The organism is Cytobacillus sp. FSL W8-0315 (genome assembly GCF_038002905.1).
GTDB lineage: Bacteria > Bacillota > Bacilli > Bacillales > Cytobacillaceae > Cytobacillus > Cytobacillus pseudoceanisediminis.
Window position 1 is genome coordinate 750,172 of sequence record NZ_JBBOOC010000001.1, and the last position, 461,373, is coordinate 1,211,544.

Annotated in this window: 415 protein-coding genes, 4 tRNA genes, 7 pseudogenes and 3 riboswitches (2 of these 429 cut by a window edge); of the genes and pseudogenes, 343 read left to right on the plus strand and 83 right to left on the minus strand. The window is 42.7% G+C overall.

The features are described from left to right. The 15 genes from MKY20_RS04090 to rlmH all read left to right on the plus strand — a co-directional run. Positions 1-423, plus strand: partial view of an adenylosuccinate synthase gene (locus MKY20_RS04090; protein ID WP_009332456.1) — the 3' portion only. The gene continues 870 nt to the left of window position 1, outside the view; the window shows 423 of its 1,293 coding nt (coding positions 871-1,293); its start codon lies off the left edge, out of view; the stop codon is at positions 421-423. 103 nt (positions 424-526) lie between these two features. Then, positions 527-730 carry a hypothetical protein gene (locus tag MKY20_RS04095; protein WP_157380185.1) on the plus strand — a complete coding sequence of 68 codons (204 nt, stop codon included), beginning with the start codon at positions 527-529 and terminating at the stop codon, positions 728-730. Positions 731-1,310: 580 nt separating this feature from the next. Further along, positions 1,311-1,386 (plus strand) — tRNA-Lys (locus MKY20_RS04100). A 14-nt stretch (positions 1,387-1,400) separates the two neighbouring features. Continuing rightward, positions 1,401-1,472 (plus strand) — tRNA-Glu (locus tag MKY20_RS04105). 61 nt (positions 1,473-1,533) lie between these two features. Beyond that, positions 1,534-1,610 (plus strand) — tRNA-Asp (locus MKY20_RS04110). Positions 1,611-1,690: 80 nt separating this feature from the next. After that, a tRNA-Phe gene (locus MKY20_RS04115) sits at positions 1,691-1,763 on the plus strand. Between the two features lie 367 nt (positions 1,764-2,130). Then, the gene (locus MKY20_RS04120; protein WP_251266764.1) at positions 2,131-3,612 is read left to right on the plus strand and encodes a M23 family metallopeptidase; all 1,482 of its coding nucleotides are present in this window, start codon (positions 2,131-2,133) and stop codon (positions 3,610-3,612) included. A 216-nt stretch (positions 3,613-3,828) separates the two neighbouring features. Beyond that, positions 3,829-4,539, plus strand: a complete 711-nt coding sequence (gene yycF, locus MKY20_RS04125) for a response regulator YycF (protein WP_009332454.1) — start codon at positions 3,829-3,831, stop codon at positions 4,537-4,539. Positions 4,540-4,547: 8 nt separating this feature from the next. Beyond that, entirely contained in the window at positions 4,548-6,371 is a 1,824-nt protein-coding gene (walK, locus tag MKY20_RS04130) for a cell wall metabolism sensor histidine kinase WalK (protein WP_009332453.1), read from the plus strand. Next, complete coding sequence (locus tag MKY20_RS04135) at positions 6,368-7,696, plus strand: YycH family regulatory protein (RefSeq protein WP_009332452.1); 1,329 nt, start codon at positions 6,368-6,370, stop codon at positions 7,694-7,696. The genes walK and MKY20_RS04135 overlap by 4 nt, the downstream gene beginning before the upstream one ends. Next, a complete protein-coding gene (locus MKY20_RS04140; RefSeq protein ID WP_009332450.1) occupies positions 7,683-8,489 on the plus strand; it encodes a two-component system regulatory protein YycI in 807 nt (268 codons plus the stop codon). Before MKY20_RS04135 ends, MKY20_RS04140 begins: the two co-directional genes overlap by 14 nt. A gap of 7 nt (positions 8,490-8,496) precedes the next feature. Beyond that, the gene (locus tag MKY20_RS04145) at positions 8,497-9,291 is read left to right on the plus strand and encodes an MBL fold metallo-hydrolase (protein WP_251266765.1); all 795 of its coding nucleotides are present in this window, start codon (positions 8,497-8,499) and stop codon (positions 9,289-9,291) included. Between the two features lie 237 nt (positions 9,292-9,528). Beyond that, on the plus strand, positions 9,529-10,758 hold the full coding sequence (locus tag MKY20_RS04150; RefSeq protein ID WP_251266766.1) for a S1C family serine protease: 1,230 nt from the start codon (positions 9,529-9,531) through the stop codon (positions 10,756-10,758). A gap of 156 nt (positions 10,759-10,914) precedes the next feature. Next, entirely contained in the window at positions 10,915-11,076 is a 162-nt protein-coding gene (locus MKY20_RS04155; protein ID WP_009332445.1) for a CxxH/CxxC protein, read from the plus strand. 80 nt (positions 11,077-11,156) lie between these two features. After that, positions 11,157-11,636, plus strand: coding sequence for a 23S rRNA (pseudouridine(1915)-N(3))-methyltransferase RlmH (rlmH, locus tag MKY20_RS04160; protein ID WP_009332442.1), 480 nt, complete (start codon positions 11,157-11,159; stop codon positions 11,634-11,636). An 81-nt stretch (positions 11,637-11,717) separates the two neighbouring features. Here the strand turns inward: rlmH and MKY20_RS04165 are convergent, their stop codons facing one another. Then, the gene (locus MKY20_RS04165) at positions 11,718-13,163 is read right to left on the minus strand and encodes a DEAD/DEAH box helicase (RefSeq protein WP_341000426.1); all 1,446 of its coding nucleotides are present in this window, start codon (positions 13,161-13,163) and stop codon (positions 11,718-11,720) included. 391 nt (positions 13,164-13,554) lie between these two features. After that, a complete protein-coding gene (gene pdxR / locus MKY20_RS04170) occupies positions 13,555-15,009 on the minus strand; it encodes a MocR-like pyridoxine biosynthesis transcription factor PdxR (RefSeq protein ID WP_251174368.1) in 1,455 nt (484 codons plus the stop codon). Positions 15,010-15,127: 118 nt separating this feature from the next. Here pdxR and MKY20_RS04175 point away from each other — a divergent pair, with 118 nt between their 5' ends. Then, positions 15,128-15,748 carry a LysE/ArgO family amino acid transporter gene (locus MKY20_RS04175; protein WP_217035494.1) on the plus strand — a complete coding sequence of 207 codons (621 nt, stop codon included), beginning with the start codon at positions 15,128-15,130 and terminating at the stop codon, positions 15,746-15,748. A 159-nt stretch (positions 15,749-15,907) separates the two neighbouring features. Beyond that, positions 15,908-16,405: an LURP-one-related/scramblase family protein gene (locus MKY20_RS04180; RefSeq protein ID WP_217026051.1), complete on the plus strand. Its 498-nt coding sequence runs from the start codon at positions 15,908-15,910 to the stop codon at positions 16,403-16,405. 232 nt (positions 16,406-16,637) lie between these two features. Here MKY20_RS04180 and MKY20_RS04185 read toward each other — a convergent pair whose 3' ends face one another. Further along, positions 16,638-16,841 carry a DNA/RNA helicase domain-containing protein gene (locus tag MKY20_RS04185; protein ID WP_009332432.1) on the minus strand — a complete coding sequence of 68 codons (204 nt, stop codon included), beginning with the start codon at positions 16,839-16,841 and terminating at the stop codon, positions 16,638-16,640. Positions 16,842-16,920: 79 nt separating this feature from the next. On the opposite strand from MKY20_RS04185, the pseudogene MKY20_RS04190 reads away from it, so the two are divergent. The 4 genes and pseudogenes from MKY20_RS04190 to MKY20_RS04205 all read left to right on the plus strand — a co-directional run. Further along, positions 16,921-17,550 (plus strand): annotated as a pseudogene (locus MKY20_RS04190) (T7SS effector LXG polymorphic toxin); the annotation flags it as partial. 666 nt (positions 17,551-18,216) lie between these two features. Then, positions 18,217-18,666, plus strand: a pseudogene (locus MKY20_RS04195) (T7SS effector LXG polymorphic toxin); the annotation flags it as partial. Between the two features lie 3 nt (positions 18,667-18,669). Continuing rightward, positions 18,670-19,104, plus strand: coding sequence for an SMI1/KNR4 family protein (locus MKY20_RS04200; RefSeq protein WP_009332429.1), 435 nt, complete (start codon positions 18,670-18,672; stop codon positions 19,102-19,104). 289 nt (positions 19,105-19,393) lie between these two features. Then, positions 19,394-19,777 carry a hypothetical protein gene (locus tag MKY20_RS04205; protein WP_009332428.1) on the plus strand — a complete coding sequence of 128 codons (384 nt, stop codon included), beginning with the start codon at positions 19,394-19,396 and terminating at the stop codon, positions 19,775-19,777. A gap of 220 nt (positions 19,778-19,997) precedes the next feature. On the opposite strand, the gene MKY20_RS04210 is transcribed toward MKY20_RS04205, so the two are convergent. Then, the gene (locus MKY20_RS04210; RefSeq protein ID WP_009332427.1) at positions 19,998-20,462 is read right to left on the minus strand and encodes a hypothetical protein; all 465 of its coding nucleotides are present in this window, start codon (positions 20,460-20,462) and stop codon (positions 19,998-20,000) included. A gap of 21 nt (positions 20,463-20,483) precedes the next feature. Then, entirely contained in the window at positions 20,484-20,963 is a 480-nt protein-coding gene (locus tag MKY20_RS04215) for a GyrI-like domain-containing protein (protein ID WP_217026050.1), read from the minus strand. Between the two features lie 110 nt (positions 20,964-21,073). Between MKY20_RS04215 and MKY20_RS04220 the strand changes: the two genes are divergently transcribed. Next, positions 21,074-22,036: a helix-turn-helix transcriptional regulator gene (locus tag MKY20_RS04220; protein WP_192908003.1), complete on the plus strand. Its 963-nt coding sequence runs from the start codon at positions 21,074-21,076 to the stop codon at positions 22,034-22,036. A gap of 61 nt (positions 22,037-22,097) precedes the next feature. Here the strand turns inward: MKY20_RS04220 and MKY20_RS04225 are convergent, their stop codons facing one another. Continuing rightward, positions 22,098-22,568 carry an SRPBCC family protein gene (locus MKY20_RS04225; RefSeq protein ID WP_217026049.1) on the minus strand — a complete coding sequence of 157 codons (471 nt, stop codon included), beginning with the start codon at positions 22,566-22,568 and terminating at the stop codon, positions 22,098-22,100. Positions 22,569-23,038: 470 nt separating this feature from the next. Here MKY20_RS04225 and MKY20_RS04230 point away from each other — a divergent pair, with 470 nt between their 5' ends. From MKY20_RS04230 to MKY20_RS04255, 6 genes are all read left to right on the plus strand, one after another. Then, on the plus strand, positions 23,039-24,424 hold the full coding sequence (locus tag MKY20_RS04230) for an amino acid permease (RefSeq protein WP_019383523.1): 1,386 nt from the start codon (positions 23,039-23,041) through the stop codon (positions 24,422-24,424). A 384-nt stretch (positions 24,425-24,808) separates the two neighbouring features. Beyond that, complete coding sequence (locus MKY20_RS04235) at positions 24,809-25,243, plus strand: GNAT family N-acetyltransferase (RefSeq protein ID WP_251266767.1); 435 nt, start codon at positions 24,809-24,811, stop codon at positions 25,241-25,243. Between the two features lie 70 nt (positions 25,244-25,313). Continuing rightward, on the plus strand, positions 25,314-25,466 hold the full coding sequence (locus MKY20_RS04240) for a hypothetical protein (RefSeq protein ID WP_009332421.1): 153 nt from the start codon (positions 25,314-25,316) through the stop codon (positions 25,464-25,466). A gap of 102 nt (positions 25,467-25,568) precedes the next feature. Next, the gene (locus MKY20_RS04245) at positions 25,569-26,204 is read left to right on the plus strand and encodes a helix-turn-helix domain-containing protein (RefSeq protein WP_341003286.1); all 636 of its coding nucleotides are present in this window, start codon (positions 25,569-25,571) and stop codon (positions 26,202-26,204) included. Between the two features lie 31 nt (positions 26,205-26,235). Then, positions 26,236-27,201, plus strand: coding sequence for an LCP family protein (locus tag MKY20_RS04250; protein WP_009332419.1), 966 nt, complete (start codon positions 26,236-26,238; stop codon positions 27,199-27,201). Positions 27,202-27,214: 13 nt separating this feature from the next. After that, positions 27,215-28,384, plus strand: a complete 1,170-nt coding sequence (locus tag MKY20_RS04255) for an FtsW/RodA/SpoVE family cell cycle protein (RefSeq protein WP_019383528.1) — start codon at positions 27,215-27,217, stop codon at positions 28,382-28,384. Positions 28,385-28,463: 79 nt separating this feature from the next. Here the strand turns inward: MKY20_RS04255 and MKY20_RS04260 are convergent, their stop codons facing one another. Continuing rightward, positions 28,464-29,642, minus strand: coding sequence for an MFS transporter (locus MKY20_RS04260; RefSeq protein WP_019383529.1), 1,179 nt, complete (start codon positions 29,640-29,642; stop codon positions 28,464-28,466). Between the two features lie 79 nt (positions 29,643-29,721). Here MKY20_RS04260 and yeiL point away from each other — a divergent pair, with 79 nt between their 5' ends. Next, positions 29,722-30,399 carry a transcriptional regulator YeiL gene (gene yeiL, locus MKY20_RS04265; RefSeq protein ID WP_071158171.1) on the plus strand — a complete coding sequence of 226 codons (678 nt, stop codon included), beginning with the start codon at positions 29,722-29,724 and terminating at the stop codon, positions 30,397-30,399. 542 nt (positions 30,400-30,941) lie between these two features. Here yeiL and guaD read toward each other — a convergent pair. Further along, positions 30,942-32,309: a guanine deaminase gene (gene guaD / locus MKY20_RS04270; protein WP_251266768.1), complete on the minus strand. Its 1,368-nt coding sequence runs from the start codon at positions 32,307-32,309 to the stop codon at positions 30,942-30,944. 135 nt (positions 32,310-32,444) lie between these two features. Next, positions 32,445-32,546: riboswitch (purine riboswitch) on the plus strand. A gap of 169 nt (positions 32,547-32,715) precedes the next feature. Between guaD and MKY20_RS04275 the strand changes: the two genes are divergently transcribed. The 8 genes from MKY20_RS04275 (at position 32,716) to MKY20_RS04310 (ending at position 42,133) form a co-directional block, all read left to right on the plus strand. After that, positions 32,716-34,071 (plus strand): nucleobase:cation symporter-2 family protein, encoded by a 1,356-nt coding sequence (locus MKY20_RS04275; RefSeq protein ID WP_251266769.1) that lies wholly within the window; start codon positions 32,716-32,718, stop codon positions 34,069-34,071. 22 nt (positions 34,072-34,093) lie between these two features. Continuing rightward, positions 34,094-35,104 carry an aromatic ring-hydroxylating dioxygenase subunit alpha gene (locus MKY20_RS04280; protein WP_251266770.1) on the plus strand — a complete coding sequence of 337 codons (1,011 nt, stop codon included), beginning with the start codon at positions 34,094-34,096 and terminating at the stop codon, positions 35,102-35,104. Positions 35,105-35,391: 287 nt separating this feature from the next. After that, positions 35,392-36,321, plus strand: coding sequence for an L-lactate dehydrogenase (locus MKY20_RS04285; protein ID WP_251266771.1), 930 nt, complete (start codon positions 35,392-35,394; stop codon positions 36,319-36,321). A gap of 35 nt (positions 36,322-36,356) precedes the next feature. Then, positions 36,357-37,928, plus strand: a complete 1,572-nt coding sequence (locus tag MKY20_RS04290) for an L-lactate permease (protein ID WP_217026044.1) — start codon at positions 36,357-36,359, stop codon at positions 37,926-37,928. A 191-nt stretch (positions 37,929-38,119) separates the two neighbouring features. After that, entirely contained in the window at positions 38,120-39,817 is a 1,698-nt protein-coding gene (locus MKY20_RS04295; protein WP_251266772.1) for a ribonuclease YeeF family protein, read from the plus strand. 5 nt (positions 39,818-39,822) lie between these two features. Then, positions 39,823-40,260, plus strand: a complete 438-nt coding sequence (locus tag MKY20_RS04300) for an SMI1/KNR4 family protein (protein WP_217026043.1) — start codon at positions 39,823-39,825, stop codon at positions 40,258-40,260. A 496-nt stretch (positions 40,261-40,756) separates the two neighbouring features. Further along, positions 40,757-41,527 carry an isocitrate lyase/PEP mutase family protein gene (locus MKY20_RS04305; protein ID WP_251266773.1) on the plus strand — a complete coding sequence of 257 codons (771 nt, stop codon included), beginning with the start codon at positions 40,757-40,759 and terminating at the stop codon, positions 41,525-41,527. 27 nt (positions 41,528-41,554) lie between these two features. Further along, the gene (locus MKY20_RS04310; RefSeq protein WP_251174356.1) at positions 41,555-42,133 is read left to right on the plus strand and encodes a bifunctional transcriptional activator/DNA repair enzyme AdaA; all 579 of its coding nucleotides are present in this window, start codon (positions 41,555-41,557) and stop codon (positions 42,131-42,133) included. A 381-nt stretch (positions 42,134-42,514) separates the two neighbouring features. Here MKY20_RS04310 and MKY20_RS04315 read toward each other — a convergent pair whose 3' ends face one another. Continuing rightward, positions 42,515-43,483 (minus strand): sugar phosphate isomerase/epimerase family protein, encoded by a 969-nt coding sequence (locus tag MKY20_RS04315; RefSeq protein WP_251264386.1) that lies wholly within the window; start codon positions 43,481-43,483, stop codon positions 42,515-42,517. A gap of 203 nt (positions 43,484-43,686) precedes the next feature. Here MKY20_RS04315 and MKY20_RS04320 point away from each other — a divergent pair, with 203 nt between their 5' ends. The 5 genes from MKY20_RS04320 (at position 43,687) to MKY20_RS04340 (ending at position 49,385) form a co-directional block, all read left to right on the plus strand. After that, positions 43,687-44,676, plus strand: coding sequence for a LacI family DNA-binding transcriptional regulator (locus MKY20_RS04320; protein WP_251264387.1), 990 nt, complete (start codon positions 43,687-43,689; stop codon positions 44,674-44,676). 125 nt (positions 44,677-44,801) lie between these two features. Further along, on the plus strand, positions 44,802-45,776 hold the full coding sequence (locus tag MKY20_RS04325) for a substrate-binding domain-containing protein (RefSeq protein ID WP_341000457.1): 975 nt from the start codon (positions 44,802-44,804) through the stop codon (positions 45,774-45,776). Between the two features lie 78 nt (positions 45,777-45,854). Next, a complete protein-coding gene (locus MKY20_RS04330) occupies positions 45,855-47,369 on the plus strand; it encodes a sugar ABC transporter ATP-binding protein (protein WP_217026038.1) in 1,515 nt (504 codons plus the stop codon). A 121-nt stretch (positions 47,370-47,490) separates the two neighbouring features. Further along, complete coding sequence (locus MKY20_RS04335) at positions 47,491-48,339, plus strand: ABC transporter permease (RefSeq protein WP_341000460.1); 849 nt, start codon at positions 47,491-47,493, stop codon at positions 48,337-48,339. An 11-nt stretch (positions 48,340-48,350) separates the two neighbouring features. Beyond that, positions 48,351-49,385, plus strand: a complete 1,035-nt coding sequence (locus tag MKY20_RS04340) for a Gfo/Idh/MocA family protein (protein ID WP_019380505.1) — start codon at positions 48,351-48,353, stop codon at positions 49,383-49,385. A gap of 49 nt (positions 49,386-49,434) precedes the next feature. Here MKY20_RS04340 and MKY20_RS04345 read toward each other — a convergent pair whose 3' ends face one another. Further along, a complete protein-coding gene (locus MKY20_RS04345) occupies positions 49,435-50,604 on the minus strand; it encodes a DUF418 domain-containing protein (protein WP_251264389.1) in 1,170 nt (389 codons plus the stop codon). Positions 50,605-51,131: 527 nt separating this feature from the next. On the opposite strand from MKY20_RS04345, the gene aspA reads away from it, so the two are divergent. Further along, a complete protein-coding gene (aspA, locus tag MKY20_RS04350) occupies positions 51,132-52,562 on the plus strand; it encodes an aspartate ammonia-lyase (protein ID WP_251174351.1) in 1,431 nt (476 codons plus the stop codon). 83 nt (positions 52,563-52,645) lie between these two features. Here aspA and gnd read toward each other — a convergent pair whose 3' ends face one another. The 6 genes from gnd to MKY20_RS04380 all read right to left on the minus strand — a co-directional run bounded on the left by gnd (position 52,646) and on the right by MKY20_RS04380 (position 59,242). Further along, complete coding sequence (gene gnd, locus MKY20_RS04355; RefSeq protein WP_217035524.1) at positions 52,646-54,052, minus strand: decarboxylating NADP(+)-dependent phosphogluconate dehydrogenase; 1,407 nt, start codon at positions 54,050-54,052, stop codon at positions 52,646-52,648. Between the two features lie 75 nt (positions 54,053-54,127). After that, positions 54,128-55,474, minus strand: a complete 1,347-nt coding sequence (locus tag MKY20_RS04360; protein ID WP_019380510.1) for a GntP family permease — start codon at positions 55,472-55,474, stop codon at positions 54,128-54,130. A gap of 15 nt (positions 55,475-55,489) precedes the next feature. After that, complete coding sequence (gntK, locus tag MKY20_RS04365) at positions 55,490-57,031, minus strand: gluconokinase (RefSeq protein WP_251266776.1); 1,542 nt, start codon at positions 57,029-57,031, stop codon at positions 55,490-55,492. Beyond that, positions 57,024-57,755: a GntR family transcriptional regulator gene (locus tag MKY20_RS04370; protein WP_009332401.1), complete on the minus strand. Its 732-nt coding sequence runs from the start codon at positions 57,753-57,755 to the stop codon at positions 57,024-57,026. The genes gntK and MKY20_RS04370 overlap by 8 nt, the downstream gene beginning before the upstream one ends. 806 nt (positions 57,756-58,561) lie before the next feature. Beyond that, positions 58,562-58,951 carry a nuclease-related domain-containing protein gene (locus tag MKY20_RS04375; RefSeq protein WP_341000469.1) on the minus strand — a complete coding sequence of 130 codons (390 nt, stop codon included), beginning with the start codon at positions 58,949-58,951 and terminating at the stop codon, positions 58,562-58,564. Further along, positions 58,952-59,242 carry a nuclease-related domain-containing protein gene (locus tag MKY20_RS04380; RefSeq protein ID WP_341000471.1) on the minus strand — a complete coding sequence of 97 codons (291 nt, stop codon included), beginning with the start codon at positions 59,240-59,242 and terminating at the stop codon, positions 58,952-58,954. Between the two features lie 302 nt (positions 59,243-59,544). Between MKY20_RS04380 and MKY20_RS04385 the strand changes: the two genes are divergently transcribed. The 8 genes from MKY20_RS04385 to MKY20_RS04420 all read left to right on the plus strand — a co-directional run bounded on the left by MKY20_RS04385 (position 59,545) and on the right by MKY20_RS04420 (position 68,913). After that, positions 59,545-60,456 carry a hypothetical protein gene (locus MKY20_RS04385; RefSeq protein ID WP_251266902.1) on the plus strand — a complete coding sequence of 304 codons (912 nt, stop codon included), beginning with the start codon at positions 59,545-59,547 and terminating at the stop codon, positions 60,454-60,456. A 94-nt stretch (positions 60,457-60,550) separates the two neighbouring features. Beyond that, positions 60,551-61,540, plus strand: coding sequence for a LacI family DNA-binding transcriptional regulator (locus tag MKY20_RS04390; RefSeq protein ID WP_251266777.1), 990 nt, complete (start codon positions 60,551-60,553; stop codon positions 61,538-61,540). Positions 61,541-61,695: 155 nt separating this feature from the next. Continuing rightward, positions 61,696-63,105 (plus strand): sucrose-specific PTS transporter subunit IIBC, encoded by a 1,410-nt coding sequence (locus tag MKY20_RS04395; RefSeq protein WP_251156349.1) that lies wholly within the window; start codon positions 61,696-61,698, stop codon positions 63,103-63,105. 30 nt (positions 63,106-63,135) lie between these two features. Continuing rightward, complete coding sequence (locus tag MKY20_RS04400; protein ID WP_217026033.1) at positions 63,136-64,575, plus strand: glycoside hydrolase family 32 protein; 1,440 nt, start codon at positions 63,136-63,138, stop codon at positions 64,573-64,575. A 21-nt stretch (positions 64,576-64,596) separates the two neighbouring features. Next, positions 64,597-65,538, plus strand: a complete 942-nt coding sequence (locus tag MKY20_RS04405; RefSeq protein ID WP_251266778.1) for an aminoimidazole riboside kinase — start codon at positions 64,597-64,599, stop codon at positions 65,536-65,538. Positions 65,539-65,812: 274 nt separating this feature from the next. After that, positions 65,813-67,324 (plus strand): malate:quinone oxidoreductase, encoded by a 1,512-nt coding sequence (locus MKY20_RS04410; RefSeq protein ID WP_019380518.1) that lies wholly within the window; start codon positions 65,813-65,815, stop codon positions 67,322-67,324. A 183-nt stretch (positions 67,325-67,507) separates the two neighbouring features. Then, positions 67,508-67,957, plus strand: coding sequence for a helix-turn-helix domain-containing protein (locus tag MKY20_RS04415; RefSeq protein WP_019380519.1), 450 nt, complete (start codon positions 67,508-67,510; stop codon positions 67,955-67,957). Between the two features lie 83 nt (positions 67,958-68,040). Next, positions 68,041-68,913, plus strand: a complete 873-nt coding sequence (locus tag MKY20_RS04420; protein WP_019380520.1) for an AraC family transcriptional regulator — start codon at positions 68,041-68,043, stop codon at positions 68,911-68,913. A gap of 158 nt (positions 68,914-69,071) precedes the next feature. Here the strand turns inward: MKY20_RS04420 and MKY20_RS04425 are convergent, their stop codons facing one another. From MKY20_RS04425 to MKY20_RS04455, 7 genes are all read right to left on the minus strand, one after another. After that, positions 69,072-69,209, minus strand: coding sequence for a YvrJ family protein (locus tag MKY20_RS04425; protein ID WP_019380521.1), 138 nt, complete (start codon positions 69,207-69,209; stop codon positions 69,072-69,074). A gap of 69 nt (positions 69,210-69,278) precedes the next feature. Beyond that, complete coding sequence (locus tag MKY20_RS04430; RefSeq protein WP_009332391.1) at positions 69,279-69,497, minus strand: DUF2922 domain-containing protein; 219 nt, start codon at positions 69,495-69,497, stop codon at positions 69,279-69,281. A gap of 40 nt (positions 69,498-69,537) precedes the next feature. Continuing rightward, positions 69,538-69,756, minus strand: a complete 219-nt coding sequence (locus tag MKY20_RS04435) for a DUF1659 domain-containing protein (RefSeq protein WP_009332390.1) — start codon at positions 69,754-69,756, stop codon at positions 69,538-69,540. 285 nt (positions 69,757-70,041) lie between these two features. Then, entirely contained in the window at positions 70,042-70,527 is a 486-nt protein-coding gene (locus MKY20_RS04440) for a sigma-70 family RNA polymerase sigma factor (RefSeq protein ID WP_251156348.1), read from the minus strand. A gap of 192 nt (positions 70,528-70,719) precedes the next feature. After that, positions 70,720-71,532 carry a hypothetical protein gene (locus MKY20_RS04445; RefSeq protein ID WP_019380523.1) on the minus strand — a complete coding sequence of 271 codons (813 nt, stop codon included), beginning with the start codon at positions 71,530-71,532 and terminating at the stop codon, positions 70,720-70,722. 94 nt (positions 71,533-71,626) lie between these two features. Continuing rightward, entirely contained in the window at positions 71,627-72,619 is a 993-nt protein-coding gene (locus MKY20_RS04450; RefSeq protein ID WP_033196498.1) for a DUF3231 family protein, read from the minus strand. A 17-nt stretch (positions 72,620-72,636) separates the two neighbouring features. After that, the gene (locus MKY20_RS04455; RefSeq protein ID WP_019380525.1) at positions 72,637-73,341 is read right to left on the minus strand and encodes a DUF421 domain-containing protein; all 705 of its coding nucleotides are present in this window, start codon (positions 73,339-73,341) and stop codon (positions 72,637-72,639) included. 166 nt (positions 73,342-73,507) lie between these two features. Between MKY20_RS04455 and MKY20_RS04460 the strand changes: the two genes are divergently transcribed. After that, positions 73,508-73,657, plus strand: coding sequence for a hypothetical protein (locus MKY20_RS04460; RefSeq protein WP_019380526.1), 150 nt, complete (start codon positions 73,508-73,510; stop codon positions 73,655-73,657). A 43-nt stretch (positions 73,658-73,700) separates the two neighbouring features. Here MKY20_RS04460 and MKY20_RS04465 read toward each other — a convergent pair whose 3' ends face one another. Next, positions 73,701-74,186, minus strand: coding sequence for a hypothetical protein (locus MKY20_RS04465; RefSeq protein WP_251174345.1), 486 nt, complete (start codon positions 74,184-74,186; stop codon positions 73,701-73,703). Between the two features lie 185 nt (positions 74,187-74,371). Between MKY20_RS04465 and MKY20_RS04470 the strand changes: the two genes are divergently transcribed. Further along, on the plus strand, positions 74,372-76,066 hold the full coding sequence (locus MKY20_RS04470) for a methyl-accepting chemotaxis protein (RefSeq protein WP_251156346.1): 1,695 nt from the start codon (positions 74,372-74,374) through the stop codon (positions 76,064-76,066). A gap of 180 nt (positions 76,067-76,246) precedes the next feature. On the opposite strand, the gene MKY20_RS04475 is transcribed toward MKY20_RS04470, so the two are convergent. Both MKY20_RS04475 and MKY20_RS04480 read right to left on the minus strand, forming a co-directional pair. Further along, the gene (locus MKY20_RS04475) at positions 76,247-80,002 is read right to left on the minus strand and encodes a S8 family serine peptidase (protein ID WP_341000482.1); all 3,756 of its coding nucleotides are present in this window, start codon (positions 80,000-80,002) and stop codon (positions 76,247-76,249) included. 424 nt (positions 80,003-80,426) lie between these two features. Then, positions 80,427-80,633, minus strand: coding sequence for a thioredoxin (locus tag MKY20_RS04480; protein WP_251174342.1), 207 nt, complete (start codon positions 80,631-80,633; stop codon positions 80,427-80,429). A 216-nt stretch (positions 80,634-80,849) separates the two neighbouring features. On the opposite strand from MKY20_RS04480, the pseudogene MKY20_RS04485 reads away from it, so the two are divergent. Beyond that, positions 80,850-81,446 (plus strand): annotated as a pseudogene (locus MKY20_RS04485) (class I SAM-dependent methyltransferase). A gap of 34 nt (positions 81,447-81,480) precedes the next feature. Here MKY20_RS04485 and MKY20_RS04490 read toward each other — a convergent pair. Next, the gene (locus tag MKY20_RS04490; protein WP_009332379.1) at positions 81,481-82,653 is read right to left on the minus strand and encodes a tetracycline resistance MFS efflux pump; all 1,173 of its coding nucleotides are present in this window, start codon (positions 82,651-82,653) and stop codon (positions 81,481-81,483) included. A gap of 198 nt (positions 82,654-82,851) precedes the next feature. Here MKY20_RS04490 and MKY20_RS04495 point away from each other — a divergent pair, with 198 nt between their 5' ends. The 6 genes from MKY20_RS04495 to MKY20_RS04520 all read left to right on the plus strand — a co-directional run bounded on the left by MKY20_RS04495 (position 82,852) and on the right by MKY20_RS04520 (position 88,384). After that, on the plus strand, positions 82,852-84,186 hold the full coding sequence (locus tag MKY20_RS04495) for an MFS transporter (RefSeq protein ID WP_009332378.1): 1,335 nt from the start codon (positions 82,852-82,854) through the stop codon (positions 84,184-84,186). A gap of 13 nt (positions 84,187-84,199) precedes the next feature. After that, the gene (locus MKY20_RS04500; RefSeq protein WP_251266780.1) at positions 84,200-85,177 is read left to right on the plus strand and encodes an ornithine cyclodeaminase family protein; all 978 of its coding nucleotides are present in this window, start codon (positions 84,200-84,202) and stop codon (positions 85,175-85,177) included. 68 nt (positions 85,178-85,245) lie between these two features. Further along, on the plus strand, positions 85,246-85,437 hold the full coding sequence (locus MKY20_RS04505) for a hypothetical protein (RefSeq protein WP_009332376.1): 192 nt from the start codon (positions 85,246-85,248) through the stop codon (positions 85,435-85,437). Between the two features lie 330 nt (positions 85,438-85,767). Next, a complete protein-coding gene (locus MKY20_RS04510) occupies positions 85,768-86,886 on the plus strand; it encodes an NAD(P)/FAD-dependent oxidoreductase (protein WP_251266781.1) in 1,119 nt (372 codons plus the stop codon). Positions 86,887-87,013: 127 nt separating this feature from the next. Further along, positions 87,014-87,859: a KPN_02809 family neutral zinc metallopeptidase gene (ypfJ, locus tag MKY20_RS04515; RefSeq protein WP_019380534.1), complete on the plus strand. Its 846-nt coding sequence runs from the start codon at positions 87,014-87,016 to the stop codon at positions 87,857-87,859. A 24-nt stretch (positions 87,860-87,883) separates the two neighbouring features. Next, a complete protein-coding gene (locus tag MKY20_RS04520) occupies positions 87,884-88,384 on the plus strand; it encodes a cupin domain-containing protein (protein WP_251266782.1) in 501 nt (166 codons plus the stop codon). Positions 88,385-88,544: 160 nt separating this feature from the next. On the opposite strand, the gene MKY20_RS04525 is transcribed toward MKY20_RS04520, so the two are convergent. Both MKY20_RS04525 and MKY20_RS04530 read right to left on the minus strand, forming a co-directional pair. Further along, on the minus strand, positions 88,545-90,038 hold the full coding sequence (locus MKY20_RS04525) for a peptide MFS transporter (protein ID WP_019380536.1): 1,494 nt from the start codon (positions 90,036-90,038) through the stop codon (positions 88,545-88,547). A gap of 235 nt (positions 90,039-90,273) precedes the next feature. Then, positions 90,274-91,542 (minus strand): GGDEF domain-containing protein, encoded by a 1,269-nt coding sequence (locus MKY20_RS04530; protein WP_251266784.1) that lies wholly within the window; start codon positions 91,540-91,542, stop codon positions 90,274-90,276. Positions 91,543-92,009: 467 nt separating this feature from the next. On the opposite strand from MKY20_RS04530, the gene MKY20_RS04535 reads away from it, so the two are divergent. The 8 genes from MKY20_RS04535 to MKY20_RS04570 all read left to right on the plus strand — a co-directional run bounded on the left by MKY20_RS04535 (position 92,010) and on the right by MKY20_RS04570 (position 100,029). Beyond that, entirely contained in the window at positions 92,010-93,191 is a 1,182-nt protein-coding gene (locus tag MKY20_RS04535; protein ID WP_019380538.1) for a ParM/StbA family protein, read from the plus strand. Between the two features lie 11 nt (positions 93,192-93,202). Continuing rightward, complete coding sequence (locus MKY20_RS04540; protein WP_071158230.1) at positions 93,203-93,805, plus strand: hypothetical protein; 603 nt, start codon at positions 93,203-93,205, stop codon at positions 93,803-93,805. Between the two features lie 109 nt (positions 93,806-93,914). Next, positions 93,915-94,817 (plus strand): NAD(P)/FAD-dependent oxidoreductase, encoded by a 903-nt coding sequence (locus MKY20_RS04545; protein ID WP_251266785.1) that lies wholly within the window; start codon positions 93,915-93,917, stop codon positions 94,815-94,817. 99 nt (positions 94,818-94,916) lie between these two features. After that, positions 94,917-95,378: a hypothetical protein gene (locus tag MKY20_RS04550; RefSeq protein WP_226280657.1), complete on the plus strand. Its 462-nt coding sequence runs from the start codon at positions 94,917-94,919 to the stop codon at positions 95,376-95,378. A 221-nt stretch (positions 95,379-95,599) separates the two neighbouring features. Further along, complete coding sequence (locus MKY20_RS04555; protein WP_251266786.1) at positions 95,600-97,261, plus strand: glycoside hydrolase family 13 protein; 1,662 nt, start codon at positions 95,600-95,602, stop codon at positions 97,259-97,261. 112 nt (positions 97,262-97,373) lie between these two features. Next, entirely contained in the window at positions 97,374-97,850 is a 477-nt protein-coding gene (gene ybaK, locus MKY20_RS04560; protein WP_009332365.1) for a Cys-tRNA(Pro) deacylase, read from the plus strand. A 584-nt stretch (positions 97,851-98,434) separates the two neighbouring features. Continuing rightward, positions 98,435-99,544 carry a PRK06851 family protein gene (locus tag MKY20_RS04565; protein WP_009332364.1) on the plus strand — a complete coding sequence of 370 codons (1,110 nt, stop codon included), beginning with the start codon at positions 98,435-98,437 and terminating at the stop codon, positions 99,542-99,544. Between the two features lie 17 nt (positions 99,545-99,561). Then, on the plus strand, positions 99,562-100,029 hold the full coding sequence (locus MKY20_RS04570) for a hypothetical protein (RefSeq protein ID WP_009332363.1): 468 nt from the start codon (positions 99,562-99,564) through the stop codon (positions 100,027-100,029). 196 nt (positions 100,030-100,225) lie between these two features. Here MKY20_RS04570 and MKY20_RS04575 read toward each other — a convergent pair whose 3' ends face one another. After that, a complete protein-coding gene (locus MKY20_RS04575) occupies positions 100,226-101,590 on the minus strand; it encodes a YjiH family protein (protein ID WP_009332362.1) in 1,365 nt (454 codons plus the stop codon). A 184-nt stretch (positions 101,591-101,774) separates the two neighbouring features. Between MKY20_RS04575 and MKY20_RS04580 the strand changes: the two genes are divergently transcribed. The 4 genes from MKY20_RS04580 (at position 101,775) to MKY20_RS04595 (ending at position 104,692) form a co-directional block, all read left to right on the plus strand. Next, positions 101,775-102,578 (plus strand): ABC transporter permease, encoded by an 804-nt coding sequence (locus MKY20_RS04580; RefSeq protein WP_019380545.1) that lies wholly within the window; start codon positions 101,775-101,777, stop codon positions 102,576-102,578. A gap of 3 nt (positions 102,579-102,581) precedes the next feature. Continuing rightward, positions 102,582-103,388 (plus strand): ABC transporter permease, encoded by an 807-nt coding sequence (locus MKY20_RS04585; protein ID WP_009332360.1) that lies wholly within the window; start codon positions 102,582-102,584, stop codon positions 103,386-103,388. Between the two features lie 21 nt (positions 103,389-103,409). Further along, positions 103,410-104,417: an ABC transporter ATP-binding protein gene (locus MKY20_RS04590; RefSeq protein WP_251266787.1), complete on the plus strand. Its 1,008-nt coding sequence runs from the start codon at positions 103,410-103,412 to the stop codon at positions 104,415-104,417. Between the two features lie 71 nt (positions 104,418-104,488). Then, positions 104,489-104,692 carry a hypothetical protein gene (locus MKY20_RS04595; protein ID WP_162271992.1) on the plus strand — a complete coding sequence of 68 codons (204 nt, stop codon included), beginning with the start codon at positions 104,489-104,491 and terminating at the stop codon, positions 104,690-104,692. A 313-nt stretch (positions 104,693-105,005) separates the two neighbouring features. On the opposite strand, the gene MKY20_RS04600 is transcribed toward MKY20_RS04595, so the two are convergent. Further along, positions 105,006-106,325, minus strand: a complete 1,320-nt coding sequence (locus MKY20_RS04600; protein WP_251266788.1) for a short-chain fatty acid transporter — start codon at positions 106,323-106,325, stop codon at positions 105,006-105,008. Between the two features lie 141 nt (positions 106,326-106,466). Here MKY20_RS04600 and MKY20_RS04605 point away from each other — a divergent pair, with 141 nt between their 5' ends. The 4 genes from MKY20_RS04605 to MKY20_RS04620 all read left to right on the plus strand — a co-directional run bounded on the left by MKY20_RS04605 (position 106,467) and on the right by MKY20_RS04620 (position 110,027). Beyond that, a complete protein-coding gene (locus MKY20_RS04605; RefSeq protein ID WP_251266789.1) occupies positions 106,467-106,955 on the plus strand; it encodes a GNAT family N-acetyltransferase in 489 nt (162 codons plus the stop codon). A gap of 120 nt (positions 106,956-107,075) precedes the next feature. Continuing rightward, positions 107,076-107,738, plus strand: a complete 663-nt coding sequence (locus MKY20_RS04610) for a DNA alkylation repair protein (protein ID WP_009332355.1) — start codon at positions 107,076-107,078, stop codon at positions 107,736-107,738. Between the two features lie 321 nt (positions 107,739-108,059). Continuing rightward, a complete protein-coding gene (locus MKY20_RS04615) occupies positions 108,060-108,917 on the plus strand; it encodes a Cof-type HAD-IIB family hydrolase (protein WP_009332354.1) in 858 nt (285 codons plus the stop codon). Between the two features lie 24 nt (positions 108,918-108,941). After that, the gene (locus tag MKY20_RS04620; protein WP_251156336.1) at positions 108,942-110,027 is read left to right on the plus strand and encodes a PQQ-dependent sugar dehydrogenase; all 1,086 of its coding nucleotides are present in this window, start codon (positions 108,942-108,944) and stop codon (positions 110,025-110,027) included. Positions 110,028-110,051: 24 nt separating this feature from the next. On the opposite strand, the gene MKY20_RS04625 is transcribed toward MKY20_RS04620, so the two are convergent. From MKY20_RS04625 to MKY20_RS04635, 3 genes are all read right to left on the minus strand, one after another. After that, complete coding sequence (locus MKY20_RS04625; protein WP_251156335.1) at positions 110,052-110,702, minus strand: TetR/AcrR family transcriptional regulator; 651 nt, start codon at positions 110,700-110,702, stop codon at positions 110,052-110,054. 68 nt (positions 110,703-110,770) lie between these two features. Continuing rightward, positions 110,771-111,799, minus strand: coding sequence for an ABC transporter permease (locus MKY20_RS04630; protein ID WP_251266790.1), 1,029 nt, complete (start codon positions 111,797-111,799; stop codon positions 110,771-110,773). Then, positions 111,796-112,521 carry an ABC transporter ATP-binding protein gene (locus MKY20_RS04635; RefSeq protein ID WP_009332349.1) on the minus strand — a complete coding sequence of 242 codons (726 nt, stop codon included), beginning with the start codon at positions 112,519-112,521 and terminating at the stop codon, positions 111,796-111,798. The genes MKY20_RS04630 and MKY20_RS04635 overlap by 4 nt, the downstream gene beginning before the upstream one ends. A gap of 208 nt (positions 112,522-112,729) precedes the next feature. On the opposite strand from MKY20_RS04635, the gene MKY20_RS04640 reads away from it, so the two are divergent. Beyond that, a complete protein-coding gene (locus tag MKY20_RS04640) occupies positions 112,730-113,452 on the plus strand; it encodes a Crp/Fnr family transcriptional regulator (RefSeq protein ID WP_009332348.1) in 723 nt (240 codons plus the stop codon). A 220-nt stretch (positions 113,453-113,672) separates the two neighbouring features. Next, positions 113,673-114,107 carry an SRPBCC family protein gene (locus MKY20_RS04645; protein ID WP_009332347.1) on the plus strand — a complete coding sequence of 145 codons (435 nt, stop codon included), beginning with the start codon at positions 113,673-113,675 and terminating at the stop codon, positions 114,105-114,107. A 111-nt stretch (positions 114,108-114,218) separates the two neighbouring features. On the opposite strand, the gene MKY20_RS04650 is transcribed toward MKY20_RS04645, so the two are convergent. The 4 genes from MKY20_RS04650 to pdxK all read right to left on the minus strand — a co-directional run bounded on the left by MKY20_RS04650 (position 114,219) and on the right by pdxK (position 119,926). After that, the gene (locus tag MKY20_RS04650; protein WP_251266791.1) at positions 114,219-117,515 is read right to left on the minus strand and encodes an alpha-amylase family glycosyl hydrolase; all 3,297 of its coding nucleotides are present in this window, start codon (positions 117,513-117,515) and stop codon (positions 114,219-114,221) included. A 206-nt stretch (positions 117,516-117,721) separates the two neighbouring features. Beyond that, positions 117,722-118,387, minus strand: coding sequence for a bacillithiol biosynthesis deacetylase BshB2 (gene bshB2 / locus MKY20_RS04655; protein ID WP_026041611.1), 666 nt, complete (start codon positions 118,385-118,387; stop codon positions 117,722-117,724). Between the two features lie 42 nt (positions 118,388-118,429). Continuing rightward, the gene (locus MKY20_RS04660) at positions 118,430-118,777 is read right to left on the minus strand and encodes a YojF family protein (RefSeq protein ID WP_009332344.1); all 348 of its coding nucleotides are present in this window, start codon (positions 118,775-118,777) and stop codon (positions 118,430-118,432) included. A 321-nt stretch (positions 118,778-119,098) separates the two neighbouring features. Then, on the minus strand, positions 119,099-119,926 hold the full coding sequence (pdxK, locus tag MKY20_RS04665; protein WP_251266792.1) for a pyridoxine/pyridoxal/pyridoxamine kinase: 828 nt from the start codon (positions 119,924-119,926) through the stop codon (positions 119,099-119,101). A 366-nt stretch (positions 119,927-120,292) separates the two neighbouring features. On the opposite strand from pdxK, the gene mobA reads away from it, so the two are divergent. The 5 genes from mobA (at position 120,293) to MKY20_RS04690 (ending at position 123,271) form a co-directional block, all read left to right on the plus strand. After that, entirely contained in the window at positions 120,293-120,895 is a 603-nt protein-coding gene (mobA, locus tag MKY20_RS04670; RefSeq protein WP_071158253.1) for a molybdenum cofactor guanylyltransferase, read from the plus strand. 62 nt (positions 120,896-120,957) lie between these two features. Then, complete coding sequence (locus tag MKY20_RS04675; protein WP_071158255.1) at positions 120,958-121,422, plus strand: molybdenum cofactor biosynthesis protein MoaE; 465 nt, start codon at positions 120,958-120,960, stop codon at positions 121,420-121,422. Continuing rightward, positions 121,415-121,645 (plus strand): molybdopterin converting factor subunit 1, encoded by a 231-nt coding sequence (gene moaD, locus MKY20_RS04680; RefSeq protein ID WP_217026009.1) that lies wholly within the window; start codon positions 121,415-121,417, stop codon positions 121,643-121,645. Before MKY20_RS04675 ends, moaD begins: the two co-directional genes overlap by 8 nt. Positions 121,646-121,673: 28 nt before the next feature. Continuing rightward, positions 121,674-122,693 carry a thiazole biosynthesis adenylyltransferase ThiF gene (locus MKY20_RS04685; RefSeq protein ID WP_341000516.1) on the plus strand — a complete coding sequence of 340 codons (1,020 nt, stop codon included), beginning with the start codon at positions 121,674-121,676 and terminating at the stop codon, positions 122,691-122,693. A gap of 179 nt (positions 122,694-122,872) precedes the next feature. Then, a complete protein-coding gene (locus MKY20_RS04690; protein WP_019380563.1) occupies positions 122,873-123,271 on the plus strand; it encodes a hypothetical protein in 399 nt (132 codons plus the stop codon). Between the two features lie 164 nt (positions 123,272-123,435). Here MKY20_RS04690 and MKY20_RS04695 read toward each other — a convergent pair whose 3' ends face one another. Further along, a complete protein-coding gene (locus MKY20_RS04695; protein WP_009332337.1) occupies positions 123,436-123,765 on the minus strand; it encodes a general stress protein in 330 nt (109 codons plus the stop codon). A gap of 183 nt (positions 123,766-123,948) precedes the next feature. Between MKY20_RS04695 and MKY20_RS04700 the strand changes: the two genes are divergently transcribed. The 3 genes from MKY20_RS04700 to MKY20_RS04710 all read left to right on the plus strand — a co-directional run bounded on the left by MKY20_RS04700 (position 123,949) and on the right by MKY20_RS04710 (position 125,782). Continuing rightward, the gene (locus tag MKY20_RS04700; protein WP_009332336.1) at positions 123,949-124,626 is read left to right on the plus strand and encodes a uracil-DNA glycosylase; all 678 of its coding nucleotides are present in this window, start codon (positions 123,949-123,951) and stop codon (positions 124,624-124,626) included. Between the two features lie 482 nt (positions 124,627-125,108). Further along, positions 125,109-125,384 (plus strand): YwdI family protein, encoded by a 276-nt coding sequence (locus MKY20_RS04705; protein WP_009332335.1) that lies wholly within the window; start codon positions 125,109-125,111, stop codon positions 125,382-125,384. A 26-nt stretch (positions 125,385-125,410) separates the two neighbouring features. Next, a complete protein-coding gene (locus MKY20_RS04710) occupies positions 125,411-125,782 on the plus strand; it encodes a DUF423 domain-containing protein (RefSeq protein WP_009332334.1) in 372 nt (123 codons plus the stop codon). 40 nt (positions 125,783-125,822) lie between these two features. On the opposite strand, the gene gerQ is transcribed toward MKY20_RS04710, so the two are convergent. The 3 genes and pseudogenes from gerQ to hemQ all read right to left on the minus strand — a co-directional run bounded on the left by gerQ (position 125,823) and on the right by hemQ (position 127,694). Further along, positions 125,823-126,341, minus strand: coding sequence for a spore coat protein GerQ (gene gerQ, locus MKY20_RS04715; RefSeq protein WP_019380565.1), 519 nt, complete (start codon positions 126,339-126,341; stop codon positions 125,823-125,825). Positions 126,342-126,387: 46 nt separating this feature from the next. Further along, positions 126,388-126,797: pseudogene (locus MKY20_RS04720) on the minus strand (cell wall hydrolase). A 153-nt stretch (positions 126,798-126,950) separates the two neighbouring features. Further along, entirely contained in the window at positions 126,951-127,694 is a 744-nt protein-coding gene (gene hemQ / locus MKY20_RS04725; protein ID WP_251266795.1) for a hydrogen peroxide-dependent heme synthase, read from the minus strand. A 382-nt stretch (positions 127,695-128,076) separates the two neighbouring features. Between hemQ and pta the strand changes: the two genes are divergently transcribed. Both pta and MKY20_RS04735 read left to right on the plus strand, forming a co-directional pair. Then, positions 128,077-129,054 (plus strand): phosphate acetyltransferase, encoded by a 978-nt coding sequence (pta, locus tag MKY20_RS04730; RefSeq protein WP_009332331.1) that lies wholly within the window; start codon positions 128,077-128,079, stop codon positions 129,052-129,054. 215 nt (positions 129,055-129,269) lie between these two features. Further along, positions 129,270-130,112: a lipoate--protein ligase family protein gene (locus tag MKY20_RS04735; RefSeq protein WP_019380568.1), complete on the plus strand. Its 843-nt coding sequence runs from the start codon at positions 129,270-129,272 to the stop codon at positions 130,110-130,112. Between the two features lie 152 nt (positions 130,113-130,264). On the opposite strand, the gene MKY20_RS04740 is transcribed toward MKY20_RS04735, so the two are convergent. Next, complete coding sequence (locus MKY20_RS04740; protein WP_019380569.1) at positions 130,265-131,017, minus strand: RsfA family transcriptional regulator; 753 nt, start codon at positions 131,015-131,017, stop codon at positions 130,265-130,267. Positions 131,018-131,398: 381 nt separating this feature from the next. Here MKY20_RS04740 and MKY20_RS04745 point away from each other — a divergent pair, with 381 nt between their 5' ends. The 3 genes from MKY20_RS04745 to MKY20_RS04755 all read left to right on the plus strand — a co-directional run bounded on the left by MKY20_RS04745 (position 131,399) and on the right by MKY20_RS04755 (position 133,776). Next, positions 131,399-131,623, plus strand: a complete 225-nt coding sequence (locus MKY20_RS04745) for a DUF1450 domain-containing protein (protein ID WP_009332328.1) — start codon at positions 131,399-131,401, stop codon at positions 131,621-131,623. A gap of 283 nt (positions 131,624-131,906) precedes the next feature. After that, a complete protein-coding gene (locus tag MKY20_RS04750; RefSeq protein WP_009332327.1) occupies positions 131,907-133,208 on the plus strand; it encodes an HD domain-containing protein in 1,302 nt (433 codons plus the stop codon). A gap of 58 nt (positions 133,209-133,266) precedes the next feature. Continuing rightward, the gene (locus tag MKY20_RS04755; RefSeq protein WP_009332326.1) at positions 133,267-133,776 is read left to right on the plus strand and encodes a YwgA family protein; all 510 of its coding nucleotides are present in this window, start codon (positions 133,267-133,269) and stop codon (positions 133,774-133,776) included. 236 nt (positions 133,777-134,012) lie between these two features. Here MKY20_RS04755 and MKY20_RS04760 read toward each other — a convergent pair whose 3' ends face one another. Continuing rightward, on the minus strand, positions 134,013-134,198 hold the full coding sequence (locus MKY20_RS04760; RefSeq protein WP_009332324.1) for a 2-hydroxymuconate tautomerase: 186 nt from the start codon (positions 134,196-134,198) through the stop codon (positions 134,013-134,015). 180 nt (positions 134,199-134,378) lie between these two features. On the opposite strand from MKY20_RS04760, the gene MKY20_RS04765 reads away from it, so the two are divergent. Both MKY20_RS04765 and MKY20_RS04770 read left to right on the plus strand, forming a co-directional pair. Next, entirely contained in the window at positions 134,379-135,038 is a 660-nt protein-coding gene (locus MKY20_RS04765) for a site-2 protease family protein (RefSeq protein WP_019380571.1), read from the plus strand. Positions 135,039-135,075: 37 nt separating this feature from the next. Further along, the gene (locus tag MKY20_RS04770; RefSeq protein ID WP_019380572.1) at positions 135,076-135,588 is read left to right on the plus strand and encodes a YwhD family protein; all 513 of its coding nucleotides are present in this window, start codon (positions 135,076-135,078) and stop codon (positions 135,586-135,588) included. A 211-nt stretch (positions 135,589-135,799) separates the two neighbouring features. Here MKY20_RS04770 and MKY20_RS04775 read toward each other — a convergent pair whose 3' ends face one another. Beyond that, positions 135,800-137,869, minus strand: a complete 2,070-nt coding sequence (locus MKY20_RS04775) for a transglycosylase domain-containing protein (RefSeq protein ID WP_251266796.1) — start codon at positions 137,867-137,869, stop codon at positions 135,800-135,802. Positions 137,870-138,234: 365 nt separating this feature from the next. Here MKY20_RS04775 and speE point away from each other — a divergent pair, with 365 nt between their 5' ends. From speE to MKY20_RS04815, 8 genes are all read left to right on the plus strand, one after another. After that, positions 138,235-139,062, plus strand: a complete 828-nt coding sequence (gene speE / locus MKY20_RS04780) for a spermidine synthase (RefSeq protein WP_009332318.1) — start codon at positions 138,235-138,237, stop codon at positions 139,060-139,062. 60 nt (positions 139,063-139,122) lie between these two features. Then, positions 139,123-140,001, plus strand: coding sequence for an agmatinase (gene speB / locus MKY20_RS04785; protein ID WP_026041615.1), 879 nt, complete (start codon positions 139,123-139,125; stop codon positions 139,999-140,001). A gap of 254 nt (positions 140,002-140,255) precedes the next feature. After that, positions 140,256-140,708, plus strand: a complete 453-nt coding sequence (locus tag MKY20_RS04790; RefSeq protein WP_019380575.1) for a DUF1934 domain-containing protein — start codon at positions 140,256-140,258, stop codon at positions 140,706-140,708. After that, on the plus strand, positions 140,695-142,362 hold the full coding sequence (gene argS / locus MKY20_RS04795; protein ID WP_019380576.1) for an arginine--tRNA ligase: 1,668 nt from the start codon (positions 140,695-140,697) through the stop codon (positions 142,360-142,362). Before MKY20_RS04790 ends, argS begins: the two co-directional genes overlap by 14 nt. 91 nt (positions 142,363-142,453) lie before the next feature. Next, positions 142,454-142,633: a XapX domain-containing protein gene (locus MKY20_RS04800; RefSeq protein ID WP_009332314.1), complete on the plus strand. Its 180-nt coding sequence runs from the start codon at positions 142,454-142,456 to the stop codon at positions 142,631-142,633. Then, on the plus strand, positions 142,633-142,884 hold the full coding sequence (locus tag MKY20_RS04805; RefSeq protein ID WP_251156326.1) for a hypothetical protein: 252 nt from the start codon (positions 142,633-142,635) through the stop codon (positions 142,882-142,884). The genes MKY20_RS04800 and MKY20_RS04805 overlap by 1 nt, the downstream gene beginning before the upstream one ends. Before the next feature lie 103 nt (positions 142,885-142,987). Continuing rightward, on the plus strand, positions 142,988-143,890 hold the full coding sequence (locus tag MKY20_RS04810; protein ID WP_251174328.1) for a DMT family transporter: 903 nt from the start codon (positions 142,988-142,990) through the stop codon (positions 143,888-143,890). Positions 143,891-143,915: 25 nt separating this feature from the next. Then, on the plus strand, positions 143,916-144,464 hold the full coding sequence (locus tag MKY20_RS04815) for a cysteine dioxygenase (RefSeq protein ID WP_251174327.1): 549 nt from the start codon (positions 143,916-143,918) through the stop codon (positions 144,462-144,464). Between the two features lie 184 nt (positions 144,465-144,648). Here MKY20_RS04815 and uvsE read toward each other — a convergent pair whose 3' ends face one another. Then, positions 144,649-145,605: a UV DNA damage repair endonuclease UvsE gene (uvsE, locus tag MKY20_RS04820; protein WP_009332311.1), complete on the minus strand. Its 957-nt coding sequence runs from the start codon at positions 145,603-145,605 to the stop codon at positions 144,649-144,651. A gap of 431 nt (positions 145,606-146,036) precedes the next feature. Next, positions 146,037-147,218, minus strand: coding sequence for a cardiolipin synthase (gene cls, locus MKY20_RS04825; RefSeq protein WP_251266903.1), 1,182 nt, complete (start codon positions 147,216-147,218; stop codon positions 146,037-146,039). 276 nt (positions 147,219-147,494) lie between these two features. Here cls and MKY20_RS04830 point away from each other — a divergent pair, with 276 nt between their 5' ends. The 22 genes from MKY20_RS04830 (at position 147,495) to hxlA (ending at position 173,674) form a co-directional block, all read left to right on the plus strand. After that, positions 147,495-149,606: a heterodisulfide reductase-related iron-sulfur binding cluster gene (locus MKY20_RS04830; RefSeq protein ID WP_009332309.1), complete on the plus strand. Its 2,112-nt coding sequence runs from the start codon at positions 147,495-147,497 to the stop codon at positions 149,604-149,606. Positions 149,607-149,933: 327 nt separating this feature from the next. After that, complete coding sequence (locus tag MKY20_RS04835) at positions 149,934-151,121, plus strand: acetyl-CoA C-acetyltransferase (protein WP_251174325.1); 1,188 nt, start codon at positions 149,934-149,936, stop codon at positions 151,119-151,121. 700 nt (positions 151,122-151,821) lie between these two features. After that, positions 151,822-152,676, plus strand: coding sequence for a 3-hydroxybutyryl-CoA dehydrogenase (locus MKY20_RS04840; RefSeq protein WP_009332307.1), 855 nt, complete (start codon positions 151,822-151,824; stop codon positions 152,674-152,676). A 49-nt stretch (positions 152,677-152,725) separates the two neighbouring features. Then, a complete protein-coding gene (locus MKY20_RS04845) occupies positions 152,726-153,856 on the plus strand; it encodes an acyl-CoA dehydrogenase (RefSeq protein ID WP_009332306.1) in 1,131 nt (376 codons plus the stop codon). 264 nt (positions 153,857-154,120) lie between these two features. Further along, positions 154,121-155,260, plus strand: a complete 1,140-nt coding sequence (locus MKY20_RS04850; RefSeq protein WP_019380585.1) for an acyl-CoA dehydrogenase — start codon at positions 154,121-154,123, stop codon at positions 155,258-155,260. Between the two features lie 327 nt (positions 155,261-155,587). After that, entirely contained in the window at positions 155,588-156,232 is a 645-nt protein-coding gene (locus MKY20_RS04855; protein ID WP_019380586.1) for a TetR/AcrR family transcriptional regulator, read from the plus strand. 58 nt (positions 156,233-156,290) lie between these two features. Next, a complete protein-coding gene (icmF, locus tag MKY20_RS04860; protein ID WP_251174324.1) occupies positions 156,291-159,557 on the plus strand; it encodes a fused isobutyryl-CoA mutase/GTPase IcmF in 3,267 nt (1,088 codons plus the stop codon). 148 nt (positions 159,558-159,705) lie between these two features. Continuing rightward, positions 159,706-159,882, plus strand: coding sequence for a hypothetical protein (locus MKY20_RS04865; protein ID WP_019380588.1), 177 nt, complete (start codon positions 159,706-159,708; stop codon positions 159,880-159,882). 409 nt (positions 159,883-160,291) lie between these two features. Then, a complete protein-coding gene (gene rpoE, locus MKY20_RS04870; RefSeq protein ID WP_019380590.1) occupies positions 160,292-160,870 on the plus strand; it encodes a DNA-directed RNA polymerase subunit delta in 579 nt (192 codons plus the stop codon). Positions 160,871-161,142: 272 nt separating this feature from the next. Further along, positions 161,143-162,750 carry a CTP synthase gene (locus tag MKY20_RS04875; RefSeq protein WP_009332300.1) on the plus strand — a complete coding sequence of 536 codons (1,608 nt, stop codon included), beginning with the start codon at positions 161,143-161,145 and terminating at the stop codon, positions 162,748-162,750. A gap of 183 nt (positions 162,751-162,933) precedes the next feature. Further along, on the plus strand, positions 162,934-163,938 hold the full coding sequence (locus tag MKY20_RS04880) for a LacI family DNA-binding transcriptional regulator (protein ID WP_009332299.1): 1,005 nt from the start codon (positions 162,934-162,936) through the stop codon (positions 163,936-163,938). 20 nt (positions 163,939-163,958) lie between these two features. Beyond that, positions 163,959-164,915: a sugar kinase gene (locus MKY20_RS04885; RefSeq protein WP_251266798.1), complete on the plus strand. Its 957-nt coding sequence runs from the start codon at positions 163,959-163,961 to the stop codon at positions 164,913-164,915. A 10-nt stretch (positions 164,916-164,925) separates the two neighbouring features. After that, positions 164,926-165,471 carry a 6-phospho-3-hexuloisomerase gene (hxlB, locus tag MKY20_RS04890; RefSeq protein ID WP_174751739.1) on the plus strand — a complete coding sequence of 182 codons (546 nt, stop codon included), beginning with the start codon at positions 164,926-164,928 and terminating at the stop codon, positions 165,469-165,471. Between the two features lie 10 nt (positions 165,472-165,481). Then, entirely contained in the window at positions 165,482-166,492 is a 1,011-nt protein-coding gene (gene allD / locus MKY20_RS04895; RefSeq protein ID WP_251266799.1) for an ureidoglycolate dehydrogenase, read from the plus strand. A 26-nt stretch (positions 166,493-166,518) separates the two neighbouring features. Continuing rightward, complete coding sequence (locus MKY20_RS04900) at positions 166,519-167,523, plus strand: TRAP transporter substrate-binding protein (RefSeq protein WP_009332295.1); 1,005 nt, start codon at positions 166,519-166,521, stop codon at positions 167,521-167,523. Positions 167,524-167,601: 78 nt separating this feature from the next. Further along, positions 167,602-168,096, plus strand: a complete 495-nt coding sequence (locus tag MKY20_RS04905; protein WP_019380594.1) for a TRAP transporter small permease — start codon at positions 167,602-167,604, stop codon at positions 168,094-168,096. Beyond that, a complete protein-coding gene (locus MKY20_RS04910) occupies positions 168,093-169,367 on the plus strand; it encodes a TRAP transporter large permease (RefSeq protein WP_251266800.1) in 1,275 nt (424 codons plus the stop codon). Before MKY20_RS04905 ends, MKY20_RS04910 begins: the two co-directional genes overlap by 4 nt. A 12-nt stretch (positions 169,368-169,379) precedes the next feature. Next, the gene (locus tag MKY20_RS04915) at positions 169,380-170,399 is read left to right on the plus strand and encodes a zinc-binding alcohol dehydrogenase family protein (protein ID WP_159344359.1); all 1,020 of its coding nucleotides are present in this window, start codon (positions 169,380-169,382) and stop codon (positions 170,397-170,399) included. Between the two features lie 11 nt (positions 170,400-170,410). Further along, complete coding sequence (locus MKY20_RS04920; RefSeq protein ID WP_174751744.1) at positions 170,411-171,046, plus strand: bifunctional 2-keto-4-hydroxyglutarate aldolase/2-keto-3-deoxy-6-phosphogluconate aldolase; 636 nt, start codon at positions 170,411-170,413, stop codon at positions 171,044-171,046. Further along, positions 171,043-172,104 (plus strand): mannonate dehydratase, encoded by a 1,062-nt coding sequence (gene uxuA, locus MKY20_RS04925; protein ID WP_174751745.1) that lies wholly within the window; start codon positions 171,043-171,045, stop codon positions 172,102-172,104. Before MKY20_RS04920 ends, uxuA begins: the two co-directional genes overlap by 4 nt. A gap of 11 nt (positions 172,105-172,115) precedes the next feature. Then, positions 172,116-172,955, plus strand: a complete 840-nt coding sequence (locus tag MKY20_RS04930; protein ID WP_009332289.1) for an SDR family oxidoreductase — start codon at positions 172,116-172,118, stop codon at positions 172,953-172,955. Between the two features lie 92 nt (positions 172,956-173,047). Continuing rightward, entirely contained in the window at positions 173,048-173,674 is a 627-nt protein-coding gene (gene hxlA / locus MKY20_RS04935) for a 3-hexulose-6-phosphate synthase (protein WP_174751746.1), read from the plus strand. A gap of 43 nt (positions 173,675-173,717) precedes the next feature. Here hxlA and MKY20_RS04940 read toward each other — a convergent pair whose 3' ends face one another. Then, on the minus strand, positions 173,718-174,239 hold the full coding sequence (locus MKY20_RS04940) for a DUF2529 domain-containing protein (RefSeq protein WP_009332287.1): 522 nt from the start codon (positions 174,237-174,239) through the stop codon (positions 173,718-173,720). Positions 174,240-174,457: 218 nt separating this feature from the next. Between MKY20_RS04940 and MKY20_RS04945 the strand changes: the two genes are divergently transcribed. The 9 genes from MKY20_RS04945 to MKY20_RS04985 all read left to right on the plus strand — a co-directional run bounded on the left by MKY20_RS04945 (position 174,458) and on the right by MKY20_RS04985 (position 183,681). After that, entirely contained in the window at positions 174,458-174,835 is a 378-nt protein-coding gene (locus tag MKY20_RS04945; RefSeq protein WP_175502221.1) for a response regulator, read from the plus strand. A 254-nt stretch (positions 174,836-175,089) separates the two neighbouring features. Further along, positions 175,090-175,947: a class II fructose-bisphosphate aldolase gene (locus MKY20_RS04950; RefSeq protein WP_251174319.1), complete on the plus strand. Its 858-nt coding sequence runs from the start codon at positions 175,090-175,092 to the stop codon at positions 175,945-175,947. A gap of 192 nt (positions 175,948-176,139) precedes the next feature. Then, positions 176,140-176,784 (plus strand): fructose-6-phosphate aldolase, encoded by a 645-nt coding sequence (gene fsa / locus MKY20_RS04955; RefSeq protein ID WP_009332284.1) that lies wholly within the window; start codon positions 176,140-176,142, stop codon positions 176,782-176,784. Between the two features lie 533 nt (positions 176,785-177,317). Beyond that, positions 177,318-178,604, plus strand: a complete 1,287-nt coding sequence (locus tag MKY20_RS04960) for a UDP-N-acetylglucosamine 1-carboxyvinyltransferase (RefSeq protein ID WP_009332283.1) — start codon at positions 177,318-177,320, stop codon at positions 178,602-178,604. 166 nt (positions 178,605-178,770) lie between these two features. Beyond that, positions 178,771-179,733, plus strand: coding sequence for a class II fructose-bisphosphatase (gene glpX / locus MKY20_RS04965; protein WP_251174317.1), 963 nt, complete (start codon positions 178,771-178,773; stop codon positions 179,731-179,733). Between the two features lie 403 nt (positions 179,734-180,136). Then, positions 180,137-181,402, plus strand: a complete 1,266-nt coding sequence (gene rho / locus MKY20_RS04970; RefSeq protein ID WP_009332281.1) for a transcription termination factor Rho — start codon at positions 180,137-180,139, stop codon at positions 181,400-181,402. A gap of 330 nt (positions 181,403-181,732) precedes the next feature. After that, a complete protein-coding gene (rpmE, locus tag MKY20_RS04975; protein ID WP_009332279.1) occupies positions 181,733-181,945 on the plus strand; it encodes a 50S ribosomal protein L31 in 213 nt (70 codons plus the stop codon). A gap of 203 nt (positions 181,946-182,148) precedes the next feature. After that, a complete protein-coding gene (locus MKY20_RS04980; protein ID WP_009332277.1) occupies positions 182,149-182,769 on the plus strand; it encodes a thymidine kinase in 621 nt (206 codons plus the stop codon). A 471-nt stretch (positions 182,770-183,240) separates the two neighbouring features. Next, positions 183,241-183,681: a hypothetical protein gene (locus MKY20_RS04985; RefSeq protein ID WP_341000574.1), complete on the plus strand. Its 441-nt coding sequence runs from the start codon at positions 183,241-183,243 to the stop codon at positions 183,679-183,681. Positions 183,682-183,711: 30 nt separating this feature from the next. Here MKY20_RS04985 and MKY20_RS04990 read toward each other — a convergent pair whose 3' ends face one another. Beyond that, positions 183,712-184,674 carry a DMT family transporter gene (locus MKY20_RS04990; RefSeq protein ID WP_251174315.1) on the minus strand — a complete coding sequence of 321 codons (963 nt, stop codon included), beginning with the start codon at positions 184,672-184,674 and terminating at the stop codon, positions 183,712-183,714. An 11-nt stretch (positions 184,675-184,685) separates the two neighbouring features. Then, the gene (locus MKY20_RS04995) at positions 184,686-185,339 is read right to left on the minus strand and encodes a GntR family transcriptional regulator (RefSeq protein WP_071159486.1); all 654 of its coding nucleotides are present in this window, start codon (positions 185,337-185,339) and stop codon (positions 184,686-184,688) included. 217 nt (positions 185,340-185,556) lie between these two features. On the opposite strand from MKY20_RS04995, the gene prfA reads away from it, so the two are divergent. The 32 genes from prfA (at position 185,557) to ftsZ (ending at position 214,081) form a co-directional block, all read left to right on the plus strand. Next, positions 185,557-186,630 (plus strand): peptide chain release factor 1, encoded by a 1,074-nt coding sequence (gene prfA / locus MKY20_RS05000; RefSeq protein WP_019380601.1) that lies wholly within the window; start codon positions 185,557-185,559, stop codon positions 186,628-186,630. A gap of 7 nt (positions 186,631-186,637) precedes the next feature. Next, positions 186,638-187,492, plus strand: a complete 855-nt coding sequence (prmC, locus tag MKY20_RS05005) for a peptide chain release factor N(5)-glutamine methyltransferase (RefSeq protein WP_251174314.1) — start codon at positions 186,638-186,640, stop codon at positions 187,490-187,492. Positions 187,493-187,629: 137 nt separating this feature from the next. Continuing rightward, on the plus strand, positions 187,630-188,304 hold the full coding sequence (gene spoIIR, locus MKY20_RS05010; RefSeq protein ID WP_026041616.1) for a stage II sporulation protein R: 675 nt from the start codon (positions 187,630-187,632) through the stop codon (positions 188,302-188,304). Positions 188,305-188,475: 171 nt separating this feature from the next. Continuing rightward, a complete protein-coding gene (gsiB, locus tag MKY20_RS05015) occupies positions 188,476-188,856 on the plus strand; it encodes a glucose starvation-inducible protein GsiB (protein WP_251174313.1) in 381 nt (126 codons plus the stop codon). A 184-nt stretch (positions 188,857-189,040) separates the two neighbouring features. Further along, positions 189,041-189,487 carry a hypothetical protein gene (locus MKY20_RS05020; protein ID WP_019380603.1) on the plus strand — a complete coding sequence of 149 codons (447 nt, stop codon included), beginning with the start codon at positions 189,041-189,043 and terminating at the stop codon, positions 189,485-189,487. Between the two features lie 176 nt (positions 189,488-189,663). Then, complete coding sequence (locus tag MKY20_RS05025) at positions 189,664-190,707, plus strand: L-threonylcarbamoyladenylate synthase (RefSeq protein WP_009332260.1); 1,044 nt, start codon at positions 189,664-189,666, stop codon at positions 190,705-190,707. 111 nt (positions 190,708-190,818) lie between these two features. Further along, on the plus strand, positions 190,819-191,370 hold the full coding sequence (locus MKY20_RS05030) for a manganese efflux pump MntP (protein ID WP_009332258.1): 552 nt from the start codon (positions 190,819-190,821) through the stop codon (positions 191,368-191,370). 190 nt (positions 191,371-191,560) lie between these two features. Next, entirely contained in the window at positions 191,561-192,001 is a 441-nt protein-coding gene (locus MKY20_RS05035; RefSeq protein ID WP_251174312.1) for a low molecular weight protein arginine phosphatase, read from the plus strand. Positions 192,002-192,017: 16 nt separating this feature from the next. Next, positions 192,018-193,313 (plus strand): methyl-accepting chemotaxis protein, encoded by a 1,296-nt coding sequence (locus MKY20_RS05040; RefSeq protein ID WP_251266801.1) that lies wholly within the window; start codon positions 192,018-192,020, stop codon positions 193,311-193,313. A 104-nt stretch (positions 193,314-193,417) separates the two neighbouring features. Beyond that, positions 193,418-193,858 (plus strand): ribose 5-phosphate isomerase B, encoded by a 441-nt coding sequence (rpiB, locus tag MKY20_RS05045; RefSeq protein ID WP_009332252.1) that lies wholly within the window; start codon positions 193,418-193,420, stop codon positions 193,856-193,858. 22 nt (positions 193,859-193,880) lie between these two features. Further along, complete coding sequence (locus MKY20_RS05050) at positions 193,881-194,447, plus strand: TIGR01440 family protein (protein ID WP_251174310.1); 567 nt, start codon at positions 193,881-193,883, stop codon at positions 194,445-194,447. Between the two features lie 138 nt (positions 194,448-194,585). Further along, positions 194,586-195,119 carry a sigma-70 family RNA polymerase sigma factor gene (locus MKY20_RS05055; protein ID WP_009332248.1) on the plus strand — a complete coding sequence of 178 codons (534 nt, stop codon included), beginning with the start codon at positions 194,586-194,588 and terminating at the stop codon, positions 195,117-195,119. Then, positions 195,112-196,107: an anti-sigma factor gene (locus tag MKY20_RS05060; protein WP_251174309.1), complete on the plus strand. Its 996-nt coding sequence runs from the start codon at positions 195,112-195,114 to the stop codon at positions 196,105-196,107. Before MKY20_RS05055 ends, MKY20_RS05060 begins: the two co-directional genes overlap by 8 nt. A 177-nt stretch (positions 196,108-196,284) precedes the next feature. Beyond that, positions 196,285-197,526: a serine hydroxymethyltransferase gene (glyA, locus tag MKY20_RS05065; protein ID WP_341000579.1), complete on the plus strand. Its 1,242-nt coding sequence runs from the start codon at positions 196,285-196,287 to the stop codon at positions 197,524-197,526. A gap of 468 nt (positions 197,527-197,994) precedes the next feature. Beyond that, positions 197,995-198,624 (plus strand): uracil phosphoribosyltransferase, encoded by a 630-nt coding sequence (gene upp, locus MKY20_RS05070; protein ID WP_217025985.1) that lies wholly within the window; start codon positions 197,995-197,997, stop codon positions 198,622-198,624. Positions 198,625-198,684: 60 nt separating this feature from the next. Further along, positions 198,685-199,830: a non-hydrolyzing UDP-N-acetylglucosamine 2-epimerase gene (gene wecB / locus MKY20_RS05075; RefSeq protein WP_251174307.1), complete on the plus strand. Its 1,146-nt coding sequence runs from the start codon at positions 198,685-198,687 to the stop codon at positions 199,828-199,830. A 69-nt stretch (positions 199,831-199,899) separates the two neighbouring features. Continuing rightward, on the plus strand, positions 199,900-200,091 hold the full coding sequence (locus MKY20_RS05080) for a hypothetical protein (RefSeq protein WP_251174306.1): 192 nt from the start codon (positions 199,900-199,902) through the stop codon (positions 200,089-200,091). 240 nt (positions 200,092-200,331) lie between these two features. Further along, positions 200,332-200,928 (plus strand): hypothetical protein, encoded by a 597-nt coding sequence (locus MKY20_RS05085; protein WP_192907957.1) that lies wholly within the window; start codon positions 200,332-200,334, stop codon positions 200,926-200,928. A gap of 88 nt (positions 200,929-201,016) precedes the next feature. Further along, positions 201,017-201,256 carry a hypothetical protein gene (locus MKY20_RS05090; RefSeq protein ID WP_009332231.1) on the plus strand — a complete coding sequence of 80 codons (240 nt, stop codon included), beginning with the start codon at positions 201,017-201,019 and terminating at the stop codon, positions 201,254-201,256. Between the two features lie 166 nt (positions 201,257-201,422). After that, the gene (locus MKY20_RS05095; protein WP_251266802.1) at positions 201,423-202,712 is read left to right on the plus strand and encodes a serine hydrolase; all 1,290 of its coding nucleotides are present in this window, start codon (positions 201,423-201,425) and stop codon (positions 202,710-202,712) included. Between the two features lie 78 nt (positions 202,713-202,790). Further along, positions 202,791-205,058, plus strand: a complete 2,268-nt coding sequence (locus MKY20_RS05100; RefSeq protein ID WP_284521524.1) for a S8 family serine peptidase — start codon at positions 202,791-202,793, stop codon at positions 205,056-205,058. A gap of 302 nt (positions 205,059-205,360) precedes the next feature. Further along, positions 205,361-205,582 (plus strand): AtpZ/AtpI family protein, encoded by a 222-nt coding sequence (locus MKY20_RS05105; protein WP_009332225.1) that lies wholly within the window; start codon positions 205,361-205,363, stop codon positions 205,580-205,582. Between the two features lie 5 nt (positions 205,583-205,587). Continuing rightward, entirely contained in the window at positions 205,588-205,962 is a 375-nt protein-coding gene (locus MKY20_RS05110) for an ATP synthase subunit I (protein WP_009332224.1), read from the plus strand. A gap of 21 nt (positions 205,963-205,983) precedes the next feature. Beyond that, positions 205,984-206,697 carry a F0F1 ATP synthase subunit A gene (atpB, locus tag MKY20_RS05115; protein ID WP_009332222.1) on the plus strand — a complete coding sequence of 238 codons (714 nt, stop codon included), beginning with the start codon at positions 205,984-205,986 and terminating at the stop codon, positions 206,695-206,697. A 75-nt stretch (positions 206,698-206,772) separates the two neighbouring features. Beyond that, positions 206,773-206,985 (plus strand): F0F1 ATP synthase subunit C, encoded by a 213-nt coding sequence (gene atpE / locus MKY20_RS05120; RefSeq protein ID WP_009332220.1) that lies wholly within the window; start codon positions 206,773-206,775, stop codon positions 206,983-206,985. Positions 206,986-207,134: 149 nt separating this feature from the next. After that, positions 207,135-207,656: a F0F1 ATP synthase subunit B gene (locus MKY20_RS05125; RefSeq protein WP_009332218.1), complete on the plus strand. Its 522-nt coding sequence runs from the start codon at positions 207,135-207,137 to the stop codon at positions 207,654-207,656. Continuing rightward, on the plus strand, positions 207,653-208,189 hold the full coding sequence (locus MKY20_RS05130) for a F0F1 ATP synthase subunit delta (protein WP_019380612.1): 537 nt from the start codon (positions 207,653-207,655) through the stop codon (positions 208,187-208,189). Before MKY20_RS05125 ends, MKY20_RS05130 begins: the two co-directional genes overlap by 4 nt. 24 nt (positions 208,190-208,213) lie before the next feature. Next, the gene (atpA, locus tag MKY20_RS05135; RefSeq protein WP_009332214.1) at positions 208,214-209,722 is read left to right on the plus strand and encodes a F0F1 ATP synthase subunit alpha; all 1,509 of its coding nucleotides are present in this window, start codon (positions 208,214-208,216) and stop codon (positions 209,720-209,722) included. A gap of 86 nt (positions 209,723-209,808) precedes the next feature. Next, on the plus strand, positions 209,809-210,666 hold the full coding sequence (locus MKY20_RS05140; RefSeq protein WP_009332212.1) for a F0F1 ATP synthase subunit gamma: 858 nt from the start codon (positions 209,809-209,811) through the stop codon (positions 210,664-210,666). A gap of 193 nt (positions 210,667-210,859) precedes the next feature. Then, positions 210,860-212,281: a F0F1 ATP synthase subunit beta gene (atpD, locus tag MKY20_RS05145; RefSeq protein ID WP_009332211.1), complete on the plus strand. Its 1,422-nt coding sequence runs from the start codon at positions 210,860-210,862 to the stop codon at positions 212,279-212,281. A gap of 22 nt (positions 212,282-212,303) precedes the next feature. Further along, the gene (locus tag MKY20_RS05150; protein WP_009332209.1) at positions 212,304-212,711 is read left to right on the plus strand and encodes a F0F1 ATP synthase subunit epsilon; all 408 of its coding nucleotides are present in this window, start codon (positions 212,304-212,306) and stop codon (positions 212,709-212,711) included. Positions 212,712-212,920: 209 nt separating this feature from the next. Continuing rightward, positions 212,921-214,081 (plus strand): cell division protein FtsZ, encoded by a 1,161-nt coding sequence (gene ftsZ / locus MKY20_RS05155; protein WP_217026595.1) that lies wholly within the window; start codon positions 212,921-212,923, stop codon positions 214,079-214,081. Between the two features lie 155 nt (positions 214,082-214,236). On the opposite strand, the gene MKY20_RS05160 is transcribed toward ftsZ, so the two are convergent. Then, entirely contained in the window at positions 214,237-214,425 is a 189-nt protein-coding gene (locus MKY20_RS05160) for a hypothetical protein (protein WP_009332207.1), read from the minus strand. 221 nt (positions 214,426-214,646) lie between these two features. Here MKY20_RS05160 and MKY20_RS05165 point away from each other — a divergent pair, with 221 nt between their 5' ends. Then, entirely contained in the window at positions 214,647-214,877 is a 231-nt protein-coding gene (locus MKY20_RS05165) for a hypothetical protein (RefSeq protein ID WP_019380615.1), read from the plus strand. A 62-nt stretch (positions 214,878-214,939) separates the two neighbouring features. Here the strand turns inward: MKY20_RS05165 and MKY20_RS05170 are convergent, their stop codons facing one another. Then, the gene (locus MKY20_RS05170) at positions 214,940-215,656 is read right to left on the minus strand and encodes a LysM peptidoglycan-binding and 3D domain-containing protein (protein WP_251174304.1); all 717 of its coding nucleotides are present in this window, start codon (positions 215,654-215,656) and stop codon (positions 214,940-214,942) included. A gap of 646 nt (positions 215,657-216,302) precedes the next feature. Here MKY20_RS05170 and MKY20_RS05175 point away from each other — a divergent pair. The 20 genes from MKY20_RS05175 (at position 216,303) to MKY20_RS05270 (ending at position 237,523) form a co-directional block, all read left to right on the plus strand. Next, the gene (locus MKY20_RS05175) at positions 216,303-216,677 is read left to right on the plus strand and encodes an NADH-quinone oxidoreductase subunit A (protein ID WP_009332205.1); all 375 of its coding nucleotides are present in this window, start codon (positions 216,303-216,305) and stop codon (positions 216,675-216,677) included. Then, entirely contained in the window at positions 216,668-217,180 is a 513-nt protein-coding gene (locus MKY20_RS05180; RefSeq protein ID WP_019380617.1) for a NuoB/complex I 20 kDa subunit family protein, read from the plus strand. Before MKY20_RS05175 ends, MKY20_RS05180 begins: the two co-directional genes overlap by 10 nt. A gap of 3 nt (positions 217,181-217,183) precedes the next feature. Further along, complete coding sequence (locus MKY20_RS05185) at positions 217,184-218,563, plus strand: NADH-quinone oxidoreductase subunit C (RefSeq protein ID WP_251264432.1); 1,380 nt, start codon at positions 217,184-217,186, stop codon at positions 218,561-218,563. 3 nt (positions 218,564-218,566) lie between these two features. Next, positions 218,567-219,667, plus strand: coding sequence for an NADH-quinone oxidoreductase subunit D (locus MKY20_RS05190; RefSeq protein ID WP_071157169.1), 1,101 nt, complete (start codon positions 218,567-218,569; stop codon positions 219,665-219,667). Beyond that, positions 219,667-220,674 (plus strand): NADH-quinone oxidoreductase subunit NuoH, encoded by a 1,008-nt coding sequence (nuoH, locus tag MKY20_RS05195; protein WP_341000587.1) that lies wholly within the window; start codon positions 219,667-219,669, stop codon positions 220,672-220,674. Before MKY20_RS05190 ends, nuoH begins: the two co-directional genes overlap by 1 nt. Before the next feature lie 394 nt (positions 220,675-221,068). Then, the gene (gene nuoI / locus MKY20_RS05200) at positions 221,069-221,488 is read left to right on the plus strand and encodes an NADH-quinone oxidoreductase subunit NuoI (protein ID WP_009332200.1); all 420 of its coding nucleotides are present in this window, start codon (positions 221,069-221,071) and stop codon (positions 221,486-221,488) included. Next, on the plus strand, positions 221,485-222,006 hold the full coding sequence (locus tag MKY20_RS05205; protein ID WP_019380621.1) for an NADH-quinone oxidoreductase subunit J: 522 nt from the start codon (positions 221,485-221,487) through the stop codon (positions 222,004-222,006). The genes nuoI and MKY20_RS05205 overlap by 4 nt, the downstream gene beginning before the upstream one ends. Beyond that, on the plus strand, positions 222,003-222,317 hold the full coding sequence (gene nuoK, locus MKY20_RS05210) for an NADH-quinone oxidoreductase subunit NuoK (protein WP_009332198.1): 315 nt from the start codon (positions 222,003-222,005) through the stop codon (positions 222,315-222,317). The genes MKY20_RS05205 and nuoK overlap by 4 nt, the downstream gene beginning before the upstream one ends. Positions 222,318-222,461: 144 nt before the next feature. Beyond that, positions 222,462-224,330, plus strand: a complete 1,869-nt coding sequence (gene nuoL, locus MKY20_RS05215) for an NADH-quinone oxidoreductase subunit L (RefSeq protein ID WP_251174302.1) — start codon at positions 222,462-222,464, stop codon at positions 224,328-224,330. Beyond that, the gene (locus MKY20_RS05220) at positions 224,327-225,844 is read left to right on the plus strand and encodes an NADH-quinone oxidoreductase subunit M (protein ID WP_251174301.1); all 1,518 of its coding nucleotides are present in this window, start codon (positions 224,327-224,329) and stop codon (positions 225,842-225,844) included. The genes nuoL and MKY20_RS05220 overlap by 4 nt, the downstream gene beginning before the upstream one ends. A 6-nt stretch (positions 225,845-225,850) precedes the next feature. Continuing rightward, positions 225,851-227,365: an NADH-quinone oxidoreductase subunit NuoN gene (gene nuoN / locus MKY20_RS05225; protein ID WP_341000592.1), complete on the plus strand. Its 1,515-nt coding sequence runs from the start codon at positions 225,851-225,853 to the stop codon at positions 227,363-227,365. Between the two features lie 291 nt (positions 227,366-227,656). Further along, the gene (locus tag MKY20_RS05230) at positions 227,657-227,908 is read left to right on the plus strand and encodes a DUF1146 family protein (RefSeq protein ID WP_009332194.1); all 252 of its coding nucleotides are present in this window, start codon (positions 227,657-227,659) and stop codon (positions 227,906-227,908) included. Between the two features lie 272 nt (positions 227,909-228,180). Beyond that, a complete protein-coding gene (locus tag MKY20_RS05235; RefSeq protein WP_217035403.1) occupies positions 228,181-228,924 on the plus strand; it encodes a YwmB family TATA-box binding protein in 744 nt (247 codons plus the stop codon). 33 nt (positions 228,925-228,957) lie between these two features. Continuing rightward, entirely contained in the window at positions 228,958-230,268 is a 1,311-nt protein-coding gene (gene murA, locus MKY20_RS05240) for a UDP-N-acetylglucosamine 1-carboxyvinyltransferase (RefSeq protein WP_251174299.1), read from the plus strand. 375 nt (positions 230,269-230,643) lie between these two features. Beyond that, on the plus strand, positions 230,644-232,230 hold the full coding sequence (locus MKY20_RS05245) for a sensor histidine kinase (protein WP_251174298.1): 1,587 nt from the start codon (positions 230,644-230,646) through the stop codon (positions 232,228-232,230). A gap of 22 nt (positions 232,231-232,252) precedes the next feature. Next, positions 232,253-232,939, plus strand: a complete 687-nt coding sequence (locus MKY20_RS05250) for a response regulator (RefSeq protein WP_009332190.1) — start codon at positions 232,253-232,255, stop codon at positions 232,937-232,939. 183 nt (positions 232,940-233,122) lie between these two features. Next, on the plus strand, positions 233,123-234,100 hold the full coding sequence (locus MKY20_RS05255) for a tripartite tricarboxylate transporter substrate binding protein (RefSeq protein ID WP_019380628.1): 978 nt from the start codon (positions 233,123-233,125) through the stop codon (positions 234,098-234,100). Positions 234,101-234,112: 12 nt separating this feature from the next. After that, positions 234,113-234,562: a tripartite tricarboxylate transporter TctB family protein gene (locus tag MKY20_RS05260; RefSeq protein WP_019380629.1), complete on the plus strand. Its 450-nt coding sequence runs from the start codon at positions 234,113-234,115 to the stop codon at positions 234,560-234,562. Between the two features lie 21 nt (positions 234,563-234,583). After that, complete coding sequence (locus MKY20_RS05265; protein WP_009332187.1) at positions 234,584-236,089, plus strand: tripartite tricarboxylate transporter permease; 1,506 nt, start codon at positions 234,584-234,586, stop codon at positions 236,087-236,089. A gap of 66 nt (positions 236,090-236,155) precedes the next feature. Beyond that, the gene (locus tag MKY20_RS05270) at positions 236,156-237,523 is read left to right on the plus strand and encodes an SLC13 family permease (protein WP_251174297.1); all 1,368 of its coding nucleotides are present in this window, start codon (positions 236,156-236,158) and stop codon (positions 237,521-237,523) included. 75 nt (positions 237,524-237,598) lie between these two features. On the opposite strand, the gene tcuA is transcribed toward MKY20_RS05270, so the two are convergent. Next, complete coding sequence (tcuA, locus tag MKY20_RS05275) at positions 237,599-239,098, minus strand: FAD-dependent tricarballylate dehydrogenase TcuA (protein ID WP_251174296.1); 1,500 nt, start codon at positions 239,096-239,098, stop codon at positions 237,599-237,601. Between the two features lie 123 nt (positions 239,099-239,221). Here tcuA and MKY20_RS05280 point away from each other — a divergent pair, with 123 nt between their 5' ends. Both MKY20_RS05280 and spoIID read left to right on the plus strand, forming a co-directional pair. Then, positions 239,222-240,079 carry a LysR family transcriptional regulator gene (locus tag MKY20_RS05280; protein ID WP_071157178.1) on the plus strand — a complete coding sequence of 286 codons (858 nt, stop codon included), beginning with the start codon at positions 239,222-239,224 and terminating at the stop codon, positions 240,077-240,079. Between the two features lie 105 nt (positions 240,080-240,184). Further along, complete coding sequence (spoIID, locus tag MKY20_RS05285; protein ID WP_251174295.1) at positions 240,185-241,216, plus strand: stage II sporulation protein D; 1,032 nt, start codon at positions 240,185-240,187, stop codon at positions 241,214-241,216. Between the two features lie 31 nt (positions 241,217-241,247). On the opposite strand, the gene MKY20_RS05290 is transcribed toward spoIID, so the two are convergent. Further along, a complete protein-coding gene (locus MKY20_RS05290; RefSeq protein WP_019380634.1) occupies positions 241,248-241,667 on the minus strand; it encodes a VanZ family protein in 420 nt (139 codons plus the stop codon). Between the two features lie 142 nt (positions 241,668-241,809). Here MKY20_RS05290 and MKY20_RS05295 point away from each other — a divergent pair, with 142 nt between their 5' ends. From MKY20_RS05295 to MKY20_RS05325, 7 genes are all read left to right on the plus strand, one after another. Continuing rightward, positions 241,810-242,775: a M23 family metallopeptidase gene (locus MKY20_RS05295; RefSeq protein ID WP_009332181.1), complete on the plus strand. Its 966-nt coding sequence runs from the start codon at positions 241,810-241,812 to the stop codon at positions 242,773-242,775. A 239-nt stretch (positions 242,776-243,014) separates the two neighbouring features. Continuing rightward, on the plus strand, positions 243,015-243,620 hold the full coding sequence (locus MKY20_RS05300) for a pyroglutamyl-peptidase I (RefSeq protein ID WP_251174294.1): 606 nt from the start codon (positions 243,015-243,017) through the stop codon (positions 243,618-243,620). Between the two features lie 310 nt (positions 243,621-243,930). Beyond that, positions 243,931-244,113 (plus strand): hypothetical protein, encoded by a 183-nt coding sequence (locus MKY20_RS05305; RefSeq protein ID WP_009332179.1) that lies wholly within the window; start codon positions 243,931-243,933, stop codon positions 244,111-244,113. 145 nt (positions 244,114-244,258) lie between these two features. After that, entirely contained in the window at positions 244,259-244,561 is a 303-nt protein-coding gene (locus MKY20_RS05310) for a DUF4212 domain-containing protein (protein WP_019380636.1), read from the plus strand. A 93-nt stretch (positions 244,562-244,654) separates the two neighbouring features. Next, positions 244,655-246,325 (plus strand): sodium:solute symporter family protein, encoded by a 1,671-nt coding sequence (locus MKY20_RS05315; RefSeq protein WP_019380637.1) that lies wholly within the window; start codon positions 244,655-244,657, stop codon positions 246,323-246,325. Beyond that, the gene (locus MKY20_RS05320) at positions 246,306-248,216 is read left to right on the plus strand and encodes a DUF294 nucleotidyltransferase-like domain-containing protein (protein ID WP_251174293.1); all 1,911 of its coding nucleotides are present in this window, start codon (positions 246,306-246,308) and stop codon (positions 248,214-248,216) included. Before MKY20_RS05315 ends, MKY20_RS05320 begins: the two co-directional genes overlap by 20 nt. 17 nt (positions 248,217-248,233) lie before the next feature. After that, a complete protein-coding gene (locus tag MKY20_RS05325; protein ID WP_217026584.1) occupies positions 248,234-248,896 on the plus strand; it encodes a 3'-5' exonuclease in 663 nt (220 codons plus the stop codon). A gap of 83 nt (positions 248,897-248,979) precedes the next feature. On the opposite strand, the gene MKY20_RS05330 is transcribed toward MKY20_RS05325, so the two are convergent. After that, positions 248,980-249,618 (minus strand): LysM peptidoglycan-binding domain-containing protein, encoded by a 639-nt coding sequence (locus MKY20_RS05330; RefSeq protein WP_009332174.1) that lies wholly within the window; start codon positions 249,616-249,618, stop codon positions 248,980-248,982. A 693-nt stretch (positions 249,619-250,311) separates the two neighbouring features. On the opposite strand from MKY20_RS05330, the gene spoIIID reads away from it, so the two are divergent. The 7 genes from spoIIID (at position 250,312) to MKY20_RS05365 (ending at position 255,426) form a co-directional block, all read left to right on the plus strand. Continuing rightward, positions 250,312-250,584 carry a sporulation transcriptional regulator SpoIIID gene (spoIIID, locus tag MKY20_RS05335; protein ID WP_009332173.1) on the plus strand — a complete coding sequence of 91 codons (273 nt, stop codon included), beginning with the start codon at positions 250,312-250,314 and terminating at the stop codon, positions 250,582-250,584. A 521-nt stretch (positions 250,585-251,105) separates the two neighbouring features. Next, complete coding sequence (locus tag MKY20_RS05340; RefSeq protein WP_009332172.1) at positions 251,106-252,107, plus strand: rod shape-determining protein; 1,002 nt, start codon at positions 251,106-251,108, stop codon at positions 252,105-252,107. 328 nt (positions 252,108-252,435) lie between these two features. Next, positions 252,436-253,275 (plus strand): flagellar hook-basal body protein, encoded by an 840-nt coding sequence (locus MKY20_RS05345; RefSeq protein ID WP_251174292.1) that lies wholly within the window; start codon positions 252,436-252,438, stop codon positions 253,273-253,275. Positions 253,276-253,309: 34 nt separating this feature from the next. Continuing rightward, positions 253,310-254,137, plus strand: a complete 828-nt coding sequence (locus MKY20_RS05350; RefSeq protein WP_217035385.1) for a flagellar hook-basal body protein — start codon at positions 253,310-253,312, stop codon at positions 254,135-254,137. Between the two features lie 17 nt (positions 254,138-254,154). Continuing rightward, positions 254,155-254,424 (plus strand): DNA-directed RNA polymerase subunit beta, encoded by a 270-nt coding sequence (locus MKY20_RS05355; protein WP_251174291.1) that lies wholly within the window; start codon positions 254,155-254,157, stop codon positions 254,422-254,424. 127 nt (positions 254,425-254,551) lie between these two features. Continuing rightward, a complete protein-coding gene (fabZ, locus tag MKY20_RS05360; RefSeq protein ID WP_009332168.1) occupies positions 254,552-254,980 on the plus strand; it encodes a 3-hydroxyacyl-ACP dehydratase FabZ in 429 nt (142 codons plus the stop codon). A 137-nt stretch (positions 254,981-255,117) separates the two neighbouring features. Further along, positions 255,118-255,426, plus strand: a complete 309-nt coding sequence (locus tag MKY20_RS05365) for a hypothetical protein (RefSeq protein WP_251174290.1) — start codon at positions 255,118-255,120, stop codon at positions 255,424-255,426. Between the two features lie 49 nt (positions 255,427-255,475). Here MKY20_RS05365 and MKY20_RS05370 read toward each other — a convergent pair whose 3' ends face one another. Then, a complete protein-coding gene (locus tag MKY20_RS05370; protein ID WP_009332166.1) occupies positions 255,476-255,934 on the minus strand; it encodes a YwpF-like family protein in 459 nt (152 codons plus the stop codon). A gap of 268 nt (positions 255,935-256,202) precedes the next feature. Between MKY20_RS05370 and ssb the strand changes: the two genes are divergently transcribed. From ssb to MKY20_RS05385, 3 genes are all read left to right on the plus strand, one after another. Then, positions 256,203-256,571, plus strand: coding sequence for a single-stranded DNA-binding protein (ssb, locus tag MKY20_RS05375; RefSeq protein ID WP_009332165.1), 369 nt, complete (start codon positions 256,203-256,205; stop codon positions 256,569-256,571). 5 nt (positions 256,572-256,576) lie between these two features. Continuing rightward, on the plus strand, positions 256,577-256,759 hold the full coding sequence (locus MKY20_RS05380; RefSeq protein WP_226280796.1) for a hypothetical protein: 183 nt from the start codon (positions 256,577-256,579) through the stop codon (positions 256,757-256,759). Between the two features lie 222 nt (positions 256,760-256,981). Beyond that, the gene (locus MKY20_RS05385; protein WP_009332163.1) at positions 256,982-257,368 is read left to right on the plus strand and encodes a hypothetical protein; all 387 of its coding nucleotides are present in this window, start codon (positions 256,982-256,984) and stop codon (positions 257,366-257,368) included. A gap of 7 nt (positions 257,369-257,375) precedes the next feature. On the opposite strand, the gene MKY20_RS05390 is transcribed toward MKY20_RS05385, so the two are convergent. Both MKY20_RS05390 and MKY20_RS05395 read right to left on the minus strand, forming a co-directional pair. Beyond that, positions 257,376-260,195 (minus strand): DEAD/DEAH box helicase, encoded by a 2,820-nt coding sequence (locus MKY20_RS05390; RefSeq protein ID WP_341000608.1) that lies wholly within the window; start codon positions 260,193-260,195, stop codon positions 257,376-257,378. Then, positions 260,188-261,807, minus strand: coding sequence for an SWIM zinc finger family protein (locus MKY20_RS05395; protein ID WP_019380661.1), 1,620 nt, complete (start codon positions 261,805-261,807; stop codon positions 260,188-260,190). Before MKY20_RS05395 ends, MKY20_RS05390 begins: the two co-directional genes overlap by 8 nt. Positions 261,808-262,074: 267 nt before the next feature. Between MKY20_RS05395 and MKY20_RS05400 the strand changes: the two genes are divergently transcribed. Then, a complete protein-coding gene (locus MKY20_RS05400) occupies positions 262,075-263,286 on the plus strand; it encodes an MFS transporter (protein ID WP_251174288.1) in 1,212 nt (403 codons plus the stop codon). A 478-nt stretch (positions 263,287-263,764) separates the two neighbouring features. On the opposite strand, the gene MKY20_RS05405 is transcribed toward MKY20_RS05400, so the two are convergent. After that, positions 263,765-265,312, minus strand: coding sequence for an alpha/beta hydrolase (locus tag MKY20_RS05405; protein ID WP_251266806.1), 1,548 nt, complete (start codon positions 265,310-265,312; stop codon positions 263,765-263,767). A 145-nt stretch (positions 265,313-265,457) separates the two neighbouring features. Then, a riboswitch (cyclic di-GMP riboswitch) is annotated at positions 265,458-265,541 on the plus strand. Positions 265,542-265,601: 60 nt separating this feature from the next. Between MKY20_RS05405 and MKY20_RS05410 the strand changes: the two genes are divergently transcribed. From MKY20_RS05410 to MKY20_RS05495, 18 genes are all read left to right on the plus strand, one after another. Then, positions 265,602-266,531, plus strand: a complete 930-nt coding sequence (locus MKY20_RS05410; RefSeq protein WP_071157188.1) for a methyl-accepting chemotaxis protein — start codon at positions 265,602-265,604, stop codon at positions 266,529-266,531. A 111-nt stretch (positions 266,532-266,642) separates the two neighbouring features. Next, the gene (locus tag MKY20_RS05415) at positions 266,643-267,047 is read left to right on the plus strand and encodes a hypothetical protein (RefSeq protein WP_251174287.1); all 405 of its coding nucleotides are present in this window, start codon (positions 266,643-266,645) and stop codon (positions 267,045-267,047) included. A gap of 20 nt (positions 267,048-267,067) precedes the next feature. Continuing rightward, the gene (locus tag MKY20_RS05420; RefSeq protein ID WP_251174286.1) at positions 267,068-267,874 is read left to right on the plus strand and encodes a YwqG family protein; all 807 of its coding nucleotides are present in this window, start codon (positions 267,068-267,070) and stop codon (positions 267,872-267,874) included. A gap of 391 nt (positions 267,875-268,265) precedes the next feature. Continuing rightward, positions 268,266-269,198, plus strand: a complete 933-nt coding sequence (yhfZ, locus tag MKY20_RS05425; RefSeq protein ID WP_009332154.1) for a GntR family transcriptional regulator YhfZ — start codon at positions 268,266-268,268, stop codon at positions 269,196-269,198. A 67-nt stretch (positions 269,199-269,265) separates the two neighbouring features. Beyond that, positions 269,266-269,640 carry a PRD domain-containing protein gene (locus MKY20_RS05430; RefSeq protein WP_009332153.1) on the plus strand — a complete coding sequence of 125 codons (375 nt, stop codon included), beginning with the start codon at positions 269,266-269,268 and terminating at the stop codon, positions 269,638-269,640. A gap of 1 nt (position 269,641) precedes the next feature. After that, the gene (locus MKY20_RS05435; RefSeq protein WP_071156324.1) at positions 269,642-270,001 is read left to right on the plus strand and encodes a DUF2620 domain-containing protein; all 360 of its coding nucleotides are present in this window, start codon (positions 269,642-269,644) and stop codon (positions 269,999-270,001) included. Positions 270,002-270,028: 27 nt separating this feature from the next. Further along, the gene (locus tag MKY20_RS05440; protein ID WP_217026567.1) at positions 270,029-271,321 is read left to right on the plus strand and encodes a YhfT family protein; all 1,293 of its coding nucleotides are present in this window, start codon (positions 270,029-270,031) and stop codon (positions 271,319-271,321) included. Between the two features lie 33 nt (positions 271,322-271,354). Continuing rightward, a complete protein-coding gene (locus tag MKY20_RS05445) occupies positions 271,355-272,272 on the plus strand; it encodes a phosphotriesterase family protein (protein WP_251174285.1) in 918 nt (305 codons plus the stop codon). Then, on the plus strand, positions 272,272-273,414 hold the full coding sequence (locus tag MKY20_RS05450; RefSeq protein WP_019380671.1) for an aminotransferase class V-fold PLP-dependent enzyme: 1,143 nt from the start codon (positions 272,272-272,274) through the stop codon (positions 273,412-273,414). The genes MKY20_RS05445 and MKY20_RS05450 overlap by 1 nt, the downstream gene beginning before the upstream one ends. 27 nt (positions 273,415-273,441) lie before the next feature. Further along, positions 273,442-274,602 carry a YhfX family PLP-dependent enzyme gene (locus tag MKY20_RS05455; protein WP_251174284.1) on the plus strand — a complete coding sequence of 387 codons (1,161 nt, stop codon included), beginning with the start codon at positions 273,442-273,444 and terminating at the stop codon, positions 274,600-274,602. 2 nt (positions 274,603-274,604) lie between these two features. Further along, on the plus strand, positions 274,605-275,798 hold the full coding sequence (locus tag MKY20_RS05460) for a phosphopentomutase (protein WP_251174283.1): 1,194 nt from the start codon (positions 274,605-274,607) through the stop codon (positions 275,796-275,798). A gap of 661 nt (positions 275,799-276,459) precedes the next feature. Then, positions 276,460-277,767, plus strand: coding sequence for a M14 family zinc carboxypeptidase (locus MKY20_RS05465; protein WP_251174282.1), 1,308 nt, complete (start codon positions 276,460-276,462; stop codon positions 277,765-277,767). 653 nt (positions 277,768-278,420) lie between these two features. Beyond that, complete coding sequence (locus tag MKY20_RS05470) at positions 278,421-280,157, plus strand: methyl-accepting chemotaxis protein (protein WP_251174281.1); 1,737 nt, start codon at positions 278,421-278,423, stop codon at positions 280,155-280,157. A 239-nt stretch (positions 280,158-280,396) separates the two neighbouring features. Beyond that, positions 280,397-281,014 carry a cell wall hydrolase gene (locus MKY20_RS05475; RefSeq protein WP_251266810.1) on the plus strand — a complete coding sequence of 206 codons (618 nt, stop codon included), beginning with the start codon at positions 280,397-280,399 and terminating at the stop codon, positions 281,012-281,014. A 194-nt stretch (positions 281,015-281,208) separates the two neighbouring features. Next, a complete protein-coding gene (locus tag MKY20_RS05480) occupies positions 281,209-281,775 on the plus strand; it encodes a 3D domain-containing protein (protein ID WP_251174279.1) in 567 nt (188 codons plus the stop codon). A gap of 228 nt (positions 281,776-282,003) precedes the next feature. After that, positions 282,004-284,784, plus strand: a complete 2,781-nt coding sequence (locus tag MKY20_RS05485; RefSeq protein WP_251174278.1) for a DUF6359 domain-containing protein — start codon at positions 282,004-282,006, stop codon at positions 284,782-284,784. A gap of 77 nt (positions 284,785-284,861) precedes the next feature. After that, positions 284,862-286,844, plus strand: a complete 1,983-nt coding sequence (locus MKY20_RS05490) for a bifunctional metallophosphatase/5'-nucleotidase (RefSeq protein ID WP_251174277.1) — start codon at positions 284,862-284,864, stop codon at positions 286,842-286,844. 146 nt (positions 286,845-286,990) lie between these two features. Continuing rightward, positions 286,991-287,482 (plus strand): hypothetical protein, encoded by a 492-nt coding sequence (locus MKY20_RS05495; protein WP_251174276.1) that lies wholly within the window; start codon positions 286,991-286,993, stop codon positions 287,480-287,482. Between the two features lie 100 nt (positions 287,483-287,582). Here the strand turns inward: MKY20_RS05495 and MKY20_RS05500 are convergent, their stop codons facing one another. Then, a complete protein-coding gene (locus MKY20_RS05500; protein WP_251174275.1) occupies positions 287,583-289,697 on the minus strand; it encodes an SA1320 family protein in 2,115 nt (704 codons plus the stop codon). A 13-nt stretch (positions 289,698-289,710) separates the two neighbouring features. Continuing rightward, a complete protein-coding gene (locus tag MKY20_RS05505) occupies positions 289,711-290,652 on the minus strand; it encodes a DUF1672 family protein (protein ID WP_251174274.1) in 942 nt (313 codons plus the stop codon). Positions 290,653-290,963: 311 nt separating this feature from the next. On the opposite strand from MKY20_RS05505, the gene MKY20_RS05510 reads away from it, so the two are divergent. The 8 genes from MKY20_RS05510 to MKY20_RS05545 all read left to right on the plus strand — a co-directional run bounded on the left by MKY20_RS05510 (position 290,964) and on the right by MKY20_RS05545 (position 301,394). Continuing rightward, positions 290,964-292,259 (plus strand): amidohydrolase, encoded by a 1,296-nt coding sequence (locus tag MKY20_RS05510; RefSeq protein ID WP_019380682.1) that lies wholly within the window; start codon positions 290,964-290,966, stop codon positions 292,257-292,259. A gap of 16 nt (positions 292,260-292,275) precedes the next feature. Beyond that, positions 292,276-293,703: a M20 family metallopeptidase gene (locus tag MKY20_RS05515; RefSeq protein WP_251174273.1), complete on the plus strand. Its 1,428-nt coding sequence runs from the start codon at positions 292,276-292,278 to the stop codon at positions 293,701-293,703. 491 nt (positions 293,704-294,194) lie between these two features. Continuing rightward, the gene (locus MKY20_RS05520; protein WP_251174272.1) at positions 294,195-295,742 is read left to right on the plus strand and encodes an AbgT family transporter; all 1,548 of its coding nucleotides are present in this window, start codon (positions 294,195-294,197) and stop codon (positions 295,740-295,742) included. 20 nt (positions 295,743-295,762) lie between these two features. Further along, positions 295,763-297,037 (plus strand): M20 family metallo-hydrolase, encoded by a 1,275-nt coding sequence (locus MKY20_RS05525; RefSeq protein WP_251174271.1) that lies wholly within the window; start codon positions 295,763-295,765, stop codon positions 297,035-297,037. A gap of 63 nt (positions 297,038-297,100) precedes the next feature. Further along, positions 297,101-298,339 (plus strand): M20 family metallo-hydrolase, encoded by a 1,239-nt coding sequence (locus MKY20_RS05530; protein WP_251174270.1) that lies wholly within the window; start codon positions 297,101-297,103, stop codon positions 298,337-298,339. A 21-nt stretch (positions 298,340-298,360) separates the two neighbouring features. Then, a complete protein-coding gene (locus MKY20_RS05535) occupies positions 298,361-299,671 on the plus strand; it encodes a hypothetical protein (RefSeq protein WP_019380687.1) in 1,311 nt (436 codons plus the stop codon). 268 nt (positions 299,672-299,939) lie between these two features. Continuing rightward, positions 299,940-300,830, plus strand: a complete 891-nt coding sequence (locus MKY20_RS05540) for an acyl-ACP desaturase (protein WP_251174269.1) — start codon at positions 299,940-299,942, stop codon at positions 300,828-300,830. Between the two features lie 264 nt (positions 300,831-301,094). Continuing rightward, positions 301,095-301,394, plus strand: a complete 300-nt coding sequence (locus MKY20_RS05545) for a SpoIIAA family protein (protein WP_251174268.1) — start codon at positions 301,095-301,097, stop codon at positions 301,392-301,394. Between the two features lie 184 nt (positions 301,395-301,578). Here the strand turns inward: MKY20_RS05545 and MKY20_RS05550 are convergent, their stop codons facing one another. Further along, positions 301,579-302,967, minus strand: coding sequence for a sigma-54 interaction domain-containing protein (locus MKY20_RS05550; protein WP_251174267.1), 1,389 nt, complete (start codon positions 302,965-302,967; stop codon positions 301,579-301,581). A gap of 231 nt (positions 302,968-303,198) precedes the next feature. On the opposite strand from MKY20_RS05550, the gene MKY20_RS05555 reads away from it, so the two are divergent. From MKY20_RS05555 to MKY20_RS05650, 20 genes are all read left to right on the plus strand, one after another. Next, on the plus strand, positions 303,199-304,455 hold the full coding sequence (locus MKY20_RS05555; protein WP_341000631.1) for a Zn-dependent hydrolase: 1,257 nt from the start codon (positions 303,199-303,201) through the stop codon (positions 304,453-304,455). A gap of 82 nt (positions 304,456-304,537) precedes the next feature. Then, complete coding sequence (locus MKY20_RS05560; RefSeq protein ID WP_251174265.1) at positions 304,538-305,752, plus strand: M20 family metallopeptidase; 1,215 nt, start codon at positions 304,538-304,540, stop codon at positions 305,750-305,752. A gap of 20 nt (positions 305,753-305,772) precedes the next feature. Next, entirely contained in the window at positions 305,773-306,480 is a 708-nt protein-coding gene (locus tag MKY20_RS05565) for a DUF5058 family protein (RefSeq protein WP_251174264.1), read from the plus strand. A gap of 15 nt (positions 306,481-306,495) precedes the next feature. After that, on the plus strand, positions 306,496-307,209 hold the full coding sequence (locus MKY20_RS05570; RefSeq protein ID WP_251174263.1) for a small-conductance mechanosensitive channel: 714 nt from the start codon (positions 306,496-306,498) through the stop codon (positions 307,207-307,209). A gap of 85 nt (positions 307,210-307,294) precedes the next feature. Beyond that, entirely contained in the window at positions 307,295-308,722 is a 1,428-nt protein-coding gene (locus MKY20_RS05575) for an amidase (protein WP_251174262.1), read from the plus strand. 540 nt (positions 308,723-309,262) lie between these two features. After that, positions 309,263-310,531 carry a cytosine permease gene (codB, locus tag MKY20_RS05580; RefSeq protein WP_009332129.1) on the plus strand — a complete coding sequence of 423 codons (1,269 nt, stop codon included), beginning with the start codon at positions 309,263-309,265 and terminating at the stop codon, positions 310,529-310,531. Next, a complete protein-coding gene (locus MKY20_RS05585; RefSeq protein WP_251174261.1) occupies positions 310,521-311,786 on the plus strand; it encodes a cytosine deaminase in 1,266 nt (421 codons plus the stop codon). The genes codB and MKY20_RS05585 overlap by 11 nt, the downstream gene beginning before the upstream one ends. A 357-nt stretch (positions 311,787-312,143) precedes the next feature. Next, positions 312,144-313,760: an ABC transporter substrate-binding protein gene (locus MKY20_RS05590; RefSeq protein ID WP_251174260.1), complete on the plus strand. Its 1,617-nt coding sequence runs from the start codon at positions 312,144-312,146 to the stop codon at positions 313,758-313,760. Between the two features lie 60 nt (positions 313,761-313,820). Then, complete coding sequence (locus MKY20_RS05595; protein WP_251174259.1) at positions 313,821-314,888, plus strand: M42 family metallopeptidase; 1,068 nt, start codon at positions 313,821-313,823, stop codon at positions 314,886-314,888. A 441-nt stretch (positions 314,889-315,329) separates the two neighbouring features. Continuing rightward, the gene (locus tag MKY20_RS05600) at positions 315,330-316,271 is read left to right on the plus strand and encodes a 3-hydroxyacyl-CoA dehydrogenase family protein (protein WP_251174258.1); all 942 of its coding nucleotides are present in this window, start codon (positions 315,330-315,332) and stop codon (positions 316,269-316,271) included. 12 nt (positions 316,272-316,283) lie between these two features. Further along, positions 316,284-317,045, plus strand: coding sequence for an SDR family NAD(P)-dependent oxidoreductase (locus MKY20_RS05605; protein ID WP_251174257.1), 762 nt, complete (start codon positions 316,284-316,286; stop codon positions 317,043-317,045). A gap of 56 nt (positions 317,046-317,101) precedes the next feature. Continuing rightward, complete coding sequence (hisD, locus tag MKY20_RS05610; protein ID WP_251174256.1) at positions 317,102-318,385, plus strand: histidinol dehydrogenase; 1,284 nt, start codon at positions 317,102-317,104, stop codon at positions 318,383-318,385. Positions 318,386-318,436: 51 nt separating this feature from the next. Next, positions 318,437-319,441: a LacI family DNA-binding transcriptional regulator gene (locus MKY20_RS05615; RefSeq protein ID WP_192907932.1), complete on the plus strand. Its 1,005-nt coding sequence runs from the start codon at positions 318,437-318,439 to the stop codon at positions 319,439-319,441. Between the two features lie 193 nt (positions 319,442-319,634). Beyond that, positions 319,635-320,945, plus strand: a complete 1,311-nt coding sequence (locus tag MKY20_RS05620; protein WP_009332117.1) for a GntP family permease — start codon at positions 319,635-319,637, stop codon at positions 320,943-320,945. A gap of 307 nt (positions 320,946-321,252) precedes the next feature. Continuing rightward, on the plus strand, positions 321,253-323,037 hold the full coding sequence (locus MKY20_RS05625; protein ID WP_341000639.1) for a sigma 54-interacting transcriptional regulator: 1,785 nt from the start codon (positions 321,253-321,255) through the stop codon (positions 323,035-323,037). Between the two features lie 151 nt (positions 323,038-323,188). Continuing rightward, positions 323,189-324,385, plus strand: coding sequence for an iron-containing alcohol dehydrogenase (locus MKY20_RS05630; protein ID WP_251174254.1), 1,197 nt, complete (start codon positions 323,189-323,191; stop codon positions 324,383-324,385). A 15-nt stretch (positions 324,386-324,400) separates the two neighbouring features. Then, positions 324,401-325,753, plus strand: coding sequence for a GntP family permease (locus MKY20_RS05635; protein WP_251174253.1), 1,353 nt, complete (start codon positions 324,401-324,403; stop codon positions 325,751-325,753). Positions 325,754-325,790: 37 nt separating this feature from the next. Continuing rightward, positions 325,791-327,248 (plus strand): CoA-acylating methylmalonate-semialdehyde dehydrogenase, encoded by a 1,458-nt coding sequence (locus tag MKY20_RS05640; RefSeq protein WP_009332113.1) that lies wholly within the window; start codon positions 325,791-325,793, stop codon positions 327,246-327,248. A gap of 142 nt (positions 327,249-327,390) precedes the next feature. Next, complete coding sequence (locus MKY20_RS05645) at positions 327,391-328,359, plus strand: methyl-accepting chemotaxis protein (RefSeq protein WP_284521538.1); 969 nt, start codon at positions 327,391-327,393, stop codon at positions 328,357-328,359. A 20-nt stretch (positions 328,360-328,379) separates the two neighbouring features. After that, positions 328,380-330,377 carry a HAMP domain-containing methyl-accepting chemotaxis protein gene (locus MKY20_RS05650; RefSeq protein WP_251174252.1) on the plus strand — a complete coding sequence of 666 codons (1,998 nt, stop codon included), beginning with the start codon at positions 328,380-328,382 and terminating at the stop codon, positions 330,375-330,377. A 504-nt stretch (positions 330,378-330,881) separates the two neighbouring features. On the opposite strand, the gene MKY20_RS05655 is transcribed toward MKY20_RS05650, so the two are convergent. The 5 genes from MKY20_RS05655 to MKY20_RS05675 all read right to left on the minus strand — a co-directional run bounded on the left by MKY20_RS05655 (position 330,882) and on the right by MKY20_RS05675 (position 335,490). Further along, positions 330,882-331,157, minus strand: coding sequence for a hypothetical protein (locus tag MKY20_RS05655; RefSeq protein ID WP_019380720.1), 276 nt, complete (start codon positions 331,155-331,157; stop codon positions 330,882-330,884). Then, positions 331,142-331,402: a CGCGG family putative rSAM-modified RiPP protein gene (locus MKY20_RS05660; protein ID WP_009332110.1), complete on the minus strand. Its 261-nt coding sequence runs from the start codon at positions 331,400-331,402 to the stop codon at positions 331,142-331,144. Before MKY20_RS05660 ends, MKY20_RS05655 begins: the two co-directional genes overlap by 16 nt. 63 nt (positions 331,403-331,465) lie before the next feature. Further along, positions 331,466-332,431, minus strand: coding sequence for a nuclease-related domain-containing protein (locus MKY20_RS05665; protein WP_251174251.1), 966 nt, complete (start codon positions 332,429-332,431; stop codon positions 331,466-331,468). 113 nt (positions 332,432-332,544) lie between these two features. Further along, positions 332,545-332,874, minus strand: a complete 330-nt coding sequence (locus tag MKY20_RS05670) for a hypothetical protein (protein ID WP_251174250.1) — start codon at positions 332,872-332,874, stop codon at positions 332,545-332,547. A 111-nt stretch (positions 332,875-332,985) separates the two neighbouring features. Continuing rightward, entirely contained in the window at positions 332,986-335,490 is a 2,505-nt protein-coding gene (locus MKY20_RS05675; RefSeq protein ID WP_251174249.1) for an NEW3 domain-containing protein, read from the minus strand. Positions 335,491-335,801: 311 nt separating this feature from the next. Here MKY20_RS05675 and MKY20_RS05680 point away from each other — a divergent pair, with 311 nt between their 5' ends. The 40 genes from MKY20_RS05680 (at position 335,802) to MKY20_RS05875 (ending at position 381,817) form a co-directional block, all read left to right on the plus strand. After that, positions 335,802-337,013 (plus strand): ROK family transcriptional regulator, encoded by a 1,212-nt coding sequence (locus tag MKY20_RS05680; RefSeq protein ID WP_251174248.1) that lies wholly within the window; start codon positions 335,802-335,804, stop codon positions 337,011-337,013. 17 nt (positions 337,014-337,030) lie between these two features. Beyond that, a complete protein-coding gene (locus tag MKY20_RS05685) occupies positions 337,031-338,125 on the plus strand; it encodes an extracellular solute-binding protein (protein WP_251174247.1) in 1,095 nt (364 codons plus the stop codon). Between the two features lie 14 nt (positions 338,126-338,139). After that, positions 338,140-339,246: an ABC transporter ATP-binding protein gene (locus MKY20_RS05690; protein WP_019380724.1), complete on the plus strand. Its 1,107-nt coding sequence runs from the start codon at positions 338,140-338,142 to the stop codon at positions 339,244-339,246. Further along, positions 339,243-340,934 carry an ABC transporter permease gene (locus tag MKY20_RS05695; RefSeq protein ID WP_251174246.1) on the plus strand — a complete coding sequence of 564 codons (1,692 nt, stop codon included), beginning with the start codon at positions 339,243-339,245 and terminating at the stop codon, positions 340,932-340,934. Before MKY20_RS05690 ends, MKY20_RS05695 begins: the two co-directional genes overlap by 4 nt. Positions 340,935-340,949: 15 nt before the next feature. Continuing rightward, the gene (gene argH / locus MKY20_RS05700; protein WP_251174245.1) at positions 340,950-342,440 is read left to right on the plus strand and encodes an argininosuccinate lyase; all 1,491 of its coding nucleotides are present in this window, start codon (positions 340,950-340,952) and stop codon (positions 342,438-342,440) included. Between the two features lie 107 nt (positions 342,441-342,547). Continuing rightward, on the plus strand, positions 342,548-343,111 hold the full coding sequence (locus MKY20_RS05705) for a hypothetical protein (protein WP_251174244.1): 564 nt from the start codon (positions 342,548-342,550) through the stop codon (positions 343,109-343,111). A gap of 215 nt (positions 343,112-343,326) precedes the next feature. Continuing rightward, positions 343,327-345,444, plus strand: coding sequence for a BglG family transcription antiterminator (locus MKY20_RS05710; protein WP_251174243.1), 2,118 nt, complete (start codon positions 343,327-343,329; stop codon positions 345,442-345,444). A 12-nt stretch (positions 345,445-345,456) separates the two neighbouring features. Further along, positions 345,457-345,726 (plus strand): PTS sugar transporter subunit IIB, encoded by a 270-nt coding sequence (locus MKY20_RS05715; RefSeq protein WP_009332100.1) that lies wholly within the window; start codon positions 345,457-345,459, stop codon positions 345,724-345,726. Positions 345,727-345,847: 121 nt separating this feature from the next. Next, positions 345,848-347,110: a PTS ascorbate transporter subunit IIC gene (locus MKY20_RS05720; protein ID WP_009332099.1), complete on the plus strand. Its 1,263-nt coding sequence runs from the start codon at positions 345,848-345,850 to the stop codon at positions 347,108-347,110. Positions 347,111-347,377: 267 nt separating this feature from the next. Beyond that, complete coding sequence (locus MKY20_RS05725) at positions 347,378-348,412, plus strand: LacI family DNA-binding transcriptional regulator (RefSeq protein ID WP_251174242.1); 1,035 nt, start codon at positions 347,378-347,380, stop codon at positions 348,410-348,412. A 318-nt stretch (positions 348,413-348,730) separates the two neighbouring features. Further along, entirely contained in the window at positions 348,731-349,765 is a 1,035-nt protein-coding gene (locus MKY20_RS05730; protein WP_251174241.1) for a zinc-dependent alcohol dehydrogenase, read from the plus strand. 45 nt (positions 349,766-349,810) lie between these two features. Then, complete coding sequence (locus MKY20_RS05735) at positions 349,811-350,914, plus strand: NAD(P)-dependent alcohol dehydrogenase (RefSeq protein ID WP_159863101.1); 1,104 nt, start codon at positions 349,811-349,813, stop codon at positions 350,912-350,914. 81 nt (positions 350,915-350,995) lie between these two features. Continuing rightward, entirely contained in the window at positions 350,996-352,018 is a 1,023-nt protein-coding gene (gene dctP / locus MKY20_RS05740; RefSeq protein WP_159863100.1) for a TRAP transporter substrate-binding protein DctP, read from the plus strand. 64 nt (positions 352,019-352,082) lie between these two features. Beyond that, positions 352,083-352,574 (plus strand): TRAP transporter small permease, encoded by a 492-nt coding sequence (locus MKY20_RS05745; RefSeq protein WP_251174239.1) that lies wholly within the window; start codon positions 352,083-352,085, stop codon positions 352,572-352,574. A 4-nt stretch (positions 352,575-352,578) separates the two neighbouring features. After that, positions 352,579-353,853, plus strand: a complete 1,275-nt coding sequence (locus MKY20_RS05750) for a TRAP transporter large permease (RefSeq protein WP_251174238.1) — start codon at positions 352,579-352,581, stop codon at positions 353,851-353,853. A gap of 128 nt (positions 353,854-353,981) precedes the next feature. Further along, a complete protein-coding gene (locus MKY20_RS05755; protein WP_159863097.1) occupies positions 353,982-354,839 on the plus strand; it encodes a transketolase in 858 nt (285 codons plus the stop codon). Then, positions 354,836-355,801, plus strand: coding sequence for a transketolase family protein (locus tag MKY20_RS05760; RefSeq protein WP_159863096.1), 966 nt, complete (start codon positions 354,836-354,838; stop codon positions 355,799-355,801). Before MKY20_RS05755 ends, MKY20_RS05760 begins: the two co-directional genes overlap by 4 nt. Before the next feature lie 22 nt (positions 355,802-355,823). Then, a complete protein-coding gene (locus MKY20_RS05765; protein ID WP_251174237.1) occupies positions 355,824-357,251 on the plus strand; it encodes an aldehyde dehydrogenase family protein in 1,428 nt (475 codons plus the stop codon). 38 nt (positions 357,252-357,289) lie between these two features. Further along, on the plus strand, positions 357,290-358,378 hold the full coding sequence (locus MKY20_RS05770; protein ID WP_251174236.1) for a tartrate dehydrogenase: 1,089 nt from the start codon (positions 357,290-357,292) through the stop codon (positions 358,376-358,378). A 127-nt stretch (positions 358,379-358,505) separates the two neighbouring features. After that, positions 358,506-359,462, plus strand: coding sequence for a 3-hydroxyacyl-CoA dehydrogenase family protein (locus MKY20_RS05775; RefSeq protein ID WP_159863093.1), 957 nt, complete (start codon positions 358,506-358,508; stop codon positions 359,460-359,462). A 13-nt stretch (positions 359,463-359,475) separates the two neighbouring features. Then, positions 359,476-360,384: a fumarylacetoacetate hydrolase family protein gene (locus MKY20_RS05780; protein ID WP_201306495.1), complete on the plus strand. Its 909-nt coding sequence runs from the start codon at positions 359,476-359,478 to the stop codon at positions 360,382-360,384. 62 nt (positions 360,385-360,446) lie between these two features. After that, complete coding sequence (locus MKY20_RS05785) at positions 360,447-361,667, plus strand: iron-containing alcohol dehydrogenase family protein (protein ID WP_251174233.1); 1,221 nt, start codon at positions 360,447-360,449, stop codon at positions 361,665-361,667. Positions 361,668-361,975: 308 nt separating this feature from the next. Continuing rightward, complete coding sequence (locus MKY20_RS05790) at positions 361,976-364,015, plus strand: sigma 54-interacting transcriptional regulator (RefSeq protein WP_217026267.1); 2,040 nt, start codon at positions 361,976-361,978, stop codon at positions 364,013-364,015. Further along, complete coding sequence (locus MKY20_RS05795) at positions 364,012-365,430, plus strand: CoA-binding protein (RefSeq protein WP_217026268.1); 1,419 nt, start codon at positions 364,012-364,014, stop codon at positions 365,428-365,430. The genes MKY20_RS05790 and MKY20_RS05795 overlap by 4 nt, the downstream gene beginning before the upstream one ends. Further along, a complete protein-coding gene (locus MKY20_RS05800) occupies positions 365,405-366,091 on the plus strand; it encodes a CoA transferase subunit A (protein ID WP_217026269.1) in 687 nt (228 codons plus the stop codon). Before MKY20_RS05795 ends, MKY20_RS05800 begins: the two co-directional genes overlap by 26 nt. Beyond that, positions 366,078-366,734 (plus strand): 3-oxoacid CoA-transferase subunit B, encoded by a 657-nt coding sequence (locus tag MKY20_RS05805; protein WP_217026270.1) that lies wholly within the window; start codon positions 366,078-366,080, stop codon positions 366,732-366,734. The genes MKY20_RS05800 and MKY20_RS05805 overlap by 14 nt, the downstream gene beginning before the upstream one ends. Before the next feature lie 13 nt (positions 366,735-366,747). After that, entirely contained in the window at positions 366,748-367,746 is a 999-nt protein-coding gene (locus tag MKY20_RS05810) for a TAXI family TRAP transporter solute-binding subunit (protein WP_251174232.1), read from the plus strand. Between the two features lie 35 nt (positions 367,747-367,781). Beyond that, a complete protein-coding gene (locus tag MKY20_RS05815) occupies positions 367,782-369,746 on the plus strand; it encodes a TRAP transporter permease (protein WP_217026456.1) in 1,965 nt (654 codons plus the stop codon). Positions 369,747-369,757: 11 nt separating this feature from the next. Next, a complete protein-coding gene (locus tag MKY20_RS05820) occupies positions 369,758-370,603 on the plus strand; it encodes a 3-hydroxyacyl-CoA dehydrogenase (protein WP_019380736.1) in 846 nt (281 codons plus the stop codon). A gap of 11 nt (positions 370,604-370,614) precedes the next feature. After that, complete coding sequence (locus MKY20_RS05825; protein WP_284521548.1) at positions 370,615-371,394, plus strand: enoyl-CoA hydratase/isomerase family protein; 780 nt, start codon at positions 370,615-370,617, stop codon at positions 371,392-371,394. Between the two features lie 13 nt (positions 371,395-371,407). Beyond that, the gene (locus tag MKY20_RS05830) at positions 371,408-372,568 is read left to right on the plus strand and encodes an acyl-CoA dehydrogenase family protein (protein WP_217026273.1); all 1,161 of its coding nucleotides are present in this window, start codon (positions 371,408-371,410) and stop codon (positions 372,566-372,568) included. 3 nt (positions 372,569-372,571) lie between these two features. Continuing rightward, complete coding sequence (locus MKY20_RS05835; RefSeq protein WP_251174231.1) at positions 372,572-373,762, plus strand: thiolase family protein; 1,191 nt, start codon at positions 372,572-372,574, stop codon at positions 373,760-373,762. A gap of 25 nt (positions 373,763-373,787) precedes the next feature. After that, positions 373,788-374,798, plus strand: a complete 1,011-nt coding sequence (locus MKY20_RS05840) for an NAD(P)-dependent oxidoreductase (protein WP_174750864.1) — start codon at positions 373,788-373,790, stop codon at positions 374,796-374,798. Further along, on the plus strand, positions 374,795-375,208 hold the full coding sequence (locus MKY20_RS05845; protein ID WP_019380741.1) for a PaaI family thioesterase: 414 nt from the start codon (positions 374,795-374,797) through the stop codon (positions 375,206-375,208). The genes MKY20_RS05840 and MKY20_RS05845 overlap by 4 nt, the downstream gene beginning before the upstream one ends. Next, a complete protein-coding gene (locus MKY20_RS05850) occupies positions 375,205-376,167 on the plus strand; it encodes an NAD(P)H-dependent flavin oxidoreductase (protein WP_251174230.1) in 963 nt (320 codons plus the stop codon). The genes MKY20_RS05845 and MKY20_RS05850 overlap by 4 nt, the downstream gene beginning before the upstream one ends. 11 nt (positions 376,168-376,178) lie before the next feature. Beyond that, positions 376,179-376,940 (plus strand): 3-oxoacyl-ACP reductase FabG, encoded by a 762-nt coding sequence (fabG, locus tag MKY20_RS05855; protein WP_217026278.1) that lies wholly within the window; start codon positions 376,179-376,181, stop codon positions 376,938-376,940. An 11-nt stretch (positions 376,941-376,951) separates the two neighbouring features. Next, positions 376,952-378,058 (plus strand): tartrate dehydrogenase, encoded by a 1,107-nt coding sequence (locus MKY20_RS05860; protein ID WP_019380744.1) that lies wholly within the window; start codon positions 376,952-376,954, stop codon positions 378,056-378,058. 17 nt (positions 378,059-378,075) lie between these two features. Beyond that, positions 378,076-379,422, plus strand: coding sequence for a hypothetical protein (locus tag MKY20_RS05865; protein ID WP_251266827.1), 1,347 nt, complete (start codon positions 378,076-378,078; stop codon positions 379,420-379,422). A 502-nt stretch (positions 379,423-379,924) separates the two neighbouring features. Continuing rightward, positions 379,925-380,587: a hypothetical protein gene (locus MKY20_RS05870; RefSeq protein ID WP_159345230.1), complete on the plus strand. Its 663-nt coding sequence runs from the start codon at positions 379,925-379,927 to the stop codon at positions 380,585-380,587. 15 nt (positions 380,588-380,602) lie between these two features. Further along, on the plus strand, positions 380,603-381,817 hold the full coding sequence (locus MKY20_RS05875) for an efflux RND transporter periplasmic adaptor subunit (RefSeq protein ID WP_251266828.1): 1,215 nt from the start codon (positions 380,603-380,605) through the stop codon (positions 381,815-381,817). 40 nt (positions 381,818-381,857) lie between these two features. Here MKY20_RS05875 and MKY20_RS05880 read toward each other — a convergent pair whose 3' ends face one another. The 3 genes from MKY20_RS05880 to MKY20_RS05890 form a co-directional block, all read right to left on the minus strand. Further along, positions 381,858-382,157 (minus strand): hypothetical protein, encoded by a 300-nt coding sequence (locus tag MKY20_RS05880; protein WP_251174225.1) that lies wholly within the window; start codon positions 382,155-382,157, stop codon positions 381,858-381,860. A 97-nt stretch (positions 382,158-382,254) separates the two neighbouring features. Beyond that, positions 382,255-383,316, minus strand: a complete 1,062-nt coding sequence (locus MKY20_RS05885) for a C40 family peptidase (RefSeq protein ID WP_217026283.1) — start codon at positions 383,314-383,316, stop codon at positions 382,255-382,257. Between the two features lie 141 nt (positions 383,317-383,457). Then, positions 383,458-384,339 carry a helix-turn-helix domain-containing protein gene (locus tag MKY20_RS05890; RefSeq protein ID WP_251174224.1) on the minus strand — a complete coding sequence of 294 codons (882 nt, stop codon included), beginning with the start codon at positions 384,337-384,339 and terminating at the stop codon, positions 383,458-383,460. 327 nt (positions 384,340-384,666) lie between these two features. Between MKY20_RS05890 and MKY20_RS05895 the strand changes: the two genes are divergently transcribed. The 3 genes from MKY20_RS05895 (at position 384,667) to MKY20_RS05905 (ending at position 386,339) form a co-directional block, all read left to right on the plus strand. Next, positions 384,667-384,822, plus strand: coding sequence for a hypothetical protein (locus MKY20_RS05895; protein WP_251174223.1), 156 nt, complete (start codon positions 384,667-384,669; stop codon positions 384,820-384,822). A 352-nt stretch (positions 384,823-385,174) separates the two neighbouring features. Then, positions 385,175-386,062 carry a helix-turn-helix domain-containing protein gene (locus tag MKY20_RS05900; RefSeq protein WP_251174222.1) on the plus strand — a complete coding sequence of 296 codons (888 nt, stop codon included), beginning with the start codon at positions 385,175-385,177 and terminating at the stop codon, positions 386,060-386,062. Between the two features lie 46 nt (positions 386,063-386,108). Further along, positions 386,109-386,339 (plus strand): hypothetical protein, encoded by a 231-nt coding sequence (locus MKY20_RS05905; RefSeq protein ID WP_251174221.1) that lies wholly within the window; start codon positions 386,109-386,111, stop codon positions 386,337-386,339. Positions 386,340-386,562: 223 nt separating this feature from the next. Here the strand turns inward: MKY20_RS05905 and MKY20_RS05910 are convergent, their stop codons facing one another. After that, positions 386,563-387,459, minus strand: coding sequence for a hypothetical protein (locus tag MKY20_RS05910; protein WP_251174220.1), 897 nt, complete (start codon positions 387,457-387,459; stop codon positions 386,563-386,565). 11 nt (positions 387,460-387,470) lie between these two features. Next, entirely contained in the window at positions 387,471-388,520 is a 1,050-nt protein-coding gene (locus MKY20_RS05915; RefSeq protein ID WP_251174219.1) for a tetratricopeptide repeat protein, read from the minus strand. 748 nt (positions 388,521-389,268) lie between these two features. Here MKY20_RS05915 and MKY20_RS05920 point away from each other — a divergent pair. The 3 genes from MKY20_RS05920 (at position 389,269) to MKY20_RS05930 (ending at position 392,187) form a co-directional block, all read left to right on the plus strand. After that, the gene (locus MKY20_RS05920; protein WP_251266829.1) at positions 389,269-389,415 is read left to right on the plus strand and encodes a hypothetical protein; all 147 of its coding nucleotides are present in this window, start codon (positions 389,269-389,271) and stop codon (positions 389,413-389,415) included. 227 nt (positions 389,416-389,642) lie between these two features. Continuing rightward, positions 389,643-389,864, plus strand: coding sequence for a hypothetical protein (locus MKY20_RS05925; RefSeq protein WP_251174218.1), 222 nt, complete (start codon positions 389,643-389,645; stop codon positions 389,862-389,864). A gap of 310 nt (positions 389,865-390,174) precedes the next feature. After that, positions 390,175-392,187, plus strand: coding sequence for a penicillin-binding transpeptidase domain-containing protein (locus MKY20_RS05930; protein ID WP_251174217.1), 2,013 nt, complete (start codon positions 390,175-390,177; stop codon positions 392,185-392,187). 43 nt (positions 392,188-392,230) lie between these two features. Here the strand turns inward: MKY20_RS05930 and MKY20_RS05935 are convergent, their stop codons facing one another. After that, positions 392,231-392,449: an excalibur calcium-binding domain-containing protein gene (locus MKY20_RS05935; protein ID WP_374940689.1), complete on the minus strand. Its 219-nt coding sequence runs from the start codon at positions 392,447-392,449 to the stop codon at positions 392,231-392,233. 204 nt (positions 392,450-392,653) lie between these two features. Here MKY20_RS05935 and MKY20_RS05940 point away from each other — a divergent pair, with 204 nt between their 5' ends. The 8 genes from MKY20_RS05940 (at position 392,654) to MKY20_RS05975 (ending at position 401,775) form a co-directional block, all read left to right on the plus strand. Beyond that, a complete protein-coding gene (locus MKY20_RS05940) occupies positions 392,654-393,682 on the plus strand; it encodes a processed acidic surface protein (protein WP_251174215.1) in 1,029 nt (342 codons plus the stop codon). A gap of 1 nt (position 393,683) precedes the next feature. Further along, positions 393,684-394,337: a class D sortase gene (locus tag MKY20_RS05945; protein WP_251174214.1), complete on the plus strand. Its 654-nt coding sequence runs from the start codon at positions 393,684-393,686 to the stop codon at positions 394,335-394,337. Positions 394,338-394,504: 167 nt separating this feature from the next. Beyond that, a complete protein-coding gene (locus MKY20_RS05950) occupies positions 394,505-397,582 on the plus strand; it encodes an Ig-like domain-containing protein (protein ID WP_251266830.1) in 3,078 nt (1,025 codons plus the stop codon). Between the two features lie 245 nt (positions 397,583-397,827). After that, positions 397,828-399,567 carry a glycoside hydrolase family 26 protein gene (locus MKY20_RS05955; protein ID WP_251266831.1) on the plus strand — a complete coding sequence of 580 codons (1,740 nt, stop codon included), beginning with the start codon at positions 397,828-397,830 and terminating at the stop codon, positions 399,565-399,567. Between the two features lie 180 nt (positions 399,568-399,747). Continuing rightward, on the plus strand, positions 399,748-400,308 hold the full coding sequence (locus MKY20_RS05960) for a hypothetical protein (protein WP_251266832.1): 561 nt from the start codon (positions 399,748-399,750) through the stop codon (positions 400,306-400,308). A gap of 23 nt (positions 400,309-400,331) precedes the next feature. Continuing rightward, entirely contained in the window at positions 400,332-401,144 is an 813-nt protein-coding gene (locus tag MKY20_RS05965) for a hypothetical protein (RefSeq protein WP_251174209.1), read from the plus strand. A 74-nt stretch (positions 401,145-401,218) separates the two neighbouring features. Further along, positions 401,219-401,566 (plus strand): hypothetical protein, encoded by a 348-nt coding sequence (locus MKY20_RS05970; protein WP_251174208.1) that lies wholly within the window; start codon positions 401,219-401,221, stop codon positions 401,564-401,566. Positions 401,567-401,625: 59 nt separating this feature from the next. Next, entirely contained in the window at positions 401,626-401,775 is a 150-nt protein-coding gene (locus MKY20_RS05975) for a hypothetical protein (protein ID WP_251174207.1), read from the plus strand. 45 nt (positions 401,776-401,820) lie between these two features. Here MKY20_RS05975 and MKY20_RS05980 read toward each other — a convergent pair whose 3' ends face one another. After that, positions 401,821-402,621 carry an SGNH/GDSL hydrolase family protein gene (locus MKY20_RS05980; protein ID WP_251174206.1) on the minus strand — a complete coding sequence of 267 codons (801 nt, stop codon included), beginning with the start codon at positions 402,619-402,621 and terminating at the stop codon, positions 401,821-401,823. Between the two features lie 214 nt (positions 402,622-402,835). Here MKY20_RS05980 and MKY20_RS05985 point away from each other — a divergent pair, with 214 nt between their 5' ends. The 16 genes from MKY20_RS05985 (at position 402,836) to MKY20_RS06060 (ending at position 420,564) form a co-directional block, all read left to right on the plus strand. Next, entirely contained in the window at positions 402,836-403,576 is a 741-nt protein-coding gene (locus MKY20_RS05985) for a YveK family protein (protein ID WP_251174205.1), read from the plus strand. 22 nt (positions 403,577-403,598) lie between these two features. Beyond that, a complete protein-coding gene (locus tag MKY20_RS05990; protein WP_251174377.1) occupies positions 403,599-404,270 on the plus strand; it encodes a CpsD/CapB family tyrosine-protein kinase in 672 nt (223 codons plus the stop codon). 97 nt (positions 404,271-404,367) lie between these two features. Next, positions 404,368-405,129, plus strand: a complete 762-nt coding sequence (locus MKY20_RS05995) for a tyrosine-protein phosphatase (protein WP_251174204.1) — start codon at positions 404,368-404,370, stop codon at positions 405,127-405,129. A 325-nt stretch (positions 405,130-405,454) separates the two neighbouring features. After that, on the plus strand, positions 405,455-407,275 hold the full coding sequence (locus MKY20_RS06000; protein ID WP_251174203.1) for a polysaccharide biosynthesis protein: 1,821 nt from the start codon (positions 405,455-405,457) through the stop codon (positions 407,273-407,275). 13 nt (positions 407,276-407,288) lie between these two features. Continuing rightward, positions 407,289-408,167: a UTP--glucose-1-phosphate uridylyltransferase GalU gene (gene galU / locus MKY20_RS06005; RefSeq protein WP_251174202.1), complete on the plus strand. Its 879-nt coding sequence runs from the start codon at positions 407,289-407,291 to the stop codon at positions 408,165-408,167. A gap of 191 nt (positions 408,168-408,358) precedes the next feature. Next, entirely contained in the window at positions 408,359-408,988 is a 630-nt protein-coding gene (locus MKY20_RS06010; RefSeq protein WP_251174201.1) for a sugar transferase, read from the plus strand. After that, complete coding sequence (locus MKY20_RS06015) at positions 408,985-409,827, plus strand: NAD-dependent epimerase/dehydratase family protein (RefSeq protein WP_251174200.1); 843 nt, start codon at positions 408,985-408,987, stop codon at positions 409,825-409,827. The genes MKY20_RS06010 and MKY20_RS06015 overlap by 4 nt, the downstream gene beginning before the upstream one ends. Positions 409,828-409,829: 2 nt before the next feature. Beyond that, positions 409,830-410,969 carry a glycosyltransferase family 4 protein gene (locus MKY20_RS06020; RefSeq protein WP_251174199.1) on the plus strand — a complete coding sequence of 380 codons (1,140 nt, stop codon included), beginning with the start codon at positions 409,830-409,832 and terminating at the stop codon, positions 410,967-410,969. Continuing rightward, positions 410,953-412,026 (plus strand): glycosyltransferase family 4 protein, encoded by a 1,074-nt coding sequence (locus MKY20_RS06025; RefSeq protein WP_251174198.1) that lies wholly within the window; start codon positions 410,953-410,955, stop codon positions 412,024-412,026. The genes MKY20_RS06020 and MKY20_RS06025 overlap by 17 nt, the downstream gene beginning before the upstream one ends. A gap of 18 nt (positions 412,027-412,044) precedes the next feature. Continuing rightward, positions 412,045-413,124: a glycosyltransferase gene (locus MKY20_RS06030; RefSeq protein WP_251174197.1), complete on the plus strand. Its 1,080-nt coding sequence runs from the start codon at positions 412,045-412,047 to the stop codon at positions 413,122-413,124. A 40-nt stretch (positions 413,125-413,164) separates the two neighbouring features. Next, the gene (locus tag MKY20_RS06035) at positions 413,165-414,055 is read left to right on the plus strand and encodes an ATP-grasp fold amidoligase family protein (RefSeq protein ID WP_251174196.1); all 891 of its coding nucleotides are present in this window, start codon (positions 413,165-413,167) and stop codon (positions 414,053-414,055) included. 127 nt (positions 414,056-414,182) lie between these two features. After that, on the plus strand, positions 414,183-415,517 hold the full coding sequence (locus tag MKY20_RS06040) for an O-antigen polymerase (RefSeq protein ID WP_251174195.1): 1,335 nt from the start codon (positions 414,183-414,185) through the stop codon (positions 415,515-415,517). 170 nt (positions 415,518-415,687) lie between these two features. Further along, positions 415,688-416,596: an ATP-grasp fold amidoligase family protein gene (locus MKY20_RS06045; RefSeq protein WP_251174194.1), complete on the plus strand. Its 909-nt coding sequence runs from the start codon at positions 415,688-415,690 to the stop codon at positions 416,594-416,596. Between the two features lie 48 nt (positions 416,597-416,644). Continuing rightward, positions 416,645-418,117 carry a lipopolysaccharide biosynthesis protein gene (locus MKY20_RS06050; protein WP_251174193.1) on the plus strand — a complete coding sequence of 491 codons (1,473 nt, stop codon included), beginning with the start codon at positions 416,645-416,647 and terminating at the stop codon, positions 418,115-418,117. Positions 418,118-418,184: 67 nt separating this feature from the next. Next, positions 418,185-419,561 carry a UDP-glucose dehydrogenase family protein gene (locus tag MKY20_RS06055; RefSeq protein WP_251174192.1) on the plus strand — a complete coding sequence of 459 codons (1,377 nt, stop codon included), beginning with the start codon at positions 418,185-418,187 and terminating at the stop codon, positions 419,559-419,561. Then, complete coding sequence (locus MKY20_RS06060) at positions 419,536-420,564, plus strand: GDP-mannose 4,6-dehydratase (RefSeq protein WP_251174191.1); 1,029 nt, start codon at positions 419,536-419,538, stop codon at positions 420,562-420,564. Before MKY20_RS06055 ends, MKY20_RS06060 begins: the two co-directional genes overlap by 26 nt. 634 nt (positions 420,565-421,198) lie before the next feature. Here the strand turns inward: MKY20_RS06060 and MKY20_RS06065 are convergent. Together MKY20_RS06065 and tagU are read right to left on the minus strand one after the other, a co-directional pair. Beyond that, positions 421,199-421,415, minus strand: a pseudogene (locus MKY20_RS06065) (IS21-like element IS5376 family transposase); the annotation flags it as partial. Between the two features lie 319 nt (positions 421,416-421,734). After that, the gene (gene tagU / locus MKY20_RS06070) at positions 421,735-422,664 is read right to left on the minus strand and encodes a polyisoprenyl-teichoic acid--peptidoglycan teichoic acid transferase TagU (protein ID WP_251174190.1); all 930 of its coding nucleotides are present in this window, start codon (positions 422,662-422,664) and stop codon (positions 421,735-421,737) included. 260 nt (positions 422,665-422,924) lie between these two features. Between tagU and MKY20_RS06075 the strand changes: the two genes are divergently transcribed. Then, entirely contained in the window at positions 422,925-424,373 is a 1,449-nt protein-coding gene (locus tag MKY20_RS06075; RefSeq protein WP_251266834.1) for an N-acetylmuramoyl-L-alanine amidase, read from the plus strand. Positions 424,374-424,661: 288 nt separating this feature from the next. Here the strand turns inward: MKY20_RS06075 and MKY20_RS06080 are convergent, their stop codons facing one another. Then, positions 424,662-424,874 (minus strand): hypothetical protein, encoded by a 213-nt coding sequence (locus MKY20_RS06080; protein ID WP_251174188.1) that lies wholly within the window; start codon positions 424,872-424,874, stop codon positions 424,662-424,664. Between the two features lie 238 nt (positions 424,875-425,112). On the opposite strand from MKY20_RS06080, the gene MKY20_RS06085 reads away from it, so the two are divergent. The 7 genes from MKY20_RS06085 to MKY20_RS06115 all read left to right on the plus strand — a co-directional run bounded on the left by MKY20_RS06085 (position 425,113) and on the right by MKY20_RS06115 (position 437,539). Then, positions 425,113-428,220 (plus strand): N-acetylglucosaminidase, encoded by a 3,108-nt coding sequence (locus MKY20_RS06085; RefSeq protein WP_251174187.1) that lies wholly within the window; start codon positions 425,113-425,115, stop codon positions 428,218-428,220. 248 nt (positions 428,221-428,468) lie between these two features. Further along, complete coding sequence (gene galE / locus MKY20_RS06090) at positions 428,469-429,482, plus strand: UDP-glucose 4-epimerase GalE (RefSeq protein ID WP_251174186.1); 1,014 nt, start codon at positions 428,469-428,471, stop codon at positions 429,480-429,482. 41 nt (positions 429,483-429,523) lie between these two features. Next, positions 429,524-430,321, plus strand: coding sequence for an ABC transporter permease (locus MKY20_RS06095; RefSeq protein WP_251174185.1), 798 nt, complete (start codon positions 429,524-429,526; stop codon positions 430,319-430,321). Positions 430,322-430,347: 26 nt separating this feature from the next. Continuing rightward, positions 430,348-432,000 carry an ABC transporter ATP-binding protein gene (locus MKY20_RS06100; RefSeq protein WP_251174184.1) on the plus strand — a complete coding sequence of 551 codons (1,653 nt, stop codon included), beginning with the start codon at positions 430,348-430,350 and terminating at the stop codon, positions 431,998-432,000. 94 nt (positions 432,001-432,094) lie between these two features. Further along, positions 432,095-433,270 carry a glycosyltransferase gene (locus MKY20_RS06105; RefSeq protein ID WP_251174183.1) on the plus strand — a complete coding sequence of 392 codons (1,176 nt, stop codon included), beginning with the start codon at positions 432,095-432,097 and terminating at the stop codon, positions 433,268-433,270. Beyond that, positions 433,257-435,926 carry a bifunctional glycosyltransferase/CDP-glycerol:glycerophosphate glycerophosphotransferase gene (locus MKY20_RS06110; protein WP_251266835.1) on the plus strand — a complete coding sequence of 890 codons (2,670 nt, stop codon included), beginning with the start codon at positions 433,257-433,259 and terminating at the stop codon, positions 435,924-435,926. Before MKY20_RS06105 ends, MKY20_RS06110 begins: the two co-directional genes overlap by 14 nt. Before the next feature lie 71 nt (positions 435,927-435,997). Next, entirely contained in the window at positions 435,998-437,539 is a 1,542-nt protein-coding gene (locus MKY20_RS06115; RefSeq protein WP_251174181.1) for a glycosyltransferase family 2 protein, read from the plus strand. Between the two features lie 49 nt (positions 437,540-437,588). On the opposite strand, the gene MKY20_RS06120 is transcribed toward MKY20_RS06115, so the two are convergent. The 3 genes from MKY20_RS06120 to tagD form a co-directional block, all read right to left on the minus strand. Continuing rightward, positions 437,589-439,454 (minus strand): C39 family peptidase, encoded by a 1,866-nt coding sequence (locus tag MKY20_RS06120; RefSeq protein ID WP_251174180.1) that lies wholly within the window; start codon positions 439,452-439,454, stop codon positions 437,589-437,591. Positions 439,455-439,597: 143 nt separating this feature from the next. Next, positions 439,598-440,803 carry a CDP-glycerol glycerophosphotransferase family protein gene (locus MKY20_RS06125; RefSeq protein WP_251266836.1) on the minus strand — a complete coding sequence of 402 codons (1,206 nt, stop codon included), beginning with the start codon at positions 440,801-440,803 and terminating at the stop codon, positions 439,598-439,600. Continuing rightward, positions 440,796-441,194, minus strand: a complete 399-nt coding sequence (gene tagD, locus MKY20_RS06130; protein ID WP_197218116.1) for a glycerol-3-phosphate cytidylyltransferase — start codon at positions 441,192-441,194, stop codon at positions 440,796-440,798. The genes MKY20_RS06125 and tagD overlap by 8 nt, the downstream gene beginning before the upstream one ends. A gap of 520 nt (positions 441,195-441,714) precedes the next feature. Between tagD and MKY20_RS06135 the strand changes: the two are divergent. The 6 genes and pseudogenes from MKY20_RS06135 to MKY20_RS06160 all read left to right on the plus strand — a co-directional run. Continuing rightward, positions 441,715-442,833: pseudogene (locus MKY20_RS06135) on the plus strand (CDP-glycerol glycerophosphotransferase family protein); the annotation flags it as partial. Positions 442,834-443,158: 325 nt separating this feature from the next. Next, on the plus strand, positions 443,159-443,890 hold the full coding sequence (locus tag MKY20_RS06140; protein ID WP_174751955.1) for a WecB/TagA/CpsF family glycosyltransferase: 732 nt from the start codon (positions 443,159-443,161) through the stop codon (positions 443,888-443,890). Position 443,891: 1 nt separating this feature from the next. Then, positions 443,892-445,457: a putative polysaccharide biosynthesis protein gene (locus MKY20_RS06145; RefSeq protein ID WP_251266837.1), complete on the plus strand. Its 1,566-nt coding sequence runs from the start codon at positions 443,892-443,894 to the stop codon at positions 445,455-445,457. A 32-nt stretch (positions 445,458-445,489) separates the two neighbouring features. Beyond that, positions 445,490-447,352, plus strand: a complete 1,863-nt coding sequence (locus MKY20_RS06150) for a DUF5693 family protein (protein WP_251266838.1) — start codon at positions 445,490-445,492, stop codon at positions 447,350-447,352. Positions 447,353-447,355: 3 nt separating this feature from the next. Then, a complete protein-coding gene (csaB, locus tag MKY20_RS06155) occupies positions 447,356-448,474 on the plus strand; it encodes a polysaccharide pyruvyl transferase CsaB (protein ID WP_251266839.1) in 1,119 nt (372 codons plus the stop codon). A gap of 248 nt (positions 448,475-448,722) precedes the next feature. Next, positions 448,723-449,784 (plus strand): MraY family glycosyltransferase, encoded by a 1,062-nt coding sequence (locus tag MKY20_RS06160; RefSeq protein ID WP_251174176.1) that lies wholly within the window; start codon positions 448,723-448,725, stop codon positions 449,782-449,784. Positions 449,785-450,160: 376 nt separating this feature from the next. Here MKY20_RS06160 and MKY20_RS06165 read toward each other — a convergent pair whose 3' ends face one another. After that, positions 450,161-451,249 (minus strand): LCP family protein, encoded by a 1,089-nt coding sequence (locus MKY20_RS06165; RefSeq protein ID WP_251174175.1) that lies wholly within the window; start codon positions 451,247-451,249, stop codon positions 450,161-450,163. Positions 451,250-451,335: 86 nt separating this feature from the next. Next, the gene (locus MKY20_RS06170; protein WP_251266840.1) at positions 451,336-451,974 is read right to left on the minus strand and encodes a YigZ family protein; all 639 of its coding nucleotides are present in this window, start codon (positions 451,972-451,974) and stop codon (positions 451,336-451,338) included. A gap of 410 nt (positions 451,975-452,384) precedes the next feature. Between MKY20_RS06170 and MKY20_RS06175 the strand changes: the two genes are divergently transcribed. Both MKY20_RS06175 and MKY20_RS06180 read left to right on the plus strand, forming a co-directional pair. Continuing rightward, positions 452,385-453,524: a sensor histidine kinase gene (locus MKY20_RS06175; RefSeq protein ID WP_019380800.1), complete on the plus strand. Its 1,140-nt coding sequence runs from the start codon at positions 452,385-452,387 to the stop codon at positions 453,522-453,524. Between the two features lie 56 nt (positions 453,525-453,580). Next, positions 453,581-454,261 carry a response regulator gene (locus MKY20_RS06180; RefSeq protein WP_019380801.1) on the plus strand — a complete coding sequence of 227 codons (681 nt, stop codon included), beginning with the start codon at positions 453,581-453,583 and terminating at the stop codon, positions 454,259-454,261. Between the two features lie 204 nt (positions 454,262-454,465). On the opposite strand, the gene MKY20_RS06185 is transcribed toward MKY20_RS06180, so the two are convergent. Beyond that, positions 454,466-454,744, minus strand: a complete 279-nt coding sequence (locus tag MKY20_RS06185) for a hypothetical protein (RefSeq protein ID WP_159344552.1) — start codon at positions 454,742-454,744, stop codon at positions 454,466-454,468. A gap of 222 nt (positions 454,745-454,966) precedes the next feature. Here MKY20_RS06185 and MKY20_RS06190 point away from each other — a divergent pair, with 222 nt between their 5' ends. The 6 genes and pseudogenes from MKY20_RS06190 to MKY20_RS06215 form a co-directional block, all read left to right on the plus strand. Next, positions 454,967-455,806: a DegV family protein gene (locus tag MKY20_RS06190; RefSeq protein ID WP_251266841.1), complete on the plus strand. Its 840-nt coding sequence runs from the start codon at positions 454,967-454,969 to the stop codon at positions 455,804-455,806. A gap of 236 nt (positions 455,807-456,042) precedes the next feature. Then, positions 456,043-457,512: a DEAD/DEAH box helicase gene (locus MKY20_RS06195; RefSeq protein WP_251266905.1), complete on the plus strand. Its 1,470-nt coding sequence runs from the start codon at positions 456,043-456,045 to the stop codon at positions 457,510-457,512. A gap of 7 nt (positions 457,513-457,519) precedes the next feature. After that, positions 457,520-457,699 (plus strand): annotated as a pseudogene (locus MKY20_RS06200) (double zinc ribbon domain-containing protein); the annotation flags it as partial. 129 nt (positions 457,700-457,828) lie between these two features. After that, positions 457,829-458,206: a ComF family protein gene (locus MKY20_RS06205; RefSeq protein WP_285838759.1), complete on the plus strand. Its 378-nt coding sequence runs from the start codon at positions 457,829-457,831 to the stop codon at positions 458,204-458,206. 73 nt (positions 458,207-458,279) lie between these two features. Further along, positions 458,280-458,366, plus strand: a riboswitch (cyclic di-GMP riboswitch). Positions 458,367-458,416: 50 nt separating this feature from the next. Then, complete coding sequence (locus MKY20_RS06210; protein ID WP_251266842.1) at positions 458,417-461,002, plus strand: EAL domain-containing protein; 2,586 nt, start codon at positions 458,417-458,419, stop codon at positions 461,000-461,002. A gap of 70 nt (positions 461,003-461,072) precedes the next feature. Continuing rightward, positions 461,073-461,373, plus strand: partial view of a TIGR03826 family flagellar region protein gene (locus MKY20_RS06215; RefSeq protein WP_251266843.1) — the 5' portion only. It continues 131 nt past the right edge of the window; 301 of the gene's 432 nt are visible here — the first part of the coding sequence; its start codon is at positions 461,073-461,075; its stop codon lies beyond the right edge, outside the window.

Genomic DNA, 461,373 nt, shown 5'->3' on the forward strand with positions numbered 1-461,373 from the left:
GAAGTAGGCCGTGAATACGGTACAACAACTGGCCGTGCCCGCCGTGTCGGCTGGTTCGACAGCGTGGTTGTCCGTCATGCCCGCCGTGTCAGCGGTATTACAGACCTTTCTCTTAACTCCATCGATGTATTGACTGGAATTGAGACATTAAAAATCTGTGTAGCATACCGTTATAATGGAGAAGTAATCGAAGAATTCCCTGCAAGCTTGAAAGTACTGGCTGACTGTGAGCCTGTATACGAAGAGCTTCCAGGCTGGACAGAGGACATCACAGGCTGCAAATCACTTGATGAGCTTCCTGCGAATGCCCGCCACTATCTGGAGCGCGTTTCACAGCTGACAGGAATTCCATTATCGATCTTCTCAGTCGGTCCGGACCGCACACAAACAAACGTAGTCCTCAGCCCATGGAGACAGAACTAATACTTGATTGGAAAGCCCTAATGCGAATTAGGGCTTTTTGTTTTTTCTGGATGCTGCTTTTATTTTGGGTTCATTCGGACAGGGGGAGGGGAAATCCGAGCGAGTGAGTCCGAAGTTGGTGCTGATTCGGACAGGAGAAGGAGAAATCCGAGCGAGTGAGTCCGAAGTTGACGCTGATTCGGACAGGAGAAGGAGAAATCCGAGATGGCGAGTCCGAAGTTGGCACGGATTCGGACAGGAAGAGGAGAAATCTGAGGGAATGAGTCCGAAGTTGGCACGGATTCGGACAGGAAGAGGAGAAATCTGAGGGGAAGAGTCCGAAGTTGGCACGGATTCGGACAGGAGAAAGGGAAAACCGAGCGAATGAGTCCGAAGTTGGCGCTGATTCGGACAGGAAGAGGAGAAAATTGAGGGAATGAGTCCCAACTTGGAGCACATTCGGACAGAGGAAGAGGAAATCAGAGCTGGCGAGTCCAAACCCGCCCCAGCTGGTTTAAATTTGGGAAAATAAATGGAAATTTAAGGAGTAAACGATAAAAAATGGGGAAAAGAATCCATATCAAGGAAAAGAACTCTTAATTTAGGGAAAGGACCTCTCCAACGGGCTGCTGTAGCGTGGGTTTAACCCTATCCTGCCGCAGTCTTCTCCTAAAAAGAAAGTTTTATAAAAAAAGTTATTGCGCTTTTATAAAACTCTATGATATTATAAAAAGCGTCGCCAAGGTGGCAAGCTTGGTAACACATATAGTACGAGCCATTAGCTCAGTCGGTAGAACAGATTGCAGCATCAGTGAATTTCTTCACCGAAAAGCAATCTGTGACAAAGCACGCAGGGCTTTGGAACATCTGACTTTTCAGTATCAGGCTTTAGGCAACAATTATAGTATGAGCCATTAGCTCAGTCGGTAGAGCATCTGACTTTTAATCAGAGGGTCGAAGGTTCGAGTCCTTCATGGCTCACCATTTATATTTTATTTGGCCCCTTGGTCAAGCGGTTAAGACACCGCCCTTTCACGGCGGTAACACGGGTTCGAATCCCGTAGGGGTCATGGCGAATAACCGTCAGCAAACGGCTGGCAAGCCCAGCTTACTTGCTGGCGGTTATTATTTGGTCCGGTAGTTCAGTTGGTTAGAATGCCTGCCTGTCACGCAGGAGGTCGCGGGTTCGAGTCCCGTCCGGACCGCCATTTACATAATCTGCTTCATCTAAAATCGATTGGAAAATCGGGAAGAAGCCAAATTTTGCTTAGGCAAAATAACTTAATAAGGCTCAGTAGCTCAGTCGGTAGAGCAAAGGACTGAAAATCCTTGTGTCGGCGGTTCGATTCCGTCCTGAGCCATCCCAAAAAGGAGTATGTAACCAAACATGCTCCTTTTTGTTACATTCATGTAATACAAGCAGGTTGGGGCTGCATGGCCGGTGTAATTTAGCACTCCCCAAACTCATCTTCTTTCGCACCCCTAAAAAACCCCTATAAATAGGGACTATTTCCTATCTTCTTTTCGACAAAAAACTCTCTAAGCTTTGCCATTAATAGTCATAAAATGTCAGCTATTATACATTTTTGTTACATTCCCGAGTCTAGTAATCTATTTGCTTTGCTGTATGGTAAAGTAAATATTGTGAAAAAAAAGGTTGACAAATTCGTAGTTACATAGCACTAAATGAAAGTGTCTTTTGTTACCGTAGTCTAGGGGGATGTAACCATGTTCAAATGGGTGAAGAAAGTAACCTCAGCATCAGAATCTACAGCGAAAAGCTTTAATAAAACCATAAATAGGACGATCGCAGCTGGTTTTACAGCGGCGGCTTTAACTTTTGCAGGCGGTGTTTCCGCTTCTGCTAATGATGATAAGCTTGTGACGGTTTATTATGTCTATATGGGTGACGAATATATCGGTACGGTGTCGGATAAGAAAGTTATCGAGGATATGGCCGATAAAAAGATCAGTGAGGCAGAAGGTTTCCATAAGGGATTAAAGCTGGCGCTGGCAACTGAACTATCTTTCATTCCTGAACAGGTTTTTGAGTCAAGTTCAGAAGTGAATGAATTAGAAGCGGTTAATGGCTTAAAAGATAAGATGGAAGTACATGCCGAAGCAGCAGCATTAGTCATTGGCGGCAAGGAAGTGGCTTACGTTGAAAATGACGAGCAGGCCAAAGCGGCCCTTCAGAAAATCAAGACTTCTTATGTATCAGAGAAAGATTTAAAGGCTCTTGAGGAAAGAAAGGAATCTGCTAAAACTCCTTTACCTCAGCTGAAGGAAAATGAAACACGTCTTTTAGATGTCCGTTTTACGGAAGATGTATCCATCTCTGAAACAACTGTGAAACCGGATCAGATCATCAGTGCAGATGAAGCTGTGAAGCTTCTTCAAAAGGGAACCCTTGAGGAAAAGAAATATGAGGTTAAAGAAGGTGACGCACTAACCAATATTGCCAGTGCCCATAACCTTGATATGAACCAGCTGGTTGAGCTTAACAGCGGACTTAAGGAAGATTCCCTTATTAAAGCAGGGCAGGAATTAAATGTGACTGTCTACAAACCATATGTAAAAGTTATAGCAGATAAGGAAGTTTTCAAGAAAGAAAAAATCGATTATGAACAAGAAGTCATCGAAGACAGCAGCATGCCAAAAGGCGAAACGAAAGTAAAGCAAGAAGGCAAGGAAGGCGTACGAGCTGCAACCTATCTGATTTCTGAAGAAAACGGCCAAACGGTCAAAAAAGAAGTAAAAGAAGAAAAAGTTCTTGAAGACCCTGTGAAACAAATTGTCATCAAGGGAACCAAGGTCATTCCATCCCGCGGTGAAGGCAGCCTTGCTTATCCTGCAGTCGGGGGCTATATCTCAAGTAAAATGGGATACCGCTGGGGGAAAATGCATAAGGGAATTGACATTGCAAGACCTAGCGACCGGACGATAAAAGCTGCTGATAATGGAACGGTTGTTTCTGCGGGCAACGATGGCGGCGGCTATGGCAACAAAATCGTCATCGACCATAATAATGGCTTCCGCACGGTTTATGCCCATCTCGACTCAATCAGTGTCAGTGTTGGCCAAACTGTCTCAAAAGGCTCAAAGATCGGTATAATGGGGTCCACTGGGGATTCAACCGGTGTCCACCTGCATTTTGAAGTATACAAAAACGGAAAAATGCAAGATCCGCTTAAATATATAAATAAATAATTCCTGCTAAAAAGTCTCTAGCTTTCATGCTAGAGGCTTTTGTAGTTAAGAATAAGATAAAAATACAACACCAAAGATTTACAGGCCTTTACTAATAGATGAATTCCCACTGCTAAAATGGTAAAGTAAAGTAGATAACATATGTATGAAACTGACTTCTACTGCTCCATAAATAAATAAATAAATAAATAAATGAGCAAGAAAAAGGAGATAGGTATGGATAAAAAAATTCTGGTTGTAGACGATGAGAAACCAATTGCAGATATACTGCAGTTCAATTTGAAAAAAGAAGGCTATGAAGTGGTGTGTGCCTATGACGGCAATGACGCACTCGATAAAGTAGAAGAAATCAAGCCGGACCTGATTCTGCTTGATATCATGCTTCCGCAGCGGGACGGCATTGAGGTTTGCCGCGAAGTGCGCAAGAAATACGATATGCCGATCATAATGCTGACAGCAAAGGATTCTGAAATTGATAAAGTTTTAGGCCTTGAGCTCGGTGCAGATGACTACGTTACAAAGCCGTTCAGCACGAGAGAATTGATTGCGCGTGTGAAGGCTAATATGAGGCGCCATCAGCAAATAGCTTCCAAGACGGAAGAAGAGGACGAATCCAATGAAATTGAAGTTGGCTCCCTGATTATTCATCCGGATGCCTACGTGGTTTCCAAGCGCGGTGAGACGATTGAATTAACACACCGTGAATTTGAGCTTCTTCACTATTTGGCCAAGCATATTGGACAAGTCATGACGAGGGAGCATCTACTCCAGACCGTATGGGGCTATGATTATTATGGTGATGTCCGCACAGTGGACGTAACCGTAAGGAGACTGCGGGAGAAAATCGAGGATAATCCAAGCCACCCGACATGGATCGTGACAAGAAGAGGGGTCGGTTATTACTTGCGGAATCCTGAACAGGAGTAAAAGGGTACATGGAAAAGGTTGGTTTTTTTCGGTCCATTCATTTGAAGTTTGTGATCATATATGTTCTTCTCATCCTGGTAGCCATGCAGATTATCGGGGTCTACTTTGTCAGGCAGCTGGAATCGACCTTACAGGAAAATTTCAAAGATGCCATTCAGGAGAGGGTCAATCTTCTTAGCTATTATGTGGAGGAACAAATGACCAAGGTAAGGCTTCCTGATGAGGAAACCCCATCCCAGGAGGAAGATATCAGAAGGCTATTAAGTGATTACAACTCGGCGGATATATCCGAAGTCCGTGTGGTTGATGAATCACTGAAAATACTTGGCACCTCCGATCCTGATAATCAGGGTGTTGTCGGGGGGAGGTCTACTGACAATCTGATCAAGATGGCCATAGCCACCAGGGAGCCGGTAACGGAGGATCTGGTTGAGCAGGGACAACGGATATGGGTTCTCGTCACACCTATTAAAAATAACGGAGAAGTCAATGGAGCCATCTATCTGGTTGCAAAAATCGAGAACATCTATGAACAGATGAGGGAGATTAATAATATTTTCACTACCGGTATAGCCATTGCGTTAGCTATCACAGCGATCCTGGGCATACTTCTTGCCCAGACGGTGACACGCCCGATTTCAGATATGCGGAAACAGGCACTTGCCATGGCAAAAGGGAACTTCTCCCGAAAGGTTAAGGTTTATGGGTATGACGAAATTGGCCAGCTGGCCATTACCTTTAACAGTTTAACAAAGAAACTTCAGGAAGCTCATGCTACAACAGAAGGCGAACGGCGAAAATTATCCTCCGTTCTTTCCTATATGACGGATGGAGTTATTGCAACCGACCGCAAAGGGCGTGTTATTTTGATTAACGAGCCTGCAGCAAAAATGCTGAATGTTTCACGTGAAACGGTCCTGTCTTCCCCAATTGTTTCCCTGCTTGGTCTTGAAGAGGATTATAACTTTGAAGAGCTATTAAACGAGCGGGATTCGGTCATCCTGGATTACAGCAGCAAGTCGAAAACACTGATTCTCCGCGCTAACTTTTCGGTTATCCAAAAAGAAACTGGCTTTGTTAACGGCTTAATTACCGTTTTGCATGATATCACCGAGCAGGAGAAAATTGACATGGAACGCCGCGAATTTGTGGCGAATGTATCTCATGAACTCAGGACGCCGCTGACCACGATGAGAAGCTATCTGGAGGCTCTTGCGGAAGGCGCCTGGAGAGATGAGGAGATTGCCCCAAACTTCCTGGATGTCACCCAAAATGAAACAGAGCGGATGATCCGCCTGGTCAATGATCTGCTGCAGCTGTCTAAAATGGACAGCAAGGATTACCGCTTGACCAAGGACTGGACTGATTTCATTTTCTTCTATAATAGAATTATAGACCGTTTTGAAATGACGAAGCAGCAGAATGTTACGTTTGAAAGAAAGCTTCCGGACCATTCGGCTTTTGTGGAAATAGATGAAGACAAGCTCACCCAGGTGCTGGACAATATCATTTCAAACGCGCTTAAATACTCTCCGGAAGGCGGAAAGGTTACGTTCAGCATTGAGGAAAAAGATGAATTTATTGTTGTCAGCGTTTCAGACCAGGGTGTGGGGATACCGAAAGAAAATATTGATCAGATTTTTGAGCGTTTTTACCGGGTGGATAAAGCCAGGACAAGAAAGCTTGGCGGAACAGGCCTCGGATTGGCCATTGCGAAAGAAATGGTGGAAGCGCATGGCGGGAAAATTTGGGCAGCGAGTACAGAAGGGAAAGGGACAACGATTTCATTTAGCCTTCCATATGTTCGCTCGGAAGAGGATGATTGGGAATGAGTTATGAAAATATAAAAACCATCATACTGACCATTCTAGTAGTGACAAGCGCTCTCCTGACCTGGAATCTTTGGACCTACCAGCCGAACTTTGAACGGATTGAAAAAGAATCAAATACCGTTCAGGAAGTAACAATAGCGGAAAAAAAAGAAGTGAATCAGATTGTGAGACCGGACACTCTCTTATTCCATCTCGGGGAAAAAAAGACTTTTGGAACTGTCAGCCCCGGCGAAATTGATAAAGTCATGAAAGAAATCAGCGGTTGGAATTTTGCTGACTTTGAAAATATTACAGAGGAAGCGGGCATTCTCCATGATGAAGGAAAAGCTGTTCTTGCGTTTCCGGATTCTGTTCCGATTGAATTATACAAATCAGTAATTAAAATTGCTGACAAGAATCTGCCTGATTTTCAGTTTGACCATATTGTCATTGATACTAGGCAATTGGAGAAAAAGGATGGAATAGTCGATTTTGTTTCTTTGGATAACCGGCAGGTGTATAGGAGCCGTGTGCCTGTTTCCTTTATTCAGAATTTCAAAAGCCAATTCTTCAATTTATCCGAGTACAACCCTGAATATAAAGCCTATTTTGCTTATAAGCCATCTGATGAAAGAACGATCTATCTGCCTTCACAGGATACAAAAATGGCGAGATATCAGTATTTGGAGAAAAAATTGGACTCTGAACAATATAAAAATGCTTTATTCAGCGACCCAAGTGTAGTGCAGAAAAGCTTTCAGCAATCAGAGGATGAGTATAATGATACCTTAAGCTTATTGAGGGTAAACTCAGACAAAAATACCCTTCAATATATAAAACCGGCTGCCGGGGATAACCCGACTTTTGCTTCAGGCGACCTGCTGAAAAGGAGCATTGATTATATTAACGGACATTCGGGATGGACAGACAATTACCAATTTGCGGAGATTGATGAGCTGAATCATAGAGTGGTATTCAGGATGTATGATTCTTCAGGTTATCCAATTTTCAGTGATGATCCGAAAATATCCGAAATCCGCCAGACTTGGGGGCAAAATGAGATTTATGAATATTATCGGAGCAATTTTCAGCTTGGTCTGAGTGCTGAACCCCCCTCAGAAGTATCTCTAAGTTCCGGAACACGCGTTTTGGAATACTTGTTAGGTCTGGAAGGGTTTGAGCCGGAATTACTGGAGAATGTAAAGCTGGGATATAAAATGATGCTGGTCAAGGAAGCTCAGACCACCTTCATCCGTCTGGAGCCTTCCTGGTATTACCGGTATGAAGGAACTTGGAAAAGCATTTCGCTTGATGAGACAGGGGGCATGAATAATGGATTGGAGTAAGATCAAAACAATCTTTATTTTAACCTTCCTGGTCCTGGATATTTATTTGATGTATGAGTTTTTCAAATTGAAGGAGGCCAGTGAATTTGAACCGATTGCACAGGCCACCCTGGAAAAACAGCTTAAGGATGCTGATATCACCTTTGATGAGCCCCTGCCGAAAAGCAACCCGAAAGACCGGTATTTGAGGGCTAAGCCGGTTGAATTTGATATTGAAGATCTTGAAGGAGATACAAGGCTGGAGGGCCAGGAAATTACGATTACTGAGGGGACTACTCTGAATTCAGTCCTGGACGAATCGATCAAGATCAGTGATAAATTCAGTCCTTCCGAATTATCTGCCTTTATCAAAAACAGGGTGTTATTCGGTGACCAATACCGCTTCTGGGAAAAACCAGAAAACAGTAATAGAATCACGTATTATCAGGAATTTGAAGGCAAGATGTTTTATATGAATTTAAATGGCGAGCTTACATTTTATTTGAATGATGAAAATGAAATTGTCTCTTATAAGCAGACGCTCCTGACAAAGATTGAGTCGAAGGAAGAAAGTGAAAAAGTTATTCAGCCGATAAAGGCCGTTGAAACACTTTACAAGAACGGCTCACTGCAGCCGAAGTCAAAAGTTACAAATGTAGAGCTTGGTTATTTTACCTTTGTGCATTTGAGCTCTTCGCAATTGTTAACGCCTGCCTGGCGATTTGTCATTAATGACGAGGAGAATTTATTTGTTGATGCCTTTGAGGGGAAAATCATTAAGCTGAACAACGAAGAGAAAAAAATAGTGGAGTGAGGAGAACATGTCTTTACAATTCAGCGTTCTCGCGAGCGGCAGTACTGGGAATGCAATCTTTGTCGAGACGGAGGAACATTCCTTTCTGGTTGATGCCGGATTAAGCGGAAAGCAAATGGAAGGTTTATTTCAGCATATTGGCCGGGACATCGGCAAGCTATCAGGGATACTGGTGACCCATGAGCATAGTGACCATATTAAGGGTGTCGGGATTCTTGCCCGGAAGTATAACCTGCCGATCTATGCGAATGAAAAAACATGGCTGGCCATGGACGGACTGATTGGACAAGTCCCGGTTGACCAGAAGTTCCATTTTGATATGGAAACGGTGAAAACATTTGGATCCCTTGATATTGAATCCTTCGGGGTTTCCCATGATGCAGCCGACCCGATGTTTTATGTGTTCCATCATAGTGGGAAAAAGCTTGCGCTGATCACCGATACAGGCTATGTCAGCGACCGCATGAAAGGTCTGATTTCCAATGCGGAGGCTTATGTATTTGAAAGCAATCATGATGTCCAGATGCTTCGTATGGGCCGCTACCCGTGGAATATTAAGAGAAGGATCTTAAGCGATGTCGGCCATGTATCCAATGAGGATGCCGCCCTTGCGATGAGTGAAGTGGCGGGCGACCGGACGAAGAGCTTTTATCTGGCTCATTTAAGCCAGGATAACAATATCAAGGATCTGGCGAGAATGTCCGTATCCCAGACACTTGAAAGCCGCGGAATCCTTGTCGGCGAACAATTCGACCTTTATGATACAGATCCAAAGGTTCCGACAATCCTAACGGCAGTTTAATAAAAATATAAAGAGGAATACACAGAGAGACAGCCGTTTCCATGTATTCCTCTTTTTCTTTTTTGAAAAAATCTTAAAAAAGTATGAACAAAGTCGTAAGATTGCTGAAGCAGGTGCGTTTTTATTAGATTTTTGAAAACAGGAGAGTATAATATTGGGTATAAAGGAAGACTAAATTTTAGCATTTATATTTTAAAAGCCAGTGTTTTTGCAGATGAAAGAAAGGATGGGTGCAGTTTGGGCTATTATGATCAAGATCATCAGAACCGTTATAAAGGGCAAAAAGGCAACAAGGGCGGATATTTTCTGGCCAGCCTTGTTGGAGTCATATTAGGAGCCATCCTGGTCGTGGTTGCGGTGCCAAAGCTATCTGATTACAACGTGCTCCCTTATACGGTTGAACCGGATGAAGAGCTGCAGGATGAGGCAGCCGGGAATAACAATAACGCCAATGTTCAGAATGTCTCACTTGATGTGACCACAGATGTAACCAAGGCGGTCGACAAAGCCGGGGATGCGGTCGTAAGCATTACGAACATCCAGACAGCCGGCTTTTGGTCGAATGAGGGAAATGGCAGTGCCGGCCAGCCAGCCGGAACAGGTTCCGGAGTTATTTATAAGAAGGAAGGAAATACAGCCTTCATCGTTACAAACCACCATGTGGTAGAAGGAGCTCAGGAGCTGGAGGTAAGTCTGCAGGATGGCACCAAGCTCCCGGCAAGACTGGTTGGCAGCGACATTTGGACGGATCTTGCTGTCCTTGAGGTAGAAGGAAAGGAAATTAAGACGGTTGCCGAATTCGGCGATTCTGAAAAACTGAAGCCAGGCGAACCAGTCATTGCGATCGGGAATCCTCTTGGACAGTTCTCAGGCTCTGTCACACAGGGAATTATTTCTGGCCTGGAGCGTGCCATCCCGGTTGATATCGATCAGAATGGAACAGTTGACTGGCAGGCTGAGGTACTGCAGACAGACGCCGCCATCAACCCGGGTAACAGCGGCGGGGCTTTAGTTAATATCAGCGGACAGCTGATTGGCATCAACTCCATGAAAATCGCTGAGAGTGCGGTAGAAGGAATTGGATTGGCGATTCCGATTAACTACGCACGCCCAGTCATTGATGACCTCGAAAAGTTCGGAGAGGTAAAACGTCCGTATATGGGCGTACAACTGGCATCGGTCAATGAGATTCCTGGCTACTACCAGCAGGAAGCGCTAAAACTGCCTAAGGATGTTAAATCTGGTGTGGCCATCACTTCAGTTGAACCGAACTCTCCAGCTGCACAGGCAGGACTGAAGGAAATGGATGTAATCGTCGAGATGGATGGACAAGAAATCAATGACATCATCGAATTGCGCCAGCATTTGTATACGAAGAAATCGGTAGGCGACCAGATGAAAATTAAGTTTTACCGCGACGGGAAAACTCAGGAAGTAACCATGAAGCTGAGCGGCGAGACATTATAATGGAACGACTAAATGGGAAAGCGGAAATCGCTTTCCTGTTTTTTATTGTTTTGTTAAGATGAGATGTGGATAACTTATATGTATACGAGAAAATAAAAATTATCCACAGATCGGATAAAAAAACAGGCTTCCAGCCTAAAAAGGAGCATGCTGAAAATGATTTACTGCTGTGACGAACACGTTGATCTGGCAATAGATATAGTGGTTGATGAGTACGAAACATTCCCGCAATTAACAAAACTTGAAGAGGATAAAAAGTTATCAACAACCTGTGAATATTGTCAAAATAACGCAATATATGTTGTAGCGAACGAATGATCTCATACAAGATGTGGATGAAAAATGTGGACATGTGGATAACTTCTGTGGATATCTTGTTTGTAAAGTGAGGACATGCTGTGAATATCTCAATTATTACGGTCGGAAAACTAAAAGAAAAATACCTGAAGCAAGGAATTGACGAATATCTAAAAAGACTGTCAGCCTATGCCAAAATGGATATCATCGAGGTTCCTGACGAAAAAGCCCCTGAAGAACTAAGTGAAACGGAAATGATTCAGGTAAAGCAAAAAGAGGGTGAGAGGATCCTGGCGAAGATCCATCCGGATGCTCATGTTATAGCACTAGCTATCGAAGGGAAAATGAAATCATCGGAAGAGTTGGCTGACAATCTTGATAAATTAGCTACGTATGGGAAAAGCAAAATTGCATTTGTCATTGGCGGGTCTCTTGGATTGAGCCAGGAGGTTTTGCAGCGGGCGGATGATAAGCTTTCTTTTTCGAAGATGACGTTTCCGCATCAGTTGATGAAGCTTATCTTGCTGGAGCAGGTTTATCGGGCGTTTCGGATTAATCGGGGGGAACCGTACCATAAGTAAGCAAGGTTTATTAGAAGTTTAAGCCGGCCAATGAAAATCCCCCTCATCTAATAAAGTGAGGGGGATTTAAGTTTTTTCTACTTATTTAATCGCTTTGCTTACTTTTAACTTCTTCCCTTTGATGGTCGCATTTTCCATGGCTTGTAAAACTAATGAGCCTTTTCCATTCAGAATATCAACATAAGACATTTGATCATGGATGGTGATAATGCCGATATCATCTGCTGTGACTCCAGGGATTTTTGCGATCGTTCCGACAAAGTCAACAGCGCGGATTTTCTTCTTTTTCCCGCCAGTAAAATGGAGTTTCATAATACCTTGATTGATTCGGGCTGTTTTATTATTTCTTACAATACGCCTGTTGTTAAGTTTTTCTTCGAAAGCAGCTTTTCCACCAGCAACTTCAAGATGGCTGGGTGCTTCTCTAGCAGGTAGATCAAAGCCGATGTATCTTTCAATGGCTTTAATGAATTTTCCTTCAAAAGGTGTCGAAAACGTAATGGCCTTTCCTTTATTTCCAGCACGGCCTGTTCTTCCAGTTCGGTGTACATAGCTCTCTTTTTCCATAGGAACGTCATAGTTGATGACAAGTGTCACATTATCAATATCAATACCTCTGGCAGCTACATCAGTGGCCACGAGATAGCGGAAGTTCCCCAGTTTGAAACCTTCCATAACAGAGAATCGGTCTTCTTGCTCCAGCCCCCCATGGAGTCTCTCACAAGGATATCCAGCTCTATCTAGTTCGCTATACACAGTATCAACGTGTTCTTTGGTTCGGCAGAAAATCAGGCAGCTGTCTGGATTTTCTACAACCGTGACGTCTTTAAGGAGTGAGATCTTTTCTTCATCTCTCACTTCAATTAAAGAATGTTCAATGGTATCGGCCGTCACCTTGGTCGATTCAATCTTAATCTGAATAGGATCTTTCATATATTTATGGCAAAGATTTTCAACATCTTTAGGCAGAGTTGCAGAAAAAACCATTGTTACTCGGTTTGAAGGCAGCTCTTTGATGATCGCTTCCACTTCATCGATGAAACCTCTATTAAGCATCTCATCAGCTTCATCTATGATAAGATACTTTATTTGATCCAAAATCAAGGTTTCTCGTTCAATATGGTCCATGACTCGTCCAGGGGTGCCAACGACTACATGAGTTTTTTGTTTCAATTCATCCTTTTGTTTCGAAAAAGGTTCTTTTCCATAAACGGCTACAGCTTTAATGCGTTTAAACCTTCCGATATTCGTAATATCTTCGCAGACTTGAACCGCAAGCTCCCTAGTTGGCATAAGAATTAAGGCCTGTGGTTTTTTTTCTTCCCATTCAACCATATCGGAAACAGGAATACCAAAGGAGGCAGTCTTTCCACTTCCTGTTTGAGCTTTTACGACAAGATCTTGATTTTTCATTGCTAATGGAATGACTTCACTTTGAACTTCTGTTGGGGTTTCGTATTTTAACACAGCTAGTGCTCTTTTTATTTCTTCGCTTACATGAAAATCCGCAAAACTTCTTTTATTCATTTTTAAACCTCGTTTTTTGTTTTTTCATCATATGTATAGAATTCTCTCCAAGAATTATTATATGCATTTTCTGAATATGGTTCATTATACTTGAAAAGTGCGGACAAAACGGCTTTTATTTTAAATTTTAAAAAGTAACAGATAAGGATGCGTTATTGACCTCAGATAACTTGAGGGAAAAAGATAATGAACAATACAATGCTTCTTTTTACAATAGTAATAAAAAATAACTCTGTTCTTTTAGGTAAGCCCAAAAACCTCTTTAGATATATTACGGAGAACCTTATCACCAATAGTGTTAAAACAAAAAGTTAAACTTGTCCTGGATAAACCCTTATTATATAGAAGTTTACAAAAATAAGGATACCGTTATTACGGTATCCTCATAAATTCAATTCATAGAAGAATTTTTAATAAGTTGTGCTAAATAAACCAGCCCTTCTTCTAGTTGATCCATTGAAGCATATGAATAGGAAATGCGAAGGTGCTGATCATCATTATTATCATACACACTACCTGGATTTAATAAAATTCCTTCTCGAAGGGCTGCGTTAAATAGCTTTCGGGTGGAAACACCTGTTAGTAATTTAAGCCAGATATAAAATCCACCTTTTGGGGTCTTCCATGTTGCTATATCGGAAAAATATTTCTCTAAAATTTGAATGGTGAAATCCCTTCTGAATCTTAATTCCTCTTTCGTTTCCTTTAAGAAGCCCTCATACATACCACTACGAAGCCATTTGTCTACAGCATATTGTGATAAGGAACTTGAGCCATAATCTGTTTGCATCTTTATATCTGCCAAACGTTCAATAACAGGTTCGGGTCCTACAATCCAACCGATTCGTAAACCGGGGCTCAATGTTTTGGACATGCTTCCTATATACAGGACATTTCCTTGTGTATCATTAGCTTTCAAAGGATTTGGCGGAGGGTTTTCAAACCATAAATCGCCATAAACATCATCCTCGATGATAGGTAAAGACTCCCTTTGACAAACCTTTATTAATTCAAGCCGCCTTTTTTCAGGCATTAATGTGCCGGTTGGATTGTGAAAAGTGGGTATCGTATAGAGTATAGCCGCATGATGCTGCCGCTTCATACGCCCAATTGAGTCACTTTTAATTCCTTCTTTGTCAAGTGGAATACCCAATAAATTCATTCCAGCCGATTGGAAAACGTGTACGGAGTTTAAATAGGATGGTGATTCATGAAGTATTGTTGAGCCTCTTTTTAATACTCCAATGGAAATCAATTGAAGCGCTTGTAGTCCTCCAGAAACAATTAAAATCGATTCGGGGGAAGCTTCAATTCCCTTTGTTCTTAAATATGCACTAACGGTTTTACGTAAAGATAGGCTCCCTTTAGACTCCATGTATCCAAGCGATAAAGACTGTTCAGTATCTATTTGCAGTATTTGCCCCATTTTTTTGCTGGGTAACAAGTCTGGTGAAAGTTCTCCTGTCCCAAGCCTAATCATAGCAGGGTCTGCTTCTGCTTTATTAATTTCTTGGATGATATTTATATTTGGTTTATGAATACCGGATTTTACATAACTAATCCAATCTGGAGGAGGAGTGGAAGCAAGCAGGCTCCATGTATTGTTAATCACCCTAGTACCGCTCCCAACCTTAGATTCAATTAGTCCATCGGCAGCCAGTTCTTCAAGTGCAGTTACAATGGTACTGCGATTTACTTGAAATCGTTTTGCTAAATTTCTTTGTGGTGGTATTTTAGTGCCTAATGTCCATTCACCGTTCATTATTTTGTTTTTCATAAAATCATATATTTGCTGATGTAAAGGAACAACAGAATTTTTTTCTGGCTTCCAATCTAATTCAGACATAGGCTATCTCCAATCATTTTTTAAAATTATACCAAATGGTTGGTTAGACTCCCATCCAAATGGTTGGAGACATATGACTCGTCCTTAGCTATTCTAGATAAGAATAGGGGGAATCAAAATGGAACCATTATTTCATGGGATGATATTGGCATTTGGATTAATCTTACCTTTAGGAGTTCAAAATGTATTTGTATTTAATCAAGGAGCGACACACAACAAATTCACCAATGCTTTACCTGCAATTATTACAGCAGGGGTTTGTGATACAATACTGATTTATTTGGCTGTTGCCGGGGTATCCATTATTGTTTTTAGTTTTGAATGGTTAAAGGTTTTGTTATTTTTTGTTGGATTCCTTTTCTTAGTTTATATGGGTTGGATTATGTGGAAAAACACACCCGAAATAAACGCTAATCAAGAACAAAACCGTTTTTCTGCACGTCGTCAGGTTACTTTTGCCGCTTCTGTCTCATTACTTAATCCTCATGCTATTATGGATACTATTGGAGTTATAGGAACTAGTTCATTGGCTTATACAGGATATGAGAAATGGGTGTTTACCGTGGCTTGTATAATGATTTCCTGGATCTGGTTCTTTTTCTTAGCGATTTCTGGAAGGAAAATTGGTCAATTTGATAAAAATGGTAAGTTCTTAAAATATATGAATCAAGTTTCCGCTCTTATTATATGGGCTATGGCTATTTATATGGGATATCAACTGTACTCATTATTAAGTTAGCATGAACTTTAGGAAGCTTTACCATAAATGCAAAGTGAACCGTATTATAAGCAGCTTTTAAATCCAATTAGTTACATGGTGGTCTTCCTTGATGTTTCATAACAGTTAGAACAAGATTATACTAATTTGTAATATGCTATATAAAAAGGGGGTCATAAAGTGAGGCAACTTTATATAAAGCAGAAGGTGTTTAGTCTTAGTGGCAAATTTACAGTAAAGGATGAGCAGGAGAACGATGTATATTATGTAGAGGGAAGTTTTATGCAAATTCCAAAGACATTCTCTGTTATGAATACAGCAAGAGATGAAATAGCTCTCATTACGAAAAAGGTGTTCAGCTTTTTACCGAAATTTTTTGTTGAGGTAAATGGCCGAGAGGTGCTGACGATTAAGAAAGAGTTATCCTTCTTTAAAGCACGATATACGATTGATGCGGCAGGGATTGAAGTACATGGTAATTGGTGGGATATGGACTTTCAGGTATTACAGCATGGCGAAGTTGCAGGGAAAGTGAGCAAGGAGTGGTTTACTTGGGGCGACAGCTACAAGGTTCAAATTTTAGAAGAAGAGATGGAAGCTATCATAATTGCACTCGTTGTTGCAATTGATTGTGTGAAGGCCGACCAGGCAGCTGCTTCCTCCGCAGCGACACCATAACGTGGGAATAAATTAAATGGCAGAATAATTAAAAAAAGTCTGGTGAACCATACACAAGAAATAACAATAAAAAAGTGCCCAACCCAGATGTTATAAAGGGAAAAGGCACTTTTCCTACTTTTTTATTTCTCTTTCTAATAAACCTCCCGATCCTCAGCCACTTTCAATACTCTTCCAGGAGAAAGATCATTATTAGTTCTTGTTCGCTGCAACCGTTCTTCAAAGTAAGCATTCAACTAAGGGTCAGTACAAATTTTTGTCCTCTGGTCATAAGAGTCCGGTACGTATTGCGTATAATTTGATCAGCTGCTGCTGGCGCTTTCTCAGAGTCCTTTTTTGATAGAGTTTTAATGCCATTTAAAGATTGATTTATCTTGACTTGTTTGGACAGCCTTGCCACTCTCATTCTTAAGTCGGAATCAATGATGACAAGCATATTTAAACAATTCTAAAGGAACTTTTTACACTATTTCATGCCAAAATTCCTATTCAACTAATTGCCCGAGTCCTTTAAGATGGAAATAGAAGAAAATGGAATTTATAATACGGAGCTGATTCTGTTGAAAGTTCTTGAAGTAGATTCCTTGCTTGCAGGAATCCGTGAAACCAGCAATCAATTATCGATTCTTAAGGAGCAGGTAAATCAAGTTCAGTTGTCCATCCAGGAGCTGGTGTCTCTTGAAGATGCGTTCAAAGGACAGGGCGGCCAGGCCATACGCGCTTTTTATCAGGAATGCCACCAGCCATTCTTGCAATTCCTTGAATCCTGGATTGACGAGTATCGATCCTATTTAAAGAGTTTCATAGGTTCATTGAGTAGTCTTGAACCCTCCCCTTCAGGCTTTATCCGCCAGGAATTTCTGGAGCATGAACTCAAAAAGGGGCTGAGAACCACTCTGCAGATTACTGCTGAGCTGACAGAGGAAGCGAATAACATCATGAAGTCCGTAAGCGATATTGTTGCGCTTCCACGGCTGGAGGATGGCCATTTTATCCAGGCATCAAAGCACGCCGAGGATTCAAGCCGCGAAACAGTTCAAAAATTGGAGGATTTTGACCATCGGAAAACGGCTGCACTGGACCCTCTCCTGCATGATTTATCCCTCATGAACCAGTACCTCCAAAAAATGGCGGTCATATTCCAAAGCGGCAACTTATCTCTAACCCATTATCAGCCAAAAACTCTTTCCTGGAAGGATTTCCATGAGGAAATATCGAATCCCAATCCAGAAAGCGAGGAAAGTATTCTTCAAGATATGGCTGAAGGAGTCATCGAGGGTGCATCCAAAGCTGTAGAAGATTCATGGGAAGGACTGAAGTCAACCTATGAGCTGGGACGGACCATCATGGGGCCGTTCAGTCCGCTGTTTTTGGGCAATGAATTGTTGTTTAACCGTGACCAGCTTCTTGAAAACCAAAGGAAGCACCAGGAATTTTATTTAGGCATTTTTAATGACCCCATAGGAAAAGTACGCCAGGCCCTCGATATGCCAAAATACATATGGTCCGCTGTCACCAGCGCCTGGGAGCGGGATGTCGTAAATGGGGATGCCAAGAGCCGGACAGCCTTCTTTACCTATGGCCTGACTTCCCTGGGAATTGGCATTCTTGGGGATAAGGGGATTGGGGAAGCTGGAACCATTGCTAAGACAGTTGGCCAAGCTGGTAAAGGAGAGAAAGCACTTTCTATTTACACGCCGGTTCAGACACCGGCCATGGCAGGTATTGGACTGACCGGGGGACCTGTGCCTTATAATGTTATTAATGATCCGTTGACGAAGATTAAGACGGTGACTGATAATGTGTTTGGAGTTAAGGGCACGGGTAATAAAATAGATTCTGATTTAATAAAAAAATATATTAGAGATGTAGAAGGACGAACAGGAAGAGAGTTACCTAAAAGCCAAATAGAGAAGTTGAAGGAAGCGTTAAGAAATAGAGAATATAACAAGTTATCACCTACCGAAACAAGAAAACATCGACGAGCATTTAATAAAGTTAAAGATAAGCTGATTGAGGAGTGGGAGATAAACACTGATCAAAAATGGCCTACTTATGCTGAAGCCGTTATTTCAGAGAAGACCGGTGAACCAGTTCGAAGAAAAGGAGATAAATACGATGCTCATCATATAATTGAGAATAGTTTCCAAGGAGAACATGAATGGTGGAATATACATCCTGCAAAGTTTCCGAATGAACATCAATCAGGCATCCATGGTACCGGCTCGCCAGCCAATGAATTATTTAAAGGAGGAAAGTAACTTATGAGATTTGATTTTATTAAAAATCAAGTTGGTAATCAGTTTTTCCATGTAAGTGAAAAAGAAATTGAAGAAGTTGAATCAACCTTGGGATTAAAATTCCCTTATGATTTAAGAGAATTCCTTATAGAAGTTGGTTATGGTTTTCTTAGAAGATCTGAATATAATATTAATCGGATTATGGGACCCGCTTCTATAAGAGATGCCAGATTAAAAGTTAATGATTTTGAATTTTATCCCGATATAGAAGTATATGAAGAACTGGAAGAGGGTAAATTAATTTTTTTTGAAGCAAATGAAAGTGCATTGTTACTAATTGACTTGAGTGAAGAAAAAAATAATTCTATTTATTACGACGAGATAAAAATAGCTGATTCTTTAGAAGAATTTTTAAGGAAAGTAATGGACGACGACAAATATTATATTGATATGGAATAATAAAAATAGCTAAAATAACGAGTTTCTTTTAAGAAATAGTTCAAGGTTTAGATAAATCTAAAAAATATGTACAATTATTAAACCTTGATTGGCTTTAGCCTCTCAAGGTTTTTAACGCTCTAAACATTTGTAATTAAATCACTAATAGAGTGTTATATTTTTTGTCCTTCTTTTACTTTCAGACACCGGCCCCGAACCTAGATTGGCAAAGTGCCTTTCAAGGTTTCCATTTTAATGGTGAAAATATCCCAGTAATTAATCCGGCAGAGTAGGAAGAGAGGATTTAAATATGGTATATACAGCTCTTGTTAAAAGGCTAGATCAACAAATTGAAGAAGAAGTGACCATTGAAATCGAGGGCTTTGAATTTACAGGATTTGCTTTTATTTGTCCTTATAAAATTGAAGTAGGAAAAAGTTATCCTGTATCAATAGGGTTTACTATTTTAGATGAGTTAATGATTCGTGAAATCCAGGGAGAGAAGAAAGAAATTGAACGTATTGGTTTGGGCTATGAATATTATATAAGAGGTTTGTTACATGAGGATAAAATTGACGCAGGTATAGTTTTTACTGACGAAGATGAATATTTTTCTGATTATCCTGAATTCAAAGAGAAAAATGTTGAGATGAGAGTTGACAGAATCAGTATCGATTTTTTTAAGACACCATAATAATAATTGATAAGCTATTTGGTATCAGTGTGTTTTTAAACACGATAATTCATTGGTATTAAAACCTTGATGCCTTTCAAGGTTTTTTCCTTTAAGAGATTTATGGATAAATACAACAGCACCCCCCTAATAGGATGGAGAGGTGCTGTTTGTGAATGCATACATGTATTAGTGTGTATCATTGATAGTTTTTACTTTAGAGAGGAATTTATTTCTAACCCTAATACTCCCCTCTAATTACAAAAAACGACCCCCGAATAACCCCCGCCAATTTAGACTTCCGCCTGGCAAACTTAAACTTCCCTTCTAATTCCTTTGGTATTTCCATTCCCTCAGAAAGTTTAAAACCAACAGCACGTTTCTTGGGGTCATCAACCGTATACATGACGTTGACACTAAGGCCATCCTCATAAAAGACGTAGGTCCATTTAATATTTTCGACTTGAAATTGGGAAGTTTCTAAAGGTTTGGCTGCAAACTCTATATCCCGTTCTTTTTTCAAGATATGGTTTACATAATCAAGGGTTTCCTGGCTTTCGCTGGCAGGTACAACGGTAAATTCATGCTTATATTTAGTCATGAAGTAACGGGCCTCATTTGCACGCAAACCAGCAAGGGCTTCCGCTGCCGGTGAAGACTCTAGACCAGCTGCAGACACATTTTTGAAATCAACAATATAGGACATTTTCATCCCGCCTTTTATTTCCTATTTCCTAACAACAGGAATCCACATTTCACCAAATACTAAGCCATTTCGCTGGCCCATTTCAACCGCTGCATTGGGCCCGCCAACATAGGCAACATTTGTTGCTTCCGGCAAGACTTGACCAAAGGCCATGCCGGTAAGCATATTGCTCAACATTTCAGCTGTCTCGGCTTCCCCTTTAACAACGATGTATTCTCCTTTAGGGAATTGGATCAGTCTGGATGCTTCTGGGAGCGACTCCTCTGTCATGACGCCGGCATAATGCATCATCTTGTTATTCACTGCTTCGTTCACGGTAAAAATGTAATCATTTGCAGCAATAGCTTTTAATTTATCAAGCCTGCCATCCTGTTTAACTGCCAGCCAAAAATCCGCCTTTTCCTTATTGATGCCGGCATAGTCTGTGTAATCGCTCTTCAGTTCAGTTCCGATGCCTAAAACCGTAAAGCCTTCTTTTTCTTCCAGAGTATAATCTGCCATAATCAAAACCTTCCTTCTCTAAAAATTGATCAAATGATTTATCTTTTCACTTGATGAGTTTATAATAACTTTAAATCATGTCAAAAAATGATACTGTTTAGGAGGTCCCCATGAAAAAAGTTGAACGGATTAATGTGATGATGCGGTATATCAATAACCGCGCCCACTTTACTATTTCTGAAATCATGCGGGAATTTAACATCTCCCGTTCAACGGCTATTAGAGATATTCGGGAAATTGAAGCCATGGGGATGCCGCTTGTCGCTGAAGTTGGCAGGGATGGGGGTTATTTTGTCATGAACAATTCTGTCCTGCCCACTGTCCGCTTTACTGATAATGAAATCAAAGCACTGTTTATTGCCTTTATGGCTACAAGAAACCTTCAGCTCCCCTATCTAAAGAGCCGTCAGTCTTTAGCTGAAAAATTAATCGGCCTCATCTCAGAAGCCCAGCAGGAAGACATTGTTCTATTAAATCAAATCCTGCTGTTTGAAGGGACCAACCCCAATAATCCCGACCTGCTTGAACTGTCGGACCTCCCTCATCCGATGCTGGAGAAACTCATCCAAACCCTTCTTTTGGATAGCTATTTATTGATTACCATTAACGAAGAGAAGGAAATCAGGTCTTATCCCATTTATCTCTTGCACCTTTATCGTGAAAAAAGCATCTGGCTGATTGAAGGCTTTGACTTAAAGGAAGGAAAGAAACAAATTTTTCCCGTGGACAATCTCACCAGCGTCGAACCATATCCTGTGAACAAAAGAGTAAGCAGAAAAAATATTTTAGAAAAAATAAGCAAGCAGGAGGAAGTAATCAATCTTGTCCTTGAACTCGGTCCACAGGCGATTGCCCAGTTCAAAAAATACCATCCTTTAAAAGTATCCATTTCTTATACAAATCCTTACCAAACGACAGCCGTTCTAAAGACTTTTATCAATGTCAATAATTCAGAAGAACTGACCGAAATGACCAATTGGCTGCTTTTCCTCGGAGGGGATATCAAGGTCAGGGAGATGCCGGAAGAAATCTTAGAAGGTTTACAAGAGAGATTAGGCTTATTCTGCCCATAAGCAGAGCTAGTTAAAACCGGCATTTTGCCAGGTTTGCAGAGCCCCTAATAGCTCTTTAATTTTACATACAAGCCAGATGCTCCTCAAGGCGCTCCATTGTCTGTTCGGCACCTGGGGCGGCATATGTTTTCACCTTTTCAAATACAGCGGCAGTTTCTTCAAAAATTGTGGTATAAGTGAGCTTCGTTTTGCCATCCAGATCCTCAAAGGCCGCTGTGGCGAGAAAATGGGGAAATACATCATGTTTGAAGACGATTCGCTCGGGTTTAACGACCTCAACAAAGACGTTGGTATTAGGAAAATCAACGCCATCAGGACCGTGCATGATAAACTGCCATGTACCGCCCGGTTTCATATCGAATGTTTGAGAAGTCAACGTAAAACCTTGAGGTCCCCACCACTTTGACAGATGCTCTTCTTTCGTCCAAGAATCAAACACAAGATCAACAGGCGCATCAAATACGCGGGTCACTGTAATTTCACGGTCCCCTATTTGTGTTGTCATTTTGTTTGTTGAGTTGTTTTGGTTCATGTCGATCCCTCCAAGTTAAATTTGATTAAAACCATATCACTAATCCCTCTTGCCCATTAGCTGTTCAGCCGCCATATTATTAATTTGCTAATCGTTTATCATTATCCTTCCGATAAACGGTGTGAGATTCTCCTGATTTAATTGTTAAATAGTCTTTGATAAGTTTAAGTGGCTTCTTACACTATTTCATCCTAAATGCAGCGTTATTAAGCAAGGTGTTTTAAGTATAAATAGAAAGGAGCAATTACTTCTCTCCTTTGATTAGGTCAGAAGTATTTTTGTATTTTACTATAGTATTATTTGTGACTCTTTCCTGTTGTTAACATTGATATACAGCCATTTATTAAAATATTCCATTGTAATTATTAGTGGTATTTATTATTATAAATGAGTATTTTAGTACAAGATTAAGAATCTTTTTAACCAATATTTCTTGATATTTCAATATTTTCAACAAAGGAGGATATGGAGTGGCAAACAAAGAATTGAAGAGAGGCTTAGAATCACGTCACATTCAGATGATTGCTCTGGGTGGTACGATTGGTGTCGGCTTATTTATGGGATCAGCAAGCACCATTCAATGGACAGGACCGTCTGTGCTTCTTGCTTATATAACTGCAGGGATTTTTATCTACTTCATCATGCGTGCCATGGGGGAAATGTTGTATTTAGAGCCTAACACGGGGTCCTTTGCCACATTTGGCTATAAGTATATTCATCCATTGGCTGGGTATTTGACTGCCTGGAGCAACTGGTTTCAATGGGTAATAGTCGGGATGGCTGAAATTATTGCCGTCGGTGCCTACATGCAATACTGGTTTCCTGACTTGCCTGCGTGGATACCGGGTATCATTGCCATGGTGATGCTGGGAGCCGCGAATTTAATATCCGTTAAATCATTTGGTGAATTTGAATTTTGGTTTTCCTTGATTAAAGTTGTAACGATCATCTTAATGATCATTGCCGGTTTTGGGCTTATTTTCTTCGGAATTGGCAATGGAGGTGAGGCAATTGGTTTTTCTAATCTTTGGGAGCATGGCGGATTCTTTACAGGCGGATGGACAGGCTTTTTCTTTGCCCTATCCCTTGTAATTGGAGCGTATCAAGGCGTTGAACTAATTGGAATTACAGCAGGGGAAGCAAAAGACCCCAGGAAAACGCTTACGAGTGCAATTCAAAGTATCATTTGGCGGATTTTGATTTTCTATATAGGGGCTATTTTGGTGATTGTAACTGTATATCCTTGGGATCAGCTTCAATCGGTCGGAAGCCCATTTGTGGCTACTTTTGCAAAAGTAGGAATTACTGCGGCTGCAGGAATTATTAACTTTGTTGTTATTACAGCGGCGATGTCCGGCTGCAACAGCGGTATTTATAGTGCAGGTCGTATGCTTTATACGTTAGGAGTAAATGGGCAGGCACCTAAATTCTTTACGAAAATATCTTCTCAAGGTGTACCGATTGTCGGTACTATGGGTGTACTGATTGGTTTAGCGGTTGGTGTTGTTTTAAGCTATATTGCACCAGAAAATTTATTTGTCTATGTATACAGTGCAAGTGTTCTTCCAGGTATGGTTCCATGGTTTGTCATCTTAATCAGCCAAATTAAGTTTAGAAAAGCAAAAGGAGCTGAAATGGACAAGCATCCATTCAAAATGCCTTTTGCTCCTGTGACCAATTATTTAACCATCGCATTTTTATTGATGGTATTAGTGGGAATGTGGCTGAATGATGATACCCGGATCTCGCTGATCGCAGGTATTGTTTTTCTGGGAATTGTAACTTTAAGTTATTTCGCTTTTGGAATAGGAAAGCGTGTACCACGAGATTCTGGAGAAGATAAAGAAGCAGCCTAATAGAGAAGAATTCCTTCAGCATATTGAGCTGATATGCTCATTGAAAGAACATTAAACCAAAGATGATTCAACCTGCAATTCTGCAGATAAATTGATAAAAGCATTATAATTATTACCACCTTGATAGACTAAATGTCTCTTAAGGTGGTCTTTTTTATCTGCTCCTATTGGCGCTCGCGGATAATCTATGTGTCTAATGGAAGGCAGTGCCTCCCTCTAAAATAAGAACTCTTATCCCGCAATATCCTAAAGGTGTTCACATTGAAGGATTTTCATTTGGATCTGTGGAATTCTGAATTCAGAAAGCCAAATTTCAGGTTTCTCCCCCACAAACATCCGGGGAGGCACACAGGTAACGGAGAAAATTTATTTCAGGGGGATCACATGATCGAATTCAAAGAAATAGACCGGCATAATTTTTTCGATGTAATTGATTTGCGTGTAGCAGAAGAGCAGAAATCGTTTGTAGCGCCGAATGTGTTTTCGCTTGCACAGGCAAAGGCATTTCCGGAGTGTATTTGTTTAGCGATCTATCAGGATGATGTGTTAGTGGGCTTTACGATGTATTGCATAGATTCTGACGATAAGGAATATTGGATATACCGCCTAATGATTGACGCGAAGCACCAGTCAAAAGGGTATGGAAAAGAGGCCATGGAGAAGCTGATCGAGCGGATTAAACAGGATCAAGAGCATAAGGTGATATATTTAAGCTTTGAGCCAGAAAACAATCTGGCGAAGGGGTTGTATGAAAAATTGGGCTTTGAAGCCGATGGCAGGATAATTGATGGGGAAATCGTTTATAAGTTAACGCATTAATCAAAAGAGCTCCTTCTGAGGGGCTTTTATTAATTCGTGGCTTGCCGTTATTTTCATGGAGGTGAATCAATTGACAGGGGAGTTTAAAAAAAAGAAAAAATGGATGGTATTGATCATTTCGGTCGGCTTGTTAATTGCTGGACTGCTCGATATTAAGTATCAAGGACTATTCTTTCAGCTATTGCCAGAATCTATTCAATCAAAGATAGCTGATATTTATTAAGCAAATAGAAAAGTCGGCCTTTAATAGGTTAAAGAAAGTAGTGTTGACAAAATGTCAACACTATTTGTATATTGATAGAAGCTGAACATGTTGGAAAGGAAAATGAGTATGGCAGATAAAAGCAATGAAATAGGCCAGCTGCTTAAGAGCTTACTGAAGGAGCGGTCTTTATCCATGAGGAAATTCAGTCAGATGACTGGAGTCGATACGGCGGTCATATCAAAAATTATTAATGGAAAACGAAAAGCGACCCCCGAGCATTTGGAGCGGTTTGCGGATTATTTTGGAGTATCAATCTCCCGGTTTTATGAGAGCGCAGGGTACCCTATAGATCCAAAGCAGACGGAACTGAATGAGTCGATTGGCTATATTCAGGCTGTTCTTGAATCCACAAGTTTAGTAGATAAAGAGTTTCGGCTGGAAGATGTGAAGCAGGAACTTGAAAAATACCAGCAGTTCTCTCAAACCAAGGAAGGGACCAAAACCATTCAGTCCAAGTTTGAGGAGAAGGTGGAGAAAGTGGGGAGCATCGGTCCCTTTATTCATTATTTAAAGGACATGTACGGGAAATTCTCTATGCGGAGCGGGAATAAGCTGGAGCTTGCTATGATGGGCGGGGCACTCCTCTATTTTATCACGGCCGTTGACTGTATCCCGGATTATGTCTTTCCGGTCGGTTATATAGACGATGCACTGGTCATCAATTGGGTGATGAATGGACTGTCGCTGAAAAAATAAATTGCGGAAAATAAGTAGGATGGGAGAAAAAATGAGCAGACAAAATCGCTATAAAAGAAAAAGCAGAGTGCTTAAACTGACTGCAGCATTGCTGGCAGTGAGTGCGGCTGTGATCGGATACTTTGTCTATCAATACCAGGCGGGAATAAGCATGGCAGAACCGGTTGAACAGCAGGAATATGAGTTCCATGGGGAGAAAAGCCTCGACGATAAAATCAATGTACTTCTATTGGGAGTCGATGCACGGCCGGATGAGGGAAAATCCCGCACTGACTCCATCATGGTCGCCCAATACGATCCGAAGGAAGGGACAGCCAAGGTCATCTCGATCATGCGGGATATTTACACAGAAATTCCCGGATATAAGAACTACAAAATTAACACTGCCTTTTATCTGGGCGGACCGGAATTGCTGCGGGAAACCTTGAAAGATGACTTTGACTTGGATATTGAGTATTACGCCCTGATCGATTTTACAGGCTTCGAGAAAATGGTGGATGCTCTTGCCCCTGATGGCATTGAAATGGATGTTGAAAAAAAGATGTCAGCTAATATCGGCGTGTCCCTTGAGCCCGGATTGCAAAGGCTGAACGGGAAGGAATTATTGGGATATGCCCGTTTTCGCAAGGATGCAGAGGCCGATTTCGGACGGGTAAGGCGCCAGCAGCAGGTCATCAATGCACTAAAGGACGAGTTTTTAAGTGTTAGTGGTGTGGTAAAGCTGCCGAAGCTGATAGGAACTGCTCAGCCCTATATTCAGACGAATCTTCAAGGCGCAGAACTTCTCGCTATCATGAAGGACGTCGCTATGCACAGGCCTGATAAGGTGGAAACACTGACCATTCCCATCCAGAATTCTTATACAGATGTAAGGTATGAGGGGGTAGGGCTGGCACTGGATATTGATTTTGAGACAAATAAAGAGGCAATCCGATCCTTTTTGGAGGGGGACTCCAGGAAATCAGGGATAGACGCATCCAGCGGGCAAAGAGATTGAGGAGAACTTCAACATGGGAAATACATATTTGAAACGGCTGGATAAATCGGTCTTGTTCATTATTTGTACATTTAGCATCATGAGTATCCTTTTTATTTACAGCAGCCAGGGGACCGGTCAGTACGGAGACCAGAACTTTGCGCTTAAGCAGGGAGTCAGCTATATGATTGGGTTCGTCCTGCTGATGGCTGTTGCTTATCTGGATGCAGACCAGCTGGAGAGAATTGCATGGCCCCTCTATCTTGTTTGTTTTGCGTCCATCGTTCTTTTGCCGCTTATGCCTCCTGCAGTGGCGCCGTCTATTTTAGGGGCGAAAAGATGGTATAGCCTCCCCCTGCTTGGCTCTATACAGCCATCTGAGTTTTTTAAAATCGCTTTGCTTCTGTTAACATCCAGATTAGCTTACAAACACAATTTGCTTTACCAGGTGAGGACGGTTTGGACTGACCTCCTGCTGATTGGCAAAATCCTTCTGGCGACAATCATTCCATCCATCTTTGTCTATCAGCAGCCTGATACCGGCATGGTTGTTCTTTACTTGGCCGGCAGCGCCACCGTCCTCTTTCTGTCCGGCATTCAAAAGAAGATTCTAGCAGCCGCGTGCTTTTTTCCGGCGGCAGGCACAGCCATCCTCATGTATGTCTACTTTCAGTATCCATCCGTCTTCTATGATCAGCTGATTCCGTTATTAAAGCCCCACCAGCAGGAGAGAATCCTGGGATGGCTTTCGCCAAGTGAATATGCAGATCATGCATATCAGACGAATAAAGCCATACTGGCGGTGGGAAGCGGGGAATTAAAGGGAAATGGATTTGGCGGCGGAACAGTCTATATTCCTGAAAAGCATACAGATTTCATCTTTGCCACCATTGCGGAAGAAGGCGGGTTTATAGCTGCTGCTGTTGTTCTCAGTTTATTCTTCGTCCTATTGTACCGGATGGCTGTAATCGGCGATCATGCGGAATCGCCCTTTGGTTTGTATATTTGCTCGGGGGCGATAGCGATGTATACCCTGCAAATCTTCCAAAACATCGGGATGACAATCGGGGTCATGCCAGTCAAAGGGATTTCACTGCCCTTATTGTCATATGGGGGAAGCTCATTGCTGTCCAATATGATATTCATGGGTATCCTATTATCGATACGAAAGCCGTACCGGAAATATATGTTCGAAGCAAAATAGACGGCAAGCTTCTTTTGAGCTTGCTGTTTTTTACTTGGATAACACTGAAAAAGAGCATTCCCGAAAAGGGCATGCTCCGCTAACCTGCCAAACTCCCTTCAGTAATTTCCTTCGCATGAACAAGTTTCCTATAAATAACCGCCAGGATCAATGCTGGTATCGTGCAAACCACCATCCCGATAAACGCGTATCTTGGTTCCATTTCATATAAATACCCGCCAAAAATCGTGAAGATGGCTGTGCTCCAGCTAAGAGCGAGTGCAGAGTATATTCCTTGTGTAATCGGCACCTGTTCATGGGGAACGTATTTGATTAAGTATTTCATAAAGGCATAGTGTGCCATGGCAAATGAAAAGGCATGAAGTGTTTGGGCAACCGTAAACATAATCACATGCGGAAAAGCAAATACGAGTATCCAGCGTGCGGTTGAGCCCAATGCTGCCAATGCCAGTAAAGAGCCGATTGAAAATTTGCGGAAAGTCCGGTCGGCAATGAAAAAGAATAGGATTTCTGCAATCACGGCAATGTTAATGATCAGGCCGATTAAATATTGGGGAGCCTGAATTTCCTGCAAATAAATATAGCCATAGTTGTAATAAGAAGCATGTGCTGCCTGCAGTAAAATGACTATGACGAGCACCAGGCCGAAGTGCTGGATGCTGAATAATTTCTTTATGGCGCCTTTTGTCTGGACGCTTTTGGGTTTTTCCGATAAAACGTCCGGCGTATTCATTAAACCGAGGCACAGAAATACGATCATGCCGAGCAGCAGAGCCCAGAATATGGCATCATCCCCAAATGCCCCTGTGAAGAAAGTCAGGATCATGCCGGATACAACGAATCCAATTGACCCCCATGAGCGGCTCTTTCCGTAATCTCTTAATTGCTTACTCTGTACAAGAATGCCTGCAGCACTATCCAATGCTGGCATCAGAGCAGGGTAAAAGAAGTGTAAAAACAGCGTAACCACCAGCAGGCTTGTAAAAGAATTGGCCGGGATATAGCAGAGAATGGCAATCAGTGTGCCGATTCCCATCCCGTTAAGCAGGGTTCTACTGCTGAATTTTCCTGATAAATAGGGAAAGGCAAAGAGTGTGGAAAGGCCCCGTACAGCCAAACCTAGACTCATGATCAAACTCGCTTGTGAAACGGTCATTCCTTTTATATGGATCAGCCACCCTGTCCAATAGGGCAGAAAAACACCCCAGGTCATAAAGAAACTGAAAAACTGTCTGCCCATCCAGCTCTGTGTATTCATTAAATATCCCTCCGATATTTGCATGATATCAGGAAGATTCGTACAATAATATGAGATATCTCATATTTCGGGGTGGAGAATGGAAATTTATAATCAGGAAAAAAGGCAGCATTACCTGGAGCAGTACTCCATTTCGCATTTATTTTCTTTTCAGGTTGAGGAGTTTATGGAAGTACGCGAATATAAGCGGGATGAATGGATTATTCGCGAAGGCATGAGGCCAGATTATTTGTATTATGTTATCGAGGGTAAAGCCAAAATCTATGTAACATATCAAAATGGCAAGGTTTCTTTGATCAATTTTATTAATGCCCACGATTATATCGGCGAAATGGAGCTATTACATGAAGTGTACTATACAAAGGGGATTCAAGCCTCCACGAAGACAATCTGTTTTGCGATGCCTTTGCATAAATACCGCAACAGGCTCCTTGAAGATACGACCTTTCTTCGTGAACTCACCAAGTTTTTAAGTATGAAAGCAACGAAAATGGCTGAAAAGTACTCCCAGAGCCTTTCCTTTCCGCTAGAAAACCGACTGGCGGATTTCATTCTGCAAACCGCTGATGGGGAGGTCTATAAGGAAAAACATGTAACCGTCTGTGATTTTTTAGGGGTATCTTATCGCCACCTATTGCATGTTCTTGTACAGTTTTGCGATAAAGGATACCTGCAGAAGGAAGGGCGGCAATACCTCATTCGGCGGTCAGATGAACTGCACCGGCTTGCTGATGTGCTGAAAAATGACTTACATTAAAAGGAATAAGACTGAACCAGACGCAACTTCGGACAGGAGAGTGGGAAAACCGAAACAGAGAGTCTGAACCTGGAGAAACTTCGGACAGGAGAGTGTGAAAACCGAGAGATAGAGTCCGAACTTGGTGTAACTTCGGACAGGAGAGCCGGAAAACCGAGAGATAGAGTCCGAACTTGGTGTAACTTCGGACAGGAGAGTGGGAAAACCGAGAGAGAGAGTCTGAACTTGGTGTAACTTCGGACAGGAGAGCCGGAAAACCGGGAGATAGAGTCCGAACTTGGTGTAACTTCGGACAGGAGAGGCGAAAAACCGGGAGATAGAGTCCGAACTTGGTGTAACTTCGGACAGGAGAGCCGGAAAACCGAGAGAGAGAGTCTGAACCTGGTGCAACTTCGGACAGGAGAGGCGAAAAACCGGGAGATAGAGTCCGAACCGGGCGCAACTTCGGACAGAAGAAATGGGAATCCAAGGGGAGTAGTCCGAACCCAATGCTCGTTCGGACAAAAGAGGCAGAAGTCATTCTGAACCTTTTACGCAGTCCCTCAAGAACGCGAGTGAACCTTTTCCCCTTGTACCCAGACTTCCCGAATATGCTCCGGACGGACGAGATACATGACTTTTTGAAAAATATCATCTAACGCTTCACTTTCGGTAAAGATGGGGAGGCTTGCTCCCGGCACTTTCGTATCGACTATTTGAACGTCCCATGCATAGTTCTCCTGAATTCGCCCAATAGGCAGACTTAAGCTTTCTCCGCCGCCGGCTGTAGCCAGGTAAAAGGCTTCATGGATGGAAAGCCGGGAGTCCGGCACTCCCCGTTCCTCTGCAGGAAGAGCAGAATTTACTCCGTCCTCCAGCATTCTGGAGGAGACAACAGCCTGTTTGGCATTATCATAAAGACTTGGAGTTGCGCCAGCTGAAATATCAGTCCCTAATCCAATATCAATTCCCTTGGCCATAAAGCGCTTGATTGGAATCACGCTATTGGCAAAGTAGGCATTGGACAGCGGACAATGGCTGATTGCGGTGCCTGTACTGGCAAATAGCTCTGCATCATGGTCATCCAGGAAATTGCAATGTGCCATTACCGATTTTTCGCCTAATAATCCGAAATCATGCAGGGCTGCTGCATCATGCTTGCTGAAACGTTCCTGTACATAGATGTGAGCCCAGTCACTTTCGCTGCAGTGGGATTGAATATGTGTATCATATTTGGCAGCCAGTTCACCCAGGCCCTTTAGTGCTTCATCTGAACAGCTTGGTATGAATCGCGGTGTAACGACAGGATACACGCCTTGTTTGACCGTTTTGGCCAGCTCCTTTACCGCTAAAATAAACTCCTCCGTATCGGCTAACGCTGTTTTCGCATCTGCATCCCGATAATAGTCTGGATTTTGTTCAGGATCATCCATGACGACTTTACCCACTAAGCCCCTTTGCCCTTTTTCCGCACATATTTTCGCTAATAATAAACTTGCCTGTTTATGAACGGTAGCAAAGTAAAGGACCGTCGTGGTTCCATTTGCAAGCAGTGTATTCACGAGATCTTCATAAACCTTCTTGGCAAAAGCCAAATCTGCATATTTGGACTCTAATGGAAATGTGTATGTGTGGAGCCAGTCATAGAGGGGAATATCCAAAGCTGTCCCTGATTGAGCCCATTGCGGAGCATGGACATGCAAGTCCACAAAACCAGGAAGGAAATATTGCCCGTCTGCTAAGCGGTGAAAGTTCTCCTGTCCTTCATAGGCAGCGAGCAGGGATGGGTAGTCCTCATGCTCAGGATCCGCGATTTTTTCAATTATCCCATTTGAATTCACGAAAAATAAGTAATCTTTTAAAATATTTATTTTCTTAGGAGAATGACTAGAAAAAGCGGTTCCATGAAAAATATACGTATATTTACTCATATATACCTTCCTAACGTTCGTATTTTGTGCTACTATAGTCATTGTAAAGGAAAGAGTAAACTCAGTCTAGCAGAAAAGTATTGTAAAAAATCTTGTTGTCATTTACAGGAAAGTTATTGTAAGATAATTTCAATCAAAAAATTAAATAGTGTTTTTCATATAATCGTAGGGATATGGCCTACAAGTTTCTACCCGTTTACCGTAAATAAACCGACTATGAAAAGCAGGAACAGGATGGACAAAGACTCACTTGGAATTCGTCTGTTCTTTTCGTACTTCGATTTTTTAAGCTCGAGGTATATGCTTTTTTACATTTGGGAGAGAGCATATACGTTGGGCTTTTTCTATTGGTCTGTTTAAAGAAACAGTGATTATATGGATATCATAACACCAACAGGGGGTTCTAATGATGGATGCAAGGACTGAAAAACGAAAAACAAACAGCAGTAAAACGGGAAAAGAGGTTTCAGTTGGACAATCCATTTTTCTGGGGCTGCAGCAAGTATTGGCGATGGATCTTTTCATTCCGCCGATGATTCTAGCAGGATTATTGTCCTTTTCCGTTCCGGATAGTGCTCTGTTAATACAAATGACCTTTATTGCCTGCGGAATTGCCACAATCATTCAAGCAGGATTTGCTATGAAGCTTCCAGTCATGCAAGGGCCATCCTTTGTACCGCTTAGTGCACTGGCAGCCATCGGAACAACTTCTGGAATCGGTGCGATGATTGGCAGTTTGATCCCCGGAGCTTTGCTTGTTGCCTTATTGGGCTACCCGCTTAAAGTATTCAGCAAGGTCGTCAGGAAATTCATCCCTCCGATTGTAGCGGGGACAGTCATTGTCGTTGTTGGGCTTTCATTAATGCCGAGTGCGATCAATTCTATCTACTCGGCACCAGGAAACTTTGGAGAAAATATATTCGTTGCAGCTGTGACAGCGGCTGTGCTGATTTTCTGCATGTATATTGGCGAGAAGTCCCAATCGAAACTGAAATACATTAAAATCGTATCCGTTATTTTATCACTAGGTATTGGATCAATTGTTGCTTCATTCTTTGGGTTAGTCGACTTCTCATCGCTGGGTAAGTCGGCGTGGTTCCAGATGCCAAGCCTGTTTGCCTTTGGAGCTCCTGAATTTGATCTGCATGCGATTCTGATTATGGCAGCCATCTATTTTATTGTCACAATCGAAACAACTGGGACGTGGTTTACGGTTAGTAAGGTGACAGGGGAAAATCTGGATGATAAACGTTTAAATGGCGGGGCATTTGGAGAAGGGCTGGGCTGTTTTATTGGTTCCTTCTTTGGGGGAACACCGGTAACAGGCTACTCATCCAATGCCGGCATCATTGCCATCACAGGAGTGAAAAGCCGCAGGCCAATTATCGCAGGCGGTGTGATTATGATTATCCTGGGCATGATGCCAAAGCTGATGAATTTAATAGCATGCATTCCCGGGGTTGTCATCAACAGTGTGTTTGCCATTTTATGCGTAGTCATCATGATGAATGGATTCAAAGTGATTAAGGAAGTGGCCTTTACAGAACGGAATATGCTTGTGATCGGTGTGCCGATTATGCTTGCCCTGTTTGCCGTGCTAATGCCTGCTGATGTGTTAAAAGGGCTGCCTGACATTGCAACCTATTTTGTCTCATCAGGTACAGCCATCGGAGCGATTACAGCGCTGGTTCTAAATCTGGTTCTGCCGCAAAAGCTTGAAGATAGTGTAAAAACAAATGAAGTAACAGTACATGTCAATTAAAGTCGCGAAGGGAAGTGTCGCTATGCAGCAAGATCGATTATGTAATGAATGGCATCCAGTATGCAAAGCAGAGGAATTACTGGAGGATCCCAAACAGGTATTTGTCCTTGGGGAGCGTGTCGTCATTTTCCGCAATGAAAAAGGGGTTCACGCATTTAAGGATCTTTGTATCCACCGGGGGGCAGCCCTTTCCCTTGGAAAGGTGAAGAACGGAAATCTGGTCTGCGCTTATCATGCCTGGGAATACGATTGTACAGGTGCCTGTGAGAAGATTCCTGCCCTGCCGAGCGGCAGAGCCATTCCAAGTAAAGCAAGAGCAACCGTTTACCATTGTGAGGAGTATCTGGGGCTGATCTGGGTTAACTTAGGGGAAGATCCGGCGCCGCTTGTTTCCTTTCCTGAATATAGCATGGAGGGGTACCGGACTGCAATTTGCGGCCCCTATGAGGTAAAAGCAAATGCCCCAAGAATTATTGAAAATTTCCTGGATGTTTCGCATCTTATGTTTGTACATGAAGGCCTGCTTGGAGATGAGGATCATGCGGAGGTTGTCGATTATAAAGTTGAATTTGTTGATAATCGCTTAATTACTAGTAAAATCCCGGTCTATCAGCCGAACCCTGACGGACGCTCCAAAGGCGGGTATGCTGACTATGTGTATGAAATCCTTAATCCAACTACCGCCCGTTTTACAAAAACAACGGAAGGATCGGATGATGAGCTGACGATTCTGCTAGCTGTCAATCAAGAGGATCATGAGCAGGCCAAGGCATTTATGCTGTTGACCAGAAACTATGATCTGGACATGCCGGATGAGCCTTTTATTGAATTTCAGGATACGATTTTTTATCAGGATTTAGATATCGTCCAAAGTCAAAAACCAGAGCTTCTGCCGCTTGACTTACAGGCAGAGCTGCATCTTAAGTCAGACGCCCTTACTATTGCCTATCGCAAATGGCTAAATGAGCTGGGTGTGGAGAATGGCACAAATCCCATTCAGGATGAAGCACGGAAAAAAGTATTAGTGCAATAATGATCAGTGCCAGCTCCCCGCTATGCTGCAGCTTACAGGGGGGCTGGCACTTCTTATCCACTCCTTAATTGTTTGAAAAAAGTTTGAGGAAAGACTTGCGCAAAAACAAAAGCACTGATATATTTTAAATGTGAAGCATTTCACAAATAACTATATCGATATTTTTTTAGTTTAATATGTGAATTAATTCACATAGATTTAATCACCTAAATAAGATGAAATCAATAGAATATTTTTTTATGATCTCATGTGAAATATTTCACAATTAATTATTGGAGGAACTTATTATGAATTTAACATTAGGAAACAAAATTGTATTAGTAGGAAATGGCGCTGTTGGATCAAGTTATGCTTATGCCTTATTAAATCAGGGCTTATGTGATGAGTTAATCATTATTGATGTAAATGAGGAGAAAGCAAAAGGAGATGTCATGGATTTAAACCACGGCATTGCCTATGCTCCAACGGCTATGACGATTAGATATGGTTCTTATAAGGACTGTAAGGATGCCGCTCTTGTGGTGATCTGTGCAGGGGCAGCGCAAAAACCGGGAGAAACACGGCTGGATCTCGTGAATAAAAACGTTAAGATCTTCAAATCCATTGTAGAGAGCATTATGGATTCTGGATTTAATGGGATTTTCTTAGTTGCAGCAAATCCAGTCGATATCTTATCTTATGCAACCTGGAAATTCTCTGGCTTGCCTAAAGAAAGAGTCATCGGGTCTGGAACCATCCTGGACTCTGCCAGATTCCGCTATTTATTAGGGAAAGAATTTGATACGGCAGCCGTAAGTGTCCATGGGTATATTATCGGTGAACATGGCGACTCCCAATTCCCGGTATGGAGCTTTGCCAATATTGCCGGAACCCCGGTAGCTGAGAGATTAACAGAAGAAAGAAAAGAAGAAATTGCTGTCCAAGTCCGGGATGCTGCATATGAAATTATTAACGCAAAAGGTGCAACCTACTATGGAATTGCGATGGGGCTGGTCAGAATAACAAAAGCCATCTTACGAAATGAGAATGTGGTATTGCCGGTTGGAGCATTGTTAGAAGGAGAATATGGCCAAAGTGATGTGTTTGTCGGGATTCCGTCACTTATCACAAGAAACGGTGTGAAAAATATTGTTGAGCTGTCATTGACAGAGGATGAAAAAAGGAAGCTTGCTAGATCTGTTCAAACCTTAAAAGACATCCAAAATTCAGCATTATGACGAGTTGACATCTTAGATCCAAAGGAGCAGATCATATGTTAGTGGAAACGTTCAATCCTTTTCATAACCTGGCTATTTCCTCCCTGGTGGCAGCTATACCGATTCTGTTATTTCTGATTTGCTTGACGGTATTGAAAATGAAGGGTATTCATGCAGCACTAGTAAACTTAGCTGTCACTTTTTTCATCGCTCTTATCATCTTTAAATTGCCATTCGGAGAAGCGGCAGGAAGTGTTATTCAAGGTGCTGCATCAGGAATTTGGCCAATTGGCTGGATTATTGTCATGGCTGTATGGCTATATAAAATTTCGGTGGCATCAGGCAAGTTTGATATTTTGCGCGGAAGCATCGCAGGAATTTCCCAGGACCAGCGCATTCAATTTCTTCTGATCGGATTTTGCTTTAATGCCTTTCTCGAAGGAGCTGCCGGCTTCGGCGTACCGATTGCCATTTGTGCCGTGCTGTTAGTGTCACTGGGCTTCAAGCCTTTACAGGCAGCCATGCTCTGTCTCATCGCAAACGGTGCTTCAGGCGCCTTTGGTGCGATTGGAATACCGGTCGGCATTGTCGATACGTTTGGGATTCCAGGGGTTACTTCCATGGATGTGTCGATCATGACAGCTCTGACACTGCCGATTATTAACTTTACCATTCCCTTTTTATTAATATGGCTCATTGACGGGATTAAAGGAATTAAGGAAGTATTCCCGGCTATCCTGATCACAGCTGGGGTTTACACTGTGGCACAAGCAATCATCACGATATTTATAGGCCCGGAGCTTGCTGATATTATTCCTTCCTTATTAGCAATGGGTGTATTAGCGTTATTTCTGAAAAAGTGGAAACCAAAAAATATCTTTTTGCTCAATGGGAAAGAGTGTCGATTTGAACAGCATTCCTTAGGTAAAATTGTTAAAGCATGGTCACCATTTTATCTATTGACCCTATTTATTTTAATATGGAGTTTCCCGGCATTTAAAGGTCTTTTTGCTGAAGGGGGCCTGCTGGAATTCACAGTCATTAACTTCGATATACCCGGATCTTCTCTTAGTGTCAGCATCAGCTTAATAGGAGCAACAGGCACAGCAATCTTATTGGCAGGCTTAACGACAATCGCAACGACTCAAGGCATCAGTATGGGTGAAGGATTCAAGCTTCTCAAAAAGACCGTTTCAGAGTTTTGGATTCCGATTATCATGATTTGTGCCATTATCGGGATTTCAAAGCTCATGACGTACGGAGGAATGACCGTCACTTTGGGTGAAGCCGTTGCAACCACTGGAACTATATTTCCACTGCTATCACCCGTTTTAGGCTGGATTGGGGTGTTCATGACAGGATCTGTCGTGAACAATAATACTCTATTTGCGCCCATCCAGGCGACTGCCGGTCATGTGATCGGAACCAACTCATCCTTATTGCTCTCTGCCAATACGGCTGGAGGCGTGATGGCAAAGCTCATCTCTCCTCAGTCCATCGCCATTGCCACAGCAGCTGTTGGCGAGACAGGAAAAGAAGCCGATTTGACGAAAATGACATTGAAATATAGCTTTGGATTGCTGGTGTTTGTTTGTATTTGGACATTGATATTGTCATTATTTTTCTAGATAAAAAAGAGACATGCTTAGCAAAAGCCTGTCTCTTTTCATTTCAGGTGCTTGGGGAATCCAAAAAACATGGATCAAACTCTAGGATACTTTTACACTATTTCATGCCAAAATTCCTATTCAACTAATTGCCCGAGTCCTTTAAGATAAAAATAGAAGAAAATGGAAATTATAATACGGAGCTGATTCTGTTGAAAGTTCTTGAAGTAGATTCCTTGCTTGCAGGAATCCACGAAACCAGCAATCAATTATCCATCCTTAAAGATCAGGTAAGTCAAGTTCAGGTATCCATCCAGGAACTGGTGTCTCTTGAAGATGCGTTCAAAGGACAGGGCGGCCAGGCAATACGGGCTTTTTATCAGGAATGCCACCAACCATTTTTGCAATTCCTTGAATCCTGGATTGACGAGTATCGATCCTATTTAAAAAGTTTCATAGGTTCATTGGGTAATCTTGAACCCTCCCCTTCAGGCTTTATCCGCCAGGAATTTCTGGAGCATGAACTCCAACAAGGGCTTAGAAACACTCTTCAGATCACTGCTGAGCTGAGAGAGGAAGCGAATGAGATCATGAAGTCCGTAAGCGATATTGTTGCGCTTCCGCGGCTGGAGGTTGGCCGCTTTATCCAGGCAACAAAGAGCGCTGAGGACTCAAGCCGCGAAACAGTTCAAAAATTGGAGGATTTTGACCATCGGGAAACGGGTGCACTGGACCCTATCCTGCATGATCTAAACCTCATGAACCAGTACATTCAAAAAATAGCGGGCATGTTCCAAAGCAGCAGCTTATCTCTGGCCCAATATCAGCCTAAATCTCTAAACTGGAAGGATTTCCACGAGGAAATATCGAATCCCAATCCAGAAAGCGGGCAAAGTATTCTTCAAGATATAGCTGAAGGAGCCATTGAGGGGGCATCCAAAGCTGTAGGTGATACATGGGATGGGCTGAAGTCGACCTATGAACTAGGCAGAACCATTATGGGACCGTTCAGTCCGCTGTTTTTGGGCAGTGAATTGCTGTTTAACCGTGACCAGCTATTAGAAAACCAAAGGAAGCACCAGGAATTTTACTTAGGCATTTTAAATGACCCTATAGGAAAAGTGAGCCAGGCTCTGGATATGCCGAAATATATATGGTCCGCTGTCACCAGCGCCTGGGAGCGGGATGTCATAAGTGGAGATGTCAAAAGCCGGACAGCCTTCTTTACCTATGGTCTGACTTCCCTTGGAATTGGCATTCTGGGGGATAAGGGGATTGGGAAAGCTGGAACCGTTGCCAAGACGGTTCGCCAGGCTGGTAAAGGAGAGAAGGCACTTCCGATTTACACGCCGATTCAGAGACCTGCCTTGGCGGGAGGACTGGTTCAGCGCCCGGTGCCTTATAATGTTCTTCATGACCCTTTGACGCAGATAAAGACTGTGACGGAGAAAGTGTATGGGGGCAAGGGTACGAAGGATACCGTAAAAATTGATTATGATTTAGCTAAAAATTATATTAGAGATGTTGAGTCGAAAACAGGATTGAAACTTCATAAAAGACAAATTGAAAAATTAAAGGATGCTTTAAGGGATAATAAATATGAAAAGATGACCCCATTGGAAACTATAAAACACAGAAGTAAATTCAATGGTGTAAAAAATAAATTGATTGATGAATGGGAAGTGAACACGGGGCAAACATGGCCAAGGTATACTGAGGAAATTTATGATAAAAAAGGGAGGTTAGCAAGGGATATAGGTCAACCCTATGATGCTCACCATATAATAGAAAATAATTTTGGTGGTCCTCACGAATGGTGGAATATACATCCTGCTAAATTTCCTGATGAACATCAGGCAGGGATTCATGGTAAAGGGTCTCCATCAAATAAATTATTTCCAAGGAGGTAGTTTTAATGGCTAAATTTGATTTTGTGAAAAATGGTAAGCATAAATTTATTAAACTACAAGAAAGTGAACTGTTAAATGCAGAAGAGAGACTTGGGTTTACGTTACCCAATGAACTTAGAAATTTTTACTTAGAAGTTGGCTATGGCTTTATAAAAGGAATCAATGGTAATGCGATAAATAGAATTATGGATCCAGACACTATAGCTGATATAACGCTTAGAGAAGATATTTACGAGTTTGATCCAGATTTAGAAAATATATATGAAGAGGAAGATAAATTAGTGTTTTTTGAAAAAAACGAGGGGGTATATTTAACTCTTGACTTAAACACTTCTAATTATACTCCTGTTTATTTCTTTGGGATAAAAATAGCTGATTCATTAGAGGAATTTATAAGAAAGATTGATGAGGACGATGAATACTTTATGGCTATGGTTGATTAATAGTGTAGAATTTAAGTAATATATACTACTGTAAATAGGAGGTTAAAGTTCACCTGGCGGGAATGGTTATACGTGAAAAAACGATATTAAATTCCTTGAACTGATATTTCCCTAAATACTTCATTTTAAGAATCGCCAAACATGGTTGGTTCTTCCCTTTTATATCCTTAAATATGTTTTCAAATCCATTATTTGAATTATTAATTGCAGTAAAGTAATGAAATATTAAAGAGTTTATTGCTTAGATTAATGACTGATTATATAGTTTTTTCTGTATTGTAAATTAAAATTATGACCATCTTGATTGGCCAAAGCCATTTAAGGTGGTCTTTTTTTTGCTACTCGAAAAACCAGAAGGATCCCCGCGCCGAATGTGAAACACAATCAACATTCACTTTTTTGTCCTCTTGAAGCCAGACCATAAGAGCAAGAATGAGGACGAAATGAATATCGTTCCTTGTTAAAATGAGTCCAACAACTTTAGGAGGAGATAATAATGAAAAAAATACAGAAATTTAATGAGCTGCATTTTTCAAATGAACTTTTATTCCTGGGAAACGCCTGGGATTTGCTTTCCGCCTTAACACTTGAAAAAGCAGGATTTAAAGCAATTGGTACGACCAGCTGGGGGATTGCTGATTCACTGGGATATGCAGACGGAGAATTAATTGATTTTGATAGACACTTAGCGATTATCAAAACCATAGCGGAAAATGTGAAAATTCCTGTTTCTGCTGATATTGAAGCGGGCTACGGGGAAGATATCCCAACAATAATTGAGCATGTCATAATGACAGCAGATGCAGGGGTGGCCGGCATCAATATTGAGGATTCCTTCAAAAAGCAGAAAGGATTAAAGGAGATTTCCTGGCATTGCAGCCTTTTAGAAAGGATAAGAGCCGCGATAGAAAACAATGGCTATAAGGATTTTTATATTAACGCCAGAACCGATACGTATTTACAGAAACAAAATCCGCTTCCAGAAACGATAGAACGGGCAAAAGCATATGTGGAGAGCGGTGCCAGCGGAGTTTTTGTACCGGGTTTAATAGAAGAAGAGGAGATTAAAGCCATCACGAAGAATGTCAGTGCCCCGCTCAATGTCTTATCTTTACCGGGACTGACCAATTGTAATAAGCTAGAAGAATTAGGTGTGAGGCGTTTTAGCTTTGGAAATGCCCTGTCTGATAAAGTGATTGCATATATAGAAAAGAATGCACGTGAACTGGCAGAGTCTAGGGATACTGCCATCTTGTATAATAACTAGCAGAAGCGCAGGAAGGAAGTGGAGTTAATGGCGGCGAATATCAATCTGTCATTTGAAGAGATGTGGGAGAAAATCATTGCTTGTGATCGCAAATATGATGGCTTATTTTATACAGCAGTCAAAACAACGAAGATATATTGCCGCCCTTCCTGCAGATCGAGAAAACCCAAAAAAATAAATGTAGCATTTTACGCAGAAAAGAATGTAGCGGAAGAATCGGGTTACCGCCCCTGCAAAAGATGCCAGCCAGAAGTGGAGCAATCGCCGCATATTGCCCTAGTCAGAGATATTATTACATTCCTGGTCAATCACTACAAACAAAATCTGGCATTAAAAGACATAGCGGATCAAATCGGTTTAAGTCCCTTTTATCTTGAGCGCTTATTTAAACAGGAAACCTCTGAAACTCCGCGTGCTTATTTAGAAAAGATTCGTATCGATAAAGCCGCCCACCTCCTTAAAAGCACTTCGCTGACAAATCTGGAGATTTGCTATGAGGTGGGGTTTCAAAGTCCTTCCAATTTTTACAAAGTGTTTCGAAGCCAGAAGAACTGTTCCCCGAGTGAATATCGGAAGGAATTCCTGAATGAATCGGACCGTTTATGAAGCTTATATGGATATTTATCCTGTCATAAACGGTTGGTTAACTATTATAAATAAGTCTCCTTATAAAAAGCAGCTGATTAACATATATTTTTATATTAATCAGCCCCTGAGATTTTCAGTAAATAAGCCGCAAGATTCCTATTTTTACTGAACATAACTGCAGATTTTACTCCTTCAATGGACATGGGTTTCGTATGATTACCAGTGAAGAGACACAGCCAGGACATATTTTCCAAGTGGAGAAGACCGTAAAGTCCTTAAGAAGGACAGCATGAATCGAATTTCTCTGTCCTTTTTAGCGGGAAAATATATACAAAGCACTTGTGGAAGCCAATTACTATTGGCATCCAGCGTATACTTAATAAAAATGTTTTCTTATAACTACGCCCACCACATTTGACCAGCAGATTCCTTTACTATGATTGGCTTTAGGTTTTCCACTGCTTTTGTAAATCCTTCATCAATCGACATTAATCCGTCTTCATGTTCGATGCTTACTACATAATCATATCCATAAAGCCGGAGTGTACTAATTATATCTGCCCATTCTTTTTGATCGTGTCCAAATCCGACTGATCTAAAATACCATGAGCGGTCACGCATTTGGGAATAGTCTGTCATGTCTGTAAGACCATTTTTGTTCATGTTGGGCTGGTCAAAAGTGATATCTTTCGCATGAAAATGATGGATGGCATTTTCCCTTCCTAGGATCTTAATGGCTTCAATCGGGTCAATACCTTGCCACCATAGATGGCTGGGGTCAAGGTTAGCACCAAGGGCAGGCCCGCAAGCTTCTCTTAACCGGAGCATGGTAGCTGGTGTATGAACGGTGAATCCCCCATGCAGTTCTAAGCCAATTTTCACATTATGCGCCTGTGCAAAATCATTTTTTTCTTTCCAATAAGGAATTAATTTTTCTTCCCACTGCCATTTTAAAACCTCTTGGAAGTCATGGGGCCAAGGAGTTACGGGCCAATTTGGATAAAGGGCATTTTCATGATCGCCGGGGCAGCCGGAAAAAGTATTTACGACAGGAACTCCTAGTTTGGATGCCAGACGAATCGTTTTTGTAAGCAGTTCGTCAGCAGGGTCAGCGATTTTCTTCTGTGGATGAAGTGGATTGGCATGGCAGCTGAAAGCGCTAATGATTAATCCATAATCGTCAATCTTTTGTTTGAAGTTTTGCAATCCAATGTCATCTATTAATAATTCATCCACTTTACAGTGAGCATCGCCAGGATATCCGCCTGTACCTATTTCAATGGCTTCAATGCCTTTGGAAGATACATAGCTTAACATGTCTTCAAGACTTTTATCGGAAAATAATACGGTAAAAACCCCTAATTTCATTTTAAAGGACACTCCTCACAATTTGTTTTTGGAATATTTAAAAATGTAATCCGTTACATTTTTAACATATAAAAGTTTTTCAAGTAAATCAACTGTTTTATTTTGACGAAAAATACTTATTGACAGATAATTCGGAACAAATTACTATAAAAATGTAATCGATTTCAAGGAACTATGTACTATGTAGAAGGTAGGACTTTAATATGGCAAACATTCAACAGGTCGCTAAACAAGCGGGTGTTTCAGTTGCAACAGTATCAAGAGTGCTAAACGGACAAAAAACCGTATCCGGAAAAACAAGAATGAAAGTCGAAGAGGCAATTAAAAAGTTAAATTATGAACCTAGTATGTTAGGGAGAAATCTCAGAAATTCTGAAAGCCGGCTCCTGTTAATTTTAATTCCAACCATTTCGAACCCGTTTTATTTAGAAATTATTAAAGGAATTGAACAGGTTGCGATTAGCCAAAATTATAATATTCTCTTGTGCGAGACTGATTCGGATCCGGAGAGAGAGAATATTTACTTTGATTTAGTTCGTAAAAAGATGGCAGATGGAATTATTTCGATGGACCCTGCTGTCAATGGAAAAACACTGAAAAAACTTGCAGAAAATTACGCGATTATTCAATGCAGTGAGTATGAAGAAGGCAGTGGCATTCCCTATGTAACCATCGATAATGAAGAAGCTTCTTACCGGGCAGTCAAGCATCTGGTTCAAATAGGCCATAAAAAAATTGCTCTAATTAATTCGGATGAAAAATATCTATATGCCCGGCAGCGTAAAATGGGCTACAATCGGGCGTTAGAAGAGAATGGAATTGCGTTAAAACCTGAATACATCATCCCTACCCAGCATTTAGGATTTGAAAATGGGCAGCAGGCAATGAAAAAGATCTTAAACTTAGAAGAACGGCCAACTGCGGTATTTGCAGTATCTGACCTTTTAGCCATCGGGGCCCTAAAAGAAATAAATGCCTCTGGATTGCACGTTCCCAGCGATATGGCGGTAGTCGGTTTTGACAAAATAGATTTTTCAAATATGACAAATCCCACTCTCACCACCATCGCACAACCGATGCATAAGATGGGTACCGTAGCAGCGAAAATGCTGATTGATAAGATTAAAGGGATAGAAGTTGAAAGTATCATATTAGACCATGATTTAGTGATACGGGAGTCCACATCAAGATAATACAGCTAAGATCAGCGCTCTGCTATTAACAGAATCCACTAGTTTAATAGTAGACCGCTGACCTTAGATGTAAATGTAATCGATTACAATGCATTCAGGGAGCGCTTTTCTAATATAACAAAGGGGTGGATGGTTTGAAGAGATTTCTAGTCTTGATTTTGTCTTTAGTCACAATGTTTAGTTTGGCTGCGTGCAGCAGTGATGGAGGAAGTTCCAAAGGTGAAGAAGAGGATGATACATTAAAAATTGGTATTTCATTACCATCCTCTACACATGGCTGGATGGGAGCTTTAATTGACAGTGCTGAAAAGGAAGCAAAGGCATTGAAAGAAAGTGATGGCATTGAATACGTTATGACTAATGCTGCTGATCCCAATAAGCAGGCAAATGACGTGAATGATCTAATTGCTCAAGATGTGGATGTTATCGTAATGCTCCCAATTGAGTCTGCTGCACTTTCTCCAGTTGGACAAAAAATTAAAGAGGCAGGCATTCCTTTAGTGATTGTGGACCGTGAACTGGAAAACGATGCAGCTACTGTGGTTGTAAAAGGCGATAACGAAGGTATAGGTGTAAATGCCGGTAAATACTTTGTAGAAAAGCTGAATGGAAAAGGAAAAGTAGTTGAAATAACTGGGCCGCCAAGTTCCGTGACAGAACAGCGCGGAGCAGGCTTTAAAGAAGCAATGGAAAGTTCCGACATTGAGGTTATCGCTTCACAAAGCGGGGATTTCTCAACTGAAAAATCATTGGAAGTTATGCAAAATATCTTACAGGCGCATCCTCAAATCGATGCTGTTTTTACACAGGACGATGGAATGGCTCTTGGTGTATTGCAAGCCATTAAAGAAGCCGGGCGTAAAGATATTCAATTTATTACTGGTGCTGGAGGCGGAAAGGCTGTATTTGAAGACATTCAAGCAGATGGGCTGATTTCAGCAACATTTTTGTACTCTCCAACAATGGTTGAAGATGCGATACAAATTGCATCAGACATTGCAAAAGGGAAAGACCCGGCAGAAGCAATGGTCGTGAAAGAAGCTACTCAGGTTACCAAGGATAACGTTGATGAGTTCTACTATCCAGAATCAAAATTTTAAATAATGGTGTGGAGATACAATGATTGTGAATACAGTTATTGTGTTTCCTCTTTTCCTATAAAGGAGGGACGAAAGACCATGACTACAAGTCCTTTTTTGAAAATGAGCAGCATTGAAAAATCGTTTAACGGGGTACCTGTTCTGAAAGATGTAACGTTAAATGTACAGAAAGGCGAGATCCATGCATTGTTAGGAGAAAATGGTGCCGGAAAATCTACTTTGATGAACATATTAGGCGGCGTTCATCAGCCTGATAGCGGCACCATTCACATCAATGGCCAGGATGTGAAAATGTCTAATCCCAGAGTATCACAGGAGCAGGGAGTCAGCTTTATCCATCAGGAACTAAATGTAGTATCCGATCTTAGAGTCTATGAAAATATGTTTTTAGGTTCAGAACTGCGAAATAAATTTGGATTCTTAAAAGTACAGGAGATGTGCCGGTTTACGAATGAAATATTAGCAAAGCTAGGTGTGGATATCGATCCCAGGGAATATGTCAGAAATCTGGAAACCTCCTACAAACAATTAATAGAAATATCAAAGGCGCTGCTGCATAAATCAAAGTTAATCATTATGGACGAACCTACAACATCGTTAGCGGAACATGAAGTCAGCCGTTTGTTTGATTTAATGAGGAACTTGAAGAACTCAGGCGTGTCCATTATTTATATTTCTCATAAGTTAAAGGAAATCAAGGAAGTCTGTGACCGTTACACGGTGCTGCGTGATGGAGAACTTGTTGGTACCGGCAGTATTGAAAATGAAAATTTAGATACGATTACCAAGTTAATGGTTGGTAAATCTATTTCTCAAGATAGATTGGTTCAAAAGCATTCGTATGGACCGGTGATTTTAGAAGTGACTGACTTAACAAGTCCAGGATTATATAAAGACATTAGCTTCACCCTTCGAAAAGGTGAAATATTAGGCTTTACCGGCTTGGCTGGTGATGGCAGGACAGAGCTCTTTGAAAGCTTATTTGGATATCGGAAAAAGTACACGGGTGAAATTAAAATCAATAAACAGCCAGTAAAAATAGATAATCCGCGCAAAGCAGTAGAAGCAGGATTAGGGCTTGTTCCAAAGGATCGGAAAGAAAATGCAATCATTAAAGATTTAAGTGTCATTCATAATATGAGCTTAACGTCCATTGGACATTTTGAGAAGTCGGGTTTTATTCAGGAAAGGCAAGAAAAGGAGAAATTTCAATATTATAAGGACAAACTGAACATCAAAGTTCACAATCCGCGTATTACAATCGATAAGTTAAGCGGCGGCAACCAGCAAAAGGTCATCATTGCTAAATGGCTGGAGGTGGATACAGATATCATCATTTTTGACAATCCAACACAGGGGATTGATGTGGGAGCTAAGCAAGAAATTTATCAGCAAATCGTTTCATTGGCAGAACAAGGAAAAGCAGTGATTATCTTATCCTCAGAAGCACCGGAAGTACAAAAGATTTGTCATCATATTTATGTAATGTACCAAGGAGAAATCACAGCCCGATTTAAGGGAGAAGAAGCATCAGAAGATGACATTATGAGTTATGCAACTGGCTCAAAAAGGGAGGCCGAAAAAATTGGCTAATATTAATATAATGAAACAACCCAATCAGCAAACGTCAACAGCACAAAGTCGCCTCTCTTGGCTATGGTCTGAGTATAGCGTCATTATTGCCTTCTTAATTATTTTTCTTGCAGCCTCGATAATGAGTCCCAGATTTCTAGATATCAATAATCAGCTGAATATATTGATGCAAGTTTCGATTATTGGAATTGTGGCTTTAGGTATGACGATTGTTATGCTATCGGGCGGAATTGACTTATCGGTTGGATCAGTGCTCGTTTTAGTTGGTGTCATTACCGTATTGGCCTTAAATGCAACTGGAAGTATTTTGATTGCGGTATTAACAGCATTCATAGCAGGTACATTCGCGGGGTTTTTAAATGGATTAATGGTTGCGAAAGGCAGAATTGCCTCGTTTATTGCAACCCTTGGGATGATGGCTGCCGCAAGATCCATTGCTTTATATATTGCTGAAGGCGGCAGTATTTCCGGAGAGGTCCCTAGTTTTACTGCCATTTCCAATAGCGACTTATGGATATTTGATTATCCTGTTATTATTTTCTTTGTTATGACAGCAATTGTATATATATTAATGCATAAAACCAGATTTGGCCGTTATGTATATGCCCTTGGCAGTAATGAAAAAGCTGCCCTTCTATCAGCAATCCGAGTCGACCGGGTAAAAATTGGTGTCTATAGCCTGGTAGGTTTACTTGTAAGTGTAGCAGCCATCATAGAAACGTCCCGGTTGAATTCGATTTCTTCTTCAAGCTCAGGAGTTCAATATGAATTGGATGCGATTGCTGCAGTTATCATTGGCGGCACTAGAATGACGGGTGGACGCGGCAAGATTATGGGTACATTTTTTGGTGTCCTAATCTTAGGTATTCTGAATAACATGATGAACTTAATGAATGTTTCCCCACACCTCCAAGGATTTGTTAAGGGGTTAATCATCATCATTGCAGTTGTATTCCAAAAGAGAGAGTAGGAGGGAAACCTTTGGGTATTAAAGTAGGAATTATTGGGTGTGGGTCGATCACTAAATTACGCCATGCACCCGAATACAGGGATAATCCATACGTGGATGAAATCGTTTTTTTTGACCGGAATTTACAGAGGGCGACCGAACTCGCGAACCAGTTTGGCGGCAGTGTAGCTCAAACAGCAGAAGAGTTATTGGCTGATCCAGCAGTTGAGGCCATTAGTGATTGTTCTTCAAACGAGTTTCATCATATCTTTTCTGCAAATGCATTACTAAGCGGAAAGCATGTTTTATGTGAAAAACCGATTTCTTTATCAGTTGAGCAAGCAAACAAGATTATCGAAGCTCAAAAGGAATCCGGGAAAAAGTTAATGGTTGATCATAACCAGCGTTTTACTCGGGCACATCAGAAGGCAAAAGAAATCATTAAAAATGAAGAACTTGGAAAAGTGCTTACTTTTAGAACAACCTTTGGACACTCTGGACCGGAACAATGGGGTGTCAATAAATCAAACTCTACATGGTTCTTTAAAAAGGAACGGTCAGGTCTGGGTGTGGCAGGAGATTTAGGGATTCATAAGATCGATTTAATCCATTATTTATTAGATGATGAGATCGAACAAGTCAGCGCATTTCAAGGTGCGCTCGACAAAGTCAATGAAAAGGGAGAACCCATTGAAGTATGTGATAACATCGTATGCAGTTTAAAAACAAAAAAAGGCCGTCTTGGGACAGCTGCCTTTTCTTGGACTTATTACGGAGAAGAAGACAACAGTACCGTCATTTATTGCGAACAAGGTATTTTGAAGATTTATCATAGTGATAAATACCAAATAGAAATCATGAATAAAAATGGTGAAAATATTTTTTTTGAACTAGAGAAAATCCAGACAAACGAGAATCAAACAAATAGCGGTGTGATTGATGCCTTCATTGATTGTATTCGTCTCGACCAAGACCCGCTTGTGACAGGAAGCGATGCGCTTTCCTCGCTAAAAGTTATATTAGGCATTATGGAAGCAGCAGAAAAAGGCTGTGTTACAACAATTTAAACATATTTCAAAAACAACCGAGTTCCCTAAAATACTCGGTTGTCTTCGTTTACTTATTTCTATAGGCTAATCTCCTCAATAAAACTTCCAATGGTCCATTCAAATCCTTTTTTTCCAATCCCCAAGCCAATAGAAGAGAAAGACACCATATTCCCACAGCAATAACCGCTGCAGTACCATTGCTTACACGGCCACCTAAATCAAGAGCCACCGGCGATAAAAAGAGGACAAGCATCGTCTCGTTCCACACATAGAAGGTTAATGAGCGCTTCCCTAAAGCCATTAAAGAAAGGGTAAGACTCCCAGGCTTTTTTACCTTGGTCCCAATGATCCCGAAAATCGCGGCATATGCCAAGCCTCCTGCAATTCCTGTTAAAATGTGTAAGCCGTTCATCAAACCAGCTGTAAATGGGCTTGGATGCCATAAGGTCCCCAGCAGCGATAAAGGCAGTGCCCCTAATAAAGAAACGGTTAATCCTAAAACGGTAATCAAATAAATGATTTTTAAATGCTGCTCTGGCTTGATTAATAACTGATACCTGGCGATCCACATGCCGAGCAGGACGGAAGGGAGAACCGGGAACATTAAATGAATGAGAATAGGAATAGAAGGAAAAGTATATAGGCCTATCAAAGCTGTGCCAAGGTAGGTGTCTGCGGCTGAAACCTCTGGAGGGAAACCATAGCCTCCGATTTCCAGCATGTTGAAGCCCCACATGATTGGGCCAAAAATTATATAGAATAAGGTGATAAAAATAAAGGTTCGAATCAGTGTCTTGATTTCACGTGCTAAAAGCCAGCTGACGAGCAGCCCTGCTGTCCCGTAGGCCATAAGAATATCCTGGCCTCCAATGATGACAGCCAAAACAATCCCAAATAGAATCAAATACCAGGAACGCCTTCTTATCGTCTTAATGGCTTCTTTTTCTCTTATTCCTTTAGATATTCGACTGTCAAATGCAAGAACAAGCCCATATCCGAATAAAACGGCAAACATCGCCCTTGCTCTATTATCAATAAAAAATTGGCCCAAAAAATTAACGATTTGGTCAAGGAAGGTAACAGCCTCTACTCTTTGCATAATCCCGGGTTCAGAGGTATACAAATAGAGGGGGGCATGGGCAAGTGCAATTAGCAGAAGCATCGTACCTCGTGCTAAATCCAGTGAAACAGCACGTTTTTTTGGACCAGCTGTTCTCATGCTCGATTGATTGGACATGCTGATTTTCTCCTTTGTCTTATATATATACTCCTTGCTTGATTCTTTATTTTGCAGGTCGATTAAACAATAAGCTTCCCAATCATTTTAATAAGCCCTATAGGGATAGGTGAGTTTACTTTAAGCATTCTTTCTTCTATGGCTAAAATCAGTGAAGCAAGCTATTCCGGTTTAAAGGGCTGAGTAAATTCAGCCATTTGCTGGCCTTCCATTTAATCCATAATAAGAGCTTCCTCTGTCCCTTTGTCTGCCATCCGGTAATAAGGAACCTGTTCATTTCGAGCATTAAAGGCAATTTCAATTAAGGCAATTAAATAGTAGGTCGTATTTAAATTTATGTCAATTGCATAAGATAGTTGGCAAAGTGCAGTTAAATAATAAGGGAGAAGCTGGCACTCCATATAGCCAATATATTATTGTCCCATAACCATTGCTTATTCCCCTTTTCCGGATTATAGTGTATACGAAGGATAAGTCATTACAAAACCTATATATATCTGAAAGGTTTATATAAAGGAGAAGAGTATATGTTAGCAGCAACGAACAGCTTCAGAATTGAAAAAGACTTCCTGGGTTCTAAGGAAGTTCCGGTTGATGCCTATTACGGTGTTCAGACGCTTCGCGCGGTTGAGAACTTTCCGATTACAGGCTACCGGATCCACCCGGAGTTAATCAAGGCAATGGCAATGGTGAAAAAGGCTGCGGCCTTGGCGAATATGGAGGTTAAGCGCCTTTATTCAGGCATTGGAGACCCGATCGTACAGGCAGCTGATGAAATGATTGAAGGACTATGGCATGATCAGGTTATTGTTGACCCGATCCAGGGTGGTGCCGGGACGTCCATTAATATGAATATTAATGAAATCCTTGCAAACCGTGCGATTGAAATTATGGGCTATGAAAAGGGAGATTATTCTCATTGCAGCCCAAATACCCATGTCAATATGTCCCAATCGACGAATGATGCCTTCCCGACTGCAATGCATATCTCTGTATTAAATCTGCTGGATCAGTTAATCCCGACCATGGAACATATGCATTCCGTTTTCCTTGAAAAATCAAAGGAATTCAACCATGTAATTAAAATGGGACGGACTCATCTGCAGGATGCGGTTCCAATCAGGCTTGGCCAGGAATTTGAAGCTTACAGCCGTGTCATTGCGCGTGACATTAAGCGCATTCAGCAATCCAAACAGCACTTATATGAGTTGAACATGGGAGCAACAGCTGTTGGAACAGGGCTAAATGCCATCCCTAAATACATTGATTTGGTAGTGAAGCACATTGCCGACATCAGCGGTCTGCCATTTACAGGGGCTGATCATCTTGTAGATGCCACGCAGAATACGGATTCTTACACGGAAGTTTCCGGTGCCTTGAAAATCTGCATGATCAATATGTCCAAAATCGCGAATGATTTGCGTCTAATGGCGTCTGGCCCAAGAGCCGGCCTTGGGGAAATATCGCTTCCAGCAAGACAGCCGGGTTCTTCCATTATGCCGGGTAAAGTAAACCCTGTTCTTCCTGAGCTGATTAACCAGGTGGCATTCCAGGTCATCGGAAACGACCATACCATCTCTCTTGCTTCAGAAGCAGGACAGCTCGAACTGAATGTCATGGAGCCAGTCCTGATCTTTAACCTTCTGCAATCGATCAGCATTATGAACAATGCATTCAATACGTTTACAGAGCATTGTGTAAAAGGAATCGAAGCCAATGAAGAGAGATTAAGGGAATACGTTGAGAAAAGTGTGGGCATCATCACAGCGGTAAACCCTCACCTCGGCTATGAAGTCGTATCAAGAATCGCGAGGGAAGCCATTTTAACAGGCTCTCCAATCAGGGAACTATGCCTGAAATATGATGTGCTGACAGAAGAAGAACTGGATTTAATTCTCGATCCATATGAGATGACAGATCCTGGCATCGCAGGTGCTGCGCTGCTGGAAAGAGACTAAACTAAAAACGCTTGCCCCCTATGCTAAGCAGCTGGCGGGGGCAAGCGTTTTTTCTTCTCTATTAATTTAGCTCAGGCGCCGCTTTATTCATTCCAATTTGTGTGGAAGGTTCCTTCTAAATCAGTCCGTTCATACGTATGGGCACCGAAGTAATCACGCTGTGCCTGCAGCATGCTCGCATTGGAGTTTCCTGTCCGATAGCTATCGTAATAGGAAAGAGATGAGCTCAAGCACGGTAAAGCGATGCCGGATTGAATGCCTTCGCAGACAATTTTACGCAGTCCGTTCTGATAGTCCCTGATTCTTTCTGCAAAGTAAGGGGAGACTAACAAATTGGCCAGGTTCGGCTGCTCTTGGTAGGCCTCGCTTATGACATTTAAGAATTCCGCACGAATGATGCAGCCGTCGCGGAAAATCAGGGCAATATCCTTCAGAGGCAGATTCCAGCCATACAGTTCGGATGACATTTTATATTGCGTAAATCCTTGCGCATAGGCGCATACTTTTCCCATATATAAAGCTTGTCTGATGTATTCAATCCACTCTTCTTTTTCGAGGGCTGTCTGATTCTTCTCTGGACCTGTTAAGAGTGTTTCTGCTGTCACACGCTCTTCTTTTAAAGCAGAGATATAACGGGCAAATAAGGATTCTGTGATGATCGAGGTTGGAATTCCATTATCGATGGCTTGCAGGCTGGTCCATTTTCCGGTTCCTTTTTGCCCTGCTTTATCGAGAATGACATCGATTTGCGGCAGCCCTGTACGCTCATCCTTTTTCCTTAGAATATCTGCCGTGATTTCGATTAAATAGCTCTTCAGCTCGCCTTGATTCCATGTTTCAAAAATATCAGCGATTTCCTCAACTGATAATCCTAATTTATCTCTTAAAAAGGTATAGGCTTCGGCAATTAGCTGCATATCCGCATACTCAATTCCATTATGTACCATTTTAACGAAATGGCCTGCCCCTTTTGGTCCAATATAGACACAGCAAGGAACACCATCAACCTGTGCAGCTATCTTCGTAAGAATAGGAGCGGCTTTATCATAGACCTCTTTGTCTCCGCCAGGCATGATGGAAGGTCCTGTTAAGGCACCGACTTCACCGCCTGAGATTCCAATTCCTAAATAACCAATTCCTTTTGATTTCAGTTCATCATATCTTCTTCCTGTATCTTCATAATGTGAGTTTCCGCCATCCATGATGACATCACCTTCTTCAAGGAAGGGGATCAAGCTGGAGATAACAGAATCAATAGCTTTCCCTGCGGTAACCATTAAAAAGATTTTTCTTGGTGTTTCCAGGGAATTTACAAAATCCCCGATTTCGTAATAAGGGTTAATGGTTTGCCCATCCAGTTTTTGTACAAGTTTATCGGTTAAGTCCCTTGTGTAATTATATACTGCCACTTGCTCTCCGTTATTGGCCATGTTTAAAGCGATATTGCTGCCCATTACTCCTAAACCAATAACACCAATTGTATTTAACATAGTTCTTGCTCCCTTTTTCAGATTAATAGGCAATGGAACCCTCTCAGGAAGTAGGGTTCCATTGCCTTATATAGTTTATACAAATAAGCTTAGCAATAAAATAAATCCTAATCCAGCTACAGATATAATGGTTTCAAGCAAGGTCCATGTTGCAAACGTTTCCTTCATGCTTAATCCAAAGTATTCTTTGAACATCCAGAAGCCGGCATCGTTAACATGTGAAGCAACTAAGCTTCCTGCACCTGTTGCAAGTACCACTAATGCAAGATTAACATCTGATTGGCCCAGCATCGGAATGACTAAGCCAGCTGTTGTTAAGGCAGCCACTGTGGCAGACCCTAAGGAAATCCGCAGGATGGCAGCGATAATCCATGCAAGCAAAATCGGTGATAAGTTCGTTCCTTTGAATAGCTCTGCTACATAGTCACCAACACCGCCATCGATTAATACTTGTTTGAAGGCACCGCCTCCGCCAATAATCAAGAGCATCATTCCGATATGGGTGATAGCTGTTGTACAGGATTCCATCACATTTTTGATTGGAATCTTCCTTGCCAGTCCCATTGTATAGATGGCAACCAATAAGGAGATCAGCATCGAAGTGCCGGCGTCACCAATAAAACGGATTGCGGCCAGAATACTATTATCTTCAAATCCCAATGTTTTTTGAAGCAATGTAATAATCGTTGCGATCGACATTAAAATAACAGGAAGTAAAGCCGTAAATACACTGATTCCAAAACCAGGAGTGTCTTCAAGCTTAAATGTTTTCTGCTCGCCTAAAGAGGCGATGCTCCCGCTTTTTGTAAATGATTCAGGGACTAGCCTTTTTGCAATTTTTGTAAATACCGGTCCAGCTAAAATCACGGTAGGAAGAGCGATGATAAATCCATAAAGCAGTACTTCACCAATGTTTGCGCCAAATTCACCCGCAATGACAGTTGGCCCCGGGTGAGGAGGCAGGAATCCGTGTGTGACAGATAGAGCTGCTGTCATTGGAATACCAAGATACAAAATGGATATCTTCAATTCTCTTGAAATGGCAAATACGATTGGAATTAATAATACAAGTCCTACTTCAAAGAATAATGCTACACCAATAATAAATGATGCTGCCACTACGGCCCATTGAATATTCTTTTCACCGAATTTGTTCACAAGGGTCATAGCTATTCGCTGTGCGCCTCCAGAGTCGGCGATCAGTTTGCCTAACATGGCGCCAAGTCCAAATATAAGCGCCAAGTGACCCAGCGTTCCCCCTAATCCTGCTTCAATGGTCTTTACAATTTGATCCAGCGGCATTCCGAGTGCTAAAGCAACACCAAATGAAACAATGATTAATGAAATAAATGTATTTAATTTTAAGCCCATTATTAGTATTAATAAGGCAATGATTCCAATTCCAACTATTACTAATGGCATTGTAAACTCCTCCTGTTAGTTATGCTGTACTAATCTTCGCTGATAATTTGCAATCGCTGAGTAATCATCCTCTAACGTTCTTGATAAATGAATGAAAATCGGCAGCAATTGTCGATATTCTTTTACTGCCGTTTCTTGCGGTGTATGTTTATAGGTATCGCCCACCATTTCAGAAACGGCTTCAAAGGAGTCGATTTTTCCTGTGGCATATAATCCTAAAATACAGGCACCAAGACATGAACTTTCATAGCTTTCAGGTATGACAACTTCCGATTCAAAAATATCGGACATCATCTGTCGCCAGATCTCAGATCTTGCGAATCCTCCTGTTGCTTGAATACGGGTTACCGGGCCGTCCATGCATTCAACTAATGCCAAGTACACGGTGTATAGATTATAAATGACGCCTTCCAGCGCTGCCCGAATCATATGTTCCTTCTTATGTGACATGGTTAATCCGAAGAAGGATCCGCGTACGTCCGGGTTCCATAAAGGAGCACGTTCACCTGCCAGGTAAGGATGGAATAGCAAGCCGTCTGCACCTGGTCTTACACGTTCTGCAATTTTTGTTAATACTTCGTACGGATCAATGCCTAATCTTTTGGCAGTTTCGATCTCTGAAGAGGCAAATTCATCCCTGATCCAGCGAAGAACCATCCCTCCATTGTTTACCGGTCCGCCAATCACCCAATGATTTTCCGTTAAGGCATAACAGAAGATTCTACCTTTTTCATCTGTCTGCGGCTTGTCAATAATGGTCCGTATGGCACCGCTTGTCCCAATGGTGATGGCAATCTCACCTTTTCTAATCGCATTAACACCCAGATTCGAAAGCACTCCATCACTTGCGCCAATCACAAAAGGTGTTTGAGGATCGATGCCCATTTGTTTGGCTAAATTAGGATTGCAGTTCTTGAACATCTTCGTAGTGGGTACAAGTTTGGATAATTGTGCGGGAGTGACTCCTGCAATCGCTAGTGCCTCCTCATCCCAATCCAATGTTTTAAGATTCATCATTCCCATGCATGAAGCCAGTGAATAATCGACAACATATTCATCAAAGAGCTTCTTAAAGATATATTCTTTAATGCCAATATACTTTTTTGTTTTGCTGGCGATCTCAGGGCGTTCATTCACAATCCAGGCGATTTTGCTTAACGGTGACATAGGATGAATAGGCGTTCCAGTCCGTTTATATACCTCATGCCCATTCAATTCATCCTTAATTTTGCGTGCCCATGCTTCGCTGCGATTATCTGCCCAGGTGATGACTGGCGTAAGCGGCAGGTGATCTTCATCCATTGCGATAACACTATGCATCGCACTGCTAAAAGAGATAAAGGACAGGTTTTTATCCGAATGGTTTTCCATAATATTCGCTATGGACTGCAGTACAGCTGAAAAAATCTCTTCCGGGTTTTGTTCAGCTGTCGAAATATCCGGTGTGTACAGCGGATATCCGATATTCTCATGCTGAATAACTTTACCTTGTTCACTGAATAACACGGCTTTTGTACTGGTGGTTCCAATATCAATCCCTAACATATAGCTAGTCATCTTGTTGTTTAACCCCTTTAGATAGCATTTGTTGTGATCTCCATAAGTCGTCCACTTTCCCTTGAACATCATCAAAATTTTCGTGTAAAGACTTAATCATGAGGTCTCTGTCTTTTGTTTTGATTGCATCAATATATAGTTCATGGTTTTTCAATATCCGAGTAAGGTCTTCGTAATTTTCCTTGAATCGCACGCGCATGGACAAAAGAATGAAGCTTTCCATTACGGGCTTTAAATTATTCCAGATCAATGAGACGTATGAATGGCCAATAGATCGAATGATGATTTCGTGGAACAGGATGTCCTGATAAGAAAATTCATCAGCATCCTGATACTTAACAGCTACCTTCATCATTTCCAATACTTTGCTTAGTTCCATTGCTAATTCATTTGTATCCATACTTATGAGACGTTCAAATACGAACGTTTCGATCATTAGACGAACATCATAAATTTCTTCTATTTCTTTTTCTGTTAAGCCGGCAACAACAGCACCCGTTCTTTCTAATCGGATGATATTTTCAGATGCCAGTGTTCTTAATGCTTCACGGACGGGTGAACGGCTTACCGCAAAATCTCCAGCCAGTTTATTTTCTGAAAGCGTGGTACCGCTTTCAAATAAGCCTGCAATAATGCGCATTCTAAGCTCATAGGCTACGCGGTCACCAGCGGAAGCTTTAGATAGCCATTTTTGAGGATATAAGAATTCATTAGAATCGTTCATAACATCACCTTTATGAAATGACATTTGAGTATACGTGTATACTTGTATACAAGTATTATAAATGAAATTGGTGAAAATGCAAACGCTTTATTTGGCTCGTGTCGAATTTTGTCATTACAGATACGCATCTCTGCTGGAAAGCGGTCAAATTGAGTCCAAAGTAGGCGGTTATTCGGACAGTAGGAGTAGAAATAGGAGAGGTTGAGTCCGAAGTTGACGGTTATTCGGACAGTAGAAGCAGGAATCGGAGAGGTTGAGTCCGAAGTAGGTGCACCTTCAGACCGAAAGAGAGGAAATTGAAGGAAGTGAGTCCGAAGTTGGCACTTATTCGGACAGTAGGAGTAGAAATCAGAGAGGTTGAGTCCGAAGTTTATGCAACTTCAGACAGAAAGAGAGGAAATTGGAGGAAGCGAGTCCGAAGTAGGCACTTATTCGTATTCGGACAGTGGGAGTAGGAATCGGAGAGGTTGAGTCCGAAAGTAGGTGCTGACTTTAGACAGAATAAGGGGAAAACCGGAGGAACTCTGTCCGACCCCGTCTCCCCAGATGGTCTTCAAATGCTTTAATCAATAAAGTTTATACATAATAAGTATTACTTGTACTGCCGAGTGCCGTATAGTTTTTCTTTAGTACCCTGCAGATTGTTCGTTTGCTTAGATCTAAATTGCACCATTCATAAATGTTTTGTGTGGTAAGCTTTCGTTCAGGAAAGAGGAGCTGGAACTCCTTTATATTCCGCAGAATCGCTTGTTCAATCTTTTCATTCCCTCCGCACTTTTTGCATACGAGGTCCTTGCTTTTAATTGTTAGCGGTAAAGATTTACAGGTTTTGCAATGTATCCCTTTTTTAGCTGTTCAAAGTGATATTTTGGCCATACAGTAAATGGGTTTTTAGGCTGATGTAATGACATTAAATGTTGGGCTAGCTTCGTATGTCCATCATTTAAATTGGACGGAGTTGTATTCAGATCTTTTATAAAGCGGTTGACTTGGGTTGGAAGAACAATAGGTTGGTCCATCGGGGCTTGATATAAGGTGAATTCAGGGTTAATGAAAACGACGGAGGCTTCAACGGGGTAATTTTGCTTGAGAGTTTGGAGCAGCTGGCGGAGCAGGGCCGCACTTCTTTTTAATTGGTAAACGGGATTTTTATATTCCCTGCCGGCAGTCACGGTATAAAGCTTGTCAGATTCCAATTACCAGTCTCCCTGGTAATTCTTTATTTCTAATAGATGGATCATACTCTCTGAAATAATCAGGGTATCAATTTGAAAATAGGAGTTGTTTACCTCCAATAGCAAATCATTGATAATCAATCTCTCTTCCTGGAGAATTTCTGCGAGATGGTCAAATTTCACCTCTCCTTCATAGCCTTTTTCAAGGTTTGAATACTGCAGCTTTTCCTTTTCAGTTAACTCCATTCGGGTGTTTAAATATCTTATAGACATTAATTCAACCGGCTCGGATCTTCTTTTAACTAACATCATTCACTTCCTTTGTTTGGCCTCTAGGTTTATTTTATAAGAAGTTTCTAAAATATCAAACAAATACTGGAGCCTTCTAAAAAACAATCTGGGTTTAAATCCTCTGCTTATTTATATTTACCAATTTTTAAGAAGTATTTAATACATTAAAGATTATTGAATGGAATACAATTCCTATGTTGCTATTGTTGTGAATATGAATCCATGTGCGTAAAAGGGAATTTTGTGAAGAACTTGAATAATCTTAATAAACAGGAGGAACTAATTTGGAAAATACAGACCAGGCATCCTCACCGTTGATAAAAATGCGCAGAATATTTGGTTATGGGGCTGCCATAGCGGTGACCCCTTATCTGCTGATTAAAATTGCCTGGACGTTGGGCCTCTTTCTTCCCACAGAGCAAATGGGCGATGTCAGCTGGCGGGGGATTAACGCAGTTACTGCGGTTGTCGCTGCGGTTGGCATCCTGCTGGCGATGGCGTTCTGCAGGCCGTGGGGTGAACGGCTGCCTGCGTGGCTGGTGGCTCTGCCCATTTGGCTGGGTACCGGTCTTCTCGTTCCCATGCTGCTGCTGGCACCTGTCCTTGGCCCAGCCGCCATGGTCCTGGATCAGGAAGCAGGTGCCGCTGACTTCTGGGTTTACGAGCAGATCTTCGTTATGGTCTCGCTGGTCGGGGCCGGTATTTGCCTGCCTTTGGCTTTAGCAGGATATGCCAAGGCGCGGTGGCCAGAGGCGCTGGGTGGTCCAATCGACTGCGGAGAGGTGCCGGGGCACACCAGGCAGCTGCAAGTCACGTTTGGCAGACTCATTGCAGCGGGATGCATTCTCCTCGGCACTATAAAGGTGTTCTGGGCTGCAGGAGGCACCCTTGGCATAGATCCAAGCATGCTGGATTCCCGTGATTTGTGGTGGCGCCTCTTGACGCTGAGTACAGGCGGCTGGGCATTAGTGGGTGCGTGGGGCCTATTAGTGCTGATCACCCGCCGCGGGTCGAGGAGGTTTCTGCCGCCAATGGCAGCGGCATGGATCTCGTCGGGCATGCTGTTTTCTTATAACCTCTTTTCCATCATTCGCCCAGATTTTCAGTCCAGCCCAGAGTACCCTCTGGCACGGGTGCTGAGCACCGAGGCCGGTATTGTATTGGGCGTTATGATGGGGATGATTCTTCTCCTGGTTCTGCACGACCGGCGGCGAGCGTTGATGAGGCAGGAGTAATAGGGGATATACTCGACCTGCCTCACCAAGCTATTCCCTTTTCCCTTCATTTGTGTAAAATGATAATAGACTATTTTGGCCCGGGAGGATTTAGATGATTACCATAAAGGAAATTGCAGAAAGGGCGAATGTTTCTCGGACGACTGTTTCGAGGGTATTAAATGATTCCGGTTATGTGAGTGAGGATGCAAGGAAAAGGGTCCTGCACGTAATTGAGGAGACCGGTTATGTCCCAAGTGCCCATGCGAAGTCACTCCGCACGAAAAAAACAAAGGTTATTGGGGTTATTCTGCCGAAGATCAGCACCGAAACGTCCAGCCGTCTGGTTAATGGCATTGACGACGTATTGGCCAGGGAAGGCTATCAGATTCTCCTTGCTAATACAAATCTTCATGCTGAAAAAGAGATAGAATATATACGGCTCCTCAAAAGCAGGAATGTGGACGGCATGATTCTGTCGGCTACAAATGTGCAGCCTGAATTGATTCAGGAGATCCGTCAGCTGAAAATCCCTTTTATTATGGTGGGTCAGCATGCGGAAGAATTGACGAATGTGATTTTTGATGAATATCAGGCTGCGAGGGACATGGTTGGCCTCCTAATCAAGAAGGGATATAAAAAAATTGCTTTTATAGGTGTGGATGAAGCTGACCGTGCGGTGGGTTACCTCCGGAAAAAAGGATACCTGGATGCAATGAAGGAGCATGAGGTTCCGGTTGAAGAAAGCTGGCTGCAAAAGGGGATTTTCGATATTGACTCAGGCGCTGAGTGCATGAAGAGTATCATGGAATCTGCCAAAAATAAACCTCAAGCTGTTCTTGCTGTGACAGATCGTCTGGCAATTGGCGCTTTGCAGTATCTCAGGCAAAATGGATTCTCCGTTCCTGGTGATGTAGCGATTGCCGGAATGGGTGGGTCGGAGCTTTCTAAATATATCACACCAGGCTTAACAACCATCGATTTTTCCTTTGAAGATGCAGGCCGGGAGGCAGCCTTATTAATCCTTCAAAAGGTTAAGGGGGAGCACGGGCAGGAAATAACCAGAAAAATTAGATATAGACTTGTAGAAAGAGAAAGTATATAATAGATGTGTAATCGGTTTCATAAGGAAGATAATCGATTACACTTTTATTTTTGCTTTTATGGAATCGATTCCACACAGAACGTCCAACTTAAATGGTTATTTTTTATCCGATGTGGAATCGATTCCACAAACATATGAAAATAGGGGTGAAGAGGATGTCTGAGTATCGTAAAATTGCGGAAGAACTAATTGACGCTGTCGGGGGCAGTGAGAATGTTCACTCAGTAGCCCACTGTGCGACCAGGCTGCGGATCATAGTGAATGATAAGGAAAAAATTGATCAGGAAAAGGTTGAAAGCATCAATAAGGTCAAAGGGGCTTTCTTCAATTCAGGTCAATATCAGATTATTTTTGGCACGGGAACAGTTAATAAAGTCTATGAAGAAGTATCCGGCCTGGACATTGAATCTATGTCAGCATCAGAGCAGAAAAAAGAAGCGGTTAAAAGCGGTTCTGCTTTCCAGAGGGCGATCCGGAAATTCGGGGACGTATTTGTGCCGATCATTCCAGTCCTTGTCGCGACAGGACTCTTTATGGGATTGCGCGGACTGGTGATGCAGGAGGAAATTCTCGCTTTATTCGGCATGACGGCTTCGGATGTGTCGGAAAATTTCATTTTATTTACGCAGGTACTGACGGATACGGCATTTATCTTCCTGCCGGCTCTTGTTGCCTGGTCAACCTTTAGAGTGTTTGGCGGGACTCCAATCATTGGTTTAATCCTAGGGTTGATGCTTGTGAGTCCTTCCCTGCCAAATGCGTGGGATGTGGCAGGCGGTAATGTTGAGCCGATTTACTTTTTTGGATTCATTCCGGTTGTTGGCTACCAGGCTTCTGTCCTTCCAGCCTTTATTGCCGGGATTATCGGGGCAAAATTGGAGAGGCTCATTCGAAAACGGGTGCCGGATGCATTGGATCTGATTATTACCCCGTTCTTAACCCTTCTGATCATGATTGGATTATCGCTTCTGGTCATTGGGCCATTGTTTCATATGGTGGAGCAAGGCATCCTGGATGTTACTACGACTGTGCTCTCATGGCCGTTCGGGATCAGCGGCATTCTTATCGGTGGTCTTAATCAGCTTATCGTTATCACTGGTGTTCATCATATTTTCAATATGCTGGAGATTCAGCTATTGGCTCAGTATAAAAGCAACCCTTACAACGCAATTGTTACATGTGCCGTTGCAGCCCAGGGGGGTGCAACTTTAGCAGTCGCTTTAAAAACACAATCAGCCAAATTAAAGGCTTTGGCTTTCCCGTCTGCTTTATCCGCATTTTTGGGAATAACCGAGCCGGCGTTGTTCGGTGTCAATCTGCGGTACGGCAAGCCGTTTGTCATGGGACTGATTGGCGGAGCTGCCGGCGGGTTCGCTGCCTCTCTGCTTCAGCTGAAAGCGACAGGAATGGCAGTTACCGTTATTCCAGGCACCCTTCTTTACTTAAATGGCCAGGTTCTGCAGTACATCCTAGTCAATGTGATTGCCATTGCAGTGGCCTTTGCCCTGACTTGGATGTTTGGCTACTCGGATAAGGCAAGGAAAGAAGTGGAACAGGGACAGTAACAGAAATTTCAACAGCAAGGATGTTCTAATATGACTGAAATCGATTTTTTCAAGAAGGCCAGCGAAGAAGCTGAGAGAAATAGGCATTTGGTTCAGCAGGATCCTTACCGGTTGAAGTATCATCTTATGCCGCCTGTCGGCTTGCTGAATGATCCCAATGGCTTAATCCAATTCAATGGTGTTTATCATGTCTTTTATCAATGGAATCCGTTTGATACTGCACATGGTGCCAAGTATTGGGGGCATTACACTTCTAGGGATCTCGTCCATTGGAAGGAAGAGCCAGTCGCGCTGGCTCCGGATCAGTGGTATGACCGGAATGGCTGCTATTCCGGAAGTGCGATAGAGTATGAGGGAAAGCTTTATCTCTTTTATACAGGAAATGTGAAGACGGAGGATGGCAGGCGTGAGACTTATCAATGTCTTGCCGTATCAGAAGATGGCATCCATTTTGCCAAAAAAGGTCCTGTCCTGGAGCTGCCGGAAAGGTATACCGCTCATTTCCGCGATCCGAAGGTCTGGGAAAAGGATGGGCATTTCTATATGGTAGTTGGAGCTCAGACGCCCAATCAGGAGGGTGCGGCTGTCCTGTTTGCTTCGAAGGATTTATACCATTGGGAGGAACAAGGCAAGATTGCCGGCGCATCGATGAATGGTCTAGAAGACTTCGGCTATATGTGGGAATGTCCCGATCTATTTGAATTGGATGGACAGGAGATTTTGCTTGTTTCACCGCAGGGGCTTGAGCCGAGCGGGTTTGAATACCATAACCTTTTTCAATCAGGGTATTTTGCCGGAAAGCTTGATTACGAAAAAGCGATATTTAAACATGGTTCCTTTGTTGAGCTGGATCGCGGCTTTGATTTTTATGCACCGCAAACGTTTAAAGACGATTCCGGGAGGCGGATTCTTTATGGATGGATGGGCATGACAGATGAAGACGAATCCAGCCAGCCAACTGTTCCTTATCGCTGGATCCACGCATTGACCATGCCAAGAGTGCTTGAAATGATAAACGGGAGGCTCTTCCAGAAGCCTGTAAAGGAATTAAAAAAGCTTCGCAAAGATAAGATGGAGCTCCAAAATATAGAGATTAATGGAGAAAGCCTGCAACTGGACGGATTAAGTGGGAAAACGGCCGAACTGATGCTGGAATCCTTGAAGAATGTAAGGGGAATGTTCAAAATTGATTTCCGGAATGAGGCTTCTCTTACTTATAATCCGGATCAAAAGGAAATCCAGCTGCAAAGAAGAAATGTAAAAACAGGAATGCAGGAGTCAAGAACCTGCAAAATTTCAAGTCTATCCAAACTGCATGTATTTATGGACCAGTCTTCACTGGAAATTTTCATAAATGGCGGAGAGGAAGTCTTCACACTACGATATTTTCCTGATCCGGAGGATGAAACGATTTTCTTTAGCGGGGATGCAGGCTTTTCGGTATCCATGTGGAATCTTGAGAATAAATAACTTTTTTAAATGAGGTGTACTATGAAAGGGGTTCTATGTTTAGGGGAAGCTCTGATTGATTTTATTCCCCTGGATTCTGATAATTCTACCTATCAAAAGGCTCCGGGCGGGGCACCGGCTAATGTTTCGGTAGGAGTGTCGAAGCTTGGAGGGAAGGCCGCCTTCATTGGAAAAGTCGGAGACGATGTGCTCGGTCGCTTTCTCAAGGATACCTTGAAGGGGTACGGGGTCCATACACAATATATGAAACTGACGGATGAAGCGCGGACAGGTATTACGTTTGTGACGTTAGAGCCCTCTGGTGAGCGGGATTTTAGTTTCTATATTAACCCAAGTGCAGACAGTTTCCTGAATAAAGATGAGATTGACTGGTCCATTTTTGAAGAATATAAGATTTTTCACTTTGGCTCAATCTCACTGATTCATGAGCCATCGAGGACTGCAGCCCTTCAAGCAGTGAAGAGGGCCAGGGAAATGAATATGCTTATTTCCTATGACCCAAATCTCCGCTTAGGATTGTGGGGTTCCGAGGAAAGGGCAAAAGCAGAAATTATGGCGACTCTCCCCTATGCCGATATTCTAAAAATTTCGGAAGAAGAACTCACCTTTTTAACTGGATGCAATGATATGGAAGAAGGAATATCCCGGCTTCCTGAGAATCAGCTGACAATCGTTACGCTGGGCAGTGACGGCTGCATCTTCCGTTATAAAGATGAGATTGGAAAAGTTCCTGCATTGCTATACAAGGTGGTGGATACCACCGGTGCCGGAGATGCATTCGTTTCCGGTCTCCTTTATTGCATAAATGAATCTCCTAAAGCTTTAGAGGAGCATTCGCATGACGAGATGGCCTTCATGATTCGCTTCGCAAATGTGTCAGGGGGCCTGGCCGTCACAAGGAAAGGTGCTATGACCGGTCTTCCCTGCCTGGATGAAGTGCAGAACATCTTAAAAAAGACATAAATTTACCAAACAGCAGACAAACCTTCCAATACTGGAACCGTTTTGTCTGCTGTTTTGCTTCCGAAAACCCCCGCGCCGCTTTCTAATTTGTCTAAAATAGTATATAATTATCAGATAATACTAGCTATCTTACCCGATCAATCATTATAATAGAATAGAATGTGTATTTTGTGTGACGGAAAAGGTGTGTCCTTGGGTGATGCCTTTCGAGTGGTGACACCTGAGCAGAGCGCCTGCAGTTTTTGGCAAATATCTGGGATAAGGAAGGTTTAAAATGAGCAGCGTACAGAACAAAACAGACGTTATCTTAATTGGTGCCGGAATCATGAGCGCGACTTTGGGGTCTTTACTGAAAGAGTTAGCACCTGAGTGGGAGATCAAAGTGTTTGAGAAGCTCGCTAGCGCAGGAGAAGAAAGCTCTAACGAATGGAATAATGCAGGGACGGGACATGCTGCATTGTGCGAGCTTAACTATACATCTGAAAAATCTGATGGATCAATAGATATCACTAAAGCGATTAATGTAAATGAACAATTTCAGCTATCCAGACAGTTTTGGGCTTATCTTGTAGAAAACAACCTGATTCGCAATCCGCAGGACTTTATTATGCCAATCCCTCATATGAGCTTTGTTCAGGGGGAAAAAAATGTATCGTTTTTGAAAAAACGATTGGAAGCGCTGTCAGCTAATCCGCTGTTTCAGGGCATGGAATTTTCCGATGACCCTGAAAAGCTGAAGGAATGGATTCCGGTGATGATGGATGGCCGCACTTCGGACGAACCAATCGCAGCTACCAAAATCGACTCTGGAACGGATGTCAACTTCGGTGCGTTAACACGCATGCTGTTTGACCATTTAAAGAGTAAAAATGTCAATGTCCATTATCAGCATAGCGTAGAGGATTTGAAGCGTGCTGATGATGGATCATGGAATGTAAAAGTGCGAAATATGGAAAGCGGCACAACCGAAAACCATCAGGCGAAGTTCGTATTTATCGGCGGAGGCGGCGGAAGTCTGCATCTGCTTCAGAAGACGGGCATCCCTGAATCCAAGCATATAGGCGGATTCCCGGTAAGCGGACTGTTCCTCGTCTGCAACAAACCGGAAATTGTCGAGAAGCATCATGCAAAAGTGTACGGAAAAGCCAAAGTAGGTGCACCTCCAATGTCCGTGCCGCATCTGGATACAAGGTTTATTGATAACAAGAAATCCCTGCTGTTCGGGCCATTTGCCGGCTTCTCGCCAAAGTTCTTAAAGACAGGCTCCAATATGGACCTGATCAAGTCTGTTAAACCGAATAATGTCATCACCATGCTGGCAGCTGGTGCAAAAGAAATGGGGCTGACAAAATATCTGATTCAGCAGGTCATGCTATCCCATGAACAGCGCGTCGAAGAATTGCGCGAGTTTATCCCTAATGCACAGAGTGAAGACTGGAGTGTCGTGGTCGCAGGCCAGCGTGTGCAGGTTATCAAGGATACGCCTGCCGGAAAAGGAACCCTGCAATTCGGCACCGAGGTAGTCAGTGCCTCAGATGGCTCGGTTGCTGCCTTGCTCGGAGCTTCCCCGGGTGCTTCAACTGCCGTTAACGTCATGCTTGAAGTATTGCAAAAATGCTTCCCGCAGTATATGGAAGAGTGGCATTTTAAAATCAAGAAAATGATTCCGTCCTACGGCATGTCACTATCCGAGAACCCTGAGCTGTTCCGTGAGATTCATGAATCAACGGCACAAGTGCTGGGACTGAGCGAAGCAGAAAATCAAAAAGAGCTGGCCTATAACTGATCTTAACCAGATAGAACCTTTGACCCTAAATGCGGGTTGAAGGTTCTTTTTTATATGGTGAAAAACCAGTTTTAAAGCCTCTGCAACCTATGCGTGCGGCCCCGGCAACCATTCCTGTCTTTACTTTTGGCCAAAAAATTCACCATAATGGGAGTATCGATTTGCAGAAAGGTGATTGTGAATATGATTTTTGCCGAGAAGCTTAAAAAGGAGAGGAAAGAGAAAGGATGGTCACAGGAGGAACTGGCTGAAAAGCTGTTTGTGAGCCGCCAGTCTGTTTCCAAATGGGAAAATGGGCAGAACTATCCCAGTATTGAAATTATTATTAAACTGAGTGATCTGTTTGGGGTTACGATTGATGAATTATTAAGGAGTGATGAGGATTTGACGGAGAAAGTGATAAAGGACAGCAGGCAATTAGCGTATCCAAGATTGAAAGTATTTTTTGATTGTTTATTTCTGATAGGATCCGCTATGCTAATCATTAAACTAAGCATTCTAGGCCTTAATCATTTTACTGAATTAGAGATCCCTATTCGCGGATCATTTTTCTGGAATTTCGGTCCATTATTCTTAATGCTGGGCGGTGCAATTTTCTCTGACACATTAAAAAAGAAATACAAAAATGAGTAACGCAACCCTGCATTCTTGTGCATGGATTGTCGGGCCGCACCCTGCAGCTCCTGCTATTCTGTAGATAAGAGGAGGTCATCGAAATGGATTTGCTGCAAAATATGAATCGGGCGATGAGGTATATTGAAGAACATTTAACGGATGAAATCGACTTCAAAGAACTAGCAAAGATTGCGTTTTGCTCAGAATACCATTTTAAGCGAATGTTCTCCTTTCTTGCAGGTGTAACGCTTTCGGAGTATATCCGCAGGAGACGGCTGACATTGGCGGCCTTCGATTTGAAGGATAAGAATGCCAGGGTCATTGATGTAGCATTCAAATATGGGTATAGCTCGCCTGATTCGTTTACGAGGGCATTCCAGCAGCTTCATGGCATCACTCCTTCAGAAGCCAGGAGCAATGGCCACGCTCTCAAGGCTTATCCGCCGATGACCTTCCATTTATCTATTAAGGGAGGAAATGAAATGAACTATCGTATAGAAGAAAAAGATGCCTTTCGGATTGTAGGCTTAAAAAAGCGGGTGCCGATTATTTTTAACGGTGTGAATCCGGAGATTGCAGCCATGTGGGAGAGCTTAGATGAAAAAATGATTCTTAGGCTCAAGAGTGTATCGGATACAGAGCCATTTGGCCTGATCAGTGCTTCAGCCAATTTTTCTGAAGGCAGAATGGAAGAAAAGGGTGAACTGGACCATTATATCGGAGCTGCCACTGCAAAGGAATGCCCGGAGGGGATGGCATCTCTTGAGGTTCCGGCCTGTTCATGGGCGGTATTTGAAGCAGTGGGTCCGTTTCCGGAAACGCTTCAGAATGTCTGGGGACGGATTTACTCAGAATGGTTCCCTTCATCATCTTATCAGCAAATAGATGGGCCGGAAATCCTCTGGAATGAAAGCAAAGATACCGCTTCGCCTACATTCCGCAGTGAAATCTGGATTCCGGTTATGAAAAAATAGGGCTCCTTACTATGGAGTCCCGCCCTTTTAAAATGAGTATTAAAATCCTGTCTAGCTTCAATGGGAAAGCATCCAGCAGTCTAAACACCGCACGATTCAGCTATTAGGAGGAGCGCCCAGCCCCATGAGGTGTCAGGGGGGCAGGCGCTTCCGCTTTTCTATTCTTTCAGCCTATCCGGCAATCCCTGGATTGAGGACACGACTACATCAAGCTTGGCTTCGATCCGGTTCAGCAGAAAAAGCGTGACCACAATCGGGAAGCCGAGTTCGCTGATCAATGTGACCATCTGTTCCATCATGCATGCTCCTTTCTTTTTTACAAGCTATAAAAAAGGCCGGGTTCCAAAGAATCCGGCCTCATTCCCTTACACTAATTCATAATCTGTTACATTGCGTTCTATTAATCTAGCGCCTTTGGCAGAAACAAGGTCACCGCCATTTCCGTCAAATGCGTTCACTGCAATGATCTGTTCCATCACTGCCTTCACAGCTGCCGGATCAATCGGCTCCTTTGGGCTGTCAACCGATAATTTGGTTTCCTTGCCCAGCTCCGTTTCAAACGTCATTTCAAGTGTCTTCGCCATTCCCTTTCACACCTCCCGAATTGGTTATTTTCAATAAGAATTAGCCTAAAATATCGAAGCTGTCATTTCTGTTCAGCTCAGTCAGCGGATAGCTTGATAATCCAGCGATTGCCTGTCCCACTGTGAAAAGCTGGTCCGCTGTAGCGGATTGCTTCACACTGTTGTAGGTTTTTGATTTGTAGACAGGCTTGCCCTGTCCGTTCAATCCTGTTTCAAAAACCAGGCGAAGCTTTGAATCAATGATGATTGCCTGTGCCATTCCTGCTCACCTCCCTTTCACCTTTATAATCGAAATGAAGGATGTAAAAAGACAGGGTGCGGAAAAAATTTTTTAACAAATCAGAAAGCCTAAAATTTTGATGCCGATAACTGTCTAGCTCCACAAGGAAAGCAACGACAGTCTAATCACCGCATGATTAAAAGCGTCAGCTTTTAGGAGGAGTGCCTACCCCTTGAGGAGGCCTGGCCCCCAGAATGAGGGTCATACAGACGTTGCCACAGGACGTGGCGTTCTTAGTCTGCGTTGGCGCATCTGCTTTTCTTATTAATCTAGCTGAAGTGTGGTCCTAAGTTTTGTGAGGGCGCCTTTTTTCCAGGCTTTTACCGCTGAAGCCGTTACTCCATGCTGTTCGGCGATCTGATTGACTGTCAAATCATAGAGGAAAGCCGATAGAACCCAGATGGTCTGATTTTTGGTGAGGCTGCTGCAGTATGAAAGCAGCTGCTCTTCTTCAAGTGGCTGATGTTTATAGGAAGATTCCGCTGAAGACCAGAATTCTTCACTCCGGGTGACAGTGCTGTTTTTCTGCATCCTGGTTTTTCTCAATTCATCAATCAGTTTCTGTTTAACGATGGTATAGGCGAATGTCAGAAACTTTCCCTGTGTATGATCAAATAGATACCACGCCTCCCAAAGCCGGATAAGGGCGATTTGAAAATACTCTTCCTGGTTTTTATAAATGCTCAAAGATCGAATAATCTGGTGAATCATCGGTTCATATTGTGCTGCCACTTGCTCAAAGCTCTCCATGCTGGATTCCCTTCAGGAAAGCGCGCTCTCTTGTATTCCCGGGTAGCTCAAACATAGCTTTTTCATCATTTTTTTACGAATTGGGTAAAAGCCGTAAATTGCCAGTTAAGACCCCTTAACTCGGGAGTTAGGGGGTCTAAGTCCGGACTTAGGGGGTCTAACTTGAAAGTTACGGGCAGTAACGAAGTTTTTTTATTTTTTATAAAAAAATTCCGCGAAAAAATCCTCTTCACGCGCTGAAAAGCCCATTTCGAATAATTCTTCGTAGTACTGCTCTTCAAATTTTCTTGTTAAAATTCCATAGAAATACGCGATAGGACGGGCGATTGTACAGGTTTTCATTTTCCGGATCAGCTGTTTAAAAGCATGGATAGCTGTGTCCAGCACCACGTTCAAATTTTGTTCACAATTGTGCTTGTAAGCGGCTATGGCTGTCATTCTCCAGAACTCTTCAATCTGCATTGCTTCCGGAATAAAGTAACGTGCAAGTTCTACAAATGCTTTTGGAACACGATCACTGGTAAAGGTGTAATCAAGTCCGGTTTTGGAACGATTAGTATTCTTTTGATTTTTATTAGTTTTAGAAAGATTGATAGTTTTATTAGGGTGGTCCATTTTTTTCTTTTTTGGTGGTTCACACTTGGGAAAACGATTAAATACATACAAATTGCTGGACTGGGATCCGTTTTTTCTTTCCGTTTCATGAACGGTAAAGAGACCGAGGCTTGCGGCCTTGGCTGTCATTCTTTTAAAAGTGGAGCGGGAAATGCCATTGCCGCAGTATTCCGCATGAATGGCTTTTAAAACGGTCCCGATCTTGGCATTGGAAACACCGGGAACCTTCGCGGCAAAACGAACAAGCCGTTTCAGTCCAAGAAGTTCTCCCTTCGAAAACTCATTCTTATGTACAGCAAGCCACATTTCCAGATGGGCATTAAATTCCTGCAGATCTTTAAATTGAGAAAACTGTCCAAATTGGTCCACACTTCCTGATTTAAGATTCATATCTTTGCACCGCCCTTTCATCTCTGATAATCGAAATGAAAGAGTGGAAAAGGCAGGGTGATTGGTAAAAAATGTGACAGAATGGTGAAAACTCTTATACCTGTCTCCCTGCTGGCTGTGGCGGCTGTTCGAGCCATTTTTGCTTTATGGCAATCAGCAGGCCTTTTCCGTAAAAGAGGGACATGTCTTTGGAAATGCTCAGCAGCTTTATGACAATATCGGATCTTAGGCTGGAGGTCAGTGCCTGGCTGATCATGGTGAAGCAGAAGATGCCGAGACAAGTATTTACAAAAAACAGCATGATCTTCTCGGAAAATGGAGGGGTGTCCACGTCAAAAATTTGATAATCTCCCGATGAGGACAGCGGAATATGTTCATTTTCCATAATGTCTCGGAGGGAAGATAACACTTTCTCAATCAAATCCCTTCCTTTGCTGAAATGGTCTTTCATTTCATTGCTTTCAGCAATAGTACTGAAGGCAACAAAGATCATTTTCGAGAATTGGGCTCTGTGAATAATTCTCGATATATTCGCTATTTCAGGAGCATTCAGCGGTCTGGAACCGCCCTTGAACCCATTGAGGTATTTAAGGCTGCGGGCAAAGTCGATCCGATCCTCCATCTTTAATTGCGGATGCTCTTGGTAAATGCCTTTAGATAACATCAAATCAACAATTTCATTCTGTATTTTTAACGTGAATTTAAGAGTAATCTCAAAATAATTCCGAATATCTTTACGGGTGCTTTCTGATAGGGCGCTTGGATATGTGCTCAATGAAAGCTGGGTGATATCATGGCAAAAAAATAAAATGAAATGATCTGAAAATAACTTCTGCCCATTGATCCTTACATCCTTTTCAGTGAAGCCGCGGGGAACGGAGAGATTCTCTTTACTGAAAAAATCCTGGAGCTGCTTAAGGTTTTTCTCGGATTGATGCAGCAGTCTTCCAGCAATCTTTTTAATTTTCCGATCCTCTGCAGTTTGAAAAAAATAAGTAAAAAATTGCAGCTCCATGCTGTTTTTTAAATACGATGACCAAATATTTGAGATTTCAGAAACCGTCAGCTCTTTAGAAAGCACTGTCATCACTCCTTTTAGCCAAATTAATGATATAAAAATACCTTCAAGGTTCCTTTGCTGTCTAAGGTAGCTAACAGAACATTATTAATTTCTGTCTGATAGAAACGTTCTAAATGGGCGATTAGCCATCTTTCATCCTTTTGCATGTTTTGCAGCTCTTTTTTATCCACTTTACCTTCCTTAATAATGGTTATAGGCATATCGAATGGTTCTGCATTTCTTTGCAGGAAAGCAGGTGTAATGGGTTCGTATTTGGGATCTAAAAAGAAGGAAATTCTCCCGCTTGCTTCCCATAGAGCCAGCGCTACCTTTTTTACATCTTCTACTTTTTTCTCCCGAAGTTCCTCCAGCAGCACATCAATAGAAATCCTTGCTTTGTTTAAGCCTTTGTATATGATTTCGCCACTCTGCACAATGATGATGGGCTTGCTGTTTACCAGTCTTCTGACTGCTGGCCATTTCAGGATACTGAATAAACTGATAAGGTAAAGGACCACGAGTACAATGGTTGTAACAATTGAACCCTTTAGTCCAAGCTCCTCATCTGATAAGGGATGGGCAATAATGTTGCCTATGACAAAAGCCATTACTAAGTCAAGGAGCCTTAATTGGGAAATAGCACGCTGCCCCAGCACTCTGACGACAATGACTAAGAAGAAATAAGCGATGACAGCCCTGAGTCCCCACTCCATAGCAGAAAGTGAGTGCTGACTCTGTAAAAAATCCATCTATGGCACATCCTTTAATGTAAAAAGTAAGCTTGCATAGTTCAGCTTTATACAAGTGTTTTCCTATCCAGCTGCAAATATTCAAAGGTGAGGAAGGTTTGTAAATTATTAACAGTACATATAAGGTTTGCCTTTTTGAAAAACTAAGCGAAAGGAGGTTATAAAAATGAAAAAACTCTTATTGATGCTTTTTCTATCTCTATCATTCGTAACGTTAACGGGCTGCGGAAACGATGAAAAGCCTGAGGAAGACGAACAGGTTGAAGATGTGGAAGAAGAGGATGAAATTGGTGACGGCGAAGTGGATGATGAGTAAGTGTTAGCCTGAAAAAAGGAGTGCCCATCCCGGGCACTCCTGTTCATGTAGAGGATAAACACAAAACAATGATCTTATAAGGTGTAGTCTGGGCAGGGATGCTTTTGGTAGACGGACCATAGATTACAACTAGGTCTCTGTTTGCGGGACTGCCGGTAAAGGCCTGCCCATTTGTCAGCACCATCTGGGTGTACGGAGAAACATTTAATTGCAGCTGGCCATCACTGCTGACTAGCTGGCTATTAAAATAGTCAGTTTTCACATTTTGGTGAGAAGTATGTTTTACGACCACTAGCGCACGGTATTGAGGAGGATATATCAGCGGAATAGGAGCATTGCCGTCATAATACCCGGTAATGATGTCACCTGCTGAAAGCATGGATTGATCTAAAACGTAAGTGGAGGAGGATACAATGAAATTGGCAGTTCCCCCCATTCCATTATCAACGGAAATGATTTTATGGCAGCCGTCTCCGTTAAAATCGGAGATCTGCGTAATGGTCCCGGTGAAATAGTGAAAATTGGTCATGTTCTTCCCCCGTTCTTATAAAATAAAGCCTCGGATTTAACCAATATATTAAAACAGCCTACTTTACGTTCCTTTGTAAATTTACAAAACATTACTTTTCATCCAATCTTTACATACAATTTACATTCGCTCTGTATAATTTCTTTTATAGGTCATTAGTATGATAATTTGGGGGTTTTGGATAAATGAAGAAACGGCTGAATAACTTTGCGGCAGCCTTCAGCCATAAGCTGAACCTGGGAACAAGATTATTGGCACTGTTCTTTACCCTGCTGCTGCTGTCGATAGCGGCAGTGGGAGTTAGTTCCTATCTTAAAACAAAGGACATGGCAATCAAAACAATTGAGGATAGATTGGCAAGAGAAGCGGAATTAATGGGATACATAGCGGAAAACTTAAAGTTTGTGTATGTCAGTGATGATTCGTACTTTAAGCAGCAGCTCGAGGCCAGTGTCCGTTCTCAGCAGAAAAAGCTGCAGGCAGATGGGATTGACTCTGATTTTTTCTATCTTTCAGATAACAAGATTACGCCTTTTAAGGTCAGCAGCAAGTCAGATGCCGCTTTTTCAAGGGGTACGATCAATGAGATCAGCACAATGAAAAATGGAGTCATACACATTGAGATGAACGGGACAGATTATACAGCGGCCTTTCAGGAGATGAAGGAAATTAGCGGCGTCTATGTAGTCCTCATCCCGGCAAAAGCGTATATGTCTGATGTGCATGCGATCGGGTATTTTATGATTGCAGCGATTGTGATCAGTTTATCGGCTGCTTCAGCCATTATTAGTCTTTTTGTAAGAAAAATAACGAAGCCTTTGAACTTATTAAGAAACACCATGCGGGAGGTTCGGGAAGGAAACCTGCAAAACACGCTTGAGATTCATACAGAAATTCCCGAAATGGTTTCTCTGCAGAAAAGTTATAACAGCATGATTGAACAAATGAGGAGCCTGCTGCGGGAGCTGACCGGCACAACGAAGGAGCTTGAGAGTACGGGCAATGAGCTGAAAGGATCATCCTTCAGCGCTCTTGAAAGCGGACAGCAGCTGGTATCAGCCATTCACCTCGTGAAAATGGGGGCAGAGCAAACCGCAGCCAGTTCTGAAAATAGTGCGTCCAGTTTTAAAGAAATGAAAGATAAGTTCGAAGACATGTTTTTACATATGCAAAGTGTAAACCGCAGCTCGGAGGTGATGAATGACTCTGCCAGGCGCGGCGGGAACAGCATCAGTGATCTGATCGCTGCCATTCATTCCTTTGGTTCAGAATTTGGAAAATTGACCCTGACAATAAAAGAGGTCAAAGACCATTCCTTAGCGATTACAAATCTTGTCGGAATGGTAAAGGGAATTGCTGAACAAACAAGGCTGTTATCCTTAAATGCTTCCATTGAGGCTGCCCGGGCAGGAGAGGCAGGGAAAGGCTTTGCCGTGGTCGCAGGAGAAGTCCGGAAACTGGCTGAGCAATCTGCAGGTGCCGCAGAAGATATCACTCGGGGAATAAGAAATATGGAGAATATAACACTCAGAGCTTCAGAGGAATTTGACCAGCTCCATACGGAGATAAAAGGCAATCTTGAAATGGCAGGCCAATCCAAAATATCATTGGACGAGCTGATGAAAGAGATTTCGAATGTAAGCGGAAAGCTCCAAACCATGCAAACGGAGCTGAAAGGCCTGGAAAAAACGCTTCCGCAGCTTGAACAGGGAGCTGAACAGTTCTCCTCTGTTTCACAGGAAACATTGGCAAGTGCAGAAGAGATGCTTGCTGCCAGCGTCATTCAAACAGGACAAATGGAGAAAACGGATAAAATTGGGATGAAACTCAACTCTCTGGCAAGGTCATTGTCTGAACTGACAAGCCATTATAGGGCATAGCAATTAGAAAAGCGTAAGGCGAGCTATAAAGGTCGCCGAATCCTCCAAAAGCTGCCCTGGAGGGTTGCGGAGTTAGGCGGTTAACTAATCTATTAAAAAAGTGAACCAGGCATTGGCTGCCTGGTTCACATCTGCTCTGTACGCAATCCGCTGCTTAACAAGAGGTTCATCATTTTTTCATTATTTTAATCCATAAGCCTTGATGATTTCCTGATTTACACGATTGCCTGCATCATCCCATGCACTGGCACGCAGGGAGACAGAGGTTCCCTTCTTATTTGGATGCTTGATTTCGGCGGACCAGCCATTGCCCTTAGAAACTAACTTTGCAGCTTCCCATGTCTTTCCTTCATCAAAAGACACCTCCAGGGCTGCTCCTTTTATTTGGCCGTTTTCCGGAGCATCGGTTATTTGAACAGCTGATAAATCAAGCTTAATCTTTTTACCGGCCGTGGAGTTGCCTGACATGTCAGTGTCCACTTTATAATCAATAGAAATCAGCGGAAGAGCAGCCTGGAATTCTCCTTGCTTCTGTGACCAGAATGTCCACTCCGTATGTGTACGGACTGATGTGTTCCAGCGCTCTGCATCACGGGCAGCATCACTTACGAGTTTGTACTGGGTTTTTTCTTCCGGAAATTCATTAAATAAGTAGAGTGCCTGGCCCTTTCCTTCTTTAACCAGGTTATCCCCTTGATATAGCTTTAATGTCTGATCGCCAGGGTAATTCATGTCAGCTCCCGTATGTCCAGGTCCTGAGTCAGCCCAGGCAGGAACATTTAATATCAAATTATTGCCTGAACGGTATGGAGCCCAGAAACCATCACCAAAACGAGGACGGACGACTGGTGAAAACCATTCTTCATTCAACGTTTGACCCGGTTTGTAATCCACTTTTGGCTGTCTTACTTCCCACTGGGCATCGAGAACACCAGCCTGGTGGTACCATGATGTGCCTTTTTGTGCCGATACCCACTCTGTTCTGACAGACGGAAGTGACAGGGTCTGCAGGAAGCCTACTCCGGCAAAGCTGTGCGCCAGAATATCGTACCTGAACTCAGCACCCGGAGCAGGACGGTCTGATTTATATTCAGAGTTGATTTTAACAAGGTCCTTCGATTTCGGAGAATAGTTTACCTCTTTAGGCACTGCCTGATGATGCATGTCCACCAGGTCATATAAGTATTCCGAGTCAGGTGTACCCTCGACTTTTAAAGTCAATTTTCCAGACTTGGCAGCTGCGATCAGCTCTTTGCCTTCAGTGCTGCTGATGCCAGCAACCGGTAGAGGGCTGTTGGAAAGTGAAAAATCTTCATTTTCTATTCCTACCCATTCACTAAGCTCCTGAGGTCCATCATTAACGGTAATCAATAGTTTTGCTCCTGCTGCTAACGCTGCTGCAGCACGTTCTGATCCTGTTAATTCATCACTGCGCTGCACAATTACGGCTTTTCCTTTTACATCCAGATTTTCATAATCCTCTGGAGATCCATTTCCGGCATAGACAGCCTGCAAATTATACTTCCCATTCAGGAGAGTGCTGCCTGCCTGCGGGATATCATCCAATTCCTTTCCTTTGTAACCGATTGTCAGCATAGGTTCCGCCAGGCGCCAGCGCGTAGCCTGTGTGAATTCACCAAAGTTAACTTTCTCTGTAGGTGCAGCGTACATTTTATCCACCAATACTGGCAAAATGTAAATGTCATTCACTTCGTTTCCATTTATGCTGCGGTAATATTCCATTTTCCGATAATTGGCTTCTGTCTCTTTTGGAACATCAACAGTAATCTCGTTGGCCTTGCGCGCATCCAGCATAACTGTCTGAGGTCCATCCAGGTTAATTTCCGGGTCGCCGACAAGTGCAACACCTGCATGATCTGTATCAGCATCAACGTCCATCATGGACATAACGGAATACGTTCCTTTCGGCAGCCGCAGCTCCTTCGTGCCTTCCACAGACATGAACTGAGGATCGCCAGTTGGTCCCAACAGGTAGAAGTATGCGGAGGCAGCTTCCCCATCCCGATCAACTGCCTTTATGGTAAGGGGATACCTTTCATCTTCTTTAATCATGCCTAAAGACGTATGGACAATCTTTTGGCCTTCTGCTGAAGCACTGATATGACCCTGATAACGGGAGCCAAAATCACCATTATTCGGGTCCAGTGTAACGGTGACCTCGGCAATTCCATTAGCTGGAACAGTCACTTTTTCTGATGAAAGCTTTACCATTCCGGCAGGAGCATCGGTGTCATGGCTATCTTTCATCGATATTGACAGATCCAATGTCACATCCTGGCCGCTATCGTTTGTATACGTAATGGTCTTCTCAGCAGGAACATCATTCTCATGAGGCCAGTCATAGAAGCCAAAGTCGAGGGAACCAGTGGCCCTTATATTACCAAGCACTGCAGCTTCAGCATCAAGACGGCCAGTTCCGCCTTCAAAAGGGCTAATGTCCTCCAGCTTCCTTGTAGTGCTCATCAGAGCTTCTTTAAGCTGTTCTCCGGTCCATTCAGGGTGGCGCTGGGAGAGAAGGGCTGCAGCTCCAGCAACATGAGGTGTTGCCATAGAGGTGCCATCCATGCTCATGTAAGAGCCGCTTCCCTGGTTCGTATATTGAGAACGTGCAGCCATGATTCCTACTCCAGGAGCAGTGAGATCAGGCTTTAATCCTGAGCTTCCAAAGCTAGGCCCTTTAGACGAGAACCAGGCAAGATTGTCGGACTTGTCTACGGCGCCAACAGTAAGAGCATCGTCAGCAGCTCCTGGTGATCCGATTCCTTCACTGCCAGTGTTCCCGGCAGCAATAACAAACAGGGAACCTGTTTCTTTACTAAGATTGTTTACAGCTTGAGCCATTGGATCCGTTCCATCGCTTGGTTCAGAACTGCCCAGGCTCATATTAACGATTTTGGCATTTTCAGCAGCCCATTCCATTCCATCAATAATCCATGAATCCTGGCCAAAGCCTTCATTACTCAGGACTTTTCCTACAAGAAGACGTGAGCCTGGAGCCACACCCTGATACCGTCCTTCGGAGGCTTCCCCGGTCCCAAGCACTGTGGAAGCCACGTGTGTCCCATGTGCATGCATATCGGTTACTTCTTCTCCTGGAACGAAGCTCACTGCCTCATCCAATTGGCCTGCAATGTCCGGATGCTCTGGATCAATTCCGGTATCAAGAACAGCCACCTTTACGCCTGTTCCATCATAGCCGGATTCCCAAGCTGAAGGGGCTCCAATCTGAGGGACACTTTGTTCAAGAGAAGCTTCGACACGGCCATCCAGCCAGATTTTTTCAATCCCTGGAGCCAGTGCGGCTTTAGATTTCTTGGGGGTTTTGTTTGCTTTAGTAATTTCTTTCCAGAATCCCTTTGTTTCTTTCTTATCAGCTGTGACTGCTACACTATCTATGCTTTCAAGTACATGGGTTTTCTTTGAGCCTTTTGGGATTGGATGAGCAACAGCTGAACGGCCTTTGGATTCGGAATATTGAATGATGACCGGCAATTCCTTTTGATTCTCATCATCATAGCCGTCTTTAATTAAAGCCGTAATATTGAACAAATCCTGGTCCAAAAATCCGGAAGCCAGATATGGCATAGCCTGATCAGGAATGACATACGTTTCTTTGTTGGCTGTCAAAATACGTGCTCCACTTGCGGAGGGATCCGCTGGTTCAACATGAATGATATTCTTTCCATCTTCAAATTCGGTTACGGTTACGACATCACCCGTGATAAGGGTGATGTCATGCTTGCCTTTACTGGCTTTTGCATTCATCCCTTGCAGATCAGTTATTGCCGCTTTGCCATCTGCGCCTTTTAGAATGCCTTTCCCTGAATCATCAGCCGCAGCCTGCAGGGGCGGAACAGCCAGCATAGCAGCAGCCATGGCAGCTGTTAAATGCTTTTTAAACCTGAAATCTCCCATTCGTGCCCATTCTCCTCTTCAAAAGTATAGTGGTTCTCCCTTAAAGCAGCTGGGAAAGCACCCCTATTAAACTGCTTTAAATAATCAAACAACAACCTCTTACAACTTGATTCATAGTTCATAAGGTTCTATTGAAAAGTATAAGGAAGAAAGAACATTCTGTTAATTGGGGAAATTAAAAGGCAATTTAAGTGTTAATTCTGGGCTAAAAGAATTAGATTTTGATAAATTGATGGTTGATTGGGAGTGTCTGTAGGTATTTATGACAATAAAATTTGGGGTTATTTAATAGGGGAAGATAATAATACTGCAAATCTATTAATTTTAATAATCGCATCCTTGTGCTTATGTAATGCTGATTTTTAATAACCATCAGCTGGAATAGTCAACAAGGACCGGCGGAAAAGCACCGTCAGTCCTTGTTTTATACATCAAAAACACCCTCATAGATCCTCTTCAAATCATCTCGAAGCTTCTCGACCGGTATGAATCGCGCCTCTCTCAGAACTTCTCTTCCATCCAGATATAAGGCAATCACAGGCACTGTAAAAGCCATGAGGAACCCGGCTATCTCAGGGACCTTTCCTGCATTCACAGACCGGGATTCTATACCGGGATAATCCTTCAACACTTCCTCAACCTGAGGAAGCAGGCCATGACAGACGCTTCAGCTGTCAGTCAGCACATAAATAAGACCAAGCTCGGCGCTCTGAATAAACTGATGCACCTCTTCCATCGCTGTCAGCTCTTTCATCGTCATCATCCTCCTAAGCCGGCATTTTTTCCATTATACAATAGGATTTCCATAACCACTTCTAGAATACCTTATCAGGAAGGAGTGGTTCTATTGGCAAATCTATGGGAAGAAAAGTTCTCCGCAGAAGGATATTTATATGGTGAAGAGCCCAATGAATTTATCAGAGAGCATGCGTGGCGGCTTGAGGGACACAAACGAGTTGCTGCTTTGGCCTAGGGTGAGGGCCGAAATGCTGTGTTCCTTGCAAGAAAGGGGCATGAGGTAACCGCATGGGACTATACACAAAGCGGGCTAATAAAAACACAGCAGCTGGCTGAACGCCATCATGTCAGAGTAGAAACAGGGCAGAAGGATCTCATTCATGATTCTGTACCATCAGGGGAGTATGATGCTTCGATTATGGTTTTCGGCCACTTTCTGAAAAAAGATCAAAAGACTGTTTTCGATAAGCTCGTTTCTGTTGTAAAGCCGGGTGGAATCGTCATGCTTGAAGTCTATTCGGAGGATCAGCTCCTCTATGGAACAGGCGGGCCGAAAAGTGTTGATATGGTGTATGATCCCGCAGATCTTCTCCAATGGATTAAGAGCTATAAAGTCCTTCATTTCTTTTATGGCGAACAGGAGAGAGTCGAAGGAAAAGGCCATACAGGTACGGGGCATGTGATTCAGGCTATATTGCAGAAATAGAAAAAGGAGGCATAAGCGGCCTCCTTTACCTATTTTAAGATGTAATCGATTGGGTTCTGTTTACCTTCGCAGAATAAACACGGTACAACACGAATGCCAATCCGGAAAGCAGGATTCCCGAGATGTACGGGGCACCGATGCTCATGGTAAAAAGCCAGCCGCCAAGCGGGGGCCCGATAATACGTCCCAGGGAGTCAAATGATGACAGCAGGCCGGTCGTACTGCCGTGTCCAGTTTGAGATGTCTTTGTCAGCAGGGAAGATACGCTCGGGCGGATAAACCCGTTTCCGATTCCGAAAACTGTTAAGAATATCGCTGCTGTGGTAAAACTGTCAACCAGGAGAATAAGTCCAAAGCCAATGGCGGAGATGATGATCCCCAGTTGAATCACGGCTCCTTCTCCGTACTTTTTCGTCATTCTTCCTACTAAACCGCCCTGTACAAGGGCGCCTCCAAACCCCATGATCATAAAGATATAGCCAAGCTCTACGGTCCCAAGGCCAGCTTTGTCAGCCGCAAAATACGCGAAAGTTGCTTCCAGGCCTGCCAGTGACAACGAAACAAACAGCTGAAGGATAAACAGAATTCCAGTGTTTCCGCTTAAAGCTGTTAAAAGTCCTGGACGCTTAGCAGCTCCCTGGCTGCGCTGCTCTGGTGAAAGGGATTCCTTCAGCACAAGCATGACAAGGAAAAATGTAATAAATGAAGATGTTCCTGCCGCGTAGAAAGGAATGTTCAAACTTTCCCGGGAAAAGATGCCCCCGATTGCCGGACCAAAAATAAACCCTAAGCCAACCGCAGCTCCAATGATTCCCATCCCTTTTCCGCGGTCTTCTTCAGATGTAATATCCGCTACATAGGCCATGACAGTCGGCATATTGGCAGATGACAGGAAGCCGCCGATAACTCTGGCAGCAAACAGCATCCAAAGCTCAGTGGATAAGGCCATCATGAAAAAAGACAGGCCAAGGCCAAAAATACCGATCATTATGACCGGTTTGCGTCCGATTTTATCGGAAACGCGCCCCCACATAGGCGCAAACAGCAGCTGCATCAACGAATAAACGGCCATTAATAGGCCCAGTTCAGTGGGGGAGGCCCCTAATTCTTCCGCATAAAAGGGGATGACAGGTATGATGATTCCAAACCCCACCATAACAAGAAACATAACTGCGAATAAAAGAGGCAGTGCTTTTTTTGTATTCAACGTGTTCACTCCAGTTAAGGTCAAATTCCATCTAAGTACTATGATTATAACAAAAACATTCCCATACTTTCACCTTAGGCATTGGGCAGGTAAATAAGTTCTATTTATCAGCCAATTTTAAAAATATATTGAAATATCAAAATAATATAAACTATGATGAACTTGTACATTTTTACAGTCAAGAGAGGGGGAAATGGAATGGAAAAGAAATTAGAAAAGAAAGTGCTGATCGCAAGCCTGATCGGAAGTTCCATCGAATGGTTTGATTACTTTTTGTACGGGACGGTTGCTGCACTTGTATTTAATCAAATGTTTTTTCATAGCGATGACCCGGCTGTCGGTTTGATGCTGGCATATGCCTCTTTCGCACTTGCTTTCTTTATCCGCCCGCTTGGCGGGGTAATTTTCAGCCACATCGGCGATAAAATCGGCAGAAAGAAGACTCTTGTCCTCACACTATCCCTTATGGGCGGTGCAACTGTCCTCATGGGCTTTTTGCCTACCTACGACAATATTGGCACGGCAGCACCGATCCTGCTGATCATTTTACGCTTAATACAAGGTATTGGCCTTGGAGGAGAATGGGGCGGCGCATTGCTGCTTGCTGTTGAGTATGCCCCAAAAAATCGGCGCGGCTTTTTTGGAAGCATTCCGCAAATGGGTGTCACCATTGGAATGCTCCTTGGAACGCTTGCCTTATCCATCATGACTTTATTGCCTGAGGAAGCCTTTTTATCATGGGGATGGCGTGTCCCGTTCATCCTAAGTGCCCTGCTTGTCTTTTTTGGCTTATGGATCCGCAAAGGGATTGATGAAACACCATCCTTTAAAAAGGCCCAGGAGAAAGGCGAAATCGCCAAGATTCCGTTTGTGGAAACCATGCGCAGCCATTGGAAGGAAGTATTGATTGCAGTCGGCGCAAAAGTGGTGGAGACAGCGCCATTTTATATTTTCGGAACCTTTATTGTTTCCTATGCGACAACACAGCTTGGATTCTCACGCACTGTTACTCTGAATGCCGTTACGATTGCAACGATAATTACTACAATACTAATCCCGATCATGGGAAAACTGTCTGACAAAGTTGGCCGGAAAAAGCTATATGTGGGCGGAACGGTCCTGATGATGCTTTACGCCTTTCCATACTTCTGGCTGCTTCATCAGGGTTCGGCGTTTCTGCTGGTTGTGGCTACCATATTGGGTCTCGGGATCATCTGGGCTCCAATTACCGCTGTACTTGGGACTATGTTTTCAGAAATATTTAAGTCGAATGTCCGCTATACCGGCATCACACTGGGCTATCAAATAGGAGCCGCTCTGGCAGGAGGAACCGCTCCTCTCGTTGCAACTGCCCTGCTGAATGCGTATGACAATTCCTATGTTCCTGTAGCGTTATACATCATGCTTGCAGCTGCCATCTCTTTGATTGCGATTTCATCCGTCCGTGACCGAAGCAATCAGGACCTTGATTCTGATCTTCCAGGAGATGATGCATTCCATACAGGCTTCGGACAAACCGACCAAAAAGCTTAGAAAGGTAGATTTCATGCTTTTATTATCTGAAAAAGAAATCAAATCCATCTATACGATGGAATCAGCCATTAAAGATCTGGAAAATGCCCTGGTACATCATCTGGAAGGGAAAATCCAGAATCCCCATAGAACCGTCCTGGACTTTCCGGAGAAACAGGCATCTGCCCTTTATATGCCGAGTGCCATGCCGCCAATTGGCAAAACGGCTGTGAAGGTGGTCACCATTTTTCCTGAGAACCCTGCGATCGGCAAAAAAACGACTCAAGGATTCATTTTGCTAAGCGATACAGATAATGGAGAGCATCTCGCATGCATGAATGCCTCTTACCTGACAAGGCTCCGGACCGGGGCCGTGAGCGGGATTGCCACTAAGCATCTGGCAAAAAAATCGGCAAGATCTGTGGCTGTGATCGGGTGCGGGGCAATGGCTGAAGAGCAGCTGCAGGCCGTTTTGGAGGTCCGTGAAATAGAGGAAATCTTACTCTACAACCGGACGGCTGCAAAGGCACAAGAATTTTCTGCGAAATTTCATGAATTCAATGGTCCGGTGATCATCTTGGAAAATGCCGATGAAGCTGTTTCCCGGGCGGATATTGTTATCTGCAGCACCCGCTCGGAAAAGCCCGTGTTCACAGGCAAGGCCCTCCGGCCGGGTACGCATATTAACGGGGTAGGCTCCTATCTTCCGCATATGCAGGAAGTCGACGCAGAAACACTGCTGCGAAGCTCTAAAATCGTCGCAGATACCTTGGAAGGGGTTCAAGAGGAAGCAGGTGATTTCATTATTCCTGCCAGAGAAGGAATCTGGAGCTTCTCGAACCTTCACGGCGAACTCGGACAATTATCAGCCGGAGTGATCGCAGGCAGAGAAAACGATGAAGAGATTACCTTTTTTAAATCAGTCGGCATTGCCTACTTTGACCTCGCTGTGGCTGCAGCCGTTTATGAAAAAGCAATTCTTGAAGGCATCGGAACTAAGGTAGACCTGTAAAAAGGTGAATAGTGCCTGCAGCTTTGGAAAATCTATAGCTATACTTCTAAAATAAAGGAGAGATAGGAATGCCAAAGCAGCCGAATAAAGTAACAGAAGAGCAGCAGGTCGTAGCCGCCCAAAACCAGGCGGACCAATTCAAAAAAGGAATGGACACAGAATTTGCCCTTGAAGAAAATGTCCAGGACGCGGCAGCCAAAAGCCAGCAGTATCAGGCACAAAACCAGCAGCCGACCTATGAACCGAATAAGCCATTTTAATGAAGCTGCATGATGGGTTTTATGCCTGTCATGCAGTTTTTTTATATGGAAATAGTTGCTGGATAGCTGTCAGAAAGGAATTTTTCAATTGCTGGATCAGATACAGGGGGAAATTAACTTATCAGGCCGCTGTGCCAGGTATATCAGTCAGATTTTATATATATCGGCCGATATCGGTCAAAATTCCACTTTATCGGTCACCCCGCGCCCCAGCAGCTTTCCAGCAATATCACCGTGCAAATATGAATACGCGTCTGCCATGATTATTTTGTGCACTGCCCCAAACTCTTGTAAAATAAGTGGCAAACTAGATCGCAAAAAGGAGTCATTATGAAAAGTCATATCATCATTGGTGCAGGAATCCTGGGGGCCTCTGCAGCCTACCATTTGGCTAAGGCAGGTGCAAATGTCACCGTTATCGACCGCAAAGACCCGGGTCAGGCAACAGACGCAGCGGCCGGAATTATCTGCCCCTGGCTGACACAGCGGCGGAATAAGGCGTGGTACGCGCTGGCCAAAGGGGGAGCGGCCTATTATCAAACATTAATCCGGGAGCTTGAAAAGGACGGAGAGACGAAGACGGGCTATCAGAAGGTAGGAGCCGTCAGCCTTCATACCGACCCTGTAAAGCTTGAAAAAATGGAAGAACGTGCAGCAACAAGACGCGGTGATGCACCTGAACTGGGAGAGATTACACCATTATCTCAAGACCAGACATTGGAGCTGTTTCCGCCTTTATCAAAGGAATATGCCTCTATACATGTAAGCGGAGCGGCGCGCGTCAACGGCCGGGAATTAAGGGACGCCCTGCTGCGGGCAGCTGAAAAACATGGTGCTGTATTGGTTCATAGCTCTGCTGAACTTTTGTGCCAAGGAGACAGGGTCACGGCAGTAAAAGCCGGCGGAAAGCAATATGAAGCAGATAGTGTCATCGCAGCGGCTGGAGCGTGGGCTGGTGAGCTTTTGAAGCCGCTTGGTATTCAATTGGATGTAAAGCCGCAAAAAGCGCAGATTGTCCATCTTCAGCTTGAAGAGGAGGAAACGGGCAAATGGCCTGTTGTGATGCCGCCAAACAACCAATACATTCTGGCTTTTGAAGGCGGCCGCATCGTCGTTGGTGCCACCCATGAAGATAATATAGGCTATGATCTAAGGGTGACAGCTGGCGGCCTAAATGAAATTTTTGAAAAAGCGCTAGCAATAGCCCCTGGATTGTCTGATGGAACGTTCACAGAAGCACGTGTGGGCTTCCGTCCCTATACACCCGGTTTCTTGCCCATTATCGGCCAAATTCCGGGCATAAAGGGTCTTTACATATCAAATGGACTTGGAGCCTCAGGGCTGACCGCAGGGCCGTTTCTGGGTGCCCAGCTTGCCAAGCTTGCTCTCGGGCAAGAGGTGGATATTGACCTGGACCTCTATGATCCGGCTGGCGCGATAGAAAAATAATAAGGGGTAAAGGTGCCTGTTTGCAGCAGGCACCTATTTTTAATTCTGCTAAGTTAATAAATCCCTTCAATTCGGGTATACACTAATGAAATGAATGATAAATGGCGTTTCAGTAGGAGGCTGAATCATGAAGTGGAAAGGCAGAAGAGCGAGTTCTAATGTAGAAGACCGAAGAGGCATGGGCGGAGGGGGAAAAACCCTGATTGGCGGCGGCCTCGGCGGAATTATTATTTTATTGATATTTACCTTCCTCGGCGGTGATCCGGGAGAGCTTTTAGGCAATATGGCCGGAACAGACTCTGGCACAGCTGTACCGTATGAAGAATCAGAACAGGAAAAAGAGCTTGCTGATTTTGTCTCTGTTGTGCTTGCGGATACAGAGGAAGTCTGGACGGAAATATTCGAAGAACAGGGATTGCAATATGAGGAGCCGACCCTTGTTTTATATTCAGGCAGCGTACAGTCTGCATGCGGGGCAGCGTCCTCTTCCGTTGGGCCTTTTTATTGTCCGGGCGACCAAAAATTGTATATTGATTTAAGCTTTTACGAAGAACTGCAAAGAAAGTTCCAGGCTCCTGGCGATTTTGCCATGGCCTATGTCATAGCCCATGAAGTAGGGCACCATGTGCAGACCCTGCTTGGAACGACTGAGGAAATCATGCCGCTCCGTCAGAGAATGAGTGAAGAAAAGTTTAATCAGTATCTTGTCCGTTTTGAATTGCAGGCCGATTATTATTCAGGCGTTTGGGCCAACCATGCACAGGGAATGGGATATTTAGAGGAAGGCGATCTGGAAGAAGCCCTGAATGCTGCAACGGCAGTAGGGGACGACACCCTTCAAAAACGGGCGCAGGGCTATGTAGTGCCGGAAAGCTTTACCCATGGAACGTCAGAACAAAGAAAGTCATGGTTCTACAAAGGATTCCAAAACGGAACCATCAAAGGCGGAGACACGTTTAAACAAAGAAATTGAAGCAATACGAAAGGAGAGGTTCACATGAATAGCCAAACCCAAACATTTCAGCTGGCGGATGATGGACAAATACCCAACAATCCGGACCTTCCTGTTATCATCTACAAGGCCGTTTTTAAGGAGCAGCCTGATGAAATAGAGGCGGCTTTTAACAGACATCAATGGACCGGCAGCTGGACGGGCGGGGTATATGATTACCATCATTATCACAGCAATACTCATGAAGTACTGGGTGTCAAAGCAGGACAAGCAACCGTCCTCATCGGCGGTGACCAGGGCGAGCGCCTTGAACTCCATCAGGGCGATGTTATTCTCCTCCCGGCAGGGACAGGGCATAAGAATGCGGAAAGCAGTCCGGACTTCGAAGTCGTAGGTGCCTATCCTGGCGGAAAAAGCCCGAATATGAAGAAAAAAGACCCATCAGATCGTGTACAAGCACTGGCAGAAATCAAAAATGTCCCTGTTCCGCAGACTGATCCTGTCTATGGTGATGAGGGGCCGATGCTTGAAGAGTGGAAAGAATGAAGACTGCTGTTTACCGGCCCAAATAGAACATTTACCGGCCGATTTGAAAGAAATACCGGCCAAAACCGCAGAAATACCGGCTAAACTGCCGAATTTACCGGCCGAGCAGATACTAAAAAAAGCCAGAAGAGCATACACTCTTCTGGCTTCCGCTTTTCTATTAACGTACACCCTTCATATATCCTTGAATCTTAGGACTCAACATGAATAGGATAATGGATAGCACGATCGCAGCTGCACCAATTACACCGAAATAAGTCATTTCTGTTTCTGGTGAATAGAACTTAACAATCTGTGCATTGATTGCCTGTGCGGCCGCATTTGATAGGAACCAAAGGCTCATCGTTTGCGCCGAGAAAGCAGCAGGCGCTAATTTTGTTGTGGCTGAAAGTCCGACTGGAGATAAGCAAAGCTCACCAAGAACAACAATAAAGTAGCTAAGAACCAGCCATAATGGACTTACAAGAGAATCTGTACCGCCAAGGTATGCTGGCAGCAGAATCACAAGGAAAGATAAACCAGCGAATAATAGGCCCAGGGAGAACTTCTGCGGCACTGAAGGCTGGCGGTCGCCAAGCTTCACCCATAGCCAGGCAAATACTGGTGCAAAGAAAATGATGAACAATGGGTTAAGAGACTGGAACCATGCCGGTGAAATATCAAGACCCATAAAGTCAAGCTGGGTACGCTTGTCCGCATAATTCGCAAGAATCGTTGAACCCTGCTCCTGGATAGCCCAGAACATAACAGATGCAATGAATAATGGAATATAAGCAATGATGCGTGAGCGTTCCACTTCTGTTGTTTTCGGGCTGCGGTACATTACAGTAAAGTAAATAATCGGAAGCCCAATACCAAGAACACCAACAAGGGCAATAAACGAATCAAATGTTAAAAGACCAGTTGGGATGCCGACTGCCACTAAAATGGCAACAACAGCAGCACCAAGGCCAATTCTTGTATAAACCTTACCTTTTTCATCTGCTGATAATGGATTAGATACATAAGTTCCTGCTAATCCAAGATTTTTCTTTTTCGTAAAAACAAACACTAATAAGCCAAAGAACATACCAACGGCAGCAATGGCGAAACCTAGGTGGAAATTATAATCCATTCCAACTGTTCCGACAATTAAAGGCGCAAGGAATCCGCCAAGGTTGATACCCATATAGAAAATACTGAAACCTGCATCGCGGCGGTTATCTTCCGGGCTGTAAATATCCCCAACCACGCTTGATACATTTGGCTTCAATAATCCAGTACCTAATACGATCAGCACCATGGAAACAAAGAACATAGCCAGGCTGCCAGGAATAGAAAGGGCAATATGGCCGAGCATGATTAAAATTCCGCCATAGAATACAGCTCTGGAGGTTCCGAGTAATCTGTCGGCTATCCATCCGCCGATGATTCCTGACATATACACCAATGATCCATAAATGGACATGATAGCTAAAGCTGTCGGCTCATCCAGGCCTAAACCGCCTTTTGAAACCTCATAATACATATAGAATACAAGGATCGCTCTCATTCCATAATAAGAAAAGCGCTCCCAAAATTCAGTGAAGAAAAGTGTGAACAAGCCTTTAGGATGTCCAAAGAAACCTTTTTGAGGCACACTTTCAACAATTTTCTGCCTATTAAAATCTGACATGTTTCATCCTCCTTTTAGCTATTCTATAATATCTTTCATAGTTCCTAATTGTCAAAAAAAATTTTATGTAACGATGGTTATTATTGACTTTTTAGGCGGAATAAATAGATTTTTCCAGAGATTTAAACAAAAGAACGTTTTTTCAGAATAATAACAGTATTAAAACTTATCTAAAAACAGAGGTATTATTCCCATAAAAAAAAGCCGCTCAAACCGGCGGCTGCTGCAAATATCCTTATGCGTTTGTAAGTACTGCTTCTTTAGGGCTATGCTGATGAATTGATTCTTCCCTGGAGGATAGCCTGTTTTTTCCCATGTCCTTAGACTGCAGAAGGAGCTGGTCTGCGTAAACATAGGCTTTTTCAATAGAAAGGAACTTGTTCACTTTATAGTAAAAGAGGCCAAAGGATGCTGTGTAGGATAGAGAAATGGACTGGTCTTTAAAATCGGCATGAAATGTGCTGTTTTCAATGCCTTTGCGTATCTTCTGAGCTAAATTCAAGCATTCTTCATATGACCTGAATCTCATTATTATGGTAAATTCCTCTCCGCCGCTTCTGAACAAGTAATCATCTTTGGAAAGATAGCTCTTCAATGAGTCGGCAAAGTGCCTGATTGCCTGATCGCCCACGGCGTGGTTATAGCTATCATTAATCCTTTTGAACTTGTCGATATCTGCCACTACAATCGCGATGTGTTCCGCCGATTGATTAAGTTCCGTCATTTTTTTATCCATATAAGCACGGTTAAAAACACCAGTAAGGAAGTCGGTATAGGCCATCTGCTCAAATTTATCGCGTTCGATTTTATTCTGCAGCATCTGTGATTTCGACAGAAAGGAACGGCTGACAAGATAATTAAGTATAAACAGACTTATGAGCATCTCCCATTTGCCCTCATTAAGAAATAACAGCAAAAGACCATTAGTAAAGGCAATCTTCCCCATATCCAGTACACTTCTTGTTTTGATAAAATCAATCGCTTCCTGCTTCGTTTTTATGTCTCCTGTCAATTTAAACACGGTAATCAGGAAGATGTCTGAAAGCATGGATGTTACGGTAATCAGAATAAGCATGATTATCCAAAAGCCGAATGCTGCATCCTGAAAGAGGGGATACAGCAGATTGAATAAATAGAATGCAATAGAGTTGCTCATCACAAAGGAGCCAATGTTATAAAACGTATGGAAAAATTCATCCGGATCGTCTGTTTTTGTTTGTTTCTTATATAAATAAACACTAAATCGATAGATGACTTCAAATATAAATAAACCTAATGGCCCTGTAAAAAGCCCAATGGAGAGACTGTAATTAATTCCATAATCGATGGACGTATTTCCGTTTCTGCTGATAATCCGCAAATGGTGATACAAGCAGGAAAACAGCAGGTATATGAAGAGTGCTTTTATATATGAAGAGCTCTCGACAATGATCCCGTCCGAGATCAGAGCTGTAAAAAGTGAAACAATAAAAAGCGAAACCATAAATATTCTGGAGCCTTGCATCTTTCTGTACTCCTTTGCCTGTTGTTATACCTCTATTTTATAGGAATTTTTTTCTAGAAAGTAGACAAATTTAATATATTTTCTAAATTTTTTAATATTATCTATTTTATTTCATTTTTGTTAGAGACAAGCAGGATATTATTTTATCTCTTAAACTATCAAATTTCAGGAAAAACACCAAATAAACCTGGTTGTAAACAAAAATGAATACAAGTATGCGATATTGTTTGCAGTTGTATTCAAAAATGTAAACAAGTATACAAACACGTGTACATGTTGGTGTGTAAGGATGTGTTCAATATTGTTTACTTGTATACGGAAAGTGTATACAATGTAGGTATAAGTTTACAATTTGTTTACGTCTTTACGCTTTGATTACTTTTCATTTCCTTACATTGATTAATCTCTCAATCTGAATTACTCTTAAAACAATAGCTCTATATTTGAGAATGAAAGGATTGAATGATTTGACGAATTCAAGAATTGCAGCAGTTGACGTAGGAAACGATTCTATTAAAGCAATCTTTGGAAAACTGGATTCAGAATTAAATATACCGAATGTGATTGCGAGAGATGTTGAGGACCGCCCGGTTATCGGGATAGAAGAACTTGACAGCAAAAATCCGCTTGAAGGCATACATATCAGAGTCCACTCCCCTGCCCTGAAAGAAAACAATGCGATTTATCGTGTGGGGCACCTGGCAACGAAAAGCGATAACGCTACTGAATTAGATCCGGGCAGCAGCAAATCTGAAGAAGATCAGACATTAGTCATGCTATTCTCTGCTTTGGCATTGGATGCTGTGCAGAAAGATGGTTCCACAGGCTTTAAAAAGTCCGGGAATGTGATTGATGCAAACTACACACTGGGAACAGGACTTCCTCTTCGTGAAGTAAAGGAAGGCAAGGATGCGGGCTACCGTTCCAAATTGCTGGGCTCTGTCCATCAGGTTGAGTTCCTTGTGACACCGAAGTACCAGGGGCAAAAAGTAAATATCAAGTTTGATGAAATTAAGGTATATCCTGAAGGCTTTGCTGCTTATATCAACCTTGTAATGGACAACAACTTAAATATCATCAATAAGGATTTAATTGATAAGCGTATTTTAATTCAGGATATCGGCGGACTATCAACGGATATTGCTGTCATTAAAAACCGCAATGTTGATGATGACAAAGCGCAGGGCTTCAACCTTGGGGTATCTGAAGCTCTTGAATCCATCCGTGAGGAGATTCGTTCGAAACATGGCGTTGAACTCGACAGCCGTCGGGATGTCGTGGAAATCATCACGAAAAAGAATGACCGCAATCATATTATGGTAAAAGGAAGCCGGACAAGCGTACATGATATTACAGACCGAATTTTGCTTGATCTGGCTAAGAAGCAGTATCGCCTACTCCGCAACGTTTGGCAGAAAAACTCCCAGACGGAAATCTGCTACTTTGTCGGCGGCGGCTCTATTGTTTTAAAAGATTATCTGAAAACATTAAATAACAATCTGGATGGCTATAACATTGACTTCTTTGAGGATGAAAAAGAAAGCATCTGGATGATGGCCAATGCTTATTACAAGCTGATCTCTGATTTTTCAAGAAGAACGAATAAAGACAAGGCGGACCAGGATAAAAAACCTGTTAAAGCCAACTAGGGTGATTTTTCATGAGTAAAGCTTCCTCTTCTGAAATTAAGAGAGGACAATCCGTATCCTTTCGGGTGCCATCTGACACACCTGATCATATTTTGAAGCATCTGCAAAAGCTCAAGGAAACCGAAAAACGGAATTTTTCCAGTAAGATTGCAGAGTTTGTGATGCAGGGAGTCAGCAGCTCTCAATCAAAAGACCGGGAAACTATTACCATTCCCCTTCCCAAGGGGTTAAGCAAAATCCAGCGCGACTGGCTAAAGCATGAGCACTCAGAAGCATTGCTCGGCAGCATCCTTTATCAGCTGATTACGGATCCCGTGCGTGCAACTTCCCTGCTGGCTTCTTTGAACAGCCGATCTTCTGATATTGATGAAGCTCTTTATCTGCAGGAGGAGCCGAGGCATTCAGTGAGTCAGTATGATTCGGCAGCTGCAGCTTTAGAAGAAGACGAACTTTCTGAAGCTGAACTGACCGATATTGAAGATGATTTGCTTGACTTTGATTGGGATAAAGCTAAACAGGAACAGGAAGAAAATGCAGAAGGTCAAACTGAAGAGGAAAGCGAAGAAGACCTGGATACTCTTCTTGGCGGCTTTCTTGCACATATGAATAAATGAGCTTGGGGAGAGTTTCAGTGATGAAACTCTCCTTTTTTGTATTTAGAAAAGGATTTTCTGGGTAGTTTACAACTATAGCCTATCTTGGAACGAAAAGGAGGAATTTCAATTGAATTATGATTGCCTGATTGTTGGAGGAGGTATTGCGGGACTGCAGGCTGCCATTCAGCTGGGCAGATATAAACATAAGGTGCTGGTGCTTGATTCCAATGATGGGCGCTCCACGATATGCAAAAGCTATCATAATATCTTAGGCTATCCGGATGGCGTGAGCGGCCCTGAACTCCGGGAGATTGGGAAGAAGCACGCAGAAAGCCTTGGAGTGAAGTTTGTTAATGAAAAAGTGGAGCACGCAGAAAAGACAGATGGAGGATTTGAGGTTTCATCCCAAAAGGGCAATAAATATGTGGGAAAACGGATTTTACTTGCAACGGGTATTATGGACCGGCTGCCGCCCTTCCCCGAATTAATGCCTTGTCTCGGCATTTCTGTCTATGTCTGTCCTGACTGCGACGGATATGAGGTAAAGGATAAACGCACCATTGTGCTCGGCTCTGGAAATGCCGGAGCAAATATGGCATTAACATTGTCTTATTGGACAAATGATCTTGTTTTCATCAACCATGAAAAAAAGCCGGCAGATCAGAAATTATTGGAGAAATTGAAAGAAAAAAAGATTGAATACCTTGAGGAATCTATATGTAAGGTACTTGCAGACGACGAAAAATTCAACGGTGTACTGCTTGAAAATGGTAAAAAAATCACAGGTGATAGAGGGTTTATTGCCTTTGGAGGAAACGAAGTAAAGTCTGACCTGGCAAAGCAGCTCAGAGCAGAGCGCCTTGAAAATAAGCATATCCTGACAGATCCCCGCTCGAAAATGACAAGTGTCAAAAATGTTTGGGCAGCTGGAGATGTGGCAGCCCATTCAGAACAAGTAACCATTGCAATGGGGGAGGGTTCACAGGCTGCCATTTGGATTCATAAATCGCTGCTGCAGGACAAAAATTAACCTGAACTGGTTTGAATATAGAATTTAAAGGGTAAATATTTGGTTTATTTCTGAGCTCTTTTCTCATATAATAGCCTATAAGCTATTAAATAGAGAAAGGTGTATGCATTGAAGAAAGAAAGCTTGGATCTAGTCGTTCGGGAGTTATTGGAGAGATCGGGGAGTCTGGCAAAGATTAAATTAGAGAATCATTTTCCGGGAAATCGTATAGCTGGCGGAAAGTACAGCATGGGAACACATACCATAACGCTTTATATGGAAGAGATTATGAAACAATGCCAGCAGCTCTTTTCTTCTGCTGATCGCTTTTTGGATTATTTCACTGTTGTGTTTGCTCATGAGCTTGGTCATGCTGAAGATACAGAGCTGGAGGAATTGGCCAATTACCTTGATTCCTGCATAACAGAGCAGGAACGATGCCTCACAGCATTGAAAATTGAGGAAAATGCATGGGCATTTGCTGAAAAGCTTCTGCCGGATATGGATAAAGCCTTCATGCAGAAAATTATCTATCATTCGTTAAAACCATACCGGGAACAGCTTCAAGTGGAGCCAGCCTGATAATATAGGAGAAGCCGCAGTCCAAAAAGCTGCGGCTTCTAAATTGTTAGCAGGATTTTATCATGAAAAAGGGTATTGAAAAATCCAATTGTAAGCGTTACACTTACTGTAGTAGTATGCAAATGCTTAAAAGCAGGCAGGCTTTTTTTATACCGCTTAATGCAAACGTTTGCGCACCGCGATGATTGAAAAAGAAATTTATATAAATTGAGGGTGTTAATATGAAGAAGGTTTGGTGGAAAGAAGCAGTAGGATATCAAATTTATCCGCGCAGTTTCCAGGATTCAAACGGAGATGGAATTGGTGATCTTCAGGGAATCATTCAGCGGCTTGATTATATTAAAGGATTGGGGATCGATGTCATCTGGATTTGCCCAATGTACAAATCCCCTAATGACGATAATGGCTATGATATTTCAGATTACCAGGATATCATGGAAGACTTCGGTTCCATGGAGGATTTCAATCAGCTGATGGATGAAGTCCATAAGCGCGATATGAAGCTGATTCTTGATCTTGTCTTGAACCATACAAGTGACGAACATCAATGGTTCATCGAATCCCGTTCATCCAAGGAGAACCCGAAGAGGGACTGGTATATTTGGAGAGACGGAAAGAATGGCAAGGAACCGAATAACTGGGAAAGCATTTTTGGCGGGTCAGCATGGGAATATGATGAGAAGACTGAACAGTATTTCCTGCACGTTTTTTCTACGAAGCAGCCTGATTTAAACTGGGAGAACAAAGAAGTCCGTGAGGCTTTATATGATACGGTGAACTGGTGGCTGGATAAGGGAATCGACGGTTTCCGGATTGATGCCATCAGCCATATCAAAAAGCGTGCCGGCCTGCCTGATATGCCGAACCCAAAAAAGCAAAAGTATGTTTCTTCCTTCGATATGCATATGAACCAGGAAGGCATTCACGAATTTTTAAAGGAATTTAAAGATCGCACATATGCGAACTATGATGTGATGACAGTGGGCGAAGCAAACGGTGTTACTGTGGATGAAGCCGATCTTTGGGTCGGTGAGGAACAGGGTAAAATGGATATGATTTTTCAATTTGAACACCTTGGCCTTTGGGATGCAGAAACCAATCCAGAGGTTGATATTGTCGAGCTGAAAAAAGTTCTTACCCGCTGGCAGAAAGGTCTGGAGGCTGATGGCTGGAACGCTTTATTTATCGAAAATCATGATAAGCCCCGTGTCGTTTCAACATGGGGAAATGATGAGGAATACTGGCACCAGAGCTCGACATCCATGGGTGCCATGTACTTCCTGATGCAGGGAACGCCATTCATTTATCAGGGACAGGAAATCGGCATGACCAATGTCCAATTCCCATCCATTGACGATTATGATGACGTAGCCGTGAAAAACCTGTACCGCCTTAAAAAAGAGGAAGGCATGTCCCATCAGGAAATCATGGATATCATCTGGGCCTCTTCCCGCGATAACAGCCGTACGCCTATGCAGTGGTCTTCCAGGGACAACGCAGGATTCACAACAGGACAGCCATGGATGAAGGTTAACCCGAACTATAAGGAAATCAATGTGGAAGTCCAATCGCAGGACCAGGAATCCATCCTTTCGTTCTATAAAAAAATGATTCGATTGAAAAAAGAAAATGAAGTCTTCACCTATGGCCAATACGATCTGCTTCTTGAAGAAGATAAGCAAATCTATGCCTATACCCGTACATCAGATGATGACAAGGTAGTCGTCATCACGAATCTTTCAACAAAGGAGGCATCTTTTGAAGCTGAATTTAAGCTTTCTAATGATCAGCTTTTATTGAATAACTATCCGGTTGATACGCATGAAGATTCGGATTCAATTATGCTTAAGCCTTATGAAGCCCGTGTTTATCGATTGAGATAAACTTTGTTAGCAGGATTCCTTTTAGGGGTCCTGCTTTTTTATAAGTCTGATCCTTTTTGAAATTTATCCTAAAATGCTAAAATGAGAAAAATAACCAATGGAGGCGCAGGCAATGGCAAAGGGTAAAACAAACGCGATGCGTATGCTGGATGCTCAGAAAGTGGATTACGAACTGATTACATATGACAACCAGGACGGCAAAATCGATGGGGTTTCGGTTGCAGCGAAGATTGGCAAAGATCCTGAAGCTGTCTATAAAACTCTAGTTGCTCAAGGCCACAGCAAGCAGATCTATGTTTTTATCATTCCGGTGGCAGAAGAGCTTGATTTGAAAAAAGCCGCTAAAGCAGCCGGCGAAAAGAAAGTGGAAATGATTCCGGTCAAAGATATCCAGAAGCTGACCGGCTACATCCGCGGCGGCTGCTCTCCCGTCGGTATGAAGAAGCAGTATCCCTCTTTCGTTGATGCAAAGGCAGCGGGACTTGATCTGATTATTGTCAGCGGAGGCAAAATTGGCATGCAGATGGAGCTCAAAGCGGAAGAATTGCAGAAGGCCATCGGAGCTGAACTTGCGGATTTAATTAAATAATAAAAGTGAAGAGTGCTGAATCACCATGATTCGGCACTCTTTTTTTACGAAAAAAGTATAAAATTTTGAACGTCGATAATTGTCTAGCGCAAGCAGCCTACCCCCTCGAGATCACAAGCTTGTCTTGTTGAGGCTCCTAGGGACTCGAGACATAAGCCATTCCCTTTCAGAAGGAAAAAACACCTTCTTGCAGGGCTCGTCTTATGCTTGTCGTCCCTAAGCAGTCGCCTACACATTTCGGTTTGTCTTGTTTCGGCTCCTAGGGACTCGGGGTCATAAGCCGTTTCCTTTCAGAAGGAAGAACGCCTTCTTGCAGGAACTGTCTTATGCCTGTCGTCCCTGGGCAGTCGCCTCCTCATTTCGGGCAATCCTCCCAAAAAGGCAAAGAACGCCTTTTCGGGAGGCTCGTCTTGTGCTTGGGGCCCCCAGGATGGGGGTCATGCAGACGTTGCCACAGGACGTGGCGTTCTTAGTCTGCGTTCCTTCATGGGCAAGGCGCTTCCGCTTTTCTAAATAGGCTTTCACCCATCCTGCTCCCTTTGCATACTGTAAGGTGAAAATGCATTTCGAAAGGAAGTGTAAGAATGGCTGGGAAAATACTGAAATACTTCGCCGGCGGGAATACAGCCCGGGGGTTCCACAATCTATTCGAATCGAACCTGCAGGGGCTTGATCGCTTATTCATTTTAAAAGGCGGCCCAGGAACAGGCAAATCATCACTGATGAAAGCAATCGGAGCGGAACTGTCCGAAAAGGGCTATGACCTTGAATACATTTATTGCTCATCTGACAGTCAATCAATCGATGGCGTGATCATTCCTTCTTTAAAAGCAGGCATTGTCGACGGAACAGCGCCGCATGTGATTGAACCGAAAGCACCCGGAGCCGTCGAAGAATATATTAATCTCGGAGAAGCTTGGGATTCAAGGGCGCTGGCTGCGAAAAGAGAAGAAATAACTTTACTGTCTGGTCAGATCAGCAATTCCTTTGCAGCGGCCTATGACACATTTGCCGAAGCACTGAGAATCCATGATGAATGGGAGAAAATCTATATAGAAAATATGAATTTCCAGAAGGCGGATGAATTGACCAAGAAGCTGATCTCCGTCTTCTATGGAAATGCAAAATTGAACAAAACTCCATCTGTGAAACATCGTTATTTAGGGGCAGCCACTCCGATTGGAGCGGTGGATTTCGTGCCGAATCTTACGGAGGATATTCAAAAAAGGTACTTCATTAAAGGGCGTCCGGGTTCCGGCAAGTCAACGATGCTTAAGAAGCTGGCAGCAGAAGCTGAAAGCCGCGGATTTGATATTGAAATCTATCATTGCGGGTTCGATCCGCACAGCCTGGATATGATCATCGTTCGCGAGCTGGGCCTCGCTATTTTTGACAGCACGGCGCCGCATGAGTATTTTCCGGATCGTGATGGAGATGAAATCGTCGACATGTATGAAATTACGATCAATTCAGGCACAGATGAAATTTACGCTGAACAGCTAAAGGATATCAGCACCCGTTATAAAAATAAAATGACCGAAGCCATATCCTATCTGGCACGGGCCAAAACCCAGCGGGACACGCTGGAAAACATCTATGTAAGCGCCATGGACTTTGCAGTAGTTGACCGGATCAAAGAGAAGGTCCGCTCTGAGCTGCTGCTGATTTCAGAGAAAGTTTCAATAAGGGAATAGAAGGGAGACCACACACAATGGATTTTACAAATTATCCGTTTTATCCATATATGTATGACCAGAATGAACATGGACGCATTTTTCCTGGCGGAGGATCAGGCGGTGGATTCACCATTCCGGGATTTCCGGGCGGCGGGTTTAATATTCCAGGATTCCCGCCAGGACCGCCTCCAGGTGGTCCTGGCGGTGGATTTGGGCCTCCAGGTGGCGGAGGAGGCCCCGGAGGTCAGGATGGACCGCCATCAGGGCCGCCGCCAAGCTTCACACCACAGATGCAGCAGGTAAGCACGTTTGCTGTTGATCCCGGTGCCATAAGAGGCTGCTTATTCCGCAATACGTTTATATGGCTGCAAAATGGAAACAGCTTCTGGTTCTTCCCGACCTTTGTCGGCAGAACATCTGTAGCCGGCTGGCGCTGGAGAAACTGGCGCTGGACGTATTATGGAACAGACTTGAGAAGAATTCGTTCTTTCCAATGTTTTTAAATTAAAGAAGCTAATAAAAAAGAGGTATCCGCTTCAGGATACCTCTTTTATCTGTAGAAATCAGCGCTTGCTACACTGATAGCAGCCGCTGCACCTTGTTAATCGGCCGGGTTTCTAATGTTATCGGTTAAAATGTTGATATATCGGTCACTTCCCGTCATATCAGGTTTTCAGTATTAACCCAATGGAAAACCATTTAGAAAAGAATATGAGCAGCCAGCACAATCACCGGCAAAGTAATAAGCGTTCTTTGGATAAAGATAATAATCAGGTCCCATAATGTTACAGGGATTTTAGAGCCAAGCAGAAGTCCGCCCACCTCTGACATATAAATCAGCTGGGTAACGGATACTGAAGCTACGATAAATCGTGTCATTTCGCTTTCGATGCCTGCACCGATAACGGAAGGCAAGAACATATCAGCAAATCCGACCACAAGTGTTTCCGAAGCGGCTTTTGCTTCCGGTACCTGCATCAATTCAAGCAATGGAATGAATGGCATTCCTAAATAAGCAAAAACAGGAGTATACTCCGCGATAATCAGAGCCAAGGTTCCCAAAGCCATGACAATCGGGGCTACACCCATCCACATATCCAGAATGTTTTTGGCGCCATCCTGGAAGAAGGCTTTCAAGCTCTGATTTGTGCTTGCTTTGGCAACAGCCTGCTGGAGTCCCCAGCTTGCTGATGTGTGTCCTTCAGGGATGCTCTCATCAAGCTCGGATTCCTGGCCGTTATAATACGTATCAGGCTTTCTGGACAGGGGCCAGATTCTAGGGCTGATAATGGCGCAAAGGAATCCCGCTGCTGTAATGGTCAGGTAAAAAGGCACAAACATATGGCCAAGATTCACCTGTGAAATAACAACAAGGCTGAAGGTAATGGATACGACGGAAAAGGTTGTGCCAATAATGGCCGCTTCCCTTTTCGTATAATAGCCTTCTTCATACTGTTTGCTGGTTAGAAGAACACCAATGGTCCCATCGCCAAGCCAGGATGCCACACAGTCAATCGATGACCTTCCAGGCAGCTTAAATACAGGACGCATGATTTTTGTTAAAAGTGCGCCAAAGAATTCAAGCAATCCGAAGTTCAGCAGCAAAGGCAGGAACAGCCCGGCAAATAAAAAGACCGAGAACAGGATCGGCAGAAGGTCATTTAGGAGAAGTCCGCCTGTGTTTTCAGACCAGATCTGTTCAGGACCGATTTGAAAAAGGGTAATAACTGCAAAAACAGCGCCTATAAATCTCGCTGCAGCCCAGATGTAGGGAACGTCAAATAGGTTCTTGAAAAAAGGGCTTTTTTCGATAAAAGCGGGCTTAGCGAATTTGGCCAGCAATGTACCCAAAAGTGTAATGACAATAATAAAGGTCATAATTTCAGGAAGATAGTCTGCGAGCAGGTTTTGGATCCAGCCTGAAAATATGGCTATAGGAATTGTAATATCCCCTTGATATTTGATCGGAACCATGAATAAGCTGATTCCAATTAAAGAAGGTATGAGAAATTTTATTAGATCTGAAGAAGAATGCTTCTTTCTGGATGCATCAAACAATATCATTCACCTTTTTCTTATATTTATAAACCAAATGTTATTTTAATTCATAACCCCTGAAAAAGCCAACCCTTTCTCTTAAATTCCACTGTTTCCCTTCTTTTTAAACTTCTAAAACAAACATATTTTTAAGATCCCATATTATGTTAAAATATGAAATAATCAAAAAAATCAAAAAGCAGGTGTGCGGATGTTCAGGTTTCGGTTATATTGGACCTTCACAAAGAAGGCCTTTCTTCGATCAGCCGTTTATCGATTTGATGTATGGTCGCGGCTTGGCTCAAATCTTATTTTTCTGCTGATGTGGGGTTCAATTTGGACTGCTTTATATGCCGGAAGGGAAGAAGCTGGCGGCGTCAGCTTTGAGTCCATGCTGACATATATTGTGGTCAGCCAATTTTTATCTGGAGTAAATGGGGCGGGCACCCCGCTGTGGGAAATCCAGGAGAAGGTCCGGACCGGAGATATTTCCCTGGAATTAATGAGGCCGTTTGATGTGCCGCTCCGCTATCTTTTTGCCGATTTTGGCAGTGTGGCCTTTTACATACTGACAGCGCTGCTCCCTTTATATACAGTCATGTTCATTTTTATGGATTTGACATTGCCCTCTAGCTGGGAGACTTGGGCTTTGTTCATCGTATCCGCTTTTATTGGATTCCTGATCCGCTATTGCATTGAAATGTCTTTTGGGCTGCTTTCCTTTTTTCTCGTTGAAACAGGCGGGATTGTCGATGTCTTTTACTTTGCCATGTCCCTTCTTTCGGGGTCAGTCATTCCTCTGTGGTTTTTTCCGGGCTGGCTGGAAAAGATGGCGCTTTACTTGCCGTTTCAGGGGATCTATTACATACCAAATGCGATTTTTATAGGCAGAATCTCTGGAATTGAAATCCTGCTTTCCCTGGGTGTCCAATTATTTTGGGCTGCAGCCAGTTATCTGTTATTAAGGTTTGTCTGGAATCGCGCATCCCAAAAAGTAGTGGTACAGGGGGGATAGAGTGTGAGTGTTTTAAAATATTTGGATTTGTATTTCAAGCTCATCTCCGCAGGTGTAAGGGCCCAGCTGCAGTACCGGTTTGCCTTTGTCATGAGGATTGTCGGGCTGATCACATCTTATACAGGCACTGCTGTCACGATGTGGATCATGCTTTATCAGTTTCAGGAACTGGGCTCATGGACCTTTTACGAGATGCTGTTTCTATTTGCTGTCGCTGTTTTATCCTGGGGATTCTGCATCATTCTCTTTTTTCATTTCAGGGGGTTGGATACCTACATCTTAAACGGCACATTTGACCGCTTCCTTGTCAGGCCGATCAATCCATTTTTTCATTTCATGGCGATGAAGTTTGACGTTGCATCTTTTGGACAGTTCATCTTCAGCATCGGCATTTTTATTTGGGTCAGCTTTGAGCTGCAGCTGGATTGGACCATCGGGAAAAGTTTGTTTCTGCTGTTATCCGTGGTTGGGGGAATCCTCATCCAGGGTGGTCTGCTTGTCATGATATCTGCCCTCGCTTTCTGGACGACAAAATCGGAGCAATTTTACTGGGTGGCCATGTATCCGGCCCGAAATCTGACCAATTATCCTCTGGTCATCTATCCGAAAGCCGTCCAATGGTTTACCGCTTTTGTCGTTCCATTCGGCTTTGTGAATTACTTTCCCGCGGCTGTGCTTCTGGAAAAGGAAACGCCATTTTTCCCTGAGAATATTGGGTATTATTCGCCGCTTGTCGGCATCGTTTTTTTTGCCATAGCCTATTATATTTGGATGCTCGGTTTAAAGAGGTATAAGAGTACAGGTTCATGACATAGTTTAGGAGGGCTGGAATTGCCGATTATAGAGGTTGAACATTTGATGAAGGACTTTATGATTGCCAAGAGGGAGACAGGCTTTCTCGGCGCTGTGAAGAGCCTGGTGAAAAGAGAACATATTAAGAAGGAAGCAGTGAAGGATATCAGCTTTTCGATCGGAGAAGGGGAAATGGTCGGCTATATCGGACCGAATGGTGCCGGAAAATCCACCACCATCAAAATGCTTACGGGCATTCTTGTCCCAAGCTCAGGGAGTGTAACGGTAAACGGCATCATTCCCTATGAAAACAGGCAGGAAAATGCCAAGAATATCGGAGTGGTATTCGGCCAGAGAACACAGCTTTGGTGGGATCTTCCTACAATCGAATCGTTTGAGCTGCTGAAGGAAATCTATCAGGTTTCGGCTAAACGGTATAAGGAAAACATGGACACCTTTACAGAGATATTGGGGCTGGATGAATTCTTGAATACTCCGGTCCGCCAGCTGTCTCTTGGGCAAAGGATGAGAGCTGATATTGCCGCATCCCTGCTGCATGACCCGCCAATCCTATTTCTTGATGAACCGACGATTGGCCTGGATGTCATCGCTAAGGAGAAAATGAGGACATTTATTAAAGAGATTAATAATGAGCGCAAAATCACCGTCATTTTAACCACACATGATATGGAGGATATCGAAAAACTTTGTGAGCGGATGATTCTCATTGACCATGGGCAAAAGGTTTACGACGGGGAAATCGCAGTGGTAAAAGAGCGTTTTGGCAAAACGAGGACACTCATCGTTGACCTGGAGGAATCATCTCACAGCCTCCAGCTTAAGGGCCGTGAGGTGTTTAAAGAAGAAGCAAGCCGCTTCTGGATCCGATTTAACCGGGATGAAGTGTCCGCCTCGGAATTAATTGCCCAAATTACTGAAACACATAATATCAAAGATTTAACTGTGGAAGAGCCTGCAATCGAAGCCATCATCAGCCGCATTTATCAGGAGGGCTATCAGGAGCTGCCTGAAACGGTCAAAGTATAAATTGCACCTACCTAAAAATAGGCTCGGCTAATATATCAATATTTTCTGAAAAATTGATATACTATAGAGAGGTGATCAAATTGATTCTATATTTGCTGGGCTTTTGTGCAGTATTGCTGGGAGCGGGAATGTTTGTGGACTGGTGGCATAAAAAGCATGGAATTGACGATTTTGACCCTGAAGAAAATGAAAAGCATGTATCTGAGTCAGAGAGAGCTTATATCGAGTCTTATATGCATAACATGAAAAATGATCATCATAATGGAATGTCATGAGAAAAGCGGAAGCGCCATTCCCACGAAGGAACGCAGACTAAGATCTCGCCACGTCTTGTGGCAACGTCTGCATGACCCGCATCCTCCCAAAAGCTGCCGCTTTTGGTCGTGCGATGATTATGCTGAAGAAGCCTTCCTTGTCCTGCGGGCCTCAAGCCTAAGACAGGCCTCACGGAAAGGAGTTCTTTGCCTTTCTGAGAGGATTGGCTTGTGACCCCAAGGGGGCAGGCGCTGGAGCTAGACAGTTATCTAAATTAAGATAATACACATTATCTCATAATAGAAGAGCATGGCGGATGCCATGCTCTTGACTTTAGAAAAATAAAAACCCTATTGAAATAATCACCCCGCTGACCAGCAGAGTCAGAACACAGAATCCCATGATGTCCTTTGCTTTGAGTCCTGCAATGGCGAGCGCCGGAAGGGCCCAGAAAGGCTGAATTAAGTTGGTCCAGGCATCACCCCATGCGACAGCCATGGCTGTTTTAGGGATGGAAGCACCCATTGACTGAGCCGCTTCAAGCATAATCGGAGCCTGAACCGCCCACTGGCCTCCTCCTGAAGGAACAAAGAAGTTCACAAGCCCCGCGCTTAAAAACGCGAAGAAATGGAATGTGTAATCATTCGAAATGCTGACAAACGCTTCAGACATAACCGCAGCAAGTCCTGAGGCAGTCATCATGCCCATGATTCCGGCATAAAACGGGAACTGAATAATGATTCCGCTAGCCCCTTTCACTGCATTGAGGACAGCTTCGAGGAACCTTTTAGGTGTTCCATGGAAAAGGATGCCGAGGAACAGGAATAGGAAATTTACGATATCAAGGTTCAGGTTAAACCCCTTTGCAGCGAAATAATAAAATAAGAAAACAAGACCAAAAATTCCGGCAAGCAGGGAAATCAGACGGCTGTTTTCCAGGCGTTCAGCAGGTGTCATCGCCTCTTTTTCAATTGAAGCTGCCTGGATGTCTTCTTGAAGAAGAGCAGGATCGACCACAATGGTCTCTTCTTTCGACGGCATCATAAAACGGTTTACAAAAGGCAAAACCAACAATAGTGCGACAACAATGAAAATATTGAATCCGGCAAAGATGGTCTGGTCAGTAGAGATGACGCCAATCATCTCTTCAGAGAAGTGTCCAGGTGTAGCAATGGTCAATGGAATCGAACCTGAAATTCCTCCGTGCCAGACAACGAAGCCGGCGTAAGCGCTTGCAATCAACAGGCGATAATCCACATTTTTTACTCTTTTGGCAAGCTCTTTAGCAAATAAGGCGCCAATCACGAGGCCAAATCCCCAGTTAATTAAGCTTGCAATCATCGATACGAATGACACAATAAGGATAGCCTGGCCTGGTGACTTGGCTAATGATGCCAGTGCACCTAATCCTTTTTTAAAGATCGTGCTGCTGGCCAGCACGTGTCCAGTGACTAAAACCAGCACCATCTGCATGGAAAAAGTCAGCAGGCCCCAAAAACCATTTCCCCAATGCTGAACCATTTGGTAAGGTCCATTATCTGTGAAAATCAAACCTAATCCAAAAACAACAAAGGTTAGGATAATGACAAATAAAAATGGATCAGGCAAATACCGCTGCATAATGCGGTTAAAGAAAGATACCAGTACTTTCATGATGCAACCCCCAATTTTAATTATTAACCTATTATATTTTCTGTAAAATTCGATCTATTCCTTCTTTTCTGACATAATTGTTGTCTAGAAGGCTTCTGCCACTTAAATTAGGAGAGTAAACATCGAAAGGGGACAGGAGATATGGACGTTAAAATAGTGAAAGCTGAATGGAAAGACCGGGATATCTTAAGAAACATGTATGCTTTCTATCTGCACGATTTAACAAAATACACTGATGCATTGGAGATAAATGAAGAAGGCACATTCGAATTTGACGCCTTTTCATTAATCTGGGACAAAGAAGGCATAGAACCTTACCTCATTAAAGCTGATGGCAAACTGGCAGGATTCCTGCTGCTTTTGCGTGCTCCCTTTTTAAGAAAAGCAGATTACTGCATCAATGACTTTTTTCTGTATAACTCGTTCAGAGGGAAAAACGTGGGGCAAACAGCGATTGATCTATTGTTCAGCGAATATAAGGGAACCTACTATATAGAGCAGTTAAAACGAAATGAGCCTGCTATCCGCTTTTGGAAGAAGGTGTACCGCTATTATCAGCTTAATGTTGACGAGACCTCGAGAATGGAAGATGGAGAAGAATGTGTAGGGCAGTTGGTGAATGTGGAATGATAAATTAACTGAACCCGGTGCTCATTCGGACAGGAAAAGGAGAAATCGGGAAGAGCGAGTCCGAACCCGGACTCGGATAGGGAAACATAACCCCAAGTTGATGCAAAAAGGAGTGTTTAGATGGATATTCGATTATTAATAAAGCTTTTTGAGGAAAATAGAGACATAGAAAAAGCAATCCCCATGCAAAGCTATCTTAAAGACCACTTTCCTTTTCTTGGAATTAAGGCGCCTGAACGAAGAGCTCTTTTAAAGGAATTTTTTAATGAGACAGGCCTTCTGAAGCAGGAATTTAATTCGGATTTTGTGGAAGCCTTATGGGATCTGGAAGAGCGTGAATACCAGGCTGCCGCCCTTGACTACATCGGGAAATTCACAAGGAAACTGGACAAAAGTCATCTCTCATTAGTTGAAAAGCTGATCACAACGAAATCCTGGTGGGATACCGTCGATATGCTTGCCGCCCACCCGGCAGGCGCCATCGCGGCCAAAAATCCAGAAGTCATCCCCGAAAAAATAGAGGGATGGGCGACCAGCGAAAATATGTGGCTCCGCAGGGCCGCCATCCTATTTCAGCTGAAATACAAAACCAGCACAAACGAAGACCTGCTATACCGCTATATTATGCTAAACAATGACAGCAAAGAATTCTTCATCCAAAAAGCCATCGGCTGGGCGCTCAGGGAATACTCCAAAACAAACCCTGAATCAGTTAAAAGGTTTATTGAATCAAACACACTTGCCAGGCTGAGCATTAGGGAGGGGAGTAAGTATATTGGTTAGACTCTTAGGTTTTTATCATTTAAATTAGGAGCACTGAGTTGATTGCAGTGGAGGACTCTTGATCCTCGCAAATGCTGACGCATTTCCTTCGTGCGGTGCTTAGCCGAGGAAGCATAATCAATGTCCTGCGGAGGAGGCTCTCGTTCCTCCCCGAGGGTTTGCTGGGGGCCCGCAGCGGAAATCAACGGACAGCATACATAAACTAAAATAAGTAAGAGAGTTTTTCAGGGAAGTGCAATTATTTAAAATAACCCTAAGAACATGATAGAATGGCAAATAAGTTTTTCAGTAAAAATACTACAGCCAGAAGGTGAAATTATAATGATCAAATGCATTGCAAGTGATATGGACGGCACGCTTTTAACCGCCACACAGAAAATCACGCCTGAAAATATCGAAGCCATTAAAACAGCACAGGAAAAAGGAGTCGAAGTAGTCATCGCAACCGGGCGCTCCTACTTCGAAGCAAGCTTCGTCCTCGATGAAGCCGGCATCTCCTGCCCGATTATTTGCGCAAACGGGGCAGAAGTGAGAGCTGCAGATGGAAAAGTTGTATCCTCCAATCCGCTCGATAAGGACCTGGCTAAAAAAGCTGCCTATATCCTTGTACAGAACAACGTTTATTTTGAGGTATACACAAACCAGGGTACATACACCATTGATGAAGACCGCGGCGTCTCCATCATTGTCGACATCTTTTTAAGCGGAAATCCAGAAGCGGATATTGACGAAGTGACAAAAGCTGCGGAAGAACGCTTTACAAAAGGGCTGGTGCGAAAAGTGAACAGCTATGACGAGCTTTTCAACAGTGACGAGCACCAAATATACAAGCTGCTGGCCTTCTCATTCGAACCGGATTTTCTCGTATCCGCCAAAGAAGACTTGCTTAAGCTTGAAGGCATGGCTGTAAGTTCATCAGGGGATGAGAACCTGGAGCTGACAAGTGTGAACGCCCAAAAGGGGATTGCTCTTGAAGCTTTTGTAAAAGAAAGAGGCATTTCACTTCTGGAAACAATGGCAATTGGCGATAATTATAATGATTTGTCTATGTTCAAACGTGCAGGAAGATCCGTTGCCATGGGAAATGCCGATGACATCATTAAAGCACAATGTGATGCGGTGACATCTGCAAATGAAGACAGCGGTGTAGCCAAGGCAATCCGGGAAGTCCTGAAGTAAAATTTCAAGGGGGATGGAAGCTGGATGAAAAAGGTGTTAGGTGCAGGGTTACTGGTTTTTGGCCTGCTGGCTGGATGCTCAAGTACCGGCGGGAATAATAGCGGGAAACAAGTCGAGGATCAGGAGGCAAGCCTTCCTGCCGGTGAAGAGCCGGAAATACTGGCGGATGAGCTTGATATTCCCTGGTCCATTGCCAAAACAGGCGAAACCTTTTACATGACGGAAAGGCAGGGCAGCATTGTAAAAGTAGAGGATGGCAAGAAAGAACGTCAAAAAGTTGAACTTGCGAAAAAACTTTCTACTGCTTCCGAAGCTGGATTGCTTGGATTTGTGCTGGCACCTGATTTTTCAAAATCAAATGAAGCATATGCCTATTACACCTATGAAAACACCTCAGGTCAGTTTAATCGTATAGTGACCCTTGGGCTTCAAGAGGGAACGTGGAAAGAGGAGAGGCTTTTGCTCGATAAAATCCCGAGCGGGCAGTTCCACCACGGCGGCAGGCTTGAAATTGGCCCTGACGGAAAGCTTTATGCTACTGCAGGCGATGCTGCCACTGATCCTGAAATTGCTCAGGATGTGAATTCTCTGGGAGGAAAAATCCTAAGAATGAATCTGGATGGGAGCGTACCGGGGGATAATCCTTTCAGCGGATCCTATGTTTATAGTTACGGCCACCGCAATCCGCAGGGGCTGGCATGGGCTGAGGATGGAACTTTATATGAAAGTGAGCACGGCCCATCGGCCAATGATGAAATCAATAAGATCCTTCCCGGTAAAAATTACGGATGGCCCGTCATAAAAGGGACCGAAAAGAAGGAAGGAATGGAATCACCGCTATTTACCTCAGGTGATGACGAAACCTGGGCTCCGTCCGGGGTGGCCTATTATAAAGGCAAGCTTTACACTGCCGCTTTAAGAGGCAGTGCCGTTCTTGAGTTTGATCTGGAAACAAAGAACGTCAGGAAAATTGTTTCTAACTTAGGAAGAATCCGGGACGTCTTTATTGAAGGGGATGTGCTATATTTTATCAGCAACAATACGGACGGACGCGGCAATCCGCTTGATAAGGATGACAAACTCTATCAAATTCCGCTTTCGGATATATAAAAAGCCTGGCAGCTGTGCCAGGCTTTAGTCTTTAGCAGAAAGTCCATGCATGATGAATTGAATGGTCAGCTCGATTTCCTTTTTATCATCCCAATCGGCTTCAGGCAATATTAAATACCTCGCGATTAAAAAGCCAAATATCGATGTAAAGGTCATTCTGACTACACTATAGGCTGGAATATCAATAATCTGACCTTTTTTCTGATAATATTCAGCCAAAGTAACAAAGCGTTCAAATACTTTAATCGCGATATGCTCTTTAAACTGTTCCTTGAGTTCAGGGTGAAACGGAATTTCCTGAATCAGGATCCTAATAAGAGGCATATTGTTTTTCAGAAACGCTATCCGGTTTTCCATCATGGCTCTTAAAAAATCTTCAAAGTGTTCGTATTTATGATTAATTACTTTGTATAGATCCTTGATGACAAAGGGAGCAATCAGCTTCGCCATCATCGGGGAAACAATCCCCATCAGTAAATCCTTTTTTGTTTTATAGTGTCTGAAGATGGTTCCTTCGGCTACTCCTGCCTTCTTGGCGATTTCACTTGTCGAAGTGGCTGCATAGCCTTTTTCGGAAAACGATTCAATCGCAGCCATGATAATTTTCTTCTGCTTCTCCGTAAGTCTTTCTTCTTCCTGAAATAATCCTTCTAAAATGGAATCCTGCTCTGGCATGGTTAACTCCTTTATACGTTCAAAATCTATGCCTTTATTATAAAGGAATGAAAATGCAAAAAGAAATTTTAAATTTTCCGGTACCGTCTTAAAGCAGCGATATTCAGAAACATAAAGAGCAATGAGAAAGCGAGCAGCATAAGCAGATCTTTATAAATCATTTCCCATCCAAATCCTCTCACCATTACATTTCTTAATGCTTCAGCTGCGTAAAATAAAGGCGTAAAAGGACCGATCCAGCTGAGCCACCCTGATATGGTCTCCAGATTGAATAACCCCGAGAAAAAGATCTGGGGAACCACAATAAGCGGTATAAATTGAATCATCTGCAGCTCATTATTGGCAAAGGAAGACAGCAGGATTCCCAGAGTCAATGCTGTCAGCGAAAGAAGCAGTGTAATGAGCAGGACATAGCCAAAAGACCCTTCCATCAGCATGCCAAGCACATAGATTGCATACCAGGCGATGATGGCAGCCTGGATCATGGTGAATAACCCAAATCCCATGATATATCCCGTAACGATTTCCCATTTCCGGAGAGGACTGGTCAAGAGCCGCTCAAGTGTACCGGTTGTTCTTTCTCTCAAAAAGGAAACACCGGCAATCAGGAATACAAAGAAAAAGACAAAGAATCCCAGCAGCACCGGCCCGAAATAATCAAACTGCCCCATGTCGTCCGAGCCGAATAAATAATCGATCTTTATCTCCTGATTCTCTCCATTTTGCTGTATAGGCTTCAGTGCATCCTGAACCCATTTCATCACAGCTCCGTTTACACTTGGATCGCTTCCTTCCAGAACCACTGATGGCGGCATCTGATCAAAAACCAGATACGCATCCAGCTTCTTGTCTGATAGGTCATTTTCTGCCAGCTTCTCCGTATCATAGTGTTTGAGTTTAGCATCTTCCAGGTTAAGCTGAGATTCCAGTTTTTCAGGGATATCAATGAGGCCAATTTCAGGCGTATATTCATCTCCGTTAAACACAAGGTGAAGCATAGTCAGGACCAGGATAGGAGCGAAGATCAATAGAGCCATCGTCCGTTTATCTCTTACAATCTGGCGGAGTATCCGTATAACCAGGGCCATAATCCTCATACTTGCGCACCTCCATATGCCAGGAAGGCATCTTCAATATTGGCAGAGCTGGTCTGCTGCATCAATTCTTCCGGTGTTCCAGCTGCAATGAGCTGTCCGTCTCTAATCATGCCAAGTCTGTCACACTTTCCAGCTTCATCCATAACATGAGTCGTCACCAGGATAGTCGTTCCGTTTTCCTTCAGACTTTTAAAAGATTCCCAGATGCTTTTTCTGAGGACAGGATCGATTCCTACAGTAGGTTCATCCAGTATGAGGAGACCAGGGCTATGCAGAAGGGAAATGGCAAGGGAAAGTCTTCTTTTCATACCCCCTGAATAATCGGAAACCAGCTTGCCGAGATGGTCAGTTAACGAAACAATTTCCATTACCTCATTCATCCGCTGCTTTTTTTCTTTTCCTTTTAATCCATACAGCGCTGCAAAAAAATCAAGATTTTCCTTTGCTGTTAAGTCAGTATATAGAGCGTCAGATTGTGCCATATAGCCAATTCGTTTGATCAAATCCAGCTGGGGCATTTTTTCGCTGAAAATATGGTTTTCCCCCTGTGTTGGCACCTCCAGTCCTGCCAGTTGTTTAACAAGCGTCGTCTTGCCGGCTCCAGATGGGCCGAGCAGGCCAAAAATTTCACCCTCGTAAATTTCAAGGTTAATGCCTTTTAAAACCTGGTGCTTTCCATAAGTCTTGGATACATTTTGGATGGAAACAATTGAATTTTTCATTGGTTCACTCCTTTTCAACTAAAAAGTGAGTAATCACTCACATCAATCATAAAGGGAAAACAGTCTATTTGTAAAGTGAGTAATCACTCATTAATTTCGACAAATGGAATTTCAAGCAATGAGCAGGCTTTTGTGAGTTAAGTCACTTCTTCCTAACCCCATCTTAGCTAAAATATTTCTAATAGAAATGTAAAAGCGGGGGATGGGAATGGAAAATGAAAAGCAGGATCATAGACCGTTGATCGATGAATTTTTAGGCAAGATTGAAATTTTTAAAGAGCTCCCCAGTGAATCCATACAGCTGATCGATAAACGAATTATTAAGAAATCTTATTTGAAGGGCGAAAGAATTATGTCTGAATATGATGTCGCCAAAGGAGTTTACTTTGTTCATTCCGGCATTGTGAAGCTGACGAAACAGGATGAACATGGCAACGAACTGATTGTCTGCATTAAGAAAAAAGGCGAGATTTTTGCAGAAGCCAACCTTTTTAACCAGACGGGCCAAACCTATCCTGCGACGGGTACAATGGTGCAGGATGGTGAAATCTACTTTCTGAACACGGATGATCTGGAACAGGAGCTTCTGTATTCACCGGAAATGGCTGTTCAGATTATCCGCTATATGAGTGAATCGCTGCGTGATATGACCTCTATTCTGAGGGACATCGCCCTGCTTGATGTGTACTCGAAAACAGTCCGGACATTGGAAAGGCTCGCGGAAAAATTCGGCGCCAACCACTGTAATCGGATGCATCTTGAGCTTCCCATAACCGTCCAGGAATTCTCCACCCTTGTCGGAACATCCCGGGAAAGTGTCAGCCGTGTTTTTTCCAGACTGAAAAAAGAAGGAATCATCGAAATTACAGGCAGAAAAATCGTCATTGTGGACTGGTGCAAATTCTGCTCCCTTTACCATCAGAGGCTGTAAGGGCGAGTTGCTTTTTAAGGTGAGAGCATATATGAAATTCGAGAACTGTCTTGCTCCACAAGGAATGCTCCGGCAGCTTTATCATCGCACGACTAAAAGCGCTAGATTTTGGAAGGATGTGGCGTTCTCAGTCCGTGTTCGCACTTCCGCTTTTCTTAGTCAGCCCGGCTTTTTTGTTATATAATAGAGTCATAGACTCTATGACTCTGAGGTGCAAAGCATGGCTGATTTTCGTTCCAGTGAGATTATCAATAAACCTGTACATGAAGTATTCGATTATATGATTAAAATGGAAAATGTCCCTGAACTCATGCCGTTTGTTGTGAACGTGGAAAAACAGACCGATGGCGAGATCGGAAAAGGAACAAGGTTCATCGAAACCCGTATGGTCAGAGGGAAAAAAATCAGTGCAGATATTGAAATTATTGATTTTGAACAAGACAGAACCTATACCACCCGCAGCAATGCAAATGGACTGATAACAGAATATAAATATGATTTTCATGAAATAGAAGAAGGAACGCAGGTGGAGATGGAAGCAAACGTTAAAACCAGCGGCCTTGTCGCCAAATTAACGAAGCGTTTCATCGTGAATATTGTGAAGCGGGAAGATGGAAGCCAGCTTCAGTATTTGAAGGAAATGATGGAGAAATAAGCAAAGCGCAAGGCGCCTTGACTATCCCCCACACCTTTAACGGTTTTCGTCGTACCTTGAGCTAAACAGTAAAACAGGGAGCCTCTCCATTAGAGAGGCTCCCTGACTTTATTAATCCCTTTTTTCATCCAAAACTAGAATGACCGTACCGCCCTCATTTCTGCCGGGCAGTTTGACTTCAATCTGCTGATTTTTGTCCACTGAATATTTCTTTCCGGAATATTGGTCAATGACCTTGCTGCCGGCGGCAAATGGGACCTTTACTGTTACTTTCTTTTTATCCGTCATAGTGTTTATGCCTACAACAGCATTTATGCCGTTATAGGAGCGGTTAAAGACTAAATACCCATTAGCGTCACTGCCTGCGAGCTTTTCGCGTGTACCTTTTGAAAACACTGCCGAGTAATCTTTCCGGATGTTAAGGAGCTTCTGGTAGTGCTTGTGCATGTCATTTCCGATTAGGGACCAGTCAAAGTCATAGCGGTTTTCATTAAATTCTCCTTTATCCATATCTCCTGCATGTTTGCCGGAAAGGCCGATTTCTTCCCCATAATAGATAACTGGCTGTCCCTTTGCTGTTATTTGGAGGGCAGAGGCGATTTTCATTTTGCCCCAATCATTGCCCGCACTTGTGATCAGGAAGCCGTCTTCATCATGGCTGCTTAAGAATTGGCCAAGAGCTGCCGTATTTGAGAGCTTATCATTTCGAGCCTGCAATTTTGCTTCAGCTGCGTCGATTTTGCCGTTAATGAAATCAGCAGCGGTATGTTTAAAATCAAAATCGAGGATGGAATCCATTTCGCCGCTGTTCAGAAAGCCTCCATGTTCATCGATGTGGCCGCCGTAATATTCTCCGATGATTTTAAAGTCAGGCCTGATTTCAGTCAGTGCATTTTTAAATGCTTTCCAGGTTGTATGCTCCACGTGCTTAACGGTATCCACACGGAAGTAGTCAATCGTATCCCCGCGGTCTGTCCTTGCTTTTTCAAGCCAGTCTGTCTGCCAGTCAATAATTTGTCTGCGGACCTCTTCTTCCTCAGTTTTAAAATCAGGCAATCCGGCCAGCTCGCCGCTGATGGTATCATTTCCTCCATCCCGCAGCATGCCGGCAAAGCGCTCGCGGTCAGCATCAGAAGGGAAGTTGGGAATTCCAAGCCCAATGGAGGGATCGTTTTCCTTTAATCCATATCCGGTATGGTTCAGTACCACATCCACCATCACTTTTATGCCGCGGTCATGCGCTTTTTCCAAAAGTTCCTGGAATGTCTTAATGTCCCCAAGATGCTCATCCAATTTTGTAAAATCCTTTGCCCAGTAGCCATGATAGCCATATTGGTTTCCATCTTTATCATGGCGCAGGTCCCAATTGATGTTGTCGACGATCGGTGTAATCCAAATCGTGTTAATGCCAAGGTCCTCGAGATAATCCAGTCTTTCAATCACACCCTGGAAATCCCCGCCATGGTAGGTTTCCAGATGGGACGTATCATAATTTGAATGGTTTGGATCATCGTTGGTAGAATCTCCATTGTTGAAGCGGTCTGTCAGCATAAAGTAAATGCGTGCTTCATCCCAATCAAAATCATCCTTTTTGCCGCTGAAGGTGCGGGTTTTGACTTCAACGGAAGCTTCTCCCGCATGAAAATTCCCATATTCATCAATCACTGTGATCGGCAGCTTCTTAATGCCTGCCGTTACAGATTGATCAATGGAAATGGTGTGTGCATTTAATGCCGGGTCAATACTGACTTTGCTGCTTCCGCCGATAGCAGATAGGTCTGCGTAAGCTTCTTTAATAGATACCTCAGGATCTGAAAGTATTGTTTCAATAGACAAAACGGCATTTTCATTGTATGAAACTTTATTTGGACTCACGTCAGTTCTGATCTCTGCTGCTGGGTTTTTATAGGTGATGGATGACTTTTCATTAAAAGGATCTTTCATTTCAGAAGTCTCTCCATCTCTAGTAACAAGGAAAGAGTACTCGTATGTGCCTTCTTTTAAGTGATCAATCGTCACAAAGAAACGTTCTTCCTTAAGGGAATACTGCATATCATAAATCTGTCCATTCAACTTTGCCTGAACCTTTTCAATCGAATCCATTTTGCCCTGTTTGAACAGCGCCGGATCTCTAAAATAAAGAGTAAGACTGCCATTGTTTAGAAGAGGACCCGTAATAGAAGGGACCTGATAGAATTCACTCTGGCCGCTTTTGACAATAACCTTGGTGTACTTGTCATTCCCTGTTTTAATATAGCGGTCGGCACCATAAGGATCCTTTTGATCCCAGCCTGTTCCTTTACGAAGCACAAATCCCATTTGCTCACTCTGCTGGCCAATTTCAATCAATGCAACAGCCCCCTTGTCATTGACTTCGGTAAAATCTGCTTGCCCATCCTTTAAGCCAGTCTGCCAGGTCCAAATGTTCCAGCCTTCATAATCGTGATTGTCTCTTACATACGTAAACTCAATAAAACGACGGTTATCTCCAGCATTCCGATCGTCAAATTCCTCTTTTGAGTAATAAACGGTTTGGTCGCCCTCAGCGAGCCATACTTCTGCCTCATTTTGGCCATCAGGCATGGTGATGGTTCTGGAAACATCCTGAGTATCCCAGTTTCCGGGACGGGGAATGACATGGATTTTACTCGAAGGAACAGAAATCTCAGCTTGGGCAAATCCTTCTGTCCGGTTTGTAAATGGGTAAGCCTTGCCATTTTTTCCGTCCTCCCATGCCCATAAATCCCAATTGAATTGCTCACCGTCATCGCGCCAGTAGTTTATTGTATAGCTATTCATCTGACCGATAATGCTGAAGCTATGCTCCAGTGTATAGCCATTGAATTCGCCAATGACAGTTACGCTTCCTGCTTCAGCAGAATTGGAGATTGCCAGCTGATTATTTTTCACCTCAACGCCATTTGCTTCAGTTTTTAATCTCCAGGCTGGCTGCACATCTTCGATAGTGCCGTTGCTATGTACTAATTTGGCTGAAAGAGGAATCAGGGTATCTTTTACAGCATCAGCAGGCATTTCAGTCGTTAATCCGCTAATAGCCAGTAAGCTGTTTCCGTTACCAGTCTTGCTATTTGCCGGATCGGCAATCCAATTGCCGTCATCCAGAATAAATTTATATTCATAGACTCCAGGTGATAAATGAATAGTCTTTGACCATATATTGTTTTCGCCTTTCGTCATTGCCAATGCTCCATCTTGCCAGCCGGTAAAACTGCCGGCGACCCGGACCTGCTGAGCTTCTCCCTGATAGGAGAAAGTAACTTGACTCCCGTCTATTACTGGACTTTCGCCTGTGCTGGCAGAGGATGAATGCGGGTGAATTCCTGTGAATAAACTGAGAATCAGGCTTAGGAGCATGATCAAGATGCCAGCTTTCCTATATTTGTCCATAAAATTCCCTCCCTATAATTGGTTAGCTAAAGTGTGTAAGGGTGTAGTGCAAGCGATTGCACCAAGAAGCAAATGAAATCGCTTGCAGATACTTAAGGAAATTCTAACATCATAATAGGGAAAGCTCATGGGCAGAAAGTAGTTAATATTCAGAAAAAACAAACACTAAAAAGCCGCTCTGAAACCAGAGGCGGCGTGCTCTATCTTTAGAATTTATAGGTCCAAAAACGTTCTTTATACATTCTGGCCAATACTTCAGGCTCTTGCTTTTTAATGCTTTCTTCCATATTCGCTGCCATCAGCTGTGTCTGTGAGGCATGTGCCTTGATCGCTGCAACTTTCCGGTCTGCAACCGCACTGACGTCATTGACAATATCCGCCTGGCCGATTTCTTCCTCACAGTTATTGGAGAATGCGACACAGTGAACCTTCGGACGCTTGTCAGCAGGCAGCTCTTTTACCGCACGGATCACAGCGGCGCCTGTTGCGTCATGATCCGGGTGCACAGCGTATCCCGGATAGAACGTGATGATGAGGGAAGGGTTTGTCTCACCGATGATGACTCCTAGTCTGTTCGCGAGCTTTTCTTCATCCTCAAACTCCACGGTTTTATCCCGGTACCCCAGCATTCTTAAGTCCTGGATGCCCAGAACCCTGGCTGCTTCCTCCAGCTCTTCTTTGCGGATTTTCGGCAGAGTTTCCCTGGTGGCAAAAGGGGGATTACCCATATTGCGCCCCATTTCTCCAAGCGTCAGGCATGCGTAGGTGACAGGTGTGCCGTTATCGATATGTAAGGAAATCGTTCCTGAAACGCCAAATGCTTCATCGTCCGGGTGAGGGAAGATGACGAGTACATGTCTTTCCTTTTCCATCATGGTCGTGCTCCTTTCCATTTGATGTCCTCTGAGCCCTTTTTATTCAAAAGGAGTTTCACTAATTTGCAGGGCGACTGCAAGCTTGCCGCTGAAATCGTGGCCGGCTAAAAGGAGCCTGTCTTCTTCATCGACTTCAAAGTGGGTAATTCCTTCAGCATACACCCAGCCAAAATTCATTTTCAATCCAACCCGGTAAGGGCCTTTTCCGGTGATTTTTCCATGCTCATAAACCAATTTGGCATTGCGGATATAGGCGCCTGAAGAAAAGAAGCTTTCATCAAAATGGGATGCATACGCTCCATTTGTTGTTTCCAGATGAATAAAGACCTCTTTATTGGCAAGGCGGTCAATCTCTTTTTGCACGTGTTCTTTCACTGCTGGTTCCACTCTATAGTCCCCCTTCCGTTTTATCTTCATATATTCGTTTGAGACGGTATTTATATGTTTATCTTACTAAAAAAAGAAATGAAAAGCGAAAAAGTAATCTCAGCGAGGGTGCTAAAAAGATATAACAGCGAAATTTTTATTTTATCCGCGAAAAAACAAATATAACCGCGGAAATTTAATTTTATCCGCGAAAAAACAAATATAACCGCGGAAATTTAATTTTATCCGCGAAAAAATCAATATATCCGCTAAATCCCCGTTTTATCGGGTGAATTGCCAATTGCAAAAAACAGAGCCCCCTCGGACTCTGTTTCACCATGCTTATTCTGAATCAAGACGGCCTGCGCCATATTTGCGGTAAGCACCAGGCATCGTAGGGCCAACATACTCATTTAGCTTAAAGCCATGGTTGATGGCGGCAGTGATGAAATCCTTCGCTGTTTGAACCGCTTCTTTGACAGGTTTGCCTTTCGCGATTTCTGCTGTGATTGCAGAAGAGTAGGTGCAGCCTGCGCCATGAGTGTAAGTCGTTTCAACGCGTTCGCTTTCATAAAGAGTGAACTCTTGTCCATCATATAGAAGGTCAACGGCTTTTTCGTGCTGCAGCTTGCTGCCGCCCTTGATTAATACATACTTCGCACCAAGTTCATGAATTTTGACAGCCGCTTCTTTCATGTCCGCCACAGTTTTGATTGGACCTGTTTTAGCGAGCTGCCATGCTTCAAATAAATTTGGTGTTACCACTGTTGCAAGCGGCACAAGCAAATCTCTTAATGCTTCGTTCAATTCAGGATGAATCGGCTCATCTTCACCTTTGCAGACCATGACCGGGTCGATGACAACATGATCCAGGCTGTTTTCTTTAATGGTCTTTGCCGCAACTTTAATCACTTCTTCAGAACCTAGCATGCCTGTTTTCATCGCATCAATACCTGTAGATATAATCGTTTCGATCTGTGTTTCCAGAATGTCTGTAGAAATCGGGAACACGTTGTGGCTCCAGTTATTTTTAGGATCCATCGTCACAATGGTAGTCAGCGCAGTCATCCCGTAAACGCCAAGCTCCTGGAATGTCTTAAGGTCTGCCTGAATTCCCGCGCCGCCGCTCGTATCTGAACCGGCAATGGTCATTACTTTTTTCATCGTCATATGCATAGTTCCTCCTTGAAGTACTGCTGGATATCTTTTTCTAATTATAACAATAATTGAAAAAGGTAAAAACTATAACGGACTGCAGATAGCATTAAGTTAACCGCTCCTTTAGGCAAAAATACGATGCACATCACTTGAACGCACATAAAAAAGGCTATGCGCACATAAATCACGCTTATCCGCACGTAAAAAAATTTATCCGCTCATAAACTTCGTCTATCCGCACATAAATTAACTTCAGAAAAAAATCCTGCTGAACGTCACAATATTGCCAACTCCAGCGGCCTTCTTATAAGAAACAGGACGGAATAGATGGTAAAATAAAAGGATAACGATAAGATACATTGAAAGACGGTGAGGAAAATGAGCAGTACAGGCATCATTTTGGCAGGAGGGCATTCAAGCCGGATGGGGGAGAATAAAGCCCTGCTGAAAATAGGCGGCAAAACGGTAATTGAACGAATCGCCGATCAGCTGTCTTCTATATTGCCCAATGTCATCATCGTAGCCAATAAACAGGAAGATTATCAGTTTCTCGGCCTTCCCCTTGTGAGCGACCGCTGGAAAGAAAAAGGGCCACTGGCTGGAATCCATGCCGGCCTGTCTGAATCCAGGACCCAAAAAAATCTGATTGTGGCCTGTGATATGCCATTCATATCCGGGGAGCTTGCCAGGCTTCTTCTTGAACAGCTGGATCAGCATCAGGCATCCGTACTTGAAATCGGAGGGCAGCTTCACCCGCTTTTTGCCGCTTACCGAAAGGATGCAAAAGATGCAGCAGAGCTGGCATTGAGAGAAAATAAGCTGCGGATCCGCCAATTTCTGCAGGAAATAGATAGCAGAATCATAAAAGATGAAGAGCTTAAGAATATGGGGTTTTTATATAGGGATGCGCACTTTTTTAACATGAACCGTCCTGATGAATACCGGCAGGCACTGAAACTGGCCGAAGATGCCTCAAAATAAGAATGCATTCATTTCCATTCCGGCTCTGTCTATGTCAAAATCAAATAAAACGAGGTGATTCCATGAATTTTGAGATTTCTAAAGATCCGATCGATATCCAAAGTGTGATCGATAAAGTGGTGCAGCGGGAAGCGGGAGCGATTACGACCTTTATCGGAACCGTCCGCGAGCTGACACATGGAAAAAAAACACTTTACTTAATATATGAAGCATATGAATCAATGGCTGTGAAAAAACTGGAGCAGATCGGAACCGAGATAAAAGAGCGCTGGAACGGGGCAGAAGTGGCAATTACCCACCGGACAGGCAAGCTGGATATCACCGATGTAGCGGTCGTCATTGCCGTTTCCACTCCACACCGTGCGGATGCTTATGAAGCAAACCGCTATGCGATTGAAAGAATTAAAGAAATTGTGCCGATTTGGAAAAAGGAACATTGGGAAGATGGAGAAGAATGGATCGGCAATCAGCTGGAAACAGTGGCATACCCAAAAGGAAAACCGGAGGCGAAGGATTTACATGAATAAAATTATGTTTTTTGCCCATTTGCGGGACCGTGTTGGAGAAGAGTCTTTGACAAAGGATGTCAGCGGCAAAACAATCTCTGAACTGAAACAGATGCTTGAGGAAAATTACGGGCTGAAGCTTGATTCAGTCATGGCAGCCGTGAATGAAGAATTTGCTTCAGATGATGAAGTCATTCAGGCCGGAGATACAATTGCCTTTATCCCTCCAGTCAGCGGAGGGTAATGGCAGCTTCAAGAGAGGAGGGGGCGCATTGTCTGAAAGGTATTCTCGCCAGGCTTTGTTTCCGCCTATTGGAAAAGTGGGGCAGGAAAAAATCCGCTCCAAGCATGTGCTGATAGTCGGTGCCGGCGCTCTTGGCTCGGGAAATGCGGAATTGATGGCGCGTTCAGGTGCCGCCAAACTGACGATCATTGACCGGGATTATGTCGAGGAAAGCAACCTGCAGCGCCAGCAGCTTTTTGCAGAAAGCGACGCCTTAGATAAAATGCCAAAAGCGGCTGCAGCAGAAAAACGGCTAAAACAAATTAATAGCGAGGTTGAAATCCGCTCGATTATTGGCGATGCTACTCCGGAAAAGCTGGAAGAGCTTGCTGAAGGGGTGGATCTGATCCTGGATTCGACCGATAACTTTGAAACCAGGATGACCATTAATGATATCTCTCAAAAATTTAATATTCCATGGATTTATGGAGCCTGTGTCGGCAGCTTTGGCATGAGCATGACAATCATTCCCGGGAAAACGCCATGCATGAATTGCCTGCTGAAAAAGATTCCAATCCAGGGGATGACCTGTGACACCGGAGGAATCATTGCCCCAGCTGTGCAAATGGTCGTCGCCCATCAGGCAGCTGAAGCGCTGAAAATTCTGGCTGAGGACTGGGAAGCCGTGCGTACCGCTATGGTCAGTTTTGATTTATGGCGAAACCAGTACACCAGCATGAAGGTGTCAAAAGCGAAGGATGAAGGCTGCTTATCTTGCGGAACAGAAAGAACATATCCTTATCTGCAGCCGGAAAATATGATGAAATCCACTGTTCTCTGCGGAAGGGACACTGTTCAGATCCGCCCGCCAAAGGAGCAGGAAATCGAATTCGCTGAAATCGCACGACAGCTGAAAGCAATTGGCTACCAGGTGAAAGGCAATCCGTATCTGCTTTCCATCGAAATGGAGGAGCAGCGCCTTGTCCTCTTTAAAGACGGACGCGCCCTTATTCATGGCACAAAGGATTTAGCGCAGGCGAAGTCCATTTATCAGCGGATTATGGGTTAAAGTGAACTTCAATCAGTGGGGTTTTGTTAGTTGGGCCCGCAGGACGTGGCGTTTTATGTCATTTTCCTGCTGTCGGGCCTTTACGGTCAGTAAGAGTCCGATAAACTAGTGCTTTTTCATTATATATAAGCCCCTTCCTTTTTTGTAAAATAAAGACAAAAAGACAGAAGAGGTTAATAATGATTACATTCATGTATTTTTTCGGCTATTTGTTTGACCAGCTGCTGGTCAATTTTATAGGGATGGTCCTGATCCTTTACAGCTTTATCATTCCGGTTACCCCTATGTATAAAACCAAGCGTCCTGCAGATCTAATCGTGCATATAAGCCGGATTCTTTTCGCTATCATTCTCCCATTCCTGAACTTTTTCTATTTTTTATTCAATAGCGGGGACTGGGCGACAGGGGAAGGTATTACAGCACCGGAGCATTTTAGCACTTTCATCTGGGTTCAGGCTGGTTTGATTGTGCTGCCTGAACTGGTTTTTTTCATCCTGTCAAAAGTCAATATAACCAGAGTCTGGTGGTATGTGCTATACCCGGCTCTGCTGATTGGGCTATGGGTTTGGATGTTTTAAGGGCATAAAAAAAGCGATGAAAAATTTTTCATCGCTTTTTTATACTGTCTAGCTGCTCCAGCGCCTACCCCCTCGAGGTCACAAGCTTGTCTAGTTTCGGCTCCTAGGGACTCGGGGTCATAAGTCGTTTCCTTCCAGAAGGAAAAACGCCTCCGCTTTTCTAATTATTTTACTTCGTCTGTACCTACAATAACTAACTTGCCTTCATCCAATACTTTTTCATATTGTTCTGCTTCTACCGTCGTTAACCCAACAGATTCAAATTTTGTACGAAGCTCATCTCCGCGTTTTTTGAACACGTTGCCGACAGAATCGAGTAGGCCCTGCTCCTTCATGCCGACTTCGCCTGTATCCGTCGCGTCAGAAAGGTGCTCTGAGCGATCCTTGTCATGTGCGAAAATATAGATGTTTTCCTTATTGAATCCCTGGCTTTGCAGCATTCCAATCGTATCTGTAGCCTGTACACCATTTTCAACAACTTCAATTTTATACATATATAACATCCTCCTTAAAAGATTTGCAGATTTATTTAAATGGCAGCATGTCCTGCCGTTATATTTATTACATATCCGTTCTAAAAAATTTTAAACATGTATGCAAGAATGAAAGATTATGCCATGATAACCAATGGGTATTAAGAATAGGACTTTTCAAATAAGAGGAGGGAGAGTTGGCAGATGAAGCGTATCTTAAGCAATGACTGGCAGGAGATTTTGGCAGAGGAATTCGAGAAACCTTATTATCTCCATCTTCGTGAATTTTTAAAAAAAGAATATGAGGAGCAAACCATTTATCCGAGGCAGGAGGATATTTTCAATGCGCTCCAATATACAGCTTATAAAGACGCAAAGGCAGTAATATTGGGGCAGGATCCTTATCATGGGCCGGGGCAGGCACATGGATTGAGCTTTTCGGTACAGCCTGATGTAAAGCTGCCTCCTTCGCTGAAAAATATATTCAAGGAAATGCAGGATGACCTGGGCTTCGAGGTGCCAAACAATGGCTATCTATTAAAATGGGCCCGAGAAGGAGTGCTGCTCTTAAATACCGTTCTGACCGTCCGCAAAGGGCAGGCGCACTCGCATAAGGGGAAAGGATGGGAAACTTTCACCGACACGGTTATACAAAAACTGAATGAGAGGGAAAAGCCCGTGGTTTTTATTTTATGGGGCAAACCGGCTCAGGAAAAAGAAGTGCTGATTGATGCTTCTAAACACTATATAGTAAAATCGCCGCATCCAAGTCCATTTTCGGCGAGAAAAGGGTTCTTTGGCAGCAGGCCATTTTCAAGAACGAATGAGATATTACAAGAGCTTGGGGAGGAGCCCATTGACTGGCAGATTCATGATCTCTGATTCTTTTCGTCATGTTTCACGCGAAACATACCGTTTCGTGTAAGAGAATAAGAGAAGTGCTCGAAATATGCATGTTCGAGAAGGGAAAGGAAAATGAGTTCACAGAAAATGGCTTGTTTTAAATGCAAATAATTCTGTGTTACTGGGACCGGTACTATCCAAAAGGCTGCAGGGCTTTTCAGTTTACCCTGTCTAGCTCAGCGCCTACCCCCTCCAGGGTTGGGGGTGGGCGAAAGGCGCGTCCGCTTTTCTTTAAAACCAGGCGGATGCCCTCTCTCGAAGTTTTCCGGGCATCTGGCCATCCTTGTTTGCGTTTTGAAAAGGAAAACTGATAAACTTTATATGGCCGGTAACATTGGCGATATTTAAAAAGAATGTATACTTTTTTTGGACTTCAGGAATTGTCTAGCAGAAGCAGCCTGACACTTGAGGGTAGAGGGTGCAAGGCGCTTGTGCTTTTTTTACAGAAAGAGGTGTAGAGAATGAATATCTCTGTTCAGAAGCTTTTAGGGAAGATGGAAAAGGAATTGCTGGAAGCAAAAAGCAGCTCTTCAGACGCCAGAATAAGAGAAAGAGTGCAGGCGATCAAGTCATTATGCGAGCTGGTTTTGGAAGAGTCGGATACAGGAAGTGTGTCTGCTGTTGCTTCTATTAGCCATACATACAATGCACCGCCTGCGGCTCAGCCAGCGGGTCTGCAGCCAAAGAAAATGCAGATGGAAGATGAGGCAAACGGCGATTCATTATTCGATTTTTAATAAAACGATAAGAGGTGCAGGGGATTATGAAGCTATTTATTATAATTGGAGCCATTAATGCTTTTTTAGCAGTTGCATTAGGTGCATTCGGAGCGCATGGGCTTGAGGGGAAAGTGGAGCCGAAGTATTTGGAGATATGGAAAACAGGTGTAACCTACCAGATGTTCCACGCAACAGGCCTTTTGATTATTGGCGTCCTGCTTGGCAAATTGCCGGCGACATCTTTATTATCCTGGTCAGGCTGGCTGATGCTGATCGGCATTATCCTTTTCTCAGGAAGCTTATATGTTTTAACATTAACAAAAATCAGCGTGTTGGGTGCCATCACCCCGCTTGGCGGAGTCTCTTTCCTTGCGGCTTGGGTGCTGCTGATCATTGCGGCGGTAAAATATTTATAATAGGAAAGGAGCTTTGACGGGGTCAAAGCTCCTTTTTTCATTACCTCGGCGAATATTGCGACATTCCTTGCCCTCCGCCAAACGGATATTCATATTCTATTTCTTCATCAAATGTTACATAGTCTAAGTAGATCATTGGAAGGAGGATACGTTGGCCTGTTTGCGGATCGCTCAGTATCAAGTGATCCCGTCCGGCCGCTTCAATGATGCCTTTGAATATTTTGGCGTTCCATTCCGTATTGTTTTCGAATGTTGCATAAACAGTCGCGAGTTTTCCTCTGTTCAGGCGAAGAATATTTTCGATGTAGGATTGTTCAAGCGGGAGCATGCCTGGAATAGAAGGAGCAGCTGAAGGGGCACCCATACCGCCGCCGGCGCCTGCACCTGGAAACATCCCGCCCGAGCTCGTACCCGGAACTGTTCCGCCTGTTTGAACGGGCTGGAACTGCGGCTGACCCTGCGGCTGGCCCTGAAAGTTCTGAGGCATTTGGGTGCCATCCGTGTAACGCTGCTGCTGGTAACCATAAAAAGGGTATTGACCATAATTTGATTGACTCAATTTTTTTCCCTCCTAAAATTAAAATCAGCCATTTCTATCCGCATTGCTAGTAGACTGTCGGACAGTCCTGCGGGGTAGATTTATAAAAGCAATGGGCTTTAAACCGTCCGGCATTCCCTTGGCTGTACCATTGGGCCGGGCAGCTGCCTTGTGGCCGAAAGAACCATAATGCACTGCTGGCAGAGTAGTGTTGGTGACCGCTTATTACTTTGCGGGCGAGGTCAATCTCACTGCCACGCACCTTGATAAAAATTGCCTTTTTGGTTGGCTTCAATCCCGCTTGGGTTCTGATAGACCATTCTCCTGATGGAGCAGGTATCCTTGAAGGCCCAGACATTCACCCCGGACATGGTTAACCCCTCACATTCCCAACCATCAGCATGCCGTGCTTCCCATCGCACGCATGAGCCGGCCGAGGAGCTTAACATCTTCCTCGGTGTAAGGGATAACTCCAATCTCTTCACCTCTCTTTAATAAGCCATGATGCTGCGGATAAGAGAATTGCCTAGGTATAAGAGAAACTCACTATTTCATTACTATGTAGAGGCATGTTTTTTTATGACCTCCGGAAAAAGAAAAACTCCCAGCAGAAGCCGGGAGTTTTAAACATTATAAGTGAAGGAATTTTTCAACCTTGTCCTCTTCAAGGATGTTGCCAACGAAGAAGGAGCCGAATTCACCGTAGCGGGCACTGACTTCATCGAAGCGCATTTCATAAACAAGCTTTTTAAACTGAAGAACATCATCAGAGAAGAGGGTAACGCCCCATTCGTAATCGTCGAAGCCGACTGAACCTGTGATGATCTGCTTTACCTTTCCTGCATACTGGCGCCCGATCATGCCGTGGCTGCGCATCATATTGCGGCGGTCTTCCATCGGAAGCATGTACCAGTTGTCATTGCCCTGGCGGCGCTTGTCCATCGGATAGAAGCAGACATGCTTTGCTTTCGGAAGTTCTGGGTAAAGGCGTGCCAGGATCTGAGGATTCTGGTAAGGATCTTCTCCTGCCGGCAGGTAGTTGCTCAGCTCGACAACAGAAACATATGAATGAGCAGGGATCGTGAATTCAGCTAACTTAGTTTTGTTGAATTCGTTTTCAATTTCATTTAGCTCTTCCATTGTAGGCCTTAAGATCATCATCATAAAATCAGCTTTTTGGCCGACAATTGTATAAAGGGCATGGCTGCCGTTTTTCCCGCTTTGTGTTGTATTCCACTTGTCCACTAGGGCCATAAATTCGTGGATCGCTGCCTGACGCTCTTCGCTGGGAGCCATTTTCCAAGTTGTCCAATCAACTGTGCGGAAGTCATGTAAACAATACCAGCCATCAAGCGTTACTGCTGCTTCACTCATTATAATCACTCCTAATATGTACTAAAATTCTCATCATTACTATAACATAGTTTCTCCAATTAACATGTGTACAAAACTTGAAATGTTGGAATTCAGCAGGGTGACAGGCACCTATACCAATTTGCCGAACTGGCATAGGTGTCTGTCACCGCAAATTCCCGTTTACAAAGAGGGGATTATGGATATCTTAAAAAGGTATAAAGGTGGACTGTCAGAAGGATATTTATTATTGGAAATTTACCGAAAACAAAAACTTTTTTGTTGTAAACGCTAACAGTATGTGAACTCCTTGAAATTCTTAGGATGAGGAGTATTCTAAGGGAGTATATAGGATAATTTCTATTGAATTGAACGGAAATTTAGTGCCGTAGGAGGAATTAGCATGAGTGATTTATTCACAGTATTGAAAGAAAAAGTAACAGGGCAGAATTTAAGAATCGTTTTTCCGGAAGGACAGGATGAGCGTATTTTAGCGGCTGCAGGAAGATTGGCTGCGGAAAAAATCATCACTCCGATCCTTATTGGAAACATCGCAGAAATTGAAGCGAAAGCAAAAGACATGGATATCAGCCTGGAATCAGCTGAAATTTATGACCCAAATAACTTTTTAATGATGGATGAGCTTGTGGCTGCATTTGTTGAAAGACGCAAAGGCAAAGCGACAGAAGAAGATGCACGCAGGATCCTTCTTGATGAAAACTATTTTGGAACCATGCTTGTCTATGCGAACAAAGCAGACGGCCTTGTGAGTGGTGCTGCCCATTCAACAGCTGACACAGTGCGCCCGGCTCTTCAAATCATTAAAACAAAAGAAGGCGTGCGCAAAACATCTGGTGTATTCATCATGGTCCGTGACGATGAGAAATATGTTTTTGCCGATTGTGCCATCAACATCTCACCGGACAGCCAGGACCTGGCGGAAATCGCGATTGAAAGCTCGAAAACAGCCAGAATGTTCGATATCGAACCGCGTGTGGCCATGCTGAGCTTCTCAACAAAGGGCTCTGCCAAGTCACCTGAAACGGAAAAAGTTGCGGCGGCACTTGAAGCGGCTAAAGTTCGCGATCCGCTATTAATCATCGATGGGGAATTCCAGTTTGATGCGGCATTCGTTCCATCGGTAGCTGAGAAAAAAGCTCCGGATTCACCAATCCAGGGAGATGCAAATGTATTTGTTTTCCCTAGCCTGGAAGCCGGAAACATCGGCTACAAAATTGCCCAGCGCCTAGGAAACTTCGAGGCAGTGGGACCAATCCTTCAAGGCTTGAACCGTCCGGTTAATGACCTGTCCCGCGGCTGCAACGAGGAAGACGTTTACAAGCTTGCTTTAATTACTGCAGCTCAAGCTTTACATCAATAATACAGCAGCTTAGAAGCCGGTCCCTTGTGACTGGCTTTTTTGCTATAATGTATCTGTTATGGGCCTTTGGCCGATAAAGGCTCAAGTTTGGCCGTTTAAATGCCATATTTGGCCGATAAAACTATAACTTAGGCTGATAAACCAGCTGATTTGGCCGTTAAATAGATAAATTCTGCCGATTAACTCGAATATCGGCAAAAGGGGATCAAATGAAGATGAATTCGCTACAAGACTTGCTGTTTCAGGAAGAATGGAGGGTTATTGACCAGTCTGCTGCAGGCATCCACTTAAATGCCCTGCACTCTTTCGGGATGGACGATACACTATGTGCTTCTGTCGGATCGGGTGAGGCGCCTGCGACCGCGAGGACATGGGTTCACCATAATACCATTGTGCTTGGAATCCAGGATACGAAGCTGCCTTTTTTAACTGAAGGCATCCAGTTTTTAAAGAGCCAGGGGTACGAAGTGATTGTACGAAATTCCGGCGGCCTGGCAGTTGTCCTGGATCAAGGGGTCCTGAATATTTCGCTGATTTTTCCTGAAAGTGAAAAGGGAATTGATATAAACCGCGGATATGATGCGATGTGGATGCTCATCCAAGAGATGTTTTTCGATTTTCATATACAAATAGAAGCGCGTGAAATTGTCGGCTCCTATTGCCCGGGAAGCTATGATTTAAGCATCGGGGGACAAAAGTTTGCCGGCATCTCGCAAAGGCGCCTCCGCAATGGCGTGGCGGTCCAGATCTATCTGTGCGTGGATGGCAGCGGAAGTGAGCGGGCCGATTTGATTGGCAAATTCTATTCTCTTGCTAAAAAAGAAGAACAGACAAAGTTCCAGTACCCTGAAATTCAGCCGGCTGTGATGGCATCACTATCGGAATTGCTGGGTACAGAGCTGACGGTACAGGATGTGATGCTCCGCTTTTTGCAGTCATTGAAAAAGAAAGCAGGCCGCCTTTATGCAGGGCAGCTGACAAATGTGGAAGCAGGCCTGTTTGAAGCCTATTACCGCCGTGTGATAGAACGGAATGAGAAAGTACTTGGCAGCGAATAAATAAAAGAAGAGCCGCAGTCATAAACGATCTGCGGCCCTCCTTGAAAGGAATTGCTGCCATTTTCTCCTGCTCCCGCTGCCGGGAACACCTTTTTTGTTTTAGAATTTTCAGCGCCTGCACCCTTGGGCGGGCAAGGCGCTTTTAGTTTTTCTTATTCAGCTACTCTTTCCAAATTGCCGTTGCGGTCCATTTTAAACTTGGATGCCGGCCTTTCTTCTTCATCAAACAGAACAAAATTGCGGGCTCTGTTCATGATTTTCATCAGTGTCTCGTAATCTTCCTGAATGGTTACCGTATTCTGCTCCAATTCGCCGATTTTGCCTTCAAGCTCTTCATTTCGGCTTCTGAGATCGGCATTTTCCCGCTTCAATCTTTCATTCTCACTCTTTAGTATATCAAGCTGAATGCCTGAATGATTCAATGTTTGCAAGTATGTGATAACGGTATCCATATCCAGCTGTGCAGGCGCAGTATAAACCGGCTCTGAATAGGTGAAGGATGAGACCGTCTCTGTTTGGATATGCGATTCATCCTCTGTGCGCTCTTCGTAAAAATCTGCCGGTGATGGCGGTAGGACCGCATTTGTCTTAATTGGCGCTGCTTCAACCTCCTGCATAGTTGGAACCGGCGGAGAGTATAAGAGTTTCTTTTTGCCGCCCTGATCCTTTCCTAGCATTCTTTGTCTCTGCTTGCGCTGTTTCTTGGCTAATTGAAGTGCTTTTTCATACTGGTGCCTCACTACAGCGTTCCAGCGGAATCCGCATGCCGCAGATGTGCGGTTCAGCTTGTCCCCAACTTCCTCAAAAGCGTTTAACTGAGTGCTGCCTTCCCTCACATGCCGCAAAACAGTTTCTGCCAGCAATAAATCGTTTTCATCTGTCCAAGCGTCCTGACGTATTTTCATGTAACCTCAACTCCCTAAATTATTACTTTTTGCTGTTGCCTTAGTTAAAGGATGGACAAACTTGGCAGATTTTATACAAAGGTGATTAAAAGGATAGTAGATTTTTTTAAAATTTTATTTTTCGCTAGATACGTATGGCGGTTTTGTGAAGATTACTAAGATTCACCACCCAAGTTAATGATTACAGCTTGCAATAGAGCTGGATAAGTTTTAAAATAGCCTGTAGCAGTTGGCAGGGCAGTCCTTTTTATCTGAATAGGAATGCTTTGCAGCGGATATGCTTTAACGAAGAAGATGACGAGGCGCGCCATGCGCTGTTAAAGCTCCCGGAACGGGGAGCGCATAATATAAAAGATTGACCGCAGAAAGGGTTGTAATAAAATGGCAAACGAATTTCGTGTTTGCGACGATTGTCAGGCTGTAAATCTGAAGACATTAATACCGCGATTAAAAGAAATAGATCCTGAAGCAAAAATTGATGTCGGCTGCCAGTCCTATTGCGGGCCAGGCCGCAAAAAAACATTTGCTTTCGTCAATAACCGTCCCCTTGCCGCACTGACGGAAGAGGAATTGATGGAGAAAATTAATAAAAAGCTGAAAAAATAAAGATCACCCTGACTCCTGTCCTGAGGTGATTTTATTTTTTGCCTGAGTTTATGATTGAGCTTCGATTGGTAAATAGACTTAGGAGGCAATATTCGTTTTTAGAAAAGTCGAAAAATATTTCCAGGGAAGATGATTGCTGTATTGCGGTTTCTGTCGAACAGCCATGAAAAACAAAGAATTTTGTGATGAATTGACACCGTGATCGGGATATAATAGGTATACGCCAGAAAATGGGAACAGCAGGTTTGGAACTCGTGGACACAGGAAAAGCGGAGGGTACGGAATGGCATATTCAGCGGAAAAGTTAAGTGAGGAAAAAGTATTTAAAGATCCCGTTCATCGTTACATACACGTAAGAGACAGAGTAATCTGGGATTTAATCGGGACAAAAGAGTTTCAGCGTCTTAGAAGAATTAAGCAGCTCGGGACAACTTATTTAACCTTCCATGGTGCTGAGCATAGCCGCTTTAACCACTCGCTCGGAGTTTACGAGATTGTGCGGCGCATTTCCGATGACGTCTTTTTGGGCAGGCCGGAATGGGATGAAGAAGACCGCATCCTGACCTTATGCGCGGCACTTCTCCATGATTTGGGACACGGCCCGTTCTCACACTCCTTCGAAAAAGTATTCGACCTCGATCATGAACATTATACGAGGGCAATCATTCTCGGCGATACCGAGGTCCATCAGGTGCTCACCAGGGTAAGTGCCGATTTTCCTCAGAAAGTGGCAGATGTGATTGCCAAAACTTCTAAAAATAAGCTGGTCGTCAGCCTGATTTCCAGCCAGATTGATGCGGACCGGATGGATTATCTGCAGAGGGATGCTTACTTTACGGGTGTCAGTTATGGCCACTTTGACATGGAGCGGATCCTGCGTGTCATGAGGCCGCGGGAAGACCAGGTCGTGATCAAACAGAGCGGGATGCATGCCGTTGAGGATTACATTATGAGCCGGTATCAGATGTATTGGCAGGTGTATTTCCACCCGGTTACACGCAGTGCCGAGGTGATCCTGACCAAAATCCTTCATCGCGCGAAAGATTTGCATGAACAGAAATACAGGTTTAAATATGATCCAATCCATTTTTATTCTTTATTCAATGGTGAAATCACTCTTGAAGATTATATAAAGCTCGATGAAGCTATTATTCTTTATTATTTTCAGATGTGGCAGGAGGAAGAAGATCCGATACTGAAAGATCTCTGCTGCCGATTTATGGACCGGAATTTATATAAATATGTGGAATTCGACCCGGCGAAAGAGTACAAGAAGCTGGCGGAGCTGTCGGCTTTGTTCAAAAAGGCAGGCATCGATCCGGAATATTACCTGGTCGTCGATTCTTCATCTGATTTGCCTTATGATTTTTACCGTCCTGGCGAGGAAGAAGAAAGATTGCCGATCCATTTGCTGCTGAAAAATGGGGATATTCGCGAGCTTTCCCGCGAATCGGAGATCGTGGATGCCATTTCCGGGAAACGACGCACTGATCATAAGCTTTACTATCCGGCTGATTTTATTGCAGACGACAGCAAAAAGCCAAACATTAAAAAACAGATTAGAACGCTGCTGGAAATCGATTAAAACTACATAATTGGTTTTCTATAGATACGGGAAAAAACGGAGTAGGAGATGAAGAGCTTTGTTAAAGGATCACGCTAAACTAATGCATGCCATTGCAGTCTCTGAAGAAATCGTGGGACGGAAAAAGCTGCAGAAAATGATATATATCGCCAAAAACATCGCATTTCCCTTTCAGGAAAGATTTCAATTTCACTTTTACGGGCCATATTCGGAAGAATTGACACTAAGGGTCGAAGAACTCTGCAACATGGGATTTTTAAACGAAGTAAAGGAAAAAAAGGGCGGCTATTACCAGTATCGATACACCCTTACTGAAACCGGCAAGGAATTTCTGGACATTAATGCAGTCGAAATGCCCAGTCTGCAGGATTGCCTGCTTGATATGAACGGCCAGAATGCAAGATTCCTTGAACTCGTCTCAACGGTCCTTTATTTTAATGACCTCCCAAAAGAAGAAGTGAAAGAAAAAGTCTTTACCCTAAAAAGCAAACAGCGCTACACGGATGAAGAAGTGGAACAGGCGTATCAATATATTGGAAGCTTAAGAGAAAAAGCCGGGCTGCATTAAGCGCCTGGCTCTTCTTTTTTGCTGAAAAAGTCTTACCGCACATAAATCAGGTTATCCGCACGGAATTTTTTTATGCGAAAGTAAAATCATACTATGTGCAAATAAGATTTTTTATGCGAAAGTAAAATCGGTCTATGTACAAATAAATTTCTTTATCCGCAAGTAAAACCTCTCATTATGCAAAAAACCATAAAAAAGCAGCTTCCGTAATGGAAAACTGCCTTATTTACGCAATTCTACTGATCGCTTAAGCGTTTTCCGCCGACAGCATAGTGATTTTTGGACATTTCTTCGATAAATACGACGATTTTATCTTCAGGGGCTCCAGTCGTTTCGCTTACGGCAGCTGTTACTTTTTCAGCGAGCGCTTTTTTCTGTTCTTCAGTGCGGCCTTCAAGCATTTTAACGGTTACGTATGGCATTTTCTTTTCCTCCTCACTATTTATGCTTGTATTTTTCCACTTTTTCTCGCAATGTGCAAGCCTGATTCCCTTTGCTCAGGCGTTCATGTATACTTTTAGGTAAATAGCATCGGCTTTTCCTACATAGTATGTATAAATAAAGCCTGGCATTTCAGCCGGCAGGAGAGGGAGTTTTGGCATTTGGAACAATTTTTGGCGTTTTCTCTCAGGGAGATTCCCTATGTCGCGGTAACATTGATGATTGCCTTTACGGTCCATGAATTTGCCCATGCCTATGTGGCTTATAAGTTTGGAGATCCCACTGCAAAAAATCAGGGCAGATTAACACTAAATCCCATGCAGCATCTGGATCCGATTGGAACAATCCTGATTTTTATTGCCGGTTTCGGATGGGCCAGGCCGGTACCGGTCAACCGCTTCTTTTTCAAAAATCCGAAGCTTGCCGGGATATCTGTTTCAATTGCGGGACCGATATCCAATCTGGTGATGGCTGTCCTGGGTTTTTTCATCTGGTATGCTCTTGCCGGAACTGGACTCGCAGCTTCATTTCCAGCGTTTGTGGCAGATTTCCTGAATATCTTTATTCAGCTGAATTTAGTGCTGTTTGTATTCAACCTGCTGCCGTTTCCGCCGCTTGATGGCTACAGAATTATTGAAGATTTGGCGCCAGCCCATATTCGCCCGAAAATGACTCAGTTTGAGGCGTATGGCTCCGTTATTTTCCTTATTCTTGTCATTACACCGCTGGATCAATACACCATCCAGCCGATATTTAACACCGTATTGCCGGTACTTGCGAGCGGCCTAAATGATTTTTTCTATGAAATATTTATGACATAATAATAAGAGCCTAATTTTTGCTTAGGAGGACTTGAAAATGGAAGAAAAAAAGAAAAAGAAACTCGATTTTAATATTATCAAGAGCGACCCGACTGAAGGACATGGCGGTTTTGGGGTCGGGACTCTGAGCCTTGATAATGTGACACCGGTTATTATTGATGTGGATGCCGGTGAGGCGTCTATTGAAGTGGGCGCCATGCATGCGCGCAGCCCTGTTGAAAAAGGCATCAAGTTTTTGAAAACCAAAGAAGAAGTGCCTAACGGGAAGCCGTACTGGCTGATTTGGGTCACCATTGACCGCAAAGAGGGAGGCGCTTATTATGCAGGTGTTACTGCATGTGAGATGACGGTCGACAGAGAAATCCGCCGGGGCTACAAATCGCTGCCAGAGCATGTGAACCGCATGGATAAATCGATTAAAAGACACATCATAGTGGATCATATGGACGAGAAATCCAAAAAAGTTCTGGCAGATTTCCTGAAAAACCATGACGCCGGCATGTGGGAAAGATCAGCGGAACAGCTAAAAAAAGATTTACAAGCCATTTAGAAAAAAAGTCTAATTTTGTGACGAAATTGTGACATTTTTTTGACGTGATTTTCTAACTACTTGTACAATTCCAATAAAAAAAGTAAACTATTTAACAGTGTGAAGGCACAATATAGCACTAGGACATGAAAAACCCCGGGATTCGGACCCCGGGGTTTTTCACTTTTATTAAAGTGACAGGCACCTATACCAGTTTTACAAGTGGTCACCGTTACGAAGCCCACCGAAACAGTTTCTTATACCAAGGTGTGTCAGGCTTCTTTTCCGGCTGCTCAGTTTTATTCTCTTCTTTATGGCTCAAGTGGTCTGTACAGTATTCCGCAGGTTCTGTGCCTTCTGCGAAGTAGGTTAGGCGCTTGACCGGGCAGTTTTCCCCGGCAATTTTCCCGTTGGATGGATCAATGTAGACGCCGACTGTATCTTTGGGCGCTTTGAATTCCTTGGCCGGCTTTCCTTTATGGGCTTCCTCCATGAACCGGATCCAAATGTTTTTGGCATACGTTTTATCAACGGTTTTTGTAATGACCTGGCCTTTGTCATAGCCGGTCCATACCGCTGTGACAAGCTGTGGTGTAAAGCCGGCCATCCAGCTGTCTGTTTCTGTTGAACCGGACTTGCCGGCGTAAGGGCGGGTCATATCGTTGATGACTGTGCTTCCCGTTACTTGGGCATAACCGTTCAGCTTCCGGTCAAAAATACCTGTCATCATGTGGGTCATAACGAAAGCAAGGTCAGGCTTCAGAATCTTCATCTGGAATGGCTCCTGCTCGTAGATGACTTCGCCTTTATGGTTCTCCACACGCTTAATCAGTACCGGGGAGATCTTTTTCCCTCCATTGGCGAACATGCTGTAAGCGTTGGCAAGCTCAATGACTCTCATGCCGGATGTGCCGAGTGCAAGGGACGGCACCTTCGCCATCTTAGAGGTAATGCCAAATTTCTTGGCTGTATTGACAAGCGTCTCTTCCCCTAAAAATAAATGAGTTTTCACCGCGTAGACATTGTCAGATAGAGCAAGGGCCTGGGCCATTGTGATATCGTCATCCGCATACTTGCTGTTGAAGTTATGCGGTGTGTAGTCCGGCGTACCGTCTTCAAACCGAAAAGTCGTCTGCTCGCTCCGGATTGGGGTGGAAGGGGTGAAGCCCTGCTCCAATGCCGCGTAATAGAGAAGAGGCTTTATCGTCGATCCTGGCTGCCTGACTGCCTGGACTGCACGGTTAAAGGGACTTGCCTCATAATCACGTCCGCCAACCATTGCTTTCACATACCCGTTTTTCGGATTCATGGCAACAACTCCGACCTGAATCTCCGAGTCTTTTGAAATAAGCTTATCTATTGTTTCTTCCGCGATTTCCTGTTCCTTCAGATTCAAAGTGGTATAAACCTTTAATCCGCCCAATTCAATCGTACGGTCATCCAGATTCAGCTGTGTTTTAAGAGCATTGCGGACAGCATCCTGAAAATAAGGGGCTGTTTTCGATCTTGGGTGCATGTGCTCGCCAACCAGCTCAAGCTCTTCTGCTGCCGCAAGATCTGCTTCTTTTTGGCTGATGAGCCCGTTCTTCACCATCGTCTGCAGAATCACTTTCTGACGCTGATCTGCTTTTTCTGCTGATGCAAATGGCGAGTAGATGCCAGGACCCTTAGGGATGCCGGATAAAATGGAAGCCTCAGCTAATGACAGCTCACTTGCATCCTTCCCGAAATAGAACTGGCTTGCTGCCTGTGCGCCGTAAGCTCCATTGCCGTAATAAATCGTATTTAAATAGCCTTCAAGGATTTCCTTTTTCGTATAATTCATCTCAAGCCTGATGGTATAAAAGGCCTCAAGCAATTTCCGCTTCCAGGTTTTTTCATGTTCAAGAAACAGGTTGCGGGCATATTGCTGGCTGATGGTGCTGGCACCCTGAACTTTGGCCATTGCCTTTATATCAGCGAGGGCGGCACCTGCGATCCTTTTATAATCAAATCCATTGTGCTCGAAAAAATTCTTATCCTCTATCGAGACCGTCGCATCAATTAAATGCGGGCTGATGTCATCGAGTGGTGCCCAATAGCGTTTTTGGCCGTTGCTGCTTTCACCGATAACCGTGCCATCATCCGAGAAAAATAAAGTCGATTGCGGAACGGCGAGCGGAGGCGGCCCCAAAATTTTGGCATATACCAGAATGCCTCCGATCATCACGGCGGCAAAAGCCATTCCTATTAAGCTAATAATGAGAACCGCACGCAAATATTTCATCGTTTTTCGAAAACGCTGATCCGTCATTAATTCCATATCAAGCACCCCCTATTTATCTGTTTTTTATAGTGAAAAGTTGATACAGCGCCAAGTGACCAAAAAGATAAAAACTGACCGATAAAGGTTCCAAAGTGGCCGATAAAATTAAAAGCTGACCGATAAGTGCGGCGAAGTATCCAAATAATTCCCTAATAAGTGCTCTATGTATCAGTATTGAAAAAACAGAGCGATTTTAAACATCTTTCTCTACTAATTAGCGAAATTTTTCTTGCAATTTTGCTAGATTCATCTATACTTTTTCTGTGTTTGTTATTTGCATGTTAGGGAAGTATAAAAGATGAAAATGCTTTTTGCTGCTCTTTAGTGATAATTCATTTTTTTATGGAAGGAATGATTAAAGAATGGGACTTTGGTTTACAGAGAAACAAACAGAGAACTTTGGCATCACGATGAAGGTGAAGCGTACTTTACATACAGAACAGACAGAATTCCAGAAGCTTGATATGGTGGAAACAGAAGAGTGGGGCAATATGCTTCTTCTTGATGACATGGTTATGACTTCAATCAAGGATGAGTTTGTTTACCATGAGATGGTTGCGCATATTCCTTTGTTCACACATCCAAACCCTGAAAACGTTCTTGTTGTTGGCGGCGGTGACGGCGGCGTCATCCGTGAAGTCCTTAAGCACCCAAGCGTGAAAAAGGCGACTCTAGTGGATATCGATGGAAAGGTTATTGAGTACTCAAAAAAATTCCTTCCTGAGATTGCAGGCAAGCTTGATGACCCTCGCGTTGATGTGCAGGTAGGCGATGGCTTCATGCACATTGCCGAAAGCGAAAATGAATATGACGTGATCATGGTTGACTCAACTGAGCCGGTAGGACCTGCGGTAAATCTATTCACGAAAGGCTTCTATGCTGGAATCTCTAAAGCCTTAAAAGAAGACGGCATCTTTGTGGCCCAGTCTGACAACCCTTGGTTCAAAGCGGACCTTATCCGCAACGTACAGCGCGATGTGAAAGAAATTTTCCCAATCACTCGTCTTTACACTGCGAATATCCCTACTTACCCAAGCGGCATGTGGGCGTTCACAATCGGATCTAAAAAATACGATCCATTAGAAGTAAGCGAAGATCGCTTCCATGAGATCGAAACAAAATACTATACGAAAGAATTGCATAAAGCGGCATTTGTATTGCCTAAATTTGTTGCAGATTTAGTGAAGTAATGGACAGGCTGCGTTTCAGAGCAGCCTTCTTGAATACATAAAAAGTGAGGGATGACCTTGGTGCGTTTTGATGAAGCCTATTCAGGCAATGTGTTTATTAAAAGCCATCCTAGTTATGAGGAAAGTGAAGCGGTCATTTATGGAATGCCAATGGACTGGACAGTCAGCTATCGTCCGGGCTCCCGTTTCGGCCCTGCCCGTATCCGAGAAGTGTCAATCGGGCTTGAAGAGTATAGCCCATATCTGGACCGTGAGCTTGAAGAGGTAAAATATTATGATGCCGGCGATATTCCGCTGCCATTCGGAAATCCGCAGAAAAGCATCGATATGATTGAGGAGTTTATCGATCAGCTTCTGGCGGAGGATAAATTTCCGCTTGGCATGGGCGGAGAACATTTGGTTTCCTGGCCTGTCATCAAAGCAATGTACAAAAAATATCCAGATTTGGCGATTATCCACATGGACGCCCATACAGACCTTCGTGTGGATTATGAAGGGGAGCCATTATCTCATTCAACGCCAATCCGCAAAGCAGCTGATTTGATTGGTCCTGGCAATATCTATTCTTTTGGCATCCGTTCCGGCATGAAAGAAGAATTCCAGTGGGCAAAGGAAGTCGGCATGCACATTTCAAAATTCGAAGTGCACAAGCCATTGAAAGATATTCTTCCTAAGCTTGCAGGACGTCCGGTCTATGTAACCATTGATATTGATGTTCTGGACCCTGCCCACGCGCCGGGAACAGGCACAGTCGACGCAGGCGGCATCACATCAAGAGAGCTTCTTGCTTCTATTCATGAAATTGCCCATTCAGATGTTAAAGTCGTTGGAGCAGACCTTGTCGAGGTTGCGCCCATCTATGATCCATCTGAACAAACAGCCAATACAGCAAGCAAACTGATCCGGGAAATGATTCTTGGATGGGTTAATAAAAAATAAACGGGGACTTCGGTCTCCGTTTTTTTATTCAAGAAATACTGAACGTCGATAACTGTCTAGCTCCAGCGCCCACCCCTTCGAGGTCACAAGCCAATCCTCCCAAAAAGGCAAAGAACGCCTTTCTGGGAGGCCCGTCTTGTGCTTGTCGGGGGTGGGCAAGGCGCTTCCGCTTTTCTTTCTGTCACCTTCTTGCACTTTCCCCAGCGAGTATTTATACTTATATAGTTATATATGATGAAAAGGAAGTGTTGCCGTTGTCCAGTCGCTCAGCGGAACAAATGCCTGTGAAGATTAATGTGAAGACAGATATTCGCAAGCTTGGCAGCAAAGAGACTTTTGAATTGACTGCTTTTGGCCGATACTATATAAAAGATTCTGCCCGATTCCTTCAGTATGATGAAGTAATGGAAGAGGGAACAGTAAAGACGATCATAAAAATGTCCGATGCAGACGGACTGATTTTACGAAGCGGCGCCGTAAAGATGAGGCTCCCTTTTAGAATGAATAAAAAGCTCCGCGGCAGCTATGAAACGCCTTACGGAGTGTTTGAAATGGGCACGGTGACAAAGCGTATGGTCCATCAATATGATCACGAATCTGGTGAAGGTTCGATTGATATTTTATACGATCTGAAAATGCAGGGATCCCAGGCAGGTACATATCATTTGGCGATTACGTTTGAGGAGGAGAACAATGAACATAGTTGAGCAGGTGCAAGGCAAATTAAAGCAGGAAATTAAGGATGCGGTTGTAAAGGCTGGCTTAGCAGCGGAAGAGCAGATTCCTGATGTAATTCTGGAAATCCCGAAGGAAAAGGCTCATGGAGACTATTCCACGAATATGGCAATGCAATTAGCACGTGTGGCAAAAAAAGCGCCAAGAATGATTGCAGAGGAGCTTATTGCTCATTTTGACAGCTCAAAGGCTTCAATTGAAAAAATTGAAATCGCAGGACCTGGCTTCATTAATTTTTACATGAATAATTCTTATTTGACTGATCTGATTCCTGCCGTTCTGGAAGCAGGAGATCGGTACGGAGAAACAACAGTTGGAAACAGCCAGAAGATCCAGGTCGAGTTTGTTTCAGCTAACCCAACAGGGGACTTGCATCTTGGACATGCCCGCGGGGCAGCTGTCGGCGACTCCCTATGCAACATTTTAGACAAAGCTGGCTATGAGGTTTCCCGTGAGTACTATATCAATGATGCCGGCAACCAGATTAACAATTTGGCTCTATCGGTTGAAGCGCGATATTTCCAGGCTCTTGGCCTTGAAAAAGAAATGCCGGCTGACGGCTACCATGGCGAAGACATCATCGGCATCGGCAAAAAGCTGGCTGATGAGTATGGCGATAAGTATGTACATGCGGATGAAAAAGAGCGTTTTGACTTTTTCCGTGAATACGGCCTGAAATATGAAATGGCAAAGCTGAAGCAGGATCTGGAAGATTTCCGTGTGCCATTTGATGTTTGGTATTCTGAAACATCTCTTTATAATAATGGCAAAATCGACACAGCCCTTCAGGCATTGAAGGATAACGGCCACATCTACGAAGAAGAGGGTGCAACCTGGTTCCGCTCAACTGCTTTCGGTGATGACAAAGACCGTGTTCTTATTAAAAATGACGGCTCTTACACATATCTGACTCCAGATATCGCTTACCATAAAGACAAGCTTGAAAGAGGCTTTGAAAAGCTGATCAACATTTGGGGTGCTGACCACCATGGCTACATTCCGCGCATGAAAGCGGCCATCCAGGCGCTTGGTTATGACCGTGAGGCGCTCGAAGTCGAAATCATTCAGCTTGTACACTTGTACAAAAACGGCGAAAAAATGAAGATGAGCAAACGTACCGGCAAAGCGGTAACGATGCGTGACCTTGTGGAAGAAGTAGGTCTGGACGCAACACGCTATTTCTTCGCGATGAGAAGCGCAGATACGCATCTTGATTTTGACCTTGATCTGGCTGTCTCACAATCAAATGAAAACCCTGTTTACTATGCCCAGTACGCACACGCGCGTATTTCCAGCATCCTGCGCCAGGGTGAAGAACAGGGCATGTCTGCCGAAGCTGCAGATTACTCCCTGATTCAGGCAGAAAAGGAAATCGACGTTCTGAAGAAAATCGGCGAATTCCCGCAGGCTGTCGGCGAAGCTGCGCAAAAGCGCATGCCGCACAGAATCACGAACTATATTTATGAACTGGCTTCTTCTTTCCACAGCTTCTATAATGCTGAAAAAGTACTGGATGCGGAAAATCCGGAAAGAACCAAAGCCCGATTGGCACTGATCAAAGCAGTCCAGACTACCTTGAAGAACGCACTGAAATTAATCGGAGTATCTGCTCCGGAAAAAATGTAAAACTAAAAGCTGGCACTTATAGGTGCCGGCTTTTTCATGTTTTTGACGAAAAAGGGAAAGCTAAAGGCATATGTTATTTTAGGAGGATCTCATGAAAATCGTTCTTTTATCCATACTTACAGGATTTCTCGTCGGATTTGTCTTTGCTTTCATGAAGCTGCCGATTCCCGCACCGCCCGCACTGCCTGGCATTATGGGGATAGTCGGCATTTACCTCGGGTTTAAAGCATATGAAGTGGTTCTGCCCTGGCTGCAGGGAATATTGAGATAATGGAAAAGGGTGTCCACGTAAGTTATGGGCACCCTTTATGTCTAAATGTGAACTTTGCAAATAAATCCGGAATGTTGCAAATAAACCTGGGAAATCAGCAAACAATAGCTAAAATTGGCAAACAAATCAGGAAAAAAGCAAACAAACCTGGTAAACCTGCAAACAAACCGAAAACAGGCAGCAAACCAAAAAGTTACGGGCTAATCCTCAGAAAATTAGTCAGCCAACCCGGCAAATCAGCAAAAAAATAATAAATTTTGCATACAATCCGCAAGTAAATCAAACTAAACTCCGCATTTTACTTCGGGACGAGCATATCATGGTAGAAACCTTCCCGAAAGGACATGCTCGCCCATGAAGCCACAATTGGCAGCCTCTTTTTACGCAACCATTTCGATCAGTTTTTGGGGAGTCTCTTTTGTTTCCACAAAAGCTGTTTTGGATAAGCTGGACCCTTATACATTGATCATGCTCCGGTTTGCCATCGGGGCAGCTTTTCTGCTCCTTGTGCTTCTCTTGAAAAGATATCCGCTCCAGATTCCGCTCAAATATATTCCCCATTTAATTGTTCTCGGTGTACTCGGCGTTTTCATCCATCAGGTCATCCAGGTATCAGCTCTAAAGACAATAGACGCCTCATCTGCGGGGTGGATCATTTCTTTTTCACCTGTTTTTACCGTGCTTCTCTCCATGATTTTTCTCCATGAAAAATTGACATTTCTTAAGACGCTGGGCATTTTAACTGCGATTTCCGGGGTCCTCATGGTAACAGGAGCGAGAAGCGGCCAGACGCTGGGATTTGCTTTAAATATAGGGTATTTCCTCATGATCCTAAGTACACTGAATTGGGCCGTATATTCGATTTTGGTGAGAAAACTGCAAATTAAGCTTCCTTCCCTTGTGGTCACTTTTTATATGAGTTTGCTTGGATGCGTGTTGACCATTCCCTTTTTAATGAGAGACAGAGGGTGGGAGAAGTTCCATCTTTTATCCGATTCTGAATGGGCTCATATATTGTTTCTGGGCATATTTGTGTCGGGGATTGGCTACTGGTACTGGTCCAAGGCTCTCGAGGTTTTGGAAGCTTCCAAAGTATCAATGTTTATCTATATGGAGCCGCTATTTACCTTTATTGCGGCCGTTTTATTGCTTCGTGAAAAAATTTTCTTCATAAGCTTCATGGGCGGGATCATAATTATTATAGGAGTGATTATGGTGAATGGTCAGCTGAAATATTTTTCATGGAGGAAACGATAATCCAGAGTAAAGGGGGAGTCGTTTAATGGCCTTGAAGGAACGGTTTAAAAACAGTTTGGATTCATTGAAATCACCTTCTGCAGAAGAACTTAGAAAGGCTTTGGCATCACTTGATATCAAACTTGAGGAGTTGTTTCCTCACTTGCAGCCGGCAGATGGAAAACCCTACTACCGCAAGCTGCTTTACCAAAGTGAAGAAGTGGAGCTGCTCGTCATGAACTGGTCAGATATAGAATGCGCCCCGCATGATCATGGAAATTCAAAGGGATGGATTCAAGTGTTAAATGGAGATGTGGAAAATACTGTTTATGAAGTGAAGGAAGACGTCCCAATTGAGCTTTTTGCAGAGATAAAGTCCAAAGACTCCTTCTTTTTTGCTCTCAAAAAAGGTGTGCACAAAATGAAGAGTGCAGGCAGGGAGAACCTTGTCACACTGCATCTTTATTCACCTCCGATTACTGGTATGAAGGTGTACGACCTTCAAAAGTGCTCTGCCTGTGTAGTCTCTGAAGACTGTGGGGCCTGGTGGCCTGAGGAGCAGAGGCAGAAGGTGAAGGAGATTCAGTTAAAATAAAGGGGCGTTCCGCATGCGGAACGCCTTCCATTACGAATGACAAACTTCGGAATTAGATAACTGTCTAGCTGCGGCGCCTACCCCCCTCGAGGTCACAAGTCAATCCTCCCAAAAAGAAAAAGAACGCCTTTCCGTGAGGCTCATCTTGTGCTTGTCGGGGGTGAGCAAGGCGCCTCCGCTCTTCTTATTTCCATTCTACCTCCGCCCCGCCAATCCTCTTCACCCCGCGGATGCTGCTGATATCTTCTGTCAGCTTAAGCGCCGCCTTGTCCTTTGCTTTAGCTTCAATCATGAAATCGATATCCCGGTTAAAGGTTTTCAGCAGATCGAGAAGCGGCCTGATGAAATCAATGTCAACATAATCGGCATGGGACCGGAAGGCTTTTTCTGATTTGGGAGAGGAAATGTGGATTTTCGGCTTGAGTCCTGTTTGTTCCCACGTCTGAAAAATCCCAGGGAGAAGCTCATCCAGCGGGCGGGTGCCGAGGTTCGCCATATGGTGGTGATAATCGAACACAAGGGGAATGTTTTCTTTCTGGCAGGCCAGGAGGGTTTCATCCGCGTTATAGGTTTTGTCATCATTCTCAAGTGTCATTTGCTTTTTAATATGAGATGGCAGTGTCTTGAGATTTTCATGGAAACGGTGGATGGTCGTGAGCTTGTCACCATAAGCCCCGCCAATATGGATATTAATGAAGCTCTCGTTTTCAACCCCCATGGCCTCGAACATCCGGTAATGGTATTCCATATCTTTGACTGCATTTCTTGTCACATCGTCACGCGGAGATGTGAACAGGGTGAATTGATTGGGGTGAAAGCTGACGCGTAGCCCGTGTTTTTTAATCAATTCACCAATTTCAAGCCATTTTTCCTTAAAGGGTGTGACAAAATCCCATAAAACCTCCGGATGCGTGGCCAGAGGTACGATGGAGCTTGAAAGCCGATATAGCTGAATTTCATGGGCGATATTAAAATAAAGCATTCTTAACGTATTTTGCAAATTCACTGCTGTGACGGTCTTCAGCTTTTCCAGCCTTTCTTCCTCAGGCAATTGCTGATAGCGCGTAAAAGTCAATGTTCTCGCAGGAGATGCCTCCCACAGGCTGATGGCATGAGAAACATATCCCAGTCTTATTTTCAATTTGCAGCACCTTCTTTATGCTGGTCTATAATCTAACAGAATGTAAATCTTTGTAATTCGAGAGCTGTCTAGCGCAAGCAGCCTACCCCCTCGAGGTCACAAGCCTGTCTAGTTGCGGCTCCTAGGGACTCGGGGTCATAAGCCATTTCTTTTCAGAAGGAAGAACGCCTTCTTACAGGAACTGTCTTATGCCTGTCATCCCTGGGCAGTCACCTCCACATTTCGGGCAATCCTCCTAAAAAGGCAAAGAACGCCTTTCCAGGACGCTCGTCTTGTGCTTGGGGCCCCCAGGACAAGGAAGGCTTCGTCAGCATAATCATCGCACGACCAAAAGCGGCAGCTTTTGGGAGGATGGGGGTCATGCAGACGTTGCCACAGGACGTGGCGTTCTTAGTCTGCGTTCCTTCGTGGGCAAGGCGCTTCCGCTTTTCTTACAGGAAGCTTGCCACAGACCGGGCAAGCATTTCCTTGAATGTCCGTAAAGGGTCCAGCCGGTTTAATTCTTTTAGCGTCAATCTCTTTGCATTGTCTATGTCTTTGTCCAGAACAGACCTGATCTGCTTTATGAACTCTTTGTCATAAATAAAGCAATTGATTTCATAATTTAAAAACAGGCTCCGTTTATCAAAATTGGCTGTTCCAATATCGCTGATTTCATCATCGATGATGAACGCCTTCGCATGGTAAAAGCCATTTTTGTATTCATACACATAAGCTCCTTGTTTAATCAAGGTTCTTAAGTAAAGATAGGAGGCTTCCTTAACAAGAATATGATCGGTAATGCATGGGACAAGTATCCTGACAGTTACCCCGCGTTCCAGGGCATGGATTAAATCCTGAAAAAGCCTTTTGCCCGGAATAAAATAGGGTGTCCCAATCGTAATGCTCTTTTTCGCATTCCGAATTAAGGAGGAGAAGCTTTCTTCTAAAAATGCTCCTTTATAAGATGCGAACTGATGGCGGTAATCTCCTGCAGGCTGCTCAGGAAAATAGACTCTGTTTGCGAGCAGGTCAGTCTTTGTTGCTTTATACCAATCGATTAGAAACTCTCTTTGCAGATCCTCTACCCCTTCACCACGGAATTTCAAATGATAGTCACGCCAGGGACTCAGCTTTTTATCCAGATTGATGTATTCTTTGCCAATATTGAAGCCTCCGCTGTAACCGATCTTTCCGTCAATAACGGTGATTTTCCGATGGTTCCTGGCCTGGAAAGAATAGAAGAGAAATGGAAGCTTTGGCACATGTGCAAACGAAAACTTAATGCCGCTGCTTTTAAGATCCTTAACGGTTTTTCGTTTAACCGGAAAGCTTCCGGCCCAATCCAGCAAAAGGCGGACTTCCACTCCTTCTTTTGCTTTACCCTTTAAAATGGTTAAAAACTCCTTGCTGATTTTATCATCCTTCACAATATAAAATAAAATATGGATGTGCTTTTGCGCTCTTCTTAGCTCGGAGAATAAATCATCAAACAAAGCAGGTCCGTCTGCAAATAGTTCCATATCAGACTGCCGGATGGGTAAGGCGGTCCGCTCAAGCTTTTTCATATGGCTTTTCCGGCCCCATGTAAAATCGATATAGAGCCATAAGGAGATGACGAGTAAAACGGCCATAATGATATTCCAGACAGTCAATGCAATCTTCCTCTCGACAGGATTTTCCTGTTAGTATTTCCTGCAGAGCTTTTTCTATCATGGAATCTCCCAAAATGGGAGGACTTTTCACCTTTATAAAGAATTTAATAAATGAAAATAATGAAATTTTTCGAACAAGTTTAACTAAAAATGGTTGACTGAATGCTCATTCATAATATAATGGGAGTAAGAGTAAATTCAGAAAATTATATTGTTTTTAAAATTTTCTAAGATGAAGAAAGGAGCACCATGCCTATGAACGGTTTATTATGGATCAACTTAATTGCATTTCTTCTTGTAACCGCTTACGCCATCAGCCTGTTTGTCTATGTTGTGAAGACGCGGATTGAATATATCAAGCTTGGCAAAAAGGTGGAGTTTGACGGCAAGGTGAAAGAACGCCTTGAGAAGATCTGGGTCAACGTATTTGGCCAGAAGAAGCTTTTAAAGGATAAGAAAAGCGGAATTATCCACGTGATGTTTTTCTACGGCTTCATTCTTGTCCAATTTGGAGCAATCGATTTTATTATCAAGGGAATTAAGCCAGGTGCGCATTTGCCGCTTGGACCATTATATCCTGGCTTCACCTTTTTCCAGGAAATTGTGACCCTGATGATCCTTGTAGCGGTAATCTGGGCTTTCCACCGCCGTTATGTGGAAAAGCTTGTCCGTTTAAAACGCGGATTCAAATCAGGTCTCGTTCTTATTTTTATCGGAGGGCTCATGCTTTCCGTACTGCTTGGCAATGGAATGGGCATGATTTGGCATGGCCATGAAGGAACCTGGACAGAACCGGTTGCTTCTCTGATTGCCGGTGCATTCGCATGGATGGGTGAAACGGCTTCAATAGTTGTGTTTTACATCTCATGGTGGATTCACTTAGTATTCCTTCTCGCTTTCCTTGTGTACGTGCCGCAATCCAAGCACGCTCACTTAATCGCCGGACCGGCCAACGTATATTTCAACCGTCTGGATAATCCGGGAAAATTAAAAGCAATCGACTTTGAAGATGAGTCACAGGAAAGCTTTGGTGTCGGAAAGATTGAAGATTTTACACAGCATCAGATGATCGATTTCTATGCATGTGTGGAATGCGGACGCTGTACCAATATGTGTCCGGCAACCGGCACGGGAAAAATGCTTTCTCCGATGGATTTAATCCTGAAATTGCGTGACCATTTAACCAATCATGGTGCTGTTGTCACTTCGAAGCAGCCTTGGGTGCCGACATTTGCGTTTTCAAATACGAAAGGCAATCAGCTTGCCCTTGCTGCTGCAGGCCAGGGTGCAGAAGAAGCTGCTGCAGGCCTTGCATACAGCCCTAGCCTGATTGGCGAAGTCATTACAGAAGAAGAAATCTGGGCTTGTACGACTTGCCGAAACTGTGAAGACCAATGCCCGGTTATGAATGAACATGTTGATAAGATTATTGATCTGCGCCGCTACCTTGTTTTAACAGAGGGTAAAATGGATGCGGATGCACAGCGCGCCATGACCAATATCGAGCGCCAGGGAAATCCTTGGGGACTGAACCGCAAGGAGCGCGAAGACTGGAGAGAAGCACGCGAAGATGTTCATGTTCCGACAGTGAAGGAAATGAAAAAGGCAGGAGAAGAGTTTGAATACTTATTCTGGGTTGGCTCCATGGGATCTTATGATAACCGCAGCCAAAAGATCGCTCTTTCCTTTGCGAAACTAATGAATGAGGCAGGCGTTAAATTTGCGATCCTTGGAAACAAAGAAAAGAACTCTGGTGACACACCAAGACGTCTTGGAAACGAGTTCTTATTCCAGGAGCTTGCCACAAAGAATATTGAAGAGTTTGAGAAAAATGAAGTGAAGAAGATCGTAACGATCGATCCTCATGCCTACAACATTTTCAAAAATGAGTATCCGGATTTTGGATTAGAGGCAGAGGTTTATCACCATACTGAAGTTCTTGCTAAGCTTGTAGAAGAAGGCAAGCTGAAGCCGCAATATGCTGTGGAAGAAACGATCACATTCCATGATTCCTGCTATCTTGGACGCTACAACGAGGTGTACGATCCTCCTCGTGAAATCCTTAAGAGCATTCCTGGCGTTAAGCTTGTGGAAATGGAAAGAAACCGCGAAACCGGCATGTGCTGCGGAGCAGGCGGCGGCTTAATGTGGATGGAAGAAGAAACAGGGCACCGCATCAACGTCTCACGCACAGAGCAGGCACTCGCAGTGAATCCATCCGTGATCAGCTCCGGATGCCCATACTGCTTAACGATGCTTTCAGATGGCACGAAAGCAAAAGAAGTGGAAGAACAGGTTCATACGTACGATGTTGCCGAAATTCTCGAAAAGTCTGTTATAGGTGAAAGCCAGAACTTAGCATCCTAACATATTGAAAGTGGAAATTGAAGCACTGAAGCAAATTTCAGCTAAAGCATTTTGACGAAAAATGTTTTTACCAGAATTTTGTGTAAAGTGTTTCAATTTCTGCTATTTTTCTAGTAAAATAGAACATGATAAAGCGCTTACAATTTTGCTTGTTTGCTGATGAGGGAGAAAATCCTTTGATTTCGCGGTTTTTTCGAGCGAGCGTTCAGTCAGCCAACGCGCCTTCACTGATATTTAACTTCAACCAGAACTGCTTCATAGACCCGATTTTTTTTCAAATTAATTATTAGAACATTTTAAATTAATAGTACAAGGGAGCGATTCTTAATGGGGAAAACCGTAATTCTTAGCGGAGTAAGAACACCTTTTGGAAAATTTGCCGGAGCGCTTAGCAGCTTTACAGCTTCTGACCTTGGCGGATTTGCAGTAAAAGAAGCGCTGAACCGCGCCGGCGTCAATCCAGAGGACGTAGATGAAGTGATTATCGGAACCGTTCTTCAGGGCGGCCAGGGCCAGATCCCTTCACGTCAGGCTGCCAGAAAAGCAGGCTTGCCATGGGAAGTGAAAACGGAAACGATCAATAAAGTATGTGCTTCCGGCATGCGTAGCGTAACATTAGGGGATCAGATTATCCGGGCGGGTGACGAGGAAGTCATCGTGGCCGGGGGCATGGAATCCATGAGCAATGCTCCTTATATTTTGCCGAAAGCGCGCTGGGGGCTGCGCATGGGTGATTCAACGGTTAAGGACTTAATGGTTCATGACGGATTAAGCTGCAGCTTCACAGGCGTCCATATGGGAACATACGGAAACTCGACAGCTAAAGAGTTTGAAATCAGCCGTGAAGCGCAGGACAACTGGGCACTAAGAAGCCATGAACGTGCCATTGCAGCAATGGAATCCGGCAGATTGGCAGAGGAAATCGTGCCGGTGGAAGTGCCGCAGCGAAAAGGTGAGCCAATCGTTGTTTCCCAGGATGAATCGCCGCGTAAAGATACTTCCCTAGAAAAGCTGGCTAAGCTGGGGTCGGTTTTTAACTCCGATGGTACGATCACTGCGGGGAATGCGCCTGGCGTTAACGACGGAGCAGCAGCCTTAGTATTGATGAGCGAAGAGCGGGCAGAACGCGAAGGCAAAAAGCCGGGAGCTTATATTCTTGGCCATACAGCGCTTGCAGTGGAAGCCAAGGATTTCCCGCAAACCCCTGGACTTGTCATTAATGCTCTATTGAAAAAGACAGGAAAAACCCTGGAAGAGATTGACCTATTTGAAATTAACGAAGCATTTGCGGCTGTTGCTTTAACAAGCGGAAAAATTGCCGGTCTTGATGAAGAGAAAGTGAATGTTAACGGCGGTGCCGTTGCCCTTGGACACCCAATCGGCGCGAGCGGAGCGAGAATCATCCTAACACTGATGCATGAACTGAAGCGCCGCGGAGGCGGAATCGGCATTGCGGCCATCTGCAGCGGCGGAGGCCAGGGAGATGCGGTGATGATTGAGGTTCCGAAGCAGTAATCTGTTTTAGGACGGCGGTGCAGCCAGAATAGCACCGGTGAAGAGGAAAATGGTAGTTAATCAAGGTGAATTACGCCGAAAAAGCAACAGCGAAGAGGGAAATGGTAGTTAATCAAGGTGAATAACGCCGAAAAAGCGGCGGTGAAAAGGAAAATGGTAGTTAATCAAGGTGAATAACGCCGAAAAAGCGGCGGTGAAAAGGAAAATGGTAGTTAATCAAGGTGAATAACGCCGAAAAAGCGGCGGTAAAAAGGGAAATGGTAGTTAATCAAGGTGAATAACGCCGAAAAAGCGGCGGTGAAAAGGAAAATGGTAGTTAATCAAGGTGAATAACGCCGAAAAAGCGGCGGTGAAAAGGAAAATGGTAGTTAATCAAGGTGAATAACGCCGAAAAAGCGGCGGTGAGAAGGAAAATGGTAGTTAATCAAGGTGAATAACGCCGAAAAAGCGGCGGTGAGAAGGAAAATGGTAGTTAATCAAGGTGAATAACGCCGAAAAAGCGGCGGTGAAGAGGAAAATGGTAGTTAATCAAGGTTATTAACGCCGAAAAAGCGCCGGTGAAGAGGAAAATGGTAGTTAATCAAGAAGGAATGACGCCAAAAAGAAGAAAGCACAGAGAAAAATGACAGTTAATCAAAACAAACAAGCATTCAAATAAAAGAGTAATACAGGCCAAAGCCCAAGATCGGAGGATACAAATATGAACGTAAAAAACATTATGGTAATCGGTGCTGGACAAATGGGTTCAGGAATCGCGCAGGTTTGTGCGCAGGCAGGCTACAGCGTCATCTTAAACGACCTAAAGCCGGATTTTGTTGAACGCGGCATTGGCGTAATTAAAAAGAATCTTTCCCGCCAGGTGGAAAAAGAGCGCATGACAGCGGAAGACATGGAAACAGTGCTGAAAAATGTAACCGCTTCAACTGATCTGCAGGACGCAAAGAACGTTGAGCTCATCATCGAAGCAGCCGTTGAAAATATGGAGATTAAAACAAAGATCTTCAGCCAGCTGGATGAAATCGCTCCAGAACATGCGATTCTGGCAAGCAATACATCATCCCTTCCTATCACAGAAATCGCGGCTGCCACAAAACGTCCGGAAAAAGTCATCGGCATGCATTTTATGAACCCGGTACCAGTGATGAAGCTAGTAGAAATCATCCGTGGCCTTGCAACTGCAGACGAAGTGTATCAAACCATTGAAGACATCACAAAGACGCTTAAAAAAGTGCCGGTAGAAGTGAATGACTTTCCTGGATTCGTATCCAACCGCATCCTGATGCCGATGATTAATGAAGCAATCTTCACGCTTTATGAAGGGGTTGCGACAAAAGAGGCCATTGATGAAGTGATGAAGCTTGGCATGAACCATCCAATGGGGCCGCTGACTTTGGCTGATTTCATTGGCCTGGATACATGCCTGTATATTATGGAAACCCTGCATGAAGGCTTTGGCGATGATAAATACCGTCCATGCCCGCTTTTAAGAAAATATGTAAAAGCTGGCTGGCTTGGCAAGAAGACAGGCAGAGGCTTCTACGTTTACGAAAAATAATCACAGGAGCCCGGCTGAATAGAGCCAGGCGGCATCGGAGGGTATACAAATGAACCTGAGATTTACAGAAGAACAGGAAATGATGAGGAAAATGGTGCGTGATTTTGCGCAAACGGAAATCGCCCCTTTTGTGGAAAAAATGGAGCAGGGCGAGTTTCCAAGGGAGATTCTCCGCAAAATGGGCGAGCTTGGCCTGATGGGGATACCGATTCCTGAAAAATACGGCGGATCCGAAATGGACTTTACCTCCTACATTATCGCCATCCATGAACTGTCCCGTGTGAGTGCGACAGTGGGCGTTATTTTATCGGTCCACACATCGGTTGGAACAAACCCAATCCTTTACTTCGGTACGGAAGAGCAAAAGCAGAAATATATTCCGAAGCTTGCTTCAGGCGAGTACCTCGGAGCTTTTTGCCTCACTGAACCGAGCGCAGGCTCGGATGCGGGAAGCCTGAAATCCCGTGCGGTAAAAGATGGAGACCATTATGTCATTAATGGTTCAAAAGTGTTCATCACGAATGCTGGCGAAGCAGACGTATATATTGTATTTGCATCCACAAATCCGGAGCTTGGCAGCAAAGGCATCTCCGCTTTTATTGTAGAGAAAGATACGCCAGGCCTTGTATTTGGGAAGGATGAGCACAAAATGGGCTTGCACGGCTCAAGAACGCTTCAGCTGACATTTGAGGATATGCGTGTTCCTTCTGAAAATCTTCTCGGCAATGAAGGAGAAGGCTTCAAGATTGCGATGGCCAATCTGGACGCCGGACGGATCGGTATTGCTTCACAGGCGCTTGGAATCGCAGAAGCAGCCTTTGAAGCAGCCGCAAGCTATGCGAAGGAACGTGTACAGTTCGGCAAGCCGATCGCTGCTCAGCAAGGTGTCGGATTCAAGCTTGCAGACATGGCGACAAGCGTCGAAGCTGCAAAACTATTAATCTATCGCGCAGCAGACATGCGCCAACGCGGCATTAAATGCGGACTGGAAGCCTCAATGGCAAAGCTGTTTGCATCCAAAACAGCAGTAGACGTGTCAACAGAAGCCATTCAGGTATTCGGCGGCTACGGCTACACGGAAGACTACCCGGTTGAGCGCTACTTCCGTGATGCCAAAATTACCGAAATCTATGAAGGCACAAGCGAAATTCAGCGGATTGTCATCAGCAAACAGCTGTAAAGTTGTGAAATATGTTTTTGAAAGTGTGCTTAATGGCGCCTAACTTTTAAATGCTGAGTTGATTGTAGCGGAAGGCACTTGATCCTCGAAAATGCTGCCGCATTTTCTTCGTGCAGAGTCATTCAAGGATGTTTATTCAACGTCCTGCGGGAGGAGGCTCCCATTCCTCCCCGCGGAAAGCAAGTGCCCCGTGCTGAAATCAACGGGCAGAATTATAAGGCCTGCTAATATATCAACGAATCCATATAAAGCGAGGGAAAGACAATGAATTTCCAATTGAGTGAAGAGCATGAAATGATCAGAAAAATGGTGCGCGATTTTGCCAGGAATGAAGTGGCGCCGACTGCTGCTGAACGCGACGAAGAAGAGCGCTTTGACAGAGAGATTTTCGACAAAATGGCGGAGCTTGGCTTAACAGGGATTCCGTGGCCTGAAGAGTATGGCGGAATCGGCAGTGATTACCTTGCTTACTGCATCGCAGTTGAAGAGCTTTCCAGAGTATGTGCCTCTACAGGTGTAACTCTTTCAGCACATACATCTCTGGCAGGCTGGCCGATTTTCAAATTCGGAAGCGAAGAGCAAAAGCAAAAATACCTGAAGCCTATGGCCCAGGGTGAAAAAATTGGCGCTTATGGCCTTACTGAGCCAGGCAGCGGATCTGATGCCGGCGGAATGAGAACAACGGCACGTCTTGAGGGTGATCATTACGTCTTAAACGGCAGCAAAATTTTCATCACAAACGGCGGAATCGCAGATATCTATGTTGTATTTGCCCTGACAGATCCAGCTTCCAAACATAAAGGAACAACAGCGTTTATCGTGGAATCCGGCTTTGAAGGCTTCTCAGTGGGCAAGAAGGAAAAGAAACTGGGTATACGTTCCTCACCTACAACTGAAATCATTTTTGAAGAGTGCAAGGTTCCGGTTGAGAACGTTCTAGGAAACGTAGGCGAAGGCTTTAAAATTGCCATGATGACACTTGACGGCGGCCGCAACGGCATAGCTGCCCAGGCAGTCGGGATCGCGCAGGGCGCACTGGATGCTTCAGTTGAATATGCAAAAGAACGCCAGCAGTTTGGCAAGCCTATTGCTGCCCAGCAGGGAATCGGATTTAAGCTGGCAGACATGGCCACAAGCATTGAAGCTTCAAGACTATTAACGTACCAGGCAGCATGGCTGGAGTCAGAAGGGCTTCCATACGGAAAAGAATCTGCCATGTCCAAACTGCTTGCTGGTGATACGGCTATGAAAGTAACAACAGATGCCGTCCAAATCTTTGGCGGCTACGGATATACAAAGGATTATCCGGTAGAACGCTTCATGCGTGACGCCAAAATTACGCAAATCTACGAAGGCACACAGGAAATTCAGCGTCTCGTAATCTCTCGTATGGTAACGAAATAATTGTTCTAAAACGGGTCGTTTTGGTAAAATTTGTGTCTTTAGAGCTGCTGACTAAGTTTAAGCAATGAGTTGATTGCAGCGGAAGGTGCGAGATCCTCGAAAATGCTATCGCATTTTCTTCGTGCGGTGTTTTTTCTGGGAAGCTTATTCAACGTCCTGCGGGGGTAGCGGGACAGGTGAGACCCCGCAGACGCAGAGCGTCGAGGAGGCTCACCGCCCGCCCCGCGGAAAGCGAGCATCCTGGAGCGGAAATCAACGGGCAGAATTCATAAGTTAATACACATTTATAAACAGGCATTATGATTCACGGGAGGCGGTAGGTAAACAATGAAAAAACGGGAAGTGCAGGCTTCTGTTAAAGATGAGCGTCTTGTCAAAAAGAGACGTGATCAGATGATTAAAGGTGCCGTCACCCTTTTTATCCAAAAAGGGTTCCATCGTACAACAACTAGAGAAATCGCGAAGGCATCTGGTTTTAGTATTGGAACGCTTTATGAATACATCCGTACGAAGGAAGACGTACTATATCTGGTTTGTGACAGCATTTATGACCAGGTCGCTGAACGGCTTCAAAAAGGTCTTGATACGAAACAGGGCACGCTTGAAAGCCTGAAACAGGGCATCGCCGACTATTTCAAGGTTGTCGATGAAATGCAGGATGAAGTGCTCGTCATGTACCAGGAAGTAAAGGCTCTGACAAAGGATGCGCTTCCATATGTTCTGAAAAAAGAAATTGAAATGGTCGGCATGTTCGAGCATGTCATTACACTTTGTGTCGAGAACGGGGAACTGGACCTGCCGGAGAAAAAAATCAAAATGATTGCCCATAACATTTTTGTCCAGGGGCAAATGTGGGCATTCCGCCGCTGGTCACTGCAGAAAATGTACAGCATCGATGAATATATCCAGCTGCAGACCAATCTCCTTATTCAAGGAATAAAGGATCCGGGAAGAGTTTCGGAAAAAGCTTAATAATAGCGTGCAGGCAACAGTGCACAGTTGCCTGCGCTTACGGACAAGGGGGAGAACGATGAGCAATCCAGAAGTCTATAAGCCGAAAAATCATATTCGCTTCGTTACGGCTTCCAGCCTATTTGACGGACATGATGCTTCCATTAATATTATGCGCCGCATCATTCAGGCAAGCGGTGCAGAGGTCATCCACCTCGGGCATAACCGTTCTGTGGAGGAAGTCGTAAATGCTGCAATCCAGGAAGATGTGCAGGGAATCGCTATTTCCTCTTATCAGGGAGGACATGTAGAGTACTTCAAATATATGTATGACCTTTTGAAGGAGCGGGGCGCATCCCACATCCGCATTTATGGCGGAGGGGGCGGTGTCATTATCCCGAAGGAAATCAAAGAATTGCATGACTACGGAATCGCGAGGATTTTCTCTCCGGAAGATGGCCGCCAATACGGCCTCCAGGGGATGATTGATCAAATGATCAAGGAGTGTGATTTCCCGACTTTCACAGCTGAAGCATCCGAGCAGATTGAAAAGCTTCAGGATGGGGAAACCAATGCCATTGCCAAGCTGATTACACTGGCTGAGCATCAGGTAACCGTAGGCAAAGAAGCGGCAGCATCGCTTGAGCCGGTCATGGAGAAAGTGAAGTCACTGGAAAAGCAGGTACCTGTAGTGGGAATTACGGGTACAGGCGGTGCTGGAAAAAGCTCGCTGACTGACGAACTGATCCGCCGTTTCATTAATGAAATTCCGGAGAAAAAAGTTGCGATCCTTTCTGTTGATCCGACAAAGCAAAAAACAGGCGGTGCGCTTCTTGGCGACCGTATCCGCATGAACGCCATCTTTAATCCGCGAGTCTACATGCGAAGCCTGGCAACAAGAAATTCCCGCAGCGAGCTGTCGCTTGCGATTCAGGATGCCATATCAGTTGTCAAAGCAGCCGGCTTTGATCTGATTATTGTAGAAACAAGCGGAATCGGGCAGGGAGATGCCGGCATTACTGAAATTTGTGATGCTTCCATGTATGTCATGACAAGTGAATTCGGCGCGCCTTCCCAGCTTGAGAAAATTGATATGATCGATTATGCAGACTTGATCGTCATTAATAAATTTGAGCGCAAAGGTTCTGAAGATGCCATGCGGCAGGTGCAAAAGCAGTACCAGCGCAGCCGGATGCTTTTTGAAAAAGAGCTGGAAGACATGCCTGTCTACGGAACCATTGCCAGCCAGTTTAATGATCCTGGCACAAATGCGGTGTTTGCGGCACTTGTGGAAACAATTAATGAAAAAGCAGGTACAGACTGGAAGACAAGTTTTACAAAAAACGCAAAAGTTGAAAAGCAGAATGTGATTATCCCGAATGAACAGCGCTATTATCTGCGCGAAGTGTCTGAAACAGTCCGCGGCTACCACAAGAAAGCGGAGGAGCAGGCCGATCTTGCCCGCAAACTGTTCCAGCTCGAAGGGGCTCTGCTTGCTGTGAAAGAACAAGAAGGAAATGAACAAGTCATTGCTTCTCTTGACGCCATTAAATCAGCAGCAGAAGAAAAGCTGTCTGCTGAAACAAAGAAAATCCTTTCTGGCTGGGATGATCTAAAGGAAAAATACTCAGGCGAGCAATTTGTGACAAAAATCCGCGATAAAGAAATCGTGACGGTTTTAAAAACAAAAAGCTTATCCGGCCTATCCATTCCAAAAGTGGCACTGCCTAAGTATAAGGATTACGGAGAAATCATCCGCTGGGTATACAGAGAAAACGTGCCGGGTTCATTCCCTTATACAGCTGGTGTTTTTCCATTTAAACGCGAGGGTGAAGATCCGAAGAGACAGTTTGCCGGAGAAGGTACACCTGAACGGACAAATCGCCGCTTCCATTATCTGTCCAAGGATGATGCCGCGAAGCGTCTGAGCACAGCGTTTGATTCTGTAACCCTATACGGGGAAGATCCTGACTATCGCCCGGACATTTACGGAAAAGTCGGGGAAAGCGGAGTCAGCATCTGTACGCTGGATGATATGAAGAAATTGTATGCAGGATTCGATTTGTGCCATCCATCTACATCTGTATCGATGACGATTAATGGGCCGGCACCGATTATTTTGGCGATGTTCATGAATACGGCCATCGAACAGCAGATTGAAGTAAAAGAGCAGGAGCTTGGCCGCGTGCTGACACCTGAAGAATTCACAGAAGTTAGGGCGAAAACACTGCAGACTGTCCGCGGGACGGTTCAGGCTGACATTTTAAAGGAAGATCAGGGACAGAATACTTGTATCTTCTCGACTGAGTTTGCTTTGAGGATGATGGGGGATATCCAGCAGTACTTTATCGACCATAAAGTCCGAAATTATTACTCTGTTTCTATTTCCGGTTACCATATCGCAGAAGCGGGCGCAAACCCGATTTCTCAGCTTGCCTTTACACTGGCAAATGGCTTCACCTATGTCGAGTACTATTTGAGCAGAGGCATGAACATCAATGATTTTGCACCAAACCTTTCATTCTTCTTCTCCAATGGACTTGATCCGGAGTATACGGTGCTGGGCCGTGTGGCGCGCCGCATCTGGGCAACGGTTATGAGAGATAAATATGGCGCCAATGAAAGAAGCCAGAAACTGAAGTACCATATCCAGACTTCAGGGCGCTCTCTGCATGCACAGGAAATTGATTTTAACGATATCCGCACAACGCTGCAGGCATTAATGGCGCTTCAGGATAACTGTAACTCCCTTCATACTAATGCTTATGATGAAGCCATTACGACACCGACAGAAGAATCTGTCCGCCGTGCGATGGCCATCCAGATGATCATTACTAAAGAGCATGGATTATCGAAAAATGAAAACCCGCTTCAGGGTGCATTTATTGTAGATGAATTGACAGACCTTGTGGAAGAGCAGGTGCTGAGAGAGTTCGAACGCATCAATGACCGCGGCGGCGTGCTTGGCGCCATGGAAACTCAATACCAGCGCGGCAAAATCCAGGATGAGTCCATGTATTATGAAATGAAGAAGCACACTGGTGAGCTTCCAATTATTGGAGTTAACACGTACTTAAATCCTAATCCTCCTTCAGAGGATGAAATGAATAACATGGAGCTTGCACGGGCAACGAAGGAAGAAAAAGAAACACAGATCCGCAATCTGCGCAGCTTCCAGGACCGCAACAAAGGCAAATCGGAAGAGGCGCTGAAACAATTGAAGGAAGCAGCAGTCAGCGGCGGCAACATTTTTGCCGAACTGATGGAAACCGTCAAAGTGGCAAGCCTTGGCCAAATCACCCGTGCTTTATACGAAGTGGGTGGACAGTACCGCCGGAATATGTAAAACCAAATGGATCAACAGGGCCTGCAGCTGTAGGCCCTTGTTTTCTGCACTTTTATTTAACATAGAATTAATATAAAATACATCCATATCCTATATAATGGAATCAATACATAGCAGTGCACTTCGGGGACCCTGAGGATGTGAAAAAATGAAAAAAATCTTGCTCTACGCAGCCATACTTGCAGCTGCTGCAGGAGTTTACTTTTTATATGGAAAACAGCTGGGAGCCATTGCATTCTTTGTGCTCTCCTTCTACTTCACCTGGCTCGCCTATAAAAAATGGGACCGGCCGGTAAAGGGGAGGAGAAAGAGGAGGGTAAATTAGCTTCTTTTTAACGGATAATGTAAAAAAGTTAATTGTCTTGTTAATACAATGAGAGTTTTTCTGCTGAGTTAATTGGAGTGGAGGACACTTGATCCTCGAAAATGCTGGCGCATTTCCTTCGTGCGGTGTTCATTCGAGGAAGCTTATTCAATGTCCTGCGGGAGTCCCCCGCTCCTCCCCGCGGAAAGCAAGTGCCCGCAGATAATTTAAAATCAAGAATAAATCGCATAAAAATACGCAGAACAGCAGATATAACTGGCATAAACCGTAAAAATTTGTTTATAATGAAGAATATGCCTTCTTGGAGGCTGTCCGCACGCATTTTCATACAGTTGCGGAACTTCAGCTTTAATAGTTTGTGATTTGCGCTGCAGAATGAGCGTTTACATAGGGAAAGGAAGTGCTGATATTGAGTTTGGAACAGTTCTCAAAAGAAGAATTACAAGAAATGTCATTAATCGAAGTGGCTTATGAACTTCTGACAAGCAAAAAAGAACCAATGGCCTTTAATGACATTATGAATGAAGTGGCTAAACTTATGAACCTTTCAGAGGAACAAGTCAGGGGAAAAATTGCACAATTCTATACAGATTTAAATATAGATGGCCATTTTATCGGATTGGGCGATAACCGCTGGGGCCTTCGTTCATGGTATCCGGTTGACCAATATGAAGAAGAAATCGTTACCGTAATCAAGCCTAAGAAGAAAAAGGCGAAGAAAAAGGACGACGAGGATCTCGATCTTGAAGATTATGATGAGCTTGATGAAGAAGATATCGATTACGACGATATCGACGGATTTGACGATGATGATCTGACAGAAGACGATGATGACGATCTTCTTGACGATGACGATGATCTTGATGATGATGAGTTCGAGGACGATGATGAAATAATCGAAAAAGATGAAGAATACGACCTTGGCGATGAGGACGAAGAGCTTGAGGAAGATGATCTAGACGCTGACGAAGAGGAAGAAGATTTATAATCTTGACATTTCGTTTCAGGGCTTGTAGAATACTTTTTGGGCTCCTTAAAAAAGGACGATTCGTTTAGACGCTAATAGCGCTCCCTTACTTACTTAAGTAAGAGGGGCGCTTTTTATTTTTTTATAGGCCATGTGCCTTTTTAAAAGAGCTAAACCATCCCTTTGCGATAAGCTTCCGCTGAAAAAATCGGAGGCTGAACAATAGAATTTTTATCATCAAGTCTTTAAACCGGCATCATTATGCACAAACTGATATCAAGGGGGAATTTTTCATGACTAAGTATATTTTTGTTACGGGCGGAGTTGTTTCGTCACTAGGAAAAGGAATCACGGCAGCATCACTTGGCCGCTTATTGAAAAACAGAGGGTTAACGGTTACGATTCAGAAATTCGACCCTTACATAAATGTGGATCCGGGAACAATGAGCCCGTACCAGCATGGTGAGGTGTTTGTAACAGGTGACGGCGCGGAGACTGACCTGGACTTAGGTCACTATGAGCGTTTTGTTGATATTAACCTGACTAAGTACAGCAGTGTAACAACTGGTAAAATTTACTCAACTGTCCTAAGAAAAGAGCGCCGCGGCGACTATAACGGCGGAACGGTACAGGTTATTCCGCATATCACAAATGAAATCAAGGATAAGGTTTTCCGTGCAGGCCATGAAACGAATTCTGATGTGGTCATCACAGAAATCGGCGGAACAGTAGGGGATATTGAGTCACTTCCATTCCTTGAAGCGATCCGCCAGATTAAGAGCGATATCGGCCGCGATAATGTGATGTACATTCACTGTACATTGGTTCCTTATATCAAGGCAGCAGGTGAAATGAAAACAAAGCCTACACAGCACAGTGTGAAAGAACTGAGAAGCCTTGGCATTCAGCCAAACGTCATCGTTCTTCGTACAGAAATGCCAATTTCCCAGGATATGAAGGATAAAATTGCGCTATTCTGTGATATCGATAAAGAAGCAGTTATTGAAGCAACAGATGCGGATACATTATATTCTATACCACTATCTCTTCAAGATCAGAAGCTTGATGAAATTGTCTGCAAGCATTTGAAGCTGAATTGCGGAGAAGCGGACATGACAGAGTGGAAGCAGCTGGTCGACAAGGTTCTGAACCTTTCCAGAAAAACCAGAATTGCCCTTGTCGGTAAATATGTTGAATTGCAGGATGCTTACATTTCAGTCGTCGAAGCCCTAAAACATGCGGGTTATGCTTTTGATTCTGATATTGAAATCAAATGGATCAACTCGGAAGAAGTGGACAGCAGTAATGTCAATGAACTGCTTCAGGATGCTGACGGAATTCTGGTTCCAGGCGGATTTGGCGACCGTGGCATTGAAGGGAAAATCCTTGCGATTCAATATGCCCGTGAGAACAAAAGGCCATTCCTTGGCATCTGTCTTGGGATGCAGCTGGCTTCGATTGAATTTGCAAGAAATGTACTGGGTCTTGAAGGGGCACACTCAGCAGAAATTGCTCCTGAAACACCGCATCCAATTATCGACCTTCTGCCTGAGCAAAAGGATATTGAGGATTTAGGCGGAACTCTAAGACTTGGATTGCAAGCTTGTAAATTGAATGAAGAGACAAAAGCCTTTGAGGCATACCAGGACGAAGTGGTATATGAGCGTCATCGCCATCGCTATGAGTTCAATAACCACTACCGCCAGGATATGGAGAAAGCGGGCTTTGTCTTCTCTGGTACAAGCCCGGATGGCCGCTTAGTGGAAATCATCGAAGTGAAGGATCACCCTTGGTTCGTTGCTTCCCAGTTCCATCCTGAATTTATCTCAAGACCAACTCGCCCTCAGCCATTATTCCGTGAATTTGTCGGGGCTTCATTGAAATTTAGCGAGAAATTATAATGTGGAAAAATCCCTCCGGATGCGGAGGGATTTTTTTTGTTCAAACCGTTGTTGAATGATTCCTGCTAAAAATAAAATTCAGAAATTTTAGTATTGATTTTGAAAAGGTTTTCATTTATACTTTCCCTAAACCGGTTTACTAAACCGATTTACTAAATCGGTTTAGCGAGAGGATAGTACAACATGAAAAAAATAACGATGTTAGATGTTGCGCAAAAAGCAAATGTATCAAAGAGCACAGTTTCACAGTATATCAATAATCGCTACGAGTATATGGCGGAATCTACTAAAATGCGAATTGAAGATGCCATTCGCGAGCTGGGATATATCCCTAATTTCGTAGCTAAAAGTTTGAAGCAAAAGAAGTCATCAACCATTGGAGTGATTGTTGCCAATATACTTCATACGTTTTCGACAGAAATTATCAGGGCCATTGAAGATGTTTGCGAAAAAAATGAATTTCATTTGTTTGTCTGTAACGCAGACGATAATCCGGAAAAAGAACGTGCATACATTGATATGCTCTTAGCTAAACAAGTTGATGGACTGATTATCTTTCCGACCATCGGAAATGAAGATCAATATAAACGGCTGAAACTTTCAAATTTCCCTATTGTTTTTGTAGATAGAAAGCTTGAAAAAACAATTTATCCAACACTGCTTTTGGATAACGAGAGAGCAGCTGAGATTGCCGTTCAGGAAATTGTCCAAAAAGGCCATAGGAAAATAGGGCTGGTATCCATGTCCTTAAGCCAAAAAGTGACACCCCGGATCGAACGGATAAATGGATACAAGAAAACGCTGAAACAAAATGATTTGCCTGTAAAGGATGATTGGATTATTGCGGCAGAAAGAAAAGACATTATCCCTGAACTAGAAAAAATGTGGCTGAAAGAAGAAACGCCAGAGGCATTTTTTGCTACAAACGACCTTTCACTCATTGAACTTTTGAAATTTTTAAGAAAAAAGAATTTGAAGGTTCCTGATGATGTAAGCGTTATTGCAGTAGATGACTCTGATTTCCTGGAAATCTCGGCAACACCAATAACAGCCATCAAACAGCCGACTTTTGAAATTGGCAATGATGCCGCTTCAGTTTTATTAGATTTAATTAGAAATCCTCAGTTTGAGGAAGTATATGAGATTAAAAGATATGCTCCTGCTTTAGTTGAGCGGGAATCTTTATAGAGTGTTAGGAGAGAAAAATAATGTCATCACCATTCAAAGTTTTAACAATCGGAGATGCCATGATAACACTGAACCCAGCTGTAAAAGGACCACTTAGATATGTCACCCAGTTTGAACGCAAGGTGGGCGGTGCAGAACTTAACTTTGCCATTGGATGTGCAAGGCTTGGGTTAGACAGCAAGTGGATTAGCCGGCTGGGGGAAGATGAGTTTGGCAGAGTCATATATAACTTCGCTCGGGGAGAGGGCGTAGATGTATCGGGTGTGGATTTTGTAAGCGGCTGCCCGACATCACTTAACTTTAAGGAAATTAATGAGGATGGATCAGGCAAGACATTCTATTACCGATATAACTCGCCTATCTTAACCTTGACACCGGAAATGATTCAGGAAGAACTGTTTGAAAATGTAGATCTTGTCCATCTTACAGGTGTTTTCCTTGCTATTGATTCAAAGAACATCGAAACTGCCGCAAAAGTGATTGAAGTCGCAAAACAAAAAAAGATTCCAATCTCCTTTGATCCAAATATCAGACTGAAGCTTTGGTCGATTGAAGAAGCGAGAAAAGCATATAAAGAAATTCTTCCGCATGTTGATATCCTGCTGACTGGATTAGAAGAGATCAGGCTAATAAGCGGAATGGAAGAAGAAGATGAACTTGCACTTTTTTCCAGAGAATATGGCATTAGGGATTTGGTCTTAAAGGATGGCGCTAATGGATCAAAGCTATTCCGGAATGGCGATTGGACACGGGCAGAAAGCTTCCGTGTGACTCCTGTTGATACTGTCGGAGCCGGGGATGGATTCGATGCAGGATACATTTATGGGTGGCTGAACGGCTTCAGCAAGGAAAGACTGCTTCAATTTGCTAATGGCGTAGGTGCCCTGGTTACAACCGTCTCAGGAGATAATGAAGGTCTTCCTTATCTTAGTGAAGTAAACGCATTTATTAATAATGACCTTATTGTTGAAAGATAAGGGTGGACAAATGGATACGATTCTTACAATTCTTAAAGAAATGAGAGCAGTATGCACACATGTCGATAAGAACGAATACGACTCTTTCGTAGCACTTTTAAAGAGTGACGCTCGTTTCTTCTTTACTGGGGAAGGCCGTTCAGGCCTAGTGGCAAAGGCGATTGCCATGCGTCTTATGCATAGCGGAAAAACAGTCTATGTTTTGGGAGAAACGACAACACCGGCCATACAGGAGAACGATATACTAATCGTTTTATCTGGCTCAGCCAAAACAGGACAGACCATAAGTTTTTCTGAAAACGCCTTCAAGGCGGGGGCGAAAGTATTTCTGATCACAACTAACAAAGAGGCCATTCACCAGCCATGCTTTACGGGGGGAATGCAGATTCCTGCGGCAACAAAATACCGCCTTTCAGGAGAACCAGATACGATTCAGCCTCTAGGGAATCAGTTTGATCAGGCTGCACATCTTATTTTAGATGCAGCAATCATTGATAGTTTATCAGAAAGAAATTCGAACGAAGAAATGGTCAAGAAACATACCAACCTGGAGTAGGGGGATCATTATGTCTACTGTGACAATTCATCATGAAGAAGCCAAGAAGCTAGTAATTCAGAAATTAACAGATGCTGGCTTGCTGCATGAACATGCAGAAAAAGTTGCGGAAATCCTGGTTCATGCGGATTTAAGAAATGTTAATTCACATGGTGTACTTCGTACTGAACATTATGTGAACCGTTTAAATGCGGGAGGTATCAATCCCGCTGCCGAGATTTCATTCAATAAAACTGGTCCTGTGACAGGGGTAGTCGATGGGGATGACGGATTTGGACACGTCATTGCAGATGAAGCCATGAATCATGCCATCCAGATGGCAAAGGAAAATGGTGTGGGAATGGTCACAGCCATTAACAGCAGCCATTGCGGGGCACTTAGCTATTTTGTTCAAAATGCCGCAGAGGAAAACCTGATTGGAATTGCGATGACACATACCGATAAAATTGTCGTGCCATTTGGAGGCAAAGATGCTTTCCTTGGAACCAATCCGATTGCCTATGGTGTACCGGCAAAAACACAGAAACCATTCATCCTGGATATGGCAACATCGAATGTAGCTCTGGGGAAAATCCTTCAATATAAAGAAGAAGGAAAAGAAATTCCAAAAGGATGGGGTGTAGACGAGAATGGGGAAACCGTAACAGATCCTTCCAAAGTCGTTTCACTTTCTCCGTTTGGCGGGCCTAAGGGCTATGGACTATCAATGATTGTCGACATCTTCTCGGGTTTGCTTGCAGGTGCAGCTTTTGGGCCGCATGTAGCCAAGATGTATGGAGACCTGGATAAGAAGCGAAAGCTTGGCCATTATTTCTGTGCAATTAATCCGGCATTCTTCACGGATGCAGAAGCATTCCTGGAAAATATGGATCAAATGATGGAGGAAATCCGTCAGGCCCCTCCAGCTCCGGGTTTTAAAAGTGTTCTTGTGCCAGGTGAAATTGAACAAATGAATGAAGAAAGAAACCTTGAAAAAGGGATAACAATTGCTTCAACGGTCCATCAGTTTTTAACAAACTAAACCTATAGAAAAAGGGGAGAAACATAATGAAATTGAAGTGGTTATCTGGTGTTTTAGCAGCGACATTGATGCTTAGTGCCTGCGGTTCGGGCGGTTCTAATGGGGCAAGCGGCGAGAAGCAAGAGGGAGAAGTAATCAAGTGGAAGTTTGGCCACTTGGCAGATGAGAATCACATTTGGCATAAAACGGCTGAGGAATTTGCAGATCTGGTTAATGAAAAAACAGAAGGGCAGATTGAAATTCAGATATTCCCGAACAACTCTCTTGGCGGAGAAACAGATACAATCAATGCCATTCAGGCGGGTACAGCTGACTTGGTTATTTCTGGTGAAACCATGCAAAACTGGGCACCTAAAGCTGCTTTAATGGCAGTACCGTATGCCTTCCGTGATCTTGACCATGTAAAAACGGTTGTAGAAGGGGAAATCGGTGAAGAAATTGAGAAGGAAATTACTGAAAAAGTTGGCTTGACTCCTTTGTATTATCATACACGTGCTCCACGTAACTTGACTTCAAGTGAGCCAATTGAGTCACCATCTGATTTAAAGGGTTTTTCTATGCGTGTGCCAAATGTTCCATTGTTTCTGAAAGTCTGGGAAGCCGCAGGTGCCAAGCCGCAGGTTATGGACTTCAATGAAGTATTTACTGGCCTCCAGCAAGGAGTTATTAAAGGACAGGAAAATCCGGTTGATTTAATACAGAGCGGCGGGTTGTATGAAGTTCAAAAGTATGTGAATCGTACAGAGCATGTATATTCATGGATTTATATCCTAATTGGCAACAAGCAGTTTGAGGCCTTGAATGATGAACAGAAAAAAGCTGTGACAGAAGCAGCTGCAGAAGCGCAGGCATTTGGAGAAAAACTTTATGATGAAGAAATTTCCAAGATAGAGTCTGAGCTTGAAAGTGAAGGAATGGAGTTTGTTGATGTTGACCAGGATGCCTTCCGTGAAAAAATGCAGCCTGCGATTAAAGATAGCCTTAAGCCAGAACAGTATGAGCTTTATGAAAAAATTCTAGAGGTAGAATAATAGTCTTATTGGAACAAATTAAAGGCACCGCTGACTATTTTGCCAGCAGTGCCTTTAATTAAAGGAAGGAATGAAAAAATGAAAATTCGAATTTGGCTTGACCGAATATTAGCCTTCTTGACTGTTATAAGTTTTTCCGGGGTTATTATCGTGGTTACCATTCAAATCATGTCGCGCTATCTTCCCTACACAGCAATTTGGACGGAAGAGCTTACGCGCTATTTGTTTATATACTCCATTTGCTTTGGGGCACCGCTAGCTTTGCTTCGAGGCGAGTTTATTAATGTAGATCTGATTCTTACAAAAATGTCACATGCTTTTCGCCGGTATTATGAAATTGGAATTTATTTGCTGATTATATTGTTAAGCGGGGTTCTCGTTAAAGAAGGATGGTTCTTTACACAGCTAGGGGAAAATCAGACTTCAGCCACAATGCCTTTTCAGATGTCGGTAATCCACGCTGCAATATTTATCATGAGTGCATTTTTATTATTGTATTCAATTGTCAAAATCATTAGGCTAATCCGAAATGAAGAAGATTTTAATTCACAAATGGGTGGTGGGGAGCTATGATGGCAGCCATTTTGTTTTTCTCGTTCATAATCCTGATATTCCTAGGCGTGCCAGTAGCATTCAGCCTTGGCCTATCTTCACTTTTTTATTTAATACTGGCTGATATCCCGTTAAGCATCATTCCGCAAAAAATGTTTGGAGGGCTAAACTCCTTTGTTTTGCTCTGTATCCCCGGGTTTATTCTGGCAGGAAACTTAATGAATGCTGGCGGTATTACAGATCGCATCATTCAGTTTGCAAACAATTGCTTCGGGCATATCCGCGGGGGCCTTGGCCTGGCAAATGTAGGATCTTCGATGGGTTTCGCAGGTATTTCAGGTACTGCTTTGGCAGACACAGCGAGTATAGGAGCTATTCTCATTCCTGCAATGAAAAAAGAAGGATACGGAGCAGGCTTTTCTGCTGCTGTAACTGCATCTTCTTCAACAGTTGGACCTATTATACCGCCATCTCTTCCAATGATTATCGTGGGTACACTTGCGTCGGTATCAATCGGTGACTTGTTTTTGGCCGGTGCTCTTCCAGGTTTATTACTTGGCGTAGGCCTAATGATCCCCACTTATATTATCTCTGTTAGGAGAAATTATCCCAAAGGGGAAAGAAAGTCATTAAAGGTAATATGGAAAAGCTTTACTGGTGCATTCTGGGCACTATTTATGACAGTTATTATTTTATATGGAATTCTTGGAGGCTACTTCACCCCAACTGAAGCTTCAGTCATTGCGGTCTTGTATGCCTTTGTCATTGGGATTTTCGTTTATAAAGAACTTCCTGTTAAAAAAATTCCGGAAATTATGCTCTCTTCCATGACAGGTACTGCTTCGATCATGCTTCTTGTAGGCTTTGCCAACCTGTTTGGCTGGATTATGGTAAGTGAGCAAATTCCTCAAATGGTTGCAGATGCCATTCTAGGCATTTCAACAAACCCAATTGTCGTTATTTTATTGATTAACTTGCTCTTATTGTTTGTTGGAACGTTCATGGAGACGATTGCTGCTCTAGTTATCTTATTCCCGGTGTTATTGCCGGTAGCGGCATCTATCGGTATGGATCCGGTTCAATTTGGAGTCATGATGGTATTGAACCTTGTCATTGGCCTTGTAACACCACCAGTTGGTGTATGTCTATTCGTAGCATCGCAGATTGGCAAAGTTTCAATCGGAAAAACAGCAAAAGAATTACTGCCATTCTTAGGAGTCAGTCTGGCTGTCTTAATGCTTGTGGCTTTTGTGCCGAAAATCTCACTGTTTCTTCCAAGTTTATTTGAATAGGGGGTAGTAATAATGAAAGCAGTACAAATTCCAAGTGCAATGGAAATGGAAGTCATTGATATAGAAAAACCAGTTATCCGCAATCCTGATGAGGTTCTAGTAAAAGTTAAAAGAGTTGGAATATGCGGTTCTGATATGCATATTTACCATGGGACAAATCCACTTGCAACCTACCCAAGAATTGTTGGCCATGAAGTGGCAGGAGAAGTCGTTGAAGTCGGGTCAAATGTTTCAGGAATGAAACCAGGTGACCATGTTGTAGTGGAGCCAATCCGCTATTGCGGAGAGTGCTACGCATGCCGAAAAGGACGCCCGAATGTATGTCAGTCTTTATCTGTTTTTGGTGTTCATGAAGATGGAGGGTTGCGGGAATTCTTTGTACTGCCTGAAAATCAGCTTCATGTTGTGGATTCATCATTAGAATGGGATGAAATCGTATTGGCGGAACCCTACACAATCGGAGCCCAGGCTGTATGGCGCGGGGCTGTCGAAGAAGAAGACACTGTATTCATCCAGGGAAGCGGGCCAATCGGCATATGCATATTAAAAATGGCGAAGCTGCAGGGAGCAAGAGTTATTATCAGTGATTTAAAGCAAGAGCGGTTAGCATTTGCAAAAGAAAATGGGGCAGATGAAATCATTCATGCAGCCGAAGAGTCTGTAGAAGAGCGGGTAATGGAATTGACAAATGGAGAAGGACCAAATGTAGTGATTGATGCAGTATGTCTGCCTTCTACCTTTGAGCTTGGCGTAAATCTTGTATCGCCTGCCGGCACGGTAGTTGTTCTGGGGTTTGATGAACGGCCATCCTCTATTCCGCAATTGCCAATAACGAAAAAAGAAGTAACTATTGTCGGTTCGCGGCTCCAGACAAACCAATTTGAAAAGGTTGTATCTCTGCTGAATGTAGAAAAACTTCAATCAAACGGTTTTATTACCCACCATTTTCCGATAAGTGAAGTGCAGGAAGCATTCCGATATGTAGAGAAGAATCCTGACCAGGTTCGAAAAGCAGTTATTGTTTTCGATTAAGGGGAGATTAGATGAACTTAAAAATAGAGAAACTTAATCAGCTGGTAGAATCAAAAGTGGTTGCAGTTGTGCGAGGAAAAACACCTGAAGAAGCGATTAGTATTTCTGAAGCAGCTATTGAAGGCGGATTTCGTGCTATTGAAGTGACTTATACTACACCTGCAGCGGAAAAAGTGTTTGAGGCTTTAAGAGGTTCAGACGGTGTAATCGGTGCTGGGACAGTTCTGGATTCGGAAACAGCCCGACATGCCATTTTAAATGGGGCGGAATTTGTTGTGAGTCCGCATTTTGATAAGAATATAGCCTTGATTTGCAATCGCTACAGCATTCCATACCTTCCTGGATGCATGACCATAACTGAAATCATGACAGCACTCGAATATGGCTGCGACATTGTAAAGCTGTTTCCGGCCAATCGTTTTGATCCATCATTTATAGGTGCAGTCAATGGTCCCCTGCCCCAGGTGCGAATCATGCCCACTGGCGGGGTGAATTTAGATAATGTCGGTGCGTGGCTTGAAGCTGGCGCTGTCGCAGCCGGAATTGGAAGTGACTTAAACAAGGCATACAAAGCTGGCGGTAAAGAATCAGTAAAAGCACTTTGTGAAAAATATGTCGAAGCTATAAATGGAGGCACCGAAAAATGAATATGACCTTTCGCTGGTATGGCAGGGATAATGATACTGTAACCCTTGAGCAAGTAAAACAGATTCCCAATGTGAAAGGAATCGTTTGGGCCCTTCACAGAAAACCTGTCGGGGAAGTCTGGGAGACAGACGAGATCAAATCTGAAGTTGAGTATATAAAGTCCTTTGGGTTTCATGCAGATGTAGTGGAAAGTGTTAATATACATGAATCTATTAAGTTGGGAAACAATGAAAGGGATTTATTTATAGAAAATTATAAAAAAACCATTCGGAACCTGGGTGAATTTGGGGTTAAAGTTATTTGTTATAACTTCATGCCTGTCTTTGATTGGACACGAACTGACTTATACCGCTCACTTCCAGATGGCTCAACGGCATTATTTTATGAAAAGAACAAAGTGGAAGAACTGGATCCGCAAGATTTAATCAAAACGGTTTCCGAGGCTTCTGATCTGACTCTGCCTGGCTGGGAGCCAGAGAAAATGTCACGGATTCAAGAGCTATTTGCAGCGTATCAGCATGTAAGTGCAGAGGACTTATGGGAAAACCTGAGCTATTTCTTACAGGAAATTTTGCCAGTGGCAGAAGAAGCAGGCATCAAGATGGCTATCCACCCGGATGATCCGCCATGGTCTATTTTTGGCCTGCCGCGAATCATGACGGGAGATGAAAGTCTGCAGAAGCTCCTTTCTATCTCTGATTCACCTTCCAACGGCATTACTTTTTGCACAGGATCGCTAGGAGCCAACCCGCAAAACGATATGGTTGAACTCGCAAGAAAATTTGCCGAAAGGTCACCATTTGCACATATCCGAAATGTAAAGATATTCGAGAATGGTGATTTTATTGAAACTTCTCATTTAACAGCAGATGGTTCCATCAATATTAAAGGGGTCGTCAAGGAGTTATCTAAGATTCAATATGAGGGGTACGTGCGTCCTGACCACGGCAGGCATCTTTGGGGTGAAGAATGCAGACCAGGTTACGGATTATATGACCGGGCTCTTGGAATCATGTATCTTCACGGATTATGGGATGCCTATCAATCTGAGAAATAAGGAGAATGCTAATGTTTCCAATACACGGAAATTTAAATGGAAAAACAGCTGTAATTACGGGCGGAAGCGGCGTGCTATGCTCGGAAATGGCCAGGGAGCTCGCAAGACATGGGGTGAAAGTGGCCATTCTTAATCGTACGGCAGAAAAGGGAGCTGCAGTATCAGCCGAAATTGAGAAAGCAGGGGGGACAGCGATTGCTGTTGCAGCAGACGTCTTAGATCGTGAATCCCTGGAAAAGGCAAGGGAAGAAGTGATCAGCCACTTTGGCAGGGTGGATATATTAATTAATGGTGCAGGCGGGAATCACCCGGATGCCATTACTTCTGTAGAAACCCATAATGTGGAGCCTTCTTCTGAAAAGTCCTTCTTTGATATGGATGAGAGAGGCTTCTCCCAAGTATTTGCCAGCAACTTTACCGGAACTTTTTTAGCCAGCCAGGTTTTTGGCAAAGAACTGCTAAAGCAGGAATCGCCTATCATTATTAATATCTCATCAATGAGTTCCTACTCACCAATGACAAAAGTGCCTGCCTATAGTGCAGCCAAATCAGCCATTAACAATTTTACAATGTGGATGGCTGTACATTTCGCAGAAACAGGTTTGCGGGTAAATGCAATCGCACCGGGCTTTTTCTTAACAACTCAGAACCGCAATTTATTATTGAATCAAGATGGTTCCCATACGGCCAGGTCAGAGAAAATTATTGCTCATACACCAATGAAAAGGTTTGGCCAGCCGAAAGATTTGCTTGGTGTACTGCTGTGGCTGGCTGACGAAGAATACTCGGGTTTTGTAACAGGTGTTACAGTACCAGTTGACGGCGGATTTATGGCATACTCAGGAGTTTAATATGAAAAATAGGGCCACAGGAAGTATTCCTGTGGTTTTTGTTTCAGGCTTCTTCCTTTTTAAAATACAATTCTAAACGAAGGAGAATAGAAGTGAAAATTCAGCTTGCACTTGACCGTTTAACCGAGCAGGAATGTTTCCGTATTGCAGATGAAACTTGTGAAAATATAGATTGGATTGAGATCGGAACGGGCGTGATTAAAGAATATGGTATGAAGATAATTCGGGAAATGAAGGCTGCTTATCCAGATAAAACAATTGTGGCGGATATGAAAACTTGTGACGCAGGAAAATATGAAGCAGAACAGGCCTTTAGAGCAGAGGCGGACATTATGACTGTGATGGGCTTTTCACATGACAGCACGATAAAACAGGCATTAGAGATTGCAAATACCGCCAATAGAAGAATTATGATTGATTTGCTGGGAGTTCAGGACGCAGAAAGAGTAAAGAGCCTATATGATTTAGGGGCGGACTTATTTTGTCTCCACATAGGAAAGGATATGCAGAAAGAGGGGGCTATAGCAGATCCCGATTTATTTAGCCTGGTAAAAGGGTTAAATGACATAGAGGTTGCTATTGCAGGCGGGATTTCAGAAAAAACAATCGGAGAATTGAAGGACAGTATTGCCGATGTAGTCATTGTTGGAAGTGCCATTACAGGGAATCAAGCCCCAAAAGAAGCTAGCTCGGCAATAAAAAACAACCTACAAAAATGACAGCAGAATCAGCCCTCGAAATGGTGCTGATTCTGCTCATCTATTATTCATACTCCGCCAAAATCTCTTCAATCGTAAACTTAATTCCATAATAAACAAATAAAGCAGCCATGGAAGCCGGATAGCCGAAGCGGTTTCCTTCTTCATCAGGCAGAAGCCCTTTAGCAAGCTTTAAATCAATATGGACATCAGCCAAATCAGCGAGATTTTCACTGCTTTCGGTTTTGATGGTGCTCACTGCCACAAAGGGAATTCCTTTTTCGGACAAAGATTTTGCCAGAGCGGCTGCGTCTTCATCATCAGAATGTCTTGAGAAGATGATTACTCTGTCTGTTTCTGAGACTTCCTCATCACTTTTCAAAATCGCTGCATCTCTAAGCGGTTCCTGGCTTTGAACGGCTTCATAGCCGATTGCAGCCATTTCTTTTGTACCATAAATATATATTTTCCCATCACCGGCGGCAGCCTGAGCCAATAAGCGTGCACTGTCCTCGATGGAAAACTCTTCCTTTTCCTGAAGTCTTTTAAACAAGCCTGTCAGCTGGGTAGAAAACATCTTTAGCAAATTATTTCACTCCTTCGGTCACTGCACTTAGCGGTTCTATTATAGTGAAAAGGAAGGGAAAGGTAAAATATTCACATTTGAAATTGCAAATACCAGCAGGAATAATCATGTTTCACAGAGAATTTAGCTGTAGGAGAATGTATAGTTAAGTGACCTGCAGTCATAATTCAGTATTGGTTTTAAACCTAAGTGCTTTTAATACGACAGGAAGAGGTGGCTTGATGAAAGGGAAAATATTAATTGTAGATGATCAGTTCGGAATCCGTATTTTGCTTAATGAGGTACTACAGAAAGAAGGGTACGACACATACCAGGCTGCCAATGGAGTCCAGGCTCTCGACATTGTTTCCAAGCATTCGCCTGATCTTGTTCTTCTCGACATGAAAATACCGGGAATGGACGGGATTGAAATTTTAAAAAGAATGAGAGTGGTGGATAAAGATATCCGTGTCATTATCATGACTGCATATGGTGAACTCGATATGATTCAGGAGGCCAAGGATTTGGGAGCTCTTACTCATTTTGCGAAGCCATTCGATATTGATGACATCAGGGCAGCGGTAAAGAAATATTTGCCTGTGCCTAACTCGAAATAATCCAAAATTAACCGTTTTTAACCTGAAATTCCATCGCTATAAAAATGATAGCGTTTGCTTTATGACAATTAACAAAAACGCTCTGGAATAATGGCTTTTCTAAGTCCTTTTTGGTATGATAACAGATGAATTCCAAAGGATCGTCTTCGTTTAGCGGACTATTTTAAGGGTACATATTCGATAGTGTTAAGGGGAAAACTTTAACAGTATTTAGTCTGACGAACATAAACGATTATCAATAAGGAGGAAGAAAAATGCCTTTAGTTTCTATGACTGAAATGCTTAATAAAGCAAAATCAGAAGGCTATGCAGTAGGTCAATTTAACTTAAACAACCTTGAGTTTACTCAAGCTATCCTGCAGGCGGCAGAAGAAGAAAAATCACCTGTTATCCTTGGTGTTTCCGAAGGTGCTGCACGATACATGGGCGGTTTTAAAACGGTTGTAAAGATGGTTGAAGGACTGCTGGAAGATTACAAAATTTCCGTTCCAGTGGCTATCCACTTAGACCACGGTTCAAGTTTTGATAAATGTAAAGAAGCAATTGATGCAGGATTCACATCCGTTATGATTGATGCTTCACATGATCCATTTGAACAAAACGTTGAGACTACTTCAAAAGTAGTTGAATATGCACATTCAAAAGGCGTTTCAGTAGAAGCGGAGTTAGGAACTGTCGGCGGACAGGAAGACGATGTTGTTGCTGATGGCGTTATTTATGCTGATGCTAAAGAATGTGAAGAACTGGTAAAACGCACAGGCATCGACTGCCTTGCTCCTGCACTAGGTTCTGTTCATGGCCCATATAAAGGTGAGCCAAATCTTGGCTTTGCTGAAATGGAAGAGATCGGAAGCCTTACTGGTGTTCCTTTAGTTCTTCATGGCGGAACTGGAATCCCAACAAAGGATATCCAAAAGTCTATCTCTTTAGGAACTGCAAAAATAAATGTAAACACTGAAAACCAAATTGCTTCTGCAAAACGCGTTCGCGAAGTATTGGCAGCAGACACAGAAGTATACGATCCACGCAAATACTTAGGACCAGCACGCGAAGCGATTAAAGAAACTGTAATCGGCAAAATGCGCGAGTTCGGTTCTTCAAACAAAGCATAATAAATATCATTGGATAAGAAACCGCTTCTAGATTTAGGGGCGGTTTCCCTGTATTTTATCTGGCGGTTCGCTGAGTGCCAGCTGGGGATTTCTGCTTCCAAATGTAAGGCTTTACAGAATCACAACTTTATTTAATAATACATAGATATCCGCAACAAAAATTATCAAAATATTAAACAAGGTGGGATTATTATGAAGTTTTTCATCGATACAGCAAACATGGACGAAATTAAAGAAGCATATGCCCTTGGAGTAGTAGCAGGGGTAACAACCAATCCATCATTGGTGGCAAAGGAAAAGAATGTATCCTTCCCTGACCGTCTTCGCGAAATCACGGATTTGGTGCCAGGCTCAGTAAGCGCCGAGGTCATCGCCCTTGATGCTGAAGGCATGATTAAAGAAGGAAGAGAACTGGCAGCGATTGCACCAAACATCACAATCAAGGTGCCAATGACACCCGATGGCCTAAAAGCAGTAAGTGCTTTCTCGAAAGAAGGCATTAAAACAAATGTAACGTTAATATTCAGTGCAAACCAGGCGCTGCTTGCTGCAAGAGCAGGTGCTACATATGTTTCTCCATTCCTTGGACGTTTGGACGATATTGGCCATAACGGTCTGGATCTCATTTCCACAATCGCAGAAATCTTTGCGATTCATGACATTGATACAGAAATCATTGCCGCTTCCATCAGACATCCTCAGCACGTGACGGATGCAGCATTAAGAGGAGCTCATATTGCGACAGTTCCTTATAAAGTCATCCAGCAATTATTCAACCATCCTCTAACAGATAAGGGAATCGAAGCATTCCTGGCAGACTGGAACTCAAGAGGATAATGGACTCTGCGAAAAAATAACTTTAGGATACTGGCTTTGCTTATTTAATACTTTGAGAGCTGTCTAGCGCAAGCAGCCTACCCCCTCGAGGTGTCTGGGGTGGGCAAGGCGCCTGCGCTTTTCTTGAGCAAAGCCAGCCCCATCATTTGTACCCCGGATTTTAGTGCTTCTTTCTTAATTTTAACTTTTTTTGAATACAATACATGAGATTTGATTTTTCGTGTAAACTATAGGATAAAGATAATGTCGGAATCTGTAAAAAATGAATGGAAAATTGTTCCATGTTCATCTTGCGATGTTGCAAAATGCAGATACATGATAATATGAAAGTGCATATTTTCCCAAAGACTATTTTTCCGATATTAAAAATAGACAGGCCTATTTGGTTTCTTATAGAATCTGGGGCTATTTTCTGGCGGAATTGGTTAGAAAAGTAGTGTGTAGCTTTTGCTGTAAGGGCTATCAATTTTTAAAAATATTGAAGTCAAATGTCAGCATGAGTGTTTTAACAACGGCTTAGAAGGGAGTTACAAATGGAAAAGCTAATGATTGCAGGCGGATATCCATTAAAAGGAACAGTCCGGATCAGCGGAGCGAAGAATAGTGCTGTAGCATTGATTCCAGCTACCATTTTAGCGGAATCCCCTGTGACAATTGAAGGTTTGCCGGATATTTCGGATGTACAAATTCTAAAAGATTTGCTTGAAGAAATAGGGGGCACTGTCGAATTCTCTGAAAATGATATGACAGTGGATCCCTCTTCCATGATTTCCATGCCTTTGCCGAACGGAAAAGTGAAAAAATTACGTGCTTCCTATTATTTAATGGGAGCGATGCTCGGCCGATTTAAAAAAGCGGTTATTGGACTTCCTGGAGGATGTCATCTCGGACCAAGGCCGATTGACCAGCATATCAAAGGTTTTGAAGCTCTTGGCGCGCGTGTGACCAATGAGCAGGGAGCCATTTACCTTCGTGCCGATGAGCTTCGCGGAGCCCGTATTTATCTCGATGTTGTCAGCGTTGGGGCAACCATCAATATCATGCTTGCTGCTGTCAGGGCAAAAGGCAGAACAATAATTGAAAATGCTGCAAAAGAGCCTGAAATCATTGATGTTGCTACGCTTTTAACCAATATGGGGGCGAAAATCAAGGGTGCCGGCACAGATGTGATCCGCATCGATGGCGTAGACCAGCTGCATGGCTGCCAGCATACGATTATCCCAGACCGGATTGAAGCGGGGACCTATATGATTGTTGGTGCAGCGGCTGGAGAAGGTGTGCTGATTGACAATGTCATCCCCCATCACCTTGAGTCCCTAATAGCAAAGCTGCGCGAAATGGGCGTTCAGGTTGAAACGAACGACGATCAGGTATTTGTCGGGCCAGCTGAAAAAATGAAAGCAGTGGATATTAAAACGCTTGTTTATCCTGGATTCCCAACAGACCTTCAGCAGCCGCTGACTTCTCTGTTAACTGGTGCAGAAGGGACAAGCATGGTTACGGATACCATTTATAGTGCCCGTTTCAAGCATATTGATGAGCTGCGCAGGATGAATGCCAACATTAAAGTTGAAGGACGCTCGGCAATCATCAATGGGCCAATTCAGCTTCAGGGCGCTAAAGTTAAGGCGAGTGATTTGCGCGCAGGCGCAGCACTAGTAATTGCCGGCTTGATGGCTGAGGGAGTTACCGAAGTCACTGGTTTAGAGCATATCGACAGAGGCTATAGCCACCTTGTTGAAAAGCTGAATGGACTTGGTGCCACAATCTGGCGCGAAGAAATGAGCAAAGACGAAATGGAACAAATGAAGAACGCATAATAGAGAAACATCTTGAGATATTGACAGCTGACTGATTTACTTGGGCCAAAGCCTAAGTGACATCAGCAGACAAATATAAATTAAGGCGGGCTTTTGCGGTGCCGGCGGTAATAGCCGGTCTGCATTCGCCATGCTGCCAGCCTTAGAATCTGGGGAGGAAGAATCGATGGAAAGAAGTTTGTCAATGGAATTAGTTCGCGTAACAGAAGGTGCCGCTTTAGCATCAGCACGCTGGATGGGCCGCGGATTAAAAGATGAAGCGGATGATGCTGCTACTTCTGCAATGAGAGATGTATTCGATACTGTGCCAATGAAGGGAACAGTTGTTATCGGAGAGGGCGAAATGGATGAAGCGCCAATGCTTTATATCGGGGAAAAGCTTGGAACAGGCTATGGTCCGCGTGTAGATGTTGCTGTCGATCCGCTCGAAGGCACCAACATCGTAGCATCTGGAGGCTGGAATGCATTAGCTGTTCTTGCGGTAGCTGACCACGGAAACCTTCTGCATGCTCCGGATATGTACATGGACAAAATTGCAGTCGGTCCTGAAGCGGTTGGACAAATTGATATTAACGCTTCTATTTTGGATAATTTGAAAGCGGTCGCAAGAGCAAAAAACAAAGATATCCAGGATGTTGTGGCTACAGTGCTTAACCGTGAGCGCCATGAGCACATCATCAGCCAGCTTCGTGAAGCTGGTGCCAGAATTAAATTGATCAATGATGGGGACGTGGCTGGAGCCATTAATACCGCATTTGATGAGACTGGCGTTGATATTCTTTTCGGATCTGGTGGAGCACCTGAAGGCGTATTGGCAGCTGTTGCCCTTAAGTGCCTTGGCGGAGAAATTCAAGGAAAACTTCTTCCGCAAAATGACGCAGAGGCTGAGCGCTGCTTGAAGATGGGCCTCGATATTAATAAAGTCCTTCTTATGGAAGACCTGGTAAAAGGCGATGATGCCATTTTTGCTGCAACAGGTGTAACAGACGGAGAGCTTCTGAAAGGCGTACAATTTAAAGGTTCGTATGGTTCGACCCATTCGCTTGTCATGCGTGCCAAATCAGGTACGGTCCGCTTTGTCGAAGGACGCCATAGTCTAAAGAAAAAGCCAAATCTTGTTATTAAATAATTTTCATAAAAGATAGATAAGAAAATGAGAGCTGGCCATCTGCGCCAGCCTGCTCATTTTCATTTCCTTCCTGCTATATTTTCCATCTCAAATTTAGTTATTGATTAATTTTCATATTAAGGGGTAAAATAGAGATTGTTTTTTAAATTGGCTCCAGCGCTTCCCCCCGAGGGTCAGGCAAGGCGCTTACGCATTTCGGAGAAGAGGATGCCTCCAATATCAACTAAAAAACGGACAATAAACCGTTCCATTCCTCGAAACCTTTAATTAAGAACATAATGATAGATTCTTCAGCTATTTTCAGTGCCTCAAGTATCTTTCCCTTTCCTTTCATATAAAGTCCATTATTTGTACAGCTGCATATGGAGGAAATGATTGAAAATTTCAAAAGTGTGGTGTAAAAATGGGTTTAAACATTTCAAGTTTAGAAAATATGAAGCTGAAAGAGCTTTATGAACTTGCCCGTGAATATAAAGTTTCTTATTACAGCAAGTTATCGAAAAAAGAATTGATTTTTGCCATCCTGAAAGCAAGAGCAGAGCAGGAAGGCTACTTTTTCATGGAAGGTGTCCTGGAGATCATTCAGTCAGAAGGATTCGGCTTCCTTCGTCCAATCAATTATTCACCAAGCTCTGAGGATATTTATATTTCCGCTTCCCAGATTCGCCGTTTCGACTTGAGAAACGGAGATAAGGTTTCAGGAAAAGTCCGTCCTCCAAAAGAAAATGAGCGTTATTTCGGCCTTTTGCAAGTTGAAGCCGTAAATGGCGATGATCCGGAATCAGCAAAAGAGCGTGTTCACTTCCCTGGTCTGACTCCTTTATATCCAAACCGCCATATGAAACTGGAAACAGGTACAAGACAGCTGTCTACAAGAATTATGGACCTGCTTGCACCGGTTGGATTCGGGCAGCGCGGTCTGATTGTCGCGCCGCCAAAAGCAGGTAAGACCATGCTGTTAAAAGAAATTGCCAATAGCATTACAACCAACCACCCGGAAGCGGAACTGATTGTTTTATTAATTGACGAGCGCCCGGAAGAGGTAACAGACATCGAGCGTTCAGTTGCAGGCGATGTGGTCAGCTCTACATTTGATGAAGTGCCTGAAAACCATATTAAAGTGGCCGAGCTCGTTCTTGAACGCGCTATGCGCCTGGTTGAGCACAAGCGTGATGTTGTTATTTTGATGGACAGCATTACAAGACTGGCAAGAGCGTATAACCTGGTTATTCCTCCAAGCGGAAGAACACTTTCCGGCGGTATTGACCCGGCTGCATTCCACCGTCCGAAGCGTTTCTTCGGTGCAGCGCGTAACATTGAAGAGGGCGGAAGCTTGACGATTTTGGCAACTGCACTCGTTGACACGGGTTCACGCATGGATGACGTTATTTACGAAGAATTTAAGGGGACAGGCAATATGGAGCTGCACCTTGACCGCTCCTTGGCTGAAAGAAGAATCTTCCCGGCCATCGACATCCGCCGATCCGGAACGCGCAAAGAAGAACTTCTTATACAGAAAGATCATCTGGACAAGCTGTGGGCAATCCGCAAATCCATGTCCGATTCACCGGATTTTGCTGAAAAACTGCTTCGCAAGCTAAGACAGACAAAATCGAACGAAGAGTTTTTTGCTAACTTGGCAGAAGAAATGAAGGCTAAGCGTTCTTAATAACCTTGAATGCTCATGTAGCTATTTAGAAACGCTGTTTATGTTAAGTTTGTTTTCTGCAGTAATCTAAATTATTCTACTGAGTTGGTTGGAGCGAAGGCCCCGGTTCCTTACCGCGGAAAGCAAGTGCCCGCAGCGGAAATCAGCGGACGCCTTTAATAAGCAAAAACAGCATTCTGGAAATTCCAGGATGCGGAATTCGCATATTGCAAAATATACATGGACTTGTTATAATGATGACAGTGTGTTTTTGAAGTTTACGGCAATTCATGATTGCCCGTAATATATAACTCTGTTTCGAATGATTCAGGGCGGAAGGAGATGAAAAGAATGAAATCAGGAATTCATCCTAACTATAAAAAAGCAATGGTGAAATGTGCTTGCGGTAACGAGTTCGAAACCGGTTCTGTTCAAGAAGAGATCCGCGTTGAAACTTGCTCTGAGTGCCACCCATTCTATACTGGACGTCAAAAATTCGCTGAAGCTGGCGGACGTGTTGACCGTTTCAATAAGAAATACGGCATTAAGTCAGAACAAAAATAATAAACAACAAAAACAGGCAAGTTAACTATCTTGCCTGTTTTTTATTGCGAAATAAGCCTTATTGGATATGAAGAACTGTTTTGAGTGGACTTTTTTGCCTTGAAAAAAGCCGAGTATAATACAAATTACAGCTCGACCCTTTCTTCATAAATTAATGATAACAAGCCATTCTATTAGTTAGAACGAGGAAGGAGAGGCCGTTCATGTACGTTATGAATCATCACGGATGGGTGGAAGTCATTTGCGGCAGCATGTTCTCCGGCAAATCAGAAGAACTGATTCGCCGTGTGCGCAGAGCTCAGTTCGCCAAACAGCAAATCGCTGTATTTAAGCCGCAGATCGATAACCGATACAGTGATGAAGCTGTCGTTTCACATAATGGAACTTCGGTCATAGCTAGACCCATTTCCCAGTCTACCGATATTTTTAAATACATTACAGCTGACATTGACTTGATTGCGATTGATGAAGTGCAATTTTTTGATGATGAAATTGTAAAAGTCATTCAGCACCTGGCTGACAGCGGACATCGTGTCATCGCTGCCGGGCTTGACCAGGACTTCCGCGGGGAGCCGTTTGGCCAAATGCCTGCCATCATGTCGATAGCAGAATTGGTTACAAAGCTTCAAGCCGTCTGTGCCGTTTGCGGTTCACCTGCAAGCCGTACACAGCGCCTGATCAATGGAAAGCCAGCTTCATATGATGACCCGGTTATTTTGGTCGGCGCATCAGAAGCATATGAACCGCGCTGCCGCCATCACCATGAAGTTCCCAAGTCGCCAAATGTTCTAGACAAACATAAAACAACCGAGTTTTTATCATAATTTTATACTAAACGATCTCTCTGCCCTGGCATGTTCCGGGCAGTTTTTTTGTTTGCGGGGGTTTTTTATGGTGCAGGAAAAGGAAAACGGAAGGCGAAATTAAAAATTTCGTCATGAGCGGCTCATAAAAATGAAAACGAAGCGAGAAAAGGTCGGCATGACCGCCTCATGAAGCCGAAAAACAGAAGGTAAGCCGGGAAAAGGGCGCCATGACCGCTCCATGAAGCCGAAAAACAGAAGGGAAGCCGGAAAAAGGTCGCCATGAAGGCTTCATGAAGCCCAAAAACCAAAAGGAAGCTGCGAAAAGGTCGGCATGACCGCCTCATGAAGCCGAAAAACGAAAGGGCAGCCGAAAAAGCCGCCATGAACGTTCAAGCCGCTAACTCAAATCCTTCACTACCCCAGCTCTGCCTTATATTGGACTGCACATTCCTCCTAATAGCGGACATGCTATAAAAAGGAGGTGCAGTAATGAAAAAACTTAGTGTTTTCCTTTTGATGCTCGCCTTTATGGCTGGCTGTGCCAACAATCAGGCAACTGAGAGTGAGTATGACCATGAGACCCAGGATGGAGTTTCATTTATAAATAATAATCTGGACCGTACAGAGGACAATGATACATTGGACAGGACGATGAGCGGAGAGCAGAACCCAAACTTTATCAATTTTGACGGCAAACGTCTGGATAATCAGGATGATATCGACCAGGCCCGCAAGGTCGTTGCTGCTCACGAGGGGTATCGCCCGGGAGCTGTTTGGGTAAATGGAGAGGATATGTGGGTGACTGCATATCGACAAGGCAATATGACCCACCAGGAAAAGATTAATTCACAGGCTCGATTGCACAAAGATCTCATTAAAGCTCTTCCGACTTATCACATTGAAGTAAAGGTTCAGGAAGACCGCACATAAAAAAGGCCCTGCTTACCTAGGGCCTTTTTTTTACGCAGCCTTTCTTTTTAATTTTACTTTATTTGAAGTTACATAACTGTGCAGCACCATGCCGATGATCACAAGTGCCATCCCTGTCAAAGAAATTCCAGATGGCAGGGGGCTTGACAGCAGCAGCACTTCGCCGAGAACAGCAAAAAGGACCTCGAGAGACTGGGTTGCTTCCACCGCACCTAGTTTTTGCATATTGCCGCGGACAAGGTCAGTGGCTGCAAAGAAAAGCACCGTGGCAAAGACCCCGGAAAAAAGGGCTACTAAACCGGACTGAGTGACCTGGCCAAAGCTGGGCACTCCGCTTGTTGCCATGGCAGCTGCAGAAAGAATGACCCAGAACGGAAGACTGGCAATTGTCATTCCGAGCACACGCTGGTAGGCATCCAGCCGATTTTCACACACATCCATCATTTTGCGGTTGCCTAATGGATAGGCAAAGGATGCGATAACTAAAGGAATGATTACAAGCATGGTATCCCGAAATGAAATGGAGGAGGCATGCTCGACTTGCATCACAGCAACTCCAAGAAGAATGATCAGGCTCATCATCAGACCGCGAAATGGTACCTTTCCTCTAGCCTTAACAGTTCCTTTTCCAGTTCGATATGCAACGAAAAACAGCGGTGCAAGCAGGGAGCCGGAGATTATCGTAATCTGCCAGGTCCCGGCAATCAGCCAGCCGGGACCATAGGCTGCTGCAAAACATAACGGAGCATAAAATAAACCGAAGCCAACAAAGCTCCATAACAGCCATTGCCCGGGAGTTTTTTTCATCTCAGTAAATAATGGCCGTAAATTCCCTCTGAATGCCACAATGGCACCCAAGAGGGGAATCATGAAAAAATAGCGGAGCGATGCACTCCACAGCCAGCTCCCGCCATCCATTTCCATTGCCCGGTTCAAAACAAATGTAAAAGCAAAAAAGAAGGCGGAGCAAACGCCTAATAGAATAGCCTTCATGCGAGTTCACCTCATTTCCCTGTTAAAAGCCCGCCAAGGCTCAGCCAGTTTTCCTCCACCAGTCTGGATGCCAGCTGCTCCTGGCCTTGCCTGCTAGCTTCCATAATTTTTTTGTGCTGTTCAACAGATTTCAGCCCATTCATAGATCCGAATTGAGCAATTTCCAGACGCTGAATTTTGGGCATAATTCTCTTTAATGCTGAGATAATTTCGGGATTATCTGCAGCAGAAAGATAAACCTCGTGGAAGGCTTCATCTGCTTTTACTGCACCAAGAATATCCTGTTTTTTCATAGCGGCCTCCAAATTTTTATTGGCTGCCTCAAGCCTTTTAAAATCACTTGGCACTAAGCGGGGAACGCCAAGCCTGGCACCTAAAGCATGCAGGGAAGCTGCCACAGGAAAGGCGTGGCTGGCACCTTCTTCATTTAGAGGGGTGACTCGGGTTGATGAACCGGGCGTCGATACAACAAGCCCTTCATCCTCAAGCCGTTTTAAGGCTTCCCGGACAGGCGTGCGGCTGATCCCAAAGTCTTCTGCCAGTTCCTTGTCATGAAGGCGCGAACCCGGTTCAAAATCAAGCTGGATAATATTTTTCTTAATTGTTTCGTATACTTCATCTCTAAGGGACAAACGTTTGATGGGTGTAATGTTTTTGTTTTTCATAAAACCAATATATCGGATATCACAAAAATCCGCAATGATTTTTCAGAAAATTTATTAACAGGGAAGAAGTCATCCTTATTCCCGAATGGTTTTGACTGCAACAATCACCTATACTATAATTAGAATGTTATGGAGTTACGGCTTTAAATAAAATGAAACTATACCCCGCTGGGACAATATCCGGCGGTTATTGGATAAAAAATTGAGGTGAATGGCTGTGTTTGATCGTCTTCAATCTGTCGAGGACCGTTATGAAAGATTAAATGAGCTTTTGAGCGATCCGGAAATTGTCAATGATCCGAAAAAGCTTCGCGAATATTCAAAAGAACAGTCTGGTATTCAGGAAACTGTGGACACATACCGCGAATATAAAGAAGTGAAAGAGCAGTATCAGGATGCGCGTGCCATGCTTGAAGAGAAGCTTGATGCCGAAATGCGCGAAATGGTAAAAGAAGAATTGTCCGAGCTTGAGGAAAGAAAAGAGGATCTGGAAGCACGTCTGAAAATCCTCCTCATTCCTAAAGATCCTAATGATGATAAAAACGTTATTATGGAAATCCGAGGTGCAGCCGGCGGTGATGAAGCTGCATTATTTGCAGGTGACTTATACCGTATGTACAGCCGCTATGCCGAGACGCAGGGCTGGAAGATCGATGTCATTGAGGCAAGCTCTACGGGCGTTGGAGGCTATAAGGAAATCATCTTTATGATCAACGGAAATGGCGCTTATTCCAAGCTTAAGTTTGAAAATGGCGCACACCGTGTTCAACGTGTGCCGGAAACTGAATCCGGCGGGCGCATCCACACTTCAACTGCAACAGTTGCGGTTCTTCCTGAAGCAGAAGAAGTGGAAATTGACATTCATGAAAAAGATATCCGTGTGGATACATTTGCTTCAAGCGGACCGGGCGGACAGAGTGTTAACACGACGATGTCAGCTGTTCGTCTGACTCACTTGCCGACAGGTACGGTTGTATCCTGCCAGGATGAAAAATCACAGATTAAAAATAAAGAAAAAGCGATGAAAGTTCTTCGTGCCCGTGTTTATGATAAATTCCAGCAGGAAGCACAGGCCGAATATGACCAGCAGCGTAAATCAGCAGTTGGTACCGGAGACCGCTCTGAGCGTATCCGGACGTACAACTTCCCGCAAAACCGTGTAACGGATCACCGCATCGGCTTGACAATCCAAAAGCTTGATCAGATCCTTCAAGGCAAGCTCGATGAGGTTATTGACGCGCTGATCGTTGAAGAGCAATCTGCGAAGCTGGACAGTGCATCCAATGAGTAATCCAACTATGAAAGTATATGAAGCCCTCAACTGGGCTTCTTCTTTTTTAAAAGAGTCAAACCGCGATGAGAATGCCGGTGAGCTGTTATTGCAGCATTTTATGAAGATGACCAGGGCAAGCTTTTTGGCTAATTTACGTGAAGATTTGAATCCGGAAGTCCTGGATGAATTCCAGAAGGCAGTGCAATCACACGCTGCGGGCCAGCCTGTTCAGTATATCATCGGCTCTGAAGAATTCTATGGGCGCGCCTTCCAGGTGAATGAAGATGTACTTATTCCAAGGCCAGAAACGGAAGAACTGGTTTATAACGCTCTGCAGAAGATAAATAAGCTGTTCGGCTCTGTGAATGGACTTGAAATGGCAGACATCGGTACAGGCAGCGGGGCGATTGCCGTTACGATGAAGCTTGAAAAACCGGAATTAAATGTCACGGCCACAGATATCTACGGACCAACCCTTGAACTGGCTGAGAAAAATGCAGAACAGAATGGCTCGGAAATCGATTTTTATCAGGGTGACCTTCTCCAGCCTCTTATTTCAAAAGGGAAGAAATTTGATATCATTCTATCCAATCCTCCATATATACCGGAAAAGGATATCGAGTGGATGTCAGATATAGTTACCGAGCACGAACCGCACCGCGCCCTCTTTGCGGGTGAAGACGGACTGGACTTATACAGGCGCTTCATGGAAGAGCTGCCAGCTGTCATCAAAGACCGTGCCATCATCGGCTTCGAGGTGGGTGCCGGCCAAAGTGAAGCAGTTTCATTACTCCTGAAGCAGGCATTCCCGCAGGCAAATGTGGAAACAGTCTATGACATTAACGGCAAAGACCGGATGGTTTTTGCGGAAATAGAGTAACACAGCCGCCGGCATGGCGGTTTTTTATTAGGTGAGAGGCACTGCATCAGAATACTATAAAAAAATTTAATTTTAATAGTTTAAGATTCTGGCAACCTGTCCACACTGTGGATAGTGAAGGGATGGTGCCGGAAATGATGAATACAAAAACGATTGTGAAATTATATGTACTGATTTTATCCTTAGGAACCATTTTAAGTTTATATATACCGCAAACAGAAGTGACGGCAGATGAGCCGATGGTCATACCAAGTGAGGCAATCAGGCTGCGCATTCTGGCCAACAGCGATAATGAAGAAGACCAGGCGATTAAGAGGAAAGTAAGGGACGCAATAAATGCAGAGATCACTGAGTGGGTGGCAGATTTAACTTCAATCGAAGATGCACGTGAACTGATCCAGTCCAGATTGCCTGAGATTCAAAAGATTGCAGAAGAAGTTGTAGCTGATGAAGGATCTGATCAGAAAGTAAATGCCGACTTTGGAAAAGTCAGCTTCCCGACGAAATTATACGGACAGTTTTTATATCCGGCTGGCGAATACGAAGCGATCTTGATCACTCTTGGCGAAGGAAAAGGAGCCAACTGGTGGTGTGTGCTTTTCCCTCCTCTTTGCTTCCTTGATTTCTCAAACGGTGTGGCTGTAAGCGAAGGCTTTGAAGAAGGAGAAAAGAAGGGAGAAGTAAAAGCAGAAGAAATCGCTGCTGATACAGATTCCGAAAAAGAAACAGCACCTGTTTATACAGAAGAAGATGAAGAACCTGTGGAAGTAAAATTCTTTTTAGCTGAAATATGGGAGAAAATCTTCGGTTAGTCCTTGCTGCAGAGCGAGGTCTTCCTTTTTTAGAATCATTATAAAAACTGGAAATCAAATTACATTTAAGACAAGCATTTAACATCTTCTTTTCATGCGTTTGATTCTACTAAAAACGGATATTTAAAGTAGTGTAACAACAAAACATAAACAAAAAGGAGATGAAAGATAATGGCTAAAAACAACAATAATAACAACGATAAAATGTCTCGTGAGGAAAGGGGACGCATGGGTGGAGAAGCAACAAGCCGCAACCATGATAAGGAATTCTATCAGGAAATAGGCCAAAAGGGCGGAGAAGCAACAAGCCAGAACCATGACAAGGAATTCTATCAGGAAATAGGCCAAAAAGGCGGAGAAGCAACAGCGGAAAATCATGATAGTGAATTCTATCAGGAGATTGGCCAAAAAGGCGGAGAAGCGACAGCGGAAAATCATGACAAGGAATTCTATCAGGAAATTGGACGCAAAGGCGGAGAAGCAACAAGTGAAAACCATGACCGCGATTTCTACGAAGAAATCGGCAGAAAAGGCGGCAACTCGAACGACTAAACCCGCCGCAGAAAAATTGCATATGATAGTAATATAAACACGGCAGCGGAATTCAAACAGCTGCCGTGTTTTGTTTTACAATAATCTTTCTTTCTCTCACATCCTGAAATATTTTTCAAATCTAGTTCTACTTTTTCTATTTTTTCATATTCATAGAGTGACAATTAGAAAATGGGGTGAAGAAATGGAAACAGGTGTAGTGAGATGTGCTGATGCTTCAGATGTGGAGAATCTGGCATCTTTTCTGGAATCGGCAAACTTAAGTACGGATGGGATAAGGGAAGCAATCGAATATTTTTTGATTATGGAGAGTGATTCCGGGGATATTAAGGCTACCCTGGGAATTGAACCCCATGGAAAGATTGGTCTTTTGAGATCACTTGTGATGACATCCACAGCATCAGAAAAAGATCTATTTATTTTGTTTGAGCAAATATTATTGCTGGCAAGGGATCGGGGCATGGAATCCTTATATCTCGCATCAAATAAAAGAAACTCGCTGGCATTTTTCAGCCTGCTTGGCTTTAAACAGGAAGAAACAGCCCACTTGCCGGAAGTTTTATTCGAGTCGGAGCATGTTAAGCATATCATGACTGTGGATAACTCTTTCTTTTTGAAATTATCCATGTGAATTGTGGGTATCTTGCTAAAGTTATACACAAATCCCTCTTATTTATACACAATTTGTGGATAAGACTTGAGTTATCCAGCTTCTTCTACTATACTTTCCAAAGGAATGTTCAAAAAAATGTCGAAAACATAGGAATTTTGACAGCAAAAAAACATTTTTTGTGAAGGTGGATAACAATGATTACAAAAAGATGGTCGGTGGATAACAGTGTGGATAAAGAAGATAGTTATTCACAGTGTTCACAAGCTGCCGATCTGTTAAAAAAAAATGAAGTGGTCGCTTTCCCCACAGAAACCGTATATGGATTAGGCGGGAATGCGGAAAATGATGAAGCGGTCAGAAAAATATTTGAGGCGAAGGGACGTCCGAGTGATAATCCCCTGATTATTCATATTGCTGACAAAGGCAAGCTTGATGCTTTTGTAACCGAAATTCCGCAAAATGCGCAGGCGCTCATGGATCGATTTTGGCCGGGACCGCTTACGCTCATTTTTAATCTAAAGGAAGGTGTTCTTTCCCATTATGCAACGGCAGATTTATCTACAGTTGCTGTGAGAATGCCTGATCATCCAGTAGCCCTGGCGCTGCTGAATAAAACAGGATTGCCAATTGCCGCTCCAAGTGCGAATCGCTCGGGAAGGCCCAGTCCGACAACGGCTGACCATGTGTGGGAAGACTTGAATGGAAGAATAGCTGGATTAGTGGATGGAGGTCCGACAGGCGTTGGCGTGGAATCCACCGTAGTGGATTGTACAGGTGATGTGCCTGTCATCTTAAGGCCAGGCGGCATTACGAGAGAACAGCTTGAAGAGGCTGTAGGCGAGATCATCGTAGATCCTGCATTAGCGGATGAAAGCCAGGCGCCAAAATCTCCCGGCATGAAATACCGTCACTATGCGCCGGATGCTCCGCTTTATCTAGTAGAAGGAACAAAAGAAGACATCCAGTATTTTGTTGAGGATAAAAAGAAGGAAGGCCTTTCTGTGGGGGTTCTGACAACATCGGAAAACCTGGAATTTTATCGCGCTGATTTTATCTATGCCTGCGGACAGCGGGATAAGCTTGAAACCGTGGCCAGCTCGCTCTATGAAGCATTAAGATACTTCAACACAACAAATGCTGATATTATTTTCTGTGAGATGTTCCCGGGTGAAGGTGTCGGGCACGCAATCATGAACCGCCTGATGAAAGCAGCAGGACACAGGGTCATTAGGAGATAGATAATGAAACCGTTTCGTCATGAGGCGGTTTTTTGTTTTGGAAAACGGTCGGCATTCTAAAACCGTCTGGACGTGCATATGCTGAATTAGCAAGTCCAAGGAGGCGGAAAAATGTCTGTAATGATCGGGGAAATTTTAACACTGGCTCTAATGGCATTCGCATTGGGGATGGATGCCTTTTCGGTAGGTCTTGGCATGGGGATGTACAAACTCCGCCTCAGACAAATAGCAAAAATCGGCATCACCATTGGACTTTTCCATGTATGGATGCCTTTATTGGGAATGATAGCAGGCCGATTTCTATCAAATACATTCGGAGCCATTGCCGGTTATGCAGGCGGGGGATTGCTCCTTTTATTAGGTGTGCAGATGATTTGGTCAAGCTTCAGGGATGATGAAGACAGCTTAATCACCCCTGTGGGCATAGGGCTGATGATTTTTGCCTTGAGCGTCAGCCTTGATAGTTTTTCAGTAGGCCTCAGCCTCGGAATCTACGGTGCCAAAACCTTGCTTGTGCTCGTGTTCTTCGGAGCCGGGGCGACCATCCTCACATGGGCTGGCCTCCTCACTGGCAGGAAGGTACAAAGCTGGATCGGCTCCTACAGCGAGGCGCTCGGTGGTGCCATCCTCCTTGCCTTCGGGGTAAAACTCTTATTTTTATAAAAGTGAGCCTGTGTTTAAATGTTAATATTTTGTGAAAAATGGAAAGGGTGCGGGTCGCCCTTTTTCTTTTTTTGCAAGGGAGCTATAGGTGTTATGGGAATTTTGACTTATAATGTAAGAAAAGTGCAAACTGAAATATTTGAATAAAATTTTATGGTTATAGACCGATATATAAGGAGGGAGTATCTCTGTGACAAAAATATTATTTGTATGTACAGGAAATACTTGCAGAAGCCCGATGGCAGAAGCCATTTTAAAAAGCAAATCGCTCCCGGGTGTAGAAGTGAAATCGGCTGGAGTCTTTGCAGCAGACGGCAGCGAGGCGTCCCCGCATACAAAAAGTGTGCTGGAGGAGCATGGGATACCGCTGCAGCATCAGTCTTCCAGTATGAGTAAAGAGTTAATTGACTGGGCGACCTATATTTTAACAATGACAGCCGGCCACAAAAATACCGTTCTGTCCATGTTTCCTGATGCGGGAGACAAAACCTTCACACTAAAAGAGTTTGCCGGAGCCGCGGGAGATATTATCGATCCATATGGGGGACCGGTTGAGATATATAGAAATACATTTAAAGATCTGACAGAAGCGATTGAACAAATGTTGGATCGCGTAAAGAGACCAGATTAATCAGGGGGACAACATAATGGGGGAGAAAAAGGGCTATAAGTTTGGCCTTAGGAAAAAGCTCGTATTCTTTATCACATCGCTGGCCATCATTACATACACCACAAGTGCCATATTTCTTTACTTTCTATTTCCTGGTATTGAAGAAATGCTTCCATTTGGAGAGGCTGTTTTTACTATTATAACTTTAGGAATGGGTATTTTTTGGTCAGGTGTTCTTGCTTTTTTTGCTGCAGGTTTCATTATCAAACCTTTACAGAAACTTGAAAAAACGGCACTCATGGCTGCCAATGGCGATATCGGCCAGGACGCAGAGCTTTCCAAGTCAGATGATGAAATCCGTTCATTGGGCATTGCATTCAATCATATGCTTTTCAATTTAAGGGATATGGTCCATAAAATTGACGAGAATTTTAGAGAAACGAATGAAAAGGTCATTGCGATGTCTTCCGAGTCTTCAGCAGCTGCAGAGCAGGCAGATTCGATTGCTAGAACCATTAGCGAAATTTCCCAGGGAGCAGATAGTTCTGCGGTTTCCATTCAATCAACAGCTGAATCAATGGAAGATGTCCTGAGAATTGCTCAGGAGGTCCAGGATACAGCAAAAGCATCACAAAATGTTTCCGGCGAAATGGTTCAGGACTTGATGGAATCAAAGAAAGTGATCCATTCACTTATTTCAGGTATAGAAAAATTGGCCCGCGATAATGAGGAATCATTGCAGACAGTGAAGCGCCTTGAACAAAATGCCGTGAAAGTGGAGCAGATTATTCAGCTTGTCGGTGATATTGCAGCGCAGACTAACCTTCTTGCTTTAAATGCTTCCATTGAAGCAGCCCGTGAGGGGGACCATGGCAAAGGGTTCGCCGTAGTCGCTGAGGAAGTGCGTAAACTTGCAGATGAAAGTGCACAGGCAGTGCAGGGCATCTCAGAATTGATAAAAAACATTCAGGAAGAGGTCCGCAATGTTGTTACGCAAATCTCTTATCAAGTGGAGACTGCTAATAATGAAGTGAAAAAGGGGACGAAAACAAACGAAGTGATTGAAGAAATGGCGAAAGTGGTCAATGAAATGGCTGCATCTGTGTCTGCTATTTCAGGCTTGGTTGATAACCAGATGGAGGGAATACAGCTTACATCCACACAATCCCAGGAAGTTGCGGCGATTGCTGAAGAAACATCAGCAGGCGCACAGGAGGTTTCAGCAGCCACTCAGCATCAGACTGCTGTGATTGGAAATGTAGAAAGACTGGCCATCGAGCTTAAAGAACAAGCGGAAAAATTAAATAGCACAATTACTAAGTTTAAACTTTAAGGGAGCCCAAAATGCAGCTCCCTTTCTTTATATTTTCAATGTTTTGTGTCAAAATAAAAGCATAATGTCAAAATTAAGCGGGCTTCAAACAGGAGGGTTTCATAATGAAAATTGCAATTGCATCAGACCATGGCGGACTTAATCTCCGCGAGGAAATCAAAAGCCTAATGGATGAAATGAACATTGAGTATGAGGATTTCGGCTGTGAATGCGAAACTTCAGTAGATTATCCGGATTATGCATTGCCTGTTGCTGAAAAGGTAGCAGGAGGGGAATTCGATAAAGGCATTCTGATCTGCGGGACGGGGATTGGCATGAGCATCTCCGCTAACAAAGTGAAGGGAATTCGCTGTGCGCTTGTGCATGATGTATTCAGTGCCAAAGCAACCCGTGAACATAATGACAGCAACATCCTCGCTATGGGTGAACGAGTGATTGGCCCAGGCCTGGCTCGTGAAATTGCAAAAGTGTGGCTTTCAACGGAATTTGAAGGCGGCCGCCATGAAAACCGTGTAGGAAAGATTACAGCTTACGAAACGAAGTGAATCTTCCGAAAGGGTGAGCATTTTGATTGAACAATGGAAAAAAGAACTGGATATAATCATTCGTGAATTTAGCGAACAAGTACTTCTAAGAGAAAAGCATATTATAGTAGTTGGCTGCAGCACAAGTGAAGTGGCCGGGAAAAGTATCGGCACAGCCGGAACGGAACAAGTGGCTGAAATGATTTTTGAACGTCTGGACAAGCTCCACAAGGATACGGGGGCAGCTCTCGCCTTTCAATGCTGTGAACATTTGAACAGGGCACTCGTAGTTGAGAGGGCTGTTGCTGAAGCAAAAAGCCTGGATGAAGTAACCGTCATCCCTCACCGCACGGCCGGCGGCGCGATGGCAGCATATGCCTATGAACACTTCAAAGATCCCGTCATGGTAGAGTTTGTCAAGGCAGATGCGGGAATTGATATCGGCGACACCCTGATCGGCATGCATCTGAAGCATGTAGCCGTTCCGATCAGGACCTCACAAAAATCAGTGGGCGAGGCCCACGTCACCATGGCCAAAACCAGGCCGAAACTGATCGGCGGGGCACGGGCGATCTATGAACGTAAACCAGAAAATGAATCATGCAGTTAAACTCTATGGGTGACAGGCACCTATACCACTTCATCAAACTGGTATAGGTGCCTGTCACTTTTTTTATGGAACGTGTAACATTCAGGAAGGAAGAACGTGTATAAAGTGCAGCTTTTCTTGAGAAAGGGGGAGAAACCGTTGAAAGAAAACAGGCGGGATAGGCTGGATGATTTATATCGGCATTATGCCAGACCGCTTTATTACTATTTATATAAAATGTCAGGCTCCAAGGAAACAGCGGAGGATTTAACTCAGGAAACATTCATTAAGGCAACGATTTCTCTCTCTTTCTATAAACAGGAAGATGTAAGGGCATGGCTATTCAAAGTAGCAAGGAACGCCTATTTGGATGAATGGAGGAAACGGCAGAGGAGAAAGAAGGTTCCTTTTGCCGGCTATTTATTTTCCAGAGATGAAATGACAAGTCCCTATGGGCTGCCGGAGGATGAAGCATTAAATAAAGAATCGAAGAAAAAAGTAGCAGACCTTATGAGCTGCCTGCCGGAACAGTATCGGTCCATTTTATATTTAAGAGAATTTGAGTCTTTTAGCTATAGTGAAATCCAGGAGGCGCTGGATCTATCGGAAAATCAAGTAAAGGTGACACTGCATCGGGCCCGGAAAAAGCTGACACAGCTCGCCGATGAACATTGGAGGGAAAAACATGACTGACTGGAACAAAGACCGCGAAAAGAAAATCATGGCCAAATACCGTTTTACCTTAACATTCAGAGTAATGAGGGTCATCGCTGCCTGTCTGCTTTTGTTCTGGGTTTATATGATGGCCGTGAATATATTATCCGATGCCGCCAATAGTGAAAAGAAGCATGTATTTTACAGCAAGGTAGCTCTTGATTGGAAGCATCCGAATCTATATGAGGATTTTGGTGGTTTTGTTAATAAAGAACTAACACCCTTTCTGACACAGAAAATATCTTATCCGATTTCCAGCCAGATTGGCCGCGAATCTCAAACAATCGGGGAGGTTCACATTGAGAAAAGGCTGCTAAATTCGTATTCAACCTTAAAAATCCAGAAATATAAGCCGCAAAACGAAAACATTTACCGTTTCTCTCTGCCTGAAAATCCGAAAAGCGGAAAAAGGCTATCAGCTGAAGGGAAACCAGGTGTTTGGGCATCTCTTGACAAAATACACGACGGGACTGTGGCGGAAATGGCATTTTCCACACAGTCATTCATGGAACCTGAAGATCTTCTGACCTTGTTAGAGCCCTATGACCTGGAAGTCCTTTGGATGCCGCTCTATACAGGGGAACTGAAGGAATTTCAGACGGGGTATGGAAGCGGAGGCAACTCAATCGAATTAACATCCATTTATGGTCTGACTGGAGGAAGGGAAGCAGGAGAAGATTATATGTCAGAGTCGAAATTGGCTCTTAATGAGGAATTTATGGAAGAAAATAAAAAGTTGATGCTGAAACAGATGGAAAACCTGTTAAAAAATGAATCTCAAAGCTATTATGAAAACTTTTTAGGACTGGATCATCTGAAAGAACGTCATCAATATCTGCAAAAAAACGGCTTCACTGTCTATGGAGCAGTCGTTACCGGCCCGGTAAAAGAGCTATTAAAGCTAAAAGAAGAAAAGCAAATCCGTGCGCCATACCTTGGCGAAGTGGATTATTGGAACTGGGAATAAAAGGATGGTGACAGGCACCTATACCACTTCATCAAACTGGTATAGGTGCCTGTCACTTTTTCGGAAAACATGCTAAAATGAAAAAGAATTTTCACAAAAAGATCGATACATAAAAATGGAGAGCCTTAACAAAGCTTTCCTTTATTAAAAGTGTGTTGGAGAAAAGGGAGGATTCTTATGAAGCATTTAGCACAGCAGGATGAGCAGGTTTTCAAGTCGATTCAGGAAGAATTGGGACGCCAGAGATCAAAGATTGAATTAATCGCTTCTGAAAACTTTGTCAGTGAAGCGGTAATGGAAGCACAGGGTTCTGTTTTAACAAACAAGTATGCTGAAGGCTACCCAGGCCGACGCTATTATGGCGGTTGTGAACATGTGGATGTAGTCGAAGATTTAGCACGTGACCGTGCGAAGGAAATTTTCGGAGCAGAGCATGTGAACGTGCAGCCGCACTCAGGTGCACAGGCAAATATGGCTGTATACTTCACTGTCCTTGAACAGGGAGACAATGTTCTTGGCATGAATCTATCCCATGGTGGTCATTTAACTCATGGCAGCCCTGTTAACTTCAGCGGCGTGCAGTACAATTTCGTCGAATATGGGGTGGATAAAGAAACACATCGCATCAATTATGATGATGTGCTTGAAAAGGCCCGTCAGCATAAACCGAAACTAATTGTAGCGGGTGCAAGTGCCTATCCGCGTGAAATTGACTTCAAGCGTTTCCGTGAAATTGCCGATGAAGTCGGTGCCATGCTGATGGTTGATATGGCTCATATTGCAGGTCTTGTAGCTGCTGGGCTTCATCAGAATCCGGTTCCGTTCGCGGACTTTGTTACAACTACCACGCACAAGACATTACGTGGACCGCGCGGCGGCATGATTCTCTGCAAAGAAGAATATGCGAAGAAAATTGATAAATCCATTTTCCCTGGAATCCAGGGCGGTCCTTTAATGCATGTTATTGCGGCAAAAGCGGTTGCCTTCGGCGAAGCGCTTCAGGAAGACTTCAAAACATATGCAGGCAATATTATTTCTAATGCCAAAAAGCTGGCGGAAGCATTGCAGGCTGAAGGAATTGACCTTGTATCACAGGGTACAGACAACCATCTGCTCTTAGTTGATCTCCGCTCCCTTGGTTTAACAGGGAAAGTTGCTGAGAAAGTACTTGATGAGGTCGGCATTACAGTCAACAAAAACACGATTCCTTTCGATCCGGAAAGCCCATTCGTGACAAGCGGCTTCCGCATCGGAACAGCGGCTGTTACGTCCCGCGGATTTGGCGAAAAAGAAATGCAAGAAATTGCATCCATTATTGCCTTCACACTAAAGAATCATGAAGATGAAGGGAAGCTTCAAGAAGCGGCTCAGCGCGTCGAAGCCTTAACAGGCAGCTTCACTTTATACCCTGAATATTAATCAATCAGCCGGCCACAGCAAGAGGCCGGCTTTTGTATGGTTATATAAGGAAATTTCGAACTTCGAGAACTGTCTGGCGCAAGCAGCCTGCCCCCTCGAGGTTACAAGCTTGTCTAGCTGGGGCTCCAGGGACTCTAGGTCTAAGCCCGTTTCCTTTCAAAGGGAAAAATGGCTTCTTACAGGAACCGTCTTATGCTTGAGGCCCGCAGGTCAAGGAAGGCTTCGTCAGCATAATCCTCGCACGAACAAAAGCGGCAGCTTTTGGGAGGATGCGGGTCATGCAGACTCTGCCACAGGACGTGACGCTCTTAGCCTGCGTTCCTTAGGTGAACGAGGCGCTTACGCTTTTCTTTTAAAAATGACTTTTCTTTAACAAAAGCGAATCATAGTTGCCGATGGAACTGTTTTTCTGTAAAATTAGACGAAGTGTGGTTCGACTAATCTGCATATTGAAAAGGAGAGATAATCATGGCAAAGGTTTACGTTTTTGACCATCCATTAATTCAGCATAAGCTTACATACATTCGTGAAAAAAGTACGGGAACAAAGGAATTTCGTGAGCTTGTCGATGAAGTGGCAACACTTATGGCATTCGAAATCACCCGTGATATGCCTTTAGAAGAAATTACAATAGAAACTCCAGTAAGCACGATGAAGTCCAGCGTACTAGCAGGTAAGAAGATAGGAATTATCCCTATTCTGCGTGCAGGAATTGGAATGGTTGACGGCATCTTGAAGCTAATTCCAGCTGCAAAAGTGGGTCATATCGGTTTATACCGCGACCCGGAAACACTGCAGCCGGTTGAATACTATGCAAAGCTTCCAAGTGATGTGGAAGAAAGAGATTTCATCGTGGTTGACCCAATGCTTGCAACTGGAGGTTCCGCAATTGAAGCCATCCACTCTCTTAAAAAGCGCGGAGGCAAAAACATTAAATTCATGTGCCTGATTGCTGCTCCTGAAGGGGTAGAGGCTGTACAGGAAGCTCACCCTGACGTTGACATCTATATCGCAGCATTAGACGAAAAATTGAACGAAAAAGGCTATATTGTTCCTGGTCTCGGTGATGCAGGCGACCGTTTATTCGGAACGAAATAATCTCAGCTCATTGATGGACAAAAAGATTGAAAATATCTTTTAAAAAAGAAGGTGCTCCGAATGATTCGTCCAATTAAAGTGATGACGATTTTCGGGACAAGGCCGGAAGCCATTAAAATGGCACCCCTTGTTCTTGAATTGGAAAAACGCCCTGATCAGTTTGAATCGATTGTCACCGTTACGGCACAGCATCGTGAAATGCTGGATCAAGTATTAAATATTTTTAAGGTCACACCAGATTATGATCTGAATATCATGAAAGATCGCCAGACACTGGTGGATGTGACAACACGCGGACTTGAGGGTCTTGATAAGATCATGAAGGAAGTAAAGCCGGATATCGTGCTTGTACATGGAGATACCACTACAACGTTTATTGCAAGCCTTGCCGCTTTCTATAATCAGATCGTAGTCGGCCATGTGGAAGCGGGACTGCGCACATGGAATAAATACTCCCCGTTCCCTGAGGAAATGAACCGCCAGCTTACAGGTGTCATGGCTGATCTGCATTTCTCGCCAACATCGAAGTCAGCGGAAAACCTTTTAAATGAAAATAAAAAGAAGGATAGTATTTATATCACTGGAAACACGGCAATCGATGCACTTAAAACGACTGTTAAGGACGCGTATCATCATGAAGTCCTTGAGAAAATTGGCGATGACCGCCTTGTGCTTCTGACTGCACACCGCCGTGAAAACCTGGGCGAGCCAATGCGGAACATGTTCAAGGCTATTAAAAGGCTGGTGGAAGAACAGAAAGATATACAAGTCGTATATCCAGTTCACTTGAACCCGGCTGTACGGGAAATCGCATCAGAAATCCTCGGCAGCGATAGCCGCATTCATCTTATTGAACCTCTTGACGTCATTGATTTCCATAACTTTGCATCAAGAGCTCATCTGATTTTGACAGATTCGGGCGGAGTCCAGGAAGAAGCGCCTTCCCTTGGTGTGCCTGTACTTGTCCTCCGTGATACAACGGAAAGGCCAGAAGGAATTGAAGCCGGCACCCTTAAGCTTGCCGGCATTGAGGAACAGCCTATTTACGAACTGGCAACTGAACTTCTGACTGACCGGGCAGCTTATGAAAAAATGGCAAAGGCCGTAAATCCATATGGTGACGGAAATGCCTCCAGTAGAATTTGCGAAGCAATCCGCTACCATTTTCAACAGACTAATGATCGTCCGGAAGAATATAAACCGTAAAACTAAAAAAATGCACCTCTCTTAAAAGGAGGTGCATTTTTCTGTTCTTTTCTATAAAGGGGAGGGGAGATGAGTGTCAAACTACTGCAAAATTACATGGTTGATATGTTGGTGGTTGGGTGGGTGATCATGAGTAGATGGATTTTTATAGTATTAATCAATAATTATGTTAAAAGTCTCTTTCCCCGCAAAGCTGGAAAAGTTATGATAGAGTATAGGAGAAATGGAAGTAAAATTCATGTTGAAATAGTAAGCGGTTAACATGTTGATGGTTGGATGGATATTTGCAAAATGTTGATATATAAGTGTTTATAAGTTTTTTGGAGTGATTAATTGGCCTGGTCATGGTTGAAGAAATGGCGGCTGAAATGGCTTCGTTGATGGGGAATTCACCGCAAAAATATTGATGGTGGTTTTGTTGGCGGTTAGGTGGTTAGTCATAGGTAATGCCCAGAGGCGGCTGGGTGAATCGGTAAGATACCAAGAAAGGTGCTGAGGACGTTGGCAAATCAGTATTTGACAATGAAGGAGCTCAAAGAAGCACTTCCGGACATACCTGAGAATAGCTTAAAGCGTTATTTGCAGGAGCATGCAGAATACATAAATTATCGGAAAGAACACAATCGCTATAAAATCCAGGCTTCCGAAATCGAAAAGCTTAAATTCATCCGGAAATTGTATTCAGATGGGTTAAAGAAAGAGGAAGTCACAGCAAAGCTTGAGGATGCAGGCATCCCAGTGATTATTACAGTGGAAGATGACGAAGAAAGCAGCACCACTTCACTGGTGAATGTGAATTCAGAACTGACAGATATGAAAAAGCTGGTCAGCTTTCTCGTTCAGCAAAATGAACAATCCCGTCTAACCCAAAATAAAATCAGAGAACAAAACAAACAGCTGATACATGAGGTGCATGAGCTCAAACTCACAATTGAAGATTTAAGAAATGCCCATGCACAAGGCTATGAAAAAGAGAGCGAAAAAGTCACTTCCCTCTATGAAAAACTGATGGCGACACAAAAGTCTGTAGAAGAAGTAGCCGGTGCATTGGAAGCTGAAAAAAGCAAAAGCATCTGGCAGAAGATTTTTGGAAAGTAAAGGCAATCCCAAATTGCAAGATGTACGTTTAGACTCCTGTCTTCAGGGTATTGGCATAATGATTTTAAATACTCGGGAGGTCGAATAAATGAGAGCATTAGCCGTAGTAGAAGGAGCATTAATTGTCTGGATCATCATGCTGCTGGGTTCATTAATGAATACCTTCATGTCCGAAGGTTTTATCGCCCTGGTATTTAAACTGGCAGAAGGAAAAGGAATTCTGCTTACATTATTATTAATAGCCGCGACGCTAACGGATATGTGGAGAGATAAGAAGCGTGACCGGTTAATTCAAAAGGGGAAACTTGAACCGAATCAGCTGTTTTAATACATAAAGGGAGTAAGCCATCATTTATTTGATGGCTTATTTTTTTCGTGATAATCTAAAAGTACTATTTTCTGAAAATACTAAAAACTATATTGATAATCGATTGAAAGATAGATAATATTAATTATACAAAATATTGTATATTGGTTATAAAGGAGATGAAAATTTGAAAAGGTTAAAGACATTGTTAATAGTATTGGCATTAGCCTTAAGTTCTGCAGTATTTTCTGGAAATATGGTGAATGCCACAGAACGGTCCGGGCAAAAATTAAGTCATGCTGATCCGAAAAAGGCTGGCTTTGATCCTGTCAAATTAAAGGGTATTGATAGAGCAATTACGGAGGCTATTGAGGATGGTATTACACCCGGTGCAGTAGTTCTTGTGGCAAAGGATGGAAAAATCGTCAAAGAGGAAGCATATGGATATGCACAAAAATACGATATGGGGGAATTACTCAGTAATCCCCGAAAAATGAAAAAGAGAACAATCTTCGATCTTGCTTCAGTTACGAAGGTGATGGGAACAACTCAGGGCATTATGAAACTGGTAAGTGACGGTGAACTTTCAGTCAATGACAAGGTATCTGAATATATACCTGAGTTTGCTCAGCGTGGAAAAGAAGATATTACAATAGCCGACTTGCTGACACACACCTCAGGATTGACTCCTTGGAAACCGACATACCTATATGCTGACAATTCGGAAGAGGTTCTGAGTTATATAAACCAGCTGCCCCTTGAATACCCGACTGGAACGGACAGAAGATATAGCGATTTTAGCTTTATGATGCTGGGTTTTTTAATTGAAGAGATAAGTGGACAAAAATTGGATAAATACTTAGAGGAAAATATATATAATCCCTTAAAAATGCATGATACGATGTTTACTCCTCCTGAACATTTCAAACATAAAATTGCAGCTACTTCCTGGGGGAATCCTTATGAATATAAAATGATTGATGACCCTAATTTTGGGTACTATGTTGAAGAAAGTCCGGATATGTTTAAATACTGGAGAAATTACACACTAATTGGAGAAGTTAATGATGGGAATAGCTTCTATGGCAATAAAGGTATTGCTGGCCATGCTGGTTTATTTTCGACAGCAAGGGACCTTGCCGTATTGGGCCAGACCATGTTAAATGGCGGAACATATGGAAAAACCAAAATGTATGATAAAGAAGTGATTGATATCTTTACCTCTCCTCAGCGCTTTGGCCAGGGATATGGCTGGGAGCTGGATAAAAGCTGGTATATGGGAGATCACTATTCTGACATAGCCTTTGGCCATACTGGTTTTACTGGAACCCAGGTTATTGTAGATCCAAAGGAAAACCTCCAGATTATCCTGCTGACGAACAAACAAAACAATGATCCTTTACCAAGCGGATCATACCGCAGCACAGGAGCACTTTCAAAAGAAGTAGCTAATATTGTTTATGAATCCTTGAACTAGCCGTTTATTTTATATCAATTTACGCATACATGGCACCTATTCAGCCCACCCTAAAACAAAAAGAGGGTGGGTTATCTTATGAAAAAATTCTTGCTGATCTTAACATTCATATCCTTCTTTTGGAGTCAAAGTACTGTTTTGGCCCGGACATTTTCACACCCTCCTATTCCGGAGGAGCCACCTGATATAGAAAAAGTGGCTATCGTCGTTCTGAAAGATGCGAAGAACGAACAGGGGATTAAGAAAATGATAGATCAAAATCCTGATCTGCAAATTAGGCATACATTCAATCAGGCGTTGAACGGCTTTTCAGTTATAGGAAAGCAATCTGCATTGCAAAGCCTGCAAAAGATAGAGTCAGTATCTTCTGTTTCACCGGTTAATACCTATCATGTACATTCCGATGACAATATCAAGCTGATTGGCGGCATTAATGCCAGAGGCTATTATGACAGAGATAATCAGCGCCTCACAGGCAAGGGTGTGAAAGTAGGCGTAATCGACACCGGCATCGATTATAATCATCCAGACTTGCGAAGGAGCTATGGCGGTGGACATGATCTGGTGGATAATGATAAGGATCCGATGGAAACAAAAGCTGCAGGGGGACAAGGCACACTGCACGGCACTCACGTCGCGGGAATCATTGCGGCAAATGGCAGAATTCAAGGGGTTGCACCAGAAGCAACCATTATCGCCTACCGGGCTCTCGGACCAGGCGGCAGCGGAACAACAGAACAAGTGATAGCGGCCATCGAACAGGCAATAAAGGATAAAGTTGATGTGTTAAACCTTTCCTTGGGAAATAACGTGAACGGACCTGACCTTCCGATAAGCATGGCCCTTAATAAAGCAGTTGAAAAGGGAATAACGGCTGTCACTTCATCGGGCAATTCGGGTCCGAATATTTGGACGGTCGGATCACCGGGAACAGCCTCGAAGGCCATTTCTGTAGGAGCCTCAACACCAACAATGAAGGTGCCATTTTTGAGCATAGGCGGGCGGGAAATTCGTCTTGATTTGCTGCAGGGTTCAAAGGATTGGGAATTTGACCGATCCTTTGAATTGGTCGATGGAGGACTCGGTCATCCTGAAGAATTGAAGAATGCCAAAGGGAAAATGGTATTAGTGGAACGAGGGGAACTAACGTTTACTGATAAGGCAGTCCATGCAATGGAAGCAGGAGCAGAGGGAATCATTATTTTTAATAATACAAAAGGCAGGTTCTTTGGCAATCTGGACAGTGGTGTTCCAATTCCAGTAGCGGCGTTATCAAAGGAAGAAGGAGAGGAGCTCAAGAAGAACATTAATGAAGGAAGACTCCTTGCCCGGACTAATATAATAGAAGAAAGGGATATCCTGGCTGACTTCAGTTCCCGCGGACCCGTTACATCAACATGGGAAATCAAGCCGGATGTTGTGGCACCTGGAGTCGCCATAAATAGCACCATTCCTGGCGGTTACCTGCCGCTGCAGGGGACTAGCATGGCCGCTCCGCACGTCGCAGGGGCCTGTGCCATCCTGAAACAGTCTCATCCCGAATGGGGGCCGGAACGGATTAAGGCAGTACTTATGAATACGGCTAAGCTTCTTATGAATACAGAAGGAAAAACATATAGAACTTATGAGCAGGGAGCAGGCAGAATCCAGCTTGATCAAGCGCTGAGAGCAGAAACGCTTGTCCTCCCGGCCTCTCTGCAGTTTGGGAAATTTCAGATCGCGGACAGGCTGCATGAACACAGCAGTTTTATAGCGGTTGAAAATATTAGTGAGAAAACGCAGACCTACTCCTTTTCTGTACCTTATAAGGCACAGGGCATCAATTGGGAAATGCCTATGACATTTCAATTAAACCCAGGTGATAAGAAAAAGGTGGAAATCAAAATGTCGGCAGACCCGACTCTTTTAAAGAAAAAGATCTATGATGGGTACCTGCTTATGAAGGCAGGTGCCGAAAGCATCAGAATTCCCTATCTTTATGTGCTTGAAGAGCCGGATTATCCAAGGGTGATGGGATTCGGACTGGGCAAAGGAGATAAGCCGGGCACGTATCGCTATGAAGTGTATCTTCCTGGCGGGGCAGAAGAGTTCGGAATTGCCATGTTTGATTCGGAAAGCCTCCGCTTCATGGGATATCTTGACTGGAAAAGAAATGCAGGCAAAGGACAGCTGCTGCAGGAAATTCCGGCAGATAAGCTTCCCGGGCCTGGGCTGTACCTTGCAAAGGTGTTTGCCAAAAAAGCCGGCAAGGAAGATTGGATTGAAACCTACCTATTTGTGAGGCCGGATGGGCAGCTCGGGGACCCGGAACCTTCGGTAAACAAGCGGACCACTCAAAGTAAGTGATAATGTTAATTTAAAGCGTTTTCAGGAGCGATGCAGAAACTCGCTCCTTTTTCAATAGATATCCAAAAATTAAATGTGATAAATATGTGAACATACCATATTTTTACCTTTTTGTTTGTGAACTTTTTCACTCCAAACGCATTGACATTGACAAAGCCCTATTGTATGCTTACAAAGGGTAAAAGATGATAGGGTTTTCAAAATATTTGTGCAGACATATTTCCCACTTCTGCATGATGTTAATATGATTAATTATGGCCTCAAAACCCACTTACCATTCTCTTAAGGGAGGATGCGTTTTTATGCGTCAAAAAGACCGCAACCCATTTAAGGCGATGGCCTTAATGTCCGCCATTCTTTCTCAGTTAGTAGGTTCCACGCTCATTGGCATTTTCGCCGGAAGGTGGCTTGACAGCAAGGCAGGAACAGAGCCGTTATTCCTATTGGTCGGTTTGTTCATTGGACTGGGCGCCGGGATTTACGCCATGCTTCGCTTAATCCAACATTTCTTCACAGGAGAATGAACATCATGCCGGAAATCAAAGTAACTTTTCAAAGACAGCGAAAATACATATTCCTTTTGTTGTCTGTATACGTTCTCGGCTGGGGGTTTACACCTTATCAATCTATTTTTCTGGGCTTGATATTTGGTACAAGCTTAAGCCTGTTCAATTTGTGGCTGATTTCACGAAAGGCGCTGCAGTTTGGAGAGGCAGTCGAGAGAGGCGAGAAGGTGCGTTCACTTGGAACGGTATCCAGAATGGCTACAGCAGTATTTGCTGTGATGATCGCTCTGGAATATCCGGATAAGCTGCATCTGATCAGTGTGGTATTTGGATTAATGACATCCTATATTGTCATTATGATAGATTATTTTCTTCAATCTTTTCAATTACGTAAATAGCGGGAAGAGAGGTGAACACTATTGCATCATGAAGCTCCTATAGTGGACTTTTTAGGATTGAATTTTAACTTATCAAACGTACTGATGATTACAGTGGCAAGTGCTATTGTTTTCATTATTGCTTTGCTTTCAACCCGTCGATTGGCCATGAAACCAACGGGGATGCAAAATTTCTTCGAATGGATTATGGATTTTGTTAAGAATATCATTAACAGCACGATGGACTGGAAGACAGGCGGAAGATTCCACATCCTTGGATTAACCCTGATCATGTATATCTTTGTTTCAAACATGCTCGGACTTCCGTTCGCAATCACTTATGATCACACTTTATGGTGGAAATCGCCGACAGCCGATCCTGTTATCACATTAACATTAGCGGCAATGGTTGTTGGGCTTTCGCATTACTATGGCGTAAAGCTTAAAGGAGTAGGAGAATACGGCCGGGATTTTATCAGGCCAATGCCTTTCTTGTTCCCATTGAAAATCATTGAAGAGTTTGCAAACACTCTGACGTTGGGACTTCGTCTTTACGGTAATATCTATGCAGGTGAAATCCTGCTGACATTGCTTGTCGGAGGACTGGCTCACGCCGGTGTAGGCGGAATGCTTGCAGCAATCCTGCCGACACTTGTATGGCAAGGATTCTCAATCTTTGTCGGATCTATCCAGGCATTCATTTTCTGTATGTTAACAATGGTTTATATGGCACACAAAGTGAGCCATGACCATTAATATATACCTGTTCATTTCATGGACAAAACATTTTAAACAAATAAATTTTCATACAATTTAAGGAGGAACTCAATAATGGGTCTTTTAGCAGCAGCAATTGCAATCGGTTTAGCAGCACTAGGTGCCGGTATCGGTAACGGTCTTATCGTATCAAAAACAGTTGAAGGTATGGCTCGCCAGCCAGAAGCTCGCGGTATGCTTCAAACTACAATGTTCATCGGGGTTGCGTTAGTAGAGGCTGTTCCGATCATCGGCGTAGTTATCGCGTTCATGGTTATCGGCGGTTAATTAATACTGTACCAATCGTTCTAAATGGCGAAGATCATTCTATGAACCTTCGCCATTCCTTTATGTTTTTTTACCTTAAAACTAATTCGGAATCATGCATATGACTCCGTTTCATAAGTGGAACAACTCTTGAAGGGAGTGAATCGAGGGTGTTAACAAACAGTCTAGTATTAGGCGCTGCAGGCGGCGGTTTTAACGGCGGGGACATTTTGTACCAGCTGATCATGTTCATCATCTTGTTGGCATTGCTGAAAAAATTCGCGTGGGGTCCTTTAATGGGCATTATGCAGCAGCGTGAAGAGCACATTGCCAGTGAAATCCAAGCGGCAGAAGAAAGCCGTACAGAAGCAAAAAAACTTTTAGAAGAGCAAAGAAATCTTTTAAAAGAAGCACGTACAGAAGCACAGGGCCTTATCGAAAATGCGAAGAAACAAGGCGACGTGCAGCGTGAGGAAATCATTGCGGCTGCCCGCACTGAGTCTGAACGCATTAAGGAATCTGCTAAGCTTGAAATCGAGCAGCAGAAAGAACAGGCGGTTGCCGCTATCCGCGAGCAGGTCGCTTCATTGTCTGTCCTAATTGCTTCCAAGGTTATTGAGAAGGAATTAAGCGCAGCTGATCAAGAAAAGCTGATCAATGAATACATTCAAGAGGCAGGAGAAAAGCGATGACGGGCTCCACAGTAGCAAAGCGCTACGCGTTGGCTCTTTTCCAGCTTGCGAATGAACACCAGCTTCTTGACCAAATGGAAGAAGAGCTTCGTGCAGTGAAAGAAGTAGTAACTAATAACTCAGATTTAAAGTCTGTATTGAAATCTCCAAAGCTTTCAATTGAGAAGAAAAAAGAGATTTTAAAAGACGCATTTGCATCTGTGAACACGTTTGTATTAAATACGTTAATGATACTAATTGAACGCCACCGAGAAGATCATATCTCTGATGTGGCAGATCATTTTATAAGCCTTGCGAATGACAAAAAAGGGATTGCGGATGCGAAAGTTTACACTGTTCGTCCGCTGACTGAAGCAGAGAAGGAAGCATTATCTGTGTCATTTGCAGCTAAGGTTGGAAAAAAATCACTTCGTATTGACAATATAGTTGATACTAACTTGCTCGGCGGCATCAAGCTTCGAATCGGAAACCGGATTTTCGACGGCAGCTTGCGCGGGAAGCTTGAGCGTCTTGAACGTCAATTATTAGGCTAAGATTCGTAGATAGGGGTGAAACTCATGAGCATCAATGCTGAAGAAATCAGTGCGCTGATAAAAAAGCAAATCGAAAACTATCAGTCGGAAATTCAAGTGAGTGATGTAGGTACGGTTATCTCTGTTGGTGACGGTATCGCTCGTGCTCATGGCCTCGACAATGTCATGGCTGGAGAACTTGTTGAATTTTCAAACGGCGTTATGGGTATGGCACAAAACCTTGAAGAAAATAACGTCGGTATTATCATTTTAGGACCATTTACAGAAATCCGTGAAGGCGATGAAGTACGCCGTACGGGCCGCATCATGGAGGTACCGGTTGGTGAAGAACTAATCGGCCGCGTAGTAAACCCTCTTGGACAGCCAGTAGATGGCATGGGACCAATCAACACAACAAAATCACGTCCAATTGAAAGCCCGGCACCAGGTGTTATGGATCGTAAATCTGTACACGAGCCGCTTCAGACAGGCATCAAGGCGATTGACGCTCTTGTGCCAATCGGCCGCGGACAGCGTGAGTTAATCATCGGTGACCGTCAAACAGGTAAAACATCCGTTGCAATTGATACAATCCTGAACCAAAAAGATCAGGATATGGTATGTATCTATGTAGCAATCGGACAAAAAGAATCTACTGTTCGTAATGCAGTAGAAACACTTCGTAAGCAGGGTGCCTTAGATTACACAATTGTTGTAACAGCATCTGCATCACAGCCTGCTCCATTGCTATACTTAGCTCCTTACGCTGGTGTAACAATGGGTGAAGAGTTCATGTACAACGGGAAGCACGTTCTTGTTGTGTATGATGACTTAACAAAGCAAGCTTCTGCTTACCGTGAGCTTTCATTGCTATTGCGCCGTCCTCCAGGCCGTGAAGCATATCCAGGGGACGTATTCTACTTGCACAGCCGCTTGCTTGAGCGCGCTGCGAAGCTAAGCGATGCGAAAGGTGCAGGTTCAATCACTGCGCTTCCATTTATCGAAACACAAGCAGGGGACGTATCTGCTTATATTCCAACAAACGTTATCTCAATCACTGACGGACAAATTTTCCTTCAGTCAGACCTATTCTTCTCCGGTGTACGTCCGGCGATCAACGCAGGTCTTTCTGTATCACGGGTAGGTGGATCTGCACAGATCAAAGCAATGAAAAAGGTTGCAGGTACACTGCGTCTTGACCTTGCTTCATACCGTGAACTTGAATCTTTTGCCCAGTTCGGTTCTGACCTTGATAAAGCAACACAGGCTAAACTTAACCGTGGTGCCCGTACAGTAGAGGTTCTAAAGCAGGATCTTAACAAGCCGTTAAAAGTTGAGAAGCAGGTTGCAATCCTTTACGCTCTAACTCGCGGCTTCTTAGATGACATTCCTGTACAGGATATTCGTCGTTTCGAATCTGAATTCCTTTCATGGTTAGACCATAACCGCAAAGATTTGTTAGACCATATCGTGGCTACTAAAGAACTTCCTTCTGATGACGATATGGCATCTGCGATTAACGACTTTAAGAAAACTTTCGCAGTATCCGAATAATCGAGATTGCCCGGATGGGGAAGTGCTCCCCATCTAAGGCACCTCAATTCGGTTCTGACAAACTTGTATAAGGGTGGTGAGAACCTGTGGCATCATTACGCGATATAAAAAATCGTATTACTTCTACGAAGAAAACGAGTCAAATTACAAAAGCAATGCAGATGGTATCAGCTGCGAAAATGAATAAGGCAGAAATGAATGCAAAGTCATTCGTGCCTTACATGGAGAAAATCCAGGAAGTTACGGCATCCATCGCTTTGGGAAGCAAAGATGTATCACATCCAATGCTGACCAGCCGCCCTGTCAAGAAAACTGGTTACCTGGTAATCACGTCTGACCGCGGACTTGCGGGAGCTTATAACAGTAACGTATTGCGAAATGTCTACCAGACGATTCAAAAGCGCCATAAATCACCTGATGAGTATGCAATCATTGCGATCGGACGTGTTGGCCGCGACTTTTTCAAAAAGCGCAATATGAACGTCATTCTGGATATCGTTGCCGTTGCAGACCAGCCAGCATTTGCTGAAATCAAAGATATTGCCAGCAAAACAGTTGGCATGTTTGCTGATGAGACATTTGATGAATTATATATGTACTACAGCCATTATGTCAGCGCGATTCAACAGGATGTAACAGAGAAGAAGCTTCTTCCGCTTACGGATATCTCCAGCTCGAAAAAGCTTACATCATATGAGTTTGAACCTTCCGCTGAAGAAATTTTAAAAGTATTGCTGCCTCAATACGCTGAAAGCTTAATCTACGGTGCGCTATTAGACAGTAAGGCAAGTGAGCATGCTGCAAGGATGACAGCGATGCAGAATGCAACGGATAATGCTAAAGATCTTATTAACTCATTAAGCTTAAGCTACAACCGTGCACGTCAGGCAGCCATCACGCAGGAAATTACCGAAATCGTCGGCGGAGCAGCCGCGTTAGAATAATAAAGAAAAGCAGAAGCGCCTCGATCAGCCCCTAAAAGCATAAGACGAGCCCTGCAGGAAGGTGTTCTATCCTTCCGGAAGGAAATGGCTTATGACTCGAGGGGCTAGGCGCCGGAGCTAGACAAACGAAAAGCGGAGTTAGCAGGTGAGTGTTGCCTGCTCTCCATTATGTAAAACGAACGGAGGGAAAAAGATGAACAAAGGACGCGTTCTTCAAGTTATGGGTCCGGTTGTTGACGTAAAGTTCGAAAGCGGCCAGCTTCCTGAGATCTATAATGCATTGACTGTTACAAATCCTGCGCGTAACGAATCTGAAGTTGACATCAACTTAACCCTTGAAGTTGCCCTTCATTTAGGTGATGATACAGTCCGTACCATTGCAATGTCTTCTACTGACGGCTTACAGCGCGGAAGTGAAGTTGTTGACACGGGTGCTTCAATCTCTGTACCAGTAGGTGATGTAACACTTGGACGTGTATTCAACGTACTTGGTGAATCAATCGACTTAGATCCTGCAATCCCTGCAGATGCCCGTCGTGATTCTATCCACAGAGAGGCTCCTAAGTTTGAGCAGCTTTCTACTGAAGTAGAAATTCTTGAAACTGGAATTAAGGTAGTAGACCTTCTTGCTCCATACATTAAAGGTGGTAAGATCGGTCTGTTCGGTGGTGCCGGTGTAGGTAAAACCGTATTAATCCAGGAATTGATCAATAACATCGCTCAGGAGCACGGCGGTATTTCCGTATTTGCCGGTGTAGGTGAGCGTACTCGTGAAGGTAATGACCTTTATCATGAAATGACAGATTCAGGCGTTATCAAGAAAACAGCGATGGTATTCGGTCAGATGAACGAGCCGCCAGGAGCGCGTATGCGTGTTGCCCTGACAGGTTTGACAATGGCAGAATTCTTCCGTGATGACCAGGGACAGGACGTTCTTTTCTTCATGGATAACATCTTCCGTTTCACACAGGCAGGTTCAGAGGTATCAGCCCTATTAGGCCGTATGCCATCTGCCGTTGGTTACCAGCCGACACTTGCAACTGAAATGGGTAAATTACAGGAACGTATCACATCTACTAACGTAGGTTCTGTTACTTCCATCCAGGCGATTTACGTACCAGCCGATGACTATACGGATCCGGCTCCGGCTACAACTTTCGCCCACTTAGATGCAACAACTAACCTTGAGCGTAAGCTTTCTGAGATGGGTATCTACCCAGCGGTGGATCCGCTCGCTTCCACTTCCCGTGCATTGTCACCGGAAATCGTTGGCGAAGAGCACTACTCAGTTGCACGCCAGGTGCAGCAGACATTACAGCGTTACAGAGAACTTCAGGATATCATCGCGATTCTTGGTATGGACGAGCTTTCTGATGAAGATAAGCTAGTCGTAGCACGTGCACGCCGTATCCAGTTCTTCTTATCACAAAACTTCCACGTTGCTGAGCAGTTTACTGGCCAGCCAGGTTCATACGTACCGGTTAAAGAAACTGTTAAAGGTTTCAAAGATATTCTTGAAGGAAAGTATGACCACCTGCCAGAAGATGCATTCCGACTTGTCGGCCGAATCGAAGAAGTTATCGAGAGTGCTAAGAAAATGGGCGTAGAGGTCTAATTCTGGACCAGGAGGGTAAAAAATGAAGACGATTAAAGTCAGTGTTGTTACTCCCGATGGCCCGGTGTATGAATCAGATGTGGAAATGGTAAGCACAAAAGCTCAAAGCGGTGAGCTTGGAATTTTACCTGGACACATTCCAATGGTTGCACCGTTACAAATTGGAGCCGTTCGTTTAAAAAACGGCGGAAAAACTGATTTCGTCGCAGTCAGCGGCGGATTCCTGGAAGTTCGTCCGGAGCAGGTAACGATATTAGCGCAATCTGCTGAGCAGGCAGAAGAAATTGATGTAGAGCGTGCCGTTCGTGCGAAACAGCGTGCTGAACAGCGCCTGAATGAGCAGAAGCGTGAAAACATTGATTTTCGCCGTGCAGAGCTTGCACTTCAGCGTGCAATTAATCGGATCGAAGTTTCGGAAAGAAAGTTCTAATAAAAACATCAGCACCCCTGGCTTTGCTGGGGGTGTTTTTTATAGTAATATTTACCACCGGAATTTTAAGAAAATTGCCCCAAAAAATAGATAAATCACTCGAATTCTTTCATATAGGCCTTTACAATAGAAGAGAGTAGACCTTTAAAGGGTTACTCTCTTTTTTAAAGCAATCATGCAAGTCTATTTGAATTAAAGGAGGAGCCGCAATGCTGGAGTTTGATACAAATATAGACCAATATGCTACGATCAAAGTCATCGGTGTCGGAGGCGGGGGAAACAACGCTGTAAACAGGATGATTGAACATGGAGTTGAGGGAGTAGAGTTTATTGCTGTTAATACAGATGGACAAGCTCTAAATCAATCAAAGGCAGAAGTAACCATGCAAATCGGCGCTACCTTAACGAGGGGCCTGGGAGCAGGGGCAAATCCTGATGTAGGCAGGAAGGCGGCTGAAGAAAGTGAAAGCCAGCTTCGTGAAGTATTGAAGGGTGCTGACATGGTATTCGTTACTGCCGGAATGGGCGGCGGAACTGGAACTGGTGCTGCTCCTGCCATTGCACGCATTGCCCGTGAAGTAGGCGCTCTGACAATTGGTGTGGTAACCCGCCCCTTCAAGTTCGAGGGCCGCAAGCGTGCAGCCAATGCAGATGCAGGCATTGAGGCAATGAAAAAAGCAGTCGATACGCTAATTATTATTCCAAATGATCGCTTATTAGAGATTATTGATAAGAAAACACCTATGCTTGAAGCGTTTATGGAAGCGGATAATGTCCTCCGCCAGGGAGTCCAGGGTATTTCTGATTTGATTGCCGTTCCTGGTTTAATCAATCTCGATTTTGCCGATGTTAAAACAGTTATGTCCCATAAAGGAACAGCCTTGATGGGGATTGGAATTGCCACAGGGGAAGACCGTGCGGCTGAAGCAGCCCGTAAAGCAATATCAAGTCCTTTATTAGAAACGTCCATTAATGGAGCCCGCGGCGTCATCATGAATATTACAGGCGGTGCTAATATCAGCTTATATGAAGTGCAAGAGGCTGCAGATATCGTCGCCTCCGCTTCAGACGAGGAAGTGAATATGATTTTTGGCTCGGTCATCAATGATTCCCTAAAGGAAGAAATACTTGTTACGGTTATTGCGACTGGCTTTAACGAGCAAGAGGAATTACGTGCCAAACCTAGTTCAAAACCATCAGCAGAAAGAGACTATGCTCATACATATCAGTATGCAGAAGAACCAAGCAATCGCCGGCCGGTTAGAGAACAAAGGGAACCGATTCAGGAAGATTACCGGGTGCAGGCTGACCCGCAAGAAGAGTCACTTGATACCCCGGCGTTCCTTAGAAACCGAAGAAGACGCTATTAATAAAAAACAGGCTGCCTTTTAGAGGGCAGCCTGTTTTTAGGTGAACTTAATCGAATGGAATTGATGGTTGATATGTTGGTGGGTGAGTGGCTAATAGCCGCAATCCGGGTTTTATACATAAGAAAGGACAGGCATAGGCCTGTCCTTGTATTATTTTAATACTTTGTCTGGTCATATAGGGTTAACTGATCCAGGTTTTTATGCACGGTCATAAGCTTTTTGAGAAGGCTCATGAACTTTTGTTTATCTTCAAAAGGAGTGACGTCTAGTTCTTTTTTTAGCTCATTGCTTTTTTTAACGAGCTCATCGAATTTTTGAATAACTGGGCAGTTGTTTTTAGTCATATGAATTTCTCCTAATTTAAGCTCTTGAGATAACTTTATCACAAAATATAATTTCATGGGAAACAGCCGTGTGACATTTATATTAAAAACAAATGGCCTTTTTAACTAATTTAACTATTTTGTTAAATGTGTCAGATTCTGTTGAAACCCGGGGAATAGAGTCATATATTATCAACATGGCTTAGAATGACAAGGCTTAAGAAAACCAGGGGGTGAGATCCTTGTCGACTGTATTATTTGGAACGATAGAATACTATGAAAGAGAATTAATCAGCTACTTTACAAATAATCATATAAGCAATAAGGGTGATGCAACCATGAAAATATTCATCATGCTTGAAGCGGAGATTTTCAATGTATTTTTATTTGACGAAGCGATTCGGATAAAATGTATGCAAAATCTATTAAAAGCCTTTTGCCGGGTGTCTGAAACATACCTGGTTAAAAAGTAGCCATTATTATGAATAGCACAATTAAGAGGTCCCTGTGTGAGAGACCTCTTCGTTAATTGCAATTAATTCAGAATCGTAACTTTTACCTCTTTTCTTCCCCATTGCATGGCATCTGGTGTGGCAGGAATAAACACATCAATTTCATTTCCCTTAATTCCTCCGCCAATATCCTCGGCAGTAGCATACCCGTATCCTTCTACAAATACTTTAGAACCCAAAGGAATTACGTCCGGATCCACCGCAATAACTTTTGCATCCGGGTTATCAATAAGATTTACTCCTGTTTTAGTAATGCCGATGCATCCTTCACAGCTGGCTGTATAGGCAGTTGCCGTGACAGTCAGGTTTTTGCCTGCTTCAGCTACAGGCTGTCCTGTGTTAGCGGCTTTTACAACTGTTTTAGATTTTATTTCCTTCGCAGAGCCATTTTTATAGATGATAAGCTCTAAACCGGGTTTAATAACGTCTGAGTTTAGCTGATTCCATTTTTTGAGGTTATGTACTGTAATACCGTATGTTTTGGCAATATTCCATAGTGTATCACCGGATTTTACTATGTATATTTCTTCAGGTGAAACATCGAGTTTATCATTTGGATGAATCAAATCCCCGGCTAGACCATTCCAGTTTTTAATATCCTGAACGGTCACTTCATGTTTTTGTGCTATGGACCAAAGGGTATCCCCTTTGTTTACAGTTACTTCTTCTGCATATGCGCTCGCACCTGCTGTACTCCAGATGGTTAAAGCTGTGAGCAGATAATAAAAATATTTTTTCATATTAAAGCCTCCTAATAGCTTGGTTGACAATTTCTATGCTAGCACAGAAAATTCAGAGAAAAAGAACAGGGGAGTTATAATTTAATTACGCACATTTCAAGAAATTAACGAAGAAACGGCAAAACATAATAATGTTCATAATAGATGAACAAAAAGCATCAGAAATGGTCATATTTGATACATTTAATCCTTAAGATGGTTTAAATAGAAACTTTTGTATGTGATTTATTTTCCGATATGTCGGTGCTGTATATTGATAGAACAGAAACTGACCGATAAATTGGAAAAGTGGCCGATAAACTTAAGGAGCAATGAATGCAAAAAACTCAGGCTTAAAATAAAAAACTCTTTTAAGGTGTTAAATATCTCACTGACAAAGCAGGGGGTTTAATTTTTAATGGTAGATAAATATAAATGAAGATTTTAATGGATATTGACTGGGGGCAAGCTCATATAATCTGGAGAAGGTGTTAAACCAGCTGGGAAGTGCGTATGGAAATTCTCTTCCGGCGATCCGATTTGAGGCCTAGATAGAATTTCCAATAATAGTCTGAGGTTGTGTCGACACATGGGGGAGTAGGGTGTATAATGGTTACGGTTACATGTTTAAATGTTGTGAAAATTTTCAGCATTGGAGGGGATAGGCATGGAGCTTTGGAATTTATATCAGAATAACTATTTGATAGTTTTTGTGTTTTTGTGCCTGGGAGTTTTACTGCCTGTGGTGGCTTTGTTTTTGGGAAAGCTTTTGCGGCCCTATAAGCCATATGATACGAAGTATACCACATATGAGAGCGGGATTGAGCCATTCCATGATTCGAGGGTGCAGTTCAATGTCCGCTATTATATTTTTGCCCTGATGTTTGTCATTTTTGATGTAGAGACGGTATTTTTGTATCCTTGGGCTGTGGCCTATGAGAAACTTGGTATTTTTGCATTGATTGAGATGCTGATTTTTGTATTTATGCTAGTAATTGGACTTGTTTATGCATGGAAAAAGAAGGTGCTGAAATGGATTTAAAGTTGGATAATATTTCACCAGAAGAAATGGAAGAACTGCAGCGAAATGTGTTTATGGCAACTTTGGAACAGATTAAAGCGTGGGCGCGGAGTAATTCATTGTGGCCAATGACCTTCGGGCTTGCTTGTTGTGCCATTGAAATGATGGGTGTTGGTTCATCGCATTACGATTTGGACCGTTTCGGATCTTTTTTCCGTACATCTCCCCGCCAGTCTGATGTCATGATTGTTTCAGGTACAGTAACAAAGAAAATGGCGCCAATCGTCCGCCGTCTTTACGATCAAATGCCTGAACCAAAATGGGTGATTGCAATGGGCTCCTGTGCAACAGCGGGAGGGCCATATGTTAAATCTTATTCAGTTGTAAAAGGGGTCGACCAGATTGTCCCTGTTGATGTATACATACCAGGATGCCCGCCGAACCCGGCAGCATTGATTTATGGAATTAATAAGCTAAAGGAAAAAATCCGTTATGAGGCTAAGACTGGGAAGAAGGTGATCTAACCTATGAGCGGAGAAAAGGATCTTGAACAGCTGAAAAAAGAAGCAGCAGCTAAAGCGAAGGCTGCAGCTCTGGCTAAAATGAAGGCGAAAGAGCAGGGTGAAGCGAAGGAAGAAACACCTGCAGAAGACATGGATCTGGCTAAGCAAAAAGCCGCCGCAGCTGCGAAGGCAAAGGCTGCTGCCCTAGCAAAGATGAAAGCGAAAGAACAGGGGGAAGCGAAAGAAGAATCCCCAGCAGAAGACATGGATCTGGCCAAGCAAAAAGCTGCTGCCGCTGCGAAGGCAAAGGCCGAAGCACTGGCTAAAATGAAGGCGAAAGAGCAGGGGGAAGCGAAAGAAGAAACCCCAACAGAAGACATGGATCTGGCCAAGCAAAAAGCCGCCGCAGCTGCGAAGGCAAAGGCTGCAGCACTGGCTAAAATGAAGGCGAAAGAGCAGGGCGAAGCGAAGGAAGAATCCCCAGCAGAAGACATGGATCTGGCCAAGCAAAAAGCCGCTGCCGCTGCGAAGGCGAAGGCTGCAGCACTGGCTAAAGTGAAGGCGAAAGAGCAGGGTGAAGCGAAGGAAGAATCCCCAGCAGAAGATATGGACATTGCCAAGCAAAAAGCCGCCGCCGCCGCAAAAGCAAAGGCCGCCGCAGCAGCTAAGGCGAAAGCCGCTGCTCAAGCAAAACAAGCTGGCGGGGATGACGAGAAAGCAAAGGCTATTGCAGCCGCAAAGGCGAAAGCCGCCGCTGCAGCAAAAGCAAAATTAGCTGCGGCAGGCAAAGCTGGCGGATCAGCTGATGATGAAAAGGCCAAGGCAATCGCAGCCGCAAAGGCAAAGGCCGCCGCCGCAGCTGCCGCAAAGGCAAAAGCTGCCGGAAGCAAGGCAGACACTGAACCGGCTGCAGAAAAAGCGCCATCCGTTAATCAGCCTTATCTTGATAAATATGTAAAGGTAATTGAAGAGAATCTTGGTGCTGACGTTCTTGAAGAGTACTATATTAATGATCTTTCCAAGGATGTGCCTACTTTAGTGGCCAAGGCTGAATCATATTTTAAATTGGCAGAATTCCTGAAATATAATGAACAACTTGGTTTTGATTACCTATCAGAGCTTCATGGCACTGATTTTGAGACGCATATGGAAGTGTATGCTCATTTATACTCATACAAAAAGCGCCAATCTGTAGCCCTTAAGGTTAAAATTGACCGCGATAAGCCGGAAATTGATTCTCTGCAGCCGTTATGGGCTGGAGCGGATTGGCCGGAATGTGAAACGTATGATTTGCTGGGCATTCAGTTCAAGGGCCACCCTAATTTATATCGGATTATGCTTGGGGAAGACTGGATTGGGCATCCGCTGCGCAAAGACTATGAACCGTACGATGTGGAGGTGTAACCAATGCTGCGAACCGAAGAAATGCTTTTGAATGTTGGACCTCAGCATCCAAGTACGCACGGTGTTTTCCGCCTTGTTCTGAAAATTGACGGTGAGATCATCAAAGAGGCGAAACCGGTCATCGGCTATCTGCACCGCGGAACGGAGAAATTGGCTGAAAACCTGCAGTATACGCAAATTATTCCTTATACAGACAGAATGGATTATCTTGCCGCCATGACGAATAACTATATCCTTGTGCATGCCGTTGAAACGATGATGGATCTTAAAATTCCGGATCGGGCCGAATATCTTCGGATAATTACCATGGAACTTGGCCGGATTGCCAGCCATCTCGTATGGTGGGGTACCTATTTGCTGGATATTGGAGCGACAAGCCCATTCCTGTATGCATTCAGAGAACGTGAAATGATCATCAATATGCTGAATGAAATATCCGGGGGCCGCTTAACGTTTAACTATATGCGTGTCGGCGGTGTAAAATGGGATGCTCCTGAAGGCTGGATTGAAAAAGTAAGAGAGTTTGTTCCCTATATGCGTGAACAGCTGAAAGGCTATCATCAGCTTGTAACAGGAAATGAAATTTTCATGAACCGTGTCAAAGGGGTAGGAAAGTATACGAAAGAGGATGCTTTAAACTACTCCCTGAGCGGTGCAAATCTTCGCTGCACAGGCGTGAAATGGGATCTCAGGAAAGATGAGCCGTATTCAATCTATGACCGCTTCGATTTCGATGTTGCCGTTCAGGACGGCGGGGATGCGTGGGCCAGGTATCATGTGCGCATGAAGGAAATTGAAGAATCATTAAAAATCCTTGAACAGGCAGTGGAACAATTCCCTTCAGAAGGCGAAATACTGGCAAAAGTTCCGAAAATCATCAAAGCGCCAAAAGGGGAAGCGTTTGTAAGAATCGAATCTCCGCGGGGGGAAATCGGCTGCTATATCGCGAGTGATGGAAAGAAGGAGCCATATCGCTTAAAATTCCGAAGGCCATCATTCTATAATCTTCAAATTCTCCCTAAACTGCTTGAAGGCGAAAACATTGCGAACTTGATTGCTATTTTAGGGGCAATTGATATTGTCCTTGGGGAGGTGGACGGTTAATGGTAGAAGAACTTCTTTATTCCGAAGCAGGTCTGCTGAATTTCGGTATTTTCTTCTTGCTTGCCACCGTTTTGCTATTAGTCGTTTTGGGGTTTGTTACTTATGCCATCCTGGCAGAACGTAAAGTCATGGGGTTTATGCAGCTGCGCCATGGCCCGAATCAGGTCGGAGGACGCTGGGGGCTTCTTCAGACCGTTTCTGATGTATTAAAGCTTTTATTAAAAGAAGACACCATTCCTAAACTTGCAGACAGGCCGCTGTTCATTCTTGCACCGGTCATTGCGTTTGCACCGGCATTTATGGTGCTGGCAACGATTCCTTTTACAGATAAACTTCAGTTTGCTAATATTGGAGTTGGACTGCTGTATTACATAGCCATTTCCGGACTGACAACAGTCGGTATTGTCACCGGAGCTTGGGCTTCCAATAATAAATATGCCCTGCTTGGGGGGATGCGTGCTGCGGCCCAGATGATTTCTTATGAGATCCCGCTCGTTATGTCTGTATTAGGCATTATCCTTTTAACAGGCAGCTTAAACCTCAATGAGATCGTGGAAGCGCAAAAGAATGGCTGGTTCATCATTTGGCAGCCAATTGCTTTCATCGTATTCCTGATTGCTTCGACAGCTGAGCTGAACCGTGTTCCATTTGACTTGCCTGAAGCTGAATCAGAGCTGGTCGCAGGTTTCCATGTTGAATATTCCGGCTTCCGCTGGGCGTTCTTCATGCTTGCGGAATATGTATATTTCTTTGCAATGGCTTCGTTGACAACCGTATTATTCCTTGGCGGGTGGCTGCCGCTTCCATTCCTGGAATTCATTCCGGGTGCCGTTTGGTTTGCACTTAAATTCACGGCTGTAATCTTTATCTTGGTTTGGTTTCGTGTCACATTCCCGCGCCTTCGTGCAGACCAGCTCATGGAATTTGGCTGGAAGGTTCTGCTGCCCGTAGCGCTTGCGAATATCTTCTTAACAGCTTTGCTGAAAGAATGGCTGAATATATTTTAATTGAAGACCGGCCTCATAAAGTTTCGTGAACTGTCTAGCTCCACAAGGAACGATTCGACAGCATCTTCATCGCAGGACTAAAAAGCGTTAGCTTTTAGGAGCGCCTACCCCCCTCGAGGTCACAAGCTTGTCTAGTTGCGGCTCCTAGGGACGAAAGACTAGCCAATCCCTTTCAGAAGGAAAGAACACCTTCTGAAAGGGCTCGTCTTGTGCTTGTCGGGGGTGGGCAAGGCGCTTCCGCATTTCTAAAATTGTCCAGCTCCAGGCGCCATCGGCTCTCGGGTCTAAGCCAATCCGTCCAAAAGGTAAAAAAACAACCTTTTAGCCGGCTCGTCTTATGCTTGTCGCCGATAAGCGGGCGCCTTATGCATTTCTTAACAAGGGGTGAAAAAACATGCTTGGTTTAGCGAAAGGATTATCGTATACCCTAAAAAACCTGACACGCAAAAAGGTAACCTATGACTATCCGAATGAACCGCTTCCGCTTCCGGACAGGTTCAGGGGAATTCAAAAGTTTTATCCTGAAAAGTGCATCGTGTGCAATCAGTGTGCAAATATTTGTCCAACCGATTGTATCCAGCTGACAGGCAAAAAGCATCCGGACCCTGCCAAAAAGGGAAAAATCATTGATACCTATGACATCAATTTCGAAATTTGCATCCTTTGCGACTTGTGCACAGAAGTCTGCCCAACCGAAGCGATTATCATGACCAATAATTTTGAACTGGCGGAATATAGCCGGGATGAGCTGTTTAAAAATCTTGAATGGCTTGATGAAAATGATGAAAATATACGGAAGGTGAATAAAGCATGACGTTTTCAGGTGAGTTTTTAGCGTTTATGTCTCTAGCTTTAGTTGCGGTCATCGGCGGCGTGCTTTTATTAAACCTTACCAAAGTCGTGCATATGGTTGTCGCTCTGGTATTTACATTTGTAAGCATTGCCGGAATTTATGTGCTGCTTTCAGCTGAATTCCTGGCTGCCGTTCAGATCTTAATTTACTCCGGTGCCATTACCATCATCATGCTGTTCGGAATCATGCTGACACGCCATAACGATACAAGCGAGCCGAAAACAGGACGCTTTCGAAAGCTGTTATTATTCCTGGGTGTGCTTGGCTTTGCTTTCGCGGTGTACATCGGGATTTATAACCTCGATTTGCCGTCAGCACCGAATGACCTTCATGTCAATAATACAGAGCAAATCGGAATTGAGCTTTACTCAAAATTCATAATTCCATTTGAAGTAACATCTGTCCTATTATTGGTCGCTTTAATTGGTTCAATTGTTTTGGCTAAGAGAGATGATGAAAAGGAGGCGGAAAAGGAATGAGTACAGTTCCCGTTCAAGCCTACCTGGCATTGGCTTTAATTCTTTTCTGCATCGGGCTGTATGGTGCCTTGACAAAGCGCAATACCGTGATTGTCCTGATTTCAATCGAACTGATGCTGAATGCGGTCAATATCAATCTGGTGGCATTCAGCAAATACGGCATTATGCCATCCATAACAGGCCAGATATTTGCTTTGTTTACAATCACTGTTGCAGCAGCAGAAGCAGCAGTTGGCCTGGCGATATTAATTGCTCTGTACCGTAATAAAAAGAGTGTTAATATTGATGAAATGGATGCTATGAAGCACTAAAGAGACTGTGGAAATGCAGCCGGACTGGCTGAGAATAGAGAGTAGTGAAGGCTGCCATATATGGCGCCGCCTTTATGGACCTGAAAAAAGGTCCCAATCTGACACGCCAAGCATTAGGGTGTGTTCAAAAAGGGGATTGTGATAATGATGGAGAATGCATGGATCATACCGCTTTTCCCGCTTTTATCGTTTTTGTTCCTTATTTTATTCGGCAAACGGCTAAAAGAAGCGAGTGCTTATATAGGAATTCTGTTTACCCTGGCATCGCTTGTCTATTCAATATTGGTGCTATTTGACCGGTTTTCGGCACCAACTTTTAAAGCAGAAGGCGTTTGGCTGACTATAGGGGATGTTCAGTTAACAGCGGGTTTTGAAGTTAATCAGTTAAATGCATTGATGCTGGTAATTGTATCACTTGTCAGTTTCCTGGTACATACGTATTCGAAAGGGTATATGCAGGGTGATGACCGCTTCCCTGTTTTCTATGCTTATTTAGGGTTATTTACATTTGCCATGCTGGGCCTTGTCATCTCGCCTAATCTGCTTCAGACGTACTTCTTCTGGGAACTTGTCGGACTTGGTTCCTTCCTGCTGATCGGATTCTATTTTTACAAAGAGGAAGCAAAGGCTGCGGCTAAAAAAGCATTTATCATGACCCGTATTGGGGACGTCGGCCTTTTGATCGGAATGATTCTATTATTCTGGCAGGCTGGCAGCTTTGAGTATGATGAAATTTTTGCAGCTGTTGAAGCTGGTGCCATTTCTGGCACAATGATTACGTTAACAGCCATTCTTATCTTTGTAGGGGCTGTCGGTAAATCGGGCCAATTCCCGCTGCATACCTGGCTTCCGGACGCAATGGAAGGACCGACGCCGGTCTCCGCATTAATCCATGCTGCGACAATGGTAGCGGCAGGTGTGTATTTAGTGGCAGCGCTGTTCCCGCTGTTTACAGCAAGTGAAACAGCACTGATGACTGTTGCTGTAATTGGGGCATTCACAGCCATTTTTGCGGCAAGCATCGGCCTGGTCCAAAAGGATATAAAGCGGGTGCTCGCTTATTCAACCGTCAGCCAGCTTGGCTATATGATGCTGGCGCTCGGTTCTGCCGGATATGTAGCCGGTGTATTCCATTTAATGACACATGCCTTTTTCAAGGCCTTGCTGTTTCTTGCAGCCGGAAGTGTCATCCACGCGGTTCATACACAGAATATTGAACATATGGGCGGATTATGGAAAAAGCTGCGCGTGACTGGCCCTCTATTCCTGATTGGGACACTGGCGATCAGCGGGGTTCCATTATTTTCAGGGTTCTTCAGTAAAGATGAGATTTTAATTGCTGCCTGGGCGCATGGGAATACAGTACTGTTCTGGCTAGCGGTGATTGCTGCGTTCTTTACGGCATTTTATATGTTCCGTCTGTTTTTTATGGTTTTCGCTGGTGAAGCAAGAATCGATATGAAAAATGTTCACGAGTCGCCTAGTGTAATGACGCTGCCAATGGTGGTCCTAGGAGTGCTGGCTGTAGTGGCTGGATATGTGAATACGCCATGGTTTGGTACGTTTCTTGGTGATTGGCTCGTGGAAGATAACCATGCTCTGGGCCATGGCCATATTGAGGGACCTGCATGGATAATGATTGTCGCCACTGCTGTATCCCTGCTTGGAATTTTCCTTGCCTGGCTAATGTACGGCAAACGTTCGCTTGCCCGTGACTGGCTTACAAGCAGAATGCCGCTTTCATACAACGTTCTGTACAATAAATACTATATTGATGAACTCTATTCGCTGACAGTGGTGAATGGTGCGAAATTCATTAGCTCATTTCTGCGATTCCTGGAAGTGTTCCTGGTTGAGGGACTCGTGAAGAGCGTTACTGGAATCACGTCTGCACTCGGAAGACTGGGTTCTAAATTTCAAAATGGCCAGATTCAGACATACGGAACAGCAGCGTTTGTCGGGCTTGCTATTTTAGTTGTCATCTATGCGTTTACGGGGGGGTACTTAAAATGAACTTAGCGTATTTTCTATCCATTTTAGTTTTCTCCCCGCTCCTTGGTATTTTAGTATTATCATTCCTGCCGAAAACACAGGAAACATTGATCAAGACCGTAGGAGTTTTGGCTACCATTCCGGCACTGATATTGGCGCTGATAGCCTATTTTCAATACCGGGCAGGTGCAAGTCTGGAACAGCTGAATGAAAAAGTCAGCTGGATTCAGTTTGGAGATTCCGGCCAGCTGGGCAACCTTTTTTCCATTGATTATGAACTGGGGCTGGATGGATTTTCATTAATCATGGTTGTGCTCACTGCTGTGCTTTCTACACTGGCAGCTATTGCTTCTATTCATATTAAAAAAGAATGGAAGGGCTACTTCATGCTGTTCCTGCTGCTTGAAGTCGGCATGCTTGGTGTATTTGCGGCTGAAAACCTGATTCTTTTCTTTATTTTCTTTGAAATCACCTTGATTCCGACCTTCTTCCTGATCGGGAAATGGGGTTACTTTGAAAAGGAAAATGCCGCTTACAGCTTCCTGATCTATAACGGTCTCGGATCTGCTGTGCTGCTGATTGTCATTATGGTGCTGTTTGCCCGTACTGGCACAGCTAATATTGATGCTTTGATGGCCGCAATGAACGCGGATAATCCGCAGCTAGTTGCGCCAATCTCTGAAAATATGAAAATGGGCATGCTGATTGCGCTTTTAATTGCGTTTGGAGTGAAGCTTCCTATATTCCCGCTGCACAGCTGGATGGTAAGGGTGCACGTACAAGCTCCGCCATCAATCGTCATGCTGCATGCCGGAGTGCTTTTGAAAATTGGTGCCTTCGGTTTAATCCGCTTTGGTATGGGAATATTTCCTGAGCAATTCCAAAGTATTGCTGTATGGCTGGCTGTACTCGGAGTCGTGAATTTACTGTATGGAGCATTTCTGGCATTTGTTCAGACCGATTTTAAAATGGTGCTTGCCTACTCCTCTATTTCCCACATGGGAATCGTTTTAATCGGGTTAGGCGCATTAAATGAGGCAGGAATCCAGGGGGCGATTTTCCAGGTTGTTTCCCACGGTTTAATCGCAGCACTTTTATTCTTCCTTGTCGGTGTTTTTTATGAACGCGTTCAAACATCCAATATTCAAAATCTCGGCGGTTTGGCAAAAGGGATGCCGATTACAGCAGGCTTCCTGCTTGCAGGGGCTATGGCCTCACTTGGCCTGCCTGGCATGTCAGGGTTTGTAAGTGAATTTATGGCCTTCCTTGGCCTGTTTAAAGAAATGCCGATTCTTGCCGCAGTCGGTGCGATCGGAATCATTATGACAGCTGTTTACCTGCTTCGAGCGGTACTGGGCATCACATACGGCAAAGCGCTTAGAGATTTTGCCGGCGTAACGGATATGAAGAAGTTTGAGTTTGTGCCTGTCCTGGTCTTAGTCGGCTTAATTGTCCTGATTGGTGTTTATCCGAGTGTACTGAGCGAACCGCTGACATCAACACTTGAAACGATCATGCTGGGGATAGGAGGGTGATGAAGGATGGATCTCGAAACATTATTATCATATGAATGGGGCATTATGACGCCGGAGTTCATCATCCTTGGTGTTGCGACCGCTCTTTCACTAATGGATTTGTTTATGCCGAAATCACAAAGCCGTAAAATTCTCGGCTGGGTCGGCTTTGCCGGAATTCTGGCAGCACTTGTTTCTTTACTTGGCCTTATCGGACACGGCCCGGAATCCATTTTGCTTGATACATTCAGGCTTGATTCATTTGCAAAAGCTTTTAAGCTGCTGCTTTTGATCGGATCGGCAATGGTACTGCTGATTGCCATTGGCTATGAGCCAAATGAAGGATTGGAAGAGTTCAGGGGGGAATTTTTCTATTTATTCATGGCTGCATTGCTTGGAGCGATGATCATGTCTTCAAGCGGAGACTTAATCACCCTGTTTGTGGGACTTGAGCTTCTTTCCATCTCGTCTTATATTCTGGCAGGCATGAGAAAAAGAAATCTGCATTCAAATGAATCTGCCATGAAATATGTGATAAATGGCAGTATCGCCACAGCAATCACTTTGTTTGGAATGAGTTATGTATACGGTTTAACTGGAACTACGAACTTAAAGGAAATGGCAGGATTTTTGACATCCGTCTATAACGAGCAGCATATTTACCTGCTTGGCCTTGCGTTCTTTATGATTGTGGTGGGGCTATCCTTCAAGTTGGCAGCAGCACCGTTCCATATGTGGGCGCCTGATGTGTACCAGGGCGCACCAACACCTGTAACAGCTTTTTTAAGTGTAGTTTCTAAAACAGCCGGGTTCATCATTATAATCCGCATCCTGTTCTCAATCTTTTCAAATGCACCATCCGGTGAGGCTCAGGGGCTGCCGATGATTCTTGCTCTCCAGGATTACATAGCCTTCCTGGCCGGCGCCACGATGATCATTGGGAACCTGATTGCGTTAAGACAGCGGAATATCAAGCGTTTGTTTGCCTATTCCAGTATCGCACAGGCTGGTTATCTGCTGGTCGTCATTGCGAGCATGTCATTGTTCATGTTTGATACACTCTGGTTTTATCTGGGAGCCTACTTATTCATGAACTTGGGTGCTTTTGCGATCATCAAGCATGTAACACATAAATCGGGCTCTGAAGATATCAGCCAATTTGCCGGCCTATACCGCCGCGCGCCGTTCCTGGCCATTGCCATGGCCATCTTCCTGCTCTCGCTTGCAGGAATTCCCGGAACAGCCGGTTTTATTGGCAAACTGAATATCTTTATGGGTGCATTAGTGCCGAGTGAAGGACATTATGTATTAGTATCGATTATGATTGCGACAACAGTTGTTTCATACTTCTATTACTTCGGCGTAATGGTGCAAATGTTCTTCAGGCCAGCAGGTGATACAGGGAAGGTTAAGATCCCAGCTGCATTAACAGCTGTTATCGGAATTAGCCTGGCAGCAACAATCCTATTTGGAGTTGCACCGAATATCGCATTTGACTTCCTGCAGGGCAATTTCAATCAGTTCACTGATTTCTTTCAGTAAGGTTAAAATCGCTTTATAGGATGGGGATTATAAAAAAGCTTTTACAAAAAGGGGACAAAAGGGGTATTAATAAGAGAGGGGGATTTTCCCCTTCTTTTTGTTTGCCCCTGTTTACACTTCGTGTTTTTTCGACAATTCGATATAATGGACATATAAACTGCGAAAAAGAAAGAAACTTAATTTTCAAAAAATATCCATTCGTGAAACTTACCTGGTAAGATAAACGTCAAATGGTATTGTAGCGCACAAAGCAGGTAAGCGACGTGGCAAATTGTTAAGGGAGGGAAGAAGATGGTATCAGGATTTGGGCAACAGGCACTTATCAGCATTATGTCTCATCTGGTGTTTATTGCGCTGGCCTGGTGGGCACTTCAGGCACTGCGGTTCGAAACGCTATTGCGGGCGAATCATGTTTTTCAGGCAAGGGTACTGTATGTTCTGCTTTCCATTGTGATTGGATCAGCCGTAAGCAATTTCTTTCTCGATTATCTTCTATGGTCCCAGCAGCTGCCGCTTATTCTGCAGAACATCACCTTTCTTTAGGAGATGCATTTGATGGCCATATTTTTTATAAATATAGGTCTTCATACATGTTTTCATTTTGATAATTATTGAGTAAAATCTTTTTGTTGCTTGTTTTCCTGCATACATACTAGTTTGTGAAATGGTTTTCAAAGTATGCAAAAAAGGGCAGGAATAGCATCGGAGTTAACAGTGATTTTGCTGCCTTTTCAGTTTGTCAAAAAGTGACGACAATTCCCAAGTATGCTCTCTCTATCCTTGGTAACAATGGTACTAAGGGGAGGAGTTTAGAGATGAAAAAATTATTCATGACATTATCCATTATTGCCATTATTGGTTTCATGATGATAAACATTGGGAATAAGACGACTGTAGCCAAAGGGGAGCTTGACCTGTTAACGATGGCCTCGGTTTTACAGGGCGAGAATATTTTAATCAAGAATTGGACTTTGCATGCGAGAGAAAAAATGGAAAACCTTCAAACCCTTCAGGAAGTGAAAGCATTCACCGATGAATTGCAGTCGAAATATCCTGATTGGGAATGGAGCTTTCAAAGATCAGAAAAGGCTTGGGAAGCAGAAGCTATTATTATGAAAACAGATACTCAGTCAGAAGCAGTAAAAGTTTTATCGACCCCCACAAAAGGTCAAGTTCAGACGTATGTGATTTATGAGGCCAAAGGTCAGGGGTGGAAGAAAGAACAAAGCGAACTGGCTGCAGAACTGAAAAGTAAGATTTCTGACATTTTTCGAGGAAATGCCACAATTTTCTCTTGTATCCAGGGTGAATTCAATGATAAGATGAATAAGTCTTTGCCTGATACTGCAGCTCAATTGCTGGCAGCTTTTAATGCAACAGAAATAGAAGCACTAAAAGAAGACCAATTTATTTCAGCATCAGCAAATTCACCGCTCTTTGGTGAATCCATTGAGACAAATGGCAATAAAATGAACATGCAGCTTGGATTACGGACACAAGGAATGGGCGCCAAGACAAACATAGTTATTGGCACACCCATCATTACGATTGAATATTAATATAGAGAAATTGGACGCGGAGGGGAATACACTTTGGATAAAATCATCGTCCGCGGCGGAAATAGGTTAAGCGGTACTGTCAAAGTAGAAGGAGCAAAAAACGCTGTCTTACCGGTTATCGCCGCAACACTGTTAGCAAGTGATGGCAAAAGCGTAATTCGTGATGTCCCAACACTCTCCGATGTATATACTATTAATGAAGTATTACGCTATTTAAACGCCGAAGTGGAGTTTGAAAATAATACAGTAACAGTAAATGCATCTCGAGAGTTGAAGGTAGAAGCACCTTTTGAATATGTACGCAAAATGCGTGCTTCAGTTTTAGTCATGGGATCTTTATTAGCAAGAAATGGCCGTGCCCGTGTGGCATTGCCAGGGGGCTGCGCAATTGGTTCCCGCCCGATCGATCAGCATTTAAAAGGCTTTGAAGCGATGGGTGCGAAAGTAAAGGTTGGTAATGGCTTTATTGAAGCGGAAGCACCAGAAGGCCGCTTGCATGGAGCAAAAATATATCTCGATTTCCCTAGTGTTGGTGCTACGGAAAACATTATGATGGCTGCAACATTAGCCAAAGGCACAACGATTTTGGAAAACGTAGCAAAGGAACCGGAAATTGTTGACTTAGCTAACTTCCTGAATAAAATGGGTGCCAAGGTTAAAGGGGCAGGAACTGGCACGATCCGCATTGAAGGCGTGGACGTACTGTTTGGTGCAGAGCACAACATCATTCCTGACCGCATTGAAGCAGGTACATTCATGGTAGCAGCTGCCATAACAGGCGGAGACGTTCTTGTAAAGGGTGCTGTTCCTGAGCATTCCGCTTCTTTGATCGCCAAGATGGAAGAAATGGGTGTTACCTTCATCGAAGAAGCTGAAGGAATTCGTGTACTGGGTCCAGATAAATTAAAGGCAGCTGATATTAAAACAATGCCTCACCCTGGCTTCCCGACAGACATGCAATCACAGATGATGGCCCTATTGCTTCATGCTCAGGGTACAAGTGTGATCACGGAAACTGTATTCGAAAACCGATTCATGCATGTGGAGGAATTCCGCCGCATGAACGCTGATATTAAAATTGAAGGCCGTTCTGTCATTATGAACGGACCAAGCAATCTGCAGGGTGCAGAAGTAGCTGCTACAGATCTTCGTGCAGCCGCTGCGTTGATCCTGACTGGATTGGTGGCAGATGGCGTAACACGCGTAACAGAGCTGAAGCATCTTGACCGCGGATACGTGAATTTCCACGAAAAGCTTGCTGCACTCGGTGCAGATATCGAACGTGTGACAGAAGTGGAAGAAACACCTGTTAATAACAGCATTGTTTCTGACATGAACGCGTAAGTAATGCCAATCAAGGCGGCCACCTGCAAGTCGTCAAAATAGTCGCCTTGCGCGCATTCCAAACTGAAACCGCAGAATCGAGCTGTCAGAGGACTGACAAATCGATTCTGCGGTTTTTAATTTCTGATATTAATAACATTTGAACGTTGATTACTGCTCCAGCCCTCTCCGAGAGGCTCGACTTGTGCTTGTCGGGGGTGAGCACCTAAGGGAAGCTTCCTTGGGTGTTCTTCGCACGGAACAAGCGGCTTGTTCCGAAGGCGCTTGTGCTTTTCTTATTGGCCGACTAGTAAGAAGTATTCATGGATAATTTTGAATATTTATACTAATATAATAGAAAAAGATGGGATATAGTGAACAGCTAATGAAGATATCATGAAAAAATTCCTAAAGGTTTCATTGAAGGTGAAAATTCTGGGATTGGTCCTCATGCTGATTATATTTATCATCACTTCTTTATCAGGTCTATTTATTTATATGAAGCAGGCTGATGATGTGGTAAAGGCGAGGGAAATTTCCTTGGAAACGGCCAAGACCCTGTCTTATATGCCTGCCCTGCAAGATTTTTTTCGGCATGGCGGCGAATATGAAAATATCAATATATTGATGGACCAGATTAAATATCAATCCAAGCCCATGACTGTATTTTTTCAGGGCCGTGATGGGAGGATGATTGCTTCAACAGATGAACAGGGTTTATATAAAATGCTGAATAATGACAATGCAGATAAAGCGCTTACTTATGGGAGCTATTACGTACTCCAAACAACGGAAAACGGCAGAAAGGTGCTTAAAGCGATTGCCCCAGTTATGGTGGATTATGGGCCATATAAAAAAGTGGAGGGTACAGTCGTTGTTTTATATGAAATGGATGCGATATATATTTCTATTTGGGATGACATCGCAAAGATTCTAAAGGCCTCCGTATTGATCTTAATCATTGGGATTTTTGGAAGCTTCCTATTGGCCAACAGCATTCGCAAAGATACTCTCAATCTGGAACCATATGAAATTGCCGCTTTGTTCAGAGAAAGAAATGCAATCCTGCAATCGGTGCGAGAGGGAATCATTGCTGTGGATGCACAAGGAGTTATCACCATGATGAACTCGTCTGCACAGCATATGCTGGATATTGAGGCACAGGCAGAAGGTCGGCCCTTAACTGAAGTAATTGGCTCCTCAGAAATGTTAAAGATCCTTTCAAACAATGAAAAACAAATGAATGTTGAAATACAATACAAAGATAAAATTATGATCGTCAGCACTGAGCCAATTATTGAAGAAGAACAAAAGAAAGGGATGGTCGGAAGCTTTCGTGATCGGACAGAGATTAAGCATATGATTGATGCCCTATCCGAGGTTAGGCAGTATTCCGATGACCTGAGAGCTCAAGCTCATGAATTCACCAATAAGCTGTATGCCATTCTCGGCCTTCTTCAGCTGAATAAGAAAAGGGAAGCGATTGAGTTTATTAAAAATGAGGCACATATCCATTCAATAGAGGAAGATTTATTACTATCGAAAATACAGGATGAAAAAGTCCAGGCTATCCTATTAGGGAAAATGGCGCAGGCATCGGAAAAGAAGATAAATTTTGTTATTGACCCAGAAAGCTCGCTGGAATCCCTACCGGAAAAATTCAAGCTATCTTCCCTGATCATTATTTTGGGAAATCTCATTAATAATGCATTTGATGCCGTTGCAGAAAAAGAAGAAAAGATGGTTCATTTCTTTGTGACAGATATCGGAAATGACGTAATTTTTGAAATCAATGACAATGGCAAGGGAATTAAGGATGAGGATAAGCCGTTTATTTTTCAAACCGGTTTTTCTTCTAAGGGAAAACATAGAGGATATGGACTTGGGAATGTAAACGATGAAGCACGATCATTAGGCGGAATGATTGAATTTGACAGTAATGAAGAAAATGGTACGGTGTTCACTGTCTACTTGCCAAAATGATTATCTCTTATAAAGGGGGAATTTGAGTGGGGTAATCAATGTTGTAATTGCTGAGGATGATTTCCGAATTGCGCAAATCCATGAAGAATTTTTATCAAGGGTTAAGGGCATGAAGTTAGTCGGGAAGGCCTTAAATGCTAGGGAAACCATGAATTTATTGAACGTCCATCAAGTGGATTTGCTGCTGCTGGACATATATATGCCGGATAGATTGGGAACAGACCTGCTGCTGGAAATCCGTGAAAAGTTCCCCACACTGGATGTTATTTTGATATCAGCCGCCAGAGAAAAAGAATATTTGCAAAAAGCCTTGAAATTTGGCGTCCATAACTATTTGATTAAGCCGGTAACAATGGAGACCTTTGTCGGAACAGTTGAGAAATATAGGAAAGATAAGCAGATCCTGGACTCAATAGCGGAAGTGAATCAGGATGCCATTGACCGGTTATTTGGAAGCCGCAAGGTGAAAGAGGATAAACTTGATTTGCCAGCAGGAATTGACTACCTTACCTTAAACAAAGTAAGCCAAATACTAAAGAAAGAGACGAAAGGCATGTCCGCTGACAAGGTTGGCGAAAAAATGGGCGCATCCAGGACTACGGCCAGAAGGTATCTTGAATATTTGGTAAGTGCCAATAAAGCGTATGTGGAGCAGGAGTATGGGATTGTAGGACGGCCGGAACGAAATTATTACATAAAAGAAGGATGAGGAAAGGTCCGAGTGATCAGGGCTTTTTCTTTTTTTTATAAAAATGTGAACCAATGAACATATGAACATAATGAACAAAATGCATATAAAGGTTTATATGGACATTTTTTTGAAAACGTTTACACTATGGTGTTTAGAATTTATTATAAATTCAGAATAAATAACTTATAAGGAGTGGATACCATGAAAAAACTTGGAATATTAATATTATCTGTAGTATTGCTTTCGGCATGTTCATCAGGTAAAGCATCTAACAGTGCAGATTACCCTTCTAAGAACATTGAAATTGTAGCCCCTGCATCTCCGGGTGGAGGATGGGATTTGACTGCCCGATCCGTACAGAAAATCTTAAAAGATAACAAACTAGTCAAGAGTAATGTAAATGTCATTAATAAGCCGGGAGGCGGCGGTGAGGTGGGCTGGAACTATCTGCACAGCAAAGACTCTCATAACCTTGCAGTAAATTCGAGTTTGCTCCTGACGAATAATTTACTGGGACAAAGTAAGCTGACGCACAAAGAATTTACTCCGTTAGCAACTCTGGCCACTGAATGGCAGGCAATTGCCGTATCGGTTGATTCTCCATATAAATCCATCAATGACTTAATGGACCAGATCAAGAAGGATCCAAAGTCCATTAAAATCGGAGTTGGCCCTGGATTAGGAAATGATGACCATCTGGCATTTGTACAGGTTGCAGACATGAAAGGGATCACACCAGCAGATTTGAATTTCCTTGTTTATGATGGTGGCGGGGGAGATGTGGTTACCGCTTTGATGGGGAACCATGTGGATGCTGTAACCACATCGTTATCAGAGGTTAAGGATCAGCACTTGGCTGGAAAGCTTAGAATCTTGACTGTATCCTCTGATAAGACATTGGAAGAGCTCGAAGATGTGCCTACACTTCAGGAAGAAGGAATAGATATGGTCTTTCCTCACTGGAGAGGTATTATGGGCCCGCCTGACATGACTGAAGAAGAAATCAAATATTGGGATGAGAAGTTAACGGAAATGGTTAAAACGGATGAATGGAAGAAGCTGCTTGAGAATAATGACTGGGATGACTTCTATCAAAATAGTGAAGAAACCAAAGCGTTTTTTGATGAACAGGAGAAGTTATACAAAGATCTGATCAATGATTCTGGATTGGTTAAGTAAGGGAGCGATGGGATGAAAGCCGTAAAAATAGGAATGCCTTTGTTAATGATCATCATTGCCGGTTTCTTTTTAATCAGCTCATTCGCCATTCCAAAGGCAAATCTCGGAAACCCAAACGGGCCTTTATACTTTCCGATAGGATTAAGTATTTTCATGCTGGTGCTTAGCGTCATCTATCTCTTTAACGAATTAAAAACCCTGCATGAACATAATGGGAAAATCCAGGGGCTTTTTGAGGGGAGAACATTGAAATTAATAGCAGTGACCATCGCCCTGGGAGTGATTTACGCTTTTATTTTCGAACCTTTTGGATTTCTGGCTTCTACCATTATTTTCCTGGGATGTCTGCTCTTCTATGTGAATGGATGGAAGAAGTGGAAGGCTAATATCATTGTCACGGTTTCATTTTCGTTCATAACCTGGTACGGCTTTAGTGAATTATTGGGTGTGAGTTTACCATAAATATGGAGGTGAGAAGTTAGCATGGATGCTTTCTTGCAAGGGTTCCAGATCGTTTTACAGCCAATGAATATCTTTTGGGTTGTAATTGGCGGGTTTTTAGGCACGATTGTCGGCATGCTCCCAGGCCTGGGGCCAGCTACAGCTGTTGCGGTGTTAATACCCATTACCTTTGGGATGGACCCGACAAGTGCGATCATTTTAATGGCTGCCATTTATTATGGTGCCATGTATGGCGGCTCAAGAAGTTCGATTCTCCTCAATACACCGGGGGATGGATCTGCCATCGCGGCCACCTTTGACGGATATCCGATGGCTCAAAAGGGACAGGCAGGAGAGGCAATGGCCATTTCCGCAGTGGCTTCCTTTATCGGCGGTGTATTGGCGGTCTTTGGTTTTATCTTTTTGGCAAAGCCGCTGGCAAACTTCGCTTTAAAATTTGGCCCATCAGAATATTTCCTATTAATGCTTTTAACATTATCGGCCATTGTATCACTTTCTATCGGTAAAATGGTGAAAGGCTTCATCGCGATGGCGCTGGGTCTTCTGATCAGTACCATTGGAATTGACCCCCAGACGGGGGTGCACCGTTTTACAATGGATATTCCCCATTTAAGTGAAGGTATTGAATTCCTCATTGTTATTATCGGTGTTTATGCAGTAGGAGAAGTTTTTTATAACTTTTTAACTATTGATAAAGTAAAAAAAGAAAAGAAAAAGGTTGGCAGAATCTGGTTTACCAAGGAACAATGGAAAAGGTCGAAGTGGCCGATACTTCGCAGTGCTCCATTAGGATTTATCGTTGGTGTCCTCCCTGGGGCGGGAGGATCGATTGCTTCCATGATGAGTTATTCTTCTGAGAAGCAGCTATCAAAGAAGCCTGAGGAGTTCGGTGAAGGTGCTGTTGAGGGACTTGCAGCTCCGGAATCATCCAATAATGCTGCTTCTGTTGGGGCAATGATTCCGCTTTTGACCATGGGAATTCCAGGTTCAGGCACGACAGCGGTCATGCTGGGAGCTCTTATTATGCTGGGAGTGAGACCTGGCCCCTTGCTTTTTGAAAATGATCCTGGAATGGTATGGGCCCTGATCAACAGCATGTTTATTGGAAATATCGCATTAGTCATCATCAATATTCTCCTTGTCGGCTTATTGGTGAAAATCCTGGATACACCAGCTAAGGTTCTATATCCGCTTATCATCATGCTGGCGTTTATAGGCACATACACACTCAGCTATAGCACCGTTGATTATTTCCTGCTGCTTCTTTTTGGCGTAATTGGGCTTTTTATGAAAATAATGGACTTCCCAATTGCCCCTCTGGTGCTGGCAATTATTGTGGGCGGGGATATGGAGCAGAATTTCCGGATGGCCCTGACTTCATCTAACGGCAGCTTAAGTATATTCTTTTCTTCCGGAATATCGATTACACTGATTGTGCTGACTGTACTTTCTTTGTTCTATCCAATTGTGATCAATAAGTTCAAGAAGAAAAGCAGAAATGATGATAAAGATGCTATCTCTGCTTAATATGGATCCAGGAAAGTCCACCAGAATAATGGTGGATTTTCCTGTTTACGCAGAAGGAGAAACATTATGAAAAAGAAACTTCTAATGATTATAGCAATCGCGCTGTATCTTTTCTTTTTTATCCTCCCGATGCAATGGAATATAAAAGTACAGTCGCTCGTCGCGCTTGTGATCATCCAGCTATTATGGGTGGGAAACGTATTTCCCCTGGCCTACAGCTCACTACTAGTCATGCTGATGTTTTCCTTTCATTTTTTTACTTATGAAGAGGTGCTGGCATATATTAGTTCTGATGTTGTCTGGCTGCTGGTTTCTACATTTATCATCTCAAGAGCCTTTATCGATACTGGATTAGCCGCCAGGCTTTCCCTGGTGATTTTGAAATGGTCGCGCGGTGCAGGCAAGGTGCTTGTCTTCATCTCATTTTTCCTTGTCTTTATTTTATCGGTCCTTGTACCGTCCAATGTCGGGAAAGCAAGTCTTATTTCCTCCGTATTTGATAGTCTGATCAGAAGCTTAAAGTCAATGGACGAATCAAGCAATCTGGCGAAATCCTTGTTCATCGGCATCACCTATCTGATCCCGATTACTGGTGCTTTTGTTGCTACAGGAGCAAGTTCAACGATCTATGCTTACAGTCTTTTGTCCGATAGTGGCCATCATATTGATTATCTGCAATGGACTCTTACTTTTGGAGTGCCAATCGCTATTTTTGCCGTGCTGCTCGGTCTGGCATTCATCATCATGTTTCCGCCGGAGAAAATGAACAAAGAGCATTTGCTGTGTCTGATTGAATCCAAAATCAGTGAATTGGGAAACATCAGTGCAAGAGAAAAGAAAATGCTTGTGATTATGGGCGTTACACTTACTCTTTGGATCACGCAGACCATACATGGATACTCAATTCCCCTCATTGGACTTTTGGGCGCCTGTCTGACCATATTCCCGGGAATCGGAATCTGGGAATGGGAGCGGGCAAGAAAATCGATTAATTGGGATATCGTTCTGTTTTTTGCTTCCACGCTCATGGTCTCAGGGATGCTGTTAAGTACAGGCACCATCGATTTGCTGGTTAAGTATCTCACCCCAATCCTTGCCCTGAAGACTCCGTTTATGACTGTTTTGATTTTAATTCTATTAACTTCATTGATGAGAATCATGTTTGTGAATGTCTTAGGTTTCCTGGCCATCATGCTCCCTTTAGTTATTTCACTGGGGGATGTATTAAGCGGCTTCCCAGCTCTGAACCTGGTGAAGGCCGTGCTTTTGGCAGGTATTCCAGGCTTCTTCTTTATCACCCAATCGCCTGTCCATTTAATCAGTTATTCATATGGCCATTTTAGTGAGAGAGATTTGCTTAAAGCGGGTGCTGTTTCCTTTTTGATTTGGATCGGGGTTATTTTAGGAGCGTTCGCATTTTATTGGCAGGGATGAGGCGACTTACGGCTGTCTCTTCTTCAATTTTGAAGAAAAAATGGCGTGCTCACTAAACTGAGCACGCCATTATAGTTATTTAATTGAAGCCTTGGATTGATTCACAGCGAATGAGGCGGCCTGAGTTCCGGCGACTTTGCCATAAACGGCACCGGACATTAAGCCTGATCCGCCTGGATAGTTTTTATAAAAGATTCCGCCGACCATCTCTCCTGCTGCAAAAAGCCCTGGAATTGGGGTCTGTTCTTTATTTAGTACTTCTCCATCGGTGTTAACATGTAGTCCGCCAAAGGCAAAGGTAATTCCGCATGTAACCGGGAAGGCATAGAAGGGTCCTTTCTCAGCCCGCAGTGCCCAGTTCGTTTTTTCAGGAGTGATGCCTGATGTTGATTTTCCATCTTTGACAGACGGATTATAATCACCATCTTGAACAGCATCATTATATTCTTGAATGGTTTTTAAAAACTGTTCTTTTTCTACAGGGAGCTGCTCCGCTAATTCCTGGAGCGTGTCTGCCTGATAAACAGTTGCTTCTTCCAGATTATATTCTTTGCGCAGAAGAGGTCTCACTTGGCTATCAAAGATCTGGTAAGCAACATGTCCAGGCTGTTTTAAAATTTCGCGTCCATATTTTGCATAGGTATAGTTCCTGAAGTCGGCGCCTTCATCCACAAAGCGGTACCCCTCTTTATTTAGCATGATTCCAAGCGGGTATGAATGCTTCTTGAAGATATCGCCTGGCTTTGTGAAATCACCGACCTTTGGAACATTATAGTCTGTACCAATGGAGTGGCATCCTGACCATTCACCAAATGTTTCGGCTCCAGCCTCAATCGCCATATTGATTCCGTCACCTGTATTGAATTCTGTGCCCCGGACAGCAGCTGCTTCCCACTCAGGTCCTAAATTCCTGGAGCGCATTTCTTTATTGGCTTCAAAGCTTCCGCAGGCAAGCACGACGCTGTTTGCCTCTACGATAAGTTCTTTCTCTTTTTGCTGAACGACTGCGCCGGTTATTCTGCTATCTTCGGTTAATAACTTTGTTGCCTGGGCCTCATACCATATGTCAATCCCTGCTTCCTTAGCACGCTGGAAAAGTGCTTTCATTAAGCCAATTCCTTTTTCCTTAGTTTTAACAGGAAGGCCGCCCCAGAAGTGAATTTTGTCATCCTTTTTAAATGATTGATTATCATAATTCAGTTCAAATTCGACACCCTGCTCTTTCATCCAAACGATTGTTTCGTAAGACTTAGAAACAAGCTGATTTGCCAGCTCCGGATGGCTCTGGCCTTCAGTCACCCTCATTAAATCATTATAATAGTCAGAATCACTGTACTCCGGCATCACAATTTTACCGGCTTCTTCATCTGTCAATGAGGGCATGATTCTTCTAATATCGCTTAAATCGTTATAAGCAAAACGGATGGCCCCATCTGTAAAATAAGAATTGCCTCCGCGCTTATGTTCAGGACCTTTTTCAAGGATCAGGACGCTTGCCCCATTCTCCTTTGCCGAAATCGCCGCACATAGTGCCGCATTGCCGGCTCCTACCACTACTACATCATATTTAGCCATTTTAAGTACCTCCCGACGAATTTTTACTATTTATAACTTTATTGTAGGGGGAATGGTAAAATAAATGAAATATTGATATTTTATTGTTAACGATAAAAAATTTCTATTTCAATGGAGGCAGAAATGGACGAAAAAGATTGGCTCATCCTGCAGACAATCCATAAAGAACGGAATATTACGAAAGCTGCGGAACAGTTGTATATCTCGCAGCCTTCATTGACGTACAGGATTCAGCAGCTGGAAAAAGAATTTGCTGTAAAAATCCTATCACGAAGAAAGAGAGGAGTGGATTTTACATCTGAAGGGGAATATTTAGTGGAATATGCCAATAGGATGATTCATCAGCTAAGGGAAACGAAGGATTTTCTCAGCAGCATGGAGGGTGAGGTAAGAGGAGCATTAAGGCTTGGAGTCTCACAAACGTATGCCAGATATAAATTGCCTGAAATACTGGCTGCATTTCTAATTCAATATCCACAGGTAGACCTGAAGTTAAAAACCGGCTTCAGCTATGAAGTAATCCAAATGGTTCATAAAGAAGAAGCGAATATTGGCATCGTCCGTGATCCTTATGATTGGAAGGGGCCAAAAATTTTAATAGATGAAGAGAGAATCTTCCTTGCTTCAAACGATAAAATCGATTTAGAACAGCTTCCATATCTGCCGAGAATAGATTATAACACCGATCCATCCTTAAAAAATATTATCGATCTTTGGTGGAAGGAAAACTTTAACCATCCTCCTACTATTACAATGGAAGTAGATATTATCGATACATGCCGTGAAATGGTTCTGAATGGGCTGGGTTATGGAATCCTGCCGGAAATTTGCCTTAAAGGCTGCACAGATCTAAACACATGGGAATTGAACTTAAAGGGTGAAACGCTTTACCGGAAAACATGGCTTGTATTTAATGAAAGTTCACTGAATCTCTCCGTCTCAAATGCTTTTATTGAATTTATCCGCGGCAGTAAAGCATAAATTGGTTAAATGGCAGTCCGGTTCATTAAGTTGTCATAATAGCTTGTCCATAGCCATAAACATGAAATGAGTTCGAATTATTTATTTGCTATGGAGGCTTAAAACATGACAAAATTCAAACCTTTCATCGTACTAGCCGCACTGTTGTTTGCCGTCACGCTTATCGTTCCCGCCCTGCTTGTGATTCCCTTTACAGAAGGAAAAGTCAGCGGGAAACTTGGCGAGGAGCTTAAGACTGAGACGAAAAAAGAGACAGCGGCAGAAATTCCTCAAGGGCCAGCCATAGAGGTAGGGGTCTACCGCCTTGCACAGAAAAAGCTGGAGACGGTTCCGCTTGAAGAGTATATCGTCGGAGTAGTAGCATCGGAAATGCCGGCTGAGTTTGAAGAGGAGGCTTTGAAGGCTCAGGCATTGGCAGCCAGGACATTCATTGTGAAGCAGTTAATGAATAAAGATAGCGTTGAACTTCCTAAGGGGGCATTAGTTTACGATACAGTAACCCATCAGGTTTATAAAAGTGATGAGGAATTGAGACAGCAATGGAAACAAGATTATAAGTGGAAAATCGAAAAGGTAAGAGAAGCCGTTACCGAAACGCAAGGCCAGATTCTTACTTTCGACGGCTCACCGATTACAGCCTCCTTCTTTTCAACAAGCAATGGCTTTACGGAAAATTCCGAAGCTATCTGGCCAAATTCTGTTCCTTACTTAAAAAGTGTAGAAAGCAAATGGGACCTGCATTCTCCGAAGTTTAACGGCAGAGAGGTATTCACAGTCCAGGATTTTGAAAGGAAATTGGGTGTACAGCTTCCTAATGATAGCACGATTGGCACCGTAACTGAACGCACAGCCGGCCAGCGGGTCGCAAAAGTGGATATTAACGGAAAAGTCGTCAGCGGTAAAGACATCCGGGAGAAGCTTGGCCTGAAATCAACAGACTTTACCTGGGAACGCAAAGGAGACAATATCATCATCAATACCCAGGGCTACGGCCATGGAGTCGGCATGAGCCAATACGGCGCAAACGGCATGGCAGTTGAAGGAAAGAGCTACAAAGAAATCGTTGCCCATTATTATAAAGGGGTGGAAATTGCCGCTTCTGACCAGCTGCTGACGAAAGTCACGGCTAAGAAATAAGGAAAAGAGCTGATTCATTGAATCAGCTCTTTCAATTTGCTTTATTAAAAAAACCAAGAAAATTAGCAAGCTTTTTAAACTTCCCATAAAAAAGAGCCCGGCTGATCAAATACCAGCACACCAGCACACCGGTAATATCCTTGACAGCGTCAATCACAGTAGCAGACCGATAAGGTACAAACGATTGATGAATTTCATCGAGAATCCCGTAAAAGCAAGCCAATACGGCCAATAAAATATTTACTCCCGGGGTTAGCTTAAATACTGTTAAAGCAGCTAAAACCAGAAGAACATACAAAATACCAAACTCAATCAGATGCATAGATTCTTTTAAAAAACGGTCCACCGCCAGATCCGGCAGCTCCACCACTGCATCTGCCGGCATGCTGGACAGGACCCAAATAAGCGCCATATAAAGGAAAGGCAGCACCCGTATTATCCACTTAACCATCTATAAGTAACTCCTTATAAATTTTTTCCCAAATCATGCATAATCCGAAAACCTTTGTCGAAAAATAAGCCCAAAAAATTTTTTTTGAGAAATGTATATAATCCTCTCAATCTGTTCAGACTGATTGCTGAGGTGATGATAAATGAGAGAGGAAGAAAAGAAACGATCTTCTCAAGATTCCAGCTTTAAACGCTTTATGAAGAAGCGGTGGGCATTCCCAGCTATCTACATTGCAAGTGCAGCAATCATTCTAACCGGTGTTCTTTGGTATCAAACAAGCGACAACGCTACAGACACTGACAGCTACGATTACGAAGCCACTGATATTACCGGCAAAAAGTACGACGAGCCAGCATTGGAAGTTAACCGCGCAATGGAAAACTTCGTAATGCCTGTCAAAGATCCAGACTCAGCTGTCATTCAAAAACAATTCTATGACTATGACGGCAAGGCTGAAGAACAGGAAGCTGCTCTAGTATTTTACAATAACACATACCATCCGAACACAGGTATTGATATTGCTACAAAGGATGGAGAAACTTTTGATGTCCTTGCTGCATTAAGCGGAAAAGTAACTAAGGTAGAAGAAGATTCACTTTTGGGCAATGTCATTGAAGTGGAGCATGACAAAGGAATTGTAACACAATATCAATCTGTTACAGAGATGAATGTTAAGGTTGGCGACCAGGTAGAACAAGGTGATGCCCTTGCGAAGGCAGGCGAAAGCTTGTTTAATGAAGAAGCAGGCGTACATGTACACTTTGAAATCCGTAAAGACGGAATGCCGGTCAATCCGCTTGATTACTTCAATAAGCCGCTTAGCTCTTTACAGGAGTTAGACACAACTGACAAAGCTAATGCTGAAGAAAACAGCGGTGCAACTGAAGGAAACGACGAAGCTGCTCCTTCTGAGGACAAGTCAGCTGAAGAGTCTGGCAAAACGGAAGACGAAGGTTCTGCTGAAGAACCTGCGGATGAAAATGCCGGAAATACGGAAGAAGACGAGTCTGCTGATACAGAAGAAGATCCAGCTGGAACTTCTGAAGACGAAGGTCAAACTGACGACCAAGTTGAGGAAGACACTGCAACTGAATCAACTGACGCATAATGATAGGGAGTCTGCCGAAATGGCGGGCTCTTTTTTTGACAGAATGTATGAATCCTGAAGTTTGATAACTGTCTAGTGCAAGCAGCCTGCCCCCTCGATTTGTAGGGGGTGGGCAAGGCGCTTCCGCTTTTCTTTTGACAGGTACCACCCGATTTTTGTCGAATCAACATTTTTTAGACAATTCTGCCATTATCCTGTATAATATTTCGGAAAGCGAAGAGTTATACAGGGGGAGAAATATGAAGAAACTTCTATTAACCGGATTTGAACCTTTTCTTGATTTTCCAATCAATCCGACGGAAAAGATTGTAAATGCATTGGATGGCAAAGCTGTTGGAGACTATGAAATTATGGGGCACCTTTTGCCGGTGGATTTTAATCTCGCCCCTAAGGAAATAGCAGAGGAAGTAATGGCGAAAAAACCGGATGCAGTGATTTCTCTTGGACTGGCAGCTGGCCGTACAGCCATCACACCTGAAAGAATCGCGATCAATTGCCAGGACGGGGAGCCGGATAATAGCGGAGTCGCCCCTGAAGACAAACTGATAGAGGAAAATGGTCCCGATGGCTATTTTTCAACGCTTCCAATCCGCCGGATGGTTAATAGGCTTAAAGAAGCGGGATATCCTTCTGCCATCTCGAACTCAGCGGGGACTTATTTATGCAATAACGTTATGTACTCTGTGCTTCATCTGCTAAAATCCGCAAACACTGAAGTACCGGCGGGTTTTGTGCATATTCCTGCTTCCCACGAGCTGGCAGCTGCCAGCAAAAAAGGCATGGCAAGCTGGTCTGATTCAGATTTGCTGGAGGCAATTACTCTTATCATCAAAGAATTGGATTAAAGAGCCGGACAGGCTCTTTTTTTTCGAAGTTTTTATTATCACTATAGTGTTTTCCTCTAATGCCCTAAAGCCTCCGCCATCCATACTTGCGGACAAAAACCCTTAAGTATCAATGGGAGCAGTTGGTTCTTTTAAAAAAATTTAATATATTTCCAGCATGTACTTGACCTGGAAATGATTTTTGTACATAATGAAGTATGAATTTTCTTAAAATTAAATGAAGTCAGAAAATAACTCGGATGACTATTTTAAAACTTAAAGCAGAAAGCGGCAAAAAATGACAGCGCTTTCTAAAAAGGAGGGAACCAAATTGCTTACGTTAATGTCTATGATGATTATTACAGGTATCTGCCTTTTTCTAGCTTTAAGAAAGAAAAGACCAATCTTCCTGGCAGTTCCATTTCTATCAATCTTTGCTTACTTCCTCGTTCAAATCATTCTTGTTCCCGCACCTTTCATGGATACAGTCAAATTTATTTTCAGTTTAAGGTAATGGTTTTGTCCGGGTCCGGATAACGGATCCGGTGAAATAGCGGCGATTCAGCTGCAGATAACCGATAAAGGAGTGATTCCTGACAATAAAGTCTGTTAATCAGAATCAAGAGTGCGAATTTATCATTTTTACCGGGGGTGGAGTTTTGAAAAAAATTGATAAAAAAGTAGCAGACAGTTATTTCCGCGAAAAGACTCGGAACATGATCATTTATTTTGCTATTGGATTTCTTGCCTCTTTTGGCGTGGTCTTTTTTGCAGAACCATTAAGCGATATTTCGATTAACGGATTTCCATTCCATTACTTCATGGGCGCACAGGGCGCGGTCCTGACCTTTATCATTCTGCTGTTCGTTAATGCCAAAATGGGGGATGCCATTGACCGGAAATATGGAATTGATGAAAACAAAAATGAACAGATTAGCTCAGGGAAAGTTCTTGATCATTAATTAATGAAAAATGAGCGGCTGTTCAAGCCGCCGCTATAAATAGAGAAAAAAGGGGCGTCATATAAATTTTTTACGGAATAAAGGGGGATGTCTTTGGATACACAATTTTTGGTCTCATTATCCATTATTTTAGCTACATTTGCTTTATATATTGGAATAGCCATTTATAATAAGGCAAAAGAAACATCGGAGTTCTATGTTGCCGGCCGCGGGGTGCCGCCAGTCTTTAATGGAATGGCGATAGGCGCCGACTGGATGAGTGCCGCTTCCTTTATCGGGATGGCGGGAACGATCATGCTCCTGGGCTATGACGGTCTTGCCTATATTATGGGCTGGACGGGCGGATATCTGCTCTTAACCTTCCTTTTGGCACCACAGCTGAGGAAATACGGCCGCTACACGGTTCCTGAATTCATCGGTGACCGGTTTGACAGCCACACAGCCCGTGTGATTGCAGCCCTTTGTACGATCATTATCAGCTTCACTTATTCGATTGGCCAGCTTTCCGGTTCAGGAGTGGTTATTGGCCGCCTGTTTGAAATTGATGCGAAGCTTGGAACCATGATCGGTGTCGTTCTTATTGCCTTTTATGCTGCATTCGGCGGTATGAAGGGGATTACTTGGACGCAGGTTGCTCAGTATGTCATTTTGATTATCGCATATATCATTCCAGTCGTTTTCATGTCCCTTCAAATTACAGGAAACCCGGCCCCATGGCTTTCTTATGGGGAGCTTGTCGGTAAAATGGGTGAACTTGACCGGGAGCTTGGAATCTCTGAATATTTTGCACCATTTACAAATGGAACAAAGTGGCAGTTCCTGGCTCTTATGTTTACACTGATGGCTGGTACAGCCGGTCTTCCGCACGTAATTGTCCGTTTCTATACGGTATCAACGATGAAGGCCGCCCGCTGGTCTGGGGCATGGGCATTGCTGTTCATCGGCTTGCTTTATCTATCTGCACCTGCATACTCTGCATTCTCCCGTTTCATTTTAATGACACAGGTTGCCGGCAGCAAAATTACAGAACTGCCTGCCTGGACGAAGACATGGGTTGATACAGGCAAGCTGCAAGTAGCTGATGGTAATGGCGATGGGGTACTGCAATGGAATGAACTCATTATCTCGAACGATATAGTCGTTATGGCGACACCTGAAATTGCCAATCTTGGCATGTTTGTCATCGGTCTTGTGGCGGCTGGGGCAATGGCTGCTGCATTATCAACAGCCGGCGGTTTGATGATTGCGATATCTTCTGCCTTTGCCCACGATATTTTTTACCGGGTGCTAAAACCGAATTCAACTGAAAAGACACGTCTTTCTGTTGCTCGCTGGTCCATTGTAATCGCCACTCTTTTAGCAGGTGTAATCGCACTTAACCCTCCAGGAGCGATTACGCAAATTGTTGCCTGGGCATTCGCACTCGCGACCGGAACATTCTTCCCTGCGCTCGTTCTGGGGGTCTGGTGGAAGCGTTCAAACTCACAGGGGGTTATTGCCGGCTTGCTGGTCGGATTAGGTGTAACTTTGGCTTACATCTTTGCAGCTAAATATGGCGGCTTCACCATCCTGGGTATTATTGATACAGGTGCTGGTGTGTTTGGTGCCGCTGCAGCATTTGCAGCTAATATCATTGTTTCTCTCATGACAGCTGCCCCTTCGCAAAAAATTCAGGAGGAGGTTATGGATCTTCGCTATCCGGAGCAAATGGTCTACAAAGATGGTGAAGTATGGATGAACGATGATGGATCAAAATCTGTATAACCTATACCATTTGGAGGCTGTGCGGTTTCACCCCTTTTTTCAAGGGGTGGAATTTGACACAGCCCTTTCACTTCTATCTTTGTGTGAAGTCCGCCGCTATGGGAAAAATGAAATTATCCTGAAAAAAGATAAACCGCGTGAAGGCCTTCTGCTCCTCTTAGAAGGTCTTTCAGAGGTATTGGTAAAAAATGAACATAATGGACGGGAAGAAGTGCTTGAAGTAGTCCAGGCAGGGGAAATGATTGGTTTTTCCAGCCTCGCCGATTTCCTGGGGGTTTCCAAAAAGATCGATACAGAGTCAATGGTCGAAGTCAAAGCCTCCAGCGAGGTAAGGGCGATGTTCATTCCGTTTGAAGTGGTGAGAAAAAGATGGGATGACCCTGCTGTTCATGATTACTTGCTGACACAGGTAGTCATCAGATTGAAAGATGTTTACGCTTCTCTTGCAGAACAGGTAAAACTTGCGACAGATCATGGAGAAAATGACCCATTCATAATCCGGGTTCAGGATGTCATGAGTACTGAGGCGGCTGCAGTCAGTCCGGGCGCATCCATTCAGGAGGCCGCTAAATTAATGCATAATAGTAAAATAAGTTCGATCCTCGTTGCAGAGAATGACTGCTTGTTAGGGATTATTACGGAAAGAGACATAGTGGAACGGGTAGCTGCTGCAGGTGCTGATTTATCTGCTCAGGCAAGAACCATTATGACAGAAAATCCAGTCACGATATCAAGGTTTGCGTATTATTATGAGGCCCTTTCACTGATTCTGTTTAAGGGCGTCAAACACCTGCCTGTCAAGGAAGATTCTAAGGTGGTAGGGATTGTGACGCTATCAGATTTGCTGAGAAAGAAAAACGAGAATGTGATGAAGACTGTTCGACAAATTGAAAAAGCCGACCGGGACAATCTTCCGCAAATCAAAACGTGCATATATGACATTATTGATTCTTTAATAAGTGATCGTGTTCCCATATTAAAAATGCTTGAAATCATTACAAAGCTATACGATCGTCTGGCAGCAAGGATTATAGCTCTATCTATTTCTGAACTGAGAGAAAAAGGTTTACAGCAGCCATGCAAATTTGTTTTCTATCAAATGGGCTCAAGCGGCCGTGGAGAACAGTTCATGCTCACAGACCAGGATCATTTCCTCGTTTATGAGAGTCAATCAGAAGAAGCCACGGCATTTTTTGAAGAGCTGGGAAAAAGAATCACCTCTAATATGGAAGCAGCTGGCTATGCACGCTGCAAAGGGCTCATGATGTGCAGTGAACAGAAATGGCGCGGCTCATTGACAGTATGGAAAGAGAGGCTGCGAACATGGATGCTCCATTCAACAAATGACCATTTATTATTAGCGCAAAACTTCTTCTCCTATCGGCTAATTGCGGGGAGTGAAGGGCTGCATGCGGAATTTGAAGCGCTGGCCGCTGAACAGGTTAAGCGGTCCAGAATTTTTTTATACCGGCTGGCACAGCTGGAAAAGGAACATGCCATACCCGCCCTGGATCAGCCGATCCGATCCCTATTCAAGCTGCATCGAAAGAACATCGATATGAAAAAAGATATTCTATTTCCCTATCATCATAGTCTGCAGATCCTGTCACTTATACATGGAAAACTATCAGGCACACCAATGGAAAAAATAGATTTCCTGCAGGAGAAGCAGGTGTTCTCAAAGGAGTTTGCATCCGATTTGAAGGAAGCGGTAAGCACAATTATGACATTGTATGTCACCCAGCGATGGCAGCAGGAGAAAGCAGGTGCCTCTTTCTCTTCCGTTATATCATTTACAAGAATGTCTACCCGCGAAAAAGAAGAATTGATTCTAAGCTTAAAGACATTAAGGGAGCTGCAGAGCCAGGCAATCGCAAGATTCTCTCTATAGATCTGAAGGAGGCTGGTATGTTTTTTCTCAGAAAGAATGTGACATGTTCCTTAACGTATGAGAATATTCCGTTATCCACGCCGCTTGAAGATCTGAGTTTTATTGTATTTGATACTGAAACAACAGGATTTCAAGTATCTGCAGCAGACCGGATCATTGAGATTGGTGCCGTCCCGGTAAAAGGATTTCAAGTGCAGGAAAAGGACCTTTTTCAGACATATGTTAACCCAAAACGACAAATTTCTCGGGAAATAAGAGAATTAACCTCTATTTCCGATGAGCTGGTTAAAGATGCCCCGCAGGCATTGGAAGCCATTCTAAGCTTTTTTGATTATGTTGAATCAAGGGAAGCTGTATGCCTGGTTGGCCATTATGTAGGCTTTGATGCACTTGCTATCAAAAGTGAATTTAAGCGCGAAAAGCTTGCTTTGAAAAATTTCCTTACTATTGACACGCTGGATTTAATTGGCTTTATCGCCCCGTCCTATGATATGCGCGACCTTGAGAGATATGCCATGGCATTCGGCACCCGCATATATGACCGCCATAGTGCAGTAGGGGATGCTTTAACTACCGCATACCTATATGTTGAATTGCTCTTTCAGTTTCAGCAGAGGGGCCAAAAAACCTGGGGGGAATTGATTAAAGCAACCGACAGTCAAATGAGATCCCTATTTTAATGACAGTGGTTGGAATGTTGGTGAGTGGATGAGTGATGCGGTTAAACCAGTGGAAAGCCGGCAGAATGCGGCTTTCCATGCCTTTACTGTATATCGATCAGTGAACCGTCCTTATAAACCACCAGGACTTCTTTTCCTGACATTTTTTGATAGGTTTGTGCTGTTCCATAAGGTACCTTCAGTGTGAAATAATCATCCCCATTTTTAAATTCCACCGTAAAATTGTCTGCCGCACCAGTGATGACTGCTTTTATTTTGGAAATATCCCCTTTAATGGTCAATTTCTGATTAATGAGTACCATATCACTTTTTAACTTGTTTAATCTTTTCAGTTCATTGACATTCATGCGGTAGCGCTTTGCGATTCCCCATAGTGTATCGCCCGGCACCACGGTATAAACAGCTGTCTCATTATTGAACGGTTCTTCTGTATGACGCTCAGTCCGAACCTCCAGTGATTGCCCTGGATGAATTGTGTCAGACTTCAGATGGTTAACCGCCTTCAATTCTTTAACAGTCATATCATGTTCCCTGGAGATTTTATATAATGTATCTCCATGCTTCACTTTGTAGGTGCCTGTCAATGCCTGAGCTTCTTTTGATGAAACGCTGAAACCGGCTGATGCGATTACTGCAGCGAACACAGTGCTGGCTGCCGCCATTCCTCTTGCTTTTATCTTCTTTCTTTTATCGTTTAGAATTCTTTCCTTGCGTGTTTGCATACTATGTTCATCCTATCCGTTGGAATATAATGGTTTTATAACCAATTAAATGAATTGTTTTCCGAGAAAAATAGTACGGTAAAAATATCCGGTTCACAATAGGGAGGAGTTCCTGGCTCTTTACCCTTGTTTCCGATGATGTATATAGTTCAATCCACTCTGCAATTCCTAGATTTATGCATTTATCTGATTCTAAAGAAATTGTTTATGTCTATAGAAATGAATGATCCGGCAATGAAGGGTTTTGATGGATATGCGGGAAAAGTACTGGATTTTATTAATGAAGCAATTAAAATTAGGAAAGTCTTCACTGGTCTTTAGGCTGCTTATTTTTCAAATACCCCAAAGGATTTTTTGAAAACATTTCTGATTTTTGGCCTCCAGATGTCCTATTTTCAAAAAATTTACACAAAACCTTGTCCCTATTGAGTTTTTCGTGCATATTACCTCAACCAAGCTAATAAACTGTTACAAACCTTACAAAGAGAATGTATGAGGTGAGGGATCGTTTTACTAAAACTAATGAATATGTTGAGGACATGTTTAATTATCGCAAGCTGAAAGCAAGCCTTTCAGGCGCATGCACGATTAAGCTCATTTAATCATGAATCCATGCGGAATACAGTTAAAAACCAGACAGAAAGCGAGTCTCATTTCACACTTCTCACATCCAAATCGGGGAGGGCGAGTGGTGTGCACGATTACATCAAAGAGAGAACTATCAAGATTGGAAAGTATATCGTGGAGACGAAAAAAACGGTTCGCGTAATCGCGAAGGAGTTTGGCGTATCCAAAAGTACAGTCCATAAAGACTTGACGGAAAGACTACCTGAAATCAATCCTGAACTGGCAAACGAAGTAAAGGAAATCCTGGATTATCATAAATCGATCCGCCATCTGCGCGGCGGCGAAGCCACAAAAATGAAATACAAAAAAGAGGAAATGGAAGAAGAGCCAGTTAAATGAAAAGATTCAAAAGGCGCTGATAAAGGCGTCAAAGGCTAAAGACTGCTGTTTTTAGCAGTATCATGGCAATTTTTGTTTTGCTGTACATGATGAACCTTCATGCGGCTCCGGGGGCTAAAAGATCATAAGCTGTTTCCATGGCCTGAACCAAGGCTTTGCTATATGGATTTAAGCCCCTTCCTAAGTCGCCTGCATCTATTTCCCCATTTCGACAAAAACCCTCAAAAAGTCTCACAAAATCTGTCAAAATGTTACTGCTTTCACAAGGAATGTGTTAAAATATAAAATTAGGATAGAACTTGGTTCGTAAAGACTAGGACTCCTAATGAGAACGCCGGGCAAAATCATTTCTTTTTAAAAAGAACTGATTTTTTTGCGTGGCTTAAACTGCAGTTGCGAATAATGACTTGAACATCTAACTAAAAATTTATAAGCGAAGTTCGCTTTAAGAATGCCTAAATAGAGAGAGCCTTCAAAGGTGCGGACAGAAGCTGGCCATTTTGCAAGGAGGAAAAAGAGAAATGTTTGCTAGGGATATTGGGATTGATTTAGGAACTGCCAACGTGCTAATCCACGTTAAAGGACGCGGAATTGTGCTGAATGAACCATCTGTAGTGGCAATTGATAAAAATACAAACAAAGTACTGGCCGTCGGGGAAGAGGCGCGCCGCATGGTCGGACGCACACCAGGGAACATTGTGGCAATCCGCCCGCTAAAAGACGGTGTTATTGCCGACTTTGATGTGACAGAAGCGATGCTGAAGCACTTTATCAATAAACTGAATGTTAAAGGCTTCTTATCAAAGCCGCGCATTTTAATCTGCTGCCCGACAAATGTTACAGGTGTTGAGCAGAAGGCGATTAGGGAAGCTGCTGAAAAAAGCGGCGGCAAAAAGATATATCTTGAAGAAGAACCAAAAGTTGCGGCAATCGGAGCAGGCATGGATATCTTCCAGCCGAGCGGAAACATGGTTGTCGATATCGGCGGCGGTACAACAGATGTAGCGGTTTTATCAATGGGAGACATTGTTACGTCTTCTTCTATTAAGATGGCCGGAGATAAATTTGACAACGAAATTCTTCAATATATCAAAAAAGAATACAAGCTTCTAATCGGCGAAAGAACTGCCGAAAATATTAAAGTAACAATCGGGACCGTATTTCCTGGCGGCAAAAGCGAGGAAATGGAAATCCGGGGCCGTGACATGGTTTCAGGTCTGCCGAGAACGATTACCGTACGCTCTGAAGAAGTTCAGGGTGCTCTGGCAGAATCTGTTGATGTCATCGTACAGGCTGCCAAAAGCGTGCTTGAACGCACACCGCCTGAACTGTCTGCAGATATCATCGACCGCGGGGTTATTTTAACAGGCGGGGGGGCCCTTCTTCACGGAATCGACCAGCTTCTGGCTGAAGAGCTGAAAGTCCCTGTTTTAATTGCAGAAAACCCGATGGATTGCGTAGCCGTTGGAACAGGTATCATGCTTGATAATATTGATAAGCTTCCAAAGAAGAAGCTTGTATAATTGTGGACCCGTCTTTTTGGCGGGTTTTTCTTTTGGGAACAGCTCAAGTGCTGTTTTTGCACGAAGTGACCAATAAATTTAGAAATCCACCGGTAAAATTCTAAATTGGCCGATAAATAAAAAATGTGACCGGTAAAAATGAAATCTGACCGATATCAATAAGTGAATATCTTTAGTAAACTTTCTCCTATTCCAGCCGATTAAAAAAAGGTACAGCTTTTTTCAAAATCTGACTCAATTCTTCAAAATTTTTAATGTTTATTGTCGGAAAGTTTCTTATAATAGAGGTAAATAGATGTTCGGAATTGCAATTTAGAGGTGATTAAAGATGTTTAGAGGTTTCTACACGGCTGCTTCCGGGATGCTTGCGCAGCAGCGGAGGACAGAAGTGCTGACGAATAATATGGCGAATGCCAATACACCAGGTTTTAAAGCAGATCAGACAAGCTTAAGGGCTTTTCCTGAGATGCTTTTGCAGCGAATTGGCCAGAAGACAGTTCCGACCGAGAAAGGCCTTAATCTTCCTGTTAATCAGGAAGTGGGCAGCCTGAATTCAGGGGTCTATATGCAGGAGACACTGCCATCCTTCATGCAGGGAGATATGAAGGAAACAGGCCTGAATACGGACCTGGCCTTGCTTGATCTTAATCTTCCCGTTAATCCGGATACTGGCTTAAGTGGATCTGTCTTTTATACAGCAGCAGGTATTGATGGCGAGCAGCGCTATACAAGGAATGGAAATTTTACCCTTGATGGAGAAGGTTATTTAACGACAGCGGGCGGATTATATATTCTGGATGATGCGGGTGAACGGATTCAGCTCTCCAGTGACCGCTTTAAAGTGAGTGAAGATGGTGTGATAACAGGTGAAGCGGGTGAAACAGCGAGACTGGGCATTATGTATGCACAAAACCCTGAAAGCCTGCGTAAAGAGGGTGACGGACTGTTTGCAGTGACAGAAGAAAGCGTCCTTGAGAATGCCTATAATGCACAGAATGTCCAATTCAAGCTGCAGCAGGGCTATTTGGAGCGTTCCAATGTAGATGCTTCCCGGACGATGACAGATATGATGACCGCCTATCGCTCTTTTGAAGCAAACCAAAAGGTCCTGCAGGCTTATGACCGCAGTATGGAGAAAGCCGCAAATGAAATCGGGCGGATCGGGTAATGTCCTGCGGCAGACCCGCTAAGGGGGAAGAACAATGAATAGAACCATGATCACAGCAACGAATACTCTGGCACAGCTGCAGAAGCAGATGGATATTGTCAGTCATAATGTGGCCAACATTGATACAGCGGGCTATAAAAGAAGAGAAGCCAATTTTACCGATTTGCTTTTTCAACAGTTCAATAATCAGCGGAATCCGAATGCGGAGACCGCAAGACTAACACCTGCAGGCATCAGGCAAGGTGTAGGGGCAAAGCTCGCGCAATCCCAAATTGTCATGAAGCAGGGTGCCTTAAAGGCAACCGAACGGCCGCTTGATCTAGCCTTCACAAAAGAAGGGCAGTATTTTCGTGTGCTCGAGCAGACCGAAGAGGGAGCAGCTGTGCGTTTTACCAGATCAGGCGCCTTTTATTTAACACCGGTTTCAGATAATGAGACCATGCTTGTAACAGGTGACGGACTTCCTGTTCTTGATGAAAATAATAATTCGATTATAATAAATGGACAAGCTAAAAATTTTAAAGTGACCGAAACAGGGAGCTTTTTGGCAGAAGCAGCCAATGGTTCCATCCAGGAATTCAATCTTGGAGTGGTTCTGATTAACAAGCCTCAATTCCTGGAGCAAAAAGGGGATAATCTTCTTGGCCTTCCTGATGGAGTTGACGGCGAGGGGATCTATACAGAGCTGAATGGTGCGCTCCGCGGCCAGATAGGAATGGCCCAGGGTTCCCTTGAACAATCCAATGTGGATATGTCCAAGGAAATGACAGATTTGATCAACCTGCAGCGGGCATATCAGTTTCAGTCAAGATCTGTCTCCATGGCTGATCAAATGATGGGGCTGATCAACGGAATACGTTAGGTAAAAGGGGAAATAAAATGTCAGTAAACAACAGTAATCAAGAAGCAGTCAAGACGCGTGAACAACTGAAAAAAGAACACAGCAAAGAAGAATCACCGCGTGAAGGGCGTGTTCGCATTCGCCTCATTCCGATCTGGCTTCGGATTATTATTGTCGTGCTTTTAATTTTCCTGAGCGTTACGGCTGGAGCTGCGGTCGGGTATGGAGTCATCGGCGGCGGGGAAGTAAAGGATATTTTTACAAAGTCCACATGGATGCATATTGTGGAGTTAGTTGAAAAAGAATAGAAAATGAAGAGGAGGGCGATGATGCCCTTCTTTTTTGTTTCCACTTTGCGTTCGCCCATTTTTTTAGTAAAATAAATATAAGCTATTATTAGTATCTGGTACTAAATACTGCAGGGGAGCGATACATATGAAGTTGAATGTTGAAGAAATTAAAGAAATAATCCCTCACCGATACCCATTTCTGTTTGTGGATTCCATTGAAGAGCTTGAGCCTGGAAAAAGAGCTGTCGGCAAAAAGAATGTAAGTGCCAACGAGGAAGTGTTCAATGGGCATTTCCCGAATTACAATGTATTTCCAGGATGCCTGACACTTGAAGCCTGTGCACAGACAGGTGCTGTTGCCCTGCTGTCATTGGATGAATATAAAGGAAAGCTTGCCTTTTTTGCCGGTGTGGAGAAATGCCGCTGGAAACGCCAGGTGCGGCCGGGCGATACACTCATCATGGAAGTCGAACTGCTCTCCGTCCGCAGGGGAATCGGAAAAGGAAAAGCCGTTGCGACTGTAGAGGGCGAAGTGGCGATGGAAGCTGAAATTATGTTTGCAATTGAAAGGTAATGATAAAACAAATCCCGTACGAAGCGTACGGGATTTTTTCTGTAAAAAAATATGCAAGTTGTTTCGGTTTTTGGGAAATATAAAGGAAGACCAATGCAGCAGGTCAACAATAAAACCCTATGAAAGGAGCTTTTACGATGAATAAAAAGCTTTTAACACTTATCGGAGGATCTGTTCTTTCTGCCATGCTTCTAGCAGGCTGTGCCACAGATAACCAGGATCCGCCGCCGGAAGATGATACAATTACGGAGGATAATGGAAACGTAGATGAAGGCGGTATGAACGGTGACAACGGCGATATGACTAATGATCTGAACGAAAATACGGATGACAACGATATCAACACAGATGATGACGGCGACATGATGGAAGATAACAACGAGCCGGGCGAAGATGCAATCGAAGATAACAAAGATATGCAGGATAAAGATAATAAAGATAAGTAAAAAGGCAAGGACAGGGGTGAACCTGTCCTTTTCTAAAGAAAAACTCCCGTCATGATTGAGCGGGAGTTTCTTTATTTTCCTTTTTGGCAGCAGCCAGGCGCGGCTTGCTTTGCATCTTACCCTTGAATTCATCAAGCAGGCTGTCTCCAATAAAGCCCTTTTCCAGGAGGTCCTGAAGCAGCAGTTCGGCATAATCATTTTTTGTTCTTTTGAGTGATCCTTCAAAAAGGATGCTGATATGGTTTTCCAGTTCACTGATAGAGGTAATTTTAGTTTGGAATGCGGCTGGATCGTTTTCTTTTTTCGTAATAACAACTTGGATGGTCAGCTCGTCCTTGTCATCAGCGCGCTTTTTGAAGTACTCAAGATAGGATTTATCAATAAATGCCTCCAGGAGCCAGGTGCTCTTCTCGTCTTCTTTATTGATAATCAACCCATCATCCAGTTGAATATCAATCAGGCCATTTTCTTCCACTAATTGCAGAGAAACAAGTTTAAATGTTTTCATGGCTTACCTCCATCTCTAAAATAAGTTGTTTTATAAAAAATTATAACACAGGCCAAACTGAAAGCGAATTTGAGGGTTTGTCGAATTTTCTTATTTTGTATGTTGAAAATAAGATTTTAGGTGCTGTTTTTTGCGGAAAAGAGGCTGAAAAATGAATTTTTATGGTGTTTTTGCCGAAAAAACACTGCAAAAAACTCTTTTTGTCTTTTTTACACAGTGAATGAATTCCGGATATGATAAGGCTATCAAAGAGAGGAGATGAAAACCTATGATTAATCAAGTGACCCTGGTTGGAAGACTGACAAGGGATCCCGAGCTGAAACGGACACAGGAAGGCATTCCGGTGACAAATGTGACGCTGGCAGTAAACCGCCAATACCGCAATCAGAAGGGTGAAATCGATGCGGATTTTGTACAATGCACCTTATGGAAGAAAACGGCGGAAAATACATCCCAGTATTGCCGGAAGGGCACCTTGATTGGGATAACCGGGAGAATTCAGACGAGGCATTATGATAATCAGGAAAAGAAACGCATTTATGTAACAGAGGTGGTAGCGGAATCGGTCCGCTTTCTTGACCGGAAGAAGACAGAAGAATTCCCGGTGACCGTGACCAAGGAGGAACTGCCATTTTGAAAGAAGTGTCTGAAAGAGAAAAGGCATTGGAATATATGCTCGAAAGCCTCATAAAGATGCTCGGTAAATCGAACCAAAGAGTCGATGACTTGAATATACGGGTTCTCCAGCTTGAATCCTTCATTCGTGAAACCGCTATGCAAAACGGTCCCCGGGAGAAATCCGGAAGATTAACCTTCATGAACTGACGGCTTCCCCAACCAGCTGTCCACATATTTTCCTTCCCTATAGAGAATCAATCCTATCCCCAGCACTTCCCCTAAATTTGAAACCCGGTACTCCTGTGCCGGGTTATTTCTAACTCTGTTTGTGAAAACAAATATTACATATGGCCATTAAGAACCAGGGAGGATTTTCACAGAATGTGTCGAATATACTTTTTGAAAATAATAAAGAGGAGGTGCAATTTAGTGGATAAAGGAGATAAAACCGGATACCTGTATTTTCAAACAGCAAATAAAAGATTAAACACCAATCATCAGCCAAGCTTCTTTGATGCACTTCAGCTTATTCAGCTGCAGAGTAATAAATCCTATCATAGAATTCCTCTTAGAAGCCATACTTCACTCACATTTAACGATAAGGAAAGTTTTCTTCACTACAAATTCAACTTCTTATTCGGCCAGGTGGCAATAAACGCCGGGAACAAGAATCCTACATACCAGCTGCTATCCTGTTTCATTATTAAAGAAGGCAGCAAAGTAACTTTTCTGACTCAAAAGCCTAACAAGCCTGAATATGCGATAATAAAAAAACAGCCTTCAAGCCTTTATGCATATCAAGGACTTGAAGACTGAACAAAATTTATGTCAGGTGAACCAGATCTCTCAGCTCATCTGTTGAAAGCTCGGTAATCCAATTCTCGCTCGTAATAATTTGATCATTAAGGGACTGTTTTTTTTCGAGCATGGCATCAATCTTCTCTTCGAGCGTCCCGGTGGCAATCATTTTATGGACATGAACAAAGCGTTTTTGCCCAATTCGGTATGCGCGGTCGGTTGCCTGGTTTTCGACGGCGGGATTCCACCAGCGGTCATAATGGATGACATGGTTTGCTGCCGTCAGATTCAAACCGGTTCCGCCAGCTTTAAGCGACAGCAGGAAAACCGGGAATTCATGATCTTGAAAACGGCTGATCATATTGTCCCGTTCCTGCTTTGGCACGCTGCCGTTTAAAAATGGAACGTCGAATCCGAATTGTTTTTTCAGCAAGCGGGCGATCATGTTCCCCATTTCAATATACTGGGTAAAAATCAGGCAGCTTTCTCCCTGCTCATGTACAGCACTGACAAGCTCGCTTAACTTTTCAAGCTTTACAGAACGTTCAAGGACATGCTTAGGCTTCTCCTCTTTTAAATAAAGGGCCGGGTGGTTGCACAGCTGCTTTAAGCGGCTTAATAACTGCAGGATCAGACCTTTACGCTCAAACCCGGACAGCTTTTCGATCTGTGCGAATGTATCCTGGACAAGCTGCTCGTATAGCGAGGCCTGCTCAGCAGTAAGAGGACAATATTCCTTCTGCTCAAGCTTATCAGGCAGGTTCAAGGCCACATCCTCATCCTTCTTCGTGCGGCGGAGGAGGAAGGGACGGATATATGCCTGCAGCTGCCTGACTTTATCCTTGTCATCATCCTTTTCAATCGGCAGTACATAGCGCTTCTGAAACTGCCCGAGGCTGCCGAGATAGCCATGGTTCGTAAAGTCAAAAATGGACCAGAGCTCGGTCAGCCGGTTTTCCATGGGCGTGCCGGTGAGGGCAATATGGTGCTTGCCTTTTAACTTTCGGACAGCCCGCGATTGCTTTGTCTGGGCATTTTTAATATTTTGAGCTTCATCAATTGAAATTGAGCTCCACTCGATGGTTTCAAAATCCTCCAGATCCATATGGGTTAGTCCATAGGAGGTCAGCACAATATCAGACTCCATTACTTTTTCAGAAAAGCTTTCACCCTTCAGACGATTTGAACCGTAATGGAGATAAACATTCATGCCAGGTGCAAAGCGCTCGATTTCCTTCTGCCAGTTGCCGAGGACAGATGTAGGGCAGACGATAAGCGATGGGCCGCTGTCTTCCTCTTTCTTTACCTTTAACAGATAAGAGATCAGCTGAATCGTTTTTCCAAGCCCCATATCATCTGCCAGAATGGCGCCAAAACCATATCGGCGCAGAAACAGCAGCCAGCTCATGCCGAGCTTCTGATAAGGGCGAAGATCACCCTTGAAGCTTGCAGGGACCTCTTCAAGCGGAAGACTTTTGATATCGCGAAGCTGCTTCACCATCTGTTTCCATTGGCGGTTAAGCTCGATCTGAATGCGGGCAAAAGCCTTAGGATTATCCAGCTCGTCTTCCTGCGTGCTCTCGTCAGCCATAAGCTCCTGTTCTATCAAGTCACGGACATGCAATCCTTCTTTTTCCGCTTTCTTCATTAAATCCTGAATATGGCGGACAAAATGGGGATCCAGCTTGATCCAGCGGCCGCGAATGTAGACAAGCCTTCTTTTTTCCTCAACCATACCCCGGAATTCATCCTCTGTTAAATCAACGCCATTCATGCTGAAGCGCCAATCATAATCAAGCATGGACTGAAGCCCGACAAACGAAGGACGGTGGCTCCCGGTTCCTTTCACTTTTGCTTTGACCTTTAGGCTTGCATTTTTCATAGCCTGCCACCACGAAGGAAGCAGGATTTCCACGCCAAGTGCCAGCAGGGTTTCGCTCGCTTCAGTGAGAAAGGTCCAGGCTTCATCTTCAGTCAGTGAAGTGGAGATCATTCCAGGCTTGCCTTCAAGCCATGGGAATAGCTCAAGCCAGCGCTCGATCTCTTTGTCAATAGAATCTTCAAAATCATGCCAGTCGTGGGGATAGTTCGAATAGTCCTTGAAGTCGACAAAGACATCAGAATTATTTTTTCCGCGGAGGAATATCGCCAGATCCCAGCTGGAATCAATTTCCCCGGGCTCTTCCAGCTTAAGTCCAATCGAAAAAGGAGCTTCATTTGATTTAACCCCGATCCATTCCTGCCAGCTTTCTTCATCAAAATAAGCAGCAAGATCCTTTGGTGAGAGGTGCTCACTCCGCAATGCTTCAAGCTTTTCACCGAACTGTGCTTTCGCTTCCTGATTCTGATTCATATAGCCATCAAGGGAGCGGTGAAATAAATCTCCGATAAACTCCCTGACAGGTGAGCCTTCTACAGCCTGGTCCCAAAAGTTTGTGCCGAATTCGGTAACCACACTTTCCGGCAGTGCCCAGCGGAATTGATCCTGTTCCCAGGCGGCGAAATCCGGCATCCATTCTTTTTCCACGATCGAATCGTAAAGAGCATGAGAGGAAGCCAGCAGGATTTCGGCAGTTTCATCCCAGCTCCAATCAATCAAACGGTTGAACTGCTCAGCCGTAAACAGGGTAACGAGCTGCCAGCCGCTTACAGAGATCCCTTTGATTCCGTCCGCATCAACAGCATCAAGCATTGTTCCAAAGAAACTTTCTCTGTGATGGTTAAAAAGAAGCGGCTTCCATTCTTTTGGGGACAGGAGGCGGCCTTCTTCATTGACGGCAAAAATCAGGTAGCGGTCATTGTTTATTGGTTTCACTTTCACATGGAGAAATCTCGTTTTAAGCATCGATTAGCTTACCCCTTTTGCATTCTTCCTGAAAGGCGCGGAGACGTTTCGTTTTTTCAAGCAGCAATTCAAGAAAAAGCTGCCAGTCTTCCTGGCGTTTCAGCTTATTGTACAGCGTGCGAAGCTTTTTCATTTTCCGGACAGCCTCACGGTAATGATCCCTGTTTTTCATATTGATATGGGCAGTGATGGCCTGGTGATAGAGCGGCAGGAGTATGGAGGGTTCCTTTTTGCTGATTTCCCTGATCCGGTCCTTGCCTAAAGAATCAATATCAAAGCCAATAAACGCCTGCAGATCGGCCCACTTTATGAATTCGCCTTTTTCAAAAAGGAGGTATTCATAGTCGCTGTAGCTGTACGGCAGCGTTTCCATCAAGGCTTTCTCGTATAAATCCATTTTGCTGCTTTCCAGGCAATACGGAGAAATAGCCTTGATGGCCATCCTGGTAAAATCCATGCAGGCATAATAGTCATCAGATTGTTTCAAGTAATCCCGTAATTTATGGATAAATGCTTCTGCATAAGGACCCATCCGATTCCAGTCCTTATTGGCTGAAAAATAATCGATCCAGTAAAGCATGTAAGGAGTCATTAAATGATTTGGCACATTTAAAACACTGAGTGCCTGTTCATCATTACGTTCAAGGATATGAAGATGCACATAGCCTGTCACAGACGGAAGGCTGGGCGATTCCTCTTTGATGGAGGATTCCAGCTTCTGGATCTCCGCTTCACGCCATTCTTTCTTTTTAAAAAAATGTGTCCATAACAGCCGATATAAATGGGCCCGCTCATAATCCAACCCAAAAGAACCGGTGATCAGCCCGGCGGAATCATCTTTCAGTTTTTCAATATATTGATCGAAAGCGAAGGGAAGGGAGTGCACCGACAGTTTGTTCATTATCTCAACCGAATCTTCCATCAGGGACTGATAGAGATGGCGGTAATAACGGTCAATCAATTCTTCGCCATGGCCGTACTTCCTGCTCAGCGCCATTAGCTTTTTAAAAGAAAAGACATAGCCGACAAGCAGATACAGCAGCTTCCATTCCTGTTCAACCGGTGCTCCCGCTTTCATGCGCCGCAGATAAACATGGAAAAGCTCAGGGAGTACATAGGGACGAGGCTCTCCCTGTTTTTCCAGCAGCTCGGTAAAGCTTTCCTCGAATCCGGCAACCCAGCCGTCGTAACCTGTCTTCATCTGACCGGAGGATTTCAAAAGATCCTTCGCTCTTTGAAGCCCCCAATTCTTGGCTGTCTGCTTTTCCTTTATCGGCTTCCTCCACTCTTCAATCCACATGGACACACTTTTGGCTTTGGAAAGAAGCTGCAGAAATACCGCAGTCTGATGGCGGCAAAAACCTTCAGCCGGACAGGAACACTCGCTCAAATGAATGAACTCAAGATTAAGTTCAACCTTTGCGGGAGTCACATCCTGGACCGTCGCCAAAACCTTATCATCTTCGAAGCGAAGCTGATACACAAGCCCCTGCCGAAAAAGCATCAGCCCCTTCTGCACCAGGCGCGCATCTTCCTCATTCTCTGCCCGCAGTAACCCCTTCAGCTCATTCGCTGCAAACTCTAAAGGCTCCAAAAACCGCTCCGGAATCATTTCACAACCCCCTTGTTGGTGTGGGACAAAGGGACAGATTCCTTGTCCCATCTACCCGTAGGGGACAATCAGCCAGTCCCCATGTTCCAAAGTACATTCCTATATTATAACATTTAGGGCAGTTGGAATGAAGGTGTGCGCTGTTTCAAAAATAGCTGAGGGAAGTTCTTAATGGGAATTGTGCGGGAAAAAAATATCGGAATTTTCGATCCATTTCAAATAAAATGGTATGATGGATTTAATGCTTTATAGGAACTGGGTGGGAAAATGACTGCTGTAAATGCTAGACAACAGGAAGCTGATAAATATTCGCTGCATGATGCCGGCTTCAAAAAAATTATGATTGCGATGACGAGTGCATCCATTTTAGTATTCGCTAATTTATACTTTGTGCAGCCGATTATGCCGCTGCTCGTGAAATCATTTGACATCACATCTGCAGCAGCCGGTTTATCACTGTCTGCTGCTGTGGTTTCTATGATTTTCGGATTGTTATTTTTCGGGTTTCTATCTGATCGAATTGGGCGGGTTTCCATAATGAATATTACGCTTGTTTGCACTATTATTCCGTTAGTGCTTTTGCCCGTTTCGCCTAATTTCGAAACGTTTCTGGTGCTGCGTTTCCTGCAGGGCATTTGTATAGCGGGCCTGCCTGCAGCTGCCATCGCGTATCTAGGGGAGGAACTTGATTCTAGAAGCGTCAGTCTCGGCATCACCATGTATATTGCAGCCAATGCCATTGGCGGAATGGCCGGCCGCATCTTCGTCGGGTACATTGCTGATATGGCCAGCTGGCAGACTTCTGTTTACTTCCTATTTGGATTCTCCATTCTGTTATTCATCATTTATTTTATGACTCTGCCAAAATCTCATTATTTTAAGCCCAGTAAAATATCAGTTCAAAAAGACTTATCAGGCATGGGCTCACATCTGAAAAACACGAAACTTTTCCCTGCGTTCGCGATGGGAATCCTCCTCCAATTCTCGTTTACAGGAGTATGGACGTACCTGCCTTTTTACCTCGAACAGGATCCTTTTAATCTTTCTGTAAAAAATATTTCGTTTACTTACCTGGCATACAGCTTCGGTATAGTTGGCTCCATTCTGGGCGGAAGGCTATCTGCTCATTTTAGGCAAGCTACACTGGTCTCGGTCGGAACTGTCATTTTAATAGGAGGGACCTTGCTTACCAATGTGCACTCTTTATCAGTAATTGTAATAGGTCTATGCCTGACCTGTCTTGGATTCTTTGTGGCGCATTCACTGATGGCGGCCATTGTAAATGAGCGCGCTGCCCATCACAAAGCCGGTGCCTCGAGCATCTATCTCGTAAGCTATTACCTTGGAGTGGCAACCGGAGGGACGCTTGCCGGCCTGGTATGGCAGACTGGGGGCTGGACGGGGATTACGGTGGTTTCCTTTGGTCTGCTTCCGGTTGTGGTGTGGCTGATGGCAGGCAGCAGGAAGGTTCATCGCTGATATGATAGAGGGGCTTCGGACAGACTGAGCGGCAATTTAATCGGAGTCCGAACCCGTGTCGCCTTCGGACATGCTAAGCAGAAATTAGTCAGTTAGAGTCCGAACCGTGTCAGAGTCTGACAGTAGGAATAATCCAGTTGGAGTCCGTACTTTTGTCAGCTTCGGGCCAGCAGAGCAGAAATTTCCTTATTGAAGTTCGTCACAAGGCGGATTTATCGAAAATGAACCGTTCATTTACTAAAAACATTTAATACGAAGCTTAAAAGCCCCAATCCAAAACGATTGGGGCATATTTCTTCCATAAAAACCGCACTGAGATGCCTTCATGTATCATTAAAATCAGTTTATGTGCGGATAGACTCAACTTACTTGCGGATAAAATTTTTTCTGTGCTTATAACCACAATTTACGTGCGGATAGAAATTTTTTCGTGCGGTTAGCCATTTTTAAGACTGCAGACCAACACTCCTGCCTCAACCTAACGGGGATCCCGTTCCTGCCCCGTTTTTAAATCAATAACCTTAACCGGGTTCTCTGGAGCATTGACCGTTTTGCTCTCAGGAGCAGCTTTCCCGTTTTCCACCCAGTCGATAAGCAAGTCGAATGACTGGTGAGCGTAAGGCAACAAAGGCTGAAGTTCTTTATCCGGATCGGCGGAGCTGTTCCAGACAAGGCTGTCAACATGGTTCCCATTCTCAATAGTATACATTCGGTGCAGATCCTGCTTTCCGGCTTTCTTGACCAGCTTTTGATATCCCTTTGCATGAATATCCGGGAATATCAGCGAATCAAGGGAACCAGTGAAAGAGATGAGCGGCACATCTATATCTCCAGTATTGGCCACTTCCTTAATATTTTCTTTCACTTCTTTTGGACGGGTCACATATTTATAATCTTCAAAGACAGAATCAAAGGATCGGTCTCTCACGCCATTAACAAAGTTCAGGTAATTGCTCCAATGGGTACGGCCTGGGGCTTCCGGATCGAAATGGTCCCGATAGATATTCAGCGAGACAAACCAGTATACCTGATCATGATAGGCCCATAGTTTTTCCGATCCTTTGGGCAATCCAGCTTTGTATAGCTCTTTAATCGCTTTCTGCTTTATTTTGCCGCTTCCAAACAAAGCTTCCTCCGCATGATTCACTACGGTGGTCAGAGAACTGATTAAATTTGGCTTTTCTTCCGTCCATAACACGCCTTCCCAATCAACTCCTCCATCAAAAAGACGCGGTTCGCCAGTCTTCTCTGGATGGTCATTTTCAAGGGCATAGCGCACGACGTATCCGCCATTGGAAATTCCCATCGCATATGTAGGAATTTTATGCACTGCCGATACTAAATCGCTCGCCGGGTCAGTAGAATCTGCCGGATCGATCAGACCATCGGAATAATGGCTGACTAAGTATCGCTGTGCGGCTTTCGTAACCTGCCGGAACCGCTGGTGCCATTCTGCTACGCTATCATCCTCAGCGGCTAAGGCATTCTTTACTTTTGCAAATGGATCAGCTGAATCAGCGTCACCCTGGGTGCCTTTATCAATCGCTGCAAAAGCATATCCTTTTTCCAGGACATAGTCGCTGAAAAGCAGGTCGGTTGATGTTTCATTTCTTGTAGCCGGGATTCCCGAAACAACCAGCCGGCCATTCCAGTGATCCGGAACCCTTATGACAAACTGGGCATCTTCAAAAATACCATTTACCTGTGTTCCCGTTACAGAAGAAGGCTTATACATTTGATGCCATCCGGTTCCTTCCTCGGCATTTCCCCAGAGATAAGGAGCAAGACCGATGTTTCCGTAAAGGGTCGCCTGCTGATATTGGAGGGGATTCTTGGTGGTCAGCCAGTTGTTGTTCACACCATCAAAGTATTGTTCCGTTACTGTATGCGCACCAGGTATTATGGCCTGGTTTTCCGCAGCAGTTTGCTCGGCAAAACTTCTTTCCGGAAAAAGTGAAAAGCTTAAAGCAGATGCCAGTGATAACGCAATTAGCTTATTTTTCAGATAAATCAATCCCTTCTGCATAATCTCTTACAGTTCTATTCTACTTTTACTAATTATGGGAATCATGGGTCTTAGTAATTAATTATTTGAATTTTCAGTATAAATGAAAGCAGAGCATTGAGAATTGTGATGACTGACCGATGCTAGTACTATAGCCTTACATGCGGGACAAGTTGGAAGCAATGGGAATTCAAGTAGATATGGGCGCTTTAATGAATTCGAGCTAGTAGCGCAACCGGCCAGCACTTACATGGGACCAGTCCCCTTGTAGGGATATGTTCTGACAACCTTTTTTGAAAAGAGGAAGAGCATGCTTACAACTTATAAGCCTAGTCATTTTAAAAGCACACAGGTTCTTGAAAAAGAAGCTGTTTTGGCTGCAATTGAAAATTCTCTGGCTATGATTGAATTTGATAGTAACGGGAAAGTGCTGTGGGCAAATGAGAATTTTGCCCGCACTGTCAAATATCGTGCAGAAGAAATGCCAAATATGATGCATAAGCAATTTTGCACCCCTGAATTTGCCGCCAGCAGGGAATATCAGGAGCTTTGGAGAAATCTGCGCAATGGCAAAAGCTTTCAGGAAAAAATTCAGCGTGTGAACAAGCAAGGAGATCTTATCTGGCTCGAAGCGACTTACACACCGGTATTTGGGAATGATGGCAGTGTAGAAAGTGTTGTAAAGGTTGCTACGGATATTACAGAAAGGGAAACGAATACAGCGCAGGTAGCATTCCAGCTTCAGGCAATGTCAGAAGCCCTTAGTGAAAAAGCAAAAGCTGGAATTGAAAGAAGCAAAGAGGCAGCTCAGGCAATAGCCAAGCTCGTTTATGAGTCCAAAGGGAACCTGGAAATTCTCCATTCTCTCAAATCACAGACACAATCCATCGGCAGCATCGTAAAAACAATCCGTGAAATCGCGGCCCAAACGAACCTCCTGGCATTAAATGCAGCTATTGAAGCAGCACGTGCCGGCGAACATGGCAGAGGCTTCAACGTCGTTGCCGGAGAAGTGCGAAAGCTCGCAAACCGGGTGCAGGACTCCATCCAGGAAGTCAGTGCCCACATCAAAGGAATATCAGATGAAATCAACAAAATTAGTGACGCAACTCTGCAATCACAGTCAGGCATAAGTGAAAACCAGGTTCATAATGAACATGCTGTATCTGCTTTTAAAGATATCGGGGAAGCTGCAAGAAAGCTGGATGAACAGGCGAAGGGTTTTAAGAGTATTTTATAGGAAAATGTGGGCTGCTTTATAGCAGCTCTTTTTTTCTGCAGATAGGAAGAATGGATGAGGCTGGCGAATTTACATATATTCTGTTTATTTTTGATGAGAGAAGATGTTTTTATGAAATATTTCCACAGGACATTCACTTCAGAGTTAAAGGGGAAGATTCATAGAATTGAAAAGGAACTAAAAGAACAAATTGAAAAGCTTCTAAGAGAGAATAAAGCGGCTTTTTCAAAGAAAGGCCTGAAACTCGAGGCTGAATTTAATCAGGAGGGCAGAGATGTTTTCCAGCCTGGATACAGTTCCTCCATTTCACTGGGGATTTCTGATAAAAGAGGGGATCTCATAGATGTAAAAATCATTAAAATTTGGGAATGCGAATACTTTTTTCTTGGAATGCCGGTATCGAAAAAAATCCCTGGAAGCAAGTTGTTTGGGGAGCTTCTGGATGAATCTTCACAAGAAATAACAACGGAGTTAGAACAATGGATAGCTGAATTTTGGGATGAACTTACCAATTAAGAGAAACAGGAGGAAAAAGTATGGGAAATCAATCTTTAAAGCTGCCTAAGGAATTTGAAAAACATCGGAGCGAATTAGAAAAAACAGTTAAATCGTTTGTCTGCATACATGCAGAAAGAGGGGAGACCACACTTTATGAAAGCAAGTTCGGAGGAAAGCCCTACCTTCCAAAAACGAGCGAACATCCAAAGGATGAGCAGGGAAATTATATGAATCTATTTGCGCAAATCAATTTCGAAGAAGTTCCTCACATTGAGCCTATGCCTGAGAGCGGAATTCTTCAATTCTATCTCTCGCCGGCTGATGATATGTACGGACTTGATTTTGATAACCCGGCTGATCAAAAAAATTTTCGGGTTGTTTATCATCCAAATGGCGTGAAAGATGAGTCAGACCTTGTGACAGATTTTTCGTATATGCCTGATTTAGGTGATGAATATGATCCGATAGTCCAGGAAGCAAAGATGATTTTTAACCTTAAGTTCGCTCCTGTACCTGCTGAGGATTTCCGATTTGAGGACATGGTCAAAATTGACTTATTTGAATCCATCGATCATCCGGATTATGAGGATTTATATGAGCTTTACTCCGAGGAATTAGGTGCAGAGGGCCATAAAGTTGGCGGCTATCCCTACTTCACCCAGCAGGATCCTAGAGAAAAAGGGGACCCAACAGGTGATTATAAGATTTTGCTATTCCAGGCGGATACGGACGATGATATTGAGCTGATGTTTGGGGACAGCGGTGTTGCCAACTTCTTTATTAAGGAAGAGGATTTGCGGAAGAGGAATTTTACAGATGTTCTTTATAATTGGGATTGCTGCTAACGTACCAACCCCCAATTATGAGGAGATAACTGAATGGGGGGGTTCACATTTGGACAGAAAAAGGATAAACCTGAGCGGCTGAGTCCGAACCTGAAGCGCCCCTTCGGACAGAAGAAGCAGAAATTCGGGCGAGTGAGTCCGAACATTTAGCCCCTTCGGACAGGAGAAGCAGAAACCCGAGAGATGGAGTCTGGACATGGCAAACTAATTGTCCGCGGTGGAAATCAACAGACTCATTTACAAGCGAAACCCCTATCTAAGAAGAATAAAGGAAATTAGCAATATTAAATTGCGGAAAAGTTAGAAAACTCTTGAATTAATAAAAAATAACCGCTACACTTATAATATACAGTTTTTCGTATATTGATTAAAGGTAAAGAGGTATTACATTATGAGCCGTATTTGGGAAAGTTTATATTCAAAGAATGGGCTGGCTGCAAAGTTTATTGCAAAGGAGCTTATTCAGTTTTCAGAGGGAGAGAGAATCCCCCGCGTAAGTGATTTTACGGAAAAGCTATCCTTGGGCAGGGGAACTGTTCAGGGGGCATTAAGAGTGCTGGAAGATTTGCATGCCATAGCTCTTGAATCCAGAGGACATCTTGGGACCTTTCTGAAGAAGAGGGACATCAACCTGCTGTATGAGATTGCCGGCATCGGACCAGTGATGGGCGTAATGCCGCTGCCTTATTCCCGCAAGTATGAGGGATTGGCGACTGGCATTGTCGAAGGGTTTGAGGAAATCAACAAGAAGTCTGGCCTTGCATATATGAGAGGAGCGAGAAGGCGGATCGAATCATTAAAAACCCGGCGCTACGATTTTGCGATCATGTCTCAGCTGGCGGCAGAAGAGGCAGTGCAGGAGTTTGAGGGCCTGGAAATTCTCCATACACTTGGGCCCGAGACCTATGTAACGTCCCATAGAGTCTTTTTTTCAGATAGCAAAAACAGCGAGATTACCGATGGCATGAAAATAGGAATTGACTATTCATCTGCCGACCAGGCAAATATTACCCTCCTTGAATGTGAAAAGCACAAGGTTGAACTGATAAAGGTGGACTATATGCAGCTTTTCAATATGCTGAAAAACGGCAGTATTGATGCAGCGGTCTGGAATGCAGATGAAGCGAGGGCGCTAAAAACGTTTGCCTCCTCTGACTTTAAATCAAAAAAGGCAAAGGAACTGGCCATAAAAGCAACCACAGCAGCCATTGTCATAGAAAGTGAAAGAACAAATATCAGGGAACAAATCCAGCTCCTCCAGTTTAATAAAGTGGAAGAGACCCAAAGGCTGGTGGAGGAAGGAAACAAGTATCCTCACTATTAAGAAACTGAAGTTCTAGTTTCTTATCAGCACTAATATACTAAATACTGTATTCTGGAGGGATTTAAACATGGATTTAAATCAATTGAAAGAAAGAATGGACATTCTTTTAGCTTCATCTGTTGTCAGTACCAAAGCAGCTGATATAAGCACGTTAGCGTTTATGCATTTACAGTCACACTTGAAAAAAGATGCCATAGATGGAGCTGAAATGCTGTTCACCCATTTGCCGACAGCTCTGACGAGAATTGAAAAGGGTGAACAGGTTGAGGCTCCCCATCCTGCCTTGCTGGATGAAGTTAAACAGTCACTAGAAGCATCAGTGGCAATAAAAGAAATCGATTACGTACAGCAGCTATGGAAGAATCAGCTCCCCCAAGAAGAAATCGATTTTCTGGTCATACATTACACAAATGTACTGCAAATCAACAAAGGAGGAAATTAAGATGAAAATTGTAGTTGGCGGACAGGTTGATAAAAAAGAGATTGAGAGCTTGATAAAAGAGATTGATAGCAGCATAACAACGATGGTTAAGTCGGATCTGGAGGCTGCGATGGCTGTTAAGACGGGACAGGCAGATTATTATGTGGGAGCCTGCCACACAGGCGGCGGCGGAGCTTTGGCCATGGCGATTGCACTACTCGGCAAGCCAAATTGCGAGACCGTCTCCATGCCAGGAAAAAAGCCTGTTGAGGAGAAAATTGTAATCGCTGTCAATGAAGGGAAGAAAGCGTTTGGATTTACAGCTGACCACAAAGAGACCGCAGTGCCTATGATTATCAAAGCTTTAAAGAATAAAAGCTAATCCATTTTATCTGAGGGGGAAATAGAAATGGAAATGACGTTAATTATCCTGATTGGTGCCGTTGCTGCTGTTTTGGCCAATATGAATATTGCGGTTTTCAATGATGGGCTTCGTCCAATTGTCTCCGAACACGTCGAGGGAAGGATGACGAGACGGGATCTTGCCTTCACTGCCTTTGCGATGAGTTTCGGCCTTGTAATCGGATTTGGAATACCTTTTACACTCTCGGCCAGTATCATCCTCGTTCACAGCATCCTGCTGGGAACAGATATTATCGGTTTGCTGACACCGAAAAATAAATGGGGAACACCGCTTGCGGCTGTGATTGGCGGTGCTTATGGAGCAGGGCTGTTAATCGGGCTCGAAGGCTTTGTGAAGCTGTTTGATTATCTGCCGCTTAATTTCCTTGAAGCGATGGGAGCCGTTGGAACACCGGTTGTCGTAACATTTATGGCATTCCCGGCGCTTGCGGTTGCTTTGCAGTTCAGCGTGAAAAAAGGGGTCATAACGTTTATCGTTTCAGCATTAATCCGTCAGCTCGCTGTCTGGCTGAATGAAAGCGGAGTCCTTACGATTTCAGGAACTACAGTAACACTGAACCAGGAAGGAATGGCCCTTATTACAGGAATGATCTTCCTTCTTGTATTTGCCATGAAGGAAAAGGCAGAAGAAGGCTCTTCCATCGACCTTGCCGCAGTATTCAGTGACAAAGTGGCGAAAATCAGAAAAAATGTCGTGTTCTTTATGATTATTGGCGGTCTTATTGCTGCTGCTACGAATCTATGGATCATGGCAGGAGATCCGATTTCTCTAAATCTATTAGCGGAAGGCAAAGCAACAGATGCCGGAATTGCAGCGGCTGCCCGTGCACTAGGTTTTATTCCGCTTGTAGCCAGTACAGCAATTGCAACAGGCGTATACAGCCCGGTCGGATTTACGCTCATTTTCGTCGTCGGATTTTTCTCCCCGAATGTTTGGGTGGCTTTAATCGGCGGGGTCATTATTATTTTCATTGAAGTTATGCTATTAAGTTCAATTGCGAGATTCCTTGATAAATATCCCGGTGTGCGTAATTCCGGAGAAAATATCCGCAGTGCGATGACCAAGCTTCTGGAAGTAGCCCTATTAATCGGCGGAGCAAATGCCGCTAATGCGATTGCGCCGGGGTTCGGATTCTTCTTCATCGCCGGATTCTATTTGCTGAATGAAGCGGCAGGACGTCCGATTGTCCGCATTGCGGTCGGCCCTGTGGGTGCCATTGCAGTCGGAATCATTGCCAATATTTTGGTTGCACTTGGAATCATGAACATACCTCAGTAAAGGAACCAAATAAAGAGAACGGAGTGGACAGCCATGATACAAACCGTACTTGGAAAAATTGCTCCGGAAGAATTGGGGATTTGCTCGGCTCACGAGCATCTCTCCATTGACCTTTCGCGAGTGAAAAAAGATCCGGATACCATACTGGATGATGAACAGGGCATGCGTGAGGAACTGGAGGACTTCTATCGTCTCGGCGGAAGGTCAATGGTGGAAGTGACGAATGACGGCATGGGCCGGGATGCTCATGTGCTAAAAAGGCTGAGCGAGGCAACAGGGGTTCACCTTATTACATGCACAGGCTTCTATAAAGATCCTTATATCCCCCATTTTGCAGACGGCTGGTATGCGGAGCAGTTTGCACAGCATTTTATAAAAGAAGCCAAGGAAGGGATTGCCGAAACGGGCATTCTCCCGGGTGTCATCGGGGAAGTGGGCACTAGCAAAAATGAAATGAAGCCGATTGAACGTGAGCTCTTAATTGGTGCCGCTATGGCCGGAGCCGAAACCGGCCTTCCGGTGACCACTCATACAACGCTCGGAACACTCGGGCTTGAGCAGGTGCAGCTGCTGACAAAGCATGGCCTTCCGGCTGATCAGATCATCATCGGCCATCAGGACCTTAACCCGAATAAAGACGAGGTTCTGGCTGTTTTGGAAACAGGAGCCTATATCGCTTTTGATACGATCGGAAAAAATAATTACCGTCCCGATGAAGAAAGAGCCGCTTTCCTCCTTGATTTCATAAACCTCGGGCTTGAAAAGCAAATTCTTCTTTCAGCAGACTTAACCCGCAAGTCGCATTGGAAGAAGCACGGAGGACCGGGATACGGTCTTGTGCTGGAGACCTTTATTCCAAGATTGAAAGAATCAGGAATTCCGGAAAGCATTCTTCATCAGTTTCTGACCGTTAATCCATCCAGAGCTTTTTCAATAAGGGAGCGATCATAGTGTCCACATATAACCGAGCTGAATTAAAGTACGCAAAATCAGTTTTGCCAAGCCTATCGATACAGGAAGCACAGGAAAAACAATTCAAATTGGTAGACAGAATGAGCCGCTATTTCAAAGGCAGGCAATTTCTTTCAATGGGGGACCTTGGTGTTTCTCCAGCTTATAAGCGTCCGGAACAGACGTATCTTGTGGAAAGAGTTCTGGCGGATTTCTTTGAAGCAGAAGACTGCGCCCTTGTCAGGGGAGCCGGAACAGGCGCGATCCGCAATATTCTAAGCATGCTTTTGTCTCCTGGAGATGAAATGTTCATTCACACTGCACCTGTTTATACGACGACAAAGGAAACGTTAAGGATATTGGGCATTAAAACCGTCCAGGCAGATTACAACCATCTTGAGGAGGTCAGAATGGCCATCAGAAGTAATCAAAATCCTAAAGTTTTCTACATTCAGCATGCACGCCAGCAGCCGACAGATCATTATCAATTAGCCGAAGTCATCAAAGCCGTGAAGGAAGAACGCCCGGATCTTCCAATCGTCGTGGATGACAATTATTGCGCGTTGAAGACAAAGGGAATTGGCGTGGAATTAGGAGCGGATTACTCAACCTTTTCCGGATTTAAGCTTCTCGGGCCGGAAGGAATTGCGGTCATTGCCGGCAAAAAAGAGGCCATCGAACGGGTGCATCACTATAACTACTCGGGCGGCGGCCAGGTTCAGGGCTACGAAGCCATGGAGCTTTTAAGAATGATGACATTTGCACCTGTATCGCTGGCTATTCAAAACGAGCAGGTGGAAGAGCTCTGCCGCCGTCTGAATGAAGGGGCTGTGAACGGGATTCGCGCCGCCTACATGACGAATGCCCAATCCAAAAATGTCATTGTAGAACTCGAAGATCCGATTGCCCAAAGAGTGATCAGCATCAGTGATGAGCATGGGGCGGCCACTCATCCGGTTGGGGCGGAATCAAAATATGAAATTATCCCGATGATTTACCGAGTTTCCGGCAGCTTTTTGGAAGCACAGCCCGAGCTGAAGGAATATGGACTGCGCATTAATCCGATGAAATCAGGAGCGGGCACGATCATCGGCATTCTGGAAAAAGTGATACCTCTTGCAAAAGAAGTGCAGCATCGTTGATACCCGTAAATAAAGGGGGAAACTTCAATGTTTTTAGATGTAACAAGGCGCAGAAATCCTAAGCTTATTCAATCAGGTGTCACTTTGCACCAAAGCGGGCAAATACCCCCGAATACGTACGTGATTGACCTCGATATACTCGGAGAGAATGTAGAAGCTCTGGCAGAAACGGCAAAAAATCATGACTTTACGCTTTATTTTATGAGCAAGCAGCTTGGAAGGCTTCCGTTTATAGGCCAGTTTATAGCAGAGCACGGAATCGAAAGAGCGGTTGCTGTTGAATTCGACGAAGCCAAAACATTGGCAGAAGGCGGCGTTAAACTAGGAAATGTCGGCCACCTGGTTCAGCCGGGGAAAAATCAGTGGCCGGAAGTGCTGTCGTGGAATCCGGAAGTCATTACCCTATTTTCCTTTGCGCGTGCCAGACAGCTTTCTGATGCAGCTGTTCAATCAGGCATGGTGCAGGATGTACTTCTCAGGGTGTATGCAGAAGGCGATATGATTTATCCCGGACAGCAGGGCGGCTTTCGATTGGAAAAGCTGGATGAAGAGCTTCTCGAACTGGCCGGGCTTCCAGGGATTAACATAGCAGGCGTCACGACCTTCCCGAACCTTCAGATATCTCAGGACAGGAGAAGCATGGAGCCGACTCCTAACTTTAAAACCCTCCTAAAAGCAAAAGAGGTTCTGGAGAAAAAGGGCATTATTGTAAAGCAGGTAAACGGTCCAAGTGCGACCAGCTGTGAAACCATACCGTTCCTGGCAGAACAGGGTGTAACACATGGAGAACCGGGACATGCCCTCACCGGAACGACCCCGCTGCATGCTTACCGGAATCTCCCTGAGAAACCTGCCATTGTATATGTAACGGAAGTGTCCCACAAGGATCAGGAGCATTATTACGTCATTGGCGGCGGCTATTACGGACGCTCCCATTTAACCGGGTGTCTGGTCGGAAACAATGAAAAAGACATATTGAGGCAGTATGTAAAAGCAATCGAACCGGCTCCTGAAGCGATTGATTACTATGGCGCGATTGAGAAACCGAACGGTTTTAAGATTTCTGAAGGTGATACAGCTGTTTTCTCTTTCCGTACCCAGGTGTTTGTCACGAGGGCCCATATAGCCCTGGTAAAAGGAATTCAGAGCGGAAAGCCGGAATTGGTTCACTTTGAGAGGAAGTGGTAAGGATGGCAAAAGCAATTCTGCTGGTGATTGACAGCTTTGGCATCGGGGCAATGGAGGATTGTGGAGAGTACAGCCCTGGTGACTGCAGGGCCAATACCTATAAGCATATCCGGGAATCGGTTGATTTTTTAAACATACCAACTCTATATCAGCTTGGGCTGGGAACGCTTGTCGATGGCAAGGCAGCCCCTGCCAATGCTTACGGATGCTCGGCACTGGCCCATCACGGGGCAGATACGTACCTCGGGCATCAGGAAATTGCCGGAAGTTGCCCGAAGCGCTCAAATAAAAGGCTGATGAAGGATATTCATCCGGATTTGGCACAAGCATTAATAGAAGCAGGCTGCCAGGTTGAATACCCATGGGAAGACAGGCCGGTGCTGCTGGTAAACGGTGCCTGTGTCATTGGGGATAATCTTGAATCTTCATTAGGAAATATCATCAATTTAACCGCTGATTTTAATAAAATGCCTTTCCAGGAGTTAAAGAAAGTCGGAAAGATTGTCCGCCAGAACGTAGACACCAGCCGTGTGATTGCTTTTGGAGGACCCTATACAACCATCGAACATATCCTGTCAGTTGTTCATGAAAGAAATTCCGGCCAGTGGGGAGTGGATGCCCCGAAGGCCAAGGTGTACGGCAAAGGCTATGAAGTCTATCACATGGGCTACGGTGTAAACATAGACGGACAATTTCCGATGATAGCTGCCAGACATGGCCTTAAAGTACATCGGATTGGCAAAACGGCCGATGTTTTGCATGGAGAAGGACCTGCAGATCCGATTGTGGATACCGAGAAGGTTTTGCGATCTTTAGAGAAATCTTATTTGGGAGAAAAAGAGGACGCGGCGTTTCTGGTTAATGTACAGGAGACAGACCTGGCCGGACATGCTGAGGATGCCGAATGGTATGCCAGACTGCTGAATACAACCGACCAGTGGCTCGCAGAATTCCTGCCCAAGATGGCAGAGGAGGATCTGATCATTATTATGGCCGACCATGGCAACGACCCGACTATCGGCCATTCCAACCATACGAGGGAATACGTTCCAATACTTGCTGCCGGGAAGCGGGTAAAACCGGTGAACATAGGGAAGCGTAATTCGATGGCTGACGTTGGGGCGACATTTAGCGAGTTTTTTAGATTGCCTGCGACTGAGGAAGGCGAGAGTTTTTTGAAGATGGTTGTAGATTGAGAGAGGTGGAAGCCTTGGGGTTATAAATTCAGATTATAGAGGATTAGACAAAATAGTGGAAGAACTGTTTTATCAGATGATCATGGAGATAGCGAAAAAGGTCTTCTCCTAAATGTCTTATTAAAAAAATAGCTTACCTAATTCGAACAGGACAATCTTTTAGAACAGATTGAATACTCTTGATAGAGGGAGACTTAAAGTTAATTTGAAATAAATAGAGTGTTTTATAAGAGGAAGGCGTCCAGATGATTGGAAGCCTTTTTCGTGTTCAAGATTAGAATGTAACTTTAGACTTTGATAACTGTCCAGCTCCATAAGTATTACTCGATAGAAATTACTCCGTACGGCGAAAAGGGGTGGCTTTTAGGAGGAGGTGCTACCGGCTCTGCTATATGGTCTTATGCGTGGCTAGTTGAACTCCCAAAACTCTTTGTCTAATTAGGCTGGCACCTTGCCCAGTTCTTATGAGCTATATGGTTCAAATCACTTATTTTCTCTATTTCTTTTTCCTTAAAAAGCAATCTGTATTTATGTCTTTTGGTTCATTTATCTAAAAATAAAATATTTTCAATTAACTTTATGGCTTTTGTCTATTAAACTATTTCTTAAGTAACACGAAAGTTTCGTTCTACATAATAATATTTATCTTAGGAGGATGAAAATGAAAAAGATTTCAAAAGCCGTAATACCTGCTGCACTTGCATTATCAATGGTTGCATCTACAACAGCTTTTGCAGACCCGCAATCAAACCCGAATGGCCCTTACATCGAGAATGAGCAAAACATTTCTTTATCCAGCTATATGTCAAATGAAGAGCTGTTTAAGAAGCTTCAAAACCTGGAATCTCAATCTAAAGGCAAAATGAAGCTTGAAATTGCCGGTTACTCCAACCAGTCTCCTGATGGCTACCAAACTGAAGAAGATAAAGGCGAGCCGCTATATGTTGTAAAGTTTGGTGATGCTGACTCCAATAAAAAACGGGTGCTAATTACGACACAAATTCATGGGAACGAGCAAATCGGCACAGAGGCTGCTATCGATATTATTCAAAAATTATCTTCAGGTGCGAAAGATGTAAATGAAATGCTGGACAAAGTGTCTATCTGGATTATGCCTCGTATCAATCCTGAAGGAGCAGACAATCTGTATGAAGGAAAATGGTACCCAACAAGGTATACTCACCAAACGTGGCTGCCGGAAAACATTGACCTTCCAGAAGGAACTGCTGCTCCATGGTATTATAACAGCGATGGAAGCGAAAGAGCTCAAAATAACAATGGGCGTGTAGTTTACGGAATTCCGGGATACGATCAAAATCGTGACTACAATCCGAATTTGAATTTTAGAGTGGAAGACCAGGATAAAGCAGAAGTTGCAGATTTTCTAAATAGCAGAGCAACAAATAATAGTAACTACGGCGGATTCTTTGTAACAGCTGAATCCAGAACAGTAACAAGTGTCTTCCAGGATTTACAGCCTGATGTGTATGTTGATGTACATCACCGCGGATTCAATACCGTCTCTGACGAAGACAATCGCTCTGTTCCAATGCAGCTGGCTGCTGTAGTGGCAGATCCATATATAGATCCATTCACAGGACAACAGTACGAAGTTGATGAAGATGTTCTTAAACTAGGCAAACAGGTAAATGCTCTTGCTTCTCAAACATTACAGAGAGGATTTTCCCACTATGGTGCAGTTCAGAAATATCCTGATGTAAATCTTCCAGGTACTGCACTTGGTGCATTTGCCTTAAATGATGCAGCGATTATGCTAATGGAGATTAAAGGTCAAAGCCAGACTTTAGGCCAAAAACAGGCTGGTATGCTGAAAGAGACGGTCAAGGCTCCTCTTTACGATTTATTCAACGCACTTGCAGATGGATCGATCGATGAAGTAGATCCTGCTGTGTATGACGCTATCCCAGAAGCTTCAAACAGTATCTCAGACCCGACTACAAGAGATTAAGAGTGAAATTTTTAATTGAAAAAGCCCCTTCGTTCAGTTGAATGGGGCTTATTTTATTAAGTTTATCATCTATTCTTCAATTTGTTTAAAAAGCTTATTTTAGAATTCTATTGAGTCAGCGGCCCCTTCCATATACCCTTTCTTAGAATGTCCAAATTCGAACTGTGAACGCTGCTTAAGCTCTGAGTGACGATTAGTTATTACTCTCTGCGGATTAGAAGCAGCAAGTTCAGTCCATAAAGTTCAGATGGAGTATTTCATATATTGAAAATAATAAAGCAACTGGCTCAGAATCAAAAGAAAGATAGGAATACCTTCTTTAGTGCCCCTCCACAATTTTCCGTTTTGAAGGTCCTCTTTAATGAATTGGACTTCTGTTACATGATCCTTCGTTATATTAGGCAACTAAACAAACTTTCAACCTTCACATGTGGAAGAAAAATTTGTACATACCTTAAAAAGACACTTACATCAATTATTATAATTATTTGTGAATAAGAACCAGATCATTAACCGGCATCAAAACACAGTAAAAAGTTTGGAGGGATAAGGTACCTGTCCCTTTATCCAGTTTTCCTGATTTTACTAGTGCTATTATACCGGGTTAAAAGTTATAATCCTTATATGAAATATTTACTAATGGAGTGAAATATATGAAAAAACTCAGCACTAGAATTGCAATGGTTATGGCTCTTGGAATGGCAATTGTTTTACTCGGCAATATTGCTATGCTCTACTTAAGCACGAAAAATTCAGTAGAGTCTTCTATTGAAAATTTTAGTATAAGCATTGCAGACAATATAGCTTCAAAGATGCAAACAGATAAGTATGAGGATTTTTTGAAGAATCCCGAACAGTCTGAGGCCTATTGGGATCTTCGGGAACAGCTGAATGATTTTCGGGAGAAAACGGGTGCGTTTTACGTTTATACTTTAATGGCCGATTCCGAGAAGAAAGAGCTCTTTATAATGGTTGATGGCCTGCCGAAGAACTCGGATATGGCTGCGGAAATTAAAACACCGACAACTGCTACAGCGTATGAAGATATTTCTCCTGTATTAGATGGAAAAGCATCAAGCTCACCGATCGTTCATGATCCGGAATATGGGGATTATCTTTCAGCGTTTGTACCAATTAAAGCCGATGGAAAAGTAATCGGGATATTGGGTGTCGACATCAATGCAGAGAATGTTAATAGTATTTCAGATCAAGTACTGCAAAAAGAGCTCCCTATGAACCTGGTGATAAATATACTGTTAATCCTTGCAGTTGTTGCCATACTGTCCTGGTTCGTCAAAAAAAGACTGCACCCTCTGCAGAATATCAGTTCAGCAGCCCAATTGATGGCTGATGGAGATCTTCGGGGTGCAGAAGAGAAGGCTAATTCCATTAAGGTAAAAGGGGATGACGAAATTGGTTTTGTTACAGAGTCATTCAAAAAAATGACGCACCATACAAAAGTGATGGTTGAAGATATAAAAGCATCTTCAGAAGCACTCTTGGTCTCCTCGGGTAAAATAGAAAACAAGATGGAAGATATCAGCCAGGCCAGCAGCCTGATTGTCAGAGGGATTCAGGAAGTGGCAGGGGCTACTGATACACAGCTGATCAGAAGTGAGGAATCTGCAAAAGCAATAGAAGAAATGGCCATAGGCATACAGCGTATTGCGGAAGCTTCGACAGATGTGAGCGAACAATCCAATACAGTTACACAGCAGGTAAAGGAAGGATTTGATGAAATTCAATCCATCATCCGGCAGATCAATGAGATTAAAAAGACTGTAAATGATTCATCCTTATTTATAGAAGAGCTGGGTACGCAGGCTATTGAAATTGAGGATATTGTGAACCTGATTTCAGGCATAGCAGAGCAAACCAATCTGCTTGCATTAAATGCAGCCATTGAAGCAGCCAGAGCAGGCGAACATGGCAAAGGCTTCGCGGTTGTATCCCAGGAGGTTAAAAAGCTGGCAGAAGGCTCAAAAGCATCTGCTGCACAAATTGCCGAAAAGCTAAATCACTTTAGATCGTCCATTGAACAGGCAGTCGGAAATATGCATGCGAGCTCAGGTAAAGTGGAAGAAGGCACAGTTCTGGTCAATAGTGCCGGAGAGAAATTCAATCAGATTCTGCATGCTGTTGAAGGTGTTACTGGGGAAATTCAGGAGGTTTCTGCTGTAACAGAAGAGCTCTCTGCCGGATCAGAAGAGATTTCTGCATCCATTGATGAATTTGCGGGTCTGTCTAAAGACACAGCACAAATTTCCCGCGAAGTCGCAGCCTCAACAGACCAGCAGGAGGATGCGGTAGAAAAGATTTCAGAGCTGACCGTTCAGCTGAGTATGCTTTCTAAACAGCTGGAACAGTCGGTGGAGAAGTTTAGATTATAAGATGGAAGCCGTTCTCTATAGAGAGCGGTTTTTTATTTTGTTACTAAAAGTGAATGAAATTCGAAAGAGAAGTTCTAGAAGTGACACCAAAAATGTCCCCTTTGTCCCGTTTGAAAAAATAAACCATTTGACTGAGTTTTCTCACGGACCATCTAGGGAAACAAGCAAAGGTGAACTTATTACCTTATCAAAAGGGGGGCAGCCCAGCTCAACATATCTACATAAAGAGGAGTGTTCAAATGAATTACATAAAGTGGATCGCGGCAGCAGCCGCAATGGTATTTGTGCTGAGCTTCAGCCAGCCCAAGGCAGATGCTGCTGTTCTAAAGAATGGCTCAGCAGGCCCGGAAGTTACATATATTCAATCAGCATTGCAAAAGCTTGGTTATTTTTATACAGACAATACAGGATATTATGGAACGGTAACAGAGAATGCAGTAAGAAACTTTCAATATGATTTCGGTTTAGCAGCTGATGGCATTGTAGGAGTTAACACAGCAGAAATGCTTAGAAATGTGGACATGCTGGCTCATGTGGTTTATGGGGAAGCGCGCGGGGAAAGCTATGAAGGCCAAGTGGCAGTTGCGGCTGTCGTTCTTAATCGTATGGAGTCCAATGAATTCCCGGATACTCTCTCAAATGTTATTTTTCAAAAGAATGCCATTACAGCTGTGAATGACGGTCAGTACTGGCTGCAGCCCGATGCTGAAGCTTATCAGGCAGTAAGAGATGCTTTTGATGGATGGGATCCAACTGGCGGTGCAGTCTATTATTACAATCCTTATACAGCTACAGATCAATGGATATTTACTAGAACAGTCATTAAACAAATCGGCAGTCACAATTTTGCCTACTAAATTGAGGCACCTTTCCTGTTCAAGCGGGGAAGGTGCCTTATTTAGTTCTTCTTATAATAAAAGAAAATCTGGTAATTTATATTACAAAAATATTAAAATCGCTTTAATCTGTAACATAAAAAGAGTTTTACTGAAATCTCTCTGTTATCTTATGGTGTTAATATGTTCCTATCAAGGGACATAAAGGAGATATCATGAAGAAATTAGTAATCTATCTAATCACAGCTGTTTTTCTATCGTTTGGATTTTCCAATGTCACTTCAGCCGCAGGAAATACGTATACAGTAAAAAAAGGGGACACGCTTTGGGCGATCTCTAAAAAACATAATGTTACCGTTAACCAAATTAAATCCTGGAATAAATTAAAATCAAATACAATCAAACCAAAACAAGTGCTAAAAGTTACTGCTTCATCGGCAAAAGCTGCAGCACCTAATAAGACAGCTGTAAAGGCTGCATCAACGAAAGCCTATAAAGAAATTAAAGTGAAAGCGACTGCCTACACTGCCAGCTGCAAAGGGTGCAGCGGCATTACTTATACAGGAATCAACCTGAAAAAGAACCCGAACGCCAAGGTGATTTCGGTGGATCCGAAGGTTATTCCACTGGGATCAAAAGTTTATGTACCTGGGTATGGAGAGGCAATTGCAGGCGACAAAGGCTCTGCAGTAAGAGGCAATAAAATTGACGTCTTCATTCCAAACAAACAGAAAGCCCTGCAATGGGGCAGCAAAACGGTTACTATTAAAGTTTATAAATAATAGAAATGAAGAGAATCTTCCTGGCGGGGATTCTCTTTTTGTTTGGGAAAAAATATCTCCGGTGCGCATCTGGGTTTTTAGACCTATTTATGAAACGGGGATATTTTCTCATTTTTACTTATTTACTCAATTTTTACAAATATCAGATTGTATACCAAAAAGAAGAGTGATTTACTAGAATGGTAGTGTCATGTAAACGTTTAAAATAAGGAAATAGGAGTGGATTACATGATTGGAAAGCAGCGGAAAAAGTTGCTTAGCTTTATTAGTGTCTTTGCTTTGATTCTTAGTCTTTTTAGTCCTTTTGCCACGGCAAGTGCAGAAGAAGTGAAGTCTGTGGCAGAAGCTATTGCGGATAATAACGGAGTTGCCACAGTCGAAGGTTATATTGTTGGAGTTACAAAGAGTACTTCAAGCTATAGCCATAGCGGTCCGTTTACAATGGCAACCAATATTGCCATGGCAGACTCACCCGATGAAAGAGATCCCGGTAAAATACTGCCGGTTCAGCTTCCGAGCGGGTATGTGAGATCAGGATTAAACCTGGTGGACAACCCTGATAACCTTGGAAAGAAAGTTCAAATTACCGGTTCACTGGAAGCCTACTTTACAGTTCCAGGATTAAAGAACTCATCGGCTTATTCTTGGGTGGAAGAAACAGACCCAACAAAGGTTTCAGCTGTAACTGCTTCCCCTGAAGCAGGTCCAGTTAAGCAGGGAACAGGTATTGTTTTATCGACAGAAACGGAAGGAGCAGTCATTCATTACACGGTGGATGGATCAGAGCCAACTTCTAAAAGTGATACATATACTGATCCGATTGTCATTAATGAAAGAACAACCATTAAAGCCTTTGCTGTTAAAGAAGGCTTAACAGACAGCAGAGTAGCTGAATTTACTTATACGCCTGCATTAGGCGGACTTCGCATTCATGATATTCAAGGTGCAGGGCATTATTCCGAATATGCCAACCAATATGCTGCGGATGTGGAAGGCATCGTCACAAAAGTGGCAGATGCAAACAATTTCTATATGCAGGACCTGCAGCCTGACCAGGATCCTAATACTTCTGAAGGAATTCTCGTTTACAAGAAAAATCACGGAGCACAAGCGGGCGATGTGGTTACAGTAACAGGACAGATTAAAGAATGGGTACTTGACGGCTATGCTGAAAAACTGGAGACAGATTTGCCTGTAACCGAAATTAATGCTTCAGCAATTAATAAAATAGCGTCAGGCCAGGAGCTTCCGGCTCCAGTCATTCTCAGTAAAGAAAACCTGCCAACTGAAGTGATCGATAATGACAGCTTTGGTGAGTTTGATCCGGAGCAGGATGGAATCGATTTTTATGAAAGCCTGGAAGGCATGCTTGTTCAGGTGGACAACCCTAAAGTAGTTGCGCCTCAAAAATACGGTGAGCTTGTGGTTGTTCCAGGAGATGTTGAAACAAACACAGCGGCAGGCGGACTGCGCATTTCAGAAAATGATTATAATCCTGAGAGAATCACATTGGATATTAACGATGAAGATTTTGTTGCCAAAATGGGCGACAGCTTTAAAGGCAGCGTCCAGGGTGTCGTCAGCTACGGATTCAGCAACTATAAAGTATTAAGTGATGCAGATTCATTGCCGGAATTTGAGGAAGGCCCTGCGGCAAGAGAAGAAACAAGTCTTATCCCTGAAGAAGATCAATTAACCATCGCGTCTTATAATGTTGAAAACTTCTCAACAAAAACGGATGCGGAAAAGGTTACGAGATTAGCAGAAGCAATCGTTAAAAATATGAAGCACCCGGATATCATTGGTCTGACAGAGGTTCAGGATAATGACGGACCAATAGATAGCGGCACAACAGAAGCCGATCTAAGTGCAGCATTATTAATTGAAAAAATAAAAGAACTGGGCGGTCCAGCTTACACATACACAGATATCGCTCCAGAAGATAAACAGGATGGCGGCCAGCCGGGAGGAAACATCCGTGTCGGCTTCCTTTATAACGCTGAAAGGGTAACATTATCGGAAGGCGAAAAAGGGTCAGCAACGGATGCGGTTGATTTTGAAGACGGCAAATTAACGCTAAACCCAGGACGCATTGATCCCTCCAATGAAGCATTTGAAGATAGCCGCAAAGCATTGGCGGCCCAGTTCGAATTCCAGGGCGAAAGCGTTATTGTTGTAGCTAACCATTTTAACTCGAAAGGCGGGGATTTTCCGTTATTCGGCAAAGTGCAGCCTCCCGTCTTAAACAGTGAAATTCAGCGCATGAAAATCGCTAACGTGGTTAACGGTTTCGTAAAGGAAGTAAAAGCAGAAAACCCTAATGCCAATATCGTCCTGCTTGGCGACTTTAATGATTTTGAATTCTCCAATCCTTTAAAGGCATTAAAGGGTGATGAATTAACCAACATGATTGAAAAGGTTCGGGCAGAAGAGCGCTATACGTACAACTACCAGGGAAATGCACAGGTGCTGGATCATATTTTAGTATCCAACAACCTTGCCAAGAAAACAGAGGTTGATATTCTTCATATTAACTCTGGCTTCATGGAAGAACACGGCCGTGCAAGTGACCATGACCCTGTCATGATTCAGACAAGCTTAAAGCCGGCAGTTAAACCGGAAGAGCCTAAATATGATCATGTTTTTAATCTAGTAAACTACCACGCGAAGAAATTCGTTGTTGGACCACATAATGCCTTGGTGATTATGGATGGAACATCCAGCCTCTCTCAAGGATTGTGGCTGAAGAAATCAGCCGCGGTTAAAGGCGATGGCCTGAAAAATACAAAAGTGGTTATCAGCTCTGCCAACAAAGGAGCAATTGTCGATTTAACAGGATCAGATATAAAGGAAGTCATGGTCGAAAGCAGCAAAGTTGTGGAAATCCGCGGTGCCGAAAATGTCCAAAAATGGACACTTGGGAAAAAAGCGGATCCGTCTCATATTATTATCAAAGATTCGGAGGGGGAAGAAATAGATTCCCCATATGAGGAAGAGGAAGCAGCATAGCATTTAAAGCCGGAGTGTAATTACTTCGGCTTTCAATCCTCTTTTTAAAAATTAGCATCTGAAAGGAGCAGCAATTCATGAAATTGCCTATTAAAGTATTATCAACAGTAGCCTTATCAGCAGCATTAGCCATCTCTACAGCCGTTCCGGCAGGTTTGGTTTCAGCAAATGAATCACCAGCTGCAGATTTTACACTTTCCTTAATGCATACCAATGATTCACACGCCAATATGGACAGCGCCGCTAAAAAAGTGACGGCTGTAAAGGAAGCAAGAGAAGCAAATCCGGACGCCTTGCTTGTTGATGCAGGAGATGTTTTTTCCGGAACATTGTATTTTAATAAATTCCTTGGACAAGCTGACCTGGAATTCATGAATCTGATGGGCTATGATATTATGACTTTCGGAAATCATGAGTTCGACTTGGGTTCAAGCGCAGAAGGGCACAAAGCACTGGCGGACTTTGTAAAAGGTGCACAATTCCCATTTGTCAGTTCGAACGTAGATTTTTCTAAGGATGCAAACCTGCAGGGATTATTCAGTGATGTGATATCAAGCGAACCTGCTAATGGAAAAATATATAATGGCATCATCAAAGAAGTTAATGGAGAAAAAGTAGGGTTTTTTGGTTTGACTACAGCTGAGACGGCGAGTATTTCCAGTCCTGGTGATGTTACATTCAAGGACTATATCGAAGAAGCAGAAAAAGCAGTAAAAGCATTTGAGGGTATGGGAATCAATAAAATTGTGGCTGTAACTCATATTGGTTATGATGATAATCCGAATGTGGATAATGATTTAACTTTGGCTGCACAGGTAGATGGGATTGATGTGATTGTGGGAGGACACAGCCATACGCAATTAAATGAGCCAGTGGTTGTGGCAGCTGATGAAACAGGAGCAGCAAAGGACCCTACTGTCATTGTTCAAGCCGGCCAGTACAATAATTATCTCGGAACACTGGATGTACAATTTGATGAGGCCGGAACAGTAGTTGGGCAAGCTGGAGAGCTTGTTAAAATATCGGATAAAGCAGACGATCCTGAAGCTGCAGTGCTTCTTGAAAAATACTCCTCACAAATACAGGAATTAAAGAACACTGAAATTGGCGCAGAAACCGTGACTGCACTCGAGAATCCGCGGACAAGCGGAGACAGCACAGGGCCAAGTGTACGGAAAAATGAAACAGCGCTAGGCAACCTAATTACAGACGGCATGCTTGCAAAAGCCAAGCAGTATAACAGCAATGTCACCATGGCTCTTCAAAATGGAGGCGGTATTCGTGCAGGGATTGACGCAGGACCAATCACTGTTGGAGAAGTGATAACTGTTCTCCCATTTGGCAACACATTAGCAACTATGGAGCTGACGGGAGCTGAACTGAAGGAGGCTTTTGAAATCAGTATGGGTCAGTATCCGGCAGAAAACGGCGGCTTCCTGCATGTGTCCGGTGCAAAAGTAGAATTTGACTCCACAAAGCCTGCCGGTGAGCGAATCGTTTCGATCGCTTATAAAAATGATCAGGGCACATACACAGAAATCCAGGATAAGCAAACATACACAATCGCTACCAATGCTTTCACAGCCAAAGGCGGAGATGGTTATACAGTTTTCGCAAAAGCATACCAGGAGGGACGGGTAACAGATCTTGGACTTTCCGATTGGGAAAACTTTGCCGAACACCTATCCAGCCTGGGTACTATCACACCAGCAGTGGAGGGCAGAATTGTAGATGTTGACAGTCTGCCGCCAGTAACAGAGCTGGATTTTGAAAAGAAATATAATTTTACTGATGATAAAAAGAAGAAGCTAGTAGTGAACAAGGTTTCTTTTATTAATGTAGAAGAATCCGCAGAAATCAAAAACGGCATCTGGCTCAAAAACTCTGCTGTATTGCAGGGCAAAGGACTTAAGAACGTGAGTGTCCGTGTAACACCAAAGAAAGAGCCGATCATCGTAGACTTTAGCGGTGCAGAAGTGAAAGAAGTCATTGTTGAGAAAAGCGATTTAGTAGAGCTTAGAGGGGCAGAAAACGTTAAAAAGATTAGTTATCGTAAGTAATAGAAAATTAGTATCGAAGATGAAACTGCACACCGTAGATAGTGTGCAGCTTTCTTTTAATGGCTCAAATGCTTCCTCCCTTTTGCTGCTCTTTTTGATATGATGGATTTAATATATTAAATGGTAATAATTTTGGAGGAGCAGGTATGGCTGGTATAAAATCAATAAACCTCGATGGGGAAGAAATCTATGTGTTTAACAGTGCCATCTATATTTTTGAATCGTCTGAAGGAAGTACGCTGGAAGTGGATCTGATTGTGAGCGAGGTTACTCTAAGAAAATATCAAGACAGGGAAAGCCTGATCACGGAAATTGAATTGGAAGATGGGCGATCACTAAGTTCATTTATGTTTCTAAAATCTGTACCGGGCAAGCTGCCAAGGTTAAGCTTATTTTGCGAACTTGATCCGGAGGAGTCATACGAAGGTGTTTTAAGAATAAATGAGGAACATCTGGACTTTCCGGATATTGAGGAGGGCATGACGTTAGAAGAAATCCGAAGAGTGGAAATGCCGAATGAAAAAATCACACTTAAATTAAACCTGCCGATTAACCAGGTGGAATGGCTGAAGGGGCAGAAAAATAAGGAATTGAATCAGTTTTTTAAAGAGCTGTTAAAGGGATATATGGAGAGGTAACAGAAGATTTAATAAGAAGAAAGAACAAAACCGAGCTGGCGGCTTAGCTCGGCTTTGTTCTTTTTGGCAATGGGACAAGGTGCCTATCCCAATGTCCCTGTTAATTAATCGTCCCGCGATCTACTTGTTCATAGAGAATTCCCATATTACTCTTCACCTTTTTGGATACCTCGCACAAAGCATCAATCGCTTCAGCTTTATGGTTTCCTAATTGATAAACCACATCATCAAATAGCATTTCCATCTCTCTTAAAATGGCGATGGATGCCAGGTTATAGAGGTGGACGTTAAAGTATCCGCTGTTGTCAAAAATGGCGGTTTCCACATAAGGTCTGAAATTATTTAATAGAGTTGGATATTCCACAATTAAACGCCCTAGCCCCTTACGTACACCTTCAATGGTAGCTGCCAATTCATCCAATGGCTCCAGAGCGTTTGCGATGCTGTTTCTAATTTTATCATCAAAATCTGAAAATAAGCTGATAAGCTTTCCAGGGATGGTATAGCTTAAAGCAAAATTGGCTGCCCCTTTGATACTGCTAGAAAGGATCTCCAGTGTGCTTTCGACGGCGAAAGTTAGAAGCTGTCCCTTCTCCAGAAGAGGGAAGAGCAGTGCCTGAGTCGATGCAGTAAATGCAGTGTAGGCAGTATCCATCTGAAATTCCTTTATTTTCATTCTCAATTCCATATAAGGGGAGTCTTCTAGTTTGTAAGTATTGGTTCCCTGTACCGAGATCGAATCGGAATGAGTAGACTTGCTCTTAATGGATTGCCCAAGAGATTGATCCCGCATTTGAAAGTTGGCTGCAACATCCTGTACTTGCTTTTGGAATTCGCTGATATGAGAGAGAAGCTTATCTCTGTTACCGTTGACAATACCGTAATGGGCGTTTAATTCACCTACTATTGCATCATACCAGGCATCCTTTCCGCCTCTAAATAGTTCAGGAATTTTGTCTGAGACAATGTTAATAATGCCTCTTGAGATGTTCTGAATATTAGACCTCAATTCATACAGCTGATTGCGAAGTTCTGCAAACAAGCTTTCTACACTGACATTCGTCCGGAAAATATGCTCAAGAAGCTCTGCCGGAGGAGAGTTTAGTATATAATTCAATGATTTGCTGTGGCTTTCCGCAATATTTAATAATGAAATCAAATGGTCGATTTCCGCCGTCAATCGGTTGCTTATAGCTGTGATGCCAAGAAACAGCGGCTCACTGATTATGTTTTCAAACAAATCCTCGAACGTATTTTGCAGCCGGTTAAGTCGCTCGTAAAACCGATTTCCTTCATCCTCTACAATGGCAACCGAATTGCCCAGGTACTCGTGAGCAAGGTTCAGTCTTTCCGTAACATGGCTTTGCAGAGAAGAAGCAAGTATATCCAGATTCTCTTTATTGATTTCAATGCGTTCTGAGTGTCCTCCATAGAGCGGGATTCCTGTCCAGATGCTTGACACGATATGAGCGTCTGCATCAATATAAATCCTGCCATATCCCGGCTTTCCGACTTCTCCTATCACATAGAACTGGGAGCCATCTTCGTTCCGCAAATAGCCTGTATGGTTTGTAGCAAGCTTAGAGAATTCAGGAATCCCATTGAAGATTTCATACTGTTTGCCTGGAATCCGGCCATGCAGATCCAATGCAATCAAAGTTTGAGTCAGCACATCGTAGCTGCTGAAGTAATTTGTAATATTATCATAAGTTTGATTAGGATCCACCATCCCCTCAGGAAGCAGGGCAGGGTTTAAAGTAACTGCATTTACTTCTGGGTTTTCAACTGCTACTGCACCAACCAGACCCCCGCCAAGTGAATTTCCCGCGATCGATTTAACGCCGCCAACCTGGTTAAATTTTTGATTCATTTCAGTATAATAGCTTCTTGCTGCAGCCAGCTGGGCGGGAGTTAGGTCACTTAAAAGCTGTGCATCAGTCAGAATATCTTTGTTGCCATATTTTCCGCTTGCATCTGTGCCTACATAAATGATGGATATTTCCTCTGTCTCCATATTTACGACTGTCATAGCATCAAGGCCAGTAGGGTCTTCATAACGAGTATCGATAACTGTATAGTCTGTATTATTTACCTGCAGAACCGATTCAAATAGCGGATAGGTATATGCATGAAGGCCTGCCAGTTCAACTAAATCTTTATCATTGTTTGCTGCTATACCTGTATTAATATTTGGTGAACCCTTAAGAGTACCCATATATTCACCTGCTTTATTCCTTAATAATGTAATCCGGGAATCCGCGTTTTAAAGAATTATCTTTAGCACCTTCCGAACTTTGTTTATCAATGAAGTTATCATTAAGAGAGAAGCTGTATGTGCCCTTAGGTATTGAGTCCATTTCTTCCAGCTCTTTCGTGATTTGATTAAATATTTCTTCACTTGGTTCTGCCTGCTTATCAGCCATAAATAATTGTATATTGATTTTGAAGTTTTCAGGATTAAACGAGCCCTCTTCATAGGCATTCCTCAAATTTTCCGTACTTTCATCAGGATTGCTTATATAAAGGTCATAAACTGGTTTAATAGCCTCTTCTTTACTTGTTAATGCAATAAAATAATATGGAGTCATATATCCGTGTCCGCCCACATTTTGGAGGGCATCCTTTGTTTTTCCGGTTACCTGACCTTCTGCTGCAATAGTCTCAAGATAGTCGTCGAGCTGTTGGAACTCTTCATTAAAGATCATGTGATACAATCCGCCTTTAATGGCATTTTCCACCTGGAATTGGTCCGCCCATATCTTTTCTGTCATCACTTTCTTTTCTAGTTCATCAATTGGTACTACAGCATAAGTGTAGAAATGCGGCTCACCTTTGGATTCTACAAACACAGTAGCCCCATCCTTAGCACCCACCACGTTATGCACCGTTACATCGGTCTTATATTTCTCCTTAAAAAACTCAATTGCAGCTTCCTCTATTTCATCAAGACTTTCATCAGCAATTTTATCGGTTTCTTTTCCATATGGAAGTGCATAGCCTTCACCGGTATAATCCTGAACACTGATCAGTGATTCTTCAGAAGGGGCAGCCTGTGTTTCTTTTGATTTTTCACTTTCCTGATTGTTATTTGCGCTATTCATACCAGAACATCCTCCAAGCATTAATGATATGCCGACACTGCAGAGTAAAATTTTCGTTTTCTTGTGCATTAGTTAAATGTCCTCCCTAAAGGAATGTGCCATTCAAAGTATATCCCTTATTTTAGCGGATAGAGTTATATTTTTACAGTTTAAACGTGGAAAATTACACTTTTTAGGTAAAAATAGGGATAAAGTCAGGGGGTGAATAGGGAGTATTATACTAAAGATTTGCTAAATTCGGTTCTTGCTGTATAAAAATTCAACGAATCACATTTTAATAGTTAAAAGCTTACTTTGAATTTTCTAATAACATGTGTATAATACATTTAAGGTAATGAAACGGAAAATGTCCGAAATAATATTCAACAAGGGGGATCATGATGGACAGCAGCTTTTTAAAGGAAATAACTCCCCAGCTGATCAAATGGCGGCGCACTTTGCATGCTCTGCCTGAATTGGGGTTCATGGAGTACATCACTACATACAGAATCGGAAAAGAACTGGAGAAGATGGGTTTCAAGCTTTATTTAGGGAAAGACGCGCTTGACGAGAATTCCCGTATGGGGCTTCCTGCACAAGCTGATCTTGAAGCTCAAGAGAAGAAGGCGAGGGATTGGGGTGTTGAAGAGTCCTGGCTCGATCAAATGCGCGGCGGGAATACCGGGCTTGTGGCAGTCTGGGATACTAACAGAAACGGAGACCATGTTGGTTTCCGCTTTGATATTGACGCATTGCCAATAAACGAATCGACAGATCCTGCACATCGTCCAGCCAAATACGAATTTGGCTCGAAAGAAGAGAATGTGATGCACTCGTGCGGACATGACGGACATACTGCCATCGGACTTGGGGTAGCCCAGTATATTTCTTCCCATGGGGATCAACTAAAGGGCCGCTTTACCCTTTTGTTTCAGCCGGCTGAAGAAGGTGGAAGAGGGGCTCGGGCAATGACAGACAAGGGCTGGCTTGATGATGTCGATTATTTTTATTCAGGCCACATCGGCATTAAGTCCCTGCCCGTTGGAACAATTGCAGCCACAACGCCGGGATTCCTGGCTTCAACTAAATACAATGCTTATTTTAAAGGTGTTTCCTCACATGCCGGCATTAATCCGGAGCTCGGGAAAAATGCTTTATTGGCGGCGACAACGGCTGCTAACAACCTCTATGGCATTCCGCGCCATCATGATGGCGTCACCAGGGTGAATGTTGGGAAGCTTGCTGCAGGCAGCGGCCGGAACATCATCCCGGGAGACAGTTATATGGAAATAGAAGTGCGGGGTGAGACACCGGAGATTGCTCAATATATGGCTGAAAAAGCGACCCGGATTATTAAGGCGGCAGCAGATATGCATGATGTGTCCTGCACAATCGAAGCAGTCGGAGTTACGGAAGTGGTTGTCTGTGATAAAGAGCTGATACCTAAAATCACCGAATGGTGTGCATCAAGCGAGCTTGTGAAAGAAGTGCTTCCTTCAGTCCCTGTCTCCGGATCGGAAGATGTCAGCTTTATGATGAATAGGGTCCAGAAGCATGGCGGCAAAGCTACGTTTATGCTGTTTGGAACGAAGCTTGATTATCCTCACCACCATCCTCAATTTGATTTCGAGGAAGAAGCTTTATTGGTTGCGGTTGATGCTTATATTCATATCTTAAATGGCGGATCGGCCATTTAAATTAAAGGAGGAAATCATGTCGAACAACTTTGCAAAAACATTTTTAACAGAGAACAAAGAGACGTTTGAAAAAATCAGTGAGTATATCTATCATCATCCGGAAACTAGATTTGAAGAGTATGCATCAGCAGAATTTTTAGCTTCTGAGTGCGAAAAAGCAGGCTTTCAGGTGGAACGCAAATCCGGAAACATTGAAACCGCGTTTGTAGCTTCCTATGGAAGCGGAGCCCCTGTTATTGGCTTTCTCGGGGAGTTTGATGCTCTGTCCGGATTGGGGCAGGTGCCCAACAAGACTTCGTACGAGCCAACCGAGCTGAAAGTCGGTCACGGCTGCGGGCATAATCTGCTTGGGACCGGCGCTTTTGCGGCAGCCTGTGCAGCAAAAAAGTATTTAGAAGAAAACAATCTGCCTGGGACTGTAAAGTTTTTTGGCTGTCCGGGTGAAGAAGGCGGTTCCGGAAAAACCTTCATGGTCCGTGAAGGAGTATTTGATGGGGTGGACGCAGCCTTAACATGGCATCCATCTCCTGCCAACAGCATCATGAGCTTATCGAGTCTCGCAAACTATCAGGTTTATTTTCGATTTAAAGGCTTATCGTCACATGCGGCGAACTCACCTCATCTTGGACGAAGTGCCCTGGATGCGGTTGAGCTGATGAACGTGGGTGTGAATTACCTTCGCGAGCATGTCGTGCCGGAAGCCAGGATGCATTACGCCATCACCAACACAGGGGGCATCTCGCCAAATGTCGTACAAGCAGACGCTGAAGTGCTGTATCTGATCCGCGCACCAAAGGTTCAGCAGGTGGAGGAAATCTACAAGCGGGTTTGCAAAATCGCGGAGGGCGCGGCTCTGATGACAGAAACAGAGCTTACCATTGAGTTTGACAAGGCATGCTCCAATTATATTCCAAACCGCAGCCTTGAAAAAATTCTCCATCAAAGCCTTCAGGAAGCCGGCATCGAAAAACCGGACGAAGAAGAAAAGGCCTTTGCCGAAAAGCTTTGGACAACCCTATCAGAAGGTGAAAAAGAAAGCTATTTAGATATTTTAAGAGGATTTGGATATGTAGGGGACGGCAGTGAATTTGAAGGAAAGTACCTGGCAGAAACGATTTCAGCCTATGAACCTTCCAAAGAAGTTCTTGCCGGCTCTACAGATGTCTCAGATGTAAGCTGGGTCGTTCCAACCGCACAGCTGACAGCCTCAACATCAGCACTGGGCACACCGCTGCATACATGGCAGATGACCACCCAAGGCATCAGCAGCTATGCCCACAAAGGCATGCTCCGGGCAGCAGAAGCCATGGCTTTAACAGCTGTCAAACTGCTGACAGACCAGGAAGAATTAGAAGCTGTCAAACAGGAGTTCAATGAATTCAAACAAGCTAATCCTTACACATGTCCAATTCCTGAAGAGGTTAAGCCTTCTACATTAAAGTAACTTTCCATTCGGACAGGGAAAGCAGAAAAGCGGGAGAAGCAGTCTGAACCAGGCGCTCATTCGGACAGAAGAAGCGGAAAACAGGGAGAGAGAGTCCGAACTTAGCGCTCATTCGGACAGAAGAAGCAGAAAACAGGGAGAGAGAGTCCGAACCAGGCACCACTTCGGACAATAGAAGCAGAAAACAGGGAGAGTGAGTCCGAACTTAGCGCTACTTCGGACAGAAGAAGCAGAAAACAGGGAGAGAGAGTCCGAACTTAGCGCCACTTCGGACAGAAGAAGCAGAAAACAGGGAGAGAGAGTCCGAACTTAGCGTCACTTCGGACAGAAGAAGCGGAAAATAGGGAGAGTGAGTCCGAACCAGGCGCCGCTTCGGACAATAGAAGCAGAAATCGGGAACAGCAAGTCCGAACCTGGCCGCCGCAGCGGAAAGCATCGTCTACACTCAAACTTAAGAAAATACAAAAAAAACAGAAAAGCGAGGGGAGTATATGAAAACAGAAAAACAAGGACAGAAAGTGGTAACAGAAAATAAAAAAACAGGGATTGCCCAGAGATTCCTCAATGGAGTTGAGAAGGTCGGCAACAAGCTCCCGGATCCATTTATATTATTTGCCGGGCTCGCAGTGCTTGTGATTATTGTTTCAGCAATCTTTAGCGCCTTTGGGGCTACTGTTGTCCATCCCGGATCTGGAGAGGAGCTGGAAGTTAAGAACCTGGCATCTGCAGAAGGCCTGAATTTCATCCTGACATCCATGCTTGATAACTTCACCGGGTTCGCTCCGCTTGGCCTGGTTCTGTCCATGATGCTCGGGATCGGTCTTGCTGAGAAAGTCGGCATGCTGGATTATGCCATTAAGAAAACGATTTTAAAATCACCGCCTGCATTAATCACGTATACAGTTGTGTTTGTCGGTATTATGGGGAATATCGCTTCAGATGCTGCGATGGTTCTGGTGCCGCCGCTTGCTGCAATGGTTTTCTATAAAATCGGCCGTAACCCGATTGCCGGATTGGCTGCAGGATATGCATCAGCGGGTGCCGGGTTTACCGCAAACCTGCTGATTGCGGGAACGGACGCACTTTTGGCAGGGATTTCAACAGAAGCTGCCAAGATTATAGACGAGAATATTGTCGTTACGCCAATTGATAACTGGTATTTTAATATTGTTTCTGTATTTGTTTTAACCATTGTCGGCGGACTTGTTACGACGAAATTCATTGAACCGCGTCTTGGAGAATATAAAGGCGATGAGGTAAAGGAAGCTATTGCTGAAGATCCGCCTAATGCCGGCAAGGCTTTGCGGAATGCAGCCATTGCCGGGTTTGCCTATATTGCCCTTATTGTGGGAACGATCCTTATACCAAACAGCCCGTTAACCAATGAAGATGGCGGACTTGTTCCATCTCCATTCCTGGATGGCATTATTCCAATTATTCTGTTCTTCTTCATCATTATTGGTACTGTATATGGTATTACGGTTGGAAACATTAAGAGCAGTAAAGATGTTGCCAACTTTATGGCTGAATCGATGAAGGATATGGCGTCCTATATTGTCTTAATCTTCGCAATCGCCCAATTCATCGCATACTTCAGCTGGTCCAATATCGCTACATGGGTAGCGGTAAATGGGGCAGAATTCCTGAAGGACGTGGAGTTCACCGGAATCGGATTGATTATTGGCTACATCATTTTTACAGCTTCCTTGAACTTCCTGATCACTTCGGGTTCAGCAAAGTGGGCGCTTGAAGCACCTGTGTTTGTGCCAATGTTTATGCAGCTTGGCTATCACCCTGCATTCACGCAAGTGGCATACCGTGTAGCAGATTCATCTACGAATATCGTGACACCGATGATGCCATATATGGTTATCGCCCTGTCGTTTATGCAGAAGTATGATAAAAAAGCGGGAATTGGAACATTCATTTCATTAATGCTTCCGTACTCGGTTACGTTCCTGATCACGTGGATCATTATGCTTTTAGTGTTCGTCTTCTTTGGAATCCCGTTTGGTCCGGGAATCGGTCCTTATCTATAAGAATAGGATGTGGTTAAAAAGTGAGTAATCTTGAAAATCAATTAAAAGAGTGGCGGCGTGATTTTCACCGCTATCCAGAGGGAGGATTCCTGGAAATGCGGACAGCCTCCATTGTCGCATCGATCCTGGATGACCTTGGATTCCAGCTGGAAATGGGCAGGAAGGTAATGGCAGCTGATTATTTTATGGGGAAGCCGAATCAAGAGGAAACAGCCGCACATTATCGATGGGCTCTCGAAAACGGTGCGAAAAAAGAATATATCGAAGCTTTTACAGACGGCTATACAGGCATTGTCGCAACAATGGATACTAAAAAGGATGGCCCGGTGATTGCATTCCGTGTTGATATGGATGCATTGCCGATCCATGAATCAGAGGCAGACAGCCATTTTCCGCAAAAAGAAGGATTCAGGTCTGCAGTTCCAAACACCATGCATGCCTGCGGACACGATGCACATACAACCATCGGGCTTGGCCTGGCAAACTTAATTGCTGAAAATAAAGACAGCCTTAAGGGGAAAATCAAATTGATTTTTCAGCCTGCCGAGGAAGGCACCCGCGGGGCTCGTTCGATGTCCGAAGCAGGAGTTGTCGATGATGTGGATTATTTAATTGCCTCACATGTCGGTACAGGAGTTCCAGATGGACATTTTGTGGCATCAAAAAACGGATTCCTGGCTACGTCAAAACTTGATGTAACGTTTAAAGGAGTATCTTCCCATGCAGGCGGAAATCCGGAAGAGGGTAAAAACGCTTTGCTCGCCGCCGCTTCTGCTGCCCTGAATATTTACGCTATTCCGCGTCATTCAGAAGGGGCAACCCGCATCAACGTGGGTGAAATGCATGCAGGCTCAGGCCGAAATATCATCGCAGATAAAGCTGTGCTGAAGATAGAAACACGCGGGGAAACGACAAAAATTAACGAATATGTCAAAGCCCAGGCCGAAGCTGTTATCGCAGGATCAGCCCAAATGTATGGCGTAGAATACGAGATTCGTACTGTGGGCGAGGCCATTAGTGCTCAAGGTTCAAAAGAGCTGGCATCCGTCTTGCATGCCTGTGCACAAGAAGCTTCCTATATAAAGGAAAGTATTCTTGAAGATGATTCACCTGCGGGCTCAGAGGATGCAACCTTCTTCATGGAGCGTGTTCAGCAAAATGGAGGTCAGGCCACATACTGCATTTTCGGTACAGAACTGGCTGCAGGCCATCATAACGAAAAGTTTGATATTAATGAGGGCACAATGCTAAATGCCGTCCGGCTGCTGTTTGAATCTATAAAAAAATTAAACTAATAAATGGATGAGGCAGAGCAATCTGCCTCATTTTCTTCATGAGATCAGGGAGGAGTGCTGAAAATGAATGAATGGTTGGATAAGTATCTGAAAGCGTTAAATTTAACAGACAGCATGAACCAGGCTAAAGGGTTCTGCCGGTTAGGCTACACGGAAGAAGAATGGCGGGCCATTGATGTATTTGTTTCCATTGCAGAGGATATGGGGTTGAAGGTTCGAAGAGATGAAGCGGGGAATGCTATTGCCCGCTGGGAAGCTGAAGATTCCTCACCTGCTGTTGCCACAGGTTCTCATGTGGATACGGTCAAAGGCGGAGGTGGCTATGATGGTGTGGCCGGTGTCCTCTGCGGTCTGGCTGCCGTAAAGAAATTGAAAGAAGAAGGATTCGAACCTGCTTCACCCATTGAAGTCATTTGTTTTGCATCGGAGGAATCATCCCGTTTTGGCGTATCAACCATTGGCAGCAAGGCTATGAGCGGCCTGCTTAATAAGAGCGAAGTGGAAGATGTAACGGATGAGGATGGCATCACCATCCGTCAGGCAGTCGAGGGCATGGGTTTGTCGTGGGAAGCTATTGAAAAGGCTGAACGGCCGGAGTCAGCTCTAAAAAGTTTTATTGAGCTTCACATAGAGCAGGGGACCAGAATTGAAGATGCCGGTGCAGACTTTGGAGCAGTGACGGCAGTTGCCTGCCCAATCCGTTTAAAGGTAATCATCAATGGACAGATGGGGCACACAGGAACGACGCCGATGGGCAAACGAAAGGATGCCTTTGTAGCGGCTGCACCTCTCGTTTCATTCATATCAGAGACAGCTCTTTCTTTATCGGCTTCCAATGCGGTGCCGATTGTAGCGACAGCAAGCACCTTTGAACTAAAGCCGAACGCCATGAATGTGATTCCCGGAACGGTTGAGCTTGGAGTCGATATCCGCAGTGTGGAAGATTCGCTGAAAAAAGAAATGGAGGAGCTCATCCGAGAAAAATGTCTTCAGCTTTCTGAATCTTTTGGTGTTAAAATAGAAGTAAAAACGCTTGTTCATAATCCATCCGTTCAGCTGGATGAGGCAGTGATGCGGAAATTACAGCAATCAGGTGAAACTTTAGGATACAAAGCCTTGGTGCTTGAAAGCGGTGCTGGCCATGATGTCATGAATATGGCGGCCAAATGGCCTTCAGGGCTTTTATTCATTCCCTGCAAAAATGGGCTCAGCCACCATCCTGAGGAGTTTGCCTCTATTGAAGATCTGAGAATGGGAACAGAGATTATCGCTCAATATTTAAAAAATGAAACAAGCATATAAAGAAGAAGCAGGTGGAAAAGAATGAAGATTCGCGTTGGGGTAGTGGGGCCGGGAGACTCCGTTGGACACATTCTTGCCTTATCGCGTGAATACAGCGAGCTTGAGATGATTCCATACATTTATAAGGAAACAAAAGAAACGGAAAAAATTATCAGGGAACATAAAACGGAAATCGATTTATGGTTTTTCTCCGGACAGGCTCCTTATTATTACGCGCGTTCAAAAGGGCTGATCGGAGAAGAAAACGCGCATTATCCCCCACTATATGGCTCCAGCCTTCTGGGAACACTCCTTGAAGCGCATATCAGGGAAGGCGGATTTCAGCAGGCAAGCCTGGACACCATTCAGGAATCGGAGCTTGATATACTAAAGAATACATACTTTTTAGGGGACTTAAACATCCATACTTTTTCCTACAATGAATACGAGCCGGCAGAGGAAATAATCCGTTTTCATAAGAAGCTTTTTGAGGAAGGGAAGACGGAGGTCGCATTGACTTGTGTCCAGGAGGTACATGACCGGCTGAGGGAACAGGGAATCCCATGCTACCGGGTGGTCCCTTCCCCTGTCGCCATTAAACTTGTACTCCGCTACCTAAGGGAAAGAGGCCAGTCCAATTGGTATAAGCGCTCCCAGATAGCGATTATGGGAATGGAAGTCGTTCACTCTGCAAGCTCACTGGAAGAGCAGCATTTCACCTATGAAATGAAGCGGCATGAGCTGGAAATCAAGCAGGTCATGCTTGATTATGCGGAAAAAGTCCAAGGCTCCTTTGTGCAGATCGGGGATGGTCTATTCTTTATTTATACAACCCGGGGCGAAATGGAAATGCATTTTCAGGAAGCCTCCATGTACTCTCTAATAGAAGAAGCGAAAATCCACAGCAAGCTGAAGGTGAGAATCGGTGTCGGCTACGGGCTGACAGCATATGATGCAGAGCAAAATGTCCGGCTCGCCCTCCAATATGCCCGGGATCAGAAAGCTTCGCCTGTGGTTAGTGTCGATGAAACCAAACAAATTAAGGAACACCTTTCTGAATGCGGCGAAGAGGCGGTCTCCTACCAGCACCGCATTTGGGGAGAGGAATGGGAAGAACGCTTTAAGGGCGCCAAAATCAATCCGGCAATCGTATCCAAAATCGAATACCTATCAAGGCACTATCAAAAAAATATTGTCACTGCGCAGGAAGTCTCAAGATGGCTGAAAAACACAGAACGCAATTCGAGGAGGATTATGGCGGAGCTCGAACGGCTGGGGCTTGCCAAAGTGACGGGTGAAGAACAGCCTGGGCAGCGCGGGCGGCCGCGGAAGGTTTATGAGTTGAAGCTATAAAATGGATAAAAGGGTTTGTTTTAAGGAGGAGGCTTAGGCTTTCTTCTTTTTTTGTAAAGTCAATAACGGCAGAGCTATAAATTGGAATTGGATTGCCGTTATATATAAGAAAATGGAAACGTGTCGTGTTTAAAGTCCTAATTTCCTGAAAATTCGACTTTTAATTAGTAAGTTAAAGGGCTTATGTGATATAGTTAACTTATTACTAGGTCATAATAGTTAGTTATAAATTCTGGAATGGCAAACCATTTGTAATGGAGGTCTAAACTTGTTAACAAATCATCTCGATTTTCGTCTGGAGCCTAAGGTAAGGGAATTGTATGAAGAGCATAAGAAACGTGCTGAAAAAATAGACTGGGGATATCACGAGTTTCTCCCATGGGATAAAGCGCAGGATTTCCGCCGTGTTCCCTGGGATGAGAGTCAGGTGACACTCCCGGAGTCCGTCATTACCGCTGTGGAGACAGCACTATTAACAGAAGTGAATCTCCCATGGTTCACCTCTTATTTGGACCAGACATTTAGAGGTTCATTGAGTGTCATTAAGGAATTTGTGCATACATGGACAGCGGAAGAGGATCAGCACTCCAATCTGCTAGAAACCTATTTGTTAATCACTCGTAATGTCCATCCGGGCAGGCTTCACCAGCTACATAAGCAAACAGTGGAAAATGGATGGAATCCTGATTTCCATACGCCATTTGAAACGATGGTTTATACCTCCATGCAGGAGCTGGCCACCATGGTGTTTTACTATAATGTGGCGAAGGTGGCAGGGCCTCATGATAAGGATTTATCCAGCTTGCTGAGGCGATTGGCTAAAGATGAGACCCTTCATTATGCTTTTTACAGGGACGTTATTAAATATCACCTGCAATTGGAACCTAATTATTGCTACTATCTGGGGAACGTCATCATGAACTTTAAAATGCCAGGTGCTGTCATGCCGGACTTTGAAGATCGGATGGCTATCATCGCAAAAGAGGCCAATTATGGCCCGCTTGAATATTTTGATCAGGTCCTGGATGTCATTATAGAGTATTGGGAAATTGAAAAGCTGAGGCCGATTGCACCTGAAGCAGAGAAAGCAAGACTTGATATCCTAAACTATCATGCTCGCTTAAAAAGGGTGAGGGATCGGTTTTACAGCAAGAAATAATTTGTAGAACCGGCGGGGCTGGTTCTTTTTTTGTTTGAAAAGAACCGAATTGTGAACGCTACAAATTGAGTTTTCCAATCTGCAAATAGAAGGAAAGTCTTGCAAATAAAGTATTCAATTCTGCAAATAGAATAACAGTCTTGCAAATAGAGAGCAAAAACCTGCAAATAGTACCCTATTTCCAATAAAAAGCTCCTCACCGATAGTTTTGCATTCCTATGAATCGGGAAATTACCTCAATAAAACAACCTGGAGGTAATCATTATGCTGCAATTCATAGAATCCCGCTCTCCCTCTACAATTGCCCTCGCTTTCAATGGGAATGCGACCAAGGAAGATGCTGAAAAACTGGATCAATACGTGAGAGAAAATTTTAAAGGTGACCAGAAATTCAATATTCTAGCCATCATGACGGATGTAGACGGAACAACCTTCCAAGGAGCAGCGGAAGGAATAGAATTTGATATAAAAAGATGGAAACAGTTTAATAAATTCGCTGTTGTCAGTGACAAAGACTGGATAGGAACTGTTTCCCAAGCTTACAAACTACCTGCCTGGCATTAAAGTTGAATACTTTGAAGGCCATCAGCTTGAGGAAGCCTGGACTTGGATTAAGGAGTGAGAGGTTATCCATACATTTGATGGATTCCCTTTGCAATCCGGAAATGGAATAAGGAAATGTTAAAAGGGCCGGTTTCCAGTGAGCCGGCCTTTTGTGTGCATCCAAAGACAATTAGTGCACGAGACTCTATCGTTCATGCACCTTCAGTTTCTTGGCCTTTTTTACAACCGTCGATTGGTCAATCTTTAAGGCTTCGGCCACTCTTCTGGTGGTTTTATACTTTTGGAAAGCGGTTAATAGCATGTTCCTTTCTAATTGATCCACCGCTTCTTTCAGGGGGGTGAATTCTTCGCTTTGGGTGTTGGGACTTGAGGCTTCGGTCATTTCGAGGATTTTTTCGGCTTCGATCGTATCCCCTATTGTGTTAATGACCAGTCTTTCAATCATATTTTGCAGTTCTCTTATATTTCCGGGGTAGTTGTAATCATATAGCGCCCTGATGGCTTCTTCGGAGAAGGTCTTTTTCATCTTATATTTATTATTCATGCTGTCAAGAAACATTTTGGCGAGGAAAAGCAGGTCTTCCTTACGCTCTCTTAGTGAAGGGATCGTAATGGGCACAACGTTCAGCCTGTAAAAGAGGTCCTCGCGGAATTGGCCGGCCCTCACCAGCTCCTTAATATCCTTATTGGTGGCTGCAATGATTCTGCAGTCTACTTTAAAAGATGCCGTTCCCCCGATTCTTCTTACAGTACGATCATCCAGAACATGCAGAAGCTTCACCTGCAGGCTCACAGGCATGTCTCCGATTTCATCCAGGAAAATGGTGCCGCTGCCGGCAGTTTCAAACAGCCCTTTTTTTCCATCCTTTAGTGCACCTGTGAACGCCCCCTTTTCATAACCGAAAAGCTCTGATTCGAGCAGGTTTTCAGGTATGGCCCCGCAATTGATGGAAATAAAGGGCCGGTCCTTGCGATTGCTGACAGAATGAATCATATCGGCCATATACCCTTTTCCGACACCGGTTTCTCCCAATAATAAAACGGTTGCTTCCATATTGGCGATATGATGAACCAATTCAATGATTTTTTTCATATCCGGACTTTCAGAGGCCACTTTGCCCCTTTCCAGCTGAGTTCTTTTCATTAATTCCTGTTTCATCCACTCATGCTCTGCCTGAAGTCTTTTAAGGTCAGAGGCCAGCTTATCCGTTTCGGTAATATCCTTTGAGATGTTAATAATTTTCTCAATCTTTTTTTCCCTATTAAAAATGGGAGTGCCGGTTACCAGGACCGTTTTATTGGCAGCTGTTTTCTGTATAATGGTGACCCTTCTTTTCTTGCGGATCACTTCGCAGGTGACTGAAATGCTGAAAAAACCTTGTTCTTCAAGTATAAAGGCATTTTTTCCAACCAGTTCAGATTCTGGTACACCGAAAATTTTCTCACAGGATTTGCTGATTCTGGTAAATACCCCTTCACCGTTTGTAATGGTGATTGCGCTATGGGTTGTATCCAAAATGAAGTTTAAATCCTCAAAGGCTTGCTTATATGTTTCCAGCTGATTATTCTCCATAAAAACCCCCACTTATTCGCTTGATGATTAAATTCATCAGATTTTGATGATATTTTTCATCACCAACAAAAGGACAGACCAATAAATACAGTGAAAATCAATGGATTAAAGTTGGCATGCTTCTTGCAACCTAGATTTAAATAACCATTTTTAATTTTCTAAAAATTATACCATTGACAACATGAGCAATGCCAGGGGTAAAAAACATTTTAATAGAAAGGGGGAGTTTGGTTGGAGATCAATCTCAGCCGGCTGATGAACGATTTTGAAAACATAGTAGGTTTTACCAGTACGCCGGGCAATGGCTGTACGAGATTCTCGTACAGTAAAGAGGATCAGAGAGTCAGAGAATATCTTTTTGCCCGGATGGAGGAGCTGGGGATGGACGTAAAGGTTGATGCCATCGGAAATATTAGGGCTACATACGGAAAAGAACTGAATAGGCCTTCCATTATGATTGGTTCTCATCACGATACTGTGAAAAATGGAGGGAAATACGACGGGTTAACGGGTGTATTAGCTGCACTGGAAATTATAAGAGTATTAAAAGAAGAGAAGGCAGAATTGCAGCAGCCAATTGAATTGGTAAGCTTCGCAGAAGAAGAAGGCTCCAATTTTGGCATAACCATGCTTGGCAGTAAAGTGTTTGCCGGAAAATATAGTTTGGAAGAATTAAAGACAATTAAGAATGCAAAGGGAAAGTCTGTTTACGAAACAGCTAAAGATTTTGGGCTTGAAATTAATCAAGCAGAAAGAGATATTCTCCAAAGAGGAGAAATAGACGCCATGATTGAGCTGCATATCGAACAGGGACAGATACTTGAAAGCCAGCAAAAATCAATTGGAATTGTCCAGGCTATTGCCGGTATGAGAACGTATAAGGTGACAATTGAGGGAGATTCGAATCATGCAGGGACCACTCCAATGGATTTAAGATCAGATCCAATGGCTGGTGCAGCTGAAATCATCTCCCAAATTCGAAAAACTGCTAAAAATGATGTATTACAGTCAACAGTGGCAACAGTCGGGAAAATAGAGTGCAGGCCAAATATTCCAAACGTGATTCCTCAGGAAGTCGAATTCTATGTGGACATCAGAGATGTTGAAGCTAAAGGAGTAGAAATTGTTTCCGGGAAGCTTGCTCAAAAGGTTAAAGAGGTATCTGATGAGCACTCGTTAAAATGCACAATCGAGCTGGTTGGCGAATCCAGAACAGTTAAGCTTTCATCCCGGCTTATTGAAAAGATTGAGGAAACGGCAATCGAGAAGAGATTTGATTATTTAAAGCTGAATAGCGGTGCTGTACATGATACAGCAATGTTAAGCGGATTGACTGATATAGGTATGATTTTTATTCCGAGCAAGGGAGGAAAAAGCCATTGCCCTGAGGAGTATACAAGTGAAATAGACCTTAAGGCAGGCTGTGATTTATTGCTGAATGTCGTGAGAAAGCTGGCATGCAAAAAAACGGAAAAGCAGAAGATCTAAAATACCTGCTTTTCTCTCTTTTTTACATTTTTCATTTTACAGATAATTTTTAATATTAAATATTTTATAGGAGATGAAGAAAATGACAGAAAAGCTATTTGAAAGATTACAAGAGATTTATCCGGAGATGGTGAGTTTTAGAAGGGATCTTCACATGTATCCGGAGCTTTCCCATCATGAGGTGAATACGCCTGAGAAAGTGGCATGCTTTCTTGAAAATTTGGGATTGGAAGTGAAAAGGAACGTTGGCGGAAGAGGGGTAACAGGATTATTGAAGGGCGGTAAGCCTGGGAAGACGGTTGCATTGCGTGCGGATTTTGATGCTCTTCCGATTCAGGAAGAAAATGAAGTGGAATACAAATCCCGAATCCCGGGAGTTATGCATGCTTGCGGACATGATATTCATACCGCAGCTCTCCTGGGCGTGGCCAAAACATTATCCGAAGTGAAAGATCAGCTGAAAGGAAATGTCCTGTTTATTCATCAATTTGCTGAAGAAGTGATTCCAGGCGGGGCGAAGTCAATGATTGAAGATGGATGTCTTGATGGCGCAGACGTCATCTATGGTGCCCATGTCTGGTCCACCAATCGGACAGGCACGATCGGCGTAAGGGAAGGCGATGCCATGGCAGCGGGAGATACCTTTGAGATTAATATATTTGGAAAGGGCGGACATGCTGCGACGCCGCATTTGACCGTTGATCCAATTGCAGCAGGATGCCAGCTCATTTCAAATCTTCAGCAGGTTGTGGCAAGGAAGGTGGATCCTGTGAAAACAGCAGTCGTGTCTGTAGCAGCTTTTAACAGCGGTAACGGATTTAATGTCATTCCAGACAAAGCCAGGATTACCGGAACAGTCCGGACGTTTGATGAAGATGTCCGCAGCATGATTGAAAGCTTGATAGGGGAAATTGCCCACTCGACCTGTAAGGCTTTAGGGGCAACCGCCAAGTATGAATATGTCAGAGGCTATCCGGCTGTAAAAAATCATCCCGATGAAACAAAAAGGGTTGAAAGGCTGGCCGGAAAGATTGTGGGCGAAGAAAATGTCATTCACATGCCGGCGCAAATGGGCATGGAGGATTTTGCGTATTATCTGCAAAAGGTTCCCGGAACCTTCTTCTTTGTTGGAGGAAATTCAGAAGAGATTGAGGAATTTCCCCATCACCATCCGCGCTTTGATGTGGATGAACGTTCCATGATTGATATTGGGAAAGTGCTTATTTCCGCAGTGTTCGATTATCTGTCTGATGAAGGCGCTGCTGAACGCAAGCCTGCTGAAGTTCAGTCTAATTAAAAAAATAGGAGGTCATAGATATGGATGAGGTTTTAAGGTTTGCCAATAGCACTCCGGTATGGATTTTTGCCAGCATAGTTGTAGCTATCGTCATTTTTCAGGCTCTGATTTTCATCCGGATCGCTTCCCAGACAGCCCCAAACATCGGTATGACAAAGGATGAAACAAAAAGGGCCTTGAGAACAGGCTTTATCAGCAGTTTAGGACCTTCTTTCGGAATTGCAGTGGTCATTATCTCCCTTATTGCCGTCCTTGGTGGACCGTTCACATTGATGAGGATAGGAATCATAGGCTCAGCTGCAACTGAATTGACCGCAGCTGGTATTGGGGCTAATGCATATGGTGTAGAGCTGAATTCCCCTGATTTTGGTTTGAAGGCATTTACGACTGTTGTTTGGACCATGTGCCTTGGGGGAACGGGCTGGCTGATTTTTACTGCTCTCGCGACAAAATCACTGGGGAAAGTGGAAAAGAAAATTGTCAGCAAAAATGCCAAAATGATGACCATCGTGTCGACAGCTGCAATGCTTGGAGCATTTGCTTACCTTGCCAGTCAGCAAATGGTGAAGGGGTATAGTGAGACGGTTGCTGCCATAGCAGCAGGCGTATCGATGATGGTTATTCTTACATTTGCAAAAAAACGGGAAATCCGCTGGCTGCAGGAATGGGCGCTGGGCATTTCACTTGTCATCGCATTGACTATCAGCTATCTGACAACACTTATTTAAGAAAGGGGATGTATTATGTCAGTACCGACGAAAGCTGGAGTGACGGAAGCAAAGATTGAAGTAAGACAAACAACCATGAGCATGCAGGGATTCCATGGCAAGTCCGATTTTTGGGGGCAAACCACTCTTTGGATGCTGATTGTAATGTCTTTTGTGCCGCCGATCTATTTTTCATTCATACTGGGCTACCATCCAGGCTGGGGAGCCATTGCAGGGGGATTGATCGGATATGCAGCCTTTATCGGGATCATGTGGTTTCTTGAGCCCATAACTTATTATCCGGTGCTTGGGAAATCCGGAACCTATATTGCGTTTTTGACCGGTAATATCGCCAACATGTGTCTTCCGTGTTCAGCAGCCGCTCAGGAGTCAATTGGAGCAGAGCCCGGTACAAAAAAAGCGGAGGTTGCTGGTACGCTGGGGATTGCTGTCGCTTCCTTAACAAACATTGTCATTATCATCGCGGTTGTGTTAAGCGGTTCGTTTATCCTGACTATCATTCCGCAATCCGTCCAAAATGCCCTTCAATTCATTTTGCCTGCAATTTACGGAGGGGTTTTAGGGCAATTTGCCCTTAAAAAGCCTCTGTATGGATTGGTTGCTTTCGTAATCGGTATGGCTGTACTGTTTGCGCCGATTTTCAGCTTAATCAAAATCGTTCTTTGTGTGGCCATTACTATTGCTGTCGTTCTCTTTATTGAAAAATCAAAAAGCGGTGCGCCGGAGTAAGCTTTCACAGCTGTAACCCCCTTCGAATTAAGATTGGAGGGGGATTTCCTGAGTCAAATATGAATATAGGGGAGCGGTTATTGATATGGAGAGAGAACTTTGTTTTAATTCTGCGCGTAATCTTGCCAGGATGATTCAAGAACGGGATTTATCCGTCCGGGAAGTGATGGAAGCACACCTGGCACAAATTCAGCGGGTAAATCCAAAGGTAAATGCAATTGTGTCACTTAATGAGGAATTGGCGTTAAAGGAAGCAGACAAGGCGGATAAAATGCTTGATGCAGGTAAGCTATCCGGACCTTTCCATGGACTTCCGATCGCTATAAAGGATACTCACAATGCTGTTGGTTTTCCGGCAACAAGCGGATCCTTGATTTTCCGGGACCATTATCCAAGTGCGGATGATCTGATCGTTGAAAGGCTGCGGAAGGCAGGAGCCATTGTGGTCGGAAAAACAAACGTTCCTGAATTTGCAGCAGGCTCTCACACCTTCAATGAGCTGTTTGGCTCTACCAGAAACCCTTATGATCTAAGCAAAACAGCAGGCGGCAGCAGTGGAGGAGCAGCGGCTGCAGTGGCAAGCGGAATGATTCCTTTTGCGGATGGAAGTGATATGGGAGGATCCTTAAGAAATCCTGCCTGCTTTAACAATGTGGTTGGGCTGAGGCCTTCCCCAGGGCGTATTCCATTTTCCAGAACGGCGCTCTACTCGCCTCTGGCTGTGCAGGGCCCGATAACACGCAATGTAGATGACGCCTTTTTTATGCTCTCCGTAATTGCCGGACCTGATGGCCAGTCCCCCCTTGCCATTGAGGAGCCAGGTTTCAGGTTTCTTGAGGAAGCTCAGTCTGATATAAAGGGCCTGCGCATTGCTTATTCTGCTGATTTTGGAGGCCTTCTTCCAATCGATCCGGAGGTAAGAAGCAACCTTGAAGAACAGGTTAAAGTCTTTGAGAGACTAGGTTGCATAGTGGATGAAGGATGCCCGGATTTAAAGGAAGCAGACGAAGTTTTCCAAGTGCTCCGAGCATGGGAGTTCGAGCTTTCTTATTCCGAAATCTTTGACCGATTCCGGGAAATGATTAAACCGAGTGTCATCTGGAACATTGAAAAGGGCAGAAGCCTGAGCGGTCCGGATGTGGGACGCGCCGAGCGGCTCCGGGCGCTTTTATATAACCGTATGAGTGAATTCTTTAATCAATATGATGCTCTTATCCTTCCAGTTAGCCAGGTTACAGCATTTGACGTAAATATTGAATATCCAACAGAAATTGACGGAGTGAAAATGGAAAATTACATCGACTGGATGCGGTCCTGCTATTATATTTCCGCTGCAGGAAATCCATCTGTCTCCGTCCCAAGCGGATTTTCAGCAGAAGGCATTCCAATTGGCCTGCAAATCGTGGGACCACACAGAGCTGACTTTGAGGTCCTAAGAATCGGCCGTGCCTTCGAACAGGCTACAGGTTATGGGAAAAGACGTCCGCAAATTGCTATTGAACAGACGACATAAAGAGTCGGAGCTGCTTCCTCATGGGGAGCAGCTCTGTATATTTCCAGCAGTCGAAACCTGCTTTTTGCCAGTGTAGAAATAAATCTTTTCCTGGGAAATTAGTGGTGAAATTGTCGAATATAGATGGTATAAAATCTTAAAGGTTAGTTTCTTTTTTTTTTAAAATCCTTAGTTTTTTACTATGCTTGCAGTATGAAGTTGATTCCCCGCGGAGTGACCGATATAGAAGGCGCAGACCAAAATTGTGTGTAGAAAAAAGCCCTCTGGAGAAGAAAACTCCTTAAGCACAGAGTTGACAGGTTCCTATATTTCTGAAATAATTATAAACAATTAAATACTGGTACCTTTAAATCAGTCCCGTGAGGCTGACAAGGACAGCGGAAGTATGATGCCAATGGGTGAGGTGCAGCCTGCCCATGGGTTCTTCATGCAGGAAAAAGGCTTCTTGTCGGAAAACGGCGAGAAGCCTTTTTCTTTTTCCATCCACTACTATCGAAAATCCTTCGGTACCAGTCCAAAAAAATGAATGGAGGAATTGGTATGAAAAAAATAGATTTGGATTTTTCGTTAGAGGCGGTACCCCAGGGGCATCGCAACGGTTTTTGGAAAATGCTTGTGGTGATGCTCGGTCTGACCTTCTTCTCAGCCAGCATGTGGTCAGGCGGAACGCTTGGAACAGGATTAACGTTCATTCAATTTATAGGAATCGTTCTGGCAGGCAACTTGATTTTAGGTGCATATACAGGAGCCCTTGCTTATATTGCCGCAAAGACAGGCTTATCAACGCACCTGCTTACCCGCTATGCCTTCGGTGAAAAAGGATCTTACCTATCATCCTTTTTGCTGGCTGCGACTCAGGTTGGGTGGTTTGGCGTTGGGGTAGCGATGTTTGCGCTGCCGGTTCAGAAAGTAACGGGAATTGATGCGTATCTCCTGATTGCAGCAGCAGGTCTGCTGATGACAGGCACAGCCTTCTTCGGCATGAAGGCACTGGCAATCCTGAGCTTCGTAGCTGTCCCTTTAATCACTATTCTAGGAAGCTTCTCGGTTTTTAAAGCGACAGAAACAGCAGGCGGCCTGGAGGGGCTTATGCAATATCAGCCAACAGAGGCCATTAGTCTGGCAGCAGCTTTAACGATTTGCGTAGGTTCGTTTATCAGTGCAGGTACGCTGACTCCGGACTTCGCGCGATTCTCAAATACAAAACGTTCAGCAGTAGTATCAACAGTCATCGCCTTCTTCATCGGAAACTCTATCATGTTCCTCTTCGGTGCAATTGGTGCAATCGCAACAGGGCAATCTGATATTTCAGAAGTCATGTTCATTCAAAAGCTGATTTTCCCGGCGATACTGGTCCTTGGTTTAAATATCTGGACAACGAACGATAACGCTTTATATGCATCAGGCTTAGGGTTTGCGAGCATTTTGAAGATCCGAAAAGGAAAGGTTGTCATCTTCAACGGGATTATCGGAACGATTGCGGCCATGTGGCTGTACAACAACTTTGTCGGGTTCTTGACAATTCTGGGATCGACGCTGCCATCCATCGGGGCTATCATCTTAGCAGATTACTTTATCGTGAATCGCGGAGAGTATAAGAAGTTTGCAGATATGAAGTTTAAGGCTGTTAACTGGATCGCCATCCTAGCATGGGCAGCCGGCGTGGCCATTGCAAATTTTGTGCCGGGAATCCCGCCAATCAACTCGCTGTTAGGATCAGCCGTAACATTTGTCCTAGTATCAAAATTGGCTGCTGCTTTACAAGGTAAGAAGACAGTCAGGGAAGGGGAATTAAGAAGTGATTATTAAAAATGCGAAACTAAGAGGCCGTGAAGGCTTTTGGAATATAACGATTAAAGATGGAAAGATTCATAGCTTATCACAAGGGGAAGCGGAAGCGGGCCAGGAAATCCTTGATGCTGCAGGATCCCTGGCTTCGGCACCCTTCATCGAGCCCCATATTCATCTGGATACAACCCTGACAGCCGGAGAGCCCGAATGGAACCAGAGCGGAACGTTATTTGAAGGCATTCAAAGATGGGCACAAAGAAAAGAAACCCTCACACATGAAGATGTAAAAACAAGGGCAAAAACAGCATTGAAATGGCAGATCGCCCAGGGGATTCAGCATGTCCGCACCCATGTGGATGTAACAGATCCCACTCTGACTGCTTTAAAAGCCCTTTTAGAAGTTAAAGAAGAAATGTCTGACTATGTGGACCTCCAGCTTGTAGCCTTCCCGCAGGAGGGGATCAATTCTTATCCAAGCGGTGCGGAGCTCATGGAGGAAGCACTGAAAATGGGCGCAGATGTGGTAGGAGGCATTCCTCATTTCGAATTCACAAGAGAATACGGCGTTGCTTCTATGAAAACTGCCTTTGACCTTGCTGAAAAATATGACCGCCTTGTCGACATCCATTGCGATGAAATCGATGATGAGCAGTCGCGTTTTGTGGAAGTAGTGGCTGCGGAAGCCTATGAACGCGGATTGGGCAGCCGGGTAACAGCCAGCCATACAACGGCAATGGGCTCGTATAATGATGCTTATACCTACAAGCTGTTCAGACTGTTAAAGCTATCAAACATTAATTTTGTCGCCAACCCGCTCGTAAACATCCATCTTCAGGGGCGCTTTGATACGTATCCGAAGCGCAGAGGGATTACAAGAGTAAAAGAACTGCTTGAAGCAGGGCTTAACGTAAGCTTCGGCCATGACGACATCTTTGATCCATGGTATCCGCTTGGCACCGGCAATATGCTGCAGGTGCTCCACATGGGCATCCATGTGTCACAGCTGATGGGCTACGAACAAATTGTTAACTCCTTCGACCTGATTACAAATAATAGTGCCAAAACATTAAATATTGAAGAGAAATATGGAATTGAAGAGGGGAAACCGGCCAACCTGATCATTCTTGATGAGGAAAATGAGTATGAAGCGATCAGGCGTCAGGCGGCTGTCAAGTATTCCATAAGAAATGGAAAAGTAATTGCTGAAACGAAACCAAGCGAGACATCTGTGATGTTTGGGGAGATAAAAGAGAAAGTAAACTTTCATAAATGATAGCTAGAAGACTGGCTCAGGCTGACTGGGTCAGTCTTTTTATGTTGTGAGGGAAATGAATATATTTTTATATTAATAGTTTTCTTTTACTATTAAATGTAAAAAAAATTATTATAAAACACAGGAATTGAATGTAAACGTTTACAAATAGAGTAACAAAGGATAAATCCCGATACTATATATTTCGACTCTGAAAATATAGTAGAATATTTCGTTAATCTAAGATATACTAATTTTTATTAAAAATATGAAAAATCAAAATATATAAAATTTAGTCAGTCATCTTTTGCTATTGGAAATAGCGGCATCTGATTTTTCAGCTCCGCTTACATAAAAAACACAAGGGGGAAAATAACGATGAAAGGCAAATCTTCACTAGCATTAAGCATTTTACTGATTCTTTCATTGCTGCTTTCAGCATGTTCCGGAGGCGGTGAAGAAGCATCAGGCAACAGCAGTGAACCAAAAGAGGGAGGTTCATTAATTTATGCCCGGGGTGCTGACGCTATTGGGCTGGACCCAATCAATGTAACAGATGGAGAGTCCATCCGTGTAACAAGCAATATCTTTGAAACCTTGTTTGTATATGACGAAAATCTTGAAGTCCAGCCAGGATTAGCGGAGTCTTACAAAGTCTCTGATGATGGAATGACCTGGACCATTACCCTTAAAAAGGGCATTAAGTTCCAGGATGGAACAGATTTTAATGCAGATGCAGTCGTGTTTAATTTCGACCGATGGATGGATCCCGAAAACCCCTACCATAAAGGGGATTTTCCATACTATCCGTTCTTATATGGGGGCTTTAAAGGCGATCCAAACCATAAAATCGAGTATGTAAAAGCAGTGGATGAATCCACAGTTGAGTTTAAATTAACTGAAAAGACAGCTCCGTTTATCAGCTACTTAGCTATTCCTATGTTTGGAATTGCCAGTCCGGCCGCGATTGAAAAGCACGGTGACAAGTTCTCAGAAAATCCAGTAGGAACAGGTCCTTTCGTATTTGATAGCTGGAAGCACAATGACAAAATAGTACTGAAGAAAAATGAAAATTATGCAGGTGAAGGGCCATATCTTGATGAGCTGATCTTCAGGGTTATCCCTGAGAATTCTTCACGCCTGACTGCACTTCAAGCTGGTGAAGTAGATATCATCGATGGCTTAAACCCCGATGATGCAACAACTATAGAAGCCGATTCACAGCTTAGTCTTGTAAAGCGCCCAAGCTTTAACATTGGCTACATGGTTCTCAATACGCAAATGGCACCTTTCGATGATGTAAAAGTACGTCAGGCGGTCAATATGGCAATTGATAAACAAGCCATTGTGGATGCTTTCTATAATGGTTATGCAGAGGTAGCAAAAAATCCATTCCCATCTGTGCTGTGGGGCTATAATGACAGCATTGAAGACTACAAATTCAATGTGGAAGAAGCGAAAAAACTATTGGCAGAAGCAGGATATCCAGATGGATTCAAAACCCAGCTTTGGGCAATGAGCAATCCAAGACCATATATGCCGCAGCCAATGAAGGTGGCAGAAGCTATTCAGGCAGACCTGAAGAAAATCGGCATTGAAACAGAAATCGTTACCTATGAATGGGCAACGTACCTTCAAAAGTCAGGAAACGGGGAACACCCAATGGGATTATACGGCTGGACAGGCGTTATGGCCGATCCGGATAACTTCCTTTTCCCGAACCTGAGTGCAACGAATACTGCTAAACCTGCCAGCAACCGTGCGTTCTATGAAAACGAAGAATTCACGAAGCTTTTGCAGGATGCCCGTGTAACATTTGATCAGGACGAACGTGCAAAGCTTTACGAGCAGGCTCAGGAAATTTTCCACAAGGATGCCCCATGGGTGACTCTTGCACATACAACACCGCCAATCGCAATGGCAGGCTATGTCCAGGGATTCACTGCACACCCAATGGAGGATGATGATTTTACGAAGGTTTACCTGACGAATTAACAGCAAGAAGCCCCTGCAAACGCGGGGGATTTCTTTTCAAATTAATGGGAGGGTTTCACTGTGTATGAATTATTGAAAGGCCTGTGTGATATTGTGGGTTCCAGCGGTTTTGAACAGGATGTTCAAAGATTTATCTTAAATGAAGTGAAGGATTATGTAGATGAATACCACGTCGATCCGGTAGGAAACCTGATTGTGAAAAAGAAAGGGAACAGCGCGGATTTCCCTTCTTTAGTCATTGCAGCTCACACCGATGAAATTGGATTTATTGTAAAAAAGATTGAAGACAATGGGTTAATCCGATTTGAAAAACTAGGCGGATTCGATGACCGGATCCTTTTATCATTGCCAATTAAGATCCGTTCTGAAAATGGCACTGTGGATGGAGTGATCGGAACCATTTCAGCCCACTATGTGAAATGGGATGATCCAAAACGCATTTCCAGCCACCGTGATCTTTATATTGATATTGGAGCCCGCACAGCAGAAGAAGCCGCGGAAATGGGAATAAAGGTTGGACAGCCCATCAGCTATGGCACAGAGTTCAAAAAAATAGGAAATAACCGTGTTATTGGCAAAGCCTTGGACGACCGGGCAGGCTGCGCACTACTGATCCGCTTACTTCAAAACATCGGAAGAAATGGGACACAGCATGGCGACATCTACGGGGCATTTACGGTTCAGGAGGAAGTAGGATTGAGAGGGGCTTCCGTTGTATCTGCTGCCGTAGATCCTGACTTTGCGCTGGCACTTGATACAACCCCAACCAGCGACACATTTGATGTCCTAATGACAGGCACGAGAAGCCTTGGCAGCGGCCCTTGCATCAAAATCGCTGATAAATCACTGATTGCCCATCCGCTTGTCACGCAGCACCTCGAAAAAGTGGCGATAGAAGGGAATATTCCATATCAGCATGAAGTCTTCATGGGAATTGGAACTGATGCCGGAGCCATACATATGACCAATAAAGGCGTCACAACGGGTGTTATATCAATCCCATCCCGTTATACTCATACTCCTATAGAAGTAGTCGACTTGGATGATATGGAGAACTCCTACAAACTGCTGCACGACTTTGTTGTGACATTGGATCAGCTGAAGGGAAAGACGTTTTTAGATACATAATCATATAAGAGAAGACAGGGGGATCAAGCTCTCTGTCTTTTTTTTATAAAAGCAGTCGTGCGAAACGGCCTATTTGCGGAATTCTCCCCTCTATATGCAGGTTTGGTCATTCTATATGCAGATTCAAGCAATCTATTTGCAAAATGAGCTATTCTATTTGCGGGTTTCCCGTTTCTATTAGTAATGTTCACATTCACGGGAAAGGGGACAGTCAACCTGTCCCCCAAGCAGCGGCCTGGCAGGGATTGATCTCTCAGTCATTTTGTTAAAATCAATCAAACGTTTGATTGGACCGGGGAAACCCCTGCAAACACTGCATTCCCGGATGAGAGAAGCACAAAACAATTTCATAATTTAGTATTTTAACTTGAAATTATAGCGCTTACATAGTATATTGAATACGTATTCAAAAAGTAGAAATTTCAGAAAGTTGGTGAGCGAATGGAGAGAATAGCTGTACTTGGGTGCGGCACGATGGGCCATTCCATTGCGCTTAATGCGGCCTGGGCCGGACTGAGTGTGAAAATGCAGGGCATTAGTGACGCCGACCTGGAACAGGGCTGGACCAATATGCTGAAGAAGCTTGAGGTTATGCTCAATAACGGTATTTTATCCGATTCGGAAGCTGCCCAAATTCAGGAAAATATTAAAATGACCGTATCTGTTGAAGAAGCGGTCACAGATGCTACTTTTGTAATTGAAGCTGTACCGGAAAACATTCAATTAAAGATTGACTTATTTAAGCGTCTTGACGCTCTTTGTGCTCCAGATGTCATTCTGGCCAGCAATACTTCCGGCCTTAGTCCAACGGAGATTGCCTCCGAGACAGTATATCCGGAACGGACAGTGGTGACGCACTTCTGGAACCCGGCTCATCTGATTCCTCTCGTAGAGGTCGTACGGGGTGAGAAGACTGGCGATGAAGCTGTGGAAAGATCTTTTCAGATTTTAAAGCAAATGAAGAAAAAGCCGATTGAAGTGAAAAAGGAAATTCCCGGTTTTGTCGGCAATCGCCTTCAATATGCACTCTTCCGCGAAGCCCAGTATCTTCTGGAGGAAGGCATCGCGAGCAAAGAAGATATTGATGATGCAGTTACTTACGGAATTGGACGCAGGCTGCCGGTTTCTGGCCCGCTGATGACGGCCGATATGGGCGGACTGGATGTCTTCTCGGCCATCTCTGATTATCTGTTCCAGCATTTATCCAGTGCTGAGGAATCCCTGCCGATTTTAAAGAAGCTTGTAGAAGAACAGAAGCTCGGCGATAAATCGGGTGAAGGCTACTACAAGTGGGATGAGGATTTTTCCAAACAATACAACCAGAAGAGGGAAGAAGAGCTGATCCGCTTTTTGAAAAAGGATCTGGGAATCCAATTAATCTGATGGAGGAATGGTATGAAGAACTTTCCCGATCTGGAGAATAAATCGGTGCTTGTCACAGGCGGAAGCAAAGGAATCGGAAGGGATATTGCCCTTTCCTTTGCCAAAAACGGAGCGAAGGTTGTGATCGTGGGGAGAGATGAAGAGGCTCTGCAGCAGACAACCGAAGAACTGAGAAAATTCAATCGCAGCAGCTTCTATGTTTCCGCTGATTTAAACAATGTTTCAGAGATTCAAAGAATGACAGAAGCGGCCGCAGATTATATGGGCTCTCTTGATGTGCTGGTCAATAACGCGGGAATTAACCGGGCCAAGCCTGCCATGGAAGTGACGGAAGAGGATTGGGATCTGACGCTTGATACCAATTTGAAAGCGGCTTTCTTCTGCAGCCAGAAAGCAGCCGAATATATGATCCCAAATCAATCCGGCAAAATTGTCAACATTGCTTCCCAGATGGCCTTTGTCGGCTATTACAAGCGGGCGGCTTATTGTGCCAGCAAAGGCGGCATGGTACAGCTGACGAAAGCACTTGCGGTGGAATGGGCCTCCCATGGGATTAATGTGAACGCAGTGGCTCCGACCTTTATTGAAACGGAGCTGACTTCAAAAATGTTCGAAGACAAGGAATTCGAAAAGGAAGTCTACAGCAGGATTCCGCTTGGAAAGCTTGCGGATGCAGGTGATGTTTCGGCAGCCACACTATTCCTTTCTTCCAATCTATCAAAGTTTATTACGGGTGATACGATAAAAGTAGATGGCGGATGGACAGCCATTTAATTTTTTACAGATATTTGCATACGTATTCAAAAATAAATAACTTGGAGTGATATCAAATGGCAACTTTCTTAAAACAGGGGAAAAATGTTCAAGAAGTACAGGAAGCAGACGTAAAAGTAAGGGAAGCGGTAAGCGCGGTTCTTAAAAATATTGAAGAGAACGGCGATTCAGAGGTCCGCAAGCTTTCTGAGCAGTTTGATAAATGGTCACCGGAACAATTCAGATTAAGTGATGAGCAAATTCAGGAGATTGTGGCATCTGTACCTGAACAAACGATCAATGACATCAAATTTGCTCAGGAGCAAATCCGCAATTTTGCCGAGCACCAGAAAGCAGCATTACAGGATATTGAAGTAGAAACATTGCCTGGCGTGTTCCTTGGCCATAAAAACATTCCGGTAAACAGTGTAGGATGCTATATTCCCGGCGGACGCTACCCGATGGTTGCTTCCTCCCACATGAGTGTTTTGACAGCGAAAGTGGCAGGCGTTAAGCGCGTAATTGCATGTACACCTCCGATTAAAGGAGAAATTCCTTCCGCAACCGTAGCCGCGATGCATCTTGCAGGCGCTGACGAGATTTACCTTCTTGGCGGAATCCAGGCGATGGGTGCAATGGCAATCGGAACGGAAACAATCGAGCCGGTTGATATGCTGGTTGGCCCTGGTAATGCATTTGTTGCAGAAGCGAAGCGTCAATTATATGGCAGAGTGGGAATCGACCTGTTTGCAGGACCAACTGAGGTTCTTGTCATTGCAGATGAAACATCCGATGCTGAAATAATTGCAACGGATTTATTAGGACAGGCTGAGCATGGACCTAACTCTCCGGCATGCCTCATTACAACTTCAGAGAAATTGGCAAACGAAACAGTGGCAGAAATTGAACGCCAGCTTGAGACTCTTCCAACAGCAGATGTTGCAGGCGCGGCATGGAAAGATTACGGTTCTATCATTCTTGTAGACAGCCTGGAAGAAGCCGTAGTGGAAGCGGATAAATTGGCTTATGAGCACGTGGAGGTATTAACTGAGGATCCAAACTACTTCCTTGAAAACATGACCAACTATGGAGCGCTTTTCCTTGGGCCGGAAACGAATGTTGCTTACGGGGATAAAGTCATTGGCACAAACCACACGCTTCCTACCAAAAAGGCAGCACGCTACACTGGCGGCCTATGGGTTGGCAAGTTCCTGAAAACATGCACATACCAGAGAACAACGCCTGAAGCAAGTGCAAAAATCGGTGAATATGCATCCCGTCTATGCGACCTTGAAGGCTTTAAAGGACATCAGGCACAGGCTGACCTTCGTGTGAAGCGCTATGGCAGCCTCGTGAAGTAAGCAAAATCTGTTATAATTTCTCTGTCTAGATTCAGGCAGGAGGAACATGCGTTGAAAAATAAAAAAGTGACAGCCATGGATGTCGCTCGGCTGGCAGGCGTTTCGCAATCGAGCGTGTCCAGGGCTTTTAGTGAAAATTCAAGTATCTCATCAAAAAAGAAAAAGCTTATTCTGGAGGCTGCTGAACAGCTGGGCTATCAGCCGAATGCCATTGCCCGCGGCCTGATCACGAATCAGTCCCGCATCATAGGGATTGTCATGCGGAATATCCAGAACCCTTTTTATCCGGAAATCCTCGATAAGTTCTACAGCAGGCTGGCTGAAAAAGGGTACAAGGTAATGTTTATCAACTCCCAGAATAACGAAATCCAAGAGGATGAAGTGAGCCATTTAATTGAGTACAGCGTGGAGGGAGCCATCATCACAGATGCGCTTTTGACCTCTTCGACTGTGCAGAAGTTTACCCGCAATGGCATCTCGGTCGTCCTGTTTAACCGATATGTGAACGATTCCTTAAGCAGTGCTGTTGTGTGCGATAACTTTGCTGCCGGTAAAAGGATAGGGCACTACTTGATAGAAAAAGGACATGAAAATCTCGCCTTTATCTCCGGACCGATGAATACATCAACAACAGTGGATCGGAAAAATGGGTTCCAGGAAGCTTTGAAGGAACACGGCATTTCTTCCTTTTTAACCGAAAATGGCCTTTATTCGTATGAAGGAGGATTTGCAGCAGCGGAAAAGCTGCTGGAGCAGGATAAAAAGATAGATGCCATCTTCTGTGCAAATGATATATCCGCTTTTGGCGCAATGGATTATCTGAAGAAACAGGGTATCAGAATCCCTGAGGATATTTCGGTCATAGGCTTTGACAATGTGGCTATGTCGGATTGGTCATCCTATGAATTAACCACCTGGCATCAGCCGGTCGATGAAATGGTCGATTATTCGATTAACCTTCTTTTAGAGCACATTAACGGGGATATGGACACCCCTGAAATTCAAAGAATAGAAGGGCATTTGGTGGAAAGAGGATCGGTAGCGGACAGAAGGTGATGGAGAGAAGGCAGGGGTTTTAGTAAAACCAATTTTACATCTTTGAAGTTCGATAAGTGTCTAGCTCCAGGCGCCATCGGCTCGAGGTCATAAGCCAATCCGTCCAAAAGGTTAAAGAACAACCTTTCAGCCGGCTTGTCTTATGCTTGTCGCCGAAAGCGGGCGCCTTGCGCTTTTCTGATAGGAGGATCTTATGCTAAGTATGATTGGATTGCTTGGGGGGATTGGGCTTCTCATCTATTTAACGATGAGAGGGATGAACCTGCTGCTTGCTGCCCCTCTTGCCGCATTTATTGTTGCAATATTCAGTGGATTACCGATTTTTCCTCAGCTGGCAGGCGAGGGTGAAGTCAATTTTCTAACCAACTATATGAACGGGTTTGCCGGGTTTATTACATCCTGGTATTTGATGTTCTTATTCGGTGCCATTTTTGGAAAACTAATGGAGGATAGCGGAGCAGCAGATAGTGTTTCCAAATGGATTATCGACAAGATTGGCATGAAACGGGCAGCGTTGGCTGTTGTCATTGCCTGTGCGGTCTTAACATATGGCGGTGTAAGTCTGTTTGTTGTTGCATTTTCCGTCTATCCAATGGCCTTGAGCCTATTTAAGGAAGCCAACCTGCCAAGAAGGTTCATACCGGCAGCTCTTGCCTTCGGTTCGACTACATTTACCATGACGTCAGCGGGTTCACCGGAAATCCAGAACTGGATTCCGATTGAATTCCTGGGAACTTCCCCATATGCCGCCTGGGAAGTCAGCTTTATTGTTGCTGTCTTTATGATGGCATTTGGATACTGGTGGCTGAAGAAAATGATTAACAAAGCGATCCGCAATGGAGAAAAATTTGAGGCAAGAGAAACGGATTCTGCGTTGATCCGCGAAAACCTGCCAAGCCCGATGTTAAGTATGATTCCGCTCTTGGTCGTCCTTGTGATTTCATTTATCTTCCATGATTCATTGGCACAGTCAGCCCTTATTATCGCGTTATTGAGCGGCTGCTTTGCAACCTATTTTCTTAACCGCAAGTATTTTACAAATGTATGGGGAGCCGTGTCTGAAGGAACGATTGGCGCATTGATTGCCATTGCCAATACATCTGCGGTTGTAGGCTTTGGCGGTGTGGCTAAAGCAACACCTGCCTTTGCAAGTGCAGTTGATGCCATGACAAGCATTCCGGGAAGCCCATTAATCGGCGGAGCTCTGGCTGTTGCTGTCATTGCAGGTCTGACCGGATCTGCTTCAGGTGGCCAATCCATCGCATTGCCGCTGCTTGCCCCGCATTATCTGGATATGGGTGTCAATGCAAGTGAACTCCATCGTGTTGTGGCGATATCATCCGGATCGATTGATTCCTTGCCGCATGGCGGCTACGTTGTGACAACCATCCGTGCCATCTGCGGTGAATCGCATAAGGATGCCTATCCGGCATTTGGTGCATTGACAGTAATTGTTCCGATACTTGGTGTGATTTTAGCGGTCATTTTATTTTCGATTTTCTAAATGGCTTTAGCGGAAAGACAGAGGGGTTTAGTCTCTCTGTCTTTCTTTTTATAAAAAGCCGCTGTGTGCAGTGGTTTATTTGCAAAAATCCCACCTTTATTTGCAGCATTGGCCATTTATTTGCAGGTTCTAACAGTTTATTTGCAAATTAACATCTTTATTTGCAGGTTACCCGCTTTTATTTGCAAAGTTCACAATCGGCAACACAGAAAGCTACGCTCCTGCGCAGTTCGCAATTGACCTATCCTCTCTATTTGTTTTAAGAGTGCTATAATTTAGAAAATTATAATAGAAGGAGGAATCCTTTGTGCCGCAATTACATATTGATGAGCTTCTCTATGTGAAAAACTGGATGACACCCAGCCCTTTTTGTATTCAGCCGGGGCAAACACTGGGTGAAGCTGCAAAAATGATGGTGGATCTTCATCTGGAAAGCCTGCCAGTATTGGATGAGCAGAATGGGTTAGTCGGTATGATTACATCAAGAAAGCTGCTTAACTACTTTTCCCAGGGAAACTCAGGGGACACTTTGATTGGCAGTATCCCCAAATCGAATCTGGCAGCTGTCCGGCCAGATGATTCGATCCTTGATATTTTGTCGCTTCCATATGATCAGCTTCCTGTCATAGGTGAAAATGGCAAATTGCTTGGCATCCTGACAACCAGGGATATGCTTGACGGGCTTTCCAAATACCTGCATAACCTGAGGCAAAAGCAAAATTCAGATGGTGCTCTTGGCGCAATTTTGGAAAGTGCCTATGAGGGGATAGCCGTTGTTGATCAAAACGGCATCCTGCAGGAATTCAATGAAGCATACAGCCGTTTTACCGGAGTTAACCGGGAGGATGCGATTGGCAGGCATGTGACAGAAGTAATCGATAACACCCATCTTCATGAGACGGTAAAGACCGGAATAGCCGAACGCGGGGTTCTCCAGAACATCCAGGGGCATGACATGGTGGTGCACCGGATTCCGCTCAAGAAGGAAGGCAAGATTGTCGGGGCGATAGGAATGCTGATTTTTGAAGGGGTCTCGGAGGTTTATAAAATCTATGAAAGGCTGCAGGAAAATCAAACGGCTAAGCCGGATCTTTTCACAAAGAAAAAGGAAAGCGATAGCCGGATTACGATTGATCAGATCATTGGGAAAAGCGAAGGCATCTCAGATGTAAAGCGGCTGGCACGGAAGGCGGCAAGGACTGCGGCAACTGTTCTGATAACGGGTGAGAGCGGGACAGGTAAAGAGATGTTCGCAAAAAGCATCCACCATCTCAGCCCCTTTTCGACCGGGCCGTTCATCAGTGTGAACTGCGGGGCCATTCCAGAGCACTTATTCGAATCCGAACTCTTCGGCTATGAAGAAGGTGCATTTACCGGAGCGAAAAAGGGCGGCAAGCCCGGAAAATTCGAACTGGCAGACAACGGTACTATTTTTCTCGATGAAATCGGGGAGATGCCGCTTGTCATGCAGACCAAACTGCTGCGGGTTCTGCAGGAAAAAGAAGCCGAACGTGTCGGCGGTGTGAAGAAGTATCGAATCAATGTCAGAGTAATCGCAGCGACAAACCGTGACCTAATGCAAATGATTGAAACAGGGGAGTTCCGGGAGGATCTATACTACAGGCTGAACATTATCCAGCTTCACATCCCGCCGCTGCGTGAACGGAAAAAGGATATCCCCGTCCTGCTGATCCATTATCTGAGTGAAATTTGTGAGAGGTATCAGGTACCGGGAAAAATATTCACCTCTGAAGCGGTGAATGCATTTGTACGGCATCCATGGAGGGGAAATATTCGCGAGATGGTCAATACGGTGGAGCAGCTGGTTACCCTGGTGGATGGGAAGGTCATTGACTATCACCATTTGCCTGAGATGTTGAAAAGGTCTGAACCTATTACTAAAGATGGGAAAGAACCGTCATTAGCTGTCGGATCCATAGAGGAAGCCAGGTTTCTGGGAAATCAAAGAGAATCGGAATTAATTCTTGATGCTTTAAGAAAGGCGGGCGGGAATAAATCGAAGGCTGCTGATTTACTGGGGATACATCGGACGACCCTCTACCAAAAGCTGAAGAAGCATGGAATAACGTGAATGTAGTGTAGTGGTTTCGCTACAAGATATCTACAGTTGTAGTGTAGCAGCTACACTTTGGCAGAAATAGAACACTGACTTTACTGGGTTTCATAGTTGGCACACTCCTTGCAAGTATAGTAGTAACGAAGCAAAAGGGGTGGAATGTTCAATGGAGAAACCAGCAGTTTTCCGTGTGCCGGAAGCGATCTTATATGGAAGGGGATCTTCCGAAAAAGTTGGTGCTGAAGCGGCGCTTAGAGGGAAAAAAGCATTAATAATCAGTGACAAAATAATGGATCAGCTCGGTTATGTAAGCGAATGCAGAACTCTTCTTCAGGAAGCCGGAGTAAAAAGCGAGGTATACCTTGGGGTAGCATCTGAACCAACTGATGAGTATGTAGTAGAAGCATTGACGCTTTTTCAAAAAGAGCAATGCGACATGGTCATCTCAGTAGGAGGTGGCAGCTGTATTGATACGGCGAAAGCCATCGCCGTTCTCGCAACGAATGGCGGCTATATCGGCGATTATATGGGAGGAAGGAAACTGGCACAGAATGCGCCTGTACCTCACATTGCCATTCCAACGACAGCCGGGACAGGCTCAGAGGCAACAGATGTAACAGTCATTACGAACTCATTCAATGATGTAAAAATGATGATTAAGCAGCCTGCCTTCATGCCGAGTGTAGCAATTGTGGATCCTTTGCTCACGATATCCTCTCCGAAGAATGTTACATCTGCAACAGGGGTGGATGCATTAAGCCATGCCATTGAAGCATATCTGTCTAAAAAAGCACATCCAATGACCGATACGATGGCGGTATCAGCTATGAAACTGATCGTGGAAAATATTTTAACCGCTTACAATGAGGGGGAAAACGTCGATGCCCGTGAGGCGATGAGCCTTGGTTCTCTCCAGGCTGGAATGGCGTTCTCAAACGCATCCGTATGCCTTGTGCACGGAATGAGCCGTCCCATTGGAGCTTTATTCCATGTACCGCATGGAATCTCGAATGCCATGCTCTTGCCGGCCGTATTGGAATTCAGCCAGGAAGCATGTATTGATCGCTTAGCAGATATCGGACGAATTTTTCAGCCTGATAATGAAAGCCTTACCAGAGAAGAAGCAGCTGAAATCGCTGTTCAATCTGTTAAGGATTTGTGTTTGAAATTAAATATTCCTAACTTAAGAGGATGGGGAATTGACGAAGAAGCGTTTAAGGCTGCGATAAGTAAAATGGCAACTGATGCGATTGACAGCGGCAGCCCTGGCAACAATCCAAGAGTCCCGACTCAGAGCGAGCTGGAAGAGCTATACCATGTTTGCTATGAATATCAGTTTTCCTCTGAAACAGAAAAAGTGTAACAGGGGGACAATCAGATGCTTGGAATGCTGGGGTTAATCGCTTCACTGATTCTATTAATGTATCTAACAATGAAAGGCGTAAATATAATTATTGCCGCCATCATCAGCGCCGTTGTGGTTGCTGTTTCAGGAGGACTTAACCTTGAGACTGCCCTGACAGAGCATTATATGACGGGCTTTACAAATTATTTTTACTCATGGTTTCTAATCTTCCTGCTTGGGGCAGTTTTCGGAAAAATTATGCAGGTAACTAAGGCGGCTGACAGTATTGCGAATTGGGTTAAGGATACACTGGGCCCATCGAGAGCTGTATTTGCTGTCGTGGCCGCAGCGGCGATTATGACATATGGCGGCGTCAGCTTGTTTGTAGTCGGCTTCGCAGTGTATCCAATCGCTGTTTCCTTATTTAAAGTGGCCAATCTGCCGCATCGCTTTATCCCGGCCGCTTTGGTTTTCGGTTCGATTTCGTTTACGATGACAGCACCGGGCTCGCCGGAAATCCAAAACCTGATTCCAACTGAGTTTTTCGGAACAAAGCCGACTGCAGGTGGAATCATTGGAGTGTTAATGGCATTAATCATAATGATAACAGGCGGTATTTTACTAAGCCGAATGGTGAAAAAAGCGGTTCAAAATGGAGAGGTATTTTCTTTGCCGAATCAGCAGTCCGGTGCTGCAAATGAGTCGGCGGCTGCTCTGGAAACGGAGCTGTCCATGCAAAGGCCTGATGCTGCACCTGCAGGGAAGGACTTCCCGCATGTATTGATGGCGATATTGCCGCTGGCTTCCGTTATTGCCATATTAAACACAGCAGCCAACTTTACTTCGTCAACGGCGGCCGCTTTAATTTCCCTGACGAGCGGGATCATTTTGGCATGTGTATTGATGATTAAATATCTGGTTGGATTTTGGGAGGCTTTGGCAAAAGGTGCCCAGGATGCTTTAGTCGCTGCGGCTAATACGTGTGCGGTTGTGGGCTTCGGAAGTGTTGCCGCCCAGGTTGCTGCCTTTGATACATTCGTCGATGCTCTGGTCAATATTCCTGGACCTCCCTTAATGGGACTGGCGATAGCCGTTACGTTGATTTGCGGGATTACAGGCTCGGCTTCAGGCGGTTTGGGGATTGCCCTTCCGATTCTGGCGCCTATGTATATGGCCCAAGGCCTCGATCCTGGGGCGATGCACAGGATTTCAGCACTTGCTTCGGGCGGTCTGGATTCACTTCCGCATAATGGCTATGTCGTTACGACGATCCGGGCAATATGCGGGGAAACCCATAAGCGTTCCTACTGGCCAATTTTTATCCTGAGTGCAGCAATGCCAACGGCTGTGTTATTCCTGGCTGTGATCTTATATTCAATTTTTTAAAACAATAGACTTCTAATTTTGAAAGGGGATTTTACTCATGACAGCGACAACAACAAAGGTATTAAAGAACTTTATCAATGGCGAATGGGTGGATGCAAACACGGATAAATTCGAATTGGTGCCAAACCCTGCAACGGGCGAGGAGCTTGCACGCACTCCGATCTCAACCCGCGAAGATGTCGATAAAGCTGTTCAGGCTGCCAAAGAAGCGTTTAAAACCTGGAGCAAAACGCCGGTGCCAAAAAGAGCTAGAATTCTATTTAAATATCAGCAGCTTTTAGTAGATAACTGGGACGAGCTGGCAAAGCTGATTACACAGGAAAACGGCAAGAACTATAAAGAAGCATACGGTGAGGTTCAGCGCGGAATTGAATGTGTGGAATTTGCTGCAGGCGCGCCATCTCTTATGATGGGTAAGCAGCTTCCTGACATTGCAACGAATATAGAATCGGGCATGTACCGCTACCCGGTTGGGGTCATCGGCGGCATCACGCCTTTCAACTTCCCGATGATGGTACCTTGCTGGATGTTCCCGCTTGCGATTGCGTGCGGAAACACATTCGTCTTAAAGCCGTCTGAAAGAACGCCAATCCTGGCTAACCGCCTGGCAGAGCTGTTCACAGAAGCAGGTCTGCCGGCAGGGGTATTCAATATCGTCCATGGTGCGCATGATGTGGTGAACAGCCTGATCGACCATAAGGATGTACCGGCTATTTCTTTCGTTGGCTCCCAGCCTGTTGCCGAGTATATATACAAGTCAGCTACAGCGAACGGCAAACGCGTACAGGCGCTTGCTGGTGCGAAAAATCACTCTATAGTTATGCCTGATGCAGACCTTGATGGAGCTGTTAAAGAAATAATTGCTGCTGCTTACGGGTCAGCAGGTGAAAGGTGCATGGCCTGCTCTGTAGTAGTAGCTGTGGATTCTGTTGCCGACGAGCTTGTTGAGAAATTGAATGAGCAGGCAAGCCAGCTGACTATTGGAAACGGATTGGATGAGGATGTCTTCTTAGGACCAGTTATCCGCCAGGAAAACAAGGAGCGCACAAGCAATTATATTGAAATTGGCGAAAAAGAAGGAGCTTCTCTTGTGCGAGATGGCCGCAAAGACGAAGCATATCACGAAAATGGCTATTTCATTGGACCAACGATCTTTGACAATGTAAACCCATCCATGAAAATCTGGAAAGAAGAAATTTTCGCACCAGTTTTATCCATCGTACGTGTGAAGAGCCTGGAAGAAGCAATCGAGCTCACCAACAAATCCGACTTTGGTAATGGCGCCTGCCTGTTTACTCAAAATGGAAGCAGCGTCCGCTACTTCAGAGAAAACATTGAAGTAGGCATGCTCGGCGTCAACATCGGCGTACCGGCTCCAATGGCCTTCTTCCCATTCTCCGGCTGGAAGAATTCGTTCTATGGAGACCTTCACGCCAACGGAACAGATGGTGTGGAATTCTATACGAGGAGAAAGATGCTGACTGCACGCTGGTAAAAATAAGAGAGATGAGGCACCTGCAATGAAATGCAGGTGCCTCTTTTTGTTAATCACATAGACCCATATATTTTAAAAAAAGAGTGCAAAAGGTCACAAAATTTCACGTTTTCTGTCGATATAATAAAGGAGTATAAATGAGATGGGGAGATCAATGATGTTCGGAAAAGGAAAGTTGAAGCGGCTGGAGGAAGAAAAGAGGGAATTGGAATCAAGCATTCAGGCTGCTGAAGAAGAATTTCAGCGCAGGGAAAAGTATTATCAGACACTGATTCATTCTTTTAATGAAGATTTGACGAATACGGTAAGCCAGCATGAGATTGTTAATGGACAGCATTACATGCTGGGAGATTTGGTTTTGAAAATTAAAGACGGTTTTGAAAACGTAAAAAGACATAGTGAAGCTACTTTTACAAACAGCCTCACTTTATCTGATAAGGGGGAAAATCTGATCCAGTCTGCAAAAGAGATGGTAAAAAGCTCGGAGGAAGGCCGTGGATCCGTGAGCAAGTCTGAACAGCTTATTAAGCAGCTGGGTGAGCAATTAGAAGTGAATTCACAGAAGATGGAGGCGCTGAGCAAAAGGTCAAAAGAAATTGAGATGATTGTTCAGGTCATAAAAGATATCGCGGAACAAACAAATCTCCTGGCTTTGAATGCATCCATCGAAGCGGCACGCGCAGGCGAGCAGGGCAAAGGATTTGCTGTCGTTGCGGATGAGGTCCGGAAACTGGCTGAAAGCACAGCGACGAGTACGGCTAATATCAGTTCCCTGACGAAAAATATTCAGGACGATATTGAAGCAACACTGAACTCCACAGTCGCAAGCACCGAATTAATTAAAGATGGCATGTCCCTCAGCGGTCAAACAACCAGCAAAATTGATTCAATCACAAGCCTTATCCATACGGTTGAAACAGAAGTCAGTGAAGTAATTGAAATGATAAACGCTCAGAAGGGATATTCCCAGGAGGTGGCCGCTGAGATTTCGGAGACGAAGTCAGTTTTTGATCAAGTGAACGAGCTGATCCAGAGGCATATTGACGATGCAAGGGTCGTTGACGAGAAGCTCGAAGGTGCCATCTCGCAGGTTAAGGCGGTAAATTACTAAGTTTTCAAAAGGGGTCAATTATGAAAAAGAAAAAACAGAAAGAAAAAGGGTCGCTGTTTTCATTTACTATTAGAAAGAAATTATTGCTCTCATTTATTATTATTCTATTAATTCCATCGACTTCAATTGGATACATTTCCTATCAAAAGGCTCAAGAAGAAATAACAGGCCAGATTGAAATGAGTGCGGATGACAATGTAAAAATCCTTGACCAATTTATCATGGACTTTATTAAAACAAAAATGGAAGATACGAATTATTTTTCAAAGCGGATACAGAAGGATTTTTACACTGCGGAGGAATTAGAGGAGACGAATAAAGCCTTTAGTCAATATAAAGAGCTGAATCCGGAGGCAGTTGCCATTTATGCAGGCTCTGAAAATGGAGATTTAGTCATTTATCCGCGTGCAGATTTGCCGGCTGACTTTGATGCAACCACACGCCCCTGGTATCAGGGAGCCATGGAGGCAAAGGGAAAAGCCTTTATCACAGAGCCATATGTTGATGCTGTAAGCGGAAATATCCTAATCACAGTAGCCCAAAAGCTCGGCGACAGCTCCGGTGTTATCGGGATTGACTTAAGTCTCTCTGCTCTAAGTGAACTATCCAATAACATTAAGATTGGGAAAGAAGGCTATCCCGCTATCTTAAGTGCGGAGGGAAGCTTTTTAGTGCACCCTCAGGAGAAGCCAGGCACAGAGGCAGAGGGAAGCTGGCTGCCGGAAGTACTGGAAAAGGAAAAAGGGCAGGTAGAATACACTCTTGATGGCGAAAAGAAAGAAATGCACTTTACCACCAATGGCCTGACAGGCATGAAGGTGCTTGGCACAATGAATCTGGAAGAAGTAACATCAGCCGTACAGCCTATCTTAGTGTCGACGATTATATTCATAGCCATTTTCGTACTTATAGGTGCACTTATTTCCTATTTTATTGTCCGGTCGATCACACGCCCGCTCAATCAGCTGATCGCAGCAACTGATAAAGTCAGCGAGGGAGACCTGACTCAGAAATTTGAGGTTAAAAATAACGATGAAATCAGCAAACTGGGCATCAGCTTCAATAAGATGGTCGCCTCCCTTCAGCAATTAATCAACCAGGTAGGTGAAAAAGCGGTTCACCTTGCTTCATCATCGGAGCAGCTGACGGCAAGCTCCGAACAGAATAACATGGCAACAGAGCAGGTGGCCAACTCCATCCAGGAAGTAGCAACAGCTACTGAGCAGCAGACGGAAAAGGTGAAAGAAAGCACTTCTGTCGTAAAAGAGATGTCCGGCCGCATTCAGAGAATCATGCTCAACACAAATGTCGTTGCCCAAACAGCTAATGAAACAAATGAAGTGGTTGTAAAAGGAAATGAAGCGATCGACCTTTCAACAAACCAGATGAAAAATATTAACCTAACAGTCTCTGAACTAGGTTCAATTGTTCATACATTAGGGAAGCGATCAGAGGAAATTGGCCAGATTGTCAATGTCATTTCTGAAATTGCCGATCAGACGAATCTGCTCGCACTGAACGCAGCGATTGAAGCAGCAAGGGCAGGTGAGCACGGGAGAGGCTTCGCCGTTGTAGCTGATGAAGTCCGCAAGCTGGCGGAACAATCATCCAAATCGACGGAAAGCATCCGCGAACTGATCTCAACGATTCAAACGGACACAAGCAAGGCCATCACTTCAATGGAAAAGGGAACAGCGGAAGTGGAAAAAGGAATTGACCTGGTTAACAATGCAGGAGATGCCTTCAGCCACATCCAGCAATTTGCCGACACCGTTTCGGGCCAGATCGCGGAAGTTTCCTCATCCATCAAGGACATGGCCGAAGGTGCCGACCAGGTGGTGGAACTCGTAAGCGCAATCGAAGAAATTGCTGCTGTCACCACAGCTGAAAGCCAGGACGTATCCGCTGCTACAGAAGAGCAGCTGGCGTCCATGGAAGAAATTGCGGCATCTGCTGCTTCGCTTTCGGGGATGGCGGAGGAGCTGCTGGATTCTATTAAGAAGTTTAAAGTGAATTAAATTAAAGGACCCGCCGGTTTGGCGGGTCTGTTTTTATGTGGCGGCAGGTTCAGAATGTGAACCCTGCAAAAAGAGCACGGAAACATACAAATAGATGCTTAACCCTGCAAATAGAACTGGAAATTCTGCAAATAGAATAGGTAATTTACAAATAGTTAGCTGGATACTGCAAATAGATGAACTGCATAAGAACGGGAAACGGCTCGCTTAGTTGATTTGCAAATAGAACCGGGGATTCTGCAAATAAACCGGAGTATGCTGCAAATAGCAGGATAAATTCTGCAAATAGAACGGGAAAAGTACAAATACCAGGCTGCTACAAGCAAATAGACGAGCAGCAATAGATCGGGGATCAGTCTAGGATGATCAAATTGCAAATAGAATCTTAGATTTTGGAAAAAGAACTGGGAGCTCGCAAATAGATTCAGGCTTCTTGCAAATAGATATATTCCTCCCAAATTAAAAAAAGCTGCAAAAGCGTATCCAGCGCTTTCGCAGCTCCGTTTAAGGAAAATAGATATCAAGACGATTTTTATCTCTCCGCATAATATAGTAATTTTGAAAATCCTCGCCTATCAATATATTACGATACTTCTTCGAGTTGATGGTTACGATCCGCTTTCTGTTTTTGATAAAATATATCGTCCCCTCGTGGACGTAAATCTCATTAAAGCTGATACCATCCCGATCAATAAGCCCCTCTTCATAATAATAATTCAAAATGACATGCCTGTTCTTATAATCGCACAAAATCGTCAGGTCCCTCACTTGTTTTTCCATACCCTCAAAACATACCCCCCGCATCCGCATTGATCGATAAATTGAGTGTCTGCTTTATTTCCGAAGTATATGAGCAGCGCTTCAGTTAGATAGTTATCGGGATTACCTAACTCAGCTGGTGTGACTATATTGACATAATATCCTTTAGCTGTCTGGCTTACTGCCGCCATCGCATCGTTGATCAGAAGCTCCAAATCACTAGCGTAATTACCATGCTCAAGTGAAATAGACCAGTTCTGTTCCATATTAGCACCTCAATTCAGCCTGATTATAAAATAATTGATTAGAAATATTTGTGCAGTTAATCACTATTCAGGGGATTTTTGATAAATTCGGTGTCTTTTATTTCTTTTAAAAGAAAGGTTCATTCTGGAGAGTAATCTTGAAGCCGTATAGGGGGAGGGTATATGGGTAAATGAGCGGAATTCCCAGTTGGTAATTGACGGCTTAATAAGCCGGAAGTAGTCTTGGATAGCCGCTTCATGTGCCAGAGGGGAGGAAAACATACACATTGGGCAGTGCCATTTCCCCCAATGGAAAATCATCGGAAGGGAAGTGCATTTAGGACAGCTAACACCAGTGAGAACTTCCTCAGCTGAGACATTGAAGTGCTCGAGAATCTCGGATGGTGAAGGATTATGTTTTTTTAACAAAGTTCGGCACAGCTTCCGTATCTCTTTAGGGTCAGTTTTTTCTTGAGGGTACTTATTTTCAATCTCATTAATTCTGTATAAAAGATGATGGGAGTGTAGAACTTTGTTAGATATACTCAGTGGATCTTTATCGGTTTTAATAATGGTGGAAGGATGGCTGATCACAACTAAGAATTCTACAGGAATCCCGGGAAATCCATTAAAATTGAGCCACGTTCTAAACTGATTCGTCTGATGTCGGGCTTGTGAAATGGGGTCGTGAAACCCTTCCTCTTTGTCATTGTGAATGCGGAGGAGCTGCTGAAAATGAGGGTCGAAAATCAAAGTTCCTGTCCAATTTTTAACTTCTAAAATGAGAGCGTAGTTCGTAGTTATCAGCAATGCATCGATCTGGAAGAAGTGTGTTCCGCTTGATAGCCGCAGGTTATGAAAAATCCAATATTTTTTAGGATCTAGAAAGCTTAAGTAATAAAATAATCTTTCTTCTCCCTTAAAGCCAGCGCTTCTCATTTTATAATCTGAGGTCATTTTTTCTCGCGCAGGATGCTGTTCGGGCGTTCTTCTTAACAACGCTTCAAGCTGTAGGTTAATTTCGGGGATTTTCAGGCTTTTAATAATCAAGTATGTCTCTCCTTTCTATGATAATAAGTTATTTTCGATAGTAATCTTAATTTATTTTTTTATATAGGAGTTTATTTGCAGGTTTTTGTGCTCTATTTGCAAATTATCTAACTCTATATGCAAGTATTAGACAATGGCTGTTTCCCGAATATTTTATTAGCAGAAAGTAGGCTGCTATTTGCAAAACGACCCTTGCTATTTGCAGCTTTCCCACTTAATTTGCAAAGTCCACATGTCCCACCCCATACCCTCCACATCCACTTTATTTCCGAAGTGCCATCTGTTAAGTAGTCATCTGGATTTTCCAGCTTACCCGGTGTGACAATATTGACATAGTATCGCTTTGCTGTCTGGCTGACAGCTGCCATAGCATTATTGAGCAGCAGCCCTAGGTTATTTACATACTCACCATGCTCCAGGGAAGCAGACCAGTTCTTTTCCATGATGGCATCTCTCTTCAGTTATATCTTACAATACATGGAAAATTGATGATGTGAGTTGAATCACATGGGCATTAAAATAGAACAGCCGCATACGCAGCTGCCCATAATAAATTATTCATTTTGGCCGTAGCTGATCAAGTTTGTAAAAATGCGGTAGCCTCCCGGGACCTGGCCTTGAATCTGGCGATAGAATACCAGGTTGGTATAAAGGTAGGTGCCTTCTCCGTAATCGGCCATGAGAATGCCGCCATCAAATGGCTCCTCATTCGGATCCCCCATGCGAACGAAGGTTTCAAAGCGGTCATCCCACTGCATTGGATAGTATAATCCTCTTTCCTGTATCCAGTTGGCCCAGTCGTCTTCAGTAATGTTATTTGGATAGTTGAAGAGCGGCGATTCAGGCTGCAGAACGGTAACAGGTGCATTTTCATCGGTTACCCTCCATCTGATGGATGGGTTTCCGATAGTCAGCGGGTATGGGGCAGTGTCTTCCGTCACCCAGCCATCGTTCGGCTTATGGTATTGGACCACCATATGCCCGCCATTTGCGACGTATTCCTTTAAACGCTCATTATTTGCTGTTAAGTCTTCACGTGACAGGTAGGCACGGATACCAACAACGATTGTATCGTATTGGCTTAAGTCCCCTGAAGCAAGATCTGTCTCAGTAAGCTTCGTCACATCAAGTCCTGCATTGGACAAGTAATCTGCCACTTTATCAAAACCGCTTTCAATGTAGCCGACCTTTAGGCCTTCTGGTGCCAGCAATTCAAAGGCGACCCCATTGACCTGGGCTGGATAGAGGTAATAAAATGTTCCGATATGGTCATATTGAATTTCTTGAACTGTTGAATCAAAGCTCTTTCCATTTACGGCTGCCTCGGCGGATAGTTTAAAGTCACCTTCCTGAATATCCGCAGGCGGGTTCAGTGTAAAGGTAACCTCTTTTTCCTCCAATGAGGCTTCGAAGTAAACTTCAGCCTTTTCGGGGCTTACTGACCATCCTTCCGGAACATTTAAGGATACGGAAGCCTGTGCAGCTCCTTCACGGTAATTTTTCACTTTTACATTTACAGGCACTTCTTCCTGAACGTCAGCGGTATTTATAACCAGATCTTCAGGAGAAAGGGTAAGGCCAACGTCCGGCAGTACGGCAATGGTGCCATCCAGTTCAGAGACAGTCACTGTCTTTGCACCGGCTGATTCATAGCTGACCTTTGCCTGTATGGCAGGGGTTTCGTATGCGTGATAATACGCTGCATCAGCTGGAACTTGGACCTTAAAAGTAACTTCAGCCGTTTTACCGGGTGCAAGGTCAGCAGCCTTGGACTTATTAGAAACCTTCCAGCCCTCAGGAGTGATCAGTTCAACATCAGCTTTCTTCAGCTTCTGACTGCCATTATTCGTTAAGGTAACAGTAACAGCCGTTTTCTGCCCTTTTGTCAGGATATTGGTCTCCGCCTGTGCATTAATCTCAAGGTCGGAGGATACCAGGCTCACATTCAGCAGCTGTTCTTTTTTCACTTCCAGCTTATGAAGAAGATCAGACTTCAGCTGGGAATCAAGCTTGGATTTCTCCGTTTTCTTTACTAAACGGTCTGCTTCTTTTAATGCTTGCTGCGTCTTACTGAATACCTGGCGGCTAGGGTAGCTGGAGATAATTCCATCCAGGCTTTTTTGGAATTTTGTAAAATGCACCTGCAATGCTTTTTCTTTCTTAGGAAACGTTTTTGCCCATTCGTTAAAATCATATGGGATACCGGCAAAAAGATCATTGCTGCCATTTGTTTCAACCGCACTATCTACTAACTCCAGATGCGTTTGTCTTGGCGCGACAGGGATGTCATTGCCCATTCCCTGGCTTTTGTGCATATAGCGTGATTCCTCGCCGATTTGCGGATAGGACATGCCGTAGATAGGATCAAGCATGCCTATTTCAATCGATGTATCTGCTGTATCTTTACTGTCTGCCGGCAAATAGAACTTCTTTGTCTGCCAGACGGATAATCCCTCTTTTAATTGTTCAGGAAAAATGTTAGGATCTGCGGCATCTTTGAAGGCTTCCTGGCTGAGAATGGTCATTGTGCGGTGGTGTCCGTGCTGGGTATCCGAGTCTCTGAAGGATGGCATGACGATATCTGGCTGGTAAGTACGAATAAAACGGATTAATCTTTCATAAGTAAGGTCCTTGCCCCAGTGGCTTAAGGTTTCATCCTTTGTTTTGGAAAAGCCGAAATCATAGATGGTATCAGAGGTTGTTTCACTCAAATGGTAGGCTTTAACTCCGGTGATCTTTGCTGCTTCAATCATTTCCCGGGAGCGGATAATTCCAAGGCCGTTCCCAAGCTCCTGCCCGATTTCATTCTGGCCGCCCTCGCCGCGGTTGGCAATCAGGCTTGAGGTTTTAACACCAAGTCCTCTTGATAAGTAAGCAAGAAAGTCACTGCGCTCATCGTCAGGATGTGCTCCTGTATTCAAAAAGCTGACTGTTGTGTCCAGCGGCTTCACTGCACTCCATAGGTCGGGGTCATGCTCTTCTGACTGGGCACTTCCGCTGAGAGGCAGAAGGGAGATAATTAACGCTAAGGACAAAAAATAAATAAAGATTTTTTTCAATTTGTGTAACCCCTTTCAAAATGGTTTAACAGCGCTACTCTTACACTCCTTTCATCATGGGTCTAAAGCAGGTTAGTTAAACATCCTAACTAACTACCTGCAACTACCCGCCTAATAAATTTCATAATAGGGTAAATCTGCTAATAATTCAATATTCTAAAAATTAATTTAATTAAAATCCTCCTTTAGTCATATAAATAATCGCAATTATCATAAAATTAAAAATGATGGGTTGTAAACGATTACCAGGTAGGTTATATTGAAGTTAATTAGTAATATTTACTAACCAAATCAATTAAGGCCGTGATGTGATGAATTTTAATGGGACACCGATGCAAATGAAATCAATCAATAAAAAGAGAGTACTTCAATGGATTCAGGAAAATTCACCGACTTCAAGGGCCGAGATTGCTGCGAAGATTTCCATAAGCAAGCCGACTGTTTCTTTACTGGTAGATGAATTGATAGGGGAAAAGTGGGTGTATGAAAAAGGGATAGGCGAATCGTCTTCACAAGGCGGAAGGAGACCGATACATCTTTATTTCAATGAAAAAGCGGCTTATGTAATCGGAACAGATATCGGCGGCACGAAAGTAAAGACAGTCATTAGCGATCTCGGAGGCAACATCGTCCATTCCAGCAGTTTTTCAACCTGTCAATTTTTAGAATCTGGACTTTTAAAACAAATCGCCAAAGAAGTGCAGTCCATGCTGGAGGAATGCCAAATCCCCCTGGATCAGGTGCTTGGAATGGGAGCAGGGGTTCCGGGGATTACACAAACATCCAGCGGAGTCGTCTTGGAAGCACCAAGCCTCAACTGGATTCGATACCCGTTCTTAGCGGAAGCCAACAAATACTTCTCTTTCCCGGTTCATGTGGACAATGATGTGAATGTTGGAGCACTTGGGGAGCAATGGCTCGGAAATGCGAAAAATAAACAGAATGTTCTGTTTATGGCGGTCGGAACAGGCGTTGGAAGCGGAATTATTATCAATAATCAGCTGTACCGCGGGTATACAAATGCTGCTGGCGAGATGGGCTATATGGTGACGGATAAAACAGACATGAAAAAAGACTTTAAGCCAATCTTTCACCGCTACGGTTATTTGGAAAGCGTCGCCGGCGGAAAATCAATCGGAAAAAAACTGACGGAAGTCATTCATCAGGATCCGGACCACCCTGCCTACTCTCAGGCAATAAAGGGAGAACTGCCGGGGGAAATGGCCTTTGCGCTTGCGAAAAAAGGCGACAAATTAGCCATTACGGTCATTGAAGAAGCAATTGAACATCTGGCCTATGGAATCATTAATGCCGCGAGCTTATTGAATCCTGAAGTCATTATTTTAGGAGGTGGTGTTCTAAAATCATCTGATTACATTTTGCCTAAATTGGACAGGATCGTGAATCACTATCTTCCAAGTTCAGTAGAATTAAAGATTTCAAGATTAGGTGATAATGCGGGAGTCCTGGGTGCTGTTTCACTCTTTTTGCGGGAGCATGATAGTATTATCAAATTTTCTTAAACGAGGGGGATTTTTCAATGAAAAATAAGAAAAGGGCATCGATTTTAACCACTTTATCCATTTCGGCTGCACTAATGCTTTCAGCTTGCAGTTCTGAACAGGGATCCAGCTCAAGCTCTGAGAATGAGCAGGGAGAGAAAGAGAATAAGATGGAAGAAAAGGTAGTTATCTATTCACCGCATGGAAAGGATATTCTATCAAAGTTTGAACAGCAATTCGAGGAAAAATATCAGATTGATGTGGAATGGCTTGATATGGGATCACAGGAAATCCTGGACCGGATCCGCTCCGAGAAAAACAATCCACAGGCTGATGTCTGGTGGGGAGCGCCATCTGTAAACTTCGATCAGGCAAAGGATGAAGGATTATTAAAGCCATATGAGCCTTCATATGCAGGAAGTCTGGCAGAAGGCTTCCATGATCCTGAGTGGCACTGGTCCGGAACAAGCCAAACACCGGAAGTCATTATGTATAACAGCAAAGAATTATCAGAAGATGAAGCGCCAAAAGACTGGGATGAGCTTCTCGATCCGAAGTGGAAGGATGAAATCATCATCCGCTACCCGCTGGCATCCGGAACAATGAGAACGATTTTTTCAGCGATGATTTACCGTGACTTTAAGGACTCCAAGGATACAGCGGCCGGTTACGAATGGCTTGAGAAATTGGATGCCAACACGAAAGAATACGCAGCAAATCCTGAAATGATGTACAACAAGGTGGCCAAAGGGGAAGGAAAGCTATCTGTCTGGGCAATGCCTGACGTTGTCATGTTAAAAGAAAATAAAAATTATCCATTTGAATTCATCATTCCGGAAAGCGGAACACCCGTCCTGACAGAAGGGATTGCCGTTGTGAATGATGCTCCGCATCCGAAGGCGGCTGAAGCATTCTATGAGTTTGTCAACACGCCTGAAGCAGCCAAAATTCTTGCAGAGGAATTCTACCGCATTCCAACAAGGGATGACGTAGAGGGACTGCCTGAGTGGATTACAGAAACAGAGATTAAGAGCATGGATATCGACTGGAAGGTATTCCAGGAGAACAGCGACAGCTGGATGAAGTATTGGGATGAAAACATTAAGAGCGGAGAAAAAGAAATTAAAGAATAGGAAGTGTAATAGGTATGGCGTCCATAAACATAGATAATGTCCAAAAAGCCTTTGGAAAGGTTATTGCAGTCGATCATTTAAATCTGGATATAAAGGATGGGGAATTCTTTACCTTCCTTGGACCAAGTGGATGCGGCAAGACCACCACACTTCGGATGATTGCTGGATTCTATTATCCTACTAAAGGTGTTGTCCGTTTCGGCGATAAGGATATGACGCGTGTACCTCCTGAAAAGAGAAATACGGGCATGGTTTTCCAAAACTATGCCCTTTTTCCTCACATGACGGTGTTTGAGAATGTCGCTTTTGGATTAAGGGTTAGAAAACTTGGCTCCAAGGAGCTCAATATAAAAGTCAAGGCTGTATTGCAAAAGGTGAGGCTTGAGCAGTACGCCGATCGTCAGGTGAGCCAGTTAAGCGGAGGTCAGCAGCAGCGTGTCGCGCTGGCAAGGGCATTGGTGATTGAACCGGAGATTTTGCTCCTGGATGAGCCACTCAGTAACCTGGATGCCAAGCTGCGCGATGAAATGAGAAGCGAAATACTGAGATTGCAAAAAGATTATAATATCACCACAATCTATGTTACTCATGATCAGGCAGAAGCTCTATCCATGAGCGATCGGATTGCGGTATTTAACTTTGGGGTCTGCCACCAGGTGGGAACACCCTCGGAAATCTATAATGAACCAGCCAATGATTTCGTAGCGGGGTTTATCGGGGAAATCAATCTGCTTCCTGTGAAGATCAGCAGGATAGAAGATGAAAACATTCTTGTACAAGTGCAGAACGGTGAAAGTGCCAGTGAGCTTTCCGTCCGGAATGCCCCATTTAATTATAATCAGGAAAACAAAGGGAACCTGGCGTTATCCATTCGTCCTGAATCTATTAAAATACTGGAAAAAGAGACGGAAGGGAAAAATATCTTCAAAGGAATGGTTGAGGAAGTTCATTTCTTTGGCTCCCTCATCAATGTTGTGGTCAGGGCTGCAGGCCTTAAGCTCCAGGTGAATGCCCTGAATAGCGGCTTATCCAGAAACCTGCAGGCGGGTGCAGAGGTTTGGGTGGAATTGCCTGAAGAGCAGATGCGGATCATTCCTGTGGTGACTGGTGATGCATCATGATTAAGAATCGGGATACAAGGCTGACTCTGCTCCTCCTTATTCCGGTCCTGCTGGTTCTCATAGCTTATGTTCTATACCCCTCTTTACGCACCATAATGGAGAGCCTTCAAAAAGAAGGCAGCATGACGTTCGGGAATTACAGTGACTTCTTTACCCAGGAATCCAAGACCAATCTGGAAGCCCTGTGGAATTCTGTATATATTTCGGTATTAAGTGTCCTGGCCAGTGCACTGATCGGCATCCCGCTGGCATTCATTTTTAACCGGTATGATTTTCCGGGCAGAGGCTTCTTTGCATCGGCTGCCATTATGCCGATCGTCCTGCCGTCATTGGTAGGGGTAATGGCGTTCATGTTCCTGTATGGGGAAACCGGATTGATTCCCAATGCCATTAAAGACCTATTCGGGCTGGATGAAGTGCCTTTCAAAATAGGCGGTATATCAGGCATTTTGATAGTCCATGCATATACTATGTATGTGTATTTCTATATGACTGTTTCATCAGCCATTAATAAAATTGATCCATCTCTTGAAGAAGCTGCGTACAATCTGGGGGCCAATCGTTTTAAAGTGTTTTGGAAAGTAACCTTTCCATTATTGACACCGGCTATTGTAGCCGCATCTTTATTGGTGTTTATGATCTCAATGGCATCCTTCAGTGCGCCGTTTCTCCTGGCAGGAGGATTCAGGGTGCTGAGCCTGCAGATTTATTTTTCGAAGATTAATGGCGATATGGAAGTGGCCGCCACACAATCGGTTATATTATCGGTTGTATCGATCAGCTTCCTGCTGTTTATGCGCTGGTACCAAAACCGCAAGGATTACCGGATGGCATCTAAAGGAATTGGCGCCCATCGCAGTGAAGTCAATAATCCTGTTTTGAAGTGGATACTGGTCTTTACAGGAATCGTGGGAGTCATCATTCTGCTGCTTCCGCATTTCACGATTCTCCTTCTATCGCTCGTACCGGACGGAACTTGGACGTGGCAGACCTATCCATCGGTATTTAATTTTGAAAATTATCGTTTGTTGTTCCAGGATCCGAACATATTCAAGCCATTGAAAAATAGCTTGATCCTGTCGGTTATTGCTACAGCAGGGAATCTGGTCTTTGGGGTATTGGCATCCTATGTGCTCGTTAAACGGAAATTTGTTGGAAAAAGCTTTGTGGATATTTTAGTTATGATTCCATGGGCTTTGCCGGCTACCGTTATCGGGATGAATCTGATTTTTGCTTTTAATGAGCCAACCATCTTCTCATTTGGCAACATTCTCGTCGGCACATTCTGGATTTTGCCTCTGGCCTATTTTATCCGCCATATTCCATTGGTCGTCAGATCCACCAATGCTGTACTGGAGCAATTGGATGATTCCATAGAAGAAGCCTCAAGAAGCCTTGGGGCAAAGTGGTTCTATACGTTCAGAAAAGTAATCCTTCCGATTATTATGCCAGGGGTTTTATCAGGGACATTACTGGCATTCGTGGAGTCAGTCGGTGAATTTCCGACTTCGGTATTGCTGTATACCCTTTCAAACCGCCCTATTTCCATCGAGATTATGAATCAGCTGAGAATGTTCAATATGGGCCAGGCGGCAGCTTACGGTATGATCCAGATTACTTTAATCGCACTGGTTCTGTTCATATCAAACAAGTTTTTTGGAGTTAAGGCTGAAAAATCATTGTCTTAAAACGGAGTTGAAAAAATGAGCAAATTAGAAGAGTTTATTAAAAATGAAGGCCTTGTCTTTCCCGGCAAAACATATGCAGAAGAACTGCTGATGCCCGTTTTTAATGACCAGCGGGACTATCTGTTCCATGTCATGTTCGATATTCATCGGGCACATGTGATCATGCTGGCAGAAAAGGGGATCATTCCTGAAGAAGAAGCAAGAACCATGCTGGAAGGAATTAATAAAGTGGCAATGTCAGACACCAGCTCATTATCCTACCAGCCTCAATTTGAAGATCTCTTTTTTATGATGGAAGCGAAAATAGGAGAAGAGATTGGCGATGAATTGGCCGGAAAAATCCACATTGCCCGGAGCCGGAATGATATGGGGATCGCGATGTACAGGCTGGTGCTAAGAGAACATTTGCTGCAGCTCCTTGGAAGTGCTTATCAGCTTAGTGAGGCATTGCTGGAGCAGGCTGAAGAGCATAAAGAGACCTATATGACCGGCTATACCCATACACAGCCGGCCCAGCCGACCACTTTGGGGCATTATCTCCTGGCCGTTTATGATGTTCTCCAAAGGGATATTAAACGGCTTTGGGCTGCTTATAAAACCGTTAACAAATCCTCGCTCGGTGCAGCGGCTCTTACGACGACCGGTTTTCCGATTTGCAGGGACCGCACCCGTGACCTATTGGGATTTGAAGGAATTATTGAAAACTCATATGACTCGATTGCGGGAGCAGATTACCTGCTGGAAACCTCATCAGCCCTGATGACCTGCATGGTGAATACCGGCCGGTGGATCCAGGACTTCCTTCAGCATGTAACAAGAGAGTTTGGCACCTTCCAGGTGGCGGATCCTTACGTGCAGGTAAGCAGCATTATGCCTCAAAAAAGGAACCCCGTTTCCATTGAGCACTCCAGATCCATTGCCAGCAGCGCCTACGGTGAAGCATATGCAGCCATGAACATGGTTCATAATACGCCATTTGGGGATATCGTTGATACAGAAGATGATCTGCAGCCTCATTTGTATCGTGCTTTTACGAATGCCAATCGGGTATTAAAGCTGATGTACGCAGTGATTGCCACTTTAAAAGTCAATAAAGACCATGCAAAAGAAATGGCCAAAAAGTCGTGCATCACGATCACCGAACTGGCGGACACTCTGGCAAGAGACTACAGCATACCTTTCCGGAAGGCCCACTCCATTGCCAGCTATATTTCAAAACAAACCGTGAAGGATCAGAAAGAACTGTGCGACTGGAAAGTGGAGGACGTGAATGAAGTCATTCAGGGATATGTTCCCGTTTCCCTTTCAGAGGAAGAGTGGAAGAAAATCATTTCTCCTGAATACTTTGTGCAGATCCGCAGCCTTCAGGGAGGACCGAATCCGGATGAGGTCTCGAGAATGATCAAGGATCGGAATGAAACCCTCACAGGGGATCTGTTGAGCTATGAGGGGATTGTGAGAGGGCTTAAGGAGAAGCGGGAGAATTTGATTAACTTTACATTTTAATTTGAAAAGCGAATTTCGCTGGAGCATATGCGGGATTCGCTTTTTCTTTTTATCTTTTATTTCTTGAAAAATATAATATGATAAGAATTAGAGGGGGGGTGAGTGAGATGAAAAAAAGTTTACTCGCAGTACTCAGCTTAGGATTAATATCCGGTGTAATTTATTTTTTGGCTTCATACACCGCAGAACCTGCAAAGCCAGTTATCCCTGCTGTTTCCCTGGAAAAGGATATCTGTGAAAGAGTTTCAGAACAATTTGGCGAAGACTGCCAGCGGGTTCTATTGTTTGACCCCCATTCACGATTAGTTTTTGCAGAGACCAATTCGGGAATTATCCCTGTTCTGACCAATCAGGAATTTACAGAATTTAAGAAGTTCATATATCCGATGATGGATTTCCAGGAATTCAGCGAAGAAAAAGGAGATAGGGGAGCCATCGACTGGCGGGCAGATAATAAGTCTGAGAAGGATTTTGCCATCCTATATGGATTTGCTGAGGATGATGCCAAAACCATCATAATTAACAGTGAAGGAAATATCCAGCCAACCCGCTTTCTTGTTCGGGATAACTTGTGGGTTTGGTATGCTGTTTTCGAGAAAGATGAAATTAAATTGCCGGTTGAGGTTACAGTTTATGATGCAGATGGACACATTGTTAAGGGAAATGAATAAGCATATCCTCCACTTCCTATTCAATCAGGAAGTTTTTTTATTTCCGCTGATTATCCATGAGTCCAATCCTTGCAAAAACCACCTTACAGAATTCGGACTTCAATTTGTGTAATACAGGAGTATAATACGTAGTAAGCAGACAATTCGATGAATTTAGAGTCTGACTTTTTGCAAACTTACTATTATAGAATCAGGTAAAGGAGGGAGCGCTCCCGATGATTCTTGACCAGCGCTGCATGACGATTTTGACGAAAATGGTCCATGCGCCTACACATGTTTCTCCGCAGGAGCTTATGGAAGAATTACAGATTTCCAAGCGGACCGTTTATTATGATGTTGACAAAATTAATAGCTGGCTCAAAGACCAGGGTTTAGATGAGCTGAAGTATATCCGTGCTGCTGGATTTTTTCTTGATGAAGAAGAAAAGCAGCAGGTTAAACAGCGGCTGCACTCGTTTGATAAAGCTGCCGGTTATGAGTTTTCACGAAAAGAAAGAATGGCCTGGACTGCCATACTCATCCTGACCCGCGAGAAAACCATTTATCTGCAGGATCTGATGGATAAGCTGGGTGTCAGCAGAAGTACGCTTCTGGCAGATATCAAGGAATTAAAAAAGCAGCTTAACCAGTACCAGGTTCAGTTGAATTTCCATAAATCTTCAGGCTACTTTATTGCCGGTGAGGAGCAGGATAAGCGGAAAATGCTGATTTACTGCCTATCACAGGTTTTAACCAATCGCGGCTGGAATGATCTATTATCCGAAGTTCAGTTAACCATCCAGGACACGCCTGGACTGTCACCTGAAATGTTTCAGCGTACTGATTTAGAAACGATCTATGAGATTCTGAATGAAAGTGAATCATTTTCCGGTGTTCATTACACAGATGAAGTAATGGAGACGCTGAGTGCCCATATATTTATGCTGATCAAAAGGTTTAACCAGGAAAAATACATCAAGATGGATCCTGTTGAAAAACAGGTCATTAAAGAAACAAAAGAGTACACCGCTGCTCGATTTATTTGCCGGAAAATTGAAAGCGGTTTCCAGCTTGAAGTTCCTGATGATGAAGCCTGTTATCTTGCAACCTACCTGTTGGGTGCGAAAATAAGCGACTATGATACACATGAGCTGGAAAACCAGGACCTTGAGATCCTTAAATCAATGGCAGTAAGAATGGTCGATGATTTTCAAAAATATGCGTGCGTATTTTTCCAAAATCGGAAGGAGCTTGAACGGAATTTATTGATTCATTTAAAGCCCGCTTACTTCCGAATCAAATATGGGATCGAACTGGAGAATCCATTATCCAAATCTGTACAGGAGTCTTATCAGGATCTGTTTATTCTAACCAAAAAAGTGGTTCATCATTTTGAATACGTGCTGGGCAAAAAAGTATCTGATGATGAAGCGGCCTATATTGCGATGCACTTTGGAGGCTGGATTGATAAAGAAGGCGTCAGGGTGGAAGCCCGCAAAAAAGCGGCTGTGGTGTGTGCCAGCGGAATCGGCACGTCACGAATCCTTCAGAAACAAATTGAAGATCTCATGCCGTTTGTCGATGTGGCGAATGTATACACCGTCCGTGAATATGAGAAAGCGTCCCTGGCAGATTTGGACTTTGTCATTTCGACAACGCCAGTATCCCGGAAACATGTACCGGTGTTTATTGTAAATCCGATTCTTAACCCGTCTGAGAAGGAATCTCTGCTTAAGCAGGTTCAGGCATCAGAAAAAAGGCCGAAATCAGAAAACATAGACGCATTGATGGACATTATCCGGAAGCATGCAGATATAAATGACGAAAGCATGCTGATCCAGGAATTGAAGGTTTACTATCAATCAAATAAAGAAGCAAAAAGTGAGGTGGATCAAAAGCCAATGTTAAATGAAGTTCTAACCGCCGATAAAATTCAATTTGCAGATTCGGCTGCAAGCTGGCAGGAAGCACTGCAAATGGCATCACAGCCGCTATTGGCCGATCAATCCATCAGCCAGCATTATATTGATGCCATGATTGAAAACGTGAATGAAATGGGACCATATATTGTCATCGCGCCGGGAATAGCCCTTCCTCATGCCCGCCCTGAAGCTGGCGTGAACAAGCTGGGAATGAGCTTCCTGCAATTAAAGGAAAGCTGTGCTTTTTCGGAAAAGCCGGAGCATCAGGTAAGATTATTCTTTGTGCTGGCAGCCATCGATAATGAAACCCATTTAAAAGCATTATCCCAGCTGTCTAAAATGCTGTCTGACAGCGATAACCTTGAAAAACTGCAGAATGCTGATACTCAAGCTGACGTATTAGAAATCATTAATCAATATTCACAAGACTAAGGAGGAAAAAAAATGAAAAAAATTCTAGTAGTATGCGGAAACGGACTTGGAAGCAGCTTTATCGTAGAAATGAATGTGAAAACAGTTTTAAGCCAACTGGGAGTGGAAGCAGATGTTTCACATACTGATTTAACTACGGCTAAATCTGAAAAAGCAGATATCTACCTGGGATCTAAAGACCTGATTTCCACTTTGGATGACGGAACAAGAACGATCATTGGTTTGACAAACATCCTTGACCAAAACGAGCTAAAAGCTGCATTGGAATCCCATTTATCATAATAGAGAAAGAAAGGGCAGGCGATAGACTCGCCCGCTGAAAAATAAAAAGAACAAATACAGTATAACCTGAAAAACTGTTAGATGAAAGATAGATACAGAGGATTTAAAAGGAGGGGTAAACATGTTTGATTTTATCATGAATGATATACTGGGCACGCCCGCCATCCTGGTTGGTTTATTCGCCTTGTTTGGCTTGCTTCTGCAGAAGAAGGGCATTGCCGATGTCATATCAGGTACGCTTAAAACGATTATGGGCTTTCTCATCCTGAATGGAGGAGCAAGCATCTTAATAGGCTCACTTGATATTTTCGGAAAAATGTTTGAAAAGGCTTTTCATATCCAGGGCGTTATTCCGAACAACGAAGCCATCGTAGCGATTGCCCAGCAGACATTTGGGAAAGAAACTGCGATGATCATGCTTTTCGGGATGGTCATGAACATAATAATTGCCCGTTTTACACCGTTTAAATATATTTTCCTTACCGGCCATCATACTTTATTCATGGCTTGCCTTATCTCAGCTGTATTTGCAACTGGCGGAGTAACAGGGCTTCCATTGATCATTATCGGGTCTATTATTCTAGGATTATTAATGGTATTCATGCCTGCGCTTGTCCAGCCATATGTACGCGAAATCACTGGCAATGACAGCATAGCTGTCGGCCACTTTGGATCTTTCGGCTACTTTGTTTCCGGCTTTATTGGAAAGCGTGTAGGGGATAAATCCAAATCGACGGAGGATATCAAAGTGCCAAAATCACTTGGATTCCTGCGCGATACATCTGTTGCGATGTCTCTCACAATGACGATTCTCTTCCTGGTTGTGGCGCCGATCGCCGGAAAAGGCTATGTAGAATCTGAATTGAGCGGCGGAGTTAACTTCCTTGTATTCTCGCTCATGCAGGCCATTACGTTTGCAGCTGGTGTATATGTAGTCCTTGCCGGTGTGCGGATGCTGATTGCAGAAATCGTTCCAGCTTTTAAAGGAATCGCTGATAAAGTGGTTAAAGATGCGAAGCCTGCCCTTGATTGCCCGGCAGTGTTCCCTTTTGCTCCAAATGCAGTTATTATCGGATTCCTATTCAGCTTCGTAGCTGGTTTGCTTTCCATGTTCCTTCTTCCATTATTCGGCCTGAAAATAATTGTGCCAGGCCTGATTCCGCACTTCTTCACAGGTGCAGCGGCAGGGGTTTTCGGAAATGCCACTGGAGGCAGACGAGGAGCCATGATCGGAGCATTTGCCAACGGTCTATTAATCTCATTCCTTCCGGCCTTATTGCTGCCGGTACTGGGATCACTAGGGTTTGAAGGAACTACTTTTGGAGATTCGGACTTTGGGGTTGTGGGGATTTTATTGAGCTTTTTGATTAAACTGTTTTCATAATATGCTTTATCAAAAGGGATTTCGCTTTCGGGTGGAATCCTTTTTTGCATTTTAATTTGCCGATTGAATTCATTGGACAAGGTGCATCATTTTTCGAAAATTCAAAAATATAATCATAACCTATTGATATATTTGGAAAATTGATTAATAATAATAAATGATAAAGAAAGCGCTTAACTAAAATGTGTTTTGATGATTAATAGTAGGCTAAAAACTATTATCTGAGACACAGATGAAATCAGCTAAGATGGAACAAGGAGAGAGGACATGAAAGTAACCATATATGATGTTGCAAAAGAAGCAAATGTCTCAATTGCTACCGTCTCTAAAGTTATTAATAATACCGGAAGAATTGGAGAAAAAACAAAAAGGAAAGTACTGGAGGTCATGAAACAGCTGGATTATCAGCCCAATATGATGGCTTCTGCATTAATGGGAAAACAGACAAAGACAATCGGCCTTCTGATTCCGGATCTTGCTAATCCATTTTTCTCAGAGCTTGCACGCAGCATAGAGGATCGTGCACATGAATTTGGATACAGCCTTGTTATTTGCAGTACTGATTACCAAACAGAAAAGGAAAACAAATATCTTGCTCTTTTAAAAAGAAAAAGTGTGGATGGCTTCATTTTAGCATCTGGATTTGAAGATTTAAATAAAGTGGAAGAATTGGTAAAGGAAGATGTTCCTGTAGCGATAGTAGCACGTGATCTTCCAATGTTTTCAATAAATACGGTTGCATTAGATGATTTCATGGGCGGTTACTTGGCTGCGTCCCATTTAATGGAACTTGGCCATCAAAACATAGGTGTGATTGCCAGGGATGTCTGGAGCAACAGGGAGAGGCTGCGGGGATTCAAGCAGGCATTAGAAGAGAGTAATTTAGAGTTTACCCAGGAATTTGAATATATCAATGGGATTAGTCATGTTGAACCTGGAAAATTTATGACAGCTAAATATCTTAAAGGCAATAAGCCGCCAACAGCTATTTTTGCATGCAACGATTTATTGGCAATCGGAGCAATCCAGGCTGTTAAAGAACAGGGTATGCGTGTGCCTGAGGATATTTCAGTTGTGGGTTTCGATAATACTCTTATTGCTACAATTGTAGAGCCTCCATTAACTACGGTTGCCCAGCCAATTCAGCATATGGGAAGAGAAGTGCTGGATTTGATCATTTCGATGATTAAAGGAGAAAAAAAAGAAAAAATGCGTTTGACATTACTGCCTTCTCTAATCACCCGAAATTCCACAGCAAAAAACAGGAATAAAGACCTGAAAGAAAAATTAGAAAATTTATAAAAGTTATTGATTTTTTATAATATTATGAATAAAATAATATCAACACCTTTGATAAAGCGCTTAACTAAATGTGTGAAAACCCTCTTTAAATTAGAAGGGTAATTAAAAGCATTGGTCTAGATCGGCAGAGGGTTTAAAAGGCCTTTAAAAGAACTTTTTGTTTTTAAAAGGCCTTCCATTTTGTGAAAAATTATTTTTTTCAAAAAGTAAGCGCTTTAACAAAAGGCTCCTAACCAATGATTAAATTGAAACTTTTCCACTTGATTTTATTTTTATAGAAAAAGGTAAGCGCTTACTGTACTGAAGGAGGAGAATGCAATGAAGGCACTTCTAAAAACAGAGCCAGGGATTGGAAATATTGACCTTTTAGACATTGATGAACCCACTATGGGTCCAAATGAAGTGAAAATCGAAGTGAAGTTTACGGGGATTTGCGGCACGGATTTACATATTTACCATGAGACCTTTAAAAGTTATCCGCCTGTCATTATAGGTCATGAATTCTCGGGGGTTGTAGCTGATACAGGAGAAAATATTTCAAAGGTGAAATCGGGAGATCGGGTAGCAGTGCTTGGGTCAACTGCCATTACATGCGGCACCTGCCATTACTGCGAAACAGGATATTACATGTTTTGTTCAGAACGCCGGGGAATGGGGCATGGAGTGGATGGCAGTTTTACGCAATATGCTGTAGTTCGAGAAGATATGGTTTATAAGATTCCTGACAATGTAAGTCTTGAGGAGGCGGCATTATCCGAACCTCTCGCTTGTGCGGTTCAGGCCATTGAAGAGCTGACAAATATTCAAGTTGGCGATACCGTTTTATTATCCGGGCCAGGTCCTATTGGCCTCATCTGTTTGTCCTTGCTGGCTGTAAAAGGCTGTAAAGTCATTGTAGCAGGAACATCTGCAGATAAAATGAGGTTGGAAATTGCCAAAAAACTCGGAGCAGATGTTGTCGTTGATGTAACAGTTGATGACTTGCAATCCATTGTGATGAATGAAACGAATGGTATGGGTGCTGATGTAACGGTAGAATGTGCAGGTGCTGCCCCATCAATCAATAGCTGCCTTAAAGCTTTAAAAAAACGGGGCAAGCATATTCAAGTTGGCATAGCAGGCAAAGAAATCACAATGGATTTTGATATCATTTTGTACAAACAAATACAGCTATTTGGTTCTCTTGCACATTCCATGAAAACATGGAATCGAGTCATACAGATATTAGATCAAAAGAAAGTAAACCTTCAGCCAATCATTACCCATAAGCTTCCGCTGACACAATGGAAAGAAGCGTTTGATCTATGTGAACAAAAGCAATGCGGGAAGGTGCTTTTAAGCCATTCCTCATAAAGTTCATTTAAATGCAATTGATATATTCCGAAGGGAGGAAGCCAGATGTCAAAGACAAAATTGGCAGCTAGTGAAAAAGAAGATGTTCTTATTCCGGAGACAATGAAGTCTGCCTATTTGCAAAGACCTTTGGAAGTTAGTGTTGAAGAAGAAAGAGTCCCTAATGTGACTGGTAAAGAAGTACTGGTCAAGTTAATGGCCGTTGGGGTATGCGGTTCGGATATTCATTATTTTGCTCATGGGCGCATTGGCAAAAGATATGTCCAGTATCCGCATGTACAAGGACACGAGTGTGCAGGAATCGTTGTGTCTATAGGTGAAGAAGTAACAAAATTTAAGGTTGGAGATCGTGTAGCTGTAGAACCGGGTGTTGCTTGCATGAACTGTGAATGGTGTAAAGAGGGAAGGTATAACCTATGTCCCGACGTGCAGTTTTTATCTACACCGCCGGTAAAAGGGGCTTTCGTTCAATATTTAAGACACCGGGAGGATTTTCTATTTCCAATTCCCGATTCTTTATCTTACGAAAATGCAACTCTTGCAGAGCCATTATCCGTATCGATCCATGCCGTAAAACGCGGAGGCTTAACTCCTGGTTCCACCGTAGCCATTACAGGTATGGGACCTGTAGGTTTGATGACCGTCATAGCGGCAAAAGCATTTGGTGCAAAGGAGATCATTGTCAGTGATATCGAGCCATTAAGGCTGGAAACAGCCAGAAAATTTGGCGCTACAAAGATAGTTAACGCTGCAAATGAAGATCTGAATGCATTCATTGAAGAGATAACCTCGGGCTTAGGCGTTGATATGATTATAGAAACCTCCGGAAACGCTAAAGTATTACAATCATCAATTGAATCCGCGAAAAGAGGCGGCGCCGTTGTTGTTATCGGATTTCCGGCAATTGAAGAAGTGCCTCTCAACATCACATTAATGCTTCAAAAAGAAATAGATCTTTTTTCTGTCTATCGTTATACGAATACCTACCCTTTGGCCATCAGCCTGCTAGATACTATCGGCAGCAAGATAGAACCCATCATCACAGATAAATATCCGCTGGAAGATATCCAGGAAGCAATGAACCAGGCTCATACAAACCGAAGCGGAAGTTTAAAAGTCATGGTATATCCCAATCATTTACAAGATTAATAGAAGAGGATTTTAGAATTTGGAGTTATTTTTGAGGAGTTTATCTTCAAAAGGCTCTAAAAATAAAAAGGGGGATTTAAAATGAAAAAAGCATTGAAAGCGGCTTCACTGGCAACGATCTTAACTTTGACTTTAGCAGGGTGCGGAGGGGGATCATCAGAAAAGAAATCGGCTAGTGCAGATGCAGCAGAAGGAAAGCAAACTGTACTGGAATTAAGTATTCCTGAGCCTGAGGGAGCAAAATTTGATGTAGCAGCAAAGGCATTTAAAGAGGAACTGGAGAACTTAACAGATGATCAAATGACAGTAAAAATACATTATAATAATGCACTTGGCGGAGAAAGAGAAGTATTTGAATTAATGGGAATGGGTTCTCTGGATATGGCTATTCAATCTGCAGGTCCTATGGGAAATTGGGTTCCGGAATTTAATATGTTTGATCTGCCGTTCCTATTCGATAATCGAGAGCATGCACATGCAGTACTAGATGGAGAAATTGGAGATGAACTGGCTCAAAAATTTGAAGAGCAGACAAATGTTAAGGTGCTTGGCTGGGTGGAAAATGGTTTTGTAGCAACATCTTCAAATAACGCCATTAACAGTGTGGAAGATGTAAAAGGGCTGAAGGTGCGTGTTCAGGAAAATGAGCTGCAAATTGATGCATGGAAGGCTTATGGTGCAGATGCAACACCAATGGCCTGGACTGAAGTATTTACTGGATTACAGCAAGGAGTTATTGACGGTCATTCCAACTCATTAGCAACCATCCAAACATCCAAGATTTTTGAAGTGCAAAGTCATGTTGCCCTGTTGGAGGACAGATATGCGCCTGGCCCAATTTCTATAAGCAAGGCTACTTTTGATGGTCTTACTCCAGATCAGCAGGATGCGGTTATAAAAGCTGCTGAACATGCAGAACCAATTGGAAGACAGGCAAATGAAGATAAAATAAATGAAGCAGCCAAATTCCTTAAAGATCAGGGATTGGAGCTGACAGAGCCGGATAAAGAATCCTTTAAAGCGAAAACCGATGCTGTCTATGAAAAGTGGGCACCAAAAATTGGGGAAGAAATCATTGAAAAAGTAAAAAATCTGGATTATTAGGCTACTGAGAGGGCAATGATGAATTGAATGATTTGTTGCCCTCTTCATTTAAGGAGTTGATTAGATGAAGAGCATACCCGGATTGTATATTCGAACCATCGATATGCTGAACAAGTTTTTTGGATATGCTTTGGCTTTTATCATGGCATTTATGACTATTATTATCTTTTGGCAGGTTATCGCACGCTACGTAGTCGGCTCTTCTTTGGCCTGGTCAGAGGAGCTTTCAAGATTCTTAATGATATTTATGATAATGATTGGCGCCTCGCTTGCGCTTAGGGAAAACCAGCTTATATCCGTTGAAGTCGTACCGGAAATGTTAAGGGGACGAGTGAAGAAATGGCTGACAGTTATAGTCCATCTCATTTCCATCTTTTTTTATACGATAATTATCATGTTTGGATGGAAGGTAGCACAAAGCTTTGGCAATCAAATTGCTCCTGGTACAGGAATATCAATGTTCTTTATCTACCTTTCTTTGCCTCTGGGAGGCGTATTGCTTCTAATGAACTCCATTACATGTATTTTGGAAGAGTTCATAGAAAGAAAGGAGTGAAATGATGCTGCCTGTTTTCTTTATATCTCTATTCATCTTTATCTTTCTAAGTGTGCCGATCGCTTTCTCTTTGGGGTTATCTACGGCATTAGGGGTTTGGATGCATGATACTTTGCCATTGGAAATAATTCCGCAGAGAATATTTGTTTCCATGAACTCGTTTCCATTAATGGCTATCCCGTTTTTTATTCTTGCCGGAAATTTGATGGGCGCTGGAAGCATGTCGAAGAGACTGGTTAATTTCGCAAGTGCTCTGGTGGGTCACTTTACTGGCGGATTAGCTATGGTAGCGATCGTTACATCAATGTTTTTTGCAGCTATTTCAGGATCAGGTGCCGCCACAACAGCGGCGATTGGTTCTATTCTCATCCCGGCTATGGTGGCAAGAGGTTACAAAATTGAGTATGCTGCGGCCAATCAGGCGGTGGCAGGTGCTTTAGGGATTATCATTCCGCCAAGTATTGCCATGATATTATATGGTGTCGCGGCGGAAGTTTCTATAGGGGACCTTTTTATTGCGGGCATCCTCCCGGGCTTATTAATTACTTTTTCGCTTTTGATCAGTGCATATATCATCGCAAACCGCCGAGGCTATGTTGGGGAGGAGAAGAAGAGCTTCCCTGATGTCCTCGTGTCGTTTAAGAAATCGTTCCTTGCACTTCTAATGCCTATTATTGTGCTGGGAGGCATCTATTCAGGTGTATTTACTCCGACAGAAGCATCAGTTATTGCAGTTGTTTACTCTTTTGTTGTCGGTTTCTTTATTTATCGGGATATTACTATTCAGCAGCTTGCTGATACCTTAAAGAAATCAGCCATTAGCAGCTCAATCATCATGATAGTAATTGGAACTGCCGGCTTGTTTGGCTTTTTCATCGAGATGAACGGTGTTCCAGGAATGATATACAGCTCAATATCAGATGTAGTTACAAATAAATATATTTTCCTTATTATTGTAAACATCATTTTGTTTGTAGCAGGCATGTTCTTAGAAGGGGGAGCTGCAATCCTTATTTTTGTTCCTCTGTTATTGGGTACTGCAGTCAATTTGGGAATAGATCCCGTTCATTTTGGAGTAATCATGGTTTGTAATTTAGCGATTGGATTGGTAACTCCGCCTGTAGGGATTGATTTGTTTGTTGTATCCCAGCTTACAAAACTTTCAATTGTAAGAATTGGAAAAGCGGTAATCCCATTAATTTTCATCTTGATTATCGATGTGCTCGTTATTTCATTTTTTCCGCCGCTTTCTACCTGGCTGCCTTCGTTATTAAAATAGGAAAATACGAGCTACGAGCAAAATTCTAAGTTCTTTATAACAAGATAAGTTTCCTTATCTTGTTCCTTTTTCAACATTTGGTAAAGCGCTTAACTAGATTAATAGAACAAAGCCTAAGGAGGATTTAAATGAGTATCCCATTAAACGAAGAAAAATTAAGTTATTTAATTGAGAAGTCATCTAAAGCAAGACAACTAATTATTCAGACGGTTCATCATGCAGGAGCAGGACATATAGGAGGTCCAATGTCTGCTTCTGATGTCCTCGTAAATTTGTATTTTAATGAAATGAATGTAAATCCAGATAACCCTACAGATGTACAGAGAGATCGATTTGTACTATCAAAGGGGCATTCAGCAATTGGGCTCTATGCAGTTTTAGCACTTAGAGGATATTTTCCGACAGAGGAATTGCAAACGTTTGATTCATTAAATTCCCGTTTGCAGGCTCATCCGGATATGAATACCCTTCCAGGTCTGGACATGTCAACAGGCTCGCTTGGCCAAGGGATTTCTGCAGCTGTCGGAATGGCCCTGGGTGCAAAGCTTCAGAATAAAAAATTCCGCACATATTGCATGATTGGTGATGGTGAGTCACAGGAAGGCCAGGTTTGGGAGGCTGCAGATATTGCTTCTAAATATAAATTGGATAATCTGGTGGTTATTCTCGACTTTAACAAGCTTCAGCAGTTTGGATGGCAAGGTGAAGGAGCTTCAAGAGCAACTCCGATAAATAAGCCAAAACAGCGCTGGGAAGCTTTTGGCTGGCATGTCATTGAGATAGATGGCCATAACCATCAGGAGATTAGTGAAGCTTTAAGTCATGCCAGAGAGGTAACAGGAAAACCGGTTATGATTATCGCAAACACGGTTAAAGGCAAGGGTGTTTCATTTATGGAAGGAGATTATTTATGGCATTCAAGAATTCCGACAGATGAAGAGTTAAGCAGCGCATCAGAAGAACTGGAAATGGGGGTTCAAAAATGAAAAGCTTACTTTCTAAAGATCAAGTTTCAATGAGGGACGTTTTTGGAGAAACACTGCTCAAATTATCTCTGGAGTCCGATAAGGTATATGCGATTGATGGAGATTTGGCTAACTCAACCAAAATAGATGCTGTTGCAAAAGGGAATCCTGCTAGATTTCTGCAAATGGGCATCGCTGAACAGAATATGATGAGTGTGGCTGCAGGACTGGCTGCAACTGGCTTGCAGCCCTGGGCGGCTACCTTTGCTGCATTTCTGTCTAAACGTGCCATTGATCAAATTCAAGTACAAATTGCTCAGCCGAAATTAGACGTGAAAATGATTGGAGCCTATAGCGGTTTGCTGACAGGGGTAACGGGAAAAACGCATCAATCGCTGGAGGATATCGCAATTTTCAGGTCACTTGCCAATATGGTTGTTCTCGCACCTGCAGACAGTACAGAAGTGGAAAAAATGATGGAGTTTGCACATAAATACGAAGGGCCATTATATATGCGCCTTGCCCGTGACCCTTATCCAATCATTTTTAATGAAGATTACCACTTTGAATTCGGCAAAGCGGTGCATTTAAAAGAAGGAACGGATATTACCATCATTTCTACAGGAACACAAACCAGCAGGTCTTTAGCCGCGGCAGAACAATTAGAAGCTGATGGAATCTCTGCTGCAGTGATTCATATGCCTACCATTAAGCCGCTTGATAAAGAAGCAATTGTTCAAGCTGCAGAAAATACAGGAGTTATTGTTACAGCAGAGGAGCATAGCATTTACGGCGGTCTTGGAAGTGCAGTGGCAGAAGTTTTAGTAGAAGAGAAGCCAGTTCCTATGCTTCGTGTAGGTGTAAAAGATCTAAATTCAGAGTCAGCTAAAAATGATGACTTGCTGGAAAAGTACGAAATTTCATCTGGCCATATTGTCAAAAGAGTCAAAGAGGCATTGACGAAGAAAAATTCTTTAATTTAACCATAGGATTGGAGAGGTAAATATGCAGACAAGTATTTTAAATGAAAAGCTATTTATTGATGGAAAATGGATTCAATCGGAAAATACACACAAAGTATATAACAAATACACCGGAGAGCTCTTTTCAGAGATTGGCATTGCTGATGAAAAGCTGGTGGATCAAGCAATTGCAGCTGCTGAATACGCACATAAAAATACAACATTTATCCCGGATTACCGCTATAGGGTTTTAATGCGTGCAGCAGAGCTGCTGCTGAGTCATGCCGAAGAATTCGCTCAAATTATTGCCAAGGAAGGCGGGAAGCCTATCACTGATGCAAGAGCAGAAGTGAATCGCTCAGCATCGACATTCCAAATTGCTGCTGATGAAACAAAAAAGCTCGTAGGAGAAATTATCCCAAATTATAACGTGCAGGGAAGATTCCTTTATACAATAAAAAAGCCTGTGGGAGTTGTAGCAGCAATTACCCCGTTTAACTTCCCTCTAAATCTTGTTGCACATAAAGTTGCTCCGGCCTTGGCAGCGGGAAATCCAGTTATTCTTAAGCCGGCATCTGATACAGCAACGATTGCTATAAAACTATGTGAACTGCTCGAGAAAGCGGGAGTTCCGAGAGGATACCTGCAATGTGTAGTAGGAAGCGGGGGTACAGTCGGTGAACAGCTCCTGAATGATGAAAGGATTGCGCATTATACATTCACAGGTTCACCTGGAGTAGGCAAACATATTCAGAAAACAATTGGATTAAGAAAAGCCACCTTAGAGCTGGGCTCCAACTCTGCCACTATCGTTCATAGTGATGCGGATATTCATAAAGCTGCTGCCAAGCTTGCAAAAATGTCATTTGCACATGCCGGGCAAATATGCATCTCAGTTCAGAGAATTTTTGTTCAGAAATCTGTTAAAGAGAGGTTCCTAGAAAAGTTTTTGCAGGAGGTTTCCTATCTTAAGGTGGGAGATCCTTTGGACCCGAATACGAATGTTGGCCCAATGATCAATGTGAAGGAAGCTGAACGCATTGAGCAATGGGTCAAGGAAGCTGAAGAGGATGGAGCAGTCATTTTAACCGGGGGAAAACGAGAAGGCAGTATTTTTTACCCAACCGTAATTACAAATGTGAGAAAAGGGATGAAAGTTTCGGATGAAGAGGTGTTCGCTCCTGTCGTTACCGTCTCAGATTACGAAACAATCGAAGAAGCAATTGAGCTTGTGAATGACTCGAAGTATGGCCTGCAGGCCGGAATATATACTTCAGATCTGAGTTTATCTTATAAAATTCCTTACATGCTTGAAGTAGGCGGTGTTGTTATTAATGATACATGCTGCTTCAGGACTGATCAAATGCCTTATGGAGGCGTGAAAGAAAGCGGAAATGGCAAGGAAGGTCCGGCTTATGCCATACAAGAACTCGTAGAAACTGTGACGGTCGTTGTAAATCTTGAAGAATGATAAATAGGTTCATATAAAAATAGAAAGAGCTGATAAGAGTGGAGACATTTAAGATAGCCGTTATCCCAGGTGACGGCATTGGACCGGAAGTAATAGATGAAGGCGTCAAGATTATGAAAAAGGCAGCAGAGCTGGATGGTCATTTGCAGTTCGAATTTACGTATTTTCCTTGGGGATGTGAATTTTATTTAAAGAATGGAAAGATGATGGATGAAGACGGGATTGAACAGTTAAAGTCTTTTGATGCAATCTACTTGGGAGCCGTCGGTTATCCAGGGGTGCCAGACCATATCTCCCTTTGGGATCTGCTCTTGAAAATCAGGAAGGAATTTGACCAGTATGTAAATATTCGACCCATCACACTATTAAATGGGGCACCCTGTCCCATTAATGGCGGAAATAAAGAAAACATCGATATGCTATTCATTCGTGAGAATAGTGAAGGTGAGTATGCAGGGGCCGGGGATTGGCTTTTTAAAGGCAAACCCGAAGAAGTCGTTTTACAGACAGGGGTCTTTTCACGGAAAGGTACTGAGCGCATCATCCGTTATGCTTTTGAAACAGCATCCAAAGCAGGGAAAACACTGACCAGCATTAGTAAGGGAAATGCACTTAATTATTCCATGGTATTTTGGGATCAAGTGTTTGAGCAGGTGAGCAAGGAATATCCCCAAGTTCAGACCTATTCCTATCTTGTTGATGCAGCAGCTATGTACATGATTAAAGATCCCGCAAGGTTCGAGGTTGTTGTAACCTCCAATTTATTTGGAGATATATTAACAGATTTGGGTGCAGCGCTAGGAGGAGGCATGGGGCTGGCGGCCGGAGCCAATATTAATCCTGAAAAAATATTCCCGTCAATGTTTGAGCCAATTCATGGTTCAGCACCGGATATCGCAGGGAAAGAGATAGCCAACCCGCTGGCTGCAATTTGGTCAGCCAGCCAGCTTTTTGATTTTCTCGGCTTTAACGATATAGGAGAAAATCTGCTCAGCTGCATCGAAAAAACTTTGGAAGAGAAAAGGGTTCTTACTCCAGATCTCGGCGGATCTGCTTCCACTTCAGAAGTTGGTGCGCGTGTAGCTGAAATCCTAACTGAAATGGCAAAAGTCCAGTCATCCATATAACAGCCATTTTGGAACTATAGAGAAAACAGCGCTTTTTCCTGGAGCGCTGTTTTTCCTATTGCACATTCGCAAGTAAAAAAGGTGCAAATTGAAGGCAGTTATCATATCTGAAAAAGGAGACTTGCCGATGATTAAAAAAATAGCTGTTATTGGAGCAGGAACAATGGGCCACAGTATTGCCCTTAACTTTGCGATCTATGGCCTTAATGTAAATATATATGACCCGGATTGGAAAAGTGTTGAAAAGGCTAAAGATGAGATTCAAAGGCAGCTGGACTTATTGCAGGAAGTAGGAAATATAGATATCCAAAATAAAATCAATACGCTCAAGAGTATCCATTTCTATACCAGCTTAAAAGAAACAGTAGCAGATAGAGAATTTGTGGTGGAAGCCGTCCCTGAGAATCTGGAATTAAAACAAGATCTTTTAAAAAAATTAGATGACTATTGCCCTCCAAAGACCATTTTAGCAAGCAACACTTCAAGCTTGGATTTGGAGAGCATGATGGTAAAGGTAAGTGAAATGAGAAAAAAAAGAATCCTGATAACTCATTGGTATAACCCTGCGCATATTATGCCTCTTGTGGAAATTTCAAATTTTGGAAATATCCATAAAGATGTGTATGAAGATGTGAAAAGTTTGCATATGTCCATCGGCAAACAATGTATAGAAGTATTAAAAAATATTCCTGGTCTGGTGGCAAATCGGATTCAGCAGAGTGTGGCAAGAGAGGTATTTTCACTGATGGAGCAGCAAGCTGCATCTCCCGAGGATATTGAAAAAGCTTTAATGTTTGGCCCGGCATTTCGATACGCCACAACAGGGCAATTAATGATTGCTGATATGGGCGGATTGGATATATGGTGCACGGTAGGTGATAATTTGCTGAAAGATATGGAGAATAGGCAATTCTCCAGTCCTCTGCTAAGAGAGAAAACATCTGTAGGAAAGCTGGGGTTAAAATCCGGCGAAGGTTTTTTTAAATATCGAAAAGATGAAGAAGCGGAAATTAAAAAACAGTTTAATAGGAAGCTCCTTCATCAGCTAAATGCCTCTCAATACTATATAAATCATATTAAATGAAAGGGTGAATTTCTTGAAACTAATAACCTTTAAAGACAAGGACGGGACAATTAAATCAGGGTGGATAGAGAAAGAACAAGTTTTTGATATGGAAAAGGCAAGCGGGGGTAAACTGCCTGGCTCAATACTTGGTTTTCTGGAACGGTTTGAAGAAAACTATAAACTCGCTAGCCATATTGCTGACCTTGATCATTTGGGTACGTACAAACTGGACGATATTAAACTTTTAGCGCCTTTGCCGAACCCTAGAAGTGTGCGGGATTTTATGGCATTTGAAGGCCATATCGCGACTATAGCAGCCAAAAAAGGGGAAAATGTTGTGCCAGAATGGTATGAGATTCCGGTGTTTTACTTTACGAATCACCATGCCATTACAGGGCCGAATCAGAAAATTCAGCGCCCGGCCCAATGCAGTGAACTGGATTATGAATTGGAAATTGCTTGTATCATAGGCAGAGAAGGCAGAAATATAAGAGCTGAACAAGCTGATGATTATATAGCAGGGTACACCATTTTGAATGACTGGTCTGCACGTGATCTGCAAATGAGGGAAATGAAGGCGGGATTAGGACCAGCCAAAGGCAAGGACTTTGCTACATCGATTGGACCGTATATTGTGACAAAGGATGAATTGGAAGAATTCCGCGATGGAGATAGATTAAACCTGGAAATGACAGCTAGAGTTAATGGAAAGCAGCTGTCTAAGGGAAACTTCAAACATATTCATCATTCATTTGGACGAATGATTGAGCGGGCGTCCTCGGAGGCTACCCTATATCCTGGAGATATCATTGGTTCAGGTACTGTTAGTACGGGCTGTATCCTGGAATTAGGAACGGATATTCAAAATTGGCTTCAGCCTGGGGACATAGTGGAACTTGAAATTACCGGTTTGGGTAAACTCACCAATGAGATTATGTAATGAAACAGCTTTTTTTTTCGGACTAAACTAGATTTGGAGAAAGAGAGGAGAATTAGATGTATTTGAGTCAGCAAAATTTTGATTTTTCCATACCAACAGAAATTATCTATGGCATTAATAGTGTTAAACATAAGCTTCCAGATACAATACGGAGCCTTCAAAAAGCAAAGGTCTTTGTTGCCACTGACCCAGGACTTCTTAATACAGGAATAATAGATGCAACTACCTCATTATTAAATAAGAACGGCATTGATACAGTAGTGTTTGCTGAAGTCGAGCCGAATCCCCATGCTCAGACTGTTATGAAGGGAGCACAGATATATAAACAGGAATCCTGCGAAATGATCCTTGCCATAGGGGGAGGAAGCCCCATGGACTTCGCAAAAGCTGTTAGTGTGATAGTTGCTCATGAAGGACACATACTGGATTATCGCCGGGGTCAAAAGCCCCTTCACCAAGCTATTCCTTTACTCATTGCTATTCCTACTACGGTTGGAACCGGTTCGGAGGTGACTCCGGTCTCGGTGATCACTGATAATGAGGCGGGCAGAAAATATGTAATCGCTTCCCCTATGCTTGCACCAAAGGCGGCCTTTATCGATCCAAGTTTAACCACTTCTCTTCCGCGGCATGTCGTTTCTGCTACTGGAGTGGATGCTTTAGTGCATGCCATTGAGTCTTATACATCACTGAAATCAAACCCGATTACAGATGGATTAGCCTTTGAAGCAATCAAAATGATTAAGGAAAATTTGCCGGCAAGCTATGCGCACCCGGATAATCTTGAAGCCAGGGCACAAATACACCTGGCCAGCACAATGGCAGGTATATCCTTTGGAATAGCGGGCGTAGCACTAGTCCATTCTTGCTCGCACCCTATGTCGGCTTTATATCAGGTACCTCATGGACTTGCGAATGCCATATTGCTGCCGCACATTATAGAACATAACTTAATAGCCAACTATGAAAAGTATGCCAATATTGCAAGGATTTTTGAACCGTCGCTGACATTCGAGAATGATAGAAATGCTGCAAGGCAACTTGCTCCATTACTTAAAGAGTTTAATAAAGCTCTGGATATTCCAGAGGATTTTAGTTATCTAAAGCTAGATTTTACTGATGAAATGGTAGATCGCTTAACTAAAGATGCAATGAATGATTTAGGCACGATTCCAAATAATCCTCGGAAAGCAGATAAAGAAGATATTCGTCAAATTTATAAAAAAGTATTGCCGATGGCTTTAATAAAGACTGAACTGGAATTCGTAAGTGAAACAGTCTAGTCATAAGAGGCACCTTTATTAAAAGGTGTCTTATTTTGTTTATATCTATCATATTATGTTGCAAAAACGCAACGAAATTAAAAGGATAAACAGGATGAATAGGTGCTGTTCCCTTTTGCAAACTTGTTTTATTCAACCTTTAATGCGTTTCCGCAACACCTGTTGCGGTATTGCAACATTTTTTTACTGGCTATATAGTTTAAATATTACAAAATGTGAGAAATATCAGCATTTTATTAATTTTCTAATGTTGGCATACTTCTTGCATTAATAATTTATGAGTGAATCACTCAGAGGGAGCGGGAAAATTGTTAGTAAAAGACGCGATGACTCGTACTTCTATTAAATTTTTTGAAAACGATTACATCGATAGAGCTGCAAAAACCTTACTTGAATCCCATATGAAAGGCGGGCTGGTCTATAACGTTAGAGATGAGTTAGCGGGATGTTTTACAGAGCATAATCTATTAGAAGGTTTGTTAAATCAACATAAGGTACTATCAGAAATTTACCAGACTGACTTTTGTTTCCTTAACGAAATGGATGAATTAAACAATATAAAGCTCAATGATCAGGAAATCTGGCCAATCCTTAATAAAAGCAGGCAGATCACAGGCTTCCTGACAAAAGAACAGTATCTGGCGGCCTATGCCAGAACTTCTCAGGTGGAGCTCAGCCGCATGGATGCTATTTTTAATTCGGCACATAATGGGATTCTATCCATCGATTTGGAAGGAAGGATTACCTCAATGAATCCTCCGGCAGAAAAGATGGCTATGACAACTAAGGAGAAAGCCCTTGGTAAGTTTTTGACAGATGTTGTCACTCCAAGCGGGTTATTGAATGTTATCCGTACAGGTAAGGGACATACAGAAAAATACCGGGTAGGAAAAAGAAAATATTTAACCCATCGAACACCGCTCTATGATGGCAAAACTCTTGTGGGAGCGGTTGGTGTCTTTCAGGATATTTCAGAAATCGAATTTGTCTCGAGTGAGCTTGAATCCGTCAAGCAGCTCTTGAAAGAACAGGAAACGATACTGGATAACTCTACAGACGGAATCTGCATTACCGATGGGGAAGGAGCCATTATTAAATGCAACCAGAGCTTCAGGCAGCTTTTTGATGTAAGAAATGAGAGTCCTGACTACATAAAAGATATCGCCCGGCAGGTAGAAGCTAAGGGCAGATCGCATAACATCATGGAAACAAGCAAAGACAATAAAAATTCATTAATTATAACGGCAAATCCCATTAAGAACAGCAGCAATCAAATTGATAGAGTTGTTATCAATGTGAAGGACATGACTGAATTCGATGCGCTCAGAAGTGAGCTGGCAAAAACAAAGTCAATATTGGAGCATATGCATCTTTCCGAGAGATCAGAGACGTTCATAGCCAAATCACCTGAAATGGAAAGGCTGCTTGAGACCGTTCAGCAGGTGGCAAAGGTGGATGTAACGGTTCTATTATCAGGTGAATCGGGAGTGGGGAAAGAGGAAATCGCCAAGCTGATCCAGCAGTCGAGTCCGAGGTCGGAAGGGCCATTTATTAAGGTGAATTGTGGGGCTATTCCTGAATCACTGATGGAGTCTGAGCTTTTTGGATACGAAGGCGGTGCCTTTACAGGTGCCTTAAAAAAGGGAAAAGCCGGTTTATTTGAACAAGCAGATAATGGAACCATCTTTCTGGACGAGATTGGGGAAATCCCAAACCACCTGCAGGTCAAGCTGCTGCGGGTATTGCAGGAAATGGAGATTAACAGGGTAGGATCATCCAAAACGACAAAGATTGATGTGCGGGTAATAGCAGCTACCAACAGGGATCTTAAAGAATTGGTTGTGGAAGGAAGTTTTCGGGAGGACTTATTTTACAGGCTGAATGTTATCCCCATAGCAATTCCGCCATTAAGAAGAAGGGTCGAAGATATTCCAATCCTAATTGATGCGTATGCAAGGATGTTTGCAGCAAAATACCACAAACATCTCAAATTCACCAAGAAAGCCATACAGGTTCTGACTAATTATCAGTGGCCAGGGAATGTAAGGGAACTCGTCAATATGATTGAAAGAATATACGTAACAGCTTCGAATCCCGAAGTGGGGGAGCAGGAGGTTCTTTCTTTATTTAGCAAAGGCGATAACCAAGGAATGAGTCAGGATCAAGCCATTGTCGTAAATCAGTTATTACCGCTAAAAGAAGCTGTAGATCTGCTTGAAAGAGAGCTGATCTATAAGGCGTCACAGTCAGAGAAATCCTATCGGGGCATTGCCCGTGTGCTGGAAGTGAATCCTTCTACCATTGTTCGAAAGGTAAAAAAATTAGAAGGGGGATTATTAAAATCATGAGATCATTGCAGACGCTTGTTTCCCCTAAAAGCATTGCCATAATAGGAGCTTCGGAAAGGTTCCATCAAAATGCGGGACGTGTCATGGTCAATCTTCAAAAATCAAAGTTTTCCGGGGAGATTTATCTTGTAAACCCAAACCATGACACCATTTCAGGAATTCACTGCTATCCGAGTGTGCTGGAGATCAGTGAAGAAGTCGATTTGGCATGTGTAATTGTTCCTTTCAAACATACCCCTGACATCCTAAGAGAATGTGTAAAAAAACAAGTGAAGAGTGTCATCATCATCAGCTCCGGCTTTTCTGAAAGCGGGCCGGATGGAATTTACAGGGAAGAAGAGCTGAAGGAAATTGTTAAAGGTACAGAAACGGCGGTTTATGGGCCAAACTCACCCGGATTTTATCATTTTATAGGAAACTGGGGAATCTCTTTTTCACCCCGTTTTGAACCTAAGAATTTTCATAAGGGATCTGTTGGATTGATCAGTCATGGAGGAAGTTTAGGCCGGGCTGTACTTGATGCCAATGAAAAAGGCCTCGGTTTTTCCTATTGGCTGTCACCTGGAAATGAGATGGATATCACGATTAATGACTGCTTTGAATTTTTAATTAGTGACCCATCAACAGAAACCATTCTATTAATCATTGAATCTATTTCTGAGGAGGAGCGTTTTTTCCGGCTGCTGCACCAGGCCTATATCAAACAGAAGCCGGTGATCCTGCTGCCAATCGGCCATTCGGAGATTTCAAGAATTGCCGTTAAATATCACCTTGGAAGAAACAATGATTACTCCATTCCCTGGGATATGGTCAATCACCCAGGACTGGTAAAAGCCGAAAGCATTGATGAAGTGGTTGCTCTTTCATGGCTGTTTGATACATACCAAAAGGCAGCAGGAAAGCGTACGGCTATCTTTTCCTGGGCAGGGGCTACTTCCATTTATCTGGCGGATTTATGCGATAAGTACGGGATTCCGCTTCAGCCCCTGTCATCAGAACTTCAGCAGAAAATGAAAACGATTACAGGTATAGAGAAGTCATTCATGAATCCTATAGATTTGACCACCATTGTATACGATGATCTGTCAAAATTGACAACCTGTCTGGAGGTGCTTCATAAATCGGGTGACTTTGATAATATCATTGTTCCTTTCCCTTTCCAGGTAGACTATCAAAATGAAATTCTTTCGGAACAAATGAAAAAGCTGATGGAGGAAGGAGATAGTATTTTTATTCCGATTTTCATGTCGCAGGGATACCAGGGGGAGCTGGCCATTGACATATTAAAGGAAACAAAGAAACCTTACTTCTTTCATGAAAATACAGCCATCAAATCATTGTCTGCTTATATAAATTACTCGGAAACCCAGAGACAAGAGGAGGAACATAATGAAAAAACAATTAAATCCTGCTGATGCACTGCAGTTCATTAAAAGCGGCGACACATTGCTTGTAGGAGGATTCGGCCTATCGGGAACACCGCTTACTTTAATTGATGAGCTGGTGAAATCCGATAAAGAAAACCTTACAGTCATCAGCAACAATTTAGGTGAGGAAGGGAAGGGGCTCGGAAAACTGCTGGTGGCAGGGAAGCTGAAAAAAGCGAAAGGTTCTTATTTTACCACTAATCGAGATGCCGTTAAGGCTTGGTCAAAAGGTGAACTGGAGATTGAATTAATTCCTCAGGGCACATTGGCAGAAGCCATCCGGTGCGGCGGGGCAGGAATAGGCGGCTTCTATACGAAGACAGGTGCCGGGACCAAGCTTGCTGAAGGGAAGGAAGAGAAAGTGATCGATGGCGAATCCTACATTTTTGAAAAAGCAATCAAAGGGGATGTAGCCATTATTAAAGCACTTAAGGCTGATACACTGGGAAATCTGATTTATGACAAAACAGCGAGGAACTTCAATCCGGTTATGGCAACGGCTGCGAAGGTGGTCATAGCTGAAGTGGATGAGATTGTGGAAGCTGGATCATTTGCACCGGAAGAAGTGGTAACGCCTCACTTATACGTAGATTATGTCGTCATCAATCAATATGTAAAAAAAGGAGGGAGATACGTTGAGTCTATCTGACAGAATTAAAATCGCCAAAAGGGTAGCACAGGAGTTGAATGAAGGAGAAATTGTCAATCTGGGAGTAGGCATTCCAACCATTATTCCGGATTACCTTGATGACAAAAGGGTTTACCTTCAATCAGAGAACGGTCTTCTCGGGATGGGTCCTACCCCGTCTGATGACGATATTGATATGGATTTGATCAGCGCCAGCAAGAAGCCTGTTTCCATGGACGCAGGGGCATCCCTCTTTGATAGTTCGGATTCTTTCCTGATGATTCGCGGAGGACATATCGATACAGCTGTACTGGGGGCTTTGCAGGTCGATGAAACAGGAGAAGTCGCCAATTGGGCAGTGCCCGGAAAAACCATTCTTGGAGTGGGAGGGGCCATGGATTTAGTTGCGGGAGCCAGGCGGATGATTATTGCTTCCATGCACTTGTCTAAAGACGGTAGTCCGAAAATTGTGAAAAAATTATCCTTTCCAAGCAGCGGTACAAGAAAAGCAGATATGATTGTCACCGAACATGCTGTATTTAAGTTTCTTGAAGGAAAAATGTACCTCATAGAAAGGCTCTCCGATGTTTCGATCGAAGCGTTGCGGGAGATGACAGATGCTGAATTTCATGTGCTGGAAAAAACCAAAATGGAAACAAACTAAGGGGGAAAATAAGGTGAAAAAATTATTGGCAGTGTTGATGGCTTTTATGTTAGTCGTATTGGCAGCCTGTTCTTCGGATGAGGCGGGAAGCAGCGGTGAAGCAAGCGGAGGCGGAGGAGTAGAGGGAGCCCCGCGGGATATGGCCTTCGGATCTGCAACAGTTGGCGGTTTCTGGTACACATTGTCAGGGGCGATGGGAGAGAAAATGAAGGAAGTTTACCCGGAATCCTCCGTTACGGTAGTGGAGGGCGGCTCTGTTTCCAATCTTTTGGGCTTAGCCCAGGGCACATTTGCTCTTGGATTCAGTAATGGACAAACGGTACCTGAGGCATTGAATGGAATCAATGCATTTAAAGAAAAAGTCGATAATGTCAGCACCGTTGCAACCCTGTATCCAAATGTATTCCATATCGTTGTTCGGGCAGACTCTGATATTAAATCCGTAAAGGACTTAAAGGGCAAGAAGGTTAGCCCGGGAATTAAAGGATACAGCGGAGAGCTGGCATTCCTGGATATTTTAAAACTGAATGACATGAGCTACGACGATCTTGGCGGCATTGAATATATCGGAACGGCAGATGGAGCCGACCTTCTGCGTGATGGACATATCGATGCGATTGTAGGAATGGTTTCTGCGCCGGTTTCCACTTTCCAGGAGCTGGACACGACCCTCGGAATTCGCCTGATTCCTTTGGATGATGAAACAGTTAAAGGCCTGCATGAGTTAAATGAAGGATATTTGGAATATGACATTGAAGGCGGAACTTATTCTAATGTGAAAGAAGATGTTAAAACGGTTGCCGGCTATACGGTTCTGCTGGTTAATGATGATCTAATGGACGAAGAGTCAGTTTATAAGCTTACAAAAATGATGGTAGAAGAAAAAGATACATGGACAACATTATCCCCGATTATGAAAGACTTTAATGCAGAGTATTCAGTGCAAAACAATGTGGGCAAGCTTCACCCGGGAGCAGAGAAATATTACAAGGAAGTCGGGGCACTTAAATAAAACCAAAATAATCCTTTTAAAAAGAAGGTGAAATGATGTCTAAACACGACGTAACGGAAGCGGAAGCTTCAAAAATGATAGCGGAATATGATGAAGATGGTAATCTGAACAGCAAGCTGCGCCTATTAAAGGGCGCCGCTGGCAAAATCATTTCAATTATTGCCGTCTTAATGTCTCTTTTTCATTTGTATACAGCTTTCTTTGGGGTATTCGAATCGATCCTGCAGCGGTCGGCACACCTTGCATTTGCTCTGGCTTTAACATTTGCCATTTATAAGCCTTCCAAGAAAGCGGCAAAAAATGAAAGCATCCCCTGGTATGATTGGCTGTTTATGGTTTTGTCCATTGCTTGTTATTCCTATTATGTGATGAATTCCCAGGTCATTTCATCGCGGATGAGTTATATAGAGCCGCTGACAGCATTGGAAATTGCAATAGGAATCATATCCGGTTTGCTGCTGATTGAAGCAACACGCCGCGTGATTGGAAATACGCTAGTGATTATTATCTTCATTTGCATCGTTTACGGAGTTTGGGGTCATCTGATTACTGGGTCTCTTTCCCACCGTGAATTTACAATGATGTGGATTATTGATCACCTCTTTTATACGGTGACTGGTATTTTCAGTACTCCTCTTGGGGTATCCGCAACCTTTATTTTCCTTTTTATCCTCTTCGGAAAGTTTTTAGAGGTTTCGGGAGCAGGTCAATTTTTTATTGATTTATCAGTGGCTGGTATGGGGAAATATCGTGGAGGTCCTGCCAAAACGGCTATCGTGGCCAGCTCCATTTTGGGAACCATTTCAGGGAGCGCTGTTGCAAATACGGTTACAACTGGTGCCTTTACGATTCCATTAATGAAGAAAACCGGCTATAAGAGCCACTTTGCAGCTGCGGTTGAAGCGGTTTCCTCTACTGGAGGCCAGATCATGCCGCCGATCATGGGGGCTTCGGCTTTCATCATTGCTTCCTATTTAGGTGTGCCTTATATGGACATAGCCGTAGCTGCGTTAATTCCTGCAGTCCTTTATTACTGCTGCCTGTATTTCCAGGTCGATATGAGGGCAAGGCGTTTGGGGCTTGTTGGTTTAAAGAAAGAAGAACTTCCCAAGGTTTCGAGTGTTTTGAAAACCGGATTCATGTTCTTTATCCCCTTAGTAGTGATTGTGGTCATGCTTGCATCCGGCTCTTCACCAATGAAGGCTGGTCTTTACTCTATCGGCGTGACGATATTGGTTGCAGCTTTAAAAGGGGCAACAAGATTATCTTTTTCAAAGATTTTCAAGGCATTGGACTTAGGAGCCAGAGCTGCCATTGAGACAGCTATTGCCTGTGCGGCATCCGGTTTTATCATCGGAATTATTGGGCTTACCGGGATTGGCCTTAAATTCAGCAGTTTGATCATTGAATTATCCGGCGGCATTTTAATCATTACGCTTGTATTCACGATGATCACGAGCATCATTCTTGGAATGGGGCTCCCGACTGTTGCGGCATACATCGTACAGGTTCCGCTTACCATCCCTGCATTAATCGAGCTGGGTGTATCCCCGCTTGCAGCCCATATGTTTGTTTTCTATTTTGCAGCACTATCTGCCATAACACCGCCAGTAGCACTGGCTGCATTTGCGGCGGCGGGGCTTGCCGGTTCCGAGCCGATGAAAACAGGCTTAACTGCAGTAAAGCTTGGCCTCGCGGCATTTATTGTCCCTTATATGTTTGTATACGGGGAAACCTTGCTTCTTGTTGGAGACGTTCCGGATATTATTCTATCTGTTGCAACCTCCATCATTGGAATTATTGGGATTGCCTGGGCTGCAGAAGGATGGCTGTTCCGCCATTCATATTGGTATGAAAGAGCCGTTCTTTTTATCGGGGCTCTTCTGATGGTCAACCCGGGATTTTTATCAGACATCATCGGCTTTGCCATCCTGGCGGCAATGTTTTTATATCAAAAGTTTGTACCTAGAAATACAGTGGCCAATACATTATCAAACTAAGGGGGAACAGAATGAACACCATCACAGTAGTAGGTTCAGGTGTTATGGGAAAAGGGATTGCTTATACCTGTGCCATTTCGGGATTTGAAGTTTACTTGAATGACATTAATCTGGAAATAATAGATAAAGCCAAAAACGATATTTATAGCTTATTGGAAGGCAGCCTTCAAAAAGGGTTTATTTCAGAAGACCAATATGGGAAGGCAAAAGACCGGCTTCATTTTGAAACAGATTTAGAGGCTGCTGCGGAAAATGCAGACCTTGTTATTGAAGCAGTCCTGGAAAAGATAGAATTGAAGATTGATATTTTTAAAAAGCTGGACAGCATCTGTTCTCCGGAAACCATTCTGGCCACCAATACTTCAACAATGAGTCCAACGGAAATTGGGGCACAAACATCACGGCCCGATAAGGTGGTGGCCATGCACTTCTTTAATCCGGTCCACAAGATGAAGCTGATTGAAATTATCCGTGGACTGGAAACATCTGATGATACGGTCCGCATGGTGAAAGAAGTCGGTGAAAAGCTTAAGAAGGAAACCGTTGAAGTGAATGAATTTCCGGGATTTGTGACTTCCCGGATGAATTGCCTGATCGGCAATGAAGCCATGAACATGCTGATGGAAGGAGTAGCCTCTGCTGAAGATATCGATAAAGCCCTGAAGCTGGGGCTTAATCACCCGATGGGCCCTCTTGCTCTGGCGGATTTAGTAGGCTTGGATACCCGGCTGCGCAATATGGAGTATTTATACCAGACACTTGGAGAAAAGTACCGCCCTTGTCCGCTGCTTATCAAATATGTAAAAGCCGGACGGCTGGGGAAAAAGAGCGGCAGCGGATTCTATCAATATTCTTAAGGGGTGAGAACGTGCATCAATACGAAAATCTGCTTGTTCAAATCGAACAGGGGGTTATGTGGCTGACCATTAACCGTCCTGAACAGCGTAATGCATTAAATCAGGAGACGCTCCAGGAGCTCGGAGATGCCTTTAGCTGGGCAGAAGCAAATGATGAGGTGAGATGCATCATCATCCAGGGAGCAGGGGAAAAGTCCTTTGCAGCGGGAGCGGACATAAAGCAGCTTCATGAAAGAAAAATGCTTGAGGCATTGATTCCGGGCATGCAGGGGCTCTACAAGAAAATTGAACAGTCCAGCAAAGTAACGATTGCGGCGGTAAAGGGGTATGCACTGGGTGGAGGTTGCGAGCTGGCCCTTGCCTGCGATATTCGAATCGCAGCGAAAAAAGCAAAATTCGGCTTGCCAGAGCTTAACCTGGGCATCATTCCTGGTGCAGGCGGGACACAGCGCCTGTCCAGGGTGGTTGGCAAGGGAAGGGCACTTGATATGATCCTAACCGGCAAAATCGTTGATGGAGAAGAAGCCGAAAGAATCGGGCTTGCAACTTACCTTACAGCAGATGATGAACTGGAAAGGAAAGCAGAGGAGGTTGCCTCTCAGATTCTTAAAAAAGGCCCGGTTGCAATCAAGCTGGCAAAGCTTGCCGTACATAAAGGCTTTGATGTTGATCTGGAGACAGCCATGCTGATTGAGAAGCTTTCACAGGCAGTAGTTTTTGGAACAGAGGATAAAAGAGAGGGTACAGCAGCATTCCTGGAAAAAAGAACGGCGGAGTTTACTAACCAATAAGGGAGAGACAGAAATGGACTTTAATTTTTCTGAAGATATAAATTTTTTAAGAGAAAATGTGCGTAAATTTGTAAAAGAAGAAGCAGAGCCATTGGCGATGGAAATTGAAGAGAAGGATATGATACCGGAAAAGCTGGTGGAGATGTCCAAGGAAATGGGTTTATTCGGATTAAGCATTCCGGAAGAATATGGCGGGCTCGGGCTTGACATGGTCGGAAAGTGCGCCATTTATGAAGAGCTTGGCAAAACACATAATGGCTATACCACTTTAATAGGGGCGCATACGGGAATCGGCTCTGTCGGAATAGTGGAGCTTGGTACAGAAGAGCAAAAGCAAAAATATTTGCCGAAAATGGCCACGGGGGAATGGATTGGCGCTTTTGCCTTAACGGAACCGAGCGCCGGCTCGAACGCTGCGGCACTGAAAACGACTGCTGTCAGAAAAGGGGACAAATATATTTTAAATGGATCCAAGCATTATATTACTAATGCAGTTGACGGCCATGTCTTTACCGTAATGGCAGTAACGGATCGGGCAAAAGGAGCGAAAGGAATTACTTCCTTTATAGTTGAAAAAGATTTCCCCGGCTTTGTCCTTGGGAGTGTTGAACAAAAAATGGGGTTAAGAGGCTCCCATTCGGCAGAGCTTTTCTTTGAAAACATGGAGGTTCCCGCCGAGAACGTTCTTGGTACAGAAGGACAGGGATATATCAATGCACTGAAAATCCTCGCCAATGGCCGAGCTGGCCTGGCTGCCAGAAACCTTGGCTCCTGTGAAAAGCTTCTGGAGCATTGCCTGCAATATACCCAGGAACGGGAGCAATTCGGCAAGCCGATCATTGAAGTCCAGGCTGTTCAGCATATGCTGGCGGAAATCAGCATGCAAATCGAAGTGCTTAGATCCATGACTTTCAGAGTTGCCTGGATGACCGATCAAAAAATGAGGGTTGTGAAAGAGGCTGCCATTGCGAAGCTATTTGCTTCAGAGGTTTATAACAAAGTGGCAGACTTAGCCGTGCAGATCCATGGCGGAATCGGCTATATGAGAGACTATCCGATTGAACGCTACTACAGGGATGCAAGAATTACAAAAATCTACGAAGGAACCTCTGAGATTCAGCGCAATATCATTGCGAATGAGCTTAAGCGGGAATCTTCCTATGTGGGGGTGTAAGGAATGAATCAAGCATATATTGTCGAATCTGTCCGGACGGCTATTGGCAGAATGGGCGGAACGATAAAAGACGTCCCAGTCGACCATCTTGCAGAGAAGGTCATTCGGGAAGTATTAAACCGCTCTCATACTGATGTACTTGTGGATGAGGTGATTCTTGGTCAGGCCAAGCAAAGTGCGGATACATCCAATCTTGCACGTCTGGCCGCCTTAAGAGCGGAGCTGCCTATTGAGGTTACAGGCTATACAGTTCACCGCCAATGCGGATCCGGTCTTCAGGCCATCAATAATGCGGATATGCAAATCAGGCTCGGCTATTCTGATGTAGTCGTGGCCGGAGGAGCTGAAAGCATGAGCACAGCGCCATACTATATCCGGAACGCCCGTTATGGCTTCCAGGCCGGAAATGCACAAATTCTGGATCCGAATACCGAAAGCCAGCCTTGTTCCCAGCCAATCAAAAAATATGGGAATCTGACAATGGGATTAACCGCTGAAAACCTGGCTGAGAAATATACTATTTCAAGGGAAGAACAGGATGAATTTGCGCTTCGCAGCCAGGAGCTTGCGCATGCTGCCATTGAATCTGGCCGTTTCGAAAAGGAAATCATCCCGGTTGAATATAAGCAAAAAAGAGAAACAAAGCTTTTTAGTGTGGATGAGCATCCGCGCAGTACAAATATTGAGAAGCTCTCGAAGCTTAAGGCGGTATTTAAGGAAAATGGAACCGTGACAGCAGGCAATGCCAGCGGCCGCAATGACGGTGCTTCCGTCATTTTGATGATGAATGAAACAAAGGTCAATGAATATGGCTTAAAACCAAAGGCGAAAGTCATTGCCCAGGCTGTGAGCGGAGTATCTCCTGAGATTATGGGGATTGGTCCTGTCACCTCGACATTTAAAGCGCTAAAGCAATGTGGTTTATCGATGGATGACATTGGATTGATTGAGCTGAATGAAGCATTTGCAGCTCAGGCACTTTCGGTCATTCGTGAATCCGGAATGGATATGAATAAGGTGAATGTTAATGGCGGTGCCATTGCTTTAGGCCATCCGATAGGGGCTACAGGAGCGATTTTGATGACAAAGCTGCTGCACGAGATGGAACGAAGAGGCGAAAAATATGGACTGGTCACTCTATGTATTGGCGGCGGACAGGGAATTACCACCATAATCGAAAACCTTCAAGTTTAAGAATATTCATGAAGGAAGTGTTGTGATGAACAGGCCACATATTGTTCAGATTCTCCCCATGTATCATGCGGATGGGGAGAATCTGCTGAACAAACATGCTGATGTGAAGAAGTTTACCGAATTTAACGAACAGGAGATATGTGATTACCTCCAGATTCATCATGTCGACGGAATCATCCTTCGGGCTCCGGCAAGGATCACACCTGCCATTCTGGACTGCTGCCGGCAGGTAAAAGCCATTTCGGGTGCGGGAGTCGGACTTGATAATATTGATGTCGGATATGCGACGAAAAAGGGAATACCCGTTTTGCATGCACCAAAGCTCAACAGTACCGCCACGGCAGAACATGCAGTGAGCCTGCTTTTAGCGGTGATGAAAAAAACGGCTTATTTTAACAGGGAAACCAGGAGTGGGAACTTTCAGTCAAGGGATGGGGATTTTACACTTGAATTGGAAGGAAAGCAGCTGGGGCTTGTTGGCTTTGGGAGTATAGCGCAAAAAGCGGCCAGGATTTTAGTCCATGGCTTCGGCATGAAAGCTGTGGCGTATGTCAGAACAGTCAATGCAGAAAAACAGCAAGCGGCTGACCGAATAGGAGTGGAACTAACTACGTCTATAGAAAATGTTTTTACTAAAAGTGATGTTGTAAGCTTACATATTCCATTAACCATAGAAACAGACAAACTAGTAGATTATCAATTACTGTCGCTTATGAAAGAAACGGCTGTACTGATAAACACTGCCAGGGGCGGCGTGATCAACGAGGAAGATTTGGCAGAAGCATTGAAACAGAATCGAATTCTGGGTGCAGGGATCGATGTTTTTGCAGATGAGCCGCCGCCTTCTGATCACCCGTTTTTTCAGCTTAAACAAGTAACCGTGAGTCCGCACATTGGCGGAATCAGTCTTGAGGCGGCAAGGAAAACCTCCATGCTGATTGCAGAGAACTTAATTCGTGCCATTCAAGGTCAAAACCTTTCTGTAATAGTCAATCGAGCTGAACTGACCGAAGCAGGGAAGGGGTTATTTTCATGACACCAGAACATTTGAAGAAAGTCATAACAGATTTTGAAAGCAGCCCATTCTGGAACTTTATCGGATTGGAATTAAGGGAATTAAGAGAAGGGCATGTTCTATTAGCCCTTCCCCTCCAGAAGGAGTTCATAAATGTAAGAAATTCTGTCCACGGCGGCATCTATGCATCCATACTGGATACAGCAATGGGCATGGCAGGCAGGTCTCTGGGATATGATGAGGTTGCGACACTCCATCTAAACATTCAATATCTTAAGTCTGTGATGGACGGTACGGTTTACTCCGAGGCAGAGATTGTTCATCAAAATCGCAGCACGGTATTGATTGAAGGCAGGCTAAAGAATGAAGACGGTGAACTGATTGGACATTGCACCGGAACCTTTAAGCTATCAAAAGGTGAAAAGGGATGATGCACACAGCTATTACAGAGATGTTTAACATCCGCTATCCCATTATCCAGGGAGGGCTTCAAGGACTTGGAACATCCCCGCTTGTGTCCGCCGTATCGAATGCAGGCGGACTCGGCCTGATAACAGCTGGAAGCTTTTCGTCCAAGGAAGAAATGCTGGAGGATATTGAGTCGGCAAGAAAGCTCACCTCCAAACCATTTGGTGTAAATATCGCTCTTGGAATCCGCAAGCCAATGGATGAATATGTGGAAGGGGCAATCGAAGCCCGTGTTCCCGTTGTTTTCACCTCAGGAAATAACCCCGAGAAGTATATGGAGAGCCTTAAAGCAAACGGAATAAAAGTCGTTCATGTCGTGCCTTCAGTAAGATTTGCCAAAAAAGCAGAATCGATTGGCTGCGACGCAGTGGTCGTGGTTGGATATGAGTGCGGGGGCCATCCGGGCAAAGAGGATGTAACCAGCCTTACCTTGATTCAAAAGGCTGTAAAGGAGCTTTCGATACCTGTCATTGCAGCAGGAGGGTTTTCAACAGGAAAATCTGCTCTTGCTGCTTTTGCTTTAGGGGCACAAGGTGTGCAGATGGGAACAAGGTTTTTGGCTTCCAGGGAAACAGCACTCCATGAGTCGATCAAAGACAAATTGATAAAGCTTCAGGAAACAGATACCGTGCTTGTGAAAAAATCAATCGGGAAAGCCATGAGAGTGATGAAAACAGACCGTGCGCTGGAGCTGCTGAAAAAGGAAGAAGACGGAGCAGTTTTAGAGGAGATCTTTCCATTTATAAGCGGTGAATCCTATATGGAATTAATTAAAAATGGCAATGAACATTCCGGTGTCATCTCATTAGGGCAGACCATCGGATTAATAGATGAAATAAAAAAGACAGAAGAGATTATCAAGGATATTGTGCAGGAATACGAACAGCAGCTTGAATGTTTGTACAGGAATTTGAATAGATAGGAGCGAAGTCATTGTTTAATCAAGAAAACCAGGTGGCTGTTGTTACTGGCGCAAGCAGGGGGATAGGAAAGGAAATATCCAGAAGACTGGCCTCGGAAGGTGCATATGTCTATTTAGTCGACATTAATGAAGAAGCCTTAGCTGATACCCGACATGAACTGCTGGAAAAAGGCTTTGATGCAGAAATGCTCAAGGCTGATATCACCAATGAACAGGAAGTGGAAAGGCTTTTTTCCTATATAGAGGAAAGGCATGGAAGGGCGGACATTTTAGTCAATAATGCCGGGATCATCCGGGATAACCTGTTATTTAAGATGAATGCCGATGATTGGGACAGTGTCATGAATGTTCACTTGAAGGGAACTTTCCTCTGCAGTAAATATGCCCAGAAATTAATGGTTCAGAACAAATATGGAAGAATCATCAATCTATCTTCCGTATCAGCTCTGGGAAGCAGGGGGCAGGCCAATTACGCAGCGGCAAAAGCAGGGATCCAGGGATTTACGAAAACACTGGCTATTGAACTGGGAAAATACAATATTACCGTTAATGCCATTGCACCTGGGTTTATTAAGACAGAAATGACAAAAGCAGTCGCAGAACGGCTTGGCATTTCCTTTCAGGAATTAATTGAATCCAAAGTAAAGCAAATTCCGGTAAATAGAGCAGGCACTCCAGAGGATATCGCACAGGCGGCAAGCTTTTTTGCCAGTCCCGCATCCTCATTTATTAGCGGTCAGGTCTTATATGTTGCCGGAGGCCCAAAAGCATAGGAGGTTATGATATGAAGCATTGGAATATTGCACTGATCCCTGGAGATGGAATAGGCCCGGAGGTGGTGGCAGAAGGAGTAAAAGTATTAAAAAAAATAGAGGAACTTGATCTCGGTTTATCCTTTTCTTTTACAGAGTTCCCATGGGGCTGCCAATATTATTTGGATAAAGGAAAGATGATGGCTGATGATGGAATCGAACAATTAAAGGGATTCGATGCCATCTATTTGGGGGCAGTAGGCTATCCTGGTGTGCCTGACCATATTTCACTGTGGGACCTGCTCCTGAAGATCCGGAAGGAATTTGATCAGTATGTAAACATTCGCCCAATTAAACTTCTGCATCCGGAGCTGACACCGCTAAAAAACAAAGGGGAAAAAGAGATCGACTTTTTGGTTATCAGGGAGAATAGTGAAGGTGAGTATGCTGGAGCAGGGGATTGGCTCTTCAAAGGAAAGCCTGAGGAGGTAGTCCTGCAGACCGGTGTGTTTTCAAGGAAAGGAACAGAACGCATTATTCGCTATGCATATGAAGAAGCCCGCAAACAGAAAAAGACATTAACAAGCATCAGTAAAGCAAATGCACTGAATTACTCCATGGTGTTCTGGGATGAGGTATTTGATGAAGTGGGGAAAGAATATCCGGATGTCAAAACTTACTCCTATTTGGTGGATGCTGCAAGTCTCTACTTTGTTCTGCAGCCGGAAAGATTTGAGATTGTCGTTACCTCCAATTTATTCGGGGACATTCTAACCGATCTGGGGGCTGCGATTACAGGGGGACTCGGGCTGGCTGCGGGAGCGAATATCAATCCTGAAAGGGAGTTTCCATCCATGTTCGAGCCTATTCACGGATCCGCACCGGACATTGCCGGGAAAGGTCTTGCCAACCCGCTGGCTGCCATCTGGTCCGTCAGCCAGATGATGGATCATTTTGGAGAACCGGCCTGGGGAAGCGCCATCCTGAAAACGATGAAAGACCTGCTTCAGCATAAGAGTTCACTAACTCCGGATCTGGGCGGAAAAGCTTCAACGGATCAGCTTGGCAATGAGTTTATGGAGCTTTTAAGCAGTTATGCTCCGGCTAAGGTTAAAAGTCCTTCCAGTGGAGTTAAATAATAGAGAGAAGGGTTCCTATGATACGGTTTTCTCTCGTATTAAGCATGTGTTTTCTTTATATTCTTGAGGCATTTGTGCCGAATATGTACATTAGCTTTATTTTTAATATGGCGGCTGCAGCGGTCTTTTTCACCATGGTGCCGTTATTGGATAGGAAGGGCAGGATATTTACACTGGGCCTATTCTCTGCGGGGATTTTCATTCATTATGCAGTCGGGGATAGGGGCCTGCTGCTGATTGAGGGCATCACTCAGAATATGGCCCTGCTGGCCATTCTCATTCTGGCTCCGCTTCTGTCCATTCCCTTAAGAAGGGAAGGAATTATTGACACAGTTATAACGTATTTAAATGAACTGAAAAACAGCCCTGCCCATACTTTTTATGGCATAAGCTCATTTATGCTGACTCTGGCTCCCATTTTGAACATGGGGGCCTTAAGGATTGTACACGGCTTTGTGGAAAACATCAAAATTCCATCCAAGTTATTATCAAGGTCGTACTATGTAGGGTTTACACCGGCTGTTATTTGGTCGCCATTCTTTGCTTCAGTAGGAATTGTTTTGTTTTATTTAGAGATCACGTATCTTTCTTATGTAGCGTTTGGTGTGGTTTTTGCCATATTGCAGATGGCAGCAGGAATGATTCTGTTCCGACCGGCTGGAGCTGTGGAGACGGCAGCTGCACTTGAGGAGGAAACTGGAGACGCGGCAGCTGATAAAGGCAGAAAAAAGGATTTGTACACGCTGGCCGGCTTTGTACTTGGCCTGGTGCTCCTCTTGATTGTCATGGAGCATGTTTCCCACAAATCAATGCTATTGCTGGTAAGCATGGTCTGCTTCATTGTGCCGGCAGGCTGGATGGTCCTGCGGAAGCAAAAAAAGGCCGTAAAGGAAGAAGTTTCCCTCTATAAGAGCAAGATACTGGCACAGAGGATGGAAATTTGCCTTTTTCTAAGCGCGGGTCTTTTTGGCAACGCTGTTTCACACACACCTGTAAAACAGCTGCTGGAGAAGTCCATGCAATGGTCAGCACAGCAGTCTATCGGAACTTTGTTCTCGTTCATCATCCTGTTTGTTACGTTAATGGCCTTTATTGGAGTCCATCAAATTATCGTCATTCCGCTGATCCTAACCTCGCTGAACTTTACCGAAATGCCTGGTATTACGGTAGTCAGTGTGGCATTTATGTGCATTTTCACCTGGATGCTTTCTTCTTCCATTTCACCACTTAACGCCCTGAATATCATCATCAGCCAATGTGTTCAAAAAAACGGGCTGACCGTTGCATTCAGATGGAATGGTGTATACTTTATCTCTGTTACAGGGATGGCCTTTTTGTATGTTTATATACTGAATTGGTTTTAACAGGGGCGTGGCGTGCGGAGCCGGACATAAGCAGGCACCTTTCGTATTCCATACAAAGGTGCCTTTTTAACTGCTATTTATTAATAAATGACTGAAACCCATAAGACTTATGACTTCTTCTTCGTTCTAGATTGAAAAAAGCTGACAGCTTCCAAAATAAATAACTTCTCCTGCTCACTCAGCATTCTCCAGTTTCCAGCTTTTATTTTCATTAGTAAGCCCTCCTCGATTTTTCATTCTCTAGTGACAAGGACATGGTTGTAAAATTCTTACTTATCTATACCGCCATTCTATTAATCTGAAACAACAAAAGTTTTTGCAAATTCCGACACTTGTTTTTGTATAATAAGGACTAACCATCAGGAAAAATGTGCTCTTGAAGGTCTTTTGCTATAATTTGAGCCTTTCTTGGACCTATTTCTCCACAATTCTACCTATTTCCCAATATTTTGATTTTAAGTTAAAATGAAAGAATAATAGATAATTTTTTGGGGGATACTTTATGGGCTATCGGGTACCGCTGCTTAGAGGGTTAAAGGAACCTTATTTGATTTCACATCAGCTGAGGAAAGAGGAGAGACTGTCAGGTTTATGGAAGCAGGTTCTGCTGGTCATGCTGCTGAGCGCGCTAGTGTACGGGCTAAGTGCCTACTTCGGCATTGGGAGCGAGCAGACATCAAGAAGCTTGACGGATATGTCCAGAAGCGAGTATGAGCTGTACAAGCTGTTCTTTGGCGGCGGACAAATCGTTTTTGGCGTTATTTATGCTGCCATGATCATTTTCGTGCCCTCGCTGCTTTTTTGGACGCTAGTTGATGTTGAATACCGAAAGCTGATCAGCATTCAGCTGATGGTGATGCTGATTCTCTTAATGGAAAAAGCAATAAACATTCCACTTTTTCTTATTCTGGGGTTAAACAGTGAATCATCGCTATTTTCACTCGGCATCATCGCTCAGGCGGCCTCATTTCCGGAGCTTTTAATCTATACCTTTTCCGTGATTACGCTCTTTAAAATATGGACATTTGTCCTGCAATATAAGTACTTAAAAGTCGTTTCCGAAAGAAGCCCTCGCTTCCTGATATTCATGCTGATCGGAACGCATCTGTTTTTTGTGATTGTCTCGGCTTTACTCTCATCCATTCAATTGGAAAAGCTAATTTAAGTGAGGGATTCTTCTATGACGTGGAAATTGAGATTGCTGCTTATCGGTGTGACGCTGTTCCTGGCTTGCAATATTGCCCTGATTTTCTTAAAAAGCGATAAGATCAGCAGAACCTACTATATTGATGAATGGACGGCTGTGAAAAAACAGGACCTCCTTGAGACCATGCCGGCAAAGGGTGTCCTGGCTCCAAAGGAAGAGCATCACCTATACTATGAGAATACAACCGGCACATTCAAGGGCTTCCTTGTAGAAAAAGGGGATGAAGTTCAGCCGGGTACAGGCTTATTCGAATACTCACCGGATGATATAGCCCTGACGAAGGAGAATTTCCAAATAGAAAAAGAAAAACTGGAACGTGAACAAACCAGCATAGAAAGTCATATCAGAGATTTGGAAAGCATGCAGAGAACACTTGCCCTCACACCTGCAGAAGAAGATGAACCAAATCCAAATGCATATATGATTCAAACGGTTGAACGGGATATTGCTGAAAAGGAGCTGCAGGTCAGCAGGCTTGAAAGTGAAATCCAAAAGTACGAGGATTTGATGGATGCTGCGGACGAAAGCCTGTCTAATCTGACTGTGGAAAGTGAAGTAGAGGGAACGGTCAAAAGCATTAAGAATGACCTTACCAATCCAGTTGTAACCATCATTTCGAATGAGCAAAAGGTCGAGGGGGTTTTTACAGAGCAGGAAATTCATAAAGCGGCAGAAGGAATGAAGGTATTCATCATTCCAAAAGGCAGCAACAAAAAAATAGACGGAACCCTTGAAAAAGTCTTAAAGTATCCAACATCAGAACCACACGCGGAAACAGAAAGCCGCTTTGAATTTACGATTGCTATGAACGAAGCACCTGAGTTTGAAAGTTTCCATGGAGAGCATGTCGATTTGCGTATTGTTACGAATGAAGTGGAAGATACCCTGACTGTTCCTGCTGAAGCGGTGAAGAAGGTGAAAAAGGGCTCGTATACATATGCAATCCAGCAAAACGGCAGGCTTGAACGAAAGACAATTGAAACAGGGCTGAAAATCGGAAAGACCCAGGAAGTGAAGGAAGGGGTGGAGACGGGGGAACTCGTGCTTCTCGAACGGCCGCCATTTCTCAAAACGGGCTTTCCATTTATCACACCATTAGAAGTGGCAAAGCTTAAAAAGAAAGACTTAAAGGATTTAAGAAAGAAAGATATGCTGAAATATGCAGCCAGAGGACTTCTTTCCAGATAGAGAAAACCAGCAGCCATATATGCTGCTGGTTCTTTTATGCCTAATAATAAGGATCTTCGTTACCAGATCGGGATCTGAACAGGATGCCGATAAACATAATCACGGCTGTAATCAGCCATACAATCATAAAGGCTGAGCCAAGTGAAAAAGAGTTACTCGCATAGTTCATGCTTTGCTCAGTATAGACGATATACACAAGGGGTACTGCATTCAAAAGGAAAAAAACAATAATGGCAGCCAGCTTTATTGGCGTCTGATGCTGAAGCTTGGAATAAATTAAAAGAAGACTCGTTAATAATAAAGATAAGGACAAAAATGTAATAATGCCTACGATGTTCATCTGATCTCCTCCTTTAGACCCCGCTATCTATATCATTCTTCAAAATATATGTATACTCCTTCCAAAATATGAAAAAAGACACCTGTAAAAAGGTGTCCTAGTAAAAACGTTTAAATCCATCAAAATGGCTCTTCCAATACGAATTATCCAGACTGGAAACTTCAACGCCTGATGAGCCAGCGTGGATAAATTTATTATTTCCTACATAGAAACCTAAGTGAGAAATGCCTTTCTTATATGTATTCTCGAAAAATACTAAATCGCCAGGCTGAGGCGTATTCACATAAAAAGAGCGGCTGTAGTAGCCTTCTGAAGAGTAGCGTCCCATTTTGGAGCCTGTCTGTTTTAGGACATAATAGATGAATCCGCTGCAGTCAAAGCCTGAAGGTGTTTGGCCGCCCCATTGGTATGGAACACCTACATGCTTTTGGGCTTCGGCAAGAACCGATGCTGCTGCTCCGCTTGTCTGCTCATTATTTCCTGGCTTCCCGCTGGAAACAGATTCATTTGAATCCTTGTCTGCACTTAAGTTTAGCTTTTGTCCGATCAGAATTAAATCAGAACTTAGTTTATTCCACGCTTTAATCTGTTGAACAGTAGTTTTATACCTAGCAGCAATGCCGCCTAGAGTATCCCCTTTTTTAACTACATATACCTCAGAACTGCCGCCATTTGCAGGGCTTGACGGTGCAGGTGCTGAACCTGTCTGCCCTTGGGAATCTCCTGAAGTGTTACCAGCAGACTTTGAAACCTTAAAGACTTGTCCTGGGTAGATTAAGTGTGTGCTAAGGCCATTCCAGCTCATTAAATCTTTTAGACTAATATTATGATTTAAGGCAATTTTAGATAGAGTATCCCCGCTTTTAACGGTATAGCTTTTGGCTGTATTAGCTGGTGCAGGTGCTGTGTTTCCGCCTGATGGCTGATTGGATTCAGGCTTCTCTGCTGCCCCTGGTATTTCGAGTTTTTGATTGATTGATAGAAAATCAGAACTTAAGTTATTGGCTTTTTTAATATCCGTAACAGTCGTTTTGTATTTAATAGCCAGATGATACAGGGTATCTCCTTTTTTAACTGTGTATGTATCGGCGGAAGCCTGAGAGGCAAAGGCAGAAGAAAGCATTGCTGCAGCAGCAATTGAAACCATCTGTTTTTTCACTTTTCCGAATCACTCCTTGGACATATTTTGGTACCATTTTATCACATATATCGTCCAAAAAGATCATATTTTTACATGATTATACAAAAAACTAACTATTATTTTACAATAATAAAGGACTGTCGACTTATGTCGTGCTTCCTACTGAATATTTCTGTCGAAAATTGCCACTTTTCCAAGTATAAAGTCATTATATCGTTCATCTCTTTGAAGGCGAAAGATATCAAGAGCCTGCTCCATATATTTTTTTGCCAAAACAAGCTGTTCTTGGAGTTCATAATTAAATCCAATATGATAATGAAGATGCCCTAATAGAAATAGCTGATCCTTCTCTAAGCAGCTTTCAATAGCCTCATTGCAAAGCTTGGTAGAGCGATCAAAATCCTTTAAGTCTGTATAGGTTTTGGCCGTATTATAAAGAAGCCTGCTTCGGACGGTTTCATCATTTAAATATAGGATTCCTTCTAAATGATACATTGCTTGAAGATAGATAGAAAGGGCCTCTGTGTATCTCCCTGCTTCATATAAAAATATTCCTTTGCTATTGAGAATCTCGATTTCCCTTTCACTCCACACTTTCTCGAATGTCAAATCGATGGCTCTATCGATGAATAGAAGTGCTTCTTCTAACTGGTGATCGACATGGTATTTGTAAATCCCTTTATGCCAGAGAAGAATCTGGAAATTTCTCTTGTTGGATGTAAAGAGGGGATTCCTTTCTTCTGATTCCACAATCCCTTTTATGAGGGGGTAATCAAGGTTGCGCCTGGCTATTCTAAGCTGGTTATTAACCTCCTGAACATAATCAAGCCTAGGGGTCGTTCCGTGCTCAAAGAAATAATTGATATCTACACCCAGCCTCTGTGAAATGAAATATAAAGTGGATGCCAAAGGAAGGACATCGCCTTTTTCAATTTTGCTGATTTGCGCCTGTGTACATATATCCTTTGCCAGGTCTTTTTGGGAAAGCCCTGCTGCTTTTCTTAACTCTTTGATTTTTTTTCCAATCGCAGAAAAGTCCAAACAATACCCTCCTAAAAATATTCTTATAGTTATATTTACTATTGAAAATCCATATAAACAAGAGGTTTCTCCCTGAAACCCATAAAAAATGAGTAATTATCAATGATACATGAATTGCATATTAATGTTTTAATAAAAATGTGAATTGCTTTTAGGAGGAAATCCTAACTGCAACTGAAGGAACATCCTTTTAAATCTCCAATTTTAGCCGGTTCCACAAGAGGAAGCGGTTCTTTTTATGTTTTTAATTGGAAAAATATTGTCAAATAACCAAAAAAGAAATAGAATGTTGTCATAGATTGCTAGGAAAATAGGAGGAGCAAAAAGGTGCTGGAAAATAATGAGGATCACAAAACGATAAATGAGCTTTTTTTCGAGATGCTTACAAAAGTATATGAAATCGGAGTTGGGGAAAAGGAAATGAGCGTAAACCAGCTTCTTTCAGAGATTGAAAATGACCTGAGAAAAATAGTGGGGAATTAACGATATCAACTGGGACATAGAATATGGATGCATACTTAACCCTCTTTATAGAAGGGTTTTTATTTTGTATTAAAAAGTGAATAAAGCTTCCATCACTTTGAAGGCAGTCATTTATAAAATTTTTAATTAATGAAAGGATATTTGCAGGGAATATCGAATAATATTATAGTGGGGCTAATTTTAAATAAGCTGCGAAGAGTTTTTCTCCATATCAGTTCATCTTTAAAGCATGCACTCCACAAACAGCATATAGACTGATGCAGTTTCTGAACACACCTGAATCTATATTAAACGATATTATACCTTTTGTGGTAAAATAATACTATTAATCATACTAAGTGAGGGAAAGCTGATGAATTTAAGTGAGTATTTAATTGGCGACAGCTTACAATCTTTTCGTCAGTATAAAGGGTTAAGTGTTAAGGAGCTTGCAGAGGGAATATGTTCAGAGGAAGAACTTATTTCTTTTGAGAGAGAGAAAGCGTATCCAAGTCTGGAAACGCTGAATCAATTAGCAAATAAAATGAATATTGATCTTACGTACTTCTTTAATATTGCCTCGAAGTCTACCATAAATTATTCTACAGCTGTTATGCAAATTATTAATAAGCACAAGCGGAATTGGAATTATCAGGCCATCTATGAAATTGTGCAAAAGGAACTGGATAATCCCATTTTTCAGCCTGTCATGCTGAAGCAATTCCTAGTCTGGCATCAGGGGATCTGTGTTTTTTATCTTGAAAATGATTTTGATAAAGCGATCCAAATATTGCATGGCGCTTTAGATCTTACAAATGAAAAAAGGGTCAACTTAACGGAAAGAGAAGTCGAAATACTAGCAAGCATCGCTATTTTATATAAAGATATGAATCATTATAAGGAAGCCATATCGTTGTTCAAAAAGGCACTTAATGATTTGGAAAAGCTGCCGCATATCCTTGAGAGCAGAGGGAAAGTCAGGATTCTATTCGGCTTATCCCAGGCCTTGACAGAGGTCCGTGAATTCCAGGAATCGCTGGTGTATTGCCAAAAGGGAATTGATATTTGCATACATGAAGAAATCCAATATTTGTTTGCCAACCTGCACTATCAAAGCGGAGAGAATCATATAAAACTTGGCAATAAAGAAAAGGGAATTGAGTTTCTTCAAAAAGCTATTTATATCCTGCAGCTGCAGAAAAATGATAAATTCATCCAAATTGTTGAATCGGAAATGGAAAAATTACTCAATAGATGTTAATATATAAATAATTCAATAAATTATGAAAAAGAGAGGAGTCAATGTCGTGAAAAAATTAATTTTAGCAGGAGCATTGGCATTAGGTGTAATTGGGGTTGGAGCTTCCTTCGCGGGGAACCAGGAGGCAGGCATTCCATCAGAGCATAGTGTTGTCAAACCGGTAGAGTTAGCCGGCATTCCATCAGAACATAGTGTTGGCAAAACTTTCGAACTAGCTGGTATTCCTTCAGAACACAGTCCGGCATTTTCAACATACGGGATTCCATCAGAGCATTAATATATCAGTCTTCTATTAAAAACGGGAATTTTCCCGTTTTTTTATTTTGGCTAAAGGATTGCCAGATACCCTATATTAAATAGATATTGAGAAAGTAAGTGTTCGCGGTCCTATCTTAAGTAATAGACACGAAAATCCTATATGAGGAAGTGCCATGAAGTTTCGAAGTAGTGGTTCTGTTAATCCTGGAAAAAGAGCCGCCCAATCAATCGGACGGCTTTGTTTACAACTCTATCAATATGCCTGATTTATCATCGTGCTGTTTTAACCTTGGATAAAATAAGCAGGCAGGATCGGATTCTTCCAGCTGCAGAATATACTTCTCCAATTCATCCAGCCCTTTTTCAAAGGCCATCTTTGCTGTTGTAAGCCAGGTTTCCTCCTGGTCCGAACCTCGGCGGGAATGCAGCTTTAAACCATCAGACAGCAAAAGGATCTTATTTACAGCTATAAGCGGAATATGCCCATATTCCAGAAAATCTGCAGCTTCATGGGAACCGTCAATAATCCCATAGCCCTCAGGGGTGTTCAGCTTATTCCGGTTCGCCTGGAGCAATTCCTGAACATTCTTCCTAAAAAGTTGGTGCTTCCTCTTCAGCTCCTCTATTGAAACATCCTCTATTGTGGAAATACCATTTAAATAATTGTCCCATTCTTTTTGCATGAGCATGATCGCTTCATTGTCGAGCCGGTCGATATGGTCGAAGGTGACCTGCCGGATGGATTGATCCTTAAACTGCAGGAAAAGCATGCAATCGCCAGCTGATGCCCAATCCATTGAAGCGGCTGTTCCATCTTCATTTTTATGAATCTGAATGGCAGCCAGACCGCAAGAGCTTCTTTCGTGCTTAGGGATTTGCTCTAGGAGATGCTGCTCTTTATTTGAGCTCTCCGTTGTCTCCCTCAGATCTGTATTGCCTTCAATGATCTTATCCCTTAGCGGTGAGAATGCTTCTTTTTCCAAAGCTTTTTTTATCAGCCCGGATGCCAGTGAGCCTGGCAGACCGCCAAGGCCGGTTGCCCCGTCAATTACCGCAAAAATGTTCTGTTGAGGATCAACAACAATTGCGTCTTCGTTAATATCTCTATCTCCTATTGTGAAAACCGTCTTGATTTGCATATGAAAACCACCTATTTTATAAAGTAATAAGCGATAAGAGAACCGATAATAACCAATGCTGATGTTAAGCTTATAGACACCGTTCTCCAGGGGTGCTGTATTTTCGTTTGAAAAAGCAATCCGAATCCAACGAAAGCTAAAACGAGTGAACCTGAAAGAATTAATATAAGCAAGGCGCTCTCGAGGAAGTCCCGATTGCCAAGAATATTTAAAGATCCGATGGTAAAGCTGATGATGGCAGTGAAAAAGCCAAGCATTTGCAGGTTTTCCGATTTTAACTTAGAAATGGATTGATCGATTTCCTGCTTAGCTACATCAAAACTCTTTTCAGTGATGGCAATTTTGTCAGAGAAGACCTGAGAGAATTCGTTTGTCTGAACCTTATTTAGATGGAATAGGTAGTCATTAATCCGAATGGCATAATCTTTTTTTTCGGATTCCTCCATATCTATGGCTCTTCGGATCGCTTCCTTTGCTTCGCTGAACCTTCCCATCGCAGCAAGTATTCTTCCTCTTGTACAATAGAACTTGGCATATCGTGGCGTTAAATGAATAACACGATTGATGATTTGTCCTGCATCCTGTAATTCTTCCTCGGTAATCATCATTCCGTTCTCTCTCGCATGAATAATGGCCTCAGCATAATTATGAAGGACGCCTACCTGATTCGGCAACTTTTGTGAGGCTTCTTTGGCAAAAGTCACAGCCTGTTCGATCGCTTCAGCGGTTCCGATTTCCTTATATAAAAGGGAAAGAATATGCGGGTATAAAGGATACTCAATAAATCTTTCGCCAAACCTGTCGACGATTTCCTTAAAGTGGCTTATGTTTTTCATTCTTCGTGCATATGTAGATAAAACGACAAATATGGAAAAAAGTATGGAGGGATTCTGCTCCGAGTTCATGCTGTTTTCAAGATATAAAGTCCATTCATTGTATTCGGTTTCACTCAATGTTTCAGCCACCTTTGTGAGCTTAAGTTCATACTCCCTTGTTGTATGGGGAGGAAGACCGGTAAATCGCTCGGCAAAAGTGGGCTGGATGAGAGCATTTGCTTCCATTTTTGTCACCCTTTAGTTAACTTTTTAGACACAGACACTAGTATTATATTATGCTGGGAAAGGCAAGATAGATGCTGATAACTATTACAAGCATAAAATGGCTAACGTTTAATATTTCCTAAAACTATTTTACTATATGCATTATGTATCTACTATAAATATAAAAATAGCGCAATCAAATACTTTTTGAGGAAAGCTATCAAAATGCCACTCTTGAAATTGAAAAGAAATTCGAAGAGTAGTTTAAGTTAATAAATGAATACTTGAACCACCGATGTGCGATATAAGGGAGGTAGGCATCTGCGCTATCTCCTTTTTATTTTCGGATTGCGTATAAGAAGCATAAGATGTTCAAAAGGTTCTCTAATTTTACACAAACAAGAGTTTATACAATGATATCAGGAGTAATTATATTACTGAGGTGATAAATGATGATAAGAAATATAATAAATGTTACTTCACCAAATATGACAGAGAACCAAGAAGACGAATATGAAGAGTATGATTACAAAGAAGAAATTGAGGACAGACATTATTTTTACTAAAAGTCCTTTGAGACTAATTTGCTTTTTTTATAGGGGCCTAGAATTTTGAAATCGTTGGATAAAAGGAATTGATGTTACTCTATGCACCCTTTACTATGGATCAAAATATATATATATATATATACCCCATAATTTACATTCACTTAATGAAGACTTAATAATCCTTTGTTAAGCTGGAGGAAAGTTAATAAGGAGTGATGAAAATGGTCAAGAAATTAAAGATTAAATGGCATAAGTTTTGGTTCCTTGCTTATAACACGATCTTAGGCGGAACTTCATCTTCAACCCTTTTTATTAACCTCTATAGAAAATCAAAATATCACCATACAAAATTAATACAATACCTTTGAGAAAATTCGGGAGCCTATTAGGCTCTTTTTTATTTGGCAGTGAACAGTGTGGGATAATCAGGTGGCTTTGCTGTTCAGAATAATCTCTTATGCATTTATACGACTATCTTAGAATCGTATGCCTGATAAACCCTTTCAGATGAAAAATTCTGAAAATTATAGTTTGATTATGCAGTAGGGGGGAAATGGCTTAATAAGCGGGAAATAAAATAAAAGAGGAAACTTGTTTGAGCCCATTATTTGGAACTATTGAATATTATGAACAAAAGATTGAAAATTATATATCTTGTAAGCAAATTATAAGAAGGAAAGATGAGCACCTTTCAATAATCGTTTCACAACTGGAAGCAGAAATCCGCAATGACTTTACTTGCCATGATCGCATCAAAAAAGAATGCCTCGAAAACCTCTATAAAGTTTCCAATAAAGCATCATCAGCACTACATTAATCATATAAAAACTCGGTAATTTAATAAGCACATAAAGGATTCCTTAAAAAATTTCTATTCTGTTCTGTTTCGCCGCGATTTTACACTTTCCTCAATGAAATGATAGTCTGCCAAGATTATGTGGCGGTTCAGAACAATTCTTATTATATAAAAACTAGTGCCTCATAAATGTTTACCCCAAATCTCGAAAAGCTTCTTATCCAGCCATAAATATTTTGATTAAATAAATTGCTTGCAACCTGAAAATTTAAGGGATTCTAATGGAATCGCTCCCAATATAAATGGTAAAATGTAGGAAGGAGGGATTTCCATGAAAAGATGGTTGGTTTTACTTATTTCTATTCTATTCCTGGCATTGCTGAGCGGCTGCAATAAAGATGTTAAGCCTCAAGACCGTTTTGCCCAGTATGTTGAGCATTGGAATAAGCAAGAGTTCGATAAAATGTATGAGTTTCTGTCAAAAAGCGCTAAAGAGTCTATCAGCAAGAAGGACTTTGTAAACCGCTATGAGAAGGTATATAAAGATTTAGAGATTAGCAAGTTGAAAGTTACATATAAACCAGATATGGAAAAAGAATATAAGAAGGAAGAAAAGGCTGCTCTTCCATTTTCAGCTTCCATGGATAGCGCAGCAGGAAAAATTGAATTCACTCATGACGCCAGCCTGGTGAAGGAAGAAAAAGAGGATGAGAAGAGCTGGTTTGTTGCTTGGGATACAACTTATATTTTCCCGGAGCTTGGACCTGAGGATAAAATCAGCTACAGCACCGTTCCGGCACAGCGGGGGGATATAGTAGACCGCACAGGTGACCCGCTGGCTTTAAACGGAACTTTATATGAAATTGGTGTTGTTCCTGAGCAGATGGAAGGCCAAAAGGAGCAGACAATTAAAGGTCTCTCATCCGCCTTGGGCATCTCAGAAGAGCAAATCAACAAGAGCCTGAATGCAGACTGGGTACAGCCAGGATACTTTGTTCCAATTAAAAAAGTCTCCCCGGATGACAAGGCAACACTAGATAAAGCGTTTGCTCTGAAAGGTGTTGTGAAACAGGATATAAAAGGAAGAATCTATCCTTTCGGTGAGGCATCAGCTCATTTGGTTGGCTATGTAGGCCCCATTACAGCTGATGAACTAAAGAAGAATGAAGGGAAAGGATATTCCTCCACTGATATCATTGGAAAAAGAGGACTGGAACAAGTACTTGAAGAACGGCTGAAGGGAACAAACGGTGTCAAAATTGGCATCACAAAGAAAGATGGTTCTGAGGTTGTGTTATCAGAAAAACCTGTGGAAAATGGCGAAACAATTGAGCTGACAATCGACATCACTCTCCAGAAGCATCTATATGAAGAACTGAAGGGAAGTCCGGGAACTTCTGCTGCAATTGATCCGGTTACAGGTGATACGCTTGCTTTAGTCAGCAGTCCAAGTTTCGACCCGAATGAGGCTTCGCTGGGCTTTACCGCTGAGGAGTGGAAGCAGCTTGAAGAGAACAAGGATATGCCACTCATGAACCGATTCAAGCAAACCTATGCTCCAGGTTCTGTGATGAAGCCAATCACAGGAGCTGTTGGACTATCCGAAGGGACACTGACACTTGATGAAACCATTCAAGTGAAAGGACTTAAATGGCAAAAGAGCAAATCATGGGGCAGCTATCAGGTAACACGTGTTAAGGATCCGAACGGGCCTGTTGATTTTGAAAAAGCCATGATGTACTCAGATAACATCTATTTCGCTAAAGAGGCACTTGATCTTGGAAAAGAGAAATTCTCTGCGGGCTTAAAGAAGTTTGGCTTTGAAGAAGAGGTTCCTTTCCCATTCCCGATCGAACAATCCCAGATTGGCGGTCTGGACAGTGAAATCAAACTGGCAGATTCAGGCTATGGACAGGGAGAAGTGGAGATGAGCATCCTTCATCTGGCAGCATCCTATACGCCTATTGTCAATAAAGGCTCTCTCATAAAGCCGGTATTAATGGGAGAGGAAGAAAAGAATCAGGTGTGGAAAGAAAATATTATCAGTGAGGAAACAGCCAATACTGTAGAAACGGCCATCACCAAAGTGGTTCAGGAGCCTTCCGGAACAGCTCACTCTGCGAATATGAAGGATTACCCGCTTGCCGGAAAAACAGGCACAGCCGAGCTGAAAAGAAGTGCAGAGGAAAAAGGACAGGAAAACGGCCTGTTTGTTGCCTATAATCCAGGGGCACCTAAACTGCTGATTGCAATGATGATAGAAGGCGTTGAAGATAAAGGCGGTTCAAAGGTTGTTGTGGAAAAGGTAAAGAAGGTATTTGAAAAAAATAAAGATCGATTTTAAATAGAAAAGGGAGGCAGATGGCTGCTTCCCTTTTTTGATTCAGTTATCTTTCACAGGCAATTTTGTCCTTGTCCCTGTCTTTTGACTTGTTCGCATCATAGAGTTTAGCGGATACATATGGTTTATATTTGGTTTTTCCGCCTTTATTCTTAATGCCGGCTGATCGTGCTACTCCTCCTTTATAGTCTTTATTAAGCTCTGTGCAGTTTTTATATGTTTTGATTTTGGCAGTTTTTGCGGAAGCTGCCGGGCTAAAAGACAATGAGGCTAAAAGGCATAGGGTAATGATGGCTGAAAGCAATTTTCTCAAAATAACTCCTCCTATTTTCCTAAATATGTAATAAATATAATTCATCTTCTATAACAGATCAATGATAATTTAAATCTCTTAAATTGTTTATTGTAAAAAATAGGAACAGGAAATATAATATAGAAGTATTGAAAAAATGGTGAAATGAGGAAGATTATGAGGAAATTAGGCGTTGTTCTATCAGTTTTAGTCTTAATTTTCAGTTTGTTCAGCCCTGCCGCTTCAGCTCAGAGTCCGGAATTTGAGGAAGAATTTAAGCAGTATTTAAGTGACATTAGCGCAATCAGGGGTTTTGAAGTTACGAAGGAAGACATTGAAATGGTTCTTTCCATGTATGATGAAACTATTGAAGATTATGATTCTGTACAAGAGCTTAGTGAGTCCCTTGGTGAAGTAATTAAAGCTGATTTAAGCAACATTCAATATATCTATGATGATTATGAGTTGAATGAGGAGTCTTTAAGAAGCTTGCTTGCAGAATTTGGTGAAGAACTGGAGGATTACATTTTTGTCGGTGATCTTGAGGAGAGCGTATTTTTTTATACTAAAGATGAGATTGTCGATGAAGATATGATTCTGGAACTATTAGAGGTGTTTAAAGCTGAATTTGATTTAACAGATGAAGAGATTGAGAGATTGAAGAATCATCTCATTTCGATAGAGGATGACCTTTTGAGCCCTGAAACCATGGCCCGGATGGAGGAATTATCTTATCGGATGATGGCTATTGGAGAGTTCGATGAGACAGGGGAACTGAGTTCAGAACAAGTAGAGGAATTGCTGTCAATTTTTGATGAACTGCTTTCCATTTATCAGGTAAAAGCAGAGTATACTCTTATCACTAAAGGTACTGAAAAGAACCTGACTCTTCTTGAATTAGTAAATATGAAGGAATTGATCAATGCCAAGCTGAAAATCAGTATTTATAATCTGGCAGGCGATTTCCTGGCAGATATCATCATCACAGGTGAAATGTTTGATTCAGATTTAATTAAAGAAACAGGCAAGGATATTACAAATGCAGCGGAAAAAGTGGAAAAGGTGAAAAAGCCTTCCTCTGAAAATAAAACAGTAAAAGGCGGAAAGCTCCCAAATACAGCTTCCAACAATCTTATATATGGGGTTCTTGGACTGCTCGGGATTATGGTCGGCATGACATTATTCCGCAGAGTAAGGGAAAGATAATATGAGGCAAGAGAAAAGCCGAAGGAATAGAGAAGTCAGCCACAGAAAGCGGCTGCTTCTTCTTTTCTTTAGTTTAAGCTTAATTGTGCTGGGGCTTTGGTTTACTACGACAAGCGTCTATAAAGTTGGAAAAGGGTATATCTCTTATAAGATGAATGCGCCTGAAAGAGAAATGGAGCTAAAGAAAGAAGTCTCTGCAGCAGGAAAAGTGGAAGAGGAAGAAGAAAAGGAAGTTTTATACCCGGATAAGCCGGAAGTAGGCGAGGAAATCGGTGAGCTGTACATCCCGAAAATCAAATCCGTGCTGCCGATTATCCATGGCACAGATGAAGATGAGCTTGAAAAAGGCGTAGGGCATTATGCCGGCAGTGTAATGCCAGGGGAAAAAGATAACTCTGTCCTTTCCGGTCATAGAGATACGGTCTTCAGAAGGCTGGGTGAAGTAGGCGAAGGAGATATTCTGGAAGTAACGACAAAGGCCGGAACCTTTGAGTACCGGGTCAATAAAGTGCGGATTGTGGATGCGGACGACAGGACGGTAATTGTCCCTAAACCGCGTGCCATGCTGACGGTTACGACCTGCTACCCATTTGATTTTATTGGTGATGCACCACAAAGATACATTCTGGTTGCCCATCTCATATCCAAGAAGTAAAGAGATTAACAGAGTCTCCTTAATAAGGGGGACTTTTTTTTATAGAAAAAAATTTTTGTATTACTATTTTCGACAACCATTAGATAAATATCCCTATATAATATACATATTCTACTAATTTCAAAAGTGAGTAGAGTGATAGGAATTTGAATAGCGGAGGAAAAGAGATGAGTCAGTTCAAAAGGGTAATATGCTTGTTTCTGGTATTGCTTCTTGCAGTCCAGCCCATCACAGTTTTGGGAGTGGAGAAAGAGAATACGGCCAAAGCCAGCCGTCTGAAGGAAACCATCCATAAGGAGGGGGCTCCCAAAAAGGTTCAAGAGGCCACAAAAGATATTAGGACTGTAACTAAAGATGACTTTCCTTTAATGGAACCTGGTGATTTTGCTGGTACATTACTGGATAGCTGGAATTCATATCATCATTTATGGTTTGAAGATGTTTTGGAATATACCGATTCCAGAATGATGCTTGAATTCTATTATCAATCATCTGCGTATTATTCAAAAGATTCCATTGTCACCCTTGAATTTTATGAAGAAGAAAATGACAGCTTTGCGTTCCTGGGGTCTGTGGACTATGATTTGTACGGTATCCAGAGCGCTTATTTGGAGTCATATATTGAAAAATCCTATTTTGCTGAACAGCCATACATTTATATGCGTCTGGGTGTTTCAGAAAGTGTTTATTCAGAATATTATTCAGATGCCTTCTTGTTAAAAGTGAAAAATCCTTTCTATAAAGGTGAAGAGGAAGGACCATCGAACAAATATACCATCATCAGCAATGAATCCGTTTTAGGGGATTCCTATCAAAGCACTGGGCAGTTCTCTATCAATAATGACAAGTATGCTTCCAATAAAAAGCTTAAGCAAGATGCATACAGACTAGATGTAAAGAAGCCCTTTGATGTGAGGAAAAATAAAGGGAAGCAGCTGGGGAGCTATAAAAGCAAAAGATCTGCTTATCAGCTGGGACAATCAAAGTATTTCTGGGTGTACGATTTTTACTCCAATGCGGATTATCAGATAAATGCAACCCTGCTTTATTCCGGGTCAAAAGCGAATGTGTGGGTAAATAACAGCCAGCTGACACAAAAGCAGGCTGAAGATCTTGGCAAAGAGTTTGATGCAGGCATTCATCCGATTATTACAAACCATTTCGCTAATGAATCGGATGTGGATGGTGACGGAAAAGTTAATATTCTTGCTTATGATATCCAGGATGGATTTAATGGGAGCGGAGGTTATATAGCCGGGTATTTCTATCCGGGGGACCTGTATAATATTCAGTATTCAAACCAATCAGAGATCTTCTATGTGGATACCTATCCGCTAATGGGGGCCGGTGCAGTAAAAGATCCTTCAGCATCCTATGAAACGCTGGCTCACGAATTTCAGCATATGGTCAACTTCAACCAGAATGTCTTTATTGAAGGTGATGAAGACGGCATGGACATCTGGCTTGATGAAGCCTTGGCCATGGCGGCAGAACAAGTGTACACAGGGCAGCCGTTGACTGACAGAATCGATTATTACAATTATTCCAATTCAATTGCCAGAGGACACTCACTTCTTTATTGGGACAATAATGGAGATACACTTGCCAATTACTCTTTATCCTATTTATTCGGGCAATATGTGAAGCTTCAGGCGAACAAAGGCAATGCTATTTTTAAAGAAATCCTGAAGGATTCCAATAATGACTATAGGGCAGTAGAAAATGTCATGAAGAAGTATGTGGATCCGTCACTTACATTTGGGAAGACGATGACAAATTTCCGTGGAGCACTTTTGTTGAAGCAGCACGACGGGCAATATGGATTTAAAGGTGAGCAGGCTTTTAATGCTCTGCAGCCGAGACTATATACAGGAGCATCCACCAATTTAAGGGGCGGAGGTGCCATTGTTACCCAGGCATCAAATGAGATTCCAGTGGACAAAGGGGCGGATATTACATATACCTTTGTTGGTGAGGAAGAGGATGCAACTCCCCCTGCTGCTCCAACAGTTAATCCGGTCAGTGACCAGGATAGCACTGTAACAGGAAAAGCAGAAGAAGGCAGTAAAATAACAGTGAAAGCTGGAAATACTCTGCTGAGTACTGCAACTGCTGACAGCAGCGGGAATTTCAGTGCTGCAATAGCAAAGCAAAAGGCAGGAACAGTTTTATCGGTGACGGCGGAAGATAGCTCCGGAAATAAAAGTCCTGAGACCGAGGTTACGGTACTAGATAAAACTGCTCCTGCAGCACCTAAAGCAGATCCTGTAAGAGACTATGATAAAAAGGTAACAGGCCAGGCAGAAGCGGGCTCTACAGTGACAGTGAAAAAAGGCTCGTCTGTTCTTGGCACGGCTGCAGCAGGAACAGACGGAAAGTTTAGTGTAGCATTAAAGGCTGCTGAAAAAGCAGGAACGGTCTTAACGATTACCGCCACTGATAAGGCTGGGAATGTAAGTAAAGTAACTAATGTTACGGTAATAGACAAAACTGCTCCTGCATCGCCAAAGGCTGACCCTGTAAAAGATTATGATAAAAAGGTAACGGGGCAGGCAGAAGCGGGGTCACAAGTGACAGTCAAGAAAGGAAGCAGTACACTCGGTTCGGCTACTGCTGATAAGTATGGGAAGTTCACTATAAGCTTGAAATCTGCACAAAAAGCCGGCACTGTACTGAGTTTGACAGCGGCAGATAAAGCCGGCAATCTAAGCAAAATGGCTAAAGTAACAGTAATAGATAAAACAGCTCCGGCCGCACCAAAAGTAAATTCGATGAAAGACACTGATAAAAAAATTACAGGAACAGCAGAAGCCGTGTCCAGAGTTACTGTGAAAAGAGGAAGCACAATACTCGGTACAACTACAGCAGCTAAAGATGGAAAGTTCACTGTCACAATCAAATCAGCTCAAAAGGCTGGCACCGTTTTATATGTAACGGCAAAGGATAAGGCAGGCAATACAAGCAAGGCAGCAAAAATCACGGTGAAGGACAAAACGCCGCCTAAAACGCCTTCCGTTAACAAGGTGACATCATCATCAACAAAAGTAACCGGAAAAGCTGAAGCTTATTCCACGGTATATGTAAAAGCTGGCACTAAGGTAATTGGGTCTGCTAAAGCCGCCAAATCAGGCAGTTTTTCAGTAAAGATAGCTAAACAGAAAACAGGAAAAATCCTTTATGTTTATGCCAAAGATAAGGCAGGCAATACCGGGAAGTCCGCAAAAATAACTGTAAAGAAGCGATAATAAATTGAGGGGGAAAGGCTGCGGCCTTTTCTCTTTTTTTATGACACATTGATAGGGAAATCCCTGAAAGAGGTTTCCGGTACGACTCTTTGTGAATAATGATAACAGCAATGAAACATCCTATTTACAAACATTTGCTATAAATTAACAGAATCTTTACAGCTGTCCATCAGGCACATTGTTAGAATAAAAATATATGCCCAAAACAGTCTTATGGACAATTACTTGTAAAGAAAGGATTTAATATGATGTCGAAACAAAAGCTAGTACTCTCTGTTGTGACTGCGTTTTTCCTTATCTGCCTATTTGGAATCATCATTATAGAGCCTGCTGAAATCTGGAATAGAATTAAACATAACAGTGAAAAAATGAATGTTGTTGGGTATTCTGACAATGTTGTTTATGACGGAAATCATTATAAATTACTTCATCCTATTGGTGAAAAGAATGGTTCGCTCTATATATCCCTGCCTGATTTAAAAGCCATCACGTTAGTGGAAACAGAGGAAAATGAAGATAAGCTAACGATTAGTTATAAAGATAGAAGTGTTACTTATAACAATGGATTAATTCAAAATTGCAATTTGGCTAAGGATGAAATGTGCGGATATGAAATAATAGACGGTATTATCTATGTCCCCGATCAGTCTGTCGAAAAATACTTGGGGTTTCAAATGGACTTCTTTTATGATAAGCAAACGAACACTGTCTCTATTAAAAGTCCTGAGGAGCAAACCAAAAAGCCTTATGATCAGGAACTAGGCTCTACGATTTTTGTACATAAGGAAAATGTTCCGGGTGAAAAATATGAACCGAGAAGCGGCATATACCTGGGTGGCTATGTTTTGCAGGATGAATATATAAATACGAGCATGAACACATTCAACAAGCTTACTGGAAAAACACATGCCTCCTATTTCAGATATGTCGGGTATGGAAAGCCATTTCCGAAGGAGTGGGCTGAAGATGTCATCGCGGCAGGCGGCTTCCCGCAGGTAGCATGGGAGCCGAATAATGGACTGGATGAAGTGAAGGATGATGAGTATTTGAGGCAATTCGCAAAGGATGCTGGTGAATTAAAGGTCCCGATCCTTTTACGCTACGCAAGTGAAATGAACGGAACCTGGACCTTTTATTCGGGTCATTCCGAGCAATACATCGAGAAATGGAAATTGGTGCATGAAGTGATGGAGGAAGAAGCCCCTAACGTCATGATGCTGTGGAATGTCTTCACGATGCCGGAATCAACGATTGATGAATTCTATCCCGGTGATGAATATGTCGACTATGTTGGCGTCAATATTTATAACGTTTTCTATCATAATGATAATATCGAAGCAAAATCGGATTTTGAAGATCCGCTGCGTTTATTGGACTATGTATATAACACTTACAGCCATAAAAAACCTATTGTCATTGGTGAATTCGGGGCAACCAATTACACCGTGACAGATGGGAAGCATCATGACGACTTCGCTGTTGAAAAGATAACCCGGATGTATAAATACCTTGCTGAACTATATCCGCGTGTTAAATTTATTTACTACTTTGATGTGAATAATCTTGTTAATGCGCCGGAAGGAAGGAAAATCAATAATTATGCCATTACAGAGAAAAAGAGCATTCTTAATGCATACTCAAACAATATAAAAACAAATCGTTATTTATCAAAAGTAGAGGAGAGTCCAGCTAAGAATGAGACTTATTCGTACAGAGATTTCTTCTTTTATTATGGTGGACAATTATACGTTGATTTTCAGTTTGTACGGGATTATCTAGACATGGATGTAAAAGAAGAAAATAAACAAACATTTGAAGTAGCCTATAAAGGAGAAAGCCTAAAAGTAAAGCATGAGACTTTGAAGATAGACAAAGCTGCCTTTTTTGAAAAAAGAGAAATAACTGGCCTTCCACTTATGGAAATCCTAAAGGGTTTTGATATGAAGTATGAATTTAAAGATGGAAATTTGCATATTTATTATTGAGTCTTTAGTTTATATAACTCGCCTAGCCCATAATGAATAAGAGAGAAGAGGCAAATGTCTTTTCTCTTTTTTTGTTTCTCACAATATAGTAAAAAAGTTCTGGTTAAATGGAAATAAAATATATCCAAAATAAGTAATATGAGATAAAATATTCTTAATTTTATTAAAGGAGAGATACACTTGATAGCAACTAAAACGATGAAAAGTTTCCTCTTTGCACTTCTTGCATGTTGTGCATTTTTAATGTGGGGGACAGAAAAGGCGGCTGCATCCATTTCAGATGCGAAGGCTATTAATCTTAATCAGACCTATAAAGGTGTACTTAAAGATTATGACCAGAAGGATTTCTATAAATTTACCATTTCGGCACCAGGGAATATTACACTGGCAATAAAACAAAAACACAATTCTACTTGGGATGGAGAGATTATGAACAGTTCAGGCCAGGTGTTTGAGTCGTTCATAACGGATGACAGTGAAATGGTGAGCGGAGATGCATCAAGAGCTGTTGGCCTGCCGGCGGGCACCTACTTCATAAAAATTGAAAACTACTCCGGTGCAATAGGAGTGAATTATGAATTTAAGGTTCAATATACACAATCCAATTATTATGAAAAAGAGTTCAATGATTCTCTAACAGCAGCAAATGCGATAGAGTTAAATAAGATTTATGCTGGAATGCTTAGAAGATATGATGATAAAGATTTTTACATTTACTCTAACAAAGCCAGGAAACATTAAGCTTTTGATTGGGAATCAGCCTGATGTCACAGGATACAAAAGGAAATGTCTATGATTATATGTATACAGACGATAGTGAGATGGTTACAGGGTATTCAGCTGCAGAGGTAGGGCTTCCGGCAGGCACCTATTACGTAAAGATTGAAAATTATTCGGATGGTTTTGAAACAGCTTACCAAATGAAAGTTCAATATACAGCAACAGATTATTATGAAAAGGAGTTTAATAATTCCATTACAACTGCAAACGGATTAACCCTCAATAAAATCTATAAGGGAAACCTGCAGAATTCGGATGATAAGGATTTCTTTAAATTTACCCTTACAAAGCCAGGAAATGTCGCATTATCTATAAAGCAAAGTCCGGGAACCATATGGTATGCCCATATACAGGATACTAAGGGGAACATATACACAAAAATTTACACAGGTGACAGTGAAATGATCGAAGGTAATGTGGCAAGGGAAGTTGGATTACCAAAAGGAACTTACTATGTTTTAATAAGTAATTATTCATATGGAATAGATAAACCTTACGAGTTTCAGGTGAAATATACATCAAGTAATTATTATGAACAGGAATTTAATAATAATTTAACAAACGCAACAGCGGTTAACTTAAACCAAACCTACAAAGGGAATCTTCAAGATTATAACGATATCGACTTCTATAAGTTTTCAGTACCAAAGGATGGTCTGGTAAATCTGCAGATTCCTCAGAAGGCTGGAATGGAGTTATATGCACATATCCAGAACAGCTCCGGCAAGGTTATAAAGACCTATACACAAATGGAAGTGAAGCTGTTAAGGGCAATGCAGCACTGCAGGTTTCCCTGAAAAAAGGAACTTATTATCTGCAGATCAAGAATTATTATGGCAGTATTGATATCCCTTATTCCTTTAAGCTTTATATGCAAGCCCCAGGACTCGCTTCAAGTAAAGTAACAGTAACCAATAATAAAGGAAAGAAAGATTCCATTCGCATCTCCGGCATTAAAAAGGGGGATGTGATCAAGGTATACAATGCTTCAGCAAAAGGAAAGCTGATTGCCCAAAAAACGAGCACAGGATCCGCTGATACCATCAGTGTGAATCAGATTGGTGAAAAAGCAGGGAAGATCTACGTCACTGTTACCTCGCCAAGTATGACGGAAAGTAAAAGGACAGCTGTATCTTTCACTGGTGAGCAGGCGAATCCAGTGAAATCAAGCCAGGTGAAATTACAAACAATAAATCAAAAAAAGATGTCATTACCGTAAGCAAGCTTAAAAAAGGGGATGTTGTCAAAGTTTATAATGCTTCCAAAGGCGGCAAACTTTTGGCTAAGTCAGGAAAAGTGACTAAAACATCTGCTGGTATCAGCATCAGCCAGCTTGGCAAAAAAGCAGGCAGTGTTTATATAACGGTACAAAGTGAAGGTATGAAGGAAAGCGCCGGTGTGAAGGTAAGTTATAAAGGGGAGAAGTAAGGAAATCAGAAAAAATGCAAACCGGCTGGGCTGGTTTGCATTTTTTTATTTGCTAATAAAAAAGTCAGTTACATATTTACTCCACAGTTCATGACCCTTCTCACTAGGAGCTTCATTCTCTTTGTTCAGATACGGTATGATTTCCTCTGAATCTGTAGAGGGCCATGCAGACCAGTGGTTAAGATAAGGAATATCGTTTGTTTCAGCGAATTTCTCTAATTCTTCAATCTGGACAAGGTAATAGTTTGCATCATAAATTGGATTTGGAGGCTGAAGAATGAACACGGTGTCAGGATTTTTTTCTTTTACTGCTGAAATCCAATTAGTAATATGAGCATGGGAGTCTTCAATCCGAACGAAACTGTTATCCTGCAAAGTGAACGGCTCTAAAACGATAAGATCTGCTTCTGCATCAATCATATCGGAAACTTTATCCTGATCGCTGAACTCCATTGAAGTGCCGTCAAAGACTTGAATGTCTACCTCGATGGAGCCCTCCCCGAAGGTCTCTTCAAGCTTTTTCTTTGCTGAGGACGCCCATCCATCTTCATTACTGCCTAAAGCTGTAGATCCTGCAAGAAGGATTTTATAAGGGATGCCTTCTAAGAGTGTTTGTTCAAATCTTCTTTTGGCTTCGGCAGGCCAGTTAACTGATATCTTTTGAAATTCCTCAATATCTATTCTTTTGTCAATCTCTTCCGCAACTTCGGCGGGTTCCGCAGTTTTCTTTGTCTCTTGACTAGTTGCATCTGTAGAAAGGACAGTTCTTTCCTTCCAATGGGAATTGCCCCAGTATAGGACCACCCCACAGGAGATGGCCAGCAATAGAATATAAAACTTCTTCATAATTACCTCCAACAAAGGATTTAATTTTATAAATGTAAAATTTCCCAATTTAAAATTTCGCCTATCAAAAAATGTCATTTTATAGTTAAATAGGAATAGTAATAACAAAATGGTTACATTTTCATTAAAATTATGACAAAAAATCACAAAAATGGCAACTTGATATGATATAATATTTTGAGTTTTGTTATTTATTTTTCCTTAGGAGGATATCATGGAAGAAACGATTAGTCTAAAAGAACTATTCCATACGCTGAAAAAAAGAGTGACTCTTATCCTGTCCATTACGATTCTGGCAGTCATGATCAGCGGAATAGTCAGTTACTTTTTTCTAACACCAATATATCAATCTTCTACGCAGATTCTGGTGAATCAGGCAAAAGATGAACAAAGTGTATATAGTGCGGGTGAAGTTCAAACCAACCTGCAGCTGATCAATACATATAATGTCATTATTAAGAGTGCTGCCATTCTTGAATTAGTAAAGGAAGAGCTCAAGCTTGATATGACAACAGGTGAGTTGAATCAGAAAATTACCGTTCAGAGTGAACAAAACTCTCAGGTGGTAACTATTTCTGTTCAGGATGAAGATCGAAAAAGAGCAGCTGATATCGCCAATACCACAGCAGAAGTGTTTCAGAAAGAAATCGTGGAAATTATGAACGTAAATAATGTAACCATTCTAGCGAAGGCGGAAGTAGGAGAAAATCAGGCTCCAGTTAAACCGCAGCCTCTTTTAAATATCGCCATTGCTTTAGTTGTTGGCTTAATGGCTGGTGTAGGATTGGCGTTCCTGCTTGAATATTTTGATAATACAATTAAGAACGAAGAAGATATTGAAAAAACGATTGGGCTTCCAGTCCTCGGTGTGATTGCTCAAATGGATGACACTGCTGAAAACGGGAGCCGTTCCGACCGCAAAACTAGGTTAAGAGGTGAGACTGTTGGTTCTTAAAAAGGGAGAAAAGAAGAAAGTGATGGAGCACAAGCGAAAGCTTGTTACAAAGAACGATCCAAAGTCTCCAATTTCTGAGCAGTACCGGACCATCCGGACAAATATTCAATTTTCATCAGTGGATGAAGAGATTCGCACTATTATGGTTACTTCATCAGGTCCGGGAGAAGGAAAGTCAACTACAACTGCCAATCTCGCAGTAGTCTTTGCCCAGCAAGGCAAAAGGGTGCTCCTGGTAGATGCTGATCTGCGGAAACCGACAGTGCATTATACGTTTAACCTTATGAATACGAGCGGATTAACGAGTGTGCTCACAAACCAGATGACGCTTATGGAATCTGTTAAGGCTATTGATATGAAAAACCTATTCATCCTTCCAAGCGGTCCGATTCCTCCTAATCCATCTGAATTGCTGGGATCAAAGGCAATGGATTACTTTATGAAGGCAGCCCTGGAGGAATTCGACATTATCTTATTTGATACTCCGCCAGTATTAGCGGTAACAGATGCCCAAATTCTTTCGAATAAATGTCAGGGTACCATTCTTGTAGCGGGCAGCGGGAAAGCGGAAAAAGACCAATTGGTGAAAACGAAGGAGCTGTTAGTAGCAGCGCAAGGGAAGCTATTAGGAGTTGTATTAAACAACAAGAAAATGAAAGAATCACAGCATTACTATTATTACGGTACGAATTAACAAAATTCGACAAATTACACCCTTTACCGTATTGAAGTTAAAATGTTAACATGACAGAAGAAGGACTTTTTGTCATATATTGAAAGGAGTGGAAGGGATGATTGACATACATTGTCATATCTTGCCGGGGATAGATGATGGTGCCCAAACAATAGAAGACAGTTTGGACATGGCGAAAGAAGCGGTTAGAGAGGGGATCTCCTCCATCATTGCCACTCCTCATCATAATCAATCCTATCGAAATACAAAAGATGAAATCATTGATGCTGTAATTGATTTAAATAATAGTTTGAAAGAGGCATCAATCCCACTGGAAATCCTTCCTGGCCAGGAAGTTCGGATTTATGGGGAAATAGTAGAAGGTTTAAGTAATGGAGAGATTCTTTCTCTTAGTCAATCACAGTATATGTTTATTGAATTTCCTTCTAACCATGTACCGAGATATGCTGAAAAACTCCTGTTTGATATTCAGCTGCAGGGATTGATTCCAATTATTGTTCATCCCGAGCGGAATAAGCAGTTAATGGAACAGCCGGATTTGTTATATCAATTTGTTGAAAAAGGCGCGTTAACCCAGGTGACGGCATCCAGTCTTTGCGGGTATTTCGGAAAGAATATAAAAAAGTTCTCTGAGCAATTGATAGGGTTTAACTTAACCCATTTTATCGCCTCAGATGCTCATAATGTGAAGAACCGCACGTTTAAAATGGCTGAAGCAATGGATTTAGTCGATTCTAAATACGGACCTGATATGGTTTATCTTTTTAAAGAGAATGCAGAGCTCCTAGTTGAGAACAGCAATATAATGAAAGAACTGCCTGAGAGAATTAAACGCAAAAAGTTTCTTGGCATTTTTTAACCATTCCATGTTGTATATAACTAGGCGATGCCTCCTGGCCTTTATCAATGGAGGCACTCGGCCATGCTGTGGGTGAGTAAAATCACCTTAGACACACAGTTGTCAGTAGCATGGTGTGAGGAGGGGTTAAATGCCCCAATCTAAATATTTAAAATAACCATATACGAATCCGCTTACATTATATTGTTAGATAATGTCCTAGATATCTAATGAAAGTACAGGACCATTCCTGTGTTCCCATTAGATATTTATTTTTGCCTTAAAACGGACAATAATGGATTTGAAATAGGTAATATGAACTATATTTAAGAAGGAGGCTATTTATTTGACGTACCAAAAGCGGCTGACACTGTTGGTTTTATTGGACTCATTAATTGTTTTATCAGCTATATATGTGAGTGTTTTGACGCTTCACCCAACGCTGGCATGGATTAAATCCGAAACATTGCTTGTTAGCTCTATTACGCTGCTGCTTAGCCATCATTTCTTTGCATCTGCTTACAGGCTTTATAACAAGGCATGGGAATACGCGAGTGTTGGAGAACTCGTGGCGATTGTAAAGGCAGTATCACTATCTATCATGACGACAGGAGTAATGCAGCAGCTGTTAATAGGGGATGTTTATTTCCGGGCTTTAATGCTTGCCTGGATGATGCACGTTCTATTAATAGGAGGTTCACGTTTCTCCTGGCGTGTCTACCGGGATCGATATATTAAATCAACTATAGAACAAAAGCGTGCTTTAATAGTAGGAGCCGGTGCTGCCGGAACAATGCTTGCAAGGCAGCTCCTCAAAAATCAAGACACTGAAATTAAACCGGTTGCATTTATCGATGATGACCCAAAAAAGTATAGATTACACATACATGGTTTACCTGTGGTTGGAGGTTCCAAACATATCTCGAAGACAGTGGAAACTCTGAATATTGATAAAATTGTCATTGCCATCCCTTCTCTTAATAAAAAAGAGATGCAAAGAATATTTGAAGAGTGTGCCGGAACAAAAGCCAAGACAGTCATCATGCCAATGATTGAAGATGTAATGCTTGGGAAGGTGTCTGTTAATCAATTCAGGGATGTGCAGGTAGAAGATCTGCTGGGACGAGAGCCAGTCAAGCTGGATATTGACAGTATCTCTGAAAAGTTGACTGGAAAGACCGTTTTAGTAACAGGTGCAGGCGGGTCAATAGGATCGGAAATCTGCCGCCAGGTATGCAAATTTAAACCAGAGAAGATTCTACTTTTGGGACATGGAGAGAACTCCATTTACCTGATTGATATGGAGTTAAGGAATAAGTATAAAGGCGAAATGGAAATTGTGCCGGTTATTGCGGACATTCAGGACAGGGATCGGATATTTGAAGTAATGGAAATGCATAAACCGGATGTTGTATATCATGCGGCTGCTCATAAGCATGTGCCTTTGATGGAGTACAATCCCAAGGAAGCTGTAAAAAATAATGTGATTGGAACGAAGAATGTTGCTGAAGCTGCAGATACCTTTGGTGTTGGGACATTTGTTTTGGTGTCTTCGGATAAGGCTGTTAATCCTACGAATGTGATGGGGTCAACAAAGCGGATTGCGGAGATGGTGATTCAGGAGCTGGATAAGCATAGTACTACCAAGTTTGTGGCTGTTCGATTTGGGAATGTGCTTGGTAGCCGTGGCAGTGTTATTCCGCTGTTTAAGAAGCAGATTCAGGCTGGCGGACCGGTGACGGTTACACATGCGGATATGACGAGGTATTTTATGACGATACCTGAGGCTTCTAGGCTTGTGATGCAAGCGGGTGCGTTGGCTCGCGGTGGTGAGATCTTTGTGCTTGATATGGGTGAGCCGGTTAAGATTGTGGATTTGGCTCGTAACCTAATCACTCTTTCTGGTTATAAAGAAGAAGAAATTGGAATTAGATTCTCTGGCGTTCGTCCTGGGGAGAAGATGTATGAGGAGCTTCTTAATGAAAAAGAAGTTCATAAGGAAACGGTTTTTCCGAAGATTTTTATTGGGAAAGCTGTGCTTGAACAGGAAGATGAGGTTCATTTTTTAGTTGAACAGTTCGATCGCATGTCAGCTGGTGAGATTAGTGAATATGTATTGAATTTGGCCAATAAGAGAAAAAACAACATTCTATTGATGGCTGAATAAGGGGGAGAATTAAATGAAAAAAGTACGGAAAGCCATTATTCCTGCAGCGGGATTAGGTACAAGATTTCTGCCAGCAACAAAGGCAATGCCAAAAGAAATGTTACCAATAGTTGATAAACCCACTATTCAATATATTGTTGAAGAAGCAGTGGCATCAGGGATTGAAGATATTATTATTGTTACTGGTAAAGGGAAACGTGCGATTGAGGATCATTTTGATAATTCTTTTGAGCTAGAAGATAACCTAATTCAAAAACAAAAGTTTGATCTTCTTGAAAAGGTAAAAGAACCTTCGAAAGTTGACATTCATTATATCAGGCAAAAAGAGCCTAAAGGACTTGGGCATGCGGTATGGTGTGCACGGAAGTTTATAGGAGATGAGCCGTTTGCGGTACTGCTCGGAGATGATATTGTTCAATCCGAAAAACCATGCTTGCGTCAGTTAATGGATGAATATGAGTCCACCCTTTCGTCCGTAATTGGGGTGCAAACTGTACCTAATGATGAAACACATCGCTATGGAATTATTGATCCTGCAGGTCAGTTAGGGCGTCGTTACCAAGTAAATAATTTTGTTGAAAAGCCAAAGCTAGGAACAGCACCATCAAACTTAGCTATCATGGGACGCTATATTTTAAACCCCGAAATATTCATGTTTCTAGAACAGCAGGAATTAGGTGCAGGTGGGGAAATTCAACTTACTGATGCTATTCAAAAGCTTAACCAAATACAGCGTGTGTTTGCTTATGACTTTGAAGGTGTCCGGTATGATGTTGGAGAGAAGTTTGGTTTTATTAAGACTACCATTGAAATGGCATTGCAAAATGATAGCTTGAGATCTGATTTGCTTAATTACCTTGAAGAGGTTATAGATACAAGAACGGTTAAGTAAAAAAGTGAAATTTTGGACCCTGTTCATAAATTTAAATTGTGGGCGGGGCTCTCTTTTGTATGGGTTAAATAACGATATTTTTAATGAATGAAATTAGTAGGTTAGTAGTTGGTTGGATTATTGAATGATGCACTGAAATAATCCAGTCAAGTCCTAAGATACTAAATTAAACTCTCAAGGAGTGGACCAAGATGTATTTGAAAATAAAAAGGTTGATTGATATCGTTCTATCTTTAGTTGGACTAATTGTTTTATCGCCAATTTTTATCTTACTAATTGTAGTAATAAAACTAGAATCACAGGGGCCAATACTTTTTAAACAGAAACGTGTAGGGATCAATAAGACTCATTTTAATATTTTGAAATTCCGGACCATGAGAATTGATACTCCTCAGGATACACCAACTCACTTATTGAAAAATCCAGAACAATATATTACTAATGTCGGAAAATTTTTGAGAAAAACAAGTTTAGATGAACTACCTCAAATTTGGAATATATTTGTTGGACAGATGAGCATTATAGGGCCGAGGCCAGCTCTTTGGAATCAGTATGATTTAATTTTAGAACGTGATAAGTACAATGCTAATAATGTACCTCCTGGACTTACAGGTTGGGCGCAGATTAATGGAAGAGATGAACTACCTATTGAAGTGAAAGCCAAATTGGATGGAGAGTATGTAGAAAAAATAGGTTTTTTGATGGATGTTAAGTGTTTTTTCTTAACAATCGTGAGTGTTGTTAAGAGTGAAGGGGTTGTAGAAGGTGGAACTGGTTCTAAGAAAGAAGTTGCAAGTGCTAAGGAGCGCAATTCATTATGAAAAGAATACTAATAACAGGAGAAAACAGCTACGTAGGTATAAGTATAGATAAGTGGTTGAGGAATTATCCTGAGAAATATCTAATAGATTCAATTAGTTTAAGAAATGATTCATGGAAGGAAAAAGATTTCTCGAAGTATGATGTTGTCCTTCATGTAGCTGGAATAGCTCACATTAAAGAAACAAAAGACAATGCTGAGAGTTATTACAAGGTAAACCGGGATTTAGCTTATGAAGTTGCCCAAATGGCAAAAGGTGAAGGTGTTAAACAGTTTATATTTCTAAGTTCAATGAGTGTTTATGGAATTGAAAGTGGTGTAATAGATAAAAATTCTCCCCTTAAACCTAAAAGTAATTATGGGAATTCTAAACTTCAAGCTGAGAAATTAATAGAGTCTTTAAGTGATGAGGTATTTAGAGTTTCGATCATACGTCCCCCAATGATTTATGGTAAAGGATGTAAAGGAAATTATTCTAGATTAGCTAAGCTTGCTTTAAAAATCCCCGTTTTTCCAGATATAAAGAATAAACGAAGTATGATTTATATAGATAACTTGTGTGAATTTGTAAGATTATTAATTGAGGATTATTGTGAAGGATTATTTTTCCCGCAAAATGATGAGTATGTTTGTACATCTGAAATGGTGAAGTTGATCGCTAGGATAAACGGGACTCATGTCCAAATGACAAAAGTTTTTAATTCTTTTTTAAGGTTAGTGAGGCATGATACAGTCAATAAGGTATTTGGTGACTTAGTTTATGATAAGTCTATGTCCGAGTATAAACATAGATATACAGTATGTGACTTTGAAACTTCAATAAAATTAACGGAGAAATAAATATGAAAAAAGTATTATTTGTCGCTACAGTAGTAAAAGCACATATTATGGTATTTCATATTCCGTATTTAAAGTGGTTTAAAGAAAATGGATTTGAGACATATGTTTGTGCAAAAAATGATTATGAAGATAATGAAAAATGTGAAATACCCTATTGTGATAATTACTATGATATCCCATTTGAGAGGGCTCCTTTAAAATTAAAAAACATCAAGGCATACAAACAATTAAAAGAATTAATAGAGAATAATGAATTTGATATAATTCATTGCCATACTCCAATAGGTGGGGCTTTATCGAGACTAGCTGCCCGGGATGCAAGAAAAAATGGGACAACTGTCATTTATACAGCTCATGGTTTTCATTTTTATAAAGGTGCACCTTTTATAAATTGGTTGTTATACTACCCTGTTGAAAGATTATTAGCGGGATATACTGACGTACTTATAACCATTAATAAGGAAGATTATAATAGAGCTAAAAAGTTTAAAGCAAAGAAAATTGAATATGTGCCTGGTGTTGGTATAGATACTATGAAGTATAGTGAAATATCTGTCAATAAAAAAGATAAACCTAGTCTTATAGGGATACCCCAGGATAGTTTAATTGTTGTTTCGGTAGGAGAGTTGAATAAGAACAAAAACCATGAAGTGATTATAAAAGCATTAGCAAATTTAAATAATAAAAAAATTTACTATGTAATTTGTGGTCAGGGACCTTTAAATAAACATTTAAAAGAACTAGCAAAGGAGCTAGGTGTAAAAGAACAAGTGAAATTATTAGGATTTCGGAAAGACATAATTGAGATATGCAAAGCTGCAGATATTTTTGCTTTTCCTTCATATAGAGAAGGTCTTTCAGTATCTCTAATGGAAGCAATGGCATCAGGTTTGCCTGTAGTGTGTTCTGATATTAGAGGTAATTATGATTTAATTGAAGAAGAAAAAGGGGGATATTTAGTTAAAGCTAGTGATATTGAGGGGTTTACTAGTAGAATCAACATTTTAAAGGAAGATTCTTTCTTGAGAAATCAATTTGGTGAATTCAATAAAAATAGAGTTAAGCAATATGGAAAAGAGAATGTCATGAAAATAATGGCGGAAATATACAATGAGGGATCTACTAATGCAGGTAACAAATAGTTCTAATCGAATAGCATTCATTATTGGTAGTATGGGAAAAGGTGGGGCAGAAAGAGTAATATCTATTCTAGCGAATAGATATGCTAGCAAAGGTTGGGAAGTCGATATTTTAATGTTATTAGACGATAAATGTGATTATTCTTTAAGTAATAGCATTAATTTAATACCAATAATTAAAAAAGGAAAATCCAGGTTTTCACAGTTGCCTAATTGGCTATCAAGTATTAGGAAGTATGTAAAAAACTATAAACCAAATAGAATAGTTTCATTCGTAGCAAGAATTAACCTAATAACATTACTAGCGTGTCTAGGATTGAATCAAAGAATTCTAATATCAGAGAGGAATGATCCAGCAGCTGATGGTAGGTCGGTGTTTGTAAGATTATCTACCTATGTACTTTATTCTTATAGCAAAGCAATTGTATTTCAAACCAAATGGGCTCAATCCTGTTTTCCAAAAAAAATTCAAAAAAAAGGTATCATTATACCGAACCCTATTAATGTTGCTACTGGAGCTTCAAAAAATAAAAAGAAAAAGCTTGTTTCAGTAGGACGGTTATCAGAACAAAAAAATCAGGCAATGTTAATAGATGCTTTTGCAAAAGTCAATGAAGAACATCCTGAGTATCAATTGTTTATATATGGGGAGGGCCACTTAAGAGATTTATTAAGTCAGCAAATAAATGAATTACATCTAAACGATAAAGTTTTCTTACCTGGAACCGTCACAAATATTCATGAAGTGATTTCAGATGCTGAGATTTTTGTACTTTCATCTAATTATGAAGGTTTATCTAATGCTTTACTCGAGGCGATGATGATGGGGCTACCATGCATATCAACTAATTGTGCTGGATCAAATGAAATTATAAAAGATGAAGTGAATGGTCTATTAATTCCTATTGGGGACACAGAAAGACTTACTGATACCATTAATAAACTAATAACTAATAAAGATTTTTCATCCCAACTCGGTAATGAAGCGAAGACGACAGCAAAGATGTTTGATAGTAAAATTGTTATTAATAAATGGGAAAACGTAATCGAACAGCAATAAAATTAGAGGATGTTTAAGATGAAAAGAATATTATTTGTGATTCCTTTTTTATCTAGTGGCGGTGCAGAAAGAGTCGTTTCCATATGGTCCAGTGAGTTGGCGAAATTAGGTAGCGATGTTCACTTGCTTGTATTTTATAGAGTGGATAATGAATACCCAGTCGAACGAAAAGTGAATTTTCATACAATTTCAGAGGGTAAGTCTGAGTATGTTGCGATGTCCCAAGTACAAAAATTATTTAACCTGAGAAGAAAGTTTAAAGAAATTAACCCAGACTTTGTTTTACCTTTCATATCTCATGTTGGAATAATGGCTACAATTGCCAGTTTATCACTGCCTCTGAAAATAATTGAAACTATTCGTATTGATCCTAGATATAGCCCACAAAAAAAAGTGCTACGAATTCTTAGAAATGTATCAGTCTTTTTTTCAAAAAGGTGTATAGTCCAAAATGAAAAACAAAAAAAGTATTTTCCATTATGGTTACAAAAGCATATTGTTGTCTTCCCAAATCCTATAGCAAACGAATTTATTCAAAATAAAAAGGTTTTTACGAACAAGGAAATTAGAAACATCGTTGCAGTTGGAAGATTAGAGAAGCAGAAAAACTATCCTATGTTAATTCGCGCATTTTCAAAAATTGCACAAGAAAACAACCAAATTATATTGAGAATATATGGAGAAGGCTCTTTATATAACGATTTATACGATTATATAAATAAGCTTAAGCTGAATGATAGGATCATTTTATGTGGCCGAACAAGAAATATTAATCAAATTCTGCAAGAATCGGATATGTATATTCTTTCCTCTGATGCAGAAGGTATGCCAAATTCATTAATGGAAGCAATGGCCATAGGGTTACCTTGTATATCTACTGATTGTCCGACAGGCCCTGCTGATTTAATTGAAAATGGTATGAATGGGTATTTGATTCCAATCCAAGATGAGGATGCCCTTATACAGTCGATGAAAAAAATGATTGGAAACATTGATAATGCCATCGAAATGGGAAAAAGAGCGAGAGTGACAATAGCAACTAGATATACTTCAAATGTAAGTGCAAGCAATTTATTGAAGTTTTTAGAATCATTATAATAAATGTCAAGTGTTAATAAAATCTATAAGGAGTATTTAAATGAAGCGCCCAAAATTGATACAAGCAGCATTTAATATAATCAGATATTCAGCTTTTAAAATATGGCCTGAATCTACTCTTAAAATGGAGTTTAAACGTCATGCAGGATATAAACTAAATCTTAAGAATCCCCAAACCTTCAATGAAAAGTTACAGTGGTTAAAATTAAATTGGTTTGATCCAAAGGCTACCATATGCGCTGATAAATATTCCGTTAGGGAATATGTCAAAGACAAAGGATTAGATCACATACTTAATGAATTGTATGGCGTATATGATAACGTTGAGGATATTGATTTAGATCAGTTACCTGATGAATTTGTAATGAAGGTAACTCACGGTTGTGGACAAAACCTGATTTGTACTGATAAATCACGAATAAACTGGAATTTAGAAAAGAAAAAGTTTAAAAGTTGGCTCAAGACCAGCCACTACTTTGACTCGCTTGAGTGGGTCTATAAAGATATTAAACCAAGAATAGTTGTTGAGAAGTTAATAAAAACTGATGATGGAAAACCACCAAAGGATTATAAAGTTTTTTGTTTTAATGGAGAGCCAAAATGCCTGTTTGTCGCTACAGATAGAGGAGAACATACCACTAAATTTGATTTTTATGATTTAGATTGGAATCATATACCTGTGAAAAACCATTATCCGAATAGTGGAAATATATTGCCTCGTCCAAAAGAGTTAGACGATATACTTGAGTATTCAAGAATTCTATCGGGAGGGTTTCCACATATGAGAGTAGATTTTTATATAGAAAGTAACAAAGTAATATTTGGAGAATGTACGTTCTTCCATTTCTCGGGCAGTGAACCGTTTGAACCAATAGAGTATGATTATAAAATGGGTGATTTTCTAAATATATCTTTAATAAAAAAAGCCTAATTTTTTATACTCGAAAAATTAAATCAATAACTAGGATATCTCTACAAAGACAAGCAAATAAAATAGTAATGTCTATCGGCCTTAGGGCAGAATCATATATTTGCAATGATATTTTAAGGAGAATAAAATGGTTCAAATCATAGCTATTATATTAGGCTTTTTATTTAGCGGTTTATGTATTTTTATAAATCTCTTGTTATATAAGAGGACAAAGAAAATAAGTTTGATAAATATTTTTATTTTTATGTTAATTATCTTTAATGGTATACTTCCTGTTTTTTTAATTAATAATGCTCTAAATAACGCCTTTAGTAAATCATTAACTATAATAGAAGATTATACAATTTCCGGTGTTTTTTTATATTATTCTCAGAATTTAATATTGCTTATTAGTACAACTTTTGGATGGTTACTAGTAAAAAAAGGTTCGTATAATAATATTACTACTAAGGATATATCCAGAGTAAATAATTTAAATTATATTTCAATAAAGAGGATTTCAATTTTTTCATTAATTTTAGCTATGGTTTCTTACTATTTATATAGTAGGGCATATGGAGGTTATTTAGGGTTATTGGATTATACTACGGCAATTAGGAGCGGGTTAATGACGGTAAATAATCCTTTTTCCTTTCTTGAGAAATTTGGTGGTTTTTCATTATTTTCAACATTATTGCTTAGTGGTTTAATTTTAGACAAAAACCATTCAAAAAAAGACTTAATATGGTTAATTGCGTCAATTAGCTTTTCCATATATTACTTGTATTCTCTTGGTGGACGTGCTTCACTTGTTAACTTTTTTGCAGCATTGATGATCGGAATTATTTTCTATAAATATCACGGTAAAATCACTTTAAATTTGGCATTTAAGGTAGGAGGAATAGTTCTTGGAGCTATTCTTGGGCTCTACTATGTTACAAATATTTTTGCAAGAGGAAGTGGCAGTCTTTCAATATATGATTTCTTTATTCAGGAACTCTCATTTCCTTTTGCATCATTTAATATGGTATTAGACTATCCGGGTATGTTCTTATTTAAACATGTTATTCTCACTCCTTTATATTTTTTACCATCTTCCATTTGGATCAATATGGGATTTGATACAGCTTCTTCCTTCAACACACTTCTCTTTATGGGGGCAAGAAAAGGAGAAAGTGGTGTAACAGGTAGCGTACCTCTTGATCTGTTGTCGTTTAGTTGGCTGCAAGGAGGCTTTATTGGATCACTAGTCATAGGTATATTATTTGGATTATTGCTTGCGGTACTCCAAAGAATGATTAATTGTATTCTAAATAAGGGTGTAAAATCATTTGTATTTTCATATGTTGCTGTAGAATTTGCCATTATGATAATAATTTATGGGGATACAGTTCATGTTATCCAGGGGAATTTCTCATTTATAGTTGGTTTTTGCCTACTTTTATCTTTGCTAAAAAGAAACACCAAATTTGTATCATTGTAGATATTATGTATTATTCACGATTACAACAAAAAGGAATTATCGAGTAAATAAAGGTTTTTATGATTATATTATTAGTGAATATTATATTAAAATTAAATATTATTTAAAATATATATTAAAAATGTCTTGATGTAAATAAATTCCATTTGTATAAGGTAAGGAGAATACAATTGAAGAAATCTATTAGGAGCGTTTTAAGGGAAAATCAATTTATAGTTAGTGTATACGATACCCTAAAGCAATATTATTATAGAAGTTTATCAGATGAAACATTTATAAAAAAGAGAATAAAAAAAAAATTAAATAGAGAAGTTAATCTGGAAAGTCCTACCAAATATAACGACAAGCTCCAATGGTTAAAACTAAATTGGATTGATAGAGATGCGACTAAATGCGCCGATAAATATGAAGTGAGAGAGTTTGTAAAAGAAAGAATTGGAGAGAAGTACTTAAATGAATTATATGACGTATATCATTCCATCGATGATATAGATATAGATAAATTACCTAATTCATTTGTATTAAAAGGCACTCACGGATCGGGATATAATATTGTTTGTAAAGATAAAACAACCATGGATTGGAATAAAGAGTTTAAAAAAATGAGAAGATGGATGAGGAAAAATTATTATTGGGAAAACAGAGAATGGGTTTACAAGGATATAGTACCTAAAGTAATATGCGAAAAATATATTGAACAGGATGATGGTGAAGAACTTAGGGACTATCGCTTTTTTTGTTTTAATGGTGAACCTAAATTTATAACGGTTGATTTTAGTATAAATAATAAAAAGAACACAAGAAGAAACTTGTATGATTTAGAGTGGAACTTAATGGAACAAGAAATATCCTATCCTAGAGAACTTACACTTAAAGTTAATAAACCTGATAAATTGGATGAAATGATTAAGTTTAGTAAAATGCTTTCTTCAAGTTTTCCTCATGCTAGAATTGACTTTTATTATATAAAACAAGAAATAATATTTGGTGAAATTACATTTTTTCATCAAAGTGGCATGGGAAAAGTTAAGCCTTTAGAATTTGAAGAAGAGATGGGAAATTGGATACAACTACCTTAAGTTATAATTGAATAATAGCCATTCTTCATTATTTAAGGAGTAAATAATTTGAAAGAAAATGAACTAAGGAATAAAATTTTCAATGCAACAAAATGGTCATCTCTTGCAGAAGTAGCAGCAAAAATAGTAAGTCCACTCACTAATATGGTTTTAGCTAGAATTATTGCTCCGGAAGCCTTTGGGGTCGTTGCGACTGTAACTATGATTACGAGTTTCGCGGATATGTTTACGGATGCCGGATTTCAAAAATATTTAGTACAACACGAGTTTAAAAATGAAGAGGAAAAGTTTAAAAATGCTAATGTAGCATTTATAACAAACTTTGTAATATCTATTTTTTTATGGGGAATTATTACTCTATTTAGCGAGCAAATTGCAGTATTAGTGGGGAACCCAGGTTTAGGAAGTGTTGTAGCGATTGCTTGTATTCAATTACCACTGACAGCTTTTTCGAGTATACAAATGGCTCTTTATAGACGTGATTTTGATTTTAAAACACTTTTTTGGATTAGAATGATTTCGATTTTCATTCCAGTAGTGGTAACTATACCACTTGCTCTATTGGGATTAAGTTATTGGTCATTGATTATTGGTACCCTCTTTATGCAGTTTTCAAATGCCATATTGCTTACTATGAAATCAAAGTGGAAACCAAAATTATTTTTTAGTATAGCAACACTAAAAGAAATGCTATCTTTTAGCTTATGGTCGTTAATTGAAGCGGTCTCTATCTGGTTAACAACGTGGGTTGACGCCTTTATTATCGGAAGTATTCTAAGTGAGTATTTTTTAGGAATATATAAAACTTCTACTACTATGGTTAATTCACTAATGGCCTTAATTACTGCTTCGACAGTTCCTGTATTGTTCTCAGCTCTTTCGCGATTACAAAATGACAGTGAACAATTTAATCGCACTTATTTTAATATGCAAAGGATTGTATCAATTCTTATTTTTCCAATAGGTATAGGTGTGTATCTCTATAGTGATATGGCAACGCAAATACTATTAGGTGATCAGTGGAGTGAAGCCAGTCAGGTAATTGGCATTTGGGCGTTAACAAGTTCAATAATGATAGTATTTGGTCATTTTTCTAGTGAAGTATATCGAGCAAAAGGAAGACCTAAATTATCTTTTTTTGCTCAATTGCTACATTTGATAGTTTTAATTCCAGCTTGCATAATTAGTTCAAAGTTTGGTTTTTGGGCTTTAGTCTATACTCGTTCATGGATACGAATGGAATTTGTTCTTGTGCATTTAATTTTTATGAAAATAGCTATTGGAATACCAATTTTTAAAACATTAAAAAATGTCTATCCGACAGCGATCGCAGCTGTTGCAATGGGGCTTTTAGGATATATTTTGCAAAAATATAACGGAGGAACTACTTGGGTTTTTATTTCAATATTTATTTGTGTCTTGTTCTATTTTGGGGTTTTATTCCTATTTCCCCGTTTACGAAAAGAAATAAGCTTACTAACCAAGAGATTATTGCCTAAAAAGGTTAAAAAGGTAATCTGATTTATTAAAGGAAGAATTTATTTTAGCTGAGTTTTTATATCAAATTAAAATTAGGAGGATAAATGACATGTACAAAATAGCAGTAGCAGGAACAGGCTATGTTGGCTTAGTAGCGGGCGTTTGTTTTGCCGAAGTTGGCCATCAAGTAACCTGTGTTGATATTGATGAAAAAAAAGTTGATTTAATGAAGTCTGGCGTTTCTCCAATCTATGAGACAGGATTGGAAGAGTTAATGCAGAAAAATTATGCAGCAGGAAGAATTAATTATACCACCGATTATAAATCAGCTTATAAAGATGCGGATGCAATTTTTATAGGTGTTGGTACACCAGAGCAGCCAGATGGTTCTGCTAATCTTTCCTATATCGCAACAGTTGTAAGGCAAATTGCTGAGACAATTGAAAAAGATTGCCTTGTAGTCGTAAAATCTACGGTCCCAGTTGGTACAAATGATAAAGTGGAGCAATTTATATATGACTTTTTAGTCAATGATGTAAAGGTAGAAGTAGCTTCCAACCCCGAATTCCTGGCACAGGGTTCTGCAGTGCATGATACGTTGCATGCAGAAAGAATTATTATTGGCACAGAAAGTAAATGGGCTGAAGAAAGACTTATGAATATTTATGAGCCATTTAACTTGCCTATTGTATCAGTAAATAGAAGATCTGCAGAGATGATTAAGTATGCATCAAATGACTTCCTAGCCCTAAAAATATCCTATATGAATGACATTGCTAACCTTTGTGAGTTGGTTGGTGCGGATATTCAGGATGTTGCAAAGGGAATGAGCTTTGATGAGAGAATCGGCAGCAAGTTCTTAAATGCTGGTATTGGTTTCGGAGGGTCTTGTTTTCCGAAAGATACCAAAGCTTTAGAGTATATAGCTAAACAGAATGGTTATGAGCTTAAGACTGTTAAGGCAGCCATTGATGTGAATAAAGAGCAAAAGACAAAGTTATATAAAAAAGCAAGCAAAAGACTTATTACATTTAATGGTCTTAAGGTAGCTGTGCTCGGATTAACTTTCAAACCAGGTACGGATGATTTAAGAGAAGCTGCCTCCCTTGAGAATGTACCTTTGTTGTTAGAGCAAGGTGCAGATATTTATGCATATGACCCTGTGGGAGCGGAGAATTTTGCCAAGGTTCTTCCTGAAGGTAAAAGTGGAAAAGGTAGTATCACATATGTATCAAATATAGAGTATGCTCTAAAAGATGCAAATGTTTGTTTTATTTTTACTGAATGGGGAGAAGTAAAAGCAGTAACACCTGAAAGTTATAAGGCTTTAATGAGAACTCCTTTAGTATATGATGGTAGGAATATATACAATATTGAAGAGATGCAAGAAGCTGGGGTTGAGTATCACTCTATTGGCAGAACATCAACAAAAAGAGATAGTAAAAAGGAGTCGAAGAGACTTGAACTTAAAATCACTAGATACTAATAAAGTATACTTAATTACTGGGGCAGCCGGTTTTATTGGATATAACCTATCTAGAAAACTACTTGGACAGGGATGTAGAGTGGTAGGGATTGATAATCTCAATGACTACTACGATGTAAATCTTAAACATTCCCGTTTAAAACTGCTTGAACCCTATCAAAATTTTACCTTTATCCAAGCTGATATTTCAGATAAATTATTAATTACTCATATCTTTGAAGAGTATAAGCCGAATGTTGTGGTGAACCTAGCTGCTCAAGCTGGTGTACGGTATTCAATAGAAAATCCAGATGTTTATATTCAAACCAACATAATTGGTTTTTATAACATCCTTGAAGCCTGCAGATACAATCCAGTTGACCACCTTGTATACGCTTCATCTAGTTCTGTCTATGGGGCGAATAAAAAGGTTCCATTTGAAGAAACAGACTTTGTAGATAATCCTGTTTCGTTATATGCCTCAACTAAAAAATCAAATGAACTAATGGCTCATACCTACAGCCACTTATATAAAATTCCGACAACTGGATTGCGTTTCTTTACCGTTTATGGCCCAATGGGAAGGCCAGACATGGCGTACTTTGGATTTACCAACAAATACTTTTCTGGTGAGCCAATCAAAATCTTTAACAATGGCGACTTTGAAAATGACCTTTATAGGGATTTCACGTATATAGATGATATTGTGGAAGGGATTGAGCGCCTTTTAAGTAATCCTCCAGAAGGGGATGATTCTGTTCCTCATAAGGTGTTTAACATTGGGAATAACAGTCCTGAGAAGTTAATGGTATTTATAAGATCCCTCGAAAAAGCATTAAGTAATGCTTTAGGGAAAGAAGTAGTATTTGAGAAAGATTTCGAACCAATCAAGCCAGGTGATGTACCTGCTACTTATGCATCTACTAATCAATTGCAGGAAGCTGTAGGCTTTAAGCCTGAAACACCGATTGAGGAAGGGTTGCAGAAGTTTGCGGAATGGTATGTCCAGTATTATAACAAATAACCAATAAAACTCAGACAATGAGAGCCGGCTATAAATAAGTTTAAGGTCGGCTTTTAATTATAAGAACTTTAAATATAATATAAATTAATTAATGTTTATACAAAAATTGGGATTAATCTAATCTCTTATTTAAGGGATATAAAAATTTGTTAAATAATTATAAGAAAACACAAAGCTAGATATTAAAAGGAGAAAAAGGAATTAAGGAAAGACTTTAGAAAAAAAAGCGGCATAGGCAAAAAATGAAATTAAGAAAAAAATTAAGAGACTAGAAACTTCTTTACCAAGGTTAAGAAAGTTTATTTAAAATCTCTCGAGATACGAAGACAGTTGGAAAACCTTAAGAAACAACATGAAGAAAAAGAGAGAGCGAAACTAATAGAGAAAGATCTAGAGTACAGAAGACTGAGAAAAATCTTATTCGTTCGTAATACAAAAGAGATAGAAAAACAATTCAAATGTAATCTTACCTTCTTGTGGAGAAGTGGTTAAGTGGAAGCAGTTGAAAGTTCTATATTCATGAATTATTTGCTAATATGGTAGGTTGATATAGGACAGGAGGATTTTTATTGGATAGCAAGATATCATGAACTCTATATTTCTTTTTGGCCGGTTTCCTAAAAGGCTGCATTTAGTCTTTTAATATGAGTTTGCCCCTTTGATAACCTAATGCAATTTCTGCAAGGAGCTTTTCCGAGTTTAATTACCTGGTTCTCCATCATTCTCCTTTCAATGTAATCTTTAAAAAAATCAAGTTTACCATTTCTTTTTCTTTTCTTTCCGGTGTGTACCGTGTCTGAACTTATGTATTTTTTTACTGTCTTCCGGTCCATTTTCAGCTCTCTTGCGATACTGAAATTCTTATACCTTTTTTTTTACATGTCCTTAATGTTAAAAATACCCATCTAAAATAAAACCATAGCTCCTCTCAATCACTATGGTTTTATTTTAGATGGGGAATTTTATTAAGGCTATAAGGGGGATTTTAGCATCGGCTTAAACAACTCGTAACTGTCCGTCATTATATCTTTAACAACTGGTCACTTCTTTTTACTTGAATATATATTTTTGCCTACGCAAAAACACCTCCGAATCAACACATAGAGTAAATTCGGGGGTGTTTTATAGTGTCTCATTTATTTAGGCTAGGTCTAGACAATCTTTCCTTTTTTATTTCAGATTAAGATGTGCCTTCAATTCATTTTGAACTCGTTGCTGCTCATCGCTTGAAATAATCAGATACCAAATCTTATTTAATGTCTGCCCATTACCGGACATGGTCATCTGTTCAATATTTCCCGCAGCATCTCTATAATTTTTCTGAATATCCTTCATCTCAGCAAAAGTCATATTTGTACGCACATTCTTCCCGAGTGCTCCAAAAATATCGTCAAAGTTTGTCAGGGAGTTAACACTTATTCCCTTTTTAATAACACCTTGGATAATTTGGCGCTGACGGTCCTGTCGCCCAAAGTCTCCTTTAGGATCCTGTTTTCTCATCTGGACATACGCTAAAGCAGCATCACCATCAAGATTATTGCTTCCTTCAGTAAACTGATAGGCGCCTTGATTAAATGAAAGGGAGCTATTAACCGTAATACCACCTACTGCATCTACTATATCCTTAAACCCTTCCATATTCACTTTAATATAGTAATCAAGAGGGATATCCAGGAAATTCTCGACAGTTGCCATGGACATTTCTTCATTTCCAAATGCATAGGCATGGTTAATTTTATCCTCGAATCCTTTTCCTACAATCTCCGTTCTCGTATCACGGGGAATGCTGAGCATCTTAATGGACTTATCATTCGGATTAACGGTGAGGACAATCATAGTATCAGAACGGCCTTTGTCACCTGAGCGCTCATCCACACCCAGCATCAAAACAGAAAATGGCTCCTTTTTAGCCAGTGTAATTTTTTCAGTCCGTTTATCTGATTTCTCCCGGTCAATCGGCTGGTGCATGGTTTCCACAGCATCTGTCAGAGATTTATATACCATAAAGGCATAACCGCCTCCGCCAATCAGTAAAACCAAAAATAATATTCCGATCACTTTCAGCCATTTCGGCTTTTTCTTTCTTTTTTCGGCTCTCATCTATTAAATCCTCCACGTTTTTACAAGTTTTGTAATCCTATCTTATAGAATATCAAAATTCATGCAAAATGGATATAGAAATTTAGAATGATTGCCCTATTATTTGCCAGAAAGGAATGTGTGTGGTAGGCCTAATGTAATAAAAATCCGATCATAAAATAAATAATTAGTAAAAAAGACCCTGATTATTTCCTTTTTCATGTATTATAGTTTAATAGATGAGTTTTTGGTAAATATTCGACAAAAAAGGTGGGTAATGAGTGAAGTCATCATTGGTAAAAGTCTTCTGTGTTTTGGTCTTATTGTTTCATTTTGTTCCTCAGTTTACTCAGTCAGTTCATGCTGCATATTCTTTTGAGGGAAAGGCAACTGCCACCATTCTGAATGTCCGTGCTAAGGCCACAGTTTCTTCCACTGTTATAGGAAAGCTGAAAAAAGGCCAGGTCGTTACGATAAGTGCACAGCAAAAAGGTTGGTCCAAAATTACAACTGGCAAAACGACTGGTTGGGTTTCTTCAGCTTATCTCTCGCCTGTTACTTGGACCGGTTACGTAACAGCCACCAGCTTAAACGTCAGAAAGCTCCCTAATGCAAATGGTTCCATCGTAACAAAAGTACCTATAAATACTGCAGTAACGGTAGAGGGGAAGGATGGAAGCTGGCTCAAAGTGTATATCCCAAGCCAAAAGAGTGGGGGATGGGTATCAGCTTCCTATGTGTCAAAAAAGAAGCCGGCTGTTCCTCCTAAAACCTTAGGTGCATTTTATGTTACTGCTGATATATTAAATGTCCGTGCCAGCGCAGCAGCTTCTTCTAAAGTTGTGGGTAAGGTTTCAAAAGGAGCAGCAGTTGAAGTACATAGCCAGAAAGGAAATTGGTCTTCAATAACAGCAGCTAAAGGGTTAAAGGGATGGGTTTCTTCTTCTTATATTGATAAAAAAAGGCCGGTAGATGAAGAGGAAGCTGTCACAATTAAAGAAACAAGAATTATCCTAAAGGAGAACAGCAATATCCGAAAAGGCCCGGGCACAAACTTTGGGGTTATCGCTTTGGAAAAGGCCGGCACTTCTCTTGTCAAAACAGGAGAGAGCAAGGGCTGGATCAAAGTAAAAACAAGTAAAGGCAAAGAAGGCTGGATTGCCGGCTGGCTAGTGACATCTCCCAATTCAGGTCTGAAAGGAAAGGTTATTGCCATTGATGCGGGGCATGGTGGTTTTGATAATGGAACGAGCGGAAAAATCCACAAAGAAAAAACTCTCAACCTAAAGACAGCCCAGGAGTTAAAAACGCTGCTCCAAAAGTCAGGTGCTAAAGTGGTTATGACTCGTTCTAATGATCAACAATATTTAAGTCTCAATCAGCGGGTGAATATTAGCCATGTACAGAAAGCAGATGCTTTTATCAGTATCCATTACAATGCCTATTCAAGCACCAGTTCCGGAATAATGACCTTTTACTATAATAACTCCAAAGATGGACGCCTTGCTCAATCCATTCATAATGGCTTACTGGTTCAGACAGGCATGAGAAATCTAGGTGTGAAATATGGGAATTACCATGTGTTAAGGACAAACAAGCAGCCATCTGTATTGCTTGAATTAGGTTTCCTTTCCAATCCCAATGAGGAAAAACATGTAGCAACAGCTGATTATCAGCGAAAAGCTGCAAAGGGAATTTATGATGGCCTTAATCAGTATTTCCTTAAGTAATAGAAATAAAATGGATATTAGAGGTTGTTCCTTCTCTGGGACGCCTTTTTTTATGGAGCAATTGTCTAATTCTTTTCCGCGTAAAGGTATAAAATTAATCTATCTTCTTCTGAACCTCTACATTCAATTCATTAATACTGAAGCAATGGTTATTTCTTATAGAAGGAGACTTGTAAACCCTCCTGTCATTTGTGGTTCGTTTTTTGTGACAATAATCAAAAAATACGGAAAACCTTGTTAAGAAGAAGGTACTCTGAGCATTTTACTTGGTCTCTTTTGTAATAATTCTTATTTTATATAGACGAGCCAGACTCCCAATTCCTCGTCAAAAAACGGCTCGGATGTGGCATGAAGGACATGCTGATCATCGGAGTCTATAAAAGGGGTTCCGTCCGGATGAAACATGCGAAATCTGTCACCTATTTGAATAGTGTGATATCCTGTTTCCTCCCAAATTCCATCTTTATGCACTTCGATTTTGTGAAGCTCCATTTCCTCCATTATCAACACCACCAAGTTCAGTTTTCTCATTCAATTAAAGGGTATCCAGAATTATACATTCCCATTCGTTTTTGGACTGAGTTTTAAATTCTCTTAACATCGTTTTGACAAAAATTAAAAATATATTTCTATTAGTATATTTTTCTGCAATTTTCGCATTGTGAATTGTAAGATTTATAGATAAAATAAGTAATGGTGTCAAATTATGTAATGAATAAGAGAGATGGGGGATAATTAGTTGAATGCTAGAAAGTGGATGATTCTGGTTTCTGTTTTGGTGTTGATCTTGTCAGTTTCAATTTTTCCTGGTAAATCTGAAGCATTTACAGATTTATCAATTTATAAAGTGGAAACAGGGAAATTTGGAAGTGAAAGCGAGGCAAATGCAGCCTTAGAACAGCTTAGAAAGGACACAGGATGGAACGGAGTATATCAGCAGACTAGTAATTATCAAATTACAAGTGGCTATTTTCCAGGTGAATCTAAAGTAAAAGAAGTCCTTAAGCAAATGGAATCCTCGACAGGCATAACAGGTACATATGAAGGCTGGGGAGAACCACAGGAATATCAGGAGGTCATCAGCGGTTATTATAGCAGTGAATCTGCAGCTCAGGATGTATTACGGCAGTTTGAAAGCTCTACGGGTTTTCAAGGCAGATACGAGCAATGGCTTGATCCGCTTAGTAAATACAAAGTTACTAGCGGATATTATAATGGAGAGTCGACTGTAAAGGGGATTCTAAAAAAGCTTGAAGAACAAACCGGTGTAACCGGTAAATACCAAGGCTCAGGTGAACCTCAGGATTATTATAAGCTTGTTAGCGGCTACTATAATGGTGAAGCGGCTGTAAAGGATGTCATTCAAAAATTCGAAGCTTCAACAGGCATGAAAGGGAGCTATGAAGGCTGGGGCAATCCGGAGAAGTTCTATCAAATTACAAGCGGCTATTATAATGGAGAGTCATCCGTTAAGAATGCCCTCAGCCAAATGGAAACAGCTACGGGTGTAAAAGGAAGCTATAGAGGCTGGGGGAACCCGGAAAACTATTATCAGCTTACAAGCGGCTATTATAATGGTGAAGCAGCCGTTACTAATATTCTAAACCAGCTTAAATCTGCTACTGGGATAAATGGTACATATAAAGGCTGGGGCAATCCCGAAAAATATTATGTGCTAAAAAGTGCCTATTACAGCAGCGAATCTTCTGCCCGGAATGTCATACAGCAATTAACTTCTTCTACAGGAATTAAAGCAAGTTATGAAGGCTGGGGAGAAGCAGAGAGCTATTACCAGCTTACAAGCGGCTACTATAATGGAGAAGCGACAGTCAAGAGTGTGGTGCAGCAGTTTAAGTCTGCCACTGGAATCAATGCAGGATACGAGTCTATCGGAAGCGGGAGATACCAGCTTAAATCAGTTCCTGTACTTGGAATGGAGACGGTTAATCGCGGACTGGAATTTTTCAAGAAAAAGAATTTGAGTGCCCAATATCAGGCAACAGGTGAAAAGGGCTATACAAAATTCCAGATTATTTCCCAGCCGGTTTTGGGTGATGCAAATCTGAATAAGGCTTTAAATTTCTTTAACCAAAAAAGCCTAAAAGCGGAGTATCAGGCAACAGGGGAAACAGGCTATAACAAGTTTCAACTAGTAACTGAACCTGTGCTGGGAATAGGCAAAGTAAATGAAGCTCTTGCGTTCTTTGGACAAAAGAAGCTGAAAGCTGAGTATCAATCGAACGGCAAAACAGGGTATACCAAGTTTGAACTGGTTTCTGAGCCTGTATTGGGTGATTCCAAGTTAAATGCGGTTCTTTCATACTTTAAGCAGAAGAACCTTAAAGCGAATCATCAGGCTACGGGAGAGACTGGATTTACCAAGTTCCAGTTCGTTTCAGAGCCTATTCTGGAGGTTTCAAAGCTTAAAACAGGGCAGGCATTCTTCGCAGGAAGAAACTGGAAGGTAGAAACTCTGCCAACAGGAGAAAAGGGATATACGAAATTTGATATAGTTCTTGATTCTGTATTAGGATCAAAGCTTAATGATGTTCTTGCATTCTTTAAACGGAATAATTGGTCCGCAGACTATCAGCCTGTTGGAACAGTGCAGGAAACGAATCGATACCAGATTGTTTCAGAACCCCTTATAGGAACAAGTAATATCAACAAAGCTCTTAATTTCTTTACAAGCAGAAATTTAAAGGCATTCAATCAGTCTACTGGCGAAAGAGGATATGATAAGTTTTATATTAAATCTGCTCCGATAGCCGGCACGGTTTTACTCAATAAGGGGCTGGATTTCTTTAAATCCAATAATTGGTCAGCTACCCATACTGTAATCGGTGTGCCGCATTATCAGATTGTAACCCAGGAGTTTACTGGCTATGACACAGCGGCAGACGTTATTGGGAAGCTGAAGACTTTGTATGGATGGACTTCTTATGCTGTCAAGGTTAAAAATGGACCGCAGTTGATGTATACGAATTATGGCCTTTCTCTTAACCAAATGCTGGATATCCAAATGACTAGAAGCCCACAGACCGATAAGTATCGGAATGAGCCAAGGTTCATCCATGCTGATTATGTGGATACAAGTAAAGGTATTGTAACCGGTGATAACGTTAATGTACGAACAGCGCCGTCTTTGACTGGGACAATTACTCAGAAAGTGAATTCTGGAACTCAAGTGCTAGTGATTCGCAAAACAGGGGATTGGATCGAAGTTCGTATGACTTGGCAGGATGCTAAGTCAGCAGATGTAAGTGAATATTTAAATCCTAATAACTTTAGCATGGACAGCAAGTATTATTTCCAATTTCTCAAATTGTCCAAGCCGGCATATATTGATGCAGCGGAGGTAAACAGCAAAATCCTTAATAATAAAGGTATTCTGACGGGCAAGGCACAAGCCTTCATATCCGCTGCACAAATGTACAGCATTAATGAGCTATATCTGATTTCTCACGCTCTATTAGAGACAGGAAACGGAAGTTCGAAGCTTGCTAACGGTGTAACGTATAATGGCAAAACAGTTTATAATATGTATGGTTATGGGGCATATGATTCCTGCCCGCTTGAATGTGGCGCTAAAACTGCCTATGAAAATGGCTGGTTCACACCTGAACAGGCTATCATTGGCGGTGCAAGACTTATCAGCAGCGGCTATATTTATAACACAACGTTCCAGCAGGATACGTTGTACAAGATGAGATGGAATCCTGTGCAGCCTTCACATCAATATGCTACAGATATTGGCTGGGCATACAAGCAGGTTGGCAGCATCTATAACTTATATCAATTGCTTGATAACTATACCCTATACTATGATGTGCCAAAATATAATTAGAAAGAGAAAGCTGGTCCAAGTAATTGGGCCAGCTTTTTTCTGCGATCTTGCCTGCCAGATGAATGGAAATGAAAAAACTATATTTCTAACTGCAAATCAGGTATAATTATGAAAGTGTTTTTAATCAATCGACAAAAATCTGTATGACTTGACAAAAAGTTTCATGTGCTATTTGTGGATGAGGCTTGAGAATACCGCAAACATTTTGGTATCTTTTCTATAAATTCTTTTTGAAAGAGGGATTTAATATGACAGTTTTAGTCACAGGGGGCGCTGGATATATTGGAAGCCATGCTGCCGTAGAGTTGCTTAATAATGGATATGAAATTGTAGTTCTTGATAATTTATCAAACAGCCAAATGGAATCAATCAGGCGTGTGAAAGAGTTAACAGGCAAGGAGTTTCCTTTTTATTCATATGACTTATTAGAAAAGGAAGCGCTGGACCAGCTCTTTAGCAACTATCAATTTGATTCTGTTATGCATTTTGCAGGTTTAAAAGCAGTAGGTGAATCTGTGGAAATTCCATTAACGTATTATCATAATAATATTACCGGAACGTTGAACCTTTGTGAGGTCATGGCCAAATATGATGTGAAGAAGCTGGTTTTCAGCTCTTCTGCCACCGTATACGGCAACCCGGATCGTGTGCCGATTGATGAATCATTCCCTCTATCAGCCACTAACCCTTATGGCCGCACAAAATTAATGATTGAGGAAATCTTAAGAGACTTATACGTTTCGGATTCATCTTGGAGAATTGCGCTGTTAAGATACTTTAATCCAATCGGTGCACATGAAAGCGGACGAATCGGAGAAAATCCTAATGGTATTCCAAATAACCTGATGCCATATATCACTCAAGTTGCTATTGGCAAACGAGAAAAACTATCAGTATTCGGCAATGATTATGATACACATGATGGCACAGGTGTACGTGATTTTATCCATGTAGTCGATTTGGTGAAAGGCCATTTAAAAGCCCTTGAATATTTGGATGGAAATCAGGGAGTAGAAACGTTTAACCTGGGAACGGGAACAGGATACAGTGTACTTGATTTGGTCAATGCCTTGAGCTCTGTCAGTTCGAAGGAAATCCCATATGAGTTCACGGAACGCCGTCAGGGAGATATCGGCGTTTGCTATGCAAACCCTGAAAAAGCAGCCAAATTATTGGGGTGGCGTGCTGAAAAGGGGCTTCAAGAGATGTGCCAGGATTCCTGGAAGTGGCAATCAACTAATCCAAACGGATTTGAAGAATAAGGTTACGAATCTTAAGAGTCAGGAATCAAAGGAGTAATTTTATGTTTGATATATACAAGGAAATGTGGGAACGCCGCAGAATGGTTCATGCATTGTCCTTAAATGAGATAAAAAGAGAATATGCGGGTACTTTATTTGGGTTTATTTGGGGACTTATAAATCCGCTAATGAGGATAGCTGTTTTTTGGTTCGTTTTCAGTGTCGGTGCCCGGGCGGGAGGGCCGGTGAATGGTGCTCCTTTTATGGCGTGGCTCGCAATCGGAATGGTGGCGTGGTTTTTAATCAATGACGGATTTAAACTGGCGCAGAAATCCTTTCGGAGCAAAAGGGGTATCATAAAAAATACTCCTTTCCCGATCGCCATATTGCCGGCGGTACAGATTTTGTTTTCCTACTATACTCATTTGATATTATTGGCCGTTATGCTGGTGGTTATTGGCATATCTATTAAGAGCATTTCATTCTACTGGTTCCAGCTTCTATATTATGATTTTGCCGCCTTAATGCTTCTATTGGGTCTCGGTTCGGTTACGGCTCCGCTGGTAGCCATCAGTAAAGATTTCGGTCGTTTCTTGGACACCACTCTTGTATTCCTGTTTTGGATGACGCCTATTTTCTGGTCTATCGATAATTTGGGTCTTGGTGCCTTGGAAACGGTGATTAAACTAAACCCATTTCATTATATTGTCCAAGGCTATCGTGATTCCTTCCTGTTTGATACGGGTTTTTGGGAGTATCCACTGTATACGCTATATTTCTGGGCATTGGTATTCTTATTATTTGTTTTAGGAAATTACTTATATAAACGTATGAAACCTATTTTTCTTGATATATTGTAACTTTCACTTGTGAAAGGCGGATCATTATGGAGATTGCAGTCAGTGTGAAGAATCTGACAAAAAAATATAAGCTATATGATGACAAATGGGGACCTATTAAAGAGGTTCTTACCCATAAAAAGCTCCACAAAGAGTTCCTGGCCCTTAATGATGTTTCAATAGACTTCCCTAAAGGGGAGTCTATTGGCGTTTTAGGTAAAAATGGTTCAGGAAAATCAACTCTGCTCAAAATTATTACAGGCATTGCGGATCCTACCGCCGGAGATGTACGGGTGGATGGGTCTCTTGTATTTTTGGATGTCAGCTCCGGTATTGATGCTGAATTAAGCGGATATGAGAATATCTTTATGAAAGGAATTCTGCTGGGCTATTCAAAAGAGGAAATGATGGAAAAGGTTGAGGATATCATCGAGTTTTCGGAACTGGGAGAGTTCATCCATCAGCCTGTGAAAAATTATTCTTCTGGTATGAGGTCTAAGCTGGGTTTTGCGATATCGGTGAATGTGGATCCTGACATCCTTATTGTCGATGAAGCCTTGGCGGTTGGAGACTCTCTATTCAGAGAAAAATGTATGAATAAGATGAATGAATTCAAGGAGAAGGGTAAAACCATTATATTCGTCAGCCATGACAAGCATGCTGTCGAATCCTTTTGCTCCAAGGCAGCCTGGATTCACCAGGGGAATCTGATCAGTTATGGAGACTCCAAATTTGTTGGCTCTATTTATAATGATTTTATGAGCGGCAGGAAAACGCTTGAAGCGATTAAGTCAGAAATACAATTTCATCATTCTATCGAAAAAGTGGTATATAACACGACTTCAGAGGGGATTTCCTTGGATTTGGAAGGTTATTTATACAGTGACAATGAAACGGCTGCAAAAGATTTTGAAGCAGTTCTGCGGGACTCCCGAACAGGGGAATATCTATCCAAGCCAATAATAAGGAAAGCACTAAAGAATCATTCCATGGTTCCGGCAAGTCAAAAGGATCAGGCTGGATTTTCAGTGCAATTTTCTGAAGCTCAACTAGCTGCCTTCGTGAAGCCCGGAAAATATGATGTTGGCATCAGGTATAAGGGCGAAAAGGAAGAGTGGACAGAATTCCCTTTATGGGCAGGACAGGCAGAGGTTATGGAAGATAATTCGGTCCAAGGTCCGTATAAATATCATTTAAAACAAGAAAGCAATAAACTTTTTATGACCGTTGATAACCACGAAAAGGTTCAGGAACAGATCAACAAGATCTGGTTTGATGAAAATTCCTTGAAAATAGAAGGGGTTGCTTTTGTCAGAGGGTATGAAACTGATTCGGAAGATGATGTAAGAATGGAATTCCATTTAATTAACATGGAAACGTTTGAAGAAAGAGTTTATCCAGCTGAAGTGAGCGAAACGGAGGAAATAACAGAGAATGTCTCCTTCAATCCTCAAGGGAAAAAGTATAATTATTCACAATTTCATGTGGATTTGGATATTGCAAATATTCCTGTCGGCAGATACGAGTGCAAATTAAGATACGAAATGAAAAATCCGCCGCATCATAAAATGCTGGTCCTGGCATGGGCATCTAAACATGACCAATATCCATCTGTTCCTTATAAAATAGAAAACAAAGAGATAGACGTACAAACTGGTTCCAAATATCTCTTAATCGAGGTAAAGGGCAGCCTATCATAAAAGCTCTAAAACTTGGGCAGATTATACTTATTCTTGAAGAAGTACGGACCTGGGAAAGAGGTTTTTTATATTAGGGAATATGAGGAGTTATAAAATGAAATCGAAGAATATTGTGTTTGTTTTAAATGAATATAATGGCCATGGCGGCGCACAGAGGGTTGCTTCCATTCTGGCGGATGATTTCCTCAAAGATGGACATAACGTTGCCGTTTTAAGTATAAATGAGCAGGAAAATGAGCCAAGCTATTTTTCTGCTGACATACCTGTTCATATAGTACACAAGAATGGATACCGCGCACCGATTGCCAAGGAAATCTCTTCAAACCTGAAGGCTTTGCGATTCAATAAGGTTGCATCGGAAGTCAAGAGGAGGATCGAGCTCGTTAAAAGAAGGAAAGAAGTGCAAAGATTCTTTGACAAATATGGTGATGAAGATGTGTATGTCATTATCATCCAAGTTTGGGGAATGCAATGGATTCAGCCTGTTCTGTATAGGAAAAATGTGAAGATCATCGGACAAAGCCATGAAAGCGTTGCGGCTGCGAAAAATTCCCATCGCTATAAAAGGCTTCTCCGATATTATCGTCAAGTATCGAAGTTTTTATTATTGACCCAAAAAGACTCCGAATACTTTGCAAATCTGGGTTTTACAAATGCCGGGGTCATGTATAATCCATCGCCGTTCAGATCTGCCAACGAAGCTTTGAAGTTATATTCAAACAAAACGATTGTTTCGACAGGAAGACTTATTGAGGACAAAGGGTTTGATGTGCTGATTGAATCCTTTTCCAGGGTGGCGGAAGATATACCAGGATGGAAGCTTGAAATTTACGGTGAAGGGCCTGCGAAAAAGTCACTCCAAAGCCTGATTAATGTTCTTGACATGAATGATCGGATTCATTTAAAGGGTCAAACAGGAAATGTTCAGGAAGTATTAGAAAGTGCCAGCTTCTTTGTACTGTCTTCCAAAGCTGAAGGGCTGCCCATGTCTTTAATAGAAGCACAATCCTGTGGCCTTCCGTGCATCTCCACGGACTGTGCCCCTGGTATACGGGAGATCATTGATGAATATGAAAATGGGTATTTAGCACCGGTTGGAGATGTGCCTGTACTGTCGCGGCATATTAGGCGCCTTGCGCAAAATGAGGATTTATTTGCTGAATTTAGCGAGAAGTCTTTTAGTAAAAGTGAGAAATTCGAAAAATCTGTAATCAAACAGCAATGGTATGACTTATTTGATGAATTGGGAGGTGGGCATGGTGTTAACTAAATTAAATACTCAGCATAAGCCGCCTAAGCTATCTGTCGTTGTCATTGCTTTCAATAACGAATTATATATTGAAGAATGTTTGGAGTCCCTCCATGAACAAACATATAAGGATTTCGAAGTAGTTGTCGTAAATGATTATTCTAAAGACAAAACCGGAGAAATCATCGATGACTTTATTAAAGATAAACCAAATTTTAAATCCATTCATCTTCAGGAAAACAGTGGAGGCTGCAGCACACCCCGGAATACAGGGATTGAAAACACAACTGGAGAGTATATCATGTTCCTGGATGGTGACGATTGGTATACGGTGGATGCGTGCGAGAAAATGGTCGCTGCCATTGAAAGGACAGGCTCAGACTTTGTGGCAGGACAAGCAATTCGCACAAATAATTATCACATCTGGTATCATAACCAAATTTATAACATTGAACGGACTAATATAAATATCCGGGATTTTAAAGTGCTTCTTTTTGACAGCGTTTCTACAAATAAGATCTATAAGCGTTCTTTTTTGGACAAACATCATTTACGTTTTCCTGAAGGCATTCATTATGAAGATGTTGTTTTTACAGGTAAAGCATATTTCCTTGCAGAAAGTGTAAGTATTATTCCGGAACCGATTTACTATTGGCGGGTAGTCGAAAATGCTGCAGTAAAATCCATATCCAACAGAAGATTTGAATTTGAAAACTTTGAGAACCGAATTATATCCCATCGATATTATGATAAGTTCTTGAGAGAAAACAGAGATCTCCTCTACCAGGAACATAAGAATAACCGTTTTCTGCGCCATGATTTAAAATTATATATAAATGATTACCTGGAATTTGACGAAGAATATAAAGAAAAATTCCATGCCCTGATTTATGAATATATGCACGAGGTTATGGACGAATATGCATTTACGAATCTTGCCGAAAAAGACCGTATTCTATACTACTTGCTCTATTTAGGTGACAAAGAGGCATTTCAGGATTATATTGCCTATATTAATGGACTGCCTACGAAGGCAAATAGAATTTACGCTGTTGCTGATCAATATTATTTCCGTCCTTCTATTCAAAAATATAATGAAAAGTTCCTTCGGATCAGCAGTTTAAGAGTAGATTTCAATCTACATGATATGAAATTAAATCATGATAAGCTCGTTTTTCAGGCAAATATCAATTCAGAATCAATTAATGATGAAGAAATTGATTTGTATTGGGTGCTTCGAAATAACCTGACAAAAGAAATGCTTGTTTCTGATAGCGAGGGTGGAAACAGGTATAGTATTGATCTGAAGAATATGGAGCCTGGAAACTATTATTTATCCTTAGTTATTAGTCATCAGGGCAACCTTCATAAGCGTCTAGTTAAGAAGACGGATATTCATGACTTCAGTAATAAACTGGTTAAGAACAATGGATTATCAAAAGCATTCTTTATTAATCACAAAAATTCCTTTGCCATACAAGTGCTTCCATTAAGAAGAATGGACCAGGTTAAATGGATGTTTTCCAAAAGGAGAAAACCAAAACAGCATAAGAAACCGGGAGTTCTTCAAAACGCCCTTACTAATTTTATCAAGGGCCGAATTAAAAAGCTCCCTGTTAAATCGAACTGGGTGGTCTTCGAAGCCCATATGGGAAAACAGTACAGTGACAGTCCTAAGTATATTTATGAAGAACTGCTGAAGGGAAATAACAAATATAAATATATCTGGTCCTTTGAAGATCCGGAAGCTGTCGAGGTGCCTGGAAATCCTGTTAAAGTTAAAAAAAATAGCCTCAAATATTATTATTATCTTAACCGATCCAAGTATTGGGTAGATAACCAGGGAATTGCACATTTAGTCCCTAAGAAGAAAGATCAGGTGTATCTGCAAACCTGGCATGGAACACCTCTTAAGAGAATGGGCTATGACCAAAAAAAGCTTCCTAGTGAAACGGAGCTGTCACGACTTCGGGTTCAGACAGATGCTTGGGATTTCTTCATTTCTCCAAACTCCTACAGCTCCAAAATATTTACGCGCGGGTTCCGGTATGGGGGAGAGATTCTTGAGACAGGTTACCCAAGAAATGATATTCTGATTAACAAGCCAAGGGAGATTGCGGAAAAGGTTCGGAATGAAACAGGGATTTCTGAAGGCAAAAAGGTCATTCTTTTTGCTCCTACATTCCGGGATTGGGATCCCAACTCATTCCAAAAAACACTCGCAGATATCCAGCAGCTTAGCAAAAGTGTTGACCAAAACACTATTATCCTGCTCCGGCTGCATTACTTGTTATCTGCAAAGATCTCTCATATGAGAATGCCTGAGAATGTCATAAATGCATCAGGCTATCAGGATATACAGGAATTATATTTGGTGTCGGATGTATTGATAAGTGATTATTCATCTGTCATGTTTGACTTTGCATTATTAAAGAGGCCGATTATTTTATACTGCTATGACTTGGAAGAATATTTGGCCCGCCGGGGAACCTACTTTGATCTGGTTGAAAAGGCTCCTGGTCCGATATGCAGAAAGATAGATGAAGTCAATTCCTTCTTGAATCATCCTGCCCGATTAAACGAGTATGAGCAATTACTGGACCGTTTTGTTGCTGAATTTGGCAGTATAGAAGATGGCAATGCTTCTAAAAGAGTTGTAAACAGGGTTTTTCATTAACTAAATAAAAAGAGTTGCTTTTTGCAGCTCTTTTTATTATTTTGGCATTTGTAAATGTAGAGGTGAGAAATGTGTCTGCACTTGTATCCATTGTAATTCCAGTATATAATGCTGCTCCTTATCTTGACGAATGTTTGAAATCTGTCATAGATCAAAGCTATCAGGCTTTAGAAGTCATTATTATTAATGATGGTTCGACTGACCAAAGCGAAGAGATCATTAATCGGTATGTTAATCAGGATAGCCGAATAACATTAATCAACCAGCAGAACCACGGGTTAGGCTATACCAGGAATAAAGGTATTTCATTAAGCAATGGAACATACATTTTCTTTTTGGATTCTGATGACCGCATACCGGCTCATGCCATCCAATCCTTAGTGAAAGCAGCTGTAAAGGGTGACGCCGATTATGCAGCCGGGAAAGTTATTCGTTTTAATGAAGAGAGAAAATATATCCCCATCAGGCATCTGGAATTTAATTTATACAAAAAGAATGAGATCACTGCACTTTTGGATCAACCAGAATTGCTCCAGGATAGTATTGCCTGCAATAAGCTATGGAAGAAGGATTTTGTGAAAAGAAACAATCTTCATTTTACAGAAGGAAAGTATTATGAAGATCTTGCTTTTACAATGAAAGGAGCCGTACTTGCAGGCAAGATAGCCATTGTTAATAGTTTTGTATATGAATGGCGGGTTAGGGAAGGAGAAGATAAGCCTTCCATCACACAGCAGCAAATGAAACTGCAGAACACTCTGGATCGAATTAGTGCCTTATCTTCAAACAGACAGTGGCTGAAAGCTAACCAAATACCTGTGAAAATCATTCAGGAGCATGATTTAAAAAGCTTATTGGATCTCTTGAGGCTACATGTCATTAAATATGCCTTAATCGATGATGCAGATAGAGAACGGTGGGAAGATGCGGTCACCTCATTTATAAATGAAATCCCGGCAGATACTGCGTTAAAGCTTCCCGCTAAAGAAAAGAAGCTCTATGATATATTTTTCAATAAAAATTATAATGAGTTGAAATTATTTTCTGTAATTTATACAAACACAGAAACAACTCCAATTGTCTTTCAGGAAAGCAGCAGGTTCCTTCTAAAAGGTGAAGAAAAGACTCATGATGTTACCAAAGATTTTAAGCCCACAGTAATAATAAGTAAAATCGTATCGGATGATTTAGGGTTCGAAATTTCAGGAGCATTGACTATTCCGAAGGCCAGCAAGCAAGCCGTTGGTGAAATCTATGCGACTGTAAGAGGCTCAAAGGAAAAGATCATACTCGCTAATGTAGAAAGTGAGCCTGTGGAGGAACCTCACCCTTATCTCTTTGAAAATCAGATATATAAAGCATGGATTCAAGCCAAGGCCTTTAAAAATGTGGTTCGGGGATCCACCTTGGACTTATATTTCCGCCTGGTTGATTATCCCGAGTATCGGCCGGCCAGAATTAGAGTTTCTCCAGGGGTTAACACTTCCGATGGAATCAAAGAGCCTGTAATATCTCTTTATCGGACAAATTTAGGCAATATGAGTATAGAGATTAAAGCGAAAAATGTATTGTTCGGAAAAGCTCTTGCCAAAATCAAAAAAATACTGAAGTAAAGTGAGAAAAAGCCCGGAACTATAACTGTTCCGGGCTTTCTCTGCTGATTTAATAGGAAATGGCTCTTTTTTCCTGATTGCTCCAAAGTTTATTGAACTCGCTTTTACTGATCTTGACATTTTTTTGCCCTGTCCATGGGTCGTTGAAATAATAATTGCTGCTGTCATAGCCTACTAAAGTGATGGCATGTACAGTAAAGCCGTGCATAGGGGAGACCCAGACAACCACTGGCTTTCGATAAGATAAGTGAGCTTCTATTGCTGCATTGCTTTTACCTGATAAGTTTACTGAACTTCCTGCATATTTTTTTACGATGCCCATTAATGCAGTTGGATAAATAGTCCAGCCGAACTTTGTAAATGGATCACCTACATACCCTAAATAAGGGCTGTAAGGATGCTTTGGCATTTCATTGGCTAATTTTACTTTATTAGCGGATGCTCCTTTATATTGAAGCATCATGGTTACAGCAGTGATTTCACAGCCGGTTGGCAGCTCTGGCAGCTGTGATACAAGCGGAACATTTAATTGCAGCCCGCTAATTTTAGAGCCATGGTATCCATAGGATGTTTTTGGTGCATAAAAATAGACTGAAAGGATGCGCTGGGTTCCTGATTCTCTCAAGGATGATTTTTTAATATAGCCTGCGGAATCAAGATCGAATATGTATTTGATTCTATTGCTGTGGCTGCCATAGTAGGTTTGAGGATAGTACTCAAACCATGAAAGTGTACGCTGGGTCCCTTTTTCTCTTTTAGAGGTTTTTGATATATGACCCGACTTGTTCATATCAAATATAAGACTGATTTTATCACCGTGATTTCCATAAACGGCATTAGAATAATATTCATATAGCGAAAGAATTCGCTGGGATCCTTTTTCTCGTTTGCTTGCCAGGGCCACATTACCTGAGCTGTTTATATCGAAAATATATTCAATGTTTGTGCTATGCTTTCCGTAAAAAGTTCCAGGATAATAATGATAAGCTGATGTGATCCGTCGGGTATCCTTTTCTCTCTGAATAGCTTTATTCAAATAGCCGGATGAATTAAGTTCAAAGGAAAATTTAATCTTGCTTCCATGTGCACCATATGAGGTTTGAGGATAATACTGATATATGGCCAAGGTGCGCTGTGTGTCTATTTCCCTCTGGAATGCACTTGCAATATATCCTGATGCAGTCATTTCAAATATGTATTTAATCCTTTTCCCATGCGCCCCATATCGGGTTTGAGGGTAATATTCATAATGGATTTCTGGCTGCTGGGAGTCCTCTTTAAGTTTTTGAGCATTTATAATATAACCATCCTGATTTAAAGAGAAAATAAACTTTACATGCTCATTCGCATTTTCGTGCGAAGTATTGGGATAAAACTCCTTTATTGTAACGAGTTTATTATTTGAGTAAACTTCTGCATGGGTCAGGTATCCGTTTGAATTTAAGAAATATTTAGTATTGCCCTCTATAATCGTATTCTCATTTTGCAGAGCCTGAGAACTGCTGACGGCTTTTGATTTTTGAACAGCCTTTTCCGTTAATGTTTTGTTGGACTCGAGGCTTTCTGATACATCAGTTAGCGTATCGTTTGATGACTCATCAGTTAACGTATCTTTAGATGATTCGGCGGGTTCTGTAATTTGCTGGGATGGCTCTTTTTCTTCTTGCATCGGATCCGTAACATCACTTTTAAATGACTCTTCAGCAATTGTATCATCCTCTGTCATTTGTTCTGAAGTTATTTCCTTTTCTTTTTCTTTTGGCTGGTCAAGCAGAGTTTCTTGAAGATTTTCCTCTGAAGGAACAATTTTCTCAGAAACGGTTTCCTGGTTTTCGGCCTCTGCATATGCCGGATGATGTATGACTGGAATCAATAGCGATAAGATAAGTGAAGAAGCCAATAGTTTCTTAATCATTCTTTTCCCCTTTCTTATTTAGTTCGTGTTACTCACAATTATTAATAGTATAATAGATTTTCAGTGCAGGAAAGAGAATTTTCGACCAGTTTTAATCCAGTTCCGCAAACGCAGACAAAATGCGACACAAAAAAATACTCCCTTTACGTCTCGTAAAGGGAGCTCTTTTTTGTTTCTTGCGACTTTAAGGTATATAAGATCCAAGAAGCGATATTTTGGCTGGAAGCTCCTTTGGAATATTCATTCCATTTATTCTCGTATTCCGATATTTCTTCAAGCTGAAAATCACCTGACTGTAAAATAGTGATAATTTCGCTTGTTGACATGGCAATTGGGCCAGGGACAACGTCTGAATACTCGCCCCAGAACCCGCGTTCTTTTTGATAGTGCTCAAGATCATAAGGAAAGAAGATCATTGGCTTCCCTAGAATTGAAAAATCAAATGGAATAGATGAATAATCAGTAATTAATATATCAGTAATAAATAAAATATCATTAAGCTTGGCATATTTAGAATAATCATAAACAAATCCATCGTATTTGCTTATATCCAGATTGTTTTTGACAGCAGGATGCAGCCTTAGCAGAACAATATAATCTCCATTTAAATGGTGCTGCATTTCCTCCAGGTCCAAATGAAGCTGAAAGTGGTCCAATTCATTATCCCGGAAGGTCGGTGCATATAGAATGACCTTTTTTTCTTCCAGATAAGGGAATTTTTGATACATATATTTTTTAATAAGAGCAATCCGCTTTTCGTTAAAAAAAACATCTGTTCTCGGCATTCCGGTTCTAAGAATGTTTTTTTCCTCAATTCCAAACGCTTCCCCAAATATCCTGGCCATTTCTTCCGAGCCGACTATTATATTATGGAACTGCTTATATACTTTTTTAAACCTTGTAATGGCCCTGCTCTTCCTGTTTGCAATCGAGGGGTCTTTAAGGCCAAATTGTTTAATGGCACCGGAAGCATGCCATACTTGGAGGCAAGTAACATTTTTTTTGAACCGGATTGATGAGAGAAATCCATAATAATTATCCACGATCACCAGCTTGGAAGTGGCTAAATGATAAATGGAAATTATAAAATCCTTCAGCTTTTTAGGCTCAAATAGCAATATCGTGCTCTCATCATATTTAGAAAAAAAGTTATACACATTCTTGCTTGCTAAAAAAATAGTACGACAAGAAGGATCTTGTCGCCTAAGTTCTTCATATATACTTGCGCTATTTTCAATAAATGTAACAACGAAGACAGTTTTTTCTTTCTTTTGGGGGAACAGCTTGCATATATTAAATATGAAAGAAAATAACATCAAGTATATTGATACTAAGATCTCTCTAGCCATTGTGAACTTTGAACAAATCTTTCTTAATCTTTGTAGTTGAAATTCCAACTGTTCTTGGAAGGTAGATTACTTCGCAATATTCTTTAAGGAAATCAAATTTCCCTTTCCAATCATCGCCCATGACAAAAATATCAATATCATTTTCAATAACATCGCTGATTTTTTGTTCCCAATTGTTTTCAGGAATGACTTTATCAACATATCTAATGGACTCCAGGATCATTTTTCTATTCTCGTAGCTATGGTATGCTTCTTTATTTTTAAGAGCATTAAACTCATCTGAGGAGATGGCAACTGTCAGATGATCCCCAAGCTCCTTTGCTCTTTTTAGAATATTTATATGACCCCAATGCAGCAAATCAAACGTACCGTATGTGATGACTTTTTTCATCGATTACTCCTCCTAAAAACTTGCTGTATTCGATTTCGGATATATTTTTACAATTATTTAATACTGACTCAACATTATCCATCTATCATTAAAAGTATAATGGTGGAGTCTGTGTCCAAAGACTTATTTACATCGACAATTTTCATTGTAAATCTTTATGTTTACAAAGCCATTACAGTGAACTAACAATTTGTACACGTTCAGTAATAACGCAAACATACTTATACTATTTTATTCTTTTTCTTGGTATTTTACAAGTTTACTTCGCGTGGGGATGCTGCCATATCCTGTTAGCCATTTATTCATTTTTTATACCTTGATAATGATTCGTTAAAACCAGATTCATTTGATAATCGCCATGAATAGCTTTATAATGTCTTCATATGCCGAAAAATGTTGAAAAAATAGTCAATTCTATATACAAGGTGAATGAGACATGCCATTAAAAAATTTTTTGTTAAGGGTAAAAAGAAGTAATAAAATACAGAGAATATATCAAATTGTTTTTAAGCTGGCCGGTTATCTTCCTGTGAAGGAAGACCTTATCATCTTTGAAAGCTTTTTAGGAAAGCAATATAGCTGCAATCCTAGAGCCATTTATGAATACCTGAGAGAAAATCACCCTGAATATACTATGTATTGGAGTGCAGATAAAAGGCATCTGGAAAACTTTACTGATAAAGATATATTATATGCAGAAAGATTTTCTCTAAAATGGCTTTTTCTCATGGCCAGAGCCCGTTATTGGGTAAGCAACAGCCGACTGCCATTGTGGATCCCGAAGCCTTCTCATACCACTTATCTTCAAACATGGCATGGAACGCCTCTAAAAAGGCTTGCAGCTGATATGGATGAAGTGCACATGCCCGGTACTGATACAGAAAGCTACAAAGTGAATTTCCTGAAGGAATCAAGTAAGTGGGATTATTTGATTTCCCCTAATAGATATTCCACGGATATATTCAGAAGGGCATTTGGATTCCGAAAAGAAATGATTGAATCCGGCTATCCACGCAATGATTTTCTTTACAATAACAATAATGTAGAAACTATTGAAAAGTTGAAAAAGGACTATCATTTGCCGCTGGATAAAAAGATTCTGCTCTATGCCCCAACCTGGAGAGATGACCAGTTTTACGGGAAGGGCCAATATAAATTTGAACTTCAATTAAACCTTGATCGCTTAAGGGAAAAACTGGGGCATGAATATATAATTATTTTAAGAATGCATTATTTAGTCGCTGAAAACTTTGACTTAACACCATATGAAGGGTTTGCCTATGACTTCTCCCATCATGAGGATATACGTGAGTTATATTTAATATCTGATATGCTAGTGACTGATTATTCTTCTGTTTTCTTTGATTACGGAAATCTGAGGCGTCCGATGATCTTCTATGTTTATGATATCGATAATTATAGAGATAAACTTCGTGGCTTCTATTTTGATTTTGAAGAGAAGGCACCTGGTCCATTAGCCAGGACCACAGAGGAGGTCATTCATTATATTAAGAATATAACCCCGGATTCTTATTTGAATGAGCAATATGAGGAGTTTTACAGCAAATTTTGCTATTTAGAGAGTGGAGAGTCTTCAAGGCGGGTTGTTGAAGAGGTTTTTCTGAAAAAAGATATATAACTAATGTATTAAGGTAAAAGGGATGGCGAATGCTGTCCCTTTTTCTTTTAATTTAATTTTGTAAAGCTTTGAATAATAATATTGCACTTAAGTGAAAAATTGTAAATATTCTCTGCATTCATTTACTTCAAAATACGAATCACTTATTCTATAAGAAATATTCATGAATACATTGCAGAGAGGTGAAAAAACATCCAGATATACTGCTGACTCCAACTTAAGCCCTGCTTTATCCTTGTCCTCGAATGATTAAGCGGCGATTATTGGCTGCTAATATTTTGTGGTATATTAATGGAGAAAATTTAAGATGACAAGGAGTTTTCTTATGAATTTAGAACATGTGGACATTTTGGGTGTTCCTTTTGTTCATGCAACCCGCTCTCAATTTGTTGATCAATTGCAGCATCATATAAATGCAGAACAAAAAGCTTTTGTGATAACGGCAAATCCTGAAATTGTAATGAAGGCCAATGAAGAACCGTCGTATATGAAGGTGGTGGAACAGGCGACCTATGTAACGGCAGATGGGATTGGTGTAGTAAAGGCGGCAAAGCTGTTAAATAAACCCCTGCCTGAGAGGGTAGCAGGCTATGATGTGATGATGGACTTGCTTCAATTAGCTGACCGGCACCAGCACCGTGTGTATCTGCTGGGGGCCAGGCAGGAAACGCTGGAAAAGGCTGAAAGGAATATTGGAAAACAATTTCCTCAGCTAAAAATAGTCGGTTCGCATAATGGGTTTTTTGACTGGAAAAGCAGACATATTCAGCAGGAAATTGCTGAAAAGCGGCCGGATCTCATTTTTGTGGCATTAGGCGTGCCAAGGCAGGAAAATTGGATTGCTGAAAATATTCATCAATTTGACAAAGGTGTGTTTGTTGGTGTCGGGGGCAGCTTTGATGTCATTGCCGGGACCGTGAAAAGAGCGCCGGAAATCTGGCAAAGGATGAATCTGGAATGGTTTTACAGGCTGTTAAAGCAGCCAAGCCGTTTTGGACGGATGATGGCACTGCCGAGATTCGCTTTCAAGATTTTAGCGCAGAAAGCAAGAAGCTAGCATGAAGCAAGCGTTTATTAAAAGCACCTTAATCTTATCCATTGCCACTTTGGCATCAAAGATACTTGGAAGCATTTTTCGCATACCGCTTCAGAATATTGCCGGAGATGAAGTGCTGGGTATTTTTAGCTTAGTTTATCCTGTCTACATGGTGGCGCTGATTCTTTCAGTAGCAGGAATTCCGATTGCTATTTCCAAATTGATTTCTGAAGCAAATGTGCATGGAGATCACGAGAAGATCTACAAAATATATGTCACTGCAGTGATTTTGGCCTTTTTGTTTGGGCTGACCAGTTTTACGCTTATCTATAGCTTTTCTGCACCGATAGCGGCGGTACTGGGAGGCGCAAGCACCCGGTTAGCCTTAATTGTTGTTTCGGCCACTCTTCTGGTTGCACCTTATATGGCTGTGTACAGGGGCTACTTTCAAGGCTTTCAGGATATTAGGCCAACAGCTGTTTCGCAGGTGCTGGAGCAATTAGTCCGTGTGGCATTTATCCTGATAATTGCTTATGTGCTTGTTGAAAGAGATTATTCCGATGAGGCGGTGTCAGCCGGCATTATGGCTGGCTCCATTTTAGGGGCTGCCGCTTCCGCTGTTTACTTGCGGATTTTGTTTGCCCGTTCTACTTTAAAGCCCAAATCAGAAGGGTTTCGCTATTCATACAGCGATTTTTTAAAAACAGGAAAAACGATTCTCTATATTTCCCTGCCGATTTGTATTGGGGCCATCACGATGGCGCTTTTGAACTTCGTGGATTCTGTGACCATTCCATATAGTCTAAAGAAAGCAGATATTGACCAAAATATTACCTATATGTATGGAATTTACGGGCGGGGACTGTCGCTTGTGCAAATCGCTACTGTGTTCTCAAGCTCGATCGTGCTTCCGCTTATCCCTCTATTAACAGAGACGCTGGCGGAAAAGAACCATGAAAAGGCAAGGGGGATCCTGGAAAGAACTCACCGTCTGACGCATCTTGTGTCATGGCCCGCAGCATTTGGGCTGCTGGCATTAAGTCTTCCTTTAAATATGGCTTTATTTAAAGACTTGGAAGGAAGCGCTGTGCTGGCGGTCATCGGCTTTAGTTCTGTATTTACTTCTCTATCTGTACTGGGTACAGGGATTTTGCAGGGGATCAATCTGGCCAAGCATGCTGCCTATATCATTGTCTGCGGTGTGGTTCTTAAAGCAGCAGCTAACATCACCTTTGTCGGCCAGTTTGGACTAATTGGGGCAGCCTACTCGACACTGGGTGTATATGTGGTCATTTTTATTGCCAATACGATTTTTATTAAGAAGGCAGTTCCTTTCACTGTGTGGAAATGGAAGGATTCCGCTGTCGTGATTTCTTCCATCATTATGGGCGGCCTCATTAGTCTTTCGATTCTTTATGCAGATATTGAACATTGGAGCAGATTGAAAGCTTTGGTATTTTCCGGAGCTGCCGTTATAGCGGGTGCCCTCTTCTACTTTATCCTTTTATTTATTACAAGGGGTATTGATAAAACAGAAATCGCCTCCTTGCCTTTATTGAACAAAGGGAAGTCAAAAGGAACCAATTAGCATTCGGTGCTTTCTTTGAAAGGATGTCGAGATTGAAAAAAACTGTTTTGGGTCTATTGATTCTATCTCTTCTTTTAACGCTGCCTGGCCTTATGCAAAGGCATCAGGCTGAATGGAATAATCGGAATTATGAAACGATTATTCCGTTTCAGGATATTCAATCACTGGTATCTAAGGATCCCAGTCTGCAATTGGGAGATGTATTGCGGGATTTGAAAGATGCCGGGCTGCATGCTGTCAGTATTCAGCCTGAAACCTTAAATAGCCTGGAGGACATAGGGGATATTAACGTCCTGACCGGAGGAAGGATTCAGGAAATGTCTATCCTGAATAGCGACTTGGAAGGTGTAGCCGACCAGGTTTCTAATGAAGGAGCTTATATACATATCCAAAATGAAAACGAGCTGACAGGCCGGCTCACGGATGTTTTTCAGGCAGAAGAAACAGTCAGAATTGCGAACAAGGAATTTATTCATTTTCCTGCACTGAACAGTGCCCAATTCAATGAAACACCAATTGGCTATACGGAAGAAATTATAGATGAAATTAAGAAGGCAAATCTTTCAGTCGTTTTTAGAATGCCTAATTCCTTGGATGAAAAAGATCCATTTGTATTCAATCAGCTTCTTGATCTTGCAGATGAGAAATCAAATCGTCTTTTGATTTCCGGTGATGAAGTCATCGGCTATCCGGATGCAGAGAAGATCAAAAGCTTTGCACAAGAGCTGAAGGATGAGAATATAGCCGTTTATGCTATTGAATTTGCCGATCAGCTTGGAATCGGTACAATGGCCAGAGCGATAGATTTTGATATGATCCGGCTGCACAGCATTGACTTGAATCAAGTCCCAAGCATCGAGGAAGGCGTGGATAGGGCTGTTCGGGCCGTAAAGGAAAGGAATATCCGTTCTCTATTCATTAGAGTGGAGAACGTGGCAGAGCCTGAAGAAGCACTTTTGAATACGGAAGAGTTTATTCAGGCAATAAATAGCCAAATGCCAGTCCATTATAAAGCTGGTAAAGCCCACGCATTTGATCCAATATCTGTACCTTTCTGGAGTCAATTGCCGGCTTTGATGGCTGCTGTCCTTTTCATCTCTATTGCTGTACAAGCGATTTTTTCCAGGCGGGCTTTATTCTATGCAGCGCTTGCAGGCACATTTTTGATTGCGGCAGCAGCCTTTTTGCTGAAGGCCCAAGTCCTGCTGCAGGGACTTGCTTTACTCGTTGCCGTTATTACACCGATTTTTGCTGTCATCCCAATTAAAAATAGGAAAGGGATATTCCTGCCATATGGCCGGGCGGCTCTAATAAGCTTTGCGGGTATTATCATTATTACTTCACTTTTGAATGGAAATGAATATTTGGTGAAGATTGAAGCATTCCGCGGGGTTAAGCTGACCTATATCGTTCCGATCCTATTTGTCATGATTTATGCGCTTTGGCGGGATCTCAAGGGCATTCTGAACATGAAGGTTCAGTATTGGCATTTAGCTGTTATTGGTTTAATAACCGTTATCGGCTTGTACTATATAAGCCGGACTGGAAATGCGGGGAGCGTATCTTCCATTGAACTGGCTTTTCGCCAATGGCTGGAAGAGGTCATGTATGTAAGGCCGAGAACGAAGGAATTTCTGATTGGCTTCCCATTCTTTGTGCTTGCGCTGTACATCTATCCGCTTCATCAAAAAATTGGCTTGTATTTGCTTATACCGGGTGTGATCGGGTATTTATCTATTGTTAACACCTTTACCCATTTGCATATACCTCTCTATATTTCACTTCTGAGGACTTTTTACAGCCTTGCATTAGGATTAGTGATCGGCCTGTTATTTATATTTTTATTTAAACAAGGACGATCCATTTACGAGAAGAAATGGAAACTGAGGTGTTAATAAATGAAGGTAGTTCTTTCAGGTTATTACGGTTTCGATAATGTAGGGGATGAGGCGATTCTTTATTCGATCATCCAGGCTTTACGGGATAAGGAACCAGGAATTGATATAACTGTACTATCGAATAACCCTCCACTTACAGAGAAAACTTACAATGTAAAGGCAGTGGACCGCTGGAGCGTGATAGAAGTATGTAAAGCATTAATTGCTTCTGACGGCTTGATAAGCGGAGGGGGCAGTCTGCTGCAGGATGAGACGAAACTTAGGTCGATTCCCTATTACTCAGGCGTGATTCATTTTGCTAATCTCATCAGAAAACCGGTATTTATCTATGCACAAGGAATCGGTCCGCTGCATCATCCTTTCAGCAGGGCTGTTGTGAAGAGGGTTTTAAGAAAACCGGAGATCACGGTACGTGACCAGGCATCCAAAAAGCTGCTCGAAAGGATAGGAGTCCAAAATCCAATCGAAATTGTGCCAGATCCAGTGTTAGGGCTTAAGCTTGCAGAGCAGAACAGCACCTGGTGGGAAAAGCAGGCCTTTACGGGTTCTGCTGTTACAGTATCTGTCAGAGATTGGCCTTCTTCCGTTGATTATAAACAAAAGATGGCCGAGGCTTTAGATTCCTTAGCGCAGGAAGGAAAGCAGATTGTTTTTGTCCCTATGCACGGCAAACACGATGAAAAGGCATCTAAAGAAACGGCTGAAAAAATGAAGGAGAAAAGCTATATTGCTCCTTATGATGCCTCCATTGAAGAAAAAATAGCCATCATCGGAAAGTCCGATCTGCTGGTTGGAATGAGGCTGCATGCCCTGATTTTTTCTTCGATCACCTATACGCCTTTTATTGCTGTATCCTATGATCCGAAAATTGAAGCTTTCGCCGATATTGCTGGACAGCCTGTAGCAGGTCATGTGATGGAGGAAGGCTGGGATGGATCAACGCTTTCACAAGCGATAAGAGCCGCTTTGCAAAACAAAGGTGAAGAATCCGCGCATCTAAAGGAAACAATCGGGCACCTTCAGCGGGAAGCGGGTAATACGGCTCAAAAAGCTATTCATTTTTTTGAAAAGGAGGTGAGGGGGAATAAAATTGGTGAGGGGTCACTGAAAAAACGATAAATCATGTAACTATTATGGCGCCTTGAACGTCTTATTAAAGGAATGCTTAGTTCATGTCGAATTAAGGAATCAGGATGAAGGGAATTTTAAAAAAATTGTAATAAACTTGGAAGCAAGGTCAAAATAAAAAAACTTTTTGATGCAGATGTATGATATAATTAGGCTCGGTATATACATACATTTGTTAGGAAAAATATGCCTGATTCCGAAAGTGAAATAGGGGCATTATACTCATAAGGAGGGTCTTTATGTTTTACTTGACCTTAGTATTATGTTTTTTATGCTCTGTTATTATGACCCCTTTTGTAAAAAAATTGGCGTTGAAAATAGGAGCTACTGATCAGCCTAACCATAGAAAAGTTCATCAAAAAGTAATGCCCCGATTAGGCGGGCTGGCGATATATATTAGTTTTTTGCTTGGAATGTTCATTTTTCAGCCTGACAAGGAGTACCATATTCCAATTCTGGCGGGGAGTTTGCTGATTGTCATTCTCGGTGTATTGGATGATAAATATGAGCTTTCTGCGAGAATAAAGCTAATTGTCCAGATTGCAGCTGCCTTAATCGTTGTTTTATGGGGCGGAGTGGATGTTGATTCCATCAATACCCCTTTTGGCGGGGAAATTAAATTTGGTTATTTTGCCATCCCAATTACAGTTCTGTGGATTGTCGGAGTAACGAACGCAATCAACCTGATTGATGGTTTAGATGGTTTGGCAGCGGGGGTATCATCGATTGCTCTGATCACCATATCAAGTATGGCGATCATCATGGGGAATACCTATGTTATCGCTGTTTCAACCCTTGTATTGGTTAGTACATTGGGCTTTCTCATCTACAACTTTCACCCGGCGAAGATATTCATGGGCGATACCGGAGCTCTCTTTTTAGGATATATCATTGGTGTGCTTTCCCTATTGGGTTTCAAAAATGTCACAGTGATTTCGTTTATCATCCCGATTCTGATTTTGGGCGTGCCGCTATCAGATACATTTTTTGCGATCATCAGGCGGATTGTGAATAAAAAGCCTTTATCAGCACCAGATAAATCCCACCTGCATCACTGTTTATTGAATTTAGGATTTACCCACAGGCAGACGGTATTGATGATTTATGCAATTTCAGTTTTCTTCGGCCTTGCAGCTATCATCTTTTCTCAGGCAAAAGTATGGGGGGCCATATTATTCATCACGGTCATCTTGCTTTTAATTGAATTATTTGCAGAAGTGATTGGATTAGTGGGGAAGGATTATCAGCCGCTATTAAAAAGATTGAAGAGCAGAGTTGCTTCCTCTGTCAAAAATAGATAAAGATATTTAAGCAGCCTTATTAGGTTGCTTATTTTTATGCTTGTGCAAATGGACTTATGTAACAATTTCTGAAAATTTTCTTAACATTGACATAATATTTGCTTAACAAATCCATGTTATTTTTTATGTAAAGGAACTTAAGGAGTGATAACATGGTCAAGAAAATGAAGATTATTTGGCATCAGTTTTGGTTTTTGACTTATAACACGATCCTATGCTCGGCCTCTACATCACCTTATAATTCCAGTCTTTTCAAAAAATCAAAATATCATCAATTAAAACTGATACAGCATTTATAGGCTGTATTTTTTTGTCTATAAGTAAACCACAAAAAAAAACCTCTCAACTCTTGCTGGAGCTGGGAGGTTTCTGCATTTTAATATTCACTTTCGGCTTCAGTCTGATAGTCTGTCTGACTATCACTCTGTACTTGATTTTCAGCATCATCCGTTGTATTTTGTCCGAATTCTGTATCGCTCAGATCTAAATGGCCTTTTAATTCGGTTTGGATTTCTGCCAGGCTGGTCTGATCCAATTCATAATAATAAACGCGGTTTCCGTTGCTGTTCGGCAGGTACATATCCTGTCCAGCGATATTTAATGATTCAATATTTATCGATGATCCTTCTGTTGCATAATTCAGGAATGCTTTCATCTGATCAAATGTTAAATCAGTCTCCATATTCTTTCCAACCGCTTCAATGACATTGGCATACTTTGAAATAGAACCAACTGAAGCAGCTCTGTTTACAATGGCTTTCAGGATTTCCTGCTGTCTTTCGCCGCGCTGGATATCACTATCCTTTTTTCTTGTTCTGGCCAATGCCAGTGCTTCTTCACCATTTAATAATTGGTAGCCAGGCTCTAGACTGATGGCATTAGGAGTATCATTTGAGTCCTGCTCTGAAAAAGCATAAGGGACATCCACTTTAATGCCATCCAAAGCTTCCACTATATCAATGAACGCATTGAAGTTTACTTTCACATAAAAGTCGACTGGAATATCAAGCATCTCTTCCACGGTTTCAATGGTGGTTGCAGGGCCGCCATTCGCATGGGCATGAGTGATTTTATCCTGGTATCCCAACTTTGGAATGTAAACATAAGAGTCTCTTGGAATGCTAAGCAATTTAACTGATTTGGAATCCTTATTAAAAGTAGCAAGCATAAGCGCATCCGATCTGGAGGATGTGCTGAAAGACCTTTTGCTGCTGTCATCCACACCGATGAACAGAACTGAAATATTATCTATATCCGGCTGAGCTGCAGATGCTCTCTTTGTAGTGCGATCTATAGGGTTATATGAATCTTCCATAACTGATTGTGCTTTATTATATAAAAATGTTCCATAAGCCGTGGCGCTAAGTGTCAGTAAGATAATAGGAAGGAAAATAAATAAAAAGATTCTTCTTTTCCTTTTGGATTTTCTTTTTTCAATTACTATTGAACGTCTATCATGAGACATCTGTATGCTCCTTTATTTAAAAGTAAAGAGTGCCATTGTTATTTTATAATTTTTAGGGGGTTTAGTAAAACAAAATTTTGGGTATACTAAGCTTTTACCTCTGCTTCCAGATAAAGACTGTCACCTAAAGTAATTTCACCAGCACCATTTGTTAATTCGGTCATCCAGTCAGTAAATGCCCCGGTTTGATTTTCTTCAACAAACGTTTCAACTGTTACTGTATCAAGATATTGGATTTCCTTTAATGTGTATATTGAAGATCTCAGCTCATTTTCTACCTTTCCTAGCAAGGTATAATCAATCTTTGTCTTCATCACTGTCATTAGCTTTCGTTCAACAATTCCCGTCGCTTGCAATCCTTCAGAGGTTGCCCTTCCATATGCCCTGATTAATCCGCCTGCTCCTAATTTTATTCCGCCGAAATACCTGGTTATGACAACCACAGTATCTTTTAGCTTTTTTTTCTTCAGCACTTCCAGGATAGGCACACCAGCCGTACCGCTTGGCTCACCATCATCATTTGCTTTTTGGATCTGGTCGTTTTCACCAATTAAGTAGGCAGAACAATTATGGGTGGCGTTTGAATGTTTCTTCTTAATCTTCTGAATAAAATCCAGGGCTTCATCTGCTGTTTCTGCTCTGGCAACATGAGCAATAAACCTGGATCTTTCTATTTCGATTTCATTTTCTCCGTATTCCTTAACTGTATAATAAGAGGGCAGCACAGAACCGCTCCTTTCTAAACTCTTTGCACAAAAAAAATTCAGCTAAATTCATTATAATTCGACAAGTTTCCCAACATCAATTTTTTAACAGAATGTAATAAAACTTTAATATAGAACATTTTTTCCCATGTTATAATGAAAACAATTCTGATGTTTATGCTGCTATAATAAAAAATGTGCCGATTTTAATCTTTAAGTGGTATAAATATACATATTATTTTGCTTGGTAGTCATGTTTACCCTGCTTTTATATAGGATATAAGACATGGGGTGAAATCACAAGCCTAAGCCTTTTTACCGAATTTTAGGTAACTTGGTATAATTTTCAGACTGGAAAGATAGTATCTTAACTCATTTAGCGCTAAAATAAAGGTACATAGCGGAAGGGCTGCGCCCTTGGAGGAGTGTAAATGAGTATTAAGAAATTCGATTCCAAGACTCTGGATCTTATTCTTGAAAAAATGGTTCAAACAGTAGGCACCAGTAAAGATGAAATTTTCCGTATAGGTGAACAATGCCGTAAAGATCATAAGACTTTAACCGAAGAACTTATGGAAGTTAAACAAATGGTTCTTAAGGTAATCGAAGAAGGGGATAAGCTGGAAGTGCAAACCCGGTTTGCAAGAAAGCGCCTTTCTGAAGTAAGCATGCATTTTAAGGATTATTCAGAGTCTGAAGTGCGTGAAGCATATGAGAAGGCCCATCAGCTTCAGATGGATTTATCCATGAACCGTCAGCTTGAAAAACAGCTGAGGGATCGCCGTGATGATATTGAAAGAAGGCTTATTGGTGTTAATGACACCATTGATAGAGCGGAAGTCCTCATTTCTCAAATTACGGTCGTGATGAACTATCTGACCAGTGACTTAAAGCAAATGGGAGAAATCATTGAAGATGCGAAGCTCAAACAGGATTTTGGTCTGAAGATCATCGAAGCACAGGAAGAAGAGCGGAAAAGAGTGTCCCGCGAAATCCATGACGGACCGGCCCAGATGATGGCGAATGTCATGATGAGGTCCGATTTAATTGAACGGGTATACAAAGAGCGCGGTGCTGATGAAGCCATTACTGAAATAAAAGACCTGAAAAAAATGGTCCGCAATGCTTTATATGAAGTCCGCAGGATTATTTATGACTTGCGCCCAATGGCTCTTGATGATTTGGGTTTAATACCTACCCTCAAAAAATACTTAACAACGATCGAAGAGTATCACAGGAGCACCAAGATATATTTCGCGAATGTTGGCGAAGAGAAGAGGCTCCCGCCACAATATGAAGTCGCACTGTTCCGTCTGATTCAGGAGTCTGTGACAAATGCTCTAAAACATGCGGATGCTAAAGAAATCCAAGTGAAAATAGAAATAAACTGTACCAGGGTAGCCGTAGTCGTCAAAGACGATGGGAAGGGCTTCAATATTCGCGAGAAGCGTCCTGGATCTTTTGGAATTATGGGAATGGGTGAAAGGCTTGAACTATTGGATGGCCAGATGTCCATAGATTCTAAACCAGGCAAAGGAACCATTGTTATTATCCAGGTGCCATTGAAATAAGAAACACCTTAAGAATAGAGATAGAAAACTAACTGGAGATTTGGGAGGCGAAGCATTTGAATACAAAGATCGTCATAATTGATGACCATCAATTATTCAGAGAAGGGGTAAAACGCATTTTAGATTTCGAAAAGAGCTTTAATGTAGTGGCAGAAGGTGATGATGGCAGTGAAGCCATGGGCCTCGTAGAAGAGTATGATCCGGATGTAATCATCATGGACATCAATATGCCGAACACAAACGGTGTGGAAGCGACCCGCCAGCTGATTAATAAATATCCAGAATCCAAGGTAATCATTCTTTCCATCCATGACGATGAGAATTATGTAACCCACGCACTTAAAACAGGAGCAAGCGGATACCTTTTAAAAGAAATGGATGCAGATGCATTAGTCGAAGCTGTAAAGGTTGTCGCTGATGGAGGATCTTACTTACATCCGAAGGTGACACACAACCTGGTAAATGAATACCGCAGACTTGCAGCAGAAGGTACAGGGACCACATCTTATTCACAGGTGGAAATCCGCCGTCCGCTTCACTTGCTGACACGCCGTGAATGTGAGGTGCTTCAGCTCCTTGCTGATGGAAAAAGCAACCGCGGAATTGGGGAAGCATTATACATAAGTGAAAAAACCGTAAAGAACCACGTAAGTAATATCCTGCAAAAAATGAATGTGAACGACCGTACTCAGGCAGTTGTCGTAGCGATCAAAAATGGCTGGGTAGAGGTGCGATAATATTATTGAGAGAAAAAGTCCTTTTAATAGGGCTTTTTCTTTTTTGTTTTGCAGGAAAACGAAGGAAGAATAATTGTGATTACTTGCCTCATAGGGTTCCCCTCTATTTTATGATAGCGGAAATAGCAGATAAATTAAAGGTATTAATACACTATTTTTGAAATATTAACCATAAACACGCAAAAAGTGGTTATCTTTGCGTGTTTATTTTATAAGTGCGGCTGCAGCTGTTTGAAAGATAGGTTTTGTATTGGAAGATCTCTTTTTTGCTTGATTCACTAAATAAACAAGCTTCTCGATTTCCTTTGGAGGCAAACTGTCTATGAGCCAGGAAGCAAGTTCAGGTCCGCTGATTGAATGGTCAATATTTGGAACTTTAATGTGCTTATATTTACTTAATTCATTATTAAGCATTTGATGGAGAGTATCTGTGCTGTATCTATTGGAAGTGGGGCTATTTGTGGAAGAAGTGTTTTTAATCAATGTGTTACAGCTCCTTTACAAAATAAAGACACAAAAAGCATTTTATCATATGCCTGGCAAAGATTTGAAGGTAAAAATATACCAGGTCTTAAAAGTAGGTATAATGGAGCACAGGTTTATTTAATTACCTGCTCTATAACTTAATGCAATTTCCCCCGCTATCATATAAAATGGAACATGAACATACAGTAGAGAAAAAAGATAAGGATGGTAACTCTATTTATGAAAACGGCTGTTGTAACGGATAGTACAGCATACATTCCTAAGGATTTAAGAGAAAAGTTAAATATACATATGATTCCGCTTAGTGTTATTTTTGGCAGTGAGACGTACCGGGAAGAAGTAGAAATTACGGCTGCAGACTTTTATGAAGAAGTGAAGCATAAAGATCTTCCGACTACTTCGCAGCCTCCTGTGGGTGAGTTTGCCGAGCTGTTTGAGATATTAGCGAAAGAGTATGATGCAGTGATTTCGATTCATCTGTCAAGCGGCATCAGCGGGACGTTCCAGGGGGCAGTTACTGCCGGGAGCATGGTTGATGGGATTCAGGTTTTTCCATTTGATTCGGAAATCAGCTGTATGGTGCAGGGGTTTTATGTGATTGAAGCTGCAGAGCTTGCTGCTGCCGGTAAGGGTCCACAGGAGATCGTTGAACGTCTTGAGGAGATGAAGAAAAGCATTCGTGCCTATTTCATGGTGGATGACTTATCACATCTTCAGCGAGGAGGCCGCTTGTCCAGTGCACAGGCATTGATCGGCAGCCTACTCCAGGTGAAGCCGCTGCTTCATTTTGAGGATAAGAAAATTGTTCCATTTGAAAAGATTCGCACGCGCAAAAAAGCGATGAAGCGGATGGTTGATCTTTTCTGGGAAGACGTAAAAAGCGGGGAGCCATACCAGGCTGTTATTATTCATGCCAATCGCGAAGCAGAAGCCCGCGAGTGGAAGGCAGAGCTTGAAGCGGAATATCCTAATGTTGAGTTTATGATCAGCTATTTTGGTCCGGTCATTGGAACCCATCTAGGTGAAGGTGCTATGGGGTTTGGCTGGGTGAAGAAGTAGGTTTTGTTTGAGTGCGCCATTCTTAAGGGTGGCGCAGATTTTTTTGGGAGGGGTGATGTGGATGTAAGGGTTTTGCAAATAGATCCAGGATTCCTGCAAATAGAATGTTTAATTTTGCAAATAGCAGCCTAAATCTGCAAATAGATCGGAGAACTTGCAAATAGAACCGCAAAACTTGCAAATAGAGATACAAACTAATTAATCAAGAGGTGAACTAATTGAGATTTACTCCTAATATGACCCCATATATAAATGATTTTCCTCCAGAAAGCCTCCCGATTTCCTCCATTGACAACATTCCAGAGCCGCCACTCAACGAAAACTATTCATATAACATAGAACTCCAGCAAATCCTTTACGGAAAACAGCTTCTATTCGAAAACCTTCCGCATTCAATTGAAGAAATCCATCAGCACTTTGAAAATGGCTATATTTCTTACCGAAAAGGGATAATTAAGACCAAAAGCAAGATAGTTTGTGCCAGGTGCGGCAATAAAGATCGTTCACTGTTTGCAAGTTTTCCCTGTGCCCGATGCGGTGAGAAAGAATGTACCTACTGCCGGAAATGTATCATGATGGGACGGGTCAGTGAGTGCACTCCTCTGATTGGATGGTGCGGACCTGAGCCCGTTCGGGAGCTAGCTGAACATCCCCTGATATGGGCAGGCAACCTTTCACCCGGGCAACAAATTGCCTCTGACCAGGTAAAGCAGGCTGTAATCGAAAGCAAGGAATTCCTCGTCTGGGCTGTCTGCGGAGCAGGAAAAACAGAAGTTCTATTTGAAGGAATCAATGCTGCCCTTGCCTCTGGAAAAAGAATCTGCATTGCTACTCCGAGAACAGATGTTGTACTTGAGCTTGGTCCGCGGCTAAAAGCAGTCTTCCCCGGTATTCAGGTGGCTGTCCTTTACGGCGGCAGTGAAGGCCGCCACCTTCAAGCTCCTTTGACCATCGCCACCACCCATCAGCTCCTCCGCTTTTATAAAGCTTTTGACACCGTAATCCTTGATGAAGTGGATGCCTTTCCTTATACGGCAGACGAAACCCTGCAGTATGCCGTCCGCCAATCCCGCAAAGAAACCTCCTCTATGATCTATTTAACTGCCACCCCCAGTCAAAAATGGCAAAATGAATGCCGCAGCGGAAAAAGAAACTTTGTCACTATCCCGGCTAGATATCATCGTCATCCATTGCCTGTACCGGCTTTCAAATGGTGCGGAAATTGGGAGAAATCCCTAAAAAAAGACAAACTCCCGTCTGCAGTTACCCAATGGATCAAGAAGAGGCACGACAACCAGAAGCAGTGCCTGCTCTTCCTTCCAAAAATCGATAAAATGGAAAAAGTCCTTACCATCCTTCGTAAAACCTATCCTAAAATCCAAGCTGTTCACGCAGAAGACCCCGATCGAAAAGACAAAGTCCAAATGATGCGCAATAAAGAGATTCCCATGCTTTTAACAACGACCATCCTGGAAAGAGGAGTTACCTTCCCTAATATTGATGTAGCAGTATTTGGAGCAGAAGACCGTATTTTTACCGAAAGCGCTCTTGTTCAAATTGCCGGCCGTGTTGGAAGAAGCTCTGAATACCCGAAAGGAGAAATCACCTTTTTTCACTACGGCAAAACCGAAAGCATGGTCAAGGCGCAAAAACAAATACTCAAAATGAACACTGAAGCCAAAAAGAAAGGACTGATCGACCATTAACTGCTTAATATGCCATGAAGAAATCCTTTCAGCTGTCAGCTGGACAACTCTCTGGTCGCGGCCAAAAGACAATCATTTATGCCAATGCTGCACCGATAAACTCCCATTTATCAATGGCGATGCTTGCAGTAAATGCAGCCGGCCCTTCAGTAACATAGATCCTCAATTTCGAAAAGGGAATCTATGCGCAGATTGTCTAAGGTGGAACGGGGATCCAGAATGGTCAGGGCAGCTTCTGAAAAACAATTCCCTTTTTATATACGATGACTTTCTGAAAGAAACTATAGCCCGCTATAAGTTCCGGGGCGACTATATTTTGTCGAGAGCTTTTTCTCCTATCATTAGGGAAAAGCTGAGTACCGTGGAATTCGACTATCTCGTCCCAATCCCTCTAAGTCCCCAAAGGATTTATGAACGAGGCTTCAATCAGTCTGCCGCACTCATCCATGAGGCAGGCTTTACCGTGACGGAACCGCTGCAGCGAATTCACTCAGAAAAGCAATCTAAGAAATCGCGAATGGAACGAATTCATTCGCACCAGGTCTTCCAGCTGCAAAATCTCAATATCAAGAATAAAAAAATTATCCTAATTGACGATATCTATACTACCGGCTCAACTCTATATCATGCAGCGAAAGTTCTTAAAGCAGGGGGTGCTGCTTCAGTCTGCTCGGTTACATTAGCAAGAGGATAATGGATGGAATTAATTACAAGTTGATGTTTTTGATCTGGATAGTTATTAGGAAAATAATCCTATGTTAAAATATTCTAATCCAGGGCAAATTTTACGAAAGTAAAAGACGCAAAGCTGCGGGCCTAAAGCAGGTTTCTGCCATGGCAGCCGGGCTGCACAGAAGAAGAACTATTTTCGTTTGCCTTTTTTTATTGGAAAGGATGTTTTGAAGTGGACGAAATAAACTCACAGGATGGTGAAAACACCACTAAAGATATTGCTGAATATAACAGTCAGCAATTGGAATTGACGAAAATAAAAAATAACCTGAACCAGGCTCAGAAGATCGCAAATATTGGGAGCCTGGAGTACGATATTGAAAACGATAGAGGGTTTTGGTCAGATCAGCTGTTCCGGATATTTGGGCTAAAGCCTCAAAAAGGTTTTTTTCCGGACTACAAAATGTATTTGAGTTATCTGCATCCAGACGACCGGCCGGCTTTTGAAAATCAGTTTACTCGACTGTTAGAGGAAAAGGACAGTGTGGATCTGATATGCCGGATAATTAGGCAGGATGGAGAGGAACGGTATATTCATCATCGTGCGGACTATTTTGCAGGAGAAAGCGGATCACCGAAAATCGTTGCAACGATTCAGGATATAACTGAAAAAAGGCGCATGGAAGAGAAGCTCTATGAAAACGAGCGGAAAATAGGACAAATCTATGAAAATCTTGATGTTGGCATTTATTCCGCCGATTTAATAGAAAGAAAGGTATTTCATTTCTCCAGAGGAGTGGAAGGCATTTTCGGGTACACAGCCCGTGAGCTGATTGATAATTTCGATTTATGGGACGAAGTGATCCATCCTGATGACCTGCAAAGTCTGGAAGCCAATCGGGTAAATCTTATACATGGGAAGAGCGTTCGCTGCCAATATCGTATCTTCCATAAATCCGGTGAGCTTAGATGGGTGAATGATCATAGTATCCCCTATTTAGATGAACGAGGCCAACTTATCCGGGTTGATGGCTTTGTAACAGATATAACAGAACAAAAATGGCTTGAAAAGAGAATGAGGCGTATGGCATTTTATGATCATTTGACCGATCTGCCAAACCGCCGGTACTTTGATCAGAAGCTGCAGAGCCTTATTGAAGACGATGAACAACAGAATTTCGCTGTCTTGTTCTTTGATCTGGAACGGTTAAAGCAGATTAATGATACCTTTGGACATTCCTCAGGAGATGAACTTCTTAGGCTTGTTTCACATAGAATTAAGGAGAAGTTAAATTCAGTCTGTTTTTCAGCAAGAATTTCCGGTGATCAATTTGCAGTTATAATGGAATATATCCAGGAAAAGGAGGATCCTGCGCAATTAGCAGATTCCATTAATCAAATTTTCTCTGAACCATTCCACATCGACAGCTTTGAGCTTAATATTACCCCATCTATAGGCATTAGTTTATATCCGGATAATGGAAGAACAGCTGATGAATTAGTCAGAAATACGGAATCTTCCCTGTACCATGCCAAGCAGAAAGGGAATAATAGATTCCAGGTTTACCATCCTTCCATGGATATTGAATCTTATAAGCTTTTTACCCTTGAACAGGATATGAGAAAAGCCATTCAAAATGATGAGTTTTTTCTTGAATACCAGCCAAGAGTTGATACGAAGACCGGCAAAATAGTAAGTGCCGAAGCTTTATTAAGATGGAATCATCCGGAATGGGGCAGAGTTTCCCCTTTGGAGTTTATAACAGTGGCAGAGGAAACCGGTTTAATCATAAATATAGGTGAATATGTGCTAAGGAAAGTATGCAGCCAGATTTATTCCTGGAAGGAAAAAGGGTTATCGATTGTTCCGATATCCGTAAATATCTCTCCGCTGAGCTTCTTGAAAAGTTGTCTTGTTTCCACGATAAAAAAAGCATTGGATGAGAGTCACCTCGATGCGTCACTAATTGAAATTGAATTGACGGAATCTTCCCTAATCAATTACTCAGAGAACGTCATTTCAGTGCTTAAAGAATTGGGTTCAATGGGAGTGAAGATTGCACTGGATGACTTTGGGACCGGGTATTCCTCCATCACACAGCTGAAAAATTATAAATTTGATGTTTTAAAGATTGATAAAACGTTTATCCAAGCAATGGATAAAAACGCGGAAGATGCAATCATTACGGCCAATCTGATTCAGCTTGCCCATGGGCTGAATATGAAGGTGGTAGCAGAAGGCGTAGAGACTTTTGAACAATTCTATTCTTTAAGGAAGAATGAGTGTGATCAAATACAGGGATATCTTTTCAGTAAGCCGCTTCCGCCTTCCGCTTTCGAGCAGAAACTCTTAATTGGCACCCTGAAGCCGCAGAATATCAAGGAAGACAATGTGTTCAAAGGTTTGCGCAAGTATGTCCGGGTCGAGTTTCCCTATCCGCTGGAGGCAGAGATGACCATCTTAGAGCTTAACAGCAAGCCTGTCAAAATGGGCAGCACGAAAATCCTGATTGAAGATATGAGTGCAGGCGGAGTAAAATTTGTTTCAAAGATGAAACTTCCTGTGAGGAAAGATATCATTCTATTAATTGAAACCAAGCTTTTAGGAGAGGTTCTCTCCTTTACTGGGACGATTGTCCGAAAAGATGAAATATCAGATGCTCTGACTAATTATGGATTTCAATTTATTATCGAAGAGGGACCGAGAGCTGAATTGGCGGCGATGCTTAATATTCTGCAAAGTCAGCTCGAGCAGAACCGCTCTGTTCCCGAATCCCGATTCATAGAAACAGCCAGCAGTCTGCTGTATTTCGAATAATTTTTTTCTATAATTATCCTATTTTTCGAGCTATAATAATTTCATCACAAACTGAGAGAGGAAGAATCATATGGCTGAGTTATCCAACTGCCCGAAATGTGATGCCATTTTTGTCAAAAACCAGTTCCGCGATGTCTGCCAGGATTGCTGGAAGGAAGAAGAGAAGGCCTATGAGACGGTTTACCAGTTCATCCGGAAGAGGGAAAACAGGACAGCGAGGATGATGGAGGTTGTCGAGGCGACCGAAGTCGAGGAAGAACTCATCATAAAGTTTATTAAGACCGGCCGTTTGAAGCTAGCGCATTTTCCAAATTTGGGGTATCCTTGCGAGAAATGCGGGACAAGCATCCGGGAAGGCAAGCTATGCGGCA

What these genes read in the sequence shown, in the direction of transcription:
- MKY20_RS04165 (WP_341000426.1), bottom strand. Translation starts at nt 13,163, where the DNA reads ATGAATAAAAGAAGTTTTGCGGATTTTCATGTAAGCGAAGAAATAAAA.
- MKY20_RS05910 (WP_251174220.1), bottom strand. Translation starts at nt 387,459, where the DNA reads ATGCAAATCAAGACGGTTTTCACAATAGGAGATAGAGATATTAACGAA.
- MKY20_RS05150 (WP_009332209.1), top strand. Translation starts at nt 212,304, where the DNA reads ATGAAGACGATTAAAGTCAGTGTTGTTACTCCCGATGGCCCGGTGTAT.
- MKY20_RS05745 (WP_251174239.1), top strand. Translation starts at nt 352,083, where the DNA reads ATGAAGAGCATACCCGGATTGTATATTCGAACCATCGATATGCTGAAC.
- MKY20_RS04770 (WP_019380572.1), top strand. Translation starts at nt 135,076, where the DNA reads ATGGAAGAAAAAAAGAAAAAGAAACTCGATTTTAATATTATCAAGAGC.
- MKY20_RS04745 (WP_009332328.1), top strand. Translation starts at nt 131,399, where the DNA reads ATGGCAAACGAATTTCGTGTTTGCGACGATTGTCAGGCTGTAAATCTG.
- MKY20_RS05655 (WP_019380720.1), bottom strand. Translation starts at nt 331,157, where the DNA reads ATGGAAAAACAAGTGAGGGACCTGACGATTTTGTGCGATTATAAGAAC.
- MKY20_RS05985 (WP_251174205.1), top strand. Translation starts at nt 402,836, where the DNA reads ATGGAAGAAACGATTAGTCTAAAAGAACTATTCCATACGCTGAAAAAA.
- MKY20_RS04215 (WP_217026050.1), bottom strand. Translation starts at nt 20,963, where the DNA reads ATGGCAGATTATACTCTGGAAGAAAAAGAAGGCTTTACGGTTTTAGGC.
- MKY20_RS05080 (WP_251174306.1), top strand. Translation starts at nt 199,900, where the DNA reads ATGAGTGTCAAACTACTGCAAAATTACATGGTTGATATGTTGGTGGTT.
- MKY20_RS05180 (WP_019380617.1), top strand. Translation starts at nt 216,668, where the DNA reads ATGGATTTAAAGTTGGATAATATTTCACCAGAAGAAATGGAAGAACTG.
- MKY20_RS05560 (WP_251174265.1), top strand. Translation starts at nt 304,538, where the DNA reads ATGACAGAAAAGCTATTTGAAAGATTACAAGAGATTTATCCGGAGATG.
- MKY20_RS05940 (WP_251174215.1), top strand. Translation starts at nt 392,654, where the DNA reads ATGAGGAAATTAGGCGTTGTTCTATCAGTTTTAGTCTTAATTTTCAGT.
- speE (WP_009332318.1), top strand. Translation starts at nt 138,235, where the DNA reads ATGGGACTTTGGTTTACAGAGAAACAAACAGAGAACTTTGGCATCACG.
- galU (WP_251174202.1), top strand. Translation starts at nt 407,289, where the DNA reads ATGAAAAAAGTACGGAAAGCCATTATTCCTGCAGCGGGATTAGGTACA.
- pdxK (WP_251266792.1), bottom strand. Translation starts at nt 119,926, where the DNA reads ATGACGATGAAAAAAGTAATGACCATTGCCGGTTCAGATACGAGCGGC.
- MKY20_RS05945 (WP_251174214.1), top strand. Translation starts at nt 393,684, where the DNA reads ATGAGGCAAGAGAAAAGCCGAAGGAATAGAGAAGTCAGCCACAGAAAG.
- MKY20_RS04600 (WP_251266788.1), bottom strand. Translation starts at nt 106,325, where the DNA reads ATGAAAGTACTGGTATCTTTCTTTAACCGCATTATGCAGCGGTATTTG.
- MKY20_RS04630 (WP_251266790.1), bottom strand. Translation starts at nt 111,799, where the DNA reads ATGAGGATTATGGCCCTGGTTATACGGATACTCCGCCAGATTGTAAGA.
- MKY20_RS05670 (WP_251174250.1), bottom strand. Translation starts at nt 332,874, where the DNA reads ATGGAAAAGAACTGGTCTGCTTCCCTGGAGCATGGTGAGTATGTAAAT.
- MKY20_RS04570 (WP_009332363.1), top strand. Translation starts at nt 99,562, where the DNA reads ATGGATTTTACAAATTATCCGTTTTATCCATATATGTATGACCAGAAT.
- MKY20_RS04610 (WP_009332355.1), top strand. Translation starts at nt 107,076, where the DNA reads ATGGATATTCGATTATTAATAAAGCTTTTTGAGGAAAATAGAGACATA.
- MKY20_RS05630 (WP_251174254.1), top strand. Translation starts at nt 323,189, where the DNA reads ATGGAGAAACCAGCAGTTTTCCGTGTGCCGGAAGCGATCTTATATGGA.
- MKY20_RS05920 (WP_251266829.1), top strand. Translation starts at nt 389,269, where the DNA reads ATGGTCAAGAAATTAAAGATTAAATGGCATAAGTTTTGGTTCCTTGCT.
- ybaK (WP_009332365.1), top strand. Translation starts at nt 97,374, where the DNA reads ATGGCAAAGGGTAAAACAAACGCGATGCGTATGCTGGATGCTCAGAAA.
- MKY20_RS04920 (WP_174751744.1), top strand. Translation starts at nt 170,411, where the DNA reads ATGAACTTAAAAATAGAGAAACTTAATCAGCTGGTAGAATCAAAAGTG.
- MKY20_RS06015 (WP_251174200.1), top strand. Translation starts at nt 408,985, where the DNA reads ATGAAAAGAATACTAATAACAGGAGAAAACAGCTACGTAGGTATAAGT.
- MKY20_RS05245 (WP_251174298.1), top strand. Translation starts at nt 230,644, where the DNA reads ATGAAAAAATTCCTAAAGGTTTCATTGAAGGTGAAAATTCTGGGATTG.
- MKY20_RS06125 (WP_251266836.1), bottom strand. Translation starts at nt 440,803, where the DNA reads ATGGCTAGAGAGATCTTAGTATCAATATACTTGATGTTATTTTCTTTC.
- MKY20_RS05060 (WP_251174309.1), top strand. Translation starts at nt 195,112, where the DNA reads ATGACTGACTGGAACAAAGACCGCGAAAAGAAAATCATGGCCAAATAC.
- MKY20_RS05465 (WP_251174282.1), top strand. Translation starts at nt 276,460, where the DNA reads ATGAAAAAGATTTCAAAAGCCGTAATACCTGCTGCACTTGCATTATCA.
- upp (WP_217025985.1), top strand. Translation starts at nt 197,995, where the DNA reads ATGGCAAAGGTTTACGTTTTTGACCATCCATTAATTCAGCATAAGCTT.
- MKY20_RS04520 (WP_251266782.1), top strand. Translation starts at nt 87,884, where the DNA reads ATGAATAGCCAAACCCAAACATTTCAGCTGGCGGATGATGGACAAATA.
- MKY20_RS05110 (WP_009332224.1), top strand. Translation starts at nt 205,588, where the DNA reads ATGCCGGAAATCAAAGTAACTTTTCAAAGACAGCGAAAATACATATTC.
- MKY20_RS05715 (WP_009332100.1), top strand. Translation starts at nt 345,457, where the DNA reads ATGAAAAAAATTCTAGTAGTATGCGGAAACGGACTTGGAAGCAGCTTT.
- MKY20_RS05295 (WP_009332181.1), top strand. Translation starts at nt 241,810, where the DNA reads ATGAGAGAGGAAGAAAAGAAACGATCTTCTCAAGATTCCAGCTTTAAA.
- MKY20_RS05530 (WP_251174270.1), top strand. Translation starts at nt 297,101, where the DNA reads ATGAATGAATGGTTGGATAAGTATCTGAAAGCGTTAAATTTAACAGAC.
- MKY20_RS05350 (WP_217035385.1), top strand. Translation starts at nt 253,310, where the DNA reads ATGAATAGAACCATGATCACAGCAACGAATACTCTGGCACAGCTGCAG.
- MKY20_RS04640 (WP_009332348.1), top strand. Translation starts at nt 112,730, where the DNA reads ATGGAAAATGAAAAGCAGGATCATAGACCGTTGATCGATGAATTTTTA.
- MKY20_RS04675 (WP_071158255.1), top strand. Translation starts at nt 120,958, where the DNA reads ATGAATTTTGAGATTTCTAAAGATCCGATCGATATCCAAAGTGTGATC.
- MKY20_RS05505 (WP_251174274.1), bottom strand. Translation starts at nt 290,652, where the DNA reads ATGCACAAGAAAACGAAAATTTTACTCTGCAGTGTCGGCATATCATTA.
- MKY20_RS05750 (WP_251174238.1), top strand. Translation starts at nt 352,579, where the DNA reads ATGCTGCCTGTTTTCTTTATATCTCTATTCATCTTTATCTTTCTAAGT.
- MKY20_RS05970 (WP_251174208.1), top strand. Translation starts at nt 401,219, where the DNA reads ATGCAAGCCCCAGGACTCGCTTCAAGTAAAGTAACAGTAACCAATAAT.
- MKY20_RS04300 (WP_217026043.1), top strand. Translation starts at nt 39,823, where the DNA reads ATGGCTAAATTTGATTTTGTGAAAAATGGTAAGCATAAATTTATTAAA.
- MKY20_RS05235 (WP_217035403.1), top strand. Translation starts at nt 228,181, where the DNA reads ATGAAAAAATTATTCATGACATTATCCATTATTGCCATTATTGGTTTC.
- MKY20_RS05590 (WP_251174260.1), top strand. Translation starts at nt 312,144, where the DNA reads ATGAAAGGCAAATCTTCACTAGCATTAAGCATTTTACTGATTCTTTCA.
- MKY20_RS04690 (WP_019380563.1), top strand. Translation starts at nt 122,873, where the DNA reads ATGATTACATTCATGTATTTTTTCGGCTATTTGTTTGACCAGCTGCTG.
- ypfJ (WP_019380534.1), top strand. Translation starts at nt 87,014, where the DNA reads ATGAAGTGGAAAGGCAGAAGAGCGAGTTCTAATGTAGAAGACCGAAGA.
- MKY20_RS04255 (WP_019383528.1), top strand. Translation starts at nt 27,215, where the DNA reads ATGGGAAATACATATTTGAAACGGCTGGATAAATCGGTCTTGTTCATT.
- fabZ (WP_009332168.1), top strand. Translation starts at nt 254,552, where the DNA reads ATGAAGTTGAATGTTGAAGAAATTAAAGAAATAATCCCTCACCGATAC.
- MKY20_RS05875 (WP_251266828.1), top strand. Translation starts at nt 380,603, where the DNA reads ATGACGTGGAAATTGAGATTGCTGCTTATCGGTGTGACGCTGTTCCTG.
- wecB (WP_251174307.1), top strand. Translation starts at nt 198,685, where the DNA reads ATGATTCGTCCAATTAAAGTGATGACGATTTTCGGGACAAGGCCGGAA.
- MKY20_RS05190 (WP_071157169.1), top strand. Translation starts at nt 218,567, where the DNA reads ATGCTGCGAACCGAAGAAATGCTTTTGAATGTTGGACCTCAGCATCCA.
- MKY20_RS05690 (WP_019380724.1), top strand. Translation starts at nt 338,140, where the DNA reads ATGGCGTCCATAAACATAGATAATGTCCAAAAAGCCTTTGGAAAGGTT.
- MKY20_RS05265 (WP_009332187.1), top strand. Translation starts at nt 234,584, where the DNA reads ATGGATGCTTTCTTGCAAGGGTTCCAGATCGTTTTACAGCCAATGAAT.
- MKY20_RS04915 (WP_159344359.1), top strand. Translation starts at nt 169,380, where the DNA reads ATGAAAGCAGTACAAATTCCAAGTGCAATGGAAATGGAAGTCATTGAT.
- MKY20_RS05440 (WP_217026567.1), top strand. Translation starts at nt 270,029, where the DNA reads ATGGAAATGACGTTAATTATCCTGATTGGTGCCGTTGCTGCTGTTTTG.
- MKY20_RS05845 (WP_019380741.1), top strand. Translation starts at nt 374,795, where the DNA reads ATGACACCAGAACATTTGAAGAAAGTCATAACAGATTTTGAAAGCAGC.
- icmF (WP_251174324.1), top strand. Translation starts at nt 156,291, where the DNA reads ATGAGCAATCCAGAAGTCTATAAGCCGAAAAATCATATTCGCTTCGTT.
- MKY20_RS04465 (WP_251174345.1), bottom strand. Translation starts at nt 74,186, where the DNA reads ATGACCAATTTTCACTATTTCACCGGGACCATTACGCAGATCTCCGAT.
- MKY20_RS06040 (WP_251174195.1), top strand. Translation starts at nt 414,183, where the DNA reads ATGGTTCAAATCATAGCTATTATATTAGGCTTTTTATTTAGCGGTTTA.
- MKY20_RS04565 (WP_009332364.1), top strand. Translation starts at nt 98,435, where the DNA reads ATGGCTGGGAAAATACTGAAATACTTCGCCGGCGGGAATACAGCCCGG.
- MKY20_RS05330 (WP_009332174.1), bottom strand. Translation starts at nt 249,618, where the DNA reads ATGCAAACACGCAAGGAAAGAATTCTAAACGATAAAAGAAAGAAGATA.
- MKY20_RS04835 (WP_251174325.1), top strand. Translation starts at nt 149,934, where the DNA reads ATGGGGAAAACCGTAATTCTTAGCGGAGTAAGAACACCTTTTGGAAAA.
- MKY20_RS05820 (WP_019380736.1), top strand. Translation starts at nt 369,758, where the DNA reads ATGAACACCATCACAGTAGTAGGTTCAGGTGTTATGGGAAAAGGGATT.
- MKY20_RS04995 (WP_071159486.1), bottom strand. Translation starts at nt 185,339, where the DNA reads ATGAAAAACAAAAACATTACACCCATCAAACGTTTGTCCCTTAGAGAT.
- MKY20_RS04645 (WP_009332347.1), top strand. Translation starts at nt 113,673, where the DNA reads ATGGCTGATTTTCGTTCCAGTGAGATTATCAATAAACCTGTACATGAA.
- MKY20_RS05490 (WP_251174277.1), top strand. Translation starts at nt 284,862, where the DNA reads ATGAAATTGCCTATTAAAGTATTATCAACAGTAGCCTTATCAGCAGCA.
- MKY20_RS04740 (WP_019380569.1), bottom strand. Translation starts at nt 131,017, where the DNA reads ATGAAAATACGTCAGGACGCTTGGACAGATGAAAACGATTTATTGCTG.
- MKY20_RS06100 (WP_251174184.1), top strand. Translation starts at nt 430,348, where the DNA reads ATGGAGATTGCAGTCAGTGTGAAGAATCTGACAAAAAAATATAAGCTA.
- MKY20_RS04775 (WP_251266796.1), bottom strand. Translation starts at nt 137,869, where the DNA reads ATGGAATTAATGACGGATCAGCGTTTTCGAAAAACGATGAAATATTTG.
- MKY20_RS04370 (WP_009332401.1), bottom strand. Translation starts at nt 57,755, where the DNA reads ATGAACGATTCTAATGAATTCTTATATCCTCAAAAATGGCTATCTAAA.
- MKY20_RS05870 (WP_159345230.1), top strand. Translation starts at nt 379,925, where the DNA reads ATGGGCTATCGGGTACCGCTGCTTAGAGGGTTAAAGGAACCTTATTTG.
- MKY20_RS04500 (WP_251266780.1), top strand. Translation starts at nt 84,200, where the DNA reads ATGCTTTTATTATCTGAAAAAGAAATCAAATCCATCTATACGATGGAA.
- MKY20_RS05485 (WP_251174278.1), top strand. Translation starts at nt 282,004, where the DNA reads ATGATTGGAAAGCAGCGGAAAAAGTTGCTTAGCTTTATTAGTGTCTTT.
- MKY20_RS05390 (WP_341000608.1), bottom strand. Translation starts at nt 260,195, where the DNA reads ATGCTTAAAACGAGATTTCTCCATGTGAAAGTGAAACCAATAAACAAT.
- MKY20_RS04290 (WP_217026044.1), top strand. Translation starts at nt 36,357, where the DNA reads ATGTTAGTGGAAACGTTCAATCCTTTTCATAACCTGGCTATTTCCTCC.
- MKY20_RS05220 (WP_251174301.1), top strand. Translation starts at nt 224,327, where the DNA reads ATGAACTTAGCGTATTTTCTATCCATTTTAGTTTTCTCCCCGCTCCTT.
- MKY20_RS05040 (WP_251266801.1), top strand. Translation starts at nt 192,018, where the DNA reads ATGGGGGAGAAAAAGGGCTATAAGTTTGGCCTTAGGAAAAAGCTCGTA.
- MKY20_RS05535 (WP_019380687.1), top strand. Translation starts at nt 298,361, where the DNA reads ATGAAGATTCGCGTTGGGGTAGTGGGGCCGGGAGACTCCGTTGGACAC.
- hxlB (WP_174751739.1), top strand. Translation starts at nt 164,926, where the DNA reads ATGGATACGATTCTTACAATTCTTAAAGAAATGAGAGCAGTATGCACA.
- MKY20_RS06110 (WP_251266835.1), top strand. Translation starts at nt 433,257, where the DNA reads ATGGTGTTAACTAAATTAAATACTCAGCATAAGCCGCCTAAGCTATCT.
- MKY20_RS05500 (WP_251174275.1), bottom strand. Translation starts at nt 289,697, where the DNA reads ATGGGTACTCTTAAGGGTTCACCAAATATTAATACAGGTATAGCAGCA.
- spoIIR (WP_026041616.1), top strand. Translation starts at nt 187,630, where the DNA reads ATGAATACAAAAACGATTGTGAAATTATATGTACTGATTTTATCCTTA.
- MKY20_RS05600 (WP_251174258.1), top strand. Translation starts at nt 315,330, where the DNA reads ATGGAGAGAATAGCTGTACTTGGGTGCGGCACGATGGGCCATTCCATT.
- MKY20_RS04800 (WP_009332314.1), top strand. Translation starts at nt 142,454, where the DNA reads ATGAAAATCGTTCTTTTATCCATACTTACAGGATTTCTCGTCGGATTT.
- MKY20_RS04345 (WP_251264389.1), bottom strand. Translation starts at nt 50,604, where the DNA reads ATGTCCAATCAATCGAGCATGAGAACAGCTGGTCCAAAAAAACGTGCT.
- MKY20_RS04120 (WP_251266764.1), top strand. Translation starts at nt 2,131, where the DNA reads ATGTTCAAATGGGTGAAGAAAGTAACCTCAGCATCAGAATCTACAGCG.
- MKY20_RS04830 (WP_009332309.1), top strand. Translation starts at nt 147,495, where the DNA reads ATGAACGGTTTATTATGGATCAACTTAATTGCATTTCTTCTTGTAACC.
- MKY20_RS06190 (WP_251266841.1), top strand. Translation starts at nt 454,967, where the DNA reads ATGAAAACGGCTGTTGTAACGGATAGTACAGCATACATTCCTAAGGAT.
- MKY20_RS04885 (WP_251266798.1), top strand. Translation starts at nt 163,959, where the DNA reads ATGTCATCACCATTCAAAGTTTTAACAATCGGAGATGCCATGATAACA.
- MKY20_RS05435 (WP_071156324.1), top strand. Translation starts at nt 269,642, where the DNA reads ATGAAAATTGTAGTTGGCGGACAGGTTGATAAAAAAGAGATTGAGAGC.
- MKY20_RS05680 (WP_251174248.1), top strand. Translation starts at nt 335,802, where the DNA reads ATGAATTTTAATGGGACACCGATGCAAATGAAATCAATCAATAAAAAG.
- MKY20_RS04140 (WP_009332450.1), top strand. Translation starts at nt 7,683, where the DNA reads ATGGATTGGAGTAAGATCAAAACAATCTTTATTTTAACCTTCCTGGTC.
- MKY20_RS05830 (WP_217026273.1), top strand. Translation starts at nt 371,408, where the DNA reads ATGGACTTTAATTTTTCTGAAGATATAAATTTTTTAAGAGAAAATGTG.
- MKY20_RS04960 (WP_009332283.1), top strand. Translation starts at nt 177,318, where the DNA reads ATGGAAAAGCTAATGATTGCAGGCGGATATCCATTAAAAGGAACAGTC.
- MKY20_RS04605 (WP_251266789.1), top strand. Translation starts at nt 106,467, where the DNA reads ATGGACGTTAAAATAGTGAAAGCTGAATGGAAAGACCGGGATATCTTA.
- atpD (WP_009332211.1), top strand. Translation starts at nt 210,860, where the DNA reads ATGAACAAAGGACGCGTTCTTCAAGTTATGGGTCCGGTTGTTGACGTA.
- aspA (WP_251174351.1), top strand. Translation starts at nt 51,132, where the DNA reads ATGTTAGCAGCAACGAACAGCTTCAGAATTGAAAAAGACTTCCTGGGT.
- MKY20_RS05345 (WP_251174292.1), top strand. Translation starts at nt 252,436, where the DNA reads ATGTTTAGAGGTTTCTACACGGCTGCTTCCGGGATGCTTGCGCAGCAG.
- MKY20_RS05565 (WP_251174264.1), top strand. Translation starts at nt 305,773, where the DNA reads ATGGATGAGGTTTTAAGGTTTGCCAATAGCACTCCGGTATGGATTTTT.
- MKY20_RS04235 (WP_251266767.1), top strand. Translation starts at nt 24,809, where the DNA reads ATGATCGAATTCAAAGAAATAGACCGGCATAATTTTTTCGATGTAATT.
- tagD (WP_197218116.1), bottom strand. Translation starts at nt 441,194, where the DNA reads ATGAAAAAAGTCATCACATACGGTACGTTTGATTTGCTGCATTGGGGT.
- MKY20_RS04855 (WP_019380586.1), top strand. Translation starts at nt 155,588, where the DNA reads ATGAAAAAACGGGAAGTGCAGGCTTCTGTTAAAGATGAGCGTCTTGTC.
- MKY20_RS05510 (WP_019380682.1), top strand. Translation starts at nt 290,964, where the DNA reads ATGGACAGCAGCTTTTTAAAGGAAATAACTCCCCAGCTGATCAAATGG.
- MKY20_RS05575 (WP_251174262.1), top strand. Translation starts at nt 307,295, where the DNA reads ATGGAGAGAGAACTTTGTTTTAATTCTGCGCGTAATCTTGCCAGGATG.
- MKY20_RS05995 (WP_251174204.1), top strand. Translation starts at nt 404,368, where the DNA reads ATGATTGACATACATTGTCATATCTTGCCGGGGATAGATGATGGTGCC.
- MKY20_RS05640 (WP_009332113.1), top strand. Translation starts at nt 325,791, where the DNA reads ATGACAGCGACAACAACAAAGGTATTAAAGAACTTTATCAATGGCGAA.
- MKY20_RS04580 (WP_019380545.1), top strand. Translation starts at nt 101,775, where the DNA reads ATGTTCAGGTTTCGGTTATATTGGACCTTCACAAAGAAGGCCTTTCTT.
- MKY20_RS04260 (WP_019383529.1), bottom strand. Translation starts at nt 29,642, where the DNA reads ATGAATACACAGAGCTGGATGGGCAGACAGTTTTTCAGTTTCTTTATG.
- allD (WP_251266799.1), top strand. Translation starts at nt 165,482, where the DNA reads ATGTCTACTGTGACAATTCATCATGAAGAAGCCAAGAAGCTAGTAATT.
- MKY20_RS05475 (WP_251266810.1), top strand. Translation starts at nt 280,397, where the DNA reads ATGAATTACATAAAGTGGATCGCGGCAGCAGCCGCAATGGTATTTGTG.
- MKY20_RS04280 (WP_251266770.1), top strand. Translation starts at nt 34,094, where the DNA reads ATGCAGCAAGATCGATTATGTAATGAATGGCATCCAGTATGCAAAGCA.
- MKY20_RS04250 (WP_009332419.1), top strand. Translation starts at nt 26,236, where the DNA reads ATGAGCAGACAAAATCGCTATAAAAGAAAAAGCAGAGTGCTTAAACTG.
- guaD (WP_251266768.1), bottom strand. Translation starts at nt 32,309, where the DNA reads ATGAGTAAATATACGTATATTTTTCATGGAACCGCTTTTTCTAGTCAT.
- MKY20_RS05100 (WP_284521524.1), top strand. Translation starts at nt 202,791, where the DNA reads ATGAAAAAATTCTTGCTGATCTTAACATTCATATCCTTCTTTTGGAGT.
- mobA (WP_071158253.1), top strand. Translation starts at nt 120,293, where the DNA reads ATGAGCAGTACAGGCATCATTTTGGCAGGAGGGCATTCAAGCCGGATG.
- MKY20_RS04620 (WP_251156336.1), top strand. Translation starts at nt 108,942, where the DNA reads ATGAAAAAGGTGTTAGGTGCAGGGTTACTGGTTTTTGGCCTGCTGGCT.
- MKY20_RS05735 (WP_159863101.1), top strand. Translation starts at nt 349,811, where the DNA reads ATGTCAAAGACAAAATTGGCAGCTAGTGAAAAAGAAGATGTTCTTATT.
- MKY20_RS05620 (WP_009332117.1), top strand. Translation starts at nt 319,635, where the DNA reads ATGCTAAGTATGATTGGATTGCTTGGGGGGATTGGGCTTCTCATCTAT.
- MKY20_RS04900 (WP_009332295.1), top strand. Translation starts at nt 166,519, where the DNA reads ATGAAATTGAAGTGGTTATCTGGTGTTTTAGCAGCGACATTGATGCTT.
- ssb (WP_009332165.1), top strand. Translation starts at nt 256,203, where the DNA reads ATGATTAATCAAGTGACCCTGGTTGGAAGACTGACAAGGGATCCCGAG.
- MKY20_RS06095 (WP_251174185.1), top strand. Translation starts at nt 429,524, where the DNA reads ATGTTTGATATATACAAGGAAATGTGGGAACGCCGCAGAATGGTTCAT.
- MKY20_RS04750 (WP_009332327.1), top strand. Translation starts at nt 131,907, where the DNA reads ATGGCATATTCAGCGGAAAAGTTAAGTGAGGAAAAAGTATTTAAAGAT.
- MKY20_RS04400 (WP_217026033.1), top strand. Translation starts at nt 63,136, where the DNA reads ATGACTGAAATCGATTTTTTCAAGAAGGCCAGCGAAGAAGCTGAGAGA.
- MKY20_RS04930 (WP_009332289.1), top strand. Translation starts at nt 172,116, where the DNA reads ATGTTTCCAATACACGGAAATTTAAATGGAAAAACAGCTGTAATTACG.
- MKY20_RS04505 (WP_009332376.1), top strand. Translation starts at nt 85,246, where the DNA reads ATGCCAAAGCAGCCGAATAAAGTAACAGAAGAGCAGCAGGTCGTAGCC.
- MKY20_RS04460 (WP_019380526.1), top strand. Translation starts at nt 73,508, where the DNA reads ATGAAAAAACTCTTATTGATGCTTTTTCTATCTCTATCATTCGTAACG.
- MKY20_RS05025 (WP_009332260.1), top strand. Translation starts at nt 189,664, where the DNA reads ATGATTACAAAAAGATGGTCGGTGGATAACAGTGTGGATAAAGAAGAT.
- MKY20_RS05720 (WP_009332099.1), top strand. Translation starts at nt 345,848, where the DNA reads ATGTTTGATTTTATCATGAATGATATACTGGGCACGCCCGCCATCCTG.
- MKY20_RS06105 (WP_251174183.1), top strand. Translation starts at nt 432,095, where the DNA reads ATGAAATCGAAGAATATTGTGTTTGTTTTAAATGAATATAATGGCCAT.
- MKY20_RS04760 (WP_009332324.1), bottom strand. Translation starts at nt 134,198, where the DNA reads ATGCCATACGTAACCGTTAAAATGCTTGAAGGCCGCACTGAAGAACAG.
- MKY20_RS05455 (WP_251174284.1), top strand. Translation starts at nt 273,442, where the DNA reads ATGTTTTTAGATGTAACAAGGCGCAGAAATCCTAAGCTTATTCAATCA.
- MKY20_RS05545 (WP_251174268.1), top strand. Translation starts at nt 301,095, where the DNA reads ATGCTGCAATTCATAGAATCCCGCTCTCCCTCTACAATTGCCCTCGCT.
- MKY20_RS04305 (WP_251266773.1), top strand. Translation starts at nt 40,757, where the DNA reads ATGAAAAAAATACAGAAATTTAATGAGCTGCATTTTTCAAATGAACTT.
- MKY20_RS05405 (WP_251266806.1), bottom strand. Translation starts at nt 265,312, where the DNA reads ATGCAGAAGGGATTGATTTATCTGAAAAATAAGCTAATTGCGTTATCA.
- MKY20_RS04220 (WP_192908003.1), top strand. Translation starts at nt 21,074, where the DNA reads ATGAAAAAAGTTGAACGGATTAATGTGATGATGCGGTATATCAATAAC.
- MKY20_RS05660 (WP_009332110.1), bottom strand. Translation starts at nt 331,402, where the DNA reads ATGGAACAGAACTGGTCTATTTCACTTGAGCATGGTAATTACGCTAGT.
- MKY20_RS05300 (WP_251174294.1), top strand. Translation starts at nt 243,015, where the DNA reads ATGAAGAAACTTCTATTAACCGGATTTGAACCTTTTCTTGATTTTCCA.
- MKY20_RS04840 (WP_009332307.1), top strand. Translation starts at nt 151,822, where the DNA reads ATGAACGTAAAAAACATTATGGTAATCGGTGCTGGACAAATGGGTTCA.
- hemQ (WP_251266795.1), bottom strand. Translation starts at nt 127,694, where the DNA reads ATGAGTGAAGCAGCAGTAACGCTTGATGGCTGGTATTGTTTACATGAC.
- MKY20_RS05730 (WP_251174241.1), top strand. Translation starts at nt 348,731, where the DNA reads ATGAAGGCACTTCTAAAAACAGAGCCAGGGATTGGAAATATTGACCTT.
- MKY20_RS05400 (WP_251174288.1), top strand. Translation starts at nt 262,075, where the DNA reads ATGACTGCTGTAAATGCTAGACAACAGGAAGCTGATAAATATTCGCTG.
- MKY20_RS06145 (WP_251266837.1), top strand. Translation starts at nt 443,892, where the DNA reads ATGAAGCAAGCGTTTATTAAAAGCACCTTAATCTTATCCATTGCCACT.
- MKY20_RS05955 (WP_251266831.1), top strand. Translation starts at nt 397,828, where the DNA reads ATGATGTCGAAACAAAAGCTAGTACTCTCTGTTGTGACTGCGTTTTTC.
- MKY20_RS05840 (WP_174750864.1), top strand. Translation starts at nt 373,788, where the DNA reads ATGAACAGGCCACATATTGTTCAGATTCTCCCCATGTATCATGCGGAT.
- spoIID (WP_251174295.1), top strand. Translation starts at nt 240,185, where the DNA reads ATGACAAAATTCAAACCTTTCATCGTACTAGCCGCACTGTTGTTTGCC.
- MKY20_RS05725 (WP_251174242.1), top strand. Translation starts at nt 347,378, where the DNA reads ATGAAAGTAACCATATATGATGTTGCAAAAGAAGCAAATGTCTCAATT.
- MKY20_RS04445 (WP_019380523.1), bottom strand. Translation starts at nt 71,532, where the DNA reads ATGAATCTTAAATCAGGAAGTGTGGACCAATTTGGACAGTTTTCTCAA.
- MKY20_RS05755 (WP_159863097.1), top strand. Translation starts at nt 353,982, where the DNA reads ATGAGTATCCCATTAAACGAAGAAAAATTAAGTTATTTAATTGAGAAG.
- MKY20_RS05765 (WP_251174237.1), top strand. Translation starts at nt 355,824, where the DNA reads ATGCAGACAAGTATTTTAAATGAAAAGCTATTTATTGATGGAAAATGG.
- MKY20_RS05415 (WP_251174287.1), top strand. Translation starts at nt 266,643, where the DNA reads ATGAAATATTTCCACAGGACATTCACTTCAGAGTTAAAGGGGAAGATT.
- MKY20_RS04390 (WP_251266777.1), top strand. Translation starts at nt 60,551, where the DNA reads ATGATTACCATAAAGGAAATTGCAGAAAGGGCGAATGTTTCTCGGACG.
- MKY20_RS05175 (WP_009332205.1), top strand. Translation starts at nt 216,303, where the DNA reads ATGGAGCTTTGGAATTTATATCAGAATAACTATTTGATAGTTTTTGTG.
- MKY20_RS04310 (WP_251174356.1), top strand. Translation starts at nt 41,555, where the DNA reads ATGGCGGCGAATATCAATCTGTCATTTGAAGAGATGTGGGAGAAAATC.
- MKY20_RS06140 (WP_174751955.1), top strand. Translation starts at nt 443,159, where the DNA reads ATGAATTTAGAACATGTGGACATTTTGGGTGTTCCTTTTGTTCATGCA.
- MKY20_RS05185 (WP_251264432.1), top strand. Translation starts at nt 217,184, where the DNA reads ATGAGCGGAGAAAAGGATCTTGAACAGCTGAAAAAAGAAGCAGCAGCT.
- MKY20_RS05420 (WP_251174286.1), top strand. Translation starts at nt 267,068, where the DNA reads ATGGGAAATCAATCTTTAAAGCTGCCTAAGGAATTTGAAAAACATCGG.
- MKY20_RS05280 (WP_071157178.1), top strand. Translation starts at nt 239,222, where the DNA reads ATGGACGAAAAAGATTGGCTCATCCTGCAGACAATCCATAAAGAACGG.
- MKY20_RS04410 (WP_019380518.1), top strand. Translation starts at nt 65,813, where the DNA reads ATGAGCAGCGTACAGAACAAAACAGACGTTATCTTAATTGGTGCCGGA.
- MKY20_RS04435 (WP_009332390.1), bottom strand. Translation starts at nt 69,756, where the DNA reads ATGGCACAGGCAATCATCATTGATTCAAAGCTTCGCCTGGTTTTTGAA.
- MKY20_RS04910 (WP_251266800.1), top strand. Translation starts at nt 168,093, where the DNA reads ATGATGGCAGCCATTTTGTTTTTCTCGTTCATAATCCTGATATTCCTA.
- MKY20_RS05915 (WP_251174219.1), bottom strand. Translation starts at nt 388,520, where the DNA reads ATGGAAGCAAATGCTCTCATCCAGCCCACTTTTGCCGAGCGATTTACC.
- MKY20_RS04695 (WP_009332337.1), bottom strand. Translation starts at nt 123,765, where the DNA reads ATGTATAAAATTGAAGTTGTTGAAAATGGTGTACAGGCTACAGATACG.
- MKY20_RS05130 (WP_019380612.1), top strand. Translation starts at nt 207,653, where the DNA reads ATGACGGGCTCCACAGTAGCAAAGCGCTACGCGTTGGCTCTTTTCCAG.
- MKY20_RS04880 (WP_009332299.1), top strand. Translation starts at nt 162,934, where the DNA reads ATGAAAAAAATAACGATGTTAGATGTTGCGCAAAAAGCAAATGTATCA.
- fsa (WP_009332284.1), top strand. Translation starts at nt 176,140, where the DNA reads ATGAAGTTTTTCATCGATACAGCAAACATGGACGAAATTAAAGAAGCA.
- MKY20_RS04405 (WP_251266778.1), top strand. Translation starts at nt 64,597, where the DNA reads ATGAAAGGGGTTCTATGTTTAGGGGAAGCTCTGATTGATTTTATTCCC.
- MKY20_RS05850 (WP_251174230.1), top strand. Translation starts at nt 375,205, where the DNA reads ATGATGCACACAGCTATTACAGAGATGTTTAACATCCGCTATCCCATT.
- MKY20_RS05430 (WP_009332153.1), top strand. Translation starts at nt 269,266, where the DNA reads ATGGATTTAAATCAATTGAAAGAAAGAATGGACATTCTTTTAGCTTCA.
- MKY20_RS05260 (WP_019380629.1), top strand. Translation starts at nt 234,113, where the DNA reads ATGAAAGCCGTAAAAATAGGAATGCCTTTGTTAATGATCATCATTGCC.
- gsiB (WP_251174313.1), top strand. Translation starts at nt 188,476, where the DNA reads ATGGCTAAAAACAACAATAATAACAACGATAAAATGTCTCGTGAGGAA.
- MKY20_RS05990 (WP_251174377.1), top strand. Translation starts at nt 403,599, where the DNA reads ATGGAGCACAAGCGAAAGCTTGTTACAAAGAACGATCCAAAGTCTCCA.
- MKY20_RS04470 (WP_251156346.1), top strand. Translation starts at nt 74,372, where the DNA reads ATGAAGAAACGGCTGAATAACTTTGCGGCAGCCTTCAGCCATAAGCTG.
- MKY20_RS04335 (WP_341000460.1), top strand. Translation starts at nt 47,491, where the DNA reads ATGAGTCCCAGATTTCTAGATATCAATAATCAGCTGAATATATTGATG.
- MKY20_RS06055 (WP_251174192.1), top strand. Translation starts at nt 418,185, where the DNA reads ATGTACAAAATAGCAGTAGCAGGAACAGGCTATGTTGGCTTAGTAGCG.
- MKY20_RS04815 (WP_251174327.1), top strand. Translation starts at nt 143,916, where the DNA reads ATGGCCTTGAAGGAACGGTTTAAAAACAGTTTGGATTCATTGAAATCA.
- MKY20_RS04615 (WP_009332354.1), top strand. Translation starts at nt 108,060, where the DNA reads ATGATCAAATGCATTGCAAGTGATATGGACGGCACGCTTTTAACCGCC.
- MKY20_RS04135 (WP_009332452.1), top strand. Translation starts at nt 6,368, where the DNA reads ATGAGTTATGAAAATATAAAAACCATCATACTGACCATTCTAGTAGTG.
- MKY20_RS04420 (WP_019380520.1), top strand. Translation starts at nt 68,041, where the DNA reads ATGGATTTGCTGCAAAATATGAATCGGGCGATGAGGTATATTGAAGAA.
- MKY20_RS04525 (WP_019380536.1), bottom strand. Translation starts at nt 90,038, where the DNA reads ATGTCAGATTTTAATAGGCAGAAAATTGTTGAAAGTGTGCCTCAAAAA.
- MKY20_RS05515 (WP_251174273.1), top strand. Translation starts at nt 292,276, where the DNA reads ATGTCGAACAACTTTGCAAAAACATTTTTAACAGAGAACAAAGAGACG.
- MKY20_RS05685 (WP_251174247.1), top strand. Translation starts at nt 337,031, where the DNA reads ATGAAAAATAAGAAAAGGGCATCGATTTTAACCACTTTATCCATTTCG.
- MKY20_RS04155 (WP_009332445.1), top strand. Translation starts at nt 10,915, where the DNA reads ATGATTTACTGCTGTGACGAACACGTTGATCTGGCAATAGATATAGTG.
- MKY20_RS06020 (WP_251174199.1), top strand. Translation starts at nt 409,830, where the DNA reads ATGAAAAAAGTATTATTTGTCGCTACAGTAGTAAAAGCACATATTATG.
- MKY20_RS04395 (WP_251156349.1), top strand. Translation starts at nt 61,696, where the DNA reads ATGTCTGAGTATCGTAAAATTGCGGAAGAACTAATTGACGCTGTCGGG.
- yhfZ (WP_009332154.1), top strand. Translation starts at nt 268,266, where the DNA reads ATGAGCCGTATTTGGGAAAGTTTATATTCAAAGAATGGGCTGGCTGCA.
- hisD (WP_251174256.1), top strand. Translation starts at nt 317,102, where the DNA reads ATGGCAACTTTCTTAAAACAGGGGAAAAATGTTCAAGAAGTACAGGAA.
- MKY20_RS05695 (WP_251174246.1), top strand. Translation starts at nt 339,243, where the DNA reads ATGATTAAGAATCGGGATACAAGGCTGACTCTGCTCCTCCTTATTCCG.
- MKY20_RS05860 (WP_019380744.1), top strand. Translation starts at nt 376,952, where the DNA reads ATGAAGCATTGGAATATTGCACTGATCCCTGGAGATGGAATAGGCCCG.
- MKY20_RS04275 (WP_251266769.1), top strand. Translation starts at nt 32,716, where the DNA reads ATGATGGATGCAAGGACTGAAAAACGAAAAACAAACAGCAGTAAAACG.
- MKY20_RS05775 (WP_159863093.1), top strand. Translation starts at nt 358,506, where the DNA reads ATGATTAAAAAAATAGCTGTTATTGGAGCAGGAACAATGGGCCACAGT.
- MKY20_RS05365 (WP_251174290.1), top strand. Translation starts at nt 255,118, where the DNA reads ATGAATAAAAAGCTTTTAACACTTATCGGAGGATCTGTTCTTTCTGCC.
- MKY20_RS04985 (WP_341000574.1), top strand. Translation starts at nt 183,241, where the DNA reads ATGAAAAAACTTAGTGTTTTCCTTTTGATGCTCGCCTTTATGGCTGGC.
- MKY20_RS06025 (WP_251174198.1), top strand. Translation starts at nt 410,953, where the DNA reads ATGCAGGTAACAAATAGTTCTAATCGAATAGCATTCATTATTGGTAGT.
- MKY20_RS05230 (WP_009332194.1), top strand. Translation starts at nt 227,657, where the DNA reads ATGGTATCAGGATTTGGGCAACAGGCACTTATCAGCATTATGTCTCAT.
- nuoN (WP_341000592.1), top strand. Translation starts at nt 225,851, where the DNA reads ATGGATCTCGAAACATTATTATCATATGAATGGGGCATTATGACGCCG.
- MKY20_RS05605 (WP_251174257.1), top strand. Translation starts at nt 316,284, where the DNA reads ATGAAGAACTTTCCCGATCTGGAGAATAAATCGGTGCTTGTCACAGGC.
- MKY20_RS04710 (WP_009332334.1), top strand. Translation starts at nt 125,411, where the DNA reads ATGAAGCTATTTATTATAATTGGAGCCATTAATGCTTTTTTAGCAGTT.
- nuoH (WP_341000587.1), top strand. Translation starts at nt 219,667, where the DNA reads ATGGTAGAAGAACTTCTTTATTCCGAAGCAGGTCTGCTGAATTTCGGT.
- MKY20_RS05570 (WP_251174263.1), top strand. Translation starts at nt 306,496, where the DNA reads ATGTCAGTACCGACGAAAGCTGGAGTGACGGAAGCAAAGATTGAAGTA.
- MKY20_RS05795 (WP_217026268.1), top strand. Translation starts at nt 364,012, where the DNA reads ATGAGATCATTGCAGACGCTTGTTTCCCCTAAAAGCATTGCCATAATA.
- argH (WP_251174245.1), top strand. Translation starts at nt 340,950, where the DNA reads ATGAGCAAATTAGAAGAGTTTATTAAAAATGAAGGCCTTGTCTTTCCC.
- MKY20_RS04530 (WP_251266784.1), bottom strand. Translation starts at nt 91,542, where the DNA reads ATGCAAGGCTCCAGAATATTTATGGTTTCGCTTTTTATTGTTTCACTT.
- MKY20_RS04315 (WP_251264386.1), bottom strand. Translation starts at nt 43,483, where the DNA reads ATGAAATTAGGGGTTTTTACCGTATTATTTTCCGATAAAAGTCTTGAA.
- MKY20_RS05965 (WP_251174209.1), top strand. Translation starts at nt 400,332, where the DNA reads ATGTCACAGGATACAAAAGGAAATGTCTATGATTATATGTATACAGAC.
- MKY20_RS05550 (WP_251174267.1), bottom strand. Translation starts at nt 302,967, where the DNA reads ATGGAGAATAATCAGCTGGAAACATATAAGCAAGCCTTTGAGGATTTA.
- rho (WP_009332281.1), top strand. Translation starts at nt 180,137, where the DNA reads ATGGGTTTAAACATTTCAAGTTTAGAAAATATGAAGCTGAAAGAGCTT.
- MKY20_RS04185 (WP_009332432.1), bottom strand. Translation starts at nt 16,841, where the DNA reads ATGCTTGTCATCATTGATTCCGACTTAAGAATGAGAGTGGCAAGGCTG.
- atpE (WP_009332220.1), top strand. Translation starts at nt 206,773, where the DNA reads ATGGGTCTTTTAGCAGCAGCAATTGCAATCGGTTTAGCAGCACTAGGT.
- MKY20_RS04575 (WP_009332362.1), bottom strand. Translation starts at nt 101,590, where the DNA reads ATGATATTGTTTGATGCATCCAGAAAGAAGCATTCTTCTTCAGATCTA.
- MKY20_RS04440 (WP_251156348.1), bottom strand. Translation starts at nt 70,527, where the DNA reads ATGGAGAGCTTTGAGCAAGTGGCAGCACAATATGAACCGATGATTCAC.
- MKY20_RS06160 (WP_251174176.1), top strand. Translation starts at nt 448,723, where the DNA reads ATGTTTTACTTGACCTTAGTATTATGTTTTTTATGCTCTGTTATTATG.
- MKY20_RS04475 (WP_341000482.1), bottom strand. Translation starts at nt 80,002, where the DNA reads ATGGGAGATTTCAGGTTTAAAAAGCATTTAACAGCTGCCATGGCTGCT.
- MKY20_RS05710 (WP_251174243.1), top strand. Translation starts at nt 343,327, where the DNA reads ATGATTCTTGACCAGCGCTGCATGACGATTTTGACGAAAATGGTCCAT.
- MKY20_RS05650 (WP_251174252.1), top strand. Translation starts at nt 328,380, where the DNA reads ATGAAAAAGAAAAAACAGAAAGAAAAAGGGTCGCTGTTTTCATTTACT.
- MKY20_RS05290 (WP_019380634.1), bottom strand. Translation starts at nt 241,667, where the DNA reads ATGGTTAAGTGGATAATACGGGTGCTGCCTTTCCTTTATATGGCGCTT.
- MKY20_RS04980 (WP_009332277.1), top strand. Translation starts at nt 182,149, where the DNA reads ATGTACGTTATGAATCATCACGGATGGGTGGAAGTCATTTGCGGCAGC.
- gnd (WP_217035524.1), bottom strand. Translation starts at nt 54,052, where the DNA reads ATGTTAAATACAATTGGTGTTATTGGTTTAGGAGTAATGGGCAGCAAT.
- MKY20_RS05480 (WP_251174279.1), top strand. Translation starts at nt 281,209, where the DNA reads ATGAAGAAATTAGTAATCTATCTAATCACAGCTGTTTTTCTATCGTTT.
- glyA (WP_341000579.1), top strand. Translation starts at nt 196,285, where the DNA reads ATGAAGCATTTAGCACAGCAGGATGAGCAGGTTTTCAAGTCGATTCAG.
- MKY20_RS05445 (WP_251174285.1), top strand. Translation starts at nt 271,355, where the DNA reads ATGATACAAACCGTACTTGGAAAAATTGCTCCGGAAGAATTGGGGATT.
- MKY20_RS04205 (WP_009332428.1), top strand. Translation starts at nt 19,394, where the DNA reads ATGGTATATACAGCTCTTGTTAAAAGGCTAGATCAACAAATTGAAGAA.
- MKY20_RS04200 (WP_009332429.1), top strand. Translation starts at nt 18,670, where the DNA reads ATGAGATTTGATTTTATTAAAAATCAAGTTGGTAATCAGTTTTTCCAT.
- MKY20_RS05815 (WP_217026456.1), top strand. Translation starts at nt 367,782, where the DNA reads ATGTCTAAACACGACGTAACGGAAGCGGAAGCTTCAAAAATGATAGCG.
- MKY20_RS04450 (WP_033196498.1), bottom strand. Translation starts at nt 72,619, where the DNA reads ATGACAGTGCTTTCTAAAGAGCTGACGGTTTCTGAAATCTCAAATATT.
- MKY20_RS04700 (WP_009332336.1), top strand. Translation starts at nt 123,949, where the DNA reads ATGAAGCGTATCTTAAGCAATGACTGGCAGGAGATTTTGGCAGAGGAA.
- MKY20_RS05835 (WP_251174231.1), top strand. Translation starts at nt 372,572, where the DNA reads ATGAATCAAGCATATATTGTCGAATCTGTCCGGACGGCTATTGGCAGA.
- uxuA (WP_174751745.1), top strand. Translation starts at nt 171,043, where the DNA reads ATGAATATGACCTTTCGCTGGTATGGCAGGGATAATGATACTGTAACC.
- MKY20_RS05270 (WP_251174297.1), top strand. Translation starts at nt 236,156, where the DNA reads ATGAAAAAGAAACTTCTAATGATTATAGCAATCGCGCTGTATCTTTTC.
- MKY20_RS04320 (WP_251264387.1), top strand. Translation starts at nt 43,687, where the DNA reads ATGGCAAACATTCAACAGGTCGCTAAACAAGCGGGTGTTTCAGTTGCA.
- MKY20_RS05460 (WP_251174283.1), top strand. Translation starts at nt 274,605, where the DNA reads ATGGCAAAAGCAATTCTGCTGGTGATTGACAGCTTTGGCATCGGGGCA.
- nuoI (WP_009332200.1), top strand. Translation starts at nt 221,069, where the DNA reads ATGCTTGGTTTAGCGAAAGGATTATCGTATACCCTAAAAAACCTGACA.
- MKY20_RS05105 (WP_009332225.1), top strand. Translation starts at nt 205,361, where the DNA reads ATGCGTCAAAAAGACCGCAACCCATTTAAGGCGATGGCCTTAATGTCC.
- MKY20_RS04210 (WP_009332427.1), bottom strand. Translation starts at nt 20,462, where the DNA reads ATGTCCTATATTGTTGATTTCAAAAATGTGTCTGCAGCTGGTCTAGAG.
- atpA (WP_009332214.1), top strand. Translation starts at nt 208,214, where the DNA reads ATGAGCATCAATGCTGAAGAAATCAGTGCGCTGATAAAAAAGCAAATC.
- MKY20_RS05205 (WP_019380621.1), top strand. Translation starts at nt 221,485, where the DNA reads ATGACGTTTTCAGGTGAGTTTTTAGCGTTTATGTCTCTAGCTTTAGTT.
- MKY20_RS05865 (WP_251266827.1), top strand. Translation starts at nt 378,076, where the DNA reads ATGATACGGTTTTCTCTCGTATTAAGCATGTGTTTTCTTTATATTCTT.
- MKY20_RS04555 (WP_251266786.1), top strand. Translation starts at nt 95,600, where the DNA reads ATGAAGAAGGTTTGGTGGAAAGAAGCAGTAGGATATCAAATTTATCCG.
- MKY20_RS04850 (WP_019380585.1), top strand. Translation starts at nt 154,121, where the DNA reads ATGAATTTCCAATTGAGTGAAGAGCATGAAATGATCAGAAAAATGGTG.
- MKY20_RS06195 (WP_251266905.1), top strand. Translation starts at nt 456,043, where the DNA reads ATGACCCCATATATAAATGATTTTCCTCCAGAAAGCCTCCCGATTTCC.
- MKY20_RS04455 (WP_019380525.1), bottom strand. Translation starts at nt 73,341, where the DNA reads ATGGATTTTTTACAGAGTCAGCACTCACTTTCTGCTATGGAGTGGGGA.
- prmC (WP_251174314.1), top strand. Translation starts at nt 186,638, where the DNA reads ATGAAAGTATATGAAGCCCTCAACTGGGCTTCTTCTTTTTTAAAAGAG.
- MKY20_RS04875 (WP_009332300.1), top strand. Translation starts at nt 161,143, where the DNA reads ATGACTAAGTATATTTTTGTTACGGGCGGAGTTGTTTCGTCACTAGGA.
- MKY20_RS04430 (WP_009332391.1), bottom strand. Translation starts at nt 69,497, where the DNA reads ATGGCGAAGACACTTGAAATGACGTTTGAAACGGAGCTGGGCAAGGAA.
- MKY20_RS05020 (WP_019380603.1), top strand. Translation starts at nt 189,041, where the DNA reads ATGGAAACAGGTGTAGTGAGATGTGCTGATGCTTCAGATGTGGAGAAT.
- nuoL (WP_251174302.1), top strand. Translation starts at nt 222,462, where the DNA reads ATGATGGAGAATGCATGGATCATACCGCTTTTCCCGCTTTTATCGTTT.
- rpiB (WP_009332252.1), top strand. Translation starts at nt 193,418, where the DNA reads ATGAAAATTGCAATTGCATCAGACCATGGCGGACTTAATCTCCGCGAG.
- MKY20_RS05980 (WP_251174206.1), bottom strand. Translation starts at nt 402,621, where the DNA reads ATGAAGAAGTTTTATATTCTATTGCTGGCCATCTCCTGTGGGGTGGTC.
- gntK (WP_251266776.1), bottom strand. Translation starts at nt 57,031, where the DNA reads ATGACTAGCTATATGTTAGGGATTGATATTGGAACCACCAGTACAAAA.
- MKY20_RS04245 (WP_341003286.1), top strand. Translation starts at nt 25,569, where the DNA reads ATGAGTATGGCAGATAAAAGCAATGAAATAGGCCAGCTGCTTAAGAGC.
- MKY20_RS05160 (WP_009332207.1), bottom strand. Translation starts at nt 214,425, where the DNA reads ATGACTAAAAACAACTGCCCAGTTATTCAAAAATTCGATGAGCTCGTT.
- glpX (WP_251174317.1), top strand. Translation starts at nt 178,771, where the DNA reads ATGGAAAGAAGTTTGTCAATGGAATTAGTTCGCGTAACAGAAGGTGCC.
- MKY20_RS04865 (WP_019380588.1), top strand. Translation starts at nt 159,706, where the DNA reads ATGAAAAAAATCTTGCTCTACGCAGCCATACTTGCAGCTGCTGCAGGA.
- MKY20_RS06010 (WP_251174201.1), top strand. Translation starts at nt 408,359, where the DNA reads ATGTATTTGAAAATAAAAAGGTTGATTGATATCGTTCTATCTTTAGTT.
- MKY20_RS05520 (WP_251174272.1), top strand. Translation starts at nt 294,195, where the DNA reads ATGAAAACAGAAAAACAAGGACAGAAAGTGGTAACAGAAAATAAAAAA.
- MKY20_RS04425 (WP_019380521.1), bottom strand. Translation starts at nt 69,209, where the DNA reads ATGGAACAGATGGTCACATTGATCAGCGAACTCGGCTTCCCGATTGTG.
- MKY20_RS04510 (WP_251266781.1), top strand. Translation starts at nt 85,768, where the DNA reads ATGAAAAGTCATATCATCATTGGTGCAGGAATCCTGGGGGCCTCTGCA.
- MKY20_RS04380 (WP_341000471.1), bottom strand. Translation starts at nt 59,242, where the DNA reads ATGATGTTAGTTAAAAGAAGATCCGAGCCGGTTGAATTAATGTCTATA.
- MKY20_RS04495 (WP_009332378.1), top strand. Translation starts at nt 82,852, where the DNA reads ATGGAAAAGAAATTAGAAAAGAAAGTGCTGATCGCAAGCCTGATCGGA.
- MKY20_RS05320 (WP_251174293.1), top strand. Translation starts at nt 246,306, where the DNA reads ATGGATCAAAATCTGTATAACCTATACCATTTGGAGGCTGTGCGGTTT.
- MKY20_RS05495 (WP_251174276.1), top strand. Translation starts at nt 286,991, where the DNA reads ATGGCTGGTATAAAATCAATAAACCTCGATGGGGAAGAAATCTATGTG.
- MKY20_RS04650 (WP_251266791.1), bottom strand. Translation starts at nt 117,515, where the DNA reads ATGGACAAATATAGGAAAGCTGGCATCTTGATCATGCTCCTAAGCCTG.
- MKY20_RS05635 (WP_251174253.1), top strand. Translation starts at nt 324,401, where the DNA reads ATGCTTGGAATGCTGGGGTTAATCGCTTCACTGATTCTATTAATGTAT.
- MKY20_RS04385 (WP_251266902.1), top strand. Translation starts at nt 59,545, where the DNA reads ATGCGCAGAATATTTGGTTATGGGGCTGCCATAGCGGTGACCCCTTAT.
- MKY20_RS06165 (WP_251174175.1), bottom strand. Translation starts at nt 451,249, where the DNA reads ATGTCTCATGATAGACGTTCAATAGTAATTGAAAAAAGAAAATCCAAA.
- tcuA (WP_251174296.1), bottom strand. Translation starts at nt 239,098, where the DNA reads ATGGCTAAATATGATGTAGTAGTGGTAGGAGCCGGCAATGCGGCACTA.
- codB (WP_009332129.1), top strand. Translation starts at nt 309,263, where the DNA reads ATGAAAAAAATAGATTTGGATTTTTCGTTAGAGGCGGTACCCCAGGGG.
- rpmE (WP_009332279.1), top strand. Translation starts at nt 181,733, where the DNA reads ATGAAATCAGGAATTCATCCTAACTATAAAAAAGCAATGGTGAAATGT.
- MKY20_RS05355 (WP_251174291.1), top strand. Translation starts at nt 254,155, where the DNA reads ATGTCAGTAAACAACAGTAATCAAGAAGCAGTCAAGACGCGTGAACAA.
- MKY20_RS05900 (WP_251174222.1), top strand. Translation starts at nt 385,175, where the DNA reads ATGAATTTAAGTGAGTATTTAATTGGCGACAGCTTACAATCTTTTCGT.
- moaD (WP_217026009.1), top strand. Translation starts at nt 121,415, where the DNA reads ATGAATAAAATTATGTTTTTTGCCCATTTGCGGGACCGTGTTGGAGAA.
- MKY20_RS05470 (WP_251174281.1), top strand. Translation starts at nt 278,421, where the DNA reads ATGAAAAAACTCAGCACTAGAATTGCAATGGTTATGGCTCTTGGAATG.
- MKY20_RS04360 (WP_019380510.1), bottom strand. Translation starts at nt 55,474, where the DNA reads ATGCCATTAGTAATAGTTGGAATTGGAATCATTGCCTTATTAATACTA.
- MKY20_RS06080 (WP_251174188.1), bottom strand. Translation starts at nt 424,874, where the DNA reads ATGGAGGAAATGGAGCTTCACAAAATCGAAGTGCATAAAGATGGAATT.
- MKY20_RS04905 (WP_019380594.1), top strand. Translation starts at nt 167,602, where the DNA reads ATGAAAATTCGAATTTGGCTTGACCGAATATTAGCCTTCTTGACTGTT.
- MKY20_RS04285 (WP_251266771.1), top strand. Translation starts at nt 35,392, where the DNA reads ATGAATTTAACATTAGGAAACAAAATTGTATTAGTAGGAAATGGCGCT.
- MKY20_RS04225 (WP_217026049.1), bottom strand. Translation starts at nt 22,568, where the DNA reads ATGAACCAAAACAACTCAACAAACAAAATGACAACACAAATAGGGGAC.
- MKY20_RS05255 (WP_019380628.1), top strand. Translation starts at nt 233,123, where the DNA reads ATGAAAAAACTTGGAATATTAATATTATCTGTAGTATTGCTTTCGGCA.
- bshB2 (WP_026041611.1), bottom strand. Translation starts at nt 118,387, where the DNA reads ATGGAAAAGGAAAGACATGTACTCGTCATCTTCCCTCACCCGGACGAT.
- MKY20_RS05930 (WP_251174217.1), top strand. Translation starts at nt 390,175, where the DNA reads ATGAAAAGATGGTTGGTTTTACTTATTTCTATTCTATTCCTGGCATTG.
- MKY20_RS05090 (WP_009332231.1), top strand. Translation starts at nt 201,017, where the DNA reads ATGAGAGCATTAGCCGTAGTAGAAGGAGCATTAATTGTCTGGATCATC.
- nuoK (WP_009332198.1), top strand. Translation starts at nt 222,003, where the DNA reads ATGAGTACAGTTCCCGTTCAAGCCTACCTGGCATTGGCTTTAATTCTT.
- MKY20_RS04635 (WP_009332349.1), bottom strand. Translation starts at nt 112,521, where the DNA reads ATGAAAAATTCAATTGTTTCCATCCAAAATGTATCCAAGACTTATGGA.
- MKY20_RS05950 (WP_251266830.1), top strand. Translation starts at nt 394,505, where the DNA reads ATGAGTCAGTTCAAAAGGGTAATATGCTTGTTTCTGGTATTGCTTCTT.
- MKY20_RS04805 (WP_251156326.1), top strand. Translation starts at nt 142,633, where the DNA reads ATGGAAAAGGGTGTCCACGTAAGTTATGGGCACCCTTTATGTCTAAAT.
- dctP (WP_159863100.1), top strand. Translation starts at nt 350,996, where the DNA reads ATGAAAAAAGCATTGAAAGCGGCTTCACTGGCAACGATCTTAACTTTG.
- MKY20_RS04415 (WP_019380519.1), top strand. Translation starts at nt 67,508, where the DNA reads ATGATTTTTGCCGAGAAGCTTAAAAAGGAGAGGAAAGAGAAAGGATGG.
- MKY20_RS05800 (WP_217026269.1), top strand. Translation starts at nt 365,405, where the DNA reads ATGAAAAAACAATTAAATCCTGCTGATGCACTGCAGTTCATTAAAAGC.
- MKY20_RS04330 (WP_217026038.1), top strand. Translation starts at nt 45,855, where the DNA reads ATGACTACAAGTCCTTTTTTGAAAATGAGCAGCATTGAAAAATCGTTT.
- MKY20_RS04950 (WP_251174319.1), top strand. Translation starts at nt 175,090, where the DNA reads ATGCCTTTAGTTTCTATGACTGAAATGCTTAATAAAGCAAAATCAGAA.
- MKY20_RS04845 (WP_009332306.1), top strand. Translation starts at nt 152,726, where the DNA reads ATGAACCTGAGATTTACAGAAGAACAGGAAATGATGAGGAAAATGGTG.
- MKY20_RS04625 (WP_251156335.1), bottom strand. Translation starts at nt 110,702, where the DNA reads ATGCCAGAGCAGGATTCCATTTTAGAAGGATTATTTCAGGAAGAAGAA.
- MKY20_RS04810 (WP_251174328.1), top strand. Translation starts at nt 142,988, where the DNA reads ATGAAGCCACAATTGGCAGCCTCTTTTTACGCAACCATTTCGATCAGT.
- ftsZ (WP_217026595.1), top strand. Translation starts at nt 212,921, where the DNA reads ATGCTGGAGTTTGATACAAATATAGACCAATATGCTACGATCAAAGTC.
- MKY20_RS04735 (WP_019380568.1), top strand. Translation starts at nt 129,270, where the DNA reads ATGAATTCGCTACAAGACTTGCTGTTTCAGGAAGAATGGAGGGTTATT.
- MKY20_RS04145 (WP_251266765.1), top strand. Translation starts at nt 8,497, where the DNA reads ATGTCTTTACAATTCAGCGTTCTCGCGAGCGGCAGTACTGGGAATGCA.
- MKY20_RS05760 (WP_159863096.1), top strand. Translation starts at nt 354,836, where the DNA reads ATGAAAAGCTTACTTTCTAAAGATCAAGTTTCAATGAGGGACGTTTTT.
- yycF (WP_009332454.1), top strand. Translation starts at nt 3,829, where the DNA reads ATGGATAAAAAAATTCTGGTTGTAGACGATGAGAAACCAATTGCAGAT.
- pta (WP_009332331.1), top strand. Translation starts at nt 128,077, where the DNA reads ATGAGTGATTTATTCACAGTATTGAAAGAAAAAGTAACAGGGCAGAAT.
- tagU (WP_251174190.1), bottom strand. Translation starts at nt 422,664, where the DNA reads ATGAGAGCCGAAAAAAGAAAGAAAAAGCCGAAATGGCTGAAAGTGATC.
- MKY20_RS06035 (WP_251174196.1), top strand. Translation starts at nt 413,165, where the DNA reads ATGAAGCGCCCAAAATTGATACAAGCAGCATTTAATATAATCAGATAT.
- MKY20_RS04540 (WP_071158230.1), top strand. Translation starts at nt 93,203, where the DNA reads ATGAGTAAAGCTTCCTCTTCTGAAATTAAGAGAGGACAATCCGTATCC.
- MKY20_RS05880 (WP_251174225.1), bottom strand. Translation starts at nt 382,157, where the DNA reads ATGAACATCGTAGGCATTATTACATTTTTGTCCTTATCTTTATTATTA.
- MKY20_RS05170 (WP_251174304.1), bottom strand. Translation starts at nt 215,656, where the DNA reads ATGAAAAAATATTTTTATTATCTGCTCACAGCTTTAACCATCTGGAGT.
- walK (WP_009332453.1), top strand. Translation starts at nt 4,548, where the DNA reads ATGGAAAAGGTTGGTTTTTTTCGGTCCATTCATTTGAAGTTTGTGATC.
- MKY20_RS06030 (WP_251174197.1), top strand. Translation starts at nt 412,045, where the DNA reads ATGAAAAGAATATTATTTGTGATTCCTTTTTTATCTAGTGGCGGTGCA.
- csaB (WP_251266839.1), top strand. Translation starts at nt 447,356, where the DNA reads ATGAAGGTAGTTCTTTCAGGTTATTACGGTTTCGATAATGTAGGGGAT.
- MKY20_RS05410 (WP_071157188.1), top strand. Translation starts at nt 265,602, where the DNA reads ATGCTTACAACTTATAAGCCTAGTCATTTTAAAAGCACACAGGTTCTT.
- MKY20_RS05340 (WP_009332172.1), top strand. Translation starts at nt 251,106, where the DNA reads ATGTTTGCTAGGGATATTGGGATTGATTTAGGAACTGCCAACGTGCTA.
- pdxR (WP_251174368.1), bottom strand. Translation starts at nt 15,009, where the DNA reads ATGTCTGAATTAGATTGGAAGCCAGAAAAAAATTCTGTTGTTCCTTTA.
- MKY20_RS05705 (WP_251174244.1), top strand. Translation starts at nt 342,548, where the DNA reads ATGAAAAAAAGTTTACTCGCAGTACTCAGCTTAGGATTAATATCCGGT.
- argS (WP_019380576.1), top strand. Translation starts at nt 140,695, where the DNA reads ATGAACATAGTTGAGCAGGTGCAAGGCAAATTAAAGCAGGAAATTAAG.
- yeiL (WP_071158171.1), top strand. Translation starts at nt 29,722, where the DNA reads ATGGAAATTTATAATCAGGAAAAAAGGCAGCATTACCTGGAGCAGTAC.
- MKY20_RS04990 (WP_251174315.1), bottom strand. Translation starts at nt 184,674, where the DNA reads ATGAAGGCTATTCTATTAGGCGTTTGCTCCGCCTTCTTTTTTGCTTTT.
- MKY20_RS05645 (WP_284521538.1), top strand. Translation starts at nt 327,391, where the DNA reads ATGGGGAGATCAATGATGTTCGGAAAAGGAAAGTTGAAGCGGCTGGAG.
- MKY20_RS06175 (WP_019380800.1), top strand. Translation starts at nt 452,385, where the DNA reads ATGAGTATTAAGAAATTCGATTCCAAGACTCTGGATCTTATTCTTGAA.
- MKY20_RS05395 (WP_019380661.1), bottom strand. Translation starts at nt 261,807, where the DNA reads ATGATTCCGGAGCGGTTTTTGGAGCCTTTAGAGTTTGCAGCGAATGAG.
- galE (WP_251174186.1), top strand. Translation starts at nt 428,469, where the DNA reads ATGACAGTTTTAGTCACAGGGGGCGCTGGATATATTGGAAGCCATGCT.
- MKY20_RS05030 (WP_009332258.1), top strand. Translation starts at nt 190,819, where the DNA reads ATGTCTGTAATGATCGGGGAAATTTTAACACTGGCTCTAATGGCATTC.
- MKY20_RS04705 (WP_009332335.1), top strand. Translation starts at nt 125,109, where the DNA reads ATGAATATCTCTGTTCAGAAGCTTTTAGGGAAGATGGAAAAGGAATTG.
- cls (WP_251266903.1), bottom strand. Translation starts at nt 147,218, where the DNA reads ATGGCCGTTTTACTCGTCATCTCCTTATGGCTCTATATCGATTTTACA.
- MKY20_RS05370 (WP_009332166.1), bottom strand. Translation starts at nt 255,934, where the DNA reads ATGAAAACATTTAAACTTGTTTCTCTGCAATTAGTGGAAGAAAATGGC.
- MKY20_RS06120 (WP_251174180.1), bottom strand. Translation starts at nt 439,454, where the DNA reads ATGATTAAGAAACTATTGGCTTCTTCACTTATCTTATCGCTATTGATT.
- MKY20_RS05325 (WP_217026584.1), top strand. Translation starts at nt 248,234, where the DNA reads ATGTTTTTTCTCAGAAAGAATGTGACATGTTCCTTAACGTATGAGAAT.
- MKY20_RS04175 (WP_217035494.1), top strand. Translation starts at nt 15,128, where the DNA reads ATGGAACCATTATTTCATGGGATGATATTGGCATTTGGATTAATCTTA.